The following is a 461,373-nucleotide window of genomic DNA, read 5'->3' as shown; positions in this document are numbered from 1 at the left end:
GTAAATACGATTCTTTAATTTAAAATCAACATAAACATAGGATTTAATTCTACTAATTAATCTGTATTTCTTTAAATATTTTAAATTAGTAATTAATATACGTTACTATTGTTAATATAACTATTTGGCACAATTATTTTATTTACAGTAAATAAGGTTAAAAACTTAATATTTGTCATTATTATTTAGATACAAAAGTGTAGTTTTTATCTGACAAAAATTATTGTAAATTTGAATTGTGAAAAATCAGATTAACATTGCCGATATTCCCGGAATTTCTCAATTAATTAAAGATTATGTAACTAAGGAGGAAAAAACAGCATCTCTTTATGAAAGAAATTTATCGCCTGAATCTTTACTTCTACAGGCTAGAGAAAAAATTTCCAATTATAAACACAGGGAAAAATTAGTTGATGTATTGCAAAGACAGCTAAAAAATTTACAATTGTCTGAAAAGCAAACAATCAATCTAAAAAATCTTAGTTTAGCGAATTCAATAACCATCACAACCGGGCATCAACTAAATTTAATGACCGGTCCATTATATTTCATCTATAAAATTTTACAGGTAATAAAATTATGTGATACGATGAATAAAAGACAAGAGGAATTTAAATTTATTCCAATTTTCTGGATGGCTACGGAAGATCATGATTTTGAGGAAATAAATCATTTTAACTTTAATAGAGAATTTATAAGTTGGAATGAGAAACATCATGATTATGTAGGTGAAATTTCAACCGGTGGATTAAAAACTGTCCTATCCGATTTTTATGAAGAATTGAAATATTATCCTTTTGGAAAGGATTTAAGAAAGATTATTGAAAAATCCTATTATACCGCGGATAATCTTTCAGATGCCACTCGAATTTTAGTTCATGAATTGTTTAAAGAATATGGTCTATTGTTTATAGATGGAAATACAGAATCTTTAAAAAAATTGTTTATACCGTTTATTAAAGATGATATCAAGGAAAAAAAATCTTTCCGAATCATTTCAAAAACAATCGAAAAATTAAAATCGAATCATTATAAAATACAAGTAAATCCAAGAAAAATTAATTTTTTTTATCATAAAAATAAAGAAAGAAACCGTATAGATGAAACCAATGGTAAATATTATATTTTAGGAAGCTGTAAAAATTTTAGTGAAGTTGAAATACTGGAAGAAATAGATAAACATCCCGAAAATTTCAGTCCCAATGCATTAATGAGACCGGTGTATCAGGAAGTCATATTGCCTAACGTTGCCTATATTGGTGGAAATGCAGAAATTGCATATTGGATGGAACTTAAAGATTATTTTTCTGAACAAAATATTCCTTTTCCTATATTGGTACCAAGAAATTCCTTTTTATTGATTAATGACAATCAAGAAAAAAGAATGAAAAGACTTTCTTTGAATATCAATCATTTATTTCTTCCAAAAGAACAAACAATTAATACCCTAGTAATTCAAAATTCATCCTATATATTTGATTTTACAAAATACGAAAGACGTTTAAAAGATATTTTCGATGATTTATTGAAAGAATCTACTAATACAGATCCTAGTTGGGAAAATATGATTATGGCTCAAAAGAAAAAGCAGCTCAATGGGTTGGAAAAAATAAACAAACGTTTTTATAAAGCAAATAGATTAAAACATAAAGAAATTGTGTATAATTTTGAAAAATTATATGAAGAATTATTTCCTGAAGGTAGTTGGCAGGAAAGGGTCTATAATTTTTCATTTTATTATGCCACAATGGGATCTGAATTTTTAGCTCGAATATATAATGAAATCAATGAATTTCAAAATATTGTAACAGTATTTAATTTAGAAAAAGGGAAATAAATAATTTAATTACATTTGCAACAAAGTTATTTAGAAATGAAAAAGCAATTTAATACGCTGCTATTATTATTTATAAGTTCCTTGATGCTTTCGCAACAGCAAAAACATACTGTTATGGCGAAAGAAACGCTTTATGGGTTAAGTAAAAAATACAATGTTTCCATTGATGATTTAAAAAAAGTAAATCCTCAATTAAACAGCCGTACACTTCAGATAGGGGAAATACTTAATATACCGGATAAAAAAGCTTCTTCTAAAGCGAATGAATATTTAACTTCCAACACTGCTAATAACACACAAAATATAGAAAATTCAAAAAATTTAGATTATTTTTATATTACCGTTGAGCCTAAACAAACGTTGTACGGATTAAGTAAAAAGTATCATACTTCGATTAAAAGCATAATAGCTCTTAATCCGTCTATGGATAAGAACGGTCCCAAAATTGGTGAAATTCTAAAAATTCCTGCCAATTCCTCATTGGAAAATTCAAATGCTTATAATCATGTTTATAGTGATGATAAAAAGGATCAGGAAGAATTAAAAATAAATAAATCAGATTCAAAAGAAGAAATCAACATAAAAGATAAAAAAGAGTTAACTTCGGCAAAAGATGATCCAATAGAAACTAATAAAAAAGAAAATATTGAAAATCAGAGTGATAAGGAATCAGATATCTTAAGTAAGAATAAATTACCTGAAAATGGTTTACAGAATGATGCTAAAGATCAATCATCAAGTCAAGCCGATAGTGAATTTAGAAAAGACGGAGTAAATGTGGTTTTATTTTTACCTTTCCATACCGGAGAATCGTCCGTTAATGCGGAAAGACGTATAGCTACTCAATTTTATTCAGGAGTTAAACTTGCACTGGATTCTTTGTCCAATAGAGGAAAAAGAGTTCATGTAAAGATATTTGACACAAGTAATGACAATAAATTCAGAGAAATTGTAAATACCTATGATTTTTCGAATACCAATCTTATAATAGGACCTTTATTTAAATCGAACTTATTGACCCTAGCAGATAAAATTAAAAAAATTCCGATAATTTCTCCATTTTCTTCCAGCGATGACCTAGATAAACACGAAAATTTAATTTTATATAATACAAAAGATCAAATATTAGCTGAGAAAGTAACTGAAGAAATGTTAAAAAAATATTCCAACGAGAAAATATATATAGTATATGATGAGGAACATTTTAAAACGGCTCAATTTATTCAATCATTAATTAAAGATAGAAAAAATAATGCGGAAGTAATTTTAACTAAAAATGCAGAAGATATTAAACCGGATCAGAATTTAGTTACTGAAGAATATAATAAAATTTATGCCCTATTAATTTCAAATCAAGATCCGGTAATAAATAAATATTTAGATACGATAACTAGTTTTGAAAACAATCAAATACAACCTATTTCTTTATTTTATTCTTCATTGTTTGATAATAAAAAATATGAAGAAAAACTTATAAATTTCGGATTGTTATATTTAGATACAAATTATGTAAATGAATTTGGATTTAATGAACAAAAAATGATGAATTTATATAAGAAAAAATATTGTCATATGCCGGATAAATATGCTATTACCGGTTTTGATGTAACCTATGATATTTTAAGTCGTGTTGATGAAAAAGGGAATTTATCAAACGCAATTATGAAAGCTGAAAGCAAACAAGTCAGCAATAAATATTCTTTTAGAAGAATAAATAAAAATGGAGCTTGGGTTAATCAAGAAGCTAGAATTATTCAATTATTAAAATAACTTAGAACAAACAAAATTACATATAACAATAAAATACTTAATATTAAAAAAAATTAATGAATTCATTAGTATTTCCCGGACAGGGTTCTCAGTTCCCAGGCATGGGAAAAGAAATATATGAGAGCAGAGCTGATATTAAAGAAATGATGAACTCTGCTAATGATATATTAGGGTTTAATATCATTGATATCATGTTTAAGGGAACCGAAGAACAACTAAAACAAACAAAAGTAACTCAACCTGCAATTTTTATCTATTCCATAGCTTCTGCTAAAGTTAATGAAAATGCCCGAATTGAAATGGTAGCAGGGCATTCCTTAGGAGAATTTTCTGCATTAGTTGGAAATGGAGTCCTGTCTTTTGATAACGGTTTAAAATTAGTTTACGAAAGAGCCTTGGCGATGCAAGAAGCTTGTGAAGAAAATCCTTCTTCGATGGCAGCGGTTATAGGTTTAGATGATGAAACTGTCGAAAAGGTATGTCAGGAGATTTCCTCTGAAAATAATATTGTAGTTCCCGCAAATTATAATTGTCCGGGGCAATTGGTTATATCAGGTCATACAGAGGCAGTTAAACAAGCTTGTGAAACTTTAAAAGAAAAAGGGGCTAAAAGAGCAATTTTGCTGCCTGTTAGCGGGGCTTTCCATTCACCACTTATGAAAAGTGCCGAGAAAAGATTAGAAGAAGTTATTCTTAAAACTAAATTTAATACACCTAGTGTCCCAATATATCAGAATTATACCAGTAAAGCAGTTACCAATATTGAGGAAATAAAAGAAAATCTTATTAAACAATTGACCTCTCCGGTAAACTGGACAAAAATAATTCGTAATATGATACAGGATAATTGTTCGGTATTTACAGAAACCGGTCCCGGAAAGGTTTTACAAGGATTAATTAAAAAAATTGACAGTTCCGTTGAAGTTTCCTCACTTTCCAACTAAAAAAATTTAATAGAATAAAAAAAAGAGATCTTATATAAGATCTCTTTTTTTATGACGAATATTTTTTAACGATAAATCTTTAACTTTTTTAAACAAAAAGATTTTAAATCTTTATATAATATCACCATTTAGAATTTATGTTTATAAAAATTTTTAAAACAGATTAAACAAAAATTCATTAGAGGTTTATACGGATATAATTAATTTGCTTTAGAAAAGCTAGAATTAAACATTAAATTTAATTTATCGATCATTTTTAGTTTATATAGAATGTTAAACATATATTAAATAAACTGTTTCGATTTTGCGGTAATCTGTAACATTTAGTAGTTAAATTATACAAATTAGTAACTACAATTGCAAACGACATGATTTCATTGAAAAACATACATAAATATTATGACATAGGTCATAATAAATTACATGTATTAAAAGGAATTAATCTGGAAATAGGAGAAGGAGAAATGGTTGCTATTATGGGATCTTCCGGATCAGGTAAATCTACCTTGTTAAATATTCTTGGAATATTGGATTATGCTGACGAAGGAGAATATCTATTGGATGGGGTTAAAATTGAAAAAGATTTAAGCGAATCAAAAGCAGCAGATTACAGAAATAAATTTTTAGGCTTTGTTTTCCAGTCCTTTAACTTGATAAGCTTTAAAAATGCTATGGAAAATGTCGCACTTCCTTTATATTATCAAAAAGTAAAACGTTCTCAAAGAAATTCCAGGGCCATGGAATATCTAAAAAGGGTAGGATTGGATGATAGAGCAGATCATATGCCTAATGAATTGTCGGGTGGACAAAAACAAAGGGTGGCAATTGCTCGCGCGTTGGTAACACATCCTAAAATTATTTTAGCCGATGAACCTACAGGAGCGCTTGACAGTCAAACCACATATGATGTAATAAAATTTTTACAAAAAATTAATAACGAAGGAAAAACTATTTTAATAGTTACACATGAACCCGATGTGGCAAAACAATGCAAAAGGGTAGTTCATTTAAAAGATGGTATAATTGAAAGGGATGAATTTATTAATCAAGAAGTTTTAGTATAATTTATTAACTATGTTTAATATAGATCGCTGGCAGGAAATATTTTATTCCATCAAGCAAAATAAATTAAGAACTTTTCTTTCGGGTTTTACAATATCATTAGGATTATTTATCTTCATTATACTTTTCGGTTTTGGAAATGGTTTAAAAAATGGCTTTTCACAAGCCTTCATATTGGATTCCTCAAGTACAATTAATATTATTCCTGGAAAAGCAACCGAAGCATATTTAGGTTTACAACAAAACAGGGATGTAACTCTTAAAAATGAAGATCTTGAACTTGTAAAGAAAGAATTTGATGAAAATTTAGAGTATAAAACAGCTACCATCACACAGCCTGAAAATGTTACTTACAGAACATCCTCAGGAATCTATACAGTTCAGGCAACTTACCCGGATAAGCAATATATTGAGAAAGCAATTGTTACATCAGGACGTTTTTTAAATCAATCAGATATAATAAACAAAACTAAATTTGCCGTTATAGGTCGATTGGTAGAAAAAGATCTTTTTAAAAATGAAAAAGCCTTAGGTAAATATATAAATATAGGCGGAATCAATTATAAAGTGGTAGGTATATTCTACGATGAAGGAGGGGATAATGATGAAAGAATAATTTACATCCCTATATCCACTTTACAAAGTCTCAAAAAAAGTACAGATCATGTAAGCCAGATAGATGTGGCTTATCTATCGGATATGAAACCTAGTGTAGCTGTGAAATTAGGAGATGAGATTGAGAGAACTTTACGTTCTAAACTTAAAATTTCACCTACAGATAAAACCGGTTTGGTTATTCGAAACAGAGCCCAAAATATGGAAGATACCTACTCGTTTTTCACGGTGATTTCTTCTTTGGTTATGTTTATAGGATTTGGTACCATAATGGCCGGAATTATCGGTATTAGTAATATTATGGTTTATATTGTAAAAGAAAGGACAAAAGAAATAGGAATTAGAAAAGCTTTAGGAGCAAAACCGTTCAGTATTGTTTGGCTTATATTGCAAGAATCTATTTTCATTACAGTTATTTCCGGTATTTCAGGGGTTATTTTAGGTAGTCTGGCACTTTATTTTATAGGTAATAACCTTTCCACCTATCTTATAGTAGATCCTTCGGTAAGTAAAGAATTATTAATTTTTGCAACGGTATCCTTAATAACTTTTGGTACGGTAGCAGGATTTATTCCGGCAAGAAAAGCTGCAAAAATAAAACCTATAGAAGCCTTAAGTTCAGATTAAACTATTTATTGAAATTTAATATCTTATATAAATGCAAATTTTAGATAGAGAAACATGGGTTGAAATTTACCATACTCTCAGCAAAAATAAGTTGCGCACCATTTTAACAATGATCGGTGTGGCATGGGGAATGTTTTTGTATGTATTTCTTTTAGGAGCTGCTAAAGGTGCTGAAAATGGTTTTTATAAAATATTTGACGGATATGCAACCAACAGTATATTTCTTTGGGGTGGATCTACAGGTGAACCCTATAAAGGATACCCGAGAGGAAGGGAGTTAGCCATTCATTTGGATGATGTAGAATATTTGAAAAAACAAGTTCCTGAAATTGATTTTGTAGTACCTAGAAATGCTGCTTCCTCAGAACAAAGTGTTATAAACAGAAAAAATAAAAGTAAAAATTTCACCGTATTTGGTGATTTTGCTTCGGTATCCAAAGTACAAAAGAAACAATTGATTACAGGAAGATTACTCAATGAAGAAGATGATGTTCAGAAAAAAAAGGTTGCGATAATCGGTAAAGAGGTTTATGAACAATTATTCAATAATAAAGAAAATGCTATAGGTGAATATATCAAAATTAACGGAATTTATTTTCAAGTAGTAGGAGTTTACAGAAATCCAAATTCAGGGTTTTTACCGGAAGATGTGGTATATATTCCTTTCAATACCTATCAGAAAATCTACAATCAAGGAGATAAAGTAAATTGGATGGTAATTTCCATTAAACCACAATACAATGTTAATTTGGTCGAAGAAAAGATTAAAACAGCTTTAAGAAAAAAATACGATGTAGCCCCTACAGATGAAAAGGCTTTCGGTGCTTGGAATTTTGCTGAGAACTTCAGAAAATTAACCAATTTCTTAAAAGGATTGCAAATCCTTACTTGGTTTGTGGGAGGATTAACCATTCTTGCCGGAGTGGTTGCTATTTCCAATATTTTATTAATAACGGTGAAAGAAAGAACCCTGGAAATAGGTATCCGAAGAGCATTAGGAGCCAAACCGGGTGAGATAAGATCACAAATACTTATGGAAAGTGTGTTTTTAACTGTATTTTCCGGTCTACTCGGTTTTATATTAGGAGTATTACTTTTAATAGGAATGAGTTCATTTATGGGCGATGCCAATCCTAAATTTCCGTTCTATAATCCAACCGTAAATATTTGGAATGTATTAGCAGCCTTGTTTTTAATGGTAAGTTTAGGTTTGTTTATTGGACTTATACCGGCCCAAAGAGCAGTACAAATAAAACCGATTGAGGCTTTGCGAACAGAATAATAGTCATATAAATTAGTTTAATTTTGGAAATTATGACTTTATCTAAAAAATCAGATAAGGGATAAGACACAAAAGCAAATGCAATGGGATTTTCAAATTTTGAAAATCCTATTTTTATATCTAGTAATATAATTTTTTTAAAAAATTTAATAAAATACTACCTTTGTAGTCATTCTCAAAAAATAACAATACATGTCAGAAATTACAGCAAAATATTCTCCTAAAAACGTTGAAGATAAATGGTATAAATTTTGGATAGATAACCACTTTTTTCATTCAGAACCGAATGAGAAAAAACCGTATACTATTGTAATTCCTCCTCCTAATGTAACCGGTGTATTACACATGGGACATATGCTTAATAATACAATTCAGGATGTATTAATAAGACGTGCCCGAATGTTGGGATATAATGCTTGCTGGGTTCCCGGAACAGATCATGCTTCCATAGCCACTGAGGCCAAAGTAGTTAACAAGCTAAAAGAACAGGGAATTAGTAAATTTGACATAGGAAGAGAAAAGTTTTTAGAACATGCATGGGAATGGACTCATACACATGGTGGAATCATATTAGAACAATTAAAAAAATTAGGTTGTTCTTGTGATTGGGATCGTACAAAATTCACCCTTGACGGCGATCTATATAATTCAGTAATTAAATGTTTTGTGGATCTTTATAATAGAGGGTATATTTATAAAGGGAACAAGATGATTAATTGGGATCCGGAAGCGAAAACCAATATATCCGATGAAGAAGTAATTTATAAAGAACATAACGGAAAACTATATTTTTTGAGATATAAAGTAGCTCATGAAGACCATTATGTAATCGTAGCTACTACAAGGCCGGAAACTATATTCGGAGACACCGCTCTTTGTATAAATCCAAATGATGAGCGTTATCAATTTTTAAAAGGAAAGAAAGTTATAGTACCGATCTGTAACCGAGAAATACCGGTCATTGAGGATGAATATGTAGATATGGAGTTTGGAACGGGAGTTTTAAAAATAACGCCTGCTCATGATGTGAATGATTATAATTTGGGTAAGAAGCACCAATTAGCTACCATTGATATTTTTAATGATAATGCAACTCTAAATGATAATGGATTGCATTATAAAGGAAAAGACAGATTCATAGTTCGTAAGGAAATATCCAAAGAGCTTAAAGAAAAAAACCTTCTTGAAAAAGAAGAAAATTATGTAAACAAAGTGGGAACTTCTGAACGAACGGGAGCAGTTATTGAGCCTAAAATATCGGTACAGTGGTTTATGAAAATGAAAGATTTTGCTAAACCGGCTCTTGATGCAGTATTAAATGAAGAGCTTAAACTGTATCCGGATAAGTTCGTTACTACTTACAAAAATTGGTTAGAAGACATTCATGATTGGAACATCTCTCGTCAGCTTTGGTGGGGACATAGAATACCTGCTTATTATTATGGAGAAGGCGAAAACGATTTTGTAATTGCAGAAACAAAAGAAGAGGCTCTAAAGTTAGCTCAAGAAAAAAACTCATCCATCACATCTGAAACCTTACGACAAGAAGAAGACGTTTTAGATACCTGGTTTTCTTCCTGGTTATGGCCTATTTCAGTTTTCAACGGAATCAATGAACCGGACAATAAAGAAATTAATTATTATTATCCTACCCAAGATTTAGTTACCGGACCGGATATTATATTTTTCTGGGTTGCCAGAATGGTAATGGCAGGATATGCTTTCAGAAATGAAAAACCATTTTCTAACGTTTATTTCACCGGAATTGTACGAGATAAATTAAGAAGGAAAATGTCTAAGCAGCTCGGAAATTCTCCGGATCCTTTAAAATTGATTGAAGAATACGGAGCAGATGGTGTACGTGTAGGGGTATTATTAAGTTCGTCTGCCGGAAATGATCTTATGTTTGATGAAGATTTATGTTTACAAGGAAGAAACTTTTCAAATAAAATTTGGAATTCTTTTCGTTTAGTACAATCTTGGAATGTAGATTCATCAAAACCTCAAACCATTGAAAGTAAAGAAGCTATATCTTGGCTAAAAAATAAAATAGCTAAAACAGTTACTTTAATAAATGGAGATTTTGAAAAATATCGAATTTCCGATGCATTAATGAATATTTATAAACTCATTTGGGATGACTATTGCTCTTGGTATTTAGAAGCTGTTAAACCCCCATTTGGTGAAGATATTGATGAAAAAACTTATATAGAAACAATAGCGATTTTAGAAGACCTGTTAAAATTGCTTCATCCATTCATGCCATTTATTTCTGAAGAGATTTGGCAAACAATTAAAAAAAGAGAAATACAAGAAAGCCTTATTATCACTTCCACAGTCTCTGAAAACGCATATAATGAATCCATTATATCCAATTTTGAAGTAACCAAAGAAATTATTTCAAGTATTAGAAATTTCCGTTCTGAAAAAGGCCTTTCACCCAAAGAATCGTTAACGCTTATAGTTAAATCATCCGATAAATTGGAAAATATTGCTACCATAAAAAAATTAGCTAATATTTCACAAATAAAGGATCAATTGAATGAAAATGAGCCATCTTATACTTTTTTAGTTGGTAAATTGGAATTTGCCATACCTTTTACACAAACAATCGATACAGAAGCAGAAAAAGCAAAAATATTGGAAGATATATCTTATTTAGAAGGATTTTTAAAAAGTGTAAATGCAAAACTGTCTAATGAAAAATTTGTGAATGGAGCTCCTCAAAAAGTAGTCGAAATGGAAAGAAAGAAGCAATCTGATACACTGGAAAAATTAACTATTTTAAAAGAGAGCTTAAAAAAGTTATAAGACTAGCTATTTTTATAAAATTTAGTTTATAGAAAGAAATAAAACTATTAAAACATTTATAAATGATTTATTTGAATTAATAAGTAAATAGGACAAGTCCTATCAATTAAATACTGAGAACGTATGATGAAACTACTTAGCCTTATTTTTTGTTTAGTTTCAATAGTTTTAAATAGTCAGGTAGAAAAAAATATATTAGACTTATCCGAATATCCCGAAAAAAATATATTGTCGTCTCAAATCAAGGAAACTTCTGCACTTGAGTTTTATAATGATTTCCTATATACCTGTAACGACAGCGGAGGAGAAGCCGAAATATATAAATTAAGCACCCTGGATGGAAAAATAGTAGAAACGATAAAAATCAAAGGAGTTAAAAATGTTGATTGGGAAGAATTGGCACGTAAAGGAGATACTCTTTTTATTGGTGATTTTGGAAATAATTTAGGCATTCGCAAAGATTTAACTGTATATCAAATAGTTTTACCTGCCAATGCAACAAATTTAAAAGAAATAACTATAGTCGATCAGTTTCAATTTACGTTTGAAGATCAAAAAGATTATGAAAACAAAGGAAACTTTAAGACTAACTTTGATTGCGAAGCGTTTATTTATTATAAAAATAAGCTTCATTTATTTACTAAAAGATGGGGAGATTTTCTTACCGCTCATTACGAAATAGATTTAACTTCTGTATCAAAATCTAAATTTGCAAAAAAGATAGAAACTTTTAATACGGAATGTTTAATAACCGGAGCAGACATACACCATGATACATTATATTTGATAGGATATACCAAAGAAGCAGCCTATGTATGGAAATTTTATGATTTCGATGATCATAATTTTTTTAATGGTAAATCCAAACAAACCTTGATCGGTTTAACTGCTGCTATCGGTCAAACAGAAGGTATTGCCGTAACAGATTCCAAAATATATATAACCGCTGAAGAAATGAATTATTCGCTCTTTCATGTTAAACCCACGCTATATATTCTCAATAAAGATGAACTCTAGTTTAAATAATATTTTTTGATTTAAATTTATAACTGAAGATGGTTTTATTTAATATCATTTTATAATCCATAATTTTATATCTTTTAATTTAAATAGAAGGTTGCTAATGCTCAAATTAATAATCCTCAAAGTTATACCTTCATAAAAAAATAGATGTTTCTATCTGTATTTATCCTTGTAATCAGTTTTTTCATTTTATATTAAAAATAAAATCAAATACTATATTTAGTGAAAATAAATTTATTTATTTTAAAAGTAATAGAAGATAAAAAAATGAAAATATATACTTTATTTTTAAAAATTATTTTATCTTTGCCTATAAATCACAAAAATTAATACTATGGCTAAAGAAAAAAAAATAGTAAGGTACAGAGATGCCGAAACTGGACACTACACCACTAAAAAATATGCTGAAGAAAATCCTAAGACTACAGTAAGGGAGACTGATCGGGTTAGACCCAGAACTAAGAAAAAATAATAGTTAATTTTGCCTTTATCTTTTTTGTCATCTAATTAATAAATTATGCAAATGTTGCATTTATTAAATGAAAATTTATTCATTTTTCCTTAGTAACGAGGAAAAATCAAACCTTTATATATTGAAACTATCTGATTATAACAAAATTTCATTAATGGTTTAGTTTGCATAAATAATAATGGCAAAAGTAATAGATAAAATAATAATTAGTAGTATTCCGATACTATAATCTTATAATTTTCGAAACTAGTTATAGTACAGTTAAAGCTCACATCAATTAATGTGAGCTATTTTTTTGCATACTTTATTTGCTAATTTATAGTATAGAACAAATTATAATTCAATCAATTAATCTATACAGTATAATGTTGGACTTATATATGAGCCCTTTAAAAATAAATTTTACGCAATTTAACTATATATTGAATGCGATATATATTTACTTAAAATTCGTAGATAGTAAAATAAATCAAATCAAACGATTTTCAAGATTAAACCGTCATAGAAAATAATTTGGTTTGAGGTGCATTTTTCATCATTCTCAGATCAAAAGCCATACAAATATTACGAATAAATGAACGACCATTTTCTTTTATAACTAAAGAATTTTCCGATAATTCAATAAGACCATCTGCTTCAAACTCTCGTAATCTTTGAATGATTTCAGGATAATTTTTTTGAATAATTCCATCTTCCCAACGGGTTTCCAACAAACACATTAAATTCAGTATGTGTCTTCTAATAAATAAATCTTCCTTGCTTAAGATATGCCCTCTAAAAACAGGAAGTTCTTGATTATTAACTTTTTGGTAGTATTCTTCTATAGTTTTTACATTTTGAGCAAATGCATACCAATTATCTGAAATCGAAGAAACTCCTAATCCGATCATTACTTGAGTGGAAGAGGAGGTATATCCCATAAAATTTCTATGTATTTTTCTATTTAGCATGGATTGGTACAAAGAATCTGATTTTAAGGAAAAATGATCCATTCCGATTTCAAAATATCCCATATTTTCCAATAACTCTTTACCTTTTTCATACAATTCTCTTTTTTCCTCACCGCTTGGCAAATCTCCATCTTTGAAACCCCTTTGTCCTACACCTTTAATCCACGGAACATGAGCATATGAATAAAATGCAATTCTATCGGGTTGCATTACTTCGGTCATCTTTATGGTATGCTTCACTTTATTTAAATCTTGAAAAGGCAAACCAAAGACTAAATCATGACTTATACTTTCATATCCTATTTCACGAGCAATATCGGTTACTTTTTTAACGTTTTCAAGGGGTTGAATACGGTGTATCGCTTGTTGTACTTTAGGATCGTAATCTTGAACTCCAAAACTTACTCTTCTAAATCCGAGATTGTATAAGGATTGAAGATGTTCAAGGGTGGTATTATTCGGATGCCCTTCAAAACTAAATTCTTTTTCCGAATGAATTTCTGCTTTTGAGAAAATATTTTCTAATAAATACGTTAGATTTTCAGGAGAAAAAAACGAGGGAGTTCCACCTCCTAAATGTAATTCTTTTATAACGGGTTTTTCAGGCAGTAAAGCTAGATACAACTGCCATTCTTTTAAAAGAGTTTCTATATATACTAACTCAACATTATGCTGTTTAGTAATACGCTTATTGCACGCACAAAAAGTACATAAACTTTCACAAAAAGGAAGGTGAATATACAAACTAATGCCTTCTCTTTTATTACTTTCTAAAAAAGATTTTTGTAGCGTTTGAATCCATTTTTCACAAGAAAAATTTTTTTCATCCCAATAGGGTACCGTAGGATAACTGGTATATCTGGGACCGGGTACATTATATTTTTGTATAAGAGTATTATTTTGCATATTTCGTTTCGTTACTGCAAATTTATTGATAACAAAATATATGACTTACATAATTCAATTACTTTGAATTATGTATTTATAAATCAAACCAATAAAGTTATTTTAAATTTTATTAAGATGGTAAACCCAGGATAAAAAATTAATTAAAAAACAATGTCAAAATCAATAATAATCAATAAAAGATTTGAAATGATTGATTTATATTGAATTAAATTTAAACCATTTTTTACCCAAATACTAACTGATGGCTTTTCTTATTTTTACCAATTTTTCCAACAAGTTTTCCAGTAAATCCAGTTTTAACATATTTGCACCATCGGAAAGAGCAATTTCAGGATTCGGATGGGTTTCAATGAAAATTCCATCAGCACCAACGGCAATACCTGCTTTAGCAATAGTTTCAATCATATCGGGTCTTCCTCCCGTTACACCGGTTGTTTGATTGGGTTGTTGTAATGAATGCGTAACATCTAATATTACAGGAGCGTAGTTCCTCATAGTTGGTATTCCTCTGTAATCTACAATTAAATCATGATATCCAAAAGAAGTTCCTCGATCAATAATTGCATAGTTGGAATTTCCTGAATCTTTTATTTTTTGAGCGGCAAATTGCATGGCTTCTGGTGACAAAAACTGACCTTTTTTTAAGGTAATATACTTTCCGGTTTTTGCAGCCGCAACTAACAAATCGGTTTGTCTAACCAAAAAAGCAGGAATTTGTAATACATCCACATATTTTGCAGCCCATTGAGCATGTTCGTTTTCATGAATATCGGTAGTGGTGGGTATTGAAAACGTATCACCAACTTTTTTTAATATTTCTAACGATTTTTGTTCTCCAATCGTGGTGAAGCTGTCAACTCTTGATCGATTTGCCTTTTTGAAAGAACCTTTAAAGATATAAGGAATACCTAATTTATCAGTAATTTCAACAATTTTTCCGGCAATATCCATAGCCATTTGCTCACCTTCAATAATACAAGGTCCTGCAATTAAAGTGAAATTATTAGTAGTTGTATTTTTTATTTTAGGAATTGAATATAAGCTGTTTTTCATGAGGAAACTTTTTTACAAATTTACTATATATTTATGATCCATAGAAATTACCGATAGATCACTATTATAAAAGGTTGAAATGAAATTACTTTCCAATAAAAAATGGTTATTTATATAAAATATATACTAATTAAAAGACGTAAAATTGTATAAATACACTTATAATTTTTATGAAATTGATTTAAAATACCAATTTAACAATTTACCTAAAATTTATTGCGGTGTATTGAAATGAATATAAGTTCTCCATTTTTCTATAACCTGTTTCATATCATCAGGTAATTCAGTTTCAAAAAACATTTCTTTTTTTGTTCTTGGATGAACGAAACCTAAGGTACGAGCATGCAAAGCCTGTCGCGGAAGAACTTGAAAGCAATTTTCAACAAATTGTTTATATTTTGTGAAAGTAGTTCCTTTTAGAACAATGTTTCCTCCGTATCTTTCATCATTAAAAAGAATATGCCCTAAGTATTTCATATGGGCCCTAATTTGGTGAGTTCTTCCGGTCTCAAGTTGACATTCAACCAATGTAACATAACGGAATCTTTCTAAAACCTTGTAATGGGTTACCGCATGTTTACCATGAGAACCATCAGGGAAAACAGCCATTTGCATACGGTCTTTCAAATCGCGTCCTATATGACCGTTTATTGTTCCTTCATCTTCCTCAAAATTACCCCAAACTAATGCATTATACACCCTTTTAGTAGTCTTATTAAAAAATTGCTTAGCTAAATGATTCATCGCAAATTCATTTTTAGCAATTACCAATAATCCCGAAGTATCTTTATCAATCCTGTGAACTAGTCCGGGACGCTTGTCTAAGTCTGTTTGAAAATAGGGAAGAGTACTAAAATGGTAAGCCAAAGCATTAACTAGGGTGCCTTCAAAATTTCCAAATCCGGGATGTACCACCATTCCGGCTTTCTTATTAACCACCAACAAATCTTCATCTTCATAGATAATATCTATAGGAATATTTTGGGGAACAATACTCGTATCACGAGGAGGATGTGCTAAAACAATGGAAACTATATCATTAGGCTTAACCTTATAGTTAGATTTTACAGGTATATTATTAACTAAAACATTACCGGCAAGAGCAGCCTTTTGAATTTTATTTCTTGTTGAATTTTCAATTAAATTTACAAGATATTTATCAATACGTACGGAACCTTGTCCTTTGTCTACAGTGATTTTAAAATGTTCATATAATTCATCCGCATCATTATTCTGATCAGTATCTAATATATCTTGCTTTTCCATAATATTTATAAATCTATCCTAACTATTCCAATATTACTCTCTTAGGTTTTTTCGGAGCATCATCTTTTGGAAGATGAACAGGTTGAGCCGAATTTTCTTGAATGTTAGAACTATTATTAGTAGTGTTAGTAGTTTCGTTAGAAGAAGGAATATTTTGATGATGGTTAGAAGAATTACTAATATCATGAGAATAATTAACAGAGTTCAAAGAATCGGAATATTTATGAATGTTAAAAGTTTGATCCAATTCTCTGATCTTTTCTCGTAAACTATTCAAAGGTTTATCACTAAGATATAAATCTATGGGTTGACCTTGATCATAAATAAATGAAGGAGCAGGCACTTGATAATAAACACGATTGTTTTCTGTTTTGGCAGGATCATCATAAGTTATATTACCAATTGAAAACAGGTTTTCTGTAATCAGTTTCTTGGCTGTTTCTTCATTTAAACCAATAAAATTAGGTACGGAAACATTTTTAGCAAGACTTTTTGCTAATACAATAGTTAAAGGAGAAAAACGGGGTAAAGTTAAACCCGGTTGTACTTCTTTACCTTTATATAATAATTTTAGAACCGTATTTGTTGCCAAACTTGGTTCATAAATAGTATCGGTAACTTTTAATCCAACTAAATCTAATTGGCTGAAAGCTAAATATTTATATTTTCCGATAACATTAGGTACCGTTACAGGTTTCCATGTTTTGGCATTGGCTCGGATAAATATTCTTCTGCCTTTTTTAACATGCGAACCTATTAGAGGATATATATCTAAAATTTGATATGATTTATATTTAGGATCATACTTAGAAGTATCAATCTCATATTCCAAGTCATTATCTTCAAGCTTAACTACTGCTTGATCCAGAGTTAAATTATTTAAATTAGGAACTTCCACTTGAACACCGTGATTTGTGTAAGCATTCAACCATAGAAAGGTTCCTTGTAAAAGTCCAAAAAATATTACTATAGCTAGAATAATGCTGACCCAAAATTGCCAAGATCCTAACAGTTTTAAGAATTTCATACTTACATTTTACAAAGCAAATATATAAATAATAAAAATATTATGGTTTATTAGTTAAAAATATGTTTAATTTTGTACGTTCTAACTCTAAATAACAATAAATAATTAATTACTATTATAATAATTGAAATTTTATGATGACAGTCGGAATTGTAATGGGAGGCTATTCTGAAGAAAGTAACGTTTCTTTAAAAAGCGGTGATTATTTTTATTCTCAAATAAATAAATCAAAATATACTGTCTTTAAAATAACCATTTTAAAAGACGGATGGAATGTCATTATAAATGATCAATCATATCCTATAAATAAAGGAGATTTTAGTTTTCACTTAAATGAAAAAAAAATCCATTTTGATGTATTGTTAAATACAATACATGGAAATCCGGGTGAAAACGGATTGATGCAGGCATATTGGGAATTGCTGAATATTCCCTATTCAGGATGCTCTTTTTATAATTCTGCATTAACATTTAACAAAAGAGATACTTTATCCGTGCTTAAGAAATTTAATGTATCGGTAGCCAACTCAGTTTATTTAAATCAAGGAGATCATATAGATGTTGATTCTATTATTGAAGAAGTAGGTTTGCCTTGTTTTGTAAAACCCAATCAGTCGGGGTCTAGTTTAGGAGTATCAAAAGTGAAAAAAAAGGAAGATTTCTTAACAGCCTTAAATTTTGCATTTAAAGAAGATAAATCCGTATTGATAGAAAGTTATTTAGAAGGTAGAGAAGTTCAAGTAGGAGTATTTAAAAATAAAGGAGAAGTGGTTGTAGTAAATACAACCGAAATAATTTCAAAAAATGAATTTTTTGATTACGAAGCCAAATATTTGGGAGCATCAGAAGAAATAACTCCCGCTCCTATTTCAGAAGAAGAAGATAAACGAATAAGAGAGGCTGCGGCCCATATATACAGATCTTTAGATATGACCGGGTTTTCAAGATTAGATTTCATAATAGTTAATGGAACACCCTATTTCTTAGAAATTAATACAACTCCCGGATGCTCACCGGCCAGTATATTTCCACAACAAGTTAAACAAGCAGGGTTGGATTTTTCGGAATTATTAGACAACGAAATTTCAATTGCATTACAAAGATTTGAAAATAAATAAACATGGAAAGAGTAGCAGTATTTCCTGGTTCTTTTGATCCAATTACCTTAGGACATTCAAATATAATTGAAAGAGCTGTCCCATTATTTGATAAAATTATTGTTGCCATAGGAAATAATTCCAATAAACAATATATGTTTCCCTTAGAAAAAAGAATGGAATGGATACGTGAGACAGTTAAAATATTTCCTAATGTAGAAGTTGACTCTTTTGATGGGCTTACGATTGATTATTGTGCAAAAAGAAAAGCTCCTTATATTATTAGAGGTCTTAGAAATCCAGCAGATTTTGAGTTTGAAAAAGCAATAGCACATACCAATCGCACATTGGCAAAAAAATCTGTAGAAACCGTATTCTTTTTAACATCATCCGGAAAATCTTTCATAAGTTCAAGCATTGTAAGAGAAATAATGAGATATAACGGAGATTATGAAATATTAGTGCCAAAAGCAGTTAGAATATGAATTTATTATTAAAATAATATATAACTAAGAACGGCTGCTAAGATTTTTTGTGAAATCAATATTCTTAAAATAAATATAGTTCGATTAATGAAGGAGGAATGTTAATAATATCTAGTAAAACTTAGATAAAAATTATTGCTTAGTTAATTTTTTTGTATTTATTTTACGTGATATTTTTACGAATAGTTAAAAAATTAATTTATATATCAGATGGAAAAACAACAATTAACCCAAACAAATTCAAAGACTAGAGTAGGAGGATTAAATCCTTTTATTACGATCATTATTTTAATAGCTATAGGAGAATGCATTTATCACTTTGTACTAGGTGCACCTTCAAATTTTAAAGGTGATACTACCGATAGCGACCCTAAAACATTTATGGGTATTATCCATAAAGGGGGTGTGATTGTTCCTTTTTTGATTTCCTTTTTACTTATGGTTATCGTATTTTCAATTGAAAGATTTTTTATAATTGGAAAAGCGGAAGGAACAGACAGCTTAACAAAATTTGTAAATGATATCCGTGTATTATTAGATAAAAACGATATCAATAATGCCATTTCATTATGTGATAAACAAAAAGGTTCTATAGGAAATGTAGTAAAAGAAGGGTTAATTTCATATAGAGCATTAGCTAATGATACAACTTTAGATAAAGAACAAAAATTAGTTTCATTAAACAAAACATTAGAAGAAGCTACCTCATTGGAAATGCCAATGCTTGAGAAAAATATGACTATTTTAGCAACAATAGCATCAATCGGTACATTAGTTGCCTTAATGGGAACCGTAATCGGTATGATCAAAGCATTCTTTGCATTAGGTGAAGGAGGTGGGTCTCCGGATGCAGCTGCTTTATCAGTAGGTATATCTGAAGCCTTAGTAAATACTGCATTAGGTATTGGTACTTCAGCACTTGCTATAATTGCTTATAACTATTTTACATCAAGAATAGATACTTTAACTTTCAAAATTGATGAAATAGGTTTAAGTATTCAACAGTCTTTTTCTGCTCACCATTAATTAAGTTTCTAATTTTCTTTAATGAGTAAAGAAAATTAAAAAGATAAGATTAAAAATTATTTTAAAAACTTAAAAAATAATATGGCAAGAGTTAAACCAAAAAGACACGGGATACACATAGATATGACGCCAATGAGTGATTTGGCGTGGTTGCTGTTAACGTTCTTTATCTTGACAACACAATTTAAGCCTAAAGAAACGGTAACCATTGATCCGCCTTCATCTATATCTCAAATTAAAGTCAGAGATCATGGAATGATGAAGATATCTATAACTTCAGATGGAAAATACTATTTCTCAATGGATGAGGAAAAATACAAAGTTCAATTGCTCGATGCAATGGGAAAGAAGTATGGCATCAATTTTACGGATAGAGAAAAAAGCGAATTTAAAAAATTAACGGATTTCGGGGTATCAATAACCGGTCTTAAGCAATATTTAAATATTCCGGAAGGACAAAGAGAATCTGTAAAAGTTCAGGGAATACCGGCAGACAGTGCAAAACCTGAAATTACCGATTGGGTTTTTGAAGCTAGAGAAATAGCTAAGAAAAATGGCGATTCATTAGACTTAGGGATCAAAGGTGATGTTAATACGCAATATCCTGTATTTAAAAATCTTTTATCTAGATTACAGGAGAAGAATATGAATAAATTTCAATTAATTACGTCAGCCGAAAGTAAACCGGAATAATGTAATTAAATTAACCCATTAACGAAAAAGAAAAATATGTCAGCAGGCGTAGATACAAGTAATAGTGGAAAAGGGGATGGAAAGGTAAGGGCTAAAAAAATGAACCTTAATGTGGATATGGCACCGATGTGTGATTTAGGTTTCCTTTTAATTACATTTTTCATGTTTACAACCACATTCAGTAAACCGAATATCATGCATTTAAACATGCCACCCAAGGTTGAAATCCCACCTTCTAATATTCCTGAAATTAAAACAAAGAATTCGTTAACTATAATTTTAGGAAAAGACGATAAAATATATTGGCATCAACAGGAACAACAGGATTTAAATGCTTCCACTCTGATGGAATCCGACTATTCAAAAGAAGGAATACGTAAAGAAATATTACGAGCTCAGAAACAAGCAGATCAAAATAAATTCACTGTGATTATAAAACCTACCGATGATTCAAGTTATAAGAACTTGGTGGATATATTAGATGAAATGGAAATTACTAATTCTGATCGATACGGAATTAAAGAGCTTTCTTCAAAAGAAAAAGCAGTATATAAAGAAAAAGTTAATAACTAACGAAAAATTAAAAGAATGGCAGAAAATAATATGAAGTCCTTAGACGACATAGTTTTTGAACATAAAAATAAAGACTATGGAGCCTATTGGATAAGAAATACAGAAAGAAAATATCTGACAAGAGCATTTATTATAGGAACGGCTATCTTTATTGCATTCGTTTTGTTATTATATTTTTATAACAGATGGCAAGCTAACAGTGGAGAAGTACAAAAGGCGGTAAATATTGAATTAACGGATATACAAACTCCTGAAGAAGAAAAAGAAGAAATCTTTGAACCTAAAGATGAACCGCCACCGCCACCACCCGTGCAGCAAGATGAAGTAGCTCAAGTAAAAATGGTTATCCCTGAACCTAAAAAGGTTGTGGTTAAAGAAGAAACCGTTCCTAAAGTTCAAGATACCAAAGACAAGGCAATTGGATTAGAAGATAAAGAGGGAAAAAATACAACAGATGCAGCCATATCTCATGGACCTAAAAATGATGTACCTCCGGCACCACCACCGCCAATCCCTCCAGCAGATCCTAACAAAGTATTTACTCAAGTAGATCAAGAAGCCGAATTTAAAGGAGGAGGATTGAAAGAAGTAAGTAAATTTATTGCCCGTTATATGGAATATACAGATCGAGCAATAGATAATGGAACTGAAGGGAAAATAACCGTACGTTTCGTGGTAGAAAAAGACGGTAGCGTAACCGATGTTCAGGTTGCCGGTAAAAAATTGGGTGACGGGTTAGATGAAGTAGCTATTGCAGCTATTAAGAAAACCAGTAAAATGTGGACTCCGGCCAAAGTAAATAATCAACCGGTAAGATCTTATTTTAGAGTACCCGTAGCATTCAGATTGCCACAATAATTTTATAATTATTTACAATAATAGTAAAACTATCTCTTTTAGAAAGAGATAGTTTTTTTGTTTTTATAGACAATTATATACGGATGAAATAAATTATTTAGATGCATTCTAAAAGAACGAAAGGTGATATAAGTCATAACACACAGGGTTAGACGTTTTTTAAATTTGTATTCCAAAATTAAACATTAAAGTATTATGACAAGATTTTACTCTTCCTCCATAGGAAGAAAGTTTATGATGGCTTTAACAGGCTTTTTTCTCATGATTTTTTTACTGGTGCATTTAGGAATAAATTTAACTCTATTTGCAGGTAATACAGATAATGAAGGAAAATTATTGCCTAAAGAAGAAGTGATTTTTAATCAGGCGTCACATTTTATGGCAACTAATCCCTTAATCCAGATCATGCAATATGTACTGGCTTTTGGCTTTATCTATCACATCTTCTTAGGAATTATATTAACCTCCAGAAATCAAAAAGCAAGAGGAAAAGAACGTTATGCCGTAAATCAGTTTTCAGCAAACACTCCTTTTAATTCAAGAACTATGATTTATACAGGGTTGTTAATTTTAATATTTTTATTATTACACCTTTATAATTATTTTGTTCCCATTAAATTCGGTACGGTAGGAGATGATTATTTATTAGTGACAGAATTATTTAAAAGTCCGGTATATACCTTAATATACGTCTTGGCTTTTATATTTTTAGGATTGCATTTAAGTCACGGATTTGCATCTTCTTTCCAGTCAGTTGGATTTAATCATAAAATTTATACTCCTGTTATTAAAATACTGGGAAAAGCATATTTTATATTTATCGCAGTTGGATTTGCCGCAATTGCAATTTATTTTTACTTCAAAGGCAATGGTTTAATTTAAATTATTTTAAGAAAATACTATTATGGGTATAAAATTAGAATCAAAAATACCGGAAGGAGATATCCATGAAAAATGGAAAAATCATAAAGATCATATGCGTTTGGTTGCGCCCAATAACCGAGGAAAAATAGATATAATTGTAATAGGTACAGGATTAGCGGGAGGTGCAGCAGCAGCATCGTTAGCAGAGATGGGGTATAATGTAAAAGCTTTCTGTTATCAAGATTCCCCGCGACGTGCGCACTCCATTGCAGCTCAAGGAGGGATCAATGCAGCTAAAAATTATCAAAATGATGGCGACAGCGTTTACAGATTATTTTATGATACAATTAAAGGAGGAGATTACAGAGCGAGAGAAGCAAACGTATACAGACTAGCTGAAGTTTCCAATTCAATCATAGACCAGTGTGTGGCACAAGGAGTACCTTTTGCACGAGAATACGGAGGACTATTAGATAACCGATCATTCGGGGGTACACAGGTACAAAGAACCTTTTATGCAGCAGGACAAACCGGACAGCAACTATTATTAGGCGCTTATTCCGCAATGAACAGACAAATAGGTAAAGGGCGTTTACAAATGTTTAATAGACATGAAATGCTCGATCTGGTTGTGGTTGATGGAAAAGCTCGTGGAATAATAGCCAGAGATCTGGTTACCGGAGAAATACAAAGACACTCTGCTCACGCGGTTGTTATTGGATCGGGAGGATACGGAAATGTATTTTTCTTATCTACCAACGCCATGGGATCCAATGGAACAGCAGTTTGGAAAATACATAAAAAAGGGGCAGCCTTTGGTAATCCTTGTTTTACACAAATTCACCCGACTTGTATTCCGGTACATGGTGATCAACAATCTAAATTAACCCTAATGTCAGAATCTTTAAGAAATGACGGAAGAATTTGGGTACCTAAAAAAATTGAAGATTCACAAGCTATACGTGCAGGAAAATTGAAACCAACAGAGATAGCTGAAGAAGACAGGGATTACTATTTGGAAAGAAGATATCCGGCATTTGGAAATTTAGTTCCAAGAGATGTGGCTTCACGTGCGGCAAAAGAACGATGTGATGCAGGATACGGAATCGAAAATAATGCTACCGGAGAAGGAGTTTATTTGGATTTTTCTTCATCTTTTGTAAAATACGGTAAAGAAAAAGCAAATGAGCTGGATATTCACAATCCATCACAAGAAGAAATTATTAAATTAGGAAAAAAAGTAGTTGAAGAAAAATATGGAAACTTATTTACCATGTATGAAAAAATTACGGGTGATAATCCATACGAAACTCCAATGAAAATATATCCTGCAGTGCACTATACTATGGGAGGAATTTGGGTTGATTATAACCTAATGAGTACCATTCCGGGTTGTTTTGTAACGGGTGAAGCTAATTTCTCTGATCATGGAGCTAACCGCTTAGGAGCGTCAGCCTTAATGCAAGGGTTAGCCGATGGGTATTTTGTTTTGCCGTACACTATTGCTGACTATTTAGCCGATGATATACGTACCGGACCGATATCAACAGACTTACCGGAATTCGTAGAAGCTGAAAAACAAGTCAAAGATAGAATTCAACATTTTCTAACCAATAAAGGAACTAAAACCGTTGATTATTTTCATAAAAAATTAGGTCGTGTCATGTGGAACAAAGTAGGTATGGCTCGGGATGAAAAAGGATTGAAAGAAGCAATCTCTGAAATAGAAGAAATCAGAAAAGAATTTTGGAGAGATGTTAAAGTACCGGGTTCCGATAATACAATTAATATGGAACTTGAAAAAGCGGGTAGAGTGGCAGATTTCCTAGAATTAGGTCAATTGATGGCCATGGATGCATTAAATAGAAATGAATCATGCGGAGGACATTTCCGAATTGAATACCAAACAGAAGACGGTGAAACGCTGCGTAATGATGAAGAATATTCTTATGTAGCCGTTTGGGAGTATAATGGTGAAGATTTAAATAAAGAAATTCTGCATAAGGAAGATCTAAATTACAAATACATTAAAATAGCAGCAAGAAATTATAAATAACCTGTAAATAAAAATAAAAAAATGGCAGGAAAATTATTAAACCTAACACTAAAAGTTTGGAAACAAGCAGGTAGGGGACAAAAAGGAAAATTTGAAGAATATAAATTAGAAGGAGTATCTACTGAAAGTTCATTTTTAGAAATGTTAGATATGCTAAATGAGCAATTAGTAGAACAAGATAAAGAACCCGTTGCATTCGATCATGATTGTCGTGAAGGAATATGCGGAATGTGTTCACTATATATAAATGGAAGGGCTCATGGTCCGGATAGAGGAATAACCACTTGTCAATTACACATGAGAATGTTTAATGATGGAGACACTATTGTTATTGAACCTTGGAGATCAGCAGCTTTTCCTGTAATTAAGGATCTAATTGTTGATAGAACTGCATTTGACAGAATTCAACATGCCGGAGGATTTGTTTCTGTGAATACTTCAGGAAATACAATTGATGCTAATGCAATACCAATTGAAAAAGAAAAAGCAGATAAAGCATTTGCTGCAGCCGCTTGCATTGGTTGTGGAGCTTGTGTGGCTACTTGTAAAAATGGATCAGCCATGTTGTTTGTTTCTGCTAAAGTTTCTCAATATGCATTATTACCTCAAGGTAAAATAGAAGCTACCCGCAGGGTATTAAATATGGTTAGAAAAATGGATGAAGAAGGATTTGGTAACTGTACCAATACAGGTGCTTGTGAGGTTGAGTGTCCTAAAGGAATTTCTCTTGAAAATATAGCCAGAATGAACAGAGAATTTCTACATGCCAGTATTGTAAATGATATTAAGGCAGAATAATTGTCAAATATTTTTAAGTATAATTAACAGTTCGAAGCGTACGTTTCGAACTGTTTTTTTATTTTATAATCTCATCTACTATATTAACATTGTGTATCAGTATTACTAATAAGAAAACTATTTATCCCAAAAAAAAATTAAAGATATTTTACAAGCTTAATTGATCCGTAAACGTTAATAATCTTTCATAATTATTATAATTCAGAATTACCTTTGGTAAAATTTCAAATTAAGACAAACATATTATATTTCCTTATAGTATGTTTTCCTTCTTTTATGATTAATAGGATTATAATCCTTCCATAATAATTGAATACTTTTATTATCTGCTAATTCAGGATTAGTTTCCAAATATTTAACACCTTTATTGTTAAATAAATCAAAGAATTCTTTCAATACAATAGCAGTAATTCCTTTCTTTTGATAATCGGGATGGATGCCTATTAAATAAAAATTAGCCCATTCATTATTTTTGGAAGCTCTAAGCAAATGATACCATCCGAAGGGAAATAATTTCCCTTTCGCTTTTTGTAATGCTACGGAATAGGAAGGCATGGTTATGGCAAAACCCACTAAATTATTACTTTCATCTGCAATACAGATGACATAATCCTTATTTATAAATGGAATGTATTTTTCCTTATAATATTGTATTTGCTTATCTGAAAAGGGAACATAAGTAGGTAAAACCTTGTAGGTATCTTCTAATAATTTAAAAATTTCATCCGCTCGCTCAATTAATTCATCTTTCGTTTTAAACTGTAAAGATTTTAGTTTATATTTTTGCTTTAATAAATCGGAGAACCGAATAACTTTATCCGGTAATTCTTTAACTACTTCAATGTAAAATTCAACCCATTCATTAGCTTCAGTAAAACCTAATTTTTTAAAATGATCATGATAATAAGGAAAATTATAAATACCAATCATAGTTGCTAATTTATCATATCCTTTACTTAAAAATCCCGCCTTATCAAGGTTAGTAAAACCAACTGGTCCTTCAACTCGTTGAATACCCTTTTCCTCAGCCATTTCATAAGCTTTATCTAAAAGTCTTTTGGTAACTTCAAGATCATCTATAACATCAAACCAACCAAATCGTAGTTTCTTTATTCCGGAAAATTTTTCCTCATTTTTATTGATAATCAAAGCAATTCTTCCAACGATTTCATTATCCCTGTAGGCAAGAAATTTTTTACATGTTGAAAATTCAAAAACAGGATTTTTAGTTTCGTCGAAAATTGCCATTTCTTCAGAAATTAGCGCCGGTACATAATAAGGATTATTCTTATAGAGTTTAGTTGGAAATGTTACAAAATTTTTTAAATCTGATTTCGTGACAACCTCGTTAATACTAATTTTGTTCATGTACTGTTAGATTTACAAGTCTTTTTGGTTTTACAACTAAAAAGTTATAATTTTAGCAAATATACTTAGTATAAATTAATTTTAAAATTTACAAGAATAATAAGTCTATAAAGAATTTAAACAATCATGGTAAACGATCCCATTTATTTATTAATAACAGCAATTATTTTCATAGTAAGTACGATTGTTCAAGGACAATTAAAATCAAAATTTGAAAAATACTCCAAAACAAGGTTATCTAATGGGTTGAGCGGAAAAGAAATTGCAGAAAAGATGTTACGAGATAATGGAATAACCGATGTTAAAGTTACATCAACTCCCGGAATGTTAACAGATCATTACAATCCGGTAAATAAAACCGTTAATTTATCTGAAGGTGTTTATAACCAGCGGTCTACAGCCGCAGCAGCGGTTGCTGCTCATGAATGCGGACATGCCGTACAGCATGCCGTTGGATATTCCATGTTACAATTACGTTCCCAACTAGTTCCCATAGTTAGTATTAGTTCTAAATTTCTACAATGGGTATTATTAGCAGGGTTAGCTATTATGGTATTTTCCGGAAATACGATTGTATTAGGAGTTGGAATAGGTTTATTTGCCATAACTACCCTTTTTGCATTTATCACCTTACCGGTAGAATATGATGCCAGTAACAGAGCATTAAAGTGGTTAGAAAATAATCATGTCGTTCAACCCGGTGAATATGATGAATGTAAAGATGCTTTGAAATGGGCAGCAAGAACTTATTTAGTATCAGCTGCCGGGTCTTTAGCTCAATTAATTTATTTTGTCATGATATTTTTAGGAAATAATCGAAGAAATGACTAACTAATAAGCCAATCATAACGAGTTATGAATTTTATAAATCCTATATATTACGGAGTCGAAGGAATCAAAGAAATCAATAAGTATATTCAAAGCAATCAACCTTCCAAAATAGTTTTTTTGGTGGATGAAAATACGCATGAGCTATGCTACCCGAAAATTATTACTGAAATTGAAAGTTCTGCTGAAATTGAAATTTTGGAAATTGATTCAGGAGAACATAATAAAAATTTATATATATGTATAAATTTATGGGAGGCTTTAACAGAACTCAAAATAGATAGAAAAGCCTTACTGATAAATGTTGGAGGGGGAGTACTTACGGATATGGGAGGATTTGTAGCAAACTGTTACAAGAGAGGAATTCCTTTCATAAATATTCCAACCACACTTTTAGCAATGGTGGATGCCTCCATTGGAGGAAAAACGGGCGTTGATTTAGGCAGTCATAAAAATCAAATAGGTAACTTTGTTTTACCTCAATTAGTCCATGTAGATGTTGGTTTCCTTACTACACTTCCTACCGAGCAAATTTTAAGCGGTTTTGCAGAAATTATTAAGCACGGACTAATTGCAGATAAAAAATACTGGGAAGAAATAATTCGCTTAGATGATCGAAATCCGAATTATTTAGAACCATTGATAAAAACCAGTATTGAAATTAAAAAGAAAGTAGTTTCAAATGATTTTACCGAATCAGGATTAAGGAAAATATTAAATTTTGGTCATACCGTAGGTCATGCAGTAGAAAGTTTCTTTTTAGAAAATAACACCCCTATTTTGCATGGAGAAGGGGTAGCCATGGGAATGATTGTAGAAAGTTATATTTCCATGAAAAAAGGCTTTCTTTCTTATCCCGAATACGAAGAGATTAAGCTATATATTTCCTCCTTGTATCCTAAATTAAATCTGAAGAAAGACTATTTTGATGATATTTTTTCATTCATGCAAAACGATAAAAAAAATGTGAACCGGGAAATTAAATTTGTTTTATTGGAAAAAATAGGACAAGCAGTTTATGATATTTCTGTGGAAAAAGAACTTATTAAAGAGGCAATTTATTTATATATAGAGTAAGAAGGTTGAATATGGTTTAATTAACCAATTGAGAAAATATAATGAAATTAGCTAACTCTAATAGGTATCACTTTTTTCAATCCATATATGTAGATTTCATTTTGCAAAACCAATAAAAATCTATATATTTGCACTTCGAAAAAAATAATTAAAAAATTTTGATCTATGAATCATTACGAAACTGTTTTCATTTTAACTCCCGTTCTGTCTGATTCTCAGGTAGAGGAAGCAGTTAAATCATTTGAGGCTTTACTCAAAGAAAACAATGCAACTATTGTAAACCAGGAAAACTGGGGATTAAAAAAATTAGCATATCCAATTCAACTTAAAAGAAATGGATTTTACAATCTGATTGAGTTTCAAGCTCCCGGAGAAATTGTTAATACATTAGAATTAGCATTCAAGAGAGATGAAAGAGTATTAAGATTCTTAACTGTGAAATTAGACAAGCACGGGGTAGAATGGGCTAGAAAAAGAGAAGAAAAAGTTAAATCATTAAAAAAATAAGACATGGCAATTGATGAATTAGCAAAACAGGCAGCAGGAGGAAATGTCAGTGAAGTAAAATTCTTAAGTCAATTAGATATTGAGACTAAGACAGAAAAAAAATATTGCCGTTTTAAAAAATACGGTATAAAATACGTTGATTATAAAGATCCTGATTTCTTATTGAAATTTGTAAATGAGCAAGGTAAAATCCTTCCAAGAAGACTTACCGGAACATCTTTAAAATTTCAAAGAAAAGTATCTCAAGCAATTAAAAGAGCAAGACATTTAGCATTATTGCCATATGTTGGAGATCAATTAAAACCTTAATTTAAAGAAAAAAAGAGATCATGGAAGTAATTCTTAAACAAGACGTTGAAAATTTAGGACTAGAGTTTGACGTGGTTAGCGTAAAACCGGGTTATGCTCGTAACTTTTTAATACCTAAAGGATTTGCTTTATTAGCAACTCCTAAAAATAAAGCAGCATTAGAAGCTACTTTAAAAGAAAGAGAAGCAGAAGAAGCAGCTCAAGTTAAAGCAGCTAACGATATCGTTGCAAAATTAAAAGAAGTAGTAGTTTCTATTCCTGCAAAAGTAGGTGCCGGAGATAAATTGTTCGGTTCTATTAACAATTCTGACTTAGCAGAAGCATTAGCAAAAGCCGGAGTTAATGTAGATAAAAAATACATCAAAATTCCTGGAAATACTATTAAAAGATTAGGAAAATATACAGCAAAAATTCGTTTACACAGAACCGTTGAATATGACTATTCATTTGATGTAGTTTCCGATGGAGTTGCTGCAGAAGAATAATATACTTGTAAAAAGTAAATACAATAAAAAAACTGTCAGTTTAACTGACAGTTTTTTTATTGCTTAAATTCTTGGCTTATTTTATTTCTTATCTTATCTTTGATAAGAAAAATTATTTAAATATGAAAGTAGCAGATGTTGCAGAACTTTTAAAACAACTGGCGCCTGAGTCCAATGCAGAAAACTTTGATAATGTTGGTTTATTAGTTGGAGACCTTCAAGCTGAAATATCAAGCATTTTAATAACCCTGGATTGTTTAGATGAAGTAGTAGACGAAGCAATTCAAAAAAATTGCAATATGATTGTTACCTTTCATCCCATAATTTTTTCGGGTATGAAATCAATTACCGGTAAAAATTACGTTGAAAAAGCAGTTATTAAATCCATCAAAAATGATATAGCAATCTATGCCATTCATACGAATTTAGATATAGCTAAAGAAGGTGTTAATTATGAAATATGTAAGCGTTTACATATTAAAAACAGTAAACCGTTAATTCCTAAAATTAGAAGCATTAAAAAGCTGCAAACATTTGTTCCTTTGACACATTTTACCCAAGTGCAACAAGCATTATTTAAATCCGGGGCAGGAGAAGTAGGGAATTATAAAAATTGCAGTTTTAGAGTTGAAGGAACCGGCACATTTTTACCAACAGAAAATTCTAATCCTTTTATTGGCAAAAAAAACGTAATTGAAGAAGTACAAGAGGTATTGATTAGTGTAATATTTGAGGATTTTAAACAAGCAACCGTTTTAGAAGCATTACGAAAATCTCATCCTTACGAAGAAATTGCTTATGAAATTTTCACTTTAGATAATGTAAATCAAGAATTAGGAATGGGTAGAATAGGAGAATTGGAAACCTCATTATCTCAAGAACAATTCTTATCATATCTTAAAGAAAATTTGCCTACCTCATGTATTCGCCATACCAATTTAAAAAATAAACAAGTCAAAAAGGTAGCAGTTCTAGGGGGAGCGGGTAGCTTTGCTATAAAAAATGCGTTAAATGCCGGAGCAGATGTTTTTGTGACGGCAGACATAAAATATCATGAATTTTTCCAAGCAGAAGGAAAAATTCTTCTGGCAGATATCGGACATTATGAAAGCGAGCAGTTCACTAAAAATTTATTGCATAATTATTTACGTGAAAAATTAAATAATATCGATATTTTACTCTCTGAAATAAATACAAATCCGATAAACTATTACTTTAAATAATAGTTGATTTTTATAACTCCTTTTTATAAAATTGTGACTATTAATTTAGATCTATCATAAAATATTATATTACAGGATTAATCAACTATACTGTAAATAATAGATGCTAAAAGACTAATTTTTTTCCTTAAGCATATTTTTAATATAAAGTAACTATATTAAATAATAAATTAATAATTTAACTAACCAATGAATGTTCGTTAAGCAAATACCTCATGCTATTGAAACATATTATAAAATTTAGTAACTTTGTAAACTTTAATAAGATATAAAAACATAAATTCCAAAAATAATTATAATCAACCCTATGATAAAGAAAAAAGCAGATAATACTACTGTTGAAGAAAAGTTGAGAGCATTATATGATTTACAAATCATAGATTCCCGCCTGGATGAATTGAGAAACTTAAGAGGAGAATTACCTATTGAAGTGGAAGATTTAGAAAACGATATAGCCGGATTGGAGAAACGAATAGGGAAAATGGAAGATGAAGTAGTTCATCTGAATAATGAGATTAAAGTAAAAAATGAATTAAACAAAAATTCAGAAGCTCAAATAAAAAAATATAAAGTACAACAAGATAATGTACGTAACAATCGTGAATTTGAAGCATTAACAAAAGAAATTGAGTATCAAGAATTGGAAATTCAATTACAAAATAAAAAAATAAAAGAAATTAATGCTAAAATTGAGTTTAAAAAAACTCAGATAGAAGAACAACGTACCAAATTATCTAATTTCCAAGAACATCTTAAATTTAAAAATTCCGAATTGTCCAATTTGATAAAAGAAACTGAAAAAGAAGAAAATTTCTTATTGGAAAAATCGGAAGAATTTGCTTCTAAAATTGACGAAAGATTATTAAATAGCTATCGTCGTATTAGAAAAAGTTCTAAAAACGGTTTAGCTATAACCAGCATTGATCGTGGTGCTGTAGTAGGATCATTCTTTACCGTTCCTCCTCAAAAACAAGTTGAAATTGCTTCCAGAAAAAAAATTATTTTAGACGAACACAGCGGAAAGATTCTTGTTGATGAATATTTAGCAGGAGAAGAACAACAAAAAATGAAAGACTTATTAAAATAAGATACCAATATCTTTTAAATAAAAAGGCCTATTTCAATTGAAATAGGCCTTTTTTTATTTTAGATAAAATTTTAATTGAAAGAGTTTAAAAATGTAAAGAAAATAATTTTTTAAACGTAATATAGTGGATATTTACACATTAAATCTTATTTTATATTTTATTTATAAAATATATTGGTCTATTATTTGACAATAATTAAATATTATAAAAAAATAAAATAGGTTTTAAAATATTTTTATAGATTTGTTTATCGCAATAATAGGATAGCAAAGATTTATTTAAGATTCTCTTTCATAAATCAACTACAATCCAAAAATAGTCATGAAAAAGAAAATAAATGAACTTATTGATCGATTAGAACTTCATCCAATCTGTTTACCTATAAATAAAAAAGAATTAGAGCAGGTAGTAAAAATACTATTTTCCAAAATGTTTCCGGTCTGTGAGAGAAAAAATCGACGTAAAATAGAGCAAGAGCTTATAACCGTTTATAATATCTTATTGGAAAATATTTCCAAAATTATCAATACTAAGGCCGCAGAATCAATAGTAAATACTTTTTTTGATAAAATTCCTTCGATTCAGGAAGCATTATATAAGGATGCAAATGCCTTTTATAAGAATGATCCGGCAGCAGATTCATTGGAAGAAGTCGTATTAGCATATCCCGGTTTTTTTGCGTTGGCAGCTTATCGTATTGCCCATGAATTTCATAGGTTGGAGGTTCCTATAATACCTCGTATCTTTTCTGAATATGCACATGCTAAAGTAGGTATAGATATACATCCCGGAGCACAAATAGGAGAGAGTTTTTTTTTAGATCATGGTACGGGAACAGTCATTGGAGAAACAACCATTATCGGAAACAACGTTAAAATATACCAGGGAGTAACTTTAGGAGCTTTGTATGTAACCAAGAATCTGTCTAAAGTTAAAAGACATCCTACCGTTGAAGATAATGTAGTGATTTATGCAGGAGCTACCATTTTAGGAGGAGATACAGTTATAGGCCATGATTCAATTATTGGAGGTAATGTATGGATAACAAAATCCATACTTCCCTACACATTGGTGTATTATTCTTCGGAAATGAAAATTAAAACCGTGAAGGATTTCAAAGAACCTATTAATTACGTAATTTAAAACATATAATAACCATAAAATTTCAAAAGCATATCGTCATGAAAATAAATAGTATTTTAGAAGCCATAGGAAATACTCCCCATGTGAGATTACCCAAAATATTTCCTGATCATGAAGTATATATTAAATTGGAAAAACAAAACCCCGGAGGAAGCATCAAGGACAGAATTGCTTTGGCAATGATAGAAGATGCTGAAAAAAGAGGAATTCTTAAACCCGGTGGAACCATTATAGAACCGACTTCGGGAAATACAGGAGTGGGATTAGCATGGGTTGGAACGGTTAAAGGGTATAAGGTTATATTAGTTATGCCGGAATCCATGTCTATTGAACGCAGAAGACTTGCAGCCGCTTATGGCGCTGAATTGGTATTGACTCCCAGAGAAAAAGGAATGAAAGGAGCTATTGAAAAAGCGGAAGAGTTACAAAAAAATACTCCAAATTCATTTGTTCCTCAGCAATTTAAAAATCAAGCCAATCCTAAAATACATGCACAAACAACCGCTAAAGAAATTGTTCAGGATTTTCCGGATGGAATAGATATTCTAATTACCGGAGTGGGAACCGGAGGACATATAACCGGAGTAGGCGAAGTATTAAAACAAAAATTTCCTTCTGTAAAAATCTTTGCAGTAGAACCTACTGAATCTCCTGTTATTGCAGGAGGAAATCCGGGACCTCATGCAATTCAAGGAATTGGTGCAGGATTTATACCGGAAACTTTAGATACAAAAATTCTTGACGGTTCCATACAAATTACAAAAGATGAAGCGTTTAATTATGCAAAGCTTTTAGCTAAAAAAGAAGGAATTTTAGGTGGTATATCTACCGGAGCTTCTTTGGCTGCTGTTGCTAAAAAAATACAAGAATTGAATCTTCCTTCAAATGCTAAAATTTTAACATTCAATTACGATACCGGAGAAAGATATTTTTCTGTAGAAGGTTTATTTTAAAACCTTTTAATCAAAAATATAAAAGCAAAAAAAATTCCGATAAATACTTATCGGAATTTTTATTTAAATTTTTTATTTTTCTAAAAATTCTTTAATCTTTTGAATTTTATTTTGAGCATGGCTCAGTTTGCTTTCAAATTCATCTTTAGAAGATAACGTATCTTGCACGGAGAAATAGAATTTAATTTTCGGTTCAGTTCCTGAAGGTCGACAAGCTAATTTAGTTCCTTTATCTGTAAAGAAAATTAATACATTTGATTTTGGAATATCAATTGGTGTTTTTTCACCAGTAATCAAATTTAAAGAAGTGGAAGATTGATAATCATCTAGTTTAACAATTTTTTCACCTACTAATTCTTTAGGAGGATTACTTCTAAATTCTTCCATCATTTTAGCGATTTGTTCTGCTCCATCTTTACCTTTTTTAACGATTGAAACCAATTCTTCATAATAGTATCCTACTTTGGTGTATATTTCAATCAGTTTATCAAATAAAGTTTTACCTTCATTTTTAGCTTCCTGAGCCGCTTCACAAGCAACTAAAATTGATGAAATGGAATCTTTATCACGAACATAGTCACTTGGCATAAAACCAAAACTTTCCTCACCGCCGCAAATAAATTTTTCTTTACCTTCAGCTTTTCTAATCAAATCGGCAATCCATTTAAAACCGGTTAAGCCTACTTTACATTCTACACCATAATATTTAGCTAAAGGAAAAAATATGTCAGAAGTAACAATAGTTGAACCGATAAATTGTTTACCGTCTATTTTACCGTTTTCTTTCCATTTTCCTAAAATATAATCAGTAATAACCGTGTTGGTTTGATTCCCGTTTAAAAGTACTAATTTACCGTCTAAACCGCGTACGGCTACTCCTAAACGGTCTGCATCGGGGTCGGTACCGAATACGATATCAGCATTTTGTTCTTCGGCATATTTTAAAGCTAACGATAAAGCTTCCGGTTCTTCCGGATTTGGGGATTTTACAGTAGGAAAATCTCCATCGGGATTTTTTTGTTCCGGTACAATAAATACATTTTCAAAACCTGCTTCGGCCAAAGCATCAGGCAATATTTTTATGGAAGTTCCGTGTAAGGAAGTATAAACAATTTTTAAGTCTTTTTTACCTTTTAAATAGGAAGTATTTTCAACTGCGGCATGGATAAATTTTTGATCTTCTTCTTCCCCTAAATAGGTAATTTTGGAATCATCACCGTCAAATTTAATATCGGCAAAATCAACCGAACGAACCTCTTTTATAATAGCAGAATCATGAGGAGGAACAATTTGAGCTCCGTCATTCCAATATACTTTATAACCGTTATATTCCGGTGGATTATGAGAAGCTGTCAATACAATCCCTGCATCGCATTTTAGATTACGCACGGTGAAGGACAGTTCCGGTGTGGGACGAAATTCTTTATATAAATAAACATATATACCATTGGCAGTAAGAACATCAGCTACCAATTTAGCAAACGTGTCGCTGTTATGTCTCACGTCAAAAGCTATGGCTACTGTAATTTTTTTATCAGGAAATTGCTGATGCAGGTAGTTAGCCAAACCTTGGGTTGCTTGACCATAGGTATATTTATTCAACCGATTTGTACCTATACCCATAATTCCACGCATTCCTCCCGTTCCAAATTCGAGGTTTTTATAAAAAGCATCATCCAATTCTTTTGGATTAGAATTAATTAAGTTTTGTACAGCCTTTTGAGTTTCTTCATCAAAAGGAGGTTGTAACCATGTTTTTGCAATTTCTAATGAATTCATATAATAATAATGTTAATTTTATAATTATTTAAAATTGATAACCGCGAGATCTTTTTGTTGAATGTTCTTAGCGGGATTACCAATTACTGTTATTTTCGTATTGTCAGATATTCTTCCAACCAATTTGCTTTTTACATTAATTTCTGCAGTAGCAACATCGGAAAGCTCAACATTTGCTTCAGATACTTCTAAAAACGGCGCAGTAAAGTCACTTGTATCACTGGCAGTTAAATGTAATGTATTACTAGTCCCTTTTAAATTTATCTTGGAAACATCGCTCACATTTACATTTAATTCATCGGTAATCACTGTGTTGGCTATAAGTTTAGAAACATCATTTAAATTAATGGATAATTTTGAAACTCGTAATTGAGAGTTTATGTCAACATTAACAAGATCATGGATGTCAAATGTTTCGATCTGAGGATTGTAAACATATACATTATAGAGGTCAGGATCTTTAACGTTATCGATTTCAGAGATAGTTAATTTTCCGTTGGAATCATCAATTTTTAAATTATCGATTAAGTTTTTATAAGATTCTATTACAATTCTCGGATTATTGCTGTCATATAAATAGATCAATCTATAGGAGCCATTGGCTAAAATTTCTTTTACGGGACTAATCTTTAGTTCTTTGGTGGTTACTTCTCCTTCTCCTTTAATAGAACGAGAACAAGAAAGTAAAACGATAGATAGTATACATAAAATGCTATAATGTACTAATAATTTTTTCATGTTAATTAATATTTAGATATTGTGAAACCGTATAATCATCTTTTTTTCCTCGTTTTAATTGTACGATTAATTCTCCTAAAAATCCGGCAATAAATAACAAAGTACCTAAAATCATCATAGTTAAAGCTATGTAAAACAAAGGATCATTAGTAACCAGTTGAGCAGGAATTTTTTTCCATACTTTTATCAATTTATTGATGCCTATCCAAGCGGAGGATATAAAACCGATAATAAACATTAAAGTACCAATAAAACCAAAAAAATGCATAGGTCTTGTTCCAAAGGTGGACATAAACCAAACGGTAATTAAATCTAAAAATCCGCGTACGAATCGATTGGCACCAAATTTTGATTTTCCATATAGTCGCGCTTGATGAGGTACTTCCTTTTCAGTTATTTTAGTAAATCCCTCATTTTTCGCTAATACAGGTATGTAACGATGCATATCGCCGTGTACGTCGATGGCTTTAGCTACTTCATTTCTATAAGCTTTTAACCCATTATTAAAATCATGCAATTTGACCCCTGAAGTTATTTGAGCGGCTTTATTAAATAATTTAGAAGGAAGGTTTTTTGTTAGAACATTGTCGTATCTTTTCTTCTTCCAACCGGAAACCAGGTCAAATCCATCTTCAACAATCATTTTCCTAAGTGCAGGAATTTCTTCGGGAAAATCTTGTAAATCGGCATCCATAGTTATGATTACTTCTCCTTTCACTACTTTAAAAGCAGCATTTAAAGCTTGAGATTTTCCGTAATTTTTAGCAAATTTAATACCTTTTACTTCCGCATATTGTTGGCTGAATTCTGAAATAATTTTCCAGGATAAGTCGGTGCTTCCATCATCTACGAAAATGATTTCATAAGTATAGTTTTCTTTTTCACATACGGCTTGTATGCGATTCAATAATTCTTGCAATGATTCTGCTTCATTGAGCAGGGGAATGACTATAGATAGTTGCATTAGGTTTTCTGGTTCTAAAAAATATTGACAAAAGTACGGATATTATAAAGTAAAAAAAGTATAGTACACTTAAAATAATGCAGGAATTTTTGATCGTGAAAAAAGATTCCTTTTCAGTTATTCTTGTTTGAATATTGTTTACGTATTCCTTATATTTTAACGTAATTTCTTCAGTTGGGTGTTCAATGGATGCATATTCGGAAGTAAGATTTTCCAACATTTTATTTAATCCTTGATTTTGCAAAAGTTGTTGCGCATCTTGATCTATATAATTGAAAAATAAAGCTATAAAAAGGAAGGAAAGAGTACCTCCTATAAACATCGTCGTAAATGAATATTGTAAACACGTTAGAAAAGAAAGTTTTTCATAATTAGTCAGTTTATATAGCAAAAGAATCGATGCTAACGTATAAAGAGCAGGAAGAACAAAAAAATTTACCTGAATACTAATTATATAATAATTAAATCCTATAAAATAAAAATATACAGCAAAAAATAAAATAAGAGTAATTGCTGCCAATAATAATCCGTAATGCGTAGGTTTATTTTTCATATCGATATGAAAGCAAATTTAACGTTTTTTGCCATAATCGAAAAAATATCCTTTATTTATGCTTATAAATCGATTAGATTCCAAAGAATAAAAAATATACACCTGCAGAAACTTTTCAATGAAATTTTTTAAAAATTAAAACAGGTGTAATAAAAAATAATTAGCCGGATTGAAAAAAAGTGGTTTTTATCGTGTTAACGGATAATATTTATCATGGATGTATTTATCAATCCAAGAGTAAAAATTAATTAATTCTTTAGTATTAATTTTACCCTCATTTCTCCATTCATTAAGAAGTACGCCCGATTGTTCCAATATTTCATTTTCAAGCGATATAAGTTTAGGATAAACCGATACTAAAGTAGGAACATGAATATAATCTGATCCTTCTCCTTTTTGTATGGGAAATAATTTCTTTTTTATTGTAGTGGCCCATTCATCCATTGATGTCGAATTGTTTGAATCAGCAATTAAAACTTTGGGAAATATTTGATTGGAATTTAACCATAAAGGAATGCTAACAGAGCCCAGCGAAGAACCTAAAATAGTCCAGGCAGTAGTAAGTAAAGGCGTTTCATTAGGTTTAACTCCTTGAATAACTACCACGGATGCAGTATAATAACGAGGTATAAAATCTCTGAAAGCTGAAAATTGCTCAGGATATTTGGTCAAGTCAACTTTGGTCAAACCATGAACTAAAGATCTGGAAACATTTTGTAAAAAGTATTTCGGAGTAAGAGAATTAGTAAGAGAGGCCGAATATAACAATTCCTGTGCGCGAAGGAATCTACTATATCCTTTACCATCTTCAGGTTTGCCTGAAAAAGAATAATTCGTACGTATCAGATATCCAAAGGGTGCCACATCAGGATTATTAGCGTCGTATTTAACAAATCCCTGATTTCCTGTTTCATAATAAGCAGCACCACCGTGTGCGTCAATAACTCCGAAATTGGAACTTAAGCGCAAGGGCTTAGGAAGATGAGAAAGTAAGTTTTCAAAATCTTCAAGAGTGGAACAAGTTTCCAGTGCAAGTCTCATTATTTCTCCATCTTGTCTTTGATCCTCTTTCAATTCAGGATAATTGAGGTTATAGCTGTCAGAATTCATGATGGCAAATCCCGCACTATTATGTCCGTTCAGTATATTTTTATTTTCTTTATCCTCGGGGTTAGTCATTCCTATAAAAGAATATTTTCCACGATTGGAATAAACCATTCGACTATGTAGGGTGGTCGTGTCCCTGTTTTTATATAATAAAGGTCTTCCGTCAGGAGTGGCTTTACCGGATATCACGGCAGTAGTACAGCCGGATCCTATTGCCATTGAAAAAATTAAAATAGTTATAAGAAAATATTCTTTCATAGGTAAGATTTTAATTTATTAATTTTTCAATACTTTGTATAAGATCTTCTTCATCGATCAATCCTACTTTTTCCCATTGCGTTTTTTGGTTTTTATAAGCTATTAATTTTGGAAAACCATCTTTAATATAGGGTTTAGCTAAATTTTTATTTTCATCGCTGTTAATTTTGATAATTTTCACTTTGTTTTTATATTTTTCAGCTAAATTTTTAAACATAGGTTCCATTTTCAAACAAGGTCCGCACCACGGAGCATAAAAATCAATTAAAACTATGCGATCGGAAGAAATCATTTTTTTAAATTCTTCTTTAGATATTTTGTCTTCGGCTTCACCTACCACCGGTAGATTTTCAGTTTTCCAAGCATTGATTCCCCCTTTAAGGTCGTATAGATGAGTAAACCCTAATTTTTTTAGAGAGTCAACCGTTGAAGCGGAACGTTTTCCTGATCTACAATAGATCATGTATGTTTTAGAAGGGTCCAGCTTACGAATTTTATCACTAAAAGAAGCATTTCTGAAATCTAAGTCGATAGCATTTTTGATATGTCCGGTTTCGAATTCTTCAGGTGTGCGGACATCAATCAATATACTATTTGAATTTTTTAATTTTTGTAAAAAATCTTTGGGCTCTAAAACCGAATTCACTTGTGCGGATATATACCATCCGAAAAGTAAGTTAATGGTTAAAATAATTTTTTTCATGGTTTTATTATAATTATAGATTAAAATTTAATCGAGTAAAAATATAACGACCATTAAAACCAAATTGACTGACATATCGAGAATAAACGAATTGTCCTTGATTACTATTGGCTTTTTTGGCTACTTTTTCGGGGTAGCAATTAAACAAATTATTTGCTCCTACGGTAAGTTTTAAAAAATCAGTTAATTTATAGGCTATAGAAGCATCCGTAATCCATCTTGGATTATAGTATTGTTGATTTGAAAGTATATTAGAAGGTTCCGTTACGCCTCCAAAATAATTATTTCGTAAAAATAAGTTCCATTTTTGGATAGCGTAAGTAAGTGAGATGTTAAATTTTTGATTAGGAATTACATTTTCTAAATACACTTTACTGGAGTTGCTGAAATATATATCTTTTTTATCTTTTAATAAACGGGAAGTATGAATCGAACCCACTTGTTGTGTATAGGAGATCGTTCCGGCTAAATCTATAAACAGTTTTCCATTTCCTAAAAGAGTATTATAGGAGAGGACAGCATCTATACCTTTAGTTTCCGTGTCAACAGCATTGGCAAAAAATCGAGCTTTTTGAGCTCCTGCTTGTTGCAATATTTGATAGATTTCTTTTTCTGAAGAGGAACCGTTGGGATCTCCGCTAAACAAATCGGTATATACAATTTTATCATTAATTCGAGTAAAATAGCCGTCAAGGCTGAAATGGAATCTTCCAACCTTAGCCGAAAGTCCCGCACTCAAACTCCTGGATTTTTCCGGTTTGAGTTTGGGTATACCCAGAAGTTGAGCTACTTTACTGTCATTCGTAAAAGTTCCTACCTCATACATATTTCCGTTTACATATGAAGTCCCCGTACTGGAATAGTAACGTTGTTGTAAGGAAGGAGCACGAAATCCGGTACTTCCCGAACCTCTGAAATTAAAAGAATTGGAAATTTTGTAACGAAGAGCTATTTTACCGTTAACGGTCGATCCGAAATCATTGTAATATTCATATCTTCCGGCCAAGTCCACCAGGAAGGATTGGTTGAAATTGATTTCAACATCTGTATAAGCGGCCAGAGAGTTTCTTTGAGAGTCCGTTGCATTTTGCGGAGAAAATCCTGCATTTCCTTGTGCTCCTCCCGGTATCGGTGTTTTACCGTCCGGTCCGAACTTCATAGGTATAGTACCATTACTATCGGGTACGAGTGAAATACTGCCATCGGGATTGACTATTTCTCTGCCCATAGCATAATTGGCATAAGAAGCTTCTTCGCCGGCAATAATTTGGTATCTTTCATATCTGTATTCACCTCCCCATGCTATTCCTACGTCGGAAAGCCAATTAAATTTTTTTGACATATCTACATTGACCACGTTTTGTGTAAATTGTAATTTTCCCCCACGGAAGGAGGTTGGAGACAGTTCGCCTAAAGAAGCATTTAACGTGTTTTTCGCTTTATTAGTAAATGTGTTTTGTCCGAAAGTATTGCTTACTTCCATTTTCCACCCGATGAACATTCCTTTTATCCCGAGAGTGGCAGATTTGTCATAAATGCTTACTTCTGCTTGGGGTCTAAAACCTAAGGGGTATATGGAAGGTACATTATTTTCAGAATTTGGATATCTGTAAAATTGAGAAGCAGTGCTGTTTCTATATCCGAAAATTCCAAAAGAATATACTTCCGTTTGAGTATTTAAGGGTAAAGAGGCATTAAAAGCAACTTGCCCGTTTAATGCTTTAGATTGGCCAATAATTAAACTATAATCGCGACGATTGGTATGCGTGGTTTCTAAAAATTCATCGGTTTTATCTACAGGAGCACCCGAAGTATACTCTTTATAAATACTACCTTGATACATTCCGCCTCTGTTTGTCGGGTTTCTTCGGTCGAATGTTGCCGAAAAGTTGATATATCCTCCTTTTTCACTCAATGGAATACCATAATTTAAACCCACCTGTACAGCTTCTCCGTCTTTGGAAGTTTTACCTTGAGCGCTATTTTTACTTATATATTCTCCGCCTGTAATTGTTGCACTAAATCTATTAATAGAAGTTTTTAGGATAATGTTAATCACTCCCGCTACGGCATCACTCCCGTATTGAGCAGCAGCTGCGTCTCTCAATATTTCGATTCGATCAATTGATGAAACGGGAATTGAATTTAAGTCTGTACCAACTGTACCCTTACCAAAAGTTCCGTTGACATTTAATAAAGCAGAATTATATCTACGTTTGCCGTTTACTAAAACTAACACCTGATCAGGAGTTAAACCTCGTAAGGATATGGGATCTGTCATATCCGTTCCGCCTCCTAAGGATTGAGTGGTAGAGGTAAAAGAAGGTGCTACATAATTTAATATTTGATTGACACTAACTTGTGCTCCGGTTTCTGCTATTTTTTTAACATCAATAATATCCACAGGAGTAGGGGATTCCAATAATGTTCTAGGTTTAGAGCGTGTACCCGTTACCACAACATTCTCAATCGTAAATGTTTTTATGGTAAAATCTACAATTTTTTGTTTTTCATTATTGATAGGTATTATTTCCGAAATTTCATCATGATCGGGCGTGGTAATAATAAATTTATATTTACCGTTCGGAAGGGTGATTTCATACTTTCCATGAGCATCGGTTGATGTTTCCATACCTATTTCTTCCACATTAATTTGTGCTCCTTTTATTTTTTCTTTTTTATCATTTTGTACCGTTCCTTTAACAAGGGTTTGAGCAGATAGAAACGAATAAAAGATACTAATAATCGCTACCAAAGTCTTACTAGTTAATTTTTTTTTCATGAAAAATTAAAATAATTACTACACTAAAAATATTTCCTACTTAACAGGTAGGAATAATGTCAAATGTAAAAAATTTATTTTATATTATTATATCTTTATAATTAAAATTTTATATTATTTTATTATTATTAATATATATAACTGATAATCAGTATAATAAAATTATTTAGAAATACTATTATTTATTTAAATAATTTAAGTTTAAATATTTGTAATAAATATAATTATAGTATGTATTTATGTTAATATTAAATATTTAAATAATTTTATTCTTTTATTTAAACTGATATCCATCCTGAAAAAATGAGTATAATAAATGAGTTGAAGATTTTATATTCTTTTTTTATATCTGATGATACGAAATTTTTAAAGTAAACGAATGTTTACGGTTTCGCTTTATTAATAATTTGAGAGAGTAATAAAAGTATCTGATTTGTGAAATCTGTGGTAACGATTTTTTATATACTATTTTTTTTAATTACTTAGAGGTAATGGTTGTGATACTTAGGAAGAAATATTTAATCCTTACCAGGTTTCAATAACTAAAGGAAGAACTTTATGGAATCAAGTTTGGTGTATATATAAAAAATTCAAGAAAAAAGAATACTGTATTTAAATAAAAAATCCGGTTACGAACTAACCGGATTGATTTATAAAAAAAGATTTTTTTATTTAGCTTTCACAAGTTCAACTTTGAAAATAAGCCAAGCATTCGGAGGAATAACTCCACCACCGGCACCTTGAGCACCATAACCTAAAGAAGGTGGAATTAAAAAGGTAGCTTTATCGCCTTCATTTAATAATGAAATACCTTCTTCCCAACCTTTAATTACCATTCCTTTGCCCAAAGGAAATTCAATAGGTTCATTTCTTGCAAAGGAAGAATCAAATACACTTCCATTAGCTAAAGATCCTTCATAATGAACGGAAACAGTATCACCCGATTTTGCTTTTGCTCCTGAGCCTTTTTCATTAATTTTATAAAATAATCCACTAGGCGTTTCAGTCATATCGGCTTTTAATTCATCCAATTTGGCTGCAATCTGTTTTTGTTTTTCCTCAAGATATTTTTTATTTCTTTCGGAAATCAAATCTTTATTGTCTTTAAAAAATTGTGCAGCATCATAATTTTTATATTCATCCCCTTTGGTAATTATAGAAACTTTTTCCATAATTACAGGATCAATCGGTTTATCTTGAGCTCCCGTTTTAACACTAGCAATGACGTTAACGGTTTCTAAACCTTTAATAACTTCTCCAAAAATAGTATGTCGTCCATCCAACCACGGGGTAGGAACTTCTGTTATAAAAAACTGGCTTCCGTTGGTATTAGGACCGGAATTAGCCATTGATAAAATTCCTGTTCCGGTATGCTTTAAATCATTTTTCTCGTCTTCAAATCTGTATCCCGGGCCTCCCATTCCTGTTCCCTGAGGATCTCCGGTTTGAATCATAAAATCTTTAATGACTCTGTGAAATATAATACCGTCATAGAAGGGTTCTCCCGGTTTTTTGGCATCATTTGGAATTTTACCTTCTGCCAATCCTATAAAGTTAGCGACAGTTACCGGAGATTCATGATCAAAAAATTTAACCAACATATCTCCTTTATTGGTTTTAATATTTGCATATAAACCGCTTTGCAGCCCGTCATACGTTTGTTTGTCTATTTCCAATGTTTTACAATTTATAAAGGTTAGTATTAATAAACAATATAGTACGATTTTATGTATCTTATGTATACTGTCATTTAGAAAATTCAAATTTACTAAATTAATTAGTATCTTATGTTTTAAAGTTGATAGGAACGGAAATTCTTCAGCCATATGCATGAATTCAATATATTATTTATTTATATGAACGGCTATATTAACAAATTTTATTTTATACGATATTTTTTTTCGATCAATTAAACACATAAAGTAATTGAAAAACAATATAGATAAGATAAATTTCTATGTAGTCATTGACTGTAAAAAAACAAATTGTTTAGAAAAATAAACATTTTGCTATATGAAAATAGAAATATAATAATATAAAATTAATTTATTGTTATAAATTTATAGTAATATTGATATAATTGATATTTTAATTAAATAATTTTTAAAAATTAAAAATAATAAAATAGGATAAAACCAGATAAATGGTATGGTGTTTGTTTGTTAGTACAATGATTACAAACACACTAAAATAGTTTATATTAAAAAAGGCATTATTTTAATGTTTATTTAGTTTTTATTTCTTTAAAAACCTTGGCCTCTGTAAAAGGAGGCTTTTTTATTGAATTTACTTTCTGTTTAATTGATCTAAAATTATTTATGATATCTTTTATTTAAATTAATAATAGTATTTTTGTTTTATTATTTTTGCAAGAAGATAAAAATCTTTATAAAATAGAAAATTTTAAAGATAACTAATGATTAATACTATCAAAAAATATTTAGAAGAAGTAGAATCTTTTACTTCTCAAAAAACTGAGGATGTTGAACAGTTTAGAATCAAGTATTTAGGTAAAAAAGGAATTTTGAACGATCTGTTTCAAAAATTTAAAGAAGTACCTAATGAAAATAAAAAAGAATTTGGACAATTGATCAATAATTTAAAACAATCGGTTGCTCAAAAAATAAATACGTTAAAAGAGAATGTCGGCGAGTCTGCAAATGTCGGTTTGCAAGAAGATTTAACCCGTCCGGGACTAGCCTTGAATTTAGGCAGCAGACATCCCATTAACATTGTTAAGCATAAAATCATAAACATATTTAAAAAAATAGGTTTTTCAGTAGCTGATGGTCCTGAAATTGAAGATGATTGGCATAATTTCACCGCCTTAAATATGTCTGAGTATCACCCTGCAAGAGATATGCAAGATACTTTTTTCATAGAGAAAAATCCGGATAGAGTATTGAGAACTCACACTTCTTCTGTACAAATACGGTATATGGAGCAAAATGAGCCTCCCATTCGTATATTGTCACCCGGACGAGTTTACAGGAATGAAGATATATCGTCTCGATCTCATTGTATGTTCCACCAAATAGAGGGGTTATATATTGATACGGACGTATCCTTTGCAGATTTAAAACAAACCTTACAATATTTTACTTCAGAATTGTTCGGTAAATCCGAAATTAGAATGAGACCTTCATATTTTCCCTTTACAGAACCCAGTGCAGAAGTAGATGTATATTGGGGATTGGAGACAGAAACCGATTATCGCATCACTAAAGGAACGGGTTGGTTGGAAATTCTAGGATGCGGAATGGTTGATCCCAATGTTCTAAAAAATGTTAATATAAATCCTGAAAAATACAGTGGTTTTGCCTTTGGTATGGGTATCGAAAGAATTGTCATGCTGATGTACCAAATTGGCGACATTCGTATGTTTACTGAAAATGATATACGAATGCTACAGCAATTTAAATATGAATTTTAAATTAAGCTAAATTTATAACTATTTGTAGATGTATCATATAAATAATAATTTTTAAATTTATTAATAAAGTATATTTACCTGGAACAAATTTTGAGCATTCAGTATCTAAATATACTTTATAAATTTAAAAATTATTATGGAAAAAAAAGTAGCAGATCAATTAGTTGAAATACTAGTTGATGCCGGTATAAAAAGGATTTATGCTGTAACAGGCGATAGTTTAAATGAGCTTAACAGGGCCATTAAAAAAAACGGAAAAATACAATGGATCCATGTTAGGAATGAAGAAGCCGGAGCCTTTGCTGCCGCAGCCGAAGCTGAATTGGAAGGCATTGCTTGTTGTGCCGGTAGTTCCGGACCCGGGCATGTACATTTAATTAATGGATTGTATGAAGCAAACAGGGCAAATGTACCTGTTATCGCTATTGCCTCCACGTGTGGAACAAGAGAATTTGGTACAGATTATTTTCAAGAAACTAATATAACCAAACTATTTGATGATTGCAGTGTATACAACCAAATTGCAACATTACCGGAACAAGCCCCTAGAATGTTACAAAGAGCAATTCAAAATGCTATATCTAAAAAAGGCGTAGCCGTTTTCGGGTTACCCGGTGATTTAGAATCAAAACCGGCGGAAGATATTTTAAGTTCTTTAAAAGTTTATCAAAACGAACCCATTTTAAGACCATCCGATAAAGAACTACAAGAGTTGGCAGATGTTCTTAATGAACATGATAAAGTTACCATTTATTGCGGTATCGGTGCTTCTAAAGCTCACAAAGACTTGGTAAAACTTGCAGGTAAATTGAAAGCTCCTGTAGGATATTCTTTTAGAGGTAAAATGGGTATACAATATGATAATCCTTATGAAGTGGGCATGACCGGATTGTTAGGGTTGCCTTCTGCATTCCAAAGTATGCACGAAGCGGATGTAGTACTACTTTTGGGTACAGATTTTCCGTATGCGAATTTTATGCCTTCCAATAAAAAAATAATTCAGATTGACGAAAGGGCAGACCGTTTAGGCAGAAGAGCTAAAGTAGATATGGGATTATGCGGAAAAATTGAAGATACTTTATCTGTATTATTGCCTTTGATTGAAGAAAAACAAGATGATTCTTTTCTTAAAAAACAGCTGAAAAAATACGATAAAGTTAAAGAAGATTTAGATGTATATGTTAAAGATCCGGGAAAAGAAAATTTAATTCATCCCGAATATGTAGCCTCAGTTATCAATAATCTAGCAGCTAAAGATGCCATATTTACCGTAGATACCGGTATGTGCTGTGTATGGGGGGCGCGATATATACATGCCACAGGAGAAAGAAAAATGTTAGGTTCTTTTAGTCACGGTACGATGGCCAATGCCATGCCGATGTCCATAGGAGCATCGTTATCTCATCCTGACAGACAAATTATAGCTTTTTGCGGAGATGGTGGTATTTCAATGCTTTTAGGGGATTTAGCCACTATATATCAATATAAATTGCCTGTCAAATTATTTGTGTTTAATAATCGATCATTAGGAATGGTAAAACTTGAAATGGAAGTGGATGGTATCCCTGACAATGAAACCGATATGGTAAATCCTGATTTTGCCATGATAGCAATGGCTATGGGCTTTAAAGGAATAAATGTCAATAAGCCTGAAGAGGTTGAAGGAGCTGTAAAAGAAGCATTTTCAACAGAAGGTCCGGTTTTAGTTAATGTAATGACCGATCCCAATTCACTTGCTTTACCGCCTAAAATTGAATGGAGCCAAATTAAAGGTATGACAACTTCCATGACTAAAATGATGCTTGGAGGAAATATTAAAGAAGTGGTTGACACAATTCAAAGCAATATCAAACATATAAAATCCTTAATTTAAAGGATAAGCAACCGAATATCTTAATGAAACAGAAAATCTAATTTAGATTTTCTGTTTTTATAATTAACGCTAGGTATACATTTACTTTATTTCTTACATTTGTAAGCATATGTTCAACGAATTCGGTAAATTTATTAAGCTTACTACCTTTGGTGAAAGTCATGGACCGGCACTGGGAGGCGTAATTGATGGTTTTCCAGCTGGATTATCCGTTAATTTTGATGAAATACAAAAAGAATTGGATCGTAGAAAACCCGGACAATCGAAAATTGTAACTCAACGAAAAGAAGACGATAAGGTAGAATTTCTTTCCGGCATTTTTGAAGGAAAAACAACAGGACAAGCTATTGGATTTGTTATTAAAAATACCAATCAAAAATCCAATGATTACGATCATAATACCGGTATTTTCAGACCTTCACATGCAGACTTCACTTATTTTCAAAAATATGGAATCAGAGACCATCGAGGCGGAGGAAGAACCTCAGCAAGGGAAACAGCTAACTGGGTTGTTGCCGGAGCTTTAGCTAAACAATTACTATCCTCAATATCTATCCATGCATTTGTTTCTTCAGTAGGGGAAATTACTTTGAAAAAGAATATCCATGAACTGGATTTAAGCCAAACGGAATCTAATATAGTCCGATGTCCTGATTCGGAAACTGCTGAACAAATGATTCAGAAAATAGCTGAAATTAAAAAGGATGGAGATACTATTGGCGGAGTCATAACCTGTATGATTAAAAATGTTCCAATGGGTTTAGGCGAACCGATTTTTGATAAATTATCTGCCAGATTGGCTCAAGGAATGATGAGTATAAATGCAGCTAAAGGTTTTGAAATTGGCAGCGGCTTTGCAGGTACTCGATTAAAAGGTTCCGAACATAATGATATTTTTACTCAAGGAGGAAAAACACTGACGAATAATTCGGGAGGTATACAAGGGGGAATATCCAACGGTATGGATATTGTTTTTAAAGTTGCCTTTAAGCCGGTTGCTACCATTATGAAAGAGCAACAAACGATAGATGAAAACGGAAATGTATGTTCAATTAAAGGGAAGGGAAGACATGATCCTTGTGTGGTTCCTAGAGCGGTTCCTATTGTAGAAGCTATTGCAGCTTTTATTTTGGCTGACTTTTGGTTGATGAATAAAGTTAGAAAAATTTAATTTTATATCTTTAAAATAAACCTTTTCATACAATTGGCAGTAACTATCCTTTACCGATTGAAATACTATTTGAAGATATCTTTCGTTTAACTAACCAGAATATACATAACTATATTTTCAATTTATAGGTTAAATAAAGAATATATAAAATTATGTATTTGAAAACATGTAATTTTTGTAATTAATAAAGATTACCAAACTATAAAATGGTAACAGCTAATAAATATACGATGGATTCAATAAAATTAGAAAACTATTGGGACAAAGGAGTGTCTTACGCTGAATATAAAGATATTATAGAGATTCAAGCAAAAGAAGGTTTACTTTCTAAAAATGAAGATATTATAAAACTTGCTGAATACACCCGTTTAAATTTGAGCCGAATCCATAGGAATGATAAAACGCTCGTATTGGATGAATCAGTGAGTTCGGGCTTGAAGAAAATTAGTCGTAAAATTCATATATTAGTCATATCCGAAGGATGGTGTGGAGATGCAGCGCAAATAGTGCCGGTAGTCAATAAAATTTGCGAATCATCCGAGAAGCTGGACATGAGAATTTTTTTTAGAGATCAAGATGAATTATTGATTAATCAATATCTAACTAATGGAGGAAAGGCAATTCCCATTGTAATTTTTATTGATGCGGAAACTTCCGAAGAAATTGCTCATTGGGGGCCTAGACCTAAACCTTGTGCTCCTTTCCTAAAAAAATATAAAACAGATCCTGAAAACTATACCCATGATGATTTTGCAAAGGATATTCAAGGATTCTATAACAAGGATAAAGGCCAAACCATTTCAGAAGAATTGTTGGAAAAGATTTTACAGTAAAAATGTTTAATTTTTTCGAAAATCTATAGTATTCTTTACATAAGTTATTACAAATCTTTATTTTTTTAATTTGGCACAAGATCATGTCTAATTTTATTCTTTTTATATAATAAAAATACTCATTGCATCAATGTTTTAGTGGGATACTAGTTTTTTCGTATACACATATTTTGATTTAAAGAGCCAGTTCTTAGGCTAAATTATAATTTTATATATTTGTCACAAATTTTTCGAGTATGAAATGTGGAATTGTTGGTCTACCCAATGTAGGGAAATCTACTTTATTTAATTGTTTATCTAATGCAAAAGCACAATCGGCTAATTATCCGTTCTGTACCATCGAACCGAATGTAGGTACAGTTTCTGTGCCTGATTTAAGGTTAAATAAACTTGAAGAATTAGTAGTGCCGGAAAGGGTAGTGCCTGCCGTAGTGGAAATAGTAGATATTGCCGGTTTAGTTAAAGGAGCCAGTAAAGGAGAAGGTTTGGGAAATCAATTTTTAGCTAATATCAGAGAAACCCATGCAATAATCCATGTGTTGCGTTGTTTTCAAAATGATAATATTACCCATGTTGAAGGAACTATAGATCCGGTTAGAGATAAAGAAATTATTGATATTGAGCTGCAACTTAAAGATTTGGAAACCATTGAAAAAAAATTGGATAAATCTAAAAGAGCGGCTAAAGCAGGAAATAAAGAAGAGCAGCAAATTGTGTCTGTGTTGGAAAAGTTGAGAGCTTTTATTGAAGAAGGTAAAAATGCACGAGAATTCGAAACAGATTCTATTTCAGAGCCGATTATTGCAGAATTACAACTCTTGACCTTTAAACCTATTATGTATGTGTGTAATGTAGATGAAAAATCAGCAAAAGAGGGCAATGAATTTGTTGAAAAAGTAAAAGAAAAGGTAAAAAACGAAAAGGCGGAAGTGATCGTATTAGCGGCTCAAATTGAGGCAGACATTTCTGAATTGGAAACCTATGAAGAGCGTAAAATATTTTTAGAAGAATTAAATTTAGAAGAACCGGGAGTAAATCGCTTGATTCGCCAAGCATACAAACTCTTAAATTTACAAACTTATTTTACTGCCGGAGTTAAAGAAGTTAGAGCTTGGACAATTGAAAAAGGATGGACAGCTCCTCAAGCTGCCGGAGTAATACATTCTGATTTTGAAAAAGGATTTATTAGAGCTGAAGTTATTTCCTATCAAGATTTTGTAACTTTCGGATCGGAAGCTAAAGTTAAAGAAGCCGGAAAATTATCGGTTGAAGGTAAAGAATATATCGTTAACGATGGAGATATTATTCATTTCCGATTTAATGTTTAAGCTATTTTAATGTCAATCGTTTAGTTTTAAACTATATTTTTAAAACACGTCTCCTTTATTTAGCATAGATTATATATAAAGGAACTCGTGTTTGAATATATTATAAAATTATTCAGCTATTTGTTATAAAACTTTTTAGTATTCAAAAGAATTTTAAATTTACGTATAGTATTTGTACAATTAAATAAGAATTATTAATTTTGCACCCAATTGATTAACCTCTGACGAAAGACGTGAATGTTATTCAATTTTATAACTGTTATATTTTTTAAATGGAACCATTAATTAAGTACGTACAGGATAAGTACATCGCAAAAAAAGAATTTCCAAAATTTGGAGCCGGGGATACCCTAACTGTTTATTACGAAATTAAAGAAGGTAATAAAACAAGAACCCAGTATTTTAAAGGGGTAGTTATTCAGGTTAAAGGAACCGGAGCAACCAAAACATTCACTATCAGAAAAATGAGCGGTGATGTAGGGGTTGAAAGAGTTTTTCCTATTAATATGCCAGCGCTTCAAAATATTGAAGTTAACAGAAGAGGAAAAGTACGTAGAGCAAGAATTTACTATTTTAGAGATCTACGCGGTAAAAAAGCAAGAATTAAAGATGCTAGAGTTAAATAATATTACTTTTAGCATTTATTTTAAAATAAAAGAGGAAAATTTAAATTTTCCTCTTTTTTTTGGTTATTACTTTCCTTTTAAAAATTAATTTTCGAATACTTCAAACGTATGATCTTCGTATATAAATAAGATTTTTTCTATTTTTTTCTTGTTATTTTTCGTTTTCTGCAGGATTGAATTTTTAATTATTTGATCTTCTGTCTGAGAATTTTCTTTTACGCGATTCTCAGGCGCTTGAATAGTATTATCATTATTAGAGTGTGAAGAATCTTTTTGTTTTTGATCCATTTCATCTAAAGAAAAGAGTGTAGGGGATGGTTGTTCCTGAACCGTCTTATTTTCTAAATCTAAACTTTCCTTTTTATTATTTTCCAATTGAGATTTCAAAGGTTTTCCTTTTCCTAAAATAAGCCATTCAGAATTTATTTCAGGAAAAACAGATAGAGTTCTTTCTAAAAAATCTAATGAAGGTTTATTTCGAGCAGAAGTGATATGCGAAATGCTCGATCGTTGGACATTTATTTTATCTGCAAATTCTCCTGATGTTAAACCTAATATTTCTATGAGTGTAGCTATTCTTTTATCAATTTCCATGATTTACAAATGTTAACTATTTACATATGTGAAATAGAGTAATAAATACAAAGTTACTAAAAATACCATAGATTCTGTCAAAAAATAACTTAAAGTTAACTTAAATAAAAACATTAAATAAATATATATAAAATACTGGTAAATATATATTTATATATTTTTTAATAAAAAATTAAATAAAATAACTTAAAATTATATGACACAATATCAGAACTAATAAATTATAAAATAATATTGTTTTACAAATGTAAATTACAAATGTAAATCAACAAAACTGTGTATAATTGAATATCTTTGTAAAAAATATAATTATGTCTGCAGAGTTTAAAATCTTTGATTTAAATGAAAATTTAAGTATCGAAGAAAATTTTAAAAATAGATATGTAAACCCTTCGGAGCTTTCCGATTTTTTAATAAAAAATTATAAAAGCTTACTTACAGAAATTGGAAGATCGGAACTTAATAAACCTATATATAAATTGACCTTAGGAAAAGGACCTAAAAATATATTACTATGGACCCAAATGCACGGGAACGAAACAACGGGAACCTTAAGTTGTCTAGATTTGCTTAAATTTTTTGAAAATGAAAATAATTGCTCACATGAAATTCTCAGCAAGTTTACTCTCGATATTATCTTCATGTTAAATCCGGATGGAGCTGAAATTTGGACACGAAGAAATCGTTTAGGAATTGATATTAATCGGGATTTTTTAACCGCTTCATCAATTGAAATGCAAGTATTAAAAAAAACTGCAAGTGAAAAAAAATATGATTTAGCGTTTAATCTACACGATCAAAGAACTATATTCGGAGTAGAAGGAAAAAAAGAACCGGCCACTTTGGCTTTTTTATCGCCATCGGAATCGGTTGACAGAAAGGTGACTGAAACCCGAAAAAAATCGATGGGATTAATAGCTGATATTTATCAAGAAATTTCAAAACTTCTACCTAATAAGATATCAAGGTTTACCGATGAATTTTATCCAAGATCAGTCGGTGATAATTTTCAAAAATTAGGAATTCCTACTATATTGTTTGAAGGAGGGCATTTTCCCAAAGATTATTATCGTCAAAAAACCCGACGATATTTTACATTATCGTTGATTACTGCTCTATATTATGCCTCTGTTAAGGATGAATGGCAAAAGGGGTATGAACTATATAATGAAATACCTAATAATTCATTATCATTTTTTGATATTATATATAGTAATGTACGCATACGTGAAGATAAAAAAGAAACAGTTGATATTGGTATACAATATGTAGAAAAGATTACTAAGGGAGAAAATGAACTTTCATTTATTGCCAAAATAGAAGACATTGGAGACCTTTCATTCATGTATGGACATGAAGAAATTGATGCAGAAGGTAGATGTATCGTTTTCGCGGACTCTGCCATACAGTATCCTAAAATAGGCGTCTTGGCTGATTTTAAATTAGATGAGTGGATTATTGTAAATGGAAAAAAATTGGATTCATTTGCTTAGTAGTTACTTAACATTATATACAAACATGATAATTTATTTTTAATATTAGCGAAAAAAAATGCTTAATACTTTAAATAATACATTTACCGGCCTTTTAGATAGTAAATCATAATAGTATTATATAGAGTTTACATAGGCTTACACACAGTCTCAAAGATAAATTTAGTAACTTTGCCCGGTTAATTATATATGATAAAGATGACAGAAAACACAGATATATTAGAAACTATTATTATAGGTTCCGGCCCTGCAGGTTTTACGGCTGCAATTTATGCTGCCAGAGCCGAAATGAATCCTCTTATGATCACCGGTTTAGAATTAGGAGGACAGTTAACGACTACCACCGAAGTTGAAAATTTCCCCGGATATCCCGACGGGATTACCGGTCCTGAAATGATGATTCAGTTACAAAAACAAGCCGAAAAATTCGGCACTCAAGTTATAATCGATACCGTATCAGAGGTTGAATTAGGAAAAAATATAGGAGACATACATATTGTAAAAACTATATCGGGAAAAGAATTTAAAACTAAAACTATTATCATTTCAACGGGTGCAAGTGCAAAATATTTAGGTAAAGATTTTGAAAAAACCTATAGAGGAGGCGGAGTTTCTGCTTGTGCCACTTGTGACGGATTTTTTTACAGAGGTAAAAATGTGGTAGTTGTAGGAGGCGGAGATACGGCAGCTGAAGAAGCAACGTACTTAGCAAAAATATGTAAGACTGTTTATATGCTTGTACGTAAAGATTATTTAAAAGCTTCTAAAATTATGCAAGAACGTGTAGACCTCACCACTAATATTGTACTTATGTATAATACCGAATTGCAAGATTTAAAAGGCGATAATAACTTGGTTTCTCAAGCCGTGGTTATTGATAATTTAAACAACGAAGAAAAAGTATTGGATGTAGACGGAATATTTATTGCTATCGGACATAAACCCAATACCGAGATATTTAAAGGTAAATTGGAAATGGACGAAACCGGATATTTACATGTTAAGCCATTTAGTACAGAAACAAATATTCCGGGAGTATTTGCGGCGGGGGACGTTGCCGATAAAAAATACAGACAAGCAATTACTGCCGCAGGAGCAGGTTGTATGGCCGCTTTGGATGCAGAAAAATATGTATCGTCCCTAGATCATCATTAAATTTAAGCAGGTCTTGATGATTGTATGAATTATCCCAGCAAAATATTAGAAAAAGCAGTTGAAGAAATTTCACAACTTCCGGGTATTGGTAGGAGGACGGCCCTACGTCTAGCCTTGCATTTATTGGATATACCTGAAATTCAGGCAGATAATTTATCAAAATCAATTAGTCAGTTAGTACATGAAATAAAACACTGTAAACTGTGCAACAATCTATCGGATACTGAGATCTGTACCATCTGTGCAAATCCGTATCGAAATGAAAAAATTATCTGTGTGGTTGAAGATGTAAGAGATGTAATGGCAATAGAAAGTACCCAACAGTTCAATGGTAAATATCATGTATTGGGGGGAAGAATTTCCCCTATGGAAGGAGTCAGCGCAACCGATTTGTGTATCAATCCGCTAATTGAAAGAGTTAAAGAGCAGGGAACAGAGGAAATTATATTTGCATTAAGTGCTACTATAGAAGGAGACACAACCATGTTTTATTTATATAAGGTATTGAATGATTCTCATATAAAATTTACGGCAATAGCAAGAGGAATAGGAGTCGGTGATGAACTTGAATATACGGATGAGTTAACTTTAATACGCTCCATACAAAACAGAGTACCTTATAAACAAGGAATTAAGTAGTTCTTAAAGTAATTAAAAAATAATTAATGAATTTGAAACAACTTTCAATTATTATTGTTAATTATAATGTAAAAGATCTTTTAAAAAATTGCATTCAAAGTTGTTTACATGCAATAAAAACAATTGATGCAGAAATTATTATTGTAGACAATAATTCCAATGACGGTAGCAAAGAATTTATAACGCGAGTATTTCCTCAAGTTAAATGGATTCAAAACTCGGCAAATTTAGGTTTCTCTAAAGCAAATAATATAGGTGTAACGTATTCAAAGGGAAACTATTTACTAATTCTCAATCCCGATACTATTGTTAAGCCGGATGTTTTTGAAAAAATTATACCTTTTGCTGAACATGCAAAAAAATTTGGAGCCTTAGGGGTTCGAATTACCGATGAAAACAACTATTATCGACCGGAATCAAAAAGAAATTATCCGAATCCTAAAAATACATTTGATAAGTTATTCAGCCAATTATTTTTCAGTAAATCAAAAAAATCTAAAGGCTATTATAATACGGAATTGGGTGAATATGATATTGGAAAAGTGGAAATTTTAACAGGATGCTTTTTCTTTACCACCAAAAAAATTTATACTGAAGTAGGAGGTTTCGATGAAGCTTATTTTATGTATGGTGAAGATATCGATCTAAGTTATACTATTTTAAAAGCCGGTTATCAAAATTATTATTACGGGAAAACTTCTATAATACATTATAAAGGAGCAGCAACTAAAATAGATAAATCGTATTACAAAAATTTCTATAATGCTATGGAAATTTTTGTAAGAAAATATTTCAAAAAGCCTTTTGTAATGTATATTTTCATATTGTTCGGATTAAAAATAAGATATTATTTAGCTTTATTAATATTTAGCATGCAAAGAAAAAAATAACACAATATTTATAAAACAATGCTCATAAATTTATTCAAATTTATGAGCATTGTTTTTTATGGAAAAGTTACTTATTTTAATCTTTGAAAACTTTTAAATTAGAAGAAAGTATAAAAATACAAATTCCAAAAATACCTATTAAAGCAAAGGAAAATCTAAGATTAAGAGCTTCGGATATGTAACCTATAACCGGAGGACCTAATAAAAAACCTATAAATCCTATGCTGGAAACTATAGTCAATGCCATGCCGGTTGGAATTTTAGTTTTCTGTCCTGATAAGCTGTAAATAGTGGGTATTATGCTGGATACCCCTAAACCGATAATCATAAAAGACAAAGTAGTAATAATCAGATTAGGAAAGGCAACAGAAATAAATAAGCCCAATGATATCAGTATACCACTTAGTTGAACTACACGTTTTCTTCCCCATTTTTGTATGGCATGATCAGCAATAAAACGACCACTTGCCATCATAATCATAAACGAGGTAAAACCTAAAGGAGCCCAATTTTTGGAAGCTTTAACGATTTCTTCAAAATATATTCCACTCCAATCAAACATGGCACCTTCGGAAGCCATACCACAAAAAGCAGTAATTCCCAGAAGAAATAAAAATTTTTCAGGTTTTTGCTTCTCTTTTGTACTTTTTGTTTCTGAATTTTTATCAGAAATATTTTTTGCGTCTATTTGTAGATATTTGAAATTAAACAAAATAAGTACCCCTACTGTAAAAAGAATAAACAGATAGTGTTGAAAAGGCGATAACCCTAAGTTTACCATTACTAAACCTATTAAAGAACCGGTAAATCCGGCTATGCTCCAGCCTCCATGAAAAGAAGACATGATGGATTTTTTGTATAGATTTTCAACAAGTATTCCTTGAGTATTAACGGAAATATTACAAAAATTACCAAAAAAGCCAAACAAAATTAAAGTAAGAATTAACATTAACTCGGTTTGTGAACATCCGATTAATAATAAACTTAAGGCATAGCAAGGCAAAGAAGCAATCAATATTTTTTTACTTCCCATTTTAGATATTAAAAACCCCGATAGGGTCATCCCTAAAATTTGACCAACCGGCAGCATTAATAAAATAGTTCCCCAGGAAGCATCCCCTAATTTTAAAAAATTCTTAATGTCGGGAATTCTGCTGGCCCAGCTGGAAAAACAGATTCCTTGTGAAAAATAAAAAGCAAATATCCCCAAACGGATTCTTTTGGGCGATAGATTGTTAGGCTTCGAATCAATAGCGTTAGTCATGAATAAAATTTTGTTTTTTTTTGAAAATTAGCTGCAAATTTAATTCGCAAGTTTGTAAAATCATAAAATATTATGTAAAGCACTTAAATGAGGACATTTTGTTTTAAATTAAACTAATTAACAAAAATTTAACATTTATATTATTTCGTGGTTCTATAATTTTGTGCTAAATTATAATAGATAAAACAATGAAAAAAGTATTTTTATTTTTAAGTATACTTGCTGCAAGTATGAGCTATTCTCAAAATCATCATTGGGGATATGAAGGAGAATCTTCTCCTGAACATTGGGGAGAATTGGAAGAAGGAAAACAATGTGGTATAGGTAAATTTCAATCTCCAATTAACATTTCAAAATCTAACTATATAAAAGATTTATCGCCTATACAATTTAATTACGGATCCGGAGAAATCGAGGATATCGAAGACAATGGGCATTCTCTTCAATTTGATTTTAAATCGGGAAGTACCATTACGTACAACAAAAAAGTTTATACCTTAGTTCAATTTCATGCTCATGAAGAATCTGAACATACCATTGATAGAGTGAGATACCCGTTGGAATTACATTTTGTTCATAAAGCAGAAGATGGTTCAGTATTGGTAATTGGTGTTATGGTAAAAGAGGGCAATTTAAATTCTTATTTTGAAAAACTCGAAATTTTTAAAACATTAAAAGGGTTAGGAAAAATTAATACGGTTATAAAATTTAACCCTGAAAATTTATATCCAAAAGATAAATCCTATTACACATATTTAGGATCTTTGACTACCCCTCCTTGTGCAGAAAATGTCACTTGGATCGTATTTAAAAATCCAATAACTATGAGCGAAGAAGAAATTGATGAAATAAAATATCATTTACCAAAATCAAACAATAGACCTCTTCAACCTTTAAACGGTAGAAAAATATTTAATAATTAAAAAAATACACTCATAACTTAAATTCCCTGATTATACTTTTAATAATCAGGGAATTTTAATAAAATCATAAAAATTATTTAATACTAATTATATTAATTTCAGTAAATAAATTAAATACGTAATTTTGCACTATGCTAAACGAAATCAGGAAATCCGTAGCTTTTCATACCATAGGATGTAAATTAAATTTTGCTGAAACTTCTACAATTGCCCGACAATTAATAGAAGAAGGATTTGTAAAGGTATCTTTTGAAGAAACAGCAGATGTTTATATTATTAACACATGTTCGGTAACCGATAATGCCGATAAAGAGTGTAAAACTATCGTTAAAAGAGCGTTACATTTAAATCCTGATGCTCTTATTTGTATTATTGGATGTTATGCTCAATTAAAACCGCATGAAATCAGTAAGATTGACGGGGTAGATTTAGTTTTGGGTGCAAAAGAAAAGTTTAATATCCACAAGTATATTATGGATCTTAAAAAAGATTCTGAAGTAAAAGTTCATTCTTGTGAGGTTGATCAAGCTGATTTTTTTGTAGGTTCCTATTCAATTGGAGACAGAACACGTGCTTTTTTAAAAGTACAGGATGGTTGTGATTATAAATGTACGTATTGTACTATTCCTTTAGCAAGAGGAATTTCACGTTCTGCAGAGCTTGAAACCATTATTAAACAAGCCGAAGAAATTTCTGAGAAAGGAATAAAAGAAATTGTACTTACAGGCGTGAATATTGGCGATTATGGAAAAGGTGAGTTTGGAAATAAAAAACATCAACATACTTTTTTAGAATTAATACAGAATTTAGATAGGGTAGAAGCCATAGAACGCATACGAATATCTTCTATTGAACCAAATTTGCTTAAGGATGAGATTATTGATTATGTTGCTGATTCGAAAATTTTCGTTCCTCATTTCCATATTCCTTTACAATCCGGCTGCGATGATTTATTGAAGAAAATGAAGAGAAGATATCTGACTCATTTATACGACGAGAGAATCCATAAGATACATTCTGTAATCAAAGATGCTTGCATAGGAGTTGATGTAATTGTAGGTTTTCCAGGAGAAACGGAAGAAAAGTTCTTAGAAACGTATAATTTTTTACAAAATCTGCCGATTAGTTATTTACATGTTTTCACTTATTCGGAGAGGGATAATACAGAAGCTGTTCATATGGAAGACAGGGTACCATATTCTGAGCGCAAGAAAAGGAATAAAATGTTAAAAATCCTTTCTGAAAAAAAACGCCATGCATTTTATGAATCTCAATTAGGCAAAGTTAAAACGGTTCTTTGGGAGCATGAGAACAAAAATGGGATGATGTACGGATATACTGAAAATTACGTACGCGTTAGTCAACCTTATAATCCTAAACTTATTAACCAATTAGAAGAAGTTTACCTGGAAAAACTTGATTCTTTTGGAAATGTGCTGGTAAGATCAACCATTGCAGCTTACTAATTTAAGTATTAAAATTAGTACACATCAACCAATGGTTTACGTTTAATTTAACTTTACAATCAAATGTTAAGAAATAGACGTCATTTCAATATCTTCGGAAGAATCTTTATAACCTAAGAAATATAAAATTCCATCTAATCCGATGGTAGATAAGGAATGATTCGCATTTTGTTTGACTGTTGGCTTCGCATGAAATGCAATTCCGAGTCCGGCTATGGATAACATAGGTAAATCATTTGCTCCATCGCCAACCGCAACAGTTTGTTGTATATCTATATTTTCAAAAGTTGAAATTAATTTTAAATATTCGGCTTTCTTTTTGCCATCCACAATATCTCCAATATAATTACCTGTTAACTTTCCATCAATAATTTCCAACTTATTGGCAAATACATAATCGAATCCGAATTTTTCTTTGAGATAGTCTCCGAAATAGGTAAATCCTCCGGATATAATTGCTGTTTTAAATCCACTTTTCTTAAGAACTCCCATCAGTCGTTCGAGCCCTTCAGTAATAGGTAAATTTTCTGCTATCTCTTTTAAAACATTTTCATTCAAGCCTTTTAATAACTTTATTCTTCTTTTAAAACTTTCGGAAAAATCTATTTCTCCGTTCATGGCAGACTCAGTGATGGCTCTAACTTCATTTCCAACTCCGGCTTTTTCTGCAAGTTCATCGATAACTTCAGTTTGAATTAAGGTTGAATCCATATCAAAGCAGATCAAGCGTCTCATTCTTCGGTACCTGTTTTCTTCCTGTAAGGCAATATCAATATTTAAATCAGATGATAAGGATAAGAATTTATTTTGTATTTCTTTTAGGTTAGATAGATTACCTCTTACAGCAAATTCAAAGCAAGTTCGATCAATATTTCGATCTAAAGGTATGCGTTGAGTTAAACGTATAATCCGTTCGATATTAAGTTTAAAATCCAATAAAACTTTAGAAACTTCAGAAATTTGGTTAGCACTGATTTCTTTACCTAAAATATTTATTATGTATCTGTTTTTACCCTGAACTTTAACCCAATTGCTGTATTCTTCTTTGGTTAAGGCTGAAAATCTAACATTAATTTCTAATGAGTTGGCTTTAAATAAAATTTCTTTTAAAATGTTTCCGGAACTTCCGTTTTCAGACATGAAAATAATAGCTAAGGATAAAGAATGATGTATATTGGCTTGACCAATATCAAGTATTTTTGCATTATATTTTCCTAAGATATGAGTGATTGCTGTTGTTATTCCCGGTTTATCAACTCCTGATATGCTGACTAAAATTATTTCTGATGAATTTTTCATGTGAAAATTAATTTTTTTAAATCATTTAATTATTAATTTAACATTTTCCACAGTTTAATCATTTGTTTTGCTTCTTTCACATCATGAACACGCAAAATATGAGCACCTTTTTGTAAGGCGTACAAATTTAATGCGGAAGTACCTATCAATGCATTTTCAGCAGAAGTTTCTAAACATTTATATATCATACTCTTTCTGGAAATTCCTATATATAAGGGAAGATTAAATATTTTGAATTTATCTATATTTTTCAGCAAATCGTAATTTTGTTGTAAAGTCTTACTGAATCCAAATCCCGGATCTAATAAAATATCATTGACTCCAAATTTTCGTAATTCACTAATTTTTTTAGAAAAGTAATAATTAATATCGGTGATTAGATTTTCATAATCTGTATAATTTCCCATAGTTTGAGGAGTTCCTCTCATATGCATTAAAACATAAGGAACGTTGAGTTTTCCCATAGTTTCAAACATTTTATTATCTAAAGTACCTCCCGAAATATCATTTATCATTCCCACTCCTTCATTGACACTTTCAATGGCAACTTTAGACCAAAAGGTATCGATCGATAATTTCACCCGAGGAAATTCTTTTTTAATAGCTTTAATTACAGGAATTACTATGCTTAGTTCTGTTTCATCAGATAAAAATTCGGAATCCGGACGAGTGGATTGTCCACCAATATCTATGAAATCTGCGCCTTCATCTATTAATTTTTCTGTTTGTTTTAAAGCTTTATCAATAGTGGAATACCTACCACCATCAAAGAAAGAATCTGGAGTAACGTTTAGTATTCCTGCTACTTTAGGTTCATTACAATCGACTAAATCACCATTAATATTAATTGTCATATATCGTATTTGAAGCTGTAAATTTAAAAAAATAAATAAAGTTTAAAGTAAATATAGTTACACAGTTTAATAGCATCCGTTTTTTATATTAATGAAATTTAGTTGAAAATTATATTTTCAAAAATGTTTTAAAATTGTTTAAAATAATAATGGTACAGAATTAACTTCCTACTATTCTTTGTTTTTATATTATTTATATTTTTATATTTCAAAATTTATATAATATAGAATTTTTTATCATACATATAATTTTGTTGATGAAAAATGATTTTTATAACAATTAAATGAGTGTAATAAATTATATTGTAACAATTTATTGAATTGATAGACCAATAAATTTCCAAGATTTAATCTTAAAATAAAGAGAAAGAATGTATCTAAATTTTACCTGTCATGTAACTAATATTATAGTCAATTAATAAACATCTATGAATAAAAAGATATAGTAAGTAAAATTAATTTATTTTTGCGCTCTTAAAACTAGGATTAAATGAAAAAATCTGTGAATAAAAATAATATCATATGGATTGATAATCTTAGGGCTGTTTCGGCTATAGGAATTATTTTATTGCATGTGGCTGCCAGAATGAGCCATCATTATGGAAGTGTTCCTAATAAAAGCTGGTGGATATCAAACTTTTATATTAATATAGCCCGATTTGGTGTACCGGTTTTTGTTATGATGACCGGTTTATTATCATTGGGGAAACAATACACTTTTAAACATTTTACCAAAAAATTATCGAGAATATTAATACCGTTTTTATTTTGGAGTTTAATATATATTTTCTTTAAAATACTTGGTATTCATTATAAAGATCATGTGGATCTGGGATTTAGATTTGTTATTGATTATACCTATCTAGAATTGGTTTCGGGAGCGAGTTATCATATGTGGTACATTTACATGATTATAAGAATTTATCTATTATATCCGATTATTAATCAATGGATTTTAGATAGTAATCCCAAACAACAATTATATTTTATAGTCGTTTGTTTTATAATATTTTTAATTTTCTATACTTTCTTTAGTACTGTTTATTTAGTTAACTATATAAAATTATATTCCGAATTCTTGGGATATTTAGTATTAGGATATTATTTAGTAAGAAGAAAATATGAATATAATGTTAAATATTATGTTTATGTATGTTCAACTATTTACTTATTGTCCTATTTAGGAATTTGCTTTGATACCTATTTAACGTCAAAAATGAACAATTTTTATATAGAGCAATATAAGCCCTGGGACTTATTTCAAGCTATTTCTGTTTTTCTACTTTTCTTTTTAGTTCCGATTTTTAATAAAAAAAGTAAAATATTATCATTTATTAGTGAATACAGTTACGGGATATATTTAATACATGTATTAGTTATGGCCTTAGTTGAACAATTCGGCCTAAGCGCTTATTCTTTTAATCCTTTATTTTCTATTCCAATTACTACCTTATGCACTTTACTAATTTCTATTATCATATTATATACTTTAGATAAGATACCTTTAGGAAAATATATAGTTAAATAGTACATTTGTAGGTATTAATGGAATAATGGAAAAAACATCAGAACAATTTGATTCAGTAATTTCGGTTTGTAAGGAATTATTTATAAAAAAAATGATTGATTACGGATCGGCTTGGAGAATATTACGATTGCCTTCCTTAACAGATCAAATATATATCAAAGCCAATCGAATTAGAACTATTCAGGAAAAAGGAAATCAAAAAATTTCAGAGGGAATCGACGAAGAATTTTTAGCGATAGTTAATTATTCTATTATGGCATTGATTCAATTGGAAAAAGGAATTGCAGAAAATCCTGATTTAAATTTAGATGAGGCTGTACAGCTTTACGATGAAAAGGTTAGTCAGGCTAAAAACTTAATGATGCGTAAGAACCATGACTATGGTGAGGCTTGGAGAGATCTGAGAATAAGTTCTATTACAGATTTAATTTTGCAAAAATTATTGCGTATAAAACAAATTGAAAACAATGAAGGTAAAACATTAGTTTCCGAAGGTTTAGACGCCAATTATTTTGATATTCTAAATTATTCTGTATTTGCTTTAATTCTTCATCAGGAAATTAATTAATTGTTGTTACATGAAATTTTTAACTCAATTTTTTAGAATACTTGTTGGAGTAGTTTTTATAATATCCGGTTATGTTAAAACTATTGATCCCATTGGATTTTCATATAAATTGGAAGAATATTTTGGAGAAAGTGTGTTTAATCTGCCGAGCTTACATCACTTAGCACTTCCGTTGTCTATTTTTTTTGTAGTTTTTGAAGTCATGTTGGGTGTATTTCTTTTATTGGGAGTTTGGAAAAAATTTACACTTTCTTCTTTGTTATTATTAATAATTTTCTTTTCATTTTTAACTTTTTATTCTGCATATTTCCACAAAGTAACTGATTGTGGTTGCTTTGGAGATGCGCTTAAATTATCACCGTGGACTTCATTTGGAAAAGATATTGTCCTTTTGGTAATGATTTTAATCTTAGTTTTCGGTTCAAAATACATCCGTTCTGTATTTTCTGTAAAAATTAATTGGATAATCATAAGTGTTTCTTTTGCTATCTGCTTATGGACTGTTTATCAAGGGATTGCCCATTTACCCATCATTGATTTTAGACCTTATGCTGTGGGAAAAAATCTTAAAGTAGGTATGAATGACGGTGAACCGGAGCAAAATATAATTATATATACACTCAAGAATACATCCTCTAATGAGTTTAAAAAAATGAATTCCGAGGAATATATCAGTTCCGGAATTTGGAAAGACACCCTAACGTGGAAGATCAACGATACTTCGGTTAAAATTTTAAAAGAGGCAAAATTACCTTCTGTTCACGATTTTACAGTAGAATGTTTAGGAAATGATATAACGCAAGATATTTTAGATCAAGAAAAAATAGTGATAATTACTGTGCCATTTGCAAAAAAACTTAGTATTATTGAACGAGCTAAATTGAGAAAAATCACTTTTCAATTTAAGGAGAAAAAACTTAATTTTGTTATTTTAACGAATGATCCACAATATTTGAATCCTTTATCTTCATGCATTACAGATCAAACAACATTAAAAACAATTAATAGAAGCAATCCCGGGGTATTAATATTAAAAAGAGGAATAGTTGTTGCCAAATACAATGGTAATGATTTTCCAACCGTGAATGAAATAGAAAAATTATAAACTTAATAAACATACATATGAGAAAAAAAATTGTAGCCGGAAATTGGAAAATGAATAAAACATTGCCTGAAGCTAAAGCTTTATTAGCAGAAATTGACTCATTTATTCAATCTAATTCACCTAAATGTGAAGTTGTTGTAGGTATACCATTTATATATTTAGAAAATGCCAAAGCTAATCATAAAAATGTACAAGTTTTTTCTGAAGATATTTCCGAACACAAGTCGGGAGCATATACAGGAGAAATTTCCGCAGAAATGCTTACCTCTATTCAGGTAGACGGTTCAATCATTGGCCATTCTGAAAGAAGACAATATCATAAAGAAACAGACGAACAAATAGGAGCTAAAGTTAAAATAGCTTTAGATAATGGTTTAACCCCTATTTTTTGTAATGGAGAATTATTAGAAGAAAGAAAAGCAGGTAAACATTTTGAAGTAGTTAAAAGACAAACCGAAATTGCTTTATTTAACTTATCCGCTGAAGAAATCGTTAAAGTGGTAATTGCCTATGAACCGGTTTGGGCTATTGGTACCGGCGAAACAGCTACCCCGGAACAAGCGCAAGAAATACATGCATATATCCGTTCTTTAATTGCTGATAAATATGGAAAAGAAGTAGCTGATTCAGTATCCATTCTATATGGTGGAAGTGTGAAACCGGATAATGCTAAAGAAATTTTCTCAAAACCGGATGTTGACGGTGGATTAATCGGCGGGGCTTCTTTAAATGTTAAAGACTTTGGATCATTAATCAATACATACAAAGAAATTTAATTACATTATAAAATTAGATTTAGTAAAAACAGATTCATTTATTCGAATCTGTTTTTTTATTTGGTTATAAAGAGTATGAAATACCCTAAATACTAGTAAATATCAATATTTTTACGTATATTTGTAAGCATTTCTTGAAATAAATTAACGATTAAAAAATGAGTGAACAAAAATATACTGCAGATAGTATTCAAGCGCTTGAAGGAATTGAACATGTACGTATGCGTCCCTCCATGTATATTGGGGATGTGGGAGTTAGAGGATTACATCATTTAGTATATGAGGTAGTTGACAATTCCATTGATGAGGCTTTAGCCGGGTATTGCGATACTATTAATGTAAGTATAGGAAAAGATAATTCTATAACGGTAAAAGATAACGGTCGAGGTATTCCTGTAGATACCAATAAACAGACAGGATTGTCTGCCTTAGAATTGGTTATGACTAAAATTGGAGCAGGAGGGAAATTTGATAAAGATTCATATAAAGTTTCCGGTGGATTGCATGGAGTGGGAGTGTCCTGTGTCAATGCATTATCTACTGAATTGATTGCTACCGTTAACAGAGACGGTAAACAATACCAGCAAAAATACTCTAAAGGGGTTGCATTAACTTCTGTTGAAATTGTTGGAGTTTCCACCCATACAGGAACTACAGTAACATTTATTCCCGACAGTTCAATTTTTACCGAAACTATTTATAATTACGATACACTAGCCACTCGTCTTCGTGAACTTTCATTTTTGAACAAAGGAATTACTATTACTTTATCAGATGAACGTGAAGTAGATGAAGAAGGCAACATTAGATCGGAAGAATTTTATTCTGAAAGAGGATTAGAGGAATTTGTCGAATTTATAGATGAGAACAGAGAACCCTTAATGGATGAAATCATCCATATGGAGGGAGAGATTGATGAAATACCGGTTGAAGTTGCTATGAGATATAATACTTCGTATACGGAAAATATTCATTCGTATGTAAATAATATTAATACCCATGAAGGGGGAACGCATTTAACCGGGTTTAGAAGGGCGTTAACCAGAACCTTGAAAAAATATGCCGATGAAAATATTAATTTGGCAAAAGAAAAGGTTGAAATTACCGGTGACGATTTTCGTGAAGGTTTGACTGCTGTTGTTTCAGTTAAAGTCATGGAACCTCAGTTTGAAGGACAAACTAAAACTAAATTAGGTAATTCGGAAGTTAGTTCTGCTGTAGATAAAATAGTTGCCGAAATGTTAACTAATTATCTGGAAGAACATCCTAATGAAGCAAAACAAATTGTTCAAAAAGTTCTTCTTGCAGCAAAAGCGCGACAAGCGGCTAAAAAAGCAAGAGAACTTGTACAAAGAAAATCTCCGTTAGGAGGAAGCGGTTTGCCGGGAAAATTAGCTGATTGTTCTTCACGTAAAGCAGAGGAAAGTGAGTTATTCTTAGTCGAAGGAGATTCAGCAGGGGGGACAGCCAAACAAGGTAGAGACAGAAACTTCCAAGCGATCCTTCCATTGAGAGGTAAAATACTTAATGTAGAAAAAGCTGTTAGCTATAAAGTATTTGAAAGTGATGAAATAAAAAATATTTATACGGCCTTAGGGGTATCTGTTGGTACAGAAGAAGATTCCAAAGAATTAAACCTTTCTAAGCTGAGATATCACAAAGTGGTAATTATGACCGATGCGGATGTAGACGGTTCTCACATTACAACTTTAATATTAACCTTTTTCTTCCGTTACATGAAAGAAATGATAGAAAAAGGATATATTTATATTGCAACCCCTCCTTTATATTTATTGAAAAAAGGAAATAAAGAATATTATGCCTGGGATGATAAACATAGAGAGGAAATAGCTTCTCAATTAGGTAATGCTCAAGGTAAAGGTTTTACCGTTCAAAGGTATAAAGGTTTAGGAGAAATGAATGCTGAACAGCTTTGGGATACGACTATGAATCCTGAAAAAAGAACGTTGAGACAAGTTACTATTAATAATGCATCAGAGGCAGATCGTATATTCTCCATGTTAATGGGAGATGATGTACCGCCTCGTAGAGAATTTATTGAAAAAAATGCTGTTTATGCAAATATTGATGCTTAAAATGTTTTAACATTTATATATAATAAAAAAGCCTATTTTTATTAAATAGGCTTTTTTTATTGATAAGATTTAATTTAAACATGATACACTTCAGAATGAATTAACTTTATAACATTTATTTCCTCTTTATCTAGTTGTATTTCACGAAGAGACATTAATTTCATTGGGTAACTTTTACCATCCTGATGATAGGATGGTTGTTTATATTCAATATCATTCCATAATTTGAAACCTAGCCGTTCATAAAAATTAATTCGACGTATATCCCAATGTGAAGTTGGAGGTTCCACTTCAAGTACAATAGGTTGTGAAATTTTTTCTATGAATAGTTGCATAATTTTACTTCCATATCCTTTTTGTCTATAAACAGAAGAAATCGCAAAATGTTCAATAAATGTAAAAGTATTTAATTTCCAGTAAGTAATGAAACCGATTCTTTCGTTGTCTTTTATACATAATAAGATTTTAAATTTATCTTTATAATCTTCATAAAGTTTAAACATTTGATCCGTAGGCCTCCTTTCTTCAACAGGAAAAGATTTTGTATAATTATTTTCGACAAATGTAATTTCATTTTGATCTAAAAGATTTAATTTTTCAAGTTTCATATTAATTTATGGAATTTTATTTAAAATTGAGAGTAAACACTTTTATTAAAAAATTGAATATAATTTATTTCAAAACGATCAAATTTATTAATGATTATCAAAATAATCTGAAGAATGATAATCTTTATCTTGATCAGTTGTATTTAAATTTTCATTATTATCAGAACTAATGGTAGTAGAATAATTATAATTAGTATTCGGTTCATTTTCAGTTGAAATAGTATTTTCACTCTGATCATCAGTAGAAACTTTACCTTCTAGAGTGTCTAATTTGTTTTGGAAACCTTGAATGACCAATGTTTGAGAATTTAATTCTTGATCAATGTCTTTATTACGGTTTTTTAAAGTTTGTAACTCCGCTTCATTTAAAATTATCCTTTCTTTAATTTTAGTTAGATTATCTTGTTCTTTGTCGGAAATTTTGGAGTTGGCTTTTAAGTCAATTTTATTGTAATCGTCACGAATAATTTTTTCTAAATATAAAATTCTATCGGAATTACGAACTTTTTCTTTAGTAAGCTTTATGGTAAAACTTTTCGCATTCGTTAAATCATCAATTGCACAAGATTTTTGAATGTCTAACTTAAATTCTTCAAGAATTGGGATTGCTAATTCTTTTTCAGTAGTATTTGAATTGATGAAAGTATTGGATAAATTATGAAAAGAAGTGAATATCGTCATACTTTTATCATCATTATATTCATATGCAAAATTTCCTAACCAGCTTTCACCATTTGGTGAAAATTTAATATCCGAACCATACACTTTATTAACAATTCCACCTTTCACTTTACCTCCTTGTTTTTTGATAAAATTCTTCCAAGTATTTACTAGGACTTCCTTATTACAAATTGGTAATGTAAAACTTAAGGATTCCATAATCTTGTTTTTTTCTGTATATGAAGATTCTTCAATAGTTTGAGAATGTGCAAAAGCACAGATAAAACTTAAAAGTATAATAGGTGTTTTATTCATCGTTTTAAAGATTTAATATAATGGGCTGCAATTTCCTCACCTGAACTAACCGATTTTATAGCCCATTTTATTTTTAAATTAAGTTTTTGAATTTCAGTTAACTGCCAATTTAAATGACTATCTTCCAATTTCTTTCTCATTTCATAAAAACATATTCCGGCTGCTACAGAAACATTAAGACTTTCTGTAAAACCTATCATTGGAATTTTAATACACGCATCAGCATAATTTAAAGTTTCTTCATTTATACCTTTAAATTCAGTACCGAAAATTAAAGCTGTTGGCTGAGTTAGTTGAAAATCATAAATATCTATAGCATTTTTTTCAGGAGAAACTGCTACCAATTGATACCCATTTTCTTTAATCTCTTTTAAAGATTCCAGATTTGAAGACTTATAAGATATATCAATCCATTTATCGGCTCCTCTTGCAACAGTACTTTCCGGCTTAAATTCATTTCTGTTTTCCAGGGCGATTAATGATTGAAACCCAAAAGCTTCCATACTTCTAACTATGGCACCGGCATTACGATATTGATACAGATCCTCTAGTATCGGAAGTACATAATTTGACCTGTAATTAACCAAATTTTCTATTTTTTCAAATTTTTCTTTTGATATAAAATCTGTTAAATAGTTATATAAATCCAAATTATTCAAAAATTCTTTTGAAATCATGTTTCAAAAATAACAATTAAAGCTGTTAATATTTTCATAAATTGCAATTTTAAACCGAGAAATATAGATGAAACGTAAGATTTTATTAATTTATACAGGAGGAACTATAGGAATGATCAAAGAGTATAGTACCGGAACACTAAAACCTTTTGATTTTAATGCGCTATTAAAGCATATACCCGAGATAGAACTAATTGATGCAGATATAGATATCAACGTATTTGAAAAACCTATTGATTCTTCAGACATAGATATACATGATTGGATTACATTAGGCAATATACTTGAAAATGCTTATTTAAAGTATGACGGATTTGTAATACTTCACGGAACGGATACGATGTCCTACACTGCTTCTATGATGAGTTTTATGTTACAAGGATTGAAAAAACCTGTAGTATTTACGGGATCTCAATTGCCAATTGGTGAATTACGAACAGATGCCAAAGAAAATTTGATAACTTCAATTTATTATGCTTCTTTATATGAGAATGATAAGCCAGTTATCAACGAAGTGTGTATTTATTTTGAATATAAATTATATAGAGCAAACAGAACAACCAAATTCTCAGCAGAACATTTTGATGCTTATATTTCTCCCAATTATCCTAAATTAGGAGAGTCCGGCGTTAATCTTGGAGTTTTTAAAGAATATCTTTTAAAACCTGGTCATACAGATTTTAAGGTAAATAAAAATCTTGCTAATAAAATTGATATATTCACATTTTTTCCGGGAAAAAATAAGTATTTATTAGATCGAATGGTTTCAGACAATGATCTAGAAGGGATTATCTTAAGAACCTTTGGTTCGGGAAATATTCCTTCCGACAAAGAAACATTAAGAGCCTTACATAAAGCTAAGGAGTTAGGAAAAGAAATTATAGTTATTACACAGTGTGTAAGAGGAAATGTAAATTTTGGAAAATATCATAATAGCCTCATATTTAAAGATTTAGGAGTAATATGTGGTTATGATATAACAGTAGAAGCCGCTACAACTAAGCTAATGCATTTACTCGGACAAAATTTAAATGGTAAAATACTCAAAAAACAGTTTGAGGAAAATTTATCCGGTGAAATAACTAATTAAAATTAACTAATTTCAACCATTATTTTAGTCTTTAAAATAATTAAAATTGCTTGTAAACTAGGCTTATATATTTATTTCTTATAATTTACTTTTATTATAGTATATAAATATAACTTTATATACAAAATTATAAATATTAATAAATAAAATTATTTTACAACAGTATCATAAGTAAGCATTATTAATATACTTATGATAATGTATTAATAAAATAAATATCTTTTTAAATTAATCATTAACTAATAAAAAATGATTAAATAACAATAGAAATAGTGTGTTTATATTAGAAAAAGTAAAAATAAGAAACTCCTAAATTAGATGTATTATGAGATTTAAACCATTTTCCATGCTTTGAATACACTTTATTATTATCATATATATTATTTAACCCCCAATTATATCTGATACCTATTTCATGTTTACGAGCAAAGCTAATTCCACCTCCTAATCCTGCTGAAATATCAAATTTTGAAGCTCCTCCATACCATTTTTTGTCTCGGTGTTTATTTTTTTCATGAATTAAATAACCAACCTGTGGACCGGCTTCTATAAATAATTCATGTGTTTCTTTTCCTCTACAGCAAGGAGGGAATATAAAATCTCCAAAATAGAACTTAACCATTAACGGAATGTTGATATAAGTCTGATAAAATTTAACATTAATATCTTTACCATCTTTTTCTCCTTGTTCAGAATAAACTATTTCCGGTTTGAAAAACCAACTATCGTTGAAGTCATTAAAAGGAATTTGTGCAAACAAACCTACAGCAGGTGCAAAAATACGCGTTTCAGAGTGTCTATGCACATTTCTGATATTTGTAAATTGCAAGCTCCCTTTTACACCAAATTGAACTTGCGATTTTAATGTAGAAAAACTTAAAAATAAAATTACTACATAAAAAATTTGTAAATTTTTAATCATTTTATGAAATATAACTTGTAAATATTTTAAAGATATTAATAAACTTTTATAAAAAATTTAACATTTGCGCAAATATAATCATTATTTTAAAATATAAAAATGAAAATAATCTTAGAAAATATCATTAAATAAATATAAAATATATGTAATAATTAAAGATTATTTATTAGTATTTTATATCATTTATTTGTAATAAAATAATAAAAAATATTTATAAATAACTTTTTAAATTTAATTTATTTCTTAATATTTAATTCATATGCGCTTAAAATAATTATTTTTTAAATCTAATATGTAAATTCTTATAGAAGTATTAAGCTTCCCATAACTTACATAAAATATTTTTTAATTTATAAAATAATATTTAACAGTATAAAATTATAAAAAAAAAATTATTATAAAAAGCTTTTACAACAATTTTTTTAATTATGAGAAGTATATTTTATTATTTTTAAATTATTATCATAAAAATAATTAAATAATATAATATTTAGTTAAAAATTTAAAACTATTATATTTAAATTAGTTATTAAAAATTTATATTAAATAATAATATTTAATTTTTTGAATTAAATTTAATTAAAAAAAAAATCTAAATACGATTAGTTTTATATTTTATGTTTATAAATAGATGTTGATTTATAAATGTGTTTATTAATATAAAAATAAATGTTTTTTATTGTTTATATTTATAATGTTTAAAATTAAGTAAGGGGAATATTGATTTTTTAAAAAATAATAGTATTTTTGCGTAAAATTAACACTAATAAACACCTTATGAAATTTAGAAGAATTATTTCCGCTCTTAATTTAGAAAATTCCTTATTGTTTATTGCTTTAACTTTATTTTATTGTTTTGCTAAAATGTTAAAAATAGCAACTTCTTAAAAATATATTATATTTACCATAATATATAGATATTATCTTGAATTTTAGTTGAATATAGTTTTTAAATATATATATATGGCTAAAACTTTAAAGTGATAATAAAAATTTTAAGCTTAAAAAAATAAAGGGAATATGATATCATATTCCTTTTTTTATGATTTTCAAAATTTAAATTAATTAAAATTTAAAATTATTACTAATGAATGCTTAAAATTTAAAAAATATATTAAATTTTTTTGATATCGTAATAGATAATGAAGTTTTATTTAGTCTTTATTGTTAAGAACTTATTTTTATTTGTAAAAAAATTTTGTTAACAATATAAAAAGTGTAGCAAAAATAATCTTAGAATATGGCACAGGCAAAAATTACCTCATTTGTAAAGTCGTAAGAAGTGGTTAAAATTTAATCAAATAATATTTCATTTATATATTTTGGTAAGATTTAAATCCAAATCGCTATTATATGTATTTCTTTAATTTTATTTTCAAATAAGTAATATTTGTAAAATAATATTCTTATTAGGGATAAAATAAATAAATTTTTATATATTTGAAGCAAAAATTTATCTTTATGAAAAAAAATATTAAAAGTTCATTATTTATTTTATTGACATTTTCTTTAACGTCATGTGGTACAATTTTTACAGGAAGTACAGATCGTATAACATTTAACACAACACCTGAAAAAGCTAAGGTTTATGAAGGTGGAGTTGAAAAATGCACTACGCCTTGCTCTATAGATATAAGAAGATCTATGTCGCCCAAAGTCATTCAATTAAAAAAAGAAGGTTATGAACCTCGAAACATAACATTAGATAAAAAATTTAACGCTGTTTCGATATTAAATATAGTTGGTTTTGTAGGATGGGTTGTAGATGCGTTTACTCCTTCTTTAACTAAGTATGATACTAAACTATATAATATAGAATTAGAGCCCAAAAAATAAATTTAATGAAAAGAATATTTTAATTTTATTTATTATAATTTACTCGCTGTCATTTGACAAAATGCTAAAGAAATGTTTAATGAAATTCAAGGTAAATGGAATTTAAACTATAACAAAAATGTTAGAATTGAAAATTTTTGAAGCGTATATAAGCAAAAATGAAATTCTTCAAAGAACTTTATATTATTTTACCTATAATTTCGAAATTAGAAAATCAATATTTCAGACTCAAGATAAAAAGCTGGAGTAATAGTAGACAAAGGTTTTTATATGAATATGCGTAAAAGTGTCAACGCCTTAGAAAGTATTTATTATTGAAACATGTCACATATTATAATTAGATGTTAAAAAAATATAAAAAGAGCTATGGTGATAATTTTACAGTTTGTAAAGAAGATAGTAGTAGCGATAAAAATCCCTCAGCTATTCAATATCCATAGTTTAAAAAGAATATTATATTAACTCTAAAGATTGATTAACAAAAAACATTTATCAGAAAAGCGTTTTGTAAAACACTTAATTAAGCTAATAAAATCCGAGAAAATTTAGAAAAAGCTATACAAGAAGGGCCAATGTCAAAGCTACTGAAAATTATAATAGATAAATTTTATATATCGTTTGTTTGTAAGTGATTTACGATATTAAGATTAGTCTGAAACTTAAAAATTTAATCCGTTGAATCATCAGCGGATTTTTTTTTACTATTTGTACAATGTAAAATTTATATTTCTTATATTTAATTTAAATATTATAACGTCCTTGTTGAAGATGATTTACGGAAATACCTTTACCTATTTCTCATTCAAATTTTACGCTACCGTCTCCGGCATAACTAATTTCCGCAATTGATAAAAAATTTGTTTTATCTTTCAGGTTCTCGTATTGTTGCTCTAATGGGAATCCTTTCTGAATCTCTCATAACCCACCCATCTAAAACGTTTATTTCTTCTTTTTTTTTATCTAAAAATAATTCTAATATGGCTTGATATTTTTTTGTGTCCGGATCTTTAGTCATACATCTGAAAATGAGTTGTAAATCGTCTTTTGTTTGGTCGCTCATAATATCTCCTTATTTTTAATTAGTTATAATGTAGCTTTTGCTTTTTTTGTTTTTTTTGCTTTTTTGTTCATTGATGAAGGGTATTGTCTGTGTATAAAAACGTTGCCGTATATTTCCTCTAAGTTCTCTTTAGGCGTTAAGGGTTGTGTTCCATTGATTTCATCTTTTATTTGTTGAAATTTTTTTGCCTGAATGAGATTACTTAGATTGACTTCAATCTGATTTTTAACCATTGTTTCCATAACTTTTTTTGAAATTCTTCAGTACCCGTAATTTCAAAACTATTATGGAATTTCTCTTTAGCAAATAATAAAGTAGCTAATAATGCTTCTTCTTCGGTATTGCTCGAATGAAATTTAATATAATCATGTTGATCGGTAAAAATTTCTCCTTTTCCTTCTAAACTGTATATAACCCAGCCTTTGTTAGTAATTTTGGATGATAATTTTTCAAAGATTTCATAAAAATTTTCATTCTTACTTTCTTTTTTTTCCTTCTCCTTTTCTTCCTTTAGGTTTTGGACATTCAAAGGATCTGAAGATGCTACGGTTAAATCGGATTGCTCTTCGGTTGATTCAAGAGGTTTAGTGAAGTGCTTCATGCTTGAGGCAAAGCCATTAAAATTTAATAAGTTTGCTATATTCATATATATCTCATATAAGGAAAATTTAATTTGAATATAAAATTGGTGATGATGGGAAAAAGGGAGAGATAAAGGATTAATGTATTATGATTGATGAACTATTACTACTGGTTTTATAGTATATCTTAAATATTCATTATTATCTAATAGTTTACTAAAAAACTTTATCAAATAGGGTAAAGATCCTTTTGAATAATTTATGTCTATTATATTTTACATCCCTTATAGAAGTTGTATTTTACAACTAAAAATGGTTGTAAATTACATACAACAAAATTTCGTATATATCTGATATATTGTTAATTTTGACACATGATAAATGAAAAAGTAAATATTAATAAAACTCATCTTGGTCGTAATATTAAAAAAATAAGGCTATGTAAGAATATAAGTCAAGATTATCTTGCTGAAAAGCTTCAAAATACTCAACAATATATTTCAAAGTTAGAAAATAAAGTTGAAATTGATGATGAGACATTAGAAAAGTTAGCAATTATACTTGATACACCAGTTAACACAATTAAAGAAATGGTAGATGATTCACCAATTAACTACTATAACACGCTTCACGATAATGCCACTCTAAACGGAGCAAATTCAAATTCTTAAAATATTAATTTTACTTTTCATTAACATTCGATAGATAAATTTATAGAGGTTTATGAAAAGCAGCTTAAGAATGTGAAAAATTCATTTGCTCAACAAATGGAACAACAGAAAAATTTATATGAACGTGAATTAAAAGAAAAAGATGAAAAAATTAAAAAACTTAAAGAAAAAATAAAATAATTTAAAATATCATTAAAATGTATAACAAATAGGTGCTTTTTTATAGGATAATCATATATATTATTTTTTCAATATGGTCATTTTTTTAGTAAATTATTTATTTTTAGTAATTTGTCTAATTTAGTAGTTGATTTAAACCCAGTTTATTAACTAGATATTTATAAAATACTTTATACTTAGAAATTTAATTTTATATTGATATAGTAATATATAAATTTACAATAGGCATTTATGTATGCATTAGATAAATATAATATAAAAAGTTTCAAAATTTCAAGAGTATATTGTAATATATGTAAATATATTAACAATTATAGAATAATACCAAAGTAATATTTAAAGTAATCAATAGTGCATCCATTTCCTACTTCTATTTTTATTTAAAAACACAGTGATTAACATTGATTTAATAAAAATCATTTTTAATTAACTAGGATTTATAAGTAATACGCATCTATATTTAAGATTTGTTTAGTATAAAGATAGTATTAATTTCTAAAAATTTATTCTTATAATAATCTATGAAAGAATTGGATTTACTATTGACTGATGTTATGTTAGAAAAAGACAAAAAAATAAAATGCATCCGTTTGGTATCGATGTTTTTGGAGGCTATGGCATCGACCTTAAAAACGGAAGGACACCAACCGTAGGCGTTGGTATAAGCTAAAATTTTATAAAGCTTTAAATATATATTTATGAAAGTGAATAGATTCTTAAATTTTAAATCATAAAATTTATGGTCTCATAAACCTTTTATCGTATATTATTACTATTACATAAAATTTTTTATAAAAATTAATTTTAATGTATTACTTTTCAATTGTACTATGAAAAATTATGTGCTAGATGGCGTAAAGTTTCAAATTGAATATCTGTTTGCTAATTATGGATTAATTATTGCTTTATTTGTTGTAGGTTTTACTATAGGATATCTTTTTAAAAAATATATTTCCGATAGAGATTTTAAAAAACAAATAAATTTAAGGATACAAGAAAAGGATGAATTAATAAATGATTTAAAATATATTATTTATAATAAATTACAAGAAGTTAAGGTTGAAAAGAAAGATTATTTATTTTTTAAAAGTTTAAAAGAATTTTTTAAAAAAATTAAATCATTTATATATTACTAAGAATACTATCTTAAGTACTATTAATGTATGTATTGCTCCATCAATATATAAACCAAAAAAAGGAAGTATTAATTTTGAGGTTAGCTTCCAATTATGATAAGATGGAACTTGTCTATATAAAAAATAAGAAAAATTTAGAAAAAGAAGACATTGAATTTTTAAAAATATTTAAAAATATAGTTGTTAATCCTGAATTTCTAGACTTTAAAATAAAATTAATTATTTTTCTAAATTCTTTGGAAGATCAAGAGTATGCAAAGGATAAAAAGAATATAAATGAAGTAATTAAAATCCAAAATAAGGAATTTTTAAAAGCTTATGATCAATTTAATGATACATCAAAAAAACTCACAATCTTAAGTACTTATAATCTTTCCGTTTTAATTTTCATTAGTAAGCTTTTTTTTAAATTCCTGGTTAGAAATGGTTTTTCTAGTCTAAAGTTAAATTATAAAAAAATTGTATCAGAAATTAAAAATGTTTTAAATAATAAAGATATTCTTCTTTTAAAATGTGAGTAATTAATTAATTTATCACTCTATCAATTTTTTCATATCATCAACCACTTTTTTACCCATCATTTTAGCGTAGTGTTGTGTCTGTTTTAAATTAGAATGACCTAAAGCTCTGCTTACTGTTTCAATAGGAATACTTTTATTAAGTAAATAAGTGGCAAAAGTATGACGAGCAACGTGACTGGTAAGTTTTTTAGTAAGTCCGACATATTCACCAACTATTTTTAAATAATCATTATATTTTTGATTGCTTATTTTAGGTAGTTTATAATCAAATTTTTTTAACACTCTTTCGGCTTCCGGTAAAAGTAATGATATAAAACTTTCATCGGTCTTTTTTCTATTAGACCGAATAACTTTATACCCGTCCAGTTCAACGATATATTCACTATTGAATAGTTGAGTGTCGGCATAGGACATACCGGTATAACATTGAAATAAAAATAACTCTCTGACTCTGTCAATTTTAGGGTTATCAAATTCAAATAAATAAATACAGTCAATTTCTTTATGGGTTAAAAATACAGGCTTCTTAGACTTACCTTTTGAAATTTTAAATAAATCGTAGGGATTAGATTTACAAAGTCCCCTTTTAATCGCCTCATTAATATATCCCTTAAACAAACTATGACGTTTGTAAAGAGTAGGGGAAGATTTAATAAACTGTCTTAAATACTCATCAAAGTCTAATAAATTTTTGTAGGTTAAATCCGCAAATACTTTAATTTTTCCAAAGTCTTCAAGCCTTCTCAAAAACGATTTATTATATTCTAAGACGGATAAAGAGGGGTCGCGCCGTTTTAATTCAGAATAAATAAATTCAACTACTGAATGGGTTAAAGATTGTTCTTTATTCCAGTTTTTGGCATCTTCTAAGGAATTGCAGTTTTCCGATAAAACAAATGCCTCAATATTCCTAAATATCCGATGAGCCTTAGCGGTTATGGCAGATGCATTAGGATGATTCTTGCAGGTAAATCCGTTTTTGGGTGTAAATTCAGATGGTTTTAATCTAATGCCTGTAGATATAAATATACGGTTTATGGTTTTGTTCTGCCTTACTTCAATGTGTAATAGCCCTGTTTCTTTACCTTTATTCTTAATTTCATTTTTCCTGTCGAATATAAAGCGTAATGATAAGCTATCCATGTAATTGTAAATTTGATTAAAGGTATCAAAAAATTTGATACTTTTTTAAAAAAAGGTATCAAAAAATTGGCAGAATATGGCAGAATATGGCACAGGTAAAAAAACGTAAAAAAGGGCTATAAACCGCGTAAACACAAGAAAACCCGCTATTTAAGCGGGTTTATTAGCAGAGAGGATGGGATTCGAACCCACGATACGGTTACCCGTATACTACCTTTCCAGGGTAGCCTCTTCAACCACTCGAGCACCTCTCTGTTTAGTAGAGCGCAAATATAGAAATATTTTTAGATTGAACCAACTATAATATAATCTTTATTAAAATTAAATTTAACGAGATGAACGTTTAAATTTATATTTCATTAAGAAATTAATAATATAGATATAAAACTCAAATTGTATTAAAACTCTTTTTCTGATTACACTAATTATAAAATAAAAAAACAACTAAGATTATCTTAGTTGTTTTTTTATAATAATAAGAATTTAGTTACTATTAACTATACATATCATCGATTAGAAATTTAAATTTTTCCAATACAATTTTACGTCTAACTTTTAAAGTAGGAGTAATCTCACCAGAATCCATGTTAAAATCCATAGGAAGCAATTGAAATTTTTTAATTTTTTCAAATCCTGCTAAATGTTGCTGAATATGATTGATTCTCGCAGTGAACAAATCTTTTATTTTTTGATGAGATATAAGCTCCTCAAAAGAATTAAAATGAATATTTAAATTTTCTGCAAAATGTTTCAACGCTTCAAAGTTAGGTACTAATAAGGCAGTTACATATGGTTTATTATCACCCACAACCACAGCTTTCTCAATATAATTATCATTGGTTAAAAGATTTTCAATCGGCTGCGGACAAATATATTTACCGTTAGACGTTTTCATTAAATCTTTAATGCGATCAATAATAATTAAATTACCGTTTTCGTCAAATTTTCCTGCATCACCGGTTTTGAACCATCCATCGGCAGTAAAAGCATCTTTAGTCTCTTTTTCTTTCTTATAATAACCTTTAAAAACCCCGTATCCTTTAATTAAAATTTCATTCTCATCGCCTATACGTATTTGTACTCCTGTCATGGGCTTACCAACCGAATTATACTCATAGTTTTTCAACGGAAAAGCTGCCACAGTCGCAGTGGTTTCAGTTAAGCCATATCCCACGCATAAATGAATTCCAATACAATCCAAAAATTCTGTTATTTCTGGACTAATCGAAGCTCCTCCCACAGGAATAAATCTAAGATTACCTCCCAATTGTTTCTTAACTTTTTTGAAAAACAGTGTATCAACGATTTTATACTTAAGGGCTAAAAACCAAGGGATTTTTTTGTCGTTTCTTTTTAGATGGGTGTATTTTTGACCAATTTTTAAAGATGATGTAAATAATTTCTTTAAAAATTTGGGACTGCTTTGGATTTTTTCATTAACAGAAATGTAAATCTTTTGGAAAAGGCGAGGAACCGAACACATGGTTGTCGGTTTCACTTCTAAAAGAAATTGTGATATTTCTCTAGGATTTTCACAAAAGCTCAGCTGTCCACCACTTGACAGTACAAAAGAGCTCCAACATTTTTCGAATACATGACTTAATGGTAAAAACACTAATGAATTTTCATTTTTAGGAGTAAAACCAAAGAAACTTTCATGAGCTTTACAAGCTTCGATAAAATTTCCGTGAGAAAGCATTACGCCTTTAGGTTCTCCGGTTGTTCCGGAAGTATATATTATAGAAGCGATATCGTCTTTATCTTTAGAAACCACTTCACAGTCTGTTGACTGATCTTTAATCAAATCATAAAAATGATAGGAATATTTACTTTGTAATTCAATAAAATTCTTAGCAACTAAAATATGTTCAAGAGAAGTTCCTTTAGAATAGATCTTTAAACAATTCGTATATTGTTTTTCATTTCCGGCAAGAATAATTTTTACATTAGCATCATCTATGATGTATTCAGCTTGTTCAGAAGTTAGAGTAGCAAAAATCGGTACAGTAACAGCACCAATAGTAAGAATCGCTAAATCTAAAATCATCCATTGCGGCATATTATCAGCATATATGGCAATCTTGTCATTAGGTTTAGCACCTAAAGACTTTAGAGCATTGGCTGTCTGTTTAACTAAATTTGTAAACTCTAACCAAGTATACGATTTCCATTCATGATTTTCTTTAAAATTTAAGGCTACTTTAGAAGATAATACTTTATTATCAAGTATGATTTGCGAAAAATTCATATATAATTTTTTTTATCGAAATTTAGAATAAGATAAGCCTAAATCTCGAAATGTAAAGTTAAGAATAATATAATTCTTATGAAATTAAGGTATGTTAATTATTTCAAAAATTAGTTAATTTTTGGCTAGATTTAGTAATATATGTACTTTTATATCCTAAAATTAGTAAAGAAATGGTATCAGGAATTGTAAATACCTTTATCCAGTGGTATGTAAAGAAAAGGGTTAAGCAAATGGAAGTGTTCATCAATCATCCTGAAGATACCCAAAATGCCGTATTAACAGCTCTTTTATATAAGGCAAAAGATACCGAATACGGGAAAAAATATAAGTTTAATCAAATAACTTCATATAAGGATTTCAAAAATCAATTACCATTAGTACATTATGAAGATTTCGAACCTTATATAACGAGAGCAAGAAAAGGCGAAAAAAATGTTATATGGCCCGGAATAATTCAATGGTTTGCTAAATCATCCGGTACAACCAATGCTAAAAGTAAATTTATTCCAATTACAGAAGATAGCTTACAAGAATGTCATTACAAGGCCGGAAAAGATTTATTTTCAATGTATGCTTTCCATAATCCAAATACAAAGATTTTTCAATGTAAAAATTTAAGGTTGGGAGGAACCCGAGAAAATTACGCCGGTTTTGATTCGAAATATGGAGATTTATCTGCCGTTTTAATAGATAATCTACCCTTTTGGGCAGAATGGAAAAGCACTCCAAATAAAGAAGTATCTCTTTTAAAAGATTGGGAAATCAAATTACCTGCAATTGTGGAACAAGTCATTACGCAAGATGTGGGAAGTTTTACCGGAGTTCCCTCCTGGATGATGGTATTATTAAGAAAAGTATTAGAAGCTACTGATAAAAAATACATTGATGAAGTATGGCCGAATGTTGAATGTTTCTTTCATGGGGGAATAAGTTTTACTCCTTATGTTGAGCAGTATGCATCCATATTTTCCAAACCGATTAATTATTATGAAATTTATAATGCTTCCGAAGGGTATTTTGCCATGCAAGATACGAATGAAAGTAAAGATATGCTCTTAATGCTCGATTATGGTATATTTTATGAGTTTATACCTATGGATGAGTTTTATTCGGATAATCCGACAGTTATATCCATTGAAGATGTAAAGTTAGACACCAATTATGCATTGGTTATAACAACTAATGGCGGATTGTGGAGATACATTATAGGAGATACGATAAAGTTTGTTTCTAAAAATCCGTATCGAATAAGAGTTACGGGAAGAACCAAATTTTATATTAATGCATTTGGAGAAGAATTGATGGTTGAAAATGCTGAAAAAGCCTTAAAAGAGGCGGAAAAAGAAACCCAAGCGATAATATCCGAGTATACGGCCGGGCCGATATTTATGAAAGGAAAAGAAAAAGGTTCGCATGAGTGGATTATAGAATTTGCGCGTCAACCAAATTCTCTGGAAAAATTTACGGAAATTTTAGATAATGAATTGCAGAAATTAAATTCAGACTATGAAGCCAAAAGATATAATAATATGACATTAACGATGCCCAAAGTACATTCAGCAAGACCTCATCTTTTCTATGACTGGATGAAGCAAAGAGGTAAATTGGGGGGGCAAAATAAAATACCCCGTTTAGCTAATGACAGGGAATATTTGGATTCATTGCTGAACTTAAACCATAAATAATCTAAAAACTTTAATAATGAAACAATTTTTTTTAATTTTAGGAACTACTCTAAGCTTACTTGCCTGTTCATCTAAAAATAACACCCATTCGGTCATTGTAGGAAATGATGCAGACGAACACGGGTGTAAAAGATCTACCGGTTCTCAATGGTCGCAAATTAAAAGAGATTGCGTTCAACCGTTTAGTGTAGGAATAAAATTAAAACCTGTTTCCACAACCTCTACTCAAGCAGCTTATATAATTGTTGATAAAGATCGTATAGAAATATTTTCATCTGAAATACCCGGTTCAGTGATCGCACAAAAGATAAATGATACTGAATGGAAAAATGGAAATTGGGTAGTAAAAAAAATTAATGATATCTATGAATTAGAAAAAGACGGCAAAACGCTTTACAAAAATAACTAATAAGGATTTCAATTCAATAATAATATTAGTTTACGAAAAATTATATGGTAAAACTACAGAAACTTTAGGTAACTCTATTTTTATAAAGTAGGATATTTTTAAAAGTTTTAAGTTCAAATCTATAAAGCATATATATACTAGAAAATGTGAAAATTTATTGCCTTTGATCCATAAAATTTGAAAATAAATAATTACATTTAGAAACAGTATTAATAAATAAGAGGATGATCCAGTCACCTTTAGCAGAAAGAATGCGTCCGAAAACCCTTGAGGACTATCAATATCAAAATCATTTAATTGGAAAAGACGGTCCCATTAAACGAATGGTGGAAAGTGGAAATCTGGCTTCCATGATTTTTTGGGGTCCTCCGGGAACAGGAAAAACAACTCTGGCAGAAATAATAGCCCATGAATCTCAAAGAGACTATTATACACTTAGTGCGGTAAGCTCCGGAGTTAAAGAAGTAAGAGAAGTAATAGAAAAGGCTAAAAATCAAAATTTATTTACCGGAAAAAGTCCTATTTTGTTTATTGATGAAATCCACCGATTCAACAAGTCGCAGCAAGACAGTTTATTACAAGCCGTTGAGAAAGGATGGGTCGTATTAATCGGAGCAACCACGGAAAATCCCAGTTTTGAAGTTGTATCAGCACTATTATCCCGATGTCAGGTATATACCCTTTATCACTTAGATAAAAAAGCGTTGTCCAATTTATTGCACAGAGCTATAACAGAAGATGAAATTTTGTCCCAAAAGAAAATAATCATAGATGAAGAAGAGGCCTTATTGCAATATTCAGGAGGCGATGCCAGAAAACTGTTAAACAGCTTGGATTTAGTAGTACAACAATTCAGTGATCAGGAGGAAATCCATATCAATAATGAAGAAATAAAAAAAGTCATTCAACAAAATATGGCTTTGTATGATAAAGGAGGAGAACAACATTACGATATCATTTCCGCCTTTATAAAGTCGATTCGAGGTTCAGATCCCAATGCAGCCGTATATTGGTTAGCCCGAATGCTGGATGGGGGAGAAGACATTAAATTTATAGCCCGAAGGATGGTTATTTCCGCTTCAGAAGATATAGGTATGGCCAATCCTACAGCTTTAATATTAGCAAATAATACCTTTCAAGCGGTAAATGTCATTGGAAATCCCGAAGCAAGAATTTTATTAAGTCAGTGTGCTATTTATTTAGCAACCTCTCCTAAATCAAATGCATCCTATTTGGCAATAAATTCAGCCTTTGCATACGTTAAAGAAACAGGAAATTTGCCCGTTCCTCTACCAATAAGAAATGCACCCACTCAATTAATGAAAGAGCTGAATTACGGTTCAGGATATAAATATGCCCATGATTATCCGGGAAATTTTGTATATCAAGAATTTTTACCCGATCAAGCTTCTCATCAAAGTTTTTATCAACCCGGAAATAATCCGAGAGAAAACAAACTCAGAGATTATCTTAAAAATTTGTGGATGGATAAATACAATTTTTAATATGATCACAGAATTGACTAAAATTCAGTGACAAAAACGATGTAGTAAAAATAGAATAAATCTTCCTTATAGTCCTATTTTAATTTTTCCAACCTTGCCATTCAATAGTTGCAACTAAGATAAGAATCTTAGTTCGTCTCTATTTTTGAATCATTAATTAATTTAGTTATACGTATTTTTGTATAGGAAATTTCAGTAACAGATATGTCATTAGAACTTCAGTTAAAAACATTACCTAACAAACCGGGAATTTATCAATTTTTTGATGAAAACCAGAAAATTTTATATGTTGGAAAAGCTAAAAACTTAAAAAAAAGGGTTTCATCCTATTTCAACAAAGAACATGTAGGTAAAACTAAAGTTTTAGTTTCAAAAATTAAAAATTTAAAAATTACGATTGTTGATACTGAATACGATGCCTTATTGTTGGAAAATAATCTGATTAAAGAATTTCAGCCGCGATATAATATTCGTTTAAAAGATGATAAAACCTATCCTTGTATATGCATTAAAAATGAACCCTTTCCAAGAGTTTTTTTAACCAGAAAATTAATAAAAGACGGTTCCGAATACTATGGTCCTTATAGTTCCGTAGTAGTTGCCAAAGCACTGTTAGAGTTAATAAAAAGTATCTATCCCTTACGAAGTTGTAATTTAGATTTAACTCAAGAAAAAATTGAATCACATAAATTTTCCGTTTGTCTGGAATATCATATCCATAATTGTTTAGGTCCCTGTGAGGAATATCAAACGCTTGAAGATTATTTAGAAAATATCAAAGAAATACGGGATATTATCAAAGGTAATATATCCGAACCTTTAGCATCCTTACGAAAAAAAATGATGCAGTATTCTGATAAAATGGAATACGAAAAAGCACAGCAAATAAAAGAAAAATTAGATATTTTAGAAAAATATCAAGCGAAATCAACTGTTATTTCACCCACTATATCCAATGTGGATGTATTCGGTATTACTTCCGATGAATCGGCTGCTTATGTTAATTATTTTAAAATTGTAAAAGGTAGAATCATTCAATCCTATACAACTGAAATAAAAAAACAGTTGGATGAATCCGATGAAGAAATATTACAAAAAAGTATAATTGAAATACGAGAAAAATTCAATTCAGTATCTAAAATCATTTATATTCCTTTTCCTGTAGATATAAAAATACCGGATGTAAAATTATATATTCCTAAAATAGGGGATAAAAAGAAAATATTAGATTTATCTGAAAGAAATGCCAAAGAGTATAGGTTAGAAATGCTAAAACAGGTTAAAATTGTAGATCCCGAACGACATTCCAACCGAATTATGGCTGAAATGAAAACGCTTTTACATTTACCGGAAGAACCACGATTAATTGAAGGTTTTGATAATTCCAATATACAAGGAACCAATCCGGTTTCTGCCTGTGTTGTCTTCCGCAACGGCAGACCGAGTAAAAAAGAGTATCGTATTTTTAATGTTAAAACAGTAGAAGGACCTAATGACTTTGCTACTATGGAGGAGGTAATATATCGCAGATACAAAAGGCAATTAGAAGAAAATAACGAATTGCCTCAACTTATACTAATTGACGGAGGAAAAGGTCAGTTAAGCTCTGCCTATAAATCATTGGAATTACTGGGATTGGCTGGAAAAATACCTATTATCGGGATCGCCAAAAGGTTGGAAGAACTCTATTTTCCCCATGATTCCATCCCTTTATATTTGGATAAAACTTCTGAAACCCTAAAAGTGTTGCAAAAAGTTCGGGATGAGGCACACAGGTATGGAATAACCAGGCACAGAAATAAAAGAAGTAAAAAAACATTCACGACTGAACTGGAAACAATACCCGGAATTGGAAAAAAAACCATTGAAATACTTTTAAATCACTTTAAATCCGTATCAGCCATAAGACAGGCTAGCGAAGATGAAATTCAAAAGCTTATTGGTGATAAAAGAACTTCAATAATCCTAAATTATTTTAAAACGGATAAATAAGTTTTATTAAACCTCTTAAACTCGATAAAAAAGTTAATCGGATAAAATCGTTACTATAATTAAAAGATAATAGTATTTTTGCTTGTTATTTTTAATTATAAAAATTTATGAATTATACATTTTATTCTAAAATTGGATTGCTTTTTATTTTTATATTGAGTTTTCAACTATGTATCTGTCAAAAAAGATCAACCAATCATTTAGCCGCCTTACATGCCGTAAAAAAAATTTTAACTGCCAGTACCAATCAAAGTTTTTCCGTACTAAAAGATACAGGTTCATTTCTGATCAATACAAAAATGGAAGAAGCCTTACCCGATGAACTTAAGGATATTAATACGAAACTCGAAACCTTAGGCTTATCCAGTATAGTTGAAAGTGAAAAGCAAAACATCGGTAAAGCAGCTCAATCTTCAGTTAATTTATTTAAACCTATCATTAATTCTGCAATTAAAGATATCACGCCTTTAGAAGCTGCTAAAATTATTGCAGGAGGAAAGGGAGCAGCCACTCAATTTTTGAAAAAGAAAACGGAAGCGAAACTTTTTGAAGCAATACAACCCGAGGTTGAAAATGAATTAAACAGCAGTGGAGTAACCGCATTGGTTAATTCTGCGTTAAACAACAAAACAATTCAAAATGCCTTAGCCATGATTACGGGAAACCCTGCTTCAACAACTGAAAACGGAGCTAATTCGATTGCTAAGTACGCAACTAGTCAAATTGTTAATGGATTTTTTCAAGTAGCAGAAGAATATGAAGTAAAAAATTCCAATCTTTCTACAGATCTTATTAAATCGTTAGTTAAATAAGCTAAAAAGAAAGTTATTTTTGAATTAAACAGTATCTATCACTTAATTTTAGTCATCCGGAAAAAATAAAGAAACGGTTAAAATAGAGGATTAGATAACTAAAACAAGTTTTATTAAAATAAAATTAAAAAAAGCCATTCTGATTAGAATGGCTTTTAATGTATCAAAGATAATTTATTACTTTATCATTTCGTAACTTCTCTTAATAAAATCAGTAAGATCCTTACCTTTTAGTATATTTTGAGAAAGTTTAGCTAAGTCTAAAGCTTGTTTAATAATGGAAGCTTTTTCGTCTTTGTTTTCCTTCTTTAATATCTCGGAAGCAATAGGATTATTGGTATTTACGACAAGATTATAAGATTCAGGGAAATTACCCATCATGCCGTACATTCCACCGCCCACTTGTTGCATATCTTTCATTCTTCTCATAAATTCCGGCTGAGTCAAAATAAAAGGAGCGTCATCCTTACTTAAATTTTCTAACGAAATAGTATACGTTTTAGAATCTACATTTTCCTCAATTTCTTTTTTAAGAGTTTCTTTTTCTTCATCGGTTAAAACAGATACGGTGTTTTCGTCCTTCTTGATAAGATTGTTAATATGATCTGCATCTACTCGAACAAAAGAAATATTTTCTTTAGAAGTTTCCAATTTTTGAATTAAATGAGGAACTATTGGAGAATCCAATAATAAAACTTCATAGCCTTTTTGTTTAGCCGTTTGAATGTATTGATCTTGCTCATCTAAATTGGAAGCATATAAGATCACTAATTTACCATCTTTGTCGGTTTGGTGATCTTTAATCTTATCTTTTAACTCGTCAAACGTATAATATACATGATCTACCGTAGGATAAAGCGCGAATTTATCTGATTTTTCATAGAATTTTTCTTCGGAAATCATTCCGTATTCTATTACTATTTTAATATCATTCCATTTCTTTTCAAAATCCTCGCGGTTTTCATTAATTAAAGAAACCATCTTATCAGCTACTTTTTTAGTTATGTAAGAAGAAATTTTCTTAACAGCGCCGTCAGCTTGTAAATAAGAACGAGAAACGTTTAACGGAATATCGGGAGAATCAATAACCCCTCTCAATAACATTAAGAAATCGGGAACAATGCCTTTAACCTCATCGGTAACAAAAACTTGATTTTGATATAATTGGATTTTGTCTTTATCTAAATTCAGGTTATTGGCTAATTTAGGAAAGAATAAAATTCCGGTTAAATGAAACGGATAATCTACATTCAAATGAATGTAAAATAAAGGTTCATCAAATTGCATCGGATACAGCTCATGGTAAAATGCTTTGTAATCCTCATCTTTCAATTCAGAAGGAGACTTTGTCCATGCCGGATTAGGATTATTGATGATATCATCAACGATTACTTTTTCAGGTTTGGCATCTTTATCAGCCCCCTCAGGTAGCGGTAACATTTCTTCCTTAGTTCCGAATTTAATCGGAATAGGCATGAATCGATTGTATTTTAACAGCAACTCGCGAATTTTGTATTCTTCTAAAAATTCAGAAGAATCTTCGGCAATGTGTAAAATAATTTCAGTACCGCGATCTTTTTTATCCGCAGGACCTAAATCGAATTGAGGACTTCCGTCGCAAACCCATTGCACGGCCGGAGCATCTGTATAAGATTTTGTTATGATTTCCACTTTATCGGCAACCATAAATGCAGAATAGAAGCCTAAACCGAAATGACCTATAATACCTTCTTTTTCAGCATCTTTGTGTTTAGAAATAAAGTCTTCAGCTCCGGAAAACGCTACTTCATTAATATATTTTTGTACTTCTTCTTCTGTCATACCGATCCCTTGATCGATAATATGAAGGGTTTTATCTTCTTTGTTTATTTTAATTTCAATAATTGGACTGCCGTATTCAACATTAGCTTCTCCAATATTCGATAAATGTTTAAGTTTTAATGTAGCATCGGTAGCATTAGATACCAGCTCACGTAAAAATATTTCGTGATCGTTATATAAAAACTTTTTAATCAGTGGAAAAATATTTTCAACCGATACATTAATATTTCCTTTTGCCATATATTTTTTTATTTTTTACGATTTATTAATGAAAATTAATTTTCAAAAGTCAAAAAAAGTACCAATGAAAATCTTATGACAAAATGACGGGAAACAAAGGTAAAAGGCGGATTAGCATTAGATAATTTTTATTTCCAATATTATAAAAGCATTTATTATTGAATTTACAATATACTATCCAATTTTTATTTTCTAAAATAAGATAAATTTATTTTAATTTTTTATCTTTAATAGTTTAAATTAAAAATTATTACAAACTTAATTTTAAGTGTAAACAGAATGATAAGAAAAGCAGTTAAAGGAGATTGTAAAAGATTAATAGAATTAGTACAAGAATTAGCCGATTTTGAAAAAGCACCGGATGAAGTTACCGTAAATCTATCCCATTTTGAAGAAAGCGGATTTGGAGATCATCCCGTTTGGTGGGCGTTGGTCGCTGAAGATGAGAAATCTAAAACCATTATAGGTTTTGCTTTATACTATGTGCGATATTCGACATGGAAGGGACAACGCCTGTATCTTGAAGATCTTTATGTATGCCCCGATTGGAGAGGAAAAGGAATAGGAAGTCAACTTTTTGAGGCTGTAATCAAGGAAACTAAAGATAAACAATTAAACGGGATGGTATGGCAGGTATTGGAATGGAACGAAACGGCGATAGAATTTTATAAAAAGTATAATGCAAAATTTGATGCAGAATGGATCAATTGCAGTATCGATTTATAGTCTCAAGCATTTAAAAAATATATCAAAGGGTTTATTTTATACAGCAAAGTAGATAATTTACATTTTTTTGTGTTGAATCTTTAGTTTTAGTTGTGATTTGTTAAAAAATCATTGTTAATTTATGAATAGATTTATCGAAAATGTAAGATTTTAACAGATTTATATCATTAAAAAAACATTTATTTTTCGAATTTCATTATATTTGTAAAATTTCTTAAATTCCGTATAAAATAAGATAAATTTTATCTGAAATTATGTATTATTTGAAAATAGAGCAAAAATAATTACAATTTTTTATACTAATACTAAATTACTAACTGTAAAGAATTAATTTTGAAGAATTTAAAGTCTGATAGAACAAAGAAAGAATTAAAAAGAGGATTATCTAATCGACATATACAACTTATCGCTTTAGGCGGCTCCATAGGTACCGGATTATTTTTAGGAATCGGACCGGCTGCTGTCATGGCAGGACCATCCGTTATTTTAGGTTATACCATTGCCGGATTTATAGCATTTATGATTATGAGGCAACTGGGAGAAATGGTGGTTGAAGAACCGGTATCGGGAAGTTTTAGTCATTTTGCCAACAAATACTGGGGGCCTTTTGCAGGTTTTGCTTCCGGTTGGAACTATTGGTTGTTATACACGTTAGTAAGCATGACGGAATTAACCGCCATAGGAACGTATGTACATTTTTGGTGGCCGGAAATTCCATTATGGGTATCGAGTTTATTCTTTTTTGTGGTTATTAATTTAATTAACCTGGCTAATGTAAAGATTTACGGAGAAGCAGAATTTTGGTTTTCAATCATAAAAGTTATTGCAATCATAGCTATGATTGTTTTTGGAAGCTATCTTTTGATAAGCGGTTCGGGAGGCCCTAAAGCATCCATAACTAATTTATGGAATGACGGTGGTTTTTTTCCTAAGGGCTTATTTAATTCAGATGGAACAGGAGGTTATCAAGGGTTACTTGCCGCAATGGCTTTCATTATGTTTTCTTTCGGAGGGTTGGAGCTGATCGGGATCACTGCTTCTGAAGCAGAAAATCCTGAAGTAACTATCCCTAAAGCGACGAATCAGGTAATATACAGAATCCTTATTTTTTATACCGGAGCTTTACTGATCTTATTTTCACTTTCTCCGTGGAGAGAAATAACAACAGGAAGCAGTCCGTTTGTAACCGTTTTTGATACCCTTAACGGTTTTAGTTTTACATTATTAGGTCATACTTTTTATTTTACAAGCATCATTGCAAATGTTCTGAATGTGGTGGTTTTAACTGCAGCCCTATCTGTTTATAATAGCAGCGTGTACAGTAACAGCAGGATGTTATATGGTTTGTCCGTTCAAGGAAATGCTCCTAAATTTTTATCGAAACTGAATGCCAATCATGTACCGGTAATGGCCATATTGGTTTCCGCCTTATTTGCTGCTGTTTGTGTTATTGTAAACAAAGTAATGCCGAAAGAAGCTCTCAATTATTTAATGTCGTTAGTAGTTTCTTCTCTAATCATCAATTGGATAATCATCAGTTTAACCCATTTTTATTTTAAAAGAAGTAAAAATAAAGAAGGAGTGTTTAAAACTAAATTTCCTTCTTTATGGTTTCCGCTGGGAAATATTATTTGTTTGATATTCTTAGTTGGAATTTTACCCATTATGTGGTTTACCGGTATGGAATTATCTATTGAGCTGATTCCTGTATGGTTGTTTGTTCTGTATTTCTGCTATAGATTTCCTAAATATAAATGGATTTTATTAATTATATTTTTAGCCTATTTTCTCTGGAGAATTTACAGCATAATTTAGTGGGTTATTATATTTTCAACCATACAATGATTAAGAAAATAGATTTGGGTTCTAATTAATTTAAAAAAAAATTAATTAGAACTTGTAAGCTTTTTTAAAGCATATTGTATCATTTTATCTATAGAGGAATACGGATCTTTACTAAAAGTACCTGCATAACGGTTAGCTACAATAGTGTTTAATGATAAAGCACGATGACCCATCAATTGAGATAAACCGTAAATGGCTGATGTTTCCATTTCAAAATTGGTAATTCTGTGATTTTTATATTCGAATCGATTAAGTTTTTCGTTCATCTTTTCATCATCTAAGTCCAAACGTAAAATTCTTCCCTGAGGACCGTAAAAACCAATAGCGGTTGCAGTGATACCGGCTCTGATGGCTGAATTTTCACACATAAGGTCCAGTAATTCTTGAGAGCCGTCTACAACATAAGGAACTGCTCTTTTTTTATTCCAGTGGGTTTGCGATGTAAACGCTTCTGCAATTTCATTAGTGTAAAAATTTTCAGTATTAGCGTAAAAGCTCATTAAACCGTCAAATCCTAATCCTTTAGATGAGGCAACCATCGTATCTACCGGAATATCGGACTGTAAAGAACCGGAGGTTCCTAATCGAACAAAAGTAAGTCGGGTAGGGGTAGATTTAATTTTCTTATTAACTAAGTCAATATTGGCAAGAGCATCCAACTCATTCAAAACGATATCAATATTATCGGTACCCATACCTGTGGATATTACAGTAAGCCTTTTTCCGTTAAGTGTTCCCGTGTGAGTAACAATTTCTCGTTTTTGAGACGTAACTTCAACGGAATCGAAATATTGTGACACTTTAGGTACGCGTCCCGGATCTCCAACCAGTATAATGGTATCTGCCAGTTCATCGGGTTTAATATTGCAATGATAAATACTCCCGTCGGGATTTAATACTAATTCTGAATTTGATAATTTAGAAGCCATAGTTTGTAAAGCTAATTTTTTTTAAATTTGATATCTGTATTTTATCCGCCCACTCGTTTTACGGAAAATCCTTTTTCTTTTAAAATATCCATTATTTTATCTCGATAATTTCCCTGAATAACAATAATTCCGTCTTTGGCAGATCCGCCCACACCTAATTGGGATTTTAGTTGTTTGGCAAGTTGTTTTAAATCTTCATCTGCTCCGTTATAATTTTCCAAGATAGTAACGGGCTTTCCATTTCTTCCTTTTTTTTCATATTTACAAATAATAGGGTCCTCCTGCATAAATAATTCTTTTTCAGGGGTGGAAGATGATTCTTCAGGTTCTTCAAACTGATGATTCGGAAATAATTTCTTAAGCTGATCTTGCAAATCCATGGTATTGCTTTATATATACAATTACGAAATTAGTAATTTTTTATTGTAAGGAATTGATTTTACTTATCTATAGTTTGAAATTATTGTAAGGAATTGTTTCAATTGATAAAAAATCTATATGATCGTGTATGAATAGTAATTTTAGTTTAATTTTGAATTTAATTGAATTCAGGTAAAATGCTAGAGATACGAAAAACAAGTGAAAGAGATATAGAATCACTGGTTTATATAAGTTATAAAACGTTTGTTGAAACTTTTGGAAGTTCAAATACTCAAGAAAATATGGATCGTTATTTGGATGAACATGTAAATTCAGATCAATTGAAATCCGAGTTAGCTGATTCCAATTCTGAATTTTATTTTGCCGAAATCGATCAGAATCCTGTAGGTTATTTTAAAATTAATTTTGGAAAAGCTCAAACGGAAATTAAAGAAAATGAGGGAATGGAAATTGAACGGATATATGTTCTTAGGGATTTTCAAAAACAATTTATTGGACAAAAATTATTTAATCAAGCCATTGCCATAGCTAAAAAAAGAAATTGCACTTATGTTTGGTTAGGGGTTTGGGAGGAAAACATTAAGGCCATAAAATTTTATCAGAAAAATGGACTCAAGGTTTTTGATACGCATTTTTTTGTATTAGGAGAAGACAAGCAAACAGATCTTATGATGAAATTGGAATTTTAATATTCGTATTTGATCAATTATCATTTATTTAAAAATATTTTGAATTAAATACGTTGAAGCATATAAAAAAAAAAATACTATTTAAACATTAAATAGTATTTTTTTTAAACTTTTTATTCTAATTACATTGATTTTATAATCTTGTCCATTTTCAATCTGGATTTTGGAGTTTTAGAAGGTTGATTATTGTCATCCGGATTTCTATATCCAATGGCTACAGCAAAAAGGGTTGTATAATCGTTGAGTTTCAATATTTCATTATATTTTTTAGGTTCAATTCCTTCCATAGGAGTACTGTCAATACCTAAGGCGGCACAGGCACTTAAAAAGAATCCTAAGGATAGATATACTTGTTTTTGAAACCAAGATTTTATTTCAAATTCTGATTGCGGTTTCAGTACTTGATTATAGTAAACCATGCTTCCTTCAGGTAAATAGTTTGGCATTTCCTCTTCAAATTTTTTGACATTATCCAGGGCACTAAAAACTATGATATGGCTGCAATCTTTTATTTTTTGTGAATTAAATTCAGAAGCTCCCGCTAATTGATTTTTAATTGACGGATCTGATATAAAATAGAATTTCCAAGGTTGGCTGTCGATGGAAGAGGGACTTAGCCTCAAGATTTCTTTTAATTTTTGAATATTCTCTTCAGATACTTTTTTAGTGGGATCGTATAATTTAGTAGTATACCTGGTTTTTGCTAATTCCAAAAAATCCATATTTTCTATTTTTAAAATTTAAATAATTATTAATTCTGATACTAAGTTATGAAGATATGACGAATTAATAAAATTATAGGGTTAATACTGAGATATTTTTTACTATTTATTTAAAATCTTACAATAACAAAAAATTTTATTTAGCATTATTTTAAATGCTTTTTAAAAAATCGTTCCAATGTATCAAAAGGTATGATTGTTACGTTATCATATAAATCCACATGAACAGCATTTGGAATTAGTAGTAATTCTTTAGGTTCTGAAGCCGATTGATAGGCATCTTCACTGAAATATCGTGAATGTGCATTTTCTCCGGCAATTAATAATATTGGTCGGGGAGATATTTCTTTAATATAGGTTAAGATAGGCATATTCATAAAGGAGAGGGGATTGGTAGCATTCCAAGCTCCCGTTGAATTCAAAGAACGTTCATGAAATCCTCTGGGTGTTCGGTAGTAATCGTAATAATCTTTTACAAATTGCGGTTCATCGCCATTCAATTTTACAGGATTTAATAAGGGGCCTGCGTGAAAAATGCCATCTTCTGCATCCTTCCATCGTTGCTCGCTCAATTGCTTTAAAATGTTGGTTCGTTCTTCTAAAGTCATTTTATCAAAATATCCTTTGGACATCACCCGGGACATATCATACATACTTGTTGTGACAACAGCTTTTACTCTTTTGTCTACCGCCACAGCGTTTAGGGCAAATCCTGCCCATCCGCAAATACCAATAATTCCAATTTTATATTTATCTACATTTTTTTGAGTTCCCAAAAAATCAATGGCTGCACTAAAATCTTCAGTATTAATATCGGGAGATGCTACATTGCGAGGTTCCCCGTCGCTTTCTCCTGTATAAGAAGGATCAAAAGCCAAAGCAATAAAACCTCGTTCTGCCATTTGATTGGCATACAATCCCGAAGCTTGTTCTTTAACTGCTCCAAAAGGTCCACACACAGCAAGTGCGGGTAGGGGTATATTAGTGTGTTTTTTAGGGATATATAAATCTCCGATAAGAGTAATTCCGTAGCGATTTTTAAATGTAACTTTCTGTCTTGTTACCTTATCGCTTAACGTAAATGTGTAATGTTCGGTTTGTTTTGTCTGATTCATTTCTACTTGATGTTTATTTTGCTGACCGGCTGCCCAAATAACTAGGTTCATTGCCAGTAACAGGATTATTTTTTTCATTCGTTGAGGATTAATGGTATTAATAAAATCATTATTTCAAACCTATTAATGATATAAGTGTATGGTTCGAATGATATTTATTTTTTTCAAGTAAAAATATAATGGGATTTCTTTTTTTATTTTGTTGTACGGATCATTTTAGTATTCTGTAAGGCTCAATTCTTTTATTTGCCTTGAAATAAAAAATTCCTAAGAAATCATCAATATGCACGTTTTCTGAAATACGTTCAGCTTGAACTTAAATTTGTAAAGTAACGAAACAAAAGTTAAATAATAATAAAAATCATATTATATCTATATGTATAAATTATGCTTATATTGGATAAAATATAAAAAATTTATTACATTTGTAAATAAAAAAAACATTTAATCATGAAAAAGATCATTATTTCTTGCCTAGTATCAATTGTTCTGGTATCGTGTTCAAATCCATTAAATAAAAAATTTGATCCCAAAACATTTGAAGCTGATTATGAAGCTATTATAAAAAGTAAAAAATTAGATAAAGAAGATGAAGAATTACTTGCAGTTATGGCTTTATATAGTAATAATTCTTCAATTGGTAAAACATACAAGCAAATTTTAAATGAAGGTAGAAAAATGGAAAAAGAAAGACAAGAATTAGCTGAAAAATCTGCTAAAGAAATGGCAGATAAAGAAGATAAGATTAATAAGGCGATAACAATTTCGTTTTATGGTTATTATTTTAAACCCAAAGATGTTGAAAATTTTTTTTCCTCTTATCATGTTTTTAAATATGGTATTCAAAATAAAACAAATAAAGAAATTGTTGGAGTTAAATTTACTTACACAATCTATAATACTTTAGGGGAAATGATTGGTTTATCTAATACGGTTAGTTTGACCGACAAAAGAATACCTCCCAAAGAATCTATCCAAGCTGAAACCGAGATTGCTAAAGGACATAGTGATTACGAAAAAGATATTAATGAGTCCAATTTTCGAAATTTAAAATTTAAAATTACTATAGAAAAAATTGTTTTTGCCGATGGAACTCAAATAGAAAATTAAAGATATATTACCTAAAGTTAAAAGCCTGATAATTAATACTATCAGGCTTTTAATTTTGTATTTTATAATGTTCTTTTATTAGATACATTTATGTAGCTTTGAGCTGTTAAATTTTTAAAGGGGGATTATGAAATTATTTAATTATTATGTTATCAGTTTACTTTTATTCCATTAAAAAAGTACTCTAAAATATATTTCTCAAACTCCATTAAAGTTGGAATTTCCAATATACGAGTAAGCGAAATATTATTTAGATCATTAAGTACTTGATGAATATTTATATCATCTTTATTAAAGTCATATATTTTAGAATTATGGATTTTTTTTGAAATCATTCTTGGTAATCCAAATTCCTCTAATTGAAACACATTCCTTGGTAAAAAAGCATTAGAACACCCATTAACAAAACTAGAAATGTCATAGTTTTTATCTTTTAAAATTTCCTTTTGTAGTATATTAATATCATTAACTAATGAAGCCAACTTATATGTAACATTTCTTTCTAACTTAAAAAAATCATCAACTCCAACTTTTGTTTTATATTTTTTTAATTCGTTTAAAAGCTCTGGGATTGAACTAGACCAATTATTTTTTAGAATTTTAACAAATCCGACAATGATACTATATTTTGCATCCCAACCGGAAGGAACAATTTTTATAATTTTAAATAAAATACTACCCCAATGTTTTGTATTAGAGCTATTTAAAAAACTTAAACCATTCCATTCTTTAGGATTTTCAATCATATCTTTAGCAATCTTTTTAATTAATTCTGAATCACTAGATTGAAATATATTTTCTGATTGTAGTTTTTTATAAACTTCTTTGCCCAAAAGATTAGCCATCTCTTCTTTGTAGCGAATAATTTTTGTAATCTGCTCTTTAGTTAACTCTTTTTCATATTTAATTTCATCAATATCACCCAAAATTTCTTCAGGTAAAGGTATCTCCAATTGAGTTTGATCTGCTGATGGAGGTTGTTCCAAAATATATATTTTTCCGATAAAATGTCTAAACATTCTTCCACCTCTACCCATAATATTTTTATAAGTAAAGTCGTTTATATTTTCTTTCCCATTTTTATTAGACCAAATGATAACATTTTCAGCGGATGTATTAACGCCTTCAATTATTGAGGATGTTGAAAGCAAATTGTCAATAGCTTCATCTTCTTCAAAAAGTTTTATTTGAATTTGACTCAATGATCTATGCAATCTTCCATTATGTATTCCAATACCCTTTTTAACAAGATTTGTTAAATCCCAGTTATTATCATAATTTACACTTAACCAATCAGAAAAACTGTCTAATAATTTTACATTCTTATTATCTAAATTTTCATTTAAAAGAGTTGAGAGCTTATCAATATTTGTATAAGTTCCAGCATAAATCAAAGTTTTAGTATTCTTGCTTTTTATAATCTCTAAAAGCTTTTTATTTTTTAATTCTATATCTCCTTTAAGTTCTTCATATAATTTTTTTTGTTCCAGATATACAGTATTAAAATCTAAAGGATAGAATTCCATATCTTTGGTGAATGGATTGTCTTCTATTTTACTAATATTTGGGGCTAAAAAATACCTTTGTTTTGCTACTTTTCCTAATTTTAGAATAGCCTTTATTAGTGTAGGAGCTCTACTTTTATCGAAATTAGAACTTGCTTTATAAAATTCATCGACAATTAAAATATCCAGATTTTCAATTTTATCAACATAATTTATGGCTCTTTCTTGAGGGAATATAAAAATATTCTTATCTCCAAGTTCAACTTCAGTAGTTGTAATTATTTTGTATTCATTTGCAAATTTTTTAAACAATCTTCTTCTTGTTTCATCAGTGAGCGCAAGTGTTGGTACAATTATTACAACATTACTAGGTTTTTTAATTGAAATAAATGCGTCTATAATAAAACTTTTTCCAAAGCTTGTTGGCGCACTTACGGCAAGATTAGTTCCTGCCAATAGTTTTTTTAATAATGCGGATTGTTCGCGGTGCAGTGTAAGTTCTTCCGCTTCTCCAACATTTACTTTAAATATTTCATAAACAAACTTATCTTGCCAGCTTGATGTTTCAAGGTCTAAATATGGATAAAGCCCAGATTCTCTTATTAAATGATTTATTAAATGTGAATATGGTATTTGTTTTTTTTTATGAAAATCCAACAGTTTAATTAATTCATTTCTTGCTTCAATTTCATTATTTAATATAAGTAAATTATTTATCTTATGACATGTTTCAAATATTTCCATAGTTATTGATTTTTGTAATGTTCTACGTTTTCAACAAACTTATCAATTATTTTATTTTTACAAGGAACCGGTAGAATAATTACATGAAAATGAATAGAATCATATTTATGAATTTTTTCTTTCAGTTTTTTTATTTGTTTAGAGAAATATGATTTTACTCTTTCTAAATGATAGTCATAGAGTTGTTTTTTTAATTCTTCAGAAAGTTCATTAAATTTTTTAGTTATTGTACATTCATATAAAAGCAATATTGGTATATGTAGCTTTGGTTTAAGGTCATCTATTGAAGATTCCTTAGCTAATAGTTTAATAATATTATCATATAAATTTGAATTTTTATTTAAAAATCTATTTAAATCAGGCAAATTAGTTATTATACTGTTTTCCTTCTTTAGTTTTTCAAGCTCAAGTGAATTCTTAATGGATGTTATAATAGTATCTAAACGGTCGTCTTCAATACTATTATAAAATTTTGCTTCTCCCAACCAAAGAGAAAATTCATTATTTCCATCAATTACTATGTGAACACTATCTGAACCTTTAGCATTATCCTGATTATTTTGTTTATAAAATATTTTTGGAACTACTGGAAGTGCTTTATAATAATGTTTCATTATACCATAAAGTATAATTTCAGCTAATTCACTTCCTTGTCCAATTTGATTTTTTTTTGAATCAATTAATCTTAATTTTTTTGCCGATTCAACAAGTGTATTAAATTTTTTATCAATTAAAGATTCTCTTTCATTATATGATAGTGAAGTTTCTGCTATGTTATCCCAAATAAAACTCTGAAATTTAGAGTACCTCCAAATTCCATTCTCAAAATCGTTTGTTAAGCTCAGTATTTTTTCCTTTTTAAAATATCCGACTGTTGTATCATCATCTAAATTATAAAGAAAGTCATCAATTAAGATTTCAAATTCTAACATTTTAATATTATTAATAAAGATTTTTATATATGATGTTCTGCTTATTTTTAATTAATAAAATAAGTTTTAAATTCTCCCTTACTTTCTCTAATGAGTATACATTGTATTCAAAAATATACATCAATAAATTTGTTTGATATTCACATAACAAAAGCTAAAACATTTGTTTTTATACCAAATATTTCACGAAAAGGGTTAATATTTTTATTTTGAAGTAATTTTTTAGATCTGTAATTGTTCAAAATCATAAGGCAAAATCATTAATTTATATTTTAGCTAATTTACAAAAAAACAAATATAAGATAAGCTAAAAAATTATTTGTAAATCAACAGATTGAAAAATTAAATTTCGGGCAGGAAAGAACTTTCTTTGTGGAGAAATGAGTAAGTTCTCAAATATAAGAGCAAAAGCAAAATACACACTATATAGTAATAATATATTGAACAGGAAAATGGTTGCAAAACAAGGGATTAAGACTAGGAGATCAGATAATTATTAAATACAGCCAAAAAAGAATTATTACTAATATATAATATGTAAATATATTATGTTAAATAGAAAAAGAAAAAGTAATGGAAATAGTAAAGAGGTTTAACAATCTTTCTTTTTAAAATATTCTTTTATCTAGATACAAAAGCTTTGTATACTTGAACTCCATATAATTTATTGAAAAAGAATCAAAAATTTTAGTAAATAAAAATTCGCTAGTGCTCAAACATTTATTTTTCTTCATGTATGGAAATCATAGTTTTTCACATACATAAATTCAAAGACATTAAAGACATAAAAATAATATTTCTTTTCACAGATGTTAGAAAAAAAACTAAATAATACAATCACAATCTGCCGATTTAGGATTTTTTTAAATAATTTACAAAATAATATTAAAGCCACAGCTCGAAGCTTTAACAGAGACACAAAATAACATTATAGAAAATGTATGAAAACATTTTTAATTTAGAAATATTTAATTTTCCTATAATTTATATTATGTTAAATAGAATATTTAATACTGTTATTTAAGTGTATCGATTCTATCTCCAATTTTCTTTTTTAAGTTCATACAAATAATTAATATAGGAACTGTTTCCATCGGTAACTATGATTTCTCTAGACGTTTTGATTGCATTTATTTTAGCTATAGCTTTTTGTGATCTAAAGTTAGTAGAACCTATATGAAAATAAATTTTGTCAACATATTGGAAAATATAATCAATCATCAATTTTTTAATTGAAGAATTGATACCTGTTCCCCAGTATTTCACTGCTATAAAAGTATATCCGATTACGATGCTTTTGTCATTTTCCGAATAATCATAAAACCGAGTACTTCCGATTAATTCTCCGGTTGCTTTATCAATAATTTTAAAAGCTCCTTTACTTTCAACTGCTTCTTTAAAAAATACTTTGAATACGTCTTCTTTCCAACGATTATGACAAGGATGTTGTTCCCAGATTTTTTTATCTTTTGCTACCTGATACAAACCCTCAAAATCGTTGATTTCTAAGGGTAATATTTGTATACAATCATTTTCTAAATTGGGTTGAATTGAAAAATTCATTGTATTAATTGTTAAGATTAAGTTTTTTATAAATTTTTTTAGGAATGGCTTTTTTGTTTACTAAAATTGCGGTGGTTTTAAATTGAACGTAATTTTTTGTGACGTATAAATATCCTTGATAATCATTGCTAATTCCCCAAGAATTTTTAACTAAATAATATTCCTTTCCGTTTTGGTCTTTTGCCAAGCCCACTATATGCATGGCATGATCATCTGTTGTAGTTTTATTGTTAAAGGCTTCCTGACGCAATTCTTCAGTTATAACCTTTTCCGGCTTGGGAGAACTGAATAAATTTGCTTTTTCTCCGGAAGAAATGGAATAAATATTCGTGTCGGGAACATAAGCGATACCATTTTTCCAACTGAAATACGGCTCGCTAACATCGCTGGCCCATCCAATCGTATATCCCGTTGATAAAGCATGATCTATAATTTCAGTCAATTCCTTCATGGGAACATTGTACATTTTGTCTCCACTCCAATTATCAGGTAATGGCGGATAAAATAGTGTATAATATTCGTAATCTTTAAAAGATGAAATTTCTATATAATCCTTTGGATCTAAATCAACAATTTCTTCTGCAAATGTTTTAGGTGTATATTCTTTACCCTTATAAATAAATGTTTCAGGAACTTTTCCAATGTATTTATCTAAAATAGATGAAAAATTTTGTATCCATTGGGTATTAATAGGTGCTTTTTGAGATTTTACCGTATCTAGATACTCTTTAAGTTCTTGCTGCATTTTACTGAAATTATTCTTTATTGCACCATTAATTAGTCCGGTATACGCTTCCTGAGGAACCATACCATATTTTTTATACATATTAATAACATCGTGTAAAGAACCACCATCACCATAATTAACGTAACCGTCCATTAAAATATAATTTTTGGCTTTATCCTCGTAAGTTTTTCTGGCAGTGTATATTTCTGCTATATCTAATACCCGATGATGTTTTTTATATATTTCAGATTCTAAAAACGAATTTCCTGCATAACTCCAGCAAGTCCCAGAAGATCCTTGATTTTTTACGGAAGTATTATCCAGTTGTTTTATGATGGTAAAACGAAAATCGGTATGGGTTGACTTATTATCTTTAATTTTATTGATTAAATCATCTTGAGCATAACTTATTGAAGGTAAGATCCATAATGCCATTACAAAAAAGATGGTTTTCTTCATAATTTGATAATTATTTTTTATCGTTTGCTTTCTTTTTCTTTTTGTTAAAGTAATCGTATGCAAAATATCCTCCTAACAATAAGATAAATACAGGTATATAATTAGTTTTATCTTTAAGCGGAACATTTGTGTTAACGGTACGAAACATTCTATCCCATCTTATTTTAAATTTGGCAGGATGCCCGAAAGGATCATTTTCGAATAAACCTTGAATGCTTAACCAGGTAAAAATAGGAGTTCCTATAATGTGATCTTCCGGTACATATCCGAAATAACGGCTGTCTAAAGAATTATCTCGGTTGTCCCCCATCATCCAATAATAATTTTGTTGGATGGTATAGGTGTTAGTTTCCTTACCGTTTATGTAAAATTTGCCTTCCTTTTCCTTCAAATCATTATATTCATAATTTTTAATGATTCTTCTATATTGATCTATATTTTGACGGGTCAACGTAATAATATCCCCTTTTTTAGGTATCATGAGAGGTCCATATTGAGAGCCGTTCCAACCACTATGAAGGGGAAAAATGGAATTAGTTGTATCAATTTTTGTTTTTGCTATATCTCTATAATGGATGCCCTCCTCTCCTTTATTTGCATATAAAATCTGAATAGAGTCTACCGTATCAAAATTTTTTATTTTGTTTGCATTTTCTTGGGTAAGCCCTTTGAAATAATAAATAGTATTACCCTGTTCGTTCATTCCTTCTTGATATGTGGCGTATCCCAATAGATCTTCAATTTTTCTTTGACTGATTCCGGCTTGGGTTGTATATACTAAATAGTCTCTTTGTTGTTCTTCATCTTTTTTTATTTCTTCGGGTTTTCCATTGATAAATAAATTTCCATCAATCAATTGAATTTTATCTCCCGGTAAACCCACGCAGCGCTTAACATAAGGATCTTTCCTATCGATGGCAGTATGCAAAGAATCTGTAGGATAATTAAAAACAACAATATCATATCTGTTAACCTTAGTCCAACCGGGAAGTCTCATATACGGCAAACGAATTTTATCAACATAAGAATTTATTTGATTTTGAGGTTGTTGATTGTTTCCCAACGGAATTTTATTTTGTAAAAAAGGCAACGCTACCGGAGTCATCGGAATTCTTATTCCATAATTCAACTTACTGACAAAAAGGAAATCTCCTACCAGCAAGGTTCTTTCCATTGAAGCTGTTGGAATGGTAAACGGTTGAATGACAAATGCATGGATGACTGTGGCAAATATAACGGCAAACAATACGGCAGATATAAATGTTTCTTTTCGTTCTTGTTTACCACTGTATTGTGTTTCAGGTGAATAGTTTATATATGCTAAAAAAATAAATGAGAAGAATAAAACTAAAACGGCATCTAAATACGAACGACGATTGTAATGTCTTATAAAATCTACTAATATAATGGCTCCCATAATTGGACCGACAATCGGGATAAATACTATAACAAACCACCACCAAGGTCGATGAATAATTTTTAAAGTAACTAAAATATTATAAAAAGGAACTAAGGATTCCCATGCTTTTCTACCTGCTTTTTGAAATAATTTCCAAGCAGTCAGGAAATAAAATATATTTGAAAGTAAAGCGAATAGTAAATAATATGTTAAATAATGCATGAGATAATCTTTAAATCTTTTTAATATTTAGTTATTTAGTAGCCTAAAATAAAATAGTTTTTATCTAAAAGCCTAATACATCTTTCATGGTGAATACCCCTTTTTTTCCGATAAGCCATTGGGCTGCGATTAATGCTCCCATAGCAAATCCTTTTCTAGAATGTGCTACATGTTTCAGTTCAATATCGTCTATAGGCGAATTATAAATTACAGTATGTGTTCCGGGAACATCATGAACTCTCTTAGCTTCGATTCCCAATAAATTATTATTGGTTTTATAGGATAAATTCCATCCGTCAAAACCATAAATCGGTATGATTTCATCGGCAAGCGTTATGGCAGTACCACTGGGTGCATCTTTTTTTTCTGTATGATGAATTTCTTCAATGTGAACCGTATATTCTTGGTACTTCTGCATTATTTCAGCCGCTCTTTTATTTATTTCGAAAAATAAATTAACGCCTAAACTATAATTGGAAGAATATATAAATCCCCCGTTATGCTTTGTGCAATATTCTTTTACTTGAGGAAGCTTATCTAACCAGGCAGTTGTTCCACAAACAACAGGTATACCCAATTCTAAACAAGCAATTACATTTTCATAAGCAGTAGAAGGAGTTGAAAATTCAATAGCTACATCCGCACCATTTAAATTTTTTTGAGTTGGTTTTTCTTCTAATCGGGCTACAATTTCGTGATTATGATTTTTAGCTATTTCTTCAATGGCCTTACCCATTTTACCATAACCTACTAAAGCTATTTTCATAAGAATATATATTATTTTTTATAAACATTAATCATTTTAAAAAGACAAGCAAAATGAAAGTCCTACTTTTTGATTAGTAAACCAGGTATCGGCGTCTTCCATAATAACGGGTCGTACGGCAAGATCTTTATCTTTGTCGAATATTGAAAGATGAGCATCAACAGTGGCATCAACAATATTTAAAAGATAAGCCAAAGAAGTCAGCACAATCGCATAATCTCTGTTTCTCCTTTCCGAATCTTGAGCGTTAGCTAAAACTTTAGGACTAATCCCAGCTACATCTGAAAATCGATGCTTTTGTCCGCTAAGTTCCGCTAAATAGGCTTTGTGATATTTATTATATCGATTGTCGTAATATTTTATAAAACCAATCCCCGCACCAATAACCCTAGCACAATAGGAGCTTTAATATATTTTTTATTGTACAATTGTCCTAAACCGGGAAGTATGGCAGAGTATAAAGAAGCTTTCAGAGGGCTTCTTAACATCGTTTGAGTTAGAGAATCTGTATGATTAATATTGCGCATTATAACGCCATCATCACTAATGGTGGCATGGTTTGTTTCTTGATTTTGCGCTAAAATAAAACAAGTAAGAAATAATGAAAGTATAACCAATATTTTCTTTTGTATCATTCTAATAATTTCTGAATTCTTTCAAATTCTTCCGTGGAATCAAAATTAATGATAATTTTTCCTTTTCCTTTTTCTGTAGCCTTTATTTCAATAGTCGTTTCGAAATAATCCTCAAAATTTTTCAAACCCTTTTTTAAATGATTGGGTAATTCTTTTTCTTTGGAAACTTTTTTACTTTTAGGATTTTTAAAGGTTCGAATGAAACTTTCGGTTTGTCTTACGGATAATTGTTCTCGTACAATTTTTTCATAAACAAATAATTGTTTCTCTTGCTCTTCCAAGGATATGAGCGCCCTTCCATGTCCCATGGAAATTATCCCGTCTCGGATTCCCGTTTGGATAATCGGAGAAAGTTTTAAAAGTCTTAAATAATTGGTTATGGTGCTTCTGTCCTTCCCTACTCTGTTACTCAAGTTTTCTTGAGTTATATTGATTTCTTCAATTAATTTTTCAAAGCTTAAGGCAATTTCGATAGGATCCAGATCTTTTCGTTGAATATTTTCAACTAAAGCCATTTCTAAAAGTTCCTGATCGTTAGCTAATCGAACAAATGCAGGTAATTTTTTTAAACCGGCCTGTTTGGAAGCGCGATATCTCCTTTCACCCGAAATTAAATCGAATTTGTCTCCATTTTTACGAACAGTTATTGGTTGTATTAATCCTAACTGTTTAATAGAAATGGATAATTCATCTAATGCTTTTTGATCAAAATTAGTTCTGGGTTGATTGGGATTGGTTATAATATCATCAAGTGAAATCTCCAAAATGTTACCTACTAATTCTTCTGCTCCTTTTTCTTCGGCAGAATTAACTTTTTTAGAATTCTCACTTAAGATTGCGGATAGACCTCTACCCATAGCTCTTTTTTTGTCTATAGCCATAATTTATTTAACTTCAGCCTTGTTTTTATTTAATACTTCTTCAGCAAGTAAGATATAATTTATAGCACCTTTGCTTTCTGCGTCATATTTTAGTATGGATTCGCCAAAACTCGGAGCTTCACTTAATCGCACATTTCTTTGTATGAGACTGTCAAACACCATATCCGGAAAATGAGTTTTGACTTCTTCTACCACTTGGTTCGATAAACGTAAACGGGCATCATACATAGTTAATAATAACCCTTCAATAGTTAGATCCGGATTGTGCAGTTTTTGCACGCTGTTTATCGTATTAAGGAGTTTTCCTAAACCTTCTAAGGCGAAATATTCACATTGGATGGGAATTATTACAGAATCGGCAGCAGTTAAAGCATTTAAAGTAATTAATCCTAATGACGGGGCACAATCAATGATTATGAAGTCATATTCATCTTTTATATCTTTTAAAGCTTCCTTTAACATGTATTCTCTATTGACCTTGTCAACCAATTCAATTTCAGCAGCAACAAGATCTATATGAGCCGGTATTAATTCCACATTTGGGGAGGTAGAGGGTTGTATGGCATCTTTGGCAGAAGCACTGTGTTCCAACACTTCATAGGTACCATATTCTACTTCTTCGATATTAATACCTAATCCGGAACTGGCATTTGCCTGAGGGTCTGCATCGATGAGTAAAACTTTTTTTTCAAGCACCCCTATGGCCGCAGCCAAATTAACGGCTGTAGTGGTCTTTCCAACTCCTCCTTTTTGATTAGCTATAGCAATAATTTTTCCCATCAGTATAATAAAATTTCAAGCTGTAAAAATACAATTTTTAAACGGTATATTCAGAAAAAATTATCAACATTAGAGGGATTTATAGCAGGTTATCGACTATTTTTTTGGTATTATTATGCTGTTTTTTCTCCCTAACTTAATTATTTTACTTTGAACTTTATTTTAATTTTATTTGGTTTTAAACATTCATCGCAAAAGTAATACAAGTTAAAAAGGTTGCCTTTTGTTATATATTAAAAAATAGTTTAAAATGTATAACTTTAAATTAAACCTTTTAAAATATTCCTTGTCAATATAGTTGTAAATCTAAAGTTATATGAAAAAAATAATTTTTGTAGGAGCATTAGTATTATCCTCTACTTTTGCTTTTACACAATCCAAATGTGAGGATCTTAAGGATCATGATAAAAAAGAAGAAAAAGTGAAAGAGATGAGGGATAGGATGGCTAAAGAACTTAATTTAACGGAAGATCAAATTAAAAAGATTAATTTAATTGAGGATAAATATAAAAGCCGTGAGGATGAGTTAAGGAAAAAATCAGAAGAATTGCGTCAACAAATCCATCAATTAAAGGAAGATAAAAAATCTGAAATAAATAAAGTTTTTACTGAAGAACAAAGACAAAAGCTCAAGAAAATTAAAGAGGATATGCATAATAAAAAGCATTTACATAAACAGGGTAAAAAATTTCGTTCCTAGAGAAAAATAGTTTTTTATACAATTCTTTTTTCATTTAAAAAGAGCTTCTACTAATAGAAGCTCTTTTTAATTTTATAATATATATATTATTATCAAATATATTATTATTAAAAAGTTAAGAAAAATTTTGCATGTCAATTAATTTTTTATAAATACCATTTTTCTCCAATAATTCTGCATGAGTTCCTTGTTCCATTATTTTTCCTTTATCCATCACCACAATCATATCTGCATTTACAATAGTAGATAATCTATGAGCAATAACCAGGGATGTTCTGTTAGACATAAGATTATCTAAAGCATCTTGTACCAATCGTTCACTCTGAGTATCTAAGGCAGAGGTTGCTTCATCTAAAATCATAATAGGTGGATTTTTCAATATAGCTCTGGCAATAGCAATTCTTTGTTTTTGTCCACCCGATAATTTTCCGCCTCCTTCACCAATGGTTGTTTCGAAACCTTCCGGCATTTGCTCAATGAATTCCAGTGCATTGGCAACTTTAGCAGCTTCTATAACTTCATGCATGGATGCATTTGGATTGCTTAATTTAATATTATTGGCAATGGTATCATTGAATAATATGGATTCTTGGGTAACCATGCCCAATAATTTACGGTAAACTTTTAAATTTAAATCTCTTAAATCATGACCATCCACATAAATCACGCCGCTGTCTACGTCATAAAATCGTGCAATTAAATTGGCTAAAGTAGTTTTACCGCTACCGCTCTGTCCCACTACTGCTATTGTTTTGCCTTTAGGTATAAATAAATTTACATCTTGAAGAATGGGATGTCCGTCAACATATTGGAAATTAATATTTTTCAGTTGAATTCCTTCTTTTATTTCGGATAATTCTATGGCATGTTCCGGTTCGTAAATCTGTATGCTGGTTTCTAATGTTTCCACCAAGCGATCTGTAGAGGCCGTACCTTTATGTAAATTCGTGATGGAAGTTGATAAGGTTTTGGCCGGTTCCAATAATTGAAAAAATAGAGCTATATAGACTAAAAAGGAAGGAAGATTTAAACCTTCACCGTCTAAAATAAGAACTCCGCCGTACCAGGTTATAAAAATCATGGCAACAGAACCTAAAAATTCAGAAGAAGGCGAAGCAAGTTCATATTTTTTCATCATATTTATGGATAGCCTTCTGAGATTAAGAACGCTATTCATAAATCTGTTTTTCATAGATTCTTCGGCATTGAAAATTTTGATTATTTTAGTTCCGTTTAGCGTTTCATCAATTACTGAAAGTACATTACCCGATTCGGCTAATCCCTTTTTAGCATCTTTTTTCAAACTTTTTCCAATTGCGGAAATAATCCACGCCATAAAAGGCAGAACAATAAATGCTATTAAAGTTAACGAAGGGCTGATGGTAATCAAAGCGATAAGAGTAAAAAGAATGGAAAAAGGCGTTCTCCAAAGCTCTAAAATAGAAGTTAAAATATTGCCTTCCACCTCTCCTACATCTCCGGAAAGTCGTATCATTATATCCCCTTTTTTTCGATCAGTGAAATAAGAAACCGGAAGCGTAAGGATTTTATCATACATAGCAACCCGCAAATCTTTGGAAACTCCGCTTCGTAACAGTACAATAAAATATTGAGCTAAATATCTGAAAATATTTCTAAATAAAAATAAAACTATAACAGTAACACAAAGATAAGCTAAAATCGTTTTAGGATTGGTTCCTTCAAGGGAATGATCTAAAAATACATAAAATTTATATTTCAGCTCAGCCATCATACCCGTTGAGGCTTGCATTTCTTTTTTTGTTTGTTCAATTAAAATTTGATTTTTTCCTCCTAAAAGCATTTCCAAAATGGGCATAATGGAAAAAACGGAAACTATTGAAAATAAAGAATATAGAACGTTAAATAGAATTCCTAATATAAATTCTTTTCTGTAGGGAGAGGCAAATTTTTTTAGTATTTTTTTTAATGATTTCATGCTACCTTGAGATTAATACAAAGGTAAACAAAAATTCGATTCTTTTTTGTCAAAAAGTAGCTTGTATTCCAATATGAATTTTAGAATCTGAAAAATTTACAGGTTCAGAATCGTATTTACCAACGGCATAGTTCAATGAAAAAATCCCGAAACGCGTTAAAAAGCTAATTCCTACTCCGGTTCCCAATAAAAAGGGTCTTGTATTTTGATTTTTATTCTCAATCCATGCAACATCTGTAAATAAACTTAAATACAGTTCTTCAAACGGAACGTATCTGTATTCTAAACTTCCGATGATATACGCATTGGCATAAATGGATTGTTCATTGAAACCGCGAATAGTTTTCAAACCACCGATTTTAAATAATTCATTTACTGTCAACGTATCCGAAAGTAAGGTTGAAGCATTTATTTTCGGTTTTAGATAATGAGAAGCAGATAATTTTATTAATTTTTCAATGGAAGCACTTACATTATACTCAGTTAAATTTTTTCGATCTTCCGGTATATTCCTATATGCAATTCCTTTTATGGAATATAAATTTTTAGGACCTAAAATTTCGTTTTCATTTCTTTCTTTGTATTGATAACTTATGCCTAATCCTGTTTTGGAAAAGTTGTTATTATTATCTAATTCCGATACATATCGTGAGTTTTCATATAACCCTTCTATACCTAACCGTTGATTTACGGTATATTGATAATATATATGTTCATTCAGTCGAATGGTTGCATACGTGCTGTCTTGTTTAAGTATAGTTAACGATGTTTCCGATCCGAATTTAGATTTAAAAAGATAGGGTACGTTGACTTGAACTTCAAAGTTTTGAGATTTATCCGGTGTGGATAACCAATTTAAGTTAATGGTTTCAAATGAATTCAATACATTACCTAAAGATAGTTGCAGTTGACCGTTGACTTTGAATTTACCTTTTTCGTCATTTCCAAAGCCTACCATGCCATCCAATGAACTGGCTTTTCTTTTTTTCAAATATAAATAAATCTTGGTAGAATCGGGGGTGAATAATACTTGCGGATTTTTTTCTTCTGCTATAAATGCTGTTCCTTGTAACATAGCTGAAATTTCTTTAAGTCGCTCGTCTGAGTAGGTTTTACCAAGAAATTCATATTCTAATTCTTTTATTATTCCGCGAGGGATTTTGGTATATCCGTTTAAAACAAATGAATTGATGAGTCTTTTTTGATGAAGTTCAACATGTATGGATGCTTCTAATGGTTCATTTGCAAGGGATAATTTTGTGTGGACTTGGTTAAATGCATAGCCTTTTTTTATATAATAATAATGAATTACTCCTGCTAAAGAATCAATATTATCTGTTTGAAAATGATTTTTGTTAGAAATTGCCACTTGTGAAAGAGAGTCTAATTGTACCCATACTTTTTTGTAAAATTTTCCTCTGTTAATATAAACTAAGGTTTCTTTTTTATCTTTTTTTAAAGAATCCAGTTTTAGGGTATAAAAACCTAGATGTACTAAAGAATCTAAAATTGAACCTACTTTATTTTCAGAATAGGTTTTTGAAAACCAAAGTTTTTGATTATTATATATCTGGATGAAATTTTTTTCTACTTGGCCATGAAGCAAAATGGGAAAAATAATTATATAAATATAGAGCAGCTTAAATTTCATGAGTTATACTAACAAAAAAGCTCAATGGTAAGGTACAAATTTAAAACTAAATTATTTTATATTTTTATTTAATAAAATTCTTTAGTTTTTTGTAGGCATCAATGTAAATGATGCTATTAATGGGAAAATTACAGATATTTTAGTTTAATCGTCTTATAATGAACTATTTAAATATATATACACTTTTTAATTATAGTTATGTATGCATTTCCTTTAAAGAGATTGTAAAATAGTTTGTAAATTTTTTTATTAACTGAAATTTGATATAAAATGTAAGCGGTTATATATTAAAATTTTAAGATTTAAGGTTATTTGAGTTAATAATTTCTAACATATGCTCTTTACCTATAGTATGGGCTGCTTTAAGTGATAGAATCCATTGGATGGTATGATCCAGCTTTTCTTGTTTTTTTATACTATCTTTTTGATTGATACAATGAAGAAGCATAAATAGTATTGAAAAAATAAGTAAAATAATAGTCAATGCAAAAGCGGGATTAAATTGTTGATAGGCGGAAGATGATGGGTTTACATCATAGATCCAATTAACTAATAAAACAAGGGCGGAAATTATAAACAATCCAATAGCTGTCATATAATTAAGCAATGATAATTGTCTTACTTGCTTTATTTTTTGTTCAGAACTTGCTATCCATAATTTAAATTCTTCTTCCATGTTTTTCCAAGAATCAGAAGTATTGTTTTGTTCTTTATTAATGAGCGTTAATTCATCGGTAGTGAAATGAGTGAATACCCAATATTCCCATCCCAAGCCTAAAGCCAAAACAATTACAATAAAAATTATAGAAAGAAAACTGTAAAATATCTCTTGGATGATATGATAATAAAATCCTAAACCTACTAAGACTAACACTAATAGGGTAACTAAAAAATACTTTAAGGATCCTGAATTTTTTTTCTTCTTTTGATCATTATCTTTTTTATTGATATTATCAATAGTATTTCCTATATTTTGTTTATCTGATATATTTTTATCCATTTTATAAATTTATTAACAAAATTATATAATATTTTAATAAATTCATAAAAAATTAACGTAAAATACCACCGGTTACCATTCTACCGGAATTTATGGTTTGCCTTCTTGCCGAAAAAAATAAATGAGGTTGAGTAACCGTACATAAATTTTTTATTTCTATATGTTTAGCGAGACAACCTGCTTGTTCCAGTAGCAACTGATTTGCTTTTCTAAGATCAATATGATATTTTCGGGTTTCTTTATTTTTAAAACTAATTAGATTACTATCAAAACCTTCTTTAATAAAATCTTCAATGACATGATCTCCTACTTCAAAACAATTCGCGCAAATGCACGGACCAATTCCTACTCTTATATTTTCAGGTTTGCAATTAAAAAGACGTACCATTTCCGACAGAGTATTTAAAGCAATTTTGCTAACGGTTCCTCTCCATCCTGCATGAATGGCTGCCAAAGTTTGGGTTAAAGGATCATAAAGTATTATAGGTACACAATCGGCTGTAGTTATTCCTATGCAAATTCCCTTTTCTTGAGTCAGTAAAGCATCTTTATTTTGAAGAATTTCAGATTGTTTATCACTTGTTAAATCTAAAAAATTTCGATCAATAAGTAACGCGTGATTGCTGTGAGTTTGAACAGGTATAAATAATTTATGGGTTGAAATACCTATCTCATTACAGAGTCTTTTTCTGTTTTTAATCACATTTTTCGGATCATCCCCGGAGGTTGTTCCTAAATTGAACGATGCATACTTCCCGACACTTACTCCTCCTTCGATTGTAGTTGTAAAATGGGTTAATTCTCTGTATGTAGATAAATTATCAAATGTCAGGAAATTCATATAGTTAAAAGAGAATATTTATAAACTCATCAATTCTAGAATGTTCTATATAAATACTTAATGGGCTTCCAGCCAATTGGGACCCACTCCAACATCTACGATTAAAGGAACTTCCATACGTACGGAGTTTTCCATTGTATTTTTTATGAGTGTCGATACTTCCTTAATTTCTTCATCGGGAGCATCGAAAACCAATTCATCATGCACTTGTAACAAAAGTTTGGTTTGAAATTTTCTTTCCTGCAACAGTTCATGAATGTGTATCATGGCTATTTTAATTACATCAGCTGCTGTTCCCTGAATAGGCGCATTTACTGCATTCCTTTCTGCATGAGAACGCACTACGCTGTTTCCGGAATGGATATCCGGCAAATATCTTCTTCTTCCCAATAAGGTTTCTACATATCCGTTTTTTCGTGCTATCTGTACTTGTTCCGAAATGTATTCTTTTAAAACGGGATAAGCCTGATAATAGGCATCAATCAAACTTTTAGATTCGGATCTAGATAATCCGGTTTGTTCACTTAATCCAAATGCAGATACTCCGTAAATGATACCAAAATTAACTGTTTTCGCTTGAGAGCGCTGCTCTTTAGTCACTTGATCCATAGGTACATGAAATACTTTTGATGCAGTAGCCCTATGGAAGTCCTCACCATTTTTAAAGGAAGTGATCATGGTGGGATCTTTACTCATGGCTGCAATGATTCTCAATTCAATTTGGGAATAATCGGCAGAAATTATTTTATGTTTAGAATCCTTTGCTATAAAGGCTTTACGTACTTCTTGCCCTCTTTCAGTTCTAATAGGAATATTTTGAAGATTGGGATTATTAGAAGCTAAACGACCGGTAGCTGCTACAGTTTGTGCAAAGGTTGTGTGTACTCTTCCCGTTAGTGGATTTACCTCATTGGGCAGGGCATCAACATAGGTAGATTTTAATTTTTGCAGCTGTCTGTATTCTAATAATAAATCTATAATTTTATGTTTATGCGCCAGCTTTAATAAAACATCTTCGCCGGTTGCATATTGACCTGTTTTGGTTTTTCTGGGCTTAGTACCTAATTTTAATTTATCAAAAATAATATCTCCTAATTGTTTGGGTGAACTGATATTAAATTCCTCTCCGGCTAGAGAATATATTTCTTTTTCTAACTTTGACAGGTCTTCAACTAATTCTTTAGACATTTCACCTAATGCTTTGATATCTAAATTGATACCTTCCCATTCCATGTCTTCCAACACCTTCATTAAGGGCATTTCTATGTCATCAAAAAGCTTTTTAAGATTATCATGTTTGAGTTGAGGTTCAAATTTGTCTTTAAGTTGTAAGGTAATATCAGAATCTTCAACCGCATATTCTTTTTGCAATTCAATAGGAACGGTAGAAAATAATTTTTGATTTTTTCCTTTTTTTCCGATTAAAGATTCTATGGGAACAGGCTTGTAATTAAGCTCTGTTTCAGCCAATAAGTCCATATTATGCCTTGCATCGGGGTTGATTAAGTAATGCGCAATCATGGTATCAAAAAGTACCCCTTTAACTTCTACCTTATATTTTCTTAAAACTTTACAATCATACTTCAAGTTTTGGCCTACTTTAACTATATTCTCATCTTCGAAAACCGGTCGGAGCAGTTCTATAAATTCTTGTGTCTTTTCTTTGTCCTTAGGACTAAAAGGTACATAGTACCCTTTTGCCTTTTCATATGAAAATGAAATGCCGACTAATTCTGCGATCATGGAATCAGTTGAGGTAGTTTCCGTATCAAAGCATACAATTTTTTGCTTTAAAAGCTTATCTACCAACAATTTTACTGCCATAGGAGTTTCTGTCAGTTGATAGAGATGATCAGTATTTTCAATAGTTTTCCAGTTGGCGCTTTCTTTCATTTCAATGTCCTGATCGGTTGTATCAAACAACGATCTTTGTCCATTTACCGGAGCTTTACCCGAAGAATTTTTTTCTAAATTAGATTCACTTTCAGAAATAATATGATACGTTTTCTGAAAATTTGTAATCATAGTTCTAAACTCTAATTCTTCAAAAATTTTAATGACCTCATCAACATTCGGTTGATCCACCGTTAAACTTTCATAATTAAATTCGATAGGAACATGAGTATCAATGGTTGCCAATTTTTTTGATAAAAGGCCTAATTCCTCATTTGCTTCCACTTTTTCTCTCATTTTTCCTTTTAATTCAGAAGAATGAGCAAATAAGTTTTCAATGCTTCCGTATTCTTTAATAAATTGTCTAGCCGTTTTTTCGCCTACACCGGGTATTCCGGGTATATTGTCTACACTGTCTCCCATCATGCCCAAAAGGTCAATAACTTGAGACGGATTTTTAACTTCGAATTTTTCTTTAACAGATTCTACATCCCAAATTTCAATATCGTTTCCTCTGGATGCCGGTTTAAAAACAAAGATATTTTCGGAAACTAATTGCGCATAGTCTTTATCCGATGTCATCATATAGGTAGTATATCCCTCTTTTTCCGCTTTTTTTGCCAAAGTTCCTATCACATCATCGGCCTCGTACCCTTCTTTCCAAAGACAAGGAATATGTAATGCTTCCATCAGTTTATGGATATAAGGAACAGCTATCCGTATAGCTTCCGGTGTTTCTTGCCGATTGGCTTTGTATTCTTTATAGACCTGATGACGGAACGTTTCTCCCACATCAAAAACTACAGCCAAATGTGATGGCTTTTCTTTTTTCATTAAATCGAAAAGCGTATTGGTAAATCCGAAAATAGCGGAAGTATTTAACCCTTTTGAATTGATTCTTGGGTTTTTTATAAAGGCATAATAAGCTCTGAATATAAGAGCATAGGCATCAATCAGAAATAGTTTTTTATCGCAATCTTGACTGGTCATTCTTTAGGGTTATCTGTGTTTTTATTTTCAAATATAAGATATTTGAAGTTAACACTTGTTGCAAAATGTAAAAAGAAAAACCTTAAAATTATTAATTGAAAAAATGTTTATATTGATTTTAAAGTAGTAAATTCTATAAAATTCTAAAATATCAATGATTTTTACCGATAGTAATTTTAACACATTAAGGATTTATTTAACAGATAAATAAAACTTTATAGAGTAGTATCTTTTTTAAATGATTTATAAATAATAAACTTTATATAATTCTTTAAGATAAAATGGTAGTTAATAACGAATTATATAAAGCTTATTATGTAAGAATTTAGTCTTCTTGACCTTTTAGTTTTTCTGCATTTTCGGCAATTTTTACCGCTTCAATCATTTCATCAATATCTCCATTCATAAAGTTATCTAAGTTATAGATGGATTTATTAATACGATGATCCGTTACACGACCTTGTGGGTAATTATAAGTACGAATTTTAGCCGAACGGTCTCCGGTGGATACCATCGTTTTTCTGTGTGCCGAAATTTTATCAAGATGCTCTTGCAACTTCATATCGTATAATTTGTTACGAAGCATTTGTAACGCCATCTCTCTATTGGCATGTTGTGAACGTGCTACCTGGCATTGAATCATTATTCCGGTGGGCTTATGCGTAAGCTGAACTTTGGTTTCTACTTTATTAACGTTCTGTCCTCCTGCTCCACTAGATCGAGCGGTTTGATATTCTAAATCCGCCGGATTAATTTCAACATCTACTTCTTCGGCTTCCGGTAAAACAGCTACAGTTATGGCCGAAGTATGTACTCTTCCTTGTGATTCGGTTTCAGGAACCCTTTGAACTCGGTGTACTCCCGATTCAAATTTCATGGTTCCGTAAGCTCCTTCTCCACTAACATTAATAATCATTTCTTTATATCCTTTAACGCTACCTTCCGTAGCGTCTACTACTTCAAAGTTCCAACCCTTTTGTCTCCAATACATGGTATACATTCGGAAAATGTCTTCCACAAAAATAGCCGATTCATCACCCCCCGTTCCGGCTCTTAATTCAACGGTGATATTTTTGTCGTCTTCAGGATCTTTTGGAATTAACATATATTTTATGTTTTCTTCCATTTCAGGAATTTTGGCTAAGGCATCATTTTTTTCTTCTTTTGCCAATTCAACCATATCAGGATCAATGCCTTCTTTAATAATTTCATCGGCATCTGAAACTGTATTAAGTAAGGATTTGTATTGATGATAGATTTCTACTATTTTATTTAAGTCTTTATATTCTTTGTTTAGTTGAGCATATCTTTTTTGGTCTGAAATAACATCCGGTTGAATGATTAAATCTGATACTTCATCAAATCTTTGTTTTATAGCCTCTAATTTTGATACTAAATCTGACATATATACTGATGGTTTAAGTTTGCAAATGTACAACTTTGATAGAATATTTTCAGCTTCTTACTTTTATATATATTTTTTTAAAAATTACTTTTGAAAGTTTCAAGTAAGTATTTTAAATCAATAATGCTTTGAAAGTCGATTAAACCGGAAGTTCAGTTGTTTAATTAATTATTCTGAATATAAATTCTTTATTTAATTTTCTATTATATGAGGTTAAAAACTCCATTATTTAGCAAATAAAACTACTATTTTTTGGATGTATGATAAAAACGTGAATTTTCAATTACCGCATCTTTAATTACACTAAAATCAACGGTATTTTCATTTACCGGATTTAATTTTTTATCGACAACATCATACATTCCCGAGGAATAAACATTAATTATCATATTTTTTTCAATGATAGCATATTTTTGATTATACCCGCAGATAAACCATTTTCTATTCTTGCAATCATATAAATTTTGGCCTACGCTATAATCGTAATATTGATTTGTAACTCCCAAAACGGTATTCATAAGCGTGGGAATAATATCATAATGTAAAGTTAAATGAGTATAAGTTTTTGCCGGTCTGGAAGTATCAAATACAATTAGAGGTGTGCCAATTTGATAATCTGAAAAATTTCCTCCGTGTTGCCAATATCCTTTTTTATTGTCATTAAATTCTTGTCCATGGTCTCCTGTAATGACTACAATTGAAGATTCTAAGAGCTTTTTCTCTTCTAATTTTTTCAATATGTTGCCGATGAGACCATCAATATAATTTAATGAATTTTTATATCTGTTATAAAAAGGGATTGGATTGTAATCATCGTTTAAGGCAATATAATTTACTTCATCCAACGTCGGTTTAAATTTCACCTGAAAATCTGAAGGATAATCAAAGCCATGGGCAGAATCAAAAAATAAGAAGCTAAAAAACGGAGTATTTTCTTTTGAATCATAGCCGTTTATAAATTTTATCCATTCATTATAAATGTCTTTATCTCTTTCTGAGGGAGAATTTCCATTCGATTCCAGTCTCAAATTTTTAATTCCTGAAAAAACATTTTTATTAAAAGGAGGATTTTCAAGTGTTGAGCTGGACAAAATTGATAATGTATAGCCTTGTTTAAGTATTTCATTGAAAAAAACCGGAGATACTTGTAATCCTGTAAAATTATCATAATAAGTAGCAGGTATGGCATAAAATAACGAAAATATACCTCCTGTGGTCATATTTGATCCGCTTTTATGGTTTTGAAATACTTGTGATCTTTTGGACAACTCAAAAATATGCGGAGTTATATTTTCGGTCATGCAATTAAATCTCCAAGAGTCTATAACGATAAAAATTATATTCTTTTTTTGGCTATTTTCAGATAGAATGTGCTTTAAAGGATAATTGATCAATGATTTTGAGTACGAGCGACTAAGTAAAGTATTTTTTTCAATTTCTTGTTTATTAATTAAATTAAGTTTGCGAAAAAGTGATTCAGAGGTTAACGGATAGAAAACAGGATATATATTTTTCATTTGAGCAATAGGCCTGTATCGACTCGCATCAGCCCAAGCATATATAAAGTTTGTACCAACTAATAAAAATCCTATAATCACTAAGATTAGCTTAATTTTTAAATTAGGTAATTTTTTGGATAGTTTGGAAGAAAAATACAGTATTAGTATCTCAAGTAAAATAAGTCCTATTAGGTAAAGTATTGCAATGGTAGTATTTATAGTTGAAAAATGAAAAATATCTGTAGCTCTTTTTCCAAAGACTAATTTAAATACTATAGGGGATAAATGATACCTAAATTGGCTAAATACCAGTATATCTATTTGCAGATATAATATAATAAGAATAGAAAGAAAGCTAAAAATAAGTTTAGATAGTAATTTTGATTTGGTAAAAAATAAGAATGAAAGACTCAGTAACAGTGGAACACAATTAAGAATAAAAAAATGTGAAATAAGTGAAGAAAACATATAAAAATATGTAATGAATCCGCTTAAATTTTCGGTATATTTTAAATATTTAATCCCTAAAAAAATTACCAGTAAAAAATTAAAAAAATTGGCTAAACATAATTGTTTACTAAACAAATTAATTTTCATTATATATATTTAAAAACAACAGTTTTGAATAAAGATACAAAATTTAATAAATTAATAGAACAATTTTCTTCAGTTAAAATATTTAAATAGTATAAAAAACAATAAATCATCATTATTAGTAAGAAATATTTTAAAGCACCCAATGCCATTCCTGCTAGTTGGTTAGTAAAACCTAAACCTAATTTTTTTAAAATTTTTTCAATAATTCGGGATAAAAATAGAATACTTATAAATAAAATGATGAAAACGCAGACATAGCTAACCCATGTCGATGTTTCTTCTGAAATTATTTTATTTTGTAATAAAATGCGATGCATTTGAGATAAGAACAGAGAAGAAAATAAATATCCGACCGTGAGTCCTGCGATTGAAGAAATTTGTTTTAGAAAGCCTTTAATATATCCTATAATTGCACCGATTATAGTGCCTCCCAATAAAATATATTCATAGTTCATTTTTAAATTTTATCTTCCTTATACTCCCCTAAGATATGTAAAAAATTGGTATTATTTTTTATCTCTTCCAATGCCCTGCGGTAATTGTCATCATTTCCTCCGGGAGTAATAATATCCGCATGAAAAGAATATTGGAAAACCGATCCTGATAAAGGCACGGATTGTATTTTAGTGATGTTCATTTGATGGTTTGCAAGAATATTTAAAACTTTTGCTAAACTACCCATCGTATGATCTGTAGTGAAGTATAAGGATGCTTTCGTAAAATTTTCAACTTTTTCCGATTGAGGAGATAATAAATAAAAACGGGTGTAATTATCAGAAACATCATGAATATTTTCAGCCAATACTTGTAATTGATACATTTCTGCTGCCAATATTGAGCCAATAGTCGCTATACCTTTCATTTTTTTACTGTGAATGTTGTATGCACAAGTTGCGGTATCGTCTTTAGATAATAATTTCCAATCAGGATATTTTTCAAGAAAATTTTCACATTGTAATAAAGCCATAGGATGGGTTCTAACTTCAGAAATTGAATCTAATGTTTCTCCCGGTAATGCTAATAAATGATGTTTAATCGGTAAGACCACTTCACCGACTATGTGTAACCCGTGTTTGGTAATTAAACTATAATTGGGTAAAATAGCTCCCGCTATTGAATTTTCTATAGCCATCATTCCATAGTTTGCTTTCCCATTAATTACATCCCTTACTACGGTTTTAAATGTAGGACTATCAATTATTTCCACTTTTTCATTTTGAAAAAAACGGTTTACGGCTTCATGATGAAACGATCCTTTAATCCCTTGTATTGATATTGACTTCATAAATTAATGGTACTAAACACCCAATTTTTTTTATTTTTATTAATTATATTTACATAAATTTAATGGAACAGATTTGTTCAAGCTAGAAATAAAATGTCTGTAAAAATACAAAATCTAACTAAACATTATAAAGGACAAATTGCTTTACATGCTATTTCTCTGGAAATAAAAAAAGGTGAGATTGTCGGCTTATTAGGTCCAAATGGAGCAGGTAAGACAACCATGATGCGGTCAATTACAGGATCTTTATCTTTTGACAAGGGAAAAATTTGGATCAATGATATGGATAATCAAGAATTTCCATATAAAACCAAATCGTTAATTGGTTATCTTCCGGAAAATAATCCATTATATTTAGATATGTATGTTAAGGAGTATTTAAGCTTTGTTTCGGATATTCATCATACTCCCAAAAGCGAGATCTCCGACATTATTGAAAAGGTGGGCCTACAAAAGGAACAAAATAAGAAAATCAGTCAATTATCTAAAGGATATAAACAACGAGTGGGACTGGCTCAAGCAATTCTCTTTGATCCTGAGATTTTAATTTTAGATGAGCCGACTAATGGCTTGGATCCAAATCAAATTATTGAAATCAGGCAATTAATTCAGGAATTAGGTAAAAAGAAAACCGTTATTTTATCTACTCATATTATGCAAGAGGTTGAAGCCTTATGTTCAAGAGTCATACTTTTAAATAAAGGATCTATTATTCAAGATAGAAGCATTGAGGATTTTAAAGGTAAATATTTAAGTTTGGAAGAAGCTTTTTTCGAATATACCCATCATTAATTATTGAAAAATAACAACTTTACTTTTTCTAAAATAAAACAAAACCATCCTGTGATGTTTCTTCATCGTATAAATTGGTAGTTTCTTCATTGGTAAAATACAAATCGTAAATAACATTTGAAGAAGAAATCATCTCTTGTTCAATCATTTTATCTTTACTAGATTCCATTTTTTTTGAAATTCTTTTAGGTGAACTTTTAGGAATATTATTAGTGGTTTTATGGATATTGGTCGTTAAACCGGAAGATGGTATAAACGAATCCGACGGTTTAGGTGCATATAAATTATCTGTTAGAGCTAAATGGTTTTGATTTTCTAAGTTAGCACTTGTTATCGAAGAATCAGTAGTGTATTGATTTTTAGTACTATATATTCCCACCATTAAAGCGAAAAATAAACAGGCTGCTGCCGGAATCCAATATATTTTTTTTGAAAATAAAGTAAAAATTTTTGGCTTATCAGGATTTATTTTTTCAATCGTATTTAATACAATATTCTTGTCTAAATTTTCAAAATAGTTATTTGGAATTTTGTAGGGAGATTTTGAAGTTTTATTAATTAATGATTGGGAAACAATACGTTTCTCCAACTGAGCAAAATAATTTTCAGGGGTTTGGAAAGGAGTAGATTTATTTTTATTGACGTTATTCATATAAGGTTTTAAATAAACTATTTTTCAATATTGGCTAAAAGAAATTGTTCAACTTTTTTAGAAGCATGATGATAGGAAGACTTCAAAGCCCCTACAGATGTTTCAAGAATTTCAGACATATCTTCATATTTTATATCGTCAAAATACTTCATATTAAATACAATTCGTTGTTTTTCGGGTAATTCGGCTATGGCTTGTTGCAATTTGAATTGAATTTCATCTCCATCAAAAAAATTATCATCTTTGAGTTGAGAAGACAACTGAATGACTAATTCATCGCTTCTTATATTTTTTTTCTGAGCAGCACTATTAATAAAATTCAACGATTCATTAGTTGCTATTTTGTATATCCAGGTTTTAAGACTTGAATTTCTTTTAAATCCGGGTAGATTTTGAAAAACTTTTATAAATACATTTTGAGTTATATCGTCTGCATCTGCATGAGTATAGACAATTTTACGTATATGCCAATATATGGGTTGACTATACCTTTTTACCAGCAGCCTGAATCCGTTGTTAACATCTTTTTCTAAAAGAAGTAAAAGTTCTGTTTCGTCCATTTTTATTTCTTATTATTTAGACAATAAGAAATTAGAAAAGTTTAATTTCAATTAATAATTTCATGCATTATAATAAAAATATTCTTTATTAAAGGAATGTTATTTCAAAAAATTAGAAATTATTTTTAAATATATAAAATAAATTATGGGATTAAACCAACGGCCTGTTATTTGATATAATAGTTTGATAACTAGCAGCATATAATTTTGTTATCGCAATTACAACGATTACCGTTAAATACTAAAAAATGGAAGAAAAAGAAATTATACTAATAACCGGAGCTCACGGAGCGGTTGCCAATCAATTATCGACACTCTTAAAAAATTACTCTCTCCGTTATCTTACCAGAAAAAAAACCAAACCGAATGAATATGAATGGGATATTGAAAAGCAATATTTGGATACCAACGCTTTGGAGGGAGTTAAACATATTATTCATCTAGCCGGTGCAGGTATTGCCGATGAAAGATGGTCGGATGAAAGAAAAAAAGTTATTCTTTCCAGCCGTGTAGATTCGGCCAAACTTATTCTAAAAGCTCTAAAGGATAGGAATCAAAAAATACTCACCTTTATCAGTGGTTCGGCTTCCGGCTATTATGGCAATACCACTTCAGACAAGATATATAAAGAAACAGATTCTAAGGGTAATGATTTTTTAAGTGAGGTATGCTTTCAATGGGAATCAGCAGCTGATGAATTTTTATCGGAAGGCGTAGCCGACAGAGTCGTAAAAATAAGGACAGGTATATCTTTATCTAAAAATAAAAAAGGCGTTTTATATAAAATTAAAAAAATGGTAAACTATTATGTAGGCGCCTGTCTCGGTTCAGGAAAACAGTATATTCCATGGATTCATATTGATGATTTATGTTCTATATATAAATATGTGTTGGTAAATGAAGGTTTACAGGGTACTTACAATGCGGTGGCTCCTTCCTACACAACTAACAAAGATTTAACTGTTGCTATTGCCCGAAAGTTAAATAAACCTCTTTTTTTACCTAATGTGCCCGGTTTTATACTGCGCTGGTTATTTGGTGAAGTTTCTACACTTTTATTGGAAGGCAGCAGAATTTCATCGGAGAAAATTCGCGCAGCCGGATTTACTTTTAAGTATCCCGATTTAGATAGTGCTTTAGATTCTTTATTATAGTTTTATTATAGTTTAAAGAATAATGTTTGTGGTAGAAAAAAGTTTAGACGAAGTCGCAATCTTTTCATACAAAAAGTTTGTGCTCAATTATAAATTTTTATAATTGAGCACAACACAAATTATTATTATTTATTTATTGTAAATAGTCTAAAGACTTTTTAATAGCAATTGCCAATCCTGATAAATCGCTTCCTCCTGCTGTGGCAAAAGAGGGTTGTCCTCCACCGCCGCCTTTTATTTCTTTAGATAAAGCTTTTACGATCGTTCCCGCATGTAAATTTTTAGTTTTAACTAAATCTTCAGAAATTCCTATGGAAAGTGTAGGTTTTTGATCTGTATGAGTACCTATGATAATAAACAAATTGGAAATTTCATTCTTTAGTTGAAAAATTAAATCTTTTACCGATGCATTACTTAAGTCGGTCTGTAATCCAAGGTAATTTACTCCATTCACTTGAGTAATTGAATTTTTCCAAAGTATTTTTTCATGATTTGCTTTTTCTTTGTTGAGTTGCTCAACTTGTTTTTTTAGTTGATCATTTTCCGAATATAATTTCTCAATGGACTTAATAGGATCATCCGGCTGTTTTAAAAAGCTTTTTAAACGATCATATTGACTGAATTGATCTTTTAGAAATGCTATTCCCGTTTCGCCGGTAATCGCTTCAATTCTTCGTACTCCTGCGGAACTGGAAGATTCACTCATAATTTTAAAAAATATGATTTCATGCGTATTTTTTACATGGGTTCCTCCACATAATTCAACCGAATTTCCAAATTTAATTACCCGTACTAAATCGCCATATTTTTCACCAAAAAGAGCCATAGCTCCCATATCAATAGCTTTTTTAAATGGGACTGCCCTATTTTCGTCTAATTCGATTCTTTCATATATTTTGGTGTTGACCAACATTTCAACTTTTTGTATTTCTTCCGGACTCATTTTGCTGAAATGGGAAAAATCAAAACGTAAATAGTCCGGTCCTACATAAGAACCTTTTTGTTCAACATGTTTACCTAATACTTCCCTCAATGCTTCATGTAAAAGGTGGGTCGCCGAGTGGTTTTTGGTTATTGCCTCTCTTCTTTTGCTGTCTACCTTTGCATTAAATGGAAATTCAGGGTATTTCGGAAGTTCTTTTACCGTATGGATAATTAAATTATTTTCCTTTTTAGTATTTAGAATTTCTATTTTTTCATTTAAATTTTCAATATACCCTATATCCCCTACTTGTCCTCCACTTTCGGCATAAAACGGGGTAATTTGAAATACTAATTGATAAAATTCTCCTTCTTTATTTTCTACCTTACGATATCTTGTTATTTTAACATGAGTTTCCAAAAAATCGTAACCTACAAATTCTTCTACATCATCTTCTTGTAAGATAACCCAATCATAATTTTTAAAAGTGGATGCAGATTTGGAACGAGCTTTTTGTTTGCTCATTTCTTCATTAAATCCATTTTCATCAATGGTTTTTCCATGATCCTCGGCAATTATTCTAGATAAATCTGAAGGAAAACCATAGGTATCGTATAATTCAAAAACAACATCTCCGGGAATGATTTCTAATTTAGGATTGTTTTCCATAAAATTAGCCAATCGTACCAATCCTTGATCCAATGTTCTTAAAAATCCAATTTCTTCTTCTTTTATAATTTCTGATATAAGACTTTCTTGTTTAGAAATTTCGGGAAAAAACTCTCCCATTTGAGTATTTAAAATCGGAACCAGCTTGTATAAAATAGGTTCTTTGATATGCAATACTCGGTATGCATAACCAATGGCCCGTCTTAAAATTCTTCGTATTACATATCCTGCTCCGGAATTAGAAGGTAACTGTCCATCGGCTATAGAGAATGTGATGGCTCGTACGTGATCTGCCAAAACTCGCATGGCTATATCAACGTTAGTGTTTTCTCCGTATTTTAGTTCGGATATTTCTTCTATTTTTTTTATTAAGGGAGTAAATACATCTGTATCGTAATTAGAAATTTTGCCTTGTAATACCATACAAAGTCTTTCAAATCCCATTCCCGTATCTACATTTTTTTTAGGAAGTTTTTCTAAACTGCCGTCCGCTTTACGGAGAAATTCCATAAAAACCAGGTTCCAAACTTCAATGACTTGCGGATGGTCATGATTAACTAAATCTTTACCATCGATTTTTTTTCTTTCTTCATCCGAACGGATATCAACATGTATTTCCGAACAAGGCCCACAAGGTCCTGTTTCTCCCATTTCCCAAAAGTTGTCTTTTTTGTTACCGAGAAGTATTCGATCTTCTGAAATATGTTCTTTCCAAAAGTTGTAGGCTTCCCTATCTTTTTCTAAGCCTTCTTCTGCATCTCCTTCAAATATGGTAACATAGAGCCTGTCTTTTGAAATTTGAAATACATCAGTTAACAATTCCCAAGCCCATTCAATAGCTTCTTTTTTAAAATAGTCTCCAAAACTCCAGTTTCCAAGCATTTCAAACATGGTGTGATGATAGGTATCTTTACCTACATCATCCAAATCATTATGTTTTCCTGAAACCCGTAAACATTTTTGAGTGTCGGCCGTACGCTTATTTTTAGGTTCTTTATAGCCTAAAAAATAATCCTTAAACTGTGTCATTCCGGAATTGGAAAACATGAGTGTAGGATCATCTTTTAAAACAATCGGAGCAGACGGAACTATACTATGTTGTTTAGATTTAAAAAAATCCAGAAAAGTTTTTCGTATTTCTTTAGAAGTCATTTTTACTACTTGGTTTTTGGAGCTACAAAAATAAGAATTTTAAAATTTCGTTTAAAAAAATTAATTTATTTCTGCGTTTTGTTTAAAATTTATGATATCCTTTAAATCATTCATGGTGTATTGCATCCACTCGATTTGTTTTTTAATCTTTCCCTCTTTATCAAAATAGAACCATGAAGTGAATTTCATGGAATGTATTAATTTATCCTTATAATAATAGGGATTATATTGCCCACTAACTGCTACGATGCTATCATTCGAAACTATTTCTTTAATTGTTACGCTTTCGGGATAATCTTGATGTTTTTTTAAATTTTTGTCATTCCAACTGTTCTCATACATATCTAAAATTATATTTTTGCCTTCCAATAAAGATTGCGAAACGGCATCTACCCATTTAGGATTGTTGTCCGTATAAAAGCCCATAAGTTGTTTGGCGTCTTTTCTTTGAGCATATATTTTATAAAATTCTTTTACATTTTTTATATTTTTCTTTTTCTCAATTGAAGTACACGATAGTAAGACGAGGCATAAAAGAAAATAAGAAACAATTTTTTTCATTATATAATTACGTTTAGTTGTCAAAAATAATACTATTAATTTATATTTATTTATCAATAAAACATTTGTTTTTAATAAAGTGAATTTCATTTATGATTAAAAGTGAAAAAAATTAACAAAATCAATATAATTTAACATTTTTTTAACTATCTCATTGAAACCCTTTATTTAAAATAAATATAGAAGTTTTCATATGTATGCTTACCATATGTGAAATGTATTTAAGAATATTTTAGATAATGAGATTGTAATTTTGCAGCACAAAAGAGTAAAACTAAAATATGAAGAAAGTAACTTTAGCATTGATGATTATTTTATTAGTGTCTTTATCATTTACATTTTTTCACAGTGAAGAATTGGTAAAAGCTCCTTCCCTTTCTCATGTATCCGGTGACACTATTAAAGTAAATTACCAAAATGACAGTTTGACAAGTAACGTTTCCAAAGAAGAGGTAGATAGTAATGAAAAATCCACTCTTTCCGGGCGTGTTTCTTGGTATGGAGGAAAGTTTCACGGTCGATTGACTTCAAGCGGAGAAAGATATAACATGAATGATTTTACTGCTGCACATAAAACATTACCATTTGGGACGAAAGTTAAAATTATAAATCCAAAAAACGGTAAAGAAGTTATTGTACGAATTACTGATCGTGGACCATTTGTACCTAAAAGAGAATTTGATTTAAGTAAAGCTGCTTTTGCAGAATTAACAAGTTTAAATGCAGGAGTCATAAAAGTTAATTATGAAATATTGTAATTTCATTACTTAAAAAATTTTAATTATAAACTCCGGTTATTGTAACCGGAGTTTTTTTATGATTATAAATTTGGAATTGTTCATTTTAATTATTTTATAAATAAACCCAATTAATACTGCATAATTTATTGGCTTTATTTAATATTTAGATTTTTTTTTATGATAGTTAAACATTTTTAGAAAGCAATTAATTATAATAAAAATTTATATCAAATTTATGTTTATGGTGATAATTTATTCATATATAATTATCATAATATAAATTAGATGATTTTTACGTATTTTATTTATCTTAGCTAAGAATTATAATATTATTTTAAAATTGAAACTTCATGAAAATCGAGAAAACAACTACAGAATATTTTGGTATACTTGCCAACATATCTTGGAATAGTAATCAATGGTCTGATAATCCAACCGATGAAGATATATTAAAATCCAATTTTGGATATGTAATTAAAAAAAGATTTATGAACGAAAGTTTAAATTTTGGTCATGAAAAATTCAAAGCAGAAAAAGATGGTTATTATATTGGCTATGCTCCTTCTTTTTTAGATAAACTTAAGAAAAATGTACAAATAGTTTTTTTTGCAAGCAGAGATTACAAAGATTCGAATCTTAAAAAAATTATTGGTTTATATGTTTATCCTTTATATGGAGAAAAATATAAACGAACGATAAATGAAAAAAAATTTGAAAAATATAGTGAGGGCAATATTAAGGCTTTACCTGACAATATTTATTATTTTCAAAATTCAGTTCCAATAACAAATAAAATAGCGGCAGAAAAAAATTTATTACCTAATGATAAAAAATTAGCTAGAAGATTTAATTATCTTACTTCTGATAATGTTCATAATATTATAAAATTTGTTAGTGAATATAACTTTAATGATATTAAATTAAATATTTTTTTATATAATTTTTTATTTCAAGAAAATTTATTAGAAGAAAATCAAATTCTTGAAAATAAATTATCAAACATTATCATTCCTAATTTAGCAGATACAATTCAAGATGTTATAAAACTTGAAGAATGGATGAAAAATAAACAACCAGAAGATAAAGATCGGGTTTCAAAATATATAGAAAGGGGGGCTATTTCAAATAAAGTAAAAGAATTAAATAATTTTAAATGTTCTGTTTGTGAGGCTTTGGGAAATAAAACTAATTCTTTTATTAAATTAAATGGAAAAACTTATATTGAAACTCATCATGTTGAACAAGTATCAACTCGCAAAAAAGGAGTTTTAAGTATAAGTAATTTAATTACAATATGTGCTAATCATCACAGACAAATGCATTATGGCAATGTTAAATTAATTGAAAATAATGACGAATATTTTAAATACAAAATTGATAATAAAATACTAAAAATTAAAAAAATATTTTTACACTAACTAATCATCTATTTATTTTAATTAATACGTTTATAAAGATTTAATAACCTAAAATGATCAAATTAAAATCTGAAAGTGTAATTTAAATTTGCTTTATGAGAATATGAAATCTTAATAATTATTTGATAAAAAATTCTGAATACCCAATACTTATAAAAATTTTTAATTGATATTCCTATATTCATTAGGAGTAATACCCAATTGATTTTTAAAAAATCGGGTAAAATGTTGAGGATATTTAAATCCAAGTTCATAAGCGATTTCAGAAATATTTTTATTCAGATCTAAAATTTTTTCTTTAGCTAAATAAATAACTTTTTCTTGGATATATTCTTGTGCTGATTTTCCGGTTTCTTTTTTTACTAAATCTCCAAAATAGTTGGATGATAAATTCAATTGTGAAGCGCAAAAGGCTACCGAAGGTAAACCCAAATTTTTTGAATTATCAGAAGAAAAATATTCATAAAGTAGTTTTTCAAATTTTTCTAAGATTCCTTTATTAATATCTTTTCTTGTATCGAATTGACGATCAAAAAAACGAGAACTATAATTTAGTAGTAGTTCAATATTGGTAGTAATCAGTGTATTGCTGTGTTTATCAATAGGTTGTTCAATTTCATATTGAATATTCTTAAAACATTCTAAAATCATTTGTTTTTCTTTGTCGGATAGATGTAATGCTTCGTTACTGTCATAAGAAAAAAATGAGTATTTTTTTATGTCTTTACCTAATTGAGTTCCAAGTAATAGGTCGGGATGGAACAATAATCCCCATCCTTTAGGTGCATAGGTGGTTACATTGGGCTCCACTTTCATAATTTGTCCGGGTGAAATAAAAACGAGAGAGCCTTCTTGGAAATCATACGTATTTCTTCCATATTTTAATTCACCGCATTTTAATTCTTTTAAAAATATGGCATATAAACCGTAATTGAATGTTTGAGCTGTTATCGGTTTAGTTTTTGATAAATCAAGTACGTTAACTAATGGATGAGTGGTTTCAACTCCTCGCATGGTATTATAGGTTTTAACACTATCTATAGAAATAATTTTTTCCATTTTAGATGATCATTAGATTCATTCAAATTTACGTAAATCATGTTTTTACTCGTATAAGAAATTAATAATCAGTAAAATTGATAACAATTTCAGTAAATTATATAAAATTAAAGCTATCTTATAAATGTATCTTTGTTGATATAAATTTACTATTAAATATTTTTAAATGAAAACAAGAATATTAGGAAAAAATGGACTTGAAGTTTCCGAATTAGGTTTGGGTTGTATGGGATTAAGTTTTGGTTTAGGTCCGTCCACTGAAAAAAAAGAAGCAATAAAAGTAATACAAACTGCTTACGATTCCGGAATAACTTTTTTTGATACAGCTGAAGTGTATGGCCCCTTTACGAATGAAGAACTGTTAGGAGAAGCGGTAAAAGATTTTAGAAGTAAAATAAAAATAGCCTCCAAATTTGGATTTAAAGATGGAAATTCTGCCAATCCTCCCGACAGTAGACCCGAAAGTATCAGAAAAGCTTTGGAAGGCTCACTTAAAAGATTAAAAACCGATTATATTGATTTGTATTATCAACACCGAGTTGATAAAAATGTACCGATTGAAGAGGTGGCAGGAACAATCAAAGATTTAATGAAAGAAGGCAAAATTAAACATTGGGGATTATCGGAAGCAGGTCCTCAAACGATAAGAAAAGCCCATGCCGTTCAACCGGTTACTGCTCTGCAAAGTGAATATTCCTTATTTTACAGAGATCCTGAAAAAGAGATTATTCCTACACTGGAAGAGTTAGGGATAGGATTTGTTACATTTAGTCCACTTGGCAAAGGTTTCTTAACCGGAACCATTAATGAAAATACCCGGTTTGACAAAAATGATTTTAGGAATATAGTTCCTCGTTTATCGGCTGAAAACAGGAAAAAAAACTTTGTATTAATTGATTTTATAAAATCTATCGGTACAGAACTTAATGCAACACCTGCCCAAGTTGCTATCTCTTGGTTATTAGCTCAAAAGCCATGGATTGTTCCCATACCGGGTACTACTAAATTAAATCGTTTGAAAGAAAACATAGAAGCTACTTCTCTAAAATTAAGTCCTGAAGTTTTAAATCGAATCAATGAAGGATTGTCTAAAATTAATATTGTTGGAGATCGATATCCGGAAAATCTTAATAAAATGATTGATAAGAATTAAAAGAATTATAGTTGGATAGGGTTTGTAATGAGTTAAAATTGCTAAGTAATTTTATATGAGTTAATAAACGCCGAAAAATCAATCAATTATATTATTTTTTTTTTGCTTATTTGTGACAACCGTTGATTGTCATATAATTTAAGTAAATGTAACTTTATATAAGGGACTGATATAAATTATATATCAGTCCCATTTTTATATTGTTTACCAATATGTAGAAGCAAATGCGTAAATAAGAATTTTTTTAATCAAATGAATAGATGATAAAAACGATTATTGATAACCGGCAAAATTTTAAATAAATAGGATTACTAAACTAATTCGCCATAAAGGTCAAAATCTTCTGCACGATTAATTTTAACAGATACAAAACTTCCTACGGATAAATATACATCATGGGCTGAAATTAAAACTTCATTGTCCACATCCGGTGAATCATATTCAGTACGGGCAATATAATAATCTCCTTCTTTTCTATCTATAATACACTTATAGGTTTTACCGATCTTTTCTTGATTTAATTCCCAAGAAATTTGAGATTGAATTTCCATGATTTCGTTTACACGATTCATTTTTTCTTCTTCAGAAAGAGAGTCTTCTAATGAATAAGCGGACGTGTTTTCCTCATGAGAATAAGAGAAGCAACCTAAACGATCAAATCGTTGTTCTATAACCCAATTTTTTAATTCTTCAAAATGTTCTTGAGTTTCTCCCGGATAGCCTACAATTAAGGTTGTCCTAATTGCCATGTCGGGAACTTTCGAACGGAAATCAGTCAACAATCGGTTGGTTTTTTCTTTGGTAGTTCCTCTTTTCATGGATTTTAATATATCGCTAGAAATATGTTGGAGAGGAATATCAATATAATTGCAAATTTTAGGTTCATTTTTCATAAGTTCCAGAACGTCCATAGGAAATCCTGTAGGGAAAGCATAATGCAGACGAATCCACTCAATACCTTCCACTTTAATAAGCTCTTTTAATAAATCTGCGAGAGCTCTTTTTTTGTATAAGTCTAAACCGTAATAGGTTAAATCTTGAGCAATTAAAATTAATTCTTTGGTTCCACCTCGAGCCAACGATTGAGCTTCTTTTACCAGTTCTTCAATGGGAGTTGAAATATGCTTTCCACGGATTAAAGGAATTGCACAAAAACTACATGGTCGATCGCAACCTTCCGAAATTTTTAAATAGGCATAATGTCTGGGAGTGGTAATTAATTTTTCTCCTACCAATTCATGTTTATAATCAGCACCTAAAGCTTTTAGTAATAATGGCAATTCACGAGTACCGAAATATTGATCGACATTAGGAATTTCTTTTTCTAAATCGGGTTTATATCTTTCCGAAAGGCATCCGGTAACAAATATTTTTTCAATAGTTCCTTCTTCTTTTTGTTTGACACATTCTAAGATTGTATTAATACTTTCTTCTTTGGCATTATCTATAAATCCGCATGTATTAATTACTACAATGTCTCCATTTTGTTCATGAACAACCTCTTTGTTATTGGCTTTTAATTGATTGATGAGAACTTCAGAATCGTAAATATTTTTAGAACAGCCTAAAGTTATAACGTTAATTTTTTTTTTCCCAACAGATTTTGTTCGCATTCGCTGTTATTTTTAATAAGGCAAATTTATTTATATTTTTATGAAATGTACAGGATTGATTACAATCAAATAGTTTTTTGATCAATTTAATTCTAAAATTTGTTTAACCCATGTTTTAACATGGTATTTATTAAGTATATGATCCGGAACTATCTCGTATTTTGAATATAAAAATTCATCCGGTATTTCAATATTTTCAGGGTCTATAATTAAAATGTTCGCAGGATTATAAAAATCGTAATTGATAATGTCTTTATTGGTAGTTATCAATTTTTTATGATGTCCTAAAGCTTCAAATACACGAAATGTCAAGCCTATTTGTTCAGGCCTTTGTATGTCAACCATAAGATTAGATCTTTTAATTTTTTCAAGAACTTCATCTCTGGAAACCATTTTATTTAAATATTTAATCTTGGTTTTGAATTTTTGAGTGTAAAAATTAAAATGGTTACGATTTACAACCAGAAATTCATAGGGATAATTTTTATTTTCTAAAATTTTTGCAATTTTTTCTAATATGGGAGTTCTATTATCTAATGATGAAATATTGAAAGCTATTTTTTGCTCATTAAGATTTCTATCTTCCATTTGCTCATAAATATAATTGGGTATAAATTTTAAATTATATTTTTCAGCATCATTTCTATCATAACTGTAAATTTTATCAAAATATTTAAAAGTATCTGTAATAGAAGGCATACGCTTAATACCATCGTAATGGTAGGCAATCATTTCATTACTTGTATGTTTACAAAATTTTAAAGTTTCAGGAGATAACCATTCTGCATGAATAATAACGATCTTATCAAATTTATCGTTTTTAGATAAAGCATTTTTAATTAATTTTTCCAGATGGGTTCTTTTGATATTAGTATTAAAAAATGATTTATTAATTAAATTTTTTAATCGAACCCATAAATTGGGATACCTATATCTGTTTGCATAAATATCAATATGAATTGCTTCTATATCTAGTTCTTTCATTGCAGAGATAATATATTTATCATATCTATAATAATCTAAAGATATTAAAGCGATTTTCATAATTTACTGTTATTATATAACCGTTGTTAGTTATTAAAATATAGCAAATTTAACTGTATGTACTAAATTATTATATTATAATCATCAATTTTCACTAATTTTTAACTTATTATCTTATTTTTTTTACTTCCTTCATAAATATCGTATTGAAAAAAACGACATTCCAATTTCCCGTTATAAATTTTAATTTTTCTTGAGGGACGTAAGCCGATTTTTTTATAGGCTTCTAGATCTGAAGTAATGAACCAAGCTAATGTATTTTTATAATTATTTTTTAATGTATCGCCGATATTTTTATAAAAATGATCTGTAGTAATGGATAGTCTTTCATCGTAAGGAGGATTAAAAACAACTAATAACGGAAATAGTTCTTTTTGTGAAGTAAAAAAATCCTGATTTTTTAATTCTATAAATTCTGACAAATCTGCTGCTTCAATATTATTCTTTGCAGAAATTAAGGCTTTATCAGAAATATCATATCCGACTATTTTACCTGAAAAATCTTTAATCCTGTTAATTCGAGTATCTTTTATTTTGTTAAATAACTCCAAATCGAAATTTTTCCAATTCATAAACCCAAATTGTTTTCGATGCAATTGCGGAGGCATATTTAAAGCGATCATGGCGGCTTCTACTAACAAAGTGCCCGAACCGCACATTGGGTCAAGAAAATTTCCTTTTCCGTCCCATCCTGCTAAGTTCAATAATCCGGCAGCTAATACTTCATTTATGGGAGCTTCAAAATGAGATTTTCTATAACCTCTTTTAAAGAGTGGATCTCCACTGCTGTCTAAAGATATAGTAACTTCTTGGTTACTGATATGTAGATGGAATTTTATATCCGGATTGAATCTTTCAATATCGGGTCTTTTGCCAAATTTTTTTCTGAAACGATCAACGATTCCATCTTTCATTTTTAACATAATGTATTGGGAATGTTTAAAATAATCGGAATATACCGTTGCATCAATTGCAAAAGATTGCGAATTGAAAAAATAATTTTCCCAAGGAATTTTATTTATTTCCTTTTCAAAAATAGTTTCATTTTTAGCTTTAAAATGGTGTATGGGCACCAAAATTTTCAGGGCTGTTCTTAAAGAATAATTCGCTTTATATAAAAATCCTAAATCACCAAGGAATTCAACCGCTCTGTTTTTTTTAACAATTTGAGAAGCACCTAATTGTTTTAGTTCTTGTACAAGCATATCTTCTAAACCATAAAAGGTTTTGGCTTGCATCGTAAAGGAATCGTTATTAGCAAACATTATAATATTTCAATTAAAATGAAGTTAAATGTGTTAATAGGAATATATTAAATTTTATTTAAAATATTTTTTTATTAGATCTTATGGGTTCTTAAAATATTTTTCAAATATAGGATTACTTTTTTTAGAAATTGGTAATTGAGTACAATTATTAGTTGAACCGAAATAATTAATGAATCAATAGTTATTGATTTCAGATAAATTATAAAAAACATTCGCATATACTAATGAAGTTTATAGAAAAAAATAAAGCCCTGTAATACAGGGCTTTTTAACTAATAGTTTACTAATTATCTATTTTTATTTTGTAACCAATCGATAGAAAAGTTACATTTTTTATATTCATCTTGAACTGTTATAAAGGTTGAAGGAATTTGCGCTTCTACCCATTTTTCAATTACTTCATTTTCTTTAGTTTTCTGAGCAAAGCCTTTGATTCTGTTATAATCAATTTCTAAATTCATTTTGTGAGCCGGAATAACATCGGTTATTTTCAATAGTTTTACAACCGTTCGGTTATTTTCTTTATCTTCAAATACTTCGGATAAATCTCCTTTTCCAAGTCCTGAAAGGTTATAAAGCACTTTAGTAGGTAGTTTTATTTTTTCAAATCTGTTATCACCGGTTTGAGAATTTGATAATAAACCGCCATTGTATTTAGTATATTTATCGTCAGAATATTTTAAAGCAGCTTGATTGAATGTTATTTTTTCTGATTTAATATCTTCCCTGATATCTTCCAGTTTTTTTATAGCTGTTTTAATTTCTTCTTGATTAGGAACAGACATTAATAATATATGTCTTAAATCAATCACTTGACCTTTCTTTTTTTCAAGATAAACAATATGGAATCCATATTCAGTTTCAAATGGTTCGGATATTTGTCCTTCTTCCAATCCAAAAGCAACCGCATCGAACTCTTTTACCATTTGTTCTCTTCTAACATTTAAAATTTGTCCACCATTAGCAGCTGAACCCGGATCTTGTGAATATTTTTTAGCCATGTCAGCAAAACTGGCTCCTTCTTCAATTTGTTTTTTTATAGATTTTAATTGATCAATCAATTCTTGTTTATGGCTTTCAGTTAATTTAGGGTACATATAGATTTGCCCATATTCGATTTCTTCATTTAAAGTAGGAAATTCCGTTTCATGAGCTTTGTAAAAATCTTTTAAATATTCTGGAGAAACGTCTACATTTTTGGTTATGTCAGCCATTTTCCTTTGAGTATACATTTGATTTTTAATCATTGTTTCGAGTAAACTTCTTAGCTCACCCATGGTTTTAAATTTGAAATTGGTTAGAATATTGACATCTGAACCAAAATAATTTCTATATCCTTCAATACGTGATTCAGCCTCTCTGGCTACTTCATCTTTATTAACAGTTATAAGAGTATCTTGTTTTGCTTTATATAAAATAATTTTTTCTTTCATCATATTTTCTATAAAGCTGCATCTATCAGTTACGGTTTGTCCTTCAGATCGAGCGTAATTTTCACCTTCTTTAACATCAGTTTCTGTAATAATTTCATTTCCCACGACAGCTACAATTCCATCAATTTTTGTTTCTTGCGCAAAAATGAAGGTAGCCATAAAAAAGGTTACAACTATAAATAATCTATTCATTTTAATTTTTATATTCTGCAAATTTAAAATTCTTTTATGAGTAATTAGTGTTTATATTAGTTTTTAACGTTATCATTTATAAATATCTTTTAATCTTTTTACTTGATTTGAATCCAATGTGACAACAGCTTTCTCTTTCAATAATTTAATTGTTTGTGACGTTTTATAATCAATGAATTCATTTAAATAATATTTTTGAAGATCATCTAAACTCATTTTATCATTTTTAATTATTTTTTTAATATTTATTATCAATCTTCTATTTTTACTGTCAACGACATATAATCCTTTGGTTAATTTTTTATTTACAGGCAAATTAAGAGATTCTCGAGTCTTTCTACCTTCTTCAATTATTAATTCTTCACGTTTATCTTCAAATTGATTTTTTATAAAGTTTATTGACTTTTTATTTTTTAACCAGTTAAGGACTTTAGTTTCTATATCAGAATTGAGACAATAATAAAAAGTACCTTCAATTCTTTCCTTCCAGGTCAATCGAGCAGCTTGATCATGTAAAAATTTTTTTTGACCGATTTTATCGTTTTGAGCTTCGTAAGCAATTAAATTAAGTGCATATTTAATAAGAAGTTGATCTTTAATATTCTCATAATTTTTTTTAGCTGTGTTGAATTCGAAAAAGTGTGTCGTGTAAAACTCCAAAATATTATCTTTCCCCCATTTATTTAAATAATCAAAAATTAATTGATTTCTTTCAAAATAATTTTCAGAATTTAAATATTTTTTAAGATTTACCAGTATATCATTTAAGGTAAGTGTATAGGAATCTCCAATAGTAATAATTGTCTCATTATTTGGAATAGTAAAATCAGTAAATTGATTATAAGTTTGAGGTAAAGAAGAAATAAAATTACTTAGATGGATAAAATTTTCTTTATAAAAAGGTTGTTTTTTTAATTTCAAAATTAATAAATCGTTTAACCGTTTGATTTCTTCTGATTTTTTTAAGCTGTTGTATATTTTATTTCTAGCGATTGAATATGAATCATAATTATCATTAAAATAATATTCACAAATAACATAACCATCTTCTAATTTAATGGGCTGAGAATAATCCGAAGTATTATTAGGTTCGGATTTAATTTGATTAACCACATATGTATATACTTCCTCATTAGAAAGAATATTATTTTTATTTAAAACATTATAATTTTTAAAGATTTCATCTTTAATTTTAGAAAAGCTTTCTCCTTGTTTAAGTTTTTTATAAACTTTATCAATCTCAATTTTACCTAATCGAGAAGTATCCGGAATATATATTTGGCCTAAAGATACTTCACCTAAGTATTTTCTTTCATTGGAAACCAAAATAAGATATATATTATCATTTTCATCTACAAATGTAGTTACCTGATTAAGCGGTGCATTATATATAGCATCCACCATTTTTTTATTTAAAGCGAATATATTTAAATAAGAAGGTTTTTTAAAATCCGAAAGCATTGAATATTTTGATACGGCTTTTTCAAAGCGTAAGGGATCATTACCGATGGTATCTATAATTGAATTTATAAATTTGCTTTTATAAGTTTCATTTTTGTTGGTTAAAAATTCATTTTTAAAAACCAACAATTGAAATTTTTTTTCAACCAGAATTTTTTTATAATAATCACGCAGTAACGGTTCAAGAAATTCAGAAGGATAAAATAAGCTGTTTTTTAATTGTTCAGCTCCTTTGGCTAATTCTGTCTGAAAACCTATAGAATTTTCTATGTTGTTTGCAAGTGCATATTGTTTAAGAAGATTAAAGTCAATATAATTGTCTATAGTTTTGTCCGTTCCAAGCAGTTCTAAACTTTTTCTATAATTATTTTCAAAATTATTGGTATAAATAATTTCATTATTTATGGTCATTAAAACCGATTGTGAAAATACAATACAGGTAAAAAAATATAAACAAACACTTATGGATTTTTTCACTTTTACTTATTTTATATGATACAAAAATATATAAAGAATTAGTACTCTGAAAATATTTTTAACTCTTTAAATAATGGAATATTTTGATTGTAATTACTTTACAGCTATACTATATATAAGATGGGTTAAAGGGTTAGATTTTCAAGATATTCATAGACTATATGCGTTGGTAAACCCATAATAGTAAAAAATGAACCGTTTATTTTATCGATTTTAGCCAACCCTATCCAGTCTTGAATACCATAAGAACCCGATTTATCATAGGGTTTGAAATGAGATAGGTAAAATTCAATTTCTTTTTCATTCATAGGTAAAAAATGAACTTCTGTACAATCCGTAAAAACCTTAAAATCATTTTTGGTTGAAAATCCTACAGAAGTATACACTTTATGTGAATTTCCTGATAATTCAAACAACATTTTTTTTGCTTGTTCGAAATTTTCAGGTTTTTCCAATGCATGATCTTTCATCCAGACAATGGTATCCGCTGTGATCACAACCGTTTGATCAGCTACTTCTCCATAGTGTTTCGATTTCTGCTCTGCTAAATATTCGGTAATTTGATTTTCTTTTAATAAGGGAGAATAACTTTCATCTATATTTAAATGTAGGGTCTCAAATTTGTAATTTAAACTTTTTAAAAGTTCTTGTCTTCGTGGAGATTGAGAAGCTAAAATAATTTTAAATGTATTCATATAGTTGTAATTCGATAATCAATAAGTTAAAAAATAAAAGACTATCTTATGAATAGATAGTCTTTTATTTTAAAATTATATTTTGCATCCATTATATATTTATTTAAATAGAATAAGAATTCACACTATTTAAACAGAACTATATAACTAAACAATATTATAAATCGATTGCTTCTCCATATGCCGCCTCTGTTGCACCTTTAAATGCTTCTGAAATAGTCGGATGTGGATGTACAGTGGTTAAAATTTCATGTGAAGTAGCTTCTAATCTTCTCACAGCTACAGCTTCCGCAATCATATCAGTAACTCCGTTACCTACCATATGACAACCTAATAACTCACCGTATTTTGCATCATAAATAACTTTTATAAAACCATCAGTATCACCGTTAGCTGTTGCTTTACCTGATGCTACAAAAGGAAATTTACCCACTTTAATATCATAACCTGCTTCTTTGGCTTTTTTCTCTGTCATTCCCACAGAAGCGATTTCAGGAGAACAATAAGTACATCCCGGAATGTTTCCATAATCAATAGGTTCAACATTCATACCTTTAATTTTTTCAACACAAAGAATTCCTTCTGCAGAAGCTACGTGGGCTAAAGCAGGGCCGGGAATAACATCACCAATGGCATAATAGCCCGGAATGTTTGTATTGTAAAAACTGTCAACAAGGATTCTTCCTTTATCTGTAGATATTCCTACTTCTTCTAATCCTATATTTTCAATATTTGCGGTAATACCTACTGCAGATAAAATAATATCTGCTTCTAAAGTTATTTCCCCGTTCGCTGTTTTAACAAAAGCTTTAACTCCGTCTCCCTGAGTTTCAACTCTTTCAACTGAAGAATTAACCATAACTTCTATACCATGTTTTTTAATAGATTTTTCAACATGTTTGGAAACTTCTTCGTCTTCAACAGGGACAATATTAGGTAAAAATTCAACTACGGTTACTTTAGCTCCCATGGTTGCATAGAAATATGCAAATTCAATACCTATAGCTCCTGAACCAACTACAATCATAGATTTAGGCATAGTTGGAAGTGTAAGGGCTTCTCTATAACCGATTATTTTTTTACCATCTTGAGGTAAATTAGGTAATACTCTTGATCTTGCACCGGTAGCAATAATAATGTGAGATGCTGAATATTCTGTTATTTTACCCTCTTTATCAGTAACTTCTATTTTTTTTCCGGGCTTAACTTTGGCATTTCCGTTAATTACATCAATTTTATTTTTTTTCATAAGGAAGCCAACCCCTTTATTCATTTTATCGGCTACTCCCCTACTGCGTTTAATAACATTAGAAAAATCAAAAGATGATTCGGTTTTATTCAATCCAAATTCTTCAGCATGATTTATTTCTTCATATACGTGAGCACTTTTAATAAGAGCTTTAGTTGGTATACATCCCCAGTTTAAACAAATTCCTCCTAGATTTTCTCGCTCTACTACAGCTGTTTTAAAACCTAATTGAGCGGCTCTAATAGCAGCAACATATCCACCGGGCCCGCTACCTATAACTATAATATCATAATTCATGGTACAGATTATTTTGTTGACAAAAATACTATTTTTTTTCCAAAAAGAAGATTTATATATTTAAACCAAAAAAAATGCATAATTTTTGTTAATAAATATAAAAAATTTATAATTTTACTTTTTATAAATATTTAATCTAAAATCAAAGTATTATGCAAGAAACAAATCAAACTAATAGTGATTTATATGAAATTTCACCGGATCAACTTAAAAATGCTCATAGTAAAAAAATAGTAGCCGGAATTTGTGGTATTTTACTTGGTGGTCTTGGTGTTCATAAATTTTATTTGGGATATATTACTCCTGGAATAATTATGGTACTTATTACATTAATAACTCCATGGTTTACTTGTGGTTTTGGCGCAATTGTAATGGGTATTATAGGATTAATTGAAGGAATTCTATACCTCACTAAATCCGATAAAGATTTTTATGAGACCTATATTTTAAATAGTAAAGGTTGGTTTTAATTACTATAAATAAAAATTAACGAATGATATAATTATTGTTGGAAACCATTAGTTAGTACTAATGGAATCCTTTTTATCCTTTATAATTTCTTTTTTCTTTCTCTTTTTACTAAATAAATCACTGAATTTATTAAAAGATTTTTTGTAAACAATCCCCCCGCCATACGATTGATTATTTGCCCCTGTAGTGGATAATACCGATGTTTCCAATCCAAAAGTGGAAGGTTTTGAAAAACCATTGATAATTAGCGATTTATCATTGTTTTTAGATATGTCATAATTAATTTTTGCACCATAGGTCCATACGTCGGCAGCACTTTTTTGTTCCAGAGGCATATTAACTGATCCAACTATGGATAACCTTTGATTCACTTTAAATGTAGGGTCTAAAGAGATCCGGTCACTTGTATCGTCGACTCTTGAACCGGCATTAAAATTAGCATCCAGAGAAAATACTCCACTTATATTATTTATTGCAGAAGTTAATTGTTTCAATACTACATCATAAGCAGAAGAAGCATAACTGCTACCTCCCATCTTATCGGATAAAAAGCTTCCAAAAACAACAATTCCGGCTACTTGATTGTATTTTTCCCCTTCATTATTATTTAGTTTAGTATTGAGTTGATCACGAACCGAAGAAGAAGCATCTGCTTGTATATCAAAAGTTAAACTTGGTTTAGATAAATATCCGGTTAATAACGCCGAAACTGTTACATTAGAAGCGGGAACTGTAGATATACCCAAATAATCGCCAATATTACTTACTAATCTGGTATAGGAAGCGCGAATATTTAAATCGGCTTCAGTAGGACCACGATTTTCCCATCGGATAGTACTTCCGGGAACAATAGTAAAATCCTTATTAACAAACATATTATAATAATATTTACTATCACCGGTTATTGTGTAAGTACCGTCCATAGAAATAACTCCTGCTTTTGACATATCAAATTTTAGATGTTTTGCATCTCCCCGAACCACTATTTTATCTCCGGTTTCTTGACTAATAATTAAATTAACCACAGATTTATTGTCTGCTGTAACGTCTGCACGTATGGATAATCCCATAGGTGGTTTAGTTTCTTTTTCATCTCCTTCTTTATGTTGTTCAGGAATGAATTTGATAAATTGAATGTCGGTAGCATTAGTTGTACTACTGCTGTTTATTGTGAGGCTGCTTCCCTCAAGAGCCATGGCAGTTGCTGAAATATCAATACCTTTATCCGTTGTTCCTGTTATGGAAAAATTACCTGAAGCATAAATAGTTCCATAAAAAAGATCATTTTCTTTCATGGTAGTATTTAAAACTAAAAGTTTATCCGAAGTAAAGTCTAGGTTCATTCCCCATTCAGAAAAATTTTTAGTCATTAAAGGTCCAAAAACTACTCCCTTAGTTTTTCTTTGAGTATCCATCAACTCAATATTATCAAATAAAAATATACCGTCAGATATTTGTAAATCTTGATCTTTAGTAAGTTGATAATCAACCCCTAAAAAGTTAACTTTAAATCCAACTTTAGACATTGTAAGGGAACCTTGATATTTAGGCGAAGTTATATCTCCTGAAATTTGAACATTTCCGGTGGCAGTTCCTCTGAAATTTGAGAAAATACTTTGTAAAAAAGTTCCTATAGGAGCAATGTTCATTTGATTGGCTTGTAAATCTATATTCAATTGAGAAGGCTTACCATTTTGATTGGCTATATATCCGTCAGCTAAAAAACGATCTTGTCCGGAATCTTCTAATTTACTTTGTAGTAAATATCGGTTGGTTTTAGCATCGTAGATTGCTCTCATGGCCAAATTCCCTAAATTTTGACCATTAAATTTCAATTGATCGATATAAAGATCCACAAGCGGTTTAAGTTCACTTGAATTTTTAAGTACTTTGGCAGATCCATTGGCAACACCCTCAAAAGACATATCTTTAAGTAAGCTGTGAGGTAATATTTTTTCTAATTTAACGTCTTTTAAATTCAGATCAAAAGTATATTCGTTTTTGGTGGTATATTCTCCGGACAATAAAATTTCAGAATTTTCAGATGTTAATTCAATTTTTTGTAAAACTAATTTGTTAGTTAGTAAATTATATTTCGCAATGGCTTCATCCGATTTAAAATTAGGATTCAGTTTCCATTTTGCTTGTGCCAAATTAATATTAGAAGGTTTAAATCCAATAATAATATCATTATTTTTTTGAGTTTGATATAAATTTAAATCAAAATTAGTTTGTTTTTCTTTATATTTTCCATGATAAAAATTCGTGGAAACAAAAAGGGAATCATTTCTATTATATCCGGAAAAATTGATTTTTTCAATATTCGTATTGTCTATATTTAGAGAAGATAAAGATCCTATAAATTGTCGTAAGGTATCTTCTGTATTTAAAAATATATTCGGATTGGTTAGTTTGATATTTTTATAATATATATATTCTGAAATCATTTGTGCTTGTAACTTATTCCCATTGCCAACATACCTTCCTGTTATGGTCGTTCCCGGGGATAAGTTAACATCCATCATTAATAAATCAAATAAATCCTTTTGTATATCCAAAATAAATGAAAACTCTTGATTGTCAAATCGTTTATTAGTTTTAAAATTAGCTACCAGGTTCCCAATTCCTTTCTGTAACATATCAGGAATATCTTCTAATTTGTATTTACCATAAATATTGGCAGTAATCATATTCGGAGAAAAAATATCTAAATTTCGATTTTCTTCCTCAAAACTTGTTTTAATTTGAATATCATTATAATTGGTAGTTTTACCATTATCTTCTAGAGAAATTGAATTAATGTTGATTTGTCCAATTAAATCATCAATGGAGCTGAATTCAATATCTGCTTTAACAAATCCTTTAAATGATTTATTTTTATCGGCTTGAGAAGTAAAATAGCCTAAATTTAATGATTGGATATCTACATCAAAGTTGGTTTTAATATATTTTTGAGCGAAATTTATTGTACCATTAAAGTCAAAATTAGCGTATTTATCATCGGAAATAATTTTACCTTCAAAAATTTTATCTCTTAAATTACCCACAGCTGAAATATCATTAATCGTTTTACCATTAATAACTAAGCTATTCAGTTTTGCATCAAATTTAGTATCCATATGGTCCAGATTAAATCCGCTGCCGTCAAATTGAATTTTAGCGGATATGGGACCTAGTGTTGTTGATTTAATAAAAGAAGCTAAATTTAATTGGTATGTTTCTAATTTTCCTTTATATCTAGGTTTTTGGGAAGCGTAATCTTTTAATTGGGCATCCGCTATTACTGTACCTAAAGAGCTAATCATTTTACCATTTATACTAAGGTCTTTTTTATCAATTAAAAATGAACCCATATAATTCATAGTTCCAAATTCAGATACTATTTTGGGTATTTCTTTAGAAATAAATTTCGGTAACCATGAATTAAGAGAGGCATATGAAGATTGAAGATGCGTTTCTTTGGTTTCTATATTAAAAGATTGGGAAGGATCAGTAGTAACTAAATTTTTCAACACTAAGCTAGGGGAAGAATAAAAAGTACCGTTAACCGATAAGATTGGATTAGTTAATGTTAAATTATTAAGTGTACCATTAACTTTCGAAGAAATGTTAAGTATAGAATTAGTATCCCAGTTTTTTACAAAATATCGTATGTCTTTACCTGATACTTTACTTCCTTTGGTAACATCCATATTCCAAGCTACCTGATCAGAAAAGTTGCTCAATCCATTTTCTTTGGTGTGATTAAAAAATAAAGAACCTATTAACAATGAGGTATCTGATTCAAAAAGAAGGTCTTTGAAAGAAAGCTCTGTTTCTGAATAATGAATATCGGATGAAAATTGGTAAACCGTATAATTTTCCTTATGCCTTTTAGCTTTGAAATTAAATTGCTCAACTAAAACCCTTACATCCGAATTAAAAACATCAACGCTGGAAGCTTTTAAATTTAATTCAGAAGTATCTAACCAGACTTGATCTTCTAATGGTAAATTTTGATTTACAATTGAAAATCGACCATTGATTATATCTACCCTTCCGTTTAATTTAAAATCTTTTTTTTGAGATGGTTTATCTGAGTTAAAATTATCTATGAAAATAGAAAAATTATCATGATTTTCATTTTTATAAGTAATTACTTTGATGACAGGATCTTGTAAGCGCAATTGATCAATTTTGATATCATCAACATGCTTAATTACCAAATTTTCAATTAGAGATATGGTATTTAAATATCCTTTTAATTCCTTTACGGTTAATAAATTATTCTGATGATGATCTTTAATAACTACATTATGTAAAGTAAGATTTCCAAAATAATCAACTTCAATTCTTTGAGCAGAAATGGAAGTTTTAAATTCTTTGTTTAAATAAGAAAGTGCCTCTTTTGCTATTTTATCTTTTACAGAAGGTAAATTTATAACAATAATTAAAGATAGAAGTAATAAAAATAAAATGCAAAAAGCATAGAGAATTGCCTTGGATGATTTAAAAAATATTTTTTTAATTAGTAACTTTGTCATAAATGAAAACACCCATTATTTTAGGAATAGAATCGTCATGTGATGATACATCAGCAGCTGTAATACAAGGTAAAAAAATACTATCTAATGTAGTATCTACCCAAAAAATACACCAAAATTATGGCGGTGTAGTTCCGGAATTAGCCTCTCGTGCACATTTACAAAATATTATACCCGTTGTACATCAAGCAATTCAATTAGCAAATATAAATAAAAAAGCAATTGATGCGATATCTTTTACCCGTGGTCCGGGTTTATTAGGTTCCTTATTAGTAGGTACCAGTTTTGCTAAATCATTATCTATGTCATTGAACGTTCCTCTTATTGAAGTTAATCACATGCAGGGGCATATATTTGCACATTTTATTGAGGATGATTCTAAAGAAAATATATCATTTCCATTTTTATGTCTCACGGTAAGTGGTGGACATACCCAAATTGTTCAGGTAAATGATTATTTTAATATGGAAGTGTTGGGAGAAACTTTGGATGATGCGGCGGGCGAAGCTTTTGATAAGATAGGTAAAATTTTGGGACTTGAATATCCGGCAGGACCTACAATTGATAAACTTTCTCAAAATGGAGACAAAGATAAATTTAAATTTCCTTTACCAAAATTGGAAGGAATCAAATTTTCTTTTAGTGGCATAAAGACTTCCGTGCTTTATTTCATACAAAAAGAACTACAGAAAAACCCGGATTTTATAAAAGAGAATCTTGAAGATATATGTGCATCCGTCCAAAAAACAATCCTATCTTCATTGTTAGATAAATTAAAGTTGGCTATTGATATTACGGGTATTAAAAATGTAGCAATTGCCGGTGGTGTTTCGGCGAATTCGGAGTTAAGGAGAGAAATAAAAAAATTAGAATTAGAAAAAAATTGTAAAACTTTTATTCCCAAATTCGAATATACAACAGACAATGCAGCCATGATTGCCGTGGTTGGAAGCATTAAATATGAACATAATAAATTTTCTGATCTTAAAACTATAGCTACCGCTAGATATAAAATGTAAGATTATGATTAGTAATAACTTTTATAAAAAAAGCTTACTATTTATTTTAAGTTTATTAATTTTTAATTCCTGTAAAAAAGAATCTCTATTGTTTAAAGATGATTTTCATACCAATACCAATCATTGGGATACTATATCTACAGATGCACTATATACTAAACTTGAAGAAGGACATTTATTGATGAAAGCTGATTTGAAAAATGTTTTAAATTATTCTTTACTCTCCCTTCCAATATCCGATCGAAATATAACCTATACTACTTCATTACAAATTAATAATTTTTATGATCCTAAGGGCGTTGCGGGTATAATATTATATGCTGATGATCGAAAATATCCTGAAAATTATCTCCTATTTGGAATTAATGCAGAAAACGAAGTAGTTATATCATACGAGAGCAAAAGAGAAGGAAAATCACAAATTTATTTTAAACAAAAAACTCAAAAATATAAAAAAAAGGAAAAGAATAGTTTTTCAATCGTAACAGACAAAAGTTCTATTCAATTCCTTTTGAATGGTAAAATATTGACAACCATATCCAAAAATAAAGATTTAGGATCAAATTTTGGTTATATGGTAATCAATTCGAATATATCTGTTTCTTCTTTTCAAATTAAAAGTCATTAGTTAAAGCCAAATTACATGCCAATAAAGATTAATTCATATTAATATTAATTAGCTTTATAAGCTTGATAGTATTGTAATGCTTTAGGCATTATTTTATTTATATCTGCAATTCTATTTTGAGGATTCGGGTGCGTGGAAAGAAATTCAGGTGTATCGGAACTTCCGGTAGCGTCAATCATTCTTTGCCAAAATAAAGGGGCTTGTCTGGGATCATATCCTGCCATTGCCATAATATATAAACCCATTTCATCTGCATCAGATTCTTGTTTACGACCATAACGTAAAAGAGTGATACCACTGGCTACGGGGTAATATTGATTAATTGCCGAACGCAAAGCTTGGTTATTGGTAACCCCTCCTAATACCTGTCCACCGATTTCTGAAATATATGATTGTGAAATTTTTTCAGCTCCGTGACCTGCCAGAGCATGGGCAATTTCATGTCCCAAAACAACGGCTAAACCGGTGTCGTCTTTACAAATAGGTAAAATTCCTGAATATACAGCCACTTTTCCTCCGGGCATACACCATGCATTAACCGTTTTTGGATCATCAATTAATACAAATTGCCATTGATAACCGTTTAAAGCCGAAGACTTTCCAATGGATCTATAATAATCTTCTGCAGCTTTTTTTATTCTGTTACCCACTTCTTCCACTTGCCTTGCTTGAGGAGTTCCTGTAATAATTTTATTGGAAGATAAAACTTGTTGATATTGCTGAAATGAAGATGGCAATAATTGAGAATTGGATACAAAATTTAATGATTTCCTTCCAGTTAACGGATTAGTTGCACATGCTACTGTTAATAAAGATACTAGCGATAATAATAAGCATTTTTTTGAATTCATAAACTCTATAATAATTTTTGAAATATAGTAAATTTATTAATTAATGTTCTTAAATTTGCAATGATTATAATAAAATAAAAGCAAAAAATATGCCTTACTTATTCACATCCGAATCGGTTTCGGAAGGCCATCCAGATAAAGTTGCTGATCAGATTTCAGATTCGATATTAGATAATTTTTTAGCATTTGATCCCGATTCTAAGGTAGCTTGTGAAACTTTAGTTACTACCGGTCAGGTAGTATTAGCCGGAGAAATTAAATCCAACACATATATTGATGTTCAGCATATTACCAGAGATATTATAAAAAAAATAGGCTATACGAAAAGTGAATATAAATTTGAAGCCGAATCTTGCGGTATTTTATCCGCTTTGCATGAACAATCGCAGGATATAAACCGCGGAGTGGATAAACAGAATAAAGAAGAACAGGGTGCAGGTGACCAAGGGATGATGTTCGGCTATGCCACCAATGAAACGGATAATTATATGCCTTTGGCTTTAGATATTTCACATAGCATCTTACGTGTGTTAGCTCGAATAAGAAAAGAAGGTCAAATTATGACCTATCTTCGTCCTGATGCAAAATCTCAAGTAACTATTGAATACGACGATAATAATAAGCCGATACGTATTGACACGATAGTTCTTTCTACACAACATGATATGTTCAATGAGGATGAAAAGGTTGTATTGGACAAAATTGCCCAGGACATTATTTCAATTGTTATTCCTGAAGTTAAGGCAGAATCAAAAGATGAAATAAAAGCATTATTTGATGATAATATCACTTACCATATAAATCCAACCGGAAAATTTGAAATCGGAGGACCTCATGGAGACACCGGATTAACCGGAAGAAAAATAATTGTTGATACTTATGGTGGTAAAGGAGCTCATGGCGGTGGCGCATTTTCCGGAAAAGATCCTTCTAAGGTGGATCGTTCTGCTGCCTATGCTACAAGACACATAGCTAAAAATTTAGTTGCGGCAGGGGTTGCTGATGAAGTTTTAGTACAAGTTTCATATGCTATTGGTATTACCGAACCGTGCGGTGTTTATATTAATACTTTTGGCAGCTCAAAAGTTAACCTGTCCGATGGAGATATAGCATTAAAAGTTGAGAAATTATTCGATTTAAGACCTTATGCTATTGAAAAAAGATTGAAATTAAGAAATCCAATATATACGGAGACAGCAGCCTATGGACACATGGGAAGAAAGAACGAAATCGTTACAAAAAAATTTATAAGAAATCGTGATAATGGAAAGACAGAAATAAAAGAAATCGAAGTAGAATTATTTACTTGGGAAAAATTAGATTATTTAGATCAAATTAAAGAAGCTTTTAATCTGTAAATTAACATTTATTTTCATGTCAAAAATACTGGCCATCGATTATGGTGAAAAAAGATCCGGATTAGCAGAAACGGATGATATGCAAATTGTTGCCAGTGGGTTGGCCGGAATTATGACATCTAATCTGATTCCATTTCTTGAAAAATATATGTCTGAAAATTCTGTCGAAAAAATAATTATTGGTTTACCTGTTCGATTAAACGGAGAACTTTCAGATGTTGAAATTTCAATTCAAAAATTAATCAAGAAGATTACCTCTCTTTTTCCAAATATTCCGGTTGAAAGAGTAGATGAGAGATTTACTTCAAAAATTGCTTCTCACTTTATTAGTTTGAGTGGAAAAAGTAAAAAAAATAGAGAAAATAAGCATTTATTGGATGAAGTAAGTGCTACTTTAATTTTACAAACCTATTTAGAGAAAAAATAAAATTATGATTTTACCTATTTATGGCTATGGAGAACCTGTTTTAAGAAAAAAAACAGTAGAAATCGGTAAAGATTATCCCGATTTAGATCAATTAATTGAAAATATGTATGAAACCATGTATAAAGCACATGGAATTGGTTTAGCAGCCCCACAAGTAGGATTGAACATACGTTTATTTGTAATTGATGCTTCTCCATTGGCAGAAGATGAGGATTATGTCGACATAAAAGACGAGTTAGCCCTTTGTAAGAAAGTTTTCATAAATCCGAAAATAACTAAAAGAGATGGTGAACTTTGGAAGTTTAACGAGGGTTGTTTAAGTATTCCTGATATTCGAGAAGATATTAAAAGATTGGAAAATATTACAATTGAATATTTTGATCAAAATTGGAATAAAAAAACTGAAAATTTTGGTGATGTTCGTGCGCGTATTATTCAGCATGAATACGATCATATTGAAGGAATTCTTTTTACAGACTTATTATCTCCGCTTAAGAAAAAATTACTTAAAGGTAAACTTGCCAATATTAGTAAAGGAAAGGTGGAGACTGAATACCGAATGAAATTTCCTTCTCATTAAATTTTAAAGAAATTAATTAAAAATATAATTACATTATTGATATGGATCTTACTAAAATCATTGCAATTACAGGGAAATCCGGTTTATTTGAATTGTTATCTCAAACTAAAGGAGGTTTCATTGTTAAAGATTTAGTTGCTCAAAAGAAATTGTCTATTAATGCAAATAGTCAAGTAAGTTTACTACAAAACATTTCAATCTATACTCAAGATTCTGAAGTATCATTAATTTCAGTTTTAGTTTCAATTTCCAAAAAACATCAATTTAAAGAAATTGAATTTGATAAAAATGATACCAATACGTTAAGATCTTTAATGAAAGATGCTCAACCGGATTATGCAGAAGACAGAGTATATAATTCAGATCTTAAAAAGCTTTTTACTTGGTATAATATATTGGTTAAAAATGGTATCATAACTGAAGAAAGCGTAAAAGCTTATGAAGACAATCTAGCTAAAGCTTCGGATGATAGCCAAAAAGAAAATTCAGAAGATTGTAACATTTCACAAAAAACAGCTACTAATGAGGTATCAAATGATGATACAAAAGATGAAGCCGGTGTAACTAAAAAATCTACGAAAAAAACACCTGCTAAGAAAAAAGCTGAATAGTATAAATAATTTTAAATATTATTAATGAAAAGGTATCAATGTAAAGTTGGTACCTTTTTGTATATTAACTATAAAAAAATCTTTGAGTATCAATATACTCAAAGATTTTTTCTATATATAAATTCCGGTTAACTTTTTACATGAACATATCTTTGATCTTTTCAAAAAATGTTTTATCATTTTTTGATGGTTTAGGATGAAAATGTTCATTATCTAACATAGATTCAAAAAATTCTCTCTGCTCTTTAGTTAATTTATTCGGATTAGGTGTCCAAACATTGATATGAATAAATAAATCTCCGTATCCATATCCTTGAACTTGAGGCAATCCTTTATCTTTCAATCGTAGAATTTTCCCTGATTGAGTTCCGGAATCTACTGTAATTTTTACTTTTCCCGTGATCGTAGGAATTTCTTTTTTCGTACCTAAAATAGCTTCGGGTACAGAAATATATAGTTCATAATGAAGATTATCCCCTTCCCTTTTTAAATTTTCATCCTCAATTTCTTCAATCACAACGATTAAATCTCCGGGTATTCCTCCAAATGGAGCATCATTTCCTTTACCTCTAACTTGCAGCTGAACTCCTTCTCTAACACCGGCAGGAATTTTAATGGATACTTCCTCTTCAACTTTAATTAAACCATGATTATTAGCACCCGGCGGTATATGATCCGCAACTTTACCGGTACCTCCACAAGTATTACATACTGATTGAGTTTGCATTTGTCCAAACGGAGTATTCATGATTCTTCTCGTTTGACCGGTCCCGTTACAGGTAGGACAATTTTTTGAGGTAGCTCCCGGAGCTAATTTAAATCTTTTTACTTTAACGGTTTTTTCAACACCGTTAATAATTTCTTTAAGAGTTAATGATAAACGGATACGTAAATTGGAGCCTTGAACTTGTTGAGGTCTTGAAGAAAAGCCGCCAAAACCGCCTCCGAAAGCACTACCGAAAATATCACCAAAATGGGAAAAAATATCTTCCATATTCATTCCCCCTCCAAAGCCACCACCGGCAGCCCCTCCTACTCCGGCATGACCGTATTGATCATACATTGCTCTTTTTTGAGGATCACTTAAAACTTCATAAGCTTCAGCAGCTTCTTTGAATTTTTCTTCAGCTTCTTTATCACCGGGGTTTTTATCCGGGTGATATTTGAGTGCTTTTTTCCTATAGGCCTTTTTTAACTCTACTTCAGTTACACTCTTAGAAACCTCCAATACTTCGTAATAATCTCTTTTAGACATAATTTTTTATATAAACCTCTTTGAGTTCTTAATTTCCAATAACTACTTTTGCGTATCTAATTACTTTTTCATGCAATAAATACCCTTTTTGAACCACATCTATAATTTTACCTTTTAGACTTTCATCAGGAGACGGGACTTGGGTAATTGCTTCATGATAATCAATGTTAAAATCATCACCGGCCTTTACATCAATAACAGTCAATCCTCTATCTTTCAAGGTATTGAACAACTTATTATAAATAAGTTTCACTCCCTCTAAAACAGAAAGGTCATCCTCCTTTTTTTCAAGTTCGGTAATAGCTCGATCAAAATCATCCAATACCGGAAGTAAGGATTCTAAAATATCTTTATCCGAGTATTTAAGAAGATCCTGTCTCTCTTTAATTACACGTTTTTTATAGTTATCAAATTCAGCAAATAAACGGATATATCTGTCTTTTTCTTTTTCAAGTTTTTCTGTTAAGTCAGAATTATTGTTAGGTTCTGACATATTTTCAGTATCCTTAGAATTTTCTTGATTGTTATTTTCTTCAATTAATTCGTTTTCTTCGTTATCACTTTGAATTGACATGGTTAAATTCTTTATTGGTTACTGATATTTATCAATTTTATTGCCATAATAAAAATGCTGTCAAATCGACCTATATTTAAAAAATTATTTAAATACTTCTTATTAAATTTGCATATAAAGTAAATATATTCAAATGTTGAAAAGTTTTGATATTTTTTCAATCAAATCGGAGGAAGAATTTAATTCACTCTCCATCCAAATTTTTTTGTATCAATATAAAAATAATATACCCTATAGAACTTTTGTTGATTTATTATCTATAGATTGTAATAAAATTCTCAATTATCGGCAAATACCTTTTTTACCGATTGAATTTTTCAAAACCAATACAATAGTTGATAAAAATTTCTCACCGAATTTATATTTTCAAAGTAGCGGTACTACTTCCGAAAACCTATCCAAGCATTATATAGCAAATGAAAATATTTATAAACAAAGTATTTTACATTCATTTTCAATTTTTTTCGGAGACCCTTCCGAATACATATATTTAGGTTTGCTTCCTTCTTATTTGGAGAGAAATAATTCTTCGCTTATATATATGGTAAATTATTTAATGGAGCAATCGGGAAAGGTGGAAAATGGTTATTATCTACATAACTTTGATGATTTACATGTTATAATAAATCGACTGGAAAAAGAGAATAAGAAAGTTATTCTTTTTGGTGTTTCCTATGCTTTGTTAGATTTTGCGAATTCTTATCCTCAACAACTGAGAAATACTATAATTATCGAAACAGGAGGAATGAAGGGAAGAAAAAAAGAAATGACAAAAGATGAGTTGCTAACAGAATTAAAAAATTCATTTCAAACCGATAAAATTTATTCAGAATACAGTATGACGGAATTATTGTCTCAAGCTTATTCTTTATCTAATAATGTTTATAAATGTCCTCCCTGGATGAAGATTTTAATTCGAGATGTGGATGATCCTTTTGAATATGTTGAGACAAACAGATCAGGAGGTGTCAACATCATAGACTTGGCAAATATTCATAGTTGTTCATTTATATCTACCCAAGATATTGGTAAAGATGAAGGTAAGAATGGTTTTAAAATTTTGGGAAGAATGGATAATTCCGATATAAGAGGTTGCAGTCTTTTATTATTATAAAATATAAAATTTACTAATTAAGCTTTTTTTAACTAAAATTTGTATTTAATTTTAAACTTTTTTTATAAAAAAATAATAAATTTAATAAAATTATATATATAAGTTTTATTTTTCGGAATTGTAAATTGTAATATGTCTTATTACAGAAAATTAATAAAATATATTATTACAGGAATTATACTTTTATTCTTGTGGTTTATTCTTCATACCATTGCTATTATTATTGATGGGAACCAAGAAGATACCAGGGATGCAGACGTAGGAGTTATTTTTGGAACAAAAAATAAAACAGACGGTTCTATGCCTATGTCTTTAATACGGAGGCTAAATATTGGTTTAAAATTATACAATGAAGGTCAAGTTCAAAAATTAATTGTTTCCGGAGGTTTAGCTAATAAAAACTTTTGTGAAGCTGATCTCATGCAGGAATATTTATTGGAACACGGCGTGCTTTTATCTGATATTATTTTAGATAATAAAGCCTTAAATACTGAAGAAAATGTGGAAAATTCATTAAAAATAATGAAAGATAATAATTACAGAAAATTAATTATTATATCACAATATTATCATATTTCTCGTATTAAGCTGATGTATTATAAGCTAGGCTTTTATAATTTAGGTTCTGCAAGTTCTCATCACTATAGTAAAAGGCATCATTATATGTCATTAATAAGAGAATTTTTTGCCTATTACTATTATTATTTTTTTAAATAAATTAATTCTTTAACAAGCGCTTTTTATATATTTATGCATACAAATTTTATAGAAAAAGTAATTGATGAGTTATTGGAAAAAAATAATGATTTATCTAAATTTACTATCATTATTCCCGGAAGAAGACCTATCATATTTTTTAAAAGATATCTTATTAAAAAAGGGTATAACGGATTTTTGCCCACTTTCTATACCATTGAAGATTTTATATACAAACATTCCCATTTAGTTAAAATCGAAAATATTCCTCTTTGGTTGGAAGCTTTTCAGATACAGAAAAAATTCGTAAATGCAGAGGAAACTTTTGATGAATTTTTAAAATGGATACCTACTCTTCTTAAAGATTTTAACGATATAGAAATTTTCTCTGATAATCCTCATAGGGTTTTAGAGCATATGGCTTCCATTGAAAGAATAGAAAATTGGGTGAATAAGCTGGATACCACCAGTGAAAAAAAATTATATTATAAAAATGTAAAATTTTGGGAAAACAACATAATTTTATATAATAAATTAAAGGATTCTTTGGAAACTAAAGGATTGGGTACGTACGGAATGATTCTAAACCATGTGTTAAGCCAATTAACAGGTATTCATATTCCTGAAAATGATAAGTATGTTTTTGTCGGATTAAATGCCTTAACGCCTAAAGAAGAAAAGCTGATTAAACATTATATATCACATGCCGAAACGTATTTATATTGGGATGCCGATAAATACTATTTAAACAACAGTAATCAAGAAGCCGGAGATTTTTTAAGAAAATATAAAAATTGGAATTATTATGCAACTCGAGATTTCAAATGGGTAACTGATGATTTCAACCAAAAAAAAAATATACATGTAGTGAGTACTTCTCAAGACGTAGCTCAAGCCAAATATATCAGTTCAATCTTATCTACCCTTCCTGAAGAAGAGTTACACAATACCGCATTAGTATTAAGCGATGAATCAATTCTACCGGCAATATTGGAAAGCATACCTAAAAATATATCCCGAGTTAATATAACTATGGGATTTCCTCTTAAAAATTCATTTTTAGCATCATTATTTAAGCAAATTTTTAAATTACACATATTTAGAGAAAAAAATACATCTAAAGGATATTACTATAACGATATCTTATCCCTTCTTCAGAATCCATTACTACATAATACTATATCTGTTATTGAATTTATTTCTGAAATAAAAAGGAATAATCTTATCTATTTAACTGATTCTCTCATATATAAACGTTTAGGTAGTTCTTACTATTATTTTATATTTAGAGAATATGCAAATCCTATCGATTTGATACATAAACTTTATGAATTTTGTACTGAACAATTTTGGAAAACAGATTCTGATCATCAGGTGTTAAAAGAAAATTATTTAAAATTTAAAAATCTTTTCTCCATTTTACATACACAATTATCGCAAGATCTTTCCATTCAAAATTTTTCTCTTCTTTATACATTTTATCAGCATGTAATCAATAATGAAACTATTGATTTTATTGGCGAACCGGTAGAGGGACTTCAAATTATGGGAGTTTTGGAAACTCGATTGCTAAGCTTTAAAAATATACTAATGACGGGAGTTAATGAAGGAATTTTGCCGGGTGGAAAAAATGATAATTCATTTATTCCTTTTGATGTTAAGAAAAATTACGGAATCAATACTTTTCTTGAAAGTGATGCAATCTATGCGTATCATTTTTATAGATTAATACAACACGCACAAAACATTACCTTAGTTTATAATAATTATACTGAAGGTATTAACTCAGGAGAAAAAAGCAGATTTATTAATCAATTAGAATTTGAGTCTCAACATACCATAATAGAATCTGTAGCCACCTATGGAGGAAATTTAAAACAATCGAAGGAACTAATCATTGAAAAATCTCCTGCTATATTGAATTCAATTCAAGATTGGCTAAAAAATCCTATTTCGCCAACTCATTTAACCAATTATCATTACAATCCAATCAATTTCTATTTGCAAAAGATTTTAAAGATTAACGAGCAACAAGAGATGGAAGAGGAAATTTCTGCTTTAAATTACGGAAATTTGATTCATCATACTCTAGAGTCTATTTATTCCCCATGGCAAGGAAATAAACTAACGGAAAAGGAGTTACTTGCAGCTTTAAAAAATTATTCTGTTTATTTAAATAAATATATTGAAAAAGAATTAAATCCCGACTTATTTAAAAAAGGGCAAAATTACTTGCAAAAACTGCTAGCGGAAAAAACCATTGAAAAAATATTGTTAAGAGATTTAACCGACCTAAAAAACGGTAATATCATTTTCTTAAAAGAAATTGAAAAAGAACTTAGTTCCACTATTAATTTACCTGAAATAGGCACCTTATTTTTGAAAGGATTTGTAGACCGCTGGGATAGTTTTAATGGCCGGGACCGAATTATAGATTATAAAACATCATCTATAGATACTCTTATATTTAAGTCAGATAGATTTGATCAAATTCAAGAAGATAAAAATTTTAAATTTTATATTCAGCTTGTTTTCTATGCTTATATGATTTTACATGAAAAACTTTCAGAATCGGTAAAGGTGGGAATTTGGAGTTTTAAAAAACCTTTTCGAGGATTGGAGATTTTAAAAATTGATTCTTCTGAAAGTTTAAACGAATCTCAAGCTACTATTTTATTTGAGGAAGTTTCCCGATTGATCTTAGAAATTGCTGATCCGGATATTCCATTTGTAGAAAAATCTTCTTTTATTAAATAATAACAAAAAAATAATTTTTAATTCAATTTAATCATTTAATTTTGAAGTTTAACTTTCTTACCATGAACGAAGATTTAAAAGATATAAAAAATATTTTTCCTATACTGAATCAGTTAGTAAATGGCAAACCTTTAGTCTATCTTGATAATGCTGCGACTACTCAAAAGCCGATTTCCGTAATAGAGGCAGAAGAAAAATATTATAAAACTATAAACTCTAATGTTCATAGAGGAATTCATACCTTAAGTCAATTGGCTACCGTGGAAATGGAAGAATCCCGAAAGTCTGTGCAACAATTTTTAAATGCAAAAAAGGATTACGAAATTATTTTCACTAAAGGAACGACCGACAGTATCAACTTAGTAGCTACAGGAATTGAACCCTTACTTAACGAAGGCGATGAAATTATTATATCCAACTTAGAACATCATTCGAATATCGTTCCTTGGCAATTATTAGCCGAACGAAAAAATCTAAAAATTAAAGTTATTCCTGTGGATGACAACGGAGATTTGATGATGGATGAATATGATCGACTCCTTTCGGAAAAAACTAAAATAGTAGCTGTAAATCATATTTCCAATGCATTGGGTGTAGTTAATCCAATTGAAGAAATAATTTCCAAAGCTCATAAAATGGGTTCATATGTGCTTATAGATGGAGCGCAAGCCGTATCTCATAGAAAAGTTGACGTACAAAATTTAGATGCTGATTTTTATGTATTCTCTTCACATAAACTTTATGGCCCTACGGGAGTGGGTATTTTATACGGTAAAGAAAATATATTAGAATCCATGAAACCCTACCAAGGAGGTGGAGAAATGATTAAAGAAGTTACTTTTGAAAAGACGACCTATGCAGATTTACCTTTTAAATTTGAAGCAGGTACTCCGAATATTGCCGGTAATATTGTCTTAAAAAATGCAATAGATTTTGTGCAAACTATAGGTTTTAAAAATATTAGTAAGCATGAAGACGAAATTATGAAGTATGCTAAAAATAAACTTTCGCAATTAGATAATATAATCATCTATGCTCAAAATGCAAAACATACCTCCGGAGCACTTTCTTTTAATTTAGATATCGAAAATATTCATTCGTCAGATGTCGGATTTATTTTAGATAAACAAGGGATAGCAGTAAGGACCGGACATCATTGCGCTCAACCCATTATGCAACGCTTGGGAATAAAAGGTACTGTTCGAGCATCATTTGCTATCTATACAACTAAGGAAGATATTGATCAATTAATTGAGGGAATGTATTTAGCTCAAAAAATGCTTAGATAAAACTAAATTATTATTAAGTAAATTAGTTATTTCAATAGTCGAATGTAAGTACGAAAATAATTAATTAGATAAGTCTGACCGGCGATTATATAGTATTATTATATTCCTATTCATTTCCATATAAACACGAATAAATAATGAGGAAAATAATCGATAACTAATAGTTATATTTTTTAAATATTACCAACTACCACTGGCACCGCCTCCGCCGAAGCTTCCTCCGCCGCCAAAACCTCCAAAACCACCACCTCGGGAACTACTGCCCCCACTACCGCCAAATATACTTCCGCCGATAAATCCACCTAAACCACCCCAAAAATCATCATCATTATTTCTTCTCTTACCGTTACGGTCATAATATGTGTTGTTTCTATTGTTTTTATGCATTAATATATACAACAGTATAATGAAAAATATAAATACGGCAACTATGATCCCTGAAGTAGTATCATCAGTATCCTCCGGGTTATCTGCTTTAAATTTCCCTTGAAGAACCTTTATGATTTGATCCGTACCGGAGTTTATAGCACCATAATAATCATTTTGCTGAAGATAAGGAATCATATATTGATGAATAATAGTACTGGAAGTATAGTCAGTCATGGCATCTTCCACTCCTCGCCCATTCTGTATAGCTAATTTATGATCATCGGAAGCTATTAATAATAAAATACCATTATTTTTATATTTTTGTCCGATTTGCCATTTTTCACCCCATTTGGCTCCCACATAATTGATATCGTCACCATTTAATGTTTTAACAATACAAACAATTATTTCCGTGGAGGTTGAATCGCTATAAGATATTAGCTTATTATTTAATTTATTTTGTTGCTCTTCCGTAAGAATATTAGCATAATCATTAACGGGATAAATTATATTTGGTTTTTCCGGGATTTTAAATTCCGTTTGGCCGTAAATGAAATTATTTAAAAATAATACGCCAAAAAGGACTAAAATAATTTTAACGGGATATTTCATTGGGTAATTCATTTTCTATATTTTTTCCATCTCTTGGAAAAAATTTTTTCAATTTAGTTCCGGTTTTTAAAATTGCGTTGATTAATCCTTCTTTATAATTATCTTTTTTAAATGAAAATGTAATTTCCTTTAAAAGTCCATCCCAAAAACTTTGATGCACATATTTATGAATGTTGACATCTCCAATTACAGCAATTTTTTTCTTATTTTCGGATACATAAAATAAGACACCATTTCTATCTTTTGTTTTTTCCATACCCAATTTGGTAAAGAGGGATTGCGCTGTGGCTAATGCATCCCCCTTTAGGTTTTGGTCTATATGTACCCTAATTTCCCCTGTAGACATCGCTTCGGCTTGTCTAATGGCTTCAATAATATCTTCTTCGTCCCGGGGTGAAAATAACATTCTAAAAGTAGTTATTAAAATTATTTACCGTTTAACAATTGATCAACATTTGGAGCTTTTTCAGCACCTGCATCGGCTTTAAATGTTCCTTTTTCTTTAAAATTTCTAAAATTAGCTACAATACTTGCGGGGAACTTTTGTATATAATTGTTATAGGTTGTAACAGATTGGTTGAAGTTATCTCTATCGATTTTAATTCTATTTTCAGTTCCTTCCAATTGATTTTGAAGTCCTAAAATATTTTGATTGGCTTTTAAATCAGGATATTTTTCAATAGTAACTAATAATCTGCCTAAAGCAGAACCTAAGCCGGATTGCGCTTTTTGATATTCAGCTAATTTTTCAGGAGATAAATTTGAAGGATCAATCTGTACTGAAGTTGCTTTTGCTCTGGCTTCAATTACAGAAGTAAGAGTTTCTTTCTCATAATTGGTTGCTTTATTAACGGTTGCTACTAAACCGGGTACTAAGTCTGATCTTCTTTGATATGAACTTTCTACAGCACTCCATTTTAAATTTACATCGTTATTTAGTTCAATCATATTATTATTAATGCTTACCCCCCACATAAATACTCCGATTACAATTATAGCGATTAATCCTATAATACCACCTCCGATTAAACATCCTTTTTTCATAATTTTTACTTAAATTTATATTTACGATTAATTAATTATATTATCCAATATCAAATATTATTCCTAAAAAGTAAGGGAAGTTTTCAACTACTTCCCTTACAATATGTTGTATTATATTATTTTCTTTATAAAGCAGATTCTGCTTTTTTCATTTCTTCCATTTTATCCTTCATCTGTAAAACTCTATACGCTTCTATTAACGCTTGAATAATACCTTTATCTTTTTGATCATAACTATATGCTTTCTCCATGTAAGGTAAGGCCTGTTTGAACATTGCTTTTCTTTTTTCGACTAAAGCATCATATTTTTCTTGATCAGCTCTAGAAGATCCTAAAGCTTTCATTTTTTCTACAATTTCTTTATCAGGAGCTAATAATAAAGCTGCCAAATTCAGATATGCTGCCGGATAATCCGGCTTAATAAGTATAGTCTTATTATAATATTCTTTAGCTAATTCAGCTGCTTTAGGATCTTTGCTGTATAATACTCCTAAGTTATAATAAGAAATATAATCATAAGGTTTTTTTACAATAGCTTCTCTTAATTTAGCAATATATTTATCAGTTTGACCGGTTTGATAGTATAATTCTCCTATTTGAGAATTTAAATTAGTATCATTCGGAAATTTTTTCAATCCTTTTTCAGCTAAAGTCATAGCTTCATTATACCTTTTATCTGCAACTAATAAGGAAATTGCATAATTGTATAAATCTGCTTCAACGGATGGTGATTCCTCTTTTTTAAAGTCTGAAAATCCGGAATTGGGTGCCGATTTGAATAAATTGTATTGTTCTTCGCTTAAACCGACTCTTTTACCGTTTTGTAACGCTGTATACGTTGTTGTCTTACCGGTATAGCCTTCATTTAGTAATTCTAAGTACAGTTCAAGAGCTTTTTTATTATTATTGGCTGCATGATAAGAAATTGCTGCATAATATTTAAAAACTTCATCCGCATTTCCCGCTGCTTGAGTTAAATAAAAGGATTCTAAAAAGTCATCAGCCGCTTTTGAAAATTGTTTCGCATTATATTCAGAAGTTGCCCGGCCGGATAATTCTTGTCTTTTTTGCTCTAAAATCGGAATTATTTTTTGAATATAGTTTGTACCTGATTTAGTTTCTTTTAAACCTGTAAAACCTTCGGATTTAAGTTTTTCTGCTTCTTCTTTAGTAAGAACAAAAACCTTTTCTTTAGTATTTTTATTTTTTAAAGAATAAATAGGGCCTTTTTCATAAAGGGCTAATTTGGAAAATATTTTAGCAGATTCAAGAGTTTTTCCTTGTTCCAATAAAGAATTTCCTTTTACATATAAATATTTAGCATATACGTCGGGATTGATTCCGGATATATTAGAACTAACCGTTGGTTCTACTTGCTGTATTAATGACTCTGCCTGAGTTTTATTTCCTTTCTCTAATGCATTAAAAGCATCTTTTATTTCTTTCTCTTGGCCAAAAGACAAAAAACTAACTAATATAAATAGAGAAACTGATATTTTTTTCATATGATTATTTTTAATCCTCTGATTCTGAATTATTTTCTTCGTTTGATTCATTTAAATCATTTTCTGAATCGTCAGAATCATTTAATTTTTCATTTGTTTCTGTAACGTTTAGCGAGGTTTCACCATTAATAGTATTTCCATTTTCATCATATTCTTCTTCATCAACCCCTTCTTCTTTTTCAATTTTAGTTATGGCAGCAATTTCATCGTTCTTTTTAAGATTAATTAATTTAACTCCTTGTGTATTCCTGCTCATAACTCTAAGTTGTTCCACGGACATTCTGATGGCAACACCGGATTTATTAATAATCATTAAATCGTTATCATCGGTAACTTTTTGGATAGCTATCAGATTACCGGTCTTATCAGTTATATTTAAAGTTATGACTCCTTTTCCTCCTCTGTTAGTAATACGATATGCATCGGCGTGAGTTCGTTTTCCATATCCTTGTTCTGATACAACTAAAATAGTGTCATTTTCAGGATCTGAAATAATAACCATTCCAATTACTTCGTCATCCTCATCGCCAAGAGTAATACCTCGTACACCTGAAGCATTTCTACCGATAGGTCTTAATTTTTCTTGAGGGAAGCGAATAGCTTTTCCATATTTGGTAGCAATCATTATTTCATCGTTACCGGAAGTTAAACTTGCGCTTACCAAAGTATCTCCTTCCCTAACATTAATAGCATTAATTCCGTTGGCACGTGGTCTGGAATAAGCTTCCAATGTTGTTTTTTTAATGGTTCCTTTTTGGGTAACCATTACTAAAAACGTATTATTTATATATTCCTCATTTTTTAAGTCATGAGTTAAAATATAAGCTTTGATTTTATCGTCTGATTCTATATTTATTAAATTCTGAATAGGTCGTCCTTTAGCTATTTTGGAACCTTCTGGAACTTCAAATACTCGTAACCAGAAACATTTACCTTTTTCTGTAAAGAAAAGCATATACTGATGTGCAGTAGCGGAAACAACGTATTCAAGGAAATCTTCATCTCTGGTAGATGCTGCACGGTTTCCAACGCCACCTCTTGATTGGGTCTTATATTCTGAAAGAGAAGTTCTTTTGATATATCCCATTTTAGAAATAGTTAAAACAACTTTTTCGTCAGGAATAATATCTTCAATGCTCATTTCTCCACCCGCAAAATTGATTTCAGTCCTACGCTCGTCACCGTATTTTTGCTTGATTTCTTCTAATTCTTCTTTAATGATAGAATATCTTAGTCCTTCGTCATTTAAAATAGTCTTAAGGTACTCGATCTCTTTCATAATGGCATTGTACTCATCTCGGATTTTATCCAACTCCATTCCGGTTAAACGAGCCAATCTAAGATCCAAGATCGCTTGAGCTTGTATATCCGTTAATTCAAATTCTTGAATTAAGCCCGTTTTTGCTTCGCTTGGACTTGAACTTTCACGGATTATTTTAATAGCTAAATCTAAAGTATCTTGAGTAGCAATAACTTTCATAAATCCTTCCAAGATATGGGCTCGCTCTTGAGCTTTTTTAAGAAGGTATTGAGTACGTCTTACCACGACGTCATGTCTGTGCTCAACAAAATGATGAATGATATCTTTTAAATTAAGCTGAACGGGTCTTCCGTTTACTAGTGCAATGTTATTAACACTAAATGAGGTTTGTAATGCTGTATATTTGTATAAAAGATTTAATACTACATTCGGGATGGCATCATGTTTAAGCTCATAAACTACTCTCATTCCATTTCTGTCAGACTCGTCTCTGATTTCAGAAATACCTTGTAATTTATCTTCTTTGATTAATTCGGCCGTACGAGCAATCATATCGGCTTTATTTACTTGATATGGAATTTCTGTTACTACGATGGCTTCTCTGCCGTGTACCTCTTCGAAATTGGCTTTTCCTCGTAAAATGATTCTCCCCCTTCCAGTTTCAAACGCAGATTTTACCCCTTCATAACCGTATATGATACCACCGGTAGGAAAATCGGGAGCTTTAATGTGCTGCATTAATTCATCAATAGTAATATTTCTGTTATCAATATACGCACAAATGGCACTAATAGATTCAGTAAGATTATGAGGAGCCATATTGGTAGCCATACCAACCGCGATTCCTGATGCACCGTTAACTAACAGAATAGGAATACGGGTAGGCATTACTTTAGGCTCTTCTAACGTATCGTCGAAGTTAAGTTGAGTATCAACCGTATCTTTATCTATATCCGATAATATTTCTTCGGAAATCTTTTTTAGTCGGGCTTCAGTATACCTCATCGCTGCAGGCGGGTCGCCGTCTACGGAACCGTAGTTACCTTGACCGTCTACCAGCTGATACCTCATAGACCATTCCTGAGCAAGCCTTACCATAGTGTCATATACTGACGAGTCTCCATGAGGATGGTATTTACCCATAACCTCCCCAACGATTCTTGCAGATTTTTTGTAAGAACTGTTGGCAGTAACTCCCAATTCATACATCCCATATAAAACCCTTCTATGTACGGGTTTCAAACCATCTCTTACATCGGGTAGAGCCCTGGAAACTATCACAGACATTGAATAATCAATGTAAGATGATTTCATTTCATCTTCAATATTAATAGGAATTAATTTTTCCCCTTCTCCTATCATAAGTGTACTTGTTTATTTTTTCTTTAGTATATAAGACCGTAAAGATAATGAATTTTTATCGAACACGCAATTAGACATGCCTTTTAAGGATTTTGTGCGATTATAGTTCGTATTTATATATCAATTTGGATTCAAATGAATTTATCTCAATGGAATATTTACTTATTAAATTTTTATATAAATTGGTTCTCTCTGATTACTATACTTTTATGCAAAAGTGTTTTTTGGACATCAATTATTCTTTGATTGGTACTTCCTCTAAATGGTAGTCCTTCTTCGTATAAAGTATTCACGTATTTACCGTCTACAAGTACGTCTATATAAGGTAAAATTTGTGATAATTTTTTGGATTTATGTATTTGCTCAAAGGTAAATCCGGTGTAACACCAAATATTTTTATGCGAAGTAGCTTTAATTTCTTTGGCCAGTTCGGTAAATTCTTTTACTTGTACTAACGGGTCACCGCCCGTAAAAGTTACATTTGAAAATTCTGATTGTTTTATAATCTCAATAAGCTCATTAATCGTATAGGGTTTTCCATTATCAATATCCCAAGATTCCGGATTGTGGCATTCTACACATTTATGAATGCAACCTGCCGCATAAATTGAAGTCCTAAAGCCGGGTCCGTCCACCGTTGTATCCTGTATAATATCTAGTATGGATAGTTTAGTCATGAATAATACGGTCGTTTAATTCCGCTAACTTAGCATAATTCCATCTATCGGTTGTTCCTACTAAATATCCCGTAATTCGTTGCAAACGGTCAATATGGGTGCTTCCACATTTTGGGCATTCGTCTAAATGGGCAGAAGCATTTTCATACCCGCAGGGTAAACATCTGTTTCGAGTGTGATTCACAGAAGAATAGCCGATGTTATATTTATCCATCATATCTACAACAGTCATGATTGATTCGGGATTGTGAGTGGCATCTCCATCTATTTCAACATAGAAAATATGTCCACCGCGAGTTAAATCATGATAAGGTGCTTCAATTTTTGCTTTTAGGTGAGCGCTGCATTTATAATATACCGGTATGTGATTAGAATTAGTATAGTATTCTCTGTCCGTGATACCTTTAATGCTTCCAAAGTCTTTTTTATCTTTACTGGTAAACCTACCTGCTATGCCCTCTGCCGGTGTGGCTAGAATACTATAGTTATGTTTATAATTTTCTGAAAAAGTTAAAGACTTATCCCTCATAAATGTAACTATTTCCAGTCCTAATTTTTGAGCCTCCTCATCTTCCGCATGATGTTTTCCTATTAAAGCTACTAATGCTTCGGCAAGTCCTATAAACCCGATTCCCAAAGTACCTTGGTTGATTACTTTTTCTACTGTCTCTTCAGACTTTAGTTCTTCGGATCCATTCCATAATGTCGACATTAATAAAGGAAATTGTTTAGGAGCTGCTGTTTTTTGAAATTCAAAACGTTGATGCAGTTGCTCGGCAGCTATTTGTAACGTATGATCCAGCTTTTGGAAATATTGACGTTTTCTTTCAGTTTCATCATTTATTTCGCGGGTTTCTAATGCCAATCTAACTAAGTTGATTGTTGTAAAAGATAGATTACCTCTACCTATGGATGTTTTCTCTCCAAATCTGTTTTCAAACACACGCGTACGACATCCCATAGTGGCTGTTTCGTATTGATATCTTTTAGGATCTTGTGCATTCCATTTTTCATGATGATTGAATGTAGCATCTAAGTTCAAAAAGTTTGGAAAAAAACGTCGGGCGCTAACTTTGCATGCTAATTTATACAGGTCATAATTCGGATCCTCCGGTAAATAACTTACTCCTCGCTTTTTCTTCCATATTTGGATAGGAAAAATCGCAGTTCCACCGTTTCCAACACCTTCATCCGTACTTGTTAAAAGTTCTCTTATCACACATCTTCCTTCCGGAGAAGTATCCGTACCATAATTAATGGAACTGAATACTACTTGATTTCCTCCCCTAGAATGGATCGTATTCATGTTGTGGATAAATGCTTCCATGGATTGATGAACTCTGCTTACGGTTCTATTGATGGCATGTTGTACAATTCTTTCATCACCTTGTTTTTGATCAAGTTCTTCCTTAACATAATCCTTAATCGCGTAGTCATACAGGTGTTCATAATTTTGACCGTTTATATTTTCAAGAATTTTTATTTCCTCGATATAGCTTTTTCTTACAAACGGCGCTAAATAAAAGTCAAATGCCGGAATTGCTTGTCCTCCGTGCATTTCATTTTGAGCGGTTTCTAACGAAATACAAGCCAACATGCTGGCGGTTTCAATTCTTTTTGCCGGTCTTGATTCTCCATGTCCTGCAAAAGACCGTTTTCTAAAATTTTATTTAATGGATGTTGTACACAGGTTAGACTTTTAGTCGGATAATAGTCTTTATCGTGAATGTGTATATAGTTGGAAAGGACAGCTTCTTTGGCTTCAGGACTTAAAAGATAATCATCTACAAAGGGTTTGGTGGTTTCACTGGCAAATTTCATCATCATTCCTGCAGGGGTGTCAGCATTCATATTGGCATTTTCCCTTGTAACCTCATTGGATTTGGTTTCAATAATCTCCAAAAACATATTGCATGTTTTAGCCTTTCTTGCAACATTTCTTTGATCTCTATAGGAGATATATTTTTTTGCCACTTCTTTACGGGGACTGTTCATTAATTCCATTTCCACCATGTCTTGGATGGCTTCAACCGTCATTTCTACATTGCCTGTCTGAGATATATCTTCAGTAATTTTTTGTATTAAAAAAGAATCCACTCCATTTTCCGTATTTTGCATAGCTTTGCTGATCGCATTAAAAATCTTATTTTTATTAAACTCGACAATGCGTCCATCTCTTTTAATAACTGTCTGAATCATTTTATGTTTACTTTATCTATTGCACTTTATGTAAGATGAAAACCTTATACTTGGAGACATAAAATTTAATTGTCGCCAAATACAGGGTTATATATGAAGCTTGAAATACTAATAATAGTAACGTAATTATTGAATATTCAATAATTTAAGGTAGTAAGAATACAGGATTTTTTCCTGTTATTGGTCATGTATTCGATAAAGCTTCATATGTTAGTACAAAGATAATTTTATTTTCACATACCTTTTTTTATTTAAGAATTTAATTTTCAACATAATTATTTCTTATGATATTATTACTAAAATTTATAGAAAATTATCAATTATTGATTGAATTGTCTAAAAAAATAAATAAGTCAAAATAATAAATAATCACATTTTAAAAGATCAGCATTTAGGTAGTAAAGTTATTAACAGGGACTTAAATTTGGAGATATTATTTTACTATATTTGAGACATGAAAAAACTATCAGTACTTTTATTTTTATATACTTCTTTTATCTGCTATGCTCAGGAAAAGAACCTTACCTGTCTTGATTTCAATCGGGGTGAATTCAGAAATATTAGCGAAAATTCCAATTTAAGTTCTCTTATTGTGAGAAATGGCAATAAACAGCTGGAAGTTACCAATGGAGTTGAATCTTTTAAAAGGATTGAATGGTTAAATGATTGTGATTATATATTATTTTTCTCTAATCGAGACGCTAAAAAGGACAGTTTTAAAAGATTTATCAATAAAAATGGAGGGATTAAAGTAAAGACTGTTAAAATTGAAAAAAACATTTTATACTATAATACCTATTATTTTGATGGTAAAAAAGAAATTATGGGAGAAGGAAGATTACTTAAAACAAGTAATCATGCTTCTTTTAAATAAAACTAATAAAAGTGTGATGGAAATGCCTCTTTAGGTTCCCTATTTAAGATATTTAATTTTATATAGGATTGTAAAAAGCCAAATCCATAGGAAAAAAATTGAATAAATGTTGTAAGTAAAGATGTAAGACCGATTTTGATACTCCTGTTTTTATAGCTTGAATCGAGGAATATAGCACAGCAATAAAAAAGCAAGGGAAAGATACACCTATAATTAACTATCGATAATACTAAGGACAAAACAGTGAATATCAAAAAAAGAGAAGGAAACCAAAAAGTAATTTTTGAAAAGCTAGGATGTCTTTGGTTCAATATGGGACGGGCAATTCCGAAATGATATACTTGATTAGCAAATTTCTTTAGGGAAGTTCTTCTTTTATGAAAAACCTTGCATTCAGGAAAAAATCGAGTTTTAAACCCTTTTTCCCAAAGAGTAAGAATTAAATCGGGGTCTTCCCCTACCCTCAGTTCCGAAAATCCGCCAACACTTTTAAATGCTTCTTTGGATATACCCATATTAAAACTTCTAGGCTGGAATTTATTTATCGCTTTTTTATTGCCACGAATTCCTCCCGTGGTTAATAAAGAAGTCATGGAATATGAAATTGCTTTTTGTAAATCATTAAAATTTTTATCGGCTGAATCAGCTCCTCCAAAAGCGTCCACATAATTAAATCTTAATTCTTTACGCACATTTTCTATATAATGAACCGGAGCAATACAATCTGAATCTAAGAAAATATAATAATTTCCTAAGGCGTGTTCCGCTCCGTAATTTCTTGATAATCCTGCTCCGGAATTTGATTTGTAATAATATTTAATATCCAATACTTCTGCATAAGTGGAGACTATAGGTTCTAACTTTTCTTGAGATCCATCGTCTACAATAACAATTTCAAAATTTTTATCCGTTTGATTAATTAAACTAAACAGTAATTCCTGTAGTTCATCTTTTCTATTATAGACTGCTATAATAATTGAAATTTTTAAATGTAAATCTCCATGCATAGTTTTGTTTTATAGATTATAGGTCAATCCGAACAATATCGGCCCCCAAGGCCCTTAATCTCTCATCGATGTTTTCATATCCTCTATCGATTTGATAAATATTATGTATTCGGCTGATTCCTTTTGCAGACATGGCGGCAATCAGTAAAGATATGCCGGCTCTGATATCCGGAGAAGTCATTACTGTTCCTCGTAAAGGAATTTCATGATTTAATCCGATAACTGTTGCTCTGTGCGGATCACAAAGAATTATTTGTGCCCCCATGTCAATGAGTTTATCAACAAAAAACAGTCTGCTTTCAAACATTTTTTGATGTATTAAAACACTTCCTTTAGCTTGTGTGGCAACTACTAAAATAATACTTAATAAATCGGGAGTGAATCCCGGCCAAGGAGCATCGGAAATCGTTAATATAGATCCGTCTATAAAATTTTGAATTTTATAATGTTCTTGTGAAGGAATATATAGGTCTTCACCTCTTTTTTCGATTTGAATACCCAATCTTCTAAAAGTATCCGGTATATTACCTAAATTTTCCCAGCTAACCTCTTTGATGGTAATTTCCGATTTAGTCATGGCAGCCAAGCCAATGATACTTCCAATCTCAATCATATCAGGGAGTACAGTGTGTTCGGCACCGTTAAGTTCGGAAACGCCATAAATAGTTAAAAAATTAGAGCCAATTCCTTCAATCTTTGCGCCCATTTTAATTAACATCTTACATAATTGCTGGATATAGGGTTCACAAGCTGCGTTATATATTTGAGTTTTTCCTTCAGCCAAAACTGCAGCCATAATGATGTTTGCAGTACCTGTTACGGAAGCTTCTTCTAAAAGTAAATAATTACCATTTAACTTTTTAGCTTTTACGGAATAAAACTTCTCTTCTTCGTCATATTCAAATTGAGCTCCTAAATCAATAAATCCTTTAAAGTGAGTATCTAATCTTCTTCTGCCGATTTTGTCACCGCCGGGAACGGGAATATAAGCTTCTCCGAATCGACTTAAAAGAGGACCTAATAGCATGATGGAACCCCTTAGCTGAGCTCCGTTTTTTCTAAATTCTTTACTTTTCAAAAATTCAAAATCAATTTCTTCAGAACAAAAGGTATAATCTCCCTTAATGTTTCGGGTAACTTTTACACCCACAGTTTTTAAAATTTCAATTAGTATTAAAACATCTTGAATTTCGGGTATATTTTTTATCCTAACTGATTTTGATGTTAAAAGGGTTGCACAGATAACTTGAAGAGCTTCGTTTTTGGCACCTTGCGGAAAGAATTCACCATGAAGAGGCTTTCCACCGCAAATCTGAAAAGTATTCATTATTTATTTTTGTTTTTAGAAAAATTATTTTTCTTTTGATTTCTATAGTTACTATTGTTGTTTCTATTCTTGTTTTTATAAGAAGTATTTGAATTAGTCTGAACCGGCACATTCATTAAAGCTTCTTTTGAACTCAATTTTAAGGAACCGTTAGATAATTCTTCTAAATGATTAAATATTACTTCATCTTCTACCTGATCTTTGTTCCATTTCAGATAATTTTTTTTCATTTGATTAGCGATCACATATTTCAATCCTTCTTTCTTATCACCTTCTTCCCATGACTTTGCTATTTCAATCATTTTTTTCACATTCGTTCCATAATATCTGTATTTAGATTCATTGGAAGGATAAGCCATTTTTTTGGGAGCCGTATTCATTTCTGCCTTGGTTGGAATCGGGTAAGGTGAATCTACTTTTAATTCAAAATTGGCCATTATAAAAAGTTGATCCCATAGCTTATGTTGAAAATCCGGCACATCTCTTAAATGAGGATTTAAATCTCCCATAACATCAATGATTGATTTGGCAAATTTATTTCTTTCATCATCGTCCTCGATCGTCATACAATGATCAACTAATTGTTGAACATGTCTTCCATATTCCGGGATAATTAATTTTTTTCTTTGAGTATTATACTCCATATTTTAATTTTAAAATTAATAATACAAATATTATTTTGTGTAAAATTTACTGTAGAAAAGACTCCTTTTTTCCGACCTATTAGGTAAGCTAATGGTTTATATATAAGACCGTGTAATTTACATTAACATAAACAAATTGCCATAAAGAAATTTTTGTCATAAAAATTTCTGAGTCTCTATTTATTTAGCTTATACTTTAGTATTTTAAAGTATATTTTTGTTTTTATTATATAGTAAACTGTAAACTCCTGACTAAATCATATACATTTATGCGACTTATAAATAATGTCATCGGAAATTTTTTTTAAAAGGAACAATAGTTTTAGTAAATTATAAATCTACTATTTGTAGGTTGCAAATGTAATCATAATTCTTGATATTTTCCTTTTATTTAGTATTTATTTGTCATATAGTTATTTTTTTTTCACTAATAAATAATTAATTGATGTAAATAATTTTATTTTTATGCAATTAATAAGGTTATCTAGGAATGTAATTGATTTTAACAAGCTTGATTCTCTATTAATTTATCTTTTTAGAATATTTATAACTATACTTTATATTTTGTTTATTTATTTAACTTTTTTAGGAATTGAATTTTCTTTTTTGGGCTATATATGAAGTAAATCCTAATATAGCAACTAATAATAGTACAATATATACCCATAAAGGTATAGGAACCGGATCTCCTTGTGCGTAAGAGTGTAAACCCGATAGATAATAATTTACACCAAAATATGTCATTATAATGGTCGAAAAAGCTACTAAAGATAAAAAATTAAACAGGTATTTACCCCTCCAATTAGGAACTAATCGCAGATGTAAGACAACCGCATAAACTATTACGGAGATAAATGCCCAAGTTTCTTTAGGATCCCAACTCCAATACCGCCCCCAGCTTTCATTTGCCCAAATACCGCCCAAAAATGTTCCGATGGTTAATAAAAAAATACCAATCGTCAATGATAGTTCATTTACAATAGTTAATTCTTTAATTGAATTTTCAACTTTATAAGAAATATCTTTACGGTTTATTATAAACAAAAATAAAACTACGGTTCCTATTAAGGCACTTAATCCGAAAAAACCATAGCTGGATGTAATTACCGCAACATGGATCATTAGCCAATACGATTTTAATACAGGAACTAGCGGCGTAATTTGTGGATTCATCTGATCTCCTCCATGAGCAAATCCCATTAAGATAACTGCAACTAAGCAACCTGCCGCAGGGATAAATCCATTTCTGTTTCGATATAAGAGAAAACCAGCTAGTACACTTATCCAACTTATGAACAGTACCGCTTCGTATCCATTAGACCAGGGTTCATGTCCTGAAACATACCATCGAATCCCTAATCCCATTCCATGTATAAGAGCAGTTAGTATAACTAGGCTTAACAAAATACCCTCTAACCAAGAATAAAGCTTATAGTTTTCAGTAAATAGCTTAGTAAATGCCAATATTAGTAATACAAGTCCCAATACGGCATATATTATCATAATTTTAAAAAATACATCCCAATTATTATATCTTAATTCCCAATTGATCTTGGCTTGAGAGGGTATAATTTCTTTCCCCCATTTGAGTTGATAATCGGATATTTTTTCCAGGGCTTCATCCGCTTGATTCCAATTATTATTTTTTTCAGCCACTACTATCGCTCTAAAATACCCTCCCAACAAGTTCAAAGCAACGCTATCAGTTTTCATATCGGGTAAAATCCAGGAAGTCCAGGTATGATTTTTATCGTTGGGTATCGGAATAAATTTTAAATAATACCCGCTGATTAATCCTTGCATTACTTGTAGCTTATCATTTAACTCAATTATTTCTTTATCATAATTTGATCTTTCTGCCGGTTTTTTTCTAAAAGCTTTTTTAAAATCATTTTCCAAAATAAAATTGGGAGATCCATCCGGTTGGGTAGTAAATAAATTCATTAAGGAGGTATAACCTTCTGTATTTGCTTGAGTAATTTTTTTTAATTGGTCCCCTCCCTTATTTCCTATTTTGAGTAAAGGAACATTTGCCCAAAGCATAGGATTGGTGGATATGGAAATAAAAAATTGATTAGCGTCCAACTCAAAGAATTTTTCGCTTTTATGTAATTTTCGCAAAATTTCTAGAGCCAATGTATTCACCGGTTCTATTCGTCCCTCGGATGATTGAACCAAAAGTGCCCCAAATTTATCTGAATGTGATTTTGGAATGTGTATACTTTTACTAAAAGTTTCCCCGTCTACTACTTTTGAATACGTTGTATTTTTACTATGGGTATGTTCATGAATTTCCGGTTTACGGACGGAAGATTCAGGTAAGGTGTCCAAATCGTTCTTCTCCTGATTTTGACTAAAAGCATATTGACTGAATAAAAGAAATAATAAAAGAAATGATTTTTTATGAGCAGCTATTTTTTTAAGTTGAACATTAAGTTTAGAAAATCTTGTACCCTTCCAAAATAAAGTCATAAACATTCCCACTATTAATAATGCATAGCCTATATAGGTTAAAGTTGTCCCCCAGAAATCATGATTAACGGAAAGTACGGTTCCTTTTAGATCTGAATCAAAACTGGATTGAAAAAATCGGTATCCTTTGTAATTGAGTATGTGATTCATATAAATTTTAAAAGGTGTTTCTTTTCCATTATCTAAAATGGATATATCGGATTCATACGAAGATGGACTGTTACTTCCCGGATAATGTTCCATAATGAATTTATTCAGTTTTAACGAAAATGGAGAAGTAGTATAGATTTTAGAACCATAACCTATTGAAATGAGCAAATTATCTAGGGCTACTTGTTTTTGAACCCCGGTTAACCCTTTTTTTCCATAAAATAAAAATTCTTTAGATTGTTGATTGGTTGAGGCTTTCATGTAAATAAGATCGGGATCTTCAGAATTTTTATTTTTATCCCCTTCATAATAAATAATTTTACCCGATTGAGGAGTAATCGGTATCACAAAACTTACATTGGGAAATTGATAGAGACTGGCAAAATGTAATTTTTGTTTTTTATCGCTTCCTTCTACCGGAAGTTCTTCCTGTGTTGTCATGATCATACGCCTTCCCATCATGGGCGAAGAAATATAGATTTCTTCATTTACTGTGGTAATATTTATGGCTCCTTGAAGATAATTATTGAAACTTAGGGTTGAATTTTGAACTTGTCGGGCATTTCCTTCTTCAATATAAATAGTTTCTCTTCCCTTTGATCCTGAACAAATTACTTTCAATATTTTTTTACCTGAAGGTGTTATTTGTAATGAATCTTGAGCTCTTGGAATAAATTTTACAGATTCTAATTTTACCTTTTGGCCTAAAAAATTGTAATTGGCAGAAAATTTCTTTTGAAACGGTTTAAGTAAAAGAGGAATATTTTCTGAGGTTAAAGTGAAAGGAATATCCTTATATGCTCTGGTTTCTCCTTGAAAATTTGAAATTTGTACTTTAAAGTAGGTTGCATCTGATATTATTTCATTACTTGTCTCTCCTTCTCTAATATGCATTTGTCCTTCATAACTAATATATCTTGTGATCGCACCTCCTAAAAAAATAAAGATAAAAGATAAATGAAAAGTTAAAATGGGCCATTTTTTTAAAGACCAAAGCTTATATTTTTTAATATTTCCTATGAAATTTAAGATTAAAATGAGCATGATCAGTTCAAACCATTTCGAATTGTATATTAATGCCTTGGCAACTGAAGTACCGTAATCATTTTCTACAAAAGTTGCCCATGCCATAGAGAGAGCATAAATGACCAACATTATCGCTGTTGTTTTAGTAGAAAACAACAAGTCAAGAATTTTCTTCATTGGTTTTTTTATATTATTTTATATAAACTCCCAAAAATACATCAACTTACCTCTTCATCAAAATGTTTATAAAATAAATAGTTAAAACATGATTTTTTTAATTTTTTAATCATGTGATTCATTGGGCGGAATCAACTCTCCTCGTTGGAAAGCTCTTTGAAGTATCGATTCTACAAATGCATCATCACGGATATGATAAGGATCAAAAGGTTCTTTTAAATCAATATCAAAAGCTCCCGCTTTTGCATTCCACCAAAAAGCCGACCAACCGTTCCTTAATTCTTTAATAATTTCATAAACGGTTTTACCGGTGTAACGATACATTAATTTGGAAAATATTCTTCCTTCCGTTTTGGTTAATCCTTTTAGTTTACCTTCATATTCTTCGGACAGTTGCTTTTGCCTTTTTTTTAAATATTTACGAAAAGCAGCATTATTTAAATTCAAGTTTAAGGAATCGTGTAAATTATTGTATTGATTGAGTGCAATAAGAAAATACGGATATACTCTAAAAACTCTTTTTTTAAGCCAGTTGTACTGATTCTTATCTAAGTTGTTGTTAAACTTAGGCATACCTTCTACTTGTATTGTTTTTAAGTCAATTAATACACTGTCTTCTGTAATGCTGTATTGGGATGATTCATTACGCATTACTGAATCAGAATTAAAATGAATAGTAGTTTCTAATGAATCTGTTTTTTGACATAGAACGATGTTGAAAATCAAGATAAATAAAAGAGTAAAAATTCTTAAGTTCATAAATTTTATCCCGTCAAAAACTATTCCCAAATTTGTACATTTGTAAAAAAACAGGTTAATATGAAAAATTCAATTATAAATGAAAATTCGTTGAAATTTTTAGAAAAATATATTAATACTCCTTCACCCACCGGAGCCGAAAGTAAGGGACAAAAATTATGGATAGATTATATTACCCCTTATGTGGACGAAGTCAGAACCGATAATTACGGAACTGCTTACGGAATTATTAATCCCGAATCAAAGTATAAGGTAGTAATAGAAGCTCACGCAGATGAAATATCTTGGTTTGTAAATTATATCACTGATGACGGCTTAATTTATGTTATTCGTAATGGGGGATCCGATCATATGATTGCTCCTTCTAAAAAAGTTCATATACATACTAAAAAAGGTATCGTAAGCGGTGTATTTGGTTGGCCGGCAATTCATACCAGAAATTATACCGGAGTTGAAGAACCGCCTAAAGTAGAAACTATATGGGTTGATTGTGGTGCCACTACTAAAGAAGAAGTTGAAGAATTAGGGATTCATGTAGGATGCATCATCACATATCCGGATGAATTTTTTATATTAAATGATACATACTTTGTCGGCAGAGCTCTAGACAACCGTGTTGGCGGATTTATGATTGCAGAAGTAGCTAAGCTTATTAAGGAGAATAAAGATACACTCGATTATGGTTTATATATTACTAATGCTGTTCAGGAGGAAGTTGGATTGCGAGGAGCTGAAATGATCACGCAAACCATTAAACCTGATGTAGCTATAGTTACGGATGTTACTCATGACACTACTACTCCCATGATAAATAAGATGAAGCACGGAGAAGTAAAATGTGGAAAAGGTCCGGTAATTTCCTACGCACCTGCAGTACAAAATAATTTAAGGGAATTAATAATTGATAGTGCAGAAAAAAATAATATCCCTTTTCAGAGACAAGCTTCCAGTAGAGTAACCGGAACCGATACTGATGCTTTTGCTTATTCGAACGGCGGTATTCCTTCTGCTTTGATCTCTCTTCCTTTGCGTTATATGCATACAACAGTTGAAATGGTGCATAAAAAAGATGTTGAAAACACTATTCTTATGATTTATAATGCTTTAAAAGCAATAAAAAATAATCAAAGTTTTAAATATTTGTAATATAAATTTAAAAAGGAGCTACAAAAATAGCTCCTTTTACATTCTTTGTTATTTCCATTGTATGATATCAATGGTTTTAAATAGTTTATGATATTTTGGAAAAATAAACAAAGTGGGTCTCTGATAATTCAAAGACATCAATTATATATAATTTATAGTTAGTTACGATTTGAGTTTTGAATGGGTTTACTTTAAAAGCACGGGTTGTAATGCCTTTATTGGTAGATGAAGTGTTGAATATATTTTGATTATATAAATCGCTGAAACAGCTTAGAAAAATATCTTTAATTCCGTAATTCCTTGCTAATTTTTTTGAGGTGGTTGAAACAAAATTTTCAGTATCAATTTTTAAATCTGTTGATTTCTTATCTTGATATAAATTATTGAAGTAAATATTAGAATATGACTTACCAATAGTTTGCCCATTGAAATAATTTATTCTATTAAAACAGGCAAAAATTATCAATATTGAAATTAATAATAAATTGTGAATTTTCATGATAATATTGGTTAGCTAAATAAGATAATGTTAACTTATCTGCAAAAATATTAAAAAAATTGTTAAAATTCATAATTTTATTATAAATTTCATTATAATAAGGTTATTTGGTAAAAAATTAAAAATTAAACAAATAATTTTTGTTTATTATATCATATCATAGTTTTATAAAAAAACATTTATATTAAAGAATATTAATTTAATTTTGGATTTTTAGGAGAGTTTATCCAAATTATATTCTTTTTATCTACTTTTATCAGTTGGTTTTTCCATAAATGATCTTCCCATTTTAAAACATTTAACTCTTTATTATCGCTTACCAACCAATCATCATTTTTAATTTCATTTTCTAATTGATTAGCCTTCCAACCGGAATATCCGATAAAAAAACGAATTTCATTCGGTTTTATAAGCTTTTCTTTTAAAGCTGTTTTAATGTCTTCAAAATTTCCGGACCAATAGTATTTATCGTTAATTGAGATACTGTCCCCAATTACATCAGGTCGAGAATGGATAACAAAAAGATGATCTGAATCAACCGGTCCTCCCACATAAACATCCATATCTATATCAATATCAGGGACTAACTCCGATAGTTTTTGATGATATATTTTTGTAAGAGTGAAACCTATAGTTCCTTTTAACATATCATAATCAGTAATAAAAATTACACTTTTAGAAAAAAAAGAATCATAACTGATAGGTTTTGAAATTAAAAATTTACCTTTGTAATCCATTTTTATCTTCTTTTATAACTTAGAGACATAAAATTACATATTTTTTACTAATGGAAGACTTATCTGATCGCAGAAAAATATACAAACAAGGTTCGCTAACTGAATCGGATATAATAGACAATCCGATGGAATTATTCAGAGAATGGTATTTATTAGCTGAACAAAGCGATCAAGTTTCTGAAGTCAATGCTATGGCTCTTTCAACTGTTGAAGATAATTTGATTCCCCGAACCCGCAGGGTTTTATTAAAACAATATACTTGGGAAGGATTTATTTTTTATACTAATTACCACAGTAGGAAAGGCAGAGCAATAAGTAAAAACCCGAATGTTTGCCTGAATTTTTATTGGGAAAGTCTTGAAAAACAAGTTACCATTAATGGAATAGCAGAAAAATTGGCTCCTAATTTATCTGATGGATATTTTCATTCCCGACCTTTGGGTAGTCAGTTAGGTGCAATTGTATCTCCACAAAGTGAAGTAATACCTAACCGAGATTATTTGGAAAATAAATTAAGGGAATTGGAACTTTCTACTAAAACTAAGGATGAAATCAAAAGACCCGAACATTGGGGAGGATATTTAGTTAAACCGTATCAAATTGAATTTTGGCAAGGCAGACCTAATCGCCTACACGATCGGATTGTTTATACATTACAAGATATGGATTGGATTATCCAAAGGTATGCTCCATAATTCTAATTTTAACTATTCCTACTTTCACATAATTAGAATCCCCCAACTATTTGTTGCTGTTTTACCCTATAATTGTAATTCAAAAATAGGATATACAAATCGATTAAGAAGGATCAACGTCTACATCAATTTTTACCGAACGAAATGACGAGAGACTTTGTAATTGTAAAATAGCTTCTTTTATGAACTTTTTACTATTTTTAGTAGATTTTATAGATGGTATTTTTAAAAGAATTTTATATATAAATTGATTATTTATCCTCGGTATCAATCCTTCTTCCGGTCCTAAAATGAACGGTTCATGAATAAAATTTTTCAGGTAATCTCCTACCATTGCAGCTGCTTTTTTAACCTTTTCATTATTTTTATGCTTGAAAGTCAATTCAATCAATCTAAAGTAAGGAGGATATAAATATTCTTTACGTTCTCTTAAAATACCTTCTTTTGCCAAATTATAGTTATTCTCTTTAATAAATAAATAAAATGGATTTTCCGGGTCAAAAGTTTGAATTAATACTTTTCCTTCTTTTCGTCTTCCGGCTCTACCACTTACCTGAGTCAAGAGTTGCAACGCTTTTTCTTCTGCTCTGAAATTGGGTAAATTTAATAAAGAGTCCGAACGTATGATTCCTACCAACTGAACGTCATCAAAATCAAGTCCTTTGGTTACCATTTGTGTGCCGATAAGGATATCTATTTCTTTAAGAGCCATATTTTCAAATAATATTTCATAGGCATGTTTGCGTTTCATAGTATCAACATCCATACGGGCAATATTAGCATCGGGAAAAAGCTGTTTTACCTCTTCTTCGATTTGCTGGGTTCCTATTCCCTTCGTTTCTAAAGCATGGGAATGGCAGCTTGGGCATGATTGGGGAAATGCCATGGTATATCCGCAATAATGACAACGAAGGGTTGAGCTTACCTTATGATACGTAAGGGTAACATCACAATTAGGACACGATGGTGAATGTCCGCAGTCATTACATTCCAAAATAGGTGAAAATCCACGTCGGTTATGAAAAAGAATAACTTGTTTTTTCTGAATTAAACATTGATGGATTTCTTCTTGCAACCGATACGATATATTGGGGGTTACTGTGGGTTTACATAAAGAGACCATTTCTATTTCAGGAAGTTTTACATTGCCAAACCTTTCCATAAGCTCTACTAAACCGAATTTTCCCTGCTCATGATTATAAAAACTTTCCATCGAGGGGGTAGCAGATCCTAATAGAACTTTTGAATTATTTTGTTGCGCTAAAATTTGAACACAATCTCTTGCTTGGTAAAAGGGTTTTGTGTCCGTTTGTTTATATGAGCTGTCATGTTCTTCATCTACAATAATCAATCCGATGTTAGATAATGGTAAAAAAATAGACGAACGAGCTCCGATAATTACTTTATATTTATTTTTTAAAGTATTTTTCCAAACTTCCACTCGTTCATTTTGATTGAGTTTAGAATGATAAACTCCTACTTCATCGCCAAAACGTTTTTTTATTTTACTTACCAGTTGAGTTGTAATGGATATTTCCGGTAATAAAAAAAGGGAATTACGAGAATTAGAAATTTGTTTTTCAATCAATTGAAAATATAATTCGGTTTTTCCGGAAGAAGTGACGCCATGCAATAAAACCGTCGAAAATTTTTGAAATTGCATTTCAATCTCTCTTAATGCTATATCTTGAGCGTTTGAAAGTTTATAAGAATTTTCAATATGATCGTCATATTCTTCTATACGATCTTTTTGGAGTTGAAATTCTTCTAAATATTTTTTTTCAATCAGAGATTTAACGACAGAGGGTGATGATATTTCAATCAGCTCTCTTTTTTGTATAAATGTTGCTCTCTGTTGTTGCATTTTAATAAATAATAGTAACGCTTCTCTTTGTTTTTCCGCCCTATTAATATTGACCAATGCTTTTTGAAATAGTTCTGAATCTTCAAATAAGGGATTTAATTTGATATAAGTTAGTTTCTTGGGTTTATATTTATCAATGATTTGCTCATCTAATTCTATTAATTTTTTATCATATAAAGATTTTATGGTAGGAATAATGTATTTTTTCGCTAAAAAAGCTTCTATTTCTTTTAAATTAATTGCAGTTTTAATTTCGAGATTTTGCATAATGAACGTTTCCTTTTCGTCCAACTCTTCCCAAATTATATTTTGAGATGTTTTTCGGATAAATGTTTCACTTTCCAATTTTAAAGCTGAAGGAAAAGCATTTCTAAATACATCCCCTAAAGAGCACATATAATAATCAGCAATCCATTTCCAAAATTCAATCAATTTAGGTGTTGCTAAGGGGTAATCTTCAAGGATGGTATATATTTCTTTGGTTTTATATAGTTCCGGCTTCTTATCATGGAGACTTTCCACTATAGCCGTATATAATTTTTTTTCTCCAAATGAAACAACCACCCGTTGCCCGACTTGAATGTGGTTTTGTAATTCTTTAGGTATATGATAGGTGAAAACACCTTCTAATGAAAGTGGAATAACTACGTTTGCAAACTCCAATTGATATATTTTTTAAATAACAAAGATACAGTATTTAATATTTACAGTTTTTTATTTTAAACCCGTATATAAGAATAATTAAGTAGATACGGCTATGTTTTTTTGTTAAAAAAAATATTTCTTTGAAAACCTGAAAATTTGGTTCGTTTAACAGCTGAATTTTTAAATAGTATTTTAAAGGCTTCTTCATTAATATCATTCCAATCATTTTTAGTGTATGATAACAAATCGGGATGCGGATTAAATTTATCTTCTGTATGCGGTGTAGAAAATCTATTCCACGGACAAACATCCTGACAAATATCGCATCCAAAAATCCAATCTTTCAATTTTCCATTAAACTCCTCTCCGATCTGATCTTTTAATTCTATGGTTAAATAGGATATACATTTTGTGGAATCTATGACCCTTTCGGATATGATGGCTTGGGTGGGACAAGCATCCATGCAACGGGTACAGCTTCCGCAATGATTGGTTGGAAAAGCTTCATCATAGTTCAATTCGAGGTCGCAAATGATTTCAGCAAGAAAAAAAAATGAACCTTTTTGTTTGGATAATAAGAGTGAGTTTTTTCCGATCCAACCTAAGCCGGATTTTTGCGCCCATGTTCTTTCCATCACGGGAGCCGAATCTGTGAATACTCTATAGGAAAATTGACCAACTTTATTTTGGATTTCTTCTACAAATTTTTGTAATTTTTTACGTATTACTAAATGATAATCTTCTCCATATGCATATTTGGCAATACGGTAACTTTCCGTATTTTGTTTTTCTTGCGGGTAATAATTATATAAGAAGGAAATAACTGATTTTGCACCGTCTACAAGTAATCCGGGATTAAGCCTTTTATCAAAGTTATTTTCTAAATATTTCATGTTTCCATGATAACCTTCTTTAAGCCATTTTTCTAATTTTGGAGCTTCTTCTTCCAAAAATCTTGAACGAGAGATCCCACATCCTATAAAAGAATATTCTTTGGCTTTTTCTTTTATGAAATATGTAAGTTGCTCTTTATTCAATTGTTTCGTAGTATAGATAAATTATAATGGTGAAGGTCAAGTATATAAAAAAAGACTCAAAATACTGCAAACAATAGATTAAGTCTTTTTCATAGTAGCCCCAGCGAGGATCGAACTCACATCTAAAGTTTAGGAAACTTTTGTTCTATCCATTGAACTATGAGGCCTTTTTTAAAATCTTTTGCAAAAATATGAAAAACTATGGAAATTTTGTACTATAAATTTATTCCATAATTGTATAACATATTCCAATACTTTTCAACCTACTTTTGTATAGGTAAATAGATAGTTAAATTTATATTCAGTCTGAAATAAAATTATGAATTCTTCTAAAAAAAATAATCCGGTATATTTTTACATACCCTTCAATAATGACATTAACGAATCTGATATTTCCAAGATTACCCATGCATTACAATCTATAAAAGAAATTGATACCTGTAATTTAGAAATAAATAATCATAGGATCCGTATAACCAGTAAATACCCTGATGAAGCCATAGCCAAGGCTGTTCCGATTCTCACAGAATTACAAGTTAAAGTTCCGGTTACCAAAAACAACTTTCCTTTAATCAACTTAAGTTGCGCATCTTGTGCCAATAGCAGTCAAAATATTCTTAAAATGCAACCGGGCGTGATAAACGCCTCGGTAAATTATGCAAATGAAATGGCATACATTGAATACATACCTTCAATGATAAACCCGCAAAAATTGAAAGACTCTCTCCAAGAAGCCGGTTATGATTTGATTATTAAAGAAAATGATGATTCGCAAAATTCATTGGAAGAAATACAAAAAAATCATTACAAAGCTCTAAAAAGGAAAACCATCGGTGCCATGATTTTTTCCATTCCTTTATTAATTATAGGAATGACACCTTCACTCATGCATCAACATTGGGCAAATTACATCATGTGGATCTTAGCTACTCCGGTTGTTTTTATTTTTGGAAAACAATTTTTTACCGGAGCTTATAAACAAGCAAAACATAGATCCGCCAATATGGATACCCTGGTAGCTGTAAGTACGGGAACCGCATACATTTTTAGCGTTTTTAATACATTATTTCCTTCGTTTTGGATTAAACGCGGATTGCAACCGCATGTATATTTTGAAGCTTCGGCTGTAGTTATTGCATTCGTTTTATTAGGTAAAATATTAGAAGAAAAAGCAAAAGGAAATACTTCATATGCCATCAAGAAGTTAATAGGTTTACAACCTAAAACAGTTACTGTAATTCAAGGAAATGAGCAAAATGAAATTCCCATTAAGTCAGTTTCTATTGGAATGACCATTTTAGTTAAACCGGGTGAAAAGATTGCGGTGGATGGAACTGTTCTTTCGGGTAATTCGTATGTTGATGAAAGTATGATCAGTGGTGAGCCCATTCCAATTGAAAAAGTTAAAGGTTCAAAAGTATTTGCAGGAACGATTAATCAGAAAGGAAGTTTTCAATTCCATGCAGATAAAGTGGGTAAAGACACTCTTTTATCTCAAATTATTCAGACGGTGCAAGAAGCCCAAGGCAGTAAAGCTCCCGTTCAAAAATTGGTTGATAAAATTGCCGGAATTTTTGTTCCCACAGTTTTTATTATTGCTTGTTTATCGTTGATTATTTGGATTATTTTCGGTGGTAAACAAGGGATAATTTATGGTTTTCAAAGCTTTGTAACCGTATTGGTTATTGCTTGTCCGTGTGCTTTAGGTTTAGCAACTCCAACAGCCATTATGGTTGGTATCGGTAAAGGTGCGGAAAAAGGTATTTTAATTAAAGATGCAGAAAGTTTGGAAAATACCAAAAATATAAATGCGATAGTTTTGGATAAAACCGGTACGATTACAGAAGGTAAACCTCAGGTTGAAGATTTCAAGTGGTTTACTTCAATGCATGATCTTGAAAAAAATATTTTATATAGTATTGAACGTTCCTCTGAACATCCCTTAGCCGGAGCTATTGTAAGTTATTTGAATGATAAAAGCATAACTTTTATTCCTGATATGGAAATTACAAATGCATCAGGGCAAGGAATTATTGGTATTTACAATAATCAAAAATATTTTATTGGAAATCTTACTTTGTTATCTAAAAATACAGTTCCTATCGATAAAGAAGTTAAAAATTGGTTGGATAATAAATTTAAACAAGCTACTACTACTATTTTATTTGCTAATGAAAATACTATACTTGCAGGAATATCCATTTCAGATAAGATTAAACCTACTTCTCTAACTGCTATTAAGCAGATTAAAATGTTAGGAATTGAGGTTCATATGCTAACGGGAGATAATCCTACTACAGCTAATTATGTAGCTAAGGAAACAGGAATTAACATATTTAAAGCCGAGGTTTCTCCACAGGATAAAATTGATTATATAAAAAAACTTCAAGCTTCGCCTAACAATAAAATTGTGGCTATGGTTGGTGATGGTATTAATGATAGTGCTGCCCTAGCCCAAGCGGATGTTAGTATCGCAATGGGTCGTGGATCTGATATTGCCATTGATGTTGCTAAAATGACTATAATTTCAGGAGATCTTCAAAAAATACCTGAGGCAATTAAACTTTCCAAGCAAACGGTTAAAACTATTAAACAAAATTTATTTTGGGCATTTATTTATAATATAATAGGTATTCCTATCGCTGCGGGTATATTATTTCCTATCAATGGCTTTTTATTAAATCCAATGGTTGCCGGTGCTGCCATGGCTTTAAGCAGCGTTAGTGTGGTTAGTAACAGTTTGCTTTTAAAATTAAAAAAATAACTGTTGAATAATTATTTCCTTTTTTAACAAATTAAAAGAGCCTCCTATAATAGGAGGCTATAATACAAAACTCAAAAAATAAAATTAATCTATAATTATTTTATTATCTAATTAAAATACGTATACTAACATATACAGCAAAAATCATTGCTATAAAATAAATTAAGGTGAGTAATGAAATAGAGGGTCTAATATGCTTCATAAAGTTTAGTGTTTAAGGTTTATACTAAATTCAGTTATATAAAAATTAAAATAAATTAACTATCTGTTATTTTAATACTACAAATATATAAAATTATTTTATTTATATAAATATAGTATTTATCATATTTAAATCTTATAAAATTTTATTATGATTTAATCAAAAAATATTTATTATTTTTTATATAATTCATATTATTATTTTATTTATTTAAACTGTAAAAATTATTAAAAATAAAATTTAGTTTTTTTATGATAAAATGCAGTGAAGAATGCTAAGTATTAATTTAAAATAGTGAAGGTATATATTTAACAAAATTGATCCTCTACTACCCAAAGAAGATTTTTACAAATATTAGTTAACAGCTTTTTAAGCTTACTTTATTAATAAAAAAATTTTATCAATATTTAAAATTAACTATGTAATATAATATTAATTTATCCTATCTAATAATATAAATGACTTATAGTAAAAAATATGTTTTAAAAAATAAATAACATATAATAATGTCACTTCCATAGTAAGAAAAGTCTAATTTACTAAAAAATTATTTTTTATTTTACGGAATTCCGTAATCTAACCTTTTTATTTTTTTATAACTTCAAAAAATATCATATACAAGTTATTTTTCAATAGTAAGAGTTATATATATAATTTGAATTTAATGTAAAATATATCACTTGCAGAACCATCTGATTAGTCTTTAGAAAATCCTGAGATAAAAACTCAGGATTTTTTAATTAATATGTGTTATTTATATTTATACAAATATAATTCCATGTTTTAGTCAAAATGTTATGTACCCAACTTAGCTATCTTAATTCTTTATTTATTGTATTTAATTTGTTAGAATATTAAAATCTAAAATTACTTTTAAGTTCAGACAAAGTTTTTCTTCCTTTTTATTAAATATGATTACATAACCAATTATTTTAATTTAATCAATGTATTTTGATAAAACGTTTAAAAAATATTTATACAAGAGATATCAAATTTTTAATATAGTTAATATATGATTTATCTCTTATGAATAAAGCAATGTTTAAGATATCATTAAATATTTGTATTAAAAAAAAAATTTTTTTCTTTTATTAAGCTAAATAAATAAAATAATTTATATATTTGAAAAAAAATAAGAATTTATATATTAAAAAGAGATGTATTTTTTAAGTTGTAATATATAAATTCTTTAATTCAAATTGTATTGTTTGAATATATTTAATAGGAGTATATAAATATTCGATAATATAGTTTAAAATAAAATATTGATCTTTTAAAAGCGATCTTAATAAAATGTAATAAATACTATAATAACTTTTATAAAAATCTTTATCAATACTCTAACTTAACAATTAAATAATTCTAAATATTTATTTTAATAATATATATTAGTAAAATATTTTAAATTAAATTATAAAAAAACTATTAAATTATAATTATCTAAAATTTAACAATAATGGACTGGAAAAATTATGAACAATTAATTAGCATAAGCATAATATTATTAATAATAATAGCAACTCTAGTATTTATATACAGAATAATTGTTATATCTAATTATAGTATTAATAAAAAAAAATTATTAAAATTTGAAAAATGTTTTTTGCCTACAACTACATTTTATGGTTATAAAAATTTCTATGCGATTTATATAAATGAAAATCGAAAAAAAATTGCTATTTTATCGGAAAATTTACCACCTATTATTTTAGATTTTAAAGATCTTAAAAATGTTACTGTTACAATTCCATCACATAATATTAAAAGCGAAACATATAATACTATACGAAGTTCAAGAAAAGCGGGTATTTCAGTAAATACTTCAAGAAAAAAACAAGAAGAAATTAAATTTATAACAAAAATAGATTTAACAATATTCACCCATAATGTAGATTATTCTTTTATTAAAATAGAATGTTTTAACCCTAAAAAAATGTTTTTTTTTCAAAAAAAAATGGTTAATAATACCAATAATATATATAATATTTGCTATGTAAAAGCACAACAAATGAAAAATTCTCTATTAAATATTATCAATAGAAATATCACTAATAAATACTATAAATACAATAAATAGTTTATTTAATTTACCTTAAATATTTGTATCAGAGGAATTTTTAATAAAATGAAAATAAGAAATTATAGCTAATAAAGTGTATATGATGGTTAAATTTCTAAAATCTTGTATAAAATCATGACTATAATGTTTCTATAAATTTTCACATTCATTATGAATAATTTTTAGAAGAGTATATTTTTTCAACGTTTTTGCTGTATACAATTTCGTATACTCTTATCTGTTTTAGTGTTTAATAGAAGTAGGTAAAACGCTAAATTTCAATGACTTAGCCTTGTGACCACGGAGGGATTCGAACCCCCAACCCTCAGAGCCGAAATCTGATATTCTATCCAGTTGAACTACGTAGCCGAAAATATTTTCTGCAAGTATACTAATAATTTAGTCTAACTTCATAATAATATTTGAAATTTCTTCAGCTTTTTCTTTTTCATATACAGAATCAATAGGATGCAAAACTTGAAGCATCTGTCCATAGGAATACATCAAATTCTGAAGAGATACTTTTTGATCTTTCGCATTATTTTTACCTAACATCTCAAAAGTTTTTAATCTTTTATCTAAAGGTTTCATTGATTCTGTGATATATGCTATAGCTTTATCTCTTTGATTTAATTCCAGATAAGTATTTACAATATTATCAACAATAAGTGTATAATAACTGGATAGTTTACTCATATCATCGGTAGCAAACGTTTGATCGTGTAGTGGTAATGATAAATAATATTTTAATTCCTTAAAAATTTGATCTTTATATGCTTCTGCTAGTTTTAACCCTTCTTTTTCTTTTCCAATAAGAAAATAACCGGATATGATAGAATTATAAGAAGGCGTAGCAGGATACATAGATATTGGAATCTCTTTATTGATTAACTCTAAAATATCATTGGCCCTTTTTTTGTCTCCACTTTTAGCTAAAGCGATAGCAGCTCTTCCACAAGACATTCTATAATTTAAAATATTACTTCTACAAGTTTCATCAAAATAAGCTTTCGGATCTTTTAAATTTCCAAATTTATAATTCATAACTAAGTTATAAATCGTATTAGGATTTATTCTTCCTTGTTCCCCGTTGTTGGTTTCGGGAGTGTATATAGGTACTAATTTTGAAATTAAACCTTGATACTCTAAGTAATTTTGTGCAAACATGATATTAGATTGAGAATAGGTTCCCCCTGAACTAAAATAAATGGAACGATCCCAATTGTAATTGGCAAGTAAATCCAACATAGCTAAACCGTCTTTATATAAAGCTTGTTTATTTATTGATAGTACTAACTTGTTTACCATCAATTTAGAATCTTCGGGTTTAACTATTCCATATTTTAACGCATTCTCCTTGTTTACAGGCAAAGATATTTTGTTAACTGGAATAAATCCAACATCTGTTCCTCTATAATCCCTTTCGGTTACATATGTATATAAATCTTTAATAGCAGATTGTTCTTTTTTGTTTCTAAGAAAATTAATGGCTTCTTTAGCAGATATAGTATCTGAAATTGCATATTTCTTAAATGGAAGAATATCCGCAGGTATACTGTCTGCCGGAAGATTATCAAAAATTTGCTTCCAAAAATCTCTATTTAATAAAATAACCTGATCATTAACGCCATCTCTGAATTCTTCATGAGATAAAGAAGAAGGAATACCGGGTGCTTTATAAGTTCTTCTCTGAACCTGATCAATATACCATGCAGTACCCAACAAAGTAAAATTAACCACTTTGGCATCTGATCTAAATTCTTCGGTTTCTTGTAATGCCCATAAAGGATACGTATCGTTATCTCCATATACAAAAAGTATAGGATGATTTGCATCTAAACTTTGTAAATAGCTTTTTGAAAAATCATAAGCCGTATATCTCCTGCTTCTATCATGATCGTCCCAATTTTGGAATCCAACTAAAACAGGAACTCCTAAGGCAAGAAAACCTATAATAAGTCCTATTTGCCTTTGTTTAAGTTTATTTAATAAAAACATAATTGCTGTCACTCCCATCCCTATCCAAATAGCAAAAGTGTAAAAGGAAGTCACTAACGCATAATCTCGTTCCCTGGGTTCAAATGCTTTTATACTGGTGTATAAGATAATACCCACGCTGGCTAATAAAAATAAAGCTATTAAAGAAAAGTTTCTACCCGGATCTCTGTTTAGTTGAAAAAAGAATCCTACTAAACCTAACAATAATGGTAAAAAATAATATTTGTTGGTAGCTTTGTTCACATATGCTTGAGGTAATTTGTCTTGGTCTCCCAAACGTAAATTATCTAAAAATTTAATACCGCTGATCCAATTTCCTTTGGTAGATTCATAATTTCCTTGTAAATCATTTTGACGACCGGCAAAATTCCATAGAAAATATCGAATAAACATATATCCCATTTGATAGGTCATCATAAAATCCAAGTTTTGGCCTAAGGTTGGTTTTTTAACATTAATTAGTTCATTTTGTTTAGCCATTTGATAATCACGAACAGATATTTCTCCCGTTTTCTTTTTCCTCACTAACTCATCAAAAACCTTTTGTGCTTCAGGATTACCAATATATTTAGAATTTAAAGTAAAATCGGGGTATCCTTCCATTAATCCGTAATTTTCAATAACACTAGGATCAGGATTATACATTCGTGGAAATATACTGACTTGCTCCGGATTAAACTTATAATTAATCCTTCTGCCTGTTTCAATATACCTGCCTGAATTTTCATCCTTTTCATAAATAGGGCCATTATCCTCGGTTCCAATAATTCCGTTAGGATCTAAATATGCAGTATAATTAGCTCCGTAAAACACCGGCCAATCACCATATTGAGCCCTGTTATAATAATCCAACATACCTATTGCATTGTCGGGATCATTTAAATTAATAGGAGGATTTGCTTTAGCACGTATGGGAAGTACCACCCAACTTGAAAAACCGATAAGCATAAACAAAATCGATAAAATAATGGTATTTCCTGTTTTATATCCATGATTGGATGTATATCGTAAGGCAAAATAAAAAGCAACAATTAAAAGTATGAATGCCACTACCGAACCCGTATTAAATGGCATTTGTAGATTATTTACAAAAAATATTTCACATTTTCCGAAGAAAGACATAGTAAAAGGAAATATAATTTTAAAAACGGCTAAAAATACACCGCCAATAGCAATATTGGCCCATATAAAACTTTTCCAAGTAAAGGTATATTTTTTAGCATAATAAATATATCCTAACGTAGGAACCACTAGTATGACCATTAAATGGATTCCAACAGACAGACCGATAAGCAGGGAAATTAAAATAAGCCACTTATTGGATCGTGAATCAGATAAATCATTTTCCCACTTACACATAAGCCACAACAGCAAAGCAGTAAAACAGGAAGCCGCCGCATAAACTTCTCCTTCAACTGCTGAAAACCAAAAAGTATCGGTAAAAGTAAAAGTTAACGCCCCTACTGCCCCGCTTAATAAAATGGTAGCGATTTGATAGGAAGTAAATTCTTTTGGTTCGGTTTGTAAAAATAGAGTTTTACGAACCATATGAGTAATTGTCCAGAATAAAAATAATATGGCAAATGCACTCATAATAGCAGACATAGCATTTATAACTATGGAATATTTGGTGGGATCGCCAAAGGCTAAGATCGCCCAAACGGCACCCAATATTTGAAAAAATACGGCTCCCGGTGAATGAGTAACTTCCAGCTTAACCGCTGAAGATATATATTCACCACAATCCCAAAAACTGAAATTGGGTTCAATAGTTAATAAATAAGTTATTGCTGCTATAATAAAAACACCCCATCCGGTAAGGTTATTTAATTTATTGTAATTTAACTTCATTTTACCTTAATTCTTGTTTGCGAATATACTAATAATATTATTTTTAAAAGTTTTCATTTTATATTTTATTCTCTTTTTATATTAATTGTTAGAAAGTTATTTATAAAAAATTATAAGTTTTATTATTCTTTAGATTTTAACATACTAAAATTAAATTACGATATTTGTTACGTGATAAATTCATACTAGTTACCATGGGTTTTTTAAAAAAGAAACTGGCACAAGGGTGGGCATCCCTTCACAATAAAAAAGAGCAAAAATGGATTGACAATCCGGTGGAAACACAAAATTATTGGTTTGAAAAACTCATTAAAGAATCTCTAAATACAAATTTTGGCGTTGATTACTCTTTTTCTAAAATAAGTTCTATATCAGATTTTCAAAAAAATGTTCCAGTACAGAATTATGAAACGTTAAGACCTTATATTGAAAAAATTAAATCGGGACAAGATAATATTTTATGGCCTAATAAGCCCCTTTATTTTGCAAAAACCTCTGGTACTACCTCAGGCACTAAATACATTCCTATTACAAAAGAATCCATGCCCTTTCATATAGAAGGAGCTAAAAGTGCTTTACTTCACTATATATATAAAAGAAAAAATCCTAATTTTATCAATGGTAAAATGATTTTTTTACAAGGAAGTCCTGTTTTAGAAAATAATAATGGGATCATGACGGGAAGGCTGTCAGGAATTTCCGCCCATTTTGTTCCGAAATATCTTCAATACAATCGTATGCCTTCATGGAAAACCAATTGCATTGAAGATTGGGAAACAAAAGTTGATAAAATTGTAGAGGAAACTGTTGATAAGAATATGACTTTAATCAGCGGCATTCCTCCATGGCTGGTTATGTATTTTGAAAGATTGATTGCAAAATCGGGTAAATCTATAAGTAAAATTTTTCCCAATTTACAGCTTTTAGTAACGGGGGGTGTAAATTATAAGCCGTATGAAGATAAAATAAATGAATTAATTGGTAAAAAGTTGGATATTATCCAAACCTATCCGGCTTCGGAAGGATTTATAGCCTTTCAGGATGATGTAGACCATGAAGGATTGTTGCTTATGTTGAATCATGGTATTTTTTATGAATTTATTCCTTCAGTAGATATTGGTAAAAATAATCCGAGACGTCTTACTCTGGAACAAGTGCAATTGAACACGGATTATGCTATACTATTGACAACGAATGCCGGATTGTGGGCTTATGAAATAGGCGATTTAGTCCGATTTATCAGTAAAGATCCGTATAAAATTCTTGTCACCGGAAGAACTAAACATTTTACTTCTGCATTTGGTGAACATGTCATTTCATTCGAAGTAGAAGAAGCTATTAAAGAAACCATGGAAGTAACGGGATGTATTGTTCAAGAATTTACTCTTGCTCCTCAGGTGAATCCTGCAAAAGGGCTGCCCTATCATGAATGGTTCATAGAATTTGAAAAACCGCCGATCAACATTGATGAATTTGAATCAAATTTAGATCAGGCTCTTAGAAAAAGAAATTCTTACTATAATGATCTTATTACGGGTGTTATCTTAAGACCTTTAAAAATTTCAATTATCAAAAAAGGTGGATTTAATGAATATATGAAAGAAATCGGTAAGTTAGGAGGTCAAAATAAACTTCCTCGTTTGTCTAATGATCGAGCTATTGCCGATAAACTCGAAAAATATGTTTTGAAAAGTTAGAATGAAAATGTTATAGTAAATTAAAATCATATTGAAAGAACATACTATTTGAAAATTTTAGTTGTAATACCGTTATTTAATGAGTCTAAACATATATTGAAATGTTTACAATCTTTCTATGAACAATCCTATAAAAATATTGATTGGATTTTAGTCAATGATTCTTCAACGGATAATTCAAAAGAAATTATTGAAGAATTTATTAAAGATAAACCTACTTTTCGCCTTATTAATTTAATTAATAGCTCCGAACATATACCGGGTGCAAAAGTGGTTAAAACGTTTTATGCCGGATTAAATTCAGCTAATTGGAAACAGTATAATGTTTTAGTTAAACTGGACGCCGATATAATTCTCCCTGATAATTATTTTGAACTAATCATAAATGAATTACATAACAATCCAAAAATTGGAATTATCGGTGGATTGGTTTACATAAAAAAAGGGAATCAGTGGGTTTATGAAAATATTTCAAATAAAAATCACGTGCGCGGTCCCATAAAAACCTATAGAAAAGAATGTTTTATTGATATTGGTGGCCTTCGAATGACATTGGGTTGGGATAATCTCGATATATTACTTGCACGTATGCATCATTGGGAAGTTAAAGTCTTAAAGAATCTTTTCGTAAAACATTTAAAACCAACTGCATACGTTTATCAAGAAACTAAATCTCGAAAATTGGGTGAATATTTTTACAATATCGGACTATCCAAAAAATTAGCCTTTATATCCTGTGCAAAATCTTCATGGAAAGAAAAATCTTTACGACATTTTATAATTTCATTTAAAACTTTTATTTCTTTAGAAAAAGAAAAAAAAGAACGAGTGATCACTCAAGAGGAAATGAATTTCATTCGCAAATTTCGATGGAATGAAATGATTAAAAAATTCAAAAGGTAAACTTTTCAACTTTCCCTTTATACTATTTTATATGAAAAATTATTATTCCTTTCCTAAAAAAATTTCAATGGGTACTAGATTTAAAAGTTCTTTTCTATGTGAAGCCAAAAAAGAGTATTCCAATTGTGGAATATCTTCATTTGATATTGAATCAAAAACAGGAGGTAAAACTTCTTGTGTCGGAATTTTTTTGACTACACCTAATCCATGATCGGTATCTAAAACACTTACTGTTAATTCTGGATGATTTTTTCTAAGAAAAACGATCGTTTTCCATACATCGCCGTTCCAAATATTTTTCCAACTTTTATGAGATGAAAATTTAATTCTTGCGTCTTCAATATTACTCGCAGGAAAGGCTGCAATTTTATCCTGAGGATTACAATCATGTAAGATTATAATTCCTTGATCAGACAAATACTTAAGCGAATTTAGCGTATCTTTGAGAGATTGACTGAAAGTGTGTAACCCATCGATAAAGGTTAGATTTATCGGATTATTTTTAAGAAATTTATGATGCATGTCAAAGAAACGATCACTGGTCATCTCAAAATATTTGTTTTTAAAATTATGGGGATTTTTAACTAAATATCTAATTTTTTTGATAAAGCTAAAATTAAAATAAGGATCCACTGCAATTCTTTGTTTTGCTCCTTTGATATTAAAAAAACATTTTCCTCTGTTTACACCGATTTCCAAATAGTTTTTAACATCATAAACTTTTATTAAATAATTTAAAACATCAACTCTAGTAATCATAAGGTTTCTACTATTTTATTATTTATATATTTGTAATAGGTTTTATATCATGTAAATGTACAACATTGTAAGTGTAATTGTTACATATAATGGGGAAAAATGGATAAAAAAATGTTTGGATTCTTTATTGGCATCTAGCATACATACAGATATTTACCTTATAGACAATGGATCGACCGATAGCACTTTAAAAATTGTCGAAAATTATCCCGCTGTAACTTATATGGAAAGTGGACGTAATATAGGGTTTGGACAAGCTAACAATATCCTTTTAAAAAAATTATATAAAGAAAAAAACTATACCCATTATTTTCTCATTAATCAAGATGCTTGGGTAGACAAAAATTGTCTACAATATTTAGCTGATGTTTCCATTAAAAATCCAAAGTATGGTATACTAAGTCCCATACATTATAATCATGATTTCTCTGAAATGGATTTTAATTTTAAGGAATATTTAGCGAAAAGTAAAAAGAAAAATCAAGTTATTTTAGAAACTAATTTCGTTAATGCCGCTTTTTGGTTAATTAGTAAAAAATGCTTGGAAAAGACGGGTGTTTTTAATCCTTATTTCACCCATTACGGAGAAGATAAAAATTATTGTAATCGAGTTATTTATTCCGGCTTAAAAATAGGAATTGTTACTACAGCTAAAGCTAATCATGATAGAGGTAAAACAACAGATTTTAGTAAAATACAAAGATTATCAAAAATAAAATTGGATTGTATACTTTTAAATCCAAATAATAATCTTTACAAAGCATATTTTGAAGCTTTTATTAATGTTTGGGGAATACCTAAGTATTATTTTAAAATGTTATCTATTAAAAATACTTCCGTATTATTTTATAAATTAGGGATTCACTATATACATTTGCTTTTCTCTAAAAAGATCCGATTGAATCGTAAACAACAAAAGGAAAACTTATTTAGCATATATTAAATGGGAATAGTAGCACGTCAAGGGATAAAATACAGTCTAATTAGTTATCTAAGTTTTCTACTGGGTACATTTTCAACCATTTTTATCTATCCTTCCAATCCTGAATTTTTGGGTAAATTAAGGTTCATTCAGCCATCTGCTGAACTGATCTGTCCCTTCATCCTTTTTGGACTTAGTTATGCAAACATAAAATTCCATCAAAAACTTAAAGCAAAAAATCAACAGGTCGACTTTCTTTATGCTTCAATTAAGTTTGTGTGTCTCAATTTTATTTTTATCTCATTAGTATATTGGATAATCACTCGAGTGATTCCAAGTATTCAAGAATCTGATTCCTGGAAAATGAAACAGTATGTTTTGCCGGTCGCTTTGTCTCTTGCGTTAACTCAATTACTTTCAAAATATATCTCTAATTTAAAAAGAATAACAGTTCCCGGAATTTTTGAAAATTTTTTTCCTAAACTGGGAGCTCTTACGGCTTTTATTTCCTGTGTATATATAGGAATATCACAAAAAAATGCTCTATATATATTCGTATCATTTTTTGTGATTGCTATGATTGGACTAATATATTATTTTGTAAAATTAAACAAAGACCGTAAGAGCGGATCGATAGATATATTGAAAGATAAAAATTTTAGACTCAACTTACTAAATTTCTGTATATTTTCAGTTCTTGGAAGTATTGGAAATAGATTGGCTCTACAAATTGACAACCTTATGATTCCTGAACTATTGGATTTTAAACAAAACGGGATCTACTCTATTTTAACGTCTATTGTGGGTTTTCTTACCGTTCCATTGATGGGTATTTTTACCATATCAGGTCCTATAATTGTTGAAAAGCTGGAAAATAATAAATTAGATGAACTAAATGATTTCTATAAAAAAGTATCCAAATTTTTATTCTTATTTGGTACGGTCCTGTTGTCTTGTATTTTAGTCGGAATAGACTATCTATTCTTATTCATGAAAAACGGAAAAGAATTATCGGATGCAAAAGTTATTATTTACATTCTAGGAGCAGCCACCTTATTTGATTTGGCAACAGGTTTTAACAGTAATATTATTTCCTATTCAAAATATTTTAGATTTAATATTTACGCAATGCTGTTTTTAGCGGTATTTACAATAATTTCAAATATTATTTTTATTTCGTATTTCAAATTAGGTATCGAAGGTATTGCTTTAGCAACGGCCCTATCTTTAACATTGTTTAATTTAATAAAATTAGGCTTTAACTATCGTAAGTTCGGCATTCACCCGTTTTCAAAAGAGTATATATATATAATTTTAACCGGAATAATGGGTGTTTTACTAGTAAATTATATACCCGATTTTACTAATAATTTATTTAATTTAATTACTAAGCCCCTACTCATTTTATGCATATTTTTCGTTGCCAATAGTGTATTTAAATTTATTCCGATAAAAGAAATACTATCCACAAATATTAAATCTTTTTTGACGGGTAAAAAATAAAATATATAATTTTTTCAATAATAATAATTAATTTTTAATGAGTTGATAGATAATTGTTGTATTTAATGTATTTTTGTTAGGTAATTTCAATACATGAAACTTTTCTATACTTATTTTTTACTTTTATTTACCATAATCATCTTTTCTCAAGATAGAAAACAAATTAAAGGAAAAGTATATATTCTTGATAAGTATCATGAAATGGTTTCCGGTATTTATGTTAAAAATCTTTCAACCAATTACACAACGTTAACCGATATAACCGGTAATTTTTCTATTCCTGCACTTATTGGAGATGCCATTACTTTTCAATCATTCAATATCGAAAAAAGAACTATTTTGGTTACCCAAGACATGTTTGATCATTTGCAAATGAAAATTCAATTAGATCTTAAAGAAAAGCAATTAGAGGATATTTATGTTACTCCTTTTAAAACTTTTGGAAGCCTTGAATTGGATGTCAAACGAATTCCAATGATGAATAAAACCAACGAGATTTTAAAAAAATTAGGCAGTTTAAATCCATCACAAAAAATGGATGGAAGTACGGACGTTGATTCCGAAGCTTCAAAGTTATATTCCATGAAATTTGGTATTGAGGGTATTTTGGATTTTATATCCGGAGAGGGTAAACGTAAAGAGCGTTTATCAATTTTTGAAGAGCAGTCAACCATAATCAAAAATGTTAGAGAGTATTTTGGAGATCCTTACTTTGAGGAATTAGGTTTGAAAAAAAATGAAATCAATGATTTTATTTTGTATGCTTATTTAAATCATAATTTAAAGTTTTATTACGATCATAATAATTACTTTCAGATTTTAAATATTTTCGATAAAAATATTCTTATCTACAAATCAAGAAAAAACAACGAGAAAAAGATTACACCTAAAATTGGCAAGCCTTATTTTCCTCAATAAATGTAAACTTTCTCTATCGTATTTGTTTAAATAATTATTTAACTCTATTTTTATAGGGTTAAAGACATCAATTGGTATGTACAAAAAAATATATAAGCTCCTAACTACTTTGTTTAAACCCTCAACCATTTATAAATATTTTTTTAACATTTCTCCTCTTTACATAAGGACAACAGGAAATATCAAATATGTTTCAGATGATGTACATAAAATAATAGTCGAAATTCCTCTTACGTACAAAAACCGAAACTATTCGGGAACTATGTTTGGCGGAAGCATACTTTCAGCTACGGATCCTATCTATATGTTGCAGCTCATACATATTCTGGGAACTAATTATATCGTTTGGGATAAATCTGCTTATGTTGATTATATAAGACCGATTAATAAAAAAGCCATAGCTGTATTTGAATTTCAAAAAGAAGAAATAGAAAAGATAAAAGAAATGGTTAAAAATGATAATGAAATATTTATCAAAAAGCAAATGAACATTACCAATTCAGAAGGTCAAATTTATTGTTATTTAGAGAAAAAAATCTATATAGCAGACAGTCAGTTTTATAAAGCAAAATTAAAAAGTAAAACTCACAGATAAATAAGTATAAATAAAAAGAATCAGCTTTGTAATTAAACTGATTCTATATAATTATAGTATAGAGTAAAGACGAACAATTAATGAGCATCTTTAAAAGCTTTTAATTTTGTGGTCAATTCCGGTACAACTTCGAATAAATCACCAATTACACCATAATCAGCCGTTTTAAAAAAAGGTGCTTGCGGATCGTTGTTTATAACGACTATGGTTTTACTTTTAGTAATCCCGGCAACATGTTGAACAGCTCCCGAAATACCGATTGCTATATATAGTTTAGGAGAAATAGTTTTCCCTGTTTGTCCTACATGTTCGGCATGAGGTCTCCATCCTAAATCGGCTACCGGTTTAGTACAAGCTGTAGCTGCTCCAAGTACATTTGCTAAATCTTCAATTATTTCCCAGTTTTCCGGTCCTTTCATTCCTCTACCCGCTCCAACTACCAATTCAGCCACTTTAACATCTAACTTCCCTGTAGCTACTTCTTGTTGTTTTACTTGATACGTTGGATCTGCAACTGTGGTTACTGTAATTTTTTCTTCTGTACCGGTAACGGGATTTTCTTTTGCTCCCACAGAATTAACGGAAAGGGTTAAAACTATAGTAGATTCTTGAGTTTCAACGACAGCAATTCCTTTTCCTGAAAAAACAGATCTTTTAACTTTAAATGGTGTTATTGACAGCGGCTTCGAAATGGCTTGTGTAATATAAGCCGCAGATTTTTCTTTGACAATATAAGGAGCTATAGATACACTTTCATTAGTATGTGTAAAAAGAATAAAGTTACCGTCAATTATTTTTGATAAAACCGAAGCGTACACTTTTGGATTAAAAGATTGCAAAGAATCATCTTGAATATTTATAACTTTAGTTGCTCCAAATTTGTATAATTGTTCTGAAGAATCCTCAGAATTTATAGTTAGTGCCGTTACTGAATCTCCAATTTCATCTGCCAAAATTTTAGCGTATGTTATTAATTCGTAGGCTTCTTTTTTATATTTTCCTTTAGAGTTTTCTATATATGCGTAAATCATTTATTTCAACGTTTGTATTACAAAATTGATGTAAGTTTATACTTAAATTACTTTCGCTTCTTCATGAAGCAAGCGAACCAATTCATCTAAGTTATTTTTATCTACATAAACCACTTGAGATCTTGTCTTTGGCTTTTCAAATTCTGCAATGATAACCTTATTTCCGGAAAATTTAGGTTCAACAACCGTAAAGGGTTTATTTTTAGCAGTCATAATACCTCTAATATTAGGAATTTTTAATTGATTTTCAGGAACAAAACCTTCTTGACCTGCTAAAACAGCAGGTAATTCAATTGAAATTGTTTCTTTTCCATTATCAATTTCCCGTACCACCTGTATGGTTTTTCCTTCAACTTCCAAACCGGTAACGGCATTAACAAATGGGTAATCTAATTCAGCGGCCACTAAACCCGGAACCAATCCTCCGTTATAATCAATCGATTCTTTACCTAAAAGTATCAAATCATAAGCTCCCTCTTTTGCAACTGCTGCAATTTCTTTAGCCACTAATTCACTATCCGTAGGTCGAATATTTACCCGAATGGCATTATTAGCACCGATTGCCAAGGCCTTGCGCATTACCGGCTCAACAGTAGTATCTCCAACCGTAACAATGGTTACTTCAGCTCTCTGTTTTTCTTGAAAATATAACGCTTTGCTTAAGCAATATTCATCTTGAGGATTAATTATATATTGAATTCCATTAGTATCGAATTCTTTTTGATCATTCGTAAAATTAATTTTGGATGTAGTATCCGGTACGCTACTAATAGCTACTAATATTTTCATCAACGTATTTTTTCCTGTAACTAAATTAAGTAAAAATAATAAAGTATTTTTATTTATTTACTTCTTTTACTAAGAAATTAAAGTAAATAAAATAAAAAAATATAAGAATGTGTATATAATTTAGACAATTTGTGAAGAAAGCCCTTTTTTCAATAATGCTTGATGGATCGGAGTTAGTTTTTCTAAAGATCCGGTTTTAACTTCACATTTTCCTTTGTAATGAACTAAAAAAGTACATTGTTGGGCTTGTTCTAAAGTATGTTCACATATCTCTATTAAGCAATCGATGACATAATCAAATGTATTAAAATCATCGTTATGCAAAACAATTACATGAGGAGCAGCTTCTTTTACCAACGTATCAACACTCTCCTGCTCTTTCCAATGGGGTCGATTATTGTAAATCATATTTTGTTTAATAATATTGAAATCCAATTATTTTTACTTAATTTCTGAACAAATTTTAAGCCATTCCCGGTAGCTTCTGCAATAATGTCATCAAAATCATGTTCAAAGATACCACTTACCAAAACGTATCCATTGGGGCGCAGATTTTCAACGTATTTTGACATATCTTTCAATAAAATATTTTTATTGATATTGGCTAAAATTATATCAAATGAGTGATTTCCTAATAAATCGGCATCTCCCAATTTAATATCTATATCTACTTCATTTTTTTAGAATTTTCCAGAGCATTACCGTAAGACCATTCATCAATATCTATAGCTTCAACATAATGGGCTCCCCTCTTTTTTGCAAAAATTGCCAAGACTCCGGTTCCGCTGCCCATATCTAAAACATCTTTACCTTCGAAATTCATTGTCAACATTGCATGAAGCATGTTATAAGTGGTTTCATGATGCCCCGTACCAAAAGACATCTTCGGATCAATTTTAATAGAAAAAGGAAGATCGTTTCTGACAGGATGAAAATCTGCATGTAAATAAATTTGATCTTCAATGACTACCGGTGGAAAATTTTTTTCCCATTCTTCATTCCAATTGATATCGGGAGATAATTTTTTTTCGTAAGATATTTCAACTTCAGGAGAAGACATAATAGGTAATTCCTTAATTAATTGCTCATCTTCTTCTTCAACCTTAATATAAGTTAAAAAACCCTGTTCGGTTTCAACAAAACTTTCAAAAGGCAACTCTGATAAAAACGCGATTAAAATGTCTCTCCAAGGTTCTAATGGTTTTACGTTGAAATGGTATTCTGTATATTTCATGGAATCATTTAAGTATCGCAAATTTAAAAAATTAATAGCTTATTTTCTTAAGGATCTATAAAATTCATCCACGTTATATATTATAGCTACGCTTTGTTAATGGTTGATAATCTATAGCTGAAAATCCCTATCCAATTATTGAAAATTATTTTCTTTGAGAAGATTTTTTGGAATCAAACAAGTAAAATTATTTTTTTACTTTTACTTTATATTTTTTGAAATTTCAATGTCACGATTCATCAATTTGCTGTTTTTAGTACTATTTATCAATATTTCATTGGGACAACAATTGGTTTTACAAGATAGTATTAAAATTGAAGTTCCCGAATCGTTTAATTTTCAACAAGCAGATATCTTCAATTCTTTATATTTCGTTTCTCAAAAAGATAACACTTTATTAAAATACGATCTAACTTCACAAAAAACATTTATACTTAAAAATTTTAATACATCCAAAAAGCTGTTTATCGTAAATCCTTTATTTTTAGTAACTTTTGATAAGATGAACCAAGTTCTTGAATTTTATGACGATAAGCTGATCAATACTCAGGATAATGTTTCTATTTTAACCGATCAACTTATAAATCCTGACTTAATTTATGTACAAGATAACCATTCTTTATTATATTTTGATGAGTTGAACTCTCAAAGCTTTATTCAATACGATTACAGATCAAAAAATACAATCCTTTTTTCAAATACTTTGTCTAAAGAACTTTCAGATAATTTTGAACTAAAGGATATCTACAGTTCTAAACAATCAAAATTTCTTCTTTTAAAAAGTAACAACAAATCCAACGAAGCTTATCAATACAAAATTAGTAAGCAAAATAATCAAAATATATATACTTATCTAATACCCGAAATGGAAGACTATGGATGGATGGAACAAAATTTTTATTGGATACATAAAGGTTATTTATATATCTATGATTTTGAAAACAAACCCGTTCAAATACCCTTGCCGAATTTAGGTGAAAAATATTATATTTTAAATAAACATTTATTTCTATGGAAATCTAAGGTTATGTACCTTTACACATTAGAAACTAAAAAATAAATTTATTAAGAATGCATATTGCTATAACCGGAAATATCGGCGCAGGAAAAACTACATTAACTAAATTATTATCAAATAATTACAATTGGATTGCACAATTTGAAGACACCGAACAAAATCCATATCTAGACGATTTTTATTATGATATGGCAAAATGGTCATTTAATTTGCAAATCTATTTCTTAAGTTCTCGTTTTAAACAAATAAAAGAAATTAGAGAAAATAAGAAAAATACAATCCAGGATAGAACTATTTATGAAGATGTATATATTTTTGCTTCAAATCTTCATGAAATGGGATTGATGCAAACTCGAGATTATGACAATTATTTGAATCTTTTTAATTTAATGAAAGAGTATATACAAGCTCCGGATCTTCTGATCTATCTTCGCGCCACCGTTCCTACTTTAGTAAATCAAATTCAAAAAAGAGGAAGAGAATACGAAACGTCCATTAGCATTGATTATCTTCAAAGATTAAATGAAAAATATGAAGAGTGGATTTCAAATTATACTGAAGGAAAATTATTGATCATCGATGTTGATAATATGGATTTTGTTGACAATAAGGAAGATTTAGGAAAAATTATTGATAAAGTAGAGGCTAATATTCACGGTTTATTTTAAAAGATTTCCATCTTTATACGATTAAAATTATACTCTCTAAAATTTTAAAAAAAAATAGTAAATAATTTTAATAAATTATTTACTATTTATAGTTTATAGGGTGAATAATTGTACTATTTATCCAACTAAATTTAGTTAGCAACTTCGCTAATAAATTTAATCCTCATAATTCGTAATTCATCTTCTGAATAATCTTCTCCAAATTCATCCAACAAGACGGACATTTTATCACTTTCAGACTCCATCAAAAAATCTATTATTTCGTCTTGTTGCTCTTCATCCAATAATTCATCTACATAGTAACCAATGTTTAGTTTAGTTCCTTGATAAACAATACTTTCCATTTCATTAAGTAAATCATTGATTGTTAAATCTTTTGCTTTTGCAATATCTTCAAAATCCAATTTCCTATCCGTACTTTGAATTATGAATACTTTATGGGACGATTTATTGGCTACTTGCTTAATGACTAAATCATCAGGACGTTCAATTTCATTTTCTTCAACATATTTGGCAATATATTCAACGAAATCTTTTCCAAATTTCTTTGCTTTACCCTCTCCTACACCAAACACATTGGAAAGTTCTGAAAGGGTGGTCGGATAATGTAAAGCCATATCTTCCAAGCTTGGATCTTGAAAAACAGCAAACGGAGGAATTGCATTTTTCTTGGCAACTCTTTTTCTGATATCTTTTAAATCATTAAATAATTTTTTATCTAATGCATTGCTACCCGCCGCTTGAGGAGTAACAATTGGAGTTTCCATTTCTTTTTCAAAATCAACATCCTCGGCTATTAAAATTTCCTTGGGATCATTAATAAATGTTTTACCTAATTCAGATAATTTTAATAGTCCGTAAGTTTCTATATCTTTAGTAAGAAAATTATGGACAATAGCCTGTCTGATGATGGATTTCCAAAAATTATCCGATTTATTTTTACCAAAACCAAAATAATCTTCAAATCCCAACTTATAGGATTTGGTAATGGCTGTTTCTTTTCCAACAGCTACATTAACCAGATCTTTTAATTTTAATTTTTCTTTCGTTTTTTCAACTACGGTAAGGATTTGTTTCATTTCTTCCGCAACATTTACCGTTGTTTTCGGATTCATGGAATTATCATCCATTTTTGCTCCCAAGCCATTTTTTTCGTCAAAATCTTCTCCAAAATAATGAAGTAAATATTTTCGTCTGGACATGGATGTTTCCGCATAACCTACCACTTCTTGTAAAAGCTGTAAGCCTACTTCTCTTTCGGAAACAGGCTTGGAAGCTAGAAACTTTTCTAATTTCTCAACGTCTTTATAATCGTAGAAAGCAAGACAATAACCTTCTCCTCCATCCCTTCCTGCTCTTCCGGTTTCTTGATAATAACTTTCTAAACTTTTGGGTATATCATAATGAATCACAAAACGCACGTCCGGCTTATCAATACCCATTCCGAAAGCTATGGTTGCACAAATTACATCCGTTTCCTCCATTAAGAATTTGTCTTGATGGGCTGCTCTGGATTTACTGTCTAATCCGGCATGATAAGGCAAAGCGTTTATTCCATTGACTTTTAATAATTCAGCTAATTCTTCTACCTTTTTTCTGCTTAAACAATAGATAATTCCGGATTTACCCGGATTGTCTTTTATATATTTTATAATTTGTTTTTCAGGATTTATTTTAGGTCTGATTTCATAATATAAATTCGGCCTGTTAAAAGAAGATTTGAAAATTTTAGCATCTGTCATTCCTAAGGTTTTTTGGATATCATCCTGAACCTTTGGCGTTGCTGTAGCCGTCAGGGCTATTATAGGTGTTTTACCGATTTTTTCAATTATGAATCGTAAATTTCTGTATTCAGGACGAAAATCATGTCCCCATTCAGAAATACAATGCGCTTCATCAATCGCAAAAAATGATAATTTTATAGTTTTTAAGAACTCTATATATTCTTCTTTGGTTAAAGATTCGGGAGCTACATAAAGCAATTTGGTTGTCCCGGATAGTATATCATCTTTAACTCTTTTTATTTCTGTTTTATTTAATGAAGAATTAAGGACATGTGCTATTCCTTCACTTGAGGATATACCTCTGACAGCGTCAACCTGATTTTTCATTAAGGCTATTAAGGGAGAGACAACAATCGCTGTACCCTCTAATAATAAGGCAGGTAACTGGTAACACAAGGACTTTCCGCCACCTGTAGGCATCAATACAAATACATCGTTGCCGCTCAACAAATTCGTAATTACTTCTTCTTGCGGCCCCTTAAATGAATTAAAACCAAAAAATTTTTTTAATAATTTAGGCAAGTCTTTTTCCAAAGATTTCATTCTTAAACTTTAGTTTTTTATTAAATTTGCTGTTTATTAAATTAAATATACAACAAATTTCTTAAACAAAAAAAATTATTTATTTTGGATGATCAAATGATTTTAAAAGCAGGCAAAGATACTATTTTATTTGAAACAACCGAATTACAATCCTTATATAATCGTTTAGGTGATGATTTTGTTAAAGCGGTACGTTATATACTTGATTCTAAGGGTAAACTTGTTTTGTGCGGAGTCGGAAAAAGTGCACATATAGCCAATAAATTAGTAGCCACCTTTAATTCTACCGGAACACCATCACAATTTTTACACGCTGCCGAGGCGAAGCATGGCGATTTAGGTATTATTTCTAAAAATGATGTGGTCATCTGCATTTCTAACAGCGGTACTTCCTCAGAAATTCAAGAAGTAGCACCTTTTCTTAAAGAATATTCTTCGGTATTAATAGCCATGACCTCTAATAAAAATTGCTTGTTGGCAGAACTTGCTGACGTGGTTTTAGATACTCAAGTGGAAAAAGAAGCTGATCCTAATAATCTGGCACCCACCACTTCCACTATAGTACAATTAGCTATGGGGGATGCTCTTGCAGTCGCCTTACTTCAGGCTAAAAATTTCACTTCTACCGATTTTGCAAAATATCATCCGGGAGGAGCTTTAGGTAAAAAACTGCTTCTAAAAGTGGAACAATTGGTAAAACCTGACCGAAAACCTGAAGTTCAATTATCTGCTCATCTTAAAGAAATTATCAATTCCTTAACGTATTCATCTTATGGTATAACTGTCGTTATTGAGGATCATAAGGTTAAAGGAGTAATTACCGATGGAGATGTAAGAAGGACGTTAGCTAAAGATGTGGATTACAATCAAATTACAGCTAAAGATATAATGTCTGTTACACCTAAAACCATTCAAAAAAATGAATTAGCCAGTGTTGCTTTTGAAGAGCTTAAAAATAATCAAATAGGTCAATTAGTTGTACTTGATGGAGAAAATTATGTTGGTATTATAGACCTGCATACTCTTTTGGATAATGGATTTAAATAATTTTATTTAAATTAGAATCTTCTTTATTTAACTAAAAAAATTCAATGGCTCAAAAAAAAGAGAATGATAATGCGAATATGCCGTTTCTTGCTCATATTGGCGTTTTAAGAAAGCATATTTTACGATCTTTAGTGGCTATATGTTTAGGGGCATGTTTCGTTGGATATAAAATTCATTTTGTAATGGACCATATTATATTCGGTCCGATACATAAGAATTTTTTGACCTTTAAACTTATGAATTTTTTCGGTCGGATCTTTGGTTCAAGTGATGTATTTAACATGCCCGACGAATTTCCCATCCAAGTGCGTAAAATTTTTGAGCAATTAAATACAGCCTTTTATGTGTCTATTGTTGGAGGCTTTATATTAGTATTTCCTTATGTTATTTATGAATTATGGAAATTTATTTCTCCCGGACTAAAACCAAATGAAAAGAAAAATTCTTTGACTTTTTTTATATCAACTTATTTTCTCTTTATTCTCGGATGTTGTTTCGGTTATTTTTTTGTTACTCCCCTGACGATGCACTTTGGTTATTTTTTTAATATTTCCGAAACCATTAAAGTTAACATTGATCTGTCCAGTTATATACGAATTTTATTACAAACCGTATTAGGAATGGGCTTGATTTTTTTATTGCCTGTTATTGTATATGTTCTTACCAGTATCGGTATTTTAACTCCAAATTTCTTAAAAAAATACAGAAGACATGCCTTGGTTATTATTTTAATAATTGCCGGATTTATCACCCCCGGTGATATTCCTTCAATGCTCGTTGCCTCTTGTCCTTTATATTTATTATATGAAGCCAGTATATTGGTTTCTTCCTTGGTTTACAAAAGAAATAAAAGTGAAGCTTCTTAATTACGAAATATTGTAAGCATTTGAGATTCTAATAATCTAAAAATCACTTAAAATACTTTTAACTTCATCTAAATAATAATTGCCGAATAAAATAGAATGAACCAGCAAAGGGTATAATTGGGTAAAGGGTATACGTTCTTCCCATCCTTTTTCTAATGGGTATTTAGAATTGTAACCTTTATAAAAATCGATGGAAAATCCTCCAAACAGGCGGGTCATGCCCAAATCCATTTCTCTATGTCCATAATAAACGGCCGGATCTAAAACCACCGGATTACCGGTATCTGATATTAAGAAGTTGCCACTCCATAAATCTCCATGGACTAGTGAAGGAGTTTCTTTAGGAAAAATATCATCAATTTGTTGATAAAAATTTTCTGCCGCTCGTACTTCTTGATTAGTTAAAGCATTCATATCAGTCAATTTTTTTATTAAGGGTTGTAAATGATATTGAGCATAGAATTCACCCCATGTAGACGCTTTAGTATTTTTTTGAGGTAAACGTCCCACATAATTATCGCTACTGAATCCAAAAAACGGTTGAGGAATTTTATGCATCGAAGCAAGAGATTTTCCAAAATTTTCCCATATTTCTTCATTGGCTTCCCCTTTGGAAATTAATTCGAGAATTAAATATTGCTCATTTCCACTATCATCTATTTTGATAATCTTAGGGGTTCTTAACGTATGGGTTTCCTCTATAGATTTTAGTCCTTTTGCTTCCTCTCTAAGCATTCCGGGAAATTCTTTTGTACTATTGGTTTTCATAAAAAAATTTCCCTCCTCAGATTGTAAAACGTATGACTTATTTGTGTCTCCTCCCGAAATAGGTTTATAAGTAGTTATCTTAATCGGTAAACGTTTCAGTATATTTTGTAGATTCATGTTTGATTTTTTATAATTTAAAATAATGTTTATTAATAATATCAAAAAATATACAAAATTGTATTACTATTTTATAATATTCTAACATACTAATATATCAATATAAAAAACAAATAAAACTTTAAAATAATTGGATACATGCAACAATTAATACTCAACTAACTTTATTTATTATATCATTTTTTATATAAATATTGATTTTTATCGATATATAAATTATAAATAGCTAATTTTAAATTTTATTCTAATAAAAAATTACTAATTTTGAAGAAACTAATTTTATACTCTTTTACATTTACTTTTCCTTAAAATCTGAACACTTTTAGTCAACCCTAAAATTTTAAGAATTTATGAAAAAAAAGATTATTCTATTAGCACTATTTTTAATAACCTCATTAAATATTTATACTTCTTGTAATAAAAAGGATTCATCGCATAAAATTGATCCTTTATCTGCAGCCGCTTCAATGACAAAAGAAGATATTCAAAAATCCAAAGAGGAAGAGATTGCTAATCTTCCTGAAAATACTTTTATAGTAGAGGGAGATGATGCAATGCAATTTAATATACACGAATTAAAAGCAAAAGCAGGAAAACCCATTACCCTTACACTTAAACATGTGGGCAAAGCTAGTGTTAAAGATATGGGACATAATATAGTAATTATAAAACCGGGTACCAATTTTAATGATTTTGCAAATCGAGCAGCTAAGGATGCGGCTGATGATTATATTCCTAAAAATGATCCGTCAATTGTTGCCCATACCAAATTGTTAGGAGGAGGTGAACAAGATACGATAACCTTTACAATTAATGAAAAAGGAACTTATGAATATTTATGTACATTTCCCGCGCATAGTGCGACAATGAGAGGTAAACTTATCGTAGAATAAATTTTTAACTTTTAAAATAAAAAAAACAGGAATATACTTCCTGTTTTATTATTTTATATAAAAATTAAATCTATTTAATTTTTGGCGCTTGTAAATAAAAATTATTGGCCGTTTTTAATATATATTCCTCATTTATATCCGAATAGTCTATGCAGCTGACTTGAGAATTTACATTGTCATTATATAATTGGCGATACACATTGGATCGAACAAATGGATAATATTTTCCTTTTTTAACTAATAGCATTAACACCGTTAATAAATCTTTATCATTTTTATCTGTTGAATTATAAAAATCCACAAGAAATGGTATGGACTCAATAGCATTAATTTCCAATAAAGCTTTTTTAAAGTTGAGACCCATATATTGATTTTTTAAAGAGGTTTCACGTATAAATTCTTGAATATTTTTTCGATATTGTTTTAAAAACTTTTTTTGTCTTGCACTCCATTTGGGATCATTAACCGAAGTAGGCAGCTTTCCGAAAATTTTATTTTCCTCATAGATCGCTAGGGAATCCATATCTTCGCTTGAAGATTTAATTTCGGGATAAATCATAGTATAGGTAAATTTTTCTTTGATTGTCAATTTATCAAAATCTTTTTCCGATAAGTACCTATCATTATATTCATTTGATTCAGTATCATTGATTGATGATAATTTTGAAATCAACTTTTCAATTTTTGATAAATTATAAGATGGTATTGAATTTTTTAAACGTTCTTCTTGATTTATACTTTTTATATTAGTTGAATCAATCGAAATGTTATTTTCAGTTTCTTGAGCAATATAAATATTAAAAATCAATAGAATAATAAGTAAAAATTTTTCTCTCATAAGCGCATATAATATTAGTTTTTTTCATAATAGTAATCAGTGTTACATTAAAAAGCAATATAAAACGCTCGAAACATTTTATATAAAAACTCGCTTTTAATAGTAATGTTTTAGAGTAAATCTTATGGATACTGATTTATTCTCTCAAATACCTTGCAATATAAACAATAATTTATCATAAATAGCAATTTATTTTCATAAAATAGAATAATATTTGTCATATAATTAGCATTTTGAAATGAAAAATTAATAATATATAAATATTCAATTTATATTTTTTATATAAAAAAAATCATTTACAAAATTTTATAATATATAAAAATGATTTTTACTGCTACAATTCTTTTTTAAATTTTAAAAACTAAATATTTGATATAGAATATATAACTATATCAAATAAAATAAGTAAATAACATAAAAAGGAGAATGATATCAATAATATTTGATTTCATTCTCCTTTTTGGTATATTAAGTGAATATATTTATGATTCAATTATTAATTCTTCAATAAAATACAATGTTCAATATATTATTTAAATTTTATTTATAATGGCTTGAACGGAGTACTTGAAAAAATGTAATAATAAGAATTATTTTAAATTAGATTTAATGATATTTTGTGATCTTTCAGGACCTACAGAAACTAAATATATCTGAACTCCAAGAAAATTTTCAATAAATTCTAAATATTTTTTAGCTAAAATAGGTAATTCTTCATAAGAGGTAACCTTTGAGATATCTTCTTTCCAACCGTCTAAATCTTGATAAATAACTTCATAATTTGCTAATTCTTCAATAGTAGACGGGAAAATATCAGTTATAGTTCCTTCAGGCGTTTTATAGGCGGTTCCCACTTTAATTTTATCAAAATCACTTAATACATCCAATTTGGTTATTACTAAATGCGTAATCCCATTAATCATGCATGAATAGCGTAAGGCTACTAAGTCTAACCAACCGCAACGACGTGGGCGTCCGGTTGATGCCCCATATTCGTTACCTATTTTACGTATAAGTTCTCCTGTTTCGTTTTCCAATTCTGTAGGAAAAGCCCCGTTACCAACTCGTGTACAATAAGCTTTAGATACTCCTATTAAATTTTTTAAACTGGTTGGTGGAACCCCTGCTCCTACGGTTGTACCTCCGGTAGTTGGAGACGACGAAGTTACATAAGGATAGGTTCCGAAATCTATATCTAACATAAGTGCCTGAGCACCTTCAAACAGAACATTTTTATCTTCTTTTATTGCATGATTTATTTCGTATTCTGAATCTATAATGCGATTTTTAAGTTTTTTTCCAAATTCAAGATATTTTGTGTAAATATCATCAAATTTTAATGGTTCTTTGTTAAACAGCTTTTCAAATAAAACATTTTTAACGTTAAGATTTTCCTTTATTTTAGTTTTTAAAACTTCAGGATTTAATAAATCAATGGCTCTGATCCCTGTTCTTGAAATTTTATCTTCATAACAAGGTCCTATCCCTCTTTTGGTTGTTCCAATTTGAGAACTTCCTGCAAATTCTTCTCTATAGGTATCAAGTAAAATATGATACGGCATAATGATATGAGCCCTGCTGCTGATAAAAACATGATCGGTATTTAAACCTCTTTTTTCAATTTGTTCTATTTCATTGAAAAAAGCTTCAGGATTTACTACCACCCCATTTCCTATGATACATTTTCCTTTACATTGAAGAACTCCGGAAGGCAAAAGATGTAATACAAATTTATCTTCTCCTACGTATACTGTATGTCCTGCATTATTTCCTCCTTGATAGCGTACTACATAATCTGATTTTTCCGCTAAAACGTCTGTAATTTTTCCTTTTCCTTCGTCGCCCCATTGTAAGCCGACAACAACATATGTTGACATATATAGTTTAATTTATAATAGTTTTATTATTTTATAGAAATTACTTAAAAATAGCAACTCTTTTTGCAAAATTAATTGATTATTATTAATAGCTGCTATTTTACTTAAAAAGTAATTGACATTTTATTACCATATATTAAAATATGAGCTTATTAAAATTAATTTATTTAAGCATCTTACGGATCATTATTTATTTAATGATGGTATATCTGCAAAAAATCACTTCTTCTTAACAAGCTCATAAAAGAAATTTTATTTTACCGTAATGTTTTTAAGAATTTCCAGTAAGAAATCCCAAAATTTTTGAACCGATGATATACTAACTCTTTCTTTAGGAGAGTGGGCACCTTTAATAGTTGGCCCGAATGAAATCATATCCATAGATGGATATTTTTCTCCAATAATTCCACATTCCAATCCTGCATGACAAGCCTGAACAGAAGGTTTCTCCCCGTATTTTTTTTCATAAATACTTTCCGCCAGTTTTAATATTTCTGAAGAGGGATTTGGCTTCCATCCGGGATATGAACCGGTTAATTCAACTTTCATTCCTCCTAACTGTAATGCAGCTTCAAGTGACGTTGCCACCCACATTTTAGAACTTTCAACTGATGATCGCGTTAAACATTGTATTTCAGCCTTTCCTTTTTCCAATTTTACTCTTGCAATATTATTTGAGGCTTCTACTAATCCTTCGATATCCGGGCTCATTCGAAATACTCCGTTAGGAGCAGCTTGTAGACTTGAGATAAATTTTTTACTGTCTTCAATGCTTAATCCTTTTTCTACATGGTCTATCTGAGAAAGATGAATAGTCAGATTGCTATCTATACTACTAAATTCTGATTTGATCTCTGAATATAGATGATTAAATTGTTCTTGTAATTTGCTTTCAAATTCAGAGGATATTGAAAATATTGCAGAAGCTTCTCTGGGTATAGCATTTCTCAAGCCTCCTCCATCAACAGAAATCAATTGAATATTAAATTTTAAAAAATCATATAAAAAACGGTTTAATAACTTATTAGAATTACCTAAACCTTTATGAATTTCCATTCCGGAATGACCTCCATGTAAACCGGACAAATTAATTTGGTAAGTTTTAGAATTTTTATTGATTTCTTTTTCTTCATAATTTGCTTTAGCCGTAACATCAATTCCTCCCGCACAACCTATGTCAATTTCATCATCTTCTTCTGTATCCAAATTAAGCAAAATATCTCCTGATAATATATCTTTACTTAATTCAAATGCTCCGGTTAAACCGGTTTCTTCGTCAATGGTAAATAAAGCTTCTATAGCCGGATGTTCAATATCTTTTGAAGATAAAACACTCATTATGGCAGCGACTCCTATTCCGTTGTCTGCCCCTAAGGTTGTACCTAATGCATGAACCCAATCACCTTCATAAGTCATTTGTATTCCTTGGGTTTCAAAATCAAAATCTACATCATTATTTTTTTGGCAGACCATGTCCAAATGGGATTGTAAAACCACCTTTTTTCTATTTTCATATCCCGGAGTTGCCGGTTTTTTTATTACCACATTTCCACAGATATCTTCAATAGTTTCTAAATGTAAAGATGCTCCAAAGTCTTTAATAAATTTGATAACTTTTTCTTCTTTTTTAGAAGGTCTTGGTACGGAGTTCAAATCTGCAAAATGATTCCATATAGACTCGGGTTTCAATTTCTTAATAGTGTTGTTATTCATATCTTATCTTATTAAGAGGAATTTTTATTGAACAAATTTCGCTTTTTTAATATAATATGTTTTAAGTTTTAACATTTGTTATTAAATATTTTTGAAAAATATCATTACATATTATCTAATTTTTAAAATAATAATTTACATAAAAAACTAATATATTAATTTAGATAAGCAAAATTAACATTATTATAAATATTAAAAATATAATATGACTGTTTTACTTTCCAGCTATTTCTTTAGCTAAATCTTGAACTAATTTTAAGTTTACTTAAATATACATATGATTGATTAATATATTGTAAGAAAATATATTTTTTAAAAAAAACTTATTTTTAATATCAAAATCTAATTTTAAATATTATTTTATCATAATTTAATTTTTTTAATAAATAATTTAATATATTAGCTAAATATTTCAATATTAATATTTCTATTAAAGTATAAAAACAATTATTAATATATAATAAAAATAATTTTTAATATTAAAATTTATAAATATGTCAGCATTTTTAGCTAAATTAGAATTGGACGGAATAACTTATACAATATTAGAATGCGATTATTTTTTCCACAAAAAAACAGACAGTACTTCAAAACCTACAGGTGAAACATCGGGTGGAGAAATAAATTTGAGTATAGAAAGCAACGGAAAAACTGATTTTGTTGAATGGGTTTTATCGGAAGACAAAACTAAAGACGGTAAAATCATTTTTTATCGTCGAGATGGAATGAGTAAGCTTTATGATATTGAATTTGAAAAAGCTTACTGTCTAGATTTTAAAGAAATCTTTAATTCAACAAATTCTTCTCCCATGAAAATAGATTTTACAATATCATCACGTACACTAAAGTTTAATTCTAAAGCAACTTATGAAAAAAGCTGGAAGATCTCATAATTATTTAAAGTCAAACTAATCCCCAAAAAAATCATCCCATGAATATATATCGTAGCTCTACTTTAGGTGAATCCTTTAAAACCTATGCAAAAGTTACTGTTAATGGAGTGGAAATATCACGAGAAAATCATATTCAAGTGAAAATCAAGCAAAAGTTACTAACCCATAATTATTTTGAAATATTATGTCCAAGTGAAGCCTTTAGCGAAAAAAACAGTTATCCTCTTACCAATAGCCAAAATCTGCACTATTCCTATTTTTCCGTACATTTGATTCGATTTAAAGAAACTACGGCGATATTTCAAGGTGTTATTACGGGGGTTGAGCATCGTCTTCAGGATGGATATCCTTATATACTTTTGACTGGAGAAGCTACTACACAGCTTATGGATGAAAACATAAATTGCCAAACCTTTATTAACAAATCTCTGAAAGAAATAGTAACAGCGGTTACCGATAAATATAAAGATAATCGCTTACAGGTACTTATATCTCCCGAAACTACGGAAATCCTGCCTTATACAGTATGCTATAACGAAACCGATTTTCAATTTTTAAAACGATTAGCCAAGCGATACGGTGAATATATGTATCATAATGGAGAATATTTTGTTTTCGGAAAAGGTAATCAACTAAGGACTGAAATATCCGAAGGAGAAGATTTTCAAGAATATTCCTTAAACGTAATCAGTAAACCTCAACATTTTATCCGTCAACGATATGATTTACGTAATGATAAGGTTATAAAAGAAGAATCAAATCAACTGTTCTATCCCGATCAAAAAAATCTTTTTCATGTCAAATCAGTTCGAGCCTCTGAAAAATACTCCATACAACCGCAAACGGGTTATTCTGCTCCCGATTTATTCTATGGGGATGCTCAACAATTAGAAAGAGCCGTACAGCGTAAAAAACTAAGTCACGAATCAACCATTATAGCCACAACTAAAACCGATAATCCTCATCTCCGTTTAGGCGATACCATGCAAATGAATGCATGGACTAAAGAAAATAATAAATTTCAACCCATCGAAAGCTACCGTATCACAGAAATCGAACACAGCTTTACCGATGAAGGATATACCAATCATTGTAAAGGTATTCCTTTTGAGCAAAAAATAGCCCCTTATTTAGATGAAAATGCATATCCGCATATCGATAATCAAATTGCGATTGTGGTTGACAATAACGACCCCGAATCTTTAAACCGACTAAAAATTCGCTTTTATTGGCAACAAGAACATGAAAGTACCTTGTGGGTTCCTTTAATGCAAGGACATTCGGGAGGTGGACAAGGAGCGCATGTTATCCCGGAAATCGGACATATAGTATGGGTGGATTTTCTCGGTCATAATGCCGAAGCTCCTATAGTTCTAGGTAGTCTATACAGTGGAAGTCAGAAAAGCGGGTTTCATACAAAAAATAATGACTTGAAGGTATTTCAAACCCGAAGCGGAACTAAACGTATTGTCAATGATGCCGAAGGAAGTATTTTGGAAGAAGATAAAGAAGGCAGTTTTATAAAGTTTGAAGGCGACGGTAACGTTACTTTGAACGTAGTAAAAAATCTTACAATCACGGTTGGTGAAAATGTTAATTTTAATATAATTAAAAATAATAATTTGAGTGTAGGCGGTAACCATAAAACAAAAGTTTTAGGTTCAACTCAATACAACATTGCCGGAACTGCCGATATTGATGTTCAAGGCGATTTATCCATGCATACCGATAAAGATATGATTTCTAACAGTTACAGTAAGATAGAAAACCAAAGCGTAGGCAATATTATAAATAATTCACAAAAAGAGGTTAGAAATAACAGTATTAATAAATCTAATTTACATTAAAAACTGAATCCCAAAAACAAAAGTTATGCTATATATAAAAGTTGGTGGAATTCTACGCCGTACTGCTAATGGAGAAATTAAAAATTTCGCTAAAGACGACATAATTGATTCGGCAGATGAAGTAATAACAAATGCAAGTGAAATAAAATTTGGCAAGGCAATGCCACATCCTGATATAGAAATCCCGTTACCTTTGGCTTGCATAGAATTCTTGCCCGGAGAAGGACCTGATCCCTTAAGTCCTTCTACTACCGGTGAAGCAAAAAAAATGGAATATCAAGGACAATTCGGCTTTGATTTTTTTCGAAAGAAAAAATCAGTATATAAAGATGAAAAGTCCTTCTTTGATAGTCTCCCTCTTGATACGGAAACAGGATATTACAGTGAGAACGGAGCTTTTAAACAATATAAATCCGCTAGAGATCAATATGAAGCCTTGTGTAAGGAATATAAAAAGCATTTCATTGCTTATCGAACGCAAAAAGAAATAACTAAGGGATGGGAAAGCGAAGGATGGACATATTACATCCCTTATATGACTTTGTATTCGAAAGAATATGTGGAAAGTATAGATTCCGAATATAAACCTGTTTATGAAGCTTATTTATCCATGATCATTGAAATTAAAAAAGATATTGATCAATGGAAATTTGAATATGATACCAGTCTCTTTAAACATTCTATTGAAATACCTTTAGAAATAAAAAAATGCCAACCCACTAAACACGGTTGCAACTTAAAAATAACCTGTCTGAAAGATTTTGACAGCGAACAAGAAATACGGGTCTATGCCTATCCGAAAGGAAGCAATGAAAAAAATAAATTAGAACTAGAAAGCATGAAAGAATTAGCAGGAGTTATTAAGGTATTGCCCAATTCAGCCAATCATCGAAAAAAAGTAAACATTTTAGCCGTACAATTAAAAACGGATGTTGATAATACACAAGGAAAAGTGGTACAACAAGGAGAATTTTATAAAGATCAAATACAACGATTCCACTATATGTTTAATCAAGCCTATATAGAACCGCAAATCAGATTCTATACAGCAGCAGATGGCAGTAAGTTTCTAGACCTAACTAAGGATGGAAAATTTAAATTAAACTCCTATTGTATTGATAATAAAGGCTTTGTAATTTATAATTCAAAAATTAGATCGGCTTATCAAAATTATTTAGACAGATTGATTAGCAAAGAAATTAAAAATGACGATATCATTTTATATTTTTGGGGATTGTGTCACCTATATGAACGAGGTGATACAATTCCGGGAACAAGAAGAAGCTTTATTTTTAGAGATAAAAATTTTAAAAATGGATTGCCTAATCGCTCACCATATTGTGATACACCTGCCCATGAAGCTTTTCACTCTCTTAATTTAGTGCATACTTTTTATCAAGTTGACAATAAAAATATTAGTCTTAAACACCAAAGATATATGTTTAAAAAAAAATCAACTCGTAATATAATGGACTATAGTAAGAAAAGGAATTTTCTATATAAATGGCAATGGGATTTAATCCGCCAAGAAATTCAATAAAAAATCATGAAAAAGTTACTTATAATCCTAATTTTAATCATATCTATGACAGCTCCCGTCTACTCTCAATCCATGAAGGATTTTGACCTTTATACAAAAACGTTTGACTTAAAAACATTCAAAGCAAAAAGCATTGATGGTGATAATTATATTTATTATTTAAATAATAATATTTGTGTTTATCAACACGTACAACCAGATCATTATATCAGTGAAGTTATTGATCAAGAAGGAAGTCCTTATAGCGTTGTAAGAAGATATTATCCTAATGGAAAATTATTTACAACGGTTAGAAAATTTTACGACTTTAATATCGGAAATTTAGATGTTTATGATAAAAACGGTAATCGTGAAGAAGGTATTAATTATGACTATCTGTATTCTTTTACGGTAGACGATTTAATCCAAAAAATGAAATCCTTATACAGCATTGATTTAAACGTTATTACTGAAGGAATATCAGTAAGTAAAGCTCATACTACGGCAAAGAAAAATATTGAACCTTTGTATACCGTGTATTATCCCATAATTGAAAAAGATTCCATTTATCGAGACGGGGCTATAGTTCAAGATCGAACCTTCTATATAGACGGAAGTAATGGAAAGGTAACGATAGAAGATTACGTTGAATTAAATAGTTATTCAGAAACAGAAGGGGAAAAAAAAGGTTTATACGTAACCGCTCGGTATTATGAATTCAACGAAAAATGGAGACCTAAAAAAATCACTGAAAAAAAATTATACTTCAAATATGGTAAAAAATATTTACCGGAAATTTTGGAAGAAAAAAAGATTTTCGAATCATACAGCCAATAAGGAAGGCAACCAAATTTATGTAATAAAAGCTATATAATAGAACAGTAATGTAAATGTAAAGAAGATTAAGAAATGATAATTTAAAATTATTTGCTTATGAAATCTAATGGATTCTTCTTAGACGAAAAGAACTTTTCCACAAATAAACCAACTAGTGAAATTCATGTAAGAGTTAATAAACCCGAAGGAAAAGTGCGTTTACATTCTGAAAATTCACTTCCTTTACACCCACTAAATGCAAGAGTCTATCGAGTAGACCTACGGTTTGCAAATGAAAAGCAATCGTTGGGATATGAAGTAAAGGTAAAAACTAAGCCCCTTTCTAACCGAAGTGTTGCTATAAAATATAAAAAAAACTACTTCTTTACAGACGGCAAAACGCCTAACCGATTGATTGATCAGTTAGCTATTGAATGCACCCGTATTTTATATCCTATAGGAATAACTGTTAATTATGATACGAACATAAAGCGAATTAACAATTTAGCAGAAATAAAACAGAAGTTCGAACAACAATTACCGACAATTCAAAGAAATTATAAAGGCAATAATTTTGTAAATTATATTCAAGAAATACAAAGATGTCTTGCAGATCCTAACTTATTTAATCAACGGCTACTGCATAAAGACCTCTTTTTAGCCCTTTATACTCATCCCCTTTATCAGTCATACCCTCAATCAAGAGAGCTGGAAAGTAACATAATGGTACATGTTCCTGATGTAAGTTATCCTTTAATGTTTACAGGTAAGTTGAAAATCGATGAAAATTATAACTGCATGAGAGGGTTTTATATCCATTTTCAAGGAAGTGCTACTTCACTATCGGGGCAAGTATACGAGCTTTATGTAGAATACAATATGGATTATATCGATTACACTATTAAAGATATTTTAGCGGAGGTGAAAACCGTTATCGAAGATAACAAAATAGTACTTTATAAAATGACTTGTTACCAGTTAAGAGAAGAAGAGTCTTCTTCAAAAGAAAAGCAATTACAACACGTTCACAACATTCAAAAACAGAAAGAAAAAGAACAAAAAGAGGAAGAAAACTATCAAAAATATATGAAAAGCCAACGTAGTTGAATTAGCAAGTTATTTAATCTATAAATCCAAATGCAAAACAAAAACTAAAACACAAAAATTTCAACAATGGGAATAAAATATTTAGTTCAAGGTGCTATATGTGCCTGTAAATATGGCAATAGTACCGATGAACTGTTGGTTAAAACACAAAATATACTTTATCTGAATGATAGTAACAGCACGAAAAAATTAGCAGCTACTACAACCGATGTAGGCACAACATTTAAAAAGAATTGTTTCGGAGGATGTGCAAAAAAACCGCACCGTGCGCCGTGTTCCGTACAAGTAACTCAATGGAGTAGCGAAGAATCCACGCAAAAAATAGAAGGAGCCGGAAAACTGTTAACAGAACAATCCAAAGCAGGTTGTCCTTTGGGCGGACAAGATTGTATCAGTGTAGTACACCACGGTCAACAAGCCGAATTATCACAACAAAACCTTGAAAATACCCCGAAGGAAGTTCACGAGCAAATCAATCCCCTGACCTCATTAAAACTAACCCATAGAATACTAACGCTAAAAGCCAAATAAAATGTCTAAAGGTATTAATCGAATCATTATCTCTGATGAACATATAAGCAACGGACAAATTATAAAGTTTCCACAACTTTTGAATGGTTGTGAAGTATATGGTTTGATAGCTAATGGAAACTGGGTTACCTTATCCGTTGAAATGGATGAAAAAGTATTTTTAGATGTTGAAGATAAAGTAAAAAATAAGCAAATACACAGCGGTATTAAATGGGTATACGGAAAGGTATATAATTTACAGAAAGGAGGAATTAGTTGGCACGGATGGTATACAGATACCAACAGAAATAATAAAAAAGATGAAAACGAAGAATGGGTAAATAACAAACCCGTTGAACAGATATCGAAAATCGATTTACACAATGTTCAAGGCAACTATACGATACAAAAAACCATTCAGATAAAATTTGACAACAAACCGTACGATACGCCTGCCTTGTCATGGGTAGAGCCTTTTTTAATTCATCCTGAATTACATTTCAGTAAAAAACCTAAAGGTATTTTTATTGTTCCGATTGCAGAACCAAAAATTTATCGAACGGATCTTCTAATAAATAATTCTCCTTTCGATAGAAAACTTCAAATACCTTTACCCAAAACAGAAAAAGAATCACAAGAAAACGAAAATGTAGTTTACTACGGAGAAAACCTCATCATTTCTGCCCATGTTTGTACTTTACTGATTCCTGAATCTGCTGAATTTACAGTTATAATTGATCAAAAAGTACAACATGGATCTAATAGCGGATTTTTAGGGGTTAAAATTGATAGTTACAAAACAATCTATGAGAAAAAAGTAAACGGATTAAAGCCCGAAAATGATAATTTTTGGAGTGAAGATCTTGATTATGAGCTAGTCTCATACCTCTCCCAATATTTTAAAAGAGCAGAACTTTTGATACCGTTAGCCATAGATAAAAAACCTGAAGATCAAAAAGAAAAAACTAAACGTACCTTCTCTGTTACTCTTAAACACATTTATCAAGCATATAGCGCAACTAATACAGATTTAAAAAAATTATATCCGATACAACAGGGGTATTTAACCATTGGTTATACCGATATGGAAAATTTGCTGGAGATACAAAATAAAGAAGTCGATGAATATGTGGAAAAGGCAGGGGATGTACTTTTGCAACCTAACGGAGAGCCTTGCCATTATACATGGATAAAAGCACATAAAGAAGACGAAGAGATAACCTTATTTGAAGAAAAAAAGGAAGGAATAAAATTTGATCCGATTGAAATTGGTCTAATAACAGGAGATGTAAATCCTTATCTGTTAACTTTAAGTACTAATCTAAAAACCGAAGAATGCAAAACACAACAACACACCAAAGGGGCAGACAGCGTATTTTATTTTCCTGCTAAACTATCTTCAGAAAAACAAGGCATTAAAATTCAAAAAATCGATTACAGTTCCGTTGATTTGCTTATCCCCTATAAATACATACGTGATCATAAAGCCTTAGGTATGGTTAATATTTTTCCTTTTAACTATTTTTGGTTAAACGAAAAAGATGTCCAAAAACATGTGGTAATGGTAGATACCTGCCGATACACCATACCCGTAAAAATTAATGTATACCCCGATATTGAATGGGAAATTGCATTTGTTTTAACAGCAGGATTACAGATCGAAGGCTCTATTACACGAGAAAGAAAAGTTTTGAACTGGTATCATCAAAAATTCGGTTTTAGATATATAAAAAGAGAGTTAAATATTGAGGTTACCGATTCAGCTAAACTTCAATATGATTTAGCAGTTTGTTACAGTATAAATGGAAAACCTCATAAATACGGGCTAAAAAGCATTGAAAAAATAATTGAAAATGCTAAATATGCCTACGATTCAGTTTCACTCAGTCTTAAAGATCTTAATCCTTCGACTGTTGAAAAAGGTTACAAGAACTACGGTTTAGAATCAGGAACATTAAGTAAAATAGATTTCAGCATAGACCCACCTAATATAGGTTTTGCCTTGCGTTGGCAATTTGATGAAAGCCAAAGCGGGCAAATGGCAACAGTTTATAAAGGAGGAATAGCTTTACAACCGTTAATCGGTATTGCGATAGGGATTGATTTAATCCCATTTATAGGCAAGATTCCTTATGTTGGAACGGTGTTCTTATGGATAAAATCCATAGTCGAAAAACTATCAGAATCAGAAATATATATTACTTTCGAAGCTTCAATGGAGGTAAATTGGGAAGGCAGTTGGTCATACAATACTATAGATGGTTTTGACAATGCAGGTGAGCAAGAAGCTAAAATCGAAGTAGGTATAAAAATTAAGGTGGGTATAAAACCAAGAGGTACAGTAATGGCTACCTCAACTCAACCAGTAAAATTAAAATGGATGGTAGATGGAGAGGCTGGAACTTCCTTTGTTTTTACTCAAAAAATCGGCTATGATAGGCAAAAAAGCGCTCAATATAAAGAATCTTCTGTTATTTGGGGAGGGGCTAAAATAACGATTAAAATATACGAACTAGTATTAAGCAAATCATATAACTTATATAAAGAAAACACATTAACATTATTTGATGAAAGAGAAATTTATAATTCAGGAAAAGAATACATTGAAGCTACTTAAAAAACTTATTATTTGTATGTCAGTATTTTTAATGATCGGATGCAATCAAGCCCAACAGCCACAAAGTTCTAAAATCATCAGTGGAAAACCTTTTGATATTAGACACCTCGATTTTTCCGTCCCTATCGATACTCTTTTGTCTGAGTTTAAGGGTAAATACTACAAAGAACCTTTAGGAAAAATGACATCTCCTGATGATGATGAGATGATTGGTTATACTTATATTTTAGTTCGATTAGCTGATGAAGATTATTATTTCTACAAAAAAAATGTCAAATTAGATAGGATAATAATCATCACTGATTTGAACGGTACTATCTATTCTTATACAGGAGAAATAAAGGCACCTACGAAATGGGTTAAAAGTGCAATAGAAGATTTTCACGAAAAAAACAGCCAATATTTAGAAGATAATTTAATGAGTGAGAAAATGGAAAGAGAGTATCGAGAAAAATTTGATTTACACTATTACTGCTATCACTTACCCGATCGATACTTAAGTACGAGCATTCAAATTAACGATTTCGATGACCGAGATACTATGGTTGGCTGGATTAGGGGAGAAAATCCAATTGAACCAAAAAATGAATCACTTAAAGCTCAAACAGGAGCATATATGCGTAAAAATTAGTTTATAGTAAAACAGAGAAAAAAAATTAGAAAGGTGAATACATTGAAATTAATACCTAGAATCATCATTATACTACCGCTTATATTTATGGCAAATTGTAATCAAGCTCAAAATAATAATCACGAAATAAAAAACCAAAAGGTAATGAAAGAAAAAACACAGCAAAACATCCAAAATGTTTTAAACAATAATAAAATAAATATGCATTCTCCTTTTTATGAAATAGAAGTATCTACCCGTGGATGTGCTATTGATTTATTTGTTAACGATATTCTCGTCTTTACAAATTATGAAACTGGAAGCATGGCGGTAGATTGGCCGATTAATCAATGGATATTATCTAAAGAAGGAAAGCAGGCGGTAAAAGCTATAGTATATCCCTTTGATGGTCAAGAGTTTATTTCTACAAAAGCGGAAGTTGATCTAAAAGTATTTGTCAAAGATGTTTCTTTAGAAACCATGAAACGGCATGTTGTCTTAAGTTTCCCCCATATTACCTTTACTAATGATATTCAATTGCCAGTCTTTAAAACAGAAACTTTATATTTTCAAGCAGAAGTACCATACCATTTTGAGGGTTGGACAAATTCGGTTAGTTTAGAAAAAGAAGATAAAAACAAACTTCTTAAGGAATTAGATGAATGGTATAACGATTTTTATGACATATTTACCAAGCAAGATCGTTCAAAATATATTCAGCTAACAGAACAACGCTTAAAAGAAATCAATACTTCATTTTACTTATCTGATGAGGAAATAGAGGAATTAGACTATTTTAAAAATTTACCAAGAAATTTAAAAAAAGTACCTTTAGATAATTACGAACTCGTATTTTATGCAGATGGAAAATTGGTAGGTTTAAGAATACCTCATGAACTGTCGGGTTTTAAATTTCAATTAGATTTTAAAGAGCCGGAACAGAAGGGTAATTTTATTGAAATGGCTTTATTTCATCGAAAAAAAACAGATGCAAAATTATCAATCATAAGATGAAATCGAAGTTATTTATTCCGTTTCCATATACCCGAAGGCTCTGACGAATTAGAGGTAATAAGATAGGGTAATAATTTAAAAATTATTTAACTAATTAATGATACTATTAAAACTAAAACATAAAAATAAATTTTCATGAAAAATTTATTTAGCCATATTTATTCATCGTAAGTAAACATTATTACCATAGAAGGATTCAAAGGGATGTCAACCGATGATGCATACCATCATAAGATTTATAATAAAGATATATAAAAATAAGTTAAACCCATTAATTATTATATGAATTCGTACCCAAAGTGATCAATATAGCCAAAGAGTAAATTTAACAATTAATGAATTAACAATATTTACACTTTTTATTTACAACTTCCAATCGTATTATAAATGACATAATACAAAATTTAAAGATGATTGTACACACATTTTTTGCCTTTAAATACATGAAAAAAAGAAAAACCTAATTTAACTTTTAATAATTAACAATTAGACTATTCAATGATTATTGATAATATTTAGAAAAATAGCCTTTCATTTTATTAATAATGCATTTATATGCTCTTTTGTAATAATAAATTTATCTATATAACAATAAAGTAAATAATCTAAAAAAGCTTTTTTAACTTTTTTAAAATTATAAAGAGTTGAAGTATTATTGTTATTTTTGATAAATAAAAATTAGTTAAATGAATACCAGATATAATGCTTTAGACAAAGATTTATTTATTAAAAATAGAAAAAAATTTGTCCAAAGAATGGCCCCAAAATCAGTTGCAATATTCAACAGTAATGATATTTATCCTATCAGTGCAGACAGTACTCTCCCTTTTCAACAGCAACGAGATTTATTTTATCTTTCGGGAATAGATCAAGAAGAATCAATTTTAGTATTATGTCCCTATGCTTATTTAGAGGAACATAGAGAAATGCTTTTTTTACGGGAAACTAATGAACATATTGCCATTTGGGAAGGAGAAAAATATTCTAAAGAGCAAGCAACTGAGGTTTCAGGAATTAAAAATGTGTATTGGTTACAAGATTTTGATAAAATTCTTGAAATGGTTATTGTTCAAATGGATAATATATATATAAATATAAATGAACATTATAGAGCCGAAAAAGTTGTTGAAACCCGAGAAGACAGATTCATAAAAAAATTACAAAATAAATACAGAGGTCATTGTTATTTACGAAGCAATCCCATCTTACAACACCTACGCTCAATTAAAGAACCTGAAGAGATAAACGCTATTCAACAAGCCTGTGATATAACGGAAAAAGGGTTTAGAAGGATTCTTCCTTTTATTAAACCGGGTGTTTGGGAATATGAAATTGAAGCGGAGTTAATTTATGAATTTATTAAAAACCGTTCTAAAGGCTGGGCTTATACACCAATTATAGCTTCCGGTAAAAACAGCAATGTTTTGCATTATATATTAAATAATAAAGAATGTAAAGACGGAGATGTTGTTTTGTTGGACGTGGGGGCCGAATATGCCAATTATTCTTCTGATATGACACGTACTCTTCCCGTGAACGGAAAATTTACACCCCGACAAAAAGAAGTATATCAATCGGTACTAAATGTTAAAAATGAATCTACTAAGCTTTTAATTACGGGTAATAATTGGTACAGTTACCATGAAGAAGTGGGCAATATAATGACGGAAGAATTGTTAAAGTTAAATCTCTTAACAACAGAAGAAGTTAGAAATCAAGACCCGAAATGGCCCGCTTATAAGAAATATTTTATGCATGGAAACTCACATCATTTGGGCCTTGATACACACGATTATGGTATACTGACGGAATCATTTGTACCTAATATGGTATTTACCGTTGAACCGGGTATTTATATTCCTGAGGAAGGATTCGGGATTAGAATAGAAGATAATGTAGTGATTCAATCGAATGGAAATCCTCATAATTTAATGAGAAATATACCTATCGAAATTGAAGAATTAGAAGATCTTATGAATTCATGATACTATAAAAAACTATAAACCTTTAACCTATGTTTACTTATAAACCTATTGATCGAGTTGAAAAAATATCCAAAGAAGATTTTTATAATCAATATTATAAACCACAAAAACCGGTTGTAATTGAAAAACTGACTGAAGATTGGCCTGCTTATAAAAAGTGGAATTTTGACTATATAAAAAAAGTTGCAGGTGATAAAATTGTCCCTCTATATAATAATGATCCGGTTAGTGCTGACAAAAAAGTAAATGAACCGGACGCCAGAATGAAAATGTCCGACTATATTGATTTACTTCAAAAAGGCCCGACTGATTTAAGAATATTTTTATTTAATATATTGAAACAAGTACCGGCCATGCAAGACGATTTTAAGTTTCCGGACTTAGGTCTAAATTTATTTAAAAATTTACCTATGTTGTTTTTCGGAGGTGCGGGTTCCAATGTTTTTATGCATTTTGATATAGATTTAGCCAATATTTTACATTTTCATTTTGCAGGTGAAAAACAATGCATATTGATGAAGCCTCAAGATACGAAGTATATGTATAAAATACCATATGCTACTATTTGCAGAGAAGACATAGATTTTGATAATCCGGATTTTGATAAATGGCCCGGATTAAAATACATTACTCCATATAAGGCTCATTTATCTCATGGTGAAATGCTATACATGCCTGAGGGTTGGTGGCACTATATGCAATACTTAACTCCGAGTTTTTCAATGAGTTTACGATCTTTGGCTAAAAGACCTGCAAATTTTGCTAATGCTGTATTGAATATTTTCATTAAAAGGAATTACGATAATTTTATGAGAAAAAGACAGGGGCAAAAATGGATTGAATATAAAAATAATAAGGCCATACTTGATACTAACAGAGCAATTCATCTTTCAAAATAATTTTTTGATAAGTTGAGCTATAATAACCTGAATTATTTTTTGTTTTGATTAAAATTAATTATTACATTTGAGCAAAACAATATATAATAATTGTATTATGGTAACATTGCTTTATATAGGCGCTTGGCCATTTGTGAAATTTATAGGATTTATTTTATTTTTATTAATTGCCTTTATAGGTTTTTGGTGTCTTACTTTTTTAGTATGTATCCTTCCATATTGGTTAACTTTTGGTATTGCAGAAAATAAAGGTAAAATAAATGCTCATATAGCTCCTGATGAGGTGAGATCTAAAACTCTTCCTCAACAACAAAATGTAGAAGTTGTTTATACAAAATAGGTAAATTATACTCAACAAAAAACAAAAGCTGCAATAATTTGCAGCTTTTGTTTTATTATCTTATATCTTTACTATTTACATTTTCTTTAAAATGTTCAAAGTTTCATTAGCTATTTCTAATTCTTCATTAGTAGGTATTATCATTATTTTAACTTTTGAATCGGAAGCCTGAACTTCTTCTACCTTTTCCGGCCCGCTCAATTCAACATTCTTGTTTTCATCCAATTTAATACCTAAATAATCTAAATCTTTGCAAATTAATGAACGCAATTGGGCATCATTTTCACCGATTCCGGCTGTAAAAGCAATCGCATCCACACCATTTAGAGCGGCTATATACGCTCCTATGTATTTCTTAACTCTATAAGAATACAAGTCTAAACACAAAATAGCGTTAGGATCACCGTTTAAATACATCTCGTCAACATCTCTTGCATCGCTTTTTCCGGTAAGACCTAACATTCCAGATTTTTTATTTAGCAGATCATCCAATTCCTCGAATTTTACTCCGCATTCTCTAACCATGTAAAAAAGAACGGATGGATCTATATCTCCACTTCTAGTTCCCATAACTAAACCATTAAGCGGGGTAAAGCCCATTGAGGTATCAATACTTTCCCCTTTTTCATTAATAGCGGTAATGCTTGATCCATTTCCTAAATGAATAGTTATGATTTTAGCTTCTTGATTATTTAAGTAATTTACGGCCTGCCTTCTTACGTATTTATGACTTGTTCCATGCGCTCCGTAAGATCTTATCTTGTGATCTGTGTAAAAATGGTTCGGAATTGCATATCTGTATGCTTTAGGTGGCATAGTAAGATGGAATGCTGTATCAAATACAGCTACTTGAGGGGTATTTGGAAAAAATTTTTGCGCAACTTCAATACCTAACAAGTTAGCAGGATTATGTAAGGGTGCTAATGCACTCATTTCATCAATTTCGTTTTTTACTTCATCAGTAATTAAAACCGGAACGTTAAATTTCCCTCCGCCTTGTACAATTCGGTGTCCTACTCCTTTTATTTCTGATGGATCATTAATAACTCCAACATCTTTTGCTGTTAACAATTCAACAATAAGTTTCATTCCTTCAACATGTGTAGGAAATTCTTGATGAATTTGTTTTTTATCTGAAATGCCGTTTTTCAGATATTTGTGTGTAATAATTCCGCCAGTCGTACCTATTCTTTCTACCAATCCTTTAGCAATAACGGAGTTTGAATCCATGTTAAGCAATTGATATTTAATAGAAGAACTTCCCGCATTAATAACTAATATTAACATCCTTATAATTTTTAATGCAAAAGTATAGCTTTTAAATTTTTATGCAAAAAATTAAATGAATCTTGTAGATTAATAATTTTATTATTTATCTTACTTTAATCTTTTTACTTCATAAAAGTTAGTATTTCTAATTAGTATGTTTAAAAGATAATTCATTTAAAGAGTTTAATTAAAAATGATAAATATCCAATTAAATAATACAATTTGTATTCTTATTAAAGAATTTAATATTTATTCAAATTTTAAGGATTGATAAGCACTTGTTTAAATTAAAATAATGCTTTACATAAACCCTAAACATAATTAGTAAAAGCAAAAAAAATCCGGAAAAATTCCGGATCATAATTAGTGTAGTAATGAATTTATTAATATCTATATTCATCCGATTTAAATGGTCCTTTAACAGGAACTCCAATATATTTTGCCTGTTTTTCTGAAAGAGTATCCAATTCAACCCCTATTTTAGCCAGGTGAAGCATGGCAACTTTTTCGTCTAAATGTTTAGGCAAGGTATAAACTTTATTTTCATAGTTATTTGAATTGTGCCATAATTCTATTTGAGCCAGCGTTTGATTGCAGAAAGAATTACTCATCACAAAACTTGGATGACCGGTTGCACAACCTAAATTTACTAATCGACCTTCGGCAAGAACAATAATATCTTTACCATTGATCGTATATTTATCTACTTGCGGCTTAATAGTAACCTTTGTAGATCCATAGTTGGCATTTAACCAGGCCATATCAATTTCATTATCGAAATGTCCTATATTACAAACTACGGTTTTATCTTTCATTCTCTCGAAATGCTTACTTTGAATAATATCGCAATTTCCAGTACAAGTAATTACAATATCAGCTTTGGTAATGGCATAATCCATCTTTTTAACTTCATATCCATCCATTGCGGCTTGTAAGGCACAAATCGGGTCGATTTCAGTAACTATTACTCTGGCTCCTGCTCCTCTAAATGAAGCAGCTGAACCTTTTCCTACATCACCATATCCTGCAACTACAACTACTTTTCCCGCAATCATTAAATCTGTTGCCCTGCGTACTGCATCAACAGCAGATTCTTTACATCCGTATTTATTATCAAATTTAGACTTGGTAACGGAATCATTTATATTGATGGCCGGTAATAACAACGTACCGTTTTTTACTCTTTCGTGCAAACGATGTACCCCTGTAGTAGTTTCTTCTGATAAACCTTTAATTCCCGGTACTAACTCGGGATATTTATCTAAAACCATATTTGTTAAATCTCCTCCATCATCTAAAATCATGTTTAACGGTTTTTTATCTTCACCAAAGAAAAGTGTTTGTTCAATACACCAGTTAAATTCGTCTTCATTCATTCCCTTCCAAGCATATACAGATGTTCCTTTAGCTGCTATAGCGGCTGCTGCGTGATCTTGAGTAGAAAAAATATTACATGAGCTCCAAGAAACTTCAGCTCCTAATGCTTGCAAAGTTTCAATTAAAACAGCGGTTTGTATAGTCATATGAAGACAACCGGCTATCCTTGCACCTTTCAAAGGCTGTTCGTCTTTATATTCTTTACGTAAGGCCATTAATCCGGGCATTTCTGCTTCCGCTAATTCAATTTCCATTCTTCCCCAATCGGCCAGTGAGATATCCTTTACTTTATAAGGGATATAATCAATTTTTGTGCTCATACTAATAAAATTTATTCAAAGTTATTAATTTAATTCACAACTTACAACTTAAATTTATCTTTAAAAATTAATAAATTCGTAGATTTGTATTATAAAAGAATAAAATCTAATAATCCATGCAGTTAGATATTAAAATTTCGCGGTAATTGAATATAGGATCAATAAATTTTTTAGGTTATGCTTAGACTATTTTTTAATATTACTAATTTGATTCTTAAATATTAATGTTAAATATATTTTATAAATTGGGTTAAAGTATTTATTAGTATTAAAAAAGATACGTTTTTGTAAAATTTATAGTATGATTACTAATGATTTATTTGTCAATTTAATCGAATATTCTCCTCAGTGGGAAAATTGTTCTGAAAATCTTTCTTTTTTATCATTACTTTTAGAAGATTTAACTTCATCGGATCTTATTATTTTACCTGAAATGTTTAATTCCGGTTTCAGTCTTAATCCTACTAAAATCGCTGAAAAAATGGACGGTAGAACAATAAAGTGGATGATTGAAATTTCTTTAAAAAAACACACCGCTATTTGTGGAAGTTTAGTAATTGAAGATAATGGCAATTTTTATAACCGATTTATCTTTGTTGCTGAAGGAAAAATAGTAACGTATTATGATAAGCGACATTTATTTTCATACGGAGGAGAAAATCGATCTTATAAATCGGGAAATAAGCGCGTTGTTTTTTCCTATAGAGGATGGAAAATTTGTCCAATGATTTGCTTTGATCTGCGTTTTCCGGTTTGGTTCAGAAATACGGAGTATTATGATTTATTGATAAATGTTGCTAATTGGCCGGATTCACGTATAGATACTTGGGATACATTATTGAAAGCTCGTGCCATTGAAAATTTATGTTATGTTTGCGGAGTAAACAGAATCGGTTCCGAACCAACCGGGCTCAATTACATTGGTCATTCATCTATTTACACACCCGTTGGTAAAAAGTTAAATTTAACAAATAACCGTAATGCAATTTATAGTCACACTATATCACTAGATGAAATAAAGAAATGGAGATCTCAGTATAATTTTTTAGAAGAACGAGATCATTTTAAAATTTTAAATGATTAGAAAAGAAATTGAAACAAATTTATCCTTTATGAATTTTTAAAATTTTTAATTATAAAAACTTAAATCTTCTATAATTAAGATAATTCGTATAAACATGTATTACTGGTTATTCTTGAGATAAACTAAAAAAAGAAAATCGAACATTACCGTATTTTCTAGATTCGGTAAAATTTGGAAATTCGGAAAAATCTTTTCTTGTATTATGTTCTAAAATAAATTCCCCTTGTTCGGATAAAAAATGATTCTCAAATATAGATTTTATTAAATTTTCGTATTGTTTATCTTCTAAATCGAACGGGGGATCTGCAAATATGAGATCATATTTTTTATAGCTTTCTTTATCTAAAAAACTAAAAACATTTTGTTTTATCACATTTACTTCATTTATTCCTAAGACTTTAATGGTATCTTGAATAAATTTAACATGCTTTCCGTTTAGTTCTACCGAGGTTATATCTTTACAACCACGCGAAGCAAATTCATAATCTATTGAACCAATCCCGGAAAATAAATCGAGCACTAAAATATCCGATATCATATATCTGTTGGAAATAATGCTAAATAATGCTTCTTTCGCAAAATCAGTTGTGGGTCTAACATCAAAATGTTTGGGGGCAGAGATCTTCTTTCCCTTTAATTTTCCTGATATAATTCGTATCATATATCTAATAGTGTATAATTTTCTCTTTTAAAAGTGTTTTCATCACCGGGTACTACCTTTTGAAAAAGCTTTTCAAATTTTTTTATTGCATTCAGATGGTGCGGTATATGGTAATAATATAATATATGGGTTGAAAGATTTTGGGATAAAGTGTTTGCAATAAATTTCAAAAAATATTCTATATCCTCAACTTTTTTGTATGGATATATATTATATAAAATTAATTTTTGATTTTCTATGAAGGATATCTCAAAATAATGATCGTAAATGTGTATAAAAAAACCATTACTGTAAAGGTTTTTGTTAATTTTTGATAAAAATTTAAATCCCGTATGAGAAATTCTTATTTTTTCGGAATAAGAGGTAAAGAGAGTTTCAATTATTTCGGGATAATAAAAAACTAAAACTAAATCAAAATTGGGGATTAAATTAAATCGTATTCCTAAATTTTCTAAATGCGGAACATTAAGATTTAAAAACTTTTCTGCAGTTCTTTCTTCAAAAAATTCATTGGGAATAAGGGTAAATTTGTCATTTAATAGTGTAATGTCTAAAAAATTACACTTGGTATTAAAAAAATTATTTTTTAAGAGTTTATGTGTTAAGGTTTCTTTATCTACTTGGTTCACTAAATTTTCATAATGTATAATTTTTTTTTCATTATTTATGATATAAGAAGTTTTTTTATCTTCAAATAAAAAATTTACTGTAGTAGATAATGATGGATTAGAGGTATGTAATCGTTTACTTTTTTTCAAAGCTTGATTATTATTATGAATAGCAAATATAAATCATATCAACATCATACACAATTTTTATATACATTATAAACTTTATGAAATTAGTCTATGGACCGGTATTTAATTAACTAATTGTATATTTTGATAGTAAAACTATATTTTCTTTTTTAAAATTAAGTGATTGGTCAGATTTTTTTTATTAATCTAAATAAATTTGATTAAACCATTTATAAAACTGTATAATTTAATATTCATGTTTGTCTTTATGAACCATTTATTTATACAATAGTAAACAATAACATATTAAACATTTTTTATTAATTACTTAAAGAAATACATAAAATCTAGGAAGTATAATTTTGATAAATGACAGATTTATTGAGAATTAAATATGATTTCAATTTTATCCTTAGTATTAAAATATTTCCTTTTTTTAAATAGTTTTTGTAAATTTGCCCGCTTATAAATTAGAATATAAATGAACGTTACACAAAACAAAATAGATGATTTAAATACTATTGTTAAAATCACCATTAAGCCGGAAGATTATAAACCCAACGTTGAGAAATCACTTAATGATTATCGTAAAAAGCTGAATATGCCTGGCTTCAGAAAAGGAAAAGCTCCGATGAGTATTGTTAAAAAACAATATGAAGGTGCGGTAACTTTTGAAGAAATCAACAAAGTTTTAAATGATGCTTTAAGTAACTTCATTTCTGAAAATAAATTATCCATTTTAGGGCAGCCTTTGCCTAAAGAAAATAATGAATTGGATACCAATGCTCAAGATATGACCTTTGAATTTGAATTAGGATTAGCTCCTGAATTCAAAGTTGATCTTTCAAAAGCTAAAATCCCTTATTATAAAATTGAGGCTACTGAAAAAGAAATTGATGATACTGTTGCAAGAATGCAAACTCAATTTGGAGAAGTTGTAGATGCCGACGCTATTGAAGAAGGTGGAAATTTTGTAGGAGAAGTAGAAGAAATTGATGCTGAAGGAAACCCTGTAGAAGGTGGTGTAAATACTACTATAACTTTTATGGTAGACGATTTAAAGAATAAAGATTCTTTTTTAGGTAAGAAAAAAGGTGATGTAATTACTATCAATGCTCAAGATTTATTTAATGATGTACATCAACTTCAACATTTCTTTGGGCTTTCCCATGAAGATGCTCATCACTTTAATGCCAATTTAAAAATTACTGTTGAAAAAACTTCTATTAGAACAAAAGCGGAATTAAATCAAGATCTTTTTGATAAAGTTTACGGTAAAGATAAAATTAAGAGCGAAGAAGAATTAAGAGCTAAAATTAAAGAAGAAATCGAAAATTACTATAAAAAGGAATCTGATACTAAATTCATGAATGATTCTGTTGAATGGTTATTAGATACTATACAATTCGATTTACCGACAGAATTTTTGAAAAAATTCATTAAAAGCAAGTCCAAAGAACCAATGACCGACGAAGAAGCGGATGTAGAATATGAAAAATCTGCAAAAGCTTTACGTTATCAATTAATTGAAGGTCAAATTCTTTCAGATAATCAGGTAAGCGTACAATATAATGATTTGGTTGAATTCACTAAAAATCAAATGAAACAACAATTTGCAATGTATGGATATGTAGATATTCCTGATTCAGAGTTAGACAAATATGTTGCGAATGCAATGAAAAATGAAGAACATGTTCGTCAATCGTCCGGTAACTTAATTCAACAAGAATTATTCAAAATTTTTGATTCAAAAATTCAGAAAAAAGAAAAAACTGTTACTTTAGAAAAGTTTGATGAAATACTGAAAAAAGAATCAGAAGAAAAGGGAGCTAAAAAATAAGTTAAAACATTGTAGTATATATATAATGATATAATGTATTAATCTCATTCTTAATAATATATTTAAACAGGCTATTTTAATAGTCTGTTTTTTTATAAATTTTATAAAAAAATAAATATCATTTAATTTATTATATGTATATTGCAAAGCAAAAAGTCACCTTTTTGTGTTAAAAAGATGACTTTTCTAATAAATACTCAATCAATTATGATCTTTCAATTTCAAAATTGAGTTTTAGTGTTAATTAATTAATAATTCTTCTAAGCTTTTAGTGTTAAAGTGTGTGTGTGTTAAGTCTTAGTGTTAATTAATAATTTTAGTGTTAAAAGCGTTAATTAATTAATTCTAATAAAGTTATTAGTGTTAAAGTGTGTTAAGCTTTAGTGTTAAATTAATAATTTTTAGTTTTTAGTGTTTATATCTTTATATTATATTATGTTATATTCTACTTAATTTTTAATTTCTTTACATTAATCTTTATTTTCCTTAGCCTCATTTATTTGATTACAAAGTTATAGATTTTTTTCTAATATCCAAAACCGCTTAAATTCATTTAATCAATTATTGACAAAAAACTATATATTTTCAATACTGAAAAAAAAATATTTATTTGATTATTAAGCAATTATACAACAAAAAGAGACAAAAAATGAGCAATGTTAAAATTATTATAAAATTATATGTATAAAATTTTAGAAAATTTTAACTATATATTTTATCCTTGAATCTTTATTTAATAGATTTTTTTCCATATAGAAATTTATAATAGCATTATAAAAATTACTAATAGATAAATTAACTTTCTATTCTTCTTTATGCTTATTGTAGGAATCCAATATTAATTTTTGTCTAAGATCCAATAACCTTTTCATATTATGGAATACTCTACCGGTCAAGCTTCTCACCCACCCTTTCTTTTTTAGTGAAGGAAGTATTTGTTCCAATGTATCAAAATTCTTATTCATTTTTTGAATTTCCAATCTGCTAATCTCTTCGTCATCAACAATAGATGTTATTTCTTCTTCAAGCTTTTTTCTAAGGAGTTTAAGTTTTTGTTTAATTCTTATAATTTCTTCCGTATTGAAATAATCATCATATTCATCAAATTTTTCACAAATTTTATCTATTTGTTCTTGTTCTTCTGCCAAAAGACCTAATGGTGAAGCTAATGAAATTTCATTCCAAATAACTTCCAACCATTTTTCTATTTTTATATATACGTTAGCAATTGAATCTATAATGAAATCTTCATGCATTGAAAATCTGCCGGGAACTGCTTCTCCTGAAATAGTGTATTTTTCGTTATCTTTTTTTTCAATGAAATAATTTTCATCTTTAAATAAAATATAATATTTGGGTTCTATTAGATATATAATTTTAATAGTATTTTGATTTATATCAACTTTAAAGTCAACATATTCAAATTTATCATTCTGTTTAAAAATTTCGATAATGTTCTCTAAAAAATCTTTTTGTATCATATATTGAAGCAGTTACACAACTATTTTAATTGTAAATATAAATATTTAATCTTGAAAATTATCAATATAAAACTTTTTTTTTAATTTTGTACTATTAATAAACATACCTTATTTTTTATATATTCATTATTTTATTCGTTAAATTATGGAAAATAAACATAAAACTACTATTGACAGATTACTAGATTTTATGGTTTATAAAAACCTAAATGATAACAAACTAACTAAGTTAGCAAATTTATCTGTTGGACTTATCGGAAGGGCTAGAAGGAACAAGTCGGGTTTACATACAGATACTATTGAAAAAATTTTACATACGTTTCCGGAATTAAATCCTACTTGGCTGCTTACAGGTAATGGATCTATGTTATTAGATTCGAATGATATTCCTAAAGACAAACCGGTAATGAATGAGTCAGATACCCTTATTGATGAAATATTCATTACTCAAAAAGATATTATCTATATGTTGAAAAAGAAATATTTTAAAGTTTAAGATATAAAATCTTATTTTTACTTTATATTTTCAATAATAGCATATACAGGAAAGTGGTCACTATACCCCCCTAAATATCTACTTCCTGTATAGGTCCGCCAAGGGGCTCCTAATTTTTCCCTATCCGGACTTTGAAGAAATGGAGGATTAAATACATTGGAATTTGAATATCTGAGTTTGCTGTTTTCATCGAAAAAAGATTTAGAAAAAATAATTTGATCAAAAAGCATCCCTTTTCCTTCATGAAAAGTACTGTATAAATCTCTTTTATATAAATTCTCAAAGGGATTATATAATTCGCGTTCTTTTAATTCTTGTATCGTTTTTTTATTCCAAAGTTGTTGATATAAATAGGTGGTGGTAGGATCTTCATTAAAATCACCCATTATAATAATATTTGCTAAGATATCTTTATCAAAAATTTCATTAATTTTTTTCTTAATTCGTGAAGAATATGAATACGTTTAGATACATTAATATTATTTTCTCGTTTAGAGGGTAAATGCAAAACAAAAAAATGAATGGTAATATTTTCTAGCTTTCCCTTTGCATACGTAATATCTCTTGTATAATCTCTACTACCATCACTATTATATATAGGAATTCTTATAAATTCTGAATCTTCAATAGTAAAGAATTCTTTATTGTAAAAAAAAGCAGTATCTATACCTCTTTCATCCAATGAGTCTTTATGAACATACCCATAATTAGCTTTAAAAGGAAATTCTTCAAGAAGTTCATCTATCACCTTTTTATTTTCAATTTCACATAACCCAAAAAACGTTGGTAACTTTTGAGTTTCTTCTTCTCCTATACGACTAATAGTTTTGGCTATTTTAGCTAATTTATTTTTATATCTTGAAATGTTCCAGGAACGACTACCTTGAAAAGGTAAATCGCCAATATTTTTATTACTTCCGGATTCATATAAATTTTCAACATTGTAAAATGCAATGGTATGATGCATAAATATTTTTTATATATCAAATGTATTAATTTATTATATAATGCAATATTTATTCCCAACCGTAAACAATAGTTAGTATTTTTTCATTTATTGTATTACTTACTTAACCAATTGAAAGTTTTATAACCATGGTCTTACTTATTATTAATACTATTATTCTCTGAATTATATTTATAAATTTATCTAATACATAAAAGGCTTTTAGCTGTAATTTAGTTCATATATAATTCATAAACTAAATTCTTACAGTTAAACAAAGCTTAATAAGAGCATTTGCACTATAGATATTGGATAAGATAATGTAAAACTTATATAATGTATAGAATTATATCAAAATTTATAAAAGTCAATAAACTAATTTATAGATTACATCATCAAAAAAACGACATCCAAAATTTTTGTTGCAAATAGGCTTTAAAATTATATTCCTCTATAATTTTAGACATTTCAAAAGGTATATATATCTGAAAATCATTTCTTTCATCTTGCAGTTGATTTAATATAGTAACAAAACTAATATTAGAAATTATTTTTTCACCCAGAAAAGCAGATATTAATAAGCCCAGTTTGTTTACTATAATTTTAGAATTTAATAAAGATATTTGAGAAGAAGAGGCAATCAAGGAATAATATTCTTCTAATCGATCTTTAAGTAAAAAAATCAAAAATTTAGAACTTGCACATTGCTTTTTTAAATTCGTTGGATCCAAAAATAAATTTGAAACACTAAATAATATATTCATCTTTCCAATACTTTTACACATGGATTCTAGCTTTTTTTGCTCTCCTTTCTCTAAAATTAATTCAAGTAAACTAGCTGTTGTAGTATGAAGGGCTTGAATAATATTTGATTCTTTTTCCTTTGAAATTTTGGAAATATTGGTTATTACTTCAGGGGTAATAAATTCAGAAATTGAATTAAATAAGTATTCCATAATTTTTAGTGTTAAAATTTAAAATAAAGAATACAAAAACTATACCAATTAATAGTATATTATAATATATAAATAAATATCATTATTTTATTTACATATAATTTAATTAATTATAAAACAAAAACCCCAAAAATAAAGGGGTTTTTATATTATTTAAATATTCGAAAATTATTTTACAGATACACCATTTTCAATGACATCATCAGGGGTTATAAATGAAAATTTTCCATCTACATTCTTTGATAAAAGTAACATCCCTTGACTTTCAATGCCGCGTATTTTTCTGGGAGCTAAATTAACAAGTACGGTAACCTGCTTACCAACTAATTCTTCAGGAGTAAAGCTTTCTGCAATTCCCGATACAATGGTTCGAACATCTATTCCTGTATCTACTTTAAATTGCAGTAATTTATCAGCTTTTTCAACCTTTTTGGCTTCCAATATGGTACCTATTCTTAAATCAATCTTATCAAATTCATCAAATGTGATATTATCTTTTTGAGGTTCTGCCCGGTTATTATTTAGAGAAGCATTTTGTTTTTTTGAATTTTCTAATTTTTCAATTTGATTATCAATTTGTTTATCTTCAATTTTATCGAAAAGAAGGGGTAGAAGATTTATTTTACTTCCGGAAGGTAACAAGATTTTACCTGATTCAAGATCTTTCCATGAATGATAATTTAAATTTAAACCATCCATTATTTTTTGCGAAGAAAAAGGTATAAATGGCTCAGATAATTCCCCTAGATAAGCAGCAATTTGAGCTGATACGTATAAAGTTTCTTTTACTTTTTCCGGTTCATCTTTAATTTTTTTCCACGGCTCTTGCTCTTGTAAAAATTTATTTCCTAAACGAGCTAAATTCATTAAAGAACTTAAACCGTTCCTAAATTCGTAATTAGATAAATAAGTTGATATTTCTTTGGATATTTTAGAAAGATATTCTAATTCTTCGGAATGAAAGTTATTTCCAACTTCGGGTATTTCTCCATCATAATATTTATTAATTAGAACGGATACCCTATTTATAAAATTACCAAAAATTCCTACTAATTCTGAATTATTTTTAGTTTGAAAATCTTTCCAAGTAAAATTATTATCTTTTGTTTCAGGGGCATTGGCTAGTAAAGTATATCGTAAAGAATCTTGTTTTCCCGGAAAATCGGCAAGATATTCATGAGCCCAAACCGCCCAATTTCTTGAGGTTGATATTTTATCGTTTTCTAAATTTAAAAACTCATTAGCCGGTACATTGTCCGGCAAAATATAATCCCTATGAGCTTTCAACATAGCCGGAAAAATTATGCAATGAAAAACAATATTATCTTTTGCAATAAAATGAACCAGCTTAGTTTCTTTATCTTGCCAATAAGGTTTCCAATCTTTTCCTGTTCTTTCCGCCCACTCTTTGGTAGAGGAAATATACCCTATCGGCGCATCAAACCAAACATATAGAACTTTACCTTTTTCTCCTTCTAAAGGCACAGGTACTCCCCAGTCTAAATCTCGAGTCATGGCACGAGGTTTAAGTCCCTCTTCCAACCATGATTTCACTTGACCGTAAACATTGGGTTTCCAATCTTTTTTATGACCTTTTAATATCCAATCGGAAATAAATTCTTGATATTCATTAAGGGGTAAATACCAATGCTTCGTCTTTTTTAAAATAGGTTTCTCACCACTTAACATGGAATGAGGATTGATTAGTTCATCCGGACTCAATGTGGAACCACATTTTTCGCATTGATCTCCATATGCGTTTGTATTACCACATTTAGGACAAGTTCCTACAATATATCGATCTGCTAAAAATTCATTTGCTTTTTCATCAAAATATTGTTCTGTTTCTTCTTCAATGAATTTTCCATCCTCGTATAGTTTTAAAAAAAATTCTTGAGCTGTTTTAATGTGTATAGAAGCCGTAGTACGCGAATAGTTATCATACGAAATTCCTAATTCCGTAAATGTTTGCTTCATTAATTCATGATACCTATCTACCACATCTTGAGGAGTAACACCTTCTTTTTTCGCTCTTATCGTAATTGGAATTCCGTGTTCATCTGACCCCCCTATTAATATAACATCATGATCATTTCTTCTTAAAAATCGGGCATATACGTCCGCAGGTATATATACTCCTGCTAAATGACCTATATGTAAAGGGCCATTTGCATAGGGAAGTGCTGTAGTTATAGTATATCTACTCATTTAATATTATGTTTTTTGTTTAAAAAATGCAGTATGCAATCTTTAACAAAGGTACAAAGTAACAAAATACTAAAAAAGGATTATCTTATTTTTATGTTTTTATCCTATTATATTAAATTGTCTTTATTTAGGAGGAGCTAAATATATAAATGGTTCATAAGGGATATTTCTTAAAACAGTAAAAATAATTAGAAACATTAAAATCAGTATTCCAATTTCATTTGAAAATATAAATTTGATAACATACTTTTTACTATTAAAAATATACATCTGAATTGATGCAAATACTACATATAAAAGAAAAGGTAGAAAATATATTAAAATATTATAATGTGACGCTTGTAAAAATTCTCCATGTAATAAAAAATGAAAAGCTCTCTGCCCGCCACAACCCGTACAATTTAGTCCAGTTATTAATTTAAAAAGACATGGTAATGCTAAATTTGTTTTATTGGGATTTATAACATAATAATAGATACATAAGAAAGTAATAAGAGTTAGTAAGCTAAACCACACTAAACCTCTATTTCGAAGTATTTTGATTAACATAAATTACAGAAATAGTTATCAATTTATTTTTAATATTATAAGTGGTTTAAGAACAACTTAACCATTCTTAAACCATCCTTGGTAATAAAACATATTTCCAAAAAATATAATAAAGAGAATAAGTAAAATGTATATTAATATATTGAAAAAAAAGATAATTAAAGAAATTATTGATAAAATTCGAGTGTCTTTTGATTTTAGCATTGCTCCGAAATGATCTCCGGAATAATAAATAGTTTTTACCTCATTAGCAAATATTATAGATAAAACACCAAATATAATTCCTATTAAACTAAAGGAAAAAATATTAAGTATGGTAGAAATAATCGCTAATACCATATGATTATTGGGTAATCTATCATTTTTTTCGTCAGTTGGAACTGTCGAAGCAGCTGAATTTTCATATTGCAAATTTGAATGTTGATCTTCCATAAATAAAATTTTTTATCATATATAATTTTCTATTGAACCAATAATTTTAAATATTTATTAATTTATGAAATATATTCTTATTTGTAAATCAATATTTAGTAAAAAAATGATTAAAATAAAAATTATTTTTTATTAATCTCAATAATTACAAAAATTATACCTTTTATCATAAATTTATAATCTTAGAATGTTAATTTAAATAAATTATATTAATTAAACCATGATCCTAAAGATTATATTAGTTATAAATAAAATATTCTAAGCTTCTATTATAAAGCAAGTAATAACTTTTTTAAAGAGTGAATAGTAAATAACTTTCTATTCACCATAAATATTCTGATATTTGCAAAAAATATAGTAATGATATCTTTAGAAACAACCATTTCCAATAAAAAATTCAGTAACTGTTTGATGAATGCATCGGGTGTAAAATGTATGACGTTAGAAGAGCTATCGAACATGAAAAACTCAGGATCAGGAACTTGGATAACTAAAAGTTGTACCCTATCTCCTAGAGAAGGTAACCCGTCTCCTAGATATGTTGATTTAAAATTAGGAAGCATTAATTCCATGGGATTACCAAATTTAGGTTTTGAATTTTATCTTGATTATGTTCTTAATGAACACAAAGAAGGAAATGATAACTTATTTTTTTCAGTTGCCGGTTTAACGTTAGAAGATAATATAGAAATGTTGAACCAAATTGAAAAGTCTGATTTTCAAGGTTTGGTTGAATTAAATTTATCTTGCCCAAATATACCGGGAAAACCACAAACGGGTTATGATTTTGAAAGAACTGAAGAAGTTTTGAATAAGGTATTTTCATTTTATACAAAACCTTTAGGGGTTAAGCTTCCTCCATACTTTGATATGGTACATTTTGAAATGGTTGCCGATATTTTAAATAAATACCCGATTCAATTTGTAACTTGTATCAATAGTATCGGAAATGCCTTGTATATTGAAGATGAATCCGTTGTTATAAAACCTAAAGGAGGATTTGGAGGAATTGGAGGAGCTTATGTAAAACCTACTGCTTTAGCTAATGTTAGAATGTTTTATAAATTATTAAGAAAAGATATTTCTATTATCGGATGTGGAGGGGTTGAAACCGGTAGAGATGTTTTTGAACACATCTTATGCGGGGCTTCCATGGTTCAGGTTGGTACACAGTTAATGAAAGACGATACTAAAATTTTTTCCAAATTATCTTCTGAATTAAAAGAAATTATGAAAACCAAAAATTACGCTACATTATCCGATTTTAAAGGTATGCTTAAAGAACTTTAATATTTACTTTAGCTAAATTTTGGTACACTATTTTCTGCTTAAAAAAATAAACTCAAAAATATAATAAAATAAATGTTAACCATTGGTATTGCCGGAGGAACTGGTTCCGGAAAAACAACCGTTGTAAACAACATCCTTAATCAATTGGATTCCAACAGTGTAAATGTACTCACTCAAGACAATTATTATCATTACAATCCTGAGTTGTCATTTGATGAGCGTGAACTGTTAAATTACGATCATCCGAGAGCTATTGATTTTGATTTATTAATCGACCATGTAAAAAAGTTAAAAGCGGGGCAAGCTATTGAAGAGCCTCTTTATTCTTTTATAACCCATTCCAGAACGGAAGATGTTACGATTATTCAACCTAAAGAAATCCTTATTGTCGAAGGAATATTAGTATTGACAAATCCTGAATTAAGAAAAGAATTTGATGTTAAAGTATATGTCAATGTTGATTCTGACGAAAGATTAATTAGAAGAATCAGAAGAGATATTCAGGAAAGAGGCAGAGATTTAGAAGAAGTATTGAGTAGGTATCAATCTACTTTAAAACCGATGCATGAAGAATTTATACAGCCTTCTATGGCTTATGCTGACATTATAATTCCAACAATGAAAAAAAATACTGTTGCAATTGATGTATTAAGTACGGTTATACAAAATACTTTAAAAAATCGTTCTAACTAAAGAATGGAAAAAAAAGGCAATAAATCGTCAGATAAAAAATCTATCTTCGGTAAACATTGGTATTCCAGTATTTACTTAATACTTTCCATTATATTTATTATTTGGATGCTTTTTTTTGATACAAATTCTTATTTAACTCATAAAGAATTAAATAATGAAATTTCCAAATTAAAACATGAAAAAGAATATTATAAAAGTAAACTAGATTCTGAAAATATTCAGTATAAAAATTTAAAAAATAATAAAGAAGCTCGAGAAAAATATGCTCGAGAAAATTATTTTTTTAAAAAAAATAATGAAGATATTTTCATAATGGTAACGAAAGATGATTCTATAACGCCAAAATCTAATCCTTAAATCTTAGATTAATTAAAAAATTACATATTTTTTTAGCTTTTTAAAATAAATACATTTAAAATGCATATTTTAACATTTATTTCGTTATTACTTTATTAAATTAATTAAAATTAATAAGCTTTAAAACAACTTATATTTTATAATCATTAAAAAATTTAGTATAATATAAATAAATAGTAAGAATAAGATTAATAAGGAAAAAGATATTTATAATGTATGAATTACAAAGATATTAGTAAAGGTATAATTAGCGCTGTATCCGTTATTGCACTCACAGTTCTTTTATTTTTTTTATTATGGAAAATTCGATTTGTTTTAGGTTATATTTTTGTTGCATTTGCCTTTTCTTTAATGGGAAGACCTTTAATGAATTTTCTAAGTGAAAAGGTTCGAATATCTAATACCATTTCTGCTTGTATCACTCTATTAATTATGGTAGGTACTCTTCTTACTTTTTTAAGCTTTGTAATTCCTTTAGCCATCGAACAAGCCGGAAATTTATCTTTGTTGGATACAGATAAATTACAAAATTCAATAACAGAACAAGTAAAATTAATTGATGAAGCCTTACGTAGCAAGCATATCTATTTATTTGAAGATAATTACGCGCAATTATTTACTTCAAAGTTTAATTTTAAAATACATATGGATACGCTGCAAAGTGGATTTTCGATTTTAGCTGAATTAGGTATTTCCATATTTTCTGTAACATTTATTACTTTTTTCTTTTTAAGAGAAAAAGACTTATTTAACAGAATGATCATTGGTGCTGCTCCAACCAATGACATAAAAAAAGTCATTCAGGTGCTCTCTAATATTAAAGATTTATTAACCAGGTATTTTCTTGGATTGTGTTTGCAAATATGTTCGATGTTTTTACTTTATTTAGCTATTTTGGGCGGTTTTAACATTAAAGATATGGTAATTATAGCTATGTTTTGTGCGTTTTGTAACCTTATACCTTATTTAGGACCTTTGCTTGGTTTTTTTATTATCAATTTGCTCAGCATGAGCAGTATGTTTTCCTTAGGTATGGACTTTAATACTCAAATTATACCTACCATATTTTGGATCAGTATTTTATATTTAATTGCCCAATTAATTGATAATGCGATATTTCAACCTTTAATTTATGCTAAAAGTGTCAAATCTCATCCATTGGAAATTTTTTTAGTTATGCTAATTTTCGGTATTTTATTTGGTGCTATCGGTGTTACTTTCGCAATTCCCGGTTATACGGTATTAAGAGTCGTTATGAAAAGCTTCTTCAACCGTTTTAAAATTGTACAAGCCATTACAAAAAATTTGTAGTTAAAAAACTTTCAATCTTGCAAAGGTTCTCTTAATGTCTTTTGGTAAAAAATCTTTTTTAAAATTAAATAAAGTACTTTTTATAAATCAATATTTAACTTATTTACAATCATGTAATTTTGTAACTAATATATAGCATTCAAGAATTGTGATAAATATTCATTTACTACATAAAGAAGTTCAAGAATATATAACCAACCATCTTAATTCTAATATATCGGAATTAAGGTTTAAAAAATCTCCTTTTACGGGGATCTCTTCTCTTGAATTAATTCAACAAATTCAAGGAAAGAAAATTTCTCAAAAAAAATTTCCATTTCTTTATGAGAATAATGAGATCATATACCCTCCGCATATTAACCTTGAACAAGCTTCATCTCAAAGTACGGCTTTATTTAAACAATCAATTATAAACGGTAAAACCGGCATTGATTTAACAGGCGGTACGGGTATTGATAGTTTTTTTCTCTCGGAGCAAACCAATGAATTTTATTATGTCGAGCCGAATCTTGATCTTCTGGAAATAGTAAAACATAATTTTACAGTACTTGGTAAAAAAAATGTGAATTTTATTAACAAAACCGCCGAGGAATTTATTTCTACTAATTCTACACATTTCGATTTTGTTTATTTAGATCCATCCAGACGTGATGAAAATAAAAATAAAAAAATCGATTTAAAAGACCTATTCCCCAATATATTAAACCTAAAAGATACATTATTCAAATTTTCAAAATCCATTTTTATTAAGCTTTCTCCTCTTCTTGATCTTCAAAGAGCAATAGATCAATTACCGATTTCAAAAATTTATATTGTATCAGTTAAAAATGAAACCAAAGAATTAATAGTGCAATTGAATCCTGAGGATAAGTTAAACCTATCCAATCCTTATGTACATTGTATCAATCTGGAATCAGGACAGCCTGATTATTGTTATTTTTGGCAAGAGGAAAAAATATCTCCTATTCCCTCCTATTCCATTCCGAAATCGTACCTATATATACCCAATTCATCCCTATTAAAATCAGGAGCCTTTAAACAATTAGGTATTAAATTTTCTATAGATAAGTTACATTCTAATTCCCATATGTACACTTCAGAAAGCAAAATTGAAAATTTTCCGGGACGTACTTTCATACTTATTGACAAAAATTTTAATCCTAAAAAAACTATTCAAAAACAATTTAATATAATCAGTAGAAATTATCCGTTAAAACCTGAAGAAATTAAGAAAAAATATAAGCTTGTTGATGGCGGAACTAAGTATTTAATTTTTACACGTTCTTTACAAGGAAATATTTGCATGCTGGCAGAAAGTATCTAGATTGCCAATTTAATATAACTTAATTTTATAACATTTTATATTTTATTTAAGAAATAATTAAGATTATTAAATTTAACTTGCAAAATCATTTTAGAAGAACTAATTATTCAAACATTCATTAAAAAATGTATAAAAAAATTATATATATTATATCATTAATAAGCCTTTTTAATACAACCTTTACCAATTGCAAAAAATCAAATTACGAAGTAAATAAAAGTGTTCAGAATAAAAAACCTTCAATTCCCGGATATTACAATATAAATTTTGATTCTATATTTACTAAAAAGGATAATTATTCTCCGGAAGACGATACCATTGTATATCAGTTGAATAAATATTTCACTCATGTTTGGAAATCAAAAAATTTAAGCGGTGGTATTTTAGTCGCTAGAGGCAACACCATACTGTTAGAAAAATATAATGGATATTCCAATTGGGAAGATAAAACATTAATTTCAGCCCAAACCTCTCTACACGTGGCTTCGGTAAGCAAAATTTTAACTTCTTTAGCTGTATTGAAATTAGTTGAAGCTCACAAGATAAATTTAGATCAGAAAGTAAATACCATACTTACCGATTTTCCCTATTCGGATATAACCATACATGATTTATTGACACATCGAAGCGGTCTTCCGGAATATACTCATTTGGTTGATTTGATTAACACTTGGGATAAAAGAAAGAAAATGTCCAATGAAGATGTTTTAGATTTATTTTCAACTCATATTCCATTACTACAATATAAACCGAATACTCATTTTTCATATTCAAATTCTAATTTTGCTCTGTTAGCCTTAATCGTAGAGAAAACAACCAACATGTCTTTTCCGGAAGTCATAAATACAATGATATTTACCCCTTTGGGAATGAAACATTCGTATATACTTCAAGAAAAGGATTTAAAAAAAGCTAATCTATCCTATTATCCTGACGGCAGACCCTATAAATTCAATCACCTGGATTTAGTTTACGGAGATAAAAACGTTTATACCACTCCTGAAGATCTGTTCCGATTAAGTCAGGCCATGTTTGCCTCAAACTTTTTACGTAAAGACTTATTAGATCAAATGTACACTCCGTACAGTAATGAAATACCGAACATTAAAAACTACGGATTGGGTATGCGATTAATGGTATTTAAAAACGGCAAAAAATTAATCTACCATACCGGATGGTGGCATGGAAGCAATGCCATATTTATTCATCTTGTGGATGAGAAAGTTACTATTATAGCCATTGGAAATAAATATTCAAATATGATCTATTCGGCTATTCGATTAGCACCTCTATTCGGCGACTATCCTTTACCAAATATGAATAAGTATAAGTACGATTAAATTTACTTATCTATAAACAGTGTAGTAGTCAACCCCATGTATATTTGGATGGAGTAATACCATAAAATACGTTGAAATTTATTTATATTTGCTTACCGATTAAAATATATTAAATGAACGATTACAGTATTAAAGAATTGTTAGCTAAAGGAAAAAAAGCTTTACAGGAAGAAGTAGTAATTAGAGGATGGGTGCGATCTTTTCGTTCCAATCAATTTATTGCTCTTAATGATGGTTCGGGGCAAAATAATATTCAAATAATAATCAATTACAACGATTTTGATACTGAAACTTTAAAACAAATTACAACAGCATCTTCTCTTTATGTTGAAGGAAAAGTTACTGAAAGCAAAGGAGCGGGACAAGAGATTGAAGTCGTTGCCGATACAATAAAAATTTACGGATATGCAAATCCTGAAGATGTTCAGGAAACTATCTTACAGCCAAAAAGACATTCATTGGAAAAATTGAGAGAGCAAGCACATCTTCGTTTTCGCACCAATACCTTTGCTGCGGTAATGAGGGTTAGAAATGCTTTAAGTTTTGCCATTCACCAATATTTTAATAAAAATGGATTTTGCTATATCAATACTCCTATAATTACCGGATCAGATGCTGAAGGCGCGGGAGAAATGTTTACCGTTACCAATTTCAATTTAGATAATCTTCCTAAAAATGACGAGGGAAACACTGATTTTTCTCAAGATTTCTTTGGAAAAAAGACAAATCTGACCGTTTCAGGACAATTGGAAGCTGAAACTGCTGCTATGGGTCTAGGAAAAGTTTATACATTCGGTCCTACTTTTCGGGCTGAAAATTCAAATACTACTCGACATTTAGCAGAATTTTGGATGGTTGAACCGGAAGTTGCTTTTTATGATTTGGATCAAGATATGGATCTTGCAGAAGATTTTCTAAAATATTGCATCCAATATGCTGTTGATAATTGTAAAGAAGATTTGGATTTTCTAAACAAACGATTTGAAGAAGAGCAAAAGCAAAAGCCGAAAGAAGAAAAATCAGAACAAAATTTACTTGAAAAATTAGATTTCGTATTAAATAATAAATTTATCAGACTTAGCTATACGGAAGCTATTGATATTCTTAAACATTCGAAACCGAATCAAAAGAAAAAATTCAAATATCTTATTGATGAATGGGGAGCAGATTTACAATCTGAACATGAAAGATATTTAGTTGAAAAACATTTTAAAAGTCCGGTAGTGTTATATGATTATCCGGCCAAAATAAAAGCTTTCTACATGCGTTTAAATGACGATCATAAAACCGTACGTGCTATGGACGTTCTCTTTCCGGGTATTGGTGAAATTATTGGAGGATCACAAAGAGAAGAAAGAATTGATATTTTAAAACAAAAAATGAAAGATATGAATGTTGACGAAAAGGAATTATGGTGGTATTTAGATACACGTAAATTCGGTACAGTGCCTCATTCAGGATTTGGACTTGGGTTAGAACGCCTCGTTTTATTTGTTACAGGTATGAGTAATATTAGAGACGTTATACCTTTTCCTAGAACCCCTAAAAACGCTGAATTTTAAAATTGATTAATAATTATTTTAAAGATGCTTATATATATGTAAGCATCTTTTTTATTATTATTTATTATCATTTTAAAATTTATATTTTATCAACTCTTCTACTATTTACTTAAAGAATTAATGAATAAACTATATTCATTACTAGTCTAAAATCCATTAAATGAAAAGAAATTTCTAAAAAATTTAATTAAATCATCTCTTAGATAACGATATTTTTATTATATGTTTACTATATAATAACTAGTAAAAATTGCTTTAAAAAAAATAAAATAACCAAAAAAAATATTCTGAAGTTTTAATTTAATATAAATTGAAAAATTTAAGACTTTAGCAAAAAAAAATTCATTACAAAAATTATGCCTTTATTTGTATCTTACATATTAATAATGTAAATTTGAATTTATAAACCTTACTTAATCTACTTTTATAAAGAAACTATTTTATGTTAAAACAGGATTTAAGACTAAAACAACTTTTAAAACTATCTCCTCAGCAAATTCAGCTAATGAAACTAGTTCAGCTTCCCACCCTTGCATTTGAGGAAGTAGTAAAACAAGAAATCGAAGAAAATCCTGCCTTGGAAGATAATTCTAATGAAGATTATTATGATTCTGCTGATTCCTTTGATTCCGAAAAAGAATATGATGATTCCGCAGACAATGAGATTATTGAAGCTCCGGATATAAATATCGATGATTATCTAAGTGATGATGAAGTACCCAGCTATCGGGTACAATCCAATAATTACAGCGATGACGATGATGATAAAGAGTTACCCTATGCTCAATATGAATCATTTCAAGAACATATATGCTCTCAATTACACACATTTAGATTAACGGAAAATGAAGAAGAAATAGCCGATTTTATCGTTGGAAATCTAGACGATGATGGCTATTTACGAAGAGATTTATCATCCATCGTGGATGATTTGGCTTTTACCCAAGGAATTTATACTGATGTTCCGACTATTGAAAAACTGTTAACTAATTATATTCAAAGATTAGATCCTACCGGTATTGGAGCCAGAGACCTCAGAGAATGTCTGTTATTGCAACTCAGAGCAAAAAATCCTTCAGAATCCACGGAACTGGCTTACAAGATTATTAATGAAATGTTTGATGCTTTTACAAAAAAGCATTACAGTAAAATACAGCAAAAATTTTCCATTTCTGAAGAAAAGCTTAAATGCGCGGTGAATGAAATTGAACGCTTGAACCCTAAACCGGGAAAGGCTTTTACTAATAATTCAAAAAATACGGAACAAATTATTCCTGATTTTACAATCAGAATTGTAAACGGAGATTTGGAATTAACGCTCAATGGTAGGAATGCTCCTGAATTAAAAATTTCCAGAGAATATTCTGAAATGTTGGATACATATAAAAATACCGAACACAAATCAAGAGAGCAAAAAGATGCGGTAATGTTTGTTAAACAAAAGTTAGATTCTGCTAAATGGTTTATCGATGCAGTTAAACAACGTCAACAAACCTTGTATGTTACCATGAAATCAATTATGGATTATCAGAAGGAATATTTTTTGACGGGAGATGAAGAGCAAATTAAACCAATGATTTTGAAAGATATTGCCGAAATCACCGGTTTAGATATATCCACTATCTCAAGGGTTGCCAACAGTAAATATGTGAATACTCCGTATGGAACTTTGCTTATAAAAGATTTATTTTCTGAAAGTCTTACCAATTCTGAGGGCGATGAAGTTTCCACACGGGAAATTAAAACCATCTTACAAGAAGTCATTGAAAATGAAGACACTAAAAAACCTCTTACCGATGATAACTTGATGAAAATACTTAATGATAAAGGATATAATATAGCAAGAAGAACCATTGCAAAATATAGAGATCAACTCAATATTCCTGTAGCAAGATTAAGAAAAAAAATATAATTTAAATTCATTTTCCATGCAGGTCTATTTAGAACTTTTACAACATATATTAGATAAAGGAACTCGTAAACAAGATCGAACCGGAACGGGTACAATCAGTACTTTCGGATATCAAATGCGATTCGATTTACAAAAAGGATTTCCTCTTGTTACGACTAAAAAGCTCCATTTACGATCCATCATTTACGAATTACTTTGGTTTTTAAAAGGAGATACCAATATTAAATATTTAAACGATCATAAAGTTCGTATATGGAATGAGTGGGCAGATGAAAATGGAGATTTAGGTCCTGTTTACGGGCATCAATGGAGAAGCTGGGGGGCTCCGAATGGAAAACATATCGACCAGATCTCGGAAATCATCGATCAAATTAAAAATAATCCTGATTCTCGTAGAATTATTGTCTCAGCTTGGAATGTAGCAGATATTCCTCAAATGGCCCTTGCACCTTGTCATGCACTTTTTCAATTTTATGTGGCTGACGGAAAGTTATCTTTACAGTTGTATCAAAGAAGTGCAGATGTTTTTCTTGGCGTGCCTTTTAATATTGCCTCTTATTGTTTGCTGTTACATATGGTTGCTCAAGTATGTAATTTAAAAGTGGGAGAATTTATACATACCTTCGGGGACGTTCACATTTATAATAACCATATTGATCAGGTAAATCTTCAATTAACGCGTGAGCCTCGAACGCTTCCAACATTGAAACTCAATCCTGATAGGAAAGATATTTTCAGCTTTCAATACGAAGATTTTTCCATTGATGGCTATGATCCTCATCCTCATATTAAAGCAGAAGTAGCTGTTTAATAATCAGATACTTTTTATTTTTATAAAACCAATTATAAGATATAATTAATAGTATAATTATACCTTATAATTAAATAGCAGTAATCGGCTAGTTGTTATATTTAACTTCAATCATATTTAATGATGAATTTCTGCTGTCTTTTTCATTAAATATTACCGAAAGCAATCGATTGTCTTTGCCCCTGTTAGTCACTAATACCTTAACATCCGTTCGTTGTTTGATGTTTTCTATATCATCAACTATTTTATAACATTTGGTTTCCACAATTACATCATTAAATTTGTTATAAGTATAATCACAATGAAGGTCTTTATCCTTAATATATCCCGTCATTAAATTTTCGTCATCATAAATATATTCTGTAACCATGTGTTCCGATCCATCATCATCTTTATAATATTCTTTTTTAAGATTTCCTTCCTCATCGTATTCATATAAAACGGAGCTGTTAAAATCATTATTTTGATAGATATTCTTTTTAGTTATATTCTCATTTGCATCATAATCAAAATAGGCTTCTTCGGTAGTTTGATTAGTATAGTCGAGTTTCACAGATTTATAAGGTAAACCATTTTCATTATAATAATAAAAGGTATCATTTAAATCATCTATGTGCTGTATAAGAAAATCATTATAAAAATAATTTACATATACATCTTTCTTATCCACACAATTTTGCTGAAACAAGGCAATACCCTGTTTATTGAATTCTGTGAATTTACATTTTTTACCGTAAATACTGTCTTTAACAATATATTGAATACTTTTTAGAGCCTTGTGATCATATAAAGTATTACTGGTAGTTTCTAAGGGTATAATATGACTGTACGCTTTCTTATTAATATCTTTATAAGTAATCAATTTTTTGAATAAATCAATCATGGCTACATTATCGGATTCCAAATCATTTAATTCAATATTTTTATTATCAACAATCGGTTCATACCAATCTTGTTTGTAAAAATATTTTACATCATCCGGATTTGAAAAACGATATCCATATCTAGCGTAAATTTCATTTTTCATTAATTCCAACTCTTTCGGTTTTTTATCTTTTAAATCTTCAATACCTAAACGAGTAAAAGCAGTTTGTGGATATTTTCCGGGAAATTCTTGAGGGGTTAAAATAACTTCATCATCATTAATACGACAATTCCTATTCCCGATTTTATCTTTGGTACAAACCATTAATTTGATTTTCGAATTACTTTCACTATGGGATTTATCCTTTTCTTTTAAAAATATAAAAGATGCTTTGACCTGATCTGAAATAAAATTACCGTCTTCTATCTTAATATTGGTTAATTTTTGTACTTTACGGTGTAAATCTCCCCCTTTTCTGCTGTTAAAATCAAGTTTTATAAATTCACTTATTCCCTGTGCATATGTTTTACCGTCTAGATTTAAAATTTTAATGAAGTAATTTTTTGTATCATTCTTGAAATGAAAAACGGTATTTATTTTAGTAACACTATCTCCCACTTTCTCATCAACTAAAGAAGGATCAACTCTCATTCCACTTTGCGAATAAATTGTTTTTTTTTGTGCCATAAAAAAAATAGGTATACATACCATTACACCTAAAAATACTTTTTTCATATAAAAATGTTTATTAATGCAAAAATACACAAATATGTATAACCTCAAATTTACCTTATATATTTATGCCTATTTTTATATAATCATGGTTTTTTTAAAAAAACAAATTAAGCTAAAAGTTGGGTATATAAAACATTTGCATCCATAAATATCAAAAAAATTTAAATATTAATCCTATCATGAATTATATTTATTTAACCTATATTAATAATAATATAAAATTTAATTAATTTATTACAATATTAAATAATGCTATCAAAAATAAAATGAATAAGTTTTTTTTTAATTTTTACTGTTCAGTTACTTAAATTTTTTTATACCTGACATCTCTGCTCCATCTTCGGGATTTAGATATTTAAATGTGAACGATGAAAGTATGGTTATAATACCCAAAATGAATAGGGTTGCTTTAAAGCTTGAACTTACTTCGGTAAATATTTCCGATTGATTGAATCCCCTTAAAATTAGAGAACTTAAGGATATTCCAAAACTCACGGAAAGCTGTTGTGTAACTGAAAGTATCGTATTACCTCCACTTGCATTAGCGGGAGTTAAATCAGCCAGAGATATGCTATTCATTGAGGTCATTTGAATAGAATTAAAAAAGCCATATAAAACTAAAATAGGAATCAACCAAAACAATGAAGTATTTTTATCCGGAAATGAAAATAATGAAATCGATAAACCTAAAATTATCGTATTCGAGATTAATAAATTTCTATATCCAAATTTCTTTACCAACGGGATTACCCAAGATTTAGCAAAAATGGTTGAAATAGCAGAAAATATAAGCATCATTCCTGATACTGTGGGTGATTTACCGAATCCGACTTGTAACATAAGTGGAAGCATCAACGGAACGCCTCCAATACCTAATCGAGTGATCAAATTTCCAATGATTCCAATTTTTAACGTCCTTATTTTGAATAAGTTTAAATCGATAATAGGCCGAACTATTTTTTTTGAATACATCACATATACACTTAATAAGCTAATACCGATGAGTAATAAAATCAAAACATTAATTATATCGGTCATTCCTTCTCCGGCAAATTCTAAACTTAACGAAAGCAATACTAACCCTAAACTGAATAAAATAAATCCGAAAAAATCAAATTTGCCTGTATTTTTTTTATAGTTTGGAAAGGCTTTCCAGGCAACTAAAATTCCTATGATACCTATAGGGATATTAATTAAAAATATCCAATGCCAACTAGCAATTTCAACTAACCAGCCTCCTAAAGTTGGACCAATAACCGGTCCTATTAATCCGGGAATAGTAATAAAATTTATAACTTTCAAAAGTTGATGTTTAGGATAGGAATAGATCAACGTTAATCTTGAAACGGGAACCATCATAGATCCTCCTATGGCTTGCACAATTCTCATACAAACCAACATTTTCAGAGATACAGAAACTACACATAAGAAAGATCCTATGGTAAAAACAGCAATAGCTATAATAAATATATTTTTAGATCCGAATTTATCTGAAAGCCAACCGCTTAAAGGAATTAGTAATGCTAACGTTAATACATAAGCTATCAATACCGATTGCATTTCGAGGGGAGATTTATGTAAGTCTTTTGCTATGGAAGGAAGGGCTGTATTTAATATGGTTGAATCCAGAAATTGCATAAATATAGCCATTGCAGCTATCCATGGTAAATATTTTGAAACTTTTCTTTCTGTCATTTTTTATGTAAATCACAAAATAATTTTACAAACCTCTCAATATATACATTGTATTCGGTAAAGTTATAGTTTTATTATACAAAATTTGTACTGGAAATACATTTATAAAAAATATGTTAAACATTACAATAAGTTTACATTTTTATATGTCACATAATTTTATCTCTGTTTAATTTTTTATAATTTATAATCTATAAAAAAAGCCCTTTTTTTAAAAGGGCTTTTTTGTGAGATTAAATCAATTATTCTACTGTAAATTTAAGTTTATATGCTTCTTTACTATTATGTAAAATCAGATAATATACTCCACTCTGAATTGGACTTATATTAATTAGTTTCTTAAAGTTATCAGTTACTTTTATTTTTTCTTCACTATAAATTTTTCGTCCGCTTAAATCATAAATTGACAAATTGAAATTTCCTTCTTTACCTTTCATCAACAAGGTAAAAATCCCTTTATTAGGAACCGGTACTAATTTTAACGTTTTAGTATCAGTTATTTCAATTTCATCAATGGATAAAGAATTATCTACTTTTACTTTTATTGATGTTAACTTGTTGCAGAATGTTGGTGTTTGATATTCCAACGTAATAGTTTGATCTCCTTTTTCCTTCCATTTTACTGATAGTACGTTTTTATTTTCATTAACAATCTCACCTCCGGTAACTGTCCATTTATATGAATTCATGTCTGAAGCGGCTACATAGTTTTCAACCGCATTGACTGTTGAGGTTTCAGAACCGGAAATTTCTGATTCAAAGTATTGGATTTCACCTAATTGTATAGATGCTATACCGTTTCCTTGCAATCCGCTAATTTTTTTATGGAGATAATTCAAATTAACGCCTAAACTTATATCACCGTTATTTTTTAGACTTTCCAAATTCGAAATTTCAAACTCTCTATCAGATATTGAATTTATTTTTAAATCTTTACCTGATATTTTTATCCCTGCTGATTCGATCATTAAAGCATCAACATTTAAATCCGATTTTACTATATCTTCAGTAAAATTTAATTTGATATGTTCTATCTCTGAACATGAAACTGTTCTTTTTGTAATTTGCAAGAAATTAGCTGATAGTTCGTTTCCGTCAATGTAAGTATCTAATACTACAGGACTACTAGCATTTCCATATGAATCGTAAACTATCGCTTTGAATTTATTTTTGCCTTTAAAGTTTCCTATGGGTATTTCTATCAATCCTTTATTATCTTGAACTATTTCTTGAATTATGGTTTCATCGGATATAGTACCCATATATATAATAACTTTTCTATGATCTTCAACGGTTTCCATCTGCAACATAACATCATCTCCGGAAGTAATATTATCTGTTGATGAAATACCTCTATCGGGTGTTAAGTGCATATTAATTACTGACAAAGGTTTTTCAAAACGAACCGTCCAATTTTTATTTACAGAACCGGAACCATAATTTCCAAATTCATCTATAAATCCTTCTTGATTTACTAGTAGCTTATAAGATCCTTCAGACTGAGTATAGTTACCTAATCCTGAAATTAAATAATGTAATTCATCTTGTTTGATTACCGTAATTAATGCTTTTTGATTTTCAGAACCCTTAATTAACTGAACCCATTCAGGCAAAAATTCAGAAGTGATCGGTTTGTTAAGGGTTATAAGAACATCCGTTACATTTTGCGCATGTACAGCACCTTGATATTGAAGCTCAAATTGATCAATTTCAGGAAGATTTTTATCTACTTTCCATGAGAATTTTTGTACTATCAAACCTTTTGATCCGTCTTCTGCTACCATTTCCGGTAAATTTACCTCTAATTCATAATTACCGTTTTCGACATTATATTCATTCAAACCACTTATTGTATATTTTATACCTCCGGCTACATTAGTTATGGTAATGTTTTCCAAAGGTTTTCCATTTAAAGAAATTTTTTCTTTATTAAATTGCTTCGAAGCTATTTTTTTATTGAAAATGATTTCAACACTGTTTAAAGGTTGTGAATTAAGTTGATCTGAGGTAAACTGCATAATTCCCAATTCTCCGATGACCTGAGTCCAAGAAACTGATTTTCCTTCTGTTCCTTCATTTCCTTTAAGATCTTTAATTCCCGCACATTGAACCGTTAATTCATAATATCCTGAAGAACGAGTTAATGCTTTTAAATCCACAACAAATACAGAATCATTAGTTATACCTATTTTAACATTATCTTGTGATAATTTAATTTCTTCTCCTTGATGTATCAGACGTATATTCTTATAACTAAATGTTTGTTTCTGTATAGGTTTGTTAAAATGTACTTCCACATATTCAACCGGTTGTGTAGTGGTTTGTTCAGGAATATTCGCAAATGACACTACTTTCGGAACATTCGTGTCTATGGGCGTATAATATAGTGTATAGGTAGTGGTTCCCTCTACTTTATCTACAAAATGAAGCTTATTTTCATATTTAGGATCTTTTCCGTCTCTTAAGGTAACAAAAGTTTGCCAGAAATTTTCAATAGGTAATTCTAAATTATCTGAATTACGAATAACTTTAATTAACTTATACAAATCTTTACCCGGATCGGTAATATTTCCATAATTCCAACCTATGAAAGAAGGTGTAATGCTTAACTGTGTAGTAACTTGCGATGGTGATATTTCGTTAGTTACTTTAGCGACAGAAACTTGAGATACTTCCTCACTTTCACCGTTAGAATAATAAATCATATCCGGCGTATCATTTAAATCTGGAATATCATTTACCAAGAAATCAGAAATATCATCTTGACCTTTGCCGTATGCTTTTACGCTTTTAATTAATTCATGTATATGATATTCCTTGATCAAACTTAAATCTTTATTTCCATAACTATTTAAATGTTTTACCTTAATATCGTATTTTACAAAATGTCCTAATAAAGTGCTGGTAAACCACCATTGACCAACCATAGCTTTTTGCGGCGCAATTGAACCGAAATCGATATTTAACAATCCTAATTGCTTCGGTTGATTGTTCATTCTACTGCCGATCATTTCAAAATCTATCAATAAGCCTTTTCTATTTTCGATTATTTCCGGTTGCATGGATTGTACTTGAACATTTTTTGCGGTTCCATAGCCTTCATTTTTAATTAATAAAGACATTTCTGCCGGCACCATTGGCTCTACTTTTTCCGTTAATGGATCGTCACCGATAATATCTCGTTGCATAAAATAATGCAATACTAAATCGGGACTTGGATTTACTTCTAAGGTTACCGGAAATAATTTTGCTGATACTTTTTCTCCGGTCTCCGGATCCAAATAAGATAAGGTTCCACCAAACGAATATGATTTTGATACGGTAGGCGCTGCTTCTTTGGTCGGAATATAGATAACTGTTCCTATACCATTTGAATTAGCTCCTACTATTCCAGATCCGTTTAAAAATTCGTCCTTATTAATTTGGAATAAATGAGTTACATCTTTGTTATTTTCATCAGTGATTACCAAATTTAAATTAATATCTTTTATTTCTTTAGAAGAACTGTTATTTATTTCTAAAGTTCCTTCAAATGCTTCTCGGGTCATGGTCATTTTTTGCGAAAAACGAACACTGATTGTTGCGCATACTGAATTTTTTTGTTCTTCTAATTTGTCCCTTTCTTTCAATATTTCATTTAAGGTACTTTCAATTATTTGAGTTACGGGATTATTAGGATTGTCTAAATCTACTCTTTCACCATAACCTTTTTCATATGCATATTCATAAAGTTTTTTTATTGATATCAATGTATTTTCCAACTTTTTAAAATCAATAAGTTCTTCATCAACATATTTATTTTCATAATATGCCTCAATACTTCTAATCCATAAATCAGCAAACTCAATATTACCTGGGTCTCCTTCGGATTTATTAGCATATTTTCTAATTAAATTAAGTTCTTTACATTTTTCAGTTATTTTATTCTGAGCTAAATCATAACCATTTTTTAACTTTAATTCAAATTGTTTATATATTTTTTGAATTACTGTAGTATCAGTTTGAGTTATTTCTCTCAAAGTTTCGCTAGTTTCAGTAATATCTTTGACTATTCTAGAATCCATACAATCTTTATAAATACTAAATTTCTCATAAATCTTGTGGATTTTTTTTATAACTTCTAGATATTTAACTATACCTTTAGTTTGTTTGATCTCTTTCACCAAACACTCATAAGCATCTAAATTACAAACATTTAACTTTATTGATAATTCCTTTTTATCAAAATTAACTAAACATTTAAAAATTGATGTTAAGCTCTCTGAGTTAATTTTATTCTTTAGTGGATTTGGATTTGGCGAAACAGGTGGATTTGGTGAAACAGGTGGATTAATTGATTCATCCTCATCATCTAAATCAGGAACATGTAGTATATGTTTAACAATATCAATATATATTTTCGAACTAGTGATTACGAATTCTTTCATTTCCTTTATACAATTCGTACAAGGATTATAATGATATAAACCTTCTAATAAATTTCCTCCATTTCCTCCACCAGGATAATGACTAGAATCATTACCACTCGGACCACCTATATTTAATGATTCTTCTTTTTTAGGATCCGGACATGGGTAAGTTTTCTCAAAAACATTTATTGAATTTATAGCTTCTTTAATTCCTGTATATTTATCACAATTATATTCATATTCTCCTCCGATTAGTGTTATAACACAATCATCATTTTCCGTACTTCCGTTTCCACCATTGCCATTATTACCACCATTACCGCCATTACCGCCATTACCGCCATTACCACCATTGCCGCCATTACCGCCATTACCGCCATTACCGCCATTGCCACCATTACCACCATTACCGCCATTACCACCGGAATTATTTTGTTTCTTTTTACAAACAATTAAAGGAATGGTTACTGTTGATTTTGCTTTAAGAATATCTATTGAACTTGTAAGAATCTGAAATGTATATCCTTTTTTTACAGGAACATTAATTTTAATATTTTCAGCCTGTATTAATCCATGATTTGTTAAAATAATATTAGTTGCAAAACATTGTCCTTCTTCTAAATTAACTATTTTATCTTGTAAATTCATTATTACTACTGGTTTCGGAACATTAGTTTCAAATTGAACATCAACATCTATTTGATATTTATCACCTAATTCTATAGGACTTACATTCCATGAATATGATATTGCTTTATAAGTTATAAAAGCTGATATCTTTTTAGTTCTTCCAGATTCAATCTGAATATTATTTTGATAAGAATCATGCTTATTAGCGGATACTAAGACCGAATACCAACCTTCCGGAATATTTTCAGCAGAAAATATTCCGGTACTATCGGTAATTCCTTGTGCAACTATGACACCTGTATATGGATGACGAACAATCACTTTAGCTCCTTGCACATGAGGCGCTTTTTCTGTATTGTAGGTATACTCATCAACAACATCTATTTGTAAAGTTCCTTTATTTTCTGATACAGTTTCAATAGTAAAAGGAATACTAATCCCATTACCATTAGATAAATTAAGAGCTATACTTCCTTTTAAAGGTACATTTATTTGTTGCTTATCCGTTGGTTTTAATTCTAATACTATGTTTAATGTATCTGAGGCTCCTAATTTATCAATTTTCTCAGGAGATTTCAATTTTAACCATTCCAATTTAGGAACATCTATTTTTATATTTTTAGCTTCGGTTGAACCTATATTTACAACTTTTACTTCATATAATCTCGATTTTCCTTTGACCATACTCGTGTTTATAGTTACAGGATCTACTATGAGCTTAGCTTTTTCCGTATGACAATAATACCAAGAGGTAAAAGGAGTTTTAGCCCCTTCATCTGAAATAAATTCTGCTCTTATTTCATAATATTTTCTTACTGACGATGCTGCATTAGGAATAAGGGTGTATTTTAAAACGCCTTCCTCACCGGCATTTAGATTTAGTGATTTAGTTTCCAGTTTAAAATCAGCAGCAGTTGGTAATTTCACTTGTATATTAGTGAGTATTGTTCGAGTATTATTTTTCAATTTAAACTCTCCTTCCAATCTTTGTCCTTCGGTGACCTCCCATTTCAAATAGTCCGACGGTTTATTAACCCACTCTACTCCTAACAAATTGAAATCATCTTGTGCCTTAACTTTCATTCCCGGATAGCCTGCGGCTATTTCATAAAATCCGTTTTCTCCTTGGAGAGGAGCAAAATCATAGGCAAAATTTCCTGTGGCATTGGTTTTTATAGCAAACGATCTTACAAAACCTCCGTTATTTATGCTTATTTCAATAGGCTTATTAGCGGCTAAACTTCCATTAATATATTTTGCCGAACCTTTCATGGTTATGATTTCCCCCGGTTTATAAACTTTTCTATCAACCTGTATATCCGCTGTATAAGAAGGTTTTAACTCTATTTCTTTATAGGATTCATTATTAGTATATGTTAATTCTTCTATATTCTTATCTGAGTTTAGAACTGCCACTAAGTTAAAAGAACCTGCCCGATCCGGTAATTGAATTATATGTTTAAAATCTATACTTTTACCGGGATTGATTTCATTTTCAATTACCGCCTCATCAAAAGGTTTTAAATCTTTTATCGATGTATTTGTTGATAAATAGTATTCTATTTTCATTCCTTTAGGAAGCACAGAAAATCCTTGATTTTTAATTTCGATTGATATCTCTGTAACTTGCCCTCCCTCTACTGTTTCCGGGGCAATAATTGAATTTATAATTGCATCAGGCTTATTTTGATCGGTAACTAATATCCAACCGAACCCGGAATTATAATCCTGCGCTTCTGCCTGTATCCTAATCGTTTGATCTCCTTTAATCGTTGGGTCAATTAATGTATTAATTGTTACTTCAACAGATTGTTTTCCTGAAGGTATCTCAACCGTTTGTGGAATTTCCAAAATTGTTGGCGAATCAGATGAAAGTTTTATTAAAAGTGATTTAGTAAGATCTTCATTTCTTACCGTATTTCGAGATATAATAATTTTTGCTGCTTTTTTAATTCCTGCTTTTACTGTAGATGGATTGGCTTTAACTGTTAAGGATAAGCCATCATTATCTAAAATTGTTACTTTACTTTTATATTCTGTCCCCGATATTCCACTAGATGCACCACTACATCCACAACCTGGAATATATAGGGATGCAGTAACGGTAACTACTCTGGTACTGTCAACTATAGAATTATCTACTACTCCTATTGAAAATTTCTTTTGAGTTTGTCCGGGTGTAAAAACTAGTTTTGAAGGAATAAGTAAAGCATCCGCTATATCTGTATTTATTAGAAGGGTAGCATTACTTTCCGTATTATCTAACCTTCTAATAATTGCTGTAGTTGCGTAAGTCCCATCTCCTTCAGATATTGTTGTAGGAGATATGATAAATTCAAAAGTTGGAATGTTAGCTTTATTTAATTTTATATCAATACTCTCTTGTTTATAACCAACTGCACGGGCTGTGATTTTCGCTGAAAGTTCGGCTTCTGGAACTTTGGTTTCAATTGCTTCAACATCAAATGAAACTTCTTTCATTCCTGCTTTTACCAACAGTTCATCGGGGATTTTTAATCGTTTATTGTAATCTGTTTCTAAATTAACTTTAATATCAGTAGAAGGAACTTGCATAAAATGCAAGGTAATTTTACTTTTATCTCCCGGATTTAAATTATTAGAAGAAGCAGTTATATTAAATGATGGTATTTCATCATCTATAATTGTTATATCAAAAAAAGTCTCTTTATAATCATTCCCTGAAAATGTAATCCTTACTGTTCTATCGCCGTCAATATTCGTATTATCTATGGGTTTCGCATAGATAACTGCTGTAGATGCTCCATTTTTAATGGTAACGGATTCCGGAAGTGCAAACTGATTTTCTATAGAGCTTTGAATAGTAAAAGTTTGATCTTTTGATATATCTCCGCTTCGGTTTAACAATATTTTAATTTTATCTTCAGAATTTTCAAGAATTTTATTTTTATCAGTTTCAATAAATAATACTTTATTTAAAAATATTGAATTAGCAGAAAGTGCTTTATTGTTTTCTTTATCTGAATCAGGTTCTTTTACAGATGATTCAGCTATAATATTTACTTCTAATTTACAATTTCCATCAAAACCGATAATTTTAGGTAATTTAAATTCTCCTTGCCTTATAATATTATCATTTTGATTTAAATCATTTTTATAAAAAATTGAACCTAATAAATATTTTTGATCGGTTATCTCTGAAACAAGATACACTTGTTCTGTCCAACCTCCTACGGCAATTTTTTTTCCTAAATTTTTAACTTTCCACGAAGCTGTTAGTGTTTTATCGGGTACAGCTTCTGACCCTAAAGTTGTAACTTCAGAAACTTCTAAATCGGGAGAAAAATCTTTTTTAATTAGCAATTTTCCTCCTTGATGGTTAGAACCTACATCCTGAATTTTAGTTGAACTTACTATAACATTTTTTAATAAAATATCAAAAGATTGCCCGTCTTTATAAGTAATTGGTATTTCAATAGGAATTTCAATAAGAGTACCTCTATTTCCTTTAAAGACTTTATTAGTATAGGAAAATACCATGAAATGATAATTCCCATCTTTATCCAAATTAGTAAATAGTACATGATCTTCTCCTTTACGATCTTGCTTCAAAATACTTTCTTTATCATATACAATTAAACCTTTCGGAACAACTAATGTAAATTCTACTCCAATAATAGGATCACTATTAGTTAAATCTATATTTATTTTCGTTTTTTCACCTATACTTGCTGATACACTCGGAATTTGTAAACTATTCTGAGCAGATAACATAGTTATCCATAATGTAAAAATGATTTTAAATAGCGTTTTTATTTTCATAATCATTATTTTTATTAATCGGTTACTAAGATTTTTCTTTTATATGTTTTCTTATAATTTCTAAATTTTTGTTCTAAAAAATAGATATATACACCTGGCGTGAGGTTGCTTTTAAATAAAGTATACTCACAATTTCCTTGGTTTACCGGCAAATTTTTTACAACCTTTACTACCCTTCCTTGAAGATCATATAAAGTTAATTGAACATCTAATGCATTATCCGGAAGATAATACTTTATAAAAGTTTTCTCTGAAAAAGGATTAGGTGTATTAGTTACTTTATTCGATAAATCATTAGCTTCATTAGTATCCTCAATATTTAATAATTTACTATTAATTTGGAACACAATTTCTTCGGCCTTTTCATTGGACAATAGTCCAGATACTATATTACTTCCTGAAGGAATTTGAGCTATGGGATGTTTTCCAACTTTAAGTCCATCTTTAGTGCTAAAGCATAGTATACTAATTAGTTCATGATTCTTAGAAACATGTAAAGTAAAATCTTTTGGATTTAGTAAGGATATTATATTTTCATTTAATCCACCTTTTAATCGAATATCAAAAGCTGAAACCGTTTGATCAAAATTTTCTAAATATAAAATATTGTTTTCAATACTTAAATTATTAGTCAAGTTTCGAGAAGTAACTTCATTTTTAACTTGAGGATTTTTTTCTAAAGTATTGCTCTGAATCTGATTTACTAATAGTAATACATCCAGTAAATTTATTTCAGAATCCTTATTTATATCAGAAGCGGAATAATTAAAATATTTAGGATAAATAGATTGCAAATAATTTAAAATTGTTTGTATGTCGAGAACATTAACTACTCCATCCATATTTGAATCTCCGTCTTTATATGTCAAAATATAGCTTATATTACTATATTTTGTTGTGCCTGATATCTGTTTTAAGATTAACTCTTGATTGGTTGGAATATTCCATCGTTGAATTAAGTCTACTAATTTTATACCTTTCTCAGGTATAGTTATATTCTTACTAAAATCACCAATAGTGATCGAATAACTTTGATCAATAAATTTTTGTGATTTATGATCGTATCGATTTATGCTTGTATCTTTTATCACAGTTTGATCAGATAATGGTAATTTTCCTAAATCAATAGTTTGACGATCCAAAATGACTGTTACATTTGATGGAATTATTTTTTCAATACCATTTATACGGTTAGAAGAAAGATTTATCGATTTAAGTTTAGGTAAATCTGCTATTTCTTTCGGAATTATTCCGTTTAAATTATTGTCGGAAAGATTTATTTCAATGATATGTCCTTCATTATGAATTATCCCTTTCCAAGATTGTATATGTAGATTATTCGATGAAATATCCCATTTTTCTTTCCATTGATTACCGTTTGTTTTTTGGTATAGCTTCACCAAAGCTCGATATTCTTCGTCAAAGACCGGAGTGGTAGATTGTCGTACAATGCCTTTATATCGGTTATGTGAACCTGACGCAGAACCGTCTGATTGCCAAATGGCTATAGAAGCACTATCGGGTATTTCTGATATATTTATATCTGAGAAAATGATCAAACTGTCTTTAGCTGTACTTTTGGATATATTTAAATTATTAGCCTGTAAGTAAAATGTATTTTTAGCTTTGAAATCAGAATTTTTAGTATCGTATAAATTAATTTTATTTAGCTTAACGATAATTTTATCATCTTTTAATTCTAAATATTCATCTTTGCTGCTCTCTTGATTTCGTATATCTGCATTGTTAAAAGTTAATGGATGATCAATATCGGTAAAAGAATTATTCGATAAATCAAGCTCATTTATTTCTTTTAATTCATTTAACACTATTGAAGGAATATTTCCGGAAAAATTATTATTAGATAAAATCAATTTTTTTAGTTCTTTTGATTCCGACAATGAGGCAGGTATGTTTCCGGATATTTTATTGCTTAAAACATTTAAAATCTTTAATTTTTTTAAATTACCTAATGATATGGGTAATTCCCCTTCGATTTCGTTTGAGTTTAAATTTAGAACTTCAAGATATTTCAATCCTGAAATTTCCTCAGGAATAGTTCCCATCAACAAATTATTCGGTAAAGAAATGGATATTATATGTCCGTCTTTAATTCCTACACCATACCAATTTTCTAAATGAAGATTATTTTTCGACACATCCCATTTATTTTTCCATAGAAATCCTAATGTAGATGAATGAAACTTTTTTAAAATTTCAAATTCAGTAGATTCGACCTGTCTACCGAAAGTTAATTTGTCATAATATATGTTTGTGCCTTGTGCATATCCTTCCGTTTGTTCAATTCTTACCTTATCTCCATATTTTAGCCCCCACGAAGCTATATCCTTAAAATATAACATTCCGTTATTAGAATACGTTGAACCCTTTCTTACATTATTAATATATATATTAAAAATATATTTTCCATTAAGGTTTGAAGATCCATTACTTATGGAGAAAACACAAATTTGCGGAAGTTGGATAATCAATTCATTAGTGTCCGTTTCTAATTCTGAAATTTTAATAGCTTGATTTTTAAAATTTAAATTTGAAATTGCCCAATGATCTTGAATTAATGATTTTGGTATATCTTGTATTTGATTTCCATCAACTTCTAAGGTTGTTAAACCGATCATATTTCCTATGGTGGAAAATAATTGACTTATATTATTCTTACTTATAATCAATGTTTTTAATTTCCCCATTTCTCCCCAACTTTCAGGTAAAACTCCTTGTATTTTACATCTTGATAAATTTAAATATTCTAAATTCTTTAATTTCGATAGTACTTCCAAATTTGAATTGCTTATATCTATAGCATCCAAGTAATAGGAATTAAAATTTAAAATTTTTATGTATTCAAGGTTTATAATACTTTCCGGCAGTTTGCCTTTTACATTATAAAAATAATATAAACTAAGTCCGGTAACATGTCCATTTTCTACTGTTACTCCACTCCATGATATTTCATGTAAATTATTCTCCGTTATATCCCATTTTTTCCATGAATTGGATCCACTCCAATTCGAACCGTTCAATTGGTTATAAATATCTACTAAGGCTTGGTATTCTTTTTCAGGTACTTTCGGTAATTCTATATTTACTTGGGAAAATCGTAGATAATTATCTCCCATGTAGGTATTATTTTGTGTATACGTTTCTTGATATAAATATAGATCATCTCCTTTTTTAATTGTGGATATTAAATTATTAGGAATCGTAACTACCCCTTTTTCTGATACCGGCAGGTATTCTCCTATTTGACTACCTCTTAAATAAATACGAAGTAATGGTTTTTGACTGAAGTCGTTTTTTAATCTATTATATAAAAATAGTTGGGGTAAATTTATTTCTACATCTTCCCCTTTATATGTGAATAAAGGTAAAGTAATGGTTTGCTTTCTTAAATTGTAGTCGTTTATGCTATAAGGTAAAAAACCCTCTATGGATGAAATTTGATTACTATAAAATTTTACTGTCTTTAAGCTTTTGATCTCTTCCAGTTCTTTGGGTACTTTTTTGAAATTATTATATGAAAGATCTAAATATTCCAACTTACATTTAGAAATTGATGGAGGTAATTCTTGTATTTGATTTCCATCTAATTCTAATCTTATTAAATTTTCCATATTTCCTATAGTAGAATTCATTTGATATACACTTGAATAACCTATATTAAGATATTTTAATTTCTGTAATTCTCCCCAACTTTCAGGGATTGGTCCCCCTATTTTGCTTCCATATAAGTATAAACTTTCTAAATTTTTTAATCCCGATAAAATACTCCAATCCGTTCCCCGAAAATCTTTTTCTATATAATATGAGGATAAACTTAAATAATTTAAGTACTCCAAATTTTTTATACTTTCCGGAAGTTTACCTTTTACATTATAAAAATAATATAAACTAAGTCCGGTGACATGTCCATTTTCTACTGTTACTCCACTCCATGATATTTCATGTAAATTATTCTCCGTTATATCCCATTTTTTCCATTGATATGAGCCACTCCAATTCGAACCGTTCAATTGGTTATAAATATCTACTAAGGCTTGGTATTCTTTTTCAGGTACTTTCGGTAATTCTATATTTACTTGGGAAAATCGTAGATAATTATCTCCCATGTAGGTATTATTTTGTGTATACGTTTCTTGATATAAATATAGATCATCTCCTTTTTTAATTGTGGATATTAAATTATTAGGAATCGTAACTACCCCTTTTTCTGATACCGGCAGGTATTCTCCTATTTGACTACCTCTTAAATAAATACGAAGTAATGGTTTTTGACTGAAGTCGTTTTTTAATCTATTATATAAAAATAGTTGGGGTAAATTTATTTCTACATCTTCCCCTTTATATGTGAATAAAGGTAAAGTAATGGTTTGCTTTCTTAAATTGTAGTCGTTTATGCTATAAGGTAAAAAACCCTCTATGGATGAAATTTGATTACTATAAAATTTTACTGTCTTTAAGCTTTTGATCTCTTCCAGTTCTTTGGGTACTTTTTTGAAATTATTATATGAAAGATCTAAATATTCCAACTTACATTTAGAAATTGATGGAGGTAATTCTTGTATTTGATTTCCATCTAATTCTAATCTTATTAAATTTTCCATATTTCCTATAGTAGAATTCATTTGATATACACTTGAATAACCTATATTAAGATATTTTAATTTCTGTAATTCTCCCCAACTTTCAGGGATTGGTCCCCCTATTTTGCTTCCATATAAGTATAAACTTTCTAAATTTTTTAATCCCGATAAAATACTCCAATCCGTTCCCCGAAAATCTTTTTCTATATAATATGAGGATAAACTTAAATAATTTAAGTACTCCAAATTTTTTATACTTTCCGGAAGTTTACCTTTTACATTATAAAAATAATATAAACTAAGTCCGGTGACATGTCCATTTTCTACCGTTACTCCACTCCATGGTATCTCATGTAAATTATTCTCCGTTATATCCCATTTTTTCCATTGATATGAGCCACTCCAATTAGAGCCGTTCAATTGGTTATAAATATCTACTAAAGCTTGGTATTCTTTTTCAGGTACTTTCGGTAATTCTATATTTACTTGGGAAAATCGTAGATAATTGTCTCCCATGTAGGTATTATTTTGTATATATGTATCTTGATATAAATATAGATCATCTCCTTTTTTAATTGTGGATATTAAATTATTAGGAATCGTAACTACCCCTTTTTCTGATATTGGTAAATTCCCGCTTACTCTTTCTCCTCTTAAATAGAGTATCATGGTCGGTTTTTGACTGAAATCGTTTTTCGATCTGTTATATAAAAATAGTTGGGGTAAGCTTATTTCAATATCTTCTCCTTTATATGTGATTAGAGGTAAAGTAATGGTTTGCTTTCTTAAATTGTAATCCGTTATGCTATAAGGTAAAAAACCCTCTATGGATGAAATTTGATTACTATAAAATTTTACTGTCTTTAAGCTTTTGATCTCTTCCAGTTCTTTGGGTACTTTTTTGAAATTATTATATGAAAGATCTAAATATTCCAACTTACATTTAGAAATTGACGGAGGTAATTCTTGTATTTGATTTCCATCTAATTCTAATTTTATTAAATTTTCCATATTTCCTATGGTGGAATGTAATTGATTTATTGAGTTATACCTTACTTCTAAATGCTTTAATTTCTTTAATTCTCCCCAACTCTCCGGTAATGATCCTTCTATTTTATTCCCATACAGATATAAAACTTCTAAATTCTTTAATCCCGATAAAATACTCCAATCCGTTCCCTGAAAATCTTTTTGTATATAATATGAGGATAAATTTAATATTTTTAAGTATTCTAAATTTTTTATGCTTGACGGTAGTTTGCCTTTTACATCATAAAAATAATATAAACTTAGTTCGGTAACATGTCCATTTTCTACTGTTACTCCACTCCATGGTATCTCATGTAAATTATTCTCCGTTATATCCCATTTTTTCCAATCATATCCTTTCCAGTTCGCTCCATTAAGCTGGTTATAAATATCTACCAAGGCCTGGTATTCTTTTTCAGGTAATTGCTTAACATTCAATGATTGTGAAAAACATAGAGAAAATGAAAACAGATAAAATATAAGAACTAATAATAATCTATTCATAAATAATTATATTTAATTAATAATATCTATTTAAATAAAAATATATGAAATATAAACAAATTGTTTATATTTATATACAATAATAAATAGTATATATTATACAAATATAAAATAATATTAATTCATTAATAAATTATTTTATATTTAAATTGAAAATTTCAAAAATATAATTAAATAATAATCAATATCCTTATTATATATACTATGTTTATATTTAATAATTAAACTAAAATAAATTTAAAACATATTGAATTATAATAAATATATTTTATTTATCATTATAACAACTATAATCAATATTTTATATCATTAATTAAAAAAATAGATTTATAGTTTTATTTATGAATTTTTGATTAAAAATAATTAAGATTTATAAAAAATATAAAGGGCTGAGACTTTTTTTAAAGTTAAGTGTTTAGATCAAATTATTAATATATCAATCTATTAAATTAATAAATTTTTTATATTTGATAATACATTTATAATAATAATAATAATAATAATAATAATATATTTATTAGTTTAATATTAAATAACAATAATTTTAATTCAATTTTTATTTCTAGCGTTAGAATAATTTTTAAAGAGAAATGGGCTAATTAATTAATGTAAAATTTAGATTTATATTATTTGACAATTTAATGGTATAAAAAAACATATAAATGATGTATGTAAAACATCATATTGATATCTAGGGTTTATAATAATAAACGATATCGATGACATCAGATTTAGACATAGCTCCCGGATTAATTCCTAATTCTCCTTCCGGAATAGGAATTCCTAATTTTTGAAAATGACTTTCCCAATACGGAATAAATTTTCCTGTCTCTAAGGATTTAAATGTCATTACATTTAAAGGAAATACTTCTTTATTGTCATTGGATATATACAAAATTTTATATATAAGCTCTGAACAATAGTATTGATCATTAGTTAAATCAAAAGCGTCATCGTATTCTTTGCCTACTAATTTTTGAGCTTCTTTTATCGCTTGTGGAATCAATTTTTGATAGGGTGCTTTCAATCTTCCAACAACAGAAATGGGCGGTTTATTTTCATATTTTTTTGGAATTAAAAATTCTTTCAGCGGTGTAATTTGTACTTTGGGATGAGTTGCTTCAATTACATAAAATGATTTTGTAATAGAATCTTTATATATCATTCCAACATGAGTGAAATTATAATTATCTATGCCTGAAGTAACCTGTTTGATTGCGCTATCCATATTTTTAGCATAGGATTCTTGAAATAGTAAATCACCATCTTTTAAATCAAATGTAAATGAACTATAACTTTGTGAAAAAACAAAACAAAATTGATATATAACGATTAAGCTAAAATACTTTTTCATAGAATCTATTTTTCGATACAAATATAAAAACAAATAATAGTTTATGTGTTTTTTATATTTTTTTAAGTTTAAATTAAAATTTAAACAATTTAAATCAGTTGATTGTTATATAATCTACACCACTATGAGCGGACATTTCAGGCGCATAGACGGATTGCACTGAAGTAAACCCATTGGAAAATTCTCCTTTATTAGTAGCTCTTACCTCATATTCAAATACATACGTTCCTTTTCTTATATGTTCAAAGAAAAAATTAGTAGATGAATCGCGGGTACTTTCATAATAACTTAATCCGTTTTGATATTTATACGAAGAAAAAATATTCACAGGTTCAAATCCTGAAGCTCTCATATCTTTAATATGAATAAAATCCATATCACGATCAGCTTTTAGTATCAGTCTTATAGTAATTACATCACCGATGGATATATAATTTTTACTCGTAATTTCCTGTAATATAAAACCTTGATCGGATACCGTTTTTTTAAATAATTTTTTCTGAATTTTAATAGCATTTCCTGCATCAGTTATTTTATCTAAATCTTCGATATATTGATAATATAATCCTCCCCAAACTATACCGGGAGATGTTTTCTCAATTTTTATATCTCCTATTTCCGATTTCATTTGCTCAGAATTCCATGATTTTTTAAAATATCCTGTGGTTTGAGTCAAGGAAGCATCGAATGATGGATAAATTTGCTTGTTTCCGCTAAAAATGGTCACATTTTTTTCTCCTTCAGACCAATCTTTTCCAAAATTCAATAAAGCATACAAAGCATTAGTTGTAGCTTTCGTAGAGCCCCAAGAATTAGTCTGTTTATTAACTAGCAGCCAAATTTTCATTTCTTCTATAGAATTAATATCTCGGGGAGTCACCTCTGCAAAGGCTTCTATAATTTTAGTTTGAGATTCGATCGGTGTTTGGTATCTGGACCATCCGGCTAGATTATCTTTCCAATACATACCTGTAGTTTCTGATTTCACCGATGTTTCTTTCAAATTATGAAGCACAGTTTGCGCTGATGTTGTATATCCAAATCTATGCAAAGTGACGGCCAACATCGCTTTATTTTGTGTATCTAACTTTTTAAAATATTTTGTAAAATTTCTGTTAATCTCTTTACTGTAGTTTTCTGTTTCTAACGGTAATGGATAACGATCTTTCCAAAAACTTCTTACATAATAATACTGTAGTAAATCGCCCTCCTCTCCTGTTTTTTCCATTTGATTTTTATGGATATAATCCAATGCGTTTTGATCGGAATATGCAATAGCTTTTTTAATCACCTGTTCCAGATCATTCGGTATATACGTTGAATACTGAATGCCCAACATTCTTCTAAGTTGACCAATTCCGGCAATAATATTATCAGTTATATATGCATTGGAATTTCCTCCTTCAAACCAAGCAAAACCGCCATCAGGATTCTGCAAGTTTTTGAGTTTCTCTAGAACTTTAGAAGTTTCTTGAGCCATTTGGTTTAAATCGAACAGCAAAGAAATTCTCTTTTTCTCTTCGGTTTCATTTTCACCGGTACGTATCCAAGGTGTTTCTTCTAATAGTATATTTTTCAATTCTTGATTCTTTTCTAAATTGGATATGTTGATCCCTTTAGAATTCCAATCATTTAATACATTTTTAATATTCGGAACGGTATTTATTATAAAAGAGGCTAATACATTCCCATACAAACGACTAAACACTTGCTCCGAATTTTCATAGGGATATTCCTTTAAATAAGGAATGGTAAATACAGCCAGCCATACAGGGTTAGTAGCAACCTCCAGATTTAAACTTAATGGAGATAACGACTTTGAAGAATGAGTACTAAGCTTATCTAAATGATATTCTTTTGTTTCATTTTCTTTTATGTTGATAGGTACAGATTCGGTGATTAATACCCTATCGGAAAGTATGGGAAGTACACTTTCTTCTCCATCCGAAAAATTACTTGCATTTGCAACTATGCGTAAACTGACGGCTTGAATATTTTTTGGAACTTTAATTTTCCAACTTACTTCGGTATTTTTAGAAAGTTCTGCTTTGAAAGGTATAACAGGGGATAAATTATTAAATGTATCATCTACCGATTTTTGAGTAAATGCATCAAAAAGAAAAAGCCGGGCATTTCCGGTTATATTTTTTCCGGTTAAGTTATTAATTTTTGTACGTATCGTTAGTTCATCTCCTTCTCTTAAAAATCTGGGAAGATTAGGAACTACCATGAGATCTTTTTGAGTTTGTGTATGAAATTCGGCTGTTCCCGTGTGTAAATCCTTAGTGTGAGCCAAAATAAGAAGTTTCCATTGAGTTAAAGCCTCAGGTGTGGTAAATGAAAATGTAACGTTACCTTTCTCGTCTGTATAAAGATTAGGATAAAAGAATGCGGTTTCTTCTAAATTCGTACGATACTTCAATTGAGAAAAATTCTTTTCTACATCTGCATCTTGATTTATTATCTTTTGCTTATTATTACTTCCAGATAATCCGTTTTCCCAATTAGAATCGGATTGCATATAATCAGCGTTTTTAGTAATGGCAATTGCAGAAGTAGCTACCACTTCCCCATCGTATAAAGAACCTATGGATATATCCTTCAAATCAACATTTTTTGGATTTTTATAAATTAAATTAGGTAACTTTTCTGATAATCTATTTGAAATGAGATTATAACCAATGGTAGAAGCCGATTGATATAATACCCCATACGTATAATACTTCCAAGGAGTGAATGTGTAAGTAGTTGGAGCAAATTGATCTAAAGATTCGTCGTACATTGTAGCCAGTACTTCTGTAGCAATTTTATCTTTATCATTCCCGTTAATAGTCAAAGTCCAGGTTTCTTTTTGTCCCGGATTTAGCTTATTCCTAAATACATCAGTTTTAATTTTTAAGTCTTTAGGTTTTTCAACAACCTCAATTTGAAAGCTTTTTACTTGATATCCATTTTCATTAACCAAATAAGTTAAAACAAATAGTCCATTACTAATAAAATCCTTAGTTGCCATAAAGGAATAGGTTCCTCTACCTTTAACTAAAGGTATTTCTTTGTGTACTATCCATTTTCCGTTACTTTCCAAATGTAAAACGGCTGTTGAATTTTTTAAATCAGAAAAAAAGTTGAGTTCAATTTTTTCACCTACCTGATATGATGATTGAGAAGCATTTACACTAAAATATTCATAATCTGATGATTTTAATGTTTTATCATCTTTTATTTCAATAATTCTTTGAGTTTTAACGGTATCAGTACCCAATACAGTTTCAGCTTCCACTAAATAAAATCCTTTAGATACACGAGAAGAAAGATTAATAGTATCTGATATTTGAGTATCAAATTTATAGGTATTTATTTTTTCTTTTTTCCACGCCGACGGATCCTGCTCATCTTTAGCATAAGGTAAATGTGGAAAATAACGTTCAAATGATTCTTTATCGTATAATTGATATTCCGGAACGATTGCTAATTTATTTGGAAGAAGTATTCTGGATGGACCTTCTAATTTATATAGGTTAACCATCCCTTGAGCATATACTTTTACCTCATTTAAATTAGTTGATTGTATGATTATTTTAGTAAAATCTTTTTGAGTGGATACATCCGGTGTATGTAAGGTTAGTTGCAAAGGGAGATCACCCAATGAAATTTTAGTTTTTTTAGTTTGGGTTTCTCCGGTATTATCTTTAACATCTACGGTTAAAATATAGGTATAATATCTATATTCATTATCCTTTTTAACATCTTTAGCCTTTGCGAGATAAGAAATTGTAAAAGCTCCCTCTTTATCTGTACTTACTTCTCCATGCGCTATTATTTCGGATTGATCCGTATAAGGCATGGGATAATACATCCTATATAAAGGTACTAAACCTTTTCTTTCAACCCTGTAATTAACTTTTGCATCAGAAACAGGCGATCCGTTATATGATAATGCTTTACCTTTACTTACCACCTGTTCATCTAGTTTATAATTTCCTGAAAAATCATCAAATGTGATTTCAAATTTTGGTCTTTTGTATTCTTCTACTGAAAAATAATGAGTATCATTACTGAAATTGGAAGATATATAATAATTTCCTGTCAAACCTTCTTGAGGCAGAATAAACTCTCCAAATATACTTCCGTAATCATTTGTAGTTAAATTTAATGTTGAAATTTCTTGTCCATTCGCATTATTTAATGATAGAGTCACTTTTTGCTGTTTTACTACTAAGGTTTTATCCTTATCTTTAGTATAAAGTATTACTTTAAAAAAAACTTTTTGTCCGGGTCTATAGATGGATCTGTCCGTAAAAAAAGCACTCATCTTTTGAATATCATTTTTAATTACATCACTTTCATCATTGTACATGCTTGAAGGAAGTTTCATATAGGAATGTGAAGAAGGAATATATATATAAGTATCTCCAAATTTTGAGCTGAGTTTAGATAAATCAAAAAGTCCGTGTGAGTCGGTTGTAATGGTATAGGGCTCAAGTAAATTTTTTGAATCTATATTTTTATTTTGTTTTTTGTATACAGTTATAGATTTAGTTGGATAAACCTTTCCCGTTTTACGATTTAATAATTGAAATAATGGATTTACGTATCTTCCTAATTTAACAATACTCCAGTCATGGACCATAAAGTATAAGGTTCCATTGAACTCTGAATTTAACTCTTTATTGGGTATAAATGATGAATTTGTTGACAATTCCAACATATAATTTCCTTCGGAAAGGCCATCTAATTTAATTAACGTAGAATGAGTCTTAAAATCTGAAAACGATTTCCATTCCAACACACCATTTCTGATCTGTTTTTTATTTACCATGGAATAAATTCCATTGGATATAAATTCTGAATTAGTCGAATTTAACATCGTATTATTATCCGTATTTAGCTGAAAAATTCGATAATAAACTTTATTGATATTGGTTGCTTCTATTATCAACGGGATGTTTTCATTAGGTAATTGAACTTCATCCAATGAGGCATTGAGGGATACTTTTTGAATTTCTTCGATAAGATTTTTACAATTTACAGTCCACGGATTATTTTCAGTATAGGTAACATTTTTACAAATTGAATATGCTTTTTCTTTGTTTGAATTCATATTCATACTCGCAGCTTTGTAATATAAATAGGCGGAAAATTTTTGAGTCGGATAAGAATTTGCTAAATTCTCTACTAAATCTGCTTTCTTCTCCAAAGTTTCAGAAGAATGAATAGTATTCTCAATTTGTTTTAATTTACCGTTTAGAAAAGCTGATTTATCCGGATCATTTTTATGAAATTCGTATAAATCTTTATAAAGATCGTTAATTTCTTCTTCTTTATTCTTTTTATCCAAAGACCCTTTGGTATCTTTTGTATTCTGCGTTAAAATAAACTCGCTTGATAAGTCGTTTTTTTCTAACGCATTGATATATCGAAACACTAAAATATCGTATAAAGTAGGATATAATTCTATATTTTCATCTGAATTTAAAATGTTTTTCCAATGTAATGTTTTTTCTTTCTTAAGTAATTGATCATTTTTAATGGATTCTTTATACAAGGAAAAACTCTTTTGCATGAGTTGATGGGTGGACCAATCGCTAATATCATTGGAATGAAATTCAGTTTCTGTAATATTTCTTCTTTCCCAACGAGTTCTAATTGAATAATCTTCATAAATTTTTGCTAACATCGATTTTGTTAAGGATAAAGTAATCCCCTTAAAAGAATTCATTTCCTTTTCAAAATTTTGGATTACAAGTTTGTACGGATCATTATCTTTATCCTCTTGAGTTTGAGATAAGATTAGATATTGATATATCAAGGAATTAATAATTTCCGAAGAATTATTTTCTTTTTTTGCCTGAATGTATAGTTGATTAACTTTAGGAAGTAAAGATTTAAACTCTCCATTCTTCATTTCTATATAAATTTCCTTCCATTCTTTATCATAATTGATAAGTTGTGCCATACCTATTTGAATTATACAAAAACTTAAAAATAAAAAAATCGATTTCATATGATTTTATTTCAAATTATAAAATATCTATTGTTAATTTATTACAATAAAGATGCTTAAATTACTAAATTCCATAAAGATTGTATATAATTTTTTAAAAAATTAATCTTATACATGGATAAAAAAACAATAAACTTAATTGATAATATGATATAATATTCTATAAATTATATAATACAATAAAAAAAAGCTAAGGAACAATTATTCGTATTAGAACTAATTATCTTACTATGATTGCTAAATTTTAGCGTAAAAATTACATATAATTTTAAATGAAAAGATAAATGAAAATGATCTTTGTGTTAACAAGCAATTTGTTTTACATTACCAATTCGTTAAATAATTTTAAAAATGTTTGATTAAGATCCGAAGAAAACCCGGGATGTGGTCTGGATGTTTGAATCATAGTACTTCTTTCAGAAGTTAGCCAACGAAATCTTTCTGCAATACCCATAGCTGCTATGCCTCGTCCTGTAGATTCTCCTATACTAATTTTTTTAAATGCTTCCAATGCATTTATAATACAATCAATGTCGAAAGTATTATCTTTACTAAAATATTTTATTTTCTCTTGATCAACTATATATTCGACTTTAATAAATTTAGCTTCTTTTGAAAACAAAATAATTCCCACATTTATAAATTCTTCTCTTTCAACTTTCGGCACCAATCGTATGACGGAATATTCATATAATCGTTTTTCTTGCATTATTTGCTTCTTTTATAAATAGTTGTGAATTATTTAATCTGTTAGAAAGGAATTCTAGATAAATATTTTTTATATCCTGTGTGGATTCTTCGGAACTTCTCCAATCTAACCAATCATCGGGTATTAAATTTACTATTTCACCGATTTTTTCTAAACTTATTAGTTCTTTGCACTGTTGATCAATTTCTTCGAGGTGCGAGGCAAAAGGTAATAACACATGGTTTTTAATTTCGGCAAAAGGTGTAACCGATAATCGTTGCCAGTTTATCCAAGAATGATGAAAATATAAGGAAGCTCCCATATCAATCAGCCATAATTCTTTATGCCAAATAAGCATATTCGTATTTTTAATCGTTCTGTCAATATTAGTTAAAAACGCATCTAACCATAAAATTTTTGAGGCTAGATAGGAATCAACCTTTGTAACCACCGGATCATAAGTTAACGCTCCTGACAAAAAATGTAAACCTAAATTCAAACCTCTACTTGCTTTAAGTAAATCTTGTATTTCTTCATCAGCTTCCGTACGACCAAACGCTTCGTCTAAATAGATAAATACTATTTCAGGAATGTTCAATCCTAACAATCTTGCAATTTCCCCTCCAATTAACTCAGATATTAAAGCCTTAGTTCCGTGTCCTGCTCCCCTGAATTTGATCACGTAATTAAACCCGTCATCAGCTTCTGCCAAGGCAGGTAAGGAACCTCCTTCTCTCAACGGGGTAATGTATCTTGTAACGTGTACGCTTCTCAGTTCCATAGTGAATGGGTTATCCTCGGTAAAGTTACATTTTTTTCTAACTATTAATTTTTATTAAAAATTAAATTTTTACTCAACATAAGTTTTTATCTTAGCTTAAACTCAAATTAAATCCGAATACCCTTTACTAGGCAAGTTAAAAATTTAATATACTTTGATTCATTTAAACTATTCAACTATAGATTTTCTTTAGTAAAAAGTATACATAAATCCATAAAGATTAATACATTTGTACAGACAATAAAAAGGAATTATACTTTTTTATTTTAAGAAAATACAAGATGGCAAGTAAAGAAGAAATTAAAAACTTTTTGAAGGAAATAGAGGTTGATGACTTAGTCAGGAATGTACAAATAATGGGTGATACCGTTATCATCGATATGCTTTCTCATTCACCTGCCCTACATGAAAAGAAAAGATTGGAAACAGCTATGCATACAGCTTTTGAACAAAAGTTTGGAAAAGATGTACAGCTTAAATTGAATATTTCAGTAGAAGTACCGGAAAAAAAGGATTCCAGAGGAAATGCTATTCCGGGTATTAAAAATATAATAGCAGTTGCTTCAGGAAAAGGCGGTGTCGGAAAATCTACCGTTGCATCCAACTTGGCAACAGCGTTAGTTAAAATGGGATTTAAAGTGGGCTTATTGGACGCTGATATATACGGGCCTTCGGTTCCTACCATGTTTGATGTTACCAATGAAAAGCCTTTATCAGATAATAATAAAATTATACCTGTGGAAAGTTATGGAGTAAAGCTTCTTTCTTTAGGATTTTTTGCAGGAGCCAACCAGGCGGTTATTTGGAGGGGAGCCATGGCTTCCAAAGCGATCCACCAATTACTTCATGATGCCAATTGGGGCGAATTAGATTTCCTTCTTATAGACCTTCCTCCGGGAACCGGAGATATACATCTATCGATCGTACAGGAAGTTCCCGTAACCGGATCCGTAATCGTTAGTACACCGCAACATGTGGCCCTGACGGATGTAAAAAAGGGGGTTGCTATGTTCCAAATGCCGGAAATTAATGTACCTGTTCTTGGTTTAATTGAGAATATGGCTTATTTTACGCCAAAAGAATTACCGAATAATAAATATTATATTTTCGGAAAAAAAGGTGTTAAAAAATTAGCTGAATCTATGGACCTTCCTTTCCTCGGTGAAATTCCTATCATACAATCCATTAGAGAGGCTTCTGATTACGGAAGACCGGCCGTATTACAAGAAGATGAAATGGTATCCGGAATTTATATGAACTTGGCTAAAAATATGATAAGCAGCCTGGTCAAAAGAAATGAAGATTTACCACCTTCAGAAGCGGTAAGAATTACAACAATGGCAGGATGTTCCAACAATTAATTTTATTATTTTACATGCAAATGAATACATTAACAGACAGAATAAATCAAGCATTAGAAGAAATTCGTCCTTTTTTAATGTCCGATGGCGGCGATGTTAAACTTATAGAAATCAAAGATAATAAGGTTTTTGTAAGCTTTACCGGCGCATGCTCTGATTGTTCAATTAATCAAAGTACATTAAAATTAGGAATTGAATCAACTATAAAAAAACATGTACCCGAAATTGAAGAAGTAATAAGTATAAGCGAATAAAAAATTTAATCCTGCTCTTTTGTTATTTAATTTTTGGCAATAAGTTTGATAGAATTATGATATTTTAATCTATTTTTATATTAATTACTTTTATTTAATAAATGTTATGAGCTATAACTAATAACCAAAAATTTGGAATGAAAAAATTATTTACGATAGTAGTTACGTTCTTATTCTTTTTTATATTTATATCAGCGGATTATTCAACGCCCTCTCCTACTCAATTTAAAGACGGGGAATATTTAAAGTACAGGATTCATTATGGTTTTTTAAATGCCGGATATGCTACTTTTACCACAAATGTGGTAACTTATAATGAGAAAACTCACTATCATGTTGTTGGTAAAGGATATTCTACCGGTGCGGTAAAATTATTTTTTAAAGTGGAAGACCTATATGAAACTTATATAGATAAATCCACTATGCTTTCTTCTAAATTTATACGTAAAATTCGCGAAGGTTCTTATGTAAGAGATCAAACGATGGTCATTGATCATACGAATAAAAATATTACTTATACTAATAATAAATCCAATACTTCCAAAACCTATAATTATACGGGAGAAATGCACGATATGTTATCTGCATTTTATTATTTAAGAAATATGAATACCGATAATTATACAGCGGGGGATTATATTAATCTTAATATATTTATGGATGGTGAAACTCTAAATTTTAAACTTAAAATTTTGAATAGAGAAACAGTCTCTTCAAGTTTTGGAAAAGTAAAATGTTTAAAAATCAGACCCTATGTCCTTGCAGGAAGAGTTTTTAAAGAGAAAGAAAGTGTAACCATGTGGGTAACCGATGACTCAAATCATGTTCCAATTCAAATTAAAGCTGAATTAGCCGTTGGATCTTTAAAAGCCGATTTAAGTAGTTATAAAAATTTAGAAACTCCAATCAATTTTAGTAAATAATTAAGTTATCTGACAAAACGATATATTCCTTCTCCTTCTGTCCAACTGCTTCCCGATTTAATTAATTTAATGATTCTATTGGCTAATTTATCGCAATTGGATTGAAGAATGTGTATTTTCTTCGGTCTGCCTTCTTTACTTACAGTAAATCCAATAACTATCTTAACTTCTTTAGAATCGCATTTTTCTTTTTTAACCGACAGGTTTTCATAGATATAGACATTGAAATTTTCCCTTCCTATAGTAGGCTCAGATTCTAAACTTATATGGGTAATACCATTAGATTGTGAGTCACTTACTAAAGAATCTCTTAAATAAGTCTGATTTATTTCTCGATCAGTTTTGTTGAGTTTTTTTACCGGTTCAAGAGAGGAATCTCTATTCATTGTTTTCAAAGATAATAACGGTTCCTCAACTTTTTCTTGACTGAGTTCAGCGCTTATATCCCGGTGTGCAATAAATTTATTTTCAAAGGTATCGGTATCTTCTTCGATTGATTCCGGTTCTATATTTCGAATAAATTCTTTAGGATCAATTTTTTGTTTCAATGTATGATTAGATACGATAGTCAAAGGTTTACTTTTATTTTGTGATTTTACTTTGAAAGTATCGGAAAAATCCTTCTTTTCATTGTTTGAACTATTGTTGTATTCATTGATTGCAAAGGGAATATTCGTATTCTTGTCGTTACTTCCTGATTTTTCATAAGCGATTAAATTTCTTTCCTTTCTTTGACCGTTTGTTAATTTATATAGTATACTTATACTGACTAGAAGAACTAATCCGGCAGCTACGACATAAATTGGAAATATATTCTTTCGAGGATTCGTTTTATCTAAAATTTTTCTTTCGAGCTTTTTAATATCCTTATTTGGGTCTCCTTGAACTTCATCATAACCCTCTAAAGCTTCTCTTAAAAAGTCATCCTTCATGGATTGCCTTTCAATATCTCTGGCATCTTTACCTCTTTTTTTGCCTCCTATATAGTTAAGTAATTTTTTCATTTAAGATTTTTTTCTAAGCAAAGCTTTAAATTTCTTTTACCGTTCTGTATATAACTTTTAACACTTTTCAAGCTGTATTGAGTAGCATCACAAATATCCATATACGATTTATCTTTGAAAAAAAACATTTCAATGGATGTCTTTTGAGGTTGAGGTAGCCTGGATATACAATCGTCTAACATTTGATATTTTTTATCATCATTATTTTCATCCAATAAGTCCCAAACATCCTCAGATTGCACATTTTCCATAGCATGATCTATATTTATTTCTATACCTTCTCTTCTTAATTGTTGTAAACAATAATTTTTGGAAACTGTATATAACCATGATCTGAAATAATCTATTTTATAATTTAAAATTTTAGGAAGTAAATTTTCAAACAGTTGCATTACTGCATCTTGGGCTTTATGTTCATCTTTTAAATATTTAAGGCAAAGTCCATATTGTAAAGGAATATACCTGCTATATAATACACCAAAATATTCGATATCTTGAGTTTCCCTATATTTATCTAAAAGCTCTTGGTCTTTGTATGTCTTAAGTTCTAAACGATTTTTCAAAAATCCTCGAATAAATAATATTTAACGCTAAAATACAAATTAATTAGCCTGACAAAATTTTCAAAATATATAATTTTCAGAATTATTGTAAATAACTGAGAAAAATCTTAGTTTTTCCGAGCTTTATCATTCGTTTACTAATTATCTTTAGTAAATTGCAGAAAATTTTGACGTAATGAAAAAATTGTCAGTCGTATCTTATTTGTTTATATCTATTTTATTGGGTGGTGGTCTTGTATCATGCAAAAATGAAGAAAAATCCAAACAATTACCAGATACTTCAATTTCGAAAAAAGATGAAACAAACCGTTCAGGAATATCTTTGAACGCGGAATCTTCTTTACCGAGTAATGATACTCATAAACAAGAAAAAAGTAGTCCTGAAATTATAACCGGAATTTATCAAGATTCGGATAGCCTTTACCATCTTAGATATATTCTTGAAAAAGGTAAAACCTATTCTTTTAATTCCAGAGAAATTAATAAGCAAACAGTAACTTTTAGAGATAAAAGTCAATCTGTTTCGCAAGAATCCATAGATCCAATAAGCTTTACGGTATTAGATATCAAAAATGATATATATACCTTACAAGTATCCATGGGAGGCAAAAAAGTTATTACTAAAGCGGATGGTAAAGTAGTGGTATTTGATACAAACGGTAAAAAACCGGAAAATCCCGATCAAGCAAAATTGTGGAAAATATATAGGGCAATCAGCAATGTTACTTTTACATTAACGATGGATATTTACGGAAATGCTTCCAACATAAAGGGTATGGATGCCATTTATGAAAAAGCAAAATCAACCTTAAAATCCGAATTGAAAGGAAAAGAACTTGAAGATTTTATTAATGCTTTTAAATTGGGTCTGAATCCTGAAACTTTTAAAGCACAATTTGAAGGTTCCATTATGAAATTTCCATCTAAAGGATTAAAAATTGGAGAGAAATGGAATTCTCATCCGGAATTGAAAGACCAAGGGTATAATCAGTTAGTAAAAGTGGGTGACAGTTTAACTGAAGTTCGTATTCAGGGAACTTTACCGTCTAAAACAGATTCTAAAGTGGTAGAAGGGATAACTTATAAATTGTCTGTAAAGGGAACTCAAAGTGGAAAAATTATCATAAATAATAAATCCGGTTGGATTTCCAATGCCAATTTTACTATGACTGTTACAGAAACCAAATCAGCCAGTAAAGGTGATGAAACTGAAAAGGTGGTTCAGAAATCTGTAAATAACACGTATATTAATTGATAGGTTACTAATTAATTTATATATTTATCGATGGGAAGATTAATTGAATTTATATTTTTTGCCACAGTTGCTTATTTTGTTTTTAATATTTTAAATAAAATTTTCTCGGGTACTCGTGCAAAAAAGAAATATTCCAAGTCCAAGCCCCATCAATTTAATAACCAAAGAAAAAATTCTTCTCCGAATAAGGGTATTAAATGGGATGCAGAAACAGTTGATTACGAAGAAGTAGAAACTAAAGACAATGAAAAAAAATAGTTATTTTTTGCCGGTTGTAGGATGTTTGCTTTTTTTTGTCATCCTCTCCTTTATGTATTTTAGTCCATTATTATCAGGTAAATATATTTCTCAACCTGATATCATTCATTATAAAGGCGGCGCGCATGAATTAGAAGAGTATCGATCTATTCATGGAGAAGACACTTATTGGAGCAATTCCATGTTTGGGGGAATGCCCACCTACCAAATGGGAGCTAATTATCCTTCAGATATAATTAAAAGTATCGATCGTTTATTAAGAACTTTTCCTACTCCCGCCAGTTATTTATTTTTGTTGTTATCCGGTTTTTACTTGTTAGGTATGGTATGGTTAAAAAATTGGAAATATGCTTTGCTGGGAAGTATTATGTTCTCTTTTTCAACCTATTTTTTTATCATAATTGGAGCCGGTCATAATGCTAAAATTCATACGATAGCCTATTTTGCGCCATTTATTGCAGGTGTATATTTACTGTATCAAAAAAAATATGTTACCGGATTTATTCTTACCACTTTATTCTTATCGTTACAAATTGCAGCCAATCATCCACAAATGACCTATTATCTGTTTTTAGCTTTAGGAATTTTTGGTTTGATTGAACTTATTCACAGCTTTAAAACGAAAACTTTAAAAACTTTTGGTATTTCTTCTGGCTTTTTTCTTCTGGCAATTTTACTGGCGCTGGGAATGAATTCTACCCGTTTACTATCAACCTATGAATATTCAAAGGAAACTACGCGAGGAAAGTCAGAATTAACTATAAGTAAAAATAACGTTTCCTCTAATCAGGGTTTAGATACAGATTATATTACTCATTGGAGCTACGGCATTTTAGAGACGGCAAATTTATTTGTTCCTAATTTTATGGGAGGTGGTAACAATGAAAAAGGATTTAAAACCTCTAATCTTGAATCATCTTTACAGGAAAATATTAGATCACAAGAAGAATATACTCAATTTCAACGTGCTTTTAATGGCTCTTATTGGGGAGAGCAACCGGGTACCGTAGGCCCTGCTTATCAAGGATCTGTAGTCATATTTTTAGCATTTTTAGCTTTATTTTACTATAAAGGCAGATATAAATGGTGGTTGGTTGCAGCAACCGTTCTAAGTTTCTTTTTAGCTTGGGGTAAAAATTTTGGGATCTTTACTGATTTCATGATTCAGTATTTCCCATTATATAATAAATTTCGAGCTGTTTCTTCCGCTCTCGTCATTGCTGAATTTACTATTCCTTTATTAGCTTTATTGGGTACGTATTCATATTTTATGGATGAATCTCTTACCCAAGTTTACAAAACTAAAATTTTATATATAAGTTCCGGTTTTATATTGGTTATATTATTACTTCTATATGTATTAGGATTACAAATATTTAGCTTCCATACTTCTTTAGAAGGTAATTCTATAAAATCTGAAATACTTGAAGCTATTAGAAAAGATCGTTTTGCCCTTTTCCAATCAGATATTTTACGAACTTTTTTCTTCGTTTTAGTTTGTTCTGTACTTCTTTGGGCAGCTCAAATTAAGTCCTTTAAATCAAGTTATGCAGTTTTAGCTATTGCCGCATTATCTTTGGTTGATTTATGGGGAGTGGATAAACGTTATTTAAATGATGATAATTTTGTGGACAAACAATTTTATAAAAATCCTTTTCCTACTCAAGTAACAGAAAGTCAATTAGAAAAAGCCCAAACCGATCCAACCTTGGCTCGTATTGTCAATGCAGCACCTATTAACCATGCATTAGATATAATTAAACAAAACGATCATGCTCATTACAGAGTATTCAATTTGTTATTAAGTCCGTTTAATGAAACTAATACCTCTTATTTTCATCAATCGATTGGTGGATATCATGGAGCTAAATTAAGGAGATATCAAGATTTAATAGATTTTTATTTATCGGACAGCTTAAATTTACCTATACTTGATATGCTAAATACCAAGTACATCATCACTGCCGATTCTATAATCAGACCTATTCCTAATCCTAATAATAATGGAAATGCTTGGTTTGTAAGTGAAATTGTTTTTGCCAACAATGCCGATGAGGAATTATTAGCATTGGGAAAGATTGATAACAAAAGAAAAGCAGTCATAAATTCAAAATATAAAAAAGACCTTACTATTCAATCTTCTTCTGATAGTTTGTCTTCTATAGAATTAAAAGAATATTTACCGAATAATTTAACCTATGTTTCTAATAGTAAAGAGGAAAAATTAGGAGTTTTTTCGGAAATTTATTATCCACATGGTTGGAAAGCTTCAATCGATGGAAAAGAAGTTCCTATTTATAGAGCCGATTATACGTTACGTGCCTTAAAAATACCTGCAGGAAAACATACTATAAATTTTTCCTTTAATCCTCCCGTAATTCAAAAAGGAAAATATATAACTCTGGGCACTTGTCTTCTTTTTGTAATCATAAGCACTATTTTATTGATATATGACTACAAAAAAAGAAGTAAATCCGCTGAGATTTCAAAAGCTTTGTAAGACATGTGTAAAAAGGTTTTGATCATTTCCTATTATTGGCCTCCGGCCGGAGGCCCAGGGGTACAAAGATGGTTAAAATTTACAAAATATCTACCGGAATTCGGTATTGAACCTCATGTTTATATTCCCGAAAATCCCTCCTATCCTATTTTAGACCCAAGCTTGGTTGATGAAATAAATCCTAAAATAAAAATTATCAAAAAACCTATATGGGAACCGTACCGTTTAGCTGAGAAACTCACCAAGAAAAATAAAGATTTTAAAGCCGGTCAATTTGAATCTTCTAAAAAACAAGGCATTTTATCCAGGGTTTCCGTATTCATAAGAGGAAATTTTTTTATTCCCGATGCTCGTATGTTTTGGATTAAACCATCTATTAAGTTTCTTGAAAAATATTTGGATGAATACAATATAGATACTTTAGTAACAACCGGGCCTCCTCATAGTATGCATTTAATAGGATTAGGATTAAAGCAAATAAAAAAAGACAATATCAAATGGATCGCCGATTTTAGAGATCCTTGGACTCAAATTTCCTATTACTCTCAACTAAAACTAACTCAAAGATCAGATCAAAAACATAAGGAAATGGAAAAAAAAGTTTTTCAAAATGCCGATCTGATTCTTTCGACCAGTTATACAGATAAAGAAAATTTTAAAAAATTAGGAGCTAAAAATGTTGAATGTATTACTAATGGTTTTGATTCAGAAGTAAATAGAGCAGATGAACCAACTTCTGTATTCACCATCTCGTATGTTGGGATGCTCGAGATGCTGCGAAATCCCACTAATTTATGGAAAGTATTAGTGGAATTAATTTTAGAGAATCCAACATTTGCCTCTCAATTCCGTTTAAAATTTGTGGGAAAAATTTCTGATTCGATTATAGAAGAGTTAAATAATTCAGCTTTAAAAAATAATTGGATCAATATAGGCTATTTACCCCATGTTGAATCGATTAAAGAAATGATTAATTCTAATTTATTGCTATTAACCAATTTTAATAATGAAAAATCCAAAGGTATCATTCCGGGTAAATTATTTGAATATTTAGCTACAGGTAAAACCATTTTATCTATAGGACCACAAAATGCTGATGTTGAGAAAATTTTAATTGAAACCGAATCCGGTAAACATTTTACTTATAACGATCACGATCATCTAAAACAATTCATTTTAACTGAATTTAAAAGTTGGAAAAGCAATACTGCGCATGTTCCCTCAGCAAAAATTTCCAATTTTCATAGAAAATTTCTGACTGAAAAATTAATTAAATATTTATAGAAATTAACTCAAATAATAATTACATTTTCTGCATTACAAAAATTTGAGAATGAAAAAAATTATTATTAAATGATATATAATTTTTTATACATATAAAATATTTATAATTAACAAGTTGTACTATCATTATTAATTAAAATTAATAAATAATCTAATCTTCTTTATTGCCTTAATTGCTTGATTAATAATAAAAATGTAGTCAAAAATAGTTTTAAAAATTCATAATTTATAGTATATAATTTTATATATTACATAAAAAATTTGCTTTCTTATCAAAATAAATAGTATCTATTTTATACTTAAGTATTATTTTTTGATTTAATTCTATTTGTTGTTATTTTACAATTTATAATAAATACTTTAATTTTTTAATTTAAATAAGACAAAATTTCATTATAGTATATGGACCAACGCAAACTTACTTTTAAACAAGGCTTATATATACTAAAAATTATGATAAAATATAATTTTATAAACCAATACTCTTGTAATTCATACATTTAGCCTATAATTATTAGTAAAAAACAAATTTTTCTCAATAGTTGTTTACTATTAATTTCAATTTAAGTTTATTCAAATCTTATAATATAATAATGTATATATCAAACAATATTATGCTATTAGTAAATTAATAAATATTTTTTTTTTACATATATTTATTTTAATTACTTAAATATTTTAATAATTAAAAAAATATTTAAGTATTAATATTATAAAAATTTATAAATTAGCGCCATTATTATTAAAATTGTTTATAAATTAAATTATATGTTTATAACTAATTGTTTTGATATAAAATAAAAATATTTTTTTAACCAGTATTGAAATAAAGTTGTCTTTAAATGATAAAAAAACTCTATAATTTTATAAGATCAAGGTCCCATCTCTCCTATTACATACTTTTATTTACAAAAAATTGGATAAATCCATTTTTAACAATTTATATAAATTTTAAATTTTTACCTTTTAATCAAGCTATCAAATTTCCCATATATATTTATAGCAAAACAAAGTTTTTATCGTTTAAAGGAAAAATAATTTTAAATGTTAAAGAGGTTAAAAAAGGAATGATTAAAATTGGTCAATCCAATGATTCTCCTTGTTCCAGTGGAGGAGGCACAGAAATAACTAACCATTCAATAATTAAATTCAACGGTAAAGCTGATATTGGATGTGGTTGTAAAATTCTAGTTTATAATAAGGGAGAAATAGTGTTTGGAAAAAATTTTCGTATGAATAATCAAAATTTTATCGGATGTTGTAACAATATAACTTTTGGAGAATTTGTTAATATAGCTCATCAGACACAAATATTTGATACAGATTTCCATTATTTATTTAATTTAAAGTCTAAGAGTACGAAAAATAATAATATGCCTGTATACATAGGTAGCTATAGTTGGATTGGTAATCGTGTAACTATAATGAAAGGAACTAAAATACCTGATTATTCTATAATTGCATCCAATACATTATTAAATAAAAAATATGATACCCAAGAAGGATCAATTTTAGCAGGTATTCCCGCTAAGATATCTAAAGAAAATTATCTCCGAATAAGAAATAATAGTATGGAAAGTAAATTATCTAAATATTTTGAGCAAAATGAAAATACGGAATATAAATTTCCTATAAATATAGATGTTATGAAGTTAACTAAATATTAAAAAAATCGAAATATATAGACTTTAAAAATTTGTTATTTATACGGATACGGAGTAAATTGAATTATGTATAATTTATATAAAATAAGCTAAAAAATCATATTGATAATATAAGGTTAAAGTGAATTTTATAAATTTTTTCATAAAAATGAAATATACAAATATTACATTTTTAATTACATAAATAAATTATATGCACTTTAAATTGTTAAATTAATAAAAATTTGCTAGGACTCTGTATTATTCCCATTAATAGGGTATTATTTAAAATCAATATATTTAAAAGAGTATAAAAGATTATACTCTTTTTTTTTATTTTTCGCATATAATACAGTAAAAATAAAATGTGCTTAAATCAAAATATTTAATTTCTTATACTATTTTTTATATTAAGCAATTAAGAGTTATAAGAAGATAACTCAACATTTTTAAAATGTACATTATTACGATCATCTCCCCTTTTTGCATATTCTCTATTCACTAGAGATGCGACTAAAACGATATAACCAATTAACTTTCTAAATTAATCATTTACAAGCATTTATATTAAAATAAATATTAAAAAAATATTCTTTTTTTATTTCGTAAAATTCATTCTAAACCTCAGTAAAAAGTTGGGTATAAAATTGGGTATACAGTTGGGTATACAAAAAACAATATAATATATACCGATGATATATATATAATTCTAATTATCTATAAAAAATATAACTAAGAAATAATAATAACATACATATATTCCACGCTAAAAAAAATATTTTACCTACAATGAATTGATTATCAATCGATTGAGACAAGATATAATTTTTTGCGTGGATATATAAAAAATTGGTAATAAGGTTAAAAAATAATTAAAATCTATTTCGTTAAAGCATAAATTATAATTAAAATAAGTAGTAGATTTCTAGTAAAGATTCTTCATATATTATTTATTAATTATTTAAATTTTTGTCTAAATACTTTTTGCAAAGTATTTTAAAATCTATCAAATTAGATTTATTATATTTTTTGATATAATATTCATTATCGTATGCGAAATTTTTTAAATAATCAAAATATATCTGTAATAATTCCAATATTATATCTTTATTTTTATATAACCAATTAAATTTTTTTTCAGAAATAGTGCCCTTTTTATTTAAATAAGTAATTATTCTTATAAGCGTATTTTCGTCCATTATCAATAGTAGTGTAAAGTTTTTTTGTTTTTTTGTAAAACTATAAATGTACGAATATACAGGATAAATGAAACGATATTTATATATAGCTACCTAAAATTTATCTTTTTAAAATATATATTTTAATATTATTTATTCGTTATAAACTAAGTATTAATTTTTTTTTCCAATTGTTTTATCTCTTGTTTGAGCTCTTCAATTTCTTCTCTATAAAATTCATTTAGTTCAATTAATATTTTTATTTTTTTTTCGGCTACATTAAGTTTTTTTTGCATCCTTATAGCATCTATAAGTGCAATGTCAGTTAAATCATCATTACTCTTTAACATTTCGCCGTCACCGGTTAAAAGCCATATAGGGTTTATATCTAAACAATTGTCTAATATTTTATTAAGTACGCCTTCCCCTAAATCAGATTCTCTCTTCAATTGAGTACCTATATACCCGTTAGACAGATTATTTTTTTTCTCAAAAGAACTATTATTAAGTCCTTTATAATCAATGTATTGCTTGATTCTATGTATAGCTTTCATAATAAATATTAAAATATTGTCTAAATATTTTGTTTTATTAGACTATTGTTTATATATTTGTAAAAACATGTACACAAAGTTATGGAAAGAAGTAAGAATGTTAACAAAAACGCACAAAAAATACAATATGGAGATTTTGTAACCCTATCGGAAATGTTAGGTTGTACCAGTCAGGCAGCACGTATGAGGTATGAAAGAGGAGATTTAAATGCAAAAGAAGCTCTGGATATTATTATAGAAACTCGAAAAAAAATTATCCAAGAATACCACTTAAAAAATCCTACGAAAAAAAATTCAACTATTTTAAAAACAAATTAATGAATCAAAAATAGTCTAAGAAAATATGCATCAGTATATTAAAAACTCGTCTAAATAACTAACGCAGAATAAGAATACTATTTTTTATCAATACAAATGGAAGTTTATGAATTCTATAATAATAAATGGGGAGTCTTATCCAATTGGTTGTTTGGAAAATCCGGTTTACTCAAACAAAGTACTTATAAACAATTAACACAAAGAAACCATTTAATTCTTTTACGAAAAGGAGGAAACGGAAGAAAGGCGTTAGTAGAATTTGACAGTATGAGATCCGACATTAAAAAATCGGTATTAGAATTAGCCGGAGATCCCTATACTATAGGAAAAAAATACACTTTCATAGAATGTATAGAAAAAGACGAAAAAGCTGAAAAATTTTTCAATGAATACCTATTGGAAAATGGTCAATCCTTGCCTGAAAACAGAAAAAAAGAATATACCTGCAATGCATCCCTGCTAAATACTATTTCAAAAATTATAAATCATACCCTGATGCGCCGTCGTGTCTTGGGAGGCAGTCAAAAAAAAATGTGGGAAAATATTGCAGAAATTGTAAAAAATCTCGATAAAAACAAATGGCCGCATTCTTTACCGGAAAATTACCGCCGTTTACGAGAACGATTAAAAGTATATCAAACCCATGGATATCAAATCTTAATACATAAAAACTATTGCCATACCCACAGTCAAAAACTAACAGAAAATTCCAAACTCTGGCTGTTAGCCAAATGGAGTAATCAAGTCCAAAGAACAGTCTGCATATCACAATTACATCAAGAATATAACCTTTATGCCCTGAGCGAAGGATTAAAAACAGTTGAAGAAAAAACCATATACAATTTTATATATGATGAAGAAATAATGCCCCTGTGGTACGGACACAAATTTGGAGAACTTAAATACAAAGAAAAATATAACTACCAACAAAAAACTAAATTACCAACACTACGAGATTCACTCTGGTATAGCGACGGAACCAAATTAAACTTCTTTTACCTAACTGAGGAGGGCAAAATGGAAACCATTTCTGTATATGAAGTTATGGATGCTTACAGCGAGGTTTTGCTTGGATATCATATCAGTAAAGAAGAAAACTATCAAGCCCAATATTCAGCATATCGGATGGCCATACAATTTTCAGGACATAAACCCTATCAAATAGGTTTTGATAATCAAGGAGGACATAAAAAACTTGAAACGGAGAATTTTTTAAATAAAATAGCCCATTTGCCCATTAAAACCGAGCCATACAACGGAAAATCCAAAACCATTGAAAATGCATTTTATCGTCTGCAAAATCAACATCTTGCTCGTTATTGGTTCTTTACAGGACAAAATATCCAAGCTAAAAAAGAAATTTCTAAAGCTAATATGGAATTCATCTTAGCTAATAAAGGCAATCTCCCCTCCCTTACCGAAATAAAAGAAATCTATAAAAAAATACGAGAAGAATGGAATCTTTCTCCCCATCCGTTCAGCGGTAAATCCCGACTTCAAACGTATTTAGACAGCGAAAATGAAAAAGCCCCTAAGATTGAATTATGGGATATGGTCAATTTCTTTTGGGTAGAAAGAAAACAGCCTGTAAAATGGTCTTCCTTCGGATTTTCTTTTAAGGAAAAAAAAGTAACCTACGACTATTTTGTTTATCGAGAAGATGGTATGCCCGATTTAGATTTTCACGAAAAAGCCGTGAATCAATCATTCTTTGTCAAATATGATCCGGAAGATATGAGCATGATTTATTTATATCAGAAAGATCCACAAGGACAATTACGATTTGTAAAAGAAGCCGTTTTAAAAACCGAAATACACCGAGGAAAACAAGAACAAGACCAATTCGAAGCAGAATGGATTAAAAAGGTCAAAAAAGAAAATAAAAATAAGCGTATCCAACGAAGAAATGAAATGGATGAGATCCTTAAAAGTTTTAATATGGACGCGGAGTCCTATGGATTAGTTAAACCTAATCTAAAAGGGTTGGAAAATTCCAAAATTGGAAGAAAAAGCAAAAAAGTGATGCATGAAGATGTTGGAAGTTGGCAGAAAAAAGAAAGTTTACAAACCGTAGAAGATATAAGAGAACTTTATTAAAAAACAAAAATGCCCCCTTTAGGGGACTAAAAGCCAAACAAAAATATGGATAATGAAGAAAAAATACAAACGGTTCAAAAAATTCAAGCCTATGTTAAACAACTGGGAAGTGAAACAGAAGCCGCCAATAACTTGAAACTAAGTAAGGATCAACTCACTCAGATTCTCAAAGGAGAAAAGCCGGTTATCAAAGACAACGTATGGAAATCTATCAATGCACAACTAAAAATTCACGAAAAAAGTTGGAAAGTAGTAGAAACAACGAATTTTAAAAATCTTCGTACCCTGTTTCAAGATGCAGTTGACGACTCACAAGTATTTGCCGTAATAAATTTTGCCGGTAGCGGTAAAACTGAGACAGCAAAAGCATTTGTTGAAAATACACCCAATACCTATCTCTTACAATGCAATGAATATTGGAATCGGAAATACTTTTTAGCTGAATTATTAAACGTCTTGGGAAGAGATTCCGGTGGACTGACCGTTGCCGAGATGATGTCTGAAGCAGTACGGATTTTAAAAAAAAATAAAAAGCCCGGTATAATCCTGGATGAAGCAGATAAATTAAGCGATCAAGTCCTTTACTTTTTCATTTCCCTCTATAATCAATTAGAGGATCATTGCGCCATTATCTTAATGGCAACCGATCATTTGGAAAAAAGAATCAAAAGAGGTTTAAAATTAAACAAAAAAGGATATAAAGAAATTTTCAGCCGAATTGGCAGGAGATTTATAGAATTTGGAGGAATTACGGCATCAGATGTCGCTTCCATTTGCATAGCAAACGGAATTGAAAATAAAAGCCGTATTAAAGAAATATGGCAAGATAGTGAAGGAGATTTGCGCAGAGTGAAAAGAAAAATATATGCCTTAAAAAAAATAAACAAAGAAATTAAATGAAACGAGCAATATCCATTCATGAAATTTATACCAAAAAAAGAAAAGTATTACCATTTGATGGAATATGGGAAGCACATATAGGTAAACCGGAATTAAAAGGCAGTTGGATTATTTGGGGAAATTCAGGAAACGGAAAAACCGGATATGCCATACAATTAGCCAAATATCTCTCAAAGTTTGGCAGAGTGGCTTATAACGGATTAGAAGAAGGAAACAGCGAATCTTTTGCAGAAGCCTGCAAAAGAAATAATATGGACAAATGCCGAGGAAGATTTGTACTGATTGAAGACAGCATTGAAGAATTAGACCATCGCTTAAACTTGCACAAATCGCCGGATATAATATTCATTGACAGTTTACAATATTCAGGAATCAACTATACCTCGTATAAAGAATTGATTAAAAAATACTCAAACAAATTATTTATATGGATCTCACATGCCGAAGGTCGCAATCCGGAAGGACGAATTGCAAAAAAAGTACGATACGATGCCTTTGTTAAAATTTATGTTGAAGGCTATACAGCAAATGCCGTAAGTCGATACGGGGGAAAAGAAAGTTATATAATTTGGCAAGAAGGTGCCGATCAATACAATCTAACCATTAGATGAAAATCAATCAGTTAGAAAAAAAAGTTAATTGTTAAACTTTCACTCCATGAATAACAATACGAATTGAAATCCCAAAAACTTGGTAAAACTAACTCGAAATAAACATTTATGACAGTAAAAGAACTAAAAGAAAAAATCAATGATTTACCTGACGATATGGAAGTAATGCTAGAGCAAACCAAAGAAGAGTTTAAATATGGCCTATTAAACACAATTAAAGTAAATGAAGAATTATTTATAGATCCTTTTTTCCGGGTTACCCTGATGAATGATGAATCTATTATTTTATCTGATGAATAAACAACTATGAAACCAACCCATACACAAATTAATTTTTGCCGACTTACAAAAACATCACAAGAAGACTATCAAACCAATCTGTTTGAAACGGGATGCGAATTTGCCGAAAACTTGGGATATACCTGTCCTCAAAAATATAAAGAAGAATACATACAAATATTACTTTCTCTTCCCCAATATTGGAAGTGGTGGTCAACCCAATGGAATATCCGAACACAAGAAGCATTCGGAGTAGTCGGAATATCTGAAAATGAAACCCATATAAATTCACTCGAAACAGATGCCCTCAACGAAGCATTTGCCTCGGCGCACAGCTTATCAAGCTACCAACATATTTACCCTAATAATTTAGTAATGAAAGCCTTAAAAGAAAAAATACAAAAACATGAAACCACTACCCTTAAATCAAATACCTCTAAAGGAATGGAGCGAAACCGAATTAGAAGATCACGTGTATCGGTTGAGCTGTGAATTAGATAAATATCAACAAGGAAGCATTTTGCTTAGAATTTTACTCCGTATGGAAAGAACACGAATACTAAAAGAATTAATACGAAGAGACGAAAATAAATGTTAACATGAAACTATTGGCAAATATTGAAATATTACGAGATCTTTTATCCTATGATACGGAAGAAAAGAAATTTTTAAACTTAGCAGAGCGCTGTGAAATACATCGAAACATAGGCAAGATTACAAGATGTCAGCCCCCTTCTTTTCCCCTTTCATTGCAGGAAAAATTATTTACCAAACTTTTGGAAATCAGAAGAACCGAATGGAAACGCCCTACGATGCATTGGGAAGAAAATCATTTCGGCCAAAAAGTGAAAATAAAAACTAACTAGCTTTTAAAAACTTTAATTTAAAATCAATCATAACATGTCCATACCAGATCTAAGCACAGTAACCGAAAAAGAGCTTTTAGAAGCTTTAAAAAAGAAAAAAAAAGAAAAAGAATCGGACCGGATAGCTTATAAAGAGTTAGTTGAAGAAACCATACCGGAAGTCATCCACCATCTAATTAAAACTTCCCAAGAACTTCGCTCTTCCAAAAAATTTACCTTTTCTGCCTTAAAAAAACTTATTCAATTAAAATACTCCATATACGGAGTAAAAGAAGAACAACAATCCCATACATTTACTACCGCAAACGGCGAGTCTGTAACCATCGGCTATCACGTTACCGATAATTGGGATGACACGGTAAACTCAGGAATAGCTAAAATAAATGAATACATAAGGTTCCTAGCCAAGAAAGCGGCCGACGCCCATACTATAACCATCATTAATCAACTATTAAAAAAAGATGCCAAAGGAAATTTAAAAAGTTCCCGTGTGCTTGAATTAATTTCATTAGCCGATAAGTTGGATCACGAAACTTTCACCGATGGGGTTCGTATCATACAACAAGCCTATAAGCCAACCCGTTCCAGCTTTTTCATAAAAGCTCATTACCTCGATGAGTTGGGTCATAAAGTAACCATAAATCTCTCCATCGCCTCCGTGGATTTTCCAAAAGATTTTGATTTAACATTCTTACTTCCAGAAAAACATAAACAAGATGAAAACACCTAAAGTACATGACTATCAAATCAAGCAACTTTTCAGTTTATTCTCCGAAGAAGTAAAAAAAGACCCTGCCCTGCGTCAACAGTTGATTTTTCGTTTTACTCACGGGAGGGTAACCAGCACCAAAGATCTTACCGATGAAGAAGCAAACAGGTTAATTGCTGCTCTCAAAGAAACATATACCCACTGGGGAAAGTTTGATAAAAATAATAAACAGCATTTAACTCTATTACGTTTATGTTACGATTTAAATTGGACTATTTTTAATGAAAAACATAACCGTATAGTCGCCGATTTAAATACTCTGGGAAAATTTATAGCAAGTAAAAAATCACCGGTAAGAAAACCTTTATTAGAAATGTCAGTAAAAGAATGCAGTAAACTAATAACGGCCTTAGAAGGAATACTTAAGTTTAAGTATAAAAAAATGGATTGAGAAATACCGACGCCACCTGTTGAAAAATATTTTGATTGTGCATTTTACTAGTAAAAAAAACAGGGTCATCAATGAGCGATAATTGCTGTATAAAAGAATATGTTCAATCGATCGAACAATAAAATGATAAGAGGTTACATCATTCTAACTGCCAAAAAATCACAAAAAAATCATTATTTGGATATTTCATACAATAATAATAATTTTGTGTAAATGAGTACCAAAAACTTACGAAATAATACAAAATTAAGATACAGAGCCATAAAAGAAGAATACCGTTTACAAGTTAAACGCAATAACGGTATGCCTCTTACTCAAATATACAGACAATTTATTTATCCCAAGTTTTTTATATCCAGACAAACCTTATATACGATCATATTTACTCCGGATTCCGATTTAAACTAGCAATTGGATATACTCATCGTATAGAATACATGAAGTTCTTGAATACCATCCTCTCTTAGGACAGATTTCCAAGAAGATCTTTTCAAGGTCCCGCAAAAACTTTTCGGTCTCCATTCGTGCAATTTTTCATGTATTTTTTTTAAATAATTCCAACCTTCCCAAGCATTTGCTTGCACATCCTCAGAATTACTGTTTTGACTTGAAAATTTTAAAGTAGCAACCGTTATGTCTAACGTTATAAAACCTTGTTGTTTATGATGGGAAGTCATTGACTTGCTTTTTCCATTATCTTCGAAAGTAGCTTCTTTAATAGAAATTAATGCACAAGGCCAAGATAAAGGGTAAGGGATTTCCTCATAATTTAATTGTCCCCAATCTTCTCCAACATATGAAAATTCCTTAATTTCAGCTATTCTCGCCTGTAGAGATTCTAAAATTTCGATCATTAATTATAAATTTGGTTAATAAATATCTTACATCAACATAAAAAGTATTATTTAACGAACTTTCTCTAATACTTTCCTGTTGAAAATTTTATCAATAATGAATTGCTTATAAAAACTTATATTCTTAAAAAAGGTTACTCTTTACTAAAATCACTAATTAATAAGTAACCGATACATCGCTGAAAAATAATTCGGCTGTAGATCATAATTACCCGCGTCTAAGAGTAACCTGTACTATGGTTTTAAACAAATATCTAAGAAAATACACGCAACTTTTATTAGTTTGTAAAGAAACTTGACACTTCTGTGCAAGTACTTTACAAGATTGTCAAGAAGCTTTACAACTTTCTTTACTTGCAATCTTTTATGATTCAATTTTGCCGTATAAAATTTCGAACGATTAAAGATTAGTTACGGTAAAAGAATTATCCGTCATTAAAAAAAATCATTTGAAAGCATACAAAGAAAATAAACCAAATAAAAAAATATTGTCTGCTAAGCAAAAGGTTAACCAACGCGTTAAAACGAAATTCACGAATGAATCGCAGGCAGACAGTATTTAATAAAATAGCAATATGAACCTTAAAAAATCTATACGAACCATAAAATATTTGGTTATACACTGTGCCGCGACTCCCGAAGGAAGGAACGATAAGGCCAAAGACATAGATCGTTGGCATAAAGAAAGAGGATGGACCGGAATCGGATACAATTACGTCATAGATTTAGATGGTACTGTTGAACCGGGAAGGGATGTAGACAGGATACCTGCCCAAGTTGCCGGACATAATAAAAATGCCATAGGTATTTGCTATATAGGAGGAGCTGACAAAAACTTGAAAGCTAAAGACACACGAAATCCGGCCCAAAAAAAAAGTCTGATTGAATTACTTAAAGAATTAAGAAAATTATATCCAAATGCTCAAATACTGGGACATCGAGATTTTGCATCTGCCAAGACCACTTGTCCAAGTTTTGATGCCATAGAAGAATATAAAAATATTTAAAGAAATGAAATCGTACAATTATAAGAAGATCGTCGTAATTTTTATTATTCCCGTATTCTTTACTATGCTTTTGATAAGCTGTAATGAAAATAATAAAATAGCAACCCCTGATCGATTCACAGATAAAAAAATAACTAATAATGAAGTAATCAGAGATTCGATTTTTAAAATCCAACCCGATACAAGTTCTTTAAAGGCTTTAATTGAATGGAGAAACGGAAAAGCTGTAATTAAAGAGATCATCCAATCAGAATCCGGAAAAAACCATCTAAAATTCCCTAAAATCCAAATTAAGGATAATATTCTTACCGTGGATTGTGAAACTCGTGCGCAAGAATTAGTGGCCACTTGGAAAGAACATCACACAAAAGAATTTAAAACCGAAACCATAACCCATACCGAATTTAAAAATTTATCACGCTGGGAAAGTTTTTGTTTAGGGACAGGTAAAATTGTGACTTTATTATTCATAAGTACTTTCATTATCTATCTACTTAGAAAGGGTATTAAGAAATAAAGTGTATTACAATCAATCATAAAAAACAAATAAGATAAATAACATCAATAATCAAAAATCAAAATTAACTAATAATGAATTTACCAAAAATAACCATAGACTTTGACAATGGTGTTCTAGGAGCAGTAGCAGCCAATTCGGATGGCGTATTCGGATTAGTGGCACATGCAGAAGCTACTGAATTTTTCGAATTGAATAAACCCTACATGGTTAAATCCATGAAACAAGTAGCTCAATTGGGCATAGTATCGTCAACGAACCAAAATTTATATAAAACCCTTTCTGAATTTTATAAAGAAAGCGGAGAAGGGCGTGAATTATGGTTACTGGGTATGCCTAAAAGCACAAAAACCTCAAATTGGTTTTCAGTGGACGAAGTTACAGGAAAAGCACCGGTTGAAAAATTATTAGATGCTGCCAATGGTAAGCTTACCGGTATTTTTACTAAATGTTCTGATGATAATGAGAATTTAACCATCGTTAACGGATTAGATGAAGAGGTGTTACTAACTGCAACCAATGCTCAATCCTTAGCAGAAAGCTACACAAAATCTAAGTATGCACCTTTCTTTGTGGTTTTAGAAGGATACGGATTTACCGGTAATGTAATTGAATTACCAAACTTATTCGAATATTCCAACAACCGTGTATCCATACTTTTAGGTGATACAGAAAAAGGTAAAGGTTCAGCCATCGGTATCGTAGCCGGCAGATTGGCAAAAAATCAAGTACATCAAAATATTGGAAAAGTTAGAGACGGGGCTTTAAGCAATTTACATGCTTACATTGCAAATGAACCGGCAGAAACTTTTGATGTAGAAGCTTTAAATGAAAAAGGGTTTATCTCCTTCAGAACTCATGTTGGAAAATCAGGCTATTATTTTACAGACGACCATACAGCCAGCCCGGTGAGTGATGACTATCATTATCTTACTAACAGAAGAGTAATTGACAAAGCATACCGAATTACGTATCAAACATTAATCAACTATTTATTGGATGATATCGATTTGGAAATCGACGGAACCATCAACCCTATTTATGCCAAATGTATAGAAGGTGATCTTGAAAATGCTTTGGTTTCGCTTATGACAAACTACGGTGAATTGTCTTCTAACATTGAAAATAGAGATAATGGAGTTAAAATATTTGTAGATCCGTCTCAAAACGTTGTGGCAACATCCCGAATAAATGTTGTGGCTCGAGTTCGTCCTCACGGATATAACCGATTTGTAGATGTGTTATTAGGCTTTGATATAACTAAAAAATAATAAAAAAATGTTTAACAGTAGAGAATATGAATGGGCAGATTTTACTGCTACGTTAGGAGGTAAAGATTTAACCGGAATCAGAGGTGTAAAATATACCCGAAAAATAGAAAGAGAAGCCGTATATGGAAAAGGCAGAAATGCACGAGCAATTCAATCCGGAAATGTTTCCATAGAAGGTGAAATTACATTACTGCAATCAGAATATGAAAGTTTAGTAGCTTCTGCTAAAAACAGAGATATACTTAACCTTTGTTTAGATTTAGTAGGTGCCTATGGTAACCCAACCAATGGAGATATGTTAATTATGGATCGTATCACAGGTGTACGTTTTACAGAGGCCGGAAAAGAATTTAAACAAGGAGACAAATTCATGGAAATTACCCTTCCGTTTATTGCTCTTGATGTAATATCTCAATGCTAATTAGAAATTAAAAAAAATTATGAATACTCAAACTAACCCAATCAGCCAAGAACAAATCGAGGCATGGAAAGCTAAACACAAAGAAATTTTTAAATTAATTGTTGAAGATAAAGAGGCCTATCTAAAAAAACCGGACAGGAAAATCTTAGCTGCCGCAACTGCTGCAAGTTCAACTAATCCTATGAAGTTTAATGAAGTTATTCTTACCAATTGTTGGTTAGGGGGAGATGAAGAAATAAAAACCGATGATTCTTACTTTTTAGGTGCTTCCGCTAAATTAAGCGAGCTAATCGAAATAAAACAAGCGGAATTGGAAAAGCTTTAGCCGCTGCCAAGATCGTCGAGGAAAATGTAGAATGGATACGTTTGAGCCATGCCATGCTCAGATATTATTTTCATATAGATCCGGATATATTAACAGATAAAGAATGGGCAGAAAGAATGCAAGAGCTTAATTATATCCGGATTAAAGAAAATTCAACTAATGCCAATTAATGTCATACCTAGTGAAAAACTCAAAAGAGATAACCGATAATGTTCTAAAAGCCATACAAAAAATGGGTATGGGTAACAATTCTGCATCATTTAAAATGCAAGAATTGGTTTATATAAGTACAATAAGTTTACACGCAAGATTAGGCAATTTAGCTTCCAAGACATCTAAAAAGTTAATTAAAGCAGCGGAAAATTCTAATAGATCAATATCAGAAATTCAAAAATCCGTAACCAATACTTTAGAAAAATTAGAGAATAATTCTAAAAAATTAGGTTATACTATTAAAAGTATCAATTCCAATTCTTTAGAAAATGTAGTGGAACTTTCTAATAATTCAGGATCCGGAGCTCAAAATAACGTTTCCTATAATTTTACTAATACAACGGAAAGTTCTAATAAATCAGGAATTGAAATTCAGAATTCCGTTATAGGTAATTTATTTAAAGCAACAGAATATTTTAAAAATTTTGGACCCGGAATTCATAAAATCTTTGCCGATAATTTTATTAAAGCTGCGGATAGTTTTAAAAAAATAGCACCTGTAATTCAAAAAACTTTTGTTAAAACAGCAGATATTTTTAAAAAATTAGGACCTATAATTTTAAAAACTATTTATAATAAGATAGCTAATTCATCAGGACTTACAAAAAAAATAGCTCCTTTTATTCTAAAAACTATACTTAAAACAGCCAATAGTTTTAAAAAATTAGGATCTATAATTTATAAATCTGTTTCTAATATAATAGGTAAAACCATTGGATTTTCTAAAAGATTTGGATCTGCGCTTCAAAAAACTGTTTCTAATAGTAGATTAGGCAAAACCATTGGATTTTCTAAAAAATTAGGATCCGTGGTTCAAAAAACCGTTACTAAAGCTGCATCAAAAGTAAAAAATTTTGGTAAAAGAGGCATATCTAAAAAGAGTTCAAATAATCAAAAATCCGGAAAAAATAGTACAAACAGTACTTCTGATTCTGAAACAAATGGCAGTGAAAATGAATTAAATTTTAAGTTTCCACAAGAAGCATTTGTCGATTTTTTGAATATGGGAATTCAAAAAGAATTAAGCAAAAAAAAGTTTGAGGTTTTACTTAGTTCAAAGAGTTCTGCTAAAAAAATGATGGATGATATTACAAATCTGTCGAAAAAAGTAAAGATTTTTGATCAATCCACTCTGGAAAGCAATGCTCAAACACTATTAAAAAGTGGAATGAATGCGGATCAGGTCGTGCCTAATTTGGATGCCATCAGTAACATATCCATGGGTGATACTCATGCCATGGATTCTCTTACTTCTTCTTTAGCCCAAGTAATAAATATGGGTACACTTACCGAAGACTCGTTACTGGCTATGGTTGAGGCAGGTTTCAATCCTCTGAATGAAATTTGCAGGACTACCGGATTAAGCATGGATAAGGTTAATGAAGAAATGATGAATGGTACTATTACTGCCCAAATGGTTACCAACGCTTTTCAATCAGCGGCCTCAGAAGGGGGCCAATTCTTTGGAGTTGCCAATCAATTGTCCAATACGTTGGGAGGTCATTTACAAAGTACTACCAATAATTTAAATAATGTATTATTCAGATTATATGAAATCATTGCCCCTATGGTTCATATGTTTTTGGATTTAATTGACGCTGCCTTATTTTTAGCCGATACTTTGTTTGATGTTACTGACTTTTTCAGTGAAGTATTGAATAAGTTTTCCATCGGTAAAGGTGCAATAACAACTCTCAAAGCGATTATAGTGAGTTTAGCATCTGCATTTATGACATATAAATTTGTTATGGGCTTGGCTGCTGTAGCTCAAGCAATCCTCAATGGAGTTATGATTGCCAATCCAATCGGACTTATTATAGCCGGTGTCGTGGGGTTAATAACCTTTATATATCTTCTAATAAACTCTGTGGAAGGTTGGGGTGATGCTTGGGATCATACCATGGAAATGGTCAAATCATTATGGGATGCAGGAATTTCATATCTGAAACTTTCGTGGTTGAATTTTAAAGATATACTTTTAACCGGTATAGAACAATTACAAATTGCTTGGTATACGTTTTCTAAGCTTTGGAATAAAAAATCAGCAGAAGAACATTTAAAACAAATCAGAGAAAATGCTAAAAAACGTAGTGATGAACGTAAGCTATTAATTAACGACATGGCTGATAGTATGTTAAATGCTTGGGATCACTTTAAAAAAATTGGAGGAAGTTTATCTTTTAAAACCAGTTCTGATAAAGAGAGTCCGATTATTTTAGACAATACTACTGAGGTATCTTCTAACAATGCCGGAGCTGAGAGTTTAACAGCAATCAATAAAAATTTTTCGTTACTTACTGACAGTTACAACAAAACCACTACGGACAATAGTCTATTTAACGACAAAGGCGGATTATCTTTCATCAGTGATACTTTGGAAAAATATAATCCTAAAAATAAAATTGCACCGCCTAAAAAATTAACCGATGAAACATCGGCTAATTCATTAAAAACTGTAAATCCATCGATAAAAGCAACAGGAGCAGCAACCAATAGCTCTATTGTTACCGGTGGAGAAAAATCCAGCACAATAAATATTTCCATTAAAGATTTAATCGGAGTATTAAATATTCAAGGTAAAGATTTCAACGAAACAACGGATAAAATGGTTGATCAAACTGCAGACGCACTATTACGATTATTAGCCATGGCAAATTATTCAGTAGGATAAAAAATAAACGTATGAAAATTAATAATAAAAATTTATTATTGGCCGGTTTATTAGGTTCAAAGGTGGCCAAAAAATTACCACGGTTTGAAGCACTTGAAAATGAATTAGCTAAACATGTGTTGCCACCAAAACCTTTTTTACCTCTTAAAAATAAGTCAAGATTTACTTATCAGGAAGTAGATTGGAATGATAAATTCATGGTTATGCCGGAACAAATTCCGGAGGATAAACAATTTTTTCCCGTAAAAATCAGAAATATCAATGACAGCCAATGGTATTTATTGCCTTATGAACCTATGATTACAATCTCAGGTAAAAACAATATCATCAAGCGAGAAGTAGCTAAAAAAGGAAATGACAAAAATTTGTTCGGTACTATAAAAGAATATTGGAGTCAAGACGATTACGAAATTACGATAACCGGTGCCTTATATGGAGCTTTAGAAACCGGATCTGTTGATGATTGTTATCCTAAAGAAGATTTTAGAGCGCTTAAAGACTTTATTCTCAATCCGCAAGGAATTGAAATTGATTGTCAACCGCTGAAATTATTAGACATTACCAGAATAGTAGTTGAAGATTTTACATTTCCGTTCACCAAAGGTGAAAATGTACAGGCATATGAAATTAAAGCAGTGAGTGATTCTACCTACGATTTGTTTAAACTTTTAAATGACTAAAATATATGTATAAGTTGTCATGGGACATAGAATTCAGCCACGAATCTAAAAAATTTAATTTGCCTGTAATTGCAGAATGTGAAATAAATAAATCTGTTGATTCTTTAGTAGCCACCGCTGTTATCATCTTGCCTGAATACATAGCCAATCGTCCTTTGAATCTCGAAAAAAAGATTCCGATAGGTTCTCAAGTAAAAATTAAATTAGGATACGACGATGTTTTAATCAATGAGTTTAGCGGATACGTGCAAAGAATAACCAATGTAGACAGCTGTTTAAAAATTTTTTGTGAGGATGATATGTATGTATTTAGAAAACCGGTAAAAAATGAGGAATTAAAGCCTACTTCTATTGACAAAATTGCTCAAACCCTGCTAAATCAAGTCATGCCCGAATATACTTTGAACTGTGACTATGAACTTTACTATGAAAAATTCGTCATCTTTCGAACAACGGCTTATGATGTATTGAAAAAATTACAGGAAGAATCCGCAGGAAATATATATTTAGATACCGAAAATAAAGTACTCCATATTCATCCTCCTTATGCTCAAAAAAAAGGCGAAGTCAAATATTCAATGCAACATAATATAGAAAAAGCCTCTTTAGAATATAAAAAAGCGTCAGACAAAAAAATTCAAATTACTGTTGAAACAACAGATAAAAACGGTAAAGTGCTTACCGAGACTTACGGCAATGAAGATGGAGAGAAAAAAACTGTTAAAATATCAAGCATAGCGCTGGCTTCACTTAAAATACGAGCAAAATATGAATATACCAAGCATGCATACGACGGATACGAAGGTACTTTTGATACCTGGCTTCTGCCCTATGTTGAGCCTAGTTATTCAGCAAAAATAACAGATGAAGATTATCCGGATAAAAACAGCAAGTATTACGTAGTAAGCGTTAAAACCAGTTTTAGTTCTTCCGGAGGAAAAAGAACCATTACACCGGGTATACTTTTATCAGTTTAAACTATGGAAAAAGGAGAAAAAATAAAACGATTAATAAAACAACTGGTTGGTGCAAATCCTAATTTCCCAATTATAGGGACTGTTACGGAATTACAAAAAGAAACCTGTTCATTGGCATTGGATGAAGATTTGATTATTACCGATGTGAGGTTAAAGGTTAGTTATGGTGGTTCGGAAAACTATATGATTCAGTACCCTAAAATAGGTTCCAGAGTTGTGGCCTTGAGTATCAGCGGCGAGCTTTCTGATTTGATGATAATCAAGGTAGATGAAATTGAAAAAATAGAAATCAACCAAAACGGATTGGTCTTGTTGCTGGACAGTACTGATGGAAAAGTTTGTATAAAAAATAACTCTCGCAGTTTAATAGACCTGTTCCAGCTGCTGACTGATACTCTCAAGGGATTGAAAGTATTTACATCAACAGGAGCCAGCGGAACTCCTTTACCGGATACTCAAAAAAAATTAATTGATTTTGAAACGGGATTTAAATCACTTTTAAAATAGATGTTAAAATGGCACTAAATAAAGGAAGTTTACAATCAGGCATAAAAAAATTGTTAACTGACATGCATACCAGAGAAGATTCATCCATAGAAGAATTTTCAAAGAGATTAAGTGAATTGATAGACAGCTATGTAAAAACAGCTACTATAAAATATGATGGCGGTTTATCTGCTCCCAACGGACCGGTAAACGGAACTTTTAAAGGAAAATTGGAATGAGAGACATATTAATTACAAATGAAGGTGAGCTTAAAATCGAAAACGGAGATTTTGTAGTTGAAAATTCAACTTTACAACATCAAGCGTTGATACTTTTAGCCAATCCGGGAGAATTCAAAGAAGATCCGATGCTGGGCGTGGGAATTGAAAATTATATTTTGGATTCCTGTATGGACGAATGCGAATTTGAAGCGCATAAGCAATTTATATCGGATGGAATGAGAGTTAAAAAATTACTTTTTAAGTCCAAAGATAATATGATTATAGATGCAGAATACGGATAATATGAAAGAATTATTTACAACCTATGTAGGAGAATTTTTAACCGTGCTGACGGCCGGTTTCGGAGGATGGTTTTATAATCGAAAAAAAGATTCCAACAATAATCATAATGCAGCCATAGATCATGGAGCAAGAGCTGTTAATATTTATAAAGAGGCATTGGAAGATCTGGGGATCTGTTATGAAAAAAAATATAAAAACATTATAACATTATACGAAAGTCGTGAACAACTTTTAAGGGATGAAATAATGGCATTGAAAAATAAGATAAAAATATTGCGAAAAGAAAATATTTCCTTAAAAAGGAGGATTGAAGACTTGAAAAAACAACTGTAATATGAAAATAATTATTCGTAATAATCAATCCCTATTGGATGTAGCCGTCCAATATCGAGGAACAGCTGAAGCTGCCTTTGAGATAGCTTTGGCTAATAATATAAGCATTACGGACGATCTTACAACAGGGCAAGAACTGATCATTCCCAATACACGATATTATAATAAAATAGTTTCTGAGTATTACGAAGGAAAAGGATTTTTACCCGCTACCTCCATATCCGATGATTTTATTAACAATCTGGTAGATCTGGAAATTGGAGAGATGATTATAAATATAAACTTTAAGCCTAAAGCATTAAAAAATAGTTAAGATATGGCAAGGAAACTTAAGGACATAACAGAAGAAATTTTAAACGAAAAAGGAAAATATCGTGAATTGGATCCGTTGGATTCTACCTCAAAAACCTCAATATGGAGATTGTTTGTATATGTAATAGCCTATACCATATTTAATTTAGAATTGCTGTTTGACCGACATAAAGAGGAAGTAGACAGCTTAATTGCCGAATTGAAACCGCATTCGGCAAAATGGTACAGAAATAAAGCATTGGCCTTTCAATATGGATTTGATTTATATCCGGATACGGATATATTTAATAATGAAGGGTATACCGATGATCAGATAGAAGCAAGTAAAGTAGTAAAATATTCTGCCATAACTGAGGACAGCACTCAAAGCAGACTTATTGTAAAAGTGGCCGGTGAAAAAAATGGTGAATTGGTGCCTTTAACCACGGGTGAAGTAAACTCTTTTACAGCATACATGGAAGAAATTAAAGATGCGGGTGTACCGTTAACCATCATCAATTATCTGCCTGATTTATTATATTTAAATATTACAATAAAAATTGATCCATTGGTATTGGATGAACACGGAAACGCCATAGCCCCATTAAATGGAAATATACAACCGGTGGAAACCACAATACGTCAATATTTACTTGAATTACCTTTTAATGGAGAATTAATGTTGTCGAAATTGGTGGACAAATTGCAGCTGACTCCGGGGGTTAAAGACGTAAATATTTACCGAGCTTCGTCTTCATGGATCGATCCTGAAACCAAGAATTACGGAAATCCAATTGACTTTACGATGAGTATAATCCCTAATTCCGGATATTTTACCACTATAAAAAACAATGGAGATAATAAGTTGGAAAATTTAGTAAAAATAGATTACAATGTGGTATAATATAAATATAAAAAAACTGGCAATTTTACATTTACCCACGGTGCTTAGAAAAGCCCGAGAAATCAAATTTTTACTGAGCCTGGTAAAGCCGTTATCCCGTATACATTACGATTGGTTATTGCTAAGAAATGAAAATATATATAAGTTAAACCACAATTCACAAGTATGCTACCTGCGCAAAACTCTAAATGATCGTTTTGACCCTGTAGAAAGAAGAATACTTATTTCGGATTCTCAAATATATAAACAAAATTATATTTATACTGAAGGAGAAAACAAGCCCTATAAATTGGGAAACAGCTCATCAACCGATTGCGGCCCCATGTATTTAAGACAGGCTTCTGACTATAATCTAACTTCCATAAACTTTGTAGTTAAAGTACCCAATGAGCTGTTAATCGATAATATAAATAAAATAAAAGCAATTATTGATTATTACAAGCTAGCGAATAAAAAATACAAAATTGAAAAATTATAAACGTATAAGTAACTAAAAATGGATTATATTAAATTTAATCAAACCGGTGGATTTCCCTTGCAAACAGACACTTTAGAGTTTTTGCAACAAATGTTCAGACCATTTCTTAACGGTATAGGACGTATGGCCGGAAGAAGAGCAATAATTTGCGGATGTGAAGAATATGGCACTAAGATAACCCAAGGGCTCATTCAAATAGACGATGAAATTTTTATTTTAGCTGAAGGAACTAAACAAGAATCCATCACTATAATTGAAGAAAATAAAGAGTATGAATTTGAAAATGGTGAAAAAAAGGTAACCATTGTTATCAGACATGCCACTTTTGGCTCGGGAGCTGTCTCCTATTCCTGGAGTGAATTTAAACGAGTACCGGATCTTAGCTTGATTACTGAAGATTTTAAACGGTTGGATTGGAGAATAGACGGAAGAGTTCCTTATGAAGTTTTTGATCAACACCTCGATGAAAGCAAAAAACATCAAGCTCATCTTCAAGAACAAATCAACGGACGATTAACTAAAAATGAATACGGTGAGTTTTATAACAAGAATAAAGAAGTTCAAGCGTATCTTCAAGAACAAATTGACGGAAGGTTAACCTTAAGTGATTTCGATAACTTCAATAAAAAAAATGAAGATATACATACCTATCTTCAAAAACAGATAGACGGTCGAATTACTCACGATCAGTATGCCCATTTTTATAAAGAAAATATGGATGCTCATCAATATCTTCAAGCACAAATTGATGGTCGAGTGACCGAAGAACATTTTGCTAATATTTACAATGAAAATATGGATGCTCATCAATACCTACAAAAACAAATTGATGGTCGAGTAACCTTAAAAGATTTTACTAATTCTTATAACGAAAATATGGATGCTCATCAATACCTTCAAAATCAAATTGATGGTAGGGTTACCAAAGATGATCATGGTAAACTTTATCATGAAAATCTTTCTGCTCATAGCTATTTACAGCAACAAATTGACAGATTAAATAAAGCAGTTTTTGGATAATTCAGTTTCTTACTAATTGTATTGAAATATAAAAACTACTTATTAAATTTTTAGATATACCCTATATTATTTAAATAAAATTTATAGTAAACCTAACCAACCTTATCAGCGGACCAAACCTTTATATTCTTTATATAAATACAAAATAATAAAAAAAATGACAACAAAAGATACCTTAAAACAGTGGTTTAAAAATGGTAAAAAACCCGACGAGTCTCAATTCTCGGAGTGGATTGACAGCTTTTGGCATAAGGATGAAAAATTACCGATTGATATCATTGAAAATATAAATAATATACTAGCAAATAAATCTGATACTTCTTTAGTCAATAGCCTGATAAATCAACTGGAAGGTAAAGTAGATAAAGATGTTACGGAATCATTAAAAAAATATATTAGGGAAATCATTGATGACAGTCTTAACCATTCTTCAGATAAGACCTATTCTATAGATAAAATTCAACAAATTGTTGAAACTTTTGACCAAAAACTCGGCACCAAAGCGGAGTCCTCTTCTCTTGGCATTGTATTGGAACAATTGGAGCATAAGGCGGATAAAAAGGTGGTGCAAAATTTATCTAATTATGTGTACAGCTTGATCGATGATAGTAAATCTTCTGCTTCCGATAAAACGTATTCCATAGATAAGATCCAAGAAATTATTAATACGTGTGTTAAAGATGCAATCGTTGATAATAAATATAGTAATCTAAACAACACATTTTCGGTTCAACATCAAAATGAAGAATCCTCATTTTCGAAAGCGATGTTTGTTCAAAAAGATATAGAGATAAAACCTTCCGAAAAAATTAATTTCCCTTTTACCAATGATTTCGAAGACTATAAAGAAAACGGGCAATTTTTAAATAAATGCTATTATCGAAAAATTAACAATAAGGTATATATCGAGGGGGTTTTTCATCCTATATCACCAAATTTAGCTTTAGACCAATACGAAACACTGATCGGAATTTTGTCTGAAGAATATCGTCCAACATCTGTAGTATTTAGACCTATAGCTACCAGTTCTACTAATTTAAATACTAATGTTAGGATTGACCCTAATGGTGAAGTTAGAGCTTCTGCTTTTGGAAATAATTGGACAAGCTTTTCGGGGGTATCATTTTTTGTGGACTAACTAATACGTAAGAGTTTATTATCACCAGTATATAGTAAGAAATATTGACCGAAATACTTCAATTACAATTTCTTATAAAATTTTTTATGGCAGGAATGTACAAATTCTTACTCAATAACACATTTTCATAAACATAAGTAAACCCAATAAACTCATCATAATTAATTATAGAAATTTAAAATTTCAGTTAATCTAATCCGGTTTCACAACATAATTTTTTTCAAAGAAAAAGAATATAAAATTTAAAAAATGACAACAAAAGATACCTTAAAACAGTGGTTTAAAAATGGCAAAAAACCCGACGAGTCTCAATTCTCGGAGTGGATGGACAGCTATTGGCATAAGGATGAAAAATTACCGATTGAGATCATTGAAAATATAAATAATATACTAGCTAATAAATCTGATACTTCCTTAGTCAACAGCCTGATAAATCAACTGGAAGGTAAAGTAGATAAAGATGTTACGGATTCTTTAAAAAAATCCATTAAGGAAATCATTGATGACAGTCTTAACCATGCTTCGGATAAGACCTATTCTATAGATAAAATTCAACAAATTGTTGAAACTTTTGATCAAAAACTCTCCACCAAAGCGGAGTCCTCTTCTCTTGGTATTGTATTGGAACAATTGGAGCATAAGGCGGATAAAAAGGTGGTGCAAAATTTATCTAATTATGTGTACAGCTTGATCGATGATAGTAAATCTTCTGCTTCCGATAAAACGTATTCCATAGATAAGATCCAAGAAATTATTAATACGTGTGTTAAGGAAGCGGTTATCGATATCAAATATAATGATCTGACCAACAAATTATTGGTTCAATACCAAAATGGTGAATCCCATGAACTGATTATAAAAGATAATTTTTTATCGGAAATTACCTATGATCCTTATCATAAAGAAATTAAGTTTATTCTTGAAAGCGGAAAAACTTTTACTGCAAATATCTCTGATTTGCAGGATATTTATAAAGCGACTGAAAACGGGGGGATTGAAATAGATAATGAAAATCAGATCTCAATAAAAAAAGGGGGTATAAACGAATCCATGTTTGACGAGGTTGTTAAAGATAAAATCAATCATACCGATACGTTACAACAAATTACCGAAAAGGGCAATTCAACCACTAAAGATTTACTTATAAATTCTGCTTCTCTGGGAGCTGATAGCAATGGTAATATTAAATTTGGTACAGATGCATTAAAGAGCAAAATCGAATCGACGCGTAACAACCTGGCTATCGGAAGTCAAGCATTATCGAAAAATGTTACCTGTCCCGATATGTTAGCAATCGGAAATCATGCATTGAGGGAGTTTGATGGTATGGGTTCAGAATCCGATTGGATCACCAGCATTGGCCATAACTCCGCAACAAAATTAAGAAACGGCGCCAACTCTTTATTTGCAGGACACGGTGCCGGACAAAATTTAGAATCTTGTAACTTCGATACGTTTATGGGCGCTTTAACCGGTGCGAATGTTAAAAAATCTGTCAGCAATGTTCTGATTGGACAAGCAGCGGCTTACAACGCTCAACAATTGACAGATGATACTGCTATTGGTCATCTTGCATTGGGAAAATATAAAGGAGTGGATTATAAATCATCTACAGAAAGTAAACCCATGACCTCGGGAGGTAATATTTCTATTGGTAAATATGCTTCATATAAAACTCTATATGGTCGCGAAAATACATTTATCGGACACCAATGCGGATATGATTTTTTAAATTACGGTGAATATAACACCTATTTGGGTTCCGGTATAACCAAAGGTTACAATCAAGTATATGGTAATACCAGTGTTGTTATTGGTGCATATGCCAACTTGCCGATGAGGTTTGAATTAACTAATAAATTGGTGATCGATGCCAAAAGACCGGAAGATCCTAAAAGTGATCCTTTAGTTTACGGAGATTTTAAAGAGAAATGGTTTAAAATAAACGGGAAACACAGACTTAATTATGAGTATACGCCTAATGCGGATTTAAACCGAGATTTTAAACCAAGCCTTATGCTTGTTTCTGATGATGAAGGTACTGTGGGAGTAACAAAATATGTTGATATAGTTAAGGCTACTTATTCACATGAATATGAAATTAATGATTCTGAGTTTTCGAAGATATGTTCTTTTTCTTTTAATCAATTCAACGGTCAGGCATTTTTAAATCTATTATTAGATGGGATTGATGCTAATTTGAATAATAGCATTTCAACGGCATATATACGTTCAAGTGTTATAAATAATTCCAGGATAGTTAAAGGTCTTCAAGAAAACAAAACGGATAATGTCAACTATAAGCTTTATTATAAAAAAGAATTTGGAAAAACAGATGATTATATTTTTCAACCTACAAGCCAAGATAATGGTACAAATGGCGTGACTTTCCCGATTAAAGGTTTACCCGGCAATTCTGTTATCTGTATTGATAATAAATATGTTCATGTTGCTTATGCTGATGAAAGTAACGGAAATGGATTATCTAATACGCCTGAAGGTAAAAATTTTGTAGGAATATATGTCGATCGTATTTCTCAAACTATCGAAAACCCTAAATTATATACATGGAGCTCAGTTACAGATCTTCTTGCGGTCAATGATGATGTAATAACTATACCTTGTGGTGAATTCGAAGGTAAAAAGCATTATTTACATATTGCATATGCCGACAATCATAAAGGAGATGGATTTTCCACTAATAATACTAAAAAATTTATAGGACTTCTCTTGGATACAAATGAAGTAAATCAACAATTTTCTCTATTTCTTAAATCTGAAGATGCAGACATGAAAGTTCAAGTCAGCGTTTTATCTTTGAATGAGAAAATGGGCAAAATAGACTTTATCCAAGATGAAAAAATAGATTACAATAAATTTTCCTCTGAATTTTCAGTTTTATAATAATTTAATATTCTAATTATTTAATAAAAAAGCCTCATTTAAGAGGCTTTTTTAGTTTATATATTTATGTGTGTAATTTTATACACAATATAATTATTAAAAAAGGTACATTTTAATTTTCGGATTATAAACTGTCCTTATATAATATTTGATATAAGTTTTTAAGCGTATTTTATTACCATTATTTTTAATAATTTTCATTATTTCTTTCATTTTGGTTGCTCCCCCGTAGTTATAGGACTCTAATAAATCTTTATCTAGATCAATAGTAAATTTATCTTTTTTAACTTTCTTTAAATAAGTATTTATCCTAGTTTTAGCCATGAATCGTTCGTCAAAATCATTTTCGTTATCAAGACTAAAGCATAAACTATCCTTTCTATAGGTAATACAATATAGAGGAAAATCATCAACGGAATAGTTTTTAGATAACTCACCTGCTTTGATAACAAACAAAGCCTCTTCCCCTATTCTTTCTTCATCAAAAATTAAGTTATTTTTTTCGATAAAATTTCTGTTAAACATTTTAGCCCATACTTCCCAATTTTTATATATTAATTGATCTTTTGCTTTTATTTTATTATATCTCAACTTTTTGTAATATTTTTTTCTTGTTTTGAGTAAATATAAATGTCTAGTAAATTTCTGTAACGAATTACTTTCTACACTGGTAGCCAAATAATAAATTATTTCTTCAGTACTATCTTTATATTTATCTAGTGCATTTAAAAAATTTGGATTAAAAAAATCATCGGAATCTGCAAATAACAGCCATTTTCCTTTAGCTTTTTGTAATCCTATATTACGTGCGTACCCAACTCCTTTACCCTCTTTGGTAAAATATATTTCGACATTTTTTCTATTGTATCCGGGAAACTTTTTAAAATCTACATATGAAGAATCACTGTCGTCATCAATAATTATAATTTGTATATCATCTCTATAAGGAATTGAATTTAGACATCTTTGCAATAATTTTGGTGTATTTTTATGTGGAATAATTATAGAATAAGTGTACATATAGAAACTTTATTTAAAAGATTTTTTTAAATAAATTTTTAATCGCTTGGAGTAAGGAATGTTTTTTATATTATTGAAAAGTTCAACGCTTATATATTCCGGAATTTTATTTTTAGGGGTTGTAAGGTATATTTTCCTTAGTAATTTATTTCTATATTCTTCTGTTCTTTTTAGTAATTGATTTAATTTGTTTTTCTTACAAAAGTCTATTCGATCTTTCAATGCTTCGATAAAAGCGATTTCTTTCTTATATGAAAATTGTTCATAAACTTTATTGGTAATACTATTTGCCCTTTTAAAATAATAGTAAAGAACTTGATCCAATTCACATATTTTATGGGCTTTAAACATAGTTTTATACCAAACATATTCATCTTCACATATTTTTACATTTTCAGGAAATCTTAATTCATCCCATAAATATCGTTTGTAAAGCTTATTCCAAATAACTACATAACGAACGGTATCTTTCTTGTAAGTAAAATTTTTAATAAAATTATTTCCATTGTATTCATTGCTATTATATAAAGAACGGTTTTCCTCCTTTATTTCATTGAAATGGGTGAAATTTTGAAAATTACATAAAATGAGATCACTATTCGTCTTAATCAATGTATTATATAGAATTTCATAGAAATGTACAGATATAACATCATCAGGGTCTACAAATCCAATGAACTCACCTTTTGCTCTGTCTAAACCTCTATTCCTGGCAATTGATGTTCCTTCATTTTCCTTATGAATAACAACAATCCTGGAATCTTTTTTTGCATATTCATCACAAATAAATCCGCTAGAATCAGTAGATCCATCATTAACCAGAAGTATTTCCAAATTTGAATAAGTTTGATTTATTACAGAATCTAAACATCTACTTAAATATTTTTCTACATTATAGACGGGAATTATTACTGATATCATTTATTAGCCGGATTTTTATTAAAAAATAATTGTAATTGATTTTCAAATTCTAATTCTTCATTTAGAACTTCGTTTCTGTACTCATTAAAATCCAAAATGGCATGATTATAATTTGTCATAGAATATTCTATTTTATCAATAATTTTTGAAAGCTCATTTTTTGCATATTTAAACTTATATCCCATTGGAATATTCAAATCTTGTTGATATTTTGAAGAACCACCCATACCTGAAATAATTATACATTTCATTACTGATGATTCTCTTAACATTTTGTCTCTTCCGGGATTGTATCCAAAATCTATATATAGTTTTGCTTTTTTCATGGTTTCAACCACTTGATCCGGTGTCATGTTCTTTATAGGTATCCATGTATACTTCGAGCTTTTCTTTTGTATGGATTTTAAATCTTTATTATTTTTTTTAGGATTATAGATTATTATATTTTCTTTATTAACTAAATTTTTAATTTGATTACTTTTTGCTAAAAAAAGAGGATTTATATAATCACACACAAAAGATATCTTATTTTCAGGTATATGATTTTCGATTAAATATATATAGGATCGGTAAGATTGCGCCCAATGAAACACATCAGGAAGATTTTCAAAATGGTACTCTTGCTCTTCTTGCTGACCTTTAAAATATTTTGAAATATAAAATTTTAATCCTCTGTGTCGATTCTTCATACAAATTGAATAGAAATCAACACTTAACCACCAAACGATCTTCTTACTTTTTTTAAACTTGAAAATATAATTGGTAAGGGATTCCGGAATGATAATAACATTATTGGGATGATCATCAATAGTCTCAATCTCTGATGTATCGTAGATATTATAAACTTGCGGTTTTGGATTTACATTAGATTTTTTATGTATATAATACATTTTAGCATCTAATTTAAAAACAGTTCGTAATTTATGACTTAATTGATGTAATGCTTCGGGTCCACCGGTTGAGATATTTGCAGGACAAATTATATATATTCTTGATGGATAAGTTATTATCATAATGTCTTCTAGCTCTGCAAATGTAATCAATTCTTACATTCTATAGAATTCCACAGATGTTTTTTTATTAAATTTACGTTACTAATTTCTTTACAATGAACATAGTTAAATGTTTAAAAAACTACTTTACATTTACTAATTATGCTAAACATGTAGAAAAAGATGAAGCAAATTATCCTCATGAAATTCTCTTATCATATAGGATTATGGACCATCCTTTTGTTTCTTTAGAACGATTAGCTAATCAGATGCTATGGATACAAAATTCACTTTCTAATGTAGTAATTAAACCCAATCAGGTATTTTCTTTTTGGAAAGTTTTAGGTGATCCCGTTCATATGTTACACAATTCTGATTCAACCTTCTTATACGAAATATACAGCAGTATTATTTACCATCTGGCACTAATAAGTGGATTAGCAATACTTGAGAGACATCCTTCAACGGTAGATCATTTCACTGAAGATCAAAGAATATATCCGTTAGGTGCGGAAGCATTAGTGTTATATAAATCCAGAGATTTAAAAATTAAAAACGGTTATGCTTTTCCTATAAAATTTAATTTTCAAATTAAAAATCAAATTTTGAATGGATCTATTTTAAGTTCAGAAAAAATAATACGTAACGAAGTAGTTTTTACCAATAGAGATTTTAAAAATTTCAAGGAAGTTTTAACTCGAATAAACCGTAGAACTACAGAAGTTTCCTTTTATAAAAAGAAACTATAAAAATATAGCTTCATGTATTCTAACATGAAGCTACGTTTTGTAAAAATTTTTATTAACTGTTTAAATTTAAAAACTTTTTATCTATGAAATCATGAATTGAATCTTTCAAAAACTAAAATTTCTTGTCCATTATTATAAAATGATAAAATTGAATCTCCTTCTCTAATTTCATCAATACTTTGCATAGCATTTAAAAATTGAGATTCATCAAAATCACAAGGCAATTCAGTTGAAGATAATCTTGATAAATTAAAGATAGTATTTTCCCAAGTATAGTAGGCAGTAAATTTGTTACAACCTGTTGTTCCGTAAATTTGTTTCCAAGGTTCATCAAATCTCATTAAGGGTAAATTTTCGTATAAATCAGAAGCATTTTGAGAATTCAATCTAACTAATCTCCATTTCACTACATTCTCATCACCTAGATAAACCATTATTTTATCTAGTTTGCCCTTAGGTTTTTTAGTTGTATTAGTTCCTTGATCCTCTACTTTTATAGTAATTACATTATCTGCGTCATCGATTGTATCGGTACTTATAGTAACTTCATCAATCGGTTGATTTATTTGAACTTCGTTATAATCTTTTAATGCTTTTTTTGATGTTCCACAGCTAGTGATTAAAAATAATGGAAATAACCCTAAGAAAATTAAATGAAAATCTAATAAACTTTTTTTCATAATATTTAAGAATGTATTGTACGATTAATTAACTTTTTGAGCATAATAAATATTAGGTAAAGATATAAAAAACCTGCAATAACAACTATTTTTTTTATATTTTTTTTTCAAACAAAAATAAGATTTAAGTTTCAAAATTAATTTTATTTTGTTGAATTAATTGACACAAAATAACTTAAGCTTTATATGGGTCAAAAATTTTTATTTGAAAGTACTATGAATGAGTAAGGATTGAATACTATCATATTTATATATTTGTAATATTCAAGACAATAATACAGACTAAAAGTAAATAAATTATTCTCTATGCATCTAACCGGACAACTAACCAAAATGATAACCGAATATAATTCTCCTATTCAGTATTATCTAAATTTTAATGATGAAATAATTATTATAAATCAACTATTAGATAAAAAAATCAAAATACGATTTGATCATTATAAATGTCTGGGATGTGGTTTGGATAAAGAAATATTTGCCATGGGATATTGTAAGGATTGTTATTTTACTTCTCCCTATGCAGGAGATTGGATACTAAGACCTGAATTATCTAAAGCCCATTTAGGCATGGAAGACAGAGATTTAAGTGTTGAATCTCAAGCTCAACTTCAGCCTCACATAGTTTATTTAGCAAACTCCGGTGGAATTAAGGTTGGTGTCACAAGAAAATCACAATTACCTTATCGTTGGATCGATCAAGGTGCCGAGTATGCCATAAAATTAGCAGAAACTGAAAATAGATATGAAGCAGGAGTCATTGAATCCATTCTTAAAAAGCACGTTTCAGATAAAACCAATTATAGGAAAATGTTGAGAGAATCAGTTCCCTATATAGATTTATCAATTGTAAAAAATGAGCTTAAAACATTTATACCCGAACAATTAGAAAATTATATTTTAGAGGATAACGAAATTTTTAACTTTCAATATCCAGTAATCGCATACCCACATAAAGTAAATTCGGTAAACCTTAAAAAGGTTTTTGAATTTGAAGGAATTTTAAAAGGTGTTAAAGGTCAATATTTGCTTTTTGATAATAATATTGTGTTTAATGTTAGAAATCATGAGGGATTCGTAATCGACTTAATCCTTTGATTTTACTAAAGATAATTCATTATCTATCAACCTGTTATTATATTGTTGAATATACGATTTTATTTTTAATTCAAGGTTTTCTTTAGGATAATTTGAAATTGAATGTTGTAATAAACTGTCTGTTGTATAATCATATACACGTAAAATCTTTTTACCGTCAAAAGTAACATAATACTGATTGATTAAAAATCTATAAATACCTTCATTAAAATTGGCAACCACTCGATCTTTACTTTCAACGGGATTTCCAAAAGAAAAAATTTGTCCTTTATAACCCAGATAATTCAAAACTTCAGGGTAAATATCAATTTGACCCATTAATTTATTTTCTGTTTCCTTTAATTTAGAATTAGAAGGATCAAATAATAATATAGGTATTGAATAATTACCAATTTCTGTTAAAAAATATTCAGGTTTTGCCCCTCCTCTACTTGTATGATCGGGAGTTAAAACAAAGACCGTATTAGTATACCATTCTTGTTTTTTGGCATTTTCAAAAAATTTTCTTAAAGCAAAATCGGAATAAGCAATACTCTCGTGAATATCTCTGTTTCCTCTAGGAAATTTATTTTTATATTGTTCTGGAATGGTATAAGGAGAATGTGAAGAAACGGTAAAAATAGTTGAAAAGAAAGGTTGTTTAAAAGTATTAAATTTTTTTAGTGTAAACTGTAAAAATTCTTCATCAAAAATCCCCCATACTCCATCATATCCCCCTTTTTCCGTATATTCATTTTTACCATAATAATTATCATAACCTGAAATTCGGGCAAATTCATTGAAATTTTGACTTCCATTAAATGCGCCGTGAAAAAAAGATGTATTATATCCTTCTTTTTTTAAAACAACATTAAATCCATCAATTTGATTAAAGGAATAAGGTGAAGATATATAAGAAACTTCCATAAGACAAGGTATTGATGTAATTACTGATGGTACTGCATCAATTGATTTTAATCCATTAGCAAAAGCATTGATATAATACCTGCCCTCTGTAAGTAAAGAATCTAAAAACGGTGTTAATTTCCTACCTTCAAATTGTTGGTAAATATTTTCTTTTCCAAAACTTTCCAAAATAATAATTACTAAATTCTTTTTATTAAAAATTCCATCCGAATTGATATCTACTATTGGTTGATAAGTAGTTTTTAAATGTTGAGGGGTAAAATAATTCTTCTTTTTTAAATTATCTTTTTTATTTATAGTTTTAAAAATTGTAAAAGTTGTGTTTAATACCACTGCGGTATTTTGGGGATAATCGGTATAATTTATAGCATCAACCGTTTTAATTGGAGCTCTTTGGATTCCTCCTCTTCCCAATAATATAATTAAGCCGACAAATAATAAAAAAACTAATGAGCTCACGAAGATCCCTTTCCATCCGTTTTCTTTTTCTTGTCTGTATGATGTTTCAGGAATAAATCTCCAAAAACAAAACATAGCCACTAAATATCCTAAAAACATATACCAATATTGAGCTAAGAATACAGGAATTAGTCTGAGTATATCTCCTTCCATACCGGAAGCGGTAATCAATGCATAGGTACTTCTTTTATTAGTATATATATAATATTTTATATCAATGAAATTGACTCCTATAAAAAAAGCATTGATTAAAAAAAATAATATTTTTAAACTTTTTTGATAGGTACGATTATACTTGAAGTTGCCCGGAATCGTACTTAATACAATTATGAGTATATTACTTAAAAAAATTGCTGCCAAATCAAATCGTAAACCTCCTAAAAACTCCGATAATCCTATGTTTTTGAAAAAATGAAAATTGAACACATAGAAAATTGCTCTACAGAGTTGGTAACAAAAAATTAAGAGCAAGATTCTAAGCAATAACTGTTTTATGCTTAATTTATAATTCATAATAACAAGTGAATAGTTAGTAATACAAAATTATATAATTTTTCATCAATTTAATCAATAAAATTTGTCTTTTTTTAATAATTTGATACTGATTCTGAGTATAACATAAAAAATTTAATCTCATTCCATATTTTTTTCCTAGTTTTGTCTTTCTAATTATTAACTATGGCTGAATATAAACTTATATTACCTCCTATGGGAGAAGGTATAATGGAAGCTACAATTACCGGATGGGTTAAGAATGAAGGAGATTATGTAGAAGAGGATGAAACTATTGTTGAAATTGCGACAGATAAGGTCGATTCAGATGTCCCTTCCTCCATTTCGGGAAAACTACTAAAAAAGCTCAAAGAAGTAAATGATATTTGCAAAATTGGAGAAGCTTTTGCTATATTAGAAATTGAAGATGCTGATGAAAAATCATCTGCTGTTTCTAAAACCGAAATATCTTTAAATCAGGATGATACTTTAACAATCAATACATCTATAAATGTACCTAATATAACAGCTGAATTAGAAAAACCTTTGGTTTCAAATTCTGAACTACATAACAGTAATGCTTCTAAAAGTACGTATTATTCACCCTTAATTAGATCTATTTGTAAAAAAGAAAATATTTCTCAATCGGAATTAGATTTATTACAAGGTACTGGATTAAACGGTAGAATTACAAAAGAAGATATCCTTTCCTATTTAAAAAGTAGAAATCTTTCCGCTACCATAAAAGTATCACCTATACTGGAACCGGTTCATAATAGCCCTAAAGTATCAGAAAATACATCTGATACCTCTATATTAAATTCTTCTCCTTCCATATCGGATGGTGATGAAATCATAGAAATGGATCGAATGCGTAAGCTTATTTCTAAAAATATGCTGCAAAGCAGACAAATTTCGGCTCATGTTACTTCATTTGTTGAAGCAGATGTTACCAATATAGTACTTTGGAGAAATAAAAATAAAGATTCTTTCTTCAAAAATGAAGGAGTAAAGCTCACTTTTATGCCTATGTTTATTCAGGCAATTGTTAAAGCAATAAAAGATTTTCCTATGATTAATATCTCCGTAGATGGGGATAGAATTATAAAAAGGAAAAATATTAATATAGGTATAGCAACTGCTGTTCCTAATGGCAATTTAATTGTTCCAGTTATAAAAAATGCAGATCAGTTGAGTTTATCCGGGCTTGCAAGATCAATAAATGATTTAGCAAATCGTGCAAGAAATAATCAGCTAAAACCGGAAGATACCAATTGTGGAACGTATACTTTGAGTAATATTGGAAGTTTTGGAAACCTTGCAGGAACGCCGATCATCAACCAACCTCAAGTTGCTATTATGGCTGTTGGATCGATTGTTAAAAAACCGGCAGTTATTGAAACTCCACAAGGAGACATGATAGGTATACGCCATATGATGATTATCTCACATACCTATGATCACAGGGTCATAGATGGAGCTTTAGGAGGTGCTTTTGCTAAAAAGGTTTCTGATTATTTAGAAAAATTTGATTCTAATACAAAATTTTAAAGTTGAAATATATTTAAAAAATTAATTGTAGCTTGTGAACATTCATTCAATACAATATTATATACTGCTAATTATATTTAGTTGCCTTTTGAGCAGTTGCGATAAGAAACAAACAATAAAAGCTTCTACCCAAACTGATTCTTTATCAGTATCTTCTTCAATTAGGGATACTTTACCTAAGAAATTTATCGGTACTTATCAAGGAAGTATTTCATGTGATGATTGCGAATTTGTGGTACTGACTTTAGATCAAAGTAATACGTATAAGTTAAAAATTCAACTTTTTACTGACGAAGATTCTAAAGGATCAATTATTTATGAACAAGGTAATTTCAATTGGGATAGAAAAAATTCAACGATAGCTTTAGATAAGTTTGGTTTTAAATTTAAAGCTTTTGAAAAAAAACTGTACTATCTTGACAATACAGGTCAATACGATACCGAAGAATATTTAATTAAACAATAATCTATATAAATAATCAAGTAAGTTTAATATTACTTGATTATTTCATTCTCAATAAATTTTGTCGATTTTTTGAAATAAATATTTAAAATTCTAAATCATAATTAGAGATAGATAAACTTATTAAAATATTTTTTTCATTAAAGTAAAAAGTAGTATAAATTTTATCTGACACTACTTTATATGTAGGTTGTTTCGTATTTTTAAATTTTATTAAACGCTTAGCATATATTTTTTCAATGGAACTTAGAGAAGATTGATGTAAGACAATTGAATTTGATAATTCCACTGAATTGGTTCCTCCATAATTGAAACTAACCAATGAAATTTTATCATTACTTCCTAATCGCCCGCCCCCATCTGATATTGCACTAATTTGAAAACCATTCGTGAAATCCCAAGTATAAATGTTTCCTGAACCTTCGATGGGTTCTGCACCCGTATAAGTAGCTATAGTATTGATTGCCTCTATTTTTTGCGGTAATTTAAATCCTTTAGCAGTAAAAAATAATTCTTTAATTTTAGCCGCAGATTTGGGACCTAAAATAAGGCTTTTCTTTTTTAATTTAGTAGTTGTTATCCTATTGGTTTTATTTTGTGAAAACAGCTCTCCGCTGTTTAAAATCATTAGTAGAGTGAAAACGAATACAATTTTTTTCATTATAATTATTTTAGTATCTTACAATATATCTAATTTTTTTGGCTTTAAGATTACAATTTCAAACGATAACGTCTGTTTTAGCCTATTGTTTGAATCCATTAATTTATGGAACAAACATTTGTTTTATTTTATAAGTAAACTTTGAAAAAATAGAGGTAAAAAAATACTTGTTTTCCGTCTGATTAGTAGAGAAACTAATAAGAGCTACAAGATTATGATCATTATCGGCTAATTTTAAAAGCTTGATTATGATTTTTTCTTTATCTAAAGATGATAAAAACTTTATACATTTTAAATTTTCAATTATAATTTGCTTACGAACTTCTTTATCACTTTTTAATAGTAAGAAGTTGATATTTTCATCAGACAATAATTTTTCCAACCCTGAATATAACGCATTTTTACTTATTTTATTAATGCCTCTATCATAAATAAATTTACGAATATCCTGAAACTTTTTTAAAAAAATATAAGGTGTAATGGGTTGAGAATAAGAAGATATTTTTTTTCTGTACCTTACGTCATAATTTTTACGAAATTCTTCATTAGATAAAATATGATATGCTTCGTTAATATCTATAAAAAGCTTTTCATTATCTTTATTATTTAAATTCCTGTCCGGATGATATTTTAGAGCTAATCTTCTATAAGATTTTTTAATTTCCTTATGCGATGCAGTCGGATCGACTTCTAATATAGTATAAAAATCTTTCATTATTTAAGGCTACAACCAGTATTAAAAAGAACATTCGGCACAAATATAAGCTATTTAAAATACATTTACACCGATTGATAAACATTTAAACGAAAAAAGACTATTTAAAAATAGTCTTTTTATAGGATATAAGATAGTTATAATCACTACGATTCACAGCTACTGCAATTAACTAAATTAACCACCAACTCTTTGGCCACACTTTGACTTCTTTGATAATAAAGAGTTTTAATACCTAATTTCCAAGCTTCTATTAATAATCGGTTTACCTCTTTTACCGGAAGTTCAGCAGGTATATTTAAATTCAAAGACTGGGATTGGTCCACATATTTTTGTCTTATAGAGGCTTGTTGAACAATTTCCAATTGACTGATCTCTTTAAAAGTTTTGAAAACTTGTTTTTCTTCGTATGATAAATCTTTTAAATGCTGTACACTTCCACCATTTAGCATAATACTTCTCCAAGTGTCTTCATTATTAATATTTTTCTCCGTAAGAAGCATATCCAAATACTTATTTTTACGCATGAAATTACCTTTAGAAAGACCCGCTTTGTAATAATTGGAACTGAACGGCTCAATCCCCGGCGAGGTTTGACCTAAGATCGCAGAAGATGAAGTGGTTGGCGCAATAGCCAATAAAGTAGAATTTCTTCTTCCGTAACCTTTTAATAATTCTGGTTCTCCGTAAATTCTGGCTAAATCTTCAGTTGCTTTATTGGATTTATCCTGCAAATATTTAAAAATCTCAACGGTTTTTTGTTTAGCAACCATTCCTTCAAAAGGAATCATGTTTTTTTGCAAATAAGAATGCCATCCTAAAACTCCCAAGCCTAGTGCTCTGTGCTTTTTAGCAAATTTATTTGCGGGTGACAAGTAATAATTACCTTCTGTTTTTACAATAAATTCCTGTAAAACGGCATCCAAAAAGAATACGGCTAATTTTACTGCTTCCGTGTCTTTCCATTCATCATATAATTCCAAGTTCATGGATGAAAGACAACATATAAAAGATTCTTCTTCTGTGGAAGGAAGCATAATTTCTGAACAAAGATTAGAAGCATGGATAACCATTCCTTTATCTTTGTATACTTGTGGTTTATTTTTATTAATATTATCAGTAAAGAATATATAAGGTAAACCTTTTTGTTGACGACTTTCTAAAACTTTAGCCCAAATTTTTCTTTTATCAATATCCCCGTCAATCATTTCCTGCATCCAATAATCAGGAACGCATATACCGAAAAATAAATTTTGAATCGGATTTCCTATATCGCGTATGGATAAAAATTCTTCAATATCGGGATGATCAATATCCAAATAAGCAGCAAAAGCTCCCCTTCTCACTCCCCCTTGAGATATGGTATCCATGGCAGTGTCAAATAATTTCATGAAACTTACCGCTCCACTACTTTTGCCATTATCCGAAACCGCTGATCCTCTTTCTCTTAAAGCTCCAAAATAACCGGAAGTACCTCCGCCAATTTTGGTCTGCATGATTACTTCTCCTAATTTATGAGTTATTCCTTCTATACTGTCAGGAATATGAACATTGAAACATGATATAGGCAATCCTCTTTCTGTTCCCATATTTGCCCAAATAGGTGAGCTTAAACTCATCCAGCCCCTTTCAATCATTTCCTGAAAAGCTTCTTTTAGTTCAGGTTTGTATAATCGTTGAGCGGCAGCGTAAGTAATACGATCAATTGCTCCTTCAACCGTCTCTCCCTTTAGAAGATACCCCCTATTTAATATTTGTTCACTTTCCGAATTTTTCCACCAAAGTTTTTCGCTCATAATATATATTAATCTAATCTTTTAACCATTAATTCTAATTTACCTTTTAATCCGGTTTCATTATTTACTGCCATTCTTCTTAAAAAATACCCGTTATCTTTTCCTTCTTCATCAATAAAAGGCATTTCATATATTTCAGATAAAGAAAATGTTCGAAGATATCCTGAAATTATTTCTACTAACTCCTCCCATATTTCTATATGACGATCTCTGTCTTCTAATTTGGTAGCAATTTCTCTTTCGATGGTTGCATTAAAATCAAGATATATAAAATTGGCTTTAATTAAATAAAAATCTCCCATTTAAAATAAATCGTTTTCAGTTATACTTTTATCATATTTGGTATATTCGGTAGGTCTTTTCGCAAAAAAGTCGTCCAAACTATTGGCAAATACTTCCTCTTCAAACCATGCCATAGGTTTATATTGCTCTGGTGTAACATGATACAACCGTTCCATTCCTATTTGTTGTAAGCTTTCATCTACCCTGAATTTCATAAAGTTTAGAAGATTTTCTTTTTCAATTGAGTTTACTTCTCCTTTCTCAAATATCCAATCTAATATTTTACCTTCAATGATGATTGAATTCTTAACGGTATCTTGAATGTGCTTAATGGTATCTTCATCAAAAAAGTCGGGATATTCTTCTTTAATTTTATTAACTAAATAGATTCCCGCATTGGCATGAATTTGCTCATCTACCGAAGTCCAACCAATGATATTGCTAACATTTTTCATCAGACCTTTAAATCTTGTAAATGATAAGATTATGGCAAATTGACTGAATAAAGATACATTTTCGATAAGAATAGTAAATAAAATAAGTGATACTACGTATTTTTTTCGGTCATCGGATTTAGCATATTTTAATGCATTATCTAAGTATTCCACTCTTTCCCTGATAACAGGAATTTCCAACAACTTTTCGAATTCATTATTATATCCCAAAACCTCCAACAATCTTGAGTAAGCTTCTGAATGTCTAAATTCACATTCCGCAAACGTACTTCCTAATCCATTGAACTCCGGCTTTGGAAAATGCTGATATATATTTCCCCAAAAACTTTTTACAGCGACCTCAATTTGGGCAATTGCTAATAAACTGTTTTTGATTGAATTTCGCTCTCTGTCTTCTAAATGCGAATGAAAATCCTGTATATCGGCAGTAAAATCTACTTCTGAGTGTACCCAATAGGCATGATTGATTGCCTCTGTAAATTGTAAAATTTCAGGGTATTCAAAAGGCTTGTAATTAATTCTTCTATCAAATATTGACATAATCCTTAATTTATTTTTCTTTTTTTAATAATTTTTACTTTATTTTTAAAAGACAGAAAATTCTTTATAAGAGCCGGTCTCGTGTATAATTTTTAACGTATACAAACTCTTATATTCAAATTTTATAATCTTATGATTTTTATAATTAACTTTCTTTCAATTAATTAATTCTTTTGTTTTAGGCACTTACTATGTATTTAAAATTAAAAATATTTAACATACTTGCCCCTAGAGAATTTCAAAAGATATTAAGAAGTTATAAACACACAATTTTATTTTGAATTGAAAAAACAAGTTTTTTAATTCCTCGAATCAGTTCCCCATTTTAATTTTTCCCGAAGATTTTTAAAATAAGAATAATTATTATACTTGACTATTTTTATTTTAAATGGTGCTTTTTTTATGATTATTTCATCGTCTATTCCTACCGTATTATACCGTGAATCCAGACATAAAGAATATTTTTCCGATCTACTATGAACTTTCAACCGTATTTCTACATCATCTTTTAAAATTAATGGTCTTACATTTAAATTGTGCGGACAGATTGGAGTGATAACCACTATATCGGCTTTAGGATAAATGATGGGACCTCCACAACTTAATGAATAGCCCGTTGAACCGGTAGGAGTTGATATAATTAAACCATCTGCCCAAAAGGTATTCAGAAATATATTATCTACATAGGCATCTATGGTTATCATTGAGGTTGTATCCTTACGCATTACTGCTGCTTCATTTATGGCATAAGGCAAGAATTTATGAAAATTACTTTTCACTTCTAATACGGAACGTTCACTTATAGTGCAATTACCATCTAAAATATGGGGCAATTCCTTCAAAAATTCATTTTTCTGAAATGTGGCTAAAAATCCTAATCTTCCTGTATTGATTCCCACAATCGGAATATTAGATCCTTTAATATAAGCAACAGTAGACAAAATAGTTCCATCACCGCCAAAGGTAAATAATAATTTGGTTTCTTTAGGAAGCCCTTTCTTTTTAGTGAAAGGAATAAAACCGGGATTTTTTAATCCTAACATTTCTTCTAATTCCTTCACGTAGGATTCATATACATAAATGGTTATACCTTTTTTTTCTAATTGTTGAAAAAAAGCCGCATAAAGTTCATAATCTTCTTTGTGAACTACTTTTCCATATACACCTACTATCATTGAATTATAATTAATTTATACTTCCATAAATTTTTGCAATTGATCAAATCTCTCTTTTAAAAGCTCTTGCTTGGAATCTTCAAAGTATTTGTTGGAAATTTGATATCCAAATCTCTCAAAAGTATCTCCAATGGAACTTATATTTTCTGCACTAATTTTAAGTACTATTTGAGTTGAGTCTTCATCGGTATTGACTAATAACATCCCTAATATCCTTCCATTATTGCTTTCTACAATATTTGCTATTTCACTGGTAGAATATTTTTTTATAGGAGTCGTAATGATCATATAAACTCCATATTCGGTAGTAAACTGAAAGGAGGCCAATTCATCAATAACTGTTTCTTCTAATACTACTCCTAAAAATTTTTCTTGGTAGGATAAGATTGGGATTATATTAGTTTCATTTTCGCTAAAAACGCGTAAGGAATCAAAAAGTATAGCACTATCAAGTAGATAGAATTGTTCTAAATCTAAAAGATGATCTTTTAATGATTCTGATTTATCTAAATCTCTAATGATATTTAACCCTATATTTCCTTTTACTCTTCCTTTACTTATAACAGGATAATGGCTAACTCCCAGATCAATCATTAATTGCTCTGCTCTTGCAACGCTGTCATTTTCATAGAGAGTTAATACATCATTTGAAATATAATTGGTAATTATCATTATGCTAAGATATAATAAGATTTTTGAGTAACCAAAATTTTAAAATTTTGTTCATCTCTTTTTAATTATTTTTTTAAGCACCTCTGTATAAGATAGTTTAATAAGATTTTTTATAAAATCATCCGTTAAATTTCCATTCATAAAAACTGTATTCCAATACTTTTTATTCATGTGATATCCGGGTTGTATTTCCGAATAATTTTCCCTTAACTCCAATGAATATTCTGCCTCACATTTTAAAATTATTTTAAAATCCGGATCATATAGATTAGTTAATGCAAACATCTTACCCTTTACTTTAAAAACTAAAGTTTTTTCATCAAAAGGAAAACATTCTTCCACATCTGTAAATTGTAAACAATACTCTCTAAATTCTTCAATATTCATAGATTGATTAGCTTAAATTTTAAAAATTTTAAATTTAAGATAAAAAATTAGATTATAAGATTTCATATTAGTACATTTGAATGAAATGCTATAAATTAGTTATCATATGAAAAAAATATTTTTTATAGTTTATTATATTTTGATAAGTTTATCTCTTTATTCACAAAAAACATTTTTAATTAAACATTTTGATTCTGATTTTTATGCAAAACAGTGGGCCGGCTTTTATTTATATGATCCTGTGCAAAAAAAGGAAATTTTTAATTATAATGGTAATAAGTATTTTATTCCGGCATCCAATGTAAAAATTTTTACCTTATATACCGGATTGAAATTAATTTCTGATTCTATACCTTCCCTAAAATATGTTTCCAAAAATGACACGCTTTATATTTGTGGAACAGGAGATCCAACTCTATTGGAACCCTATTTTAAACAAAATAAAGTAATTGAATTTTTAAAAAATCGAAAAGAAACTATAGCTTTATTTACAAAAAATTTTGATGATACTATCTACGGCCCTGGTTGGTCTTGGGAAGATTATAAAGAATATTTTTCACCTGAACGCACTTCTTTTCCTATGTACGGAAATTTAGTAACTATTTCTTCACCAACTCAAGTATATCCCTCTTATTTTATAAATGATGTACTATTGGACCATAAAGAAATTGTAAGAGATTTAAGAAAAAATAAGTTTCATTACTCCGATAATAAAAAAATGGAGATACCCTTTATTACTTCCGATTCGTTAACTAAAATACTTTTAGAAAGAGAACTAAAAAAATCCGTTTATTTAACCAAAAAATTTCCTGTTGAAAAACCTTCCTATTTATATAGCATACCCGGCGACAGTTTATACAGGAGAATGATGGTTGTAAGTGATAACTTTTTAGCAGAACAAATTCTTCTGATGGGAAGTCTTTCCATTTCAGATAAACTTAACAGTTCCTCTGCAATACATCATATGTTGTCTTCTTATTTAAAAGATTTGCCACAAAAACCCAGATGGGTTGATGGATCCGGTCTTTCCAGATATAATAATTTTACTCCTAAAGATATGGTTTATGTTTTAACTAAGCTCTATGAAGAAATCCCGTATAAAAGATTAATTTCTTTATTTCCGGCAGGAGGTGTTAGTGGAACTTTAAAAAATAATTATAAAGGGAATCCGCCGTATATATTTGCAAAAACAGGAGGAATGAAAGGAATATCAAACCTGAGCGGATATTTAGAGACCAAATCGGGAAAAGTATTGATATTTAGCTTTATGAATAACAATTTCCAAGATCCATCCGGAGAAATAAAGAAACAGATGGAAGAAGTATTGGTACATGTGAGAGATTTTTATTAATCAATGTTTTACAGCACATGTGGATATTTGCGTAGGAATATTTCTGCTAAATTCAATTCCAAATCCAAGTTCTCCGTAATCATTCCTCCCCCATCCCCATAAGCTCCCATCTTCTTTGATGCCTATACTATGCTCAAAACCGGCGGAAACTGTTTTCCATTGGGAATGATCCAATAATACAGGGAGATTTTTATTAACTTGGGTTCCGTCTCCTACTTGTCCGCTATTATTCTTTCCCCATCCCCAAAGTGAACCGTCTTCTTGTATGCCTAAGGAATGGTATTCTCCTGCAGCAACCATTTTCCATTTAGAATGACCGATACGAACAGGAAAATCTTTATCCCGATTGGATTTATCACCTAATTGGCCAAATTCATTATATCCCCAAGCCCAAAGGCTACCATCTGCTTGAATTCCTAAAGTATAGTCAAATCCGGACGTAATGTATTTCCATTTACTGTAACCAATTCGTACAGGAATTGTAGAATATTTAAATTGGTCAGTCCCTAACTGACCGTCTTCATTATTACCCCACCCCCACAATGTCCCGTCTTCCTGTATTCCCATACTATAATTAAAACCGGCCGTTATAAACTTCCATCTTGCATTTCCTATTTTAATTGGTTTATTTTTATCGTCGGTGGTGCCATCTCCTAACTGACCTTCTTCGTTGCTTCCCCATGCCCATAAAGAACCGTTTTCTTTTATAGCTAATGAGTGATATTCTCCGGCGGAAACACTTTTCCAATTGGAATGATCAATTTGAACCGGATAAATTTTAGTAAAATTTGTACTATTACCCAGCTGACCGTTTTCATTCAGCCCCCAGCCCCATAAGGAACCATCTGATTTTATACCTAATGAATGATTGTAACCGGAATACACTAATTTCCATTTTTTGGAAGGATCCACTTCGGTAGGAAGGGATTTGTTTTGGTCGGAGCCGTCACCTAACTGTCGTTTATCATTTTTTCCCCAGCCCCATAAGGTGCCATTATTTTGTATACCTAAACTGTAATAATTTTTTACTGAAATTAATTTCCAGCAAGCATTAATTTGTCCATTTACATCAATAACATTTATACCTGCAAATGCCAAAACTATACAAATAAATTTCATACAACTTTTGCTTCCCTGTTTTTAAGCGTACGTAACGGTAAATATAAATTTCTCAATCAGTAATTGAGATTTACTTATCAAAATAAATTTATATTATAAACAAAAGTTGTATGTTATTTATTGTTATATAAACAATTTTTTTATTTTATATCTTTATTTTTTACTTTAAAGTGAGCTTCTAAATCAATTTCTCCACCTAATAAAGCTGCAGAAGTGGCTTCAGGGTCTTTTTTTGCCGGTTGATGAAGTAAATAAATATATACCGTTGAAAAAGCTTGATCCTCTACGGTCCAGACCGTATGATGTCCTAACTTTCTGCCTAATGTATCAATATTATCATGATCAGCATAGGTAATGCTTAACCCTTTAGAATTAACCTTCTGATAAAATACAAAATGGTCATCGGCATCTTCAATAAAAATTTCATCGGTCACATCGTGTAAATGATTTTCATGTTGTGAATAAAATTTTATTTCAACATTATACGTTCCTGCGGGTAAGCTGATATCCGTAATCGGTATTTCGGTGCTTCCTTCCGGTACTTCGTAAACATATTCTCGAATTAAATTTGGGTCTGAACTATTTCTAAATTGCAATATCACCTTTGACATTTCATCGTGATCGTGTTCCGGTAGAGAATTTAAAATGTCATCTCTGTCATGGGAAGAACAAGAAAAAATAGTAACTAAAAGTAAGGTTAACGGTAACCAAAAGATTAAATTTTTAATTTTCATATATGTATTGTATATTTTTAAAAGTTAAATTGTATTTTTAATAAAAAGCTTCTTCCGCTTTCGTCCGTATAATAACGCAACCGATTCATATAATCTCTGTATGCGGTGTCAAAAATATTTTTTACACCTAATGAAATATTCATCGTGTGTATAGTTGTAATATCGAATGAAAAACCGGTAATAAAATCAAAGAGCTGATAAGCAGCAGGAGGAGAACTAATATCTAATGTTTCCGAAACCACTGCTCCATTTTTCACTATGTCAATTTCAAAATTATAATTAGGAAAGTGCGTTTGCTTAAACACCGAAGTGGAAGTAAGTTTTGCAAAATAATTTCTCCATTTTTTATTTTTATATTCTATTGAATTGATACATTGCAAAGGAGGCATGGAAATTAAGGACGTTTTATTTTTTATATCTTTTCCTCTCAAATAAGAAAAATTAGTAGAAAATTTCAATGGTCCCAATATTTGATAATCAGCCATTACATCGATACCGTAAATTTTAGCATTGGTTTGTTTATATTGCCAAACCGGAAATGCTCCTCTAATAGTATATTCTGCATTTACAGGAATAGAGTTTATAAAGTCGTTTATATAATTATAATAAGCCGTTAATTCAAAAGTTAGCTTATTATCCAATCCAAACCCTTTATATGTCGTCATGAACTTATTAGACTTCTCATTTTTTAAGTCTAAATCTCCCAATTCAATAGCTGCGGCTGAATGATGCAATCCGTCGCTAAATAATTCACTTGGGTTGGGTGCTCGACTACTTAATGAATAATTGAATGTAATTTCATCAAACTTTCCCAACTTTAATTTTAAGCCTAAAGTAGATGCAAAACCGTTATAGGTAAGAATCGGATTTACCAAATAATTGAGACCGGTATCTTTAAGTATTTTTTTTGAATATTTTTTATCGTAACCCAAAGATACCCATCGGCTTTTTTTATAAAATTTTAAAGCATCTATTTTTTGATGATCAAATCGTATTCCTCCTTCGATTAGTAATTTTTTACTAATATTAAAATATTCAATCCAATAGAAGGAATAATTATTTTTTTCATAAAAGGGGATTAATGGACTTACGCCGGTACCAGCATTTGGAAAATTTTCTTGATAAGAATAGCCGCTTCCTAATTTTGTTTTAAGTTTAGTATAGGCAGTCGATTCGTAATCTAAATTGAGAGTATGTGTAGTTAAATCCAAATTGAGAGACGCCTTGTCGGCAAGTTCGCTTCTTCTGATATCATATTCTTTCCGATTATTAAATTGATATCCGTACACTAAACTTAATTTACCGAAATTAAAATTATAATGAGTATTGAATTTAAATAAATTATGCTGAATTTTCTGTTTGGGCGCATCTATTTTCATCGTAAAATCATCAATAACTAAGGGTTGTTTATTATTGATGGCATTTAAAAGATTTTCCAGGTTACCTACATGCGCTGCTTTTAAAATACCAGTGTCTGAACCGAAATAACTATAGAATAATTCTATGCCGTAATTTCTTTGATTTTTACCTACTTGAATTGAAAAATCATTTTCTTTAAGCCCCGTATTAGACATAATATAATTAGGCGCTGATAGATCTCCGGATCTTTTATAAGTACCTTGTAAGCGCATAGCCCATCCTTTTTTCCATCCTTTTTCAATTTGAGCTGTAGTATTTCCTCCTTTGCCGTTGGAAACATAGGAAGTTATAAGACTTCCCGTAAGAGTATCTTTTGTATATAATTTTTTTGGTTCAACCAATACGATACCCCCGGTAGCATCGCCCGCATATTGTAATGCTCCCGCTCCTTTAATGATTGAAATGGAATTGGCAACATTTAGGTCAATATCCGGAGCATGTTCAACACCCCATTGTTGATCTTCCTGCCTTATGGCATGATTAAATATGGGCACACGGCTGCTATGCAATCCATGAATAATAGGTTTAGCTATATTATTTCCCGTTTTTAATATACTCACTCCCGCAATCGAAGCTAATGCACTAGCTAAGTTTGTATCCGAAAATTCATTAATTTGATTTTTGGTTAATTTATTTTCTGTTGAAGTTTTAGTTTTTCCTAAAGATTTTCCAACAGTTACTATTTGTTGTAATTCTTTTTCTTTACGTTCTAATGAAATATCTTGATTTAAATTATTCTTTACTGTTATATCTAACGTTTGAGTAATATAGTCAGGATGTGAAAAGATAAGTCGATACATTCCTGGACAAACATTGGAAATAGTATATTCTCCGGATAAATCGGTTATTGTTATGGATTCTTTTCCATTAGTTGCTATGAGCTGTATAGAACCGTTTTTTAATCCACGAGTGGAATATAAATCGTTAAGTTTACCTTTAATATGCAAGGTACATTGAGCATACGATTTTATATTCAATAAAATAAGAAACGTAAAAAAAACGTATATTGTCTTTTTCATAAAACAAATAATATAAGGTATGACTTAATTGAAAAAAAGTTATATCCTTTAAAAAAGATATAAATACAGATCTTTTTTTCTAATTTTTATTAAAAAATCCGCATCATATTATTATTTTTATGAAAATTTAGGAGGTGGCCTGTTGAAATAATTAGATTTATTTATATTTTTATAAAATATAAAGGTATAAATATCTTCAGGGTGATTAATTATTTCAGAGTGATGAGGTAGTATAAATGTTGGGTCTTCCGCTACATCAAATAATTGATATTTTCCTAAATGAAAAATAGTATGACATTGTTGGCAATGATCATGACTAATTTTGTTTACTTTATGTTGTTCTAAGTGAATATATTCCTGTATAGAAAATATCTTAAATACGAATACTATCGAAAATAAAAGATAGATAATTCGTATTTTATTGGAATGAAGAAATTTCACTTTAGATTGTATAAATTATTTGGAAGCAAATTTAAATAAAAAAAATCTTTCATGAAGTTGAAAGATTTTTTATTTTATTATTTTTTGCTAACTACAGCTAATTTTTCTTTTTCTGTAATTTGTTTTTTTTCAAGTTCTTTGCCCAATTCAATAATGTAGTCATGCAAACTATCTTTTATTTGTGGATGGACTAAACCATATTGAATACTAGTTTTCATAAATCCGAATTTATCTCCTACATCATAACGGGTACCGCAAAAATTACGAGCAAACACTCTTTGAATTTTATTAAGTGTATCAATTGCGTCTGTTAATTGAATTTCACCACCTGCTCCGGGAGCTTGATTTTCCAAAATACTAAATATCTCAGGTGTCAATAAATATCTACCGATAATTGCCAGATCACTGGGCGCATCTTCGGGCTTAGGTTTCTCTACAAAGTTGAGCACATTATACAACCCTTTTTCTATTTCTCTTTCTGGAGCGATAATTCCATATTTTGAAGTTTCTTCATGGGGAACTTTCATTACAGCAATAGTAGAAGCATAGGTTTTTTCAAAATCCATAATTAATTGCTTTGTTAGTGGTATTTTATCTTCCATTATATCATCTCCTAACATTACCACAAAAGGCTCATTACCTACAAATGCTTTTGCTTGTAATACAGCATGTCCTAATCCTCTAGGATGAGACTGTCTAATAAAATGTAAATTTATATCAGTCGTTTCTTCAACGAGTTTTAATAATTCCGTTTTATGCTTTTCTCTAAGATTAGCTTCTAATTCAGGATTGGAATCAAAATGATCTTCTATAGGTCGTTTTCCTTTGCCGGTTACAATTAAGATATCTTCAATACCGGAGTTTATAGCCTCTTCTACTATGAATTGGATAGTAGGTTTATCTACAATAGGAAGCATTTCTTTAGCCAATGCTTTTGTAGCTGGTAAAAACCTGGTACCTAAGCCAGCAGCCGGAATAACGGCCTTTTTTACTTTTTTCATAATTTTATAAATAACGGTTAAAAATAGCTAGTTCAATAAAATATATAAATGATTTATTTATGTTTGTTAATTCATATTTTATTTTATACAAATATAGAAAAAATGAACTTCAATTTCTTTCAATGAACAATATTAAATTAATTATTTAAATAAAAAAACATTTTAAAAATTTAATTTTCTCGACGATAAAAATGATACAGAAAATCCTATAAATAATACAGTAATCAATACAATAAGATAGTTAGTAAGATCGAATTTAACCGGAAATGGCATAAAAGGATTTGCCATTACTAGTCCGAAATTAGATTGTAACCAAGTCAAAAAGGTTCCTAATACTATACCTATAACTACTCCAAACATGGTTATGATAATTCCAATGGTAAAAAATAATTTTTTTAATCCTGAAATACTATATCCTAAAGCAATAAGCGATTTTGATTGATATTTCTTATCCAATATAATAATAATAATAGCCCCCGCTAAATTAAATGAAGCAATTATAATTACTAAAATAAATATTAAATAAATAAACAATTGCTCTACTTTCATCATTTTTAAAAAAGAAGCATCTTGCTCTTGTCTATTTTGAATGATATAGTTCTTTCCCAGTTCGTCTTTTAATTGCTTTTGCAAGGATTTTACATTGTTCTTAACTTTTAATTCAATTGAAAAAGCACTATTAGGAGGTAAATTCAAAAGATTGCGTGATAACTGTATGGGTACAAAAATATAATTTTCGTATTGATCATTTAAAGCAAATACCCCCGTCATATGCACCGTTGCTTTTTTAAATGCATCATCCGTATTAGATATCAATTTTTTCCCCGGCTTAGGCATATATAAAGAAGCGTAATATTCTTTATCAATAGGAACACCCAGACGATAGGCTAAAGCATTACCAAAAGCTGCTTCATTATCGGAAGATGTGTTAGGAAATTTTCCCGCTTGAAAACAAGTATCGATTTTTACAACTTTCAAAAAATTTTCATCCACCCCTTTAAGATATGCTATTTCATCCTTTTCATAAAACAAGACATATACTTTCTCTTCTATGACTTTCGTAAATGCTTTAACTTCTGAATGAGAAGAAAGAATTTTTTCAACCCTTTCAATATCAGGCAAGGTTTTGCCTGTTGCCGGTAAAATTCTTAGATCCGGATTAACATCACTAAAAAGTTTAATATTAAAACTCTCTAATCCACTAAACACCGAAAGGATAACAAACATTGCACAGGTAGCAATCGCTATGGCCGTTAAAGAAGTATACATAATGATACTTACAGCTTGAGTGCTCTTTTTGGATATAAAATACCTGAAGGCTATGTACCAGGATAGATTTTTCACAAATTACAAAATAGGATTTTCATCTTTGCCTTTTAAAGCTTTCTCTATCTTTTCAACTGTATCTAAGGTTACATCAAGATAAAATATCAATTCGGGAACTTGCCTTACCTGTTTAGCAATTCTATTACCTAAAATTTTTCTAATTTTTGGATTAAGAATTTGTATTTCCTTCATTAAGGCCTCTCTGTACTCTTGCGGATAAATACTTAAATAGACTTTAGCCACTCCTAAATCTGAAGAAACTTTTACTTCGGTAACAGATATTAGTATTTTAGAATTCATCTCCGCTGATTGTTTCCTAAAAATTTCAGCTAACTCTTTTTGTAATAATTGATTTATTTTCTTTTGTCTATTGCTTTCCATAACTATTTTACAAATTTAGATAATTTTAAGTACTGCAAAAATTTTAATTTTATAATCTTATTTCTATTTAATTTTTAAAATTATTTTACTAACACTACATTATATCTATAATTTATATTAATTTGTAATTAATAATTTTCATTTTATACGTATGAATTTTTATAATATACTATATGTATTTTAGTAATTAATTATCAAAATAAATAAAGTCCTATTAAATTAAACGGTAAATTATAATTTATCCGAAAAATTTGAAACATTCAACAAATAAAAATTTCAGACGGATAAACTGTTTTTAACTAATATCTTAACAACTCGAAGATTTAATTATAAAATAGTATTATTTTTGCTTATATATATAATAATGTATAATTAATAGATAATAAATTAAAAATGAATTTGTACCAAGTAAATCACCAATCAATTTCCAATGAAATAATCAATCCCACAGCTATTGAAAAATTGCTAAATAAATTACTTGATTTAGTTTATGATCTGGGAATAAAGATTGTTACCTGCTTAGTGGTTTATTACCTGGGAAGGTTTTTAATAAAATGGATTGAAAAATTATTTCATAAATTTTTAGAAAGGAGAAAAATTGATCCTTCTGTCAAGTCATTTCTGGGAAGTTTATGTAATATTACTCTAACCATTTTGTTGGTTTTGTCCATAATTGGAATTTTAGGAATTCAAACCACCTCCTTTGCTGCATTAATTGCTTCTGCCGGTTTGGCTATTGGTATGGCAATGAAAGACAATCTTGGAAATTTTGCCGGAGGAGTCATGATTCTTTTTAACAAACCTATAAAAATTGGAGATCACATCTTAGCTCAAAATCAAGAAGGAGTGGTGCAATCCATTGGTATATTATATACAGTTTTAACCACCGGTGACAATAAAACCATATATATCCCTAACGGACCATTATCCACAGGATCCATACTTAATTTTTCAACGCAACCACAAAGAAGAATAGATATAACCATAGGGGTTGATTATGGAACTTCACTTCAAGATGTCAAAGACATTCTTAATGAAATTATCAGATCTAATACCTCCATACTTAAGTCTCCTGAACCTTTCATTGGATTATTAAAATTAAATGACAGCTCTATTGACTTTGTAATTAGGGTTTGGGTTGAATCATCCAACTATTGGCCTGTTTATTTCTTTCTTAATGAAAACATTTATGAGAAATTTACACATGCCAAAATTAATATACCATTCCCTCAGCTTACCGTGCATATGGCCAATGATAATTAATAGCTAAAACTAGCTTTTTAAAAATCTAGTTTCCCTTTAAACTAACTTAATTATTTTGAAAAATTTTACGAATGTCTTTAAAAATTTAAGTTAAAAATTTATTCATATTGTTAAAATAACTATATATTTGCACCGTCAAATATTTAGGTCAAATACATTTTGGCCCAGTATTTGATATTGTAAAACACGATTAATAAGCACACTTATTATATGGAAACTTATAAATTTAACAAACAATAATTTGCATTTTAGTAAGTATACATATTATATTTGCACTTTCAATTTTTGTTAACGAAAAAATATGCAAACTAATTATAAGGGATTTCTCCTAAATATCACCGATAGCGACAAAACAGGATTTCTGCTTTGGAAAGTAAATAATCTTTGGCAAAGAGAATTTAAAAAAAACTTTGAACACTTAGATTTGACACATAGCCAATTAGTATTGCTTTTATCTATTTTATGGGGAGAAACTAACCAAACTGAAGTAACTCAAAAAAGTCTTTCAGATAAAGCGGGTATTGATCCCATGACTACTTCTACCGTTTTACGAACTTTACAAAAAAAAGGCTTGATCAAAAGAAAATTTAATAAAAAAGATTCGAGAACTAAACTAATTTCATTAACAGAAGATGGAAAAACAATTATTAAAAATGCAACTAAGGTTATAAAAAAATTCAATACATCATTTTTTAGTTCATTAAAAGATCAACAAAACCAATTTCAACAAAATTTGGTAACTCTTTTAGATGATGACATCTATGCTGATGAAATTAAACAAACCTGTTGTAAAGAATACGTACTTAATAATAACAATAATTTAGAAAAATCATAAATATGAAACTCAGAAAAATACAAATTATAGCTTTGCTATTCACTGCTGCAACATCCACATTGTATGTGTCTTGTGGCGGTGATAAGAAAAATGCAGCAGGTATGGCTGCTATGGGCGGGCAAGCCAATCAAGTGCTACCCTATCCGGTAAAAGTAGTTACTTCACAAACTGCTGTTTTGGAAACAGATTATCCGGCAACCATAAAAGGTGAAGAAGACATTGAAATTCGACCAATGGTTGAAGGATTCATTAAAACAATTAATGTAGACGAAGGTTCTGTAGTTAAAAAAGGACAAGTTTTATTTACATTGGATGCTCCACAATACAAACAAAATGTATTGAATGCAGAAGCTGCCATTAAAACTGCAAAAGCTCAAGTTGACAATGCAGTTATGGATGTAACAAAAATCACCCCTTTGGTTGAAAAAGGAATTGTAAGTAAATATCAATTAGAATCTGCACAATATGCTTTACAGACTAAACGTGCCGCTTTAAATCAAGCACAAACTGCTTTAGCTATTGCAAACACTAATTTATCTTATACCGTTCTTACCAGTCCGGTTAATGGAATTGTTGGTTCCATACCTTATCGTTTAGGTAGTTTAGTTAATAGTACCACTACCTTAACCACTGTGGCGAATACTTCCAATGTATATGTATATTTTTCTTTAAACGAAAAACAGTTATTGGATTTCCTTAAAAATACACCGGGTGCAACTCAAGCAGAAAAAATCAAAAAATCCGAACCGGTGACTTTAATTTTAGCTGATGGTACCGAATACAATGAAAAAGGAAAAATTGAAACTATCAACGGTATTGTAAACACTTCTACAGGTTCTGCAAATTTCAGATCTAGTTTTCCTAATCCGCAAGGTATTTTAAGAAGTGGTTCAACCGGATCCATACGAATCAGTACAACTGTTGAAAATGCTTTGGTTATCCCGCAAAAAGCAACCTTTGAAATTCAAGGTCAAACTTTTGTTTTCGTGGTACAAAAAGATAATAAAGTAAAACAAGTAACCATAAAAGTTACTCCAACACCGGATGGACAATCCTTTATCGTAAATTCAGGATTAAACGAAAACGATAAAATAGTTGTTAACGGAATCCAGAATTTAAAAGAGGGAATGGAGATCAAACCTCAACTTTAATTTTCTTAAAGTAAAAAGAAGTATTATAACTTTAAATAATAAAAAAGAAATAAAACAATGCTTAAAACATTCATAGAAAGACCCGTTCTTTCCACAGTTATATCCATTATAATTGTGATTCTGGGTATTTTAGGGGTAGTTTCTCTACCGGTTGCCCAATATCCCGAAATTGCTCCGCCAACGGTACAGGTAACTACAAACTATCCGGGAGCAAATGCCGACGTGGTCATGAAAAGTGTTATTATTCCATTGGAAGAACAAATCAATGGAGTTGAAAACATGACTTATATAACATCGAGTGCAACCAATGACGGTAGTGCAACCATTACTGTTTATTTTAAACAAGATGCGAACCCTGATATTGCTGCCGTTAACGTTCAAAACTTGGCAGCTCGTGCCAACAGTTTACTTCCATCGGAAGTAACCAAAAACGGGGTGATTGTACAAAAAACACAAAGTAGTAATATCTTGTTTATCGGTTTAGTTAGTAAAAGTAAAAACTACGATCAAAAATTTTTACAAAACTATGCCAACATTAACATATTACCTCAGATAAAAAGAATCTCCGGAGTGGGTGATGCTCAAGCGAGAGGTGCTAATACCTATTCCATGCGTATATGGTTGAAACCTGACGTAATGGCAACTTACGGTATTACTCCTGCTGACGTAAATGCTTTATTAGCAGAGCAAAACTTAGAAGCAGCTCCCGGTGCATTAGGTGAAAATAGTGCACAAACATTTACCTATACGTTAAAATACACCGGTCGTTTAGTAAGTACTGAACAATTCGGTGATATGGTTTTAAAATCTCTTCCAAATGGAGATGTTTTACGATTAAAAGATATAGCAAGAGTGGAAGTTGGTTCTGAAAACTATCAAATTACTTCTACCATCGACGGAAATCCATCTGTAATTATCAGTATTGCGCAAACTGCAGGTTCTAATGCACAACAAATTATCAACGAAGTTGAAAAAGTTTTAGATAATGCAAAAAGTTCTTATCCTCCGGGAGTAGAAACTGTATATATGATGAATGCGAACGATTTCCTTAATGCTTCCATTGAAAAAGTTATTCATACCTTATTTGAAGCATTCGTATTAGTATTTATCGTTGTTTTGGTATTCTTACAAGATTTACGATCTACTTTGATTCCTGCCATTTCAGTTATCGTGGCTATCGTAGGTACATTCTTCTTCTTGTTAATATTTGGATTTACCATTAATATTTTAACCTTATTCGCATTAATTTTGGCAATTGGTATCGTGGTGGATGACGCGATTGTGGTCGTCGAGGCCGTCCATGCTAAATTGGAAGACGGAATGAAAGATGCTAAAAAAGCTTCTTTACATGCGATGGACGAAATAGCGGGAGCAATTGTAGCTATCACATTAGTAATGTCTGCGGTGTTTATTCCGGTTAGTTTTATTGGTGGAACTTCAGGAGTTTTCTATAAACAATTCGGGTTAACCTTAGCGGTTTCTATTGTACTTTCTGCGATTAATGCGCTTACGTTGAGTCCTGCATTATGTGCATTATTATTAAAACCTCATGATGACAAAAAACAAAATTCTGTTGTTAAAAAATTAAAAGACGGATTCAACGGAGCTTTTGAAAGTTTAACCAACAGATATAAAAAAGTTTTAATTTGGACCTCTAAAGCTAAATGGTCTGCATTTGCAATTATTATAGTTTTCTGCGGAATTTTATATTTTCTAATGAAAACAACTCCTACCGACTTTGTACCTCAAGAAGATAGTGGATTTATCATCGGGGATATAAGTCTTCCTCCGGCTTCAACACTTGAGCAATCAACAGCTATTGCTAAACAAGTATTTGAAGTTGCGAAAGGAATTGAAGGAGTATCCAATGTTGCTCAAATTAACGGTATGAGCTTTATTAGTGGTGCGGGAGGAAACTACTCCGTAATATTAGTAAAATTAAAACCGTGGAAAGAGCGTCCTAAAATCCAAATAAACGATGTAGTAAAACAACTGTTCATTAGAACAGCAGGAATACAAGGTGGTAAGATTATCTTCTTCGGAACTCCTACCCTTCAAGGTTTCGGTATCAGTAACGGATTTGAATTCCAAATTCAAGATAAAACCGGAGGTGATATCCGTAAATTCTCTGAAATCAGCGGTAAGTTCTTAGGAGCGTTAAATCAACGACCTGAAATCATGTATGCAACTACTTCATTCAACCCGAACTATCCTCAATACCAAATTAATGTAAATGTTGCTAAAGTTAAACAAGCCGGTTTAGCCGTAACAGATATTTTAGGTGCGTTACAAGGATATATTGGTGGTGTATATGCTTCTAATTACAATGAATTCGGTAAACAATATAAGGTTATGATCCAGGCAGATCCTAAATACAGAAAAAATGTGGAAGATCTTAATGGAATGTATGTAAGGACCAATAGTGGTGAAATGGCACCAATTGCCGGATTTATTACCTTGACTAGAGTGTACGGTCCGCAATCTCTACAAAGATTTAACCTTTACCAATCCATACCTGTAAATGGACAACCCAATGCAGGATATAGTGCCGGTGATGCGGTTAGAGCTATTGAAGAAGTTGCTAAACAAACGCTTCCTCAAGGATATTCTTTCGAATATTCAGGAATGACCAGAGAGCAAGTGAACAACAGTGGTTCACAAACTGTTTATATATTCTTATTGTGTTTGATTTTCGTATATTTCTTATTATCAGCTTTATATGAAAGCTACATTTTACCTTTAGCTATTATCATTTCTTTACCTATTGGTTTAGCAGGGGCTTTCTTATTCGCTAAATTATTCGGAATTACAAACAATATTTATTTACAGATTAGTTTAATTATGCTTATCGGATTATTAGCGAAAAACTCTATTTTGATTGTAGAGTATGCGGTTCAACGAAGAGAGCATGGAATGAGTATCATTGATGCTGCCGTTGAAGGTGCCGTTGCCCGTTTAAGACCTATATTAATGACCTCCTTTGCATTTATTTTCGGATTATTCCCGTTAATGGTAGCAACCGGTGCAGGGGCTGTTGGTAACCGTTCAATCGGTACAGCTGCTATTGGTGGTATGTTAATTGGTACTGTAATTGGATTAGTAGTTACTCCTATGCTGTTTGCTGTATTCCAATCTTTACAGGAAAAGGCAACGCATAAACCTTCCGTGGTTTTAAGAGAACAAAACGATAACGATGATGATGATGATGAATAAGTATAACAAAATAAAAGAATTAAGAATGAAAATTCGACCAATTCAATATACAACCTTATTATTAGTTTCCGTAGTACTTAGTTCATGTATTACCGCTAAATATGAGAAACCTCAGATAACCGATAATCAATTGTACAGGGATATGCCTGTTAAAGATAGTACTACTATTGCAGATATTCCTTGGAGTGATTACTTCAAAGATCCTAATTTGCAAAGCTTGATTAATGAAGGTATTCAAAACAGTTATGATTTAAAAATTGCTGTTACGAGAATAAAACAAACAGAAGCTGCGCTTCGTTCTGCCAAACTAGGTTATTTACCTAGTTTGTCTGCAGACGCTTCTTATTCTAACAGTAAATTAAATACTGTTCAAGGAAACGGAGTTAAAACTCATTCAGAAGTTTTCCAATTGGGAGCATCTGCAAGCTGGGAGCTTGACATTTGGGGAAAAATTTCCAGTGCCAAAAGATCAGCTTTAGCTTCTTATCTTCAAAGTGATGCGTATAGACGTTTAGTTCAAACTTCTTTAGTGGCAAATATTGCAAATAATTATTATTCTCTAATTGCTCAAGATGAACAATTGAAAATAACGCTAAACACCATTAAATTATTAGAAGATAATGTGAAAACTATGGAAGATCTAAAAGAAGCTAACATAGTAACCGGTGCAGCTGTTGAACAAAGCAGAGCTTTATTATACTCTACTCAAGTGAGTGTTCCTGATTTGGAAAATAATATCAAAGCTTTGGAAAACAACATCTGTTATTTATTGGGAAGAACTCCCGGACCTATACAAAGATCTTCAATGGCACAACAAACAGTTCCTAGTCAATTTGACTATGGAGTGCCTGCTCAATTATTGTCTAAAAGACCTGATGTAATGATGTATGAACTTGCGTATCGTGCTGCATTTGAAGATACCAATGTTGCGAAAGCATCTTTATATCCTTCTTTAACAATTACCGGTAATGCAGGGTATTCTACCTTAAAGAATTTAGATAATTTCTTTGATCACTCCAGTCTTTTTGCAAGTGTGGTAGGAGGTTTAACACAACCTATTTTTAATCAAGGAAAATTAAGAAGCCAACTGAGAATAAGACAAGCTCAACAAGAAGAAGCCTTGCTTAATTTCAAAAATTCGGTTTTAAATTCAAGTGTTGAAGTTTCTAATGCTTTATTTGCTTATGAAAAAGCTAAAAGTAAAGACTACGACAGAAGTTTACAGATAAATTCTTTAGTTAAATCTGTTGATTATACTAAACAATTATTAATATACAGCGATGCTAATTATACAGAAGTTTTAAATGCTGAAAGAGACTTATTAAATGCAAGACTAAGTCAAGTAAATGATAAACTTCAACAATTACAAGCTTCAATTAACCTTTACAAAGCTTTAGGTGGAGGTGTTAACTAAACCAAAGATGTAATGTATTAAAAAAGTCGGATTTTATAAAAATCCGACTTTTTATTTTATGATGTAAATTACCGGTATGCTAAAACACACGTATTATTTTAATTCTTGCATTAACTTTAAATAATGTGAGTATCTTTTTTCTGATATTCTACCTTCCTTGACTGCTTCAATAACGGCACATTGCGGTTCATTGATATGTAAGCAATTATTATACTTGCAATAAACCTTTTCGCGTAAAATTTCGGGAAAATAATCTTGTAATTCTTCTTTATGAATGTCTACTAATTCAAATTCTTTAATTCCGGGTATGTCAATTATTGCCCCCCCAAAATCCCACTCATACATTTGCGCAAATGTGGTGGTGTGTTTCCCTTTTTCATTATAATTTGATATAGTCGCTACTTTTAAATTTAAATTTTCTTGTAAAGCATTGATGGTAGAAGATTTTCCACTTCCTGAATGTCCTATAAATACTGAAATTTTATTTTTGATTTTATTTTTCAACTCTTCTATATGAAGATTGGTCAATGCAGAAATTCGTAAAGTTGAATATCCAATATTTTGATATATATTTTCAATCTCTTGCAATTCATCTAACTCCGTTTCGGATAACAAATCGATTTTATTAAACACAATCAAAACAGGAATTTGATAGGCTTCACAAGTGATTAAGCATCTGTTTAAAAAACCTAAAGAAGTTTGAGGATGTTTTAGAGTAAAAACTATACAAGCCAAATCTATATTGGATGCTATAATATGTGTTTCTTTAGATAAATTAACCGATTTGCGAATAATATAATTTTTTCGAGGATAAATTTTCGTTATCCAAGCAATATCATGATCTTCTAATTCGTATTGTATGCGATCTCCTACAGCTAACGGATTGGTATTTCTAATTTTATCTTTTTTAAATTTCCCGCGAATTCGAGCATCATAAACTTTTCCCGTAGTTATGTCTTTTACCAAATACCAACTTCCTGTAGATTTTAATACGATTGCTTCATTCATAACTCAAAAATATAAAAAAAATGCATCCTAAATTGATGCATTTTTAGTACTATCTAAAACTTATGATTATTCTTCCATAATTTTATTCTGCAATTCAACGGATTCTTTATGAATGGAAACTAAAAGATGTTCTAAAAAATCTTCTGATAATCCCATTCTTTCTCCATTGCGAATGGCTAAGTTTTTTAACACATTCCATCGATCGGGTTGAAATATAGCCACATTATGTTCTTTTTTAAGATTTCCGATCTTTATTGCAACATCCATTCTGGCTGCTAATAAACCTAACAATTGATTATCCAACTCATCTATTTCTCCTCTATATCGGTTTAATTTGGCTGAAAAATCATCCGAGTTATCATTCTTTTTTCGCAAAATAATATCTACCAAAATATCCTTCAAGGCTTCAGGCGTAATTTGTTGTTTGGCATCACTCCAAGCTTCATCCGGATTATTATGAACTTCAACCATTAATCCGTTATATTCTAAGTTAAAAGCTTGTTGAGCAACTTCTGCAATTAAATCTCTTCTTCCTGTTATATGTGACGGATCTCCTAAAATAGGAATATTGGGGAATCGGTCTTTAAGTTCTAAGGCTATCTGCCATTGAGGGTTATTTCTATATTTTGATTTATTGTGTGAAGAAAAACCTCTATGAATAACCCCTAAATTTTTAATTCCTTGAGCAGCCAATCTTTCCAATGCCCCGATCCATAAATCTAAATCAGGATTAACAGGATTTTTAACTAAAACAATTTTATCTGTATCTCGTAAAGATTCTGCTATTTCTTGTATGGTAAAAGGGTTTACAGTTGAACGAGCTCCGATCCAAAGATAATCCACATCAAATTCCAAAGCTAATTTAGCATGAGAAGCATTCGCTACTTCCGTAGCTATAGGCATATTAAATTCATCTTTTACCCTTTTAAGCCAATTAAGACCTATAGCCCCTACCCCTTCAAAGCTTCCGGGTTTAGTACGAGGTTTCCAAATTCCGGCACGAAACACCTGCATATAATTCCGATCCATTCGCTCAGCTATTTCCATAACTTGCTTTTCACTTTCTGCACTGCACGGCCCCGCAATTACTAAAGGCTTTTCGAATTGTTTAATCCAATTCTGGTCTAAATCTTGTAAACTCATAAATATGTTTTCTAAAAGTATGTAAATCTAAAATTTTTTTATTAAATGTCATAAAGTATTTTGCATTTTAAATGAATTTTTTATGTTTATATGAGAAGTTTTTTAGTAAAAACTGCAAAAGAGAATGAAATAAAATAATTTGCTTCTTCGTTTTTCTTCCATACGAAATATGAGTTTTAAATTATTCATGTTTGATAAGTTTACATGATAGCTGATAAATTTTATTAATTATAGTTTGCTTTTCAAAAAAATTAGAATTTGTAATTGTATTTTTGTTAACTATTTAAAAAATTATGAAAGAAATTATAATTAGTATTTTTTTCAATATAGTTGTTTCAATCCTATTAAAACTATATAATAAGAAATCCAAAGGGGTTTCTTTAGTGATTACGTACAATTATTTATTTTCAGCAATTTTTTGCTATATACTTTTCAAACCCGATCTACCTTCTTTAAATTATTCATCGGCTCCGTGGCTCATTTATTTTCTGATGAGTATTTTAATGCCCGTAGTTTTTTTATTGATTGCAGAATCTATTAAATATACGGGAATTGCACGAACGGACATAGCGCAAAGAATGTCTTTACTATTAACAGTGAGCGCTTCTTTTTTATTTTTTAATGAGTCTATCAATTCTCTTAAAATCTTGGGTTTATTGATTGGATTTATCTCAATACTCTTTATATTTTACGCTAAAAAAGGAGATCAAACTTTTCCTTATACTAAATTGTACCTCCTTATTCTTATATTTTTCGGATTAGGAATTATTAACATCTTATATAAGTTAATAGCGGTAAATCAAAATTTTTCGTTTACGACTTCCACCTTTTTTATATTCATTGGTTCTTTTATAGTTGGTTGTATTATTACTTTTGCGCAAAAAATACGGTTTACTTTTAAAGAAATTTTATGGGGAATTGCTTTAGGTATTTTTAATTTCGGAAATGTATATTTTTATTTAAAAGCGCATCAAACTTTTAAAGATAATCCATCTCTTGTTTTTGCTTCGATGAATTTAGGAGTAATAATATTGGGCAGCTTAGTGGGAATATTAGTTTTTAAGGAAAAAATGAATAAACTTAATTATTTGGGATTGGTACTTGCGCTTGCAGCCATTACAATAATTTCTTTATCCACTTAACTTGAAAATTTTTCGAAAACTCCCAGTCCGAATAAGGCAAAATCATATTTCACGGGATCATTAGCATCCAGCATTTTTAAATTTTTCATGAGAAGGGAAACCGATTTCCAATCATTTTGAGTTCTGGACAACAAATTTAAAGATCTTGCCACATTACCGGAATGTACATCCAGTGGACAAACCAATTGGGATGGAGAAATGGAATTCCATAATCCAAAATCAACTTTATTAGGATCGTTTCGTACCATCCATCGAAGAAACATATTAATTCTCTTAGCTGATGAATTTTTGGCCGGACTGCTTATATGTTTTTGGGTTCGCTGTAAATGTTCTATTTCGAAAAATCGTTCTCTAAATCGTTCTATTACTAAGAAAGTGTCTTCCTCTTCTTTCTCTGCAGAAAAAACTTTTTCAAGTCCTCCGTGATTTTTATAAATATTTTGCAGAGATTTGATAAAAAACACTAAATCGTGAGAATTAAAAGTTCTGTGTATACTTCCTTCAATCTTTTTTAAATCTTGAAAAGCATGATTTAAGATAAAATCATGGGGTGCATGGTCTAAAAAATGCATTATTTTTTCTGCATTTTTAATTATAGACTTCCTGTTTCCCCAGGCTATAATTGCTGTTAGAAAACCTGAAATTTCAATATCTTCTTTTTTACTAAATCGATGAGGAATTTGAATGGGATCTGTTTCAATAAAATTGAGTGTATTATATTGTTCTACCTTTTCATCTAAAAAGGGCTTCAATTTCAGAATTTTTTCCACGTTAATTATTTACCCAATAATGTAAATTAGCTAAAAGGAGCGATTTGAATTTCTAACCCATTTAGATCATTGGTAATTGGAATCTGACATCCTAAGCGACTATTTTCTTTAACATGAAATGCTTCTGAGAGCATGGCCTCTTCCTCATCTCCTTTTTCCGGTAAAGGAATATTGTTGCTCAAAATATAGATTTGGCATGATGCACACATCGCCATACCTCCACAAATTCCAATCGTTCCTTCAGGCACTAATTCATAAGCTCGTATTAATTCCATGATATTCATGGACATATCCGTCGGCGCTGAAACCGCATGTTTATTTCCTTCCCTATCGGTGATATTGATGGTTACTTCTGACATATAATTTGTTAAAATTACTGAATTGATTTAACAACCGGTTTTTCTGCTTCTTTTACTGTTCCGTCAAATCCTTGTACACCACCAACGGTAGTATATTTTAAAACGTATTTTCTGTCGGGATATATTTTACTGTAAATACTTTGACACATCAAGGTGGCCTCATGAAAACCGCAAAGAATTAATTTTAATTTTCCAGGATATATATTGATATCTCCAATGGCATAAATCCCCTCAATATTGGTTTGGTAGTCCAACGCATTATTTACCTTGATAGCATTTTTTTCAATTTCCAATCCCCAATCGGCAATAGGTCCTAATTTAGGAATAAGGCCAAATAATGGAATAAAATAATCCACTTCTTTATCAAAGGTTTGCCCTTCTTTTTCAATAACTAAGGATTCTACCTTACCGTTCCCCTTAATTCCTACAATTTCGGCAGGAGTGATTAAATTTACTTTTCCTTGATTTTTTAATGATTGAACTTTCTCAACGGAATCCAAAGCGCCTCTAAATTCATTTCTACGATGTACTAATGTTACTTCTTTAGCGATATCTGCTAAAACAATGGTCCAATCCAACGCCGAATCACCTCCTCCGGCAATTACTATTTTTTTATCCTTATATTTTTCCGGATCTTTTACAAAGTATTCAACTCCTTTTTCTTCATAATCGGCAATATTATCTATCAAAGGTTTTCTAGGTTCAAAACTCCCTAATCCGGCTGCAATCGCCACGGCTTTTGCATGATGTCGAGTACCTTTATCTGTAGTAACAATAAAAGTTCCGTCTGCTTGTTTATCAATGGTTTTAGCTGTTTCATTTAGAGTAAACCCGGGTTGAAATTGTTTGATTTGCTCATGTAAATTTTTAACTAATTCACCTGCCTGAATGGAAGGATATCCCGGAATATCAAAGATCGGTTTTTTAGGATAGAGTTCTGTTAATTGCCCTCCAATGTTTGGAAGCGCATCAATAATATGACATCTTAATTTTAATAATCCCGCTTCAAATACAGCAAAAAGTCCTGTAGGACCTGCTCCTATTATCAAAATATCTGTTTCAATCATAATTTTTTACTAAATATTTTTATATAATAACAATGTATACAAGGTTTATTTAAAATCTATTTCTTCTAAGTAAAATAAGTTATATATTTTTTATCTTCTAAATGATAAAACATTTTTAAATAATGCTGAAACTTACAGATAACTTATTTCCAAATAAATATTAAATTACTTTTAATTGGGGCTTATGTTCTATTTTATCTTCCAAAAACAATTTCCCTCTTAAAATACTTTTAATTAAATCCACAAATTTCTCTGCAAAAGTCGTTCTAATTTGATTGGTTGAATAAATTAATGATATTTCCCTGGAGGGTGAAGATGAAAAATATCTTATATTTTTCTTTTCTTCTTCCGATAAATTTTCAGATTCTAATAAAGGTAAAATGGTAAATCCGAACCCTTCATTTACAAGGTTAATCAATGTAGTAAAACTTCCTCCTTCTAATTTTATATTAGAATTAATGGCTTCTCTATGCTTGCAAAGATCCAACACTACATCTCGGAAGCAATGGCCTTCTTCCAACATTAAAAGATAATTAAAGTCTAATTTATCAACATCTAAAACTGTTTCTTTATACATTTTAGCATCTTGCGGAGAAACGTAAGCTACTAATGGCTCTTTATAAATAGGCTTTTCAATAATTTGATTGTCATGTAAAGGTGTACTTGCAATTCCAAAATCCAAATAGCCTTCTTTAATGCCTTTTAAAATGTCCTCAGTTTTCATTTCTTTAATAACCAAGTCGGATTCCGGGTATTTACTCCTGAAAGTTTTATAGAAAAGTGGCACTAAGGTGGGGGTTATTGTTGGTATAATACCAATGACAACCGTTCCGTTCATACTTTTTTTATCTTCTTCTACAATTTGTGATAATTTATTAGCTTCTGATAAAATTATCTTGGCCTGTTCTACAATTTTCTTTCCTATAGGAGTTATTTTTATAGGATTGGTTGTTCTGTCGAAAAGCTCAACTCGTAACGTTTTTTCAAGCTTTTGTATCTGCATACTCAAAGTAGGCTGACTTACGAAAGCTTTTTCTGCTGCTATCGTAAAATTTTTATATTCGGCAACAGTTAATACATATTGCAGTTGAATTAAGGTTATCATTTAAGATAATATTTAATTATTCTTTGCAATTTAACAAGATTATTCGAAATATTCACAAATTAATGCAGGTATTGTAACCTTTTACAAGTAATTTTCGTATATATAATAAGTAAGTATAATTTGTAGGTGAGTAAAAAGTTCATCTACTTTTGTTTAAGATAAAAAGAGTTACTATTAAATGAGACAATTAAAGATTACTAAGCAGGTAACGAACAGAGAAACAGCCTCTCTTGACAAGTATTTACAAGAAATTGGAAAAGTGGATCTAATTACTGCTGATGAAGAAGTTGATTTGGCACAGCGTATTAAAGCGGGTGACAGGGTGGCTTTGGAAAAATTAACTAAAGCAAACCTGAGGTTTGTTGTTTCTGTGGCTAAACAATACCAAAATCAAGGACTTAGTTTACCTGACTTAATTAATGAAGGAAATTTAGGATTAATTAAAGCGGCTAAACGCTTTGATGAAACCCGAGGTTTCAAATTCATTTCTTATGCTGTTTGGTGGATTCGTCAATCCATACTTCAAGCATTAGCAGAACAATCCAGAATTGTACGTCTGCCCTTAAACAAAATCGGTTCTATTAATAAGATTAATAAAGCATATGCCCATCTTGAACAAGAACATGAAAGGGCTCCCTCTGCTGCCGAATTAAGTGAGGTATTGGATATGAGTGAGGACGATATTAAAGAATCCATGAAAAATTCAGGTCGCCACTTATCTATGGATGCTCCTTTAGTGGAAGGGGAAGATTCTAATTTATACGACGTTTTACGTTCGGGTGAATCTCCAAGTCCTGATAAAGAATTGATGTTGGAATCTCTTCAGATTGAAATTGAAAGATCTCTTTCTACCTTAACTCAAAGAGAAGCCGATTTAATCCGTTTATATTTCGGTTTAAGCGGTCAACATCCGATGACCTTAGAAGAAATTGGTGAAACTTTTGACCTTACTCGTGAAAGGGTTAGACAAATAAAAGAAAAAGCTATTCGCCGATTAAAACATACCAGTAGAAGTAAAATTTTAAAATCTTATTTAGGAAAATAATTTTTTATTTACCTGATACTAAAGCACAAAGGCTATTTATTGTATAAATAGCCTTTATTTTTTGTATTTAAAATTTGCAGTAATAAATTAATTAACTATATTTGCAAACGCAAAGCAGCAGCGGTCCCATAGCTCAGTTGGTTAGAGCATCTGACTCATAATCAGAGGGTCCTTGGTTCGAGCCCAAGTGGGACCACATTAAATTAAAATCCTTACAAAGTTGTAAGGATTTTTTTGTATTATTATTTATTCATATAATTAATTACTTCAATTAATTCAATTTCCCAAATACAATTACTTAAATTAGAATTTCTATAGAAAGTTATATTCTACTTAATAAAAATTCATATCTTAAATTTTGATCATATGTAAAATTATAAATTAAATATACTCTAGTTGATTTTGATAAAATAGATGCAAATATTTAAGGTATAGTTCTTTAGGAATATAAAATAAAGAAAAGAGAAGTTTTTCGATTGTATTAGACGTTTGAATGTAATCATTGAATTATTAAGTTAAAGATGCCACCTCAAGTTATTGAGGCGGTCTTAAATAATTGCCTCTATAGCCTTATTCGCACTATTTCTTAAATGTACATGCTTTAGCATACTGTCAAATATATTAAGAGCTTTATTTATAAGGTATTTATCTTTATTAATTTCTGAAACAAGTTTACTATATATACCAAGAATTAATTGAACCGGTTCTTTATCATAATATCCACACTCTTGAATATTAGGAATAGTTCTAAAATCCATATTTTCCAAAAATTCCATGCAATCTTTAGGATAATATTTTGAACAATTTAACAGATATTTAAGAAAATATTTAGGATCTAATCTACACAGTTTAGATTTTGAGTATTCTTTAAGAAAATCAAAAAGAGAAACAAAATGACTACATTTAAATTTCCTTAAAAAAATACATGCATATTGACCAGCTAAATCTTTATCTTCTTCATTTATTAAATCATATAGTATTGATAATGCATTTTTATTAATTGTAGCATCTTCTTTATTAATTAAAAATTTTTCAGCAACATTTATAGCACACAATTTTGCATTTTTACCATAAGTAATAAATTTTTTATATAATTTTTTATCATGATCTAATCCTAATAACCAGCTTGATACCATTATATCACATTGTTTATAAAGTTCCGGAGTATTCAATAATATATCAAAATAATAATTCATATCATCGTGATATTTTTTATTAAAATATTGAGCTATATCAAGAGATGATTTTAGTATATTTATATCATCTGTTTTTGTTATTTCAACAAATATTTTAAAAGCTCTTTCTATATCTAAATAATTAAGGTAACCTAAATTATTTAAAATTAAAATTTTTAAAGTATCATTACACAAAGGATTTTGAATAAAATTCTCAACGGTTGAAAATATTAATTCTTCAAAATTTTTATTATTATAGCAAAACATTATTGTATGTAAAGCAGAGCTTCTAATTGAATTAATAATATCATACAAAGATTTTGTTGAATCAAATTCATTTTCGCTATTTGGGTAATTAAAGATTGTATTTTTTAAAAAATTAATTATATCTAAATCTATATTTTTATTTATTATAAAATATTTTGCCTGTTGGTTTAATAAAAGAACATAAGAAGCATTTTTTAGATTTAGCGATATAAATTTTTTATAAAGAATTTTAACTTTATCAGGATTAAAATTTCCTTCAATTAAACCTAAAATACCATAAATAATATAAAATGGAGATATTTTAGCATCATCAAATAATTCATTTATAAAAGTGTAAAATTTATCCGGACATTCTTTTACTTTATATGAAAAAGCTAATGAGTGTCGAATTATATTCTCTTTATGATTTTTTAAATATGGATAGTTTTCATCATATTTTATCATACTTTTTTTCCAATTTTTCATATCCATCTTATCACAAGCCAATTGATTCACTGGATCCTCAAATCTATCTAATACATTTCTTGAAGTATGTATAGCTATACTATGATTTACCTCTCCAAATTTTCTATTAAGTTCTTGATATACTCTATAAAGTGATGCATTTTTTCTAATTCTTTCAATAGGTAAAGATTTTATAAATAGATATTTTTTCTCTCCAAATTCTCTTAAAGAATATTTTTTTACACCATTATTATCCGTCCAAATGTAGTAGTCATATGTTGATCTTATACTTAATAGAGTTTTATCAATAAATTTTGTTTGATTGACATTTAAATACTCATAAACATTACTAATTAATTTTCTTAGTAACAATTGTAAATTATCATCACAACCCGAAAAAACATTTTTCTTACTTAATATATCTAATAATTCAATTATAATATCTTTATGCTCTTCGGGACTTGTATTTAGCCCCTTTACTATTAATTTTATTATGAGTACATTATTTGTATTCTTGTGATTATTATAAAACTCAGTAATAAACTTAGTATCACAACTTTCTATAAATTCATATAAAAATTTTTTTAAATTATTTTCTCCATAAGTTAAAGAATCTTTAAATATTGAGCTGCTATAAAGAGGAGAAGTTATGTTTTCATTGTTAAAGTATGGAATTTTATTTTTTTCTGATAGTTGTTGATATAGTTTAAAAAGATATTCAAAAGTATCTTTAGGAGAATCTTTAAAAAATTTTTCAAGGGTGTCATTTAATGAGTAATTAAACTCATAGTTGTTTACATTATCTTCATAAAAATCTAATATAGGCTGTTTTATTTTATTATAAACATATTTTTTATTTACAGGGAAAATTTTTATAAGGATTTCATAGTACCAAAAATTATCTCTTTTTCTTTCAGATTCTTTTTCATATGGAATGTATTTTTTAAAATAATATAGTAGTCTCTTATCATCCCAATTATCTATTTGTATAAGTAAATAATATATAAAGTTTTTTTTGTTTTCAAAATCCAATTTATCAAAATAACCCAGAATTAAAAGAGGACATTCATTCATATTATCTCTAAATAATAACCAATTATAATTTATCTTAGTATCTAAATAATTAAATTCATTATTACTATTTCCATTTTCCTGAATAATAAAATACTTTCTAGGGATATCTTCCGAGATAAAAAATTGTATCCAAGATTCAGAAAATATTGAACTCACAAATACATTTTCATACTCTTTATTTTTTAATATTATATTTGAAACAAATTCCTTTTCTGATATACTGGGGTTTCTCAACAAACCGATTTCACTTATAATCAAGGATTTTATATGAAATCTATAATCTTTAGAATTTATTATGTTTTTAACTGTCTCAAGATAAATAGTTATATTATATTCTCTTAGATACTCCAAAACCATTTTTATAACAGATCTTACATATAAACTTTGCTCATTATGTATAATATAACTTTCTAAATTTTCTTGATTTTCTACAAACTGTCTGGCAAAACAATATTCATAAAATGTTTGATGAAAGAATTGCAAATCTTTATTACACTCATTTAACAAGCTATGTGAACATAAATACTTAATTTCAGAAAAATAATCATCTTCGTAGATATTTCCCACAGATATCCTCTGTTCATTGTACATTTTCTGAGATAATAAATAAATAAACTTTTTCAGATTCATATTTTTATTTGAAGAGATATACTTATTCCACAGTTGATCATATAAATCTTTTAATGTAGAAATAGTGTTTAAATCCTTTTTAATTCCACTTGCAAATATTCTGCAATAGATATCTAAATGATTAGGAGTTCTTAATAACTCTAATACTTTTGTGGAAGAGCAACTTATATTAAATTTTGAAAGAGAATTTTTAACTTCTTCTATAGAAAATAGGTTAACTGATATTTTTTTGTAAACATCCGAATTATATATACTTAATTCAGCATCATATTCTAAATCATAAGATCTTGAAGATAGAATTATTCTAACGTTTTTATTATCTTCTAAAGAAGAAATTAACCTGATATAAGTTTCAATAAATTCTCTACTGGATGATAAGGTAAGAGACATTGCATCAATTTGGTCAATTATTACAACTAGTTTTTCTCCCTTATCCTTTGTAGTTTTTATAATTCTATCAAATGTCAGTTGACTATTAAATAATTGAGTTTCAAGATCAAAAATTGATTTGCAATAAAACTTATCAGCTTTTATACCTAATACCGTATAGTTTTCGTTTTCAAGTTTTTCATAAATATCTTTGAGAATTACTGATTTACCAAGCCCTTTTTCACCTTTTAGTATTAAAACATTCTTTTTATTAATATGCAAATCAGTATTTAACCAATCATATATTAATACTGTTTCTGATCTTTGTATGTGTGTGCTAGTTTTATTTTCAATATAATATTTTACTTGACGTAAAGCATAAGATGCATTTTTTAATACAGTTTTTATATTAATTTCCGAAACACTATTTTTTTTTACAACTTTATATATTTCTTCTATTTTAATGCTATCCTCTATCTCAAAAGCAGTATTATAAAGATTATTTTTTTTTAGAAGATAGACCAATTCATTTCCATCTTTTAATTTTATAAATTCATTGGTTAAATTATATTCATTTTCAGTTCTCCTTTTCCAGGAACACCACCATTTGTTTTGTTGTATATCAAATGTGTTAATAATACATAAAGTCCAACTTTTAGTTTTAAATTCCTTAGAATTAATTACAGTTTTAAAAGATTCTCGTATTTGCGACTTTTGAGATTCTCCCACTCCGTTGATAAAAAATTTACATTGAATTACATCTATCGGTTCAATCCCGATCTCACCAATGAATATATCAATTCCTCCATCCCCTTTGTTCACTTTAACTTTTCTAACATTTCCAGATTGAGATTCACTTCTATAAAGGCTTTCACAAATTTCCTCAAATTTACTTCTGGAACCAGCTTCACCAAATTTATTAATTAAAATTAGCCACGCTTCATTCATTTCATTAATTTATAATTTTTAAGAGTATTCAAATGACTAAATATATAAAATTAATTAGTAAAAGCTTATAATTCATATATCAATAAATCTTATATATAAAATTTCTATTCTCAATTTTTTAAAATATAAGTGAGTAAACAAATCCGTTTGAATGGAGGACAACTATAAATTTTAAATAATATTTCTTTATTGAGATATTGTTACAAACAGGGTAATCTTCAGTATAAATAAAAATAATATTTTAATAAGTTAGATTGAATTTATAACCTATAAATCTTATCTACACCAAAAACTATTGATAGGATTAATTGTCTCAAAAATGCAAATTATTTAATAACTCCAAAGCCAATTAATTAAGCAAATCAAATTTTAGGAAATTTGAGTCAATAAATTAAGGTAATTTTTAATATTTGAATTTAAATAATTTTATTGATGTATAATCATCTGAAGTTAGATTTCCATTATAAGATTCATTTTGATTAATTTGATTATCAAATACATATTATAAATATATATATTATATTATAAGGTTAAATAAAGAATATAATAAATAAATTAATATTTTATTTTATTAAAAGATATCAAAAACACATTCTTTAGTAATTTATAATATATTATATTCACCTTTCAAACCTAAATTATTTTTTATATCTTTTGTATTACTTAAAACATATATTATTATACTTTAAATAATTAGAAAACAATAACTGATATTAATCATAAAAATTATTTTATTTTTTTAAAAATTATTTAAAGATTTTATATTTATTAAAAGACAGTTAAGCTTTTATTTACAATAAATTAACCACATTCATCACAAATAAATATAATATTAAACGAATTACTATTTTAGACAGTAATGTCATACAAATACATATATAATATATTTTAAAACATAAATTTTATCATATTTGATATTATTATTGAAAAAAAATAACTAATTTGCAGATAAATTAGTAAATCATAATTCATTTAGTATGTCTTCATTTTTAGCAAAATTAACTCTCGACGGTGAAACGTATACCGTTTTAAAGTGCGATTACGACTTTAAAAAACCAACCGATTCTACTACTAAACCTTCAGGAGAAGTAACCGGCGGTAAAATTAAATTAACCATTGAAAGCCGTGGTAATACAGGACTTTTAGAATGGATAATAGCGCCTGATAAAGAAAAAGATGGTACAATTACTTTTTTTCGTAGAGATGCCATAAGTAAATTAATGGAAGTAAATTTCAAAAAAGCGTATTGTATAAAATTTAAGGAAAAATTTAATGCTGATGATAATCAGCCCATGCGTATCACTTTTACCTTGGTAGCCCGTTCCCTTGCATTTAATCACTTGGAATATCAAAACGATTGGACAATGTAAATTTTTATTTTATATAAAATCATAGTTAATTACAAAACCATAAATTAATGACGACTTATCATCGAAGCGGATACGGAGAATCTAACTCAACTTTTGCCTTAGTTACTATAAACGGTACAGAAATATCCAAAAAGCATGGTCTTACCATTAATATACATCAATCAATGCTGGAGCATACAACTTTTGAGTTATATTGCCCCAGTGAAGCTTTTAGCGATAAAATTACTTATCCTCTTAAAAATTCAATTAAACTTTTAGGAAAAGAGATAACCATACAATTTCGAAGAAAAGGTGCAAATGAGAGTATTTTTTCAGGATTTATAACTCATGTAAATTATCGAAAAAATAATAAATATCCTTTTATCGTTATAAGTGGAAAATCCTACAGTGCACTTCTTGATAGTCAAAAAGCTTGTCGTACGTATCATAATAAAACACTTAAAGACATTTTACAGGAGGCTTTCAAAGAATATACCGGCTCCAAAGTAGATTTTATTTGCCAACCCAATAAAACGGAAATAATCCCTTATACCATCAGTTACAACGAAACCCTTTATGAATTTATTCAAAGGATGGCTAAACGTTACGGAGAATATTTATTCTGGAATGGATCACAACTTATTTTCGGTCGTGGCAATCAAAAAAAGATTGAATTGAAAGAAGGAAGAGATTATTTGGAATACAATATAGAAGTAGGGGTTGCTCCTCAGCATTTAATATATGAAAATTACAATCCTCAAACTGCAGAAGTACAATCCGAGCAAAGCAAATCGGCTAGTTCTCATGTAAATCTATTACAGGAAAAATCCGTAAATGAAGCACATAAAGTTTATACGAAAATACCTACATCGGTATATTATGATACTTTATCGGAAGAGCAAAGTCTAATCCAGGAACAAAAACTGACAGCACATCAAAAATCATTGGAAAATCTGGTACTGGTTACCGCCAATACTACCCATGCCCGGCTACGTTTGGGAGATATAGCCAAAATGTTAGCATATATTCCTGAATATGGGCAACAAATAAATTCGGGTACCCCCATAGAAAGTTATTTAATTACTCAAATTGACCATATTTATACTGCCAAAGGATATAAAAATCAATTTACAGGTATCCCTATAGAACAGCAAGTTGCTCCCTATTGGGATATCCAAGCTTATCCTCAGGCGGAAGACCAGAGTGCGGTGGTGGTAGACAACAATGATCCTTTGAAACAAAACCGTATAAAAGTTCGTTTTTATTGGCAAAAATACAATAATGAAACAACCCCTTGGATCCGCTTATTACAAGGACATGGGGGGAATGAACAAGGATTTCATGTAATCCCGGAAATCGGACATGAAGTACAAATATCATTTCGAGGCAATAATGCCGAAATGCCTATTGTTACCGGATCTCTTTATAACGGAAAGCAAATGAGCGGGGTACATACTCCCAAAAACTATTTAAAAGTTTTTAAAACCCGATCAGGAAATACCATAAAAGTAGATGACACCGATGATAAAGAGAGAATACAAATATTTGATAAAGAAAATAATATTTTTGAAATTGATACTGCTACTAACTCAATCAATGTTTCGGCTAATTCCACAATAAATTTAGTGGCAACCGATATCAATATTTTAGCAAAACGAGCTATTAACTTCAGCGCAGGAGCAACGATTACCGGGGAATCCGGTGTGACTACTACTTTATTTTCTGCCGGAACATCTGTGCTATCCTCTGCTAAAGATACCCAATTTATTGCAGGTAAGTGCCTTTCAGCAAAAGGTGGGAAAAATCTTGATTTATTTTCCGGAAATAGTTCATCCATGAAATTAAATGCACAAGGAAATGCTCATATACAGGCAAAAAAGAAAGTGCAAATGATGTCAGATAATAATATAGAAATTAACGGTAAAAAGAAAACTATGATGACAAGTAAAGAGGCTTTTGTAGAAGGTAAAAGCAAAGCCGTGATCAAAGGTTCAAAAATAAAAGAAAATTAAAATCATTAAAATTATGGGAAAAAATGATGAATTTGTTGTAGACGGAGCAACTATAAAATGCTCTATGGGAGACGTATCAGCTAAATTAAATGTAACTTCTAATAATACCGTATTGATAAAAAACAAATGTACAGCCACTGAGTATGATTGTACGAATGCCAATTTGATACCTCCGGTTGCAACATTTGGTACATGTAAACCTTATAAAGCCGTTCCTCCTCCGGGGTGTCTTTGCACATTTGTACCAAACGGACCATGGAAAGGTACGTATTCCAAAAAAACGATTAAAGGTAAAGAAGTTGTTATTGGAAGCTCCTTTCTTATTTGTCCAAGAGGATTCGGAAAAATAACTATAAAAAAAACAGGTCAATAGTATGAGCAGTAATAAATTAAAAGAACCATTAAATTGTCCTAAGTGTGGTCATAGTTTAGATGATGATAATCATAAACGTGATATAATACCTCCAGGAGTTTTTAAAGGAAATGGGGTGGATTTAGGAAATCATATTATAAAAAGAACAAATGGAAAAAATAAATTTTATGGGGGTAAATTTGAAAATCATCCCTTCTATTATCCAGATCCTACAAAAAAAAAATCTAAAAAAAACCGTAATGGTATGGAGGCTCATCATTTGATTACAACTGATTCATTAAGTAAAAATGAAAGATATCAAGGTTTAGTTTATATGCTAGGTTACAATATTAATCATCGAAATAATGGAGTTTTATTACCTTCGATAATGGAAGTTGCCTGTACTTTTGGGGTACCTTTACATAAAGGTGGTCATGAAGCTACGTTTATTATTAGTAGAGAAAAAAATCCTAATGATAAAATCGATGAAAAATTAATTAAAAAAGAAATAATACCTCTTTTTCCTGTCTTTAATCCAGAAGATGAATTAGTTAAATTAAATTATGAAAAACATGTCAAAGATTTAGTAAATAAAGTTTGTGAAAAATATATGATAAAATTAGTATGTGGTGAAAATGAAAATAATAAACCTAAAGTAGAAAATAATTTTATAGAAACATCCAAGAAATTTATCATTACTATGGATAGATTTAGCATGTTTATTTTTAGAAAAGTAAGGGATTTTAAATGGACTATAACCTCAGACGGTTTTAGTTATTCAAAGGGAAATATTGGTTGTTGTGGATTTGATCGTTTGCCTAAAAAAAAAGAATTTTTAAAAAAAAGATTAAAGGGCGTGCAGAGTTTTGAAGAGTCTTCTACTAAAAAATTTTGGGGTGTACTTTATTCTTCAGAAAAAGCATGTAATTATTTGGAAAAAGCTGATTTTACTTGTACTGCTGGTACAATCATGAAAAATCATTATCGGAATCACACTACCTATAATTTTTACAAAGAAAAAGAAAAAATAGAAAAATTTCAAGGATTTAAATAAGATAAAAAATAAAATATGAAAGATTTTGAATATTATTTTATGAAAAGTAAAGAAGATCAAACATACCCAATGATTGATCTCTTAGATCAAAGTAAAGAAATTATCGAGGCTCAATTGGGAGATCCTTTGCCTCGTCGTCCTATATTAGCCGATTATTTAACAGGTGCTAAAGATTTTGTTACTAAAAAAATAGCAGATGTAATGTTGGCTATGAATATGGAAGGAGTGCGTATTGTTCCTATAGAATTGTCAGACCAAAAAGGTGGCTATATTGAAGATTATTACTGCATATACGTTGATGATAATACCTACGAAGCCTTAGATAAAGAAAAATCTGATTACGAATACGATGAAGAATGCGATATGTACTATATAAATGGATATGTCTTAGATAGAGAAGTTTTAAAAAAAATACCGTTAAATAAACGTCTGGGATGGAGATTATTAGAAGACCCAGGAATTTATTTATATCATAAATCAGTAATTGATGAGATAAAAAAATTAAATCCAACCGGTGTTGAATTTATAAATATTGAAGAATATGAAGGAATCTTTTAAGAGTATATTAAATGATTTTTTAAACAAATGATAATATACGAATTAAGTATTGATGGAAATAACGCAACCCAATTAGAATTTCCTTTACAAGAGGAGCAGGATAAATTCTTGTTCCTTGCTGAAGAAAAAATTACAAATTTCCTATCTGTAAAAGAAGAATGGGAAGAATTTATGGTTTTAAAAAAAGAACCTAAAATTGATATGGATTTTTATGATATCATGGATATAGGGGTCTATATTGTTAACCAACGAGTTTATGAACTCCTTTTACCATTATTAGATGAAACGGTGGAAATTTTAAAACTACGTAGTGACGACAGCGATTATTATTTGCTTAATATCATTCATACTACCGATTGCTTAGATAAAGAAAATTCAGAATACACTGCCCTACCCGGCGGTCAGATTATGGAATATGATTTTCTCTGTATTGATCCACAAAAAATAACTTGTCCCATATTTCGAATCCCTGAATTACCCTATACGGTATTAATAACCGAACAAATAATTGAATTATTCTATTTGAATCAATTAAAAGGATTGCATTTAACTGATGCCGAATATGTAACCAGTGATATTTAATTATTAAAAAATGAGTATCGAATCCCCCGTATATAATATCTTAGCCCTCACTATTAAAAAAGCTATTCCTACTTTAGAAAAAGACGGTAAAATATTTGCCCATCAGATTATTGCCATATCCGAATCGGGAAAGTCTTACATTATTAAAGAACGACGCGGCATACCTATTCAAAACTACATTGGAAAAAAAGTACACTGCGTCATTGAAATACTTGATGCCGAATTTTATACGCCAACCAATAAAAAAGAAAGGGAAGCTTTACCATCCAACACAATGAAAGGTATTTATTTATGGAAAGAAACCGGATATAAATTTATTCCGGAATTAGTTAAATTAGTTGATGGAGATCCAAATGAAATCGATCATGATTATGATGAAAATGAATATGATAAACAAGCACCCGCCTATTTTGAAGAATGGGGTGAATACGGCATAGGGTTAGATATCTATCAAACAAAGCCTATGTTAAAAATAGGAAATGGCGTTTGTTTTCTAAATGAATATTGTCAAGAAGAAATGATTGATGAGTGGAAATATGGACAAGAAGTATTTTTTTCACCTAAAGAAATGCTCCTTAGAGGTATACACACCGGCGAAGTAAAGATCGATTCAAATAAAATTGATAAAGAAGTCAGCAAATCTTATAATGAAAAAAATGACTATAAAATTTATGAAGGAAAAAAATATACTAAGGAAGAATGGATAATAAAAGAAAAAGAAATTTGGAAAGAATATGCTAAAAAAAACAATATTTACCTTGATGATTCAAATGAAAAAGAAAATAATAAACCATCCGGCTCTTTTTTATTTGATTAATATAAGGTTTTACTCATTCTGAACAATTTAACTTAAATTAACTAATTAATGTATATAAATTAGATTTTACATCAAAAGCTTAACCTTATTTCATATTTCTTAGTTCTATTGTTTTAATAATTGTTATATTCTTTACATTTTATGAAGATTAGGTTGAATTAGCAACAAAAGAAATTTATTTTCTTTTTAAGATTTACTTTTTGATTTTTTCTAATTATATCGTAAAAGGTTTTAATGAATGATGTAATATTTATTTAGTTTATCCCTCTATTTAATTAATATATTTTTATCAATTAAGACTTTAATAAATACATAGCATTGAATTATAGAAACTTCTCTAGGCTCAATGAAAATATTTCAAAATATATTTTACCTATTAAATGGTCAAAATTCTCAAACTGAAATTATTAATTAATAATAATAAGTATCAAAACATAATTGTCTTCATTTATATTTTTTTTCGTATTCGATCCCATTGCCATTTATAAAGATAATAACTATACGAAACATTGTCCATTACATTACAAGTAGTATATTTAATAAAAAAATATTTTGTGTCTTTTCCGGAAATTGAAAATGTATGTTCTAAGCCTAGTGAATGTAAAGCCTCATGAGTGGGACATTCCGTAGAACATGACTTAATATTTATATCGGTTCCAAAATTAGAAAGTTCACTAAAATAGATAAAGGATCTTTTTGAATCTAGAATGGTAGTTCCTAAAATTGTATTATCTACGTGTTCTATCCCAAAAAAATATAATATTATACTATCTTTTTTATTTTCAGGTATAAATTTTTCTAAATAATTTTGGAGTTCCATTCTTTCCTGATCAGATACATCCATACATCCTGAACTATTGATAAACTTACTTCCTGTCTTTAAATTTATATCTTTGGTCAAATCTAAATATTCATCTCCATTATTGGCTTTATAAAATTCGATTTCAGGTTCAATGTATGCCTGATTAAAGATATAATGAAATTTTTCTATTTCATTCCTATTAAAAATTCCTTCTTGTATTACTCCATTTCCCATTATATCAGTTCTAATTTGCACTACAAATACCTTCATATTTTTTCTATAGGTCTCTGAATTGGGAAGAACCTTAATAATACCTGCTAATTCTTTCATATTTTCTTTCTCTAATTCACTTATCTTAGCACTTACTTTAGGATAGGCAAATACCTTTATCTCCATTTCTCGATCAAAATCTTTCAGACATGTTATTTTAAGATTAGTGGAATGCCTCGTTGGAGGACATTTTTCTTTATCTAAGGGAAATTCCAGCGATAAATTAAAAATATCTTTATCGTACTCAAACTTCCATTCATCCAGATTTTTTTCAATTTCAACAATCATGGATAAATAAGCAACATATGAGGGTTTATTCTCAACTGTTAAACGATCAACATATTCTTGAGAATATAAGGTTAGATAAGGAATATAATAGGTCCATTCTTCACTTTCCCAACCTTCATTTATCTCTTTCTTTGTGCGATAGGTAATTGGTAGTTTATCATATTCTTTACATAAAGATTCATATTGTTCCTTACGACTTATATGATGTTGATCGATTGAATTATTTTCTATAGTATCTTTAGAATTGTCATTATTTGTAAAGTCATTAAGAGCATCAAAAAAAGGCTCTTCAAGTCTATATTTTGAATTTTTCTTACGAAAAAAATCAAAACCAAATTCCCCTTCATATTTCATTTTTTTCTTCTCTCGTGTAATAGGGCTTATGATGTCCGGTATTTCAACCGGAATGAATTCAACACAAGCTATTGCCAATGGTATTTCTTTTTGAGGATGAGGCTCTGCTATACCATATAGTACTTCTGGGGCATCAGTATCAACTTTTTTAGCTGAACTAAATACAATATCATCTTTTGCGTAATTTAGGATTTTACCATCAGCCGTACGAATTACATTTCCTCTGACTTTGAATTTAAACATATCATTTATATTTTGAAATTTTAATGAAGATTTGTAAAATCTATACTTTTGTTTTTAACTTGTTTTTGAGAATTATTATAAAGAACATCTTGGCTTTGTAATTTTATTTTACTTTCACTATAGGTAAGCATATCTTTATCAGTATGAGTCACCAAATTTCCATGTATATCGAATTCAGCCGTTCCTGAAACAATCCAATTGGCTGTATCATGTATTCTAACTTTGTAATTTCCTCCTACGCTGATATTTTTATCATTACCTATATTAAAGCTTACATTCTCACCAACCGTAATATTTAGATTTTTTACCACATTAAGCGTTACATTACCATCACCTTCAAGCTTAATATAGCTTCCTTCCATATCTTCTTCTTTTATGCTGCCTTCAGCATCATTGACTATGCGTTTTGTTCCGCTTCGGGTTTGAAATACTTTCAAATCATTATTTTTAGTATGAAACCCGCTTTTTTGATTTCCGCTGTACATACTTCCTACTACGATAGGTGCTTCCGCATTATTACCTAAAAAATTTACCCATACGATATGCCCTATTTCTGGGATCACATGTGCTCCTTGTCCTTCTCCTGAATGAGCTTGAATCAAGGGCACCCATAAAGTACTTTCGTTATCATTTTGCCAATAGAACCGAATTTTTAGTCTATTTAAGGACTCCGGATCGTCATTGTCTACAACTATTGCAAATTGACTATCTATATGAGGATAAGCACTTTCATTTAAATAAGGAGCTACTTTTTGTTCAAAAGGTAATCCTTTGCTATCATTTTTATATCCTTCATCCGAAATGCTGTGTTCAATTTCAAAAATCCGATAACTTTCTATAGGCTGATGTTTTTGAAGTTCTTTATTCCATGCATTCATTTGTATGGTATCGCCTAACCGTAAATGCGGATTATCGGTTTTAGCCGTAACTAATACCGTAGATTCATTACTAATTTTTTTACGTTCCACAGCTCTTTCCAATTGTTGGGCATCCCCATAAAATAAATCAGGAGCAAAAGATCCTATCTGAGGTTGAGTGTATAACTTTTCAGAAGCGTGCACAGCTTTAAAATGATATAAATTGCGTTGATCAGGATACGTAATCTGGTCAGATTTTTGCGACTGAACTATATCTTTACTTAAATCATAACGTTCACGAACAAAATGTTGGGATTTACAACTTACTTCGATGGAAAATTCTTGAAAATCTTTTTTCTCAAATAGTTCTGTTCTTTGTTGATTCCCTCCTCCAAAAATAAAATATTGTCCATTATGATACATATATTCACCAAATCGTAAAGCTAGTCGTTTTAAAAATGCATAATTAGTTTCATTATAACATACAGTATAGGGAAGTATCTCTTTAGTTTCAGGCGATATAAGCACTTCTAATCGATTATCTTTATATTTATCGGTAACTTCTTTTACAATTTGTTCTAATGTCTTATTGATAAAAGTTTGGCATGTTATCCCTTGATCCATGAGAATGGTACTCGATTTACCGGTAAGTCGTATATAGGGATATCCATCCTGAGCAGTGTATTCCACCTTTGTTATAATACCCTCAAACAACGCTGTAGTTTGTTTAAACCTTATTAATTGAACTGAAAAACGGCTGGACATCAGTTTTTGGCTGTTTGTTAGTGGATATATATTTTTCTCAGAAAAGGCTTCGCTTGGACATAAAAACTCAAAATGATTATGCGATAACATTGATTGCTTAATATTCACTTGAACGTGGTTATCTCTTGAAATCTCTCTTCCTTCTATACTTACTTTTGCATAAGTTTGGAATGTATCACCAAAGGTACTACTATAATAAACATTATCTATTGTTTCTTTTATTGTATTCATTTCTAGATTTTTAATGATTAGACCATAAGTTTTTATTTATGATAATGTCCAGTTTTTTTTAAAAACAGACCTTTCATTAAACTTAAGAGTTCGTGCAACTAATGTTATATCTATTTGCATAGGCGTAGTTCCGGAAGAACTAAACGTTTCATTAAAATTAATACAATACGCCTTTTCAAATATAATTTCATACAATTTTCCCATCATATCTCGGCGATAAAAAATGATTTTACCGTCTTTACTTCTTTCTCCAGATAATATCCAATCCAAAAAATCCGTTTTACCGTTACTTTCTATGCTTAATGATATTTGACCGCCCGATGTTTCACCGGAGGGCTTGGAAGTACTATCTGTTTTCTTTTGGAAATTATAATTACAGTTTAATACTGTATAGGTTTCTCCATCTAATTCTAATTTAGCTAAAAATGATGACATGTTTTATTTATGATTAAAAATTATTATCAAAATATGTTATTAAACTTATTTATAATTACTTAAAAAATAATTCACTAAAATACTACAAATATTTATAATAAATATAATAATCTATGTTTATATTTTTATTACACACATTAAAAATATAAATATATAACATTTAAATAAAATAACATTTTATTTATTTCTAATTTAAAATAAATTATTTTGATTAATAGTCTATTTTAAAAAGATTTTATGTATAATTATTGTTGTCCTCAATGGATTTTACATAATTAGATAATAAACTAAGAGTCTGATAAAAAGTTAATTTATTTAAGATAATTTTGGTAAAGTTTATTTTCAAAATTGAGATGGAAAAAATTGATGATCAAATTCAAATAGTAGGAAGATTTATACATACTTGTAACCACTAATCAATAAGAAAAAAAATCAAATTAAACACTATTTTTAGTTATTAATTAAATTTAATTATTAAAATAATAAAATATATTTAATACATAGTTATAATTATAATTTAAATAGTAAAGATGATTAAGATTTATAAACAAAATGAAGAATCGATTTAATATTTTTTATATTTTAACTAAATTAAATTTATATTTCATATCATACATTTGCTTTATATATTTTAGCGCGATTAAATCGAGTTACTCTTCTTCTTATCCAATTAGTTAAATTTTTAATTTATAAAATAAAATGGGTTAAAAATAATTTTAAATTTTTATTTTTATTTTTGACATAAAATAATTTATTATATATATTTATAATTTATTAAATACACTTATTTATATTTTATATATATATTTAATTTTACCTTAGTTCGCTGCAATACTTACTATTATTTTTTAACTACTATGAATTATAAATTAAGGAATACTCTGACTTATTATGTACATAAAGTAGATTTAAGGATATTTTTAGTTTTTTCAACATCTATTTTAATTGGTCTCTTACTTTTATACTATAAATATTCTAAGCAAAAGGAATGTAATCAAATTAATTTTGAAATAATAGCTGAAAACAATCAAGTTGGGGAATCTATTAAATTTAAAGATCTTACTCCCGGTGCCAAAAATTGGGTTTGGGATTTTGGAGATTATACTGAGAAAAAAAAGGATCAATATCCTGTGCATACCTATGAGAATCCCGGAACTTACATTGTGACCTTACACGTTAATGGCACTTGTAAATTGCAAAAAACAATTGAGATTAATCCCGGGGATAGGATCACAGATTCCTTAAAAATTCCAAAAATTATTGTTCCAAGTGTAGTTAGAGTAGATGAACCCCTCGATATCTATTATGAATATATTGGAGAAGCTTTTTCTTGGGAATGGTCTTTTGGTGAATCAGGACAAATGGACTCTACAAAGGAATATCCTGTATACAGCTACAGCTTACCCGGAAAAAAAAGATTGACCTTGGTGATCAACGGGGATATGACACATATAGCAAGTAAAGATATTATTGTAATACCTAAAAAATTAACTGCCGAAATGTATAAAACGTACAAAGAAAATTTTAAAAATAAAAATAAGATTGTATATACATTACCTCCGGGTAAAACTCAAAAAGATCCATTTGAAGAGTTTTTAGAATCCATTCCCTTTCAACCCATGGAAAGTTCTTCTAAAAAGGGCAAAATTAAAACAGAAAATACTTCAGCTCCCTCAATTTCTGAAAATCAATTCGAATTATTATTACTGGATGTTTCAAAACAGACGAAAACCATGGAAGACTTTGGAAAATATACGTGTAATAAGTATGAATTTCCGGTAATTCATAATAATGAAATAATTACATTTTCAGAGTTTTGTAAAAAAATTAAAAATAAAAAAATTAAAATTAAATCATTACGACTCGTAAAAAATAAAAAGAATTGTATAGAATCTATCATACTAAGATGCAAAATCAAAAAAACTCGAAAGTAGATTAAAAATCTACTTTCGAGTTTTAATTTATTTAACTGTCAATCATTTCCAATTTTTGCTCGATATAACCTGTCTCTTTCACGATTCCAACTTATCCATCGGTTAGCTGCTTTATTCAAATAACAAACCGTAGAATGTTGTCTTCTATATTATAATCAAAAAGTTCGAACATAGAATTTTTAAAACTTTCGATTAGAGAAGATTGATATTCAACTCAATCATAATTAAATAATTCAGGAATTGCAGCCGGTTGTCTTCTAAATAATTTTTTTTCAGTTATATTAAAATCTTTAAAATCTGATTTTTCCGATTGTTTAATATCTTTTATTTGGGTAAATCTATCTTCTTTTTTGTTTAGTATGATGAAAATTTTATCAGAATTTCGATGACTCATTTTTTTGTTAAATAGTTAAATTGTTTCTTAAAATAACGTTCAAATTAGCTGCATAGTACTTTTTAAAGACTAGTTTTTTCAACATTTAATCCTCTTAAGGACCTATAAATACAGCAGGATGAGAAACAAGGGTTTTAGCTTGAGCGGAATTCCAACTTTGTAAGATTCGGGCATTCCAAAAAATATTTGCTAACGGTAACGGTTCCGGCGAGGGAATCGCTCCTTTGATAGTATTATCCGGCAAACGAATAACGTTGATCGCATCAGGAACATCAAAATTTAGATGGATTCTTGTATCAAAATCAATATGTGTATATGCCCAAGGAAACTTAGAATTTACCGATTGTGAAGATGATTGTTTTTTTATAGTTGCCGTTTTTCCTCCGTTTGAAACTGGATATACCCCATCGGCATATCTCGGATTTAAATTAATTCTGTCTAAAGTCCATTCCGGATAATGGCATATTTGCTTTTGATCATGCTCTTCAATAATCGGTCGGGTCATCCGTTTGTTTACATCCCATATTCCCATTCCACCTTTTTTCCTTTGAACCCAAGTATACATTTCGGTGGTTCCTGCTTCTTTAACCACAAATTCTGCCGAAAAATCTTTTACTGGCAAACCCAAAGCGTTTTCTGTATAAACATTTTGTATAGTTCGTAATTCAATTAAATTATTACTAACCTCCACAAAATGAACTATACTTTCTTCATTTACCTTTGAGGGGTCTGAAAATGATAAAACTTTAAAATAAATTTTCATGGTTGAAAATTCGTGTAACGGCTGTCTGGCTAAATCTCTCCACCATTCTAACGGCATTGTGTAAGAAGCCTTACCCGAAGCATCTAAAGTCAAAGGGTTTTCTTCATGAGAATAGCTGCTGAACGTTTTCACAGAAATCCTTTCCACAGATAATTTATTTTTATCCCAACTGTCGGATATTCCTACCGTATTTGTTAATAAAGAAGGATCAACCTTTGCCACCTGAATATCAATTGGTTCCCCGGGTGACCCGTCGGTAATTTCAAATTCCAGATTGGGAAATCTTGGGCCGAATAAAGTTCCGTCCTTTTTCAACACTACTGTATATTGATCTTGAAGGGCTTTTATTTTTATTTTCTTTTTGGGAACCGGTATGGGGGCTCCTTCCATGTTGAGTTCGGGTTTATTGATTTGACCGCTGTCGATAATTTTTATATCCACTCCGCCATAATGGCAAGGAATCGTGCTTTTGAGCAATAAAGGCGGTCGATCTTGGACTTTCATACTTCCTGTGTTTTTCCAATCTCCCGTTATCATGGATACTTGACAAGGAAAAGAACGGTTCGGGCTTTTTTTACAGTTTCCCCGAAAAACAAGACTTAAGGAACTTTTCTCTTCTATGGTTGCTGTTTTCTTTTCTTGTGTAGTGGGGGTATCTAAATTTACTTTAAGTATTCCTTTGGGATTGGTACACAACGGACATTCCAGCTCTGCTCCGTCAATAACGATTAATTCATCCCATATTTTCTGCCTTTCTTTTTCTCTTTCTGCATTATCTGATTCGAGTATCCGGGCATTTTCTTCTTCCATTCGGCTAATTTCATTCCATTGCTTATCCTCGGAAGTAGCTGTTTTTCCCATAATCGGAAGTTTTTCAAACTCTTTGTCCCAAGCTTTTTTACTACTTCGAGATGCATCTTGTTGTGTGGGAAAATGGTTTGCTTTATTATTCGAAAAGAGTTTTTTTAACCAATCCATACTATTCTGTATTTTTTTAGTTGATTTTCATAATTTATATTCAAAGATCCCTCATGTAATAGCCCCGAAGAATAGAGATAGCTACCTTCATATAAAGTCGTGTTTGTCTCTTCTGTCTGCCATGGTTTTCCTTTTACGTGGAAGCATTTTTTTATGTCTCCTTCCCTTTCTTTCACTTCATTCCATTCTTCCGCAAAAACTTTATTCCAATGTGGATGTTTTACTTTTCTTGGATACTTCGTATCATTTTCATTTTTTAAATTCCCGATACGGCTTCCGTTAAAAAACATACCGTACATTTCATAACTTAACAAGTAGCCGATCATTCTTAATTCATCTTGAAGTAAACGGCTTAAAAAATCAAAGTACAATTCAATAGAAGAGCCACTATGATAAGCTTCCAATTTTCTCCGCTCTGTGTTCCAACGTTCCTGTATTTTTTTTAGATTTTTAAGCTTAACGGCTTCTCCTTTCTCATTAACACAAATACGTATATCGTTAAAAAGATAGGAGATTTCCCGAAGCAAATTATATTGGGGTATGGCTTTTTCCAACTTTACTTCCGTGCGAAAACACAGAATTTGAAAGTGAAAGTGTTCACGGGTTTTTCCGGTAAATAAGACTCCGACATTTCTGGTCCAAAATTTTTCCTTACCTTTTCCATGATTCATTTGATCCATAAAACTTGTAGTGAGTCGGTAGTAGTATGTTTTTCCCGGCTGCATTTTTATTTCAATTGGTGTCAACGGTTCCATCGGCATTATAATATTCTCTTTTTCTGCTTTTATTGGGCGAATTGCCCAATTCTCCCCAACGGGAAGACCAATGCAAGTAGTAGTTTCTTATTTTCTTTAGCAATCGATCGGAATCGGTGACGTATATTTCTTCTAATTCTTTTTCGATTGGTTGATGGTTAGTTTCTGTTTTTTCTTCTGTTGGTATCTTCTTGTCTGCTTGATTCAAGTGATTTTCCTTGATTTCTTTTTTTGAAGTGGCTTGGTTGAGTTTTTTTTCTTCTTCTTCTTTTTCGCTTTTCAATACCCAGTCTTCATTCCATTTCATGGTATAAAGCTGTAGATACTCTTTGGCCTGTTGCAGGATCTTGTTTCCCGAAAGACTGTATTTCTCCATTTCGCCGGGCATATAATACTTCCCCATATAGGGTTCTGACTCTTCCCGCATCAGGTGAAGAAAAATATAGCTGTATTCTTTCCTTAGGTTTCGTTCGCCTTTTAAGCTGTAATGGCTGTGCTTGGTTACCATTTTGGGTTCTATTTTTAATTGTTCCGGCGTGTACCATCCGCCTTGGATCAGCTCTGCTCGATAGTCAATCAGCTTTTCCAATTCATATTTTGGCCTTTTTTCGATCAACAGGTTTTCACTGCCGGTTTCGGTATAGTTGGAATAGCTGCCTCCTATATCACTGTGAACTCCCGGGAAATTGCGTTCTATGCGATTGGTCCCCGGCTTAATGCGGGTAAGTGGAAAATATTCCCGATGCTCATCCAACGAGGTAAAATGAACGATTTTTTGTGGTCTTCCTAATTCATCTAAATGTAATTTATGTATTTTACTTTTGAAATTTGGTAAAAGCCAGGTATCCGGATCGTATGAGACTACTGTATCGTAGATTCCTAAAAAACGCAAATGAATGAAGGTATTGTCGATCAGTTCATGACTAAATCCCATTTTTAATAAGGCTGTTCCTAAATTACCCATTCGGGGCAGTTTTCCATTTTTTACCCAAGCTTGTGGTACTTCCTTTCCTTCATTATCCAAATATTTTCCGTTTTTTACTTTTGCTGGATACGCTAATTTTTGAATATTGTAAGCAAAATACCGTGCAGCCGCCGCCCCTCGGCTAAATCCAAAAGCATCTACAGTAACTAAAATTTCAGATATCTTATTAGGATCTTTGCGTGACTCTTTAGATTTCATAATCTTTTTAGCCAAATCTTGACAGCCCTTCATAACCTTTCCCAGTATACCCGTTTCCCCTCTACCGTAGGCATACCCTTGAAGTTTATCCTCTTTTTTGTCTTGGGTACCAATTCCTTCCACATAAATGGTATAATCATCATAACAACTCATAGATTTTCTGCCTATATTGGTAAAATCATTTAGATAACTGGTGCTTTCTTTATCTACCTTTTTCTTGCTTAAGAATTTTTTTTCCCGGGCATTTTGCTCAAATATTTCAATTTCTTCCTCGGTGGGATTTCCATATCCGTCTATCCCTCGCACTTTTTTCCATATCTGGGTATTTTCTCGATTATTAAGTGTTCCGTCAAAAAACAGTCCATAGGTTAGTTGAAGCTCTCCCGGTTCAGATCGGGCCTCTCCGCTGTTAAATACAAAGGTTTTTCCCATTATATATCTACTTCACTTTCATACAACCCTATGCTTTTTCCGTTTCCTTTCAACCACACCGAGGCATCGTCTCCGGTATGGATAATTCGTACGGTTAATTGTATTGATTCTTCCGTATTTCCCTGAGTTAGTTCTTCAAAAGCCTTAAATATCTGGGCTTCGTTAAATATTATTTCTCCCGATTTTATGATTTTATCTTTATTTATCCACGTAAATGACATTTTCTTGGGTATTGCTTTTTTTTCTGATTTGTTCCATCTCAACTCTTCCGGTATTTGATATAATTTTATCGGATAATCTCCAAATAAAACTTCCATTTCCCCATTAAAATAAAAACAGGTAACTCTATTGGTTATTTCATCTGAATTTGGAAAATCAAAGTTAAATTTCCAATTATATTTTTTCCTGTACGTATCCCATAGCCCATAAGGAATGGGTTTGTTTTTATTAGCATCTTGCACTTCTTGAGGAATAATCCCCGGATTTTTTATCACCGACTCTTGATATTCCGGCCGTAGCATACTGTAAACCGGTTCGTCTTTTAGTTTTTCTACTTGTTCTTTAGGAATTTCCGTTTTCACTCCCTGATACCTTCCTATTTCTATTTGTCTTACTATTCCCGCGACCCAAACTACGGCTACTCCTCCCGGGGCAAAGCCTACATTGATCGTTTCATAGGTCCGTTTATAGGGTTGTGGATGCTCTTTATTATATGAAGGAGTTAAATATCCCTTTCTAAAAAGACTGGCTATTTTTTCATAATCTAGTTCCGCATCCACATGATAAAAGGTCTTCTCTGCAAATGAAATCCATATCACATTAAGATGTTTGGGCAACGGCTTTACTCCACTGCTCATACTTCTTCCTTCGCTACCCCATCCACCTAACCCTGTATGTAACCCAGAAAATAAACTGGTAAAGCTACCATCGGTTAATTCTAACCCTCCCATAAACACGTCTACCGGATAGCCTAAAGGACAGGAGACGGATTCATTCCATTCAAATTCTTCTTTCATAGTTTTTTTATTTTTATCCTGACAGCTTACCACCACAGAAAGCAGTTGAAGCATGGCCACCAGGAAATAATTTTTTATTTTTAATATCATTGTTTAAAATATTTTTACCTCACTTTTATACAATCCGATGCTTTTTCCGTTTCCTTCCAACCATACTGAAGCATCATCTCCGGTATGGATAATTCGTACGGTTAATTTTATTGTTTCTTCCGTATTTCCCTGAGTTAGTTCTTCAAAAGCCTTAAATATCTGGACTTCATTAAAAGTTATTGCTCCTGATTTTAGTAAGTTTTCTTTTGTTATCCAACTAAATGATATTTTACGAGGTATAGCTTTTTTTTCTGATTTATTCCATCTTAATTCTTCCGGTATTTGATATAATTTTATCGGTTTGTCTCCGAATAAGATTTCTTTTTCTCCATTAAAGTAAAAACAAGTTACTCTATTGGTTATTTCATTTGAATTCGGAAAATCAAAGTTAAATTTCCAATTATATTTTTTCCTGTATGTATCCCAAAGCCCAAAAGGAATGGGTTTGTCTTTATTAGCCTCTTGCACTTCTTGAGGGATGATCCCCGGATTTCTTATCACCGACTCTTGATATTCCGGCCGTAGCATGCTGTATTCCGGTTCGTCTTTTAGTTTTTCTACTTGCTCTTTGGGAATTTCCGTTTTTACTCCCTGGTATCTGCCTACTTCTATTTGACGAGCTGTACCTCTGACCCAAACTACGGCTACTCCTCCCGGGGCAAAGCCTACATTGATCGTCCAATAAACTTTCTTAAATGGTTCCGGAATTTCTTTATTCATGGATGGAATATAATACCCTTTTCTAAAAAGACCGGCTATTTTTTCATAATCTAGTTCCGCATCTACATGGTAAAAGGTCTTTTCGACAAATGAGATCCAGATAACATTTAGTCGTTTGGGTAACGGCTTTACTCCACTGCTCATACTTCTTCCTTCGCTACCCCATCCACCTAACCCTGTATGTAACCCAGAAAATAAACTGGTAAAGCTACCATCGGTTAATTCTAACCCTCCCATAAACACGTCTACCGGATAGCCTAAAGGACAGGAGACAGATTCCTTCCATTCAAATTCTTCTTTCATAGTTTTTTTATTTTTATCCTGACAACTGTTGAATATAAATGAAAGCATGAGTAGGAATTTATATATTGTTGTTATTCGAATCACCTTGTTTTTATCCTTTATTTACTCTTGCATCAATGGCCCCTAAAATTGTTGCTGTTCCTGAACTTTGTATCCAAAGATCCCCTCCTACTATTTTATAGGTGGAAGTAGCTGTTGTTTCGGTTAATTCTCCGTTAACCGTAATTTTTTTATTTTCGAATACCCTTTGTGTATAAGAATGAGAAATATGTTTGAGCTCATTCCCTACTTCCAAATGATTGTCATTTCCTACTTGTACATGAAAATTATTCCCTATGGTAACCGTAAAATCATTTCCTACGTTAAAATTCATATTATTAGGGGCATTTACGGAAATATTTCCTTTTCCGTCCATAAACCAGCTGCTTTTTCCGGGATCGGTTATTAAAATGCTACCCTCTGCATCATTAAACAGTATTTGGGTTCCGCTTCTTGTTTGTATGACTTTAATGTCATTTTCGGCTGTGTAATAGGTCGCAATTTCTCCTCCGTTGTATGCTGTTCCTACTACGATAGGCGCTTCGGCATTGCCGCCTTGAAAGGCTATCAATACGGTTTCTCCTATTTCGGGATTCATAAAACAGCCTTTTCCTGATCCGGCATGGGGTTGGATTACTTGAATCCAAGGGGTTTGCTGATTGTCGGGTTTCTGCCAAACAAATTGTACGCGCACTCTTCCCATTCGCAAGGGATCTTTATTATCTGTAACGACGGCATGTTGCAGGGGGGCTTTCGGATATTCGTATTCATCACAATACGCAGGAACGGTTACCTCTTTGGGTAACCCGATAAAGGTATTGGTATATCCTTCTCCATCTGAAAATTCGTGAGTTATTTCTGTTATTCGGTAGGATTCAATGGGGGTTTTACCTGTTTTGAAGATTTCATGCCCGGGCATCCAAATATTTATTTTCGCAATATCTCCTATCCGTAGTTCAGGGTTATTAGAGGTAGCTTCTATATAAACCAAATTTTGTTGTTTTACCTTTTGTTTGATAATCGCCTCTTCTATTTCAACCTGTCCTTTGTGTAAAAGACTATGATGGTAATGTGCGGTGGGTGCTTTGGTAAACAAATTTTGACTGGAGTTAAAGGCTGATTGTTGAAAGGGATTTGTGGACTTTTGGAGGTTTTCTCTTTCAGAGTTTATCGTATAATCTTTTCCTTGTATGGGATCATAAACGGCATAAGAGAATTTTTGAGGTTTGGTTTCCAGTTTAAGTTCATAGTCATATATATCTTCGCCCTCGGTCAATTCAACTATGCGGCTGCCCCACGAGGAAAATTGAAATTTTTCTCCGTTATAATAAAAGTATTCTCCATATCTTACGGCGAGATTTTTTATAAATTGAAAATCATTTTGATTGTATTGAACGGTATAGGGCAATTTGTTTTTAAGGTTGGGATTGCAATCAAACGAAACTATATCTTTTGGATAGTCTTGGGAAACTTCTCGTATAATCTCTTCTAAGGTTTGATTTTCAAAACTTCGGCAATGAATTCCATTTTCCATTAGAAAAGCCGGAGTTTTTCCTCGAATGATAATCTTCTTTATCCCGTCTTTTTTATTGGAGGATATGCTTGATATAAGTCCTGTCCATACGGAGACAATTTTTCCAAATTGTATGAAACTAAAAGTTATGCGATTTCCCAGATATTTTTTTGAATTCTGAAGCAAATAGGCATTGGATTCATCGAATTCTCCGGGATCAGCGGTTAGAGTAAATTCATGATCTGCATTGATTTTCTGAATTAGCTTCAAATGTATACAGGTATTTGAAAAAAACGGATTTCCGTTTATTTGTACTTCTATATGAACAAGATGTGAATTTCCATAGAGTTGTTGTTTACTTCCTCCATAGGCAGCTATAACTCCTTTTTGTTGTTTAGCTTCTTCTATTTCTTTTTGAGTTAATAGTTTGAAGGATTCTCCTTCATCCGGCATAATTGGATTCATGACAGGAATGTTTTAGTTAGTTTGTTTATAGATATATAAATATATATACAGGATAAATATAAAGATATTTTTAAACCAAATAAAATATTTTTTATTTTATTTTTTATTAAAATACCATTAATAAATAATTTAAATAGTTTCCAATTATGAACGGTTTATTGTAAAAGATATGTTTAAAAAGTATTTATTTTATATTCATTATAAACGTTAAACATTAATTTATTCCTTGTTTACTCTTTTTTGTTAAATATAGTTCATGATATCATCATTACGGATTAAAATTTAATATTGGATATATGATTAATTCATTTACATTACGTAATCTTCTATAGTACCGGTTTTTCATTTATTAATGAGGGATGGATCGGCGTCTAAATAAATCGTTTAAGTCAACTCCTTATTAGATTTATTGTAAGGTCTAAATTTGAATCTTTCTTTATAAGAAAAAAGTTTCAAGTAAATTTGTAGAAATAGTTTACCAATAGACAACTATAATTTTTAAGCCTGATTACAATTTTTCTCTAATTTGTTACTTTTTCTTTTTTGTTGACGTGTAGATCAAATGTTTAATTAAAAGTTATTTAAAATTTTCAATTTTATTTTTTATTTCACTTAAAAAATTGGATGCTAAAGTACTATTAAGTACATGTTCTTCAAATGTCATGGTTAAATACATAATAACTTTATAAAACTTTTCATTATTTTTTACAATCGGAATATTTTTTAACTCATCTAAACTTATACTCATTGTTGAACTTATGACAGGAACTTCTGTAATTAGATCATTATCCTTTAGCGAAGTAATCATAAAGCTTCCCTGAATGCGGTGTCTTTTAGCTAAATTTTTATAAATTAAAAATGAAATCAAACGTCTCAAATATTGGGGTTGAGCTTCTATTAATCTGGTTTCTTTAAAAAAGATGGAAGTATTATAGTCAGAAAATTTGCATTTATCTATAATTTCTTGAATTTCTTCAGGTTTTTTTTCATCCGAATCTTTAATTACACAAGATATATTTTTCTTTTGCCCATTAATTTCTTTGTCTAACATAAATTTTGCATTTATGGTTTCGTATTGTACCACTTTCGGAAAAAATTTGGAGCGTTTGACAGCTATATTTAGTTCCGGAAAATTTTTTAATACCTCTGATACAATATATATCATATAAGCAGTATAAGAAATTTTTTTTCTTGTATTGTTATTTCTATACTCAACGAGATTAGTAGCATCTACGTTTACTGAGAGATGGATGGCATTTATTTTTTTGGTGTATTGTAAAAAACTATATACTCCCTTTATTTGTCTTAAAATAGGCTTTATTGGATTCATTTTTTATTATTTAAATATTAGAATCTATTAGCGATATGCTCTTTACATTCTTTATTAATAAAAAATATTTATTTGAAAATATCATTACATATTTTTCAACATACGCACCTATTTCTAATGGAAATAAGGAATTCCATTTTTTTATTATTTGTAGTACTGATTCAAATATGACCATTTTGTATAGCAATACTTGCAAAAATTCATCTGTTTTTTGTGTCTTATTCATAAGTATTATTTTTTTAGTTTAAATTTAGTTTTATTGAATTTCGAGTGGTTAGCAGATTCACTTATTTATTTTATCTCATATCATTGTGTTAATTTTTTTCATTTTAAGCTATATATGAATTAACTAATGAAACTGTTTTTGCTATAAAAACAAATCTAATCCTGGTAATAGCCGGAAAATTTTTCCGTAATTATTTTCTTTAAATAAATTAGTTTCATTCACTACTGCGTTCCCTATATTTAGGATTATCTATTTTTAAAAGAATAGCACCTATTTAATTTCTATTTTTTATAATTCTGATTGAAATGACCTATATTCTATCTGATATGTGCAAATCAATATTATAATCGTTTTACTTAATTTTTCATGTTTCAAGCAGGATATACTAATTCATGACTGATCATATACCCTTTCTATTATCCTGATGTATGCTTTTTATTTATAAGTAACAATTGTTAACGCTTTTGATTAAATTTTTAGTTAAACTATTCAAATTAATTTTCCGGCTTACATGCCTTCCTTTTAGAGTTAAAAACTTACTTTTTGATGTTAATTTCATAAAATTATATTTTATGTTAGCATAAATCAAATATATGAAAATAAATATATAATATTTTATTTATTTTTCATTTTTTAATACACATAAATCAATTAACCATATTTAAATATAAAAATTGGGTTATTTACACGTATTCACTCGAATTTATAATATAAAAATTTATTTTTTAGTTTAATAAAATTATTTTTTTTTATAATTAAATAATAAAAAATATTTACTGAATATGAGTATAATATTTCGTACCGATTCAATCAAAAAACACAATAACAATAATATATAAATAAACATAAAAATGACAATTATCAGGAGTTTAACTTATATATTTTTATTAATTTTAAAAAATTATTTTAAAATTTATATGTATTATTGTGTATAAATAATTTAATTTTAAAATGATATATATGAATGATTATGACTTTAAAAAAGAATGTTCATAAATTAATCACTATGGATTAAGTCTGTATTTAATTAGTAAACTTATTTTATAACCTGATAAAATTGGATTACCTTATTTATAGATTTTTTCTAATAAAAACCAATTTCTATAATTAAGCTTACATTATATACTGCCTAGTAAGGAGTAATTATTTATACCAACGGGATACGTTTAAAATAATTACGATAAATATTATTGAATAAATATAATTTAATATATAAAAATGAAAATGAAAAATAAAATTATCTTAGCTTTTTTATGTTTATTACTTAATAGTATTAATTTATCTGCCCAATCGTTATCAAATTCTAAAAAAAGTATCTACAAAACAGGATTCCGTGAAATAAATATAAATGATTATTTAAGACCGCTTCAAATTGCTTTGGTATATCCAACCTCGGCAAAACATCCCATTGCAAGAATTGGAGATAATGAATATATCATCGGTGAAAATGTAATTTATGATGCGAAAATATCCGATAAAAGCTTTCCTTTGGTTATTTTTTCTCATGGACTGAATGGGTCTTGGGATAATCATATTTGGTTAGCTGCAGCTTTAAGTAAAAGGGGATTTATTGTGGCAATGCCTAATCATCCCGGAACTACCTTGCAAGATATGGATCCGCAACTTGCTCGAGATATGTTAGCCCGTCCGGAAGATATTCGTCGTACAATCAGTTATTTATTGGAAACTAAACAATTTTCAGATCATATAGATGCTAATAATATCTCTATTATCGGGCATTCTTATGGAGGATGGACTGCAGTGGAAGCTATTGGCGGTAAATCTTCTGCTAAAGTTTTCAAAAAAGAATGTCGTAAATATCCCATCATGTTAGCTTGTGACGTTTTCAATGAGCAAATGAAAGGTTTGGATGAAAGATCAGATTTTCTGAAATTAGATAAAGACATGAAAGATCCCCGTATCAAAAGAGCAGTAATCTTAGATATAGGATTTGGCCGCATGTTTATTCCGTCCAGCTTATCGGAAATAAAAATTCCGGTTTTAGTGTATTCCGCCGGACCATTTGTAGAAAGAATACCGGCAGAATTAGAAACCGGTTATTTAACTAAATATCTACCGGAAAAAACTTCCAAACACATAGTTTTGAATAATGCTACCCATTACAGCTTTATGGCTATCTGCAGAAAAAACGCAATAGAACTATTTAAAAAAGACAGACCGGATCAAGTTCCTACTTGTGAATTTGACACGAATGAGCGTGCAAATATTCATACTCAATTGATTAAGCAAATAAGCAGTTTCTTAGTAAATAACTAGAAGCTTTAAAAAAATTTCATAAATGGCAAGGCTATTAAATAGTTTTAATAGCCTTGCCATTTTTTATATATACCATTTCAATAAAATTAGTAAAAAATTACCGATATTTATATATAAATTACTTAATCTTTAAAAAACATGACTTAACTTCTATTGCTGTTATGATATCCTCAAAACCCTTTTCCTTATTTCGTTTTTAATCTCTACTAAAAAAGTGTAAAATTTTATCCCTGAATTTTAAAATAATAATCTTATTTTTGCAGGCAATACAAAGACAACAACACAACGCTAAAAAGTTTTATTATGTTTGAAAAGATTCTTATTGCAGAGAATTTCTCTAACGATAATTTTGCTGTTAAAAAGATAGTTGAAGAACTAAATATTCCTCATATTGACCAAGCAAATTATTGTGATGATGCCATTTCTAAAATTCGAAAGTCTTTTTCTAATAATTTACCTTATGGACTATTAATTACAGACTTAACATTTGACCCTAATCAAGAACATGCCATTACATCAGGGGAAGAACTTATTAAAGTAGCTAAAGAGGAATTTCCCGATCTTAAAATTATTGTTTTTTCCATTGAAGACAGACAGCCTATTATTAATTCTTTTTTTGAAAAATATAATATAGATGCTTTTATAACGAAAAGTGCAGAAAGTGCAAAAGAATTAAAGAAGGCCATAGAAGACGTTTATGAAAATAAAATATACCTGTACTCCAACAAATCTCAAAAAGGCGGATTATTTGAGTTCACAAACAACGACCTGGAATTAGTGCGCCTATTATCGGTTGGTATGAATGTGCCTGAAATTTCAGTCAAATTCAAAACAGAAAAGGTATATCCCAACAGTGAAAGTTATTTAAATAAAAGATTGGTATCGATTCGACAACATGCCGGAGCTGCAACTACTTTACATTTACTTACTTTATTTTCGGATTGGAACTTAATATAAATCGTACGGTAAAATTTATTAAAAAATATTTTACAACCTAATTGATTTATTTTCAATTACATATAAAAGTTTAATGCATATATTCATGAAATCCATCAATTAAACAGTAAATATCCGATCCCTATATCCTTTCGGTATATAAATGATGGTAGAAACAGTTAGCACCTCATAAATATGCCTTTATTTTATTAAGGATATATCATTGATATTATCTAAATATCAATCAAATTGCTATTTTATCGCTTCTTTTTCAACATAATTCATAATAAATTTGCATTTATGAAGCGAAAAGATAATTTATCTTTATGGTTTGCAGGAGACATCAAAGCCGGATTTCCTTCGGCAGCAGATGATTTTCATTTAGAACGAATTAATTTGAACGACGAATTAATAAGAGATCCCGAAACCACTTTCTTGGCACGAGTAAATGGGGATTCTATGAAAGATATGAGGATTTATAACGGAGATCTTATTATCGTGGATAAAGCATTGGAACCTAAAAACGGCAATATTGCCGTATGTTATATAGACGGGGAATTTACATTAAAAAGACTAAAGGTAGTAAAGGAAAAAGGAATAGTAAAAGAAATTATTCTCCTGCCTGAAAACAAGGAATACGAACCGATCCGGGTTACTCCTGATCAAGATTTTATTATTTGGGGAATACTTACCCATACCATTATAAAATTTTCATAGCATGTATGCTTTATTAGATTGTAATAACTTTTATGCTTCTTGCGAAAGAGTGAGTAATCCCTCTTTAACAGGTAAACCTGTTTGTGTGCTTTCAAATAACGACGGCTGCGTAATTGCCCGCTCCAATGAGGCAAAGGCCCTCGGCATCCCTATGGGAGCTCCTGCATTTAAATATGAAAAAGTATTTGAAGAAAATCAAATATTCCTCTATTCCGCCAATTTTCCCCTGTATGGTGATTTAAGTAACCGTGTAATGAATATCATCGGGCGTTATTGCAAAGAAGTTGAAATATATTCTATCGATGAAGCATTTATGAACTTTAACGGCTATATGCAATTGAATTTGCGGGAACATTGTTTAGATTTAAGAAAATATATACTTAAGGGTGTAGGCATTCCTACCAGCATAGGAATTGCTCCTACTAAAACACTTGCCAAAGTAGCTAACAGGATAGCCAAAAAATATCCTGAGCAAACCCATAATGTATATGTTATTGATTCTCCCGAAAAAATTGAAAAAGCACTCAAGTGGTTGCATATTGGAGACATATGGGGAATTGGAAGAAGATTAAACAAACGATTTCAGGCAAAAGGTATTCGCAAGGCTTATGAATTGGTTAATCTTCCGGAAACATTTATACGTCAAGAAATGGGAATAGTAGGAATCCGCATGATCAATGAATTAAAGGGAATTCCTCAGCTTGATATAGATTTGCCGGCTCGTAAAAAGTCCATTGCCACTACCCGCACCTTCGATTACATGACCGACAAACTAGAAGATTTAAAAGAAAGAGTAGCTACCTTTGCCGTGAAATGTTCAGAAAAATTACGCGCACAACAAAGTTGTTGTAATTATGTGACTGTATTCCTGCATACAAATTTTTATAGGGGCGATTTAATTCAACATCACCCCGCTGTTACTTTAACGCTGTCTAATCCCCACAATTCAGCTATTGAGTTAAGTAAATGCGCTCAAAAGGCATTGGAAACCATATATAAAAAGGGGTACCAATACAAAAAAGCAGGAGTTATTGTTTCTGGTCTAATCCCTGAATCGGAAAGACAAATTTCTTTGTTTGATGAGGATTATTACCTGAAACACCAACCTATTATGAAGATTATGGATAAGTTGAACCATAAATACCATGAAGATAAACTGAAATTGGGTTGTCAAGATATTAAAAGGACTTGGAAGATGAAGCAGACCCGACTTTCTAAACGTTTCTCTACCGATATGAGGGAACTTATACAAGTTAAGGTATAAGGAAGATCCGGCTAAATATCATCCGATGATAATTTTATAAAAAAACAGAGTGAATATGCGTGAGGATTTAAAAAAGATGGTTACCGATTTACCCACCGTTCCGGGAGTATATTATATTTATACCCATGAAGAACGATTGATTTATATCGGAAAAAGCAATAATATCAAAAAAAGATTAAGCCAACATTTTACCTGTACCGACCGTAAATCGGTAAAAATACAAAACTTTGCTTCCAAAGTCAGGTATGAACCTACAGGAAGCGAATTAATTGCCCTGCTTATGGAATCTGAGGAAATAAAACACCACAAACCTATTTATAATAGAGCGCAAAGGCACAGCATTTTTTATTATGGCTTATATCCCGAAATAACTCAAGAAGGGTATATATCTTTACAATTGAAAAAGATAGATAACCGATCACAGGAAATTAATTCTTATTTGAGCTTAAAGCAAGGAAAAGAAGATTTATTCCGCATTACGGAAACTTATAAACTTTGCCAAAAAATAAACGGATTGTATAAATCCAAGGCTCAATGTTTCCAATATACGCTACACGAGTGTTTAGGCGCCTGCGTTAATGAAGAACCCGTAGATGATTATAACAAGCGTGTGCATCAATATTTAGAAAAAAATTCTTTTCCACAAGAAACCGTATTATTAAAACTTCCGGGAAGAACAAAGGATGAAAAGGGATTAGTTTTAATTGAAAACGGAATTTATAAAGGATTCGGATTCTGCCCGAAAAGATCTCGAAAAGATCCGTTAACGTTTATTATGCCTAAATCGGATAACAAAGATGCAAGAAGAATTTTAAGAAGCTATTTGAAAAAACAATAAAACAGGTTTACTACAAACCTAATAATTTTGTTTTCAATCAATTATTATTTTTATACCGGTAATGTACTGTATTTTTTACCCCCATTAAATACAGACAATTGTTTACGTTTAATAGAACGTTTTTAGCGTTATATTATTTTGCCTAATAATCCTAATAATCATTTATTTTAAAAAAATTTTCAAGATATCTTTTATAAATTTTTACATGAAAAATTAATAATAAAATAAAAATCATACTAGATAAAAAAGTAAACCATAAAGGCGAAAAAACTATCAACCAAGACCATTCTATAATATTTAAAACTTTTAAAATAATAAAAGTAATTGTTAAAAATCCCGGCAAAGAAGAAAGAAAAATTAATAGTTTCATTTATCTAGAAGTTAGTTTTAATTTTTCAATTATATTGTGAAAAATTTATTTAGTGCACACAAAGATACAAATTTCTAAAAAAATATACGAATTTTAATAAAAATACATGTATTTTATACAAGAAAGATAAAATAAAATAAAATATAGTATAATTCTAAGAATTCTTGATTAGTCGAATTTGATCGTATTCCATATATAAAACACACTGAGCCATTTTGTTAACTTCGTCTTGATCGTGAGAAACTACTAAGGTAGTAGAACCAAAAACAGCATGTGTCTTTAAAATTTCGTTTTGAAGTTTTATCCTCATTGTCGAATCTACAGAAGACAAAGGTTCATCCAGAAGTAATAGATCCGCTTTTTTAGCCAAAGTTCTAGCAAGAGCAGTTCTTTGTTTTTGTCCTCCTGAAAGTTTATCAGGTTTCTGATTTCGTAAAGCATCTAATCCATAAGACTTAATTAGAGTATCCACCCATGCTTTATCTTTTACTTTATTTTGTGCAAAAGATATATTTTCTTCCACCGTCATATTGGGAAATAAAGCATAATCTTGAAACATGAAACCTATGTTTCTTTTTTGCGGACTTAAATTTATGTTATTTAAAGAATCGTAGAAAATGCGATCTCCTACTTGAATTATTCCCCTATCGGGTTTTGTTAAACCGGCAATCATTCTAAGAAGTGTAGTTTTTCCTATTCCCGAAGGCCCGGAAATACATATTAATTGGTTTTCGGGAAGTTCAGTTTGGACAGATAGAATACGACTTCCTTCCGAGGTTAAAATTCTATATTCAATATCAATATATATCATTAAGAAAATTATATAGTTTTAATTTTAAAACCTTTATTAATGCTATAAATGAGAGTAAGCAATATAAATGAAATTAAAAATAAAATAAATGAATATTGATTTGCGGTTTTATAATCTAATGCTTGTACCTGATCGTATATGGCAATAGAAGCTATACGAGTTTCTCCGGGGATATTTCCTCCAACCATTAACACAATTCCAAATTCTCCTATGCAATGCGCAAAAGTTAATGCTACACCGGTGATAAGAGAAGGCTTTATATTAGGTAATAAAACTTTGAAAAATGTAGTTGTTTTGGATTTTCCTAAAGTATAGGCAGCTTCTCTGTAACTTACAGGAAGAGACGAAAATCCATTTTGAAGTGATTGTATCATAAAGGGCAAACCTGCTATAATACTTGCTATAATTATGCCTTCAAAAGTAAAAGCTAATCTGGTATTAAAATGTTTCTCTAAAAAAGCGCCCGGCATGTTTTGGGGACTAAAGGCCACCAATAAATAATAACCCAGTACCGTGGGAGGAAGAACTAAAGGCATACAGATCAAAGCTTCTACCAGGGGTTTTATTTTGAAATGCGTATATGCCAACAGGTAGGCAACCGGCAACCCTATAAACAATAAGAAAACGGTTGATAGAGTTGCCAACTTACCTGTAAGCCAAAGAGTGTTTATAAAATCTTCGCTCAATTAATTAATCTTTTTTTGCTAAACCGTATCCGTATTTTTTCCAAATATTGTCACATTTGGAACTGATGATATAATCCAAGAAACGAGAAGCTTCACCGTTTTTTTCCCACCCGTTTATAAGTACGGCAGCTTGTGCTATCGGTGGACATATATCTTCCGGTAATACATAATAGTGCCCCTTATTTTTCATTTCGGGTGCTAAGGCCAGCGATAAAGCAATAAACCCTATTTCTGCATTTCCTGAAAATGCATATTGAGCCGTCTGATTAATGTTTTCACCCCATACAATACGTTTACTTATTTTATCGTATAAATCCTCCTTTTTAAGTGCATTAACAGAATTTAAACCATAGGGAGCATTGTCCGGGTTAGCAATGGCTATTTTTTTAACTTCCGGTAACAAAACGGCTGACAATCCTTGCGATAAATTCAATGTAGAACTCCACATGGCTACTCTTCCGTAACAATAGTTAACTGCCGATGCAGAAGTTAACCCTCGATCTTCTAATTTGCCGGGAAATTTAGTATCTGCAGACATAAAAAGATCAAAAGGGGCTCCATTAATAATTTGTTGGGTTAGAGTTCCTGAAGATCCATAAGTAATTTGGAGATCTGCGCCCGGATAATCTTTAAGATATTGTTCTTTAATTTCTTCCAGTACATATCTTAAATTAGCAGCAGCGGCAATAGTAGCTTTACGTTCTTTTGTACAAGATATTAAGCCGAATAAAAATAGTAATATCGGCAAAAAAACTAGCTTACGTTTCATGATTATATAAAATTTTTAGTGTTGTGCTCCTTCAATTATTTTGAAAATATGCAGTATCGAAGGAAAAACTGCATCCATAGATTCTTCTGCTCCTTTGGTAGAACCCGGCATAGTAATTACTAAGGTATTTCCGATTAATCCGGCTATGCTTCTGGATAACATGGCTAAAGGCGTTCTATTTTGCCCATAGCTTCTTATCGCTTCAGCCACTCCCGGAATTTCTCTTTCCAGTAAAGGTTGAACCGCTTCAGGCGTAACATCCCTCTTAGATAATCCGGTACCGCCGGTTACCAAAATTAAATTTACTCCTTTACGGTGAAATTCTCTAATTTTGGTTTGTATATCCTCTTTTTCGTCCGGAATAATTTCATAATCGGAAACATCTACTCCTATGGTTTGAAGTTTTTCCATAATTACTTTACCTGCACGGTCTTTTTTATCACCCTTAGAAATGCTGTCAGAACAAACCAATATGGATGCAGTTAATGGTAAATCAAATGAATTGCTTTTATCTGATTTTCCTCCTCTTTTTTCCAGTAATTTAATTTGTTGGATTTCGACATTCTTATCAATGGGTTTAAGCATATCATACATCGTTAGAGCCACTACCGATGCCGCATGCATAGCTTCCACTTCAACTCCTGTCTTATAAATGGTATGTATTTCAGCATAAATATAAATCTCTAATTCTTTCATTTCATAGGTTATGGAAGTATATTCTATGGGCAGCGGATGACAATCCGGGATCATGTCACTTGTTTTCTTTGCCGCAAATAAACCGGCAACTTTTGCCATTTCAAAAATATTTCCTTTGGGAACTTTGTTATCCTTAATAGTTTGAATAGTTTGTTGAGATCCCACCTTAACCACCGCTTGAGCTATGGCTTTTCGTAAAGAATTACTTTTATGCGTTATATTTACCACTTTTTTATTTTTTTAAATTATTTTTCTGCTTTGGTTGAAAAGAATACCGGTTTGAAAGTAATCATGATATAAGCCCATTGTGGAAACTTGGTATCAACCCCCAATTGATCTTTTAGTATTCTTGTTCCCTTATTTTTCATATAAGTACTCCAACCTGCTTGTAAAGATAATGTTTGAGAAACTGTATAATCTGCCAATAAATCTATTTCAGATCCTATGCCTTTGTTATTTCGGTTATCCATTTTTTCAGCAGTTGAGAAAGTATGGAATCCTCCGTCGAAACTTAATTTTGAATTAGCTTTTACAGATACTCCACCGTATAAATCAAGTAACCCTTGCTTAGGTAAGGTTGCCCAATACTCCATAGATCCATTAAAAGAATGGTTAGCTCCATAAAGTTTATTAAAGGTGTGATCTTTAGATTTTGATAACGTGGATTTGGAACCTGAATAATAATCAACCCCTACGTTAGCTGAAATGAAATCGGAGAATCTGTACTTAGTTTTCAATGCTAATAAAGAAGCATCTAATTTACTGTCAGATCTGTCATATCCAAACTGGTAATATCCGGTTGCATAGAATGAAAAAGGAATGCTGCGATCATCTAATCCAAAGTTAGCTCCTACTGTATTTCTAAAGATAGAAGTTTTTACTTCTTCAGGAACTTCTCCTTTTTGGAATCCTTCATTAACCCATATGGCAGAAGCTGTAAATTTTCCAATTGGTTTATATAACCAAGTATAGAATAATGATTTATAACTTTTGTCATACACAGATTCATAAAGGACATCAGCTGCATTGTTCCAACCTCCTCCGACATGTGCTTTAAATTTAGAGGTTTCGTATTTTAATTTTAAAAGGTCATGTGCATTAGGGGTATTGCTCCAATTACCGGACGAAAAAAGACGCTTGTCGTCATATTCTAATATTTGACGTCCTAAAACTCCTGAAAATTCAGGGGTAAAGAAATATTCTGCCCAAGCTTCGTATACTCCTAAATTATTTCCGGTTTTATTTATTCCATTTGATCCATACGTTTCCGTATCTTGTAAAGTAATTTTAACTTTATAATCTTTTTCAGAATAAGTAGCACCCAATCGTACCCTTAAGTTATTCACATAAGCAGCATCTAAAGAATCTGCCAAAGGCTTACGAAAACCACTTCTTAATTCTCCTCTGGTTCTCAGTTCTCCGTCAATTTTAATTTTCTGTGCAGTTAAGAGACTTAAACTCCCTAAACTAAAAAACAACAAATACCAAATTTTTTTGTGTTTCATAAATTTAATTTTAGTTAATAATTAATTTTCTCTATTTAAACAACCGTTTTTCCCAATTTTCAATGGTTCCATTTTCTAAACGATTGCTAAATATTTTTTTCCAACTTAGTGCTAATGATTTTATCTTTAATAATTTGTTTAAAATTTCCTTATCTAAACAATTTTCTTTTTTATATAAAATAGTTAATAAAAAGGTTAAACTATACTCGGGGTATGGCCGATCTATTAGCTCAATAGTATCTCCTTGTTTCAAACTTCCTTCTTCCAATACACGATAATACCATCCTGTTTTTAAACTTTCTTGTACTCTAAGCGACATATCACTGCATTGAAAATGATAGTTTAATTTCCAACACGGTTGTCTGGCTTGACTGACTTCTAACACGCAGCTGCCGATTTTATAAATATCTCCGATCATAACCGTCTCTTCCGTCATTCCTAATGAGGAAATATTTTCACCGAATGCTCCTGATTTCTCTAATAAAGGAAGTTCAGGCAAAGACGTTTTCCAATATTCATAATTTTCAAAGGCATATTGATGTACCGCTTTTTCTTCTCCTCCATGGTTGATCTTATCACTCTGTTCATCATTAATTAATCCCAATTTGGATACCTTTTGCGAATCGGTAACTTTTTTTTTGTTAATGGCGCTTTGATATTCTGTGTTAGCCAAGCGTTGTATTTTACCTGCATGTAAAGAGCTAATTAAAGGTTTTTTCATGGTTTTATTGTTTGTTTTCTTTCCATTGGTAGCTGTTATCGCTAAATATTTCTTTGCCCCAAATGGGAAGTTCTTTTTTTATTCTCTCAACTAATTCGTCACAAGCCAGCATAGCAGGTTTTCTATGTTTAGATGATGTAAAAACAAAAAGACAAATTCCGCCTTTTTTTACCAAACCGAGGCTATGATATACATGCATGCACAACAAATCATATTTAGAAAATATTTCTTCCCGTAGTTGTGAAAGTTTGTCAACGGCCATTTCTTGATAGGCGGTAAATTCTATTCCTTCAACTTCCTTTCCTTCAACTATATCTGCTCTAACTTGTCCTAAAAAAATACTATGTCCTCCAATATCTTTTTTATGAGTATGGCTTTGAATACTTTCAGAAATAAATTCAGCGGGTATAGCTCCCTCTAAAAATGGATATATTTTTTTCATATAATTTTCTATTTAAAAAATCGTGTCAATTCCGTTTCGAATATGCCATACAGCTTTATTGGGAAACAATTCTTTGGCTATCTCGACAGCTCGGCTGCTGCGTATTCCCGTTTTACAAACAAATACAATTGTGTCAAATTTTTCAAGAATAGGTATATTTTCTTCAATCACAGACAACGGAATTTGTATATAGTCGAAACCGGAAATTTTGGGTAGTTCATTTTCATTTCTTACATCAACCAGTATCGATTTTTCATTGGAAAGTACTTCTTCCAACCGGGAAAGATTTTCAATTTCATTTTCGGATGAAAAAATTCCACAACTACATTCATAATCGATTGCTTTAAATTCATCTTCATTTTTTGGAGTTGAATTTTTTTCCGACTCGGCAAAATTAATAATTCGAGTACTATAATACAAGATGTTAAATATCATTAATTTATGTACTAAAGGTTCTCCGATACCTGTAATTAATTTTATAACTTCTTGGGCTTGTATAGTGCCAATTATACCCGTCAGAGTGCCCAAAACTCCTGTCTCATTGCAGGTTGGAACTTCTGAAGGTTTGGGTGGATCAGGAAACAAATCTCTGTAATTGGTTTTCATTTTATCTTTTTTCACATTGAATACAGAAACTTGACCTTCATATTGGTAAATGGCTCCATATACTAAGGGAATATTTTTTAAGGTACAAATATCATTAAGAAGGTACCGTACCTGAAAATTATCTGTACAATCTACAACGATTTCATAGGAATCTATAAGTTTATAAACGTTTTTTGAAGTAACCTTTTCCGTGAAAGAGATAATTTTAATAGTTGAGTTCATTTCTTCAAGCCTTTCTTTTGCTGCTTCCGATTTAAACTTTCCTATATCGCCTTCTTTGAATAAAATTTGTCTATGCAAATTGGTTAATTCAACAGTATCATAATCAACAATTCCCAATTGTCCAACTCCGGCTGAAGCTAAACATTGAAGCACGGGGCAACCCAATCCTCCTGCTCCCACCACCAATACACGAGACTTACAAAGTTTATTCTGGGCTTCCAGACCAAATCCGGACAAAATTATTTGTCTGTTATATCTTTTAAAATCCATCGATTGATTAAATTAAATTTTTATCCTCCGGAATATGGCGGAAGTAAAGCTATTTCTGCACCTTCCGGTATCGGGTCTGTTTCTTTTGCATTTTGGTTATTAACAATAATCAAATAATTTAAAGATTTTAATTCAGGAAAATAAGTTTCCAATATTTCTTTAAGTTCTGAAACTGTATTAACTTTATCATTAAGTTGATATTTTTCATTCTGAAAAATATCGGTTAATTTCCCGAAAATTTTAATATTCATATTGTTTTAAAATTTTTTTCGATTTTCTTAAATTCTTCTTGGGTATTTATATTTGAAAAGATATCTTTTTTAATTATCTCAGTTAGATCAATTATTTTAGATTCGGATTCTATAATAAATTCCGTCAATTTTAATTGGTTATCGGCTAGTTTATCTTCTATAAATTGTAGTGCATCATAGGTATATATTCCAAACAATGGTTGAATTCTTCCGCTATAACTTGCTATGGTGGCTAAATTAGTACTGAGGTTGTTAACTAGATAATTAATTGCTTCGGGGGTAATAAAAGGCATATCACAACTTACAACAAATACATCTTTTTTTGAGTGATCTAATGATGCATGAATTCCTCCCAATGGTCCTTTATTTTTAATCTTATCTGCAACCAATTCTAAACCGAATTGTTTATATTCTTCTTTATCCGTATTAATTTTAACCGATGGAAAACATTGGGATAAAACTTCAATGCTGTATTGTATTATAGGAATTCCGTTTAGTTTTTTCAAACCTTTATCTTCTCCCATGCGAGTACTTTTTCCTCCTGCAAGGATATAAGCTTCCATTGTTATAAAGTTTTGGTTTTAAACAAATTAAACCGTCCGTTTATTTTTTTATATTCTTCCACAATTTTTTTCCCTTCTTTAGTCAAGAAAGCACCTCCCCCATTTTTACCTCCCAGATTTTTAAAAACCAGCGGTGTATTGGAATATTCGTTCATTTCTCTTACCATTCCCCATGCTTTTCTATAAGGTATACCGATTTCTCTGGCCGCAGCGGCTATAGATCCGGTTTCCTCAATACTGTTCAATAGTTCGGCCCGTCCCCTGCCTATTTTTAAGCCGTGGGTGGTTTCTAACCAAATAAATCCTTCTATTTTTAAATTCTCCATACTCTAACTTTTTCCCCTTGACGAATCATTCTTTCCTCTCCCGATATTTCTACTATACAATTCGCGCTACTGAATGAATTCATTTTATAAGATTCTTGAGAGGATGTTATGCTTACCTCTCCATTTTCTAAATACCCTTTTAAAAAATTAGTGAGTTTATTTTTTTTGTTAAAGTCGTTTAGCAACTGGGCATCTTCATAGGAATTGAAAATATGATTTTCCCCTTTCAATCCTTTTATGAAAGGACGAACATATTGATAAAAACACGTTAAAACGGATGCGGGATTACCGGGTAAGGCAAATACATAATGTTGTTCTTTTTTACCAAAATACAAAGGTTTACCCGGTTTTTGCTGAATTTTATAAAAAAGTTGGTGTATCTCTGCTCTTTCTAAGCTTTCTTTTACATAGTCATAATCTCCTACAGAAATACCTCCTGTAAGCAATAATACATCAACTTCAGCTGTTCTTGTTTGAATTTCACGAAATGTTTTTTCTTTATTATCAGAAACTTTTACTATAAATTCAACTGAAATATCCATTTCTTTTAAAGCAGATTGCAGCGTAATTGAGTTACTCTCATATATTTGTCCTTTTTTTAAAGGTGTTCCTGCCGTAACTAATTCATTCCCTGTAACAATAATCCCAATTTTAGGTGAAGAAAAAACGTGTACCTTTTCAATTCCAAAACCTGCTAACATACCTATAACACCCGGTGTAATCAATGTGTTTTCTGCTGCCACTAATTCACCCTTTTTTGTTTGAGAACCTAGGGGGCGTATATTATCTCCTTTTTGAAATTCTCCTTTTTGAACTATTAATTTATTATTTTCAACGGTTGCTTTTTCTTGCATGACTACTATATCTGCGCCGATCGGAATCATTGCTCCGGTAAATATTCGAGCTGCTTCTCCTCTCTTTAGAGTTGGCAATTCAGTTTGTCCCGCTTGTATGATGTATTTAACCGTTATTTCATTTTTATCCACCCAATCTTGATAGCAAAAAGCGTATCCGTCCATCGCTGAATTGGTAAAATTCGGTACGTCTATGGGTGCATATATCGGTTTAGCTATATACGAATGCAAAGAATCGCTTAAATTCTTCTCACGAATGGGACACTGAGTAGGTATTTCATTGGAAATAAGGGTTCTCGCTTCAGATACTGTTATAAATTCATTCATGTTTCAATAGGTTTTTTTTAGCATATCGAAAAGAAAAGTTAACCGCCAATTTTAATCATACTCCTGTTTTTAAGATATTCGGGGTTTAATTTTACAAAATTTTCAAATTGACCTCCCATCTTTTTATGTTTGTTTTTTAGAAAAGATTGTATGAGCGGTTCAATATCTTCACCTTTTCGTAAGGTTCCTAAAATATCAAATTCATCTTTTCCAAAGAGACAATTTTTCATCTTTCCGTCAGCAGTAATTCTCATTCTATTACATCCTTGACAAAAAGGTTGACTCATGGTTGTTATAAAGGCAAAAGTTCCTTCATAACCTTTAACTTTGAATTTTTTGGTTGTATCGTGGTTGTGATCCTGAATTTTCTCATAAATAAAATGAGAATCTATTTCATCCAACATTTCGTCCATAGTAATAACCTTATTTTTTTCCCATTGATTTCCATTAAAGGGCATAAATTCTATAAAACGAACTTGTATTGGAAATTTTTTGGTTAATGAGATGAAGTCTTTTATTTCGTCATCATTAACATTTTTCATAAGTACCGTGTTGAGCTTAACCTGAAAACCTCGGTTTACGAAAAGTAGAATGTTATCCCAAACTTGAGAGAATGCATTACGCTTTGTAAGGAATTTAAATTTTTCTTCTTGTAAACTGTCAATGCTGATATTTACTGTATGCAATCCTATCTCTTTTAATAAATCCGCATACTTATGTAAAAGCACCCCGTTGGTAGTTAAATTCAATTCTACCGGTAAATTAGACAATCTTTTAACTATTTCTTCAAAATCACGTCTTACCAAAGGTTCTCCTCCGGTAAGACGTATTTTATTTATTTGATATTTAGTAAACGTTTTAGCTATGCTGAAAATTTCATCCGGACTCATTAATTTTCCGTAAGGCAAACACTGCATTTTTTCATTGGGCATGCAATAAATGCAACGAAAATTACAACTGTCTGTAAGAGAAATTCTCAAATAATTATGAATTCGATTATAACTATCAACTAGTTTATTCATATTTATTATTCGGATCTTTTTTTAGATTTTTAGGTGGTTCCGGTAAATATCTTAGTAAAAAGACAGCCGAGAAGAAAAGAAAAACCGAACCTCCAAATGTTGCCCATGCAAACGCCTGGTTATCATCTAACGCATTGTTCAATGCTCCATACATCATCCATACCTGCAAGGTTAAAATTAATATTAATATAACAATAATTGCAGACATTAATGTATTAATTTTATTTGAATTTGCTGAATTTTGAACTTCTTTGAAATTATTCATATTCTTAGGCTTTATCTTTATCTGTTACGTATACTTTTCCATCTCTTATTACAACAGACAGTTGAGGTAAGGGTCTTGGCGGCGGACCTTGCAGTACTTCTCCTGTTTCAGGATTAAAAAACCCTTTATGACAAGGACAAACGATTTTATTTTGATCGTGATCATATAATACCGCACAAGATAAATGAGTGCATTTTTGTTCAAAACATCTCCATTTATCTTCACCTAAATGTATAAGTATATAGGGTACTTTATGGTTTTCATTAATTACAAAGGCTTTCATCTTTCCAATAGGAACTTCTGATGAATTACAAACAAAATATTCTTCATCCAGCCTTTTTTTAGGAAATAATAAAGATTTAGCAGCTATTGCACCGTTTCCTATAGCTAATCCACCGGATAGTAGGCATAAAAACTTTGCAAATTCTCTTCTTGAAACATGCGTTGCTTCATCCTGCTTTATAGGAAAATCTGTTTTCCAAATGGGTTTCTCTTTATCTTTTTTTGACATTTTCTTCAATATTATTAGTGAACTTTTAACTCAGTACTTCCTTTTGGCATCATAATATTTACTTTGGTAACTACTTCTTGTTTACCAAAAATAAACTTATTCACCGGTGTACTGTTCGGACGTTTTGCTTCTATTTCTTCTAAAGTTCCATAGAATAGTGCTCCACTTGGACAAACCGTTGCGCACATAGGTTTTAGCCCTGCACTGGTACGGTCGTAACACATATTACATTTCATCATTAGTTCTGCTTCTTCCATTTTTTTAGGTACTCCGAATGGACAAGCCATTACGCAGTTAGAACATCCGATACAACGAGAAGTATTTGCTGAATGTACCACACCGAAAGTATCTTTAGTTATGGCATCAGCCGGACAAACATTAGCACAAACGGGATCATCGCAATGCATACAAACCTGTACAGTGGTTTGTATGGTATGTTTACGATCAACATAATGGATATTGATCATACTGTCCTGTCCGTTAGTTTCACATTCAGCACACGCCATTTCACATGCATGACATCCAATGCACCTTTGCATGTCCACGAAAAAGCCTACATTTTTATTATATTCTGTACTTACCATATTTTCTAATTTATCCAATTGAACTTTGGAATGCTTTGGATTCTTCTTCTTTTGATAATTTTTTACCTGTATTAATTAATTTACATGCACATACTTTAAATTCGGGCATTTTGGAAACAGCATCTAAAGTTGATATTGTTAATTGATTCACCGAATGTTTTCCTCCCCAGTGATACGGTATAAATACGGTATCTTCTCTGATGGTTTCTACTACATTGGCAGGAACTATCATTTCTCCTCTTCGAGTTACTACTCGAATTAAATCACTATCTTGTATACCGTATTTTTGTGCCAGATTAGGATGTATTTCTAATAAAGGTTCAGGATATTGGTCCACCAATTTTCCGATCCTTCTGGTTTGCGTACCGCTTAGATATTGAGAAACAACCCGTCCTGTAGTTAAAATAATCGGATATTCTTCATCGGTCATTTCTGAAGATAAGCGATAAGGGGCCGGATTGAAATGTGCTTTTCCATCAGGTGTTTTAAATTTATAATCTTCCCAAAGCCTAGGAGTACCCGGATGTCCTATTTCGGGACAAGGCCAAAAAACTCCCATTTCTTTTTCAATTCGATCGTAAGTTATTCCATAATAATCAGCTCTACTGTTTCTGGAAGCTATTCTCAATTCATTGAAAATTTCTTCGCTGTTTTTATACGGGAAATAAGATTCTACTCCTAACCTTCTGGCTAATTCCAAAATAATACTGGTATCGGTTCTGGCATCTCCCGGAGGAGTTACACATTGACGCACACGAACTACCCTTCCTTCTGCTGTGGTAACCGTACCTTCTTCTTCTTCCTGCAGGGATCCTGCCAAAACTAAATCGGCATAACGTGCGGTTTCACTTAAAAAGAAGTCTATGGCTACATAGAATTCTAATTTTTCTAAGGCAGAACGTACGTAATTATTATTAGGTAAAGAAACTAAAGGATTAAAGCAAATGGATATAAGTCCTTTGATTTCTCCTCTATGGATTGCCTCAATAATTTCCCAAGCACTGTATCCTTTGTGCGGTAAATCTTTTTCATCGATACCCCATATTTCGGAAACTACTTTTCTGTCTTCAGGATTTTCTATATCTCTGTTTCCGGGAAGTTGATCACATTTGTGTCCGTGCTCTCTACCTCCTTGTCCGTTTCCTTGACCTGTTATGGTACCATAACCACAATAAGGTTTTCCAAGTCTTCCGGTTGCCAACACTAAATTAATGCATCCAACTACATTATCTACCCCTTTGGAATGTTGCTCGATTCCTCTGGCATGTAATAAGAAGCTGGTTTTGGCTTTACCCCATATTTCGGCTGCTTTGCGTATTTTATCTGCTGAAACACCGGTTACCTCTTCAGCCCATTCTACCGTATGATCTTGAATTGACTGTAAGGTTTCTTCTAAACCTGAGGTGTGTTTTTCTATAAATTCATGGTCTACCCAATCATTGTCAAATAAGATTTTAAGTATAGCTCCGTATAAAGCAGAGTCTGTACCCGGACGTAAATCTAAATGTAAGTCTGCAGTTCTGGCAAACGGAGTTACTCTTGGATCGACTACCACTAACTTTGCACCGTTATCTCTGGCTTCCCAAAGTCGATAAGTTAAAGTAGGAAACGTTTCACTCACATTTGCTCCGGCTACCATGATAACTTCCGCATGTTTTAAATCTGCCCAACTGTTGGAAGATCGGTCCATTCCGAATGCTTTTTTATTACCTGCACCGGCACTAACCATACAAAGTCTTCCGTTGTAGTCCAAATTAGCTGTTTTTAAAGCTACACGAGCAAATTTACCGATCATGTAACTCTTTTCATTGGTTAGTGAAACTCCTGAAAGCATAGCAAAGGCATTGTTTCCATATTGTCCTTGAATTCTATGAATTTCTGAAATTATCTTGTCAAATGAATCATCCCAAGAAATAGGCTTAAAACCTTCGTTTTCAACCCTTTTCATCGGATGAAGTAATCGATCCGGATGATTATCTTGTAGATAACGCTGAACTCCTTTTGGACAAAGTCTTCCTTCATTAAAAGGAAACTCTTTCCAAGGTTCGAATCCGATTACTTTATTATCTTTTACTTTTAGCTGAATACCACATTGCATTCCGCAAAAACAACAATGTGTTTTTACAAGTTTATCCGGATCTGAAATTCCTTTGAAACCTTCTTTTGGTGTATAATTTTTATGAGGTCCAAATTGCTCTATAATTTTATCTCCATCTACAGGTAATTTAGCCATATAATTAATTTTATTTTATCATTATAATTACTATAGTTTCTATTTTTTATCCGAAGAAACTACCGGATTCTTTTCTAGCTTTGAGGTGAGCGATTGCAAGGGCAGATCGTTTTCCTTCCGGGCTATAGTCTAAATGACTGCTACCATCTTCTAAGGTAAAGTCAAATCCCAATTCTTTGGTAACAGTTTTAAGGTCATTAACGTGCATTTTGGTAGCAAATTCCTCTTTGGTGTGAGGACACACCGCCATACCTTGTCTTATACCTTCTGTTTTATATATATTGGCACCTAGTTGCGCCGGACGTTGGAATATGTGGAAAAATTTTCCAAACGGCATCCATACTAAAAATAATATCACAGTAACCGCGTGAGAAACTGACATGAATTGATTGGTTTTTCCGTCCAAATAGGTATAATCGAAAACAATTCCTATTCCTGTTAATGATATGGCTATCAACAAAAGTAGCGGTAACCAATCTCCGTCAAATGTTTGCGTAGCTATTAAGCCTCCGTTGGTAAGCCTTCTTTTCATCATCATAATTGAACCGATGATAACTAGAATTGAACACCAAACCAAGGCATGAAATACTAAAAAAGCAAAGAAAGATCCTAATTGAAAATCCATTACTTTAAAACCAAACATATGAGCTTCATAGGTGGACATTGAACCTGATTCTAAGGTAAAATGTATCCAACCGAAAGTTAGCGGAAAAGTTATACAAAATGCGATTAAACAACCGGTGGCTAACATAAAATGTCCTATCCATCGGGTTCGACCTCTCGGGTATATAAATTTTTGAAAAAGTATATTTTGACAAAATAATTTAAGCCCTCTTATTGCATAAGCGATAAAATGCTTACTGAAAAAAAACTGCCAAGAACGTCTCCAATACATTTTAGTTGGCGGACGTTGCAACCAAATGGAATACCGATAGGTTACTCCAAATACACAAAAGACAGCTCCAAATAAATAGGCTATTAATGCGGCGTCAAAATTTTGAAGATTGCGCGAACCTATAAAAACTAAGGCAATAATTAAGAGTGTAGCAATAGTTGCTTTTAACAATGCCGGTTTATTAAGTGTACTAAATGATTTAAACATAATTTTTATGATTTATTTAGCTTGGTCTTTCAGCTCCTTTTCTTTGATAGTAATACCAATTTATAGCAGTTGCTAAAAGTGAAAATATAAGTATTCCCCAGAAAAAAGAATTTACACTTTTCAATCCTGAAGCTTTAGATGATTGTAATTCAGCTCCAATAATCATTGAAAAGATAAACGGTCCGTAGGCTGCGATAGCTGCTGTCCATCCAATTACTCCTGCAGAATGTACCGGGTTATCTTTGAAAATGATAGGAAATTGTCTGAAAGTTCCCGCATTTCCCATTCCTGAGAAAAAGAATATGGTTAACATCATAGCTAAGAATAAAGGAAATTGATCTATGGAAGTCGGTGCTACCAATCCCATAGTAATCATAACTGCAATACAACCTGCAAATCCTAGACCTGTAATTGTTGTTAATACGGCTCCTCCTACTCTATCTGCAACGAATCCAAAAGCTACTCTACTGGCAGAACCGATTAATGGACCATAAAATGCATATTTTAACGGATCCGGAGCTCCCGGAAAGTCTCCATATAATGATTTTATCATTAACGGAAATGCTGCTGCAAGTCCGGAGAAAGTACCGAATGTCATAAAATAGGTAATTGTACAAAACCAAGTATGTTTAATTTTGAAAATCTCTAATTGTTCTTTAAATGATGATTTTAAAGGGATGCTTCGTAAGCCAAACCAACAAACTAAAGTCATTATTATTAGTATCGGTGCATATATTAAAGCCGGGCTTTGTAGATAAATCGGTTTAGTCGTTACTTCATGAGTAATTGGATCGGTAGTTTTTAAAATTTCCGGAGCTCCAACAATGGCTACTCCCAGTAAAGCCGGAGTTAAAAATTGTACGATACTTACTCCAAAATTACCAATACCTGCTTGTACTCCTAAAGCTGTTCCTTTTAAACGAGCCGGGAAAAACATATTGGTTGAAGGCATAAAAGATGAAAAGTCTCCACCTCCGAATCCCATTGTAAAAGCCAATACAGCAAATACCCAAAATGGAGTTTCGGGATTCATTACTGCTAAAGCTATACCGATTACCGGTATTAATTTTATTAAGGTAGAAAATGTAACGGTATGTCTTGTCCCGTAAATTGGGATTAAGAAAGTATGGACAATACGCAAAGTTCCGGCTGCTAATCCGGGAAGTGAAGCTAACCAGAATAGCTCTTTTTCCGTAAAGTTAAAACCTATACCCGGAAGTTTAGTTACAATACCACTCATTAAATACCATACGATAAATGATAGTGTTAGGGATATTGTAGTTATTGTCAATGTTCTCCAAGCTATTTTCTTACCTGTAGATTCCCAAAAATTATTGTCTTCAGGCTTCCATTCTTTTAGCCATGTACCCATATTTGAATTTATTTTAAGTTATAATTTGATTCTTTTATTTTTTTTCTATATCATTATAAATTTCAGGCATTTTTTCACGAGTCATTTTTAATATTACTCTGTGCATACAAATTAGACAAGTTAATGAAATAATAAATATTAATATCCAAGAACTGGTCCACAATCCTGTATAATTAAGAAAATATCCAAAAATAATTGGACCGATGAATCCTCCCAATCCACCGATAAGGCCTACCATGCCTCCTACCACTCCAACTTCATTAGGAAAATATTCAGGTATATGTTTGTAAACTGCTGCTTTTCCTATTCCCCAAGAAATACCTATACATATTACCAATACTAAATAAACCCACATATTTGCATCAAAACTGATTTCAGTAATTCCTTTAGCTAATAAATCCTTTTTGTTAACCTGCTGGTTTTCTTTTACAACAATTTCTTGCCAAGATTCTTTAGTTGGAAATATATCTTTTTTCTTATCTGCTCTATCTTCTTTTTCTTTAATTACATATTCTTTAGTATCAACAGTTACGCTATTTGCTGTAACTTTAGTTACTATTCCTTTTTTGGCTGCAGAAACTCCTTGTCCATCCGTATAAATATCCATTTTAGGGAACATTAATAAGAAACTTAATGCGACAGAAGAGCCTAATACCCAATACATAACTTTCCTTGCTCCAAATTTATCTGAAAGATATCCCCCAAAGGCTCTTATTACTCCTGAAGGAAGACTAAAGTAAGAAGCAAACATTCCTGCTACTACTAGAGACGTTCCGTAAACGTTCATGAAATTGGGAACCAACCATTGAGAATAAGCTACAAAAAAACCGAATACTAATAAATAATACAAACCGAAACGCCATACTCTCCCTTTTTTTAATGGAGATAACATCTGATTCAAATTTCTGGCATTTCCAGCCGGTTTTTTATTTTTTGCAAATAGTAAAAATAAAATTCCTATAACCAACAACACTGTTGCATAAGTTATCGGAAGCATTTTCCATCCGTTATCGGGATCATTCTTTGAAAAATAGTTTAAAAGAGTCGGCGCAAAAAAAGTGGTTAAAGCTGCTCCGGCATTTCCCATTCCAAAAATTCCCAAAGCTCTTCCTTGCCATTCTTTAGGATACCAAACAGAGGTATACCCTACTCCTATAGCAAAGCTTGTTCCTACAAATCCAAATAAAAAGCTTAATAAAGCAAATACCCAAAATGATTTGGCCATAGGCAGTAAAAATAAAGGAATGGAACAAAACAGAAGTAAACCTGCAAATACATATTTACCGCCGAATTTATCCGTTAAAATTCCGATAGGAAGTCGTAAAAGTGACCCTGTTAAAACAGGAATCCCCAATAGCCATCCCGTTTCTACCACTGAAAAATCAAATATGCCTTTATCTACTAAGTAAGTTACTAAAACACCATTGAGTGTCCAACAGGCAAAGCAAACCGTAAAGGCTAATGTATTTAAAAAAAGTATTTTGTGAGATTGAAGTAATTTAGTGCTCATTTAATAAAGTAGTTTAATAATAGTTAATAGTTGTATAATAGTTAATTGTTAGACTTCTAAGGTTGAATCCAAAACATATTTTTTAAAATCGTCTTTAATTTTATAAAATTTATGATGTAAAGGACAAGGGTTTTCTGAAGAACAATCTTTTAAACCTAAAAGGCATCGATTTATAGATTTTTCTCCATCAACTGCTATAACTATATCAGAAATCTTGATTTCCCCCAGTTCTCTGCTTAAAGTGAACCCGCCATTTTTACCTTTCATTGAAAACAATAAACCTGCTTTAACCAATTGCTGCAAAATTTTAGCAGTAAATGGCCCGGGAGTGCCTAATGCTTCACTTACCTCTTTGACTTGACGCAAATTATCTACTGTACTGTTAGCACTTAGATATATCATAATTTTAATTGCGTATTCACTTGTTTTTGAAAACATTATTTTCTAATGCAGAAATTAAACATAGTTTTATTTCTACAAATATACAAATTAAAAAATTATAATAAGACTTTTATATCCTATTATCTTCAATATTTAAAAAGATTATAAATAACTGATTCATTTTCAATTTCTTAACTTAATATACCATTTAATATTATTATGTTTTTTTAAGATATAGGTATTAATATTTTATATTTATTTTACAATTTATATAATAAAATTTACCTTAATTTAATTTATTATTCTGTAAATCAAGCGTTTTTATCTCATATAAATATTGATAATTTTCTATGTAATAAAAGATATTTTTGTCCTTTATTATTTTTTTTATACCTTTGACACAATTTAAATATTTTGAAATTGTTTTCGAAGAGCTGTGAATATGCTATTAGAGCGACGATATTTGTTGGTGCGCAATCTTTCAAAGGAAATAAACCGGGTTTGAAAGATATTTCCGCAGAAATTAATTCTCCGGAGGCGTTTACCGCTAAAATCTTACAAACTTTAGTTAGGCATCATATAATTACTTCCCATAAAGGACCTTCGGGTGGGTTTAGTATTCCTATTAATTCTTTATCGGAAATTAAAGTATACGACATTGTATCGGCTATTGATGGAGATTCAATTTTTACGGGATGTGCATTGGGATTACCCAAATGCTCGGAGAATCACCCTTGCCCTGCTCACCATAAATTTAAGGCTATTCGGAATCAATTACAGGATACCCTCCAATCAATCAGTATTGAAGATATGATTAGGGATGTAATTTCCGGTTTAACTTTTTTAAAAATAACAAATTAAATATAATATGGAACATAATTGGAACGCAACTATTGGCGAAATTGTAGCTGAAAATTATCAAACAGCTTCCGTTTTCTCAAAATACGGCATCGATTTTTGTTGTAAAGGAGACAGAACCATCGAACAAGCTTGTGATAAAAAATCAATTGATATCAAAGAATTGACCGATCAACTCAATGAAGCAATAGCTGTTCGCGAGGAAAACATTGATTTTAAATCTTGGCCGCTGGATTTATTGGCAGATTATATTGAAAAAATCCATCATCTATATATTCGTGAAAAAAGTCCCTCATTGTTAAAGTTTTTAAATAAAGTACAAAAAGTTCATGGTTTTAGGCATCCCGAATTAGTAGAAGTTTATCATTTATTTGAAGCCTCTGTAAACGATTTAGAAGCACATATACAAAAGGAGGAAAGAATTTTATTTCCTTTTATCCGTCAATTGAATGAAGCTAAAAATAAAAATTTACCCTTTGTAACTCCTCATTTTGGAACTGTCCAAAATCCTATTGAGATGATGAAGCACGATCATGACATTGAAGGTGAACGATTTAAAAGAATTTGCGAATTAACTCAAAATTATACTCCTCCCATGGAGGCTTGCAATACGTATCGTGTATCTTTTGCTATGCTGGATGAATTTGAGCAAAATTTACACAAACATATTCATTTGGAAAATAATATTTTATTTCCAAAAGCTATACAATTGGAATCTTCTATGAACTAAGAATACAAACGATGATTAAAAAGTGGATTTTTGTAAGCTTTTTAAATGTATTTGTTGCCGGAGTTCTGGGATTTTTACTTAGGATATTTCAATACTATGAGGTACGTTTTCCATATGGTAATTTTTTACATACTCATTCTCATATTGCTATGTTGGGAGGATTGTATCAAATATATTATGTATTAATCTATTTGTATTTTATCCCTCAAAATAAAAAAAATTTATCTTCCTATTCTGCCTTATTTTGGATTACTCAATTAACTATTTTGGGAATGTTATTGAGCTTTCCTATTCAAGGCTATGGCTTGTTTTCTATATTGTTTTCCGTTATTCATATTTTATGTTCTTATTATTTCTGCTTTATAACTTTTAAGAGTATTACTCAAGAGAATGACTTAAGTTCTATTTTTCTTAGATCTGCATTAACTTGTATGCTCATATCTTCTTTTGGTATTTGGGGACTGGGGATTACAATGGGAACATTAGGTAAGAACTCTGTATTGTATTCTGTTTGCATACAATTTTATCTACATTTCCAAATCAACGGTTGGTTTTTATTGGGCTCTTTGGCTTTATTATTACGATTGATTTCAATAAAATCTTTAGGTGTTCCGCCTAAAATTGCCAGGTATTTTTATATTTTAATTTTAGGAGGTATACTTTTGACATTTGGCTTACCTCTTAGCTGGTATTTTCATTCGATTTATATTTATTTTGTATACTCTTTAGGGATTCTTTGTAACATTGCCGCTTTAGTATTGTATTTAAAGTATATTCATCCTTTTATTGTAAAAATTAGTAAGACAAATGATTATATCCTATCTCTTTTATATGGTTGTTTTGTAATTTCCTTTGTTGCAAAAAATGTTCTCCAACTGTTTCTTTTAGTACCGGAAATGGCTCAATTATCTCATGAGATTAAAAATTTACGTATAGGATTTATACATTTGGAAGTTCTTGGAATGTATACAACTTTAGCTGTTTTTTTACTCTTGATACAAAGTCAATGCATTAACTGTAGAAATAATCTTATACAGATCGGTACTTTCTTTTTCTTACTTTTCTTTTTTATTTCGGAAGGTTTATTATTTATACAAGGTTTTTATATTTATTTAGATAAAGGCTCAATTCCTTATTATTCTTGTGTTTTGTCTTGGATCAGCTTGTTATTTCCTTTAAGTTTTGGATTATATTTGATGTATTTATATCAAGCTAATCTTTCTTTAAAAAGCAATAGCCAAATCCAGTAAAGTATTGAATAATAAAAATTAAAAAAGGGTTAAAAAAGGCAGAACTAACTTAGTATAGTAGCAACTAGTTTTCTATTTCCTCCTCTATTTCTAAATTCACATAAATATAAACCCTGCCAAGTTCCTAGATTAAGTTTTCCATTGGTTATTGGTATCGATACACTCGTTCCTGAAAGTATGGATTTAGCATGGGAAGGCATATCATCTTCCCCTTCATAAATATGGGTATAGTAAGGTTCTCCTTCTTTAACTAGATGATTAAAAATATTTTCTAAATCGAATCTGACATCGGGATCGGCATTTTCATTGATAGCTAAACCTGCAGATGTATGCTTAATAAAAAGATGGAGTATTCCGACCGGAGGAAGGGGTGGTAATTTATTGATTATTTCATCCGTGATCAAATGAAAACCTCTGGCTCGATCTTTTAAAACAATTTCTATTTGAGATACCATAGGATTTATTGATTAAAAATTAACTGGTGTAATGTTCAATATATTTTTCATATTTGTCGAATATAATCTTAAACCATTCAGTATAATTAGAGGGATGCAAATCAATATCTTTTTTTAAATCTGTTAAGTTTATCCACTTTATGGACTCTACTTCCAAGGGATTGATAACTATTTCTCCATCGTATTGGCCTATGAAAACATAATCATATTCATGTTCAATAAGCCCGTCTCCTACCTCTGCTTTATAAATAAAATCGAACTTTTTGTGCAATTCACAATCAAACCCTAATTCTTCTTTAAGTCTCCGATGCGCTCCATCCATATAACTTTCACCAATTCTAGGATGGCTGCAACAAGTATTGGTCCATTTCAAAGAGGAATGATATTTTATTTTTGCTCTTTGTTGAACTAATAGTTCCTTTTTTTTATTGAAAATAAATATTGAAAATGCTCGATGCAATTCACCTTTTATATGGGCTTCTTGCTTTTCCATTTCACCTACTATCTCATCTTTCTCATTCACTAAAACTACGTATTCTGTCATCTTTTCAAAAATTCTTCTATCTGTAACGAAATCCTTGCGGATTTATAAAGTTTTCTATATTATATCCTAAACCTACCAATAATCCATCACCTCCTTTTTTGAATACGTCTGTAATTCCAAAATTATATCCAAAAGTAAAATTTAATCTGCCTAATTCTGCTTGTAAAAATGGTGTTACGGAAAGACCGCCGCTAACTTGAGAATCTTTGGCTGTTCTATAACTAACTCCTAAAGCAAAAGCATTGAAATCATCTTTATATTTGGCTTTCAAATTTAAATCCATCATTCTTTCGGAATTTGTATTTAAGCTCATCATAAATGAGGGTTCTAAAAAAAAAGATTCCACTAATTCCCAATTATAGCCTAAATTCAAATAATACCAAGAAGGTGAAGGTTCAATTGAGTTTACCACCGGTTTGTTTTTCCCTAAAGGTATGTCTTGTACAGAGACTCCTGCAAAGAAACCTTCGTAGGCTACAGACATCCCTAAATTCAGGTAAGGCAAAAATACAGATTTATCACCATATAATAGAGGATCATTCGCATCTTCGGGTCTCAATTTGGAATATTCAAATGATTGTGAAAAAAAACTGAACGAAGTACCGAATGAAAACTGACTTTCCGATCTGTTCTCTTCATCCGTTAAAGGAATATGATAGGCTCCAGAAATATTAGCTCCTGTTAGTGTAATCGGACCGTTTTCGTCCCTAAAAAAGTAAGCTCCCAATCCTACCCTGTCAAAAGCATTGAAATGGGTACTGATGGTTTGAGTATTCGGACTTTCATTAAAATTGCTAAATTGTTGATGATACGTAGCTTTTAATACAATATCATCAGTAGATCCAGTATATGACGGATTAATCAACACTTTATCCGACAAAAGATATTGTTGATCAAAAGGAATACTTTGTTGTCCATAAAATTTTACTTTAGTTAGAAAAAATGATAGCATTAAAAATAAAAAAAGTCGAAATGATCTCATTAGCAATTATTAAATTAGAATCTAAATAAACGTTTATATATTGTACAAACTTACTAAAAAAAGAAATATTTTAAGTATTACTAATGTTTTAATTTTTTTTTCATCAATTTTTATTATTTATTCATTTAATATTATATTTTCTAATGCTTTATTCACTTTTTTTGGTAATTCCAATACTAAAAGATGGGATCCTTTTTCTATTATTTCAAGATGGGGTTGTTGGATAGTAGCATAACTGGTATGTATCTTTTTAAATGGAAAAATAAGATCATTTGTTCCATGAATTTGATATATTTTTTCACATTCTTTTTCGGGTAACCAATTTATAATTTGATCAATGGACCATTTAAAGTAATCTGAATTTAAATCTACCATAAATTCGTCTAACTTAATTTGATTTCTTTTTTGTTTTTTGGATGGTATTGTATTAAAATAGACGGATCTCATAAATGCATATGAAAGCATTTTCTTTCCGGTAAAAAATTTCATAGGAAACCATTTTGCGAATTTAATTTTCTTTAAAATTTTAAATAATTCAGGAATTTGGATTTTATCTTTCATACTTGCTATTAGTATGGTTTTTTCCGGTTTCATAAACTTATTCATTTCTTGAACAATGACGCCTCCAAAAGAATAACCGACTAATATAAAAGGTTCGGATTGATCTATTTTTTCTGACATCTTTCGGGCATAAGTAGATAAACTATCATTTTTTTCAGGAAGATGCCATTCAATATATATTTTTTCAAATCCTTCAGGTAGCTTAATGAACTTGAAACATTGACATTTTGCCCCTAATCCCGGAATGAAATATACCTTCATAGTTTTATTTATTTTGTAGTTAAGTAATTACTGTTATAATACAAATGTATTTTTTATTGTGCTAAGCATTAGCTTAAATATTGATACATGTTATAATTAACCTATATATTTGCAAATATTTTCATACGAAATGATTCCAAAGATAAAGTTACACAGAAATTTAATAATAGGTTTACATAAAGCCTTAGAAGAAAGTTTTTTCGAGCCCAATAAATACGCGGACAAGGTGTTGGAAAGAACTCTGAAATTCAATAAAAAATGGGGCAGCAAAGACCGTGGCTTTGTTTCTGAATCATTTTATGAGATTATACGCTGGAAAAACCAATTGGAATTTTTTGCAAATAAGAAGCTATCTCCCGAATCTATTGATAGTATAATCGCCACGTATTTACTCCGTAATAAAATTGAGCTTCAACCATTTCCTGAATTCGAAAAAGTATATATAAAAAAGATTAAGGATCGTTTTAAACTTCCCTTTCCCACTCTAGCCATTAAATATTCTATTCCTGAATGGATGCAAAGAGTGTTGGAATCAGAATTGGGCGATTCATGGAGCCAAGAAATAAAAGCTTTAAATGTTCCGGCACAAACCATCTTAAGAGCTAATACTCTTAAAATCACAACAGAAGAACTTAAAGATGTTTTGAGTGAAGAAAATATAACCGTTGATTTTATCAGGGGATACAAAAATGCTCTTATAATGGAAGAGAAGAAAAATATTTTCAAAACACAAGCTTTTAAAGACGGTTTATTTGAAATTCAAGATGCGTCTTCACAAAGAGTGGGAGAATTTGTTGACGTAAAACCCGGGATGAGAGTTATCGATTCATGTGCAGGAGCCGGTGGTAAAACATTACAACTTGCTGCTTTAATGGAAAACAAAGGCCAAATTATTGCCATGGATATTCATGAATGGAAATTGCAAACGTTAAAACAAAGAGCTCGCAGAAATGGTGCTCACAATATACAAACTAAAGTTATTGAAGATTCTAAAACATTAAAAAGACTAGAAAATAGCGCAGATAGAGTACTCATTGACGCTCCGTGTTCCGGTTTGGGAGTGTTAAGACGTAATCCAGATGCAAAATGGAAATTAAATGAAGAGTTTATTAACCGTGTTAGAGAGGAACAAAGACAAATCTTGCAAAACCATTCCAAACTTGTTAGAAAAGACGGAATCCTAGTTTATGCAACTTGTTCCATTTTACCATCTGAAAATTCTTTACAAGTAAAAAACTTTTTGAAAGAAAACTCCAATTATCAGTTGATTGAAGAGAAAAAATTGATGCCATCCGTTTGTGGTTTTGATGGGTTTTATATGGCTAAAATCGTCCGAACTAGCTAATCTGTTTGCATTTGATTTTTAAGATATTGACGGTTTGAATGACCTGATTCTTTAAATTTTCATAATCCGAATCATTGTTTATATGAAAGGTGGATAATTTTACAATTTTACTCTGAGGCCATTGATGTTGAATACGTTCTTTAACTTCAGTTTCGGATAAATGATCTCTGGATAGTATTCTTTGCATCCGTAGAGAATCGGGAGAAGTAACAGCTATCGTAAAATCGCAATCCTTGTAAGAACCACTTTCAAATAAAATGGCTGCTTCTTTGATTCCAAATAGGGCATTCTGTTTACTTTTCCATAACTGAAAATCGTGTTGCAAAGCAGTATGAACTAAAAGATTCTGCTTTTTAAGAAGTTCTTTATCGGTAAAGATTTTTTTTGCTATATATTTTCGGTTCAATGTGTCTCCTTCATAAGCCTCTTGCCCTAAAAGTGAAATTATATTCCTTTTGAGCTCATCATTTTCAACCATTAGTTCCTTTGCTCTTGTATCGGAATTAAACACCGGAAAACCAAAATCTTCAAATAAATTGGCTACCGTCGATTTTCCTACCCCCATTCCTCCTGTTAATCCAACTATTTTCATTAAAAATTTATATAATATAGTATACCATGGCGTAATGGGATGCGCTTCCTCCTAAAACAAATAAATGCCATATAAAATGAGCATAAGGCATCTTATCCCTTGCATAAAATATAGTTCCCAGAGTGTATAAGACTCCTCCCAGAACTAAAAAAAGCAAAGCCTGAGAAGTCATAGAATTTGCGATATTCTTAATGTCGAATACCAAAAGCCAACCCATAACCAAATAAAGAAGTAAAGATAACTTATCAACCTTACCGGTCAAAAAAATTTTCATGATAATACCTAAAGCTGCTATGGTCCAAACGATAGTAAAAAGCGTCCATCCCGAACTTTTTTCCAATGTGATCAGACAAATCGGCGTATACGTTCCTGCAATAAGTAAAAATATGCTCATGTGATCTAAAACGCGAGCTTTTTTTTTCCAATTTTCATTCACAAAAAAATGATAGATGGTTGAAGAGGTATATAAGATGATGAGCGAAAGACCAAACGTCCAAATGCTTAAGGTACTGTATATACTACTATTATTATTTTTTACTAATAGAAATATTAGTCCGACAATACCCAATACAATTCCCATTCCATGCGAAATAGTATTTAAAATTTCTTGTTTATCTCTGGCTATTTGAGTCATTACCTTTAACTTTTAACAAAGTTACTAAATATATTTATCTGAAATTTAATTTTGTAATTTTTAACACTTCTTATTCATGAAAGCTTTATTCATACATACCGGCTATTACATTTATTATAAGTAATTTTGCAGTCACTAAAAACTTTATTGTCATATGTCATCAAAAGAAAAAAAAGTTTTGATTATATATTCTTCTACCGATGGTCATACCATTAAAATTTCCAAGTTCATTTCTGGTATTTTAAAAGCGACGGTAACTATAGTATCAATTAATGATCCAATTCCACCTCTTTATAACTTTGATGGTGTAATTATCGGGGCCAGTATTCGGTATGGATTCCATAGAAATAAAGTAAAAAAATATATCAATACTCATTCTCAAGAACTCAGTTCGATGCCGAATGCTTTTTTCTCAATAAGTTTAATAGCAAGAAATAAAGAAAGAAGATTGGTTGAAAATAATCCATACGCTAAAAAATTTTTAAATAAAATTAAATGGAAGCCAAACCTTATAGGTTTATTTGGTGGCTTATTAAATTATCCTGCCTATTCAACTTTCGACAGGCTCATGATTCAGCTTATTATGACAATGACTAAAGGTCCTACTGACTCTTCAACCGTAATTGAATACACAGATTGGAAACAGGTTAAAACTTTTGCCAACGAGTTTAATTCTCAAATTGATGCCATTTGAGCACTATAATTTATAAAATATAACTTATTTTTGTAAGTGAAAAAACCTTGAAAATATATTTTTAAGTAATGGCAAAAGTAAAAATCGGATTGGTACAATCCAGCTGTTCCAATAATATTGAGAATAACATAGAGAAAGCAATTGAAGGAATTAAAAAAGCAGCTTCAAAAGGTGCTCAAATAGTTTGTCTTCAAGAGTTATTTACATCCCTGTATTTTTGTGATGTTGAAAATTACGATAATTTTAAAATAGCTGAAACTATTCCCGGCCCCACTACGGACCGATTGGGAAAAATAGCAGCTGAATTAAATGTAGTTATTGTTGCTTCTCTTTTTGAGAAAAGAGCCAAAGGATTATACCATAATACTACTGCAGTTATTGATGCCGATGGTCAATATTTGGGAAAATACCGCAAAATGCATATTCCTGATGATCCTGCATATTATGAAAAATTTTATTTTACTCCGGGTGACTTAGGATACAAGGTTTTTCAAACCAAATATGCTAAAATTGGAGTATTAATTTGTTGGGATCAATGGTATCCCGAAGCTTCTCGTATTACGGCTTTATTGGGTGCTGAAATTCTATTTTATCCTACTGCTATTGGTTGGGCTTCTACTCAAGATGAAGACACCAACATCGAACAATATAATGCATGGCAAACCATTCAAAGAAGTCATGCAATTGCCAACGGAGTGCATACAGTAAGTGTTAATCGTGTGGGATATGAACAAGACGGCGCGATGAAATTTTGGGGTGGATCTTTTGTTTCTAATCCGTTCGGCACTATTTTACAACAAGCTTCTCATGAAAATGAAGAGGTTATGGTCGTGGAAATTGAAACCGAACAATCTGACAGTTACCGAGTGCATTGGCCTTTTTTAAGAGATCGCCGTATTGACTCTTATTCTCCTATTACCAAACGTTTTATTGATGAAGATTAATTTATAGAGTAAATCATCTAAATTTTGGAAATAACAAAAATACCTTTAGGGGACAATCTGGTAAATTTTATTCTCTTAGGATCTTTACTATTATTGATTATTTCGAGATTTTTATTAATTCCTAAAGATGAACCCATTTTCCGTTTTAGGTCCATACCTACCGAAAATGAGAATTTTACTCTGTATGTTGCTATATGTAGTTTTGTTTATACGGTTATTTTGGCTTTAACTCTTCTTCCTTTTTTTACGGTAGTAATTCCTTTTTATAATACGGAAGCTTTAAAATTAATCTCATTATTTGTAATTTTAACCATATATCAAGTATCTTCTTATACATTAGGAAACGGCTTTCTTTTGATATTAGGAAAAAACAAAGAATATCAGATTAATTATAATAATCGATTTATCTTTTTGTTTATCAAATTGTTTATTACAATACTACTTTGTTTTACAATATATTATACAGATATTTCGGTTCAATATGCTCCTTATCTTGTGGTAGGAACGCTATCATTTTTACTGGTTACAGAATGGATTTGGCTGATGTTCTTCATTAAAAATCAAATAAAACTTCCTGGTTATTATGAATTTTTGTACCTTTGCGCTTTCGAAATCTTACCGGCACTATATGTTTTAAAATTAGTGTTTTTAGGAGATAAATTTTAATTTATTATGAAAATAAAATCCGTTTTAATCTCTCTATCAAAGCCCGCTGGCGATAGTTCACCATATTTTGACATTGAAAAAAAGCATAAAATAAAAATTGATTTTTGTCCTTTTATCCATGTGCAGGGCGCTGATGCAAAAGATGTTAGATTACAAAAAATCGATTTTTCTAATTTTACCGCAATCATATTTACCAGCCGCAATGCGATCGATCATTTTTTTAGACTGGCCGATGAAATGCGATTTACGGTACCCGATTCCATGAAATATGTTTGTCAATCTGAGGCTATTGCTTTATATCTTCAAAGATATATTGTATACCGAAAAAGAAAAATCTATTTTGGAGAGAAAGAGGCGGAAGATATGATTCCTCTTTTGAAGAAGAACCCTAATGAAAAATATCTTTTACCAACTTCTGATGTGCTTAACCAGGATATCCCTGATGCATTAGACAAATCAGGAGTAGATTATACCCGAGCTATACTTTTCCGTACGGTAAGCAGCGATGTGGCTTCACAAATTAAAGATATTAAAGAATACGATGCTTTAGTATTTTTTAGTCCTTCCGGTATCAAATCCTTATTTGATAATTATAAAGATTTTAAACAAGATTCCATAAGTATCGGTATATTTGGTCATTCCACCAAACAAGCTGCTGAAGAAGCAGGATTAACTGTTAACTTCTTTGCACCAACCAAAGAAAGTCCATCAATGGCAAAAGCTTTGGATGATTTTTTACAATAAATTTATAAAATATATAAAGCTCAAGTTTAAAATTAAATTTGAGCTTTTTTTACTTTATTTTAGTTCTTACTTGCATATTGACTTTACGTTACTTATTTCCTATTATAATACTTTTAAGACAATTTACCTCTTTAGCTTCCGATATCAATAAAACTCATTCATTAAAATACACTTTTTTTAACTTTCTACTTTTATAACTGAATTTAATCTACATTATACTATTTATCAGGTATTATGACATAACCATTTGCTTAAAAATCATTTATAAATCCAAGTTAATTTAATTAAAATGATTCAACATTTCCTTGAGTTATAATATCTTTGCAAAGATTTTACTATGTCGGGACTTTATATTCATATTCCTTTTTGTGTAAAAAAATGTAATTATTGTAATTTTCATTTTTCAACTCAATTCAACTATAAATCACAATTGATACAAGCTATAGGTAAAGAATTGATTTTAAGAAAAAATGAATTGATTACCCCCATTGAGACCATATATTTTGGTGGTGGAACTCCTTCAATCCTTAATTATAAAGAACTTGAATACTTATTTACTATAATTAAGGAACATTACGATATGTCTGAAACTAAGGAAATTACTTTTGAAGCAAATCCGGATGATTTATCTGTAGAATATCTTCACTTCCTCAAAAATCAAACTCCTGTAAATCGTCTAAGTGTAGGGATTCAATCTTTTATTGATGAGGATATCAAATTTATGAATCGAAACCACAATGCGGATGAAGCTATTCAATCTATTCGATCCGCTCAAGATATTGGTTTTAACAATATTACGATAGATTTGATTTATGGGGCACAAACTACTACCCATGAAAGATGGATGTATACTCTTGAAAAAGCTATCTCTTTAGGAATTCCTCATATTTCATCCTATGCGCTTACAGTTGAACCAAAAACCGCTTTTGAAGCTCAAATCAGAAAAAATAAACTTCCACCTATTGATGAGGAAAAACAAGCGATTCAATTTGAAACGCTTAGAAATAAATTAATTGAGCATAAGTATATCCAATATGAATTTTCAAATTTTGGTAAAGAAACGTTTTTTTCTCAACATAATACTTCCTATTGGAAAAATAAACCTTATTTGGGAATAGGACCTTCTGCCCACTCCTATAATGGAAAAGATATAAGAAGCTGGAATGTTTCCCATAATATAAAATACCTTAAAGCAATCGAAAAGAATATACTCAATTATGAGGAAGAGGTAATTAGTGAAAAAGATCGTTTTAATGAAAAAATCATGTTGGGACTTCGTACCCTCTGGGGGATCAATATCGATGAATTGGAGAAAGAATTTTCATCTTCTTTGATGAAACACTTTTATAAAGAACTAAAGAAACTGGATGCAACTAAAAAAGTAAGAATATCCAATCAAATAGTAACTATTCATCCGGAATCTTTATTTTTTACGGATGGAATTATTGCCCAATTTTTTTTCATTGATTAATAAATTATAAACACTTATTTTTGCATCAATGAAAGAAGAAGATCGACCTATTGGTATTTTTGACTCCGGAATGGGAGGACTTACTATTGCGAAGGAAATAAAACGATTGTTACCTCATGAAAGTCTAATTTATTACGGAGATTCAAAGCATTTGCCTTATGGAGATAAATCTAAAGAAGTTATAACCGAATATTCGATAAAAATAACTAAATTTTTACTCGAAAATAATTGCAAAGCTATTGTTATTGCCTGTAATACTGCCACAGCTAACGCTTTGAAAGAAGTAATTGCTTTGGCAAATGAAAAAAATGTGCCGGTATATGATGTTATTTCACCCGTAGCTGAAAAAGTAGCCTTCACTTTTAATCAAAATGTAGGTGTGTTAGCCACCAAATCTACCATTTCTTCTCATATTTATAAAAAAAGCATTCAAAAACTAAATCCACATATTAATGTTCATGAACTAGCTGCTCCCCTGCTGGTTCCGGTAATTGAAGAAGGTTTTAATAATCATGAAATATCTTCTATAGTTCTTAAAACGTATTTAACTAATAAAAAGCTACAAAATATAGATTCTTTAATTTTAGGGTGTACTCATTATCCTATCATTATTAATGAAGTTAAAAATTTCTATTTAAATAAAATACAAGTTATTGATTCTCCACTGATCGTTGCCAATTACATTAAACAAGACCTTGAAAATAAAAAATTGACTTCACAATCTAAAAATCCTTTGTATGAATTTTATGTTTCCGATTTAACGCCTACTTTTTCTAAATTGGCAAAGAAATTTTTTGGAAGCTGCATACATCTTAAAATTGTTGATATTTTTAATATTATTAGAAATTAATTTATCAACAAAAAAGGATTTTATTAATTTATATAAAGAAAAGTTCCTTTATACCCCTAAAATAAAGATCTATTAAAAAATTCTAAAAAAAATTCGTAAATTGCATTGTTATTTCAGTATTTACTATGTTTTCATTGAGTAATATATAATTTATGGATCTAATTCGACTACATATTAGAGGTATTTCATACAGCCAAACTCAAACCGGAGCTTATGCTCTTATTTTAGAAGAAGATTTTGGTAAAAGGAAAATTCCTGTAATTATAGGAAGCTTTGAAGCACAATCCATTGCTTTAGCATTAGAGAAAGATATTACTCCTCCCCGACCAATTACTCATGATTTATTTACTACCTTTGCAAGAAGTTTTCATATTATTGTAAAAGCTGTTTTTATATATAAATTAAAAGACGGAATATTTTATTCCAATATTTTATTTCAAAACAGAGATACCGATGAGGAAATTGAAATAGATTCTCGCACTTCTGATGCCATTGCCTTAGCCGTGCGTTTTGAAGCTCCCGTTTATGCCACTAAAGAAATTTTGGAAAAAGCAGGGGTATATATGGAAATGAATGAAGATGAATTAGCCACTGAATCAACTTTTGAAAAGGCGTTAGATACCATTGAAAATCAATTGAATATCAATGATATTGAAGATTCATTTGCCCATTTAACCGATTTCGAGATTAATGATTTAATTTCTAAAGCTATAGAAAATGAAGATTATGAGACTGCAGCAAAATTAAGAGATGAACTCGTTAAACGAAAATAATCTATCTCACAACTTGTTTAAATTTATCATTATTTTATAATATTTTAACATCAATTAATTGATTATTATTTATAAATTTAAGATTCAAACTTTAAATTTATTATCTTCCTTATTTAAGTAAATAAAACATTACTTAATTTTAATGTAACATTTTTTTGAAACCTAGGTTTCAAATGATAATTAATGCCTTAACATATTTGTTTTTATACAGTAAAAAATCTTTTTTAGTTAAAAGAGTACTATCAATATATATTTTATTACATTTATATTTTTAATATATGAAATTTCAAGTAGTTTCTCAATTTAAGCCTACAGGCGATCAGCCACAGGCCATAGAATCACTTTCCAAAGGAATATTAAAAAATGAAAAGTATCAAACTCTATTAGGAGTAACCGGTTCGGGTAAAACCTTCACTATTGCCAATCTGGTTGAAAAAATTCAACGTCCGACTATCATCCTGGCGCATAATAAAACGTTGGCTGCCCAACTTTATATGGAATTTAAAGAATTCTTTCCAAATAATGCAGTAGAATATTTTGTTTCATATTACGATTATTATCAGCCTGAAGCATTTATGCCTACTACCAATACGTATATAGAGAAAGATTTGTCCATTAATGAAAATCTTGAAAAATTACGTTTAAGCGCTACTTCTGCCCTGCTTTCCGGCAGACGAGATGTATTGGTGGTTTCATCTGTTTCTTGTTTATATGGTATTGGAAATCCGGTAGAATTTAAAAGTAGCATGGTTTCATTAAAAGTGGGTCAAGCTATTTCAAAAACTAAATTACTGCAATCTTTGGTAAATGCTTTATATTCTCGCTCAGAAATCAATTTTGGAAGAGGAAATTTTAGAGTCAAAGGGGATGTAATCGATGTTTTTCCTGCTTATTCAGATACAGGAATACGAATTCAATTTTTCGGAAATGAGATTGAACGTATTGAAAATGTTGATTATGTTTCTAATAATGTAATTGATTCTATTGAAAGTATCAATATATATCCGGCTAACCTATTTGTGACTTCTCCGGAAACATTAAATAATGCTATACGAAACATACAAATTGATTTAGGTAAGCAGGTCGACTATTATAATGAAGTAGGTAAAAATCTGGAAGCTCACCGCTTAAAAGAACGAACTGAATTTGACCTGGAAATGATTAAAGAGTTAGGATATTGTTCGGGAATAGAAAATTATTCTCGATACCTCGATGGTCGTCTCCCCGGAACCCGACCTTTCTGTTTATTAGACTATTTTCCTGAAGATTATTTAATGGTAATTGATGAAAGTCATGTTACTTTACCTCAGGTTCATGCCATGTACGGAGGAGACCGAAGCAGAAAAGAAACGTTGGTAGAACATGGTTTCAGACTTCCTGCCGCACTAGACAACCGTCCTTTAAAATTTGAGGAATTTGAAATGATGCAGAATCAGGTCATTTATGTTAGCGCTACTCCTGCTGATTATGAATTGCAGAAAAGTGAAGGTATATACATTGAACAAATTATTCGTCCGACCGGATTACTGGACCCTGTAATTGAAGTGAGACCTTCTTTAAATCAAATTGATGATCTGATGGCTGAAATTCAAAAAAGAATTGATGAGGATGAAAGGGTATTAGTTACTACGCTAACTAAACGTATGGCGGAGGAATTAACTAAATATCTTACGAAATTTGGGATTAGAACTCGATTTATTCATTCAGATATTGATACATTGGAACGCGTTGAAATTATGCAGGATTTACGTATTGGTAAATTCGATGTTTTAGTTGGTGTCAATTTATTACGTGAAGGATTAGATCTTCCCGAAGTTTCTTTAGTTGCTGTACTTGACGCCGACAAAGAAGGATTTTTACGTTCGCATCGTTCTCTAACGCAAACCGCGGGTAGAGCCGCTCGTAATATTCACGGTAAGGTTATTATGTATGCGGATAAAATGACTGATAGCATGAAAAAAACTATTGATGAAACTGCCAGAAGAAGGGAAATTCAAAATCAATATAATTTAGAACATCATATTACTCCTCAACCATTAAATAAAAAAATAACCAATATTTCCATTAATAACTTGGATAATGAAGTGAAATCGTATGCTCCAAGACATGAAATTAAAAAAGTGGCAGAGGATGAACCTCAATATAAATCAGAAGATTTAGAAAAAATTATTTCTAAAAAACAAAAAGAAATGGAAAAAGCTGCTAAAAATTTAGATTTCTTAACGGCTGCTCAATATAGAGACGAAATACAGGCTTTAAAGGATAAAATGAATTTATCTAATTAAATAGTATTTTTTAGTAATACATCTATTTTATAAAAAAATAGCAACTTAAAAAAATATATATTATTATTAAACGGGATTAGATTGATTATTGGATTAATTAAAAATCTTCATTGAATATTACTAACTAAAATTTTTTTCCCAATTATAAAAATTAGGGATAGTGATATGATTAATTATACATACTATTGCTATAAATTGAAAAGGTTTTTTTAATATGTGATGGATGATTGAAAATCTTTTATTTTGAAACTTTTTTAATTTGAAATCATTGAACTTTTCTATTTTATATTTTATTTGTTATGAAATATTATGATTTCATATAGAATTCATAATTCCTGATTTTTATATAAATATCATAAAACCCCGTTATATAGCGGGGTTTTCATATTTTAAAAATTAATATTAGTTAATAGTTATTTCCCCTCTAGACATTTAGCTATCTTTTCTTCTCGATTTCCATCCTCATCCATTGAACACTTATATTTCGTCTTTATAGAAGCTAATGTTGTTTTCTCATAAGAATCACCATTTTTAATATAATACACTTTTTTTTGAGCATGATCGTCTCCGGGTAATTTATCAGTCATATCAATCGTTTGAACTTTTACTAAAGCATATAATTTATTCGGAACAATTTCTTTGCTTAATTGAACTTCATTTTCAATTAAAATAGGTCTATATGTAGCGATTTTAGTTTCTCTACCAAACATTTTTGATCTGGTTTCAAATTCTATTTTATCTATATTTTCTACATTTATTTTTTCACTTTTTCCACCTTTAGCTTTTGTAGGTGTAAAAGATATCTCCTTCATGTATTTTTTATTTTTTTTACCGAAGCTTACTCCATTTATACCTAATCTAGACCGCTGATCATTAATATAAGCTTTACCTTCTTTTAATTCTCCATTTTTTAAATAAACTTTTGCCGGAAGAGCTAATTTGTTAAATTGTCCATATGAAAACATACTAAATGTTATCATTAATAATAATAAAATTTTTTTCATAATGTTATTGTTTGTTTATATAAATTTTAGTAGATATCTTGAAAATGTTTTATAGTAGCGATATTTTTTTAAGATTTTAATTTATATAGTTTAACTCTATATAAAGATCAATTCACAATTCAATAAATTTTTAAAATAGCCGACAAATATATAATTTTTATAGATAAATTTTATATTGATTAAAATTATTCAATTAAAATATTTATAAAAGTAATGTTCAATCCTTTGATTAGCAGTCCACTGTTACGATCATAACTTAGATTTATACTTAATTTTCGTTACTTAAATTATAGATTTAGAGAGTAATAAAAAAAATCAAGCAAATTACTTAGCGGACATAGAAGTATTTATTTGAAAATTATACTTAAAAATTAATATATAGGTTCTTCAGTTCCTAAATTTTCAATTAAATTAACATTATATTGATCATTTTTACTTACTACTTCCGAATTAGAATCATTATCTAATTTTATAACAAGCTCAAATTCTTTTTCCATATCTTACTTTATTTTATACCTTTTTAATTTATTATTATCTTTATCTCCTACTAATATTAGGGCGATAATAATACTGCATTTTCTCATAGTCAACATCTCCAATTCCTATCCCTGCTCTTAAGGCTGTATTCTGAGAACAACAGAAGCCTTCCCCGTTTACGTAATCATCATTGTCTTTTCCGTTATACGGTACTTCAAAATGAGCATAATTACGTTTTATTGTTTCTAAACTTGTTTTGTACTTTTCTTTCCAATTAATGGTTACTCGTGGAAGGGACGCTCCCGCATATTCTATTCTTCTCGGATCTGCTCCAAAGCTTTCTATATCTCCCAACTTACTTACTATTCGTTGGCTTCCTGCGTAGTAATGTTTGGTATGTTTTCCATTAGAACTTACTACTAAGTAAGGGTTGATATAAGCAGTAACTATTATTATATAGGCCTAACTGTAAAATTTCGCAAAGTGCCTTATTAGCAGAAATTTCTTTTCCTAATTACACCGAACATATTCATTTGAATATTTACAATATTCTATACTTTATTCGCTCACTTAACTCTATAGATGAGTTTGAACTCTTGGATTTAATGTATAAAAAATCTTAAAAGATAAACCCCGCTAATAGCAGGGTTTGGACTTTTGTTTACATTTATGTGGTTAACTGAATAGTTCATTTAATATTATAAATATTCCGACTATTACAGCAAAATATCCACCTATATATAAATTTAATCGAACAGATTTGTCTATTAAATATTTATAATCTTCACTTTCTTTTGTTCTTGTCTTTTTATCATATTTCATATAAGCCAAACATCCAATTCCTATAACTATAAAAAATATGCCCCATAATAAATTTTCATATTTTGCTATTATATTTTCCATTTATTTTATTGGTCTTTTGATTTTTCTTCAGTCTTTATATTTGATTTTTGATCTTGTACATAATTATATAAACGTTCTGTACCTTTTATTTTTACATTTACATTTTGCTTTAATATTTCTTTAGTCAGTTTATTTGCGCCAGGGATTTTATCTACTTTCTTATTTATCTGACTTTGAATTGTTTCAACTACTATTGTTTTGCAATATTTTTTATTGATTGATCTATTTTTCATACCAACAAATCTGACGACATTTCAATATATCCTCTAACAGTAGATACAGTATTTCCTGCTCCAGAAAGAAGAATTCCCACTTCTGATCCTACTCCAGTTAATGTTAAAAAATAACCTGAAAATGACATTCCATCTCCTATGTCTTGAGCTACTTTATCTGTAAAACCAAGTGATTTTGAATCTGCATTTTCAGTAAGTTTAAATAAATCTTTCCTAACGGCATTCCATAAATCTTTTACAACTCCTGAGGTCATCGGTTTTTGGGGGAATTATTGATTTAACGCAGCTGCCTGTATCGCCGATTGATTAAACATTCCTTAGAAATATGCTTGCTTTCCGTTGGGATCTACTAACTTAACCGGATTATGATAACAATAAATATTGGTATTTAGGTTAAATGAATTATAAACTCCTCCATTATGTTGACCATCTATATAATGCTCGGTTTCATTATTCGGATTATATCCGCTTAATGGATCTGCACTTAACCATACACTTTCTCTTGGATTATAGTATCTTGCTCCGTAATAATACATTTTTTTAAATAACTCAATTAGCTAAATTAGCTTTTTTATCATTATTTCTGAAATTAATTTATCTTTTGAATCATACAAAATTCTCATTACAATAAACTACCTCTTTAATGTTGCTAATTCTTTTTTATCTTGACTGTGAATCACCCGGAGCTCTCGGAATACTGCTTCTTGATTATTTTATATGCTTTTATAAATAATCTGGCTCTTATTCACTTGGTCAAACTGCAACTATCAGATTTGATAAAATTTAAACTATAATAAAAACCCCGCTAGTTGCGGGGTTTTTATTTTCATTTATTGGGTTAACTGAATAATTCTCGAAGCAGTATAAATATTCCAGATATAACACAAAAATATCCTGTCATATATCTTCTAAAATCTAAGTTTTTATCAATTGAATCCTTATTTTCCTTGTATAAATTAGACTCTTTTGACTTTTCATACTTCATATACTTTAAAATTCCAATTCCTACTAATAAAAAGCCAATACCATATATATAACCTTTATAATTTTCATAAAATATTTCCATTATATTTTTTAATTTGAAGATTCTTTTTTTTCTTGTATATGATTATACAATTTTTCAGCAGTTTTAATTTTAATATCAGTATTTTGTTTCAGTATTTCTTTAGTTAATTTACTTGCTCCTGGAATTTTATCTATTTTATTATTTATAAATTTTTGTCCAGATTCTATAATAATTCTTTTAATAATATCTTTACCTGCGTTTTCAAATTTACCTTCTATAATATCCGCTCCAGTTTGCATGGAACTACCAGCTGATGATAGAGTATTTCCTGTATTTGAAATAATAATCCCCGCTTTTGCTCCTACTCCTGTAAGAGTTAGACCATATCCTCCATAAGTTATTACATCTCCTACGTCTTCTATTATGGAACCCGTAAAACGAAGTGATTTTGAAACTGCATTTTCCGTAAGATTAGATAAATCTTTTTTAACTCCTGACAGGACATCTTTGATAACGTCTGATGTCATTGGTTTTTGGGGGTATTGTTGATTCATAGCCGCTGCCTGCATCGCCGATTGATTAAACATTCCTTGGAAATATGCTTGTTTTCCGTTGGGATCTACTAACTTAACCGGATTATGATAACAATAAATATTGGTATTTAGGTTAAATGAATTATAAACTCCTCCATTATGTTGACCATCTATATAATGCTCGGTTTCATTATTCGGATTATATCCGCTTAATGGGTCCGCACTTAACCATATACTCTCTCTTGGATTATAGTATCTTGCTCCGTAATAATACATTTTTTTAAATAGCTCAGTTAGCTAAATTAGCTTTTAATACTTAATTTTTTAAAAATTATTTATCTTTTTATATCATACAAAATTTTCTTTTCTAAATTACCTCTATAATGTTGTTAATTCTTCTCTTATCTTGACTGTGAATCATCCGCAGCTCTCGGAATAAAATTTCTTGATTATTTTATATGCTTTTATAAATAAGCTGGCTCTTATTCCCCTACGTCGAACTGGACTTGTTGGATCGGACTAAAAAACAAAAATAAAAAATAAACTACAATAACAATAGAAAACCCCGCTAATTGCGGGGTTTTGATTTATATTAAACTAATTAAATATTCGACCATCATTTGTTATAGCATATAATTCTTTTATATTAATTGAAAGTTTAGATACTGTTCTTTTTAAATGGAAATCTCCTAATCCATCAGCATCGTATAATAAGTTTTTAAAATATTTAGGATTCTTATTATATTCTAACATTTTGATTTTACTTTTATTATTATTAACAATAGAACAATAATTATATGAATCTACAACAATTTCTTCAGGATTATTATTAAACCAATAAATCCCAAGTCCCTCATTTAAATTATAAGTTTTAATATAATTATCTTTCGGTTTAAACCAACTGGTATATTTTCCGGGTATGATAAAAGTTCCTTCTGCTGTTTTCCATACGGTTATACACTTATCTTCTGCTAAACAGTAATAGTTCCTTTTTTGAAATAAATAGAATATTAAGCATCCAACACACAATGCTATTATTATTAGTTTTATTAATATTTTTTTTAATCGTTTTTGCATTTTATGAACATTTTAATATTAGTATCTTGAGGGAACTGAAAACTTTAAAGTTGATTGCATTCGACTTCTAAAATCACCTATACCTACATTATGACCTACTCTTTCTGCTCTTTGCGTAGGTTGTCCTTCTACTTGCCATTTTCCTGTTCTCCAATTTCCTCCTTGTACCGATTGTAATCCATCAAAGCCTATTCTTGACATTCCCCATGAAAGACCTTTACTTCCTGCTACATATCCGGCTGCTACATTTCCTATATCTCGAGCGGAAGCAAAAGTGGTTCTTCCCCCATCTGATCCTTGAGAAAATCCACGTACTCCTTGAAATAATACGCCTCGATATTTGTATTGGTTTTTCATTTCATCATTTGAATTTTCATCCATTCCCCTAGTCTTAAAATCATATTTTCCACTTCCGGTAGCGTTTATCATATAGTAGGCTAAATTTAAGTAAGGAATATCTACGATCTCATTATTTAAGAAATCTATTCCACTGGTATCATTTGGATTAATCACCGCTCCTACTACTGCCTGACCTTCTTCGTCATGAAATGAATATTCTGTTAAGGATTCTCCTATGACTTCGCCAGTTCTTTCTCCATCTTTCATAACGTAAATATTCTTATCATTGTCTGCTTTTCCTGCTACTACAGTATAAGTACCATCAGAATTTGCTTCTACTCCTGTCCACTCTGCTTTCATTCCCGTTGGGTCTATAAACTTAACCGGATTTTGGTACGCATACTGATATGGAGTCATCGTTTTTTCAAACATTTGATCCGCACTCAACCAAACAGATTCCCTTGGATTATAGTATCTTGCTCCATAATAATACATTTTTTTAAATAGCTCAGTTAGCTAAATTAGCTTTTAATACTTAATTTTAAAAATTTATTTATCTTCTTTATCATACAATATTATCTTTATTCTCAACTTTTACACAACCTCGGTTAATTTAACATTATTTGTCCATAGAGCACAAAAATATTTAGAAAACAATTTAAGGGATATTTACAATAAACTTCAACTCCACCGCTCACTTATCCCTTAGTATAAACTGGAATTGTTGAATTTAATTAATAAAGAAGAATAGTTTTTTTTAATATAAAAAGCGGAACTAAATGTTCCGCTTTTATATTTTAATATTTAATTCGAAAAACCCTCCTTGCTTAGATGGGGCTTTTAGTTATTATTTTTTTTTAATTTTTTATATAACCAGACTAAAAAATAGACAATACTATAAATACATGAAAATATTCCTAATATAAGATAACTTGTTGATTTATCAAATGGCATAACATAGTAATATAATTGAACTAATCCAAAGATCAATATTACACCAATTAATGTAAATATAAGTAATATTATAAATAATCGTAAAGCATCTTTTCCTTTTACATTCATAATTACATAGTATTATTTTTCTATTTTTTCTAAAACTGGTGTCCCTACCTCTATTTTAGTCTGTTTTCTATTTCCTTTAGCATCCCTATACCAACGTACGGTTGAGAAATAACCTTGTCGTAAATAATCTGTCGTAGAAATGGATCCTGCTATTCCTGTAGTAAAATCAGAAAATGAACTAGCTAATACGTTAGATACTCTATCAGCATAATATTTAGTTGGAGACATTCCATGTTTAACATAAAAATTATTTACCTTCCCTATGCTTCCTTTAGTTAATACTATTGATAACCTATCTCCCATAGTTACGGCAACACTTTTTGTTATACTACTATTTACAATAGCCTTACTCAAACTTCCTCCTAAAACAGATAATCCTACACTAATTGCAACTTCTGTTGTGTTAATTTTACTCACATTCCCATCATTTACTATTATTTGGTCTGCTGCTGTTCCTATACCACTTGCTGCAGCGGCTACAGCTATATTTCCTGTTGCTCCTGCTACAAATCCTGTACCTGCAGCTGTTCCAATTCGTGCCCAAGTCTTTCCACTGGAAAAATTTAAGGTTCCATCCTGAGATTGAGCCCAAATATTAATACCTGTATTTACCACAGAACCAATCATACCTGTTATAACCGGGATAGGTATAGCTCCTTCATAGTCAATATAATTTACTGGGTTTTGAAAAGCATAAGCGTAATGATTTAAATTTCTAGAATCTAATATATCGTTATATTTGTCTATATCTAGATAATCTTTAAAAAGTGGATCCACACTCAACCATACACTTTCTCTTGGATTATAGTATCTTGCTCCATAATAATACAGTCCTGTTTCTTCATCTAACTCTTTTCCATTAAACAAATAAGGGGTATTCCAACTGTTGTTTCTCTCCTCTATAAACACTTCTCCAAACGGTACATATTCTACATGTTGTACTATTTCGCCGTCTAAGTTAGTGATATAACTTGAGCTGCCCAAATGATCCGGGTGATAATAATACTGCATTTTCTCATAGTTCACATTGCCGATTCCTATACCTGCTCTTAAGGCTGTATTCTGAGAACAACAGAAGCCTTCCCCGTTTACGTAATCATCGTTGTCTTTCCCGTTATACGGTACTTCAAAGTACGCATAGTTCCCTTTTAAGTCTTCAATGCTTCTTTGGTATTTCGCTTTCCAGTTGATCGTTACTCCAGGTACGCTTGATCCTGCATATTCTATTCTTCTCGGATCTGCGCCAAAGCTTTCTATATCTCCCAACTTACTTACTATTCGTTGGCTTCCTGCGTAGTAATGTTTGGTATATTTTCCATTTGGACTTACTACTAAGTAAGGGTTGATATAGGCCGTGAATCCTTGTGTTTCGGTATTGCCGCCTGAGAATAAGGAATTGATATACACTTGTTCACTTTCGCCGCTTGTTTTGATTACTCGTTCTCCTGTAGCATCGTATACATAGTTACTTACATACCCATTATCATCTATGGACATTAATCGGTTTTCTTCATCCCAGCGTAATTTCCTTTCTTGCGTTTGGCTGGTTTTTCTTAAATCCTTCTTCTCTAATTCTACATTTACATAGGTTAGATTTCCGTTTAAATCATAGTGGTAATTCTTGTGCTCTTGGCGTTTTTCTTCTTCTTGACTTTCTTCTTCTCTGTTATTTATGTCTTGAACGGTTTTTATTTGATTCTTTTTCGTTGAATCGTAGGTATACGATAAGTCATAGCCTGCTTTTAATCCGCCTTCAATCATTATGCCTTGTTGACTTACTTGTTGGTTTTTGCTTACTATATTATGTAAGTTATCGTAGCCCATTTGCAAGCGGTATGCGGCCGTTTTGTTATCAGCTCCTGTGTAACTTCCTTGTGCCTGTACTAAGCGGTAAAGTCCATCGTAGGCATAATCATGTTGCATTTGTCCCCCCATAGTCTTTTGGTTGTCCTGAGGTAGCGGGGCTTGGTTGGATACGCTTAATACATTGCTAACAGCGTCATAGGTATATTTGTTACTAATGATCTGAGTTTTTACTCCTGTTCCTTGCGTTTTCGGTGATACCCAAACTTGTAAATCACTAAGTCTTCTTCTTTCCGGATCATACGTATAAGTGGTTTCCGAGCCGTTGCAATATTTAAGATAATTTCTTTGTTCGAATTTATCATAGCCTATTTTATTTACATAGTCATAGCTATAAGCCTTGCTTCCCTTAATTCCGGTTAACAACCCTGCTGTATTATAGATATAATCTACTTTTTCTTGATCAGGATAGATGATCTGCTCTAGTTTATTCCAGCTGTCGTACTTGGTTTGGGTTATATTATTCCTGGATGAATTTAATCTATTTCAGATTAACAAAAATCTTAGGTTTTACCCTGAAATCTCTTCGTAAAATTAAGTAGACCGTTTTATTAGCTGATCTCTTATTCATTAATTACACGGAACACAACCAATGGGATATTTATAACATCCTTGTGCTTATTCGCTCTCTTATCCCTAAAAAGGAACTCGAACTCTTAGATCTGTTGAATAAGGAGTAACAAAAAAGAGACCGATAGAAATAAATCTATCGGCTCTTACAATATTGTAGTATAAATCCTATCAACCTATTTTAAGACGGGACAACTTTAAGTTTAGAAATCATTTAAAAATCACTTACCCAATATAAGCAATTTCAGTATTTTTTTGATTTAAATCTGTATAAAAAAATATTTTACCTTCATCTATTTTTATCAAATCAATTAATTCATATACTTTTTTACTTATAAAAATTACATTTAATGATTTTAAATCAATTTTACATAAAACAAAGCCGGATACACACAACTTTCTTATAAATAATGGTAAATATAAAAAATTATCTTCATATAAAGATGGTCCTCCAAATCTCATCTTAGGAATTAATGTGTCATTTATGGAAAGAAAACCTACCTCTGGACCACCTTGTGTTACTTCAAAAAGGGAGCTATACTTTATATGATATTCTTTTACATTAAAATCATATCTAAAATAAAATGGACTTTCTATTTTTTTCATCTAACTAATTTAAATGATTGATTAATAACCGATCTTGATTCGGTTATAAATTGCAAACTTCCACCCGTATACATCCCACCTTGTGGCCCGATAATACCAAACTTTATAGGAGTTCCTTTTGGTATTATCCCTTGTGTATATTGTGTTAAAGGATTCCATTCTGTTTTTATAGCAGCAAATGTCCTATTTTGTAACTCTCCAGAACCTATTCTTAATCCCCAAAAATCTCCACCACTAACTTTCATACTTCCAAATCTTTGTACTGGAATATCCATTGGGGCTTTAACTTTTATACCTCCAAATAAAAATCCATCGGATGTTGTTACTAATCTAGAAAGAGGCTTCAAAACTTTCCCAATACCATATCCTACCAACATTTCTCCTCCTCCTTGACCCACACCCATCGCAACCTGATGATCCCATCTATCAAAGTAAGATCCCTGAGAAAGACTACTTATACTTCCAGCCAATGGATTTCCTTCCCCTGCACTTTCTTCAGATATTGTTGATGTCCCACCATAAGAAATATGTGCAAATAATCCGCTATTTGAATATTCTAAACTATGATGAGTACTCTCCGAATCTAAATCTGTATAACTCACATGCCATGATTTAAATGAATCACGAGTACCTTTCCTTGTCGAAACTGACTCACTCCTTACACTTCGATCATTTCTCAATGATCTAGCTTTATCTTCTGCCTGAATCCTTGCTTTTGATTTAAATAAGTTTCCTATTCCCCTCCAAAGGCCTCCACCACCATCTTCCGCTATCATCCCCGTAGGATCGGTAAATCTAATAGGATTCTGGTACGTATATTGATACGGAGTGCCTGTTTGTTCAAACATTGGATCAAAGCTCAAGAATATACTCTCTCTAGGATTATAGTATCTTGCTCCATAATAATACAGTCCTGTTTCTTCATCCAACTCTTTTCCATTAAATAAATAAGGGGTATTCCAACTGTTATTTCTTTCTTCTATAAACACTTCTCCAAACGGTACATATTCTACATGCTGTACTATTTCGCCGTCTAAGTTAGTGATATAACTTGAGCTGCCCAAATGATCCGGGTGATAATAATACTGCATTTTCTCATAGTTCACATTGCCGATTCCTATCCCTGCTCTTAAGGCTGTATTCTGAGAACAACAGAAGCCTTCCCCGTTTACGTAATCGTCATTGTCTTTTCCGTTATACGGTACTTCAAAGTACGCATAGTTTCCTTTTATGTCTTCAATGCTTCTTTGGTATTTCGCTTTCCAGTTGATCGTTACTCCAGGTACGCTTGATCCTGCATACTCTATTCTTCTCGGATCTGCGCCAAAGCTTTCTATATCTCCCAACTTACTTACTATTCGTTGGCTTCCTGCGTAGTAATGTTTGGTATATTTTCCATTTGGACTTACTACTAAGTAAGGGTTAATATAGGCTGTGAATCCTTGTGTTTCGGTATTGCCGCCTGAGAATAAGGAATTGATATACACTTGTTCGCTCTCGCCGCTTGTTTTGATTACTCGTTCTCCTGTAGCATCGTACACATAGTTACTTACATACCCATTATCATCTATTGACATTAATCGGTTTTCTTCATCCCAGCGTAATTTCCTTTCTTGCGTTTGATTTGTTTTTCTTAAATCCTTCTTCTCTAATTCTACATTTACATAGGTTAGATTTCCGTTTAAATCATAGTGGTAATTCTTGTGCTCTTGGCGTTTTTCTTCTTCTTGACTTTCTTCTTCTCTGTAATTTATGTCTTGAACGGTTTTTATTTGATTCTTTTTCGTTGAATCGTAGGTATACGATAAGTCATAACCTGCTTTTAATCCGCCTTCAATCATTATGCCTTGTTGACTTACTTGTTGGTTTTTGCTTACTATGTTATGTAAGTTATCGTAGCCCATTTGCAAGCGGTATGCGGCCGTTTTGTTATCAGCTCCTGTGTAACTTCCTTGTGCCTGTACTAAGCGGTAAAGTCCATCGTAGGCATAGTCATGTTGCATTTGTCCCCCCATAGTCTTTTGGTTGTCCTGAGGTAGTGGGGCTTGGTTGGATACGCTTAATACATTGCTAACAGCGTCATAGGTATATTTGTTATTAATGATCTGAGTTCTTACTCCTGTTCCTTGCGTTTTCGGTGATACCCAAACTTGTAAATCGCTAAGTCTTCTTCTTTCAGGATCATACGTATAAGTGGTTTCCGAGCCGTTGCAATATTTAAGATAATTTCTTTGTTCGAATTTATCATAGCCTATTTTATTTACATAGTCATAGCTATAAGCTTTGCTTCCTTTTATTCCGGTTAACAACCCTGCTGTATTATAGATATAATCTACTTTTTCTTGATCAGGATAGATGATCTGCTCTAGTTTATTCCAGCTGTCGTACTTGGTTTGGGTTACGTAGGTAGCGATTGCTTGATTAGGAATTATCACAGTTCTGCGTACTTCGGTGATTTCTCCTAAAGTACCGTATTTATACTCTTGAGCTCCGGTTGCATCTTCAACTAAAGATACTCTTCCTTTTCGGTTATATTTGGAATTTTTATTTCCGTAATGGTAGGTAACGTTATTTTGCGGATGTTCTGGATAATGTATTGATTTTAATCGGGTATAATCATATTCGTATTCTATTTTTTGGTTTGTTTTTTCTAAGTTGGAAGTCTGACGACTTATTACATTTCCTAAGGCATCGTAACTTAATCGGGTAATTCCTGCACTTGGATGTGATAATTGAATTCTTCTTCCGGCTAAGTCATACTTCGATTGAGTGATTTGTCCCTCGGTATCGATGACTTCTAATAATTGATTAATACCATCGTAAGCATAACGGGTAGTAATTATTCCTGACGGGCCGGATAATTGTTCGGTCTTAACAGTAAGCCCAGATCCGTTGGCATAGGTTTTCAGTTTTCCTCCCATAGCATCCGTAACGATGGTTACTTGTTGCCTTTCAGTCGGATTTATTGTATACTCGGTGGTTTGAGTACTGGAATCCGGAAGGATAGTTGCTACGGTACGGTCTAACAGGTCATAGTTGCTTACACTTGGGTTTACTTTATCGAAGTTTCGATTAAATTCTATGGCATGTTCCGGCGATTCGGTAATCGGATAGTAGCTTTTTACTACTCGTCCGAATGGATCCAGCATAGTTCTTCCGCTTACAATAAGTACCTTTTCGTCCTGAGGATTACTTCCGTTTGCATCGGTCTTGGTTATCACTCCGTCTTTTTTTACCTGCAAGGTTCTTCCTGCTCCGTCAACAAAACTAAATGTTTTTATATCCTCTGTAGGGTGTTGCGGATTGTAATGATAAGTTATTGCATAAGCAGGGTTTTCAATGTCTCCATCTGAATTTAAAACTACTGACGGATTATACTTATATTTTATGGTATAAGGTAAATCCAATTCCAATTCATTTGGTCCGGTGATGGTCTCAATTCTTCCCAGATTATCTATTGTGGTTTCTGTGAAATATCCGTTGATATCTTTACTAGTTAACGGTATTCCATAACGATAATCATAATTTTCTAATAAACCGGTATATCCATAAGCATCATCAATACGCTCTACATACATATGGTAATCTTTATCGTATCGATATTTATACCACATTCTTTGGCCTTTAGTATTGGCCGGTAAAGTTTTTTGGGTAATATTTCCGTACTTGTCGTAAGTTATATCGGTTACCGATTCTTCTTTATCATTGAGTTTTTGACGAACTCGGGTAAGATGATTAGCATAGTTTAGATCATATTCTGCCGTTACTTCTCTTTGAACATTTCCATCGGATCCTTTGACTTGAACTTTTACCGGTAATCCGAAAATGTTCTTATTAGGATTAGAGGTATAGGAAATGGATGTTTGATAGTTATAGCTTCCTGCTCCGTTTTCGCCTAAGTTTCCGCTATCACTGTATCGGTAGTTGGATAGTTCTCCGTATTGATCTACCAAGTCATACGAATACCAGGTTTCATTGGTTATTATCCCTTGATCTTTACCTTCAAACACCGTATTGCGGGTATATTGTAGTGGAGTAAAGGACGCTTGGTCATCAGAACATACTATGTTGGAAGAAATGCTATAGTTGTTTCTATCCTTTTGTTTTACTTCGTATTGATAGTATTTGTTTTCAGTTTGGGCATATTTTTTCCCTTGAGCATCGGTGATGGTTGTTTTTAATAAATTACCTGAAGTATAGTAATTCGTAACATCATATTCTTCAATGGTTTTTCTATATACTTGATTGTTATTTTCGGTATTTATATTAATTTTTTCAACTTTTCCAAAACCTAAAAACTCTCTTTCATGTCTGTCTTGTTTTCCTTCCAGGTAGCGATATTCCGTACGCATATTAGCACCATCATCATGAATTCCGTCATCAATTTCTACGGATGATAACACCCATTTTCCTCCCGGATGTTCATAAGTAGCTTCGGAACGGTTATAATCAAGCATGAATTTTCCCCCTATGGAATTGGATACTTTGCTCAATTTATTGGTTCTTCCAATAGTAGAACGCTTCACTTTTATACTTCCCGAATTATCCGTCCATACCATATCAGGATATCCGTCACCGTCAACATCTTTAAGCTCAAAAGTTGTATGACCGGTAGAGGTTGAAGAGTTTATACCCGGATTGATTGAAAATTTCAAATTAAAAGGTGGAGGAATAATAACGTTTAAAGTATACGCTACATGGGTAGAAACACTTACCGAGTTTGATTTTGCAATTCGACTTAATTGTTTCCACTCTATTTCGGGAGCAAAGTTAGTTCCTCTATTTAAAGACACCCACGCTTTTCCGTCACTAATACGTACTTTATCAATTAAACCATCGCTGTTGACATCCATCAAATTAAAGGTAGGATTGTTGGTTACGGTGGTCACATTAACACCTCCGGCAAAACTTGAAGATGCTTTATCGGTAGCTTTGGCAACTATCGGAATATCTACGCCTCCGGAAATTGCTTCGGATTTTGCTGATTGTATTTCGGTTATATCCCAATCTACTTCAGGAGTAAAGCTGTACCCCAAATTCAAACGTACTTTTCCATTTTTATACACTTTATCCGGTAAACCGTCTCCGTTGAGGTCTATCAAGGTATGCTCCACATTTTCACTCATTTTCGGAGCGCTGATAGACAAGTCTACAGAGCTTATTCCCAATTCTGAGGCTTTAGAATCTTGAGAATTTTGTTGTTCCGAACTCTGTTTTTTGGTAAAAAGGGCAGCCGCAGATATAGGATTAGCTCCTAAACCATAAGCCTGACTGGTGGTATTGCTGCGATGATTGCCCGGAAATCCGTTACGTGAATCGATAATTTCTCCGTCGAAACCTCCACGGGTATTGGTGAATTGTATTTTATTTTTGGTTATAATATCCGGATATCCGTCTCCATTCATATCGGTAAATGACAAACGAGTTTCGTCACTGCCTTCGGAACTATTATATGTTATTCCAAACCCTTTTAAAGTTCCTTCATCTTTATTAGCTCCCGATTGTTTTGTTGTGCTTTTGGATTTACTTAGTAACTTTACTCCTACTGCCGAAGATCCTTGAAGACAATTTCCTGAAGAGGTAAATTTATTACTTAAACCTTCCAATGGGTTGGTAAGTTTAACCTCTTTTTCACCTAATCGGGATGCACTCATGCTTGAATCTTTAGTATATACATAGCGGTCTGCTCCCGTCCAATAACTTTTGGTTTCAATATCTAATCCCATCGGAATAAAAATCATGGTACGAGGATCCATATCAGCATTTTCATCCTGCGGCAATTTTAATTCCTTTTCATCTATAGGACGTGCAAAACGTCCGGCATTGGCATTGTAGATAAATTGACCCCATCCGCGATACATAGGTCCAAAACCTTTGTCTGAATCTTTTACAAAAATATTTGCATATCCATTAGACGACAATCCGTTTTCGGTTTGCAAAGTAAAAGTTAAAGCTTTCAAATTTTTGATGATTGTTGCATCCTTGGTAAATGCTTCTACCCAAATATTTTCAGTTAAAGCACCATTTGCCTCAACTTTCAAATCCGTTAAAGGTGGAGTAACAACAATTCCATTCTCAACTCTGATTTTATATCTTCCCAATAATCCTGTTTTTTTCTTAATGGTAATCGCAAGATCTCCATTCAAAACGGAAGAATTCATAGGATCATTTGCCAGCGCTTGAAATGTAAGCGATATATTTTTAGTTTGGCTTGCATTTTCAAAAGTTAATGGATAATAATTTCCTTCCCATTTCTGATGGTAAATGCTGTAATTAACACTTCCCGGTTCTGCCTCTTGGCTGTCATCTAATTTTATCTGTGGTTTCCAACTAATTTTTTTCCAATTCACTTGGCTGGGTGAACTCAAAGTAAAATAAAAGTTTGTCCAATTTTTGCCTTCAGGTACAGGTATTTCCAAATTTCCTTGATGAGATTCGTTCCAACTGTATGTTTTTTCATAAACTATAACTTCTTCGGAACGACTGTCATTGGTTTGAATAACTTTTACCGTAACGTCATCAGATGTGATCGGTTTTTCAAAAGTTCCAAATATTACGGCTTTTTTAAAATCACCGACACTGGTAGCTACATCCTGTGAAGCTATGTGGGATTCTGAGGATGGAAAACGATACATTTTTTGCCCGTCTGGATTTATACTGTTTAAGTCTGCTTCAGCAAGGGCGGTTTGTTCGTAGGTTATAACAGGATTCCATTGTACTTGATCAAAGCTTCCATTAGACATTTCCTGGTTTCCGGATTGTACTCGGAAATAAATTTTATCTCCTTTTTTTATAGTCTCGGATAATTTTATATTGGCAGGATAATTAGTAAAATCACCTTTGTTTATACTCTTATTCCATTTTTCTTTTCCTTTATATTGGATAGCAACCCTCACCCCGTCGGCTTTTTCATATTCTTCGGTATCGTAATCTCCCGTTGGTGCTTGTAACTGTACATTTCCTTCTATTCTTATTTTCCCGTCAAAAGGTGCTTCCCATAATTTTACAACATCATAAAGTGGAGAATTATAAATAAGATCTTTTTGTTCCTGAGGATCTACCGCAGTATCAGAACTGTCAATAGTTCCTCCCCCCATAATCGGACTAGGAGTTGTAGCGCTTTCTAAAGAAAAGCTGGGTATAAGATTTCCGTCTTTATCTCGAATAATTCGATTAAAATACACTTTTCCATTGGAAACTATATCGATCAATCCATCACTGTTTACATCAGAAAAGTAAACCGTTGTTGTTGTATTTGTTGTACCTCCGCTTACTCCTACTGTCACCGCAGCCATCCACTTCCCTACTTTGGCTGATCCACCGGTATTAGTGCTGGTTGATTTGGTTTTAGAGAATTTGTTTACACCTTTTATGGCTAAAGGTTTACCAAATTTTTCTCCTTTTAGAGGTGTTAGCAAATGAGGTTCATAATATAATACTCCATTTTTTTGGTATACTTTATCCGTTAAACCATCACCGTTGATGTCTATAAAAATTGATTTACCTTCGGTTACACTATTACTATAACTATAGCTTCCTCCTATGGTACCACTATTAAAGATGACATCGCCTTTATTAAGACCTATCCCGGCATAAAAAGATCCTCCATAGGATGTTGTGGAACTTTCGTTTATCTTTTCTCCTTTTTTTGCCCAAGTTTCTTCATTTTGACTAAAGGCTATATATCCCTCTTGAGATTTAACATCATCATAATATTCAAAACGATTGGAAGTAAATTCTTTTCCTTGATCGTCTTTGTGCGTTATCCGGTCTAAAAGATCTGTATAAAATGCTCCGGATTTATATTTTAATTCATATTCTCTTAATTTACTTCCTTCAAAATCTATCTCAACATGGGTAAGTAAGCGATTAGAAGAGGTAAAAAATCCATATCGAGCTGAATTTGTTTCTTTTTGCTTAGTTTTAGCAGAAGTAAATTTAACTACTGTATGCGCATTTTGTCCTTTGTTACCGGCATGTACTTCTTTAAGATATAAAGCTTTGGATTTCAAACCTCCTTTTACCGGTTCTTCCACTTGTTCATAAATATATTCAATCCAATCTCCGTGAAGTTCTTCTACTCTGGAAACTTTCCATTCCGTTATTACGTCTTTGCTCTTTCCGGATATATCGGTAACAGTTCCTTTAAGTATTCCTCCATTTCCTCCGTAAGTATATTTAACCCCTTTTCTATTGGTTACTTCCCAGGTATAATTTCCCGGATTAGATCCTTTCCTTTGAATGGTAGCAAAGCTCCCTTCTTTTCTGGAATAAAATAATCGATCCGATTTTCTGGCTATTTTTTCTCCTCTGTGGGCTATGGACGTATTTCCATCGGCTCCCAGGGTTACCAACTGGGTTCCATCCATCGTATAGGTTTCGGTTTCTTTTGAGGTATCGTATCTCGGTACTCCCCAACGAGTATCTACTGTTATACTCGGAATATTCATATCCCAGCCTTCGCCTAACCATCCGCTACCTCCATCACTGTTATACTGAATACCTAGAGATGGACTCATTCCATTACGAGCGGGAGGCATTTCAAAGGTATAACTTAACGCTGCGGAACCACGATTATTGGCAGTCGGTGCACTTATTAAATTCACCTTTGACAACGGATCGGCAACTTTGATATCGCTCATGGTTGTGGGTGTAAAACCATTAGTTTCCGGCGATTCCGGTACTTGTATCACCCCGTTAATCATATCGGTGAAATGAGTAGTTCGGGATATGATTACTTGATTTTTGGTATCTATACTGTCTCGTTCCAAAGCTACCCAATGATGGCTTTCCAAATCAAAATAGAAAGTACGGATATCTTTTTCGGTATAGCCGTTCGGAATTTTAGAGCGGTCGTAAGCCAACTTGAGTATTGCCCCTTCATTGAAATGCTCTCCATGAGGTAAAAATTTATACCCGTCTGCTTTTCCCGTCACATTTTTCATACCCATATCCAGTGCGGGAATGTCAATACTTCTTAATCCACGGATCAGTATTTGCTTGTCACTTAACAAATTCTTACCATTTACACTCAATTCAGCTCCTAAAAGATGTATTTTATTATTTGTCTGATCTTTTTTAAACCATATTTGCTCTTGTGCTGTGTTAGATTGCAAGGAATACGAGTAATCTTGTTTTCCGGTTACAATTTTGGTTTCTCTGACATTTTTAATTCCTTCGGTAACCAATTCAACGGTAGAAACTTTACCGGAAAGTACAACTTCAAATTCACCTTGACAGGTAGAAATTTCTGTATTGTTAATTACTAATTTGCGATCTTTTCCGTCTGCAAAATATCCTTTTACATAGGTATCTCCTCCTTCAAAAGCAAATGCCTCCCAGGTAATAGTACCTACAGGAGATTCTTGTTTTTCTACTTCAATTTTTAAGTTCTTTATTTTATATCCGTATCCGGCATCCTGCGGAATAGCAAATTGAATCGTGTTATCACCGGTTTTCAGCCAATCTGAATTAATTTCTTCTTTTTGATGAGTCCATCCGGAATATTTTTTCACTAAATATCCTCCTCTGCTCATTCGGTCGTTGATACTTTTGGAAATTCCGTTTTTATCGGAAACTCCATATAATTCATAAGTCAAATATACTTTTTGATCCTGCTGCGGTTTTTGATCCAGATATACCGTGAAAATATTATCTTCCGGATTATCAAAAATTTTATTCTCTAAAGTACCGATTACTCCTTCTGAAATATTAGCACTGTAAAGAATAGACTTTGAAGTAATTAATTTTTCTGATTTACTATTTTTTTGGGTTTCCTCACCTTTACTCATCACCGATTTTTGAGGGTTTCCAGATTCAGAATTCTCATCAACGGTTTCAGAATGCTTAGTAAGTACTAAACGTTTCTCCCTTAATTCATACTTCTTATGTTCAATTAAAGGAATATATGGGGAAAAGCTCTGTAATGCCATCGTGGATAGTAACACGAGTGAAACAAAACGGGCTTGCTTTGAATTTAATTTCATAATGATGTACTTATTTTAGTAATTTAGTTTATTGAAATCTTCTTGGTAAATTCACCTTCTTCGGAAAATATTTTCACTATATACACACCTTTGGAAAGTCCGGTAAGATCGAAGGTATGTTCAGTATCGATTTTGTTCATATGTTTATTCAAAACCATATTTCCTGAAAAGTCGAATACTGAAATCATAATTCCGGATGGTTGTTTTAACTTAATAGTACCGGTTATTTCTGATTTGTTTTTAAAATCTTTATAATAAAATTGAACATTTTTATTGGTTTTAACCGGTATGTCTTGATTTTCTGCTTCTTCCTCTTTCGTACAATCATCTTTCAAAATGATTGTTTGTTCCAAAATACTCTTAGATAGATTTTCAGATTTAGGATAGGAATGAGCCCCTTGATACTTCCAATAATTAGGTTGAGATTCATTAAATCCGTCTGTGTTTCTTATATTATAAACACCTCCCACATTATTATTTAATTTAATCGCAAAGAAATGGTAAAGGGTTATATATTCCGTATAAAAGGTTTCACCGTTTATTTTATAGTATACTTTATACGGCGATTGTCTTTCGTTAAAGTCTTTATATATTTGAACTCGATCACCTTCCTTAAGCACAACATTTGCTAAAGGCGTGTTACTTTTTACATAGTCTTTTATTATATATATGCGTCCTTGATTGATTTCAAATCCTGCATGGATTGCAATGTCGGCTACTGAATTCGATCTTGGATTAAGAGTTAATCCCATCTGGAAATTTTGATTGGAACCTTTAATTGTTGTTTCAAAAAATCCTCCTCTATCCCAATCGATACTTTGTATACTATGTGCTTTTGCTTCCACACCGGTAGAATCGGATAGAATATTGAAACCGCCCAATTCTTTTAATCTCAAGGTATATTCACCGGTTGAAAGTCCGCTTAAATTTAAATCTTTACCATAAAATACTCCGGATTTTTTTACTTCCATATCATTTTTATCGACTAGTTCATATTCAAATCCTTCATCTCCTCTTAGAATTTTCACTTGTACGGATCCGTCATTATTACTATGAGAAGAAGCATCACAGGTTGGATTGCTTTTATTTATTTTAGCAATTATATTGGTTGGTCGGTATCCGAAAGTAAATACATCTTTTCCGTTGTAATCCGTATCAAAGAATACATTATTAAATATTATTTTTTGTCTGTATGGATCGTATTCATCCGATAAATAAAAATCGGTATTTTCTAATTTAAAATCTCCTTTTCCTGATCGGTCAATTAAAAGATATGTTCTTCCGTCTTTATATTCCGAGAATTCTTCCGCGCGATGTTGAATATATCCTAATTCAACTTTGTTACCGCTATTCACAAATCCTCCGGACCTCACATCTTTGACAATCGATTCTAAATTCCACTTGTACATGACCAGACTGACATGGAATGGTTGATCTATATCTTCCTTATCCAAAGGTATATTTGGAGAGTCTAACCCTGGAATTGGGGGGGCATATCCGTTAAATCGTATGATAAAATCATCTTTAGTTTTATCGATTTGTACCCGATCTCCTACATTTACTTTGTGATTGATATAATGTGTTACTATACCTCTAATAATGGTAAATACTTTTCCTTGATGGTCTATGAATACTCCATAATCAGCACTTGGTTTTTGTTGATTTGTAACCTCTTTTGTACCGAACTTTAACATAACTCCTCCAAAAGGATTGCCTAAGGTTAAAGAGGCATGTCCTTCATATCCTTTCAAGGGATCTTGCGTATACATGATCGCTGTCTCAGAATCTTTGCTGCGATCATTAACCATTTTTACTTGAGAAAACTTATATTTTTCTTTTACTGCTTCTAAATTTTCAGGCAATTTCCAAATTACGTCTTTTTCTTCTGTATTACTGATATTACCGGTATTTACTAACCATCGACGATTCATGATATTCATTCCGGCAATGCTTTCAATCTGAGATGTTTTGATATCGTTATTATTATCACCCCAAATCATATATTCAGAATCAGACAAGGAATTAGCCGGGAATTTTTCAATAACCAATAATTTATTTTTATTGGGTAAATTGTAATTATTAGCTTCATCATAGGAGTCTCCTTGTGCTGAATAAGTAAAATAAGGACTTTCTTCGTAGGATGTGGTACTTCTTCGTTGATATAATCCACTTATATCATCTCTGTAAATACCTGTAACTCGATGATTATACTTTACATTCTCATCTTTGTCCCATAGTAATTTATCATAACTATTTATCAAGGAATTTTCTAACATAAAACCGTATTTTAAGGCTAAATACGATTCTACTTTAATTTTTTCAAGCGGATTTAATATACGATCGTACATGATTAATTCCGGCATATACGCTCTGTATATCGAATTAGGATCAAAAAGATCTGTATTATAAGTCGAATTGTTATATTTATTGAATGAATAAAATTTTTCTCCTATGGATAAGGTAGAACTCATTCTTTCACCCCATACGTTAGTTGCTCGTTTATTTGCACGAAAATAAGTGAACAAACGCATGGTCTTTTCTTGATAAGCCGTTAAATCTGAATTTCCGTTCGGGTGATACATTAAATCATAGCCTTCTTCAGAACCATAGTCTAAAACTCCTTTGTTGCTTTCATCACTATGAATGATTTTATCTTTATTTAAGACAAATCCTTTTCCCTCCACCCCGTTAAGTGTGAAAATATAGTCCGGATATTCAAATTTATTTCCTAATAAATTGGCCTCGGCATAAGTACCTAAAATAGTAGCCGTAGATAAATTCCCACTTTTTATTTGAATTTCCTTACTCGAATAGGGATTGGTTAAAAGTATTGAAGGATTAAAATTAATGGATCTTCCGAATGGATTCCATTCAACTATATACTCTCCACTACTATCATAGTAATTCAGCCGTAAAGAATCTCCTGAAAAATCTTTCCAAAGATATCTACCGTTAAGATTCTTTGTTTCAGGGACTGTTTTCATCCATAAAACAGCACCGGGAACTCCACCCGGCCCGATTACTCTACCTTTTTGCGCAGATGTAAATATAGAATTAGCCCCTATAAGAAGTATTAAGTATAATTTTCTCATAGTTAAATGATTAATATTTAATTAAAGCAACAAATATATTATTTTATTTTTATTAAATATATATATAAAGGTTTTACAATTAAAAAAATTAATATTTGTAATTAATTATATTGTAGAATTGACAATTTTAAATTTAATATACATAATAAACATAATATAAATAATTTATAATTGTCTATTAAAATTTTGTATCAAAATATTTTTTTAGAATCAATGCGATTTATGATAAATATAAGAAGTGGTATTTGTGAGTTTCGTACTTGTACTAGTTGAAGTATTAAAAAAGATATTATGTAATTTTGAAGAAAAATAATCTATGTCACCTCAAGAAATTCTCGCTAATATGCTTCTTGCTCATGACCTACCCAGCATTGAATATAAAGACTGGCTTTTAGTTGATGAACAACTTCCTGCCATGCGTGCTGAAACATTTGATTTTAAAGAATATGAAAACGGAGCTAGTATACGTTTATATATAACCTTACTTTTAGCCAGTAAAAAAACTATCTCGGAAAGCTACTTAGGTATTGGTAAAAATAAAATTAGTGCCATACAAAATGCTTTTCAAAATTTTGTCGCTAATTCATTTCATGTGTTTTTATCTGCTTTTTGGCAAATTACTAATGATGATCAAATCGGAATTGAAGAATGGGAGATCAAAGGCAACAAATGGAAGGTATATATCGGTAATTTTGGGTGCAAAGGCGATTTCAATATTCCCGAGAATTTATTTAAAATCATAGAGGAACAAATTCAAGAGGAAAATCTAGAGGAAGATTTATATTGGCTTCGCATCTATTATGCTAATGTTAACAGCCGGGAGATTATGATTGAAACTTTAAAAAATAATGAAGTATGGCCGGAAATGGAAAATAAATTGAAAACAGTTGCATGGGACAATTCCGATAAATTTTACAGTCTAAGAAATTTTATTATATTGAAGCGTAAGTAAGTTTGTAAGAATTATTATATATATTTCATATCATATATCTTTTTTTTTACTATTGTAATTAATACGTATGCTTTGAGCTGAAATACAATTTTAAAAATTGAATAAATCATTACCTTTGCAAAAAATTAATTCAATTTTACCCATGCAATATAATTTTCAGGAAATCGAAAAAAAATGGCAAAAAAAATGGAAAGAGCAACAAACATTTGCTGCTTCAAACCATACAGATAAACCCAAGTTTTATGTGTTGGATATGTTTCCGTATCCTTCGGGAGCAGGTTTACATGTAGGTCATCCACTGGGTTATATTGCCTCTGATATTTATGCAAGGTTTAAACGCCATCAAGGTTTTAATGTACTTCATCCCATTGGTTATGACAGTTTCGGGCTTCCTGCTGAACAATATGCTATTCAAACAGGCCAACATCCGGCGATAACCACAGAAGTTAATATTAACGGGGGTATAGATAATAAAGACAATGTTATTGCAGGATATAACAATCAGTTGAAAAAATTGGGATTTTCTTTTGACTGGAATCGTGAAGTGAGAACATCTGATCCCGGCTATTACAAATGGACCCAATGGATATTCATCCAACTTTTTAATTCATATTACAATACTGCTTCGCAAGAGGCTCGTCCTATTACTGAATTAATAGATATTTTTTCAAAGGAAGGTAATGCTAAAATAAATGCCTGTACCTCACCAATTGAAATATTTTCGGCTGAAGATTGGAACCGTTTTTCAGATGAAAAAAAACAACATATTCTTTTAAATTATCGATTGGCTTATCGCGCAGAAACAACCGTTAACTGGTGTCCGGCTTTAGGAACGGTTCTGGCAAATGATGAAGTAGTAAACGGAGTTTCTGAACGAGGAGGATTTCCTGTCTATCAAAAAAGTATGATGCAATGGTCCATGCGGATCACAGCTTATGCTGAAAGACTTCTATCCGGATTGGAAACCATCGATTGGAGCGAATCAATCAAAGAAAGTCAACGTAATTGGATCGGTAAATCTTTAGGAGCAGAAATCAATTTTGCTGTTGCTGATTCCGAGACAACCGTGACAATTTTCACCACTCGTCCGGATACAATATTTGGTGCTACTTATATGGTTATGTCTCCTGAACATCCTCTTGTGGATCAAATTACTACCGGCACCTATTACGAAGCCGTAAACCAATATAAAGATCAAAGCACCAAACGATCGGAAAGAGAGCGAATCGCAGATGCTAAAACTGTTTCAGGACAATTTACCGGTGCTTATGCTATAAATCCTTTTACTCATAAAAAAATTCCTATTTATATTGCAGATTACGTATTATATGGATACGGAACAGGTGCCATAATGGCTGTTCCTGCTCACGATGAGCGCGATCATCGATTTGCTAAACATTTTGGACTTCCAATTGTTGAAGTAATTAAAGGAGGAACCGATGTTCAAGAAGAGGCTTTTTCTTCCAAAGAAGGGGTCTGTATCAATTCCCAAATTTTAGACGGATTGACTGTTAAAGATGCTCAAGCTAAAATTATTGAGGAAATAGAAAAAATGAAAATCGGGCACGGAACTACCAACTACCGATTACGAGATGCCGTTTTTTCTCGTCAACGATATTGGGGGGAACCTATTCCTATATATTATAAAAATGATATTCCCTATGCTTTACCGGAATCCGCACTACCTTTACTCCTTCCGGAGGTTGAAAAATATTTGCCCACTGAAGACGGAGACCCTCCATTGGGACGTGCTACACAATGGGCCTGGGATACTGAAAATGAACAAGTTGTAAGTAACGACCGTATTAATCATACCACGATTTTTCCTTTAGATTTGAATACAATGCCCGGTTGGGCCGGAAGTTCCTGGTATTTTCTTAGATACACAGATCCAACTAACCATTCTAGCTTTGCAGATACTAAAAAAATAAATTATTGGGAAAATGTAGATTTATATATAGGAGGAAGTGAACATGCTACGGGACATTTATTGTATTCACGTTTTTGGAATAAATTTTTAAAAGATTATGGATACTGCGCCCAAGAAGAACCGTTCCAAAAATTAATTAATCAAGGGATGATTTTAGGTCAAAGTGCTTATATCTACCGAATTAATGGAACTAATAACTTCATCTCTTACAATTTATTACATGAAGCACAAGATACCACTCCACTGCATATTGATGTAAAACTTCTTAAAGGAACTACAGATGAAGTTGATTTAGAAAAATTAAGAAATTGGAGAGATGAATTCAAAAATGCAGAGTTTATTCTTGAAGAAGGTAAATTTATATGCGGGAGAGAAGTAGAAAAGATGTCAAAATCTTACTACAATGTTATTAATCCGGATGATGTTTGTGATGAATACGGAGCCGACAGCTTACGTATGTATGAAATGTTTTTAGGACCTATTGAACAGGCTAAACCTTGGAATACTCAAGGACTTAGCGGAGTTCATGGATTCTTAAAAAAATTCTGGAAACTGTATCATTCCGGTGAAGGAGAAACTTTCTTTATATCAGATGAAAAACCTATTAAAGAAGAACAAAAAATAATTCATCAATTAATAAAAAAAGTTAAAGAGGATTTGGATAACTTTTCTTTCAATACATCCATAAGTTCTTTTATGATTGCTACCAATGATTTGGTAAAAATAAAATGTTATAAAAGAGAAATTTTAGAATCTTTGTGCATTTTAATCTCTCCTTATGCTCCACATATTGCAGAAGAGCTATGGGAAAAATTAGGACATGAAAACAGCATTGAATTTCAAGCATTCCCTGAATTTAACGCTGAATATCTTGTTTCCGAAATACATGAATATCCGGTTAGTTTTAATGGAAAAGTACGTTTTAAAATTGAAATGCCTATTTCCGCTACTCCTAAAGAAATTGAAGAAGCAGTAATGGCTCATGAAAAAACACCGAATTATCTTGACGGCAAACAACCTAAAAAGGTTATTGTAGTGCCTAAACGAATTGTCAATATTGTACTATAAATAGACTTAAAAAACCAATCCCAAAACGGATTGGTTTTTTTATATTTTTTTATGCTACCTTTTATTAACTAATTAGTTGTTAATCCACCATCAACCGGTAGAATCGTTCCGGTAATCCATTGGGCTTGATCGGAAGCCAGGAAAACAGCAGCCGCCCCAATATCTTCTATCGTTCCAATACTACCCATCGGATATATAGATTTAATCATTGTATGAAAATTTGTTTTACCTTCTTCGCTTAGCTGTTCTAAATTATATCGTAGAAGCGGCGTATCAATACTTCCCGGAGCAATAGCATTAACCCGAATTCCATCTTTTCCTGCCTCAAAAGCCAATGATTTAGTAAATGAATCTATACCGCCCTTTGTCATGGAGTAAGCAGTAGATTCTCTTCCCGGTAACATTCTGTGTGAAAAATAAGATGAAATATTAATTATATTTCCTTTGGATTTTTTCAAAGATTGATACAAATTTTGAGTCAGCATATAAGGCGCTTTCATATTAAGATTAATGTGTTTATCTAATAAATCTTCAGATGTTTCTTCAAAAGGATTAAAACGACCGATTCCAGCATTATTAATTAACACATCAACTGTTTTTACTTTTTCTAAAATTAGTTTACCAACTGAAGGTAATTTTTCAATTTCCGTTAAATCCGCAGAAATCAGAGAAACAGTTACGTGATACGACGAAAATTCTTCTTTGATGTTTTTTAATTTTTGAGGATCTCTGGCAATTAGAACAAGATTTGCTCTTTGTTGGGCGAAAGCACGAGCAATTCCCAAGCCTATTCCTTCAGTAGCGCCGGTTATAATAACATTTTTGTCTATGAACATAGTATTTAAATTTTAATTATATTTTATTGTTAAATATTTACATTTTATGTAAATTATTTACAATTACAAATTTAACTTTTATTTTGTATATTTACTTCAAATAATGTAAATAATTTACAAAATGAACGAAACCAATCATTTATCTTTCGATTTTAAATTTTTAGAGCAATTAATTGTGGGCATTGGCGAAGTTTCTCAAATAACGGGAATTCCTACCCGACAAATTAGGTATTGGGAAGATAAAGGAATTATCAAAAGTCTTACAGAACAGGAAGGAAAAAACAGAAGATACAATTATGAAAATATTAAAAAAATGATTTTAATAAAAGAATTATTGGAAGAAGGGTTTACATTAGATGCTGCTTCACAAAAATTAGACAGCCGAATGCAATTGATTGAAAATGTATTAAAAAAGCTTACCAACAAATAAAATCAGTAGTAAATAAATGGGTTATTAAAAAATCATTTACATTATATAATATTATTATTGATCTTAATATAAATTAGTTACCATTTCAAAAAATTGTATTTTTTTAAACTTAGAATTAATTTCGACGGTTATTTAAATGCTTCTGTAGGTAAATTGATTTATATCTAGCATACTTTATATCTTATATTATAATGATTATTAAAAATACATTACCTTTATAAATATTATAATAAAATCGTTTTTTATTGGAAATTAAAAAATAAAACGTATCTTTGTAATATATTTAGCGATCATTAATAAAATTACTTATCAAGAAAGGTGGAGGGAATTGGCCCTATGATACCTTAGCAACCCTCTTATATGAGTAGGTGCTGCATCCAACCGTAAAGGAAAGATAAGTCGAAACAGCTTACATACAAATACAAATAATACGAGCTTCTTTCGACCTACAAAAAGAAGCTAATTCATAATTTAGCATTTAAATGGGAATCTTGTATAAGTTGTTTTATGATGATTAATGAATTTTAAGGCATTTATTAATTAGAAAAAACAACCTAGTCATGAAATTAGAAACAAAATTAGTACATATTTCTACTCCTGATGTACTTACCGGAGCTATTTCTACTCCTATTTACCAAACCTCTTCTTATGTTCAGGAAGAACCGGATGTGAATAAAGGATTTGCTTATACAAGAACGGCTAATCCTACTCGTAAAGTTGTAGAACAAGCCATTGCTGAATTAGAGGGCGGTATTGCCGGATTTGCTTTTTCATCGGGATTGGCAGCAACGGATTGTGTTTTAAAGTTATTAAAACAAGGGGATGAAATTATCGCTGTAAATGATGTTTACGGAGGTACTTATCGAATAGTTACTACGGTTTATAATAAATTTGGTGTAACCTCTAAATTTATTGATACTACTGATATTCAAAATGTCTTACATGCAGTTTCAAATAAAACTCGCTTCATATGGCTGGAAACCCCTACAAATCCAACTTTAAAAATATCCGACATTGAAGAAATCGCTAAAATTTCCAAACAAGTGGGAGCATTATTAATTGTAGATAATACATTTTTATCTCCTGCTTTACAACAACCGATACGTTTAGGAGCAGATATTGTTGTACACAGTGGAACTAAATATCTTTCAGGACATGGAGACGTTTTATCCGGATTTATAGTTGTGAAAGATCCTAAAATAGCCGAAGAATTAAAATATTTACAAAATACCTCAGGGGGCGTACTCTCTCCTTTTGATAGTTGGTTAACTTTACGCGGAATTCAAACTCTATCTCTGCGTATGGAAAAACATTCACAAAATGCTCAAAAAATTGCTGAATTTTTAACTACACATCCCAAAGTAGATAAAGTATATTATCCGGGATTAAAAAATCATCCCAACCATCATATTGCGGCCAAACAACAAAAAGGGTTTGGCGGGATGGTATCTTTTAGTTTAAAAGAAGATACTTTAGAAGCGGCAAAAGATTTTTTAACCCGTACCAAAATTTTCCTTTTAGCTGAAAATTTAGGCGATGTTAGGAGTTTGGGTAGCCATCCTGCCACCATGACCCATAAATCAACCCCTCTTGAAGTTCGTAAAGAAACAGGAATTCAAGATTCTTTAATTCGTTTATCGGTAGGAATTGAAAATGTTGATGACCTGATTAATGATATCAAACAAGCTTTAGATTAACGGTTAATTTTATAAATTGAATAATTGAATGATAAGAAATAAACTTAAATTAGGAATTTTTGGATTTGGATGTGTGGGAACTGGATTGTATAAAGTGTTAGAAGAAGCCGAAAGTGTAGATGCAAATATTAAAAAAATATGTATCAAACATCCCGATAAACCGAGATCAATCGATAAAAAGTATTTTACTACTGATAAATACGAGTTATTATCGGACCCTGAAATTGAAGTTATTGTCGAATTAATAGATGATGCTGATGCTGCTTTTGATATTGTTTCAGAGGCCATGAAAAACGGAAAAGCTGTAGTTTCGGCAAATAAAAAGATGATTGCTGAACATTTACCTGAACTTCTAAAGTTGGAAAAAGAATACCATGTTCCCCTACTCTATGAAGCCTCTGTTTGTGCCAGTATTCCCATCATCAGAAATTTAGAAGAATATTATGACAATGATTTATTAACATCGGTATCGGGAATTTTTAATGGTTCTACCAATTTCATTTTAACCAAAATGATCCATGAAAAACTTTCTTATCCTGTCGTTTTAAAAGAAGCACAAGAGAAAGGATTCGCAGAATCAGATCCTACCTTAGATGTTGAGGGAATTGATCCTAAATATAAATTGTGTATTATTCTTTTTCATGCTTTTGGACTTATTACTAAACCGGAATCTATATTTAATTTTGGAATATCAAGAATTAGTGATTTTGACTTGGAATTTGCTCGTCAAAGAAATTTAACAATCAAGTTAATAGCAAGATGCAATAAAAATAATAATGAAATTACGGGTTTTTGTGCTCCTACTTTTATAGAAAAAGAAAATACATTAGCTCATGTAAATTATGAATATAATGGAGTGGTTTTAGAAAGTGCTTTTTCTGAAAAGCAACTTATGATTGGTAAAGGTGCCGGAGATAAACCCACCGGATCTGCCGTGCTTTCTGATATTTCAGCTTTAACGTATGATTACAGATATGAAAACAAGAAATATATTCATCTAAATAAACAATTACAATTAGTAGATACTAAAATTTATAAAGTTTATGTGAGATATCACGATCAATTTTCCGGTTTTGATGATTTTGAGTCCATCGAAGAACAATACAGCAGCCTTTCAGGTAATTATTTTATAGGCTTCATCTGTTTACATAAATTAGCGCATTCTTCATGGATTAAAGACCCGAATATAAATGTTATTTTTTTCAGCTGATTGGGTTGATAAGTATGTAAATTCAACTATTTAGTTATGATTGCCCAATGCTCGGTCATACAATTCTTTATATAAAGGAATTATCTTAGAATTATCAAAAAGTAACGCTTGATCTTTCGCTTGTTTTTTGAAAAGTGAAAGCATTTTTTCATCTTTCAGCAGCCTAATGGCATTCTTTGCCATGGAAGGAACGTCACCAACAGGCGATACAAATCCTGAAAAACCGTCTTTATTAACTTCTGTAATTCCACCGGCATTACTTGAAATAACAGGTATGCCACAGGCCATTGCTTCTAAGGCTGCCAATCCGAAACTTTCTTGTTCAGAAGGTAATAAAAATAGATCTGCAATGCTTAAAATTGAAGATACATCAACCATTTTTCCCAATGTTTTGATTTTATCCTCCAAATGATACACTTTAGTTAAATGCTCAATGGTTTCTGTCTCCGGTCCTTCTCCAACAATCAAAAGTTTCGATTTAACTTCTTTTTGTACCAGATTGAAAATCGACATTACATCATCAATGCGTTTAATTTTTCTCAAGTTAGATACATGGATAAGTAATTTTTCATCTTCAGAAGCAAAATTCTTTCGGATACACGGGCTTGATATTTTAACAGAATTATCAATAAAATTCGGAATTACTTCAATGTCTTTTTTTATAGTAAATGCCTCAAAAGTATCTTGTTTTAAACTTTGGGAAACTGAGGTTATATAATCGGATTTATTGATCGAAAATTCGACACCGGATTTATAAATGGG

General features: G+C 30.3%; 390 protein-coding genes, 4 tRNA genes, 2 pseudogenes and 1 riboswitch (1 of these 397 cut by a window edge). Of the genes and pseudogenes, 195 read left to right on the top strand and 201 right to left on the bottom strand.

Going from position 1 to position 461,373, the window contains the following annotated elements:
* The first annotated feature begins 238 nt into the window (after window positions 1–238).
* The 9 genes from bshC (at window position 239) to G8C43_RS02405 (ending at window position 12,443) form a co-directional block, all read left to right on the top strand.
* On the top strand, window positions 239–1,837 hold the full coding sequence (bshC, locus tag G8C43_RS02445) for a bacillithiol biosynthesis cysteine-adding enzyme BshC (RefSeq protein WP_166003895.1): 1,599 nt from the start codon (window positions 239–241) through the stop codon (window positions 1,835–1,837).
* Window positions 1,838–1,873: 36 nt separating this feature from the next.
* Complete coding sequence (locus tag G8C43_RS02440) at window positions 1,874–3,607, top strand: LysM peptidoglycan-binding domain-containing protein (protein WP_166003893.1); 1,734 nt, start codon at window positions 1,874–1,876, stop codon at window positions 3,605–3,607.
* Between the two features lie 56 nt (window positions 3,608–3,663).
* Window positions 3,664–4,551 (top strand): ACP S-malonyltransferase, encoded by an 888-nt coding sequence (gene fabD, locus G8C43_RS02435; RefSeq protein WP_105297757.1) that lies wholly within the window; start codon window positions 3,664–3,666, stop codon window positions 4,549–4,551.
* Between the two features lie 368 nt (window positions 4,552–4,919).
* The gene (locus tag G8C43_RS02430; RefSeq protein ID WP_166003890.1) at window positions 4,920–5,615 is read left to right on the top strand and encodes an ABC transporter ATP-binding protein; all 696 of its coding nucleotides are present in this window, start codon (window positions 4,920–4,922) and stop codon (window positions 5,613–5,615) included.
* Window positions 5,616–5,625: 10 nt separating this feature from the next.
* Complete coding sequence (locus G8C43_RS02425) at window positions 5,626–6,855, top strand: ABC transporter permease (protein ID WP_166003887.1); 1,230 nt, start codon at window positions 5,626–5,628, stop codon at window positions 6,853–6,855.
* Window positions 6,856–6,886: 31 nt separating this feature from the next.
* Complete coding sequence (locus G8C43_RS02420) at window positions 6,887–8,137, top strand: ABC transporter permease (RefSeq protein WP_166003885.1); 1,251 nt, start codon at window positions 6,887–6,889, stop codon at window positions 8,135–8,137.
* 192 nt (window positions 8,138–8,329) lie between these two features.
* Window positions 8,330–10,948 carry a valine--tRNA ligase gene (locus G8C43_RS02415; protein WP_166003882.1) on the top strand — a complete coding sequence of 873 codons (2,619 nt, stop codon included), beginning with the start codon at window positions 8,330–8,332 and terminating at the stop codon, window positions 10,946–10,948.
* 126 nt (window positions 10,949–11,074) lie between these two features.
* Window positions 11,075–11,965, top strand: a complete 891-nt coding sequence (locus tag G8C43_RS02410) for a hypothetical protein (RefSeq protein ID WP_166003879.1) — start codon at window positions 11,075–11,077, stop codon at window positions 11,963–11,965.
* 340 nt (window positions 11,966–12,305) lie between these two features.
* Window positions 12,306–12,443: a multidrug transporter gene (locus tag G8C43_RS02405; RefSeq protein WP_105297751.1), complete on the top strand. Its 138-nt coding sequence runs from the start codon at window positions 12,306–12,308 to the stop codon at window positions 12,441–12,443.
* Window positions 12,444–12,934: 491 nt separating this feature from the next.
* Here the strand turns inward: G8C43_RS02405 and hemN are convergent, their stop codons facing one another.
* The 4 genes from hemN to G8C43_RS02385 form a co-directional block, all read right to left on the bottom strand.
* Window positions 12,935–14,299: an oxygen-independent coproporphyrinogen III oxidase gene (gene hemN / locus G8C43_RS02400; RefSeq protein ID WP_166003877.1), complete on the bottom strand. Its 1,365-nt coding sequence runs from the start codon at window positions 14,297–14,299 to the stop codon at window positions 12,935–12,937.
* Between the two features lie 237 nt (window positions 14,300–14,536).
* Window positions 14,537–15,355 (bottom strand): 3-deoxy-8-phosphooctulonate synthase, encoded by an 819-nt coding sequence (gene kdsA / locus G8C43_RS02395; RefSeq protein WP_166003874.1) that lies wholly within the window; start codon window positions 15,353–15,355, stop codon window positions 14,537–14,539.
* Between the two features lie 213 nt (window positions 15,356–15,568).
* On the bottom strand, window positions 15,569–16,621 hold the full coding sequence (locus G8C43_RS02390; protein WP_166003872.1) for an RluA family pseudouridine synthase: 1,053 nt from the start codon (window positions 16,619–16,621) through the stop codon (window positions 15,569–15,571).
* A gap of 22 nt (window positions 16,622–16,643) precedes the next feature.
* Window positions 16,644–17,648, bottom strand: a complete 1,005-nt coding sequence (locus G8C43_RS02385) for a PASTA domain-containing protein (protein WP_166003869.1) — start codon at window positions 17,646–17,648, stop codon at window positions 16,644–16,646.
* Between the two features lie 137 nt (window positions 17,649–17,785).
* On the opposite strand from G8C43_RS02385, the gene G8C43_RS02380 reads away from it, so the two are divergent.
* The 9 genes from G8C43_RS02380 (at window position 17,786) to G8C43_RS02340 (ending at window position 26,098) form a co-directional block, all read left to right on the top strand.
* The gene (locus tag G8C43_RS02380; RefSeq protein WP_166005690.1) at window positions 17,786–18,766 is read left to right on the top strand and encodes a D-alanine--D-alanine ligase; all 981 of its coding nucleotides are present in this window, start codon (window positions 17,786–17,788) and stop codon (window positions 18,764–18,766) included.
* 2 nt (window positions 18,767–18,768) lie between these two features.
* On the top strand, window positions 18,769–19,230 hold the full coding sequence (gene coaD / locus G8C43_RS02375; RefSeq protein WP_105297745.1) for a pantetheine-phosphate adenylyltransferase: 462 nt from the start codon (window positions 18,769–18,771) through the stop codon (window positions 19,228–19,230).
* A gap of 210 nt (window positions 19,231–19,440) precedes the next feature.
* On the top strand, window positions 19,441–20,256 hold the full coding sequence (locus tag G8C43_RS02370; RefSeq protein ID WP_160543221.1) for a MotA/TolQ/ExbB proton channel family protein: 816 nt from the start codon (window positions 19,441–19,443) through the stop codon (window positions 20,254–20,256).
* Window positions 20,257–20,337: 81 nt separating this feature from the next.
* Complete coding sequence (locus G8C43_RS02365) at window positions 20,338–20,949, top strand: ExbD/TolR family protein (protein ID WP_105297743.1); 612 nt, start codon at window positions 20,338–20,340, stop codon at window positions 20,947–20,949.
* Window positions 20,950–20,985: 36 nt separating this feature from the next.
* Window positions 20,986–21,522: a biopolymer transporter ExbD gene (locus G8C43_RS02360; protein ID WP_160543222.1), complete on the top strand. Its 537-nt coding sequence runs from the start codon at window positions 20,986–20,988 to the stop codon at window positions 21,520–21,522.
* A gap of 15 nt (window positions 21,523–21,537) precedes the next feature.
* Window positions 21,538–22,380 (top strand): energy transducer TonB, encoded by an 843-nt coding sequence (locus G8C43_RS02355; RefSeq protein ID WP_160543223.1) that lies wholly within the window; start codon window positions 21,538–21,540, stop codon window positions 22,378–22,380.
* 195 nt (window positions 22,381–22,575) lie between these two features.
* Window positions 22,576–23,262 carry a succinate dehydrogenase cytochrome b subunit gene (locus G8C43_RS02350; protein ID WP_160543224.1) on the top strand — a complete coding sequence of 229 codons (687 nt, stop codon included), beginning with the start codon at window positions 22,576–22,578 and terminating at the stop codon, window positions 23,260–23,262.
* Between the two features lie 22 nt (window positions 23,263–23,284).
* On the top strand, window positions 23,285–25,300 hold the full coding sequence (locus G8C43_RS02345) for a fumarate reductase/succinate dehydrogenase flavoprotein subunit (RefSeq protein WP_160543225.1): 2,016 nt from the start codon (window positions 23,285–23,287) through the stop codon (window positions 25,298–25,300).
* Between the two features lie 21 nt (window positions 25,301–25,321).
* Complete coding sequence (locus G8C43_RS02340) at window positions 25,322–26,098, top strand: succinate dehydrogenase/fumarate reductase iron-sulfur subunit (RefSeq protein WP_105297739.1); 777 nt, start codon at window positions 25,322–25,324, stop codon at window positions 26,096–26,098.
* A gap of 243 nt (window positions 26,099–26,341) precedes the next feature.
* Here the strand turns inward: G8C43_RS02340 and G8C43_RS02335 are convergent, their stop codons facing one another.
* Window positions 26,342–27,466: a GNAT family N-acetyltransferase gene (locus G8C43_RS02335; RefSeq protein ID WP_160566317.1), complete on the bottom strand. Its 1,125-nt coding sequence runs from the start codon at window positions 27,464–27,466 to the stop codon at window positions 26,342–26,344.
* Window positions 27,467–27,592: 126 nt separating this feature from the next.
* On the opposite strand from G8C43_RS02335, the gene G8C43_RS02330 reads away from it, so the two are divergent.
* The 9 genes from G8C43_RS02330 (at window position 27,593) to cysK (ending at window position 35,079) form a co-directional block, all read left to right on the top strand.
* Window positions 27,593–28,297: a zinc metallopeptidase gene (locus tag G8C43_RS02330; RefSeq protein ID WP_105297737.1), complete on the top strand. Its 705-nt coding sequence runs from the start codon at window positions 27,593–27,595 to the stop codon at window positions 28,295–28,297.
* Between the two features lie 24 nt (window positions 28,298–28,321).
* On the top strand, window positions 28,322–29,371 hold the full coding sequence (aroB, locus tag G8C43_RS02325; protein WP_166003866.1) for a 3-dehydroquinate synthase: 1,050 nt from the start codon (window positions 28,322–28,324) through the stop codon (window positions 29,369–29,371).
* A 165-nt stretch (window positions 29,372–29,536) separates the two neighbouring features.
* Entirely contained in the window at window positions 29,537–29,878 is a 342-nt protein-coding gene (gene rpsF / locus G8C43_RS02320; RefSeq protein WP_105297735.1) for a 30S ribosomal protein S6, read from the top strand.
* 3 nt (window positions 29,879–29,881) lie between these two features.
* The gene (gene rpsR / locus G8C43_RS02315) at window positions 29,882–30,187 is read left to right on the top strand and encodes a 30S ribosomal protein S18 (RefSeq protein ID WP_055425972.1); all 306 of its coding nucleotides are present in this window, start codon (window positions 29,882–29,884) and stop codon (window positions 30,185–30,187) included.
* A gap of 20 nt (window positions 30,188–30,207) precedes the next feature.
* Window positions 30,208–30,672: a 50S ribosomal protein L9 gene (rplI, locus tag G8C43_RS02310; RefSeq protein WP_105297734.1), complete on the top strand. Its 465-nt coding sequence runs from the start codon at window positions 30,208–30,210 to the stop codon at window positions 30,670–30,672.
* A 122-nt stretch (window positions 30,673–30,794) separates the two neighbouring features.
* Window positions 30,795–31,895 carry a Nif3-like dinuclear metal center hexameric protein gene (locus G8C43_RS02305; protein ID WP_166003863.1) on the top strand — a complete coding sequence of 367 codons (1,101 nt, stop codon included), beginning with the start codon at window positions 30,795–30,797 and terminating at the stop codon, window positions 31,893–31,895.
* A 310-nt stretch (window positions 31,896–32,205) separates the two neighbouring features.
* Window positions 32,206–32,982, top strand: coding sequence for a zinc ribbon domain-containing protein (locus tag G8C43_RS02300; RefSeq protein ID WP_105298147.1), 777 nt, complete (start codon window positions 32,206–32,208; stop codon window positions 32,980–32,982).
* A gap of 322 nt (window positions 32,983–33,304) precedes the next feature.
* Entirely contained in the window at window positions 33,305–34,126 is an 822-nt protein-coding gene (gene epsC / locus G8C43_RS02295) for a serine O-acetyltransferase EpsC (RefSeq protein WP_166003858.1), read from the top strand.
* 38 nt (window positions 34,127–34,164) lie between these two features.
* Window positions 34,165–35,079, top strand: coding sequence for a cysteine synthase A (cysK, locus tag G8C43_RS02290; protein WP_166003856.1), 915 nt, complete (start codon window positions 34,165–34,167; stop codon window positions 35,077–35,079).
* 72 nt (window positions 35,080–35,151) lie between these two features.
* Here the strand turns inward: cysK and G8C43_RS02285 are convergent, their stop codons facing one another.
* The 8 genes from G8C43_RS02285 to G8C43_RS02250 form a co-directional block, all read right to left on the bottom strand.
* Entirely contained in the window at window positions 35,152–36,858 is a 1,707-nt protein-coding gene (locus tag G8C43_RS02285; protein ID WP_166003854.1) for a phospho-sugar mutase, read from the bottom strand.
* Between the two features lie 24 nt (window positions 36,859–36,882).
* Window positions 36,883–37,596, bottom strand: coding sequence for a GIN domain-containing protein (locus G8C43_RS02280; RefSeq protein WP_166003852.1), 714 nt, complete (start codon window positions 37,594–37,596; stop codon window positions 36,883–36,885).
* Between the two features lies 1 nt (window position 37,597).
* Window positions 37,598–38,560 carry a glycosyltransferase family 2 protein gene (locus G8C43_RS02275; protein ID WP_160543233.1) on the bottom strand — a complete coding sequence of 321 codons (963 nt, stop codon included), beginning with the start codon at window positions 38,558–38,560 and terminating at the stop codon, window positions 37,598–37,600.
* On the bottom strand, window positions 38,526–39,113 hold the full coding sequence (locus G8C43_RS02270; RefSeq protein ID WP_166003850.1) for a DUF4199 family protein: 588 nt from the start codon (window positions 39,111–39,113) through the stop codon (window positions 38,526–38,528). Before G8C43_RS02270 ends, G8C43_RS02275 begins: the two co-directional genes overlap by 35 nt.
* A 186-nt stretch (window positions 39,114–39,299) precedes the next feature.
* A complete protein-coding gene (locus G8C43_RS02265) occupies window positions 39,300–40,478 on the bottom strand; it encodes a carcinine hydrolase/isopenicillin-N N-acyltransferase family protein (RefSeq protein WP_166003848.1) in 1,179 nt (392 codons plus the stop codon).
* A 10-nt stretch (window positions 40,479–40,488) separates the two neighbouring features.
* Complete coding sequence (locus tag G8C43_RS02260; RefSeq protein WP_166003847.1) at window positions 40,489–41,181, bottom strand: thioredoxin domain-containing protein; 693 nt, start codon at window positions 41,179–41,181, stop codon at window positions 40,489–40,491.
* A 13-nt stretch (window positions 41,182–41,194) separates the two neighbouring features.
* Window positions 41,195–43,963, bottom strand: coding sequence for a TonB-dependent receptor (locus G8C43_RS02255; RefSeq protein WP_166003845.1), 2,769 nt, complete (start codon window positions 43,961–43,963; stop codon window positions 41,195–41,197).
* A 668-nt stretch (window positions 43,964–44,631) separates the two neighbouring features.
* Window positions 44,632–45,639, bottom strand: coding sequence for a peptidylprolyl isomerase (locus G8C43_RS02250; RefSeq protein WP_255410611.1), 1,008 nt, complete (start codon window positions 45,637–45,639; stop codon window positions 44,632–44,634).
* Window positions 45,640–46,379: 740 nt separating this feature from the next.
* On the opposite strand from G8C43_RS02250, the gene pheS reads away from it, so the two are divergent.
* From pheS to rplS, 6 genes are all read left to right on the top strand, one after another.
* Window positions 46,380–47,396, top strand: coding sequence for a phenylalanine--tRNA ligase subunit alpha (gene pheS, locus G8C43_RS02245; RefSeq protein ID WP_166003841.1), 1,017 nt, complete (start codon window positions 46,380–46,382; stop codon window positions 47,394–47,396).
* Between the two features lie 136 nt (window positions 47,397–47,532).
* A complete protein-coding gene (locus tag G8C43_RS02240) occupies window positions 47,533–49,269 on the top strand; it encodes a thiamine pyrophosphate-dependent enzyme (protein ID WP_160566283.1) in 1,737 nt (578 codons plus the stop codon).
* A 109-nt stretch (window positions 49,270–49,378) separates the two neighbouring features.
* Window positions 49,379–50,440, top strand: a complete 1,062-nt coding sequence (aroC, locus tag G8C43_RS02235) for a chorismate synthase (protein WP_166003839.1) — start codon at window positions 49,379–49,381, stop codon at window positions 50,438–50,440.
* Window positions 50,441–50,670: 230 nt separating this feature from the next.
* On the top strand, window positions 50,671–51,273 hold the full coding sequence (locus G8C43_RS02230; RefSeq protein ID WP_166003837.1) for a thioredoxin family protein: 603 nt from the start codon (window positions 50,671–50,673) through the stop codon (window positions 51,271–51,273).
* 236 nt (window positions 51,274–51,509) lie between these two features.
* Window positions 51,510–52,601 (top strand): redox-regulated ATPase YchF, encoded by a 1,092-nt coding sequence (ychF, locus tag G8C43_RS02225; RefSeq protein ID WP_166003835.1) that lies wholly within the window; start codon window positions 51,510–51,512, stop codon window positions 52,599–52,601.
* 272 nt (window positions 52,602–52,873) lie between these two features.
* Window positions 52,874–53,227 (top strand): 50S ribosomal protein L19, encoded by a 354-nt coding sequence (gene rplS / locus G8C43_RS02220; RefSeq protein ID WP_105297718.1) that lies wholly within the window; start codon window positions 52,874–52,876, stop codon window positions 53,225–53,227.
* An 84-nt stretch (window positions 53,228–53,311) separates the two neighbouring features.
* Here the strand turns inward: rplS and G8C43_RS02215 are convergent, their stop codons facing one another.
* A complete protein-coding gene (locus tag G8C43_RS02215; RefSeq protein ID WP_166003833.1) occupies window positions 53,312–53,821 on the bottom strand; it encodes a helix-turn-helix domain-containing protein in 510 nt (169 codons plus the stop codon).
* Between the two features lie 311 nt (window positions 53,822–54,132).
* On the opposite strand from G8C43_RS02215, the gene G8C43_RS02210 reads away from it, so the two are divergent.
* The 4 genes from G8C43_RS02210 to G8C43_RS02195 all read left to right on the top strand — a co-directional run bounded on the left by G8C43_RS02210 (window position 54,133) and on the right by G8C43_RS02195 (window position 57,998).
* Complete coding sequence (locus G8C43_RS02210) at window positions 54,133–55,314, top strand: M14 family zinc carboxypeptidase (protein ID WP_166003831.1); 1,182 nt, start codon at window positions 54,133–54,135, stop codon at window positions 55,312–55,314.
* 198 nt (window positions 55,315–55,512) lie between these two features.
* Window positions 55,513–56,469, top strand: a complete 957-nt coding sequence (gene trxB / locus G8C43_RS02205) for a thioredoxin-disulfide reductase (RefSeq protein WP_160556691.1) — start codon at window positions 55,513–55,515, stop codon at window positions 56,467–56,469.
* A gap of 24 nt (window positions 56,470–56,493) precedes the next feature.
* Window positions 56,494–57,108, top strand: coding sequence for a recombination mediator RecR (recR, locus tag G8C43_RS02200; protein WP_160556690.1), 615 nt, complete (start codon window positions 56,494–56,496; stop codon window positions 57,106–57,108).
* 26 nt (window positions 57,109–57,134) lie between these two features.
* The gene (locus G8C43_RS02195; protein WP_166003829.1) at window positions 57,135–57,998 is read left to right on the top strand and encodes a glycosyltransferase family 2 protein; all 864 of its coding nucleotides are present in this window, start codon (window positions 57,135–57,137) and stop codon (window positions 57,996–57,998) included.
* A gap of 76 nt (window positions 57,999–58,074) precedes the next feature.
* Here the strand turns inward: G8C43_RS02195 and G8C43_RS02190 are convergent, their stop codons facing one another.
* Complete coding sequence (locus tag G8C43_RS02190; protein ID WP_166003827.1) at window positions 58,075–59,262, bottom strand: MFS transporter; 1,188 nt, start codon at window positions 59,260–59,262, stop codon at window positions 58,075–58,077.
* A gap of 188 nt (window positions 59,263–59,450) precedes the next feature.
* Between G8C43_RS02190 and G8C43_RS02185 the strand changes: the two genes are divergently transcribed.
* Together G8C43_RS02185 and mtaB are read left to right on the top strand one after the other, a co-directional pair.
* Window positions 59,451–60,185, top strand: coding sequence for a carbonic anhydrase (locus tag G8C43_RS02185; RefSeq protein WP_166003825.1), 735 nt, complete (start codon window positions 59,451–59,453; stop codon window positions 60,183–60,185).
* 131 nt (window positions 60,186–60,316) lie between these two features.
* On the top strand, window positions 60,317–61,651 hold the full coding sequence (gene mtaB / locus G8C43_RS02180) for a tRNA (N(6)-L-threonylcarbamoyladenosine(37)-C(2))-methylthiotransferase MtaB (protein WP_166003823.1): 1,335 nt from the start codon (window positions 60,317–60,319) through the stop codon (window positions 61,649–61,651).
* Window positions 61,652–61,717: 66 nt separating this feature from the next.
* On the opposite strand, the gene serB is transcribed toward mtaB, so the two are convergent.
* Entirely contained in the window at window positions 61,718–62,950 is a 1,233-nt protein-coding gene (gene serB / locus G8C43_RS02175; RefSeq protein WP_105297709.1) for a phosphoserine phosphatase SerB, read from the bottom strand.
* Between the two features lie 32 nt (window positions 62,951–62,982).
* On the bottom strand, window positions 62,983–63,804 hold the full coding sequence (folP, locus tag G8C43_RS02170; RefSeq protein ID WP_166003821.1) for a dihydropteroate synthase: 822 nt from the start codon (window positions 63,802–63,804) through the stop codon (window positions 62,983–62,985).
* Between the two features lie 490 nt (window positions 63,805–64,294).
* Here folP and G8C43_RS02165 point away from each other — a divergent pair, with 490 nt between their 5' ends.
* The 5 genes from G8C43_RS02165 to gyrB all read left to right on the top strand — a co-directional run bounded on the left by G8C43_RS02165 (window position 64,295) and on the right by gyrB (window position 69,877).
* A complete protein-coding gene (locus G8C43_RS02165) occupies window positions 64,295–65,332 on the top strand; it encodes an acyltransferase (protein WP_166003819.1) in 1,038 nt (345 codons plus the stop codon).
* Window positions 65,333–65,357: 25 nt separating this feature from the next.
* Entirely contained in the window at window positions 65,358–65,900 is a 543-nt protein-coding gene (locus tag G8C43_RS02160) for a DUF1599 domain-containing protein (RefSeq protein ID WP_166003817.1), read from the top strand.
* A 10-nt stretch (window positions 65,901–65,910) separates the two neighbouring features.
* Window positions 65,911–67,005 carry a BT_3928 family protein gene (locus G8C43_RS02155; protein ID WP_166003814.1) on the top strand — a complete coding sequence of 365 codons (1,095 nt, stop codon included), beginning with the start codon at window positions 65,911–65,913 and terminating at the stop codon, window positions 67,003–67,005.
* A gap of 17 nt (window positions 67,006–67,022) precedes the next feature.
* Complete coding sequence (gene tpiA, locus G8C43_RS02150; RefSeq protein ID WP_160556681.1) at window positions 67,023–67,781, top strand: triose-phosphate isomerase; 759 nt, start codon at window positions 67,023–67,025, stop codon at window positions 67,779–67,781.
* 158 nt (window positions 67,782–67,939) lie between these two features.
* Window positions 67,940–69,877, top strand: coding sequence for a DNA topoisomerase (ATP-hydrolyzing) subunit B (gene gyrB / locus G8C43_RS02145; protein WP_160543257.1), 1,938 nt, complete (start codon window positions 67,940–67,942; stop codon window positions 69,875–69,877).
* A 74-nt stretch (window positions 69,878–69,951) separates the two neighbouring features.
* Here the strand turns inward: gyrB and G8C43_RS02140 are convergent, their stop codons facing one another.
* From G8C43_RS02140 to G8C43_RS02130, 3 genes are all read right to left on the bottom strand, one after another.
* A complete protein-coding gene (locus G8C43_RS02140) occupies window positions 69,952–70,485 on the bottom strand; it encodes a GNAT family N-acetyltransferase (protein ID WP_166003812.1) in 534 nt (177 codons plus the stop codon).
* 87 nt (window positions 70,486–70,572) lie between these two features.
* On the bottom strand, window positions 70,573–71,460 hold the full coding sequence (locus tag G8C43_RS02135) for a hypothetical protein (protein WP_166003810.1): 888 nt from the start codon (window positions 71,458–71,460) through the stop codon (window positions 70,573–70,575).
* Window positions 71,457–72,137, bottom strand: a complete 681-nt coding sequence (locus G8C43_RS02130) for a TrmH family RNA methyltransferase (protein ID WP_166003809.1) — start codon at window positions 72,135–72,137, stop codon at window positions 71,457–71,459. The genes G8C43_RS02135 and G8C43_RS02130 overlap by 4 nt, the downstream gene beginning before the upstream one ends.
* A 67-nt stretch (window positions 72,138–72,204) precedes the next feature.
* On the opposite strand from G8C43_RS02130, the gene G8C43_RS02125 reads away from it, so the two are divergent.
* Window positions 72,205–73,227 (top strand): asparaginase, encoded by a 1,023-nt coding sequence (locus tag G8C43_RS02125; RefSeq protein ID WP_166003807.1) that lies wholly within the window; start codon window positions 72,205–72,207, stop codon window positions 73,225–73,227.
* 283 nt (window positions 73,228–73,510) lie between these two features.
* Here G8C43_RS02125 and G8C43_RS02120 read toward each other — a convergent pair whose 3' ends face one another.
* Window positions 73,511–74,149: a porin family protein gene (locus tag G8C43_RS02120; RefSeq protein ID WP_160543261.1), complete on the bottom strand. Its 639-nt coding sequence runs from the start codon at window positions 74,147–74,149 to the stop codon at window positions 73,511–73,513.
* A gap of 1,497 nt (window positions 74,150–75,646) precedes the next feature.
* Here G8C43_RS02120 and G8C43_RS02115 point away from each other — a divergent pair.
* On the top strand, window positions 75,647–75,985 hold the full coding sequence (locus G8C43_RS02115) for a PEGA domain-containing protein (RefSeq protein ID WP_166003805.1): 339 nt from the start codon (window positions 75,647–75,649) through the stop codon (window positions 75,983–75,985).
* 862 nt (window positions 75,986–76,847) lie between these two features.
* Here G8C43_RS02115 and G8C43_RS02110 read toward each other — a convergent pair.
* Genes G8C43_RS02110 through G8C43_RS02100 form a run of 3 tightly spaced genes read right to left on the bottom strand, consistent with a single transcriptional unit; the run spans window position 76,848 to window position 77,691 of the window.
* Complete coding sequence (locus tag G8C43_RS02110; RefSeq protein WP_166003803.1) at window positions 76,848–77,045, bottom strand: hypothetical protein; 198 nt, start codon at window positions 77,043–77,045, stop codon at window positions 76,848–76,850.
* A gap of 23 nt (window positions 77,046–77,068) precedes the next feature.
* On the bottom strand, window positions 77,069–77,287 hold the full coding sequence (locus tag G8C43_RS02105) for a hypothetical protein (protein WP_166003801.1): 219 nt from the start codon (window positions 77,285–77,287) through the stop codon (window positions 77,069–77,071).
* Window positions 77,248–77,691 (bottom strand): LPD7 domain-containing protein, encoded by a 444-nt coding sequence (locus G8C43_RS02100; protein ID WP_166003799.1) that lies wholly within the window; start codon window positions 77,689–77,691, stop codon window positions 77,248–77,250. Before G8C43_RS02100 ends, G8C43_RS02105 begins: the two co-directional genes overlap by 40 nt.
* Before the next feature lie 309 nt (window positions 77,692–78,000).
* Between G8C43_RS02100 and G8C43_RS02095 the strand changes: the two genes are divergently transcribed.
* The 4 genes from G8C43_RS02095 to G8C43_RS02085 all read left to right on the top strand — a co-directional run bounded on the left by G8C43_RS02095 (window position 78,001) and on the right by G8C43_RS02085 (window position 80,134).
* Entirely contained in the window at window positions 78,001–78,297 is a 297-nt protein-coding gene (locus G8C43_RS02095) for a helix-turn-helix domain-containing protein (protein ID WP_166003797.1), read from the top strand.
* 701 nt (window positions 78,298–78,998) lie between these two features.
* Window positions 78,999–79,130 carry a hypothetical protein gene (locus G8C43_RS09960; RefSeq protein ID WP_255490397.1) on the top strand — a complete coding sequence of 44 codons (132 nt, stop codon included), beginning with the start codon at window positions 78,999–79,001 and terminating at the stop codon, window positions 79,128–79,130.
* A 177-nt stretch (window positions 79,131–79,307) separates the two neighbouring features.
* Window positions 79,308–79,613, top strand: a complete 306-nt coding sequence (locus G8C43_RS02090; protein WP_166003795.1) for a hypothetical protein — start codon at window positions 79,308–79,310, stop codon at window positions 79,611–79,613.
* Window positions 79,614–79,714: 101 nt separating this feature from the next.
* Window positions 79,715–80,134, top strand: a complete 420-nt coding sequence (locus G8C43_RS02085) for a hypothetical protein (RefSeq protein WP_166003792.1) — start codon at window positions 79,715–79,717, stop codon at window positions 80,132–80,134.
* A gap of 12 nt (window positions 80,135–80,146) precedes the next feature.
* On the opposite strand, the gene G8C43_RS02080 is transcribed toward G8C43_RS02085, so the two are convergent.
* From G8C43_RS02080 to G8C43_RS02070, 3 genes are all read right to left on the bottom strand, one after another.
* Entirely contained in the window at window positions 80,147–81,277 is a 1,131-nt protein-coding gene (locus G8C43_RS02080; protein ID WP_166003789.1) for a site-specific integrase, read from the bottom strand.
* A 167-nt stretch (window positions 81,278–81,444) separates the two neighbouring features.
* A tRNA-Ser gene (locus G8C43_RS02075) sits at window positions 81,445–81,531 on the bottom strand.
* A 239-nt stretch (window positions 81,532–81,770) separates the two neighbouring features.
* A complete protein-coding gene (locus tag G8C43_RS02070) occupies window positions 81,771–83,525 on the bottom strand; it encodes an AMP-dependent synthetase/ligase (protein ID WP_166003787.1) in 1,755 nt (584 codons plus the stop codon).
* Window positions 83,526–83,698: 173 nt separating this feature from the next.
* On the opposite strand from G8C43_RS02070, the gene G8C43_RS02065 reads away from it, so the two are divergent.
* The 5 genes from G8C43_RS02065 to G8C43_RS02045 all read left to right on the top strand — a co-directional run bounded on the left by G8C43_RS02065 (window position 83,699) and on the right by G8C43_RS02045 (window position 89,931).
* Window positions 83,699–85,213, top strand: a complete 1,515-nt coding sequence (locus tag G8C43_RS02065; RefSeq protein WP_166003785.1) for a GH3 auxin-responsive promoter family protein — start codon at window positions 83,699–83,701, stop codon at window positions 85,211–85,213.
* Between the two features lie 16 nt (window positions 85,214–85,229).
* A complete protein-coding gene (locus G8C43_RS02060; protein WP_166003783.1) occupies window positions 85,230–85,622 on the top strand; it encodes a hypothetical protein in 393 nt (130 codons plus the stop codon).
* Window positions 85,623–85,849: 227 nt separating this feature from the next.
* Window positions 85,850–87,127 (top strand): replication-associated recombination protein A, encoded by a 1,278-nt coding sequence (locus G8C43_RS02055; RefSeq protein ID WP_185152356.1) that lies wholly within the window; start codon window positions 85,850–85,852, stop codon window positions 87,125–87,127.
* Between the two features lie 204 nt (window positions 87,128–87,331).
* Window positions 87,332–89,119: an excinuclease ABC subunit UvrC gene (gene uvrC, locus G8C43_RS02050; protein WP_166003779.1), complete on the top strand. Its 1,788-nt coding sequence runs from the start codon at window positions 87,332–87,334 to the stop codon at window positions 89,117–89,119.
* A 107-nt stretch (window positions 89,120–89,226) separates the two neighbouring features.
* On the top strand, window positions 89,227–89,931 hold the full coding sequence (locus tag G8C43_RS02045) for a DUF4197 family protein (protein ID WP_166003777.1): 705 nt from the start codon (window positions 89,227–89,229) through the stop codon (window positions 89,929–89,931).
* Window positions 89,932–90,108: 177 nt separating this feature from the next.
* Here the strand turns inward: G8C43_RS02045 and htpG are convergent, their stop codons facing one another.
* Complete coding sequence (gene htpG / locus G8C43_RS02040; RefSeq protein ID WP_166003775.1) at window positions 90,109–91,992, bottom strand: molecular chaperone HtpG; 1,884 nt, start codon at window positions 91,990–91,992, stop codon at window positions 90,109–90,111.
* Window positions 91,993–92,271: 279 nt separating this feature from the next.
* Here htpG and G8C43_RS02035 point away from each other — a divergent pair, with 279 nt between their 5' ends.
* Both G8C43_RS02035 and G8C43_RS02030 read left to right on the top strand, forming a co-directional pair.
* Entirely contained in the window at window positions 92,272–92,718 is a 447-nt protein-coding gene (locus tag G8C43_RS02035; protein WP_166003773.1) for a GNAT family N-acetyltransferase, read from the top strand.
* A gap of 333 nt (window positions 92,719–93,051) precedes the next feature.
* The gene (locus G8C43_RS02030) at window positions 93,052–94,533 is read left to right on the top strand and encodes an amino acid permease (protein ID WP_166003771.1); all 1,482 of its coding nucleotides are present in this window, start codon (window positions 93,052–93,054) and stop codon (window positions 94,531–94,533) included.
* A gap of 71 nt (window positions 94,534–94,604) precedes the next feature.
* Here G8C43_RS02030 and G8C43_RS02025 read toward each other — a convergent pair whose 3' ends face one another.
* Window positions 94,605–95,492 (bottom strand): nucleoside phosphorylase, encoded by an 888-nt coding sequence (locus G8C43_RS02025; RefSeq protein ID WP_166003769.1) that lies wholly within the window; start codon window positions 95,490–95,492, stop codon window positions 94,605–94,607.
* Window positions 95,493–95,533: 41 nt separating this feature from the next.
* The gene (locus G8C43_RS02020) at window positions 95,534–95,872 is read right to left on the bottom strand and encodes a translation initiation factor (protein ID WP_166003767.1); all 339 of its coding nucleotides are present in this window, start codon (window positions 95,870–95,872) and stop codon (window positions 95,534–95,536) included.
* 177 nt (window positions 95,873–96,049) lie between these two features.
* Here G8C43_RS02020 and G8C43_RS02015 point away from each other — a divergent pair, with 177 nt between their 5' ends.
* The gene (locus G8C43_RS02015; protein WP_166003765.1) at window positions 96,050–96,562 is read left to right on the top strand and encodes a GNAT family N-acetyltransferase; all 513 of its coding nucleotides are present in this window, start codon (window positions 96,050–96,052) and stop codon (window positions 96,560–96,562) included.
* A gap of 122 nt (window positions 96,563–96,684) precedes the next feature.
* Here G8C43_RS02015 and G8C43_RS02010 read toward each other — a convergent pair whose 3' ends face one another.
* Together G8C43_RS02010 and G8C43_RS02005 are read right to left on the bottom strand one after the other, a co-directional pair.
* Window positions 96,685–97,284: a nitroreductase family protein gene (locus G8C43_RS02010; protein WP_166003762.1), complete on the bottom strand. Its 600-nt coding sequence runs from the start codon at window positions 97,282–97,284 to the stop codon at window positions 96,685–96,687.
* Window positions 97,285–97,430: 146 nt separating this feature from the next.
* Window positions 97,431–98,477 (bottom strand): alpha/beta hydrolase, encoded by a 1,047-nt coding sequence (locus G8C43_RS02005; protein ID WP_166003761.1) that lies wholly within the window; start codon window positions 98,475–98,477, stop codon window positions 97,431–97,433.
* A 372-nt stretch (window positions 98,478–98,849) separates the two neighbouring features.
* On the opposite strand from G8C43_RS02005, the gene G8C43_RS02000 reads away from it, so the two are divergent.
* Window positions 98,850–99,509, top strand: coding sequence for a hypothetical protein (locus tag G8C43_RS02000; protein ID WP_166003760.1), 660 nt, complete (start codon window positions 98,850–98,852; stop codon window positions 99,507–99,509).
* A 152-nt stretch (window positions 99,510–99,661) separates the two neighbouring features.
* Here the strand turns inward: G8C43_RS02000 and G8C43_RS01995 are convergent, their stop codons facing one another.
* From G8C43_RS01995 to G8C43_RS01950, 9 genes and pseudogenes are all read right to left on the bottom strand, one after another.
* Window positions 99,662–101,758, bottom strand: a complete 2,097-nt coding sequence (locus G8C43_RS01995) for a DEAD/DEAH box helicase (RefSeq protein ID WP_166003759.1) — start codon at window positions 101,756–101,758, stop codon at window positions 99,662–99,664.
* A gap of 2 nt (window positions 101,759–101,760) precedes the next feature.
* Complete coding sequence (locus tag G8C43_RS01990) at window positions 101,761–102,690, bottom strand: DUF1837 domain-containing protein (protein WP_221411573.1); 930 nt, start codon at window positions 102,688–102,690, stop codon at window positions 101,761–101,763.
* A 1,035-nt stretch (window positions 102,691–103,725) separates the two neighbouring features.
* Window positions 103,726–104,253, bottom strand: a complete 528-nt coding sequence (locus tag G8C43_RS01985) for a GNAT family N-acetyltransferase (RefSeq protein WP_166003758.1) — start codon at window positions 104,251–104,253, stop codon at window positions 103,726–103,728.
* A gap of 4 nt (window positions 104,254–104,257) precedes the next feature.
* Window positions 104,258–105,439, bottom strand: coding sequence for an aminopeptidase C (locus G8C43_RS01980; protein WP_166003757.1), 1,182 nt, complete (start codon window positions 105,437–105,439; stop codon window positions 104,258–104,260).
* 10 nt (window positions 105,440–105,449) lie between these two features.
* The gene (lepB, locus tag G8C43_RS01975) at window positions 105,450–107,060 is read right to left on the bottom strand and encodes a signal peptidase I (protein WP_166003756.1); all 1,611 of its coding nucleotides are present in this window, start codon (window positions 107,058–107,060) and stop codon (window positions 105,450–105,452) included.
* Between the two features lie 64 nt (window positions 107,061–107,124).
* On the bottom strand, window positions 107,125–107,826 hold the full coding sequence (gene dapB / locus G8C43_RS01970; RefSeq protein ID WP_166003755.1) for a 4-hydroxy-tetrahydrodipicolinate reductase: 702 nt from the start codon (window positions 107,824–107,826) through the stop codon (window positions 107,125–107,127).
* A 36-nt stretch (window positions 107,827–107,862) separates the two neighbouring features.
* A pseudogene (locus G8C43_RS09930) lies at window positions 107,863–108,314 on the bottom strand (DUF5683 domain-containing protein).
* A 143-nt stretch (window positions 108,315–108,457) separates the two neighbouring features.
* Window positions 108,458–109,342: a ParB/RepB/Spo0J family partition protein gene (locus tag G8C43_RS01955; RefSeq protein WP_105297598.1), complete on the bottom strand. Its 885-nt coding sequence runs from the start codon at window positions 109,340–109,342 to the stop codon at window positions 108,458–108,460.
* Between the two features lie 3 nt (window positions 109,343–109,345).
* Window positions 109,346–110,122, bottom strand: coding sequence for a ParA family protein (locus tag G8C43_RS01950; protein ID WP_160542095.1), 777 nt, complete (start codon window positions 110,120–110,122; stop codon window positions 109,346–109,348).
* Between the two features lie 316 nt (window positions 110,123–110,438).
* Between G8C43_RS01950 and G8C43_RS01945 the strand changes: the two genes are divergently transcribed.
* Window positions 110,439–110,822 (top strand): Spy/CpxP family protein refolding chaperone, encoded by a 384-nt coding sequence (locus G8C43_RS01945; protein ID WP_166003749.1) that lies wholly within the window; start codon window positions 110,439–110,441, stop codon window positions 110,820–110,822.
* Between the two features lie 115 nt (window positions 110,823–110,937).
* Here G8C43_RS01945 and G8C43_RS01940 read toward each other — a convergent pair whose 3' ends face one another.
* From G8C43_RS01940 to G8C43_RS01900, 9 genes are all read right to left on the bottom strand, one after another.
* On the bottom strand, window positions 110,938–112,779 hold the full coding sequence (locus G8C43_RS01940) for an ABC transporter ATP-binding protein (protein WP_160542097.1): 1,842 nt from the start codon (window positions 112,777–112,779) through the stop codon (window positions 110,938–110,940).
* A 49-nt stretch (window positions 112,780–112,828) separates the two neighbouring features.
* Window positions 112,829–114,430, bottom strand: coding sequence for a BamA/TamA family outer membrane protein (locus G8C43_RS01935; RefSeq protein WP_166003746.1), 1,602 nt, complete (start codon window positions 114,428–114,430; stop codon window positions 112,829–112,831).
* A 295-nt stretch (window positions 114,431–114,725) separates the two neighbouring features.
* The gene (locus G8C43_RS01930; RefSeq protein ID WP_166003745.1) at window positions 114,726–115,430 is read right to left on the bottom strand and encodes a hypothetical protein; all 705 of its coding nucleotides are present in this window, start codon (window positions 115,428–115,430) and stop codon (window positions 114,726–114,728) included.
* Window positions 115,431–115,482: 52 nt separating this feature from the next.
* Window positions 115,483–116,271 (bottom strand): peptidoglycan editing factor PgeF, encoded by a 789-nt coding sequence (gene pgeF, locus G8C43_RS01925; protein ID WP_166003743.1) that lies wholly within the window; start codon window positions 116,269–116,271, stop codon window positions 115,483–115,485.
* Between the two features lie 57 nt (window positions 116,272–116,328).
* Entirely contained in the window at window positions 116,329–119,154 is a 2,826-nt protein-coding gene (gene polA, locus G8C43_RS01920) for a DNA polymerase I (protein WP_166003741.1), read from the bottom strand.
* 325 nt (window positions 119,155–119,479) lie between these two features.
* Window positions 119,480–120,559 carry a peptide chain release factor 1 gene (prfA, locus tag G8C43_RS01915; protein ID WP_105297590.1) on the bottom strand — a complete coding sequence of 360 codons (1,080 nt, stop codon included), beginning with the start codon at window positions 120,557–120,559 and terminating at the stop codon, window positions 119,480–119,482.
* A gap of 245 nt (window positions 120,560–120,804) precedes the next feature.
* Window positions 120,805–122,655 carry a DUF3413 domain-containing protein gene (locus G8C43_RS01910; RefSeq protein ID WP_166003739.1) on the bottom strand — a complete coding sequence of 617 codons (1,851 nt, stop codon included), beginning with the start codon at window positions 122,653–122,655 and terminating at the stop codon, window positions 120,805–120,807.
* Window positions 122,655–123,110 (bottom strand): CvpA family protein, encoded by a 456-nt coding sequence (locus tag G8C43_RS01905; protein WP_166003737.1) that lies wholly within the window; start codon window positions 123,108–123,110, stop codon window positions 122,655–122,657. The genes G8C43_RS01910 and G8C43_RS01905 overlap by 1 nt, the downstream gene beginning before the upstream one ends.
* A gap of 2 nt (window positions 123,111–123,112) precedes the next feature.
* Window positions 123,113–123,940, bottom strand: a complete 828-nt coding sequence (locus G8C43_RS01900; RefSeq protein ID WP_160566140.1) for a prephenate dehydratase — start codon at window positions 123,938–123,940, stop codon at window positions 123,113–123,115.
* A 93-nt stretch (window positions 123,941–124,033) separates the two neighbouring features.
* On the opposite strand from G8C43_RS01900, the gene G8C43_RS01895 reads away from it, so the two are divergent.
* Window positions 124,034–124,732 (top strand): ABC transporter ATP-binding protein, encoded by a 699-nt coding sequence (locus G8C43_RS01895; protein WP_166003735.1) that lies wholly within the window; start codon window positions 124,034–124,036, stop codon window positions 124,730–124,732.
* Window positions 124,733–124,760: 28 nt separating this feature from the next.
* Here the strand turns inward: G8C43_RS01895 and G8C43_RS01890 are convergent, their stop codons facing one another.
* Together G8C43_RS01890 and G8C43_RS01885 are read right to left on the bottom strand one after the other, a co-directional pair.
* Window positions 124,761–125,384, bottom strand: coding sequence for a hypothetical protein (locus tag G8C43_RS01890; RefSeq protein ID WP_166003733.1), 624 nt, complete (start codon window positions 125,382–125,384; stop codon window positions 124,761–124,763).
* A gap of 17 nt (window positions 125,385–125,401) precedes the next feature.
* Complete coding sequence (locus G8C43_RS01885; protein WP_166003731.1) at window positions 125,402–125,944, bottom strand: RNA polymerase sigma factor; 543 nt, start codon at window positions 125,942–125,944, stop codon at window positions 125,402–125,404.
* A gap of 248 nt (window positions 125,945–126,192) precedes the next feature.
* Here G8C43_RS01885 and G8C43_RS01880 point away from each other — a divergent pair, with 248 nt between their 5' ends.
* Complete coding sequence (locus G8C43_RS01880; RefSeq protein WP_166003729.1) at window positions 126,193–127,098, top strand: TIGR01777 family oxidoreductase; 906 nt, start codon at window positions 126,193–126,195, stop codon at window positions 127,096–127,098.
* 133 nt (window positions 127,099–127,231) lie between these two features.
* Here G8C43_RS01880 and alaS read toward each other — a convergent pair whose 3' ends face one another.
* A complete protein-coding gene (alaS, locus tag G8C43_RS01875; RefSeq protein ID WP_166003726.1) occupies window positions 127,232–129,841 on the bottom strand; it encodes an alanine--tRNA ligase in 2,610 nt (869 codons plus the stop codon).
* Window positions 129,842–129,901: 60 nt separating this feature from the next.
* A complete protein-coding gene (locus G8C43_RS01870) occupies window positions 129,902–130,402 on the bottom strand; it encodes a hypothetical protein (RefSeq protein ID WP_166003724.1) in 501 nt (166 codons plus the stop codon).
* Window positions 130,403–130,683: 281 nt separating this feature from the next.
* On the opposite strand from G8C43_RS01870, the gene G8C43_RS01865 reads away from it, so the two are divergent.
* Both G8C43_RS01865 and G8C43_RS01860 read left to right on the top strand, forming a co-directional pair.
* A complete protein-coding gene (locus G8C43_RS01865; protein WP_220264894.1) occupies window positions 130,684–131,160 on the top strand; it encodes a septal ring lytic transglycosylase RlpA family protein in 477 nt (158 codons plus the stop codon).
* Between the two features lie 332 nt (window positions 131,161–131,492).
* On the top strand, window positions 131,493–132,560 hold the full coding sequence (locus G8C43_RS01860; RefSeq protein ID WP_166003722.1) for an HNH endonuclease: 1,068 nt from the start codon (window positions 131,493–131,495) through the stop codon (window positions 132,558–132,560).
* A gap of 162 nt (window positions 132,561–132,722) precedes the next feature.
* Here the strand turns inward: G8C43_RS01860 and G8C43_RS01855 are convergent, their stop codons facing one another.
* The gene (locus G8C43_RS01855) at window positions 132,723–133,619 is read right to left on the bottom strand and encodes a helix-turn-helix domain-containing protein (protein WP_160566122.1); all 897 of its coding nucleotides are present in this window, start codon (window positions 133,617–133,619) and stop codon (window positions 132,723–132,725) included.
* Window positions 133,620–133,785: 166 nt separating this feature from the next.
* Here G8C43_RS01855 and G8C43_RS01850 point away from each other — a divergent pair, with 166 nt between their 5' ends.
* Window positions 133,786–134,772 carry an aldo/keto reductase gene (locus G8C43_RS01850; protein ID WP_166003720.1) on the top strand — a complete coding sequence of 329 codons (987 nt, stop codon included), beginning with the start codon at window positions 133,786–133,788 and terminating at the stop codon, window positions 134,770–134,772.
* Window positions 134,773–135,083: 311 nt separating this feature from the next.
* Here the strand turns inward: G8C43_RS01850 and rimO are convergent, their stop codons facing one another.
* From rimO to lpdA, 7 genes are all read right to left on the bottom strand, one after another.
* Window positions 135,084–136,385, bottom strand: coding sequence for a 30S ribosomal protein S12 methylthiotransferase RimO (rimO, locus tag G8C43_RS01845; RefSeq protein ID WP_166003718.1), 1,302 nt, complete (start codon window positions 136,383–136,385; stop codon window positions 135,084–135,086).
* Between the two features lie 81 nt (window positions 136,386–136,466).
* Window positions 136,467–137,429: a hypothetical protein gene (locus G8C43_RS01840; RefSeq protein WP_166003716.1), complete on the bottom strand. Its 963-nt coding sequence runs from the start codon at window positions 137,427–137,429 to the stop codon at window positions 136,467–136,469.
* Between the two features lie 101 nt (window positions 137,430–137,530).
* Window positions 137,531–138,694 carry a class I SAM-dependent RNA methyltransferase gene (locus G8C43_RS01835; RefSeq protein ID WP_166003714.1) on the bottom strand — a complete coding sequence of 388 codons (1,164 nt, stop codon included), beginning with the start codon at window positions 138,692–138,694 and terminating at the stop codon, window positions 137,531–137,533.
* A 290-nt stretch (window positions 138,695–138,984) separates the two neighbouring features.
* Window positions 138,985–140,322 (bottom strand): peptidylprolyl isomerase, encoded by a 1,338-nt coding sequence (locus tag G8C43_RS01830; protein WP_166003712.1) that lies wholly within the window; start codon window positions 140,320–140,322, stop codon window positions 138,985–138,987.
* Between the two features lie 72 nt (window positions 140,323–140,394).
* The gene (locus G8C43_RS01825; protein ID WP_166003709.1) at window positions 140,395–142,260 is read right to left on the bottom strand and encodes a hypothetical protein; all 1,866 of its coding nucleotides are present in this window, start codon (window positions 142,258–142,260) and stop codon (window positions 140,395–140,397) included.
* A gap of 125 nt (window positions 142,261–142,385) precedes the next feature.
* Entirely contained in the window at window positions 142,386–142,955 is a 570-nt protein-coding gene (locus G8C43_RS01820) for a Maf family nucleotide pyrophosphatase (protein ID WP_166003707.1), read from the bottom strand.
* A 157-nt stretch (window positions 142,956–143,112) separates the two neighbouring features.
* A complete protein-coding gene (gene lpdA, locus G8C43_RS01815) occupies window positions 143,113–144,501 on the bottom strand; it encodes a dihydrolipoyl dehydrogenase (RefSeq protein WP_166003705.1) in 1,389 nt (462 codons plus the stop codon).
* 152 nt (window positions 144,502–144,653) lie between these two features.
* Between lpdA and G8C43_RS01810 the strand changes: the two genes are divergently transcribed.
* On the top strand, window positions 144,654–144,971 hold the full coding sequence (locus G8C43_RS01810) for a TM2 domain-containing protein (RefSeq protein ID WP_185152354.1): 318 nt from the start codon (window positions 144,654–144,656) through the stop codon (window positions 144,969–144,971).
* A 48-nt stretch (window positions 144,972–145,019) separates the two neighbouring features.
* On the opposite strand, the gene G8C43_RS01805 is transcribed toward G8C43_RS01810, so the two are convergent.
* A complete protein-coding gene (locus G8C43_RS01805; RefSeq protein WP_166003703.1) occupies window positions 145,020–149,495 on the bottom strand; it encodes a hypothetical protein in 4,476 nt (1,491 codons plus the stop codon).
* A 2-nt stretch (window positions 149,496–149,497) separates the two neighbouring features.
* Between G8C43_RS01805 and tsaD the strand changes: the two genes are divergently transcribed.
* On the top strand, window positions 149,498–150,514 hold the full coding sequence (gene tsaD / locus G8C43_RS01800; RefSeq protein WP_166003701.1) for a tRNA (adenosine(37)-N6)-threonylcarbamoyltransferase complex transferase subunit TsaD: 1,017 nt from the start codon (window positions 149,498–149,500) through the stop codon (window positions 150,512–150,514).
* Window positions 150,515–150,518: 4 nt separating this feature from the next.
* Window positions 150,519–151,142, top strand: coding sequence for a hypothetical protein (locus G8C43_RS01795; protein ID WP_166003699.1), 624 nt, complete (start codon window positions 150,519–150,521; stop codon window positions 151,140–151,142).
* Between the two features lie 44 nt (window positions 151,143–151,186).
* Here G8C43_RS01795 and G8C43_RS01790 read toward each other — a convergent pair whose 3' ends face one another.
* Entirely contained in the window at window positions 151,187–151,993 is an 807-nt protein-coding gene (locus G8C43_RS01790; RefSeq protein ID WP_166003696.1) for a M48 family metallopeptidase, read from the bottom strand.
* Between the two features lie 89 nt (window positions 151,994–152,082).
* Here G8C43_RS01790 and metK point away from each other — a divergent pair, with 89 nt between their 5' ends.
* From metK to G8C43_RS01770, 4 genes are read left to right on the top strand one after another with little or no spacing between them, the layout of a single operon-like run.
* Entirely contained in the window at window positions 152,083–153,351 is a 1,269-nt protein-coding gene (gene metK / locus G8C43_RS01785; RefSeq protein ID WP_166003694.1) for a methionine adenosyltransferase, read from the top strand.
* Between the two features lie 16 nt (window positions 153,352–153,367).
* Window positions 153,368–153,778, top strand: coding sequence for a Holliday junction resolvase RuvX (gene ruvX / locus G8C43_RS01780; protein WP_166003692.1), 411 nt, complete (start codon window positions 153,368–153,370; stop codon window positions 153,776–153,778).
* 4 nt (window positions 153,779–153,782) lie between these two features.
* A complete protein-coding gene (gene def / locus G8C43_RS01775; protein ID WP_160542125.1) occupies window positions 153,783–154,358 on the top strand; it encodes a peptide deformylase in 576 nt (191 codons plus the stop codon).
* A gap of 41 nt (window positions 154,359–154,399) precedes the next feature.
* On the top strand, window positions 154,400–154,969 hold the full coding sequence (locus tag G8C43_RS01770) for a DUF5606 domain-containing protein (protein ID WP_166003690.1): 570 nt from the start codon (window positions 154,400–154,402) through the stop codon (window positions 154,967–154,969).
* Window positions 154,970–155,105: 136 nt separating this feature from the next.
* On the opposite strand, the gene dnaJ is transcribed toward G8C43_RS01770, so the two are convergent.
* Entirely contained in the window at window positions 155,106–156,224 is a 1,119-nt protein-coding gene (gene dnaJ, locus G8C43_RS01765; protein WP_166003688.1) for a molecular chaperone DnaJ, read from the bottom strand.
* A 28-nt stretch (window positions 156,225–156,252) separates the two neighbouring features.
* Complete coding sequence (locus tag G8C43_RS01760; RefSeq protein ID WP_105297562.1) at window positions 156,253–156,798, bottom strand: nucleotide exchange factor GrpE; 546 nt, start codon at window positions 156,796–156,798, stop codon at window positions 156,253–156,255.
* A 133-nt stretch (window positions 156,799–156,931) separates the two neighbouring features.
* Here G8C43_RS01760 and G8C43_RS01755 point away from each other — a divergent pair, with 133 nt between their 5' ends.
* The 4 genes from G8C43_RS01755 to G8C43_RS01740 all read left to right on the top strand — a co-directional run bounded on the left by G8C43_RS01755 (window position 156,932) and on the right by G8C43_RS01740 (window position 162,654).
* Window positions 156,932–157,912 carry an acyl transferase gene (locus G8C43_RS01755; protein ID WP_166003686.1) on the top strand — a complete coding sequence of 327 codons (981 nt, stop codon included), beginning with the start codon at window positions 156,932–156,934 and terminating at the stop codon, window positions 157,910–157,912.
* A 132-nt stretch (window positions 157,913–158,044) separates the two neighbouring features.
* The gene (locus G8C43_RS01750) at window positions 158,045–158,629 is read left to right on the top strand and encodes a YdcF family protein (RefSeq protein ID WP_105297560.1); all 585 of its coding nucleotides are present in this window, start codon (window positions 158,045–158,047) and stop codon (window positions 158,627–158,629) included.
* Window positions 158,630–158,662: 33 nt separating this feature from the next.
* Window positions 158,663–161,365 carry a PD-(D/E)XK nuclease family protein gene (locus G8C43_RS01745; protein ID WP_166003684.1) on the top strand — a complete coding sequence of 901 codons (2,703 nt, stop codon included), beginning with the start codon at window positions 158,663–158,665 and terminating at the stop codon, window positions 161,363–161,365.
* A 62-nt stretch (window positions 161,366–161,427) separates the two neighbouring features.
* Window positions 161,428–162,654 (top strand): aminotransferase class V-fold PLP-dependent enzyme, encoded by a 1,227-nt coding sequence (locus G8C43_RS01740; protein ID WP_166003682.1) that lies wholly within the window; start codon window positions 161,428–161,430, stop codon window positions 162,652–162,654.
* A 180-nt stretch (window positions 162,655–162,834) separates the two neighbouring features.
* On the opposite strand, the gene G8C43_RS01735 is transcribed toward G8C43_RS01740, so the two are convergent.
* From G8C43_RS01735 to G8C43_RS01705, 7 genes and pseudogenes are all read right to left on the bottom strand, one after another.
* The gene (locus tag G8C43_RS01735; RefSeq protein ID WP_166003680.1) at window positions 162,835–163,635 is read right to left on the bottom strand and encodes a TPM domain-containing protein; all 801 of its coding nucleotides are present in this window, start codon (window positions 163,633–163,635) and stop codon (window positions 162,835–162,837) included.
* Complete coding sequence (locus G8C43_RS01730) at window positions 163,619–164,041, bottom strand: TPM domain-containing protein (RefSeq protein WP_166003678.1); 423 nt, start codon at window positions 164,039–164,041, stop codon at window positions 163,619–163,621. The genes G8C43_RS01735 and G8C43_RS01730 overlap by 17 nt, the downstream gene beginning before the upstream one ends.
* 20 nt (window positions 164,042–164,061) lie before the next feature.
* Window positions 164,062–164,679 (bottom strand): LemA family protein, encoded by a 618-nt coding sequence (locus tag G8C43_RS01725; protein ID WP_105297555.1) that lies wholly within the window; start codon window positions 164,677–164,679, stop codon window positions 164,062–164,064.
* 125 nt (window positions 164,680–164,804) lie between these two features.
* Window positions 164,805–166,184 carry a tetratricopeptide repeat protein gene (locus G8C43_RS01720; RefSeq protein ID WP_166003676.1) on the bottom strand — a complete coding sequence of 460 codons (1,380 nt, stop codon included), beginning with the start codon at window positions 166,182–166,184 and terminating at the stop codon, window positions 164,805–164,807.
* Window positions 166,185–166,194: 10 nt separating this feature from the next.
* Window positions 166,195–168,807, bottom strand: a complete 2,613-nt coding sequence (gyrA, locus tag G8C43_RS01715; protein WP_166003673.1) for a DNA gyrase subunit A — start codon at window positions 168,805–168,807, stop codon at window positions 166,195–166,197.
* Window positions 168,808–168,980: 173 nt separating this feature from the next.
* On the bottom strand, window positions 168,981–169,484 hold the full coding sequence (gene nrdG, locus G8C43_RS01710) for an anaerobic ribonucleoside-triphosphate reductase activating protein (protein ID WP_166003671.1): 504 nt from the start codon (window positions 169,482–169,484) through the stop codon (window positions 168,981–168,983).
* Window positions 169,477–171,683: pseudogene (locus G8C43_RS01705) on the bottom strand (anaerobic ribonucleoside triphosphate reductase). Before G8C43_RS01705 ends, nrdG begins: the two are co-directional and overlap by 8 nt.
* 454 nt (window positions 171,684–172,137) lie before the next feature.
* Between G8C43_RS01705 and G8C43_RS01700 the strand changes: the two are divergent.
* Window positions 172,138–172,557: a hypothetical protein gene (locus G8C43_RS01700; protein ID WP_105297550.1), complete on the top strand. Its 420-nt coding sequence runs from the start codon at window positions 172,138–172,140 to the stop codon at window positions 172,555–172,557.
* Window positions 172,558–172,559: 2 nt separating this feature from the next.
* On the opposite strand, the gene G8C43_RS01695 is transcribed toward G8C43_RS01700, so the two are convergent.
* The 5 genes from G8C43_RS01695 to G8C43_RS01675 all read right to left on the bottom strand — a co-directional run bounded on the left by G8C43_RS01695 (window position 172,560) and on the right by G8C43_RS01675 (window position 180,119).
* Window positions 172,560–173,564 (bottom strand): glycosyltransferase, encoded by a 1,005-nt coding sequence (locus G8C43_RS01695; protein WP_166003669.1) that lies wholly within the window; start codon window positions 173,562–173,564, stop codon window positions 172,560–172,562.
* A gap of 16 nt (window positions 173,565–173,580) precedes the next feature.
* Window positions 173,581–174,894 (bottom strand): UDP-N-acetylglucosamine 1-carboxyvinyltransferase, encoded by a 1,314-nt coding sequence (gene murA / locus G8C43_RS01690; protein WP_166005687.1) that lies wholly within the window; start codon window positions 174,892–174,894, stop codon window positions 173,581–173,583.
* A complete protein-coding gene (locus G8C43_RS01685) occupies window positions 174,891–175,535 on the bottom strand; it encodes a DUF4290 domain-containing protein (protein WP_166003667.1) in 645 nt (214 codons plus the stop codon). The genes murA and G8C43_RS01685 overlap by 4 nt, the downstream gene beginning before the upstream one ends.
* 585 nt (window positions 175,536–176,120) lie before the next feature.
* Complete coding sequence (ccsB, locus tag G8C43_RS01680) at window positions 176,121–179,360, bottom strand: c-type cytochrome biogenesis protein CcsB (RefSeq protein WP_166003666.1); 3,240 nt, start codon at window positions 179,358–179,360, stop codon at window positions 176,121–176,123.
* Between the two features lie 105 nt (window positions 179,361–179,465).
* Window positions 179,466–180,119: a DUF4294 domain-containing protein gene (locus tag G8C43_RS01675; protein ID WP_166003664.1), complete on the bottom strand. Its 654-nt coding sequence runs from the start codon at window positions 180,117–180,119 to the stop codon at window positions 179,466–179,468.
* A 60-nt stretch (window positions 180,120–180,179) separates the two neighbouring features.
* Here G8C43_RS01675 and G8C43_RS01670 point away from each other — a divergent pair, with 60 nt between their 5' ends.
* Entirely contained in the window at window positions 180,180–181,265 is a 1,086-nt protein-coding gene (locus G8C43_RS01670; RefSeq protein ID WP_166003662.1) for a M42 family metallopeptidase, read from the top strand.
* An 85-nt stretch (window positions 181,266–181,350) separates the two neighbouring features.
* Here G8C43_RS01670 and G8C43_RS01665 read toward each other — a convergent pair whose 3' ends face one another.
* Window positions 181,351–181,764, bottom strand: a complete 414-nt coding sequence (locus G8C43_RS01665) for a hypothetical protein (RefSeq protein ID WP_166003660.1) — start codon at window positions 181,762–181,764, stop codon at window positions 181,351–181,353.
* A gap of 194 nt (window positions 181,765–181,958) precedes the next feature.
* A complete protein-coding gene (locus G8C43_RS01660; RefSeq protein WP_166003658.1) occupies window positions 181,959–182,501 on the bottom strand; it encodes a YqgE/AlgH family protein in 543 nt (180 codons plus the stop codon).
* 50 nt (window positions 182,502–182,551) lie between these two features.
* Between G8C43_RS01660 and pdxH the strand changes: the two genes are divergently transcribed.
* Window positions 182,552–183,196, top strand: a complete 645-nt coding sequence (pdxH, locus tag G8C43_RS01655) for a pyridoxamine 5'-phosphate oxidase (protein WP_166003656.1) — start codon at window positions 182,552–182,554, stop codon at window positions 183,194–183,196.
* Between the two features lie 103 nt (window positions 183,197–183,299).
* Here the strand turns inward: pdxH and priA are convergent, their stop codons facing one another.
* From priA to G8C43_RS01640, 3 genes are all read right to left on the bottom strand, one after another.
* Window positions 183,300–185,723 carry a primosomal protein N' gene (gene priA, locus G8C43_RS01650; protein WP_255490396.1) on the bottom strand — a complete coding sequence of 808 codons (2,424 nt, stop codon included), beginning with the start codon at window positions 185,721–185,723 and terminating at the stop codon, window positions 183,300–183,302.
* Window positions 185,724–185,815: 92 nt separating this feature from the next.
* Complete coding sequence (gene queG, locus G8C43_RS01645) at window positions 185,816–186,742, bottom strand: tRNA epoxyqueuosine(34) reductase QueG (RefSeq protein ID WP_166003654.1); 927 nt, start codon at window positions 186,740–186,742, stop codon at window positions 185,816–185,818.
* A gap of 95 nt (window positions 186,743–186,837) precedes the next feature.
* Window positions 186,838–186,909, bottom strand: a tRNA-Arg gene (locus G8C43_RS01640).
* Window positions 186,910–187,061: 152 nt separating this feature from the next.
* Here G8C43_RS01640 and G8C43_RS01635 point away from each other — a divergent pair.
* Complete coding sequence (locus G8C43_RS01635; protein WP_166003652.1) at window positions 187,062–189,506, top strand: heavy metal translocating P-type ATPase; 2,445 nt, start codon at window positions 187,062–187,064, stop codon at window positions 189,504–189,506.
* Window positions 189,507–191,311: 1,805 nt separating this feature from the next.
* Window positions 191,312–191,785: a hypothetical protein gene (locus G8C43_RS01630; protein ID WP_166003651.1), complete on the top strand. Its 474-nt coding sequence runs from the start codon at window positions 191,312–191,314 to the stop codon at window positions 191,783–191,785.
* Window positions 191,786–192,062: 277 nt separating this feature from the next.
* Here G8C43_RS01630 and G8C43_RS01625 read toward each other — a convergent pair.
* Together G8C43_RS01625 and G8C43_RS01620 are read right to left on the bottom strand one after the other, a co-directional pair.
* Window positions 192,063–192,136, bottom strand: a tRNA-Arg gene (locus tag G8C43_RS01625).
* 30 nt (window positions 192,137–192,166) lie between these two features.
* Complete coding sequence (locus G8C43_RS01620) at window positions 192,167–195,616, bottom strand: DUF2723 domain-containing protein (RefSeq protein ID WP_166003649.1); 3,450 nt, start codon at window positions 195,614–195,616, stop codon at window positions 192,167–192,169.
* Between the two features lie 194 nt (window positions 195,617–195,810).
* On the opposite strand from G8C43_RS01620, the gene G8C43_RS01615 reads away from it, so the two are divergent.
* Complete coding sequence (locus G8C43_RS01615; protein WP_166005685.1) at window positions 195,811–197,313, top strand: GH3 auxin-responsive promoter family protein; 1,503 nt, start codon at window positions 195,811–195,813, stop codon at window positions 197,311–197,313.
* A 48-nt stretch (window positions 197,314–197,361) separates the two neighbouring features.
* On the top strand, window positions 197,362–198,216 hold the full coding sequence (locus tag G8C43_RS01610; protein ID WP_166003647.1) for a glycosyltransferase family 2 protein: 855 nt from the start codon (window positions 197,362–197,364) through the stop codon (window positions 198,214–198,216).
* Window positions 198,217–198,258: 42 nt separating this feature from the next.
* Here G8C43_RS01610 and G8C43_RS01605 read toward each other — a convergent pair whose 3' ends face one another.
* Complete coding sequence (locus G8C43_RS01605; protein ID WP_160542153.1) at window positions 198,259–198,975, bottom strand: class I SAM-dependent methyltransferase; 717 nt, start codon at window positions 198,973–198,975, stop codon at window positions 198,259–198,261.
* Window positions 198,976–199,030: 55 nt separating this feature from the next.
* Here G8C43_RS01605 and G8C43_RS01600 point away from each other — a divergent pair, with 55 nt between their 5' ends.
* From G8C43_RS01600 to G8C43_RS01585, 4 genes are all read left to right on the top strand, one after another.
* Complete coding sequence (locus G8C43_RS01600) at window positions 199,031–199,918, top strand: glycosyltransferase (RefSeq protein WP_166003645.1); 888 nt, start codon at window positions 199,031–199,033, stop codon at window positions 199,916–199,918.
* Entirely contained in the window at window positions 199,919–201,400 is a 1,482-nt protein-coding gene (locus G8C43_RS01595) for a lipopolysaccharide biosynthesis protein (RefSeq protein ID WP_166003643.1), read from the top strand.
* A gap of 93 nt (window positions 201,401–201,493) precedes the next feature.
* A complete protein-coding gene (locus G8C43_RS01590) occupies window positions 201,494–202,318 on the top strand; it encodes a hypothetical protein (RefSeq protein ID WP_166003641.1) in 825 nt (274 codons plus the stop codon).
* A 76-nt stretch (window positions 202,319–202,394) separates the two neighbouring features.
* Window positions 202,395–202,913 carry a PaaI family thioesterase gene (locus G8C43_RS01585; protein WP_166003639.1) on the top strand — a complete coding sequence of 173 codons (519 nt, stop codon included), beginning with the start codon at window positions 202,395–202,397 and terminating at the stop codon, window positions 202,911–202,913.
* A 77-nt stretch (window positions 202,914–202,990) separates the two neighbouring features.
* On the opposite strand, the gene G8C43_RS01580 is transcribed toward G8C43_RS01585, so the two are convergent.
* The 5 genes from G8C43_RS01580 to prmA all read right to left on the bottom strand — a co-directional run bounded on the left by G8C43_RS01580 (window position 202,991) and on the right by prmA (window position 205,967).
* Window positions 202,991–203,944: an electron transfer flavoprotein subunit alpha/FixB family protein gene (locus G8C43_RS01580; RefSeq protein ID WP_166003637.1), complete on the bottom strand. Its 954-nt coding sequence runs from the start codon at window positions 203,942–203,944 to the stop codon at window positions 202,991–202,993.
* A 42-nt stretch (window positions 203,945–203,986) separates the two neighbouring features.
* Entirely contained in the window at window positions 203,987–204,733 is a 747-nt protein-coding gene (locus G8C43_RS01575) for an electron transfer flavoprotein subunit beta/FixA family protein (protein ID WP_166003635.1), read from the bottom strand.
* Between the two features lie 120 nt (window positions 204,734–204,853).
* The gene (locus tag G8C43_RS01570; RefSeq protein ID WP_166003633.1) at window positions 204,854–205,141 is read right to left on the bottom strand and encodes an ATP-dependent Clp protease adaptor ClpS; all 288 of its coding nucleotides are present in this window, start codon (window positions 205,139–205,141) and stop codon (window positions 204,854–204,856) included.
* Entirely contained in the window at window positions 205,138–205,386 is a 249-nt protein-coding gene (locus G8C43_RS09955) for a 50S ribosomal protein L11 methyltransferase (RefSeq protein WP_255490395.1), read from the bottom strand. Before G8C43_RS09955 ends, G8C43_RS01570 begins: the two co-directional genes overlap by 4 nt.
* A gap of 14 nt (window positions 205,387–205,400) precedes the next feature.
* Complete coding sequence (gene prmA, locus G8C43_RS01565) at window positions 205,401–205,967, bottom strand: 50S ribosomal protein L11 methyltransferase (RefSeq protein WP_255490394.1); 567 nt, start codon at window positions 205,965–205,967, stop codon at window positions 205,401–205,403.
* A 226-nt stretch (window positions 205,968–206,193) separates the two neighbouring features.
* On the opposite strand from prmA, the gene G8C43_RS01560 reads away from it, so the two are divergent.
* A complete protein-coding gene (locus tag G8C43_RS01560) occupies window positions 206,194–207,027 on the top strand; it encodes a hypothetical protein (RefSeq protein WP_160542161.1) in 834 nt (277 codons plus the stop codon).
* A gap of 11 nt (window positions 207,028–207,038) precedes the next feature.
* Complete coding sequence (locus G8C43_RS01555) at window positions 207,039–207,653, top strand: deoxynucleoside kinase (RefSeq protein WP_105297521.1); 615 nt, start codon at window positions 207,039–207,041, stop codon at window positions 207,651–207,653.
* Between the two features lie 131 nt (window positions 207,654–207,784).
* Here the strand turns inward: G8C43_RS01555 and recQ are convergent, their stop codons facing one another.
* On the bottom strand, window positions 207,785–209,980 hold the full coding sequence (recQ, locus tag G8C43_RS01550; protein WP_166003631.1) for a DNA helicase RecQ: 2,196 nt from the start codon (window positions 209,978–209,980) through the stop codon (window positions 207,785–207,787).
* Window positions 209,981–210,064: 84 nt separating this feature from the next.
* Here recQ and G8C43_RS01545 point away from each other — a divergent pair, with 84 nt between their 5' ends.
* Together G8C43_RS01545 and tatC are read left to right on the top strand one after the other, a co-directional pair.
* Window positions 210,065–211,027, top strand: a complete 963-nt coding sequence (locus G8C43_RS01545) for an SIS domain-containing protein (RefSeq protein ID WP_410488965.1) — start codon at window positions 210,065–210,067, stop codon at window positions 211,025–211,027.
* Window positions 211,028–211,071: 44 nt separating this feature from the next.
* The gene (gene tatC, locus G8C43_RS01540) at window positions 211,072–211,893 is read left to right on the top strand and encodes a twin-arginine translocase subunit TatC (RefSeq protein ID WP_166003627.1); all 822 of its coding nucleotides are present in this window, start codon (window positions 211,072–211,074) and stop codon (window positions 211,891–211,893) included.
* Window positions 211,894–211,929: 36 nt separating this feature from the next.
* Here tatC and G8C43_RS01535 read toward each other — a convergent pair whose 3' ends face one another.
* Entirely contained in the window at window positions 211,930–212,778 is an 849-nt protein-coding gene (locus G8C43_RS01535; RefSeq protein ID WP_166003625.1) for a fructosamine kinase family protein, read from the bottom strand.
* 350 nt (window positions 212,779–213,128) lie between these two features.
* Here G8C43_RS01535 and G8C43_RS01530 point away from each other — a divergent pair, with 350 nt between their 5' ends.
* The gene (locus G8C43_RS01530; RefSeq protein ID WP_160556583.1) at window positions 213,129–213,671 is read left to right on the top strand and encodes a plastocyanin/azurin family copper-binding protein; all 543 of its coding nucleotides are present in this window, start codon (window positions 213,129–213,131) and stop codon (window positions 213,669–213,671) included.
* 70 nt (window positions 213,672–213,741) lie between these two features.
* Here G8C43_RS01530 and G8C43_RS01525 read toward each other — a convergent pair whose 3' ends face one another.
* From G8C43_RS01525 to G8C43_RS01515, 3 genes are all read right to left on the bottom strand, one after another.
* Window positions 213,742–214,509: a hypothetical protein gene (locus tag G8C43_RS01525; protein WP_166003623.1), complete on the bottom strand. Its 768-nt coding sequence runs from the start codon at window positions 214,507–214,509 to the stop codon at window positions 213,742–213,744.
* Between the two features lie 590 nt (window positions 214,510–215,099).
* Window positions 215,100–216,386: an adenylosuccinate synthase gene (locus G8C43_RS01520; RefSeq protein ID WP_166003622.1), complete on the bottom strand. Its 1,287-nt coding sequence runs from the start codon at window positions 216,384–216,386 to the stop codon at window positions 215,100–215,102.
* A gap of 252 nt (window positions 216,387–216,638) precedes the next feature.
* Window positions 216,639–218,099 carry an aminoacyl-histidine dipeptidase gene (locus G8C43_RS01515; protein ID WP_166003620.1) on the bottom strand — a complete coding sequence of 487 codons (1,461 nt, stop codon included), beginning with the start codon at window positions 218,097–218,099 and terminating at the stop codon, window positions 216,639–216,641.
* A 494-nt stretch (window positions 218,100–218,593) separates the two neighbouring features.
* Between G8C43_RS01515 and tssD (G8C43_RS01510) the strand changes: the two genes are divergently transcribed.
* The 12 genes from tssD (G8C43_RS01510) to G8C43_RS01455 all read left to right on the top strand — a co-directional run bounded on the left by tssD (G8C43_RS01510) (window position 218,594) and on the right by G8C43_RS01455 (window position 232,256).
* The gene (gene tssD / locus G8C43_RS01510) at window positions 218,594–218,992 is read left to right on the top strand and encodes a type VI secretion system tube protein TssD (RefSeq protein WP_166003618.1); all 399 of its coding nucleotides are present in this window, start codon (window positions 218,594–218,596) and stop codon (window positions 218,990–218,992) included.
* Between the two features lie 38 nt (window positions 218,993–219,030).
* Entirely contained in the window at window positions 219,031–220,839 is a 1,809-nt protein-coding gene (locus G8C43_RS01505; RefSeq protein ID WP_166003616.1) for a type VI secretion system Vgr family protein, read from the top strand.
* Window positions 220,840–220,864: 25 nt separating this feature from the next.
* A complete protein-coding gene (locus G8C43_RS01500) occupies window positions 220,865–222,379 on the top strand; it encodes a hypothetical protein (protein ID WP_166003614.1) in 1,515 nt (504 codons plus the stop codon).
* 6 nt (window positions 222,380–222,385) lie between these two features.
* Complete coding sequence (locus G8C43_RS01495; RefSeq protein ID WP_166003612.1) at window positions 222,386–223,195, top strand: hypothetical protein; 810 nt, start codon at window positions 222,386–222,388, stop codon at window positions 223,193–223,195.
* A gap of 96 nt (window positions 223,196–223,291) precedes the next feature.
* Window positions 223,292–224,281, top strand: coding sequence for a hypothetical protein (locus G8C43_RS01490; RefSeq protein WP_166003610.1), 990 nt, complete (start codon window positions 223,292–223,294; stop codon window positions 224,279–224,281).
* Window positions 224,282–224,347: 66 nt separating this feature from the next.
* Window positions 224,348–224,812, top strand: coding sequence for a PAAR-like protein (locus tag G8C43_RS01485; protein WP_166003608.1), 465 nt, complete (start codon window positions 224,348–224,350; stop codon window positions 224,810–224,812).
* Between the two features lies 1 nt (window position 224,813).
* Window positions 224,814–227,408, top strand: coding sequence for a hypothetical protein (locus G8C43_RS01480; RefSeq protein WP_166003606.1), 2,595 nt, complete (start codon window positions 224,814–224,816; stop codon window positions 227,406–227,408).
* Window positions 227,409–227,424: 16 nt separating this feature from the next.
* Window positions 227,425–228,039: a hypothetical protein gene (locus tag G8C43_RS01475; RefSeq protein WP_166003604.1), complete on the top strand. Its 615-nt coding sequence runs from the start codon at window positions 227,425–227,427 to the stop codon at window positions 228,037–228,039.
* Window positions 228,040–228,183: 144 nt separating this feature from the next.
* A complete protein-coding gene (locus tag G8C43_RS01470) occupies window positions 228,184–229,032 on the top strand; it encodes a hypothetical protein (protein ID WP_166003603.1) in 849 nt (282 codons plus the stop codon).
* 686 nt (window positions 229,033–229,718) lie between these two features.
* The gene (locus tag G8C43_RS01465; RefSeq protein WP_105297512.1) at window positions 229,719–231,017 is read left to right on the top strand and encodes an aminopeptidase P family protein; all 1,299 of its coding nucleotides are present in this window, start codon (window positions 229,719–229,721) and stop codon (window positions 231,015–231,017) included.
* Between the two features lie 29 nt (window positions 231,018–231,046).
* Window positions 231,047–231,916 (top strand): cupin-like domain-containing protein, encoded by an 870-nt coding sequence (locus G8C43_RS01460; protein WP_166003601.1) that lies wholly within the window; start codon window positions 231,047–231,049, stop codon window positions 231,914–231,916.
* A gap of 97 nt (window positions 231,917–232,013) precedes the next feature.
* A complete protein-coding gene (locus G8C43_RS01455; RefSeq protein ID WP_160567279.1) occupies window positions 232,014–232,256 on the top strand; it encodes a hypothetical protein in 243 nt (80 codons plus the stop codon).
* 75 nt (window positions 232,257–232,331) lie between these two features.
* Here G8C43_RS01455 and G8C43_RS01450 read toward each other — a convergent pair whose 3' ends face one another.
* Together G8C43_RS01450 and ahcY are read right to left on the bottom strand one after the other, a co-directional pair.
* A complete protein-coding gene (locus G8C43_RS01450) occupies window positions 232,332–233,543 on the bottom strand; it encodes an acetate/propionate family kinase (protein WP_160565279.1) in 1,212 nt (403 codons plus the stop codon).
* A gap of 365 nt (window positions 233,544–233,908) precedes the next feature.
* Window positions 233,909–235,222 (bottom strand): adenosylhomocysteinase, encoded by a 1,314-nt coding sequence (ahcY, locus tag G8C43_RS01445; protein WP_166003598.1) that lies wholly within the window; start codon window positions 235,220–235,222, stop codon window positions 233,909–233,911.
* 301 nt (window positions 235,223–235,523) lie between these two features.
* On the opposite strand from ahcY, the gene G8C43_RS01440 reads away from it, so the two are divergent.
* A complete protein-coding gene (locus G8C43_RS01440; RefSeq protein ID WP_166003595.1) occupies window positions 235,524–236,306 on the top strand; it encodes a nitrilase-related carbon-nitrogen hydrolase in 783 nt (260 codons plus the stop codon).
* Between the two features lie 106 nt (window positions 236,307–236,412).
* Here G8C43_RS01440 and G8C43_RS01435 read toward each other — a convergent pair whose 3' ends face one another.
* Window positions 236,413–236,967 carry an RsmD family RNA methyltransferase gene (locus G8C43_RS01435; RefSeq protein WP_166003593.1) on the bottom strand — a complete coding sequence of 185 codons (555 nt, stop codon included), beginning with the start codon at window positions 236,965–236,967 and terminating at the stop codon, window positions 236,413–236,415.
* Window positions 236,964–237,725 (bottom strand): DUF3822 family protein, encoded by a 762-nt coding sequence (locus G8C43_RS01430; RefSeq protein WP_166003591.1) that lies wholly within the window; start codon window positions 237,723–237,725, stop codon window positions 236,964–236,966. The genes G8C43_RS01435 and G8C43_RS01430 overlap by 4 nt, the downstream gene beginning before the upstream one ends.
* 460 nt (window positions 237,726–238,185) lie before the next feature.
* Between G8C43_RS01430 and tig the strand changes: the two genes are divergently transcribed.
* Window positions 238,186–239,544: a trigger factor gene (gene tig, locus G8C43_RS01425; RefSeq protein WP_166003589.1), complete on the top strand. Its 1,359-nt coding sequence runs from the start codon at window positions 238,186–238,188 to the stop codon at window positions 239,542–239,544.
* 803 nt (window positions 239,545–240,347) lie between these two features.
* Here tig and G8C43_RS01420 read toward each other — a convergent pair.
* Entirely contained in the window at window positions 240,348–241,025 is a 678-nt protein-coding gene (locus G8C43_RS01420) for a hypothetical protein (RefSeq protein ID WP_166003587.1), read from the bottom strand.
* A 145-nt stretch (window positions 241,026–241,170) separates the two neighbouring features.
* On the opposite strand from G8C43_RS01420, the gene G8C43_RS01415 reads away from it, so the two are divergent.
* On the top strand, window positions 241,171–241,521 hold the full coding sequence (locus G8C43_RS01415; protein ID WP_105297502.1) for a hypothetical protein: 351 nt from the start codon (window positions 241,171–241,173) through the stop codon (window positions 241,519–241,521).
* A gap of 17 nt (window positions 241,522–241,538) precedes the next feature.
* Here G8C43_RS01415 and G8C43_RS01410 read toward each other — a convergent pair whose 3' ends face one another.
* The 6 genes from G8C43_RS01410 to G8C43_RS01385 form a co-directional block, all read right to left on the bottom strand.
* Window positions 241,539–241,907, bottom strand: a complete 369-nt coding sequence (locus tag G8C43_RS01410; RefSeq protein WP_166003584.1) for a hypothetical protein — start codon at window positions 241,905–241,907, stop codon at window positions 241,539–241,541.
* Between the two features lie 14 nt (window positions 241,908–241,921).
* A complete protein-coding gene (locus G8C43_RS01405; protein WP_166003582.1) occupies window positions 241,922–242,488 on the bottom strand; it encodes a hypothetical protein in 567 nt (188 codons plus the stop codon).
* 374 nt (window positions 242,489–242,862) lie between these two features.
* Window positions 242,863–243,423: a hypothetical protein gene (locus G8C43_RS01400; RefSeq protein ID WP_160542180.1), complete on the bottom strand. Its 561-nt coding sequence runs from the start codon at window positions 243,421–243,423 to the stop codon at window positions 242,863–242,865.
* 168 nt (window positions 243,424–243,591) lie between these two features.
* Window positions 243,592–245,631, bottom strand: a complete 2,040-nt coding sequence (metG, locus tag G8C43_RS01395) for a methionine--tRNA ligase (RefSeq protein ID WP_166003579.1) — start codon at window positions 245,629–245,631, stop codon at window positions 243,592–243,594.
* Window positions 245,632–245,754: 123 nt separating this feature from the next.
* Window positions 245,755–246,180, bottom strand: a complete 426-nt coding sequence (locus tag G8C43_RS10055) for a DUF2752 domain-containing protein (protein ID WP_166003577.1) — start codon at window positions 246,178–246,180, stop codon at window positions 245,755–245,757.
* 57 nt (window positions 246,181–246,237) lie between these two features.
* The gene (locus tag G8C43_RS01385; RefSeq protein ID WP_105297497.1) at window positions 246,238–246,612 is read right to left on the bottom strand and encodes a CD225/dispanin family protein; all 375 of its coding nucleotides are present in this window, start codon (window positions 246,610–246,612) and stop codon (window positions 246,238–246,240) included.
* A 360-nt stretch (window positions 246,613–246,972) separates the two neighbouring features.
* Between G8C43_RS01385 and G8C43_RS01380 the strand changes: the two genes are divergently transcribed.
* The 9 genes from G8C43_RS01380 (at window position 246,973) to G8C43_RS01340 (ending at window position 257,212) form a co-directional block, all read left to right on the top strand.
* Window positions 246,973–247,902, top strand: coding sequence for a dihydroorotate oxidase (locus tag G8C43_RS01380; RefSeq protein ID WP_160567301.1), 930 nt, complete (start codon window positions 246,973–246,975; stop codon window positions 247,900–247,902).
* Window positions 247,903–247,974: 72 nt separating this feature from the next.
* A complete protein-coding gene (gene udk, locus G8C43_RS01375) occupies window positions 247,975–248,595 on the top strand; it encodes a uridine kinase (protein WP_160542185.1) in 621 nt (206 codons plus the stop codon).
* Between the two features lie 3 nt (window positions 248,596–248,598).
* Window positions 248,599–248,952 carry an FtsB family cell division protein gene (locus tag G8C43_RS01370; protein WP_160567302.1) on the top strand — a complete coding sequence of 118 codons (354 nt, stop codon included), beginning with the start codon at window positions 248,599–248,601 and terminating at the stop codon, window positions 248,950–248,952.
* 216 nt (window positions 248,953–249,168) lie between these two features.
* Entirely contained in the window at window positions 249,169–250,263 is a 1,095-nt protein-coding gene (locus G8C43_RS01365) for an AI-2E family transporter (protein ID WP_105297494.1), read from the top strand.
* A gap of 148 nt (window positions 250,264–250,411) precedes the next feature.
* Window positions 250,412–251,587 (top strand): class I SAM-dependent methyltransferase, encoded by a 1,176-nt coding sequence (locus tag G8C43_RS01360; protein WP_166003575.1) that lies wholly within the window; start codon window positions 250,412–250,414, stop codon window positions 251,585–251,587.
* 125 nt (window positions 251,588–251,712) lie between these two features.
* Window positions 251,713–252,927 carry a serine hydrolase domain-containing protein gene (locus tag G8C43_RS01355; RefSeq protein ID WP_166003573.1) on the top strand — a complete coding sequence of 405 codons (1,215 nt, stop codon included), beginning with the start codon at window positions 251,713–251,715 and terminating at the stop codon, window positions 252,925–252,927.
* A 113-nt stretch (window positions 252,928–253,040) separates the two neighbouring features.
* Window positions 253,041–254,489 (top strand): asparagine--tRNA ligase, encoded by a 1,449-nt coding sequence (asnS, locus tag G8C43_RS01350; protein WP_166003571.1) that lies wholly within the window; start codon window positions 253,041–253,043, stop codon window positions 254,487–254,489.
* Window positions 254,490–254,931: 442 nt separating this feature from the next.
* A complete protein-coding gene (gene rpoN, locus G8C43_RS01345; protein WP_160542191.1) occupies window positions 254,932–256,401 on the top strand; it encodes an RNA polymerase factor sigma-54 in 1,470 nt (489 codons plus the stop codon).
* Window positions 256,402–256,417: 16 nt separating this feature from the next.
* Window positions 256,418–257,212, top strand: coding sequence for a thymidylate synthase (locus tag G8C43_RS01340; protein WP_166003569.1), 795 nt, complete (start codon window positions 256,418–256,420; stop codon window positions 257,210–257,212).
* A gap of 88 nt (window positions 257,213–257,300) precedes the next feature.
* On the opposite strand, the gene G8C43_RS01335 is transcribed toward G8C43_RS01340, so the two are convergent.
* From G8C43_RS01335 to G8C43_RS01300, 8 genes are all read right to left on the bottom strand, one after another.
* Window positions 257,301–258,812, bottom strand: a complete 1,512-nt coding sequence (locus tag G8C43_RS01335; RefSeq protein WP_166003567.1) for a YARHG domain-containing protein — start codon at window positions 258,810–258,812, stop codon at window positions 257,301–257,303.
* Between the two features lie 300 nt (window positions 258,813–259,112).
* On the bottom strand, window positions 259,113–260,507 hold the full coding sequence (locus G8C43_RS01330) for a DHA2 family efflux MFS transporter permease subunit (RefSeq protein WP_160542194.1): 1,395 nt from the start codon (window positions 260,505–260,507) through the stop codon (window positions 259,113–259,115).
* A 242-nt stretch (window positions 260,508–260,749) separates the two neighbouring features.
* Entirely contained in the window at window positions 260,750–269,347 is an 8,598-nt protein-coding gene (locus tag G8C43_RS01325; protein ID WP_166003565.1) for a CARDB domain-containing protein, read from the bottom strand.
* A gap of 14 nt (window positions 269,348–269,361) precedes the next feature.
* Window positions 269,362–275,481, bottom strand: coding sequence for a dockerin type I domain-containing protein (locus tag G8C43_RS01320; protein ID WP_166003563.1), 6,120 nt, complete (start codon window positions 275,479–275,481; stop codon window positions 269,362–269,364).
* 691 nt (window positions 275,482–276,172) lie between these two features.
* A complete protein-coding gene (locus tag G8C43_RS01315; RefSeq protein WP_166003560.1) occupies window positions 276,173–276,835 on the bottom strand; it encodes a YiiX/YebB-like N1pC/P60 family cysteine hydrolase in 663 nt (220 codons plus the stop codon).
* Between the two features lie 94 nt (window positions 276,836–276,929).
* On the bottom strand, window positions 276,930–282,839 hold the full coding sequence (locus G8C43_RS01310; RefSeq protein ID WP_166003557.1) for an alpha-2-macroglobulin family protein: 5,910 nt from the start codon (window positions 282,837–282,839) through the stop codon (window positions 276,930–276,932).
* A gap of 319 nt (window positions 282,840–283,158) precedes the next feature.
* Window positions 283,159–283,548, bottom strand: a complete 390-nt coding sequence (locus tag G8C43_RS01305; RefSeq protein ID WP_166003555.1) for a DUF3037 domain-containing protein — start codon at window positions 283,546–283,548, stop codon at window positions 283,159–283,161.
* A complete protein-coding gene (locus G8C43_RS01300) occupies window positions 283,526–284,308 on the bottom strand; it encodes a HipA family kinase (RefSeq protein WP_166003552.1) in 783 nt (260 codons plus the stop codon). The genes G8C43_RS01305 and G8C43_RS01300 overlap by 23 nt, the downstream gene beginning before the upstream one ends.
* A gap of 281 nt (window positions 284,309–284,589) precedes the next feature.
* Between G8C43_RS01300 and G8C43_RS01295 the strand changes: the two genes are divergently transcribed.
* The 3 genes from G8C43_RS01295 to G8C43_RS01285 all read left to right on the top strand — a co-directional run bounded on the left by G8C43_RS01295 (window position 284,590) and on the right by G8C43_RS01285 (window position 286,846).
* On the top strand, window positions 284,590–285,669 hold the full coding sequence (locus tag G8C43_RS01295) for an Mrp/NBP35 family ATP-binding protein (RefSeq protein WP_160567333.1): 1,080 nt from the start codon (window positions 284,590–284,592) through the stop codon (window positions 285,667–285,669).
* 14 nt (window positions 285,670–285,683) lie between these two features.
* Window positions 285,684–285,923 carry a NifU family protein gene (locus G8C43_RS01290; protein WP_105298136.1) on the top strand — a complete coding sequence of 80 codons (240 nt, stop codon included), beginning with the start codon at window positions 285,684–285,686 and terminating at the stop codon, window positions 285,921–285,923.
* Between the two features lie 137 nt (window positions 285,924–286,060).
* A complete protein-coding gene (locus G8C43_RS01285; RefSeq protein ID WP_160542202.1) occupies window positions 286,061–286,846 on the top strand; it encodes a DUF3108 domain-containing protein in 786 nt (261 codons plus the stop codon).
* Between the two features lie 5 nt (window positions 286,847–286,851).
* Here the strand turns inward: G8C43_RS01285 and G8C43_RS01280 are convergent, their stop codons facing one another.
* Both G8C43_RS01280 and G8C43_RS01275 read right to left on the bottom strand, forming a co-directional pair.
* Window positions 286,852–287,850 carry a hypothetical protein gene (locus G8C43_RS01280; RefSeq protein ID WP_166003550.1) on the bottom strand — a complete coding sequence of 333 codons (999 nt, stop codon included), beginning with the start codon at window positions 287,848–287,850 and terminating at the stop codon, window positions 286,852–286,854.
* Window positions 287,847–288,413 (bottom strand): RNA polymerase sigma factor, encoded by a 567-nt coding sequence (locus G8C43_RS01275; RefSeq protein ID WP_166003548.1) that lies wholly within the window; start codon window positions 288,411–288,413, stop codon window positions 287,847–287,849. The genes G8C43_RS01280 and G8C43_RS01275 overlap by 4 nt, the downstream gene beginning before the upstream one ends.
* A 175-nt stretch (window positions 288,414–288,588) precedes the next feature.
* Between G8C43_RS01275 and G8C43_RS01270 the strand changes: the two genes are divergently transcribed.
* The 5 genes from G8C43_RS01270 (at window position 288,589) to G8C43_RS01250 (ending at window position 295,377) form a co-directional block, all read left to right on the top strand.
* Window positions 288,589–289,668, top strand: coding sequence for a DUF6263 family protein (locus G8C43_RS01270; RefSeq protein ID WP_166003546.1), 1,080 nt, complete (start codon window positions 288,589–288,591; stop codon window positions 289,666–289,668).
* Window positions 289,669–289,698: 30 nt separating this feature from the next.
* Window positions 289,699–289,926, top strand: coding sequence for a hypothetical protein (locus G8C43_RS01265; RefSeq protein WP_166003544.1), 228 nt, complete (start codon window positions 289,699–289,701; stop codon window positions 289,924–289,926).
* Window positions 289,913–292,426 (top strand): YfhO family protein, encoded by a 2,514-nt coding sequence (locus tag G8C43_RS01260; protein WP_166003542.1) that lies wholly within the window; start codon window positions 289,913–289,915, stop codon window positions 292,424–292,426. Before G8C43_RS01265 ends, G8C43_RS01260 begins: the two co-directional genes overlap by 14 nt.
* Window positions 292,427–292,429: 3 nt before the next feature.
* Window positions 292,430–293,710, top strand: coding sequence for a glycosyltransferase family 4 protein (locus tag G8C43_RS01255; RefSeq protein WP_166003540.1), 1,281 nt, complete (start codon window positions 292,430–292,432; stop codon window positions 293,708–293,710).
* 1,067 nt (window positions 293,711–294,777) lie between these two features.
* Entirely contained in the window at window positions 294,778–295,377 is a 600-nt protein-coding gene (locus tag G8C43_RS01250; protein ID WP_160542209.1) for an acyltransferase, read from the top strand.
* Window positions 295,378–296,698: 1,321 nt separating this feature from the next.
* Here the strand turns inward: G8C43_RS01250 and G8C43_RS09910 are convergent.
* Entirely contained in the window at window positions 296,699–297,085 is a 387-nt protein-coding gene (locus G8C43_RS09910) for a hypothetical protein (RefSeq protein ID WP_185152353.1), read from the bottom strand.
* Between the two features lie 81 nt (window positions 297,086–297,166).
* Between G8C43_RS09910 and G8C43_RS01240 the strand changes: the two genes are divergently transcribed.
* The 10 genes from G8C43_RS01240 to G8C43_RS01195 all read left to right on the top strand — a co-directional run bounded on the left by G8C43_RS01240 (window position 297,167) and on the right by G8C43_RS01195 (window position 303,724).
* Window positions 297,167–297,403 carry a hypothetical protein gene (locus tag G8C43_RS01240; protein ID WP_160567349.1) on the top strand — a complete coding sequence of 79 codons (237 nt, stop codon included), beginning with the start codon at window positions 297,167–297,169 and terminating at the stop codon, window positions 297,401–297,403.
* A 96-nt stretch (window positions 297,404–297,499) separates the two neighbouring features.
* Window positions 297,500–299,500, top strand: coding sequence for a transposase family protein (locus tag G8C43_RS01235; RefSeq protein ID WP_166003537.1), 2,001 nt, complete (start codon window positions 297,500–297,502; stop codon window positions 299,498–299,500).
* A 45-nt stretch (window positions 299,501–299,545) separates the two neighbouring features.
* On the top strand, window positions 299,546–300,400 hold the full coding sequence (locus G8C43_RS01230; protein ID WP_166003534.1) for an AAA family ATPase: 855 nt from the start codon (window positions 299,546–299,548) through the stop codon (window positions 300,398–300,400).
* Window positions 300,397–301,011: a hypothetical protein gene (locus G8C43_RS01225; protein WP_160542212.1), complete on the top strand. Its 615-nt coding sequence runs from the start codon at window positions 300,397–300,399 to the stop codon at window positions 301,009–301,011. The genes G8C43_RS01230 and G8C43_RS01225 overlap by 4 nt, the downstream gene beginning before the upstream one ends.
* A 108-nt stretch (window positions 301,012–301,119) precedes the next feature.
* Window positions 301,120–301,311, top strand: a complete 192-nt coding sequence (locus G8C43_RS01220) for a hypothetical protein (protein ID WP_160542213.1) — start codon at window positions 301,120–301,122, stop codon at window positions 301,309–301,311.
* Window positions 301,312–301,317: 6 nt separating this feature from the next.
* On the top strand, window positions 301,318–301,782 hold the full coding sequence (locus G8C43_RS01215) for a hypothetical protein (protein ID WP_166003531.1): 465 nt from the start codon (window positions 301,318–301,320) through the stop codon (window positions 301,780–301,782).
* A gap of 107 nt (window positions 301,783–301,889) precedes the next feature.
* Window positions 301,890–302,156 carry a hypothetical protein gene (locus tag G8C43_RS01210; protein WP_166003529.1) on the top strand — a complete coding sequence of 89 codons (267 nt, stop codon included), beginning with the start codon at window positions 301,890–301,892 and terminating at the stop codon, window positions 302,154–302,156.
* 34 nt (window positions 302,157–302,190) lie between these two features.
* Window positions 302,191–302,886: a DUF3164 family protein gene (locus G8C43_RS01205; RefSeq protein ID WP_166003527.1), complete on the top strand. Its 696-nt coding sequence runs from the start codon at window positions 302,191–302,193 to the stop codon at window positions 302,884–302,886.
* On the top strand, window positions 302,873–303,316 hold the full coding sequence (locus G8C43_RS01200) for a hypothetical protein (protein WP_166003525.1): 444 nt from the start codon (window positions 302,873–302,875) through the stop codon (window positions 303,314–303,316). The genes G8C43_RS01205 and G8C43_RS01200 overlap by 14 nt, the downstream gene beginning before the upstream one ends.
* 213 nt (window positions 303,317–303,529) lie before the next feature.
* Window positions 303,530–303,724 carry a hypothetical protein gene (locus G8C43_RS01195; protein ID WP_105297464.1) on the top strand — a complete coding sequence of 65 codons (195 nt, stop codon included), beginning with the start codon at window positions 303,530–303,532 and terminating at the stop codon, window positions 303,722–303,724.
* On the opposite strand, the gene G8C43_RS01190 is transcribed toward G8C43_RS01195, so the two are convergent.
* Window positions 303,721–304,170 (bottom strand): hypothetical protein, encoded by a 450-nt coding sequence (locus tag G8C43_RS01190; RefSeq protein WP_166003500.1) that lies wholly within the window; start codon window positions 304,168–304,170, stop codon window positions 303,721–303,723. The genes G8C43_RS01195 and G8C43_RS01190 overlap by 4 nt on opposite strands.
* 575 nt (window positions 304,171–304,745) lie before the next feature.
* Here G8C43_RS01190 and G8C43_RS01185 point away from each other — a divergent pair.
* The 18 genes from G8C43_RS01185 to G8C43_RS01100 all read left to right on the top strand — a co-directional run bounded on the left by G8C43_RS01185 (window position 304,746) and on the right by G8C43_RS01100 (window position 320,330).
* Entirely contained in the window at window positions 304,746–305,177 is a 432-nt protein-coding gene (locus G8C43_RS01185; RefSeq protein ID WP_166003498.1) for an N-acetylmuramoyl-L-alanine amidase, read from the top strand.
* A gap of 4 nt (window positions 305,178–305,181) precedes the next feature.
* Window positions 305,182–305,694, top strand: coding sequence for a hypothetical protein (locus G8C43_RS01180; RefSeq protein ID WP_166003496.1), 513 nt, complete (start codon window positions 305,182–305,184; stop codon window positions 305,692–305,694).
* Between the two features lie 74 nt (window positions 305,695–305,768).
* A complete protein-coding gene (locus G8C43_RS01175; RefSeq protein WP_166003494.1) occupies window positions 305,769–306,965 on the top strand; it encodes a DUF2586 family protein in 1,197 nt (398 codons plus the stop codon).
* Between the two features lie 7 nt (window positions 306,966–306,972).
* The gene (locus G8C43_RS01170) at window positions 306,973–307,386 is read left to right on the top strand and encodes a hypothetical protein (protein WP_105297459.1); all 414 of its coding nucleotides are present in this window, start codon (window positions 306,973–306,975) and stop codon (window positions 307,384–307,386) included.
* Between the two features lie 19 nt (window positions 307,387–307,405).
* A complete protein-coding gene (locus G8C43_RS01165; RefSeq protein WP_160542221.1) occupies window positions 307,406–307,711 on the top strand; it encodes a hypothetical protein in 306 nt (101 codons plus the stop codon).
* A 181-nt stretch (window positions 307,712–307,892) separates the two neighbouring features.
* Window positions 307,893–310,595, top strand: coding sequence for a tape measure protein (locus G8C43_RS01160; protein ID WP_166003492.1), 2,703 nt, complete (start codon window positions 307,893–307,895; stop codon window positions 310,593–310,595).
* A gap of 11 nt (window positions 310,596–310,606) precedes the next feature.
* Entirely contained in the window at window positions 310,607–311,275 is a 669-nt protein-coding gene (locus G8C43_RS01155) for a DUF6046 domain-containing protein (protein WP_166003490.1), read from the top strand.
* A 5-nt stretch (window positions 311,276–311,280) separates the two neighbouring features.
* Window positions 311,281–312,252, top strand: a complete 972-nt coding sequence (locus G8C43_RS01150; RefSeq protein ID WP_160542224.1) for a hypothetical protein — start codon at window positions 311,281–311,283, stop codon at window positions 312,250–312,252.
* A 3-nt stretch (window positions 312,253–312,255) separates the two neighbouring features.
* Window positions 312,256–312,759 (top strand): hypothetical protein, encoded by a 504-nt coding sequence (locus tag G8C43_RS01145; protein WP_160542225.1) that lies wholly within the window; start codon window positions 312,256–312,258, stop codon window positions 312,757–312,759.
* Window positions 312,760–312,767: 8 nt separating this feature from the next.
* Window positions 312,768–312,977: a hypothetical protein gene (locus G8C43_RS01140; protein WP_160542226.1), complete on the top strand. Its 210-nt coding sequence runs from the start codon at window positions 312,768–312,770 to the stop codon at window positions 312,975–312,977.
* On the top strand, window positions 312,974–313,261 hold the full coding sequence (locus G8C43_RS01135) for an oxidase (protein WP_160542227.1): 288 nt from the start codon (window positions 312,974–312,976) through the stop codon (window positions 313,259–313,261). Before G8C43_RS01140 ends, G8C43_RS01135 begins: the two co-directional genes overlap by 4 nt.
* Before the next feature lies 1 nt (window position 313,262).
* On the top strand, window positions 313,263–313,595 hold the full coding sequence (locus G8C43_RS01130; RefSeq protein ID WP_160542228.1) for a hypothetical protein: 333 nt from the start codon (window positions 313,263–313,265) through the stop codon (window positions 313,593–313,595).
* Window position 313,596: 1 nt separating this feature from the next.
* Window positions 313,597–313,908: a hypothetical protein gene (locus tag G8C43_RS01125; protein WP_160542229.1), complete on the top strand. Its 312-nt coding sequence runs from the start codon at window positions 313,597–313,599 to the stop codon at window positions 313,906–313,908.
* A 3-nt stretch (window positions 313,909–313,911) separates the two neighbouring features.
* On the top strand, window positions 313,912–314,790 hold the full coding sequence (locus tag G8C43_RS01120) for a nucleotidyltransferase (RefSeq protein WP_255490393.1): 879 nt from the start codon (window positions 313,912–313,914) through the stop codon (window positions 314,788–314,790).
* Window positions 314,780–315,268, top strand: a complete 489-nt coding sequence (locus tag G8C43_RS01115) for a hypothetical protein (protein WP_160542230.1) — start codon at window positions 314,780–314,782, stop codon at window positions 315,266–315,268. Before G8C43_RS01120 ends, G8C43_RS01115 begins: the two co-directional genes overlap by 11 nt.
* A gap of 18 nt (window positions 315,269–315,286) precedes the next feature.
* A complete protein-coding gene (locus G8C43_RS01110) occupies window positions 315,287–316,288 on the top strand; it encodes a hypothetical protein (protein ID WP_166003488.1) in 1,002 nt (333 codons plus the stop codon).
* A gap of 157 nt (window positions 316,289–316,445) precedes the next feature.
* Window positions 316,446–317,426, top strand: coding sequence for a hypothetical protein (locus G8C43_RS01105; RefSeq protein WP_166003486.1), 981 nt, complete (start codon window positions 316,446–316,448; stop codon window positions 317,424–317,426).
* Between the two features lie 249 nt (window positions 317,427–317,675).
* Complete coding sequence (locus G8C43_RS01100; protein WP_166003483.1) at window positions 317,676–320,330, top strand: hypothetical protein; 2,655 nt, start codon at window positions 317,676–317,678, stop codon at window positions 320,328–320,330.
* Between the two features lie 96 nt (window positions 320,331–320,426).
* Here the strand turns inward: G8C43_RS01100 and G8C43_RS01095 are convergent, their stop codons facing one another.
* From G8C43_RS01095 to G8C43_RS01085, 3 genes are read right to left on the bottom strand one after another with little or no spacing between them, the layout of a single operon-like run.
* The gene (locus G8C43_RS01095; protein WP_166003480.1) at window positions 320,427–321,350 is read right to left on the bottom strand and encodes a glycosyltransferase family A protein; all 924 of its coding nucleotides are present in this window, start codon (window positions 321,348–321,350) and stop codon (window positions 320,427–320,429) included.
* Between the two features lie 9 nt (window positions 321,351–321,359).
* A complete protein-coding gene (locus tag G8C43_RS01090) occupies window positions 321,360–322,271 on the bottom strand; it encodes a glycosyltransferase family 2 protein (RefSeq protein WP_166003478.1) in 912 nt (303 codons plus the stop codon).
* Window positions 322,268–323,314, bottom strand: a complete 1,047-nt coding sequence (locus G8C43_RS01085) for a hypothetical protein (RefSeq protein WP_255490392.1) — start codon at window positions 323,312–323,314, stop codon at window positions 322,268–322,270. The genes G8C43_RS01090 and G8C43_RS01085 overlap by 4 nt, the downstream gene beginning before the upstream one ends.
* Before the next feature lie 65 nt (window positions 323,315–323,379).
* Between G8C43_RS01085 and G8C43_RS01080 the strand changes: the two genes are divergently transcribed.
* Window positions 323,380–324,012 (top strand): VanW family protein, encoded by a 633-nt coding sequence (locus G8C43_RS01080; RefSeq protein ID WP_166003475.1) that lies wholly within the window; start codon window positions 323,380–323,382, stop codon window positions 324,010–324,012.
* Window positions 324,013–324,101: 89 nt separating this feature from the next.
* Here the strand turns inward: G8C43_RS01080 and G8C43_RS01075 are convergent, their stop codons facing one another.
* Entirely contained in the window at window positions 324,102–324,692 is a 591-nt protein-coding gene (locus G8C43_RS01075; RefSeq protein ID WP_166003473.1) for an META domain-containing protein, read from the bottom strand.
* 306 nt (window positions 324,693–324,998) lie between these two features.
* Here G8C43_RS01075 and G8C43_RS01070 point away from each other — a divergent pair, with 306 nt between their 5' ends.
* On the top strand, window positions 324,999–325,790 hold the full coding sequence (locus tag G8C43_RS01070) for a DUF2797 domain-containing protein (protein ID WP_166003471.1): 792 nt from the start codon (window positions 324,999–325,001) through the stop codon (window positions 325,788–325,790).
* Here G8C43_RS01070 and G8C43_RS01065 read toward each other — a convergent pair.
* Window positions 325,779–327,581 carry an LTA synthase family protein gene (locus G8C43_RS01065; RefSeq protein WP_166003469.1) on the bottom strand — a complete coding sequence of 601 codons (1,803 nt, stop codon included), beginning with the start codon at window positions 327,579–327,581 and terminating at the stop codon, window positions 325,779–325,781. The two genes, G8C43_RS01070 and G8C43_RS01065, sit on opposite strands and share 12 nt — an antisense overlap.
* Window positions 327,582–327,833: 252 nt before the next feature.
* On the opposite strand from G8C43_RS01065, the gene G8C43_RS01060 reads away from it, so the two are divergent.
* Together G8C43_RS01060 and G8C43_RS01055 are read left to right on the top strand one after the other, a co-directional pair.
* Window positions 327,834–329,198, top strand: a complete 1,365-nt coding sequence (locus tag G8C43_RS01060; protein ID WP_166003467.1) for a dihydrolipoamide acetyltransferase family protein — start codon at window positions 327,834–327,836, stop codon at window positions 329,196–329,198.
* A gap of 88 nt (window positions 329,199–329,286) precedes the next feature.
* A complete protein-coding gene (locus G8C43_RS01055; protein WP_166003464.1) occupies window positions 329,287–329,664 on the top strand; it encodes a copper resistance protein NlpE N-terminal domain-containing protein in 378 nt (125 codons plus the stop codon).
* An 82-nt stretch (window positions 329,665–329,746) separates the two neighbouring features.
* Here the strand turns inward: G8C43_RS01055 and G8C43_RS01050 are convergent, their stop codons facing one another.
* From G8C43_RS01050 to G8C43_RS01015, 8 genes are all read right to left on the bottom strand, one after another.
* Window positions 329,747–330,322, bottom strand: a complete 576-nt coding sequence (locus G8C43_RS01050; protein WP_166003462.1) for a hypothetical protein — start codon at window positions 330,320–330,322, stop codon at window positions 329,747–329,749.
* Window positions 330,323–330,425: 103 nt separating this feature from the next.
* Window positions 330,426–331,037, bottom strand: coding sequence for a J domain-containing protein (locus G8C43_RS01045; RefSeq protein WP_160542244.1), 612 nt, complete (start codon window positions 331,035–331,037; stop codon window positions 330,426–330,428).
* A gap of 146 nt (window positions 331,038–331,183) precedes the next feature.
* Window positions 331,184–332,833 carry a ribonucleoside-diphosphate reductase subunit alpha gene (locus tag G8C43_RS01040; protein WP_166003460.1) on the bottom strand — a complete coding sequence of 550 codons (1,650 nt, stop codon included), beginning with the start codon at window positions 332,831–332,833 and terminating at the stop codon, window positions 331,184–331,186.
* A gap of 8 nt (window positions 332,834–332,841) precedes the next feature.
* Complete coding sequence (locus G8C43_RS01035) at window positions 332,842–333,135, bottom strand: hypothetical protein (protein WP_160556529.1); 294 nt, start codon at window positions 333,133–333,135, stop codon at window positions 332,842–332,844.
* Window positions 333,136–334,110 carry a ribonucleotide-diphosphate reductase subunit beta gene (locus G8C43_RS01030; protein WP_160542246.1) on the bottom strand — a complete coding sequence of 325 codons (975 nt, stop codon included), beginning with the start codon at window positions 334,108–334,110 and terminating at the stop codon, window positions 333,136–333,138.
* A gap of 299 nt (window positions 334,111–334,409) precedes the next feature.
* The gene (locus tag G8C43_RS01025) at window positions 334,410–335,285 is read right to left on the bottom strand and encodes an NAD kinase (protein WP_160542247.1); all 876 of its coding nucleotides are present in this window, start codon (window positions 335,283–335,285) and stop codon (window positions 334,410–334,412) included.
* A gap of 15 nt (window positions 335,286–335,300) precedes the next feature.
* Window positions 335,301–335,957 (bottom strand): CBS domain-containing protein, encoded by a 657-nt coding sequence (locus G8C43_RS01020; RefSeq protein WP_160542248.1) that lies wholly within the window; start codon window positions 335,955–335,957, stop codon window positions 335,301–335,303.
* A gap of 51 nt (window positions 335,958–336,008) precedes the next feature.
* Window positions 336,009–336,344, bottom strand: coding sequence for an MmcQ/YjbR family DNA-binding protein (locus tag G8C43_RS01015; protein ID WP_166003457.1), 336 nt, complete (start codon window positions 336,342–336,344; stop codon window positions 336,009–336,011).
* A gap of 106 nt (window positions 336,345–336,450) precedes the next feature.
* On the opposite strand from G8C43_RS01015, the gene G8C43_RS01010 reads away from it, so the two are divergent.
* Window positions 336,451–337,695, top strand: coding sequence for a D-alanyl-D-alanine carboxypeptidase (locus tag G8C43_RS01010; RefSeq protein ID WP_166003454.1), 1,245 nt, complete (start codon window positions 336,451–336,453; stop codon window positions 337,693–337,695).
* On the opposite strand, the gene G8C43_RS01005 is transcribed toward G8C43_RS01010, so the two are convergent.
* From G8C43_RS01005 to rbfA, 7 genes are all read right to left on the bottom strand, one after another.
* Window positions 337,696–338,814 (bottom strand): RCC1 domain-containing protein, encoded by a 1,119-nt coding sequence (locus G8C43_RS01005; RefSeq protein ID WP_166003451.1) that lies wholly within the window; start codon window positions 338,812–338,814, stop codon window positions 337,696–337,698.
* Between the two features lie 140 nt (window positions 338,815–338,954).
* Window positions 338,955–339,548 carry a hypothetical protein gene (locus G8C43_RS01000; protein ID WP_166003449.1) on the bottom strand — a complete coding sequence of 198 codons (594 nt, stop codon included), beginning with the start codon at window positions 339,546–339,548 and terminating at the stop codon, window positions 338,955–338,957.
* 17 nt (window positions 339,549–339,565) lie between these two features.
* Complete coding sequence (locus G8C43_RS00995) at window positions 339,566–341,986, bottom strand: TonB-dependent receptor (protein ID WP_166003447.1); 2,421 nt, start codon at window positions 341,984–341,986, stop codon at window positions 339,566–339,568.
* A gap of 117 nt (window positions 341,987–342,103) precedes the next feature.
* Window positions 342,104–342,427, bottom strand: coding sequence for a hypothetical protein (locus G8C43_RS00990; RefSeq protein ID WP_166003445.1), 324 nt, complete (start codon window positions 342,425–342,427; stop codon window positions 342,104–342,106).
* Between the two features lie 77 nt (window positions 342,428–342,504).
* Entirely contained in the window at window positions 342,505–343,428 is a 924-nt protein-coding gene (gene galU, locus G8C43_RS00985) for a UTP--glucose-1-phosphate uridylyltransferase GalU (RefSeq protein WP_160542254.1), read from the bottom strand.
* 162 nt (window positions 343,429–343,590) lie between these two features.
* Window positions 343,591–344,772 (bottom strand): ABC transporter permease, encoded by a 1,182-nt coding sequence (locus tag G8C43_RS00980; RefSeq protein WP_160549983.1) that lies wholly within the window; start codon window positions 344,770–344,772, stop codon window positions 343,591–343,593.
* Between the two features lie 3 nt (window positions 344,773–344,775).
* Window positions 344,776–345,135: a 30S ribosome-binding factor RbfA gene (rbfA, locus tag G8C43_RS00975; RefSeq protein ID WP_160542256.1), complete on the bottom strand. Its 360-nt coding sequence runs from the start codon at window positions 345,133–345,135 to the stop codon at window positions 344,776–344,778.
* A 393-nt stretch (window positions 345,136–345,528) separates the two neighbouring features.
* Here rbfA and G8C43_RS00970 point away from each other — a divergent pair, with 393 nt between their 5' ends.
* The 5 genes from G8C43_RS00970 to G8C43_RS00950 all read left to right on the top strand — a co-directional run bounded on the left by G8C43_RS00970 (window position 345,529) and on the right by G8C43_RS00950 (window position 353,011).
* Window positions 345,529–346,398 (top strand): mechanosensitive ion channel family protein, encoded by an 870-nt coding sequence (locus tag G8C43_RS00970; RefSeq protein WP_160542257.1) that lies wholly within the window; start codon window positions 345,529–345,531, stop codon window positions 346,396–346,398.
* Between the two features lie 301 nt (window positions 346,399–346,699).
* Window positions 346,700–347,233 (top strand): MarR family winged helix-turn-helix transcriptional regulator, encoded by a 534-nt coding sequence (locus tag G8C43_RS00965; RefSeq protein ID WP_105297421.1) that lies wholly within the window; start codon window positions 346,700–346,702, stop codon window positions 347,231–347,233.
* A 2-nt stretch (window positions 347,234–347,235) separates the two neighbouring features.
* Window positions 347,236–348,384, top strand: a complete 1,149-nt coding sequence (locus G8C43_RS00960; protein ID WP_160542258.1) for an efflux RND transporter periplasmic adaptor subunit — start codon at window positions 347,236–347,238, stop codon at window positions 348,382–348,384.
* Between the two features lie 57 nt (window positions 348,385–348,441).
* Window positions 348,442–351,597 carry an efflux RND transporter permease subunit gene (locus tag G8C43_RS00955; RefSeq protein ID WP_160542259.1) on the top strand — a complete coding sequence of 1,052 codons (3,156 nt, stop codon included), beginning with the start codon at window positions 348,442–348,444 and terminating at the stop codon, window positions 351,595–351,597.
* Window positions 351,598–351,622: 25 nt separating this feature from the next.
* The gene (locus G8C43_RS00950) at window positions 351,623–353,011 is read left to right on the top strand and encodes an efflux transporter outer membrane subunit (RefSeq protein WP_160542401.1); all 1,389 of its coding nucleotides are present in this window, start codon (window positions 351,623–351,625) and stop codon (window positions 353,009–353,011) included.
* Between the two features lie 93 nt (window positions 353,012–353,104).
* On the opposite strand, the gene rsgA is transcribed toward G8C43_RS00950, so the two are convergent.
* Both rsgA and G8C43_RS00940 read right to left on the bottom strand, forming a co-directional pair.
* Window positions 353,105–354,019 carry a ribosome small subunit-dependent GTPase A gene (gene rsgA, locus G8C43_RS00945; RefSeq protein ID WP_166003442.1) on the bottom strand — a complete coding sequence of 305 codons (915 nt, stop codon included), beginning with the start codon at window positions 354,017–354,019 and terminating at the stop codon, window positions 353,105–353,107.
* A 66-nt stretch (window positions 354,020–354,085) separates the two neighbouring features.
* Entirely contained in the window at window positions 354,086–355,162 is a 1,077-nt protein-coding gene (locus G8C43_RS00940; RefSeq protein ID WP_166003440.1) for a bifunctional 3-deoxy-7-phosphoheptulonate synthase/chorismate mutase type II, read from the bottom strand.
* Window positions 355,163–355,455: 293 nt separating this feature from the next.
* Between G8C43_RS00940 and G8C43_RS00935 the strand changes: the two genes are divergently transcribed.
* Window positions 355,456–356,304 (top strand): DMT family transporter, encoded by an 849-nt coding sequence (locus G8C43_RS00935; protein ID WP_166003438.1) that lies wholly within the window; start codon window positions 355,456–355,458, stop codon window positions 356,302–356,304.
* Here the strand turns inward: G8C43_RS00935 and G8C43_RS00930 are convergent.
* The 4 genes from G8C43_RS00930 to G8C43_RS00915 all read right to left on the bottom strand — a co-directional run bounded on the left by G8C43_RS00930 (window position 356,301) and on the right by G8C43_RS00915 (window position 359,605).
* Window positions 356,301–357,074: a TIGR02757 family protein gene (locus G8C43_RS00930; protein ID WP_255490391.1), complete on the bottom strand. Its 774-nt coding sequence runs from the start codon at window positions 357,072–357,074 to the stop codon at window positions 356,301–356,303. The two genes, G8C43_RS00935 and G8C43_RS00930, sit on opposite strands and share 4 nt — an antisense overlap.
* Before the next feature lie 26 nt (window positions 357,075–357,100).
* On the bottom strand, window positions 357,101–357,433 hold the full coding sequence (locus G8C43_RS00925; RefSeq protein ID WP_105297415.1) for a 2Fe-2S iron-sulfur cluster-binding protein: 333 nt from the start codon (window positions 357,431–357,433) through the stop codon (window positions 357,101–357,103).
* Window positions 357,434–357,447: 14 nt separating this feature from the next.
* Complete coding sequence (locus G8C43_RS00920; RefSeq protein WP_166003436.1) at window positions 357,448–358,500, bottom strand: NAD(P)/FAD-dependent oxidoreductase; 1,053 nt, start codon at window positions 358,498–358,500, stop codon at window positions 357,448–357,450.
* Between the two features lie 160 nt (window positions 358,501–358,660).
* The gene (locus G8C43_RS00915) at window positions 358,661–359,605 is read right to left on the bottom strand and encodes a LysR substrate-binding domain-containing protein (protein ID WP_185149971.1); all 945 of its coding nucleotides are present in this window, start codon (window positions 359,603–359,605) and stop codon (window positions 358,661–358,663) included.
* A gap of 178 nt (window positions 359,606–359,783) precedes the next feature.
* On the opposite strand from G8C43_RS00915, the gene G8C43_RS00910 reads away from it, so the two are divergent.
* Both G8C43_RS00910 and G8C43_RS00905 read left to right on the top strand, forming a co-directional pair.
* Window positions 359,784–360,650 carry an RNA polymerase sigma factor RpoD/SigA gene (locus tag G8C43_RS00910; RefSeq protein ID WP_055425808.1) on the top strand — a complete coding sequence of 289 codons (867 nt, stop codon included), beginning with the start codon at window positions 359,784–359,786 and terminating at the stop codon, window positions 360,648–360,650.
* A gap of 122 nt (window positions 360,651–360,772) precedes the next feature.
* Window positions 360,773–360,846 (top strand) — tRNA-Ile (locus G8C43_RS00905).
* Between the two features lie 352 nt (window positions 360,847–361,198).
* On the opposite strand, the gene G8C43_RS00900 is transcribed toward G8C43_RS00905, so the two are convergent.
* Window positions 361,199–365,557 (bottom strand): ATP-binding protein, encoded by a 4,359-nt coding sequence (locus tag G8C43_RS00900; RefSeq protein ID WP_166003434.1) that lies wholly within the window; start codon window positions 365,555–365,557, stop codon window positions 361,199–361,201.
* A 977-nt stretch (window positions 365,558–366,534) separates the two neighbouring features.
* Here G8C43_RS00900 and tssD (G8C43_RS00895) point away from each other — a divergent pair.
* The 7 genes from tssD (G8C43_RS00895) to G8C43_RS00865 are packed head-to-tail and all read left to right on the top strand — an operon-like array spanning window position 366,535 to window position 372,281.
* Window positions 366,535–366,927 carry a type VI secretion system tube protein TssD gene (gene tssD, locus G8C43_RS00895; RefSeq protein ID WP_166003432.1) on the top strand — a complete coding sequence of 131 codons (393 nt, stop codon included), beginning with the start codon at window positions 366,535–366,537 and terminating at the stop codon, window positions 366,925–366,927.
* A 47-nt stretch (window positions 366,928–366,974) separates the two neighbouring features.
* Complete coding sequence (locus G8C43_RS00890; RefSeq protein WP_166003430.1) at window positions 366,975–368,918, top strand: type VI secretion system Vgr family protein; 1,944 nt, start codon at window positions 366,975–366,977, stop codon at window positions 368,916–368,918.
* 13 nt (window positions 368,919–368,931) lie between these two features.
* Complete coding sequence (locus G8C43_RS00885; RefSeq protein WP_166003428.1) at window positions 368,932–369,291, top strand: DUF4280 domain-containing protein; 360 nt, start codon at window positions 368,932–368,934, stop codon at window positions 369,289–369,291.
* Between the two features lies 1 nt (window position 369,292).
* A complete protein-coding gene (locus G8C43_RS00880; protein ID WP_166003427.1) occupies window positions 369,293–370,324 on the top strand; it encodes an AHH domain-containing protein in 1,032 nt (343 codons plus the stop codon).
* 15 nt (window positions 370,325–370,339) lie between these two features.
* The gene (locus tag G8C43_RS00875; protein ID WP_166003424.1) at window positions 370,340–370,882 is read left to right on the top strand and encodes an imm11 family protein; all 543 of its coding nucleotides are present in this window, start codon (window positions 370,340–370,342) and stop codon (window positions 370,880–370,882) included.
* A gap of 27 nt (window positions 370,883–370,909) precedes the next feature.
* Window positions 370,910–371,464 carry an imm11 family protein gene (locus tag G8C43_RS00870; RefSeq protein ID WP_166003422.1) on the top strand — a complete coding sequence of 185 codons (555 nt, stop codon included), beginning with the start codon at window positions 370,910–370,912 and terminating at the stop codon, window positions 371,462–371,464.
* Window positions 371,465–371,474: 10 nt separating this feature from the next.
* On the top strand, window positions 371,475–372,281 hold the full coding sequence (locus G8C43_RS00865) for a hypothetical protein (protein ID WP_166003420.1): 807 nt from the start codon (window positions 371,475–371,477) through the stop codon (window positions 372,279–372,281).
* 448 nt (window positions 372,282–372,729) lie between these two features.
* Here the strand turns inward: G8C43_RS00865 and G8C43_RS00860 are convergent, their stop codons facing one another.
* Genes G8C43_RS00860 through tssD (G8C43_RS00850) form a run of 3 tightly spaced genes read right to left on the bottom strand, consistent with a single transcriptional unit; the run spans window position 372,730 to window position 376,526 of the window.
* Window positions 372,730–374,238, bottom strand: coding sequence for a hypothetical protein (locus G8C43_RS00860; protein ID WP_166003417.1), 1,509 nt, complete (start codon window positions 374,236–374,238; stop codon window positions 372,730–372,732).
* Between the two features lie 20 nt (window positions 374,239–374,258).
* Window positions 374,259–376,091: a phage baseplate assembly protein V gene (locus G8C43_RS00855; protein ID WP_166003416.1), complete on the bottom strand. Its 1,833-nt coding sequence runs from the start codon at window positions 376,089–376,091 to the stop codon at window positions 374,259–374,261.
* 36 nt (window positions 376,092–376,127) lie between these two features.
* Window positions 376,128–376,526 (bottom strand): type VI secretion system tube protein TssD, encoded by a 399-nt coding sequence (gene tssD, locus G8C43_RS00850; protein WP_166003414.1) that lies wholly within the window; start codon window positions 376,524–376,526, stop codon window positions 376,128–376,130.
* A gap of 857 nt (window positions 376,527–377,383) precedes the next feature.
* Between tssD (G8C43_RS00850) and G8C43_RS00845 the strand changes: the two genes are divergently transcribed.
* Window positions 377,384–378,460 (top strand): PKD domain-containing protein, encoded by a 1,077-nt coding sequence (locus G8C43_RS00845; RefSeq protein WP_166003412.1) that lies wholly within the window; start codon window positions 377,384–377,386, stop codon window positions 378,458–378,460.
* 214 nt (window positions 378,461–378,674) lie between these two features.
* Here G8C43_RS00845 and G8C43_RS00840 read toward each other — a convergent pair whose 3' ends face one another.
* The 9 genes from G8C43_RS00840 to G8C43_RS00800 all read right to left on the bottom strand — a co-directional run bounded on the left by G8C43_RS00840 (window position 378,675) and on the right by G8C43_RS00800 (window position 388,667).
* Window positions 378,675–378,854, bottom strand: coding sequence for a hypothetical protein (locus tag G8C43_RS00840; RefSeq protein ID WP_166003410.1), 180 nt, complete (start codon window positions 378,852–378,854; stop codon window positions 378,675–378,677).
* A 94-nt stretch (window positions 378,855–378,948) separates the two neighbouring features.
* A complete protein-coding gene (locus G8C43_RS00835) occupies window positions 378,949–380,595 on the bottom strand; it encodes a DUF4280 domain-containing protein (RefSeq protein WP_166003408.1) in 1,647 nt (548 codons plus the stop codon).
* Window positions 380,583–381,350 carry a hypothetical protein gene (locus G8C43_RS00830; RefSeq protein ID WP_166003406.1) on the bottom strand — a complete coding sequence of 256 codons (768 nt, stop codon included), beginning with the start codon at window positions 381,348–381,350 and terminating at the stop codon, window positions 380,583–380,585. Before G8C43_RS00830 ends, G8C43_RS00835 begins: the two co-directional genes overlap by 13 nt.
* On the bottom strand, window positions 381,328–382,965 hold the full coding sequence (locus G8C43_RS00825; RefSeq protein ID WP_166003404.1) for a phospholipase effector Tle1 domain-containing protein: 1,638 nt from the start codon (window positions 382,963–382,965) through the stop codon (window positions 381,328–381,330). Before G8C43_RS00825 ends, G8C43_RS00830 begins: the two co-directional genes overlap by 23 nt.
* Window positions 382,965–384,071, bottom strand: a complete 1,107-nt coding sequence (locus tag G8C43_RS00820) for a DUF2931 family protein (RefSeq protein ID WP_166003402.1) — start codon at window positions 384,069–384,071, stop codon at window positions 382,965–382,967. The genes G8C43_RS00825 and G8C43_RS00820 overlap by 1 nt, the downstream gene beginning before the upstream one ends.
* 3 nt (window positions 384,072–384,074) lie before the next feature.
* Window positions 384,075–385,142, bottom strand: coding sequence for a DUF2931 family protein (locus G8C43_RS00815; protein WP_166003400.1), 1,068 nt, complete (start codon window positions 385,140–385,142; stop codon window positions 384,075–384,077).
* Between the two features lie 43 nt (window positions 385,143–385,185).
* Window positions 385,186–387,111, bottom strand: a complete 1,926-nt coding sequence (locus G8C43_RS00810) for a type VI secretion system Vgr family protein (protein WP_166003398.1) — start codon at window positions 387,109–387,111, stop codon at window positions 385,186–385,188.
* A 577-nt stretch (window positions 387,112–387,688) separates the two neighbouring features.
* Entirely contained in the window at window positions 387,689–388,441 is a 753-nt protein-coding gene (locus G8C43_RS00805; protein ID WP_166003396.1) for a 2-oxo acid dehydrogenase subunit E2, read from the bottom strand.
* A gap of 10 nt (window positions 388,442–388,451) precedes the next feature.
* A complete protein-coding gene (locus G8C43_RS00800) occupies window positions 388,452–388,667 on the bottom strand; it encodes a hypothetical protein (protein ID WP_160542275.1) in 216 nt (71 codons plus the stop codon).
* A 1,224-nt stretch (window positions 388,668–389,891) separates the two neighbouring features.
* Between G8C43_RS00800 and G8C43_RS00795 the strand changes: the two genes are divergently transcribed.
* From G8C43_RS00795 to G8C43_RS00775, 5 genes are all read left to right on the top strand, one after another.
* A complete protein-coding gene (locus G8C43_RS00795; protein ID WP_166003394.1) occupies window positions 389,892–390,944 on the top strand; it encodes an alpha/beta hydrolase family protein in 1,053 nt (350 codons plus the stop codon).
* Window positions 390,945–391,247: 303 nt separating this feature from the next.
* Window positions 391,248–391,901, top strand: a complete 654-nt coding sequence (locus tag G8C43_RS00790) for a response regulator (RefSeq protein ID WP_160556480.1) — start codon at window positions 391,248–391,250, stop codon at window positions 391,899–391,901.
* A gap of 279 nt (window positions 391,902–392,180) precedes the next feature.
* Window positions 392,181–392,597 carry a LexA family protein gene (locus tag G8C43_RS00785; RefSeq protein WP_105297408.1) on the top strand — a complete coding sequence of 139 codons (417 nt, stop codon included), beginning with the start codon at window positions 392,181–392,183 and terminating at the stop codon, window positions 392,595–392,597.
* 1 nt (window position 392,598) lies between these two features.
* Window positions 392,599–393,861 (top strand): Y-family DNA polymerase, encoded by a 1,263-nt coding sequence (locus G8C43_RS00780; RefSeq protein ID WP_160565435.1) that lies wholly within the window; start codon window positions 392,599–392,601, stop codon window positions 393,859–393,861.
* A gap of 55 nt (window positions 393,862–393,916) precedes the next feature.
* A complete protein-coding gene (locus G8C43_RS00775; protein WP_160567447.1) occupies window positions 393,917–394,699 on the top strand; it encodes a GIY-YIG nuclease family protein in 783 nt (260 codons plus the stop codon).
* Between the two features lie 524 nt (window positions 394,700–395,223).
* Here the strand turns inward: G8C43_RS00775 and G8C43_RS00770 are convergent.
* The 21 genes from G8C43_RS00770 to G8C43_RS00670 are packed head-to-tail and all read right to left on the bottom strand — an operon-like array spanning window position 395,224 to window position 413,155.
* Window positions 395,224–395,880: an ATP-binding cassette domain-containing protein gene (locus tag G8C43_RS00770; RefSeq protein WP_160565439.1), complete on the bottom strand. Its 657-nt coding sequence runs from the start codon at window positions 395,878–395,880 to the stop codon at window positions 395,224–395,226.
* An 8-nt stretch (window positions 395,881–395,888) separates the two neighbouring features.
* A complete protein-coding gene (modB, locus tag G8C43_RS00765; protein ID WP_166003392.1) occupies window positions 395,889–396,566 on the bottom strand; it encodes a molybdate ABC transporter permease subunit in 678 nt (225 codons plus the stop codon).
* Window positions 396,567–396,570: 4 nt separating this feature from the next.
* The gene (gene modA / locus G8C43_RS00760; protein WP_105297402.1) at window positions 396,571–397,335 is read right to left on the bottom strand and encodes a molybdate ABC transporter substrate-binding protein; all 765 of its coding nucleotides are present in this window, start codon (window positions 397,333–397,335) and stop codon (window positions 396,571–396,573) included.
* Between the two features lie 15 nt (window positions 397,336–397,350).
* Window positions 397,351–398,259 (bottom strand): bifunctional molybdenum cofactor biosynthesis protein MoaC/MoaB, encoded by a 909-nt coding sequence (gene moaCB, locus G8C43_RS00755; RefSeq protein ID WP_166003391.1) that lies wholly within the window; start codon window positions 398,257–398,259, stop codon window positions 397,351–397,353.
* A 17-nt stretch (window positions 398,260–398,276) separates the two neighbouring features.
* Window positions 398,277–399,536 (bottom strand): alginate export family protein, encoded by a 1,260-nt coding sequence (locus G8C43_RS00750; protein WP_160542284.1) that lies wholly within the window; start codon window positions 399,534–399,536, stop codon window positions 398,277–398,279.
* Window positions 399,537–399,567: 31 nt separating this feature from the next.
* A complete protein-coding gene (locus tag G8C43_RS00745) occupies window positions 399,568–400,257 on the bottom strand; it encodes an MOSC domain-containing protein (RefSeq protein WP_166003389.1) in 690 nt (229 codons plus the stop codon).
* A gap of 4 nt (window positions 400,258–400,261) precedes the next feature.
* Window positions 400,262–400,699 carry a molybdenum cofactor biosynthesis protein MoaE gene (locus G8C43_RS00740; protein ID WP_166003386.1) on the bottom strand — a complete coding sequence of 146 codons (438 nt, stop codon included), beginning with the start codon at window positions 400,697–400,699 and terminating at the stop codon, window positions 400,262–400,264.
* A gap of 12 nt (window positions 400,700–400,711) precedes the next feature.
* Window positions 400,712–401,797 (bottom strand): HesA/MoeB/ThiF family protein, encoded by a 1,086-nt coding sequence (gene moeB / locus G8C43_RS00735; RefSeq protein ID WP_166003384.1) that lies wholly within the window; start codon window positions 401,795–401,797, stop codon window positions 400,712–400,714.
* 20 nt (window positions 401,798–401,817) lie between these two features.
* A complete protein-coding gene (locus G8C43_RS00730) occupies window positions 401,818–402,048 on the bottom strand; it encodes a MoaD/ThiS family protein (RefSeq protein ID WP_160556462.1) in 231 nt (76 codons plus the stop codon).
* Window positions 402,045–402,611 carry a molybdenum cofactor guanylyltransferase gene (locus G8C43_RS00725; RefSeq protein WP_166003382.1) on the bottom strand — a complete coding sequence of 189 codons (567 nt, stop codon included), beginning with the start codon at window positions 402,609–402,611 and terminating at the stop codon, window positions 402,045–402,047. Before G8C43_RS00725 ends, G8C43_RS00730 begins: the two co-directional genes overlap by 4 nt.
* Before the next feature lie 2 nt (window positions 402,612–402,613).
* On the bottom strand, window positions 402,614–402,937 hold the full coding sequence (locus G8C43_RS00720; RefSeq protein ID WP_166003380.1) for a winged helix-turn-helix domain-containing protein: 324 nt from the start codon (window positions 402,935–402,937) through the stop codon (window positions 402,614–402,616).
* Window positions 402,925–404,118 carry a molybdopterin molybdotransferase MoeA gene (locus tag G8C43_RS00715; RefSeq protein WP_166003378.1) on the bottom strand — a complete coding sequence of 398 codons (1,194 nt, stop codon included), beginning with the start codon at window positions 404,116–404,118 and terminating at the stop codon, window positions 402,925–402,927. Before G8C43_RS00715 ends, G8C43_RS00720 begins: the two co-directional genes overlap by 13 nt.
* Before the next feature lie 38 nt (window positions 404,119–404,156).
* Window positions 404,157–405,140 (bottom strand): GTP 3',8-cyclase MoaA, encoded by a 984-nt coding sequence (gene moaA, locus G8C43_RS00710; RefSeq protein ID WP_166003376.1) that lies wholly within the window; start codon window positions 405,138–405,140, stop codon window positions 404,157–404,159.
* A complete protein-coding gene (locus G8C43_RS00705; RefSeq protein ID WP_105297392.1) occupies window positions 405,133–405,405 on the bottom strand; it encodes a DUF6755 family protein in 273 nt (90 codons plus the stop codon). The genes moaA and G8C43_RS00705 overlap by 8 nt, the downstream gene beginning before the upstream one ends.
* 4 nt (window positions 405,406–405,409) lie before the next feature.
* Window positions 405,410–405,916, bottom strand: coding sequence for a Rieske (2Fe-2S) protein (locus tag G8C43_RS00700; protein ID WP_166003374.1), 507 nt, complete (start codon window positions 405,914–405,916; stop codon window positions 405,410–405,412).
* Window positions 405,917–405,930: 14 nt separating this feature from the next.
* On the bottom strand, window positions 405,931–406,500 hold the full coding sequence (locus G8C43_RS00695; protein WP_105297390.1) for a 4Fe-4S dicluster domain-containing protein: 570 nt from the start codon (window positions 406,498–406,500) through the stop codon (window positions 405,931–405,933).
* Window positions 406,501–406,510: 10 nt separating this feature from the next.
* Window positions 406,511–408,733 (bottom strand): molybdopterin oxidoreductase family protein, encoded by a 2,223-nt coding sequence (locus G8C43_RS00690; RefSeq protein ID WP_166003371.1) that lies wholly within the window; start codon window positions 408,731–408,733, stop codon window positions 406,511–406,513.
* A gap of 46 nt (window positions 408,734–408,779) precedes the next feature.
* Window positions 408,780–409,835, bottom strand: coding sequence for a respiratory nitrate reductase subunit gamma (locus tag G8C43_RS00685; RefSeq protein WP_160542293.1), 1,056 nt, complete (start codon window positions 409,833–409,835; stop codon window positions 408,780–408,782).
* Window positions 409,836–409,851: 16 nt separating this feature from the next.
* Window positions 409,852–411,207 (bottom strand): MFS transporter, encoded by a 1,356-nt coding sequence (locus G8C43_RS00680; RefSeq protein WP_166003369.1) that lies wholly within the window; start codon window positions 411,205–411,207, stop codon window positions 409,852–409,854.
* Window positions 411,208–411,241: 34 nt separating this feature from the next.
* Complete coding sequence (locus tag G8C43_RS00675) at window positions 411,242–412,717, bottom strand: MFS transporter (protein ID WP_160542295.1); 1,476 nt, start codon at window positions 412,715–412,717, stop codon at window positions 411,242–411,244.
* A gap of 48 nt (window positions 412,718–412,765) precedes the next feature.
* Complete coding sequence (locus tag G8C43_RS00670) at window positions 412,766–413,155, bottom strand: RrF2 family transcriptional regulator (protein ID WP_105297385.1); 390 nt, start codon at window positions 413,153–413,155, stop codon at window positions 412,766–412,768.
* 363 nt (window positions 413,156–413,518) lie between these two features.
* Here G8C43_RS00670 and G8C43_RS00665 point away from each other — a divergent pair, with 363 nt between their 5' ends.
* Genes G8C43_RS00665 through G8C43_RS00655 form a run of 3 tightly spaced genes read left to right on the top strand, consistent with a single transcriptional unit; the run spans window position 413,519 to window position 415,936 of the window.
* The gene (locus tag G8C43_RS00665; RefSeq protein WP_160565457.1) at window positions 413,519–413,959 is read left to right on the top strand and encodes an RrF2 family transcriptional regulator; all 441 of its coding nucleotides are present in this window, start codon (window positions 413,519–413,521) and stop codon (window positions 413,957–413,959) included.
* Between the two features lie 7 nt (window positions 413,960–413,966).
* The gene (gene ric / locus G8C43_RS00660) at window positions 413,967–414,686 is read left to right on the top strand and encodes an iron-sulfur cluster repair di-iron protein (RefSeq protein WP_166003367.1); all 720 of its coding nucleotides are present in this window, start codon (window positions 413,967–413,969) and stop codon (window positions 414,684–414,686) included.
* 11 nt (window positions 414,687–414,697) lie between these two features.
* A complete protein-coding gene (locus tag G8C43_RS00655) occupies window positions 414,698–415,936 on the top strand; it encodes a hypothetical protein (RefSeq protein WP_166003365.1) in 1,239 nt (412 codons plus the stop codon).
* Window positions 415,937–415,980: 44 nt separating this feature from the next.
* On the opposite strand, the gene G8C43_RS00650 is transcribed toward G8C43_RS00655, so the two are convergent.
* From G8C43_RS00650 to G8C43_RS00635, 4 genes are all read right to left on the bottom strand, one after another.
* Window positions 415,981–416,391 carry a secondary thiamine-phosphate synthase enzyme YjbQ gene (locus G8C43_RS00650; RefSeq protein WP_166003363.1) on the bottom strand — a complete coding sequence of 137 codons (411 nt, stop codon included), beginning with the start codon at window positions 416,389–416,391 and terminating at the stop codon, window positions 415,981–415,983.
* A 19-nt stretch (window positions 416,392–416,410) separates the two neighbouring features.
* The gene (gene idi / locus G8C43_RS00645) at window positions 416,411–416,935 is read right to left on the bottom strand and encodes an isopentenyl-diphosphate Delta-isomerase (RefSeq protein ID WP_166003361.1); all 525 of its coding nucleotides are present in this window, start codon (window positions 416,933–416,935) and stop codon (window positions 416,411–416,413) included.
* 16 nt (window positions 416,936–416,951) lie between these two features.
* Entirely contained in the window at window positions 416,952–417,917 is a 966-nt protein-coding gene (locus G8C43_RS00640) for a PorP/SprF family type IX secretion system membrane protein (RefSeq protein ID WP_166003359.1), read from the bottom strand.
* A gap of 117 nt (window positions 417,918–418,034) precedes the next feature.
* A complete protein-coding gene (locus G8C43_RS00635; protein WP_166003357.1) occupies window positions 418,035–418,739 on the bottom strand; it encodes an alpha/beta fold hydrolase in 705 nt (234 codons plus the stop codon).
* Window positions 418,740–418,869: 130 nt separating this feature from the next.
* On the opposite strand from G8C43_RS00635, the gene G8C43_RS00630 reads away from it, so the two are divergent.
* Window positions 418,870–420,084, top strand: coding sequence for an RsmB/NOP family class I SAM-dependent RNA methyltransferase (locus tag G8C43_RS00630; RefSeq protein WP_166003355.1), 1,215 nt, complete (start codon window positions 418,870–418,872; stop codon window positions 420,082–420,084).
* On the opposite strand, the gene coaE is transcribed toward G8C43_RS00630, so the two are convergent.
* The gene (gene coaE / locus G8C43_RS00625; RefSeq protein WP_166003353.1) at window positions 420,077–420,676 is read right to left on the bottom strand and encodes a dephospho-CoA kinase; all 600 of its coding nucleotides are present in this window, start codon (window positions 420,674–420,676) and stop codon (window positions 420,077–420,079) included. The two genes, G8C43_RS00630 and coaE, sit on opposite strands and share 8 nt — an antisense overlap.
* Window positions 420,677–420,683: 7 nt before the next feature.
* Window positions 420,684–421,310 (bottom strand): PAQR family membrane homeostasis protein TrhA, encoded by a 627-nt coding sequence (trhA, locus tag G8C43_RS00620; RefSeq protein WP_166003351.1) that lies wholly within the window; start codon window positions 421,308–421,310, stop codon window positions 420,684–420,686.
* 154 nt (window positions 421,311–421,464) lie between these two features.
* On the opposite strand from trhA, the gene hemG reads away from it, so the two are divergent.
* The 8 genes from hemG to uvrB all read left to right on the top strand — a co-directional run bounded on the left by hemG (window position 421,465) and on the right by uvrB (window position 429,737).
* A complete protein-coding gene (hemG, locus tag G8C43_RS00615; protein ID WP_166003349.1) occupies window positions 421,465–422,004 on the top strand; it encodes a menaquinone-dependent protoporphyrinogen IX dehydrogenase in 540 nt (179 codons plus the stop codon).
* 68 nt (window positions 422,005–422,072) lie between these two features.
* Window positions 422,073–422,948, top strand: coding sequence for a carbon-nitrogen hydrolase (locus tag G8C43_RS00610; RefSeq protein ID WP_166003347.1), 876 nt, complete (start codon window positions 422,073–422,075; stop codon window positions 422,946–422,948).
* Window positions 422,949–422,972: 24 nt separating this feature from the next.
* Window positions 422,973–423,614, top strand: a complete 642-nt coding sequence (locus G8C43_RS00605) for a DUF4271 domain-containing protein (RefSeq protein ID WP_158254223.1) — start codon at window positions 422,973–422,975, stop codon at window positions 423,612–423,614.
* Between the two features lie 6 nt (window positions 423,615–423,620).
* Window positions 423,621–424,358, top strand: a complete 738-nt coding sequence (locus tag G8C43_RS00600; protein WP_105297371.1) for a uroporphyrinogen-III synthase — start codon at window positions 423,621–423,623, stop codon at window positions 424,356–424,358.
* 337 nt (window positions 424,359–424,695) lie between these two features.
* Entirely contained in the window at window positions 424,696–425,829 is a 1,134-nt protein-coding gene (hemW, locus tag G8C43_RS00595) for a radical SAM family heme chaperone HemW (protein WP_166003345.1), read from the top strand.
* Window positions 425,830–425,857: 28 nt separating this feature from the next.
* Window positions 425,858–426,679, top strand: coding sequence for a glutamate racemase (gene murI, locus G8C43_RS00590; protein ID WP_105297369.1), 822 nt, complete (start codon window positions 425,858–425,860; stop codon window positions 426,677–426,679).
* A 152-nt stretch (window positions 426,680–426,831) separates the two neighbouring features.
* On the top strand, window positions 426,832–427,452 hold the full coding sequence (locus G8C43_RS00585; protein WP_166003343.1) for a bifunctional nuclease family protein: 621 nt from the start codon (window positions 426,832–426,834) through the stop codon (window positions 427,450–427,452).
* A 278-nt stretch (window positions 427,453–427,730) separates the two neighbouring features.
* On the top strand, window positions 427,731–429,737 hold the full coding sequence (gene uvrB, locus G8C43_RS00580; protein ID WP_166003341.1) for an excinuclease ABC subunit UvrB: 2,007 nt from the start codon (window positions 427,731–427,733) through the stop codon (window positions 429,735–429,737).
* A gap of 413 nt (window positions 429,738–430,150) precedes the next feature.
* On the opposite strand, the gene G8C43_RS00575 is transcribed toward uvrB, so the two are convergent.
* The 14 genes from G8C43_RS00575 to G8C43_RS00515 form a co-directional block, all read right to left on the bottom strand.
* The gene (locus G8C43_RS00575; RefSeq protein WP_166003339.1) at window positions 430,151–430,741 is read right to left on the bottom strand and encodes a hypothetical protein; all 591 of its coding nucleotides are present in this window, start codon (window positions 430,739–430,741) and stop codon (window positions 430,151–430,153) included.
* Between the two features lie 371 nt (window positions 430,742–431,112).
* Window positions 431,113–431,238 (bottom strand): hypothetical protein, encoded by a 126-nt coding sequence (locus G8C43_RS09950; protein ID WP_255490390.1) that lies wholly within the window; start codon window positions 431,236–431,238, stop codon window positions 431,113–431,115.
* A 40-nt stretch (window positions 431,239–431,278) separates the two neighbouring features.
* Entirely contained in the window at window positions 431,279–431,572 is a 294-nt protein-coding gene (locus G8C43_RS00570; protein WP_166003337.1) for a hypothetical protein, read from the bottom strand.
* Between the two features lie 321 nt (window positions 431,573–431,893).
* Complete coding sequence (locus G8C43_RS00565) at window positions 431,894–432,121, bottom strand: hypothetical protein (RefSeq protein ID WP_166003335.1); 228 nt, start codon at window positions 432,119–432,121, stop codon at window positions 431,894–431,896.
* A gap of 5 nt (window positions 432,122–432,126) precedes the next feature.
* Complete coding sequence (locus G8C43_RS00560; protein ID WP_166003333.1) at window positions 432,127–432,354, bottom strand: hypothetical protein; 228 nt, start codon at window positions 432,352–432,354, stop codon at window positions 432,127–432,129.
* The gene (locus tag G8C43_RS00555) at window positions 432,351–432,608 is read right to left on the bottom strand and encodes a hypothetical protein (RefSeq protein WP_166003331.1); all 258 of its coding nucleotides are present in this window, start codon (window positions 432,606–432,608) and stop codon (window positions 432,351–432,353) included. The genes G8C43_RS00560 and G8C43_RS00555 overlap by 4 nt, the downstream gene beginning before the upstream one ends.
* A gap of 63 nt (window positions 432,609–432,671) precedes the next feature.
* The gene (locus tag G8C43_RS00550; RefSeq protein ID WP_166003329.1) at window positions 432,672–432,890 is read right to left on the bottom strand and encodes a hypothetical protein; all 219 of its coding nucleotides are present in this window, start codon (window positions 432,888–432,890) and stop codon (window positions 432,672–432,674) included.
* Window positions 432,891–433,428: 538 nt separating this feature from the next.
* Window positions 433,429–434,169, bottom strand: coding sequence for a hypothetical protein (locus G8C43_RS00545; protein ID WP_166003327.1), 741 nt, complete (start codon window positions 434,167–434,169; stop codon window positions 433,429–433,431).
* A gap of 321 nt (window positions 434,170–434,490) precedes the next feature.
* Window positions 434,491–434,970 carry a hypothetical protein gene (locus G8C43_RS00540; RefSeq protein ID WP_166003325.1) on the bottom strand — a complete coding sequence of 160 codons (480 nt, stop codon included), beginning with the start codon at window positions 434,968–434,970 and terminating at the stop codon, window positions 434,491–434,493.
* Between the two features lie 18 nt (window positions 434,971–434,988).
* Window positions 434,989–435,804: an RHS repeat-associated core domain-containing protein gene (locus G8C43_RS00535; RefSeq protein WP_166003323.1), complete on the bottom strand. Its 816-nt coding sequence runs from the start codon at window positions 435,802–435,804 to the stop codon at window positions 434,989–434,991.
* 579 nt (window positions 435,805–436,383) lie between these two features.
* Window positions 436,384–438,600, bottom strand: a complete 2,217-nt coding sequence (locus tag G8C43_RS09945; RefSeq protein ID WP_255490389.1) for an RHS repeat domain-containing protein — start codon at window positions 438,598–438,600, stop codon at window positions 436,384–436,386.
* A gap of 429 nt (window positions 438,601–439,029) precedes the next feature.
* The gene (locus G8C43_RS00525) at window positions 439,030–439,410 is read right to left on the bottom strand and encodes a hypothetical protein (protein WP_166003321.1); all 381 of its coding nucleotides are present in this window, start codon (window positions 439,408–439,410) and stop codon (window positions 439,030–439,032) included.
* Window positions 439,407–449,396 carry a SpvB/TcaC N-terminal domain-containing protein gene (locus G8C43_RS00520; RefSeq protein ID WP_166003319.1) on the bottom strand — a complete coding sequence of 3,330 codons (9,990 nt, stop codon included), beginning with the start codon at window positions 449,394–449,396 and terminating at the stop codon, window positions 439,407–439,409. The genes G8C43_RS00525 and G8C43_RS00520 overlap by 4 nt, the downstream gene beginning before the upstream one ends.
* A 23-nt stretch (window positions 449,397–449,419) precedes the next feature.
* A complete protein-coding gene (locus tag G8C43_RS00515; RefSeq protein WP_166003317.1) occupies window positions 449,420–452,488 on the bottom strand; it encodes a T9SS type A sorting domain-containing protein in 3,069 nt (1,022 codons plus the stop codon).
* 316 nt (window positions 452,489–452,804) lie between these two features.
* On the opposite strand from G8C43_RS00515, the gene G8C43_RS00510 reads away from it, so the two are divergent.
* Window positions 452,805–453,440, top strand: coding sequence for a DUF6348 family protein (locus tag G8C43_RS00510; protein ID WP_166003315.1), 636 nt, complete (start codon window positions 452,805–452,807; stop codon window positions 453,438–453,440).
* A gap of 142 nt (window positions 453,441–453,582) precedes the next feature.
* Window positions 453,583–456,438 carry a leucine--tRNA ligase gene (gene leuS, locus G8C43_RS00505; protein WP_166005681.1) on the top strand — a complete coding sequence of 952 codons (2,856 nt, stop codon included), beginning with the start codon at window positions 453,583–453,585 and terminating at the stop codon, window positions 456,436–456,438.
* 68 nt (window positions 456,439–456,506) lie between these two features.
* On the opposite strand, the gene G8C43_RS00500 is transcribed toward leuS, so the two are convergent.
* On the bottom strand, window positions 456,507–457,274 hold the full coding sequence (locus G8C43_RS00500; protein WP_166003313.1) for an SDR family NAD(P)-dependent oxidoreductase: 768 nt from the start codon (window positions 457,272–457,274) through the stop codon (window positions 456,507–456,509).
* Window positions 457,275–457,395: 121 nt separating this feature from the next.
* Between G8C43_RS00500 and G8C43_RS00495 the strand changes: the two genes are divergently transcribed.
* From G8C43_RS00495 to G8C43_RS00485, 3 genes are all read left to right on the top strand, one after another.
* On the top strand, window positions 457,396–457,704 hold the full coding sequence (locus G8C43_RS00495) for a MerR family transcriptional regulator (protein ID WP_166003311.1): 309 nt from the start codon (window positions 457,396–457,398) through the stop codon (window positions 457,702–457,704).
* Between the two features lie 303 nt (window positions 457,705–458,007).
* Window positions 458,008–458,105: riboswitch (SAM riboswitch) on the top strand.
* 159 nt (window positions 458,106–458,264) lie between these two features.
* Window positions 458,265–459,401: a trans-sulfuration enzyme family protein gene (locus G8C43_RS00490; RefSeq protein ID WP_166003309.1), complete on the top strand. Its 1,137-nt coding sequence runs from the start codon at window positions 458,265–458,267 to the stop codon at window positions 459,399–459,401.
* A 28-nt stretch (window positions 459,402–459,429) separates the two neighbouring features.
* The gene (locus G8C43_RS00485; RefSeq protein WP_221411571.1) at window positions 459,430–460,611 is read left to right on the top strand and encodes a homoserine dehydrogenase; all 1,182 of its coding nucleotides are present in this window, start codon (window positions 459,430–459,432) and stop codon (window positions 460,609–460,611) included.
* 30 nt (window positions 460,612–460,641) lie between these two features.
* On the opposite strand, the gene bshA is transcribed toward G8C43_RS00485, so the two are convergent.
* Window positions 460,642–461,373: the 3' portion of an N-acetyl-alpha-D-glucosaminyl L-malate synthase BshA gene (bshA, locus tag G8C43_RS00480; protein ID WP_166003307.1), read on the bottom strand. Its footprint extends 393 nt past the window's final position; the window shows 732 of its 1,125 coding nt (coding positions 394–1,125); the start codon falls outside the window, past its right edge — the gene reads right to left on this strand; its stop codon occupies window positions 460,642–460,644.

The organism is Apibacter sp. B2966 (genome assembly GCF_011082485.1).
Lineage (GTDB): Bacteria > Bacteroidota > Bacteroidia > Flavobacteriales > Weeksellaceae > Apibacter.
Note: the sequence above shows the minus strand (reverse complement) of the source record. Positions and strands in the feature narration are given on the sequence as shown.

Coding starts and splice junctions, on each gene's coding strand:
- G8C43_RS02440 (WP_166003893.1), top strand. CDS start 1,874: ATGAAAAAGCAATTTAATACGCTGCTATTATTATTTATAAGTTCCTTG.
- fabD (WP_105297757.1), top strand. CDS start 3,664: ATGAATTCATTAGTATTTCCCGGACAGGGTTCTCAGTTCCCAGGCATG.
- G8C43_RS02430 (WP_166003890.1), top strand. CDS start 4,920: ATGATTTCATTGAAAAACATACATAAATATTATGACATAGGTCATAAT.
- G8C43_RS02425 (WP_166003887.1), top strand. CDS start 5,626: ATGTTTAATATAGATCGCTGGCAGGAAATATTTTATTCCATCAAGCAA.
- G8C43_RS02420 (WP_166003885.1), top strand. CDS start 6,887: ATGCAAATTTTAGATAGAGAAACATGGGTTGAAATTTACCATACTCTC.
- G8C43_RS02415 (WP_166003882.1), top strand. CDS start 8,330: ATGTCAGAAATTACAGCAAAATATTCTCCTAAAAACGTTGAAGATAAA.
- G8C43_RS02410 (WP_166003879.1), top strand. CDS start 11,075: ATGAAACTACTTAGCCTTATTTTTTGTTTAGTTTCAATAGTTTTAAAT.
- G8C43_RS02405 (WP_105297751.1), top strand. CDS start 12,306: ATGGCTAAAGAAAAAAAAATAGTAAGGTACAGAGATGCCGAAACTGGA.
- hemN (WP_166003877.1), bottom strand. CDS start 14,299: ATGCAAAATAATACTCTTATACAAAAATATAATGTACCCGGTCCCAGA.
- kdsA (WP_166003874.1), bottom strand. CDS start 15,355: ATGAAAAACAGCTTATATTCAATTCCTAAAATAAAAAATACAACTACT.
- G8C43_RS02390 (WP_166003872.1), bottom strand. CDS start 16,621: ATGGAAAAGCAAGATATATTAGATACTGATCAGAATAATGATGCGGAT.
- G8C43_RS02385 (WP_166003869.1), bottom strand. CDS start 17,648: ATGAAATTCTTAAAACTGTTAGGATCTTGGCAATTTTGGGTCAGCATT.
- G8C43_RS02380 (WP_166005690.1), top strand. CDS start 17,786: ATGACAGTCGGAATTGTAATGGGAGGCTATTCTGAAGAAAGTAACGTT.
- coaD (WP_105297745.1), top strand. CDS start 18,769: ATGGAAAGAGTAGCAGTATTTCCTGGTTCTTTTGATCCAATTACCTTA.
- G8C43_RS02370 (WP_160543221.1), top strand. CDS start 19,441: ATGGAAAAACAACAATTAACCCAAACAAATTCAAAGACTAGAGTAGGA.
- G8C43_RS02365 (WP_105297743.1), top strand. CDS start 20,338: ATGGCAAGAGTTAAACCAAAAAGACACGGGATACACATAGATATGACG.
- G8C43_RS02360 (WP_160543222.1), top strand. CDS start 20,986: ATGTCAGCAGGCGTAGATACAAGTAATAGTGGAAAAGGGGATGGAAAG.
- G8C43_RS02355 (WP_160543223.1), top strand. CDS start 21,538: ATGGCAGAAAATAATATGAAGTCCTTAGACGACATAGTTTTTGAACAT.
- G8C43_RS02350 (WP_160543224.1), top strand. CDS start 22,576: ATGACAAGATTTTACTCTTCCTCCATAGGAAGAAAGTTTATGATGGCT.
- G8C43_RS02345 (WP_160543225.1), top strand. CDS start 23,285: ATGGGTATAAAATTAGAATCAAAAATACCGGAAGGAGATATCCATGAA.
- G8C43_RS02340 (WP_105297739.1), top strand. CDS start 25,322: ATGGCAGGAAAATTATTAAACCTAACACTAAAAGTTTGGAAACAAGCA.
- G8C43_RS02335 (WP_160566317.1), bottom strand. CDS start 27,466: ATGAACAAAATTAGTATTAACGAGGTTGTCACGAAATCAGATTTAAAA.
- G8C43_RS02330 (WP_105297737.1), top strand. CDS start 27,593: ATGGTAAACGATCCCATTTATTTATTAATAACAGCAATTATTTTCATA.
- aroB (WP_166003866.1), top strand. CDS start 28,322: ATGAATTTTATAAATCCTATATATTACGGAGTCGAAGGAATCAAAGAA.
- rpsF (WP_105297735.1), top strand. CDS start 29,537: ATGAATCATTACGAAACTGTTTTCATTTTAACTCCCGTTCTGTCTGAT.
- rpsR (WP_055425972.1), top strand. CDS start 29,882: ATGGCAATTGATGAATTAGCAAAACAGGCAGCAGGAGGAAATGTCAGT.
- rplI (WP_105297734.1), top strand. CDS start 30,208: ATGGAAGTAATTCTTAAACAAGACGTTGAAAATTTAGGACTAGAGTTT.
- G8C43_RS02305 (WP_166003863.1), top strand. CDS start 30,795: ATGAAAGTAGCAGATGTTGCAGAACTTTTAAAACAACTGGCGCCTGAG.
- epsC (WP_166003858.1), top strand. CDS start 33,305: ATGAAAAAGAAAATAAATGAACTTATTGATCGATTAGAACTTCATCCA.
- cysK (WP_166003856.1), top strand. CDS start 34,165: ATGAAAATAAATAGTATTTTAGAAGCCATAGGAAATACTCCCCATGTG.
- G8C43_RS02285 (WP_166003854.1), bottom strand. CDS start 36,858: ATGAATTCATTAGAAATTGCAAAAACATGGTTACAACCTCCTTTTGAT.
- G8C43_RS02280 (WP_166003852.1), bottom strand. CDS start 37,596: ATGAAAAAATTATTAGTACATTATAGCATTTTATGTATACTATCTATC.
- G8C43_RS02275 (WP_160543233.1), bottom strand. CDS start 38,560: ATGCAACTATCTATAGTCATTCCCCTGCTCAATGAAGCAGAATCATTG.
- G8C43_RS02270 (WP_166003850.1), bottom strand. CDS start 39,113: ATGAAAAATAAACCTACGCATTACGGATTATTATTGGCAGCAATTACT.
- G8C43_RS02265 (WP_166003848.1), bottom strand. CDS start 40,478: ATGAAAGAATATTTTCTTATAACTATTTTAATTTTTTCAATGGCAATA.
- G8C43_RS02260 (WP_166003847.1), bottom strand. CDS start 41,181: ATGAAAAAAATTATTTTAACCATTAACTTACTTTTCGGATGGTATATA.
- G8C43_RS02255 (WP_166003845.1), bottom strand. CDS start 43,963: ATGAAAAAAAAATTAACTAGTAAGACTTTGGTAGCGATTATTAGTATC.
- pheS (WP_166003841.1), top strand. CDS start 46,380: ATGATTAATACTATCAAAAAATATTTAGAAGAAGTAGAATCTTTTACT.
- G8C43_RS02240 (WP_160566283.1), top strand. CDS start 47,533: ATGGAAAAAAAAGTAGCAGATCAATTAGTTGAAATACTAGTTGATGCC.
- aroC (WP_166003839.1), top strand. CDS start 49,379: ATGTTCAACGAATTCGGTAAATTTATTAAGCTTACTACCTTTGGTGAA.
- G8C43_RS02230 (WP_166003837.1), top strand. CDS start 50,671: ATGGATTCAATAAAATTAGAAAACTATTGGGACAAAGGAGTGTCTTAC.
- ychF (WP_166003835.1), top strand. CDS start 51,510: ATGAAATGTGGAATTGTTGGTCTACCCAATGTAGGGAAATCTACTTTA.
- rplS (WP_105297718.1), top strand. CDS start 52,874: ATGGAACCATTAATTAAGTACGTACAGGATAAGTACATCGCAAAAAAA.
- G8C43_RS02215 (WP_166003833.1), bottom strand. CDS start 53,821: ATGGAAATTGATAAAAGAATAGCTACACTCATAGAAATATTAGGTTTA.
- G8C43_RS02210 (WP_166003831.1), top strand. CDS start 54,133: ATGTCTGCAGAGTTTAAAATCTTTGATTTAAATGAAAATTTAAGTATC.
- trxB (WP_160556691.1), top strand. CDS start 55,513: ATGACAGAAAACACAGATATATTAGAAACTATTATTATAGGTTCCGGC.
- recR (WP_160556690.1), top strand. CDS start 56,494: ATGAATTATCCCAGCAAAATATTAGAAAAAGCAGTTGAAGAAATTTCA.
- G8C43_RS02195 (WP_166003829.1), top strand. CDS start 57,135: ATGAATTTGAAACAACTTTCAATTATTATTGTTAATTATAATGTAAAA.
- G8C43_RS02190 (WP_166003827.1), bottom strand. CDS start 59,262: ATGACTAACGCTATTGATTCGAAGCCTAACAATCTATCGCCCAAAAGA.
- G8C43_RS02185 (WP_166003825.1), top strand. CDS start 59,451: ATGAAAAAAGTATTTTTATTTTTAAGTATACTTGCTGCAAGTATGAGC.
- mtaB (WP_166003823.1), top strand. CDS start 60,317: ATGCTAAACGAAATCAGGAAATCCGTAGCTTTTCATACCATAGGATGT.
- serB (WP_105297709.1), bottom strand. CDS start 62,950: ATGAAAAATTCATCAGAAATAATTTTAGTCAGCATATCAGGAGTTGAT.
- folP (WP_166003821.1), bottom strand. CDS start 63,804: ATGACAATTAATATTAATGGTGATTTAGTCGATTGTAATGAACCTAAA.
- G8C43_RS02165 (WP_166003819.1), top strand. CDS start 64,295: ATGAAAAAATCTGTGAATAAAAATAATATCATATGGATTGATAATCTT.
- G8C43_RS02160 (WP_166003817.1), top strand. CDS start 65,358: ATGGAAAAAACATCAGAACAATTTGATTCAGTAATTTCGGTTTGTAAG.
- G8C43_RS02155 (WP_166003814.1), top strand. CDS start 65,911: ATGAAATTTTTAACTCAATTTTTTAGAATACTTGTTGGAGTAGTTTTT.
- tpiA (WP_160556681.1), top strand. CDS start 67,023: ATGAGAAAAAAAATTGTAGCCGGAAATTGGAAAATGAATAAAACATTG.
- gyrB (WP_160543257.1), top strand. CDS start 67,940: ATGAGTGAACAAAAATATACTGCAGATAGTATTCAAGCGCTTGAAGGA.
- G8C43_RS02140 (WP_166003812.1), bottom strand. CDS start 70,485: ATGAAACTTGAAAAATTAAATCTTTTAGATCAAAATGAAATTACATTT.
- G8C43_RS02135 (WP_166003810.1), bottom strand. CDS start 71,460: ATGAATAAAACACCTATTATACTTTTAAGTTTTATCTGTGCTTTTGCA.
- G8C43_RS02130 (WP_166003809.1), bottom strand. CDS start 72,137: ATGATTTCAAAAGAATTTTTGAATAATTTGGATTTATATAACTATTTA.
- G8C43_RS02125 (WP_166003807.1), top strand. CDS start 72,205: ATGAAACGTAAGATTTTATTAATTTATACAGGAGGAACTATAGGAATG.
- G8C43_RS02120 (WP_160543261.1), bottom strand. CDS start 74,149: ATGATTAAAAATTTACAAATTTTTTATGTAGTAATTTTATTTTTAAGT.
- G8C43_RS02110 (WP_166003803.1), bottom strand. CDS start 77,045: ATGAGCGACCAAACAAAAGACGATTTACAACTCATTTTCAGATGTATG.
- G8C43_RS02105 (WP_166003801.1), bottom strand. CDS start 77,287: ATGGAAACAATGGTTAAAAATCAGATTGAAGTCAATCTAAGTAATCTC.
- G8C43_RS02100 (WP_166003799.1), bottom strand. CDS start 77,691: ATGAATATAGCAAACTTATTAAATTTTAATGGCTTTGCCTCAAGCATG.
- G8C43_RS02095 (WP_166003797.1), top strand. CDS start 78,001: ATGATAAATGAAAAAGTAAATATTAATAAAACTCATCTTGGTCGTAAT.
- G8C43_RS09960 (WP_255490397.1), top strand. CDS start 78,999: ATGAAAGAATTGGATTTACTATTGACTGATGTTATGTTAGAAAAAGAC.
- G8C43_RS02090 (WP_166003795.1), top strand. CDS start 79,308: ATGAAAAATTATGTGCTAGATGGCGTAAAGTTTCAAATTGAATATCTG.
- G8C43_RS02085 (WP_166003792.1), top strand. CDS start 79,715: ATGGAACTTGTCTATATAAAAAATAAGAAAAATTTAGAAAAAGAAGAC.
- G8C43_RS02080 (WP_166003789.1), bottom strand. CDS start 81,277: ATGGATAGCTTATCATTACGCTTTATATTCGACAGGAAAAATGAAATT.
- G8C43_RS02070 (WP_166003787.1), bottom strand. CDS start 83,525: ATGAATTTTTCGCAAATCATACTTGATAATAAAGTATTATCTTCTAAA.
- G8C43_RS02065 (WP_166003785.1), top strand. CDS start 83,699: ATGGTATCAGGAATTGTAAATACCTTTATCCAGTGGTATGTAAAGAAA.
- G8C43_RS02060 (WP_166003783.1), top strand. CDS start 85,230: ATGAAACAATTTTTTTTAATTTTAGGAACTACTCTAAGCTTACTTGCC.
- uvrC (WP_166003779.1), top strand. CDS start 87,332: ATGTCATTAGAACTTCAGTTAAAAACATTACCTAACAAACCGGGAATT.
- G8C43_RS02045 (WP_166003777.1), top strand. CDS start 89,227: ATGAATTATACATTTTATTCTAAAATTGGATTGCTTTTTATTTTTATA.
- htpG (WP_166003775.1), bottom strand. CDS start 91,992: ATGGCAAAAGGAAATATTAATGTATCGGTTGAAAATATTTTTCCACTG.
- G8C43_RS02035 (WP_166003773.1), top strand. CDS start 92,272: ATGATAAGAAAAGCAGTTAAAGGAGATTGTAAAAGATTAATAGAATTA.
- G8C43_RS02025 (WP_166003769.1), bottom strand. CDS start 95,492: ATGGCTTCTAAATTATCAAATTCAGAATTAGTATTAAATCCCGACGGG.
- G8C43_RS02020 (WP_166003767.1), bottom strand. CDS start 95,872: ATGGATTTGCAAGATCAGCTTAAGAAATTATTTCCGAATCATCAGTTT.
- G8C43_RS02015 (WP_166003765.1), top strand. CDS start 96,050: ATGCTAGAGATACGAAAAACAAGTGAAAGAGATATAGAATCACTGGTT.
- G8C43_RS02010 (WP_166003762.1), bottom strand. CDS start 97,284: ATGGATTTTTTGGAATTAGCAAAAACCAGGTATACTACTAAATTATAC.
- G8C43_RS02005 (WP_166003761.1), bottom strand. CDS start 98,477: ATGAAAAAAATAATCCTGTTACTGGCAATGAACCTAGTTATTTGGGCA.
- G8C43_RS02000 (WP_166003760.1), top strand. CDS start 98,850: ATGAAAAAGATCATTATTTCTTGCCTAGTATCAATTGTTCTGGTATCG.
- G8C43_RS01995 (WP_166003759.1), bottom strand. CDS start 101,758: ATGGAAATATTTGAAACATGTCATAAGATAAATAATTTACTTATATTA.
- G8C43_RS01990 (WP_221411573.1), bottom strand. CDS start 102,690: ATGTTAGAATTTGAAATCTTAATTGATGACTTTCTTTATAATTTAGAT.
- G8C43_RS01985 (WP_166003758.1), bottom strand. CDS start 104,253: ATGAATTTTTCAATTCAACCCAATTTAGAAAATGATTGTATACAAATA.
- G8C43_RS01980 (WP_166003757.1), bottom strand. CDS start 105,439: ATGAAGAAAACCATCTTTTTTGTAATGGCATTATGGATCTTACCTTCA.
- lepB (WP_166003756.1), bottom strand. CDS start 107,060: ATGCATTATTTAACATATTATTTACTATTCGCTTTACTTTCAAATATA.
- dapB (WP_166003755.1), bottom strand. CDS start 107,826: ATGAAAATAGCTTTAGTAGGTTATGGTAAAATGGGTAAGGCCATTGAA.
- G8C43_RS01955 (WP_105297598.1), bottom strand. CDS start 109,342: ATGGCTATAGACAAAAAAAGAGCTATGGGTAGAGGTCTATCCGCAATC.
- G8C43_RS01950 (WP_160542095.1), bottom strand. CDS start 110,122: ATGGGAAAAATTATTGCTATAGCTAATCAAAAAGGAGGAGTTGGAAAG.
- G8C43_RS01945 (WP_166003749.1), top strand. CDS start 110,439: ATGAAAAAAATAATTTTTGTAGGAGCATTAGTATTATCCTCTACTTTT.
- G8C43_RS01940 (WP_160542097.1), bottom strand. CDS start 112,779: ATGAAATCATTAAAAAAAATACTAAAAAAATTTGCCTCTCCCTACAGA.
- G8C43_RS01935 (WP_166003746.1), bottom strand. CDS start 114,430: ATGAAATTTAAGCTGCTCTATATTTATATAATTATTTTTCCCATTTTG.
- G8C43_RS01930 (WP_166003745.1), bottom strand. CDS start 115,430: ATGGATAAAAATATATCAGATAAACAAAATATAGGAAATACTATTGAT.
- pgeF (WP_166003743.1), bottom strand. CDS start 116,271: ATGAATTTCCTGACATTTGATAATTTATCTACATACAGAGAATTAACC.
- polA (WP_166003741.1), bottom strand. CDS start 119,154: ATGACCAGTCAAGATTGCGATAAAAAACTATTTCTGATTGATGCCTAT.
- prfA (WP_105297590.1), bottom strand. CDS start 120,559: ATGTCAGATTTAGTATCAAAATTAGAGGCTATAAAACAAAGATTTGAT.
- G8C43_RS01910 (WP_166003739.1), bottom strand. CDS start 122,655: ATGAAAATTAATTTGTTTAGTAAACAATTATGTTTAGCCAATTTTTTT.
- G8C43_RS01905 (WP_166003737.1), bottom strand. CDS start 123,110: ATGAACTATGAATATATTTTATTGGGAGGCACTATAATCGGTGCAATT.
- G8C43_RS01900 (WP_160566140.1), bottom strand. CDS start 123,940: ATGAAGTCAATATCAATACAAGGGATTAAAGGATCGTTTCATCATGAA.
- G8C43_RS01895 (WP_166003735.1), top strand. CDS start 124,034: ATGTCTGTAAAAATACAAAATCTAACTAAACATTATAAAGGACAAATT.
- G8C43_RS01890 (WP_166003733.1), bottom strand. CDS start 125,384: ATGAATAACGTCAATAAAAATAAATCTACTCCTTTCCAAACCCCTGAA.
- G8C43_RS01885 (WP_166003731.1), bottom strand. CDS start 125,944: ATGGACGAAACAGAACTTTTACTTCTTTTAGAAAAAGATGTTAACAAC.
- G8C43_RS01880 (WP_166003729.1), top strand. CDS start 126,193: ATGGAAGAAAAAGAAATTATACTAATAACCGGAGCTCACGGAGCGGTT.
- alaS (WP_166003726.1), bottom strand. CDS start 129,841: ATGACTTCTAAAGAAATACGAAAAACTTTTCTGGATTTTTTTAAATCT.
- G8C43_RS01870 (WP_166003724.1), bottom strand. CDS start 130,402: ATGAAAAAAATTGTTTCTTATTTTCTTTTATGCCTCGTCTTACTATCG.
- G8C43_RS01865 (WP_220264894.1), top strand. CDS start 130,684: ATGAAGAAAGTAACTTTAGCATTGATGATTATTTTATTAGTGTCTTTA.
- G8C43_RS01860 (WP_166003722.1), top strand. CDS start 131,493: ATGAAAATCGAGAAAACAACTACAGAATATTTTGGTATACTTGCCAAC.
- G8C43_RS01855 (WP_160566122.1), bottom strand. CDS start 133,619: ATGGAAAAAATTATTTCTATAGATAGTGTTAAAACCTATAATACCATG.
- G8C43_RS01850 (WP_166003720.1), top strand. CDS start 133,786: ATGAAAACAAGAATATTAGGAAAAAATGGACTTGAAGTTTCCGAATTA.
- rimO (WP_166003718.1), bottom strand. CDS start 136,385: ATGCGAACAAAATCTGTTGGGAAAAAAAAAATTAACGTTATAACTTTA.
- G8C43_RS01840 (WP_166003716.1), bottom strand. CDS start 137,429: ATGAAAATCGCTTTAATATCTTTAGATTATTATAGATATGATAAATAT.
- G8C43_RS01835 (WP_166003714.1), bottom strand. CDS start 138,694: ATGTTTGCTAATAACGATTCCTTTACGATGCAAGCCAAAACCTTTTAT.
- G8C43_RS01830 (WP_166003712.1), bottom strand. CDS start 140,322: ATGAATAGATTATTTATAGTTGTAACCTTTTTTATGGCTACCTTCATT.
- G8C43_RS01820 (WP_166003707.1), bottom strand. CDS start 142,955: ATGAATACATTTAAAATTATTTTAGCTTCTCAATCTCCACGAAGACAA.
- lpdA (WP_166003705.1), bottom strand. CDS start 144,501: ATGAATTATGATATTATAGTTATAGGTAGCGGGCCCGGTGGATATGTT.
- G8C43_RS01810 (WP_185152354.1), top strand. CDS start 144,654: ATGCAAGAAACAAATCAAACTAATAGTGATTTATATGAAATTTCACCG.
- G8C43_RS01805 (WP_166003703.1), bottom strand. CDS start 149,495: ATGACAAAGTTACTAATTAAAAAAATATTTTTTAAATCATCCAAGGCA.
- tsaD (WP_166003701.1), top strand. CDS start 149,498: ATGAAAACACCCATTATTTTAGGAATAGAATCGTCATGTGATGATACA.
- G8C43_RS01795 (WP_166003699.1), top strand. CDS start 150,519: ATGATTAGTAATAACTTTTATAAAAAAAGCTTACTATTTATTTTAAGT.
- G8C43_RS01790 (WP_166003696.1), bottom strand. CDS start 151,993: ATGAATTCAAAAAAATGCTTATTATTATCGCTAGTATCTTTATTAACA.
- metK (WP_166003694.1), top strand. CDS start 152,083: ATGCCTTACTTATTCACATCCGAATCGGTTTCGGAAGGCCATCCAGAT.
- ruvX (WP_166003692.1), top strand. CDS start 153,368: ATGTCAAAAATACTGGCCATCGATTATGGTGAAAAAAGATCCGGATTA.
- def (WP_160542125.1), top strand. CDS start 153,783: ATGATTTTACCTATTTATGGCTATGGAGAACCTGTTTTAAGAAAAAAA.
- G8C43_RS01770 (WP_166003690.1), top strand. CDS start 154,400: ATGGATCTTACTAAAATCATTGCAATTACAGGGAAATCCGGTTTATTT.
- dnaJ (WP_166003688.1), bottom strand. CDS start 156,224: ATGTCTAAAAGAGATTATTACGAAGTATTGGAGGTTTCTAAGAGTGTA.
- G8C43_RS01760 (WP_105297562.1), bottom strand. CDS start 156,798: ATGTCAATTCAAAGTGATAACGAAGAAAACGAATTAATTGAAGAAAAT.
- G8C43_RS01755 (WP_166003686.1), top strand. CDS start 156,932: ATGTTGAAAAGTTTTGATATTTTTTCAATCAAATCGGAGGAAGAATTT.
- G8C43_RS01750 (WP_105297560.1), top strand. CDS start 158,045: ATGTCTTATTACAGAAAATTAATAAAATATATTATTACAGGAATTATA.
- G8C43_RS01745 (WP_166003684.1), top strand. CDS start 158,663: ATGCATACAAATTTTATAGAAAAAGTAATTGATGAGTTATTGGAAAAA.
- G8C43_RS01740 (WP_166003682.1), top strand. CDS start 161,428: ATGAACGAAGATTTAAAAGATATAAAAAATATTTTTCCTATACTGAAT.
- G8C43_RS01735 (WP_166003680.1), bottom strand. CDS start 163,635: ATGAAATATCCCGTTAAAATTATTTTAGTCCTTTTTGGCGTATTATTT.
- G8C43_RS01730 (WP_166003678.1), bottom strand. CDS start 164,041: ATGTTATTTTCACCCCGGGACGAAGAAGATATTATTGAAGCCATTAGA.
- G8C43_RS01725 (WP_105297555.1), bottom strand. CDS start 164,679: ATGAAAAAAGGATGTTTAATCGGAGGTGGTATTATAGGATTAATCGCT.
- G8C43_RS01720 (WP_166003676.1), bottom strand. CDS start 166,184: ATGAAAAAAATATCAGTTTCTCTATTTATATTAGTTAGTTTTTTGTCT.
- gyrA (WP_166003673.1), bottom strand. CDS start 168,807: ATGATAGGAGAAGGGGAAAAATTAATTCCTATTAATATTGAAGATGAA.
- nrdG (WP_166003671.1), bottom strand. CDS start 169,484: ATGACTAAACTATCCATACTAGATATTATACAGGATACAACGGTGGAC.
- G8C43_RS01700 (WP_105297550.1), top strand. CDS start 172,138: ATGAAAAAACTATCAGTACTTTTATTTTTATATACTTCTTTTATCTGC.
- G8C43_RS01695 (WP_166003669.1), bottom strand. CDS start 173,564: ATGCATGGAGATTTACATTTAAAAATTTCAATTATTATAGCAGTCTAT.
- G8C43_RS01685 (WP_166003667.1), bottom strand. CDS start 175,535: ATGGAGTATAATACTCAAAGAAAAAAATTAATTATCCCGGAATATGGA.
- ccsB (WP_166003666.1), bottom strand. CDS start 179,360: ATGAAGAAAATTCTTGACTTGTTGTTTTCTACTAAAACAACAGCGATA.
- G8C43_RS01675 (WP_166003664.1), bottom strand. CDS start 180,119: ATGAACTTAAGAATTTTTACTCTTTTATTTATCTTGATTTTCAACATC.
- G8C43_RS01670 (WP_166003662.1), top strand. CDS start 180,180: ATGAAAAATTCAATTATAAATGAAAATTCGTTGAAATTTTTAGAAAAA.
- G8C43_RS01665 (WP_166003660.1), bottom strand. CDS start 181,764: ATGAAAATTCACAATTTATTATTAATTTCAATATTGATAATTTTTGCC.
- G8C43_RS01660 (WP_166003658.1), bottom strand. CDS start 182,501: ATGGATTACAAAGGTAAATTTTTAATTTCAAAACCTATCAGTTATGAT.
- pdxH (WP_166003656.1), top strand. CDS start 182,552: ATGGAAGACTTATCTGATCGCAGAAAAATATACAAACAAGGTTCGCTA.
- G8C43_RS01635 (WP_166003652.1), top strand. CDS start 187,062: ATGAATTCTTCTAAAAAAAATAATCCGGTATATTTTTACATACCCTTC.
- G8C43_RS01620 (WP_166003649.1), bottom strand. CDS start 195,616: ATGAAGTTAAATTACAATAAATTAAATAACCTTACCGGATGGGGTGTT.
- G8C43_RS01615 (WP_166005685.1), top strand. CDS start 195,811: ATGGGTTTTTTAAAAAAGAAACTGGCACAAGGGTGGGCATCCCTTCAC.
- G8C43_RS01605 (WP_160542153.1), bottom strand. CDS start 198,975: ATGATTACTAGAGTTGATGTTTTAAATTATTTAATAAAAGTTTATGAT.
- G8C43_RS01600 (WP_166003645.1), top strand. CDS start 199,031: ATGTACAACATTGTAAGTGTAATTGTTACATATAATGGGGAAAAATGG.
- G8C43_RS01595 (WP_166003643.1), top strand. CDS start 199,919: ATGGGAATAGTAGCACGTCAAGGGATAAAATACAGTCTAATTAGTTAT.
- G8C43_RS01590 (WP_166003641.1), top strand. CDS start 201,494: ATGAAACTTTTCTATACTTATTTTTTACTTTTATTTACCATAATCATC.
- G8C43_RS01585 (WP_166003639.1), top strand. CDS start 202,395: ATGTACAAAAAAATATATAAGCTCCTAACTACTTTGTTTAAACCCTCA.
- G8C43_RS01580 (WP_166003637.1), bottom strand. CDS start 203,944: ATGATTTACGCATATATAGAAAACTCTAAAGGAAAATATAAAAAAGAA.
- G8C43_RS01575 (WP_166003635.1), bottom strand. CDS start 204,733: ATGAAAATATTAGTAGCTATTAGTAGCGTACCGGATACTACATCCAAA.
- G8C43_RS01570 (WP_166003633.1), bottom strand. CDS start 205,141: ATGATTTACAATAATCGACCCCATTGGAAAGAGCAGGAGAGTGTTGAT.
- prmA (WP_255490394.1), bottom strand. CDS start 205,967: ATGAAATATACAGAATACCATTTCAACGTAAAACCATTAGAACCTTGG.
- G8C43_RS01560 (WP_160542161.1), top strand. CDS start 206,194: ATGTCACGATTCATCAATTTGCTGTTTTTAGTACTATTTATCAATATT.
- G8C43_RS01555 (WP_105297521.1), top strand. CDS start 207,039: ATGCATATTGCTATAACCGGAAATATCGGCGCAGGAAAAACTACATTA.
- recQ (WP_166003631.1), bottom strand. CDS start 209,980: ATGAAATCTTTGGAAAAAGACTTGCCTAAATTATTAAAAAAATTTTTT.
- tatC (WP_166003627.1), top strand. CDS start 211,072: ATGGCTCAAAAAAAAGAGAATGATAATGCGAATATGCCGTTTCTTGCT.
- G8C43_RS01535 (WP_166003625.1), bottom strand. CDS start 212,778: ATGAATCTACAAAATATACTGAAACGTTTACCGATTAAGATAACTACT.
- G8C43_RS01530 (WP_160556583.1), top strand. CDS start 213,129: ATGAAAAAAAAGATTATTCTATTAGCACTATTTTTAATAACCTCATTA.
- G8C43_RS01525 (WP_166003623.1), bottom strand. CDS start 214,509: ATGAGAGAAAAATTTTTACTTATTATTCTATTGATTTTTAATATTTAT.
- G8C43_RS01520 (WP_166003622.1), bottom strand. CDS start 216,386: ATGTCAACATATGTTGTTGTCGGCTTACAATGGGGCGACGAAGGAAAA.
- G8C43_RS01515 (WP_166003620.1), bottom strand. CDS start 218,099: ATGAATAACAACACTATTAAGAAATTGAAACCCGAGTCTATATGGAAT.
- tssD (WP_166003618.1), top strand. CDS start 218,594: ATGTCAGCATTTTTAGCTAAATTAGAATTGGACGGAATAACTTATACA.
- G8C43_RS01505 (WP_166003616.1), top strand. CDS start 219,031: ATGAATATATATCGTAGCTCTACTTTAGGTGAATCCTTTAAAACCTAT.
- G8C43_RS01500 (WP_166003614.1), top strand. CDS start 220,865: ATGCTATATATAAAAGTTGGTGGAATTCTACGCCGTACTGCTAATGGA.
- G8C43_RS01495 (WP_166003612.1), top strand. CDS start 222,386: ATGAAAAAGTTACTTATAATCCTAATTTTAATCATATCTATGACAGCT.
- G8C43_RS01490 (WP_166003610.1), top strand. CDS start 223,292: ATGAAATCTAATGGATTCTTCTTAGACGAAAAGAACTTTTCCACAAAT.
- G8C43_RS01485 (WP_166003608.1), top strand. CDS start 224,348: ATGGGAATAAAATATTTAGTTCAAGGTGCTATATGTGCCTGTAAATAT.
- G8C43_RS01480 (WP_166003606.1), top strand. CDS start 224,814: ATGTCTAAAGGTATTAATCGAATCATTATCTCTGATGAACATATAAGC.
- G8C43_RS01475 (WP_166003604.1), top strand. CDS start 227,425: ATGTCAGTATTTTTAATGATCGGATGCAATCAAGCCCAACAGCCACAA.
- G8C43_RS01470 (WP_166003603.1), top strand. CDS start 228,184: ATGAAAGAAAAAACACAGCAAAACATCCAAAATGTTTTAAACAATAAT.
- G8C43_RS01465 (WP_105297512.1), top strand. CDS start 229,719: ATGAATACCAGATATAATGCTTTAGACAAAGATTTATTTATTAAAAAT.
- G8C43_RS01460 (WP_166003601.1), top strand. CDS start 231,047: ATGTTTACTTATAAACCTATTGATCGAGTTGAAAAAATATCCAAAGAA.
- G8C43_RS01455 (WP_160567279.1), top strand. CDS start 232,014: ATGGTAACATTGCTTTATATAGGCGCTTGGCCATTTGTGAAATTTATA.
- G8C43_RS01450 (WP_160565279.1), bottom strand. CDS start 233,543: ATGTTAATATTAGTTATTAATGCGGGAAGTTCTTCTATTAAATATCAA.
- ahcY (WP_166003598.1), bottom strand. CDS start 235,222: ATGAGCACAAAAATTGATTATATCCCTTATAAAGTAAAGGATATCTCA.
- G8C43_RS01440 (WP_166003595.1), top strand. CDS start 235,524: ATGATTACTAATGATTTATTTGTCAATTTAATCGAATATTCTCCTCAG.
- G8C43_RS01435 (WP_166003593.1), bottom strand. CDS start 236,967: ATGATACGAATTATATCAGGAAAATTAAAGGGAAAGAAGATCTCTGCC.
- tig (WP_166003589.1), top strand. CDS start 238,186: ATGAACGTTACACAAAACAAAATAGATGATTTAAATACTATTGTTAAA.
- G8C43_RS01420 (WP_166003587.1), bottom strand. CDS start 241,025: ATGATACAAAAAGATTTTTTAGAGAACATTATCGAAATTTTTAAACAG.
- G8C43_RS01415 (WP_105297502.1), top strand. CDS start 241,171: ATGGAAAATAAACATAAAACTACTATTGACAGATTACTAGATTTTATG.
- G8C43_RS01410 (WP_166003584.1), bottom strand. CDS start 241,907: ATGGGTGATTTTAATGAAGATCCTACCACCACCTATTTATATCAACAA.
- G8C43_RS01405 (WP_166003582.1), bottom strand. CDS start 242,488: ATGCATCATACCATTGCATTTTACAATGTTGAAAATTTATATGAATCC.
- G8C43_RS01400 (WP_160542180.1), bottom strand. CDS start 243,423: ATGGAATACTTATTTAATTCAATTTCTGAATTTATTACCCCTGAAGTA.
- metG (WP_166003579.1), bottom strand. CDS start 245,631: ATGAGTAGATATACTATAACTACAGCACTTCCCTATGCAAATGGCCCT.
- G8C43_RS10055 (WP_166003577.1), bottom strand. CDS start 246,180: ATGTTAATCAAAATACTTCGAAATAGAGGTTTAGTGTGGTTTAGCTTA.
- G8C43_RS01385 (WP_105297497.1), bottom strand. CDS start 246,612: ATGGAAGATCAACATTCAAATTTGCAATATGAAAATTCAGCTGCTTCG.
- G8C43_RS01380 (WP_160567301.1), top strand. CDS start 246,973: ATGATATCTTTAGAAACAACCATTTCCAATAAAAAATTCAGTAACTGT.
- udk (WP_160542185.1), top strand. CDS start 247,975: ATGTTAACCATTGGTATTGCCGGAGGAACTGGTTCCGGAAAAACAACC.
- G8C43_RS01370 (WP_160567302.1), top strand. CDS start 248,599: ATGGAAAAAAAAGGCAATAAATCGTCAGATAAAAAATCTATCTTCGGT.
- G8C43_RS01365 (WP_105297494.1), top strand. CDS start 249,169: ATGAATTACAAAGATATTAGTAAAGGTATAATTAGCGCTGTATCCGTT.
- G8C43_RS01355 (WP_166003573.1), top strand. CDS start 251,713: ATGTATAAAAAAATTATATATATTATATCATTAATAAGCCTTTTTAAT.
- asnS (WP_166003571.1), top strand. CDS start 253,041: ATGAACGATTACAGTATTAAAGAATTGTTAGCTAAAGGAAAAAAAGCT.
- rpoN (WP_160542191.1), top strand. CDS start 254,932: ATGTTAAAACAGGATTTAAGACTAAAACAACTTTTAAAACTATCTCCT.
- G8C43_RS01340 (WP_166003569.1), top strand. CDS start 256,418: ATGCAGGTCTATTTAGAACTTTTACAACATATATTAGATAAAGGAACT.
- G8C43_RS01335 (WP_166003567.1), bottom strand. CDS start 258,812: ATGAAAAAAGTATTTTTAGGTGTAATGGTATGTATACCTATTTTTTTT.
- G8C43_RS01330 (WP_160542194.1), bottom strand. CDS start 260,507: ATGACAGAAAGAAAAGTTTCAAAATATTTACCATGGATAGCTGCAATG.
- G8C43_RS01325 (WP_166003565.1), bottom strand. CDS start 269,347: ATGAAAATAAAAACGCTATTTAAAATCATTTTTACATTATGGATAACT.
- G8C43_RS01320 (WP_166003563.1), bottom strand. CDS start 275,481: ATGAATAGATTATTATTAGTTCTTATATTTTATCTGTTTTCATTTTCT.
- G8C43_RS01315 (WP_166003560.1), bottom strand. CDS start 276,835: ATGAAAAAGTATTTTAGCTTAATCGTTATATATCAATTTTGTTTTGTT.
- G8C43_RS01310 (WP_166003557.1), bottom strand. CDS start 282,839: ATGAAATCGATTTTTTTATTTTTAAGTTTTTGTATAATTCAAATAGGT.
- G8C43_RS01305 (WP_166003555.1), bottom strand. CDS start 283,548: ATGCAAGAAAAACGATTATATGAATATTCCGTCATACGATTGGTGCCG.
- G8C43_RS01300 (WP_166003552.1), bottom strand. CDS start 284,308: ATGGAACTGAGAAGCGTACACGTTACAAGATACATTACCCCGTTGAGA.
- G8C43_RS01295 (WP_160567333.1), top strand. CDS start 284,590: ATGGCAAGTAAAGAAGAAATTAAAAACTTTTTGAAGGAAATAGAGGTT.
- G8C43_RS01290 (WP_105298136.1), top strand. CDS start 285,684: ATGCAAATGAATACATTAACAGACAGAATAAATCAAGCATTAGAAGAA.
- G8C43_RS01285 (WP_160542202.1), top strand. CDS start 286,061: ATGAAAAAATTATTTACGATAGTAGTTACGTTCTTATTCTTTTTTATA.
- G8C43_RS01280 (WP_166003550.1), bottom strand. CDS start 287,850: ATGAAAAAATTACTTAACTATATAGGAGGCAAAAAAAGAGGTAAAGAT.
- G8C43_RS01270 (WP_166003546.1), top strand. CDS start 288,589: ATGAAAAAATTGTCAGTCGTATCTTATTTGTTTATATCTATTTTATTG.
- G8C43_RS01265 (WP_166003544.1), top strand. CDS start 289,699: ATGGGAAGATTAATTGAATTTATATTTTTTGCCACAGTTGCTTATTTT.
- G8C43_RS01260 (WP_166003542.1), top strand. CDS start 289,913: ATGAAAAAAAATAGTTATTTTTTGCCGGTTGTAGGATGTTTGCTTTTT.
- G8C43_RS01255 (WP_166003540.1), top strand. CDS start 292,430: ATGTGTAAAAAGGTTTTGATCATTTCCTATTATTGGCCTCCGGCCGGA.
- G8C43_RS01250 (WP_160542209.1), top strand. CDS start 294,778: ATGATTAAAATTGGTCAATCCAATGATTCTCCTTGTTCCAGTGGAGGA.
- G8C43_RS09910 (WP_185152353.1), bottom strand. CDS start 297,085: ATGAAAGCTATACATAGAATCAAGCAATACATTGATTATAAAGGACTT.
- G8C43_RS01240 (WP_160567349.1), top strand. CDS start 297,167: ATGGAAAGAAGTAAGAATGTTAACAAAAACGCACAAAAAATACAATAT.
- G8C43_RS01235 (WP_166003537.1), top strand. CDS start 297,500: ATGGAAGTTTATGAATTCTATAATAATAAATGGGGAGTCTTATCCAAT.
- G8C43_RS01230 (WP_166003534.1), top strand. CDS start 299,546: ATGGATAATGAAGAAAAAATACAAACGGTTCAAAAAATTCAAGCCTAT.
- G8C43_RS01225 (WP_160542212.1), top strand. CDS start 300,397: ATGAAACGAGCAATATCCATTCATGAAATTTATACCAAAAAAAGAAAA.
- G8C43_RS01220 (WP_160542213.1), top strand. CDS start 301,120: ATGACAGTAAAAGAACTAAAAGAAAAAATCAATGATTTACCTGACGAT.
- G8C43_RS01215 (WP_166003531.1), top strand. CDS start 301,318: ATGAAACCAACCCATACACAAATTAATTTTTGCCGACTTACAAAAACA.
- G8C43_RS01210 (WP_166003529.1), top strand. CDS start 301,890: ATGAAACTATTGGCAAATATTGAAATATTACGAGATCTTTTATCCTAT.
- G8C43_RS01205 (WP_166003527.1), top strand. CDS start 302,191: ATGTCCATACCAGATCTAAGCACAGTAACCGAAAAAGAGCTTTTAGAA.
- G8C43_RS01200 (WP_166003525.1), top strand. CDS start 302,873: ATGAAAACACCTAAAGTACATGACTATCAAATCAAGCAACTTTTCAGT.
- G8C43_RS01195 (WP_105297464.1), top strand. CDS start 303,530: ATGAGTACCAAAAACTTACGAAATAATACAAAATTAAGATACAGAGCC.
- G8C43_RS01190 (WP_166003500.1), bottom strand. CDS start 304,170: ATGATCGAAATTTTAGAATCTCTACAGGCGAGAATAGCTGAAATTAAG.
- G8C43_RS01185 (WP_166003498.1), top strand. CDS start 304,746: ATGAACCTTAAAAAATCTATACGAACCATAAAATATTTGGTTATACAC.
- G8C43_RS01180 (WP_166003496.1), top strand. CDS start 305,182: ATGAAATCGTACAATTATAAGAAGATCGTCGTAATTTTTATTATTCCC.
- G8C43_RS01175 (WP_166003494.1), top strand. CDS start 305,769: ATGAATTTACCAAAAATAACCATAGACTTTGACAATGGTGTTCTAGGA.
- G8C43_RS01170 (WP_105297459.1), top strand. CDS start 306,973: ATGTTTAACAGTAGAGAATATGAATGGGCAGATTTTACTGCTACGTTA.
- G8C43_RS01165 (WP_160542221.1), top strand. CDS start 307,406: ATGAATACTCAAACTAACCCAATCAGCCAAGAACAAATCGAGGCATGG.
- G8C43_RS01155 (WP_166003490.1), top strand. CDS start 310,607: ATGAAAATTAATAATAAAAATTTATTATTGGCCGGTTTATTAGGTTCA.
- G8C43_RS01150 (WP_160542224.1), top strand. CDS start 311,281: ATGTATAAGTTGTCATGGGACATAGAATTCAGCCACGAATCTAAAAAA.
- G8C43_RS01145 (WP_160542225.1), top strand. CDS start 312,256: ATGGAAAAAGGAGAAAAAATAAAACGATTAATAAAACAACTGGTTGGT.
- G8C43_RS01140 (WP_160542226.1), top strand. CDS start 312,768: ATGGCACTAAATAAAGGAAGTTTACAATCAGGCATAAAAAAATTGTTA.
- G8C43_RS01135 (WP_160542227.1), top strand. CDS start 312,974: ATGAGAGACATATTAATTACAAATGAAGGTGAGCTTAAAATCGAAAAC.
- G8C43_RS01130 (WP_160542228.1), top strand. CDS start 313,263: ATGAAAGAATTATTTACAACCTATGTAGGAGAATTTTTAACCGTGCTG.
- G8C43_RS01125 (WP_160542229.1), top strand. CDS start 313,597: ATGAAAATAATTATTCGTAATAATCAATCCCTATTGGATGTAGCCGTC.
- G8C43_RS01120 (WP_255490393.1), top strand. CDS start 313,912: ATGGCAAGGAAACTTAAGGACATAACAGAAGAAATTTTAAACGAAAAA.
- G8C43_RS01115 (WP_160542230.1), top strand. CDS start 314,780: ATGTGGTATAATATAAATATAAAAAAACTGGCAATTTTACATTTACCC.
- G8C43_RS01110 (WP_166003488.1), top strand. CDS start 315,287: ATGGATTATATTAAATTTAATCAAACCGGTGGATTTCCCTTGCAAACA.
- G8C43_RS01105 (WP_166003486.1), top strand. CDS start 316,446: ATGACAACAAAAGATACCTTAAAACAGTGGTTTAAAAATGGTAAAAAA.
- G8C43_RS01100 (WP_166003483.1), top strand. CDS start 317,676: ATGACAACAAAAGATACCTTAAAACAGTGGTTTAAAAATGGCAAAAAA.
- G8C43_RS01095 (WP_166003480.1), bottom strand. CDS start 321,350: ATGTACACTTATTCTATAATTATTCCACATAAAAATACACCAAAATTA.
- G8C43_RS01090 (WP_166003478.1), bottom strand. CDS start 322,271: ATGATATCAGTAATAATTCCCGTCTATAATGTAGAAAAATATTTAAGT.
- G8C43_RS01080 (WP_166003475.1), top strand. CDS start 323,380: ATGAACATAGTTAAATGTTTAAAAAACTACTTTACATTTACTAATTAT.
- G8C43_RS01075 (WP_166003473.1), bottom strand. CDS start 324,692: ATGAAAAAAAGTTTATTAGATTTTCATTTAATTTTCTTAGGGTTATTT.
- G8C43_RS01070 (WP_166003471.1), top strand. CDS start 324,999: ATGCATCTAACCGGACAACTAACCAAAATGATAACCGAATATAATTCT.
- G8C43_RS01060 (WP_166003467.1), top strand. CDS start 327,834: ATGGCTGAATATAAACTTATATTACCTCCTATGGGAGAAGGTATAATG.
- G8C43_RS01050 (WP_166003462.1), bottom strand. CDS start 330,322: ATGAAAAAAATTGTATTCGTTTTCACTCTACTAATGATTTTAAACAGC.
- G8C43_RS01045 (WP_160542244.1), bottom strand. CDS start 331,037: ATGAAAGATTTTTATACTATATTAGAAGTCGATCCGACTGCATCGCAT.
- G8C43_RS01040 (WP_166003460.1), bottom strand. CDS start 332,833: ATGAGCGAAAAACTTTGGTGGAAAAATTCGGAAAGTGAACAAATATTA.
- G8C43_RS01035 (WP_160556529.1), bottom strand. CDS start 333,135: ATGGGAGATTTTTATTTAATTAAAGCCAATTTTATATATCTTGATTTT.
- G8C43_RS01030 (WP_160542246.1), bottom strand. CDS start 334,110: ATGTCAATATTTGATAGAAGAATTAATTACAAGCCTTTTGAATACCCT.
- G8C43_RS01025 (WP_160542247.1), bottom strand. CDS start 335,285: ATGATAGTAGGTGTATATGGAAAAGTAGTTCACAAAGAAGATTATGAA.
- G8C43_RS01020 (WP_160542248.1), bottom strand. CDS start 335,957: ATGATAATTACCAATTATATTTCAAATGATGTATTAACTCTCTATGAA.
- G8C43_RS01015 (WP_166003457.1), bottom strand. CDS start 336,344: ATGAATATTGAAGAATTTAGAGAGTATTGTTTACAATTTACAGATGTG.
- G8C43_RS01010 (WP_166003454.1), top strand. CDS start 336,451: ATGAAAAAAATATTTTTTATAGTTTATTATATTTTGATAAGTTTATCT.
- G8C43_RS01005 (WP_166003451.1), bottom strand. CDS start 338,814: ATGAAATTTATTTGTATAGTTTTGGCATTTGCAGGTATAAATGTTATT.
- G8C43_RS01000 (WP_166003449.1), bottom strand. CDS start 339,548: ATGAAAATTAAAAATTTAATCTTTTGGTTACCGTTAACCTTACTTTTA.
- G8C43_RS00995 (WP_166003447.1), bottom strand. CDS start 341,986: ATGAAAAAGACAATATACGTTTTTTTTACGTTTCTTATTTTATTGAAT.
- galU (WP_160542254.1), bottom strand. CDS start 343,428: ATGAAAAAAGTAAAAAAGGCCGTTATTCCGGCTGCTGGCTTAGGTACC.
- rbfA (WP_160542256.1), bottom strand. CDS start 345,135: ATGGAAAGCAATAGACAAAAGAAAATAAATCAATTATTACAAAAAGAG.
- G8C43_RS00970 (WP_160542257.1), top strand. CDS start 345,529: ATGAATTTGTACCAAGTAAATCACCAATCAATTTCCAATGAAATAATC.
- G8C43_RS00965 (WP_105297421.1), top strand. CDS start 346,700: ATGCAAACTAATTATAAGGGATTTCTCCTAAATATCACCGATAGCGAC.
- G8C43_RS00960 (WP_160542258.1), top strand. CDS start 347,236: ATGAAACTCAGAAAAATACAAATTATAGCTTTGCTATTCACTGCTGCA.
- G8C43_RS00955 (WP_160542259.1), top strand. CDS start 348,442: ATGCTTAAAACATTCATAGAAAGACCCGTTCTTTCCACAGTTATATCC.
- G8C43_RS00950 (WP_160542401.1), top strand. CDS start 351,623: ATGAAAATTCGACCAATTCAATATACAACCTTATTATTAGTTTCCGTA.
- rsgA (WP_166003442.1), bottom strand. CDS start 354,019: ATGAATGAAGCAATCGTATTAAAATCTACAGGAAGTTGGTATTTGGTA.
- G8C43_RS00940 (WP_166003440.1), bottom strand. CDS start 355,162: ATGAGTTTACAAGATTTAGACCAGAATTGGATTAAACAATTCGAAAAG.
- G8C43_RS00935 (WP_166003438.1), top strand. CDS start 355,456: ATGAAAGAAATTATAATTAGTATTTTTTTCAATATAGTTGTTTCAATC.
- G8C43_RS00925 (WP_105297415.1), bottom strand. CDS start 357,433: ATGTCAGAAGTAACCATCAATATCACCGATAGGGAAGGAAATAAACAT.
- G8C43_RS00920 (WP_166003436.1), bottom strand. CDS start 358,500: ATGATTGAAACAGATATTTTGATAATAGGAGCAGGTCCTACAGGACTT.
- G8C43_RS00915 (WP_185149971.1), bottom strand. CDS start 359,605: ATGATAACCTTAATTCAACTGCAATATGTATTAACTGTTGCCGAATAT.
- G8C43_RS00910 (WP_055425808.1), top strand. CDS start 359,784: ATGAGACAATTAAAGATTACTAAGCAGGTAACGAACAGAGAAACAGCC.
- G8C43_RS00900 (WP_166003434.1), bottom strand. CDS start 365,557: ATGAATGAAGCGTGGCTAATTTTAATTAATAAATTTGGTGAAGCTGGT.
- tssD (WP_166003432.1), top strand. CDS start 366,535: ATGTCTTCATTTTTAGCAAAATTAACTCTCGACGGTGAAACGTATACC.
- G8C43_RS00890 (WP_166003430.1), top strand. CDS start 366,975: ATGACGACTTATCATCGAAGCGGATACGGAGAATCTAACTCAACTTTT.
- G8C43_RS00885 (WP_166003428.1), top strand. CDS start 368,932: ATGGGAAAAAATGATGAATTTGTTGTAGACGGAGCAACTATAAAATGC.
- G8C43_RS00880 (WP_166003427.1), top strand. CDS start 369,293: ATGAGCAGTAATAAATTAAAAGAACCATTAAATTGTCCTAAGTGTGGT.
- G8C43_RS00875 (WP_166003424.1), top strand. CDS start 370,340: ATGAAAGATTTTGAATATTATTTTATGAAAAGTAAAGAAGATCAAACA.
- G8C43_RS00870 (WP_166003422.1), top strand. CDS start 370,910: ATGATAATATACGAATTAAGTATTGATGGAAATAACGCAACCCAATTA.
- G8C43_RS00865 (WP_166003420.1), top strand. CDS start 371,475: ATGAGTATCGAATCCCCCGTATATAATATCTTAGCCCTCACTATTAAA.
- G8C43_RS00860 (WP_166003417.1), bottom strand. CDS start 374,238: ATGTTTAAATTCAAAGTCAGAGGAAATGTAATTCGTACGGCTGATGGT.
- G8C43_RS00855 (WP_166003416.1), bottom strand. CDS start 376,091: ATGAATACAATAAAAGAAACAATAGATAATGTTTATTATAGTAGTACC.
- tssD (WP_166003414.1), bottom strand. CDS start 376,526: ATGTCATCATTTTTAGCTAAATTAGAATTAGATGGAGAAACCTATACA.
- G8C43_RS00845 (WP_166003412.1), top strand. CDS start 377,384: ATGAATTATAAATTAAGGAATACTCTGACTTATTATGTACATAAAGTA.
- G8C43_RS00840 (WP_166003410.1), bottom strand. CDS start 378,854: ATGAGTCATCGAAATTCTGATAAAATTTTCATCATACTAAACAAAAAA.
- G8C43_RS00835 (WP_166003408.1), bottom strand. CDS start 380,595: ATGGATTGGTTAAAAAAACTCTTTTCGAATAATAAAGCAAACCATTTT.
- G8C43_RS00830 (WP_166003406.1), bottom strand. CDS start 381,350: ATGGAACCGTTGACACCAATTGAAATAAAAATGCAGCCGGGAAAAACA.
- G8C43_RS00825 (WP_166003404.1), bottom strand. CDS start 382,965: ATGGGAAAAACCTTTGTATTTAACAGCGGAGAGGCCCGATCTGAACCG.
- G8C43_RS00820 (WP_166003402.1), bottom strand. CDS start 384,071: ATGATATTAAAAATAAAAAATTATTTCCTGGTGGCCATGCTTCAACTG.
- G8C43_RS00815 (WP_166003400.1), bottom strand. CDS start 385,142: ATGCTTTCATTTATATTCAACAGTTGTCAGGATAAAAATAAAAAAACT.
- G8C43_RS00810 (WP_166003398.1), bottom strand. CDS start 387,111: ATGAATCCAATTATGCCGGATGAAGGAGAATCCTTCAAACTATTAACT.
- G8C43_RS00805 (WP_166003396.1), bottom strand. CDS start 388,441: ATGAATCCAATAAAGCCTATTTTAAGACAAATAAAGGGAGTATATAGT.
- G8C43_RS00800 (WP_160542275.1), bottom strand. CDS start 388,667: ATGAATAAGACACAAAAAACAGATGAATTTTTGCAAGTATTGCTATAC.
- G8C43_RS00795 (WP_166003394.1), top strand. CDS start 389,892: ATGAAAAATAAAATTATCTTAGCTTTTTTATGTTTATTACTTAATAGT.
- G8C43_RS00790 (WP_160556480.1), top strand. CDS start 391,248: ATGTTTGAAAAGATTCTTATTGCAGAGAATTTCTCTAACGATAATTTT.
- G8C43_RS00785 (WP_105297408.1), top strand. CDS start 392,181: ATGAAGCGAAAAGATAATTTATCTTTATGGTTTGCAGGAGACATCAAA.
- G8C43_RS00780 (WP_160565435.1), top strand. CDS start 392,599: ATGTATGCTTTATTAGATTGTAATAACTTTTATGCTTCTTGCGAAAGA.
- G8C43_RS00775 (WP_160567447.1), top strand. CDS start 393,917: ATGCGTGAGGATTTAAAAAAGATGGTTACCGATTTACCCACCGTTCCG.
- G8C43_RS00770 (WP_160565439.1), bottom strand. CDS start 395,880: ATGATATATATTGATATTGAATATAGAATTTTAACCTCGGAAGGAAGT.
- modA (WP_105297402.1), bottom strand. CDS start 397,335: ATGAAACGTAAGCTAGTTTTTTTGCCGATATTACTATTTTTATTCGGC.
- G8C43_RS00750 (WP_160542284.1), bottom strand. CDS start 399,536: ATGAAACACAAAAAAATTTGGTATTTGTTGTTTTTTAGTTTAGGGAGT.
- G8C43_RS00745 (WP_166003389.1), bottom strand. CDS start 400,257: ATGAAAAAACCTTTAATTAGCTCTTTACATGCAGGTAAAATACAACGC.
- G8C43_RS00740 (WP_166003386.1), bottom strand. CDS start 400,699: ATGAAAAAAATATATCCATTTTTAGAGGGAGCTATACCCGCTGAATTT.
- moeB (WP_166003384.1), bottom strand. CDS start 401,797: ATGGATTTTAAAAGATATAACAGACAAATAATTTTGTCCGGATTTGGT.
- G8C43_RS00730 (WP_160556462.1), bottom strand. CDS start 402,048: ATGAATATTAAAATTTTCGGGAAATTAACCGATATTTTTCAGAATGAA.
- G8C43_RS00725 (WP_166003382.1), bottom strand. CDS start 402,611: ATGGAAGCTTATATCCTTGCAGGAGGAAAAAGTACTCGCATGGGAGAA.
- G8C43_RS00720 (WP_166003380.1), bottom strand. CDS start 402,937: ATGGAGAATTTAAAAATAGAAGGATTTATTTGGTTAGAAACCACCCAC.
- G8C43_RS00715 (WP_166003378.1), bottom strand. CDS start 404,118: ATGAATGAATTTATAACAGTATCTGAAGCGAGAACCCTTATTTCCAAT.
- moaA (WP_166003376.1), bottom strand. CDS start 405,140: ATGAATAAACTAGTTGATAGTTATAATCGAATTCATAATTATTTGAGA.
- G8C43_RS00705 (WP_105297392.1), bottom strand. CDS start 405,405: ATGAATAATTTCAAAGAAGTTCAAAATTCAGCAAATTCAAATAAAATT.
- G8C43_RS00700 (WP_166003374.1), bottom strand. CDS start 405,916: ATGTCAAAAAAAGATAAAGAGAAACCCATTTGGAAAACAGATTTTCCT.
- G8C43_RS00695 (WP_105297390.1), bottom strand. CDS start 406,500: ATGGTAAGTACAGAATATAATAAAAATGTAGGCTTTTTCGTGGACATG.
- G8C43_RS00690 (WP_166003371.1), bottom strand. CDS start 408,733: ATGGCTAAATTACCTGTAGATGGAGATAAAATTATAGAGCAATTTGGA.
- G8C43_RS00685 (WP_160542293.1), bottom strand. CDS start 409,835: ATGTTTAAATCATTTAGTACACTTAATAAACCGGCATTGTTAAAAGCA.
- G8C43_RS00680 (WP_166003369.1), bottom strand. CDS start 411,207: ATGGGTACATGGCTAAAAGAATGGAAGCCTGAAGACAATAATTTTTGG.
- G8C43_RS00675 (WP_160542295.1), bottom strand. CDS start 412,717: ATGAGCACTAAATTACTTCAATCTCACAAAATACTTTTTTTAAATACA.
- G8C43_RS00670 (WP_105297385.1), bottom strand. CDS start 413,155: ATGTTTTCAAAAACAAGTGAATACGCAATTAAAATTATGATATATCTA.
- ric (WP_166003367.1), top strand. CDS start 413,967: ATGGAACATAATTGGAACGCAACTATTGGCGAAATTGTAGCTGAAAAT.
- G8C43_RS00655 (WP_166003365.1), top strand. CDS start 414,698: ATGATTAAAAAGTGGATTTTTGTAAGCTTTTTAAATGTATTTGTTGCC.
- G8C43_RS00650 (WP_166003363.1), bottom strand. CDS start 416,391: ATGGTATCTCAAATAGAAATTGTTTTAAAAGATCGAGCCAGAGGTTTT.
- idi (WP_166003361.1), bottom strand. CDS start 416,935: ATGACAGAATACGTAGTTTTAGTGAATGAGAAAGATGAGATAGTAGGT.
- G8C43_RS00640 (WP_166003359.1), bottom strand. CDS start 417,917: ATGAGATCATTTCGACTTTTTTTATTTTTAATGCTATCATTTTTTCTA.
- G8C43_RS00635 (WP_166003357.1), bottom strand. CDS start 418,739: ATGAAGGTATATTTCATTCCGGGATTAGGGGCAAAATGTCAATGTTTC.
- G8C43_RS00630 (WP_166003355.1), top strand. CDS start 418,870: ATGATTCCAAAGATAAAGTTACACAGAAATTTAATAATAGGTTTACAT.
- coaE (WP_166003353.1), bottom strand. CDS start 420,676: ATGAAAATAGTTGGATTAACAGGAGGAATGGGGGTAGGAAAATCGACG.
- trhA (WP_166003351.1), bottom strand. CDS start 421,310: ATGACTCAAATAGCCAGAGATAAACAAGAAATTTTAAATACTATTTCG.
- hemG (WP_166003349.1), top strand. CDS start 421,465: ATGTCATCAAAAGAAAAAAAAGTTTTGATTATATATTCTTCTACCGAT.
- G8C43_RS00610 (WP_166003347.1), top strand. CDS start 422,073: ATGGCAAAAGTAAAAATCGGATTGGTACAATCCAGCTGTTCCAATAAT.
- G8C43_RS00600 (WP_105297371.1), top strand. CDS start 423,621: ATGAAAATAAAATCCGTTTTAATCTCTCTATCAAAGCCCGCTGGCGAT.
- hemW (WP_166003345.1), top strand. CDS start 424,696: ATGTCGGGACTTTATATTCATATTCCTTTTTGTGTAAAAAAATGTAAT.
- murI (WP_105297369.1), top strand. CDS start 425,858: ATGAAAGAAGAAGATCGACCTATTGGTATTTTTGACTCCGGAATGGGA.
- G8C43_RS00585 (WP_166003343.1), top strand. CDS start 426,832: ATGGATCTAATTCGACTACATATTAGAGGTATTTCATACAGCCAAACT.
- uvrB (WP_166003341.1), top strand. CDS start 427,731: ATGAAATTTCAAGTAGTTTCTCAATTTAAGCCTACAGGCGATCAGCCA.
- G8C43_RS00575 (WP_166003339.1), bottom strand. CDS start 430,741: ATGAAAAAAATTTTATTATTATTAATGATAACATTTAGTATGTTTTCA.
- G8C43_RS09950 (WP_255490390.1), bottom strand. CDS start 431,238: ATGGAAAAAGAATTTGAGCTTGTTATAAAATTAGATAATGATTCTAAT.
- G8C43_RS00565 (WP_166003335.1), bottom strand. CDS start 432,121: ATGGAAAATATAATAGCAAAATATGAAAATTTATTATGGGGCATATTT.
- G8C43_RS00560 (WP_166003333.1), bottom strand. CDS start 432,354: ATGAAAAATAGATCAATCAATAAAAAATATTGCAAAACAATAGTAGTT.
- G8C43_RS00555 (WP_166003331.1), bottom strand. CDS start 432,608: ATGACCTCAGGAGTTGTAAAAGATTTATGGAATGCCGTTAGGAAAGAT.
- G8C43_RS00550 (WP_166003329.1), bottom strand. CDS start 432,890: ATGTATTATTACGGAGCAAGATACTATAATCCAAGAGAAAGTGTATGG.
- G8C43_RS00545 (WP_166003327.1), bottom strand. CDS start 434,169: ATGTATTATTACGGAGCAAGATACTATAATCCAAGAGAGAGTATATGG.
- G8C43_RS00540 (WP_166003325.1), bottom strand. CDS start 434,970: ATGCAAAAACGATTAAAAAAAATATTAATAAAACTAATAATAATAGCA.
- G8C43_RS00535 (WP_166003323.1), bottom strand. CDS start 435,804: ATGTATTATTATGGAGCAAGATACTATAATCCAAGGGAATCTGTTTGG.
- G8C43_RS00525 (WP_166003321.1), bottom strand. CDS start 439,410: ATGAAAAAAATAGAAAGTCCATTTTATTTTAGATATGATTTTAATGTA.
- G8C43_RS00520 (WP_166003319.1), bottom strand. CDS start 449,396: ATGAAATTAAATTCAAAGCAAGCCCGTTTTGTTTCACTCGTGTTACTA.
- G8C43_RS00515 (WP_166003317.1), bottom strand. CDS start 452,488: ATGAGAAAATTATACTTAATACTTCTTATAGGGGCTAATTCTATATTT.
- G8C43_RS00510 (WP_166003315.1), top strand. CDS start 452,805: ATGTCACCTCAAGAAATTCTCGCTAATATGCTTCTTGCTCATGACCTA.
- leuS (WP_166005681.1), top strand. CDS start 453,583: ATGCAATATAATTTTCAGGAAATCGAAAAAAAATGGCAAAAAAAATGG.
- G8C43_RS00500 (WP_166003313.1), bottom strand. CDS start 457,274: ATGTTCATAGACAAAAATGTTATTATAACCGGCGCTACTGAAGGAATA.
- G8C43_RS00495 (WP_166003311.1), top strand. CDS start 457,396: ATGAACGAAACCAATCATTTATCTTTCGATTTTAAATTTTTAGAGCAA.
- G8C43_RS00490 (WP_166003309.1), top strand. CDS start 458,265: ATGAAATTAGAAACAAAATTAGTACATATTTCTACTCCTGATGTACTT.
- G8C43_RS00485 (WP_221411571.1), top strand. CDS start 459,430: ATGATAAGAAATAAACTTAAATTAGGAATTTTTGGATTTGGATGTGTG.